Raw genomic sequence first — 443,978 nt, forward strand, 5'->3', positions numbered from 1 at the left:
CCCTTGGCGTGCTGCTTTTCGACGGCGCGTTCCGAGCCGGCGTGCGTCGCTTCCTCGATACGGCGCTGCAGATCCGCGAGCTTGCCCGCGGTCGTACGGATGTCGATGTCGTTCACTTCTCGCTCCACCAGGACTTTCTCTCGCTCCACCGGGACTTGGGCTGATCAGAACGTGTCGTGCGGGACGTGCACGCCCCACACGTCGCGCAGGGCGTGGGACACCTCGCCGACGGTGGCGCGCTGCCGCAGGGCCTCCCGCATCGGGGGCAGCACGTTGTCCGTGCCCCGCGCGGCGGCCCGCAGGTCGTCGAGGGCCCGCTCGACGGCGTCGTTGTCGCGCTCCGCTCGCAGCACCGCGAGGCGTTCGCACTGGTCGCTCTCGATCTGTGGGTCGACGCGGAGCGGTTCGTAGGGCTCCTCCTCGTCGAGGACGTACTTGTTGACCCCGACGACGGTGCGCTCCTGGTGATCGATCTCCAGCGCGATGCGGTACGCCGACTTCTCGATCTCGGACTTCTGGAAGCCCTGCTCGATCGCGGCGACCGCGCCGCCGCGGTCCTCCACGGCCTGGATCAGCTCCAGGGCGGCCGCCTCGATGTCGTCCGTCATCGACTCCACGACGTAGGACCCGGCGAAGGGGTCGACCGTCTTGGTCACGTCGGTCTCGTAGGCGATGACCTGCTGTGTGCGCAGGGCGAGGCGGGCGGCCTTCTGCGTGGGCAGGGCGATGGCCTCGTCGTAGGAGTTGGTGTGCAGGGACTGGGTGCCGCCGAGGACCGCACCGAGGCCCTGGAGGGCCACCCGGACCAGGTTCACCTCGGGCTGCTGGGCGGTGAGCTGCACACCGGCGGTCTGGGTGTGGAAGCGCAGCATCTGCGACTTGGGGTTCTTCGCGCCGAACTCGTCGCGCATGATCCGCGCCCAGATGCGGCGGGCGGCACGGAACTTCGCGATCTCCTCCAGCAGCGTGGTGCGGGCGACGAAGAAGAAGGACAGGCGCGGCGCGAAGTCGTCCACGTCCAGGCCGGCCGCGAGCGCGGCGCGCACGTACTCCTTGGCGTTGGCCAGGGTGAAGGCGATCTCCTGAACGGGCGTCGCCCCGGCCTCGGCCATGTGGTAGCCGGAGATGGAGATGGTGTTCCAGCGCGGCAGTTCCTTGTGGCAGTAGCCGAAGATGTCGCTGATCAGCCGCAGGGACTGCTTCGGCGGGAAGATGTAGGTGCCGCGGGCGATGTACTCCTTGAGCACGTCGTTCTGGATCGTCCCGGTCAACCGGTCGCCGGAAACGCCCTGTTCGGCCGCGACGAGCTGGTACAGCAGGAGCAGCGTGGAGGCGGGGGCGTTGATCGTCATGGACGTCGACACCTTGCCCAGCGGCAGACCCTGGAAGAGCGTGCGCATGTCGTCGATGGAGTCGATCGCCACGCCGACCTTGCCGACCTCGCCGCGGGCGATCGCCTCGTCGGAGTCGTAGCCCATCTGGGTCGGCAGGTCGAAGGCCACGCTCAGGCCGCCCGTGCCCGCGGCCACCAGTTCGTGGTAGCGCTCGTTGGACTCCTTCGCCGTGCCGAAACCGGCGTACTGCCGCATGGTCCACGGGCGGCCCGTGTACATCGTCGGATACACGCCCCGGGTGAACGGGAACCGGCCCGGCGCGCCTAGCCTGGCGTCCGCTTCGGCCTGCGACAGGGCCGGTCCGTCGTAGACGGGCCGGATCGGCAGACCTGACTCGCTCTGTGCAACGGAATCCACGCCGGATCCTCCTCTGGTACTCGATATACACTAAACGGTACTCAGTACCGTTGGCGGGGGCAAGAGCCGTCCGGCCATCGGGACGGGAGAGGATGTGGGGTCATGAGCAAGCCACCCGCGCGGATCCGACTCGCGGACGCCGCCTTCGCCCTCTTCGACGAGCGCGGATACGAGCAGACCACCGTCGACGACATCGCCGAGAGGGCCGGAGTGGGACGGACCACGTTCTTCCGGCACTACCGGTCGAAGGAAGCGGTGATCTTCCCCGACCACGACCGGCTGCTCGACCTGATCCGGGAGCGGCTGGCCACCTCCAGCCACCGCACGGCGCTCGTCGCGGTGTCGGACGCGGTGCGCCTGGTGCTGCTGCATTACCTGGAGGAAGGGGACCTCGCGCGCCGGCGGTACGCCCTGACCAGCAAGGTGTCCGCGCTGCGGGACCGGGAGATCGCCAGCGTGGCGCGCTATCAGCGGCTGTTCCGCGAGTTCATCGCGGAATGGATGGGCGACCCCACGACGGCGGCGTCCCTGCGGGCCGAACTGATGGCGGCGGCCGTCGTCGCGGCCCACAACCACGTGCTGCGCCGCTGGCTGCGCGGCGAGTCCGCCGACCCGGTCGCGGAGGTCGACGAGGCGATGGGTGAGGTGCTCGCCCTGTTCCCGGCGCCCGCGTCCGACGGGAGCGGCCCCGAGGGCGGTACGACCGTCGTCGCCTTCCGCAGCGGCCAGGACCTGGAGGCACTGCTGCCCGCACTGCGCCGGCTGGTGGAGGGCGGCTCGGCGAACTGACGAGGGGCGCATCCGGGAACACGCCGGAACAGCGCCCGCCGCATGCTTCGCGGCGAGGGCCGTCCGGCGCGATTCGGCTGGGCTACAGCCGCGCGCTCCGGTGAGTCGGGCGGCCGTCCAGCACCGTGCCATCCAGCCCCGGACGCTCCTCATCGACCGGCTGCTCGATGAGGCACACGAAACTGCCGACCCCGTGCACCTGATGCGCGTCTTCGGAATCTCCGACACGACCGCACTGAAGTACGTCAGAGCAGCCCACCCACACCGATTCGGGCCAGAGCCCACCCCAGCCTGATCGGCAGTCCCCGGCCCGACGACCTCCTTGCCCGCCTTTCACCACTCCAGTTCGACCACATCAACTTCCTCGGCCGCTACGCGTTCTTCCGCCCGCAGGAGGCCGGCCGCAGGCCGCTGCGCGAACCCTCGACCCACGAGGAGGACAACGGCCAGCGGTAGAAGCGCCGATCACGCGAGGGATGGGCTGCGCGCGCGGGTGGCCGCCCTTGCGAAGGCCACGGCCGGACGGGGACGGCGTTTTCCGGCGGCCCTGGCTGGACCGCGCACCGCGCGGTCCAACGCTTCACCGGATGAACTTCACCTCTGGGAAGGCCGGGCTCGGGCCGTCGAGGAGGCACCCTCTGCGGTGCCGCAGCTGCTGGTCGAAGAACGCGAGTGGGTAGGCCTGCTGGATCCGTACCGCCCGGGCCGGATCGAGGGTGCCGATCATGTCCTGGATCTGCTGGTCGGTCATGCCGAGGATCTTGCCCGCTTGCGGGATCAGCGTCGCGTCGTCGCCGTACGGCTTGTGGACGGCCCCCTCGGCCTGGACGTTCAGCCGCCAACCGCGCAGATGCATCCAGAACTCGGTGACGTCCGGCATGCCGGCCCGGGTGAAGTCGGCGGTCATCATCATGAACGGCCGGTCCAGATCGGCGGTGATGGTCGGCTGCATCGGGCCGTCGATGCCGAGTCCGGCGCGCACGCGCTGGTCGGCGAGCATGGTGAGCGCGGTGGCGGTGGCGCCCTTCGACCAGCCGAACGCGCCGATGCGCTGCGGATCGAGGGCACCGAGCAGGCCCTGGGGCAGGGTCTTTCCGTCGACGTCAGGGCTGCGCCCGGCGGCGAGCTGCTCCACGCACTCGAGCAGGAACCGGAGGTCCGCGGCGAAGTCCCTCGGGAACATCGGGGGGAAGTCGGCTGGGACGAGCACCCGGCCGTCGGGGAACTCGGTGAACGTGTCGTAGGTGTGGTCGACGGTGACCACGACGTAGCCGTGGCTGGCGAGTTCCTGGACCATGATGGTGTGGTCGCCGCGGTGGCTGCCCGCGCCATGCGAGTACACGATGACGGGGCGGCGAGAGCGCGGGCCAGGAGGCGGCCGGGGCGAGGGTGATCTCGCTGCACGCGCGCCGCCTGCCGCCCGATCCACGCACGACGCTGCCGGAGATGAGCAAGTACGACCGGCTGCTGAACCCGATCGCCACCCGCGAGACCAGGTGAACGAACTCGCCGAGGCCGACGCCAGTCGGCAGCTCTCCTCGGTGATCGCCCGCTACAGCAAGATCGACCTTCTGTGCCTGGACGAGTTCGGGTATCTGGCCCTGGACCGCAAAGGCGCCAAGCTGCTGTTCCAAATCTTCACCGAACGCGAGGAGTGCAAGGCCACCGCAGTTGCCACGAACTCCCCGTTCACCGAGTGGGACAAGACCTTCGGGGACGCCCGCCTCTGCGCGGCCATCGCCGACCGGATTACCTTCCGCTGCACCCTCATCCAGACCGGCACCGAGTCCTACCGCTTCCAGACCACCCAGGAATCCCTCTTCCCAGCAACGAAGTGACGACCCAGCAGCTCTGGTGCGCGCCTCCTCGTCGGCGAGCTCAGTGTCAACCGTGGGTCGCGGTGGCCGTCTTGGCCATTGAACTACGGCTGACCGGTGACTGGCAGAGCTCGTACCCAGGTGCGGTCGTCAGTCAGGTATGCATCGACGGCAAGCCCTGCCTCGCTCAAAGCAAGCTCGAAGGCATTGGTGGTCAGGGGGCGTGACAGGAACGTCTGGGTCCACCGCGCGTCCGAGAAGACGTATTCGACGTGGACGGACCGCACGCCTGGACCCACCGGATCGGAGGACACCACCCGGACGAGACCGCCAGCGATCTTCCTCTCTTTTGGCAGGTTCTCGTGCCGATCCTCGCTCTCTCGCTGGATCAGCACGCAGCCGTCGTCAGTGACATGCTGTCGGCAGGTCCGCAGCAGTCCCTGGCGCACTTGCGGGTCACCGGCGTGAACAAGGAACGACCCCAGCAACACCACATCAAAGCGTGCGTCGAGCTCCAGCTCCTCGATCGGACTGCAGACCGTCCGGGCGCCGTGGACCCGCTCAAGCATCTGGGGAGATTCATCGACGGCAGTTACGGTGAAGCCCCGTTCCACCAGCGGATGCGTCATGCGGCCCACGCCAGATCCCAGCTCGAGGATATGGACCTTGGCGGGAACTGCCCGTTGGATAATGTCGGGCTCGTCGCCCACGGGGAGCCGCCCATACAGCTCGACTGCACACCCGTCCGGCGTGATTGCGCCCGGCCCGGTTCCTTGGTAACCCTCGCGCATCAGTCCGCTCATACCCCCATCGGAACATAGCCGGGGCTGCGATGAAAGACCGCATCGTCCTGCCCCCTGCTGCACCCCGCCAGTCCGGCTGTCCCGGCCCCTCCTCGAACAACTCCACGGCATCTGCCCCCGAGGCATACCAGGTGCGAGCCCCTCGCCGCATCTTGTCAGGGAGGCAGCCCAGGGCCCGCACCAACAAGCTATCGACACTCCCGCGCTGGCATCCCCCGAGACACTCCGCCCCGACCGGCAGGTCACCCGATCAGTGGCTCCTGAACCCGTCGAAACGGTGCCCATTCCCACCGAAAATCACGGGGCGCTGTCGAGTACGTCCCCGCCACGGACAGGCCAACCCTGGTACCCATCGTCACCGAAAAGGTGGTCTCCGTATGACCCGACTAAATCATCCAGGGAGCCCGCGGCAGGTTCTCCGTCTTGCAAGCGGGGTACCAGACGCCGGCCATCAGCTCGCGGTGGTGCCCGCGACCGGCCGCGGGGTCCGGACGTGAGGTGTCGATGAGGTGGAGTGGCACCGTGCCCACCGGGTACGGTCCGGTGGGCGCAGGCAGGGTGAGTCGTGCCGGGCCGGAGGCGGTAGGAGCCGCCCACGCGCGGGATGCGGCGCCGAGCGGCACGGTAGCCCCAAGGCCGGTGATGAGCGCTGCCGCGAGTACGCGACGGCGCGTCATGTGCGTTCGGGTGGTGACCGATGTCGTGGTCACAGGTCTTCTCCGGTCTTTTGGATGGTGTTGGGCATGCTGCACACGTGCGCCGCGACCAGCGCGAGCCGGTCGCGGCGCACGGAGGAGTTCCCGGGCGATACCGGCTAGGGCTGTGGGTCTGAGCTGCCCTGTTCGATCTGGTGGATGAGCCGCTTGAGTTGGCTGACTTCGTCCTGGAGGGCCTGGGCGCCGGCGGGGGTGAGGGAGAGCCAGGTGCGGGCGCGTTTGCCCTCGTAGCCCTTCTCGATGTCGATCAGCCCGGCCTTCTCCAGGGTGGCCAGGTGCTGGCTGAGGTTTCCGGCGGTGAGCCCGAGCGTGGTCCGCAGGAAGCCGAACTCGACACGGCGGGCCTGGTGGGCGACGGTGAGAATGCCGAGGCGGACGCGCTGATGGACAACGTCGTCCAAGCCGTTGACGGGGTGCTGGTCGGTCTGCTCGCTCATGAGCGGGCGCGCTTAGCGGGCAGCTCGGCCAGGCCGAAGCCGAGGGCGCCGAGCAGGAGGAGGATGCCTTGGACGCCGTAGTGGGGCAGGGATGACCAGGGCGAGGTGTAGGGGATCCCGGCCCAGCCGTTGGTGAGCGGCACCAGATCGATGGCCAGGTACACGGCGGTGAGGAGCAGCAGGGCGCGGCTGCGTTCCACCCAGCACAGCACCAGCAGCGGCAGCCCGATGGTTGTGGCGTTCCCGATGAGGCGGTGGAGGAGCACCGCCGCCCTTGAGGCGGGGTCGAGGTGCAGGCCCCAGAGGTCGAGCGGCTGGCCGGGCTTCGGCATCCCGTGGCGGATGGCCCAGAGCGTGGTGGCGGTCACCAGGCCGCCGAGGACGATCCCGGTGAGGATGTAGGGCCGGACCGGGGTGCCTACGCCGCGGTTGCGGGAGCGGCGGATGTAGAAGAACGCCGTCGCGGCGTAGGCGAGGGCTAGCCCGACGGGCCAGTAGGCCGGCGAGCCCTGCGTGACCGCAGTGCATCCGGTGCCTGCCGTGGGGTCGTCGGCGGGGCAGGGAACGGACTCGATCCTGAAAGTGAGACGACTCGCCACGATTGCGCCCAGCGTGAGCACGCCGAACAGCAGGAGGGGGAACCAGGCGCCGCGCTGGGCGGCACGGACCCGCCGGGTCAGGTCAACGAGGCCGGCGAGGACTTCATGAGGCGTGCCTTGCGAGGGCACCGATGCGTCTGTCACGCAGTCAGCTTTGCATTACAAACTAGTTGTTGCAAGAGACGTCCGTGCAGTCGCTTCATTGCCAAGAGCAGCATGAGGCCGGTCGGCCACCGCATACCCGAGGGAACATCAGCTTCGACAAACCGTCGTTATCTTGAGCTGCGACATGCTGTGCCTCGCTGACCTGGGGTGATCCGGCGAGGACAGTGTCCATGAGGTAGCTCACGACACTGCTCAGCGGCCTGTCAGCAGGGCCCGATCACTGCCGAACCTGGCTCTGGAGCCTGGCGGCGCGGAGGTCGCCGAGCGCGTGGGCGAGTTGTTCTCGGAGCTGGCAGTTCTCCTCGGGGAGGCGGCGGTTGCGTTCGTTGGCGGCCTCCAGGCGGCGGATGAGCGAAGCGTCGGAGGCTCGCTGCCGGGTGGGAACCGGGTCGACGGAGGCTCGGTCGTTCGGTCCGCAGGCGTTCGATCTCGGCTCGCAGGTCGGGCTGGGTGTAGAGCCAAGATCTTGAGACGCCGGCCGCGCGGGTCACGATGTCGAAGGTCATGGCCGTGCCTGCGGCGTCAATCTCGCGTAGGGCCTTGATCGCCTTGGGTCGGGTGTACTCGTGGCGGTTTGCCACCTGACCCACACCCGACTGGACGAACGCTCTCCCAAGGTTGGTGCCGAACCCGTCGGCTGCTCCACCAGCGCGCGCCAAGTCTCCCTCCGGTTTTCTGCGATTCCAGCTCGAGAATCCGCGAACCGTCGGCTTGTCAGTGCTGGGACTGGCACGAGGAACTGGCCGACGCCTGGCACCTCCAGACCGTCACCGGCGGCGCGCACAGCTTCGCCGGCATCACCGCACGGCATCCTCGCCAAGATCGGAGTCAACGACGCCGGGGTCGGCGTGCTCTTCAACATCCTCGGACACCAGGACGACGGGGTGGGCGCGGTGCCCGTCCACCTGGTCGCCCGGCGGGTTCTGGGGGAGGCGGGCTCCTTCGAACACGCCCTCGCCCTGCTCGCGGACGCCCCCGTCTCCGCCTCCACCGTGCTCACCGTGGTCACCGCCGACCGGACGGCGTCCGTCGAGCTGAGCCCGGCCGGCAGCGCGGTCGTCCACCCCGACGCGGAGGGATGGCTGGTGCGCACCAACCACTTCCTCGCGCCCGGCCTCGCCGCCGGCGAACTGCGCGGCCGACGGGAGCCGGAGACGTACGACCGCCACCGCGTCCTCAGTCGGCGTGTGCTCGGCCGTGCGGCCCCCGCCGGTCCCGGCGAGCTGCTCACCGCGCACGGCGACGAGGACGGCGCTCAGGTCTGCTGCCACGCCCCGGACGGCGGGGAGCCGGGCAGCCGCTGGCCGACGCTCGCCACGGTCGCGCTCGACGTCGCCGGGCGGCGGCTGGCGCTGCACAAGGGCGGACCGTGCAGTGCGGGACCCGCCACCTGGACGTCGGTCACCGCGACGACACGCTGACTGGCAAGCCGCCCCCCCGGCCGGCGCGGGGCGGGGCCGGGCCCGGCGGCGCGCGGAGCGTCATGGGCGGACGGCGGCGCGACAAGCACCGTCGGACGAGCGAGGGGCGCGGGAAACACCGTCGGGCGAGCGAGGGCGCGAGAAGCGCGGTCGGGCGAACGGGCGAACGGGGGCGCGTGACACGCCACCGGACGGACGAACGACCGGCCTCGCGCCCACGTCGGTCATACCGTGCCACATATGATGAAACGCCACTTCTCCTACCTGGCCTGCACCGCTGTGCTCGCCGGCGCCGGAATCGGCGCGGCCCCGCCCGCGCCTCAGCCGCACACGCACGTGGTGCATCCCGGGCAGTCCATCCAGAAGGCCGTCGACGCAGCCCGCGCCGGGGACACCGTCCTCATCGCCCCCGGCACCTACCACGAGAGCGTCACGGTGCGCACGGCCGACCTGACCCTGCGTGGCATGGGCCGCGACACGGTGATCAAGCCGGCCACCACCAGGGCGACGACCGGCTGTGCCGCCAACGGCAACGGCATCTGCGTCATCGGCAACAAGCACCACAACCTCAAGGGCGTCACCGTCGCCTCCCTCACCGTGACCGGGTTCCCCAAGTCCGGTGTGTTCGCCATGGCCACCGACGGACTGACGGTGCGCCGGGTGAGCGCGGTGAAGAACGGCGTCTGGGGCATCGCCCAGGAACGCTCCGTGCGCGGCGTGTTCGTCCACAACACCGCCCGGGGCAACGGCGACGCCGGCCTGTTCCTCGCCAACACCATCACCACCGAGGCGGGCGCGACGAACACCCAGGGCACGGTCGTCGAGTACAACCGGCTGCAGGACAACCGGATCGGTGTCACCGTGCGCCGGCTGCGCAACCTGGCCGTCGCGCACAACGGCATCAGCGGCAACTGCGCGGGCGTCTTCGTCGTCGGCGACGAGAACAAGCCCAAGGCCGGCGACCTGACGGTGGCCGACAACCGCATCGCGGAGAACAACAAGTCCTGCCCCAAGACCGAGCGGCTGCCCGCCCTGCAGGGCTCCGGCATCGTGCTGACCGGCGCCGAGAAGGTCCTGGTGACCGGCAACGAGGTCACGGGCAACGCGGGCGCCTCGCCGCTGTCCGGCGGCATCGTGCTCTTCAAGAGCATGGTGGGCGCCACCAGCGAGCGGAACACGATCAGGGACAACAAGCTGTCGGGCAACGCCCCGGCCGACCTGGTCAACAACGACACCGCCAAGAACAACACCTTCACGGGCAACACATGCGCGGCCTCCCGGCCCGCGGGCCTGTGCTGATCCCAGGACGCGACGCCCGGTGAAATCCGGACAGGAAGGAAGGCGGCGCATGACGACCGCACAGACCGCCCCACCGCCGCCCATGCGGCTCAGGGAGCTCGTGTTCGGGGCGGCGTGCGCCGCCGCCCTCCGCGCGGCCGCCCGGCTGGGCGTCGCCGACGCGCTGGGGGAGAACCCGACGGCCGTGGAGGACCTCGCGGCCGCGGTGAAGACCGAGCCCAAGCCGCTGCGGCGCCTGCTGCGGGCCCTGACCTGCTACGGCGTCTTCGCCGAGCAGGCCGACGGCACCTTCGCGCACACCGAGATGTCCCGGCTGCTGCGCGAGGACGATCCGCACAGCCTGCGGGCCATCACCCTGTGGTGCACCGAACCGTGGACCTGGGACGCCTGGCCGCTGCTCGACGAGGCCGTGCGCACCGGCCGCAACGTCGTCGAGGAGCTGTACGGCAAGGAGTTCTTCACCTATCTCCACGAGGACGCCCCGGAGTCGGCGGCCGTCTTCAACCAGGCCATGACGACCTCCAGCCGCCAGTCGGCGCAGGACGTCACACGACTTCTCGACCTGTCGGGGAGCAAGTCGGTGGCCGACATCGGCGGCGGCCAGGGACACGTGGTCGCCGGCTTCCTGGAGAAGTACCCGGCGATGCGGGGCACCCTGCTCGACCTGCCGGGCGTGGTGGAGAACGCCGACCCGCGGCTGCGCAAGGGCGGCGCCCTCGCCGACCGGGTGGACATCGTCGCCGGCGACTGCCGGGTCGCCATCCCGGTGCAGGCGGACGTCTACATCATCAAGAACATCCTGGAGTGGGACGACGAGAGCACTGCGCGGTGCCTGCGCAACGTCGTCGAGGCCGGCGGTCCCGGCGCCCGGGTCGTGGCGATCGAGAACCTCGTCGACGACACCCCGTCGATGCGGTTCAGCACCGCCATGGACCTGCTCCTGCTGCTGAACGTCGGCGGCGCCAAGCACACCACCGACAGCATGGTGCGCCGGCTGACGGCCGCAGGGCTCGTCATCGACGACATCAGCCCCGTCAACCCGTATCTGCACGCCTTCGACTGCACCGTGGCCGGCTGACCGGCGGGCCACACGGCACACGACGGAGGCGGGACCGCTCGGGTCCCGCCTCCGTCGTGTGCGTCGGCCCGCGTCACTCCTGCGGCGAGCGGCGGTCCGTGATCGGCTCCATCCGGGCCAGCGCCACCACGTGACGCAGGTCCACGCCGTCGGCCACGGCGCCCTCGCTGTCCAGCAGCGTCGTCAGATCAGCGACCTGCCGCGCGTCGGTGAGACCGAGGACCCGGGCGGGGTCGGCCTCCAGACCGCCGCGCACGTCGAGCAGCCGTACCACGATCTCGTCGCGCTGGAAGATCGTGGAGCGCAGGACCGGGCTCTTCGGGTCCTCCGCCGCCGCCTCGTCCCGCTGCGCGAGCAGCTGCGCCAGCCGCATGCCCTCGCCCGGCCGGGCCGGGTAGTACAGCGCGTGCCGCTCGCCCTCCGCCTCCCGCAGCCCCTGGTCCGTCGTGACGTGGTGGACGGCCGGCAGCCCGGCGCGTGTGAAGAACACCCGCGCCGAGTCGGGGTCGTCGAGATCCCGGTCCTGCTCCAGATGCGGGTTGATGGCCTCCTCCACCGCCCGCACCTGCGGCTGGCGCGCCACGTGACGCAGCGCCGCGAGCAGGTCGCCGCGCACCTCGATGGCCCGCACGACCCGGTTGCCGTGCATGAACAGGGACGTGCGGCACAGCCGGGTGGTGTCGTCGACGCGCGGCTCCGGCGAGGCGTAGTCGGCGAGGATCTTGGCGACGACCTCCTCGGTGCCCGGCTTGACCGTGAAGGTCAGCGCGTGCCGGATGATGCCGTCACCGATCCGCGGCGAGGCCTGAAGCTGAGCCGTGGGAGCCACGACGGCCGGCTCGGACCCGGTCTCGCGGACGACGTGGAAGCGCAGCGAGCGGGTGTCCCGGACGCAGCCGTGCAGCGGCCGCACCATCCGCACGTGCTCCTCGCTGTTGACCCAGGCGAGGAACGGCGGGGCGCTCTCCCACTCGCTCGTGATGAGCCACTGGGAGGGGTTCTCGATCGACTGGCACAGCTGCTCGCTGATGTGCCCCGGCACGGACGCGACATGGCTGCACAGCTGTTCGTAGGCCTCCAGGAACTGCTGCTGGGCGCCGTCGTTGACGTCCACCAGCAGGACGACCCGCAGTCTGGAGCCGTCGAACACGGACTGGGAGACCCGCTGCGACACCTGCCGTGCCGGCGGTCGTTCTGAGGTCGTGGTCATCCTGCGCACGTCTCCTTCGCGGGACAGCGGAAAACGGGAATCTGCGTCCGATCCTGTGCCGCTCCCGGCACCGCCGCGACTCGTGCGGACCACGCGGGTGAGTGCCTGGCGCGGCGCCGCCCCAGGAGGTGAAGAGAAAGGCCCGGAGGGTACTCGTCGCGCGTCCCACCCGCTCGCGGAGGTGTACCGTGTCCCGACCCGCAGACCGTGTCCAGGACCCCTGGGGGGCCCGGACCCCCTTTGCGCCCGGCAGCCCCTGGCCGCAGCGCACCGACCAGCACCTGGCCGACGGGATCACCGAGGACCAGGTGGAACGCTGGGTTCCCGCTGCCTCGGTGCTGCACTCCAACGGTGACGCCATGGACATCGCCGTGGCGCGGGGCCGGATCGTCGGGGTGCGGGGCCGGCCCGGCGACCGGGTCAACCGCGGCCGCCTGGGTCCCAAGGACCTGTACGGCTGGCAGGCCAACAACTCCCCGGACCGGCTCACCCGCCCCCTGGTGCGCCAGGGCGGGCGGCTCGTCGAGACGGACTGGGACACCGCGATGGAGCGCGTCGTGGCCCGCAGCAAGGAGCTGCTGGCCGACAAGGGGCCCGGCTCGATCGGCTTCTACACCACCGGCCAGCTCTTCCTCGAGGAGTACTACACCCTCGCTGTGCTGGCCCGGGCCGGCATCGGCACCAACCACCTCGACGGCAACACCCGGCTGTGCACCGCCACCGCCGGGGAGGCGCTGAAGGAGACCTTCGGCTGCGACGGGCAGCCCGGCTCCTACGAGGACATCGACCACTGCGACACGCTCGCGCTGTTCGGGCACAACATGGCCGAGACGCAGACCGTGCTGTGGGCGCGTGTCCTGGACCGCCTGGAGGGTTCGGCGCCGCCCCGCCTGGTGTGCGTCGACCCACGCCATACGGCGGTGGCGCGCAGGGCCGAGATCCACCTCGCCCCGCGCCCCGGCACCAACGTGGCGCTGCTCAACGCCCTGCTGCACGAGATCATCCGCACCGGCCGCATCGACCGGGACTATCTCGAGCGCCACACCGTCGGCTTCGAGGAACTGGCCGCCATGGTCGAGCCGTGCACCCCGCGCTGGGCCGCCGGCATCTGCGACGTACCGGCCGCCGCCATCCAGGGTGCGGCGGAGATCCTCGGCGGCGCCGAGCGCCTCACCTCCACCGTCCTGCAGGGCGTCTACCAGTCCCACCAGGCCACCGCCGCCGCCGTCCAGGTCAACAACCTCCACCTGATCCGCGGCATGCTCGGCCGCACCGGCTGCGGACTGCTCCAGATGAACGGCCAGCCCAGCGCCGAGAACACCCGCGAGTGCGGCGCCAATGGCGACCTGCCGGGCTTCCGCAACTGGCAGAACGACGAGCACGTCGCCGAGCTGGCCCGGCTGTGGAACGTCACCCCCGAGACGATCCCGCACTACGGGCCGCCCACCCATGCGATGCAGATGTACCGCTACGCCGAGCAGGGCTCGATCCGCATGCTGTGGATCTCCGGCACCAACCCCGCCGTCTCCCTTCCCGAACTTGCTCGCATCCGCTCGATCCTGGCCCAGGAGCGGCTGTTCGTGGTCGTGCAGGACCTGTTCCTCACCGAGACCGCCCAGCTCGCCGACGTGGTCCTGCCCGCGGCGACCTGGGGCGAGAAGACCGGCACCCTCACCAACGCCGACCGCACCGTGCACCTGTCGGAGAAGGCCGTCGAACCGCCCGGCGAGGCCCGTCCGGACCTGGACATCTTCCTGGAGTACGCACGGCGGATGGACTTCCGTGACAAGGACGGCGGCCCGCTGATCACCTGGCACGACCCCGAGTCGGCCTTCGCGGCCTGGCAGCGGTGCAGCGCCGGACGGCTGTGCGACTACACCGGCCTGAGCTACGACCGGCTGCGCGCCGGAGGCATCCAGTGGCCGTGCACCCCCGACCACCCCGAGGGCACCGCGCGCCTCTACACCGACGGCTTCCCCTTCGCGCACCCCGAGGCCTGCGAGAGCTTCGGCAAGGACCTGGTCACCGGCGCCACCATGGAGCCGGTCGAGTACCGCTCCCTCAACCCGGACGGCAAGGCGCTGATCAAGGCCGCCGAGTACGTCCCACCGCACGAGGGCACCTCGCCGGAGCACCCGCTGCTGCTGATCACCGGGCGCACCGTCCACCACTTCCACACCCGCACCAAGACCGGCCGCGCCCCCGAACTCAACGCCGCCGCCCCCGACGTATGGGCCGAGATGAGTCCCGAGGAGGCCTCCCGGCAGGGCCTGGCCGACGGTGACCTCGTCCAGGTCACCACCCCGCGCGGCGCGATCCGCGCCCGGCTGCGCACCACCGCCATGCGCGACGGCACCGTCTTCGTGCCGTTCCACTACGGCTACTGGGACACCCCGCAGGGCCACCGCCCGCCGGACGACGGACCCGGCCGCGCCGCCAACGAGACGACGATCACCGACTGGGACCCCGTTTCCAAGCAACCGCTGTTCAAGACGGCCGCCGCCCGCGTCACCCTGGTCGCCCGCCGCGACACCGCGGAGCGCGCCCGCACCGAGGCAGGGAGCAGGACATGACCGGCATCAGCGTGACACTGCGCGCCCTGCACGACGGGGAGCGCGATCTGGAGGAAGCCCTGCTGGCCGCCGCCGAACGGCACCGTACGGAACACGAGTTCCGCCATGTGGCCATCGACTGCGCCCGCTGGTCGCGCGAGCACAGCACCCGTCTGGCCGCCCTCGGCCACCACTACGGCCTCGACCTGCCCGGCCCGCACGACCATCCGACGCCCGGCGCCCTGGCCACGCTCAGGGAGAAGGCCGCCGAGGCGCTCGGCCGGCGCCCCGAGACCGGGCTGCTGCTCCTGAACGACCTGCGCGATCTGCACCTGGCCGCCGGCCGCAACTCCGTCCACTGGGAGATGCTCGGGCAGGCCGCACAGGCAGCCCGGGACGAGCGCCTGCTCGAATTCGTCTCGTCCTGCCATCCCCAGACACTGCGTCAGATGCGCTGGACCAACACGATGATCAAGGTGCTGTCACCGCAACTGCTGCTGAGCACCTGACCGCGGGCCGGTCAAGAGCGCCGGCGCCCGCCGTGCGGGCGCCGGCGCTCAGGCCGACCGCACGGCTTCGGCTTCAGCCCGTGTGGGTGAAGGTCTCTCCGGTCTGCCGGGCGCGCAGGTCCTCGAGGATGCGCTGCTGGCGCGCGGCCCGCTCCAGGAGTACGTCGAGGCGGGCGGCGTCCAGGCGCGGCTCGACGTCCGTGAGGCGGCGCAGCGACTGCCAGCCGGACGCCTTGCCCTCCACCGCCAGCCGCAGCACCTCCAGCTCCAGCAGCGTGCTCAGCGGGGAGCGGCGCACCAGGCGGCCGTTGGTCTTGAGCCGGCCCGCCTTCTCGCTGAGCCAGCCCGCGTACGCCTTGTACCGGCGCACCGGAACGTCCACCGCCCGCATGATCTCCACCAGGCTCCGGCGGTCCTGGTCGATCTCGGCGGCGACCGGACGCAGGGCCGCACCGAGCTCGGTGCCCTGCTGCGCCCGCGTCAGGTACCGCACGCGTTCCACCCCGGCCGTGGCGCCCGCGAGGTGGTCGTTGAGATAGGTACCGAGCAAGCCCCTGTCCACGGCACCGGACGGTCGGTCGTTCATTGTTCCTCCTCATCAGGGCCGTCCCCGTGCCCCGGCTCGGCCATCCTGCGGTGCACCGCGGCCTTGGCCGCGTCGGGCAGGACCTTGTCGGCCACGCCCTGTGCCTTCGTCTTCAGGGACCCGGTGACGACCTTCTTGCGGCCCTTCATCACCGCCTCGAACGCCTGCTCGGCGACCTGTGCGGGATCGTCCTTGTCCGCGCTGCCCACCCGGGTGTCCGTCATGCCGGCGCGGCGGAAGAAGTCGGTCTCCGTCGGTCCGGGCAGGAACGAGGTGACGGTGACGCCGCTGTCCTTCAGCTCCTCCTGCAGGGCCTGGGCGAAGGACTGGACGAACGACTTCGAGGCGTTGTACACCGGCTGGAAGGAGCCGGGCATCATCGCCGCGATCGACGACGTGAACAGCATCCGGCCCACCCCGCGCGCCACCATCTGCCGCAGCAGCGGCTTGGCCAGCCGGACCGTCGACGTCACGTTCAGGTCGATCACCGCCTGGTCGTCGGCCAGGTCCGTGTCCACGAACGCGCCGCCCTGCCCCACCCCCGCGTTCAGCGCGGCCACGTCCACCTCCAGACCCGTCGTGGCCGCGACCAGCCGGTCGACGCCCGCCGGGTCCCGCAGATCCGCGCGCACGGCCCGCACCGAGGCGCCCGTCTCCCGCAGCCGCTGCGCCGCGTGGTCGAGGCGGTCGTCCTCGGCGTTCACCAGCAGATCGAAGCCGGCCTGCGCGAACTGCCGGGCGAGTTCGAATCCGATGCCGCTGGAGGCCCCGGTGACCAGGGCGAGCGGCCGTGTGTCAGTCATGCCGACCAAGTAACCGTGCCCCGCCCCACCAACCGTCCACCACCCCGTGTTCGTGCAGCGGCCCCACCGTCAGGCCCGCCTGCCGGCAGCGGGTGACGATGTCCGGGAGCGCGGCGAGCGCGGCCCGCCAGCAGCCGGGGGCCGAGGTGACGTCGGAGTCGTGCAGCAGGATCGTCCCCCCGCCGCGCAGCTGCGCCGCCACCGTCGCCCGCACGGAAGCGGGGGTCGCGTCGGCCGTCCAGTCCAGTCCCCAGGCGCTCCACAGCACCGGCCGCAGCCCGGCGGCGCGGGCGGCCGCCCAGCGTCCGGAGGTGAGGATCCCGTACGGCGGCCGGTACCAGCGCGGACGGCAGCCCGTCAGGTCCCGCACCGCCGCGACGGCGGCCCGCACGTCCCGGGCGTCACGCACCGGGGCCGGCAGCCACGGTCGGGCGTGGGCCCAGCCGTGCACGGCGACCTCGTGGCCCCGGCGGACGGTCTCGCGCAGCACACCGGGGTGCGCGGCCGCCCGCGCGCCCAGCACGAAGAACGTCGCCCGCACCTCCAGCTCGTCCAGCGCGTCCAGGAAGCGGGGAGTGGACACCGGGTCGGGGCCGTCGTCGAAGGTGAGGGCGATGTGCCCCGCACGGCCCACCCCGGCCAGCCCCGGCAGCCAGCGCCGCCGCGGCCCGGGCAGCCAGGTTCCGGCGGGCCCGATGTGCGCGAGCGCCAGCCCGACGGCACCGAGGAGGGCTGTACGGCTGAGGGCGGCGGGGTTCATGGGCGCTTCGCCTCCTCGCTCGGTTGCCGGGGGGTGTCCCAGGCGCCGGAGACCGACGGCGCCCGTGCCAGGCCCACGCTGCCCAGACCGATCAGCGTCACGCCGATCAGTTCCGGCACGATCCGCACGCCGAGCGCGATGTGCTCCTGGAACAGGGCCCAGCCCAGTGCCACGCTGGCCAGCGCGTCGCCCAGGGTCAGCGCGGGCTGCGACGCCGCCAGCGTGCCCGCCCGCAGCGCCCCCTGCAACAGCAGGAACGCCGTGACCCCGGCGACGACCGTCGCGTACGGCGGCCACTGCTGCAGGACGGCGCCCACCCCCTGCGACAGCCGGCCCATGACCTCCTTCAGCAGGGCGGCCGTACACGCGAAGGACACCGCCGACGCGAGGCCCAGCAGGGCCGCGCGCGGCGCGCCCGCCACCGTCCGGGCCGGCAGCGCCAGTGCGGCCACCACGCCGACGGCCACCGCCCCGGCCAGCAGCCAGCGCCCCGGCGAGGCGGTGGTGCGTGCCCCGGACGGCGCGGCCGTGCCAAGGAACAGCGCCAGCCCGGCCGCGAGCGCCGAGAACGCCAGCCAGGTGCGCCGGTCGGGCCGGTGCCCGAAGACCACGCTGCCCACCGCCAGCGTGAACAGCAGTTCCGCGGTCAGCAGCGGCTGCACCAGTGACAGGCTGCCCCCGGCCAGCGCCGCCGCCTGCAGCACCGTGGACGCGAGCAGCAGCAGCGAGCCGGCCAGCCAGTACGGCCGGCGCAGCAGGTGGGCGAACAGGCGCAGCGCACCGCGGGCTCCGACGCCGTGCGCGCGCTCCTCGGCCGCGGCGCGCCGCTGGAACACGGACGCGGAGGCGTTGGACAGCGCCGCGAGCAGCGCGAGGACGACGGTGAGCGCGCTCACCCGGCGGTCTCCCGGAGGTTCGTGCGCAGGCTTGTGCGGTGACTCGTCCCGCGCTTCATCCCGCGGTTCACTGTGCGGTTCATCGCGCGGCTCACTCCGCGGTTCATCCGAACCGGGCGGCGAGCCGCCGGTACAGGCCCGGTGCCATGCCGTGCACCCGTACGGGCAGCCGCAGCCAGCCGGGGACGTACACCTCGTCCAGGTCCCGGCGGACGGCCCGCCACACGGCGTCCGCCACCCGTTCCGGCGGAACCGGCTTGGGCCGCGCACGCCGGTAGGGCTCTCCGCGGCGTTCGAAGAACGGGGTGTCCACGACCCCGGGGATTACATGGCTGACCCGCACTCCGCTGCCGTTCAGTTCGTAGCGCAGCGCGTCGGCGAAGACGCCGAGCGCGGCCTTCGCGGCCGAGTAGACCGCCTCGCCGCGCACCCCGACGGCGCCTGCCAGGGAGCCGACGAGCACCACCCGTCCGGACCCCGCCCGGACCATGTGCGGCACCATCTGCCGCACCAGGCCGATGGTCGCGGTGAGGTCCACCTCGATCACGTCCTGGATGGCGCGCGGCGGCATGGTGCGGAAGTCACCGGCCCAGCCGATGCCCGCGCCCGCCACCAGCAGGTCCACCCGGCCGGTGCGGTCCAGCACGAAGTCCGCCAGCCGGCGGTCGGTGCCGGGCGCGGTCAGATCCGCCGGGAAGACGGCACCGGACGCCTGCCCGGCGACGCGCTCCAGACGCAGCATGTCGCGGCCGTTGAGCACCAGATACCAGCCGCCGGCGGCGGCCAGCCGGCGGGCGACGGCCGCACCGATGCCCGAGGACGCGCCGGTCACCACGGCCACGCCCCGGTGCGCGGGCCGACCGTCGGCGCCGAGGAGCCCGGGATCGGCGACCCGGCCCGGCACGCCCGCGGGCGTCTGGTGGGCGGATCGGGCGCTGAGCGGGGCACGGGGCATGTCAGGTGACCTCGAAGTGCGACGGAGAACGCCGGAGAGGAGTATCCCTTCTCCAGCTTGCCAAAACGCCAACGAATCGGGGCGGAACGGATGACAGCGGCCCGGGGAGGGCCCCGGATCCTGCCCGTTCGGGCGGCCCCCGCGGCCCCGGCCGCGGGGGCTTGGCTGTGCGGGTGAGCAGGCGCAAGGGCGGCCGCGCGCGTGGCACCGTTTGGGTGGTGGCGGCGCGGGGGACAGCCGGAAGACGTGAACGACACCTCCACCGCCGGTACCGGCGGAGCCCGGCGCATCCTGGTCGTCAGCGCGAGCATGGGCGCAGGCCACGACACCGTGGCCGCCGAACTCGTGCGCCGGGCGCGGGAACGCGGCCACCGGGCCGACGTCGTGGACGTCCTCGGCCTGCTGCCGCACCCGTTGGGCGGGGTGGTGCGCCGGACCTACCGGTCCTCCGTCCTGCACGCCCCCTGGGCCTACGAAGGCGTCTACCGCGCGCTGCTGCGCCGCGGCGACGGGCCGCGCCCGAGCGGGGTGCCGCTGGCCCGGCTCGCGGCAGGACGGCTCCTGGAGCGGGTGGAGCGCGCCGACGTGGTCGTGCCCGTGTTCCACCTCGCTGCGCAGCTCACCGGCCATCTGCGGGAGCGCGGTCTGCTGCAGGTGCCGAGCACCGTGTGCCTCGTCGACTTCGCGGTCCACCGCCAGTGGCTGCACGCCGGCAACGACCGCTACTTCTGCCTCACCGAGCAGGCCGCCCGCGAGGTCCGCGAGGACATCGGCACCCCGGCCGAGGCGACCGGCCCCGTCGTGTCCCCGGCCTTCTTCGCACCAGGGAACGACTCACCCCCGGCCGCCGCCCGGGACGGCGCGCCCGGCGCGGCCCGCTGGCGCGAGCGCTTCGCCCGGCACGCCCATGGTGACCGGCCCGTCGTGCTGTCGGCGGGTGCCTGGGGTGCTGCCTCCCGGCTGCCGGGCACCGCCCGGCTGCTGGCGCGAGCGGGCTTTCTGCCGGTCGTCCTGTGCGGCCGCAACGACCGGCTGCGCGCCCGCTGCGCCCAGCTGCCGGGCGTTGTGACCCCGGGCTGGGTCGAGGACATGCCGGGGCTGCTGCACACGGCCCGTGCCCTCGTCGACAACGCGGCGGGCCAGACCGCCGTGCAGGCCCTCGCCGCGGGGCTGCCCGTCGTCGCCCACCGGCCCGTGCCCGGCCACGGCGCGGAAGGTGTGGCGCGCATGGCGGCGCTCGGCCTGTCCGAGGCGGCCGCTGACGAAGCCGCCCTGTTGGCTTCACTCGAACGGCTCACCGCCGACGGCCCCGAGCGCGCGGAGCGGATCGCGCGCGGACGCGCGCTGTTCCGGCACGACGTACTGGTCCGCGTGGCCGAGAGCGCCCGCACCGTACCGGCGTGAGCCGCCGCGAGACACCGGTGTGATCACAGGGACAGTGTTCCGGCCCGGCCACCGGGGCACCCGGCCCGCATGAACGTCACCGACCGCATCCTGCCCGACCGCTCCCTCGTGGCCCTCGCCCAGGGCTACACCTGGCTGCCCGGCCTGCTGCGGAACGCCCCCGGCGGCGCGGCGGCCACCCAGGTCCTGGGCCGCCCCGCGCTCGCCGTACGCGGACCGGAAGCGGTGCGGTTCTTCTACGACGAGGACCACGTGCGCCGCTCCGGCGCGCTTCCCGGCCCCGTTCTGAGCACCCTGTTCGGGCACGGCGCCGTACACACCCTCGACGGTGACGCCCACCGCGCCCGTAAACGGCTCTTCCTGCCCCTGCTGCACGCCGACCGGATCACCGCACTCGTCGAGCACGTGATCCCCGCCTGGGACGACGCCGTACGGGACTGGGGCGCGGCCGAACAGGTGGTGCTGTTCGACGCGGTGGCCGAGGTGCTCACCCGCGGCGTGTGCCGCTGGGCGGGCGTGCCGGTCGACGAGGAAGACGGCGCGCCCGGGCGGCTCGCGCACGACCTGGTGGCGATGGTCGACGGCTTCGCCACCGCGGGCCCCCGGCACTGGCGGGCCCGCCGCGCCCGCAGCCGGCAGGAGCAACGGTTCACCCGGCTGGTCGAGGACGTGCGCGCCGGGCGCACCGACGCTCCCGCGGGCTCGGTGCTGGCGGCCGTCTGCCACCACCGCGAGGCCACCGGCGAGGAGTTGGACGCGCACACGGCCGCCGTCGAACTGCTGAACGTCGTCCGCCCCACGGTCGCCGTCGCCTGGTTCGTGGCCTACGCCGCGCACGCCCTGCACCGGTGGCCGCAGCACCGGGAGCGGCTGCGCGGCGGCGAGCTCTCCTACGCGGCCGCCTTGGTGCACGAGGTGCGCCGCTTCTACCCCTTCGCGCCCTACCTCGTCGGCGTGGCCGTCCGTGACCTGACCTGGCAGGGGGTGGCGGTGCCGGCCGGCGGGCTGGTCCTGCTCGACGTCTTCGGCCAGAACCACGACGCCGGGCTGTGGGGCGATCCGTACACCTTCCGCCCCGAGCGGTTCCGCCGGCACGTCGTCGACCGCGACGAACTGATCCCGCAGGGCGGGGGCGACCCCGCAACCGGTCACCGCTGCCCCGGCGAGGGCCTGACCATCGGCCTGCTCGAAGCGCTGGCCCAGCGGCTGGCCGCCCTCGACTACGCGGTGCCGCCGCAGGACCTCAGGATCTCCCTGCGCCGCCTCCCGGCGAGGGTCGCCGACGGCTTCGTGATGCGCGACGTCCGCGTCCCGGCGGCGCCTCGCACGGTGCACGCCGCCTGACTCACGCCCGGCTGCCGTCGGCCGTCCCCGCCACGAAGCCGCCGCGCCCGTCGAACCGCACGTCGTACACGGCGTCGAAGCCGTGGACGGCCCCCGGCCGGCACAGCCGCCGCAGCGTGGTGTGGATGCCGACGTCGGGCACCCGCGCGCGGCCCGTGCGCACCTCGTTGCGGCGCAGCGAGCTCGCGAGGTCCGGCGGGAACCAGTACGCGACGGCACGTGCCCCCTGCGAGCGCGCCGCGGCCACGAGGGGACGCCACTCCTGTGGCGAGGGGTTGGTGTTGTCCACCGCCACCGACCGCCCGGTGGTCAGCGCCTCCTCGACCAGCCGCATCTGCCGGGCCTGCTTGTGCCGGGCCGAGCGCGGGAAGCGGTCCTTGCTCACCAGCACATGGTCGCTCAGGCAGCGTCGGCAGAACGACGTCTTGCCGGACGCCTGGAGCCCCACCAGCACCGCCAGCTCGGCCACCGCCCTCAGCCCTCGGCGTTCTGCTGCGCCCACGTCCACGCGTACTGCAGCAAGTCCGCCGCCGTGACCGCGGTCAGCCCCGCGCACACCAACCGGGTCCCGCGTGGCGCGACGGCATAGGAGCACACCAGCGCGCCCGCCACCCACGCCGAGGTGCAGAACGGGCACGACACCAGGTCGCCCACGGCCCGCTGCGCCCCACCGCCGCGCGGCTCGTCCATCACCTCGCTGCCCTCACCCTGGCGGGTGCGCCGGGTGAACGGCGCCCGCAGAAAACTGGTGATCTTGTCCCGGGTGAGCAGACGGGACGCCTTGAACACCGCCGTACCCATCAGGGCGACGTCCCACGGCGGCACCTGCTCGGGCGGCCGCACACCCCGGCGGTGCGCGACCGCCGCGAAGAGCGCGGCCCCTGCGGTGAAGGTCGTCGCGAGCGCGGCGTACCCCCCGAGAGGAACCTCGCCCTCGTCGTCGTAGCGGGGTACCGTCATGAAGATCCTCCCTGGTCGGCCGGTCGGGCCGGGCCCGAGTGCCCCGTCGCGCGGGCGGCCACACGCGCCCGCACACTGAACACATCGCCCACGGCTCGCGGGTACCCGTGTGCGGGGTGCGTTTTCCCCGGGCGGTGCAGGCAACCCGGTGCCGACGGCACCACCAGTGCGCCCGGCGGCCTGTGCTCGCCGTCGCGTTCCGAGGAGGTCCGGATGACCATCACCGAGCCCTCGCCGCCCGGCCGGGGCGGCCCACGCATCGGCGTGCTCGGCTCCTACGGGGGCTTCAACACCGGCGACGAAGCCATCCTCACCTGCGTCCTGAGCTGTCTGCGCGCCCAGCGGCCGCAGGCGAGGCTCGTCGTGTTCAGCCGCGACGCCGAGCACACCCGCGCCCACCAGGGGGAGGCCGACGAGGTCGTCGGCTGGGAGGGCGTCCCGCAAAAGCCGGTGCTCGACGTGCTGGGCCGCCTCGATCTGCTTGTGCTGGGCGGCGGCGGCATCCTGTACGACGGTGAGGCCCGCCGGTATCTGCGGCTGGTCGGCGCGGCGCAGGCCAGGGGCGTGCCCACGTTCGCCTACGCGGTCGGCGCCGGGCCGCTGAGCGAGGCCGAGGACCGGGCGGCGGTGCGCGCGGTGCTGCCGGCCATGGCGGAGGTGGTCGTGCGCGACGAGGAGTCCCGGCTCGTCCTGGAGGAGGTCGGCATCGACCGCGACCTCACCGTCACCGCCGATCCGGCCCTGCTGCTGCCCCCCGAGCCGTTCACCGAGCAGATGATGCGGCAGGAGGGCGTCCCGGACGGGGTACGGCTGGTGGGCATGTCGGTGCGCGAGCCGGGCCGGGCGGCGGAGAAGCTGGACGAGGGCGACTACCACGCGCTGCTCGCCGACGTCGCCGACTTCCTGGTCCGCCGGCTCGACGCGCACGTGGTGTTCGTGCCGATGGAACGCCAGGACGTCCGGCACGCCCACGGCGTGCTGTCCCGGATGACCGCGCCCGACCGCGGGCGCATCCTGCACAACACCTACAGCCCCGGCCAGGTCCTCGGCTTCATGAGCCATCTCGACCTGGTGGTCGGGATGCGCCTGCACTTCCTGATCTTCGCCGCGCTGGCCGGTCTGCCCGTGCTGCCGCTGCCGTACTCCGGCAAGGTCTTCGACTTCGCCCGCCGACTGGGCGCGCCCGCGCTGGTCGGTGTGGCCCGTGAGCAGGCCGGGCTGCTGCTGGCCGAGGTGGACCGGCTGTGGGACGAGTTCCCGCAGCGGCGCCCGGACTTCGACGAGCGGGTCCGCCGGCTGCGGGAACGCTCGCGCGACACGTGTGTGCGCTGCGGCGTGCTCCTCGACACGCTGCAGCCCCTCCGGACCGACCCGGCCGGTCTCACCGGCGACGACCCCCTGGCCGCGGGCGATCCCCCGCCGCGGGCCCAGACGGCCTTCCCGGTCTGACCTGCCACCGGGCCGCCGCCCCTGCCGAGCACCCCCGGAACCAGCCGACGGGAAGAGGACATGCCCCTCCTGGAACCGCCCCGAGAACCCCGTACCGTCACCCTGCCCGCGCGCCCGGCACGGCACGGGGGCCGCACGGACGTCCTGGTCGTCGGTGGTGGACCGGCCGGTACCGCCGCCGCCCATTCCGCCGCGCAGGCCGGTGCCGACGTCGTCCTGGTGGAGCGCTACGGCTTCCTCGGCGGCAACGCCACCGCCGCCCTGGTGATGCCGCTGATGTCCTTCCACAACGAGCAGAAGCAGGCCGTCTTCGACGAGGCCGGACAGGGCGGCCGGCTGCTGCCCTCCGACCACGGCGAGGGCGAGGCGGTCGTGGCCGGGTTCCTGTGGCGGCTGCTGGACCGGCTCACCGCGCGTGGCGGCTGCGTCCCGCCCTCACTGGACACCGGCTACACGGTGCCGTTCGACCCGGAGACGTTCAAACTGGTCCTCCTCGACCTGCTCGACGAGGCCGGCGTACGGCTGCTCCTGCACTCCTTCGCCTCCGCCGCGCTGCCCCTGGACGACGGCTGGCGGGTGGTGTTCGAGACCAAGTCCGGACCGGTGGTGATCGACGCGGACGTGGTCGTCGACGGCACCGGGGACGGCGATGTGGCGGCCGCGGCGGGGGCGCCGTTCGAGGTGGGGCGGCCGGAGGACGGGCGGGTGCAGCCGATGACGCTGATGTTCCGCGTCGCCGACTTCGACCCCGACGGCTTCGCCGGGTACGTGCACGCGCACCCCGACCAGTGGCGCGGGGTGCACGGGCTGTGGGACCTGGTGGAGGAGGCCACCCAGGCCGGTGAACTACGGCTCGCCCGCGAGGACATGCTCTTCTTCGGCACCCCGCACCCCCATGAGCTGAGCGTCAACAGCACCCGGGTCACCAGGGCCCTCGGCATCGACGTGTGGGACCTCACCCGGGCCGAGTGCGTCGCCCGCCGTCAGCTGGAGCAGATCGACCGCTTCCTGCGCACGCGCGTGCCCGGCTTCGAAACCGCGTACGCCGTGCAGAGCGGCACCCAGATCGGGGTCCGCGAGACCCGCCGGATCCTCGGCGACTACCACCTCACCGGCCATGACATCCTCGGCGCCCGCTCCTTCCCGGACGTCGTCGCGCACGGCGCCTACCCGGTGGACATCCACAACCCGCGCGGCACCGGCACCATCCTCAAACGCGTGCCGCGCGGCCGCTTCTACGACATCCCGCTGCGCTGCCTGCTGCCCCAGGGCACCGAACGCCTCCTGGTCGCCGGGCGCTGCATCTCCGGCTCCCACGTGGCGCACTCCTCCTACCGCGTGATGCCGATCGCCATGGCGACGGGCCAGGCCGCGGGCGCCTGCGCCGCCCTCGCCGTACGCCTCGGCCGCCCCCCACGCCGGGTCCCGGCCGGGCTGGTCCAGCAGGAACTCATCCGCCAGGGCGCCCGCCTGCAACGCGCGGACGACGGACGGGCCCAGGCGGCCGGAGGCTAGCGGCCGTTTCGGGCACGGTTGCGGTCGGGCCGCTGGACGGGCCGGGCTCGTCGGGCGAGCGAACGCGCCGGGCCCAGCAGCGCCGTCGGGACGTCGCCCGGAGCCCGCAGCGCCGGCCGCGGTTCACCCCTCGTTGTCCCTCCAGCGGCCGCCCTGGGGTGCCGCGTCGTAGCGGGTGGAACGGTCCGCGTTGCCGGTGAAGTCGTTGTCGGTGACACGGCCGCCCTGCCAGTGGCCGTCGGCCGTGATCCACAGGGCGTGGTTGTGGGTGCGCGGCTCCTGGTCGTCCCAGAAGCGGTTGCCGTGCACATGGGGCCGGGTCAGCGGGGCCGCCACGGTGAGGCCGGCGCGGGGGGCGGGGGAGTCCGGCAGTCGGTAGGCGGTGCCCGCCGGGGGCGTGCCGTCGCTCCAGGCGGTGTCCGCGCCGGGACGGCACGGCGCGAGGGTGAGCGCCGTCGCCGTGTTGCGCAGCACCACCGCGCTCTGCCCGCCGACCGTCACCCGCTTGCCCCGGTGGCCGTCGGCCGGCCAGCCGGCGTGCTCGTCGAGCACCGAACGCGCAAGACAGCGGACCCCGTCCCCGCCGCCCGCCGCCGCGGGTGCGGCCCGCCGCCCGTTGTCGCTGATCCGGTTGCCTGGGATTGCGTACGGCCCCGGCGTGTTGCCGAACCCGATCCCGTCGCGCAGGTTGCCGTCGATGACGCAGCCCGTGACGACCCCGCCGCGCCCCCCGATCCCGGACGTGCCCTGCGAGGACACGTCGAATCCGGCCTCGTGGTTGCCGATCACCGTGCAGTTGGCGACGAGCAGCCCGTCCGCGCCCCAGTCGGAGATGCGGAACCGGTTGTCCTCGGCGTGGCACGCGGTGATCCGGATGCCACGCGGCGGCGTCCACCGCGCCTGCTGCAGCTCGAGGAAGATCCCGTTCGTGCCGTTGCCGATCGCCGTGCACGCGGTCACCGTCAGCCGCTCCACGTCCCCCCAGCCGCCGATCCCGATCCCGATGCCGGCGCCGCCCATCTTCTCCCCGGGGTCCTGAGCCCCGCAGTGCTCGGCCAAGTCGAAGCCGAAGCCGGTGGCCGCCGCGTCGTGCACGTACAGGTCGCAGAAGCGGCCGCGCAGCACGTACTGCAGCTCGTCCTGGATCAGATAGCGGCCCGGCGGGACGAGGATCCGGCGCGGCAGCCCGTCCGCGGCGCGGGCCGCGCCCAGCTCGTCCACCAGGGCGGCCGGCGCCGGCCGGTCGTCGGTGGTGCCGTCGCCTGCCAGCCCGTAGGCGCGCGCGTCGACCGTCAAGGGTGCGGACAGCGCGTCCCCCTCTCCACCGGGGGTGCGGGAGCCGAGTACCGGCGTTCCGCGTCTCGCACCGCGCGCCCGGGCCTCCGCACCCCTGGCCGGCGGTTCGCCCGGAACCCGTCGGGTACCCGTGAGCTCGGACAGCACAGAGTGCGAGGAGCGAACGATGGCTTCGCAGGCACGCACGACCCCGTCCGGCCCCCGCCGTGACGGCCCGGCCCGGGCTCGCCCGTCACGGCGCCGCGACCCCATCGGCGGACTCGACGACGAGCCGGATCTGCTCGGCCAGTACCTGGCACAGATCGCGGCCACCCCGCTGCTGGACGCCGAGCAGGAGGTGCGGCTCGCCCAGCGCATCGGGGCCGGTGTCGAAGCCCTGGAGGAACTGGAGCAGGCCGACGCGGGGGAGCGCCGGCCGACCCCACGGCAGCGCGCCGGACTGGAGGCCGCCGCGCGCGACGGGCTGGCGGCCAAGGACCACATGGTGCGCGCCAACCTGCGCCTGGTGGTCTCGATGGCCAAACGGCACGCCCACCGCGGCCTGCCCCTGCTGGACGTCATCCAGGAGGGCAACCTCGGGCTGATCCGTGCGGTGGAGAAGTTCGACCACACCAGGGGCTTCAAGTTCTCCACGTACGCCACCTGGTGGATCCGTCAGGCCATCGAGCGCGGCCTGGCGAATCACGCGCGGACGGTACGGCTGCCGATGCACGTCGTCGAGCAGCTGCAGAAGCTCGCCAAGGTGGAACGGCGCCTGCAACTGGCCCTCGGCCGCGAGCCGACCCCCGAGGAGGTCGCCGAGGAGGGCAAGCTCGCCCGGGACAAGGTGGTGTGGCTGCGCCGGGTGGGCCGGCAGTCCCTCAGCCTGGACACCCCGGTCGACGAGAGCGGCGAGACGGTCGTCGGCGACCTCATCCCGGACACGGACGTGCTGCAGGCCCCGGAGGTCGCCGAGTACCAGGCGCTCGCCGAGGAACTGCGCGACGCCATCGGCACCCTCGCCCCTCGCGAGGCGATGATCCTCAGCCTCCGCTACGGCCTCCACGACGGCCGCTCGCGCACCCTGGACGAGGTGGCCCGGCACGTGGGCCTGACCCGCGAGCGGGTGCGCCAGCTGGAGAAGCAGTCGCTGGCCCTGCTCCGCGAGCACGAAACGGGCGAACGCCTTGTGGAGTGGGCGAGTTGACCCTCCGTCCGATCCGGATTCTCACGGGACGATCACACTTCCCCCATCTCCTTGCCTAAGTCAATCAATTGTCCTACCTTCGTGGGCCGTATCGATGCGCGCTGCCCTCACGGAGGCCCGACAGCCATGTCCCACGCTCATCCCCGGCCCGCCGAGGAGGTGTCCGCTCCCGGGCGGACCAACCTCGTGGTGGCGGTGCTGGCCTTCGGCGGGATCGTCGTCTCGCTCATGCAGACCCTGGTGATCCCGATCGTCCCGGAGCTGCCCAAGCTGCTGGACGCGTCCGCCTCCGACGCCGCCTGGGCGGTCACCGCGACGCTGCTCGCGGCCGCCGTCGCGACCCCGGTGACGGGCCGGCTGGGGGACATGTACGGCAAGCGGCGCCTGCTGCTGGCCAGCGTGTTGCTGCTGGTGGCGGGCTCGGTCACGGCCGCGCTGAGCGACAGCCTGGCGCCGATGATCGTGGGCCGGGCGCTGCAGGGTCTGGCCTCCGGTGTGATCCCGCTGGGCATCAGCATCATGCGCGACGAACTGCCCGCCGAACGCCTCGGCTCGGCCACCGCGCTGATGAGCGCCTCCCTCGGCGTCGGCGGCGCCCTCGGTCTGCCCGCCGCCGCCCTGATCGCGGACCACTTCGACTGGCACATGCTCTTCTGGACCTCGGCGGTGCTGGGTGCGGTGGCCTTCGTCCTGGTCCTGGCCCTGGTGCCGGAGTCGGCGGTGCGCACGGGCGGCCGCTTCGACGCTCTGGGTGCCCTCGGGATGGCCGCCGGTCTGATCTGCCTCCTGCTGGCCATCTCCAAGGGCGCGGACTGGGGCTGGGACAGCGGCACCACACTCGGCCTCCTCGCCGCGGCCCTCGTGGTCCTGCTGCTGTGGGGCGTGTACGAACTGCGCACCAGGGAGCCGCTGGTCGACCTGCGCACGACCGCCCGCCGCCAGGTGCTGGTCACCAACCTCGCCTCGATCGCGTTCGGCTTCTCGATGTTCGCGATGTCCCTCGTCCTGCCGCAGCTGCTCCAGCTCCCCGAGGCGACCGGGTACGGCCTCGGCAGGTCGATGCTCGACGCCGGTCTCGTGCTGGCGCCGACGGGCCTGGTGATGATGGCGATGGCGCCGCTCTCCGCCGCCATCTCCCGCGCCAAGGGCCCGAAGGTGACCCTGATGCTCGGCGCGGTGATCGTCGCGGCAGGCTACGGGCTGAACATCTGGCTGATGAGCGCGGTCTGGCAGCTCGTGCTGGTGTCCTGTGTGATCGGCGCCGGCGTCGGCTTCGCCTACGGCGCGATGCCCGCGCTGATCATGGGCGCGGTCGAGCCGTCCGAGACGGCCGCCGCGAACAGCCTCAACACCCTGATGCGGTCCATCGGCACCTCGGTGGCGAGCGCGATCGCCGGGGTCATCCTGGCCCGTCTGACGACGCACCTCGGGCCGGTGGCGCTCCCCAGCGAGAACGGGTTCAAGGTGGTGATGGCCACCGGCTGCGGTGCGGCGGTCCTCGCCCTGCTGGTCGCCGCGTTCATCCCGGGCCGGCGCCCGGCCGCGGTGCCCGCCCCCGCCCAGGAACCGGCACCCGCCCCGCCGAAGGAGACCGCACCGGCCGTCGCCGAGGCGGACGAGGAGGCTGTCGGCGCGGCGGTCGCCATACCGCTCGCCCGGGCGGTCGCCGAACTGGTGGCGGCGGTCCCGGGCCTGACCGGCGACGAACCGGCGCCCGCTGGAGCGGAGGTACGGGGTTGGGTGCGCGGAGCCGAATCCGCGCCGGTCCCGGGGGCCGCGCTGACCCTGATCTCCCTCGAGGGGCGGCAGTTGGGCCGCGCGGTCGCGGACACCGACGGCTCCTACGCCCTGCCGGCGCCCGGGCCGGGGACGTATGTGCTGATCGCGGCCGCCGATGGCTGCCGTCCGCAGGCCACGACCCTCGTCGTCACCGACCGCGAGGTCTCCCACGACGTGCTGCTCGACGGCTCCGGCGGGCTGAGCGGTGTCGTGCGGTCCGCGGACAGCGGGGCGCCCGTCGCCGACGCCGTCGTCATCGTCACCGACGTCCGCGGCGACGTCCTGGTCACCGGACGCACCGACGCCCTCGGTGAGTTCACCCTCACCGACCTGGTGCCCGGCCCCGTCACCCTCGCCGTCAACGCGCCCAAGCACCGCCCGCTGGCCCTGCACGCCGAGATATCCGCCACCGGCGTCACCCGCGTGGACGTCGACCTCACCGCGGGCGCATACGTTCGAGGCACCGTGCGCGGCGCCGGCGCACCGCTCGGCGACGCACGGGTCACGCTGGTGGACGCCGCGGGCAACGTCGTCGGTACGACCACGACCGGCGCGGACGGGGCGTACGCCTTCTCCGACCTCGACAGCGGCGCGTACACGGTGATCGCCACCGGCTATCCGCCCAAGGCGACCGGGATCACCGTCGCCGGCGGGGGAGACGGGGAGCACGACATCGAACTGGCCCACGCCGTGGCGTAGGCGGGTATCCGAACCGCCCGGCTCCCGAAAGGTCCGTCTCACGTGCCCTGTTGAGGTCCGCGGTCGATCGCTAGGCTGGCCGCGGACGACGAGTCGGGAGGAGCACGGACGTGGCGGAGAGCACCATCCAGCAGCAGCCGCTCACGGGCTGGGACAAGCCGGAGCTGGACCTCAGCAACGCCCAGTGGCAGTCGGGCAGCCGAGGCCTGGGGGATGTCCAGATCGCTTTTGTCGAGGGGTTCATCGCGATGCGCAACAGCCGCCGCCCCGCGAGCCCGTCCCTGATCTTCACACCCGCGGAGTGGGGCGCCTTCGTCTCCGGCGCACGGGAGGGCGAGTTCGACCTGACCTGAACCGCTCGCCCGCCCGCCGCTGCGATGCGGCGGTGACGATCACCTGCGACCGGGGCGGCGACCTGACCGACGACGAGGCCCGGGGCCGGCGTCGGCGCCGCGCTGGTCGCCGGGGCGGCCCGCCCCCGGCTGCACGTCGACTCCGAGCCGGAGCCGAGGCCTTCCACCTCGGCGCCCGCACCCTCGAGCCGACCACCGCCGGCCCGCTCGCCCTGTGGCGGCCGGCCCTCGTGACGAGGGCCGCCCGCGTAAAATTCCGCCCCTTTTCCGGACACGCGACCAAGGAAGCCGCTCCCGGGACGCCGCCTGCGCCAGGCTGGCCCCAGGATGAGGAAGGTCTTGTTCCGGAGGTGAGGGACGCATGAGCACACTGCCGGTCATCGCGGCGGTCGACGGCTCCGAGGACAGCCTGCGCGCCCTGGACTGGGCCGCCGACGCGGCCCGGGCGCGCACGGCACCGCTGCAGGTCGTCCATGTGCGGCAGTACGTCGCCTGGGCCCAGCCCGGCGCTCCCGTGGTCCTCCCGCCCCCGCCGGAGGAGGACCCGGTGCTCACCGACGCCGCCGCCCGCCTCGAGGCGCGCGGTCAGACACCGGCGGCGGCGTACATCGGCATCGACGGCGCACCGGCCGCCGCGCTGCCGGAACTGGCCGCGGACGCCCAGCTGCTCGTGCTCGGATCCCGCGGCCGCGGCGGTTTCGCCAGCCTGCTGCTCGGCTCCAACGGCATGACCGCGGCGCGCGACGCCCCGTGCCCGGTGGTGGTCGTGCCCCGGCCCGACCGCACGGTCGAGGCGCCCCTGCCGGCCGAGCCGGGCCCCCGCGTGGTGGTCGGTCTCAACGCCGACGGCCCCGACGAGGCCACCCTGGAGTTCGCCTTCACGGAGGCCGAGCTGCGCCGGGCCCTTCTCCAGGTGATCGCCGCCTACCCGTGGCCCGCCCAGACCTGGACCACACACGGCGAGATGCTGCCGCCGGCCGTCGACCAGGCGGCCGTCGAGGCCGAGACCCGTGCCCTGACCGACGGCTTCCTCGCCCCCTACCGCGAACGCCACCCCGAGGTGCGGGCCGAGCCGTCCGTGTTTCCCGGCGACGCGGCGGGCAACCTCGTCGCCGCCTCCCAGGGCGCCGAGCTGCTCGTCGTCGGCCGCCACCGCCGCCGGCTCCTCGCCCCGCGGATGCTGGGCTCCGTCACGCACGCGGTCCTGCTGCACGCGGTGTGCCCGATCGCGGTCGTCCCCCCGCATCCGCCGGAGGAGTGACCCGCGAGGGCCCAGCCCTATCATCGGCCGCATGCAGGACCCGATCAGCCCGGACACCCGGCTCGCCCTCGACCTCGCGCTGACGCTGCGGCACGACGGACACGGCGGCGTCACCGACGACCTCGCCGACCGGGAGGGGCTCACCGCTTGGCTGCGGGCCCACCCCGAGCTGACCTCCGACGCCGACAAGACCACCCTGGTGGCGGTGCGCGAGCTGCGCGCCGCCGTCCGCTCCCTCTTCGCCCACGCGGTACGCCCCGCCGCGCCCAGCCCGGCCGACGCGGACGTGCTGCCGCCCGTGGCGCAAGCGCTGCACACGCTGAACGCGGCGGCCGCCCGCCGGCCCGTCGTACCGGTGCTGACCTGGGCGCAGGACACCGAGCCCGAACGTGAGTGCCGGCCCGCCGCCGGCCCCGACGATCTCGTATCCCGCCTCGCCCGCGCCGCCATCGCCTTCCTCGCCGGCCCCGACCGGCACCGCCTGCGGGCCTGCCACGCCCCGCGGTGCGTGCGCTACTTCCTCAAGGAGCATCCCCGCCAGGAGTGGTGCAAGCCGTCCTGCGGCAACCGCGCCCGCGTCGCACGCCACCACGAACGCCACCGCAAGATCACCTAGGTGGCGGCCCGTACGACGCCGAGGCGCCCCGGGCACGTACCATGGCCGCATGTCGTTCCTCCGTCGCCGCAGCGCCACCCCCGCCGGCCCCGACTTCGACGTGCTGGCCATGGACCCGGGTGACTGGCCCGGAAACCTGGGCGCCGGCCTGCTGCCCGCCCCCGACGGCACCTGCCAGGGCGTCTACCTGCGTTACGACCTCTTCGGCGGCCGCGGCCCCGCCATGATCATCGGCAACCTCCCCGAGGGCTCCCCGGCCCGCGAGGTCGACGAGGGAGAGGTCCCCTTCGAGGTGGCCCAGCTCCTGCTGGCGCTGGAGAACGACGAGGAGGTGACCGTCGTCGGAACCGAGGACGTGCCCGTCCTGCAGGGCGACAACCTCCTCATCGTGCGCCGCCTGAAGCTGTCGGAGTCCCGCATCTCCTGCGTGCAGTTCGACCGCAGCGACAACGTCCTGGTCACCATCGCCGCCTGGGACCGGCCCATCACGGACGACCTGTACGCCCTGCTGAAGCCGCTCCCCGCGGAGCTGTTCCAGCAGGGCTGAGGCCCGCAGGGGTTACGGGGCCGACTGCGCCACCTGCACGTCGGCCGCCCGCACGAACGCCACGCGGTGGCCGTACTGGATCTCGTAGTACAGGTCCTTGCCGACGACCACCCGGTGCGAGCCCTCGGTGAAGGTCACCGCGTAGTAGTACTCACCCGGCACCTTGTCCCCGACCACGTAACTCTGGCCCGCCGGCACCTTGTACGGCAGCGGGGACACCGACTGCGCGGGGACGCCCGCCGGGTAGGCGGAGGCCTCCGGATACGCCCTGCCGTACACCGGGATGCTCGCCGCGCCGGCCTTCGGGGTCACCACCAGGCCCGCCGCGGGCACGGCCGCCGGCTTGCCCTTGGGGTTCTTGAACCAGGCTTTCTGACCCAGGTACCAGATCGCCGTCCAGTCGCCGTTCTGCCCGGCCACCGCGAACTGCTGGCCGGTGGAGACCCGCGAGGACAGGTCGTTGACGTCGTTCGTCGGCGTCGTGCCCAGACCGATGTCCTTGATCAGCGGGGAGTCCTCGTCCGGCTGCGAGTACAGCCGCACCTCGCTGGAGCCGTGCACGGGGCACGGCTGGCCGCCCTTGGCGCAGCCCGTGTACACCGGCTGGTTCGCGGCGTAGTCCGGCCGGATCGTCACCAGGCCGCCGCCGCTGCGCGCGGTCCGCTTCACCGGGTGGCCCAGCAGCTCGAAGTAGTGCCGCCAGTCCCAGTACGGGCCCGGGTCGGTGTGCATGCCCGGGATCGTGCCGGTCGTGGGGCCGGGCACCGTGTCGTGGCCCAGGATGTGCTGCCGGTCCAGCGGGATGCCGTACCGGTCGGACAGGTACTTCACCAGACGAGCGGAGGAACGATACATCGCCTCCGTGTACCAGGCGTCCGGGTTCGCCAGGAAGCCCTCGTGCTCCAGGCCGACCGACGCGCCGTTGATGTACCAGTTGCCCGCGTGCCAGGCCACGTCCTTGGCCTTCACATGCTGGGCGATGTGCCCGTCGGTGGAGCGCAGCGTGTAGTTCCACGACACATACGTCGGGTCCTTGATCAGGTCGAGGACGCCCTCCCAGCCGCCCTCGGTGTCATGGACGACGATGTAGCGGATGCGCTGGGAGGCGGGCCGGTCGCCCAGGTCGTGGTTGCCGTAGTCGTTGTCGCCGAACTCCTCGTACGGCGCCGGCACCCACTCGCACGACACCGACGCCGGGCACTCGGTGTTCGCCGACGACGACCGGCGCAGGCCCGTGCGCGTCAGCTGCCCGGTGTCGGGGGCCACGCCGGGCTGCGCCGCGAGCGCCACCCGCTGGCCCGCGTCCGTGAAACGTTCCTGCCCGGTGTGGATCACGTCGAACACGTCGTTCGCGTACGCCGCGGCCGTCGCCGTGTCGTCGGCGCCGGAGAACCGGGCGACGGCGCCGTACCACTCGGCCGGGTCGGAGCTGAGCGGCTCGCCCAGATCCTTCTGCGCGGCGGCCAGCAGCGCGGCGCCGCCCGCGATGTTCGCGGCCGCGTCGGAGCGCAGTTCCTCGTCCGGGATGCCGGTCAGCTCGGCGGCCCGCGTGAGGGTCTTCAGCCGCGCGGGCAGCGCGCTCTCCGCGGGGAGCTTGGCCTCGGGACGCAGCGGCGGGCGGGCCTCGTCGCCGCGGGCGTCCTCGGTGCCGTCGCTGTGGTGCGGCGAGGTCGCCAGCGCGGTGCGGGCGTCGGTGAGGTGCATGGGGCCGTAGCCGCCGGTCACGCTCGGCGCGCCGGCGTGCGCGTCCCAGCGGGACTGCAGATAGGAGACGCCGAGCAGCACGCTCTGCGGCACCCGGTACTCGGCCGCCGCGGCGGCGAAGGCCCGCTGGAGTGCGCCCGCCGAGTCGTCGGCGTGGGACGGGCCCGCGCCGAGCAGCGGCAGCAGCAGCGCGCCGGACGCCACGGCGACGGCGCCCCGGCGGGCGAGGCGTCTGTGGCCGGGGGAGTGGTGGGGGTCGGTGACGGAACCGCGCAAAGCTGCCTCCAGAGACGTGCGGTCATGACGGGGCGTGCGGGCCGAACCCGGACAGTGGTACCGGCTGGCCGACGATCCGTCAATCATGCGGTCACAGAGGCGATTTCCCATGTCAAACGGTGGGTGGGGCGGGTTTCGCGACGGGTGGTTCACCCGCCTGCACGGCGTCAGTGGCCCATACCAGTGGTTGCGGTCCGCCACCCGGCGGCCGTCCGCGGTGCGCCGTCGCTCCGAGCGCACCGTGGGCCGCCGTCCCGGCCGACGAGCACCGACCGGCGTGGGAGGGTGCCGGCGCTCGGCGGCCGGTGTATCGGGCCGGTGGATCCGGCCCACCGTGGCCGGCCGCATCGCAGGGAGACCTTCGGTGAGTGCCGCGCCTCAGCCCTCATGGGCCGTCGGCGAGCGCGGCATCCTCGCCTCGCCGCGCTCGTCAGCGCGTGCCGACCGCAGCGCGTACCGCTCGGCGGACCAGCTGGCAGTCGTCGTGCAGGCGGCGCAGCAGCAGGCGCAGTTCCTCACCGGAGGGCGTGGCACCCGGATGGGCCGGGCCGGCGGCGGCCGGGGGTGCGTCGTGCATCGAACGCTGCACGGCCGTCTCGTAGGTGCGGATCTCCCGGGTGAGCACCAGCATCAGGTTCACCAGGAACGCGTCCCGGGCCGCCGGTCCCGCCTGCTGCGCGAGCTGGCTGATCTGCCGCCGGGCCACCGGCGCGTCCCCGATCACCGACCACAGTGTCGCCAGGTCGTAGCCGGGCAGGTACCACCCCGCGTGCTCCCAGTCCACCAGCACTGGACCGGCCGGTGACAGCAGGAGGTTCGACAGCAGGGCGTCGCCGTGGCAGAACTGGCCCATGCCGCCCCGGCCCGCCGCGTGCGCGATGCCGTGCAACAGCTTCTGCAGGTCGCCCAGGTCGCGGTCGGTGAGCAGGCCCAGCTCGTGGTAGCGGTTGATACGGGCCGCGTAGTCCAGCGGGGCGCCGAACGTCCCGGCCGGCGGCCGCCAGGCGTTGAGCCGGCAGATCGCCGCCAGCGCCGCCCGTACGTCCGCCCGCGGCGGTGCCTCCACGGGGTGCCGCTGGAGTGCCGCCACCCGTCCCGGCATCCGCTCCACGACCAGCGTGCAGTTGTCCGGATCCGCCGCGATCAGCCTCGGCACCCGCACCGGGGGGCGGTGCCGGACGAACGTGCGGTATGCGGCTATCTCCTGCCGGTACCGCTCGGCCCACTCGGGGGAGTGATCCAGTAAGCACTTGGCGACGGCCGTGCTGCGACCGGTCGTGCCGACCAGGAGCACGGAGCGTCCGCTGCGGCGCAGCACCTGCACCGGGGCGAACTCCGGGCAGATCCGGTGCACCGACGCGATCGCCGTGCGCAGCTGCGCTCCCTGAGGGCCGGACAAGTCGAGTCTCCCGCTGAGCGGTTGTGTGCCGGCCCCCGGGCCGCGCCGGCCGCGGCCCGCACCGAGCACGGGGGCCGCCCCACGCGCGGGGGCCAGGTAGGGGCCGCTGCCGCCCACCGCGGGGCGGGGGAGCAGCGGCCGGGGCGGGGCGGACACGGAGGACGATGCTGCGTACATGGGCGAAACAGATCCCTTCGTGTGCCTGTGACGTCAAGGCGCCGTCCGGCCCGGCCGCCGTGCTGCACCCTGGGGAGTGCGCCCGTCGCGATGACTGCGAGCGGGTGGCGACCGGGTCGGGGTGGCGCATATCTACCTGACACCCGGCGGCCACTGGCACACCATCTGGCGGACCCTGGCGAACCCTGGCGAATAGTCGCTCGGCAACTCTCACCGGGCTAGTGTCAACTCAGCCGAGAACCTGGGGGCTTGAGTGAGCGGACAACCCAACACCCGACTCGCGGACCTGTTCGGCATGGCCGGCTGGTCCAAGGGAGAACTCGCGAGGCTGGTCAACAAGCAGGCGGCGGCCATGGGCCACCCTCAGCTGTCGACCGACACCTCCCGGGTGCGGCGGTGGATCGAGACGGGAGAGATCCCGCGCGATCCGGTGCCGCGGGTGCTGGCGGCCCTGTTCACCGAGCGTCTCGGCCGTGTCGTGACCATCGAGGACCTCGGTCTGGTCAGGCACGGGCGCGCGGGGAAACGGCAGGGCGACGGGAGCGTGGAGCATCCCGACGGTGTGCCGTGGGCGCCCGAGCGGACCGCGGCGGTCCTCACCGAATTCACGGGAATGGACCTCATGCTCAACCGACGCGGCTTGGTGGGCGCGGGTGCCGCGCTCGCCGCGGGATCCGCACTCAGCGGAGCCATGCACGACTGGCTGCACACCGACCCGACCCTCTCCGCCGACGCCCCCCACACCGATCACCCCCTGCATGCCGACCCCGCTGGGTTCGACCGCTACGAGGCCGCCCCCATCGGGACGCAGGAGGTCGAGGAACTCGAACGCTCGGTCGAGGTCTTCCGCGCCTGGGACGCGGCCCGCGGCGGCGGGCTCCAGCGCAAGGCCGTGGTGGGCCAGCTCAACGAGGTGGGCGGCATCCTCGCCTACCACCACTCGCCCGGCATCCAGCGCCGCTTGTGGGGCGTCGCCGCCAACCTCGCCGTCCTGGCCGGCTGGATGTCGCACGACGTGGGTCTGGAGCCCACCGCGCAGAAGTACTTCCTCATCGCCGCCCACGCGGCGCGCGAGGGCGGGGACCGGCCGCGCGCGGGCGAGGCACTGTCCCGGGCCGCCCGGCAGATGGTGCACCTGGGCCGCCCCGACGACGCGCTGAACCTGATGAAACTCGCCCAGTCCGGCTCCGGCGACCGGCTGCTGCCCCGGACCAAGGCGATGTTCCACACCATCGAGGCCTGGGCGCAGGCGTCGATGGGCAAGGGCCAGGCCATGCGCCGCACCCTGGGCCAGGCCGAGGACCTCTTCGTCTCCGACATGGCGGACGAGGAGACGCCGGACTGGATGCAGACCTTCAAGGCCGAGGATCTGTACGGCATGCAGGCGCTCGCCTACCGCACCCTGGCGGAGTTCGACCCCGGCGCCGCCGTGCACGCCCAGTACTACGCGCAGAAGGCGCTGGATCTGCGGATCGACGGCCGGGAGCGCTCGAAGATCTTCGACCACCTGTCCATGGCGTCGGCCTGCTTCATCGCCGACGACCCCGAACAGGCCGACCGCTACGCCCGGCTGGCCCTGATGTCGATGGGCTCGAACTCCTCCCGCCGCACCTGGGACCGGCTGCGCCAGATGTACCGGCTCACCGCCCAGTACGCCGGCTACCCGGGGATCCAGGAGCTGCGCGAGGAGATCGTGCAGGCCCTGCCGAAGGGCAAGAACGGCAAGGCGGGGGGCAGCGCACCGGCGTAGGGAGCGGGCGTCCCCCGGGTGCGGGGAGCGGACGCTGTGGGTGTGAGAAACGGGCGAAGGGTTACGACTCCACCCGGGCCACCAGGACGCACGCGCCGTCCTGGCGCTCGGCGGTGTCGAACTCCGCCACGACCGCGCGCACGCAGTCCTGCGCGTCGGCGGCATCCGCGATCCGCGGGGCCAGGTCGAGCAGGGCGTCCGAGCCGTCCGCCCCCGCACGTCCGGGCACCAGGCCGGCGGTGTGCAGCAGGAGCAGGTCACCGGCCTCGAGGGTCTCCTCGGCCTGGCCGTAGGCGGCGGTCGGGGTGGCGCCGAGCAGGACGCCGTCCGGGGGCGCCAGCCTGCGCCCCGTTCCGGCGCGGTACAGCACGGGGGCCGGATGCCCGGCCTGTGCCCAGGTCAGGGTGCGGTCGGCCGGCCGGTAGCGGCAGCAGACGGCGCTGCCGAGGGCCGGCCGGCCGGCGGAGTCCAGTAACCGGTTGAGCAGCGCCATGAGCTCGCCGGGCCGGGTGCCCGCCATCGCCATGCCCCGCACCGCGCCCAGCAGCATCGCCATGGTGGACGTCACGACCGGTCCGCGACCGGTGAGGTCGCCGACGCCCAGCAGGCTCTCGCCCGCGGGCAGTTCCAGGGCGTCGTACCAGTCGCCGCCGATCAGCTCGCTCGCCGGGGCGGACAAGTAGTGGGCGGCGATGTCGAGGGACCCGGCGCCGCGGCGCGGGAGCCGCAGGGAGCCGTGCCACGGGGGGAGCACGGCTCCCTGCACCTCGACCGCGACCCGGTGCTCGGCCTGCGCCCGCTGCCGGCGGCGCTGGAGCGAGTCACGGGTCTCGCTCACCGCCCGCTCGCTGCGCCGCAGTTCGCTGACGTCGCGCAGCACCGCCCACATGGACGTGGTGCTGCCGTCGGCGTCGAGCACCGGCTCGCCCATCACGTGCACCGTGCGGACCTCGCGGTCCGGGCGCACGATGCGGAACTCGCCGTCGATCGGTTTGGCGTCGATCAGGCAGTCCGTGACCATCGCCGTGAGCTGCGGCCGGTCCTCCTCCAGCACGAGGGAGGGCAGTTCGTCCAGGGTGAGCGCCGGGCTCGCCGGGTCGCGGCCGAGGATCCGGTACAACTCGCCGGACCAGCTTGCCTCGTCGGTCAGCAGGTTCCACTCCGCACTGCCGACCCGGCTGAGCAGCGGACCGCTCGGCGCCTGTGCGGCCTCGGCGGGCGGTTGCTCTGCCGCGGGCCCGGCGGGCAGCGGGCCGTCCCGCAGTTGCGCCAGGTGCTCGTCGAGGTCGTCGAGCTGGTGCAGGGCCAGGTCGTACAGGGCGCGCTGCCAGCGTTCCGTGGGATCGCTGCCGTCGCCCTGAGTGTCACGCCGTACCGCGTCCACGTCGCCCTTGAGCCGCCGCGCCTGCGAAATCAGCGCGTCCACCGAACCGCGGGAGGGCGGCTGGGCGGAAGAGCGGTCCGCGGAGACATGGGACGGCATGACGCACTCCGATGCGGGACGGTACGGCCAGGCGGACGGGTGGGACCGGTTACGACTGTTGCACAGCCCGCGATGTCGTGTAAGGGATTTGGCACCACACGATCCGGTGGTGCTTCTGGCATATGCCACAGTCTTCCCGGAGGGGCATCGCGGTACGGTCGGCGTAGATCGCACCACTGGCAAATCGTAGTCGTTGTACGCGACTTGACGGACCGTCGAGCATTCCGCGCAGACGTTCAGGCGGATGTTCGACGGTTGTGTGTTCGGCTCTCTGGCCGCCTGCTGTTCATGTGCCGCCCCACCGCACGGATACGGACCCCGGCCGCCTCACGGTGCACCCTTGCGCGCGGTGGTCGCGCCCGTTCACCGGCCGCCTGGCGACCGGCGCGCCCAGGTCAGCGGCGCTCCTCGGCGTACAGCGGCGGGCGCGGGGCCGGGTCGACGCAGACCCGTCCGCCGTCCTCCAGGGAGCGCACCCCGGCCTCGGCGACCAGGGACGCGGCATAGCCGTCCCACGCGCCGGGCCCGGTGACCCGGCCCGCCCGGGTGGCGTCGACCCAGGCCTGCACCTCACGGTCGTAGGCGTCCGCGAACCGCACCAGATAGTCCTGCGGCACCTCGACGCCCGCGCCGCCGCGCGCGGTGACCGCCATGCCGTGCTCCTCACCGATCCGCGCGCTGCCACCGTCGCAGACGGCCTCGCAGCGCACCTGGTAGCCGAAGCCGCAGTTGACGAACACCTCCACGTCCACCAGGGCGCCCCGCTCGGTCTCGAACAGCACGAACTGCGGGTCGGCCAGCCCCTCGGGAGCGCCGGCGCAGGAGCGTGGACGCAGCACGGTCACCGCGGTCAGCTCCTGCCCGAGGAGCCAGCGCGCGGCGTCGATCTCGTGCGACACGGAGCTGTTGACCAGCATCGCGCTGGTGAAGCCGGGCGGGGAGGAGACGTTGCGGTGCACGCAGTGCAGCATCAGCGGCCGGCCGAGCGAACCGCCGTCCAGCAGCGCCTTCAGCCGCAGGTACTCGGCGTCGTAGCGGCGCATGAAACCGATCTGCGCCAGGCGCCTGCCGAGCCGCGCCTCCGCCTCGACCACGCGCAGGGCGCCCGCCGAGTCCGGCACCATCGGCTTCTCGCACAGCACCGGCAGCCCGCGCGCGAACGCCGCGAGCAGCGCCTCCTCGTGCGCCGGGCCGGGGGAGGCGATCAGCACCGCCGCCACGCCCGGTGCGCCCAGCGCGGCCTCGGCGTCCGCGTGCACGCTCACGCCGTCGATCCCGGCGGCCGCCTCCTTGGCCCGCCCGGTGTCCGGGTCGGCCACGGCGGCGACCCGCGCCCCGCTCACCACCCGGTCGAGACGGCGTATGTGGTCGGCACCCATGTGCCCGGCACCCAGCACGGCCACGCCCAGCGGCTCAGCCACGTCTCCCACGGCTCCTTCCCCGGTTCGCGTGCGCGTGCCCGGCGGCGCACGCGAACCAGGGTGTCACGGCAGTCAAGGCCGCGCGGGAGCCGGCGCGGGAGGGTCAGAACCGCAGCACGCCCGCGATGCCCTCCGCGTCGCGCAGTGAGCCGTCGGGGACGAACCGCACGTCCGCGCCGGTCTCCAGGCACTGCTCGACGATCTCGTCGACGACGTCCTCGCGGGCGTCGAGTTCGCCGTCCGCGGCGGGCTCCAGATGGTCGCCGACGTCGCGGACCGTCACCTGGTAGTTCTCCTCGACGGCGAGCAGCCGCACGCGGGCCTCGCGGGCGCTGCGCCAGATCTCGTCGAGCCCGGCCGCGAACGCGCGCCGTCCGCGGGCCGCTTCGAGTTCCGCCGCGACCGTGTCGGCCGTCCGGCGCTGCTGTTCGGCCACGACCGGCCGTACGGCTCGCCACACCGCCTCGGGCGAGGCGTGGGTGAGTCCGCCGTGCCGTATGTGCACCGCGCACTTGGCGACCGTGCCGACGTCGTCGAACAGGGACAGCGCGGCCTGCTCACCGGTGACGTAGACCGGCCGGGAGTCCTGGCGCAGCACCTCGGCCATCGCCGTGTCGGCCTCCCGCAGGAACTGGCGGGTGCCCTCGTCGCGGAACGTGCTCTGCAGGTCGCCGATGCGCTCCTGGCGCTCGGCGTCGAAGTTGTCCCGGCTGCGGGTCCGGGGGAAGCCGCCGGTGTGGTCCTCGGCCACCCGGTCGTGGCCGCCGCTCCACAGCGTGACGCGGTCGGCGGAGACCGACAGCACCCAGAACGGCCGGTCGGCGGCCTGGGCGGAGACCAGGTTGCGGGTCAGGAAGGTGTCCGACAGCACCACCCGTTCCGGCACGGAACGGGCCAGCGACCACACCTGATGCTCACCGGGAGCGGCGAAGATCACCAGCCCGTCCTCGGCGTGGGTCAGGTCCACCTCGGCCAATGCCCGGTCGAGTTCGCGCGCGACCTCGGCGCGCCGTTCCCGGCTGACGGCCGGGTCGGCCTCCAGCCGGCGCTTGGCCTCGGCCACGACATTGCGCAGCCGGACCCGGTCCTGGGAGTTGTCGGGTTCGCGGCGATGGGTCGGCGTCAGTACGGACACCGCCGGATACGGCCGCGGACGGCGCAGTTCGGCGAGAGTGGCAGGGCTCAGTGCATGCTCCATGACAGCACCATAGGGCTGATTCGCGTATCGGGCATTTGGGGTAACTCTGGCTGTTCCTGCGGGGATCTTCACAGCTCCACGGCAGTGACGCGCGACCTGCGGACGGTTACGCTACCCGCCAGTAACCGGATCGCTCCCAGGAGACGCCCATGCCGCAGCTCGAGGTCGACGGCGCGACACTGACGTACGACGACGAGGGCCCCCGCGACGGCGCGGCGCCCCTGGTGTTCGTGCACGGCTGGACGGCCGACCGGCACCGCTGGGACCACCAGGTCGGCCACTTCGCGCGGCGGCGCCGGGTCATCCGGCTCGACCTGCGCGGGCACGGCGAGAGCAGCGGCGCGGGTGTGCGCACCATCGCGGCACTGGCCGACGACGTGCTCGCACTGCTCGACCACCTTCAGGTCGAGCGCTGCGTCCTGGCCGGTCACTCCATGGGCGGGATGATCGCGCAGACCATCGCCCTGTCCCATCCCGCGCGCGTCGAGCGACTGGTCCTGGTGGGCACCATCGGCCGGATGACATACAGCCGGGCCAGGGGCCTGCTGATGGCGGCGTCCACGCTCGTGCCGTACCGGCTGTTCGTCGCCGCCAACATCCGGCGCGCCTTCGCCCCCGGACACCCGCGCGAGGAGATCCGCCGCTCCATCGCGGCCTCCGCCGCCACCCCGCGCGAGGTCGTCATGACCCTCTACGGCGCCATGCGGGCCTTCGACGTCCTCGACCGGGTCGGCGAGATCCGCACGCCCACCCTGCTCGTCCACGGCGCCCGCGACGTCCAGTTGCCGGTCGCGCAGATGCTGCGGATGGCCACCGCCTATCCGGACGCCGTGGTCCGGCTGATCGACGCCGGGCACGAACTGCCCCTGGAGAAACCGCGGGAACTGACCCGGGCGATCGACCGGTTCCTGGCCGAACAGGCGGCCTGAGCGCGACGCCCGGCACCGTTCCACGTCCGAGGGTGCGCGACGTCAGTCCTCCTCGTCCGGCCCGCACGAGCTGCCGCTCACCGGCAGCGATCCGTACAGCAGGAAGTCGTCGACCTTGCGGTGCACGCACTTGGACGACCCGTAGCCCGTGTGACCGTCGCCTCGGTTGTCCAGCACCACCGCCGAGGAGCCGAGGCGCTCGGCGGTCTCCTGCGTCCAGCGGTACGGCGTCGCCGGGTCACCCCGCGTGCCGACGAGCAGCATCTTCGCCGAGTGCAGGTCCTTGACCTTCTCGCGGACGAAGTCGGTGCCCGCGGGCCGGCCGTAGCACATCAGCACCTGCGCCAGCCGGAACCGGCCGAAGACGGGTGAGGCCTGCTCGTAGGCGGCGCGCAGCCGGCCCAGATCCCTGGTGATCCGGTCGGCGGAGGGCCGGTCGGGATCGTCGGCGCAGTTGATCGCCATCAGCGCCGCCGGAGGGTTGTCCAGCGGGACGTCGTCGGCGTCCGTCAGCCCCGTGCCACCGCGATCGCCCGGGTCGCGGCGGACCGGCGGAGCAAAACCGCCGGACGCGAAGCCCATCACGCCGTTGGTGTCACCGTCCTGGACCAGCTCGGCCAGCGCCCGCTCCAGCGAGGGCCACAGCTTCTTGCTGTACAGCCCCTGCCCGATCGCGCCCACCAGGTCCTGGCCGGTGAACGGCTTGCCGATACCGCTCTGCACCGGGTCCTCGTCCATCGAGTGGATGAGCTTCACGACCTGCTCGCGGGCCGAGCGCGCGTCCTCGCCGAACGGGCACGCGATGTCCTGCACGCACCAGTCGACGAAGTCGTCCAGCGCCACCTGCTGGCCCTGCGCCCCCGCGATGCCCTGCTCGGTCAGCGGCTCGGAGAGTGTGTCCACACCGTCCAGCACCACCCGGCCCACCCGGTCCGGGAACCGGGCCGCGTAGACCGCGCCGAGCCGGGTGCCGTAGGAGAAGCCGAGATAGTTGAGCTTGCCTTCGCCGAGTGCCGCGCGCATCACGTCCAGGTCGCGGGCCGCGTCGACCGTGCCGATGTGCCGCAGCACCGGACCCGAGTGCCGGGCACAGGCCACGGCCGCCTGGCGCAGCTGCTCCAGCGCGGCCCGCGGGTCGGCCAGTTCGTCCTGGCCCGCCACCGCCGCGAACGCGTCGTCCTCGCCCTCCCCGCAGCTGACCGGAGAGGAGCGGCCGACGCCACGGGGGTCGAACGTCACCACGTCATAGCCGTTGGTGAGCCCCATGAAGTCCTTGCCGCTGTCGGCGAGCTGGGGCACGCCCGCACCGCCCGGCCCGCCGAAGTTGAGCACCACCGAGCCGCGCCGGTGACCGGTCGCACGGTAGCGGGCCACGGCCAGGTCCAGCTTGCCCGCCCGGGGGTGCGCGTAGTCGAGCGGGACGGTGATCTTCCCGCACTGCAGGTCCCTGGGCATCCCGTCGCCCTGGCATCGGCCCCAGGTGATCTTCTGGTCGTAGAACCGGCTCAGGTCGGGCCCGGAACCGGCGTGCGCCGCCGGCACTCCCGTAGCCAGCAGGGCGAACCCGAGGGCTCCGGAGAGCGCGCAGCGGCGTATCGCCGCGGACCGCGTCGACCGCTCGGACAGCATCCTTGCCTCCCAGGGCGCCCCGTCGCGGACCGGAACCGGCGCCCTCGCTCACCATAAGCGGGCCGCGCACGCCCCGCCCGTCCGCGCACGGACCGGTGACACGAGCCCCGCTCCGCCGGCCCGGGGCGTGCCGGGGAGTCCGTACCCGGGGCGTCCGGACCGCGCCCGGGATGTCACGGCCCGTGCGGCTTTACCGCTTGTTCGACAAACATGCCGCTCGATGGAGTGAAGAAACAATCAACGTCCGATACGCCCATAACCCGGACCGCCGGGCTGCGTTCCAGTCGGTGCGGGCGAGTGCCCGTGTCCATGTCTGGAAGGCAGGGAGCCTATGAAACGGGTTACCCGAAACGGTCTGATCGCCGTCGCCGCCGCGTCGGGTGCGATGGCCCTGACGGGGGCCGCGTACGCCGACTCCGCGGCGGACGGCTCGGCCGCCGGCTCACCCGGGCTGATCTCCGGCAACACCCTCCAGCTCCCGGTGCAGGTGCCCGTGAACCTGTGCGGGAACACGGTGAGCGTGGCCGGTGTGCTCAACCCCGCGGCGGGCAACCGCTGCGCGAACACCTCCGGCGGCGGCGCCCCGGCACCGGGTGCCGGCGGCTCGGCCCACACCCGCTCCGGTGCCCCGGGCCCGGGCGGCTCCGGGAACTCCGGCGGGGTGCGGGCCGACGGCGTCACGTCCGACTCACCGGGAGTGCTCTCCGGCAACGGCATCCAGCTCCCGGTCCACCTGCCGGTCAACGTCAGCGGCAACAGTGTGAACGTCGTCGGCATCGGCAATCAGGCCACCGGCAACACGTCCGTGAACCACTCCGGCGGCCACCCGGCTCCCGGTCCCGCCCGGCCCACCCCGCGTCCGGCCGCGCCCCCGAAGCGTCACCCCGCGCCGCACGTCCCGAATCGGCAGGTCGTCACCTCCCTCGCGAACACCGGCGCGGACCTGGACCTGCCCGCCGCGGTCGGCAGCGCGGCCCTCGTCCTCGGCGGCGCCGCCCTCTACCGGCGCTTCCGGCCACAGACGGGGCGCTGATCCAGCCGCAGCGGCGGCGGACGGGGCGCTGATCCGGCGGCAGTGGCCGTGGACGCGGCCCTGATTCGACGCCGGCGTCGAGCATGGGCGCTGATCCGGCGATGGCGGCCAAGCATGGCGCCCGATGCCGCGGCGGTGGCGGCCCGGGCCCCGTCAAGCCGCCCCGGAGAAAACCGCCCCACCGCCGACCGCGTCCGCGCTCAGGACGCGGTCGGCCCGGCTGGCCCCCGGCGGGACTGGACGTTCGGAGCCCGTAGCTCCTGCGTCAGCTCCAGCACCTGGTTCTCGACCGTGGTGCCGCGAGCACCCCCCGGCACCGGCATCGACACCGAGGTCAGGCGTGAGGCGTTCCATCGGCAGGAGGGTCCCACCGAGGTCCCGCCTCCCCGGTGTCGAGCGAACGCGCGCTCTGTTCACCGCGCCGTCATGCCATGTACCTTTCAACTGTCTCCACGCGTGTAGAACACTCCCGCTCGGCTCTTCTCTACGCGCGGAGATCGGCGCCCCCACCGCCTACTCTCCCCCTCACCCGGAGGTTCGCCGGATGTCCGGATCGATCAGACCCCGCCGCACGGTCACCACCGTCCTCGCCGCCCTCGGCCTGTGCCTCACCGGAGCCGCGCTGCAGACCGGTGCCACGGCCACCCCGGCCCACGCGGCCACCCCCCACCGCGTCCTGTTCGACAACGCCCACGCCGAGACGGCCGGCAACGCCGACTGGATCATCTCCACCAGTCAGCCCGACCCGCTGGGCCAGGACGCCACCCCGTCCGCCGAGACCGACTGGACGGGTGCCCTGTCGTCCTGGGGCGTGGCGCTGCAAAAGACCGGCGGTTACAGCCTGAAGACGCTGCCCTCCGGTTCGAGCCTGAGCTACGGCGGCACCTCGGCGACGGACCTGTCCCAGTTCGACACGCTGGTGCTGCCCGAGCCCAACACGCTGTTCACCAGCGCCGAGAAGACGGCGATCATGAACTTCGTCAAGAACGGCGGCGGTCTGTTCATGATCTCGGACCACACCGGGGCCGACCGCAACAACGACGGCCAGGACGCCGTCGAGATCCTCAACGACCTGATGACGAACAACAGCGTCGACTCCACCGACCCCTTCGGCTTCTCCATCGACGCCCTGAGCATCAGCTCCGACCACCCGGCCGCGATCAGCGACGCCACCGACCCCGTGCTGCACGGCTCGTTCGGCACCGTCACCAAGAGCCTCATCGCCAGTGGCACCACCGCCACGCTCAAGCCCGCGGACAATCCGAGCGTCAAGGGCCTGCTCTACCGCACCGGTTACTCGGGCAACACCGGTGCCTTCTTCGCCACCAGCACCTTCGGCAGCGGCCGCGTCGCCTTCTGGGGCGACAGTTCGCCCATCGACGACGGCACCGGCCAGTCGGGCAACACGTTGTACGACGGCTGGAACGACACCAGCGCGACCGACGCCCCGCTCGCCCTGAACGCCACCGCCTGGCTCGCCGGCACGGGCACCACGAGCGGGGGCACGACCGGCACATGCACGGCCGCCCAGCTGCTCGCCAACCCCGGCTTCGAGTCCGGTGCCACCGCCTGGAGCGCCTCCAGCGGGGTCATCACCAACGACACCGGCGAGGCCGCCCGTACCGGTTCCTACAAGGCCTGGCTGAACGGCTACGGCGCCGCCCACACCGACACCCTCGCGCAGTCGGTGACCATCCCCGCCGGGTGCACGAACGCCACCCTCACCTTCTATCTCCACGTCGACACCGCCGAGGCGACCACGACCACGGCCTACGACACCCTCAAGGCGCAGGTCGTGAGCAGCAGCGGCACGGTGCTGTCGACCCTCGCGACCTACTCGAACCTGAACGCGGCGAGCGGTTACACCCAGCGCAGCTTCAGCCTCGCGGGCTACGCCGGACAGACCGTCACGATCAAGTTCACCGGCACCGAGGGGTCCACCCTCCAGACCTCGTTCGTCCTCGACGACACCTCGATGAGCGTGAGCTGACGCCGTGGAGGGCGGTCCTGCCGGACCGCCCTCCACGGGACGATGCCCTGCTGTGCCGCGGGCTGGGCGTCCGGCGTGGTGGTGTCCTCGTCCTGCCGGTCGCCGCAGCGTGACGCGGAGCCGGTTGTTCACGCCGTGCGCGGGCTTGCCGTGCGCGACGAGGGTGCCGTACTTGACGTCCTTGGCCCGGATCTCCGCCTCGTAGCGGTGCTTGCCGCTCTTGAAGACCTTCGCGGTGGAGACCTTGTGGGCGAGCTTCACCGTCTTGACGTACACACGCTTGGCCTGGTCCGGACTGTGCGCGGGTGTGACCGAGCGGCCGGTCCGCGTCATGCGGACCGGCCCTTGTTTCCTTCGCCTTCTTCTCGTGTGATGCCCCACCTGATGATGGCCGGGGTGGTAGTGATCCGGGGGTCACCGTCCGGGTGTCACGGCCGGGGTGGCGCGCTCCTGGCCGCCGTACCGGCGCACAGCATTCCGAGCACGAGCGCCAGGGCGCCGATGACGATGTTGTTCACCACCACGCCCGTGTCCGGGCTGCTGCCGACGACCCACGGGGCGATGATCATCCAGATGCCCAGGGCGCACATGGCCCAGCTCAGGCCGTACATGCGCTCGGGGGCGCGGGTGAAGCCGAGGGCCAGAAGGCCGATCGCGATACCGATGATGAGGTTGTGCGTCACCAGCGGGGGCTGGCTTGTCGTGTAGTGAACGATCCACGGGGACACGGCGCAGTACAGGCCGAGCAGGAACACCGGCCCGTCCACGAGCGCCACATCACGACCGCCGAGCATGCGGGCGTACCGCGCCTGCATCTCGGAGACGTCCGGGTGAGTGGTGATGTCACCCCTGCCGTGCGAGAGGTTGGCCATGACTTGTCTCCTTTGACTGGCCGGCCGACCGTGTCCGGTGTGGTGAGCGGTCGGCGCCACCTCTGTCCATTTTGCTCTTACTTCACCCTTATGTGTAGAGGTCGCAGGGGTGGTGGGCCCCCTGGGTCCGCGATGCGAGAACGACCGGGTTTTCCTTGACGGTGCTCCTCCGCTGCTGCCACGATCCATGGCATGACCATGCGACTGGACCTCACGCGGCGACGGCACGTCGACCTCGCGCGCGTCTCCAGCGCCTGCTGTCGCCTCGCGGCCTGACTCCGCCGAGCCTCTTTTCCTCACCAGCCGTCTGAACCGGCTTCCCGCCGCCTGCCCTGAATCCGGCGTGCCCACTTCCCTCGCCACCGCGCACCCCTGCGTGGTCGCGCGTCCCACCACGCCGCCACGCCTGCGTGCACGCCCGCCCCCGCGCGCCCCCGCAGCTCCGCCACCGGAGTTCCGTAAGAAAGAGGACCCATGGCCATCGTCCTGTCCGTCTCCGGCAGCCCCTCCGCCACCTCCCGCACCGCCCGTCTGCTGCGCCACCTCGACCAGCGGCTGGCCGCGCAGGGCCACGACGTCATCCCGCTGGACGTACGCACCGTCCCCGCCGAGGCCCTCCTCGGCGCCGACTTCCGGCACCCGGCGATCGTCGAGGCCACAGAACTGTTCGCCCGCGCCGACGGGGTCGTCGTCGGCACGCCCGTGTACAAGGCGGCGTACTCCGGCGTGCTCAAGGCACTGCTGGACCTGCTCCCGCAGTACGCGCTGACCGGCAAGACCGTCCTGCCGCTGGCCACCGGCGGCAGCACCGCGCACGTCCTGGCGCTGGACTACGCGCTGCGCCCGGTGCTGAACTCCATGGGCGCCGCGCACATCGTCCCGGGCTGGTTCACCCTCGACAAGGACATCACCGTCCGCGAGGACGGCTCGGTGACCGTCGCCCCGGCCACCGCCGAGGCCCTGGGGCAGGTCGTCGACCACTTCGGGGCGGCCCTGCACCGCAGCCCCGTCCTGGCCGCGGCGAGCTGACCCGCCCCACCACCCGGTCAGACCCTGGCCCAGCCTGCCCCGCTCCCCGGGCGGACCCCTGCGCCGGTCCGCCCGGACGGACGCCATCACGCGTCCTGGCGGCCCCAGGCCGGGCCCTCTCGAACGGAGAAACGCCGTGTCCCTCACCTTCCACTGGTTCCTGCCCACCAACGGCGACAGCCGCGATGTCGTCGGCGGCGGCCACGGCACCCCGGCCACCGCCTCAGGCCGGGACCGGCCGCCCACGGTCGGCTATCTGAGCCAGATCGCCCGCGCCGCCGAGGATCTCGGCTTCGTCGGCGCGCTCACCCCGACCGGTGCCTGGTGCGAGGACGCGTGGCTGACCACCGCGATGGTCAGCCAGAACACCGAGCGGCTGAAGTTCCTCGTCGCCTTCCGGCCCGGCTTCGTCTCCCCGACGCTCGCCGCGCAGATGGCGTCCACCTTCCAACGGCACACCGGCGGACGGCTGTTGCTGAACGCCGTCACCGGCGGCGAGAGCCAGGAGCAGCGCGCCTACGGCGACTTCCTCGACAAGGAAGCCCGCTACCGGCGCACCGGGGAGTTCCTGGAGATCGTGCGGGGTCTGTGGGACGGCAGGAGCGTCGACCTGGACGGCGAGCACCTGCGGGTCGAGGACGCGTCGCTCGCCCGGCTGCCCGACCCCGTCCCCCAGGTGTACTTCGGCGGCTCCTCGCCGATCGCCGGGGACGTCGCCGCCCGGCACGTGGACGTCTACCTCACCTGGGGCGAACCGCCCGCCCAGGTCGCCGAGAAGATCGCCTGGATCAGGAAGCTCGCCGCCCGGCACGGCCGCACCCTGCGCTTCGGCATCCGGCTGCACGTCATCACCCGTGACACCGCCGCGCAGGCGTGGGCCGAGGCGGACCGGCTGCTGTCCGGGTTCGACCCCGAGACAGTGCGGTCGGTGCAGTCCGGGCTCGCCCGCAGCGAGTCGGAGGGCCAGCGGCGGATGCTCGCGCTGCACGGCGGCGGCCGCGACGGCCTGGAGATCCACCCCAATCTGTGGGCCGGCATCGGCCTGGTGCGAGGCGGCGCCGGCACCGCGCTGGTCGGCAGCCACGACGAGGTCGCCGAACGCATCAAGGAGTACGCCGCCCTCGGCATCGACGAGTTCGTCCTGTCCGGCTACCCGCACCTGGAGGAGGCGTACTGGTTCGGCGAAGGCGTCCTGCCACGGCTGGCCGCACAGGGACTGTGGCGCCACCCGTCCGCCCCGGCGTCCCCGCCTGCGACTCAGGTGCCGTTCACGAACCAGGCGGCGCCGACGCCGCCCAGATTTTTTTCCGATCCCGTCGGCCCGGATGTCGATCCGGGCCGCGGTCGTTCGTGTAGGAGGTGACACAACCCCACAAGGCCGAGGAGGCCGTCATGACGTACTACCTGCTCAGCGTGATGCAGCCGGTCGGTGAACCGCCCGCGCCCGAAGTGCTCGCCGGGATCGGGAAGAACCTCGAGGTCTTCCACCAGGAACTGCGCCAGGCCGGCGCCTGGGTGTTCGCCGGCGGCCTGCATGGACCGGAGTCCTCCACCGTGCTGCGCCCCGAGGGCGGCGAGGTGCTGATCACCGACGGGCCGTACGCCGAGGGCAAGGAGCACCTGGGCGGCATCTGCCTGATCAAGGCGCCCGACCTGGACGCCGCCCTGGACTGGGGCCGCAAGGCCGCCCTCGCCACCACCCTGCCGATCGAGGTGCGGCCCTTCCTGGGCGAAGCGGACCGATGACCGCCGACGTCGAGTCCGTCTTCCGCGCGGAGTACGGCCGCGCGGTCGCCGTCCTCGTCCGCTTCGTCGGCGACATCGACCTCGCCGAGGAAGCGGTGCAGGACGCCTTCACCGTGGCCCTGCGCACCTGGCCGGACAAGGGCGTGCCGCCGAGCCCCGCCGGGTGGATCATCACCACCGCCCGCAATCGCGCCGTCGACCGGCTGCGCCGCGAGTCCACGCGGGACGCGCGGCACGCCGAGGCGGCCCGGCTGTTCGCCGCCGACCCGCCGGCCGAGGAGGGCCCCGTGCGCGACGACCGGCTCCGTCTGATCTTCACCTGCTGCCATCCCGCGCTCGCCACCTCCGCCCAGGCCGCGCTCACCCTGCGGCTGCTCGGCGGACTCGGCACCGCGCAGATCGCCCGCGCCTTCCTCGTGCCCGAGGCGACGATGGCCCAGCGAATCGTGCGCGCCAAGGCGAAGATCCGCAACGCCCGCATCCCGTACCGAGTGCCGCGCGACGCCGATCTGCCCGACCGGCTGCGCGGGGTGCTCGCGGTGGTCTACCTCATCTACAACGAGGGATACGCGGGCGACCCCGAACTGTGCGCCGAAGCGGTACGCCTGGGCCGGCTGCTGGCCGAGCTGATGCCGGACGAACCCGAGGTCACCGGCCTGCTCGCGCTGGTGCTGCTCACCGAAGCGCGCCGCCCCGCCCGCACCGACGCCTCCGGCGCCCTGATCCCGCTGCCCGAACAGGACCGCTCCCGCTGGGACCGCGCGCTGATCGCCGAAGGACAGGACCTGGTCCGCCGCTGCCTGCGCCGGGACCGGCCCGGCCCCTACCAGATCCAGGCCGCGATCAACGCCGTCCACAGCGACGCCCGCGCCGCCGAGGACACCGACTGGACCCAGATCCGGCAGTTGTACGACCACCTCATGGCCCTCGCGCCGAGCCCGGTCGTCGCGCTCAACCGCGCGGTGGCCGTCGCCGAGACCGAAGGTCCCGAGCCCGCGCTGGCCCTGGTGGACGCCCTGGACCTGGACGGCTACCACGTCCACCACGCCGTACGTGCCGACCTGCTGCGCCGGCTGGGGCGGACGGCGGATGCCCTGCGGGCGTACGACCGGGCGCTCGCGCTCGTCCCCGGCCCCGCCGAACGTGGCTACCTGGAGCGGCGCCGCCGGGAGCTGGTCCCGTGACGTCGATCACCCGCGGGAATTCATTTCGTACCTGAAAGGTTGGCAAATGCATCCACCGAGGAGGCATTGTGAACCAGACCCCCGAGCAGATCGGCGCCACCGTCGACCGGCTGCGCGCCACATTCCGCACCGGCCGCACCAAGCCCGTCGCCTGGCGCACCGCCCAGCTGCGCGCCCTGCGCACGATGCTCACCGACCAGGGCACCGAACTGGCCGCCGCCCTCCACGCCGACCTCGGCAAGAGCGAGGCGGAGGCCTACCGTACGGAGATCGACTTCACGATCCGGGAGATCGACCACACCCTCGCCCACCTCGACGACTGGCTGCGCCCCGAGCCCGCCCCCGTCCCGGCCCACCTCGGCGCCGACGCCACCGCCTGGACGCAGTACGACCCCCTCGGTGTCGTCCTCGTCATCGCGCCGTGGAACTACCCCGCCCAGCTCCTGCTCGCCCCGCTCGTCGGCGCCCTCGCCGCCGGCAACGCCGTGGTCGTCAAGCCCAGCGAGCTGGCCCCGGCCACCTCCGCCGCGCTGGCCCGGCTGCTGACCGCCCACCTCGACACCGACGCGGTCGCCGTCGTCGAGGGCGGCGTCCCGGAGACCACGGCCCTGCTCGCCGAGCGCTTCGACCACATCTTCTACACCGGCAACGGCACCGTCGGCCGTATCGTCATGCGCGCCGCCGCCGAGCACCTCACCCCGGTCACCCTCGAACTCGGCGGCAAGTCACCGGCGTTCGTCGACGCGGGCGCCGACCTCCACGTCGTCGCCGACCGCCTGGTGCGCGGCAAGTTCCTCAACGCCGGCCAGACCTGCGTCGCCCCCGACTACGTCCTGACCGACCCCGCCACGGCCGCCGCCCTCGAACCGGCCCTCGCCGCAGCCGTCGAGAAGGTCTACGGCACCGACCCGCGGACCGCCCCGCACTACAGCCGCATCGTCAACGAACGCCACTTCGACCGGCTCACCGCCCTGCTGGACTCCGGCCGCGTGGTCGTCGGCGGCGACAGCGACCGGGACGCCAAGTACCTCGCGCCGACCGTCCTGGCCGACGTCGACCCGAAGGCCCCGGTGATGCAGGAGGAGATCTTCGGACCGATCCTGCCGATCGTCACCGTCGCCGGCCTGGACGAGGCCATCGCCTTCATCGACGACCGGGACAAGCCGCTCGCCCTGTACGTGTTCTCCGACTCCGAAGACACCCGCCGCCGCATCGCCGCCGAGACCTCCTCCGGCGGACTCGGGTACGGGCTGCCGCTCGCCCATCTCACCGTCTCCGACCTGCCGTTCGGCGGCGTCGGCGAGAGCGGCATGGGCAACTACCACGGCCGGTACTCCCTGGAGACGTTCAGCCACCGCAAGGCCCTCCTGAGCAAGCCGCTCTGAGGACTGCCGTACGGATAGGATCCGCCGATGACCACGGAAACGATCACCGCAGACAGTGCGGGCACCTGGAAACTCGGCGATCTCACCGTCAGCCGCGTCGGCTTCGGCGCGATGCGGCTGACGGGCAGCGCGGCCTTCCACCACGGCACCCCGAGCGACCGCAACCGCTCCATGGCCGTGCTGCGCAAGGCGGTCGAGCTCGGCGTCGACCACATCGACACGGCCGCCTTCTACTTCTCCTCCCTGCGCTCCGCCAACGAACTCATCAACAGCGCCCTGTCGCCGTACCCGGACGATCTCGTGATCGCCGTCAAGGTCGGCCCGTTCCGCACGTACACGGGGGAGTGGGCCACCTCCGCCCGGCCCGACGAACTGCGCGGGCACGTCGAGGAGAATCTGCGCCAGCTCGGCCGTGACCACCTCGACCTGGTCTACCTGCGCCGCATGCGGCAGGAGTCGATCAGCGAGCACTTCGGCGCCCTGGCCGAGCTGCGCGAGGCCGGTCTGATCCGCCACCTGGGGATCTCCGACGTCGGGGCCCGCCATCTCGCCGAGGCGCGGGCCATCGCGCCGGTGGTGTCCGTGCAGAACCGCTACGGGCTCGACCACCGCCCGCCCGAGAGCGCGGAGGTCCTGCGTCTGTGCGGCGAGGCGGGCATCGCCTTCGTGCCCTTCTACGCCGTCGCCGGTGAGGCCGGCGAGCGGGGCGCGACCACCGCGCACGACGACGCGGTCCTCGACGTCGCCCGCGCCCACGGCGCGAGCCCGGCACAGGTCCGCCTCGCCTGGACGCTGCACCAGGGCCCGCACGTCCTCGCCATCCCCGGCACCGGCAACCCCGGCCACCTCGCCGAGAACGTGGCAGCGGGAGCCCTCCGCCTCACCGACGAGGAGCTGTCACGGCTGAACGCCCTGCACGGGCAGGCGTCTCAGCCCGCGTAGCCGGTCACCGGATAGTGGTCGGAGAGGTTCGTGTAGGTGTAGTCGGTGCCCCAGCTCGACACTGTCCAGGGCGCCGACTCTTCCTCGACCACCTCGTTCTTCCACACCGCCGGCCGGGCATGCCCCGCGCGGTAGAGGATGTGGTCCAGGTCCTCACGCGGGTCGCTCGGGTAGCGGTAGTGGGCGATGGAGTTGTCCTGCGTGTCGAAGGAGTACGGGTGCCCGATGCGGGCGTCGGCCCCGACGAGATCGGCGTCGCGGAGCATCGAGCCGTACTCGGCGCTGCGCGAGTCGACGTTCATGTCGCCGACGACCAGCACCTCCTCGTTCACCGGGATGTTCTTGGCGTCGAGGAAGGCGTCGATCGCCCTGAACTGCCGGCCGCGCATCGCCGCGGCCTCGCCCGCATCGCAGCCCGGGTCCGTGGACTGTGCGTGCGTGCCGACGACGTGCACCTTCGTGCCGTTGACGTTCAACACCACATAGGCGAAGCCCTTGTTGGACCACCAGTCCGCCCCGCAGGCGTCGTTGTAGACGTACTGCTCCTTGTGCAGGACGGGCCACTTGCTCAGCACCGTGACGCCACCGTCCTCCGGCGTCGTCGACGCGTACGCGCCGCCGGTGGCGTCCCAGCCGTCCTTGCTCCGCCCCACCACCGGGGTCTGGTAGGGATACTCGGCCGCGGCTGCCCTCTTCAGCGCGTCGGAGGCTGAGTTGTCGAACGCCTCCTGCAGCACCACGACGTCGTTGCCGTGGAAGAAGGACGTCTTCGGGATCTCCGCTGCCCGGTGGTCCTGACCCCAGTTCGGGTACAGGTTCCGGCTCATGAGGAAGGTGTTGTACGTGAGCACCCTCAGCGGCGGAGCGGGATCGGCCGCGGCCGAGGGTGCCGCGCCGGCCAGTGCGGCGGCGGGCAGGGCCAGGGCGAGCACGACGGCGCCCAGGGTGCGGCGCGGTGCGGGAAGCGTCACTGGATCTCCCTGTGGGGTGAAGGGACGTGAGCAGCGGCGCCGGACATCAAACCACCGGGAATTACCACTGGGTAACCCCCTGGAGGCCACCGAGTGACTCCCGGGCGGCTAGATCACCCACCCTCCTGCGCGCATCAAGTGCCGCCCAGGCAGCTCGTGTTCACCGCGCCATGCCTGGACAGCTACCGGCCGCACCCGGAAGAAGGCGTACGTCGCGCTGTCCCGGCGGGGATCCCAGCCGGTCCGCTGCGTGAACGCCGCCGCGGCCGCGGCCGGCACCCCGGCGGCGCCGTACGTCTCCACCTCCCCGTCGATCAGCACCACGTCCTGGGTGTCCCCGAACGCCAGCCGGGCGCGCCGGCCGTCCCGCAGATTGCGGCCGGTCGGGTTGGTGAGCCGGGTCGACAGCCACAGCGACTCGCCGTCCCAGGCGAACCACAGCGCCACCAGGCAGGGCAGCCCCCCGGCGTCCGCCGTCGCCACCCACACATCGCGCTCCCGGCCCAGCCGTGCCAGCACATCCCGCTTGCGCCGGACGGCGTCACGGGGCTCCTCGGTGATCTTCATCCCCGGGACGATAGTCACCGTCCGCGGCCGGCGCCTGGGGCTTCGGTCCCGCCCGGGATGCGACCGTCGCCCTAGGTCGGGCGAGGGGGATTGGCGCCCACGTAGTTTTACGTATAACCTCTCCCGCTAATCGCCCGCACGGAAGGTACCGATGAGACGCATCGCCCTGGTCACCCTCGTCGTCGACGACTACGACGAGGCGATCCGCTTCTACACCGAGGCCCTCGGGTTCCGTCTCGCCGAGGACGCCCCGCGCCCCGACGGCTCCCGCTGGGTCGTCGTCGAGCCCGGCCCCGGTACCGACGGCACCGGTCTGCTGCTGGCCCGGGCCAAGAGCGAGACGCAGGCGGCCCGGGTCGGCGACCAGACCGGCGGGCGAGTCGGCTTCTTCCTGCACACCGACGACTTCGCCCGCGACCACGCCCGCATGGCGGCCGCCGGCGTGACCTTCCTGGAGGAGCCGCGGCACGAGCCGTACGGCAGCGTCGTCGTCTTCCAGGACCTGTACGGCAACCGCTGGGACCTGCTCCAGCCCGCCGGCTGACGTCCTCGGTCCCTGCCCGCCGATCCCGGCCCCGTTTTTGTGAACCGCCCGCTCGAGGAAAGACCCGCCATGACCGCTACGCGCGTAGACGCCGATGTGATCCGCCGCCTGCCCAAGGCCGTCCTGCACGACCACCTGGACGGTGGCCTGCGCCCCGCCACCGTCGTGGAGCTGGCCGCCGAGGTCGGCCACACCCTGCCCACCACCGACCCCGACGAGCTGGCCGCCTGGTACTACGAGGCCGCCAACTCCGGTGACCTGGTGCGCTACATCGCCACCTTCGAGCACACCCTCGCCGTGATGCAGACCCGCGAGGGCCTGCTGCGCACCGCCGAGGAGTACGTCCTCGACCTCGCCGCCGACGGCGTCGTCTACGCCGAGGTGCGCTACGCGCCCGAGCTGAACACGCAGGGCGGCCTGGCGATGAGCGAAGTCGTGGAGACCGTCCAGGAGGGCCTCGCCGCCGGTATGGCCAAGGCGGCCGCCGCCGGGACGCCCGTGCGCGTCGGCACCCTGCTGTGCGGCATGCGCATGTTCGACCGGGTCCGCGAGGCCGCCGACCTGGCCGTCGCCTTCCGTGACGCCGGAGTCGTCGGCTTCGACATCGCCGGCGCCGAGGACGGCTTCCCGCCCGCCGACCACCTCGCCGCCTTCGAGCACCTGCGCCGCGAGAGCGTGCCGTTCACCATCCACGCCGGCGAGGCGCACGGCCTGCCCAGCATCCACCAGGCCCTTCAGGTGTGCGGCGCGCAGCGCATCGGGCACGGCGTGCGGATCACCGAGGACATCGTGGAGGGCAAGCTCGGCCGCCTCGCCTCCTGGATCCGCGACCGCCGGATCGCGCTGGAGATGTGCCCGACGTCCAACCTGCAGACCGGCTGCGCCACGTCCATAGCCGAGCACCCGATCACCGCGCTGAAGGACCTCGGCTTCCGCGTCACCCTCAACACCGACAACCGTCTGGTGTCGGGGACGTCCATGACCCGCGAGATGTCCCTGCTGGTGGAACAGGCCGGCTGGACGGTCGAGGACCTGCGCACGGTCACGGTGAACGCCGTCAAGAGCGCGTTCCTCCCGTTCGACGAGCGCAAGGCCCTCATCGAGGACGTGATCCTGCCGGGCTACGCGCTGTAGAGACGGCGCCTAGAGCAGCCCGCGGACGTAGGCGGCCTGTCCGACGTGCTGAAGGTCGTCGGACAGGACGCTGACCAGGCGCACCGCGAGGGTGACCGGCGGGTCCCAGCGCTCGTCGACGACGCGCTCCAGGTCCTTGGCGGCCAGGCTGCGCAGGGCCGACAGGGTCTGTTCGTGAACGGCGTCGTAGTAGCCGGTGAGCAGGTCGGGGGAGTCGACCCGTACCTTGGCGACCTTGGCCGAGGTGTGCCCGTACCCGGTGTCCTTGCGCGGCAGATCCAGGCCGAACCGCTTCTCCCAGTCCTGGCTCAGCCACACCTGGTCCAGATCGAAGGCGTCGGCGATGTGGTCGTCCTGGACCCGGGTGAGATGCCAGATCAGCCAGGCGATGGAGTTGGCGTCGGCAAAGGGGCGGGCGGCGAGTTCGTCCGGGCCCAGCCCCTCGACGGCGGCATGGACTTCTTCGCGGATGCGGCCGTAGCCGTCGATGAGGATGTCCTTCGCATGCATACGTCCACCATCGCGCACGCCGGGCGTGGGCGCTCCCCGTTTCGGGATCACGCCGTGTCGCCGGCCCGAAGTGTCACCGGCCCGCGCGTCATGGGCAGTCGCCGTGGCTCTCCCGCAGCGTCATCAGCGCCCGTGCCGCCGGGCTGGTGGACTGGGCCGGGGGCAGCAGGGCCACCGTCTCGTACGCCGGGTGGTCGCCGCCCTTGACCGGGAGCGCGGTCAGTGACGGCCGCTTGTGGCGGAAGTGGCGCGGCACCACGGCGATGCCGAGGTTCTCGTCGACCAGGTCCAGCAGGCTGTGCACGTCGTTGACCTCCAGCGCGACGGTGCGCCGCACGCCCGCCGCGGCGAAGGCGGCGTCGGTGGCGCCGCGCGGACCCCAGTCGGGGTGGAAGTCGACGAAGACCTCGCCGCCCAGGTCGTCGAGCGGGACCGCGGCACCGGACGCGGCCAGCCGGTGCGAGGGATGGCACAGCACCGTCATCGGCTCGCCGGCCAGCGCGACCGAGCGCAGCTGCTCGGTGTCGGCCTGGGTGCGGTAGACGAAGGCGCAGTCCAGGCGCCCGGCGGCGACCTCCTCGGCGAGCGCGCCGGAGCCGGTCTGTCGCAGCCGGATCTCGACGTCCGGATGGCGCCGCCGGAAGGCGGCGAGCAGCCCGGCCACGTTCACCCCGGCGATGCACTGCTCGGTGCCCAGCGACAGGGTGCCGCGCAGCACGCCCTGCACCGCGGCGACCGCCTCGTGCGCGGCCCGCACCCCGGCGAGGATCCGCTCCGCCTCCCGCAGCAGGGCCCGCCCGGCCTCGGTGAGCGTGACCCGGCGGGTGGTGCGCACGAAAAGCGGGGTCTGCAACTCCCGCTCCAGCGCGCGGATCGAGGCGGACAGGCCGGACTGGGACACCATCAGCCGCTCGGCCGCCCGGGTGAAGTGCTGGTCCTCGGCGACGGCGACGAAGTGGTGGAGATGGCGCAGTTCCATGATTGTGCAGCCTAGTCGCACAATCCCATCGGATTCTCCTGTTGGACCACTGCACCCAGGTCAGGCCAGAGTGGGTACCGGTTCCACACACCGGATCATGTGCCTTACCCCTCATGGAGTCGCGTTGTACACCGCACACCCCGACCGCTACGCGGACATGCCCTACCGGCGCACCGGACGCAGCGGCCTGAAGCTGCCGGCGCTGTCGCTCGGACTGTGGCACAACTTCGGCCCTGACCGCCCCGTCGAGACCCAGCGGGCCATCCTGCGCACCGCCTTCGACCTGGGCGTCACCCACTTCGACCTGGCCAACAACTACGGCCCGCCGCCCGGCGCCGCCGAGCTGGCCCTGGGCGAGGCGCTGAAGGACGACTTCGCCGCCTACCGCGACGAGCTGGTGATCTCCACCAAAGCCGGCTATCTGATGTGGCCCGGCCCGTACGGCGAGTGGGGTTCGCGCAAGTACGTGCTGTCCTCCCTGGACCAGAGCCTGAAGCGGATGGGCCTGGAGTACGTCGACATCTTCTACTCGCACCGCCCCGACCCGGACACTCCGCTTCAGGAGACGATGGGCGCGCTGCACTCGGCGGTCCAGCAGGGCAAGGCCCTGTACGTCGGCGTCTCCAACTACTCGCCTGAGCAGACCCGGGAGGCGGCCCGCATCCTCGGTGACCTCGGCACCCCGCTGCTGATCCACCAGCCGCGCTATTCGATGCTGGACCGCCGGCCCGAGGACAGCGGCCTGCTGGACACCCTCGACGAGCTGCAGGTCGGCTCCATCGCCTACTCGCCGCTGGACCAGGGCCTGCTCACCGCCCGGTACCTGGACGGCATCCCGGAGGGCTCGCGCGCGGCGAGCGACAGTCCCTTCCTGCAGCGCGACGCGCTGACCGCCGACCTCGTCGCGACGCTGCGGGAGCTGGACGGCATCGCGAAGTCCCGCGGTCAGTCGCTGGCCCAGATGGCGCTGGCGTGGGTGCTGCGCGGCGGCCGGGTCACCTCCGCGCTGGTCGGTGCGAGCAGCCCGGAGCAGCTGCGTGACAGCGTCGCCGCCATCGGCAACCTCGGCTTCGACGCCGAGGAGCTGGCCCGCATCGACGCGGTGATCAAAGGCTGAGCCCGAGCCGCCGGCGAGAAGGCTGCGCAGACGGCTGAGGCGACTTAGGCGGCTGAGGCGACTGTTCAGCGGCCGAGCCGTTCGGTGAGCCGCACGGTCACCGCGTCGCCCTCCTCCTTGCCGATGGCCCGGCGGAGGCCGGCCTTGACGGGGAGCTTGTGGGTGCCGTCCCCGAGCGCCATGAAGGAGCTCTCGAAGGGGTGGCCGTCGACGGTGCCGCGGACCTTGACCAGTCCGCGGGTGCCGAAGAAGCCGACGGATGCGGGCCAGACCACATAGGTCCAGCCGCCTTTGCCCGGGCTCTTGCGCAGCACGGCGGTGAACTCCGCGTCCACGGCGATGTGGGTCGTCATGACATCCTCCGGCGGTCGGTCGTCCTGATGGGCAGACCGCCGACCGCCGGAGAACTCATCGGCGTCCCGCTCAGGCCCCGTCCGGCACCCGGTCCAGGAAGCCGAGCACGGCGCGGATGCGTCCCTCGCCGTCCAGCGTCACCACGTCGGAGCCGGCCACCGGCGCCGAACCGTCCCCCTCGGCGACCAGCTCCCAGGAGAAGCGGGCGGTGTCGTGGTGTCCGTCCACCGCGCCGGTGAGCCGGAAGGCGAACCCCGGGAACTGCTCGCGGGCCCCGGCGATGAGCGCGGCGATCGCGTCGTGGCCGCGGACGTCGGCCAGGGGATCGGTGTAGCTGCCGTCGGTCGTCCACGCGGCGGCGACCGCCTTGGCGCGCGCCTCGGCGTCGGGGGCGTTCCAGGCCTCGAAGTAGCGGGCGACGGCGGAGTCGTAACGGTCGGTGGGCACGGACATGGTGAATCACCCTTCACGAGGTCGTACGGCGATGGCGCCGATCCCGGACCGGGCATCGGTGCGATCCGGTGACACCACCGTGCCCGAGCCCGGGAAAGGGGTCGATTACCAGTGAGGTAAGGGGGCCTCGGAGGCGGGGCGGAGGGTTTCGGCCAACGGGAGCGGTGAATATGCCAGGAGAGTGGCCGGAAAGTCATGGTGACAGTGATTCAGCCGTGAACATACTCGAACACGGGCGGTAGTGCACCGCCTAACGAGCCGCACCGAAAGCGAGGCCCGGCGCGCGAGCGACCGACGGGGGAGTGGGACGGTGCACGACGAATTCCTGTGCCATGTCACGGCGTACGGCGTCTGCGACGGCCGGCGCATCGGGGTACCGCTCGGCACCTACCGGGCGCCCACACTGGCGCTCGCCCTGTGGTGGCTGCGCGACCGGGCGTCCTGGATCGCCGAACGGCTGGATCCGCGTCCGGAGAGCGCCGCGTTCCCGCCGAGCGCCCTGGTGCCGGTCGCCGACACCGTGCCCGACGTCCCCGCCGTGCTGCGCGCCTGGTGCGCGGACGTGACCCGGCAGGAGCAGGTGGCCGACGCGCTGGCCGCCGGACGGCTGGTGCGCATCGCCGCCAGCGACGACACCACCGAGTACGAACTGCTCGCCGAGTCGGTCGACGCGCTGCGCATGCAGCGAGCCGCCCCGGTCCTGGTGGCCCCGGTCGCCTGACCTGCTCGCCGTCCGGGCTTCCTCACTCGAACGGCGCACAAGGGTCCCCCTCGGTAGAATCTTGGACATGGCGGAGCGCCCTGCCGTCCCGACCGCACCCGAACTCGTGCTGGAGACCGACTCGGGTACCACGGTGATGACCCCCGGCCGTGACTACCACGTCGGCCGCGACCCCCTGTGCGACATCGTCCTCGACGACGCCCGCGTCTCCTGGCACCACGCGGTACTGCACCCCGACGCCGACCACTGGACGCTCCAGGACGACCACAGCACCAACGGCACCTGGGCCGACGGGCGGCGCGTCCACCAGCGGGGTGTCGGCCCCGGCAGCGTCATCCGGTTCGGCAACCCCTCCGACGGCCCGTGCGTCGTCCTGGTCGGCCCGCCCGCGCGCACCCCCGAGCGGCCCTCCGGAGTGTCGATGCCCGCCCTCACCGGCACCTTCCGCCGGCCCACCACCGTGCGGCCGCTGCCCACGCACACGGTGCGCATCGGCCGCGCCGCCGACAACGACCTCGTCGTCGACGACCTGGTCGTCTCCCGCCGCCACGCCGAACTGCGCCGTCTGCCGGACGGCACGTACGAGATCGCCGACCTCGGCAGCCACAACGGCACGTTCCTCAACGGCCGCCCGATCGAGGTGGCCCCGATCGGACGGGGCGACATCGTCGGCATCGGCCACTCCGCTTTCAGCCTGGTTCACGACCAGCTGCAGGAGTACGTCGACACCGGCGAGGTCTCCCTCGACGTACAGGACCTCACGGTCGCCGTCGACCGGGGCCGCAAGACGCTGCTGGACCACGTCTCCTTCCCCGTCGGCCAGAAGTGCCTGCTCGCCGTCGTCGGCCCGAGCGGCGCCGGAAAGTCCACCCTCCTGGGCGCGCTGACCGGACAGCGCCCCGCCGACCACGGCACCGTCCTGTACGACGGCCGCGACCTCTACCGGGACTACGCCGAGCTGCGCCAGCGCATCGGTCTCGTGCCGCAGGACGACATCCTGCACCCCCAGCTCACCGTCCACGCCGCCCTGTCCTACGCCGCCGAACTGCGCTTCCCGCAGGACACCGCCAAGGCCGAGCGCCGTGCGCGCGTCGAGGAGGTGATCCGCGAGCTGGGCCTCGAACAGCGCGCCGGACAGCCCGTGCACAGCCTCTCCGGCGGCCAGCGCAAACGCGTCAGCGTGGCACTGGAACTGCTGACCAAGCCGTCGCTGCTCTTCCTCGACGAGCCGACCTCCGGACTCGACCCCGGCATGGACCGCTCGGTGATGCACATGCTGCGCGGCCTCGCCGACGACGGCCGCACCGTCATCGTCGTCACCCACAGCGTGCTCAGCCTCGACGTCTGCGACCGGCTGCTGGTGCTCGCGCCCGGCGGCAAGGTCGCCTACTACGGGCCGCCCGAGGAGGCGCTGGCCTTCTTCGGTTACGAGCACTGGCCGGAGGCGTTCGAGGCCTTCGAACGCGACCAGGACCGCGACTGGGCGGGCCAGTACCGCACCTCGCCGCAGCACCGGCGCCATGTCGCCGACGCCGGAGCGCAGCCGCGCGTTCCCCGCGAAGGCCCGGTGATCATGGAGCGGCCGTCCGCGCCCCGCAGCTGGGGCGCGCAGCTCGGCACCCTGATCCGCCGCTACACGGCAGCGCTCGGCGCCGACCGCACCTTCCTCGCCATCATGGTCGCGCTGCCGTTCGTCATGGGAGCCATGGCACGCGCCCTCGCCGGCAGCCACCTCACCCGGGACACCGCGATGAACGCGCTGCTCATCCTGTGCGTCGGCGGCGTCCTGACCGGCGCGGCCAACGCCGTGCGCGAACTCGTCAAGGAGCGGGTGATCTACCAGCGGGAGAGAGCCGTCGGCCTGTCCAGATCGGCGTACCTGATGTCCAAGGTCGTGGTCCTCGGCACGGTGACGATCCTTCAGGCGATCGTGCTGACCCTGGTGGCCCTGCTCGGCGTCGACCTGAACGCGCCCAGGGGCGAGGGCGTGCTGCTGCCGCCGCTCGTGGAGATCACGGTGGCCGTGGCACTGCTGGCGTTCACCGCGATGATGCTCGGGCTGCTGGTGTCGGCGCTGGTGCGCAAGGAAGAGGTCACCATGCCGCTGCTGGTGCTGCTGGCCATCGTCCAGGTGGTGTTCTGCGGCGCCCTGCTCAAGCTGCACGGCGTGCCCGGCCTGGAGCAGCTGGCCTGGCTGGTGCCCTCGAGGTGGGCGCTCGGCGCGATGGCCGGCACGGTCGGGCTCGCCCGGATCGTGCCCGGCGGGGTGACGTCCGACCCGCTGTTCAGGCACGCGGCGGGCGTGTGGCTGCTCGACATCGCCATGCTGCTCGTGCTGTCGGCGCTCTTCGGCTGGGCCGTCGCCCGGCTGCTGCGTCGCCACGAACCCGTCGTGATGCGGAAGTAGGCACCCGGACGTGATGCGCACCCAGGCACCCCAACCGCCGTGCGGAAGCAGGCACCCATGACCGCGCCGGTACCCGGCTTCGCGCCCACCCATGTCGTCCCCCAGGACGGCACGCCGGCCTGGGAGGCACCCGACCCGGGCCGCCCGACGGTCCCTCTGGACGCGCTGCTGCCGGTGCAGCTGGTGGAGCGGCGCGGTGACTGGGCGCATGTGCTGTGCTCCAACGGCTGGTCCGCCTGGGTCGACGGCCGCCTCCTCCTGGCCGTGCCCCAGGACCCGCCGCGATCCGGCGGACCCGCCGCAGCGACGGCCGACCCGCGCCCCCTGCTCGCCGGCGCCGAGGCGGCTCTCGCGCGCTACCGCGGCGCCGTCGAGGACCTCGCGGCCGGCACCCTGGACGGCGAGACCTTCCACCGGCGCACGCACGGCACGCGGATCGGTGTCGTCGTCGACGGCGAGGACGTATGGCTGTTCGACGCCGCGCACGAGCGGTGGCTGTACGCGGACGGGACCCGGCTGAGTACCTACGCCGTCGAGGGGGAACCCCGGGTGGACCGGCCCCCCGCCGACGGCGCCGACGACGGACAACGGGCCGACCGGGCGCCCACCTACGCCCCCACCCGCGTGGTGAGACCCGATGAGCCGTGACACCAGTCTGTTCTCCGGCCGCCCCGCCGACCTGATCGGCCGGCAGATCGCGGGCTACCGCATCGAGCAGGAGATCGGCCGCGGCGGCATGGCCGTCGTCTACCGCGCCCACGACCTGCGCCTGGAGCGCACCGTCGCGCTGAAGCTGCTCGCGCCGGAACTGGCCCGCAACGACACCTTCCGGGGGCGTTTCGTGCACGAGTCGCGGGTGGCCGCCGCCATCGACCACCCGCACATCGTGCCGGTCTTCGAAGCGGGCGAGACCGACGGCGTGCTGTACATCGCCATGCGCTATGTCGCCGGCAGCGACCTGCGCCACCTTCTCGACCGGCAGGGCCCGCTGCCGCTCGCGACCGCCGTCCGCATCGCCACCCAGGTGGCCTCCGCGCTCGACGCCGCGCACGAGCACGGCCTGGTCCACCGGGACGTGAAACCCGGCAACATCCTCGTCGCCCGCGGCACCGACAGCGACCACCCCGAACACGCGTACCTCACCGACTTCGGCCTGACCAAGAAGTCGCTGTCACTGACCGGTTTCACCACCGTCGGCCAGTTCGTCGGCACCCTGGACTACGTCGCCCCGGAGCAGATCTCCGGCCGCCCGGTCGACGGCCGCTGCGACGTCTACGCCTTCGCCTGCGTCGTCCACGAGTCCCTCGCCGGCCGCCCGCCGTTCCGCCGCGACGACGACATGGCCCTGCTGTGGGCCCACCAGTACGACGACCCGCCTCCGCTCACCGAGGCCCGCCCCGATCTGCCCGCCGCCGTCGACGCGGTGTTCGCGCGGGCCCTGGCCAAGAGTCCCGACGACCGCCACCCCACCTGCCTCGCCTTCGTCACCGACCTGCGCGCCGCGGCGGCGGGAGGCACAGCCGGCGGCCACCCGCCGACGCAGGTGGACCTCAGCGTCGTACCGCCCGGCCGGGGTGGCCCGAAGGCGCCGCCGCGCTGGGCACGGCCCGTCTTCCGAACGCGGCGGGACGCCCCCTAGGGGCGGGGCCCGCGGCGGCGCACCCGGACGGCCGCCAGGGCGCCGAGGAAGCCCGCCGCCAGGCCCCACAGCAGGGCCCAGCCCACCGCCGTCCACACCTCGGGCCGCAGGAACAGCCGGCCGGACAGACCCCCGCCGAGGTCGCCGATGCCCATCAAGGACAGGCCGTAGTGGGCGGAAATCCGGCCGACCAGGCAGATCATCAGAACCGTCAGGGCGAGCGCGATCGCCAGGTGCACCGCGTGCTGCCAGAGCCGGACCCGGGCGGGGGAGCGCACCGCCATCACGAACGCCGCACCGAGTACCAGTACGGCGGCCGCGACCAGCAGCCACCAGGCCTTGCCGTCGCGCTCGGTGAGGGTGTGCAGGTTCAGCGAAGAGACGTCCGGCGTGCGCAGCACCTCGTCCAGCAGGTGCGGCATCGGCAGCCCGAACGGTCCGTCCACCCGGCCGTGCCAGGTGGCACCCAGACCGAGGGTGAACGCCAGCCAGACCACGTTGGGCAGCCCCAGCAGGATCACGGCGAACGTCTCCGCCGCATGGCCACGAGACGCCGCGACGATCAGGGCGACGACCACGCCCGACGCGACGCAGGCCAGCAGCAGCACGACCATCGCATACGCCGCCGGGCGCACCGAGTCCGCGAACCGCACGACGCGCGGCGGCAGCGGCGCCCCGCGGGCCACCAGCAGGGCCAGTGCCAGCACGCCGGCCAGCCACAGCAGACCGAACAGCACGGTCAGAGGTACGTCCGTGGTGAAACCGACCTCGGGTCGGATGCCGAAGATCTCGCCCAGATCGCTGAGCGTGTCGTTGCCCAGTGGGATCGCGAACGTGTGCCGGGCGGCGAAGGCCAGCCCGATCACCCCGAGCAGCCACAGCAGTGCGATCCGTCCCGCCCAGCCCGCCAGCTCGGTGCCGCCCGCCACCGCGCGGTGCCGCAGCGGCCGCAAGAAGCCCCCGGCGACCACCAGCGCGCCGACCAGGGTCACCGAGAGAGGCATCACCGTCACACCGGCCCCGGTGTCGGCGAGCGAGCCGGCGCTGCCGGTCACCTCCACCGAGCCGCCGACGGCCGTGACGACGGTCGCCGCCACCACCCGCCAGAACCCGCCGTCCGGCAGGTCCGCCGCGCCGGCCGCCCACAGCCCGAGCGCCGCCGTCACTCCCATGGCGACGAGACCCGACAACACCGTGGCCAGGGCCTGAATCCAGCCGTGCCGTGCGACGGCAGGGGCGGATGTGGTTCGCGGGCTCACACCGCCACGCTATGCAGGGCGCGCTCCGGGCGCGCGCCGGGAGAGCCGTCCGCGTCCGCTCGCGGCCCCGCCGGAACCCGGACCAGAATAAGGACAGTGTGGACAAAAGCGGCACTCGGTAGAGGAGATGCCGCGAGTGACCCACGCGGGAAGAGGAGCATGTGAGCGTCGAACCGCCCTCCTCGGGCCGCCCCACCGGACCGCCGGACTCCTCCGGCCGGCCGACCGGACCTCCCTCCGGCCCGCTCTCCGGGCCCGGGGGCCACGGCGGGCCGCCCTCCGGGCCTCCCGTGCAGCCCGCGGGCGGCTCGTCCGGTGCGCCCGAGCCGCCCCGCCCCTGGTGGAAGTCCGCTCCCCGCGTCGCCGTCCTCACCGCGGTGGTCGTCGCGGCGGTGGTCGTCGCCGTCGTCCTCGGCAGCTCCGGCGGCGATTCCGGCGGCTCGGGCGGCAGCGGCGAGGTGTTCCTGCAGGCCGCCGGGAAAACCGGCCCGGACCCCTTCACGCCGTCCACCGCCACGGACAGCTCGGCGCCGCCCGTCTCCGCCGCCCCCGACACCGCGTCGGCCCCCGCGAACGCGGTCCGCGGCGTCGACGGCTCCGCACCCGGCCTGTACGGCGGCACCCGCGAGGTCTCCAGCTGCGACGTCGAACGCCAGGTCCGCTATCTGACGGCGGCACCGGAGAAGAACCGCGCCTTCGCCGCCGTCGCCGGCGTCCGCGCCGACCAGGTGCCCGCCTACCTGCGTTCCCTGACGCCCGTACAGCTGCGCATGGACACCCGCGTCACCAACCACGGCTACCGCGACGGCGCCGCGACCACCTACCAGGCCGTCCTCCAGGCCGGTACCGCCGTCCTCGTCGACGGCCACGGGTCACCGAGCGTGCGCTGCGCCTGCGGCAACCCGCTCACCCCACCCGTCGCCCAGCAGGGCGCCGTCACCCGCACCGGCGACTCCTGGCCGTCGTACCGCTCCTCCGACGTGGTCGCGGTCGCCCCCAGCACCCGGGTCATCACCGTCTTCGTCCTCTACGACCCCGACCACCACACCTGGATCGCCCGGCACCGCGGCGACGACGGCGGCCACGACCGCAAGACCCACCCGCCCGCCTCGCCGACCCCCTCGGCGAGCGTGTCCACCTCCGTAGGCCCCACCCACCCGGTGCCGGTCACCTCCAGCGCGCCCTCGTCCGGTACGTCGCCGGGGACGGCACCACCGACGTCCGCCGAGCCGCCCGCTCCCCAGTCGTCCGGTTCCGCGCCGCCCAGCTTCTCGCCGCCCACCTCGCAGCCGCCCCCCTCCTCCGAGCCGCCCGCTCCCGGATCGCCGCCCGGCGAGTCGCCCCAGTCCGGCTGAATCGCATGTGACCGAAACCGCTCGGTGCGGCGGCCCGGGCGGGGAGTGCGCGGCGAGACTCGGGGTACGAGCACAGATGCAGCAGCATCCGGCCGTACCGGCTTCCTAGAGAGACACGCATGACCGAGCACTTGGGCGGGGAAGTGATAGCGACGGGTTTCGACGTACCCGTGGAGGCCCTGAGGCGGGCCACCCACTACACCGGCGAGCCCGGAAGCATCGCCGAGGCGCGCGGCTTCACCGCGCAGTTCGTCGAGCAGTTGCGCACCGAGTGGTGCGCGCAGATCGGCGGCCGCGACGAGGAAGCCCTGCTGCTCGTCGTCAGCGAGCTCGTCACCAACGCCGAACGGCACAGCAACGGCCCCTACATCCTGGAGCTCGAAGGCACGGACGCCACGGTCAGGGTGTCCGTCTACGACAGCAGTGCCGCTCTGCCGATGCGTTTCCCGCGCGATCCCGAGCGGGTCGGCCGGCACGGTCTGGAAATCGTTCACGCCCTGTCGGCGCAGGTCGTCGCCGAACGCGTCCCCGTCGGCAAGCGGGTGAGTGCCCTGGTGCGTCTGCACCAGCAGTGAGCGGGCCGAGCACCCTCCCGGAAGGTGCCGCCGGCCCGCTCCCGGCCGCCCCCCGCTCAGGCGCAGCCCAGCTCACCCAGCATGCCCTCACGCAGCCGCAGGATGATCCGCTTGATCAGCCGTGAGACGTGCATCTGCGAGCAGCCGAGCCGTTCGCCGATCTCCGCCTGTGTGGCCTCCTCGACGAACCGCATGTGCAGGATCTGCCGGTCGCGTTCGCCCAGTTCGGCCATCAGCGGGGCCAGCGACTGGAAGTCCTCCACGAGCCGCAGCCCGTCCTCCTCCACACCGATGAAGTCGGCGAGCACGGCCTCGCCGTGCTCCGGGCCGTCGCCGGTGAGGGCGGCGTCCAGCGAGGAGGAGTTGTAGCCGTTGGCGGCGATCTGGGCCTCGACGACCTCCTTCTCGGAGATGTTCATCAGCGTCGCCAGCTCGGCGACCGTCGGCTCCCGGTCCAGCCGGCTCGCCAGCTCGTCGCGGGCCTTGGCCAGTTCGACGCGCAGCTCCTGCAGCCGCCGCGGCACGTGCACCGCCCAGGTCGTGTCGCGGAAGAAACGCTTGATCTCACCGACGATGTACGGCAGTGCGAACGAGGTGAACTCGACCTCACGCGCCAGCTCGAACCGGTCGATCGCCTTGATCAGGCCGATCATGCCGGTCTGGACGATGTCCTCCATGTCGTCCCCGCGCCCGCGGAAGCGGCCGGCCGCGAAGCGCACGAGGGACATGTTCATCTCGATGAGGGTGTTGCGGGCGTACTGGTACTCGTGCGTGCCCTCCTCGAGTTCCGCCAGGCGTCGGAAGAACTGGCGGGACAGCTGCCGCGCGTCCCGCGGGGCGATCGTCCGCGGGTCCTCGACTCCCGGCAGCGGGCTCTCACCCGTGCTGGTTCCGGCAGCCTTCGCGGCGACCTGTGCCTCCGACCGGATCACGGCGGTGGACATCGGCTTTCCCTCCCACGGATGTACGGTGCGACGTTTCGCGCTGCCCCTCCGCCTACCCGGACTCGCCCAGGGCATGCCTCCCGGTCTGCGAGAGCGGTCGAAAACCTCGTCGAGCGGAGAGGGGCGGCTTCACCCAGGGCGGAACTCGGAGGGCTTCCCCTCGCCAACACGGCTTCTAGGCTGGGCAGGTGAGCACTCAGACACCGAACGAAGCCCGTGGGAACGAAGCCCGAGTCATCCCGCTGCGCCCCCCTGCCGCCCGCCCGGAGCGCCGCCCCGCCGCGAAGGAACCCCTGTGGCGGGACCTGGTCGGCGATGTGCTGCGCCGCGAACGCCAGGCCCAGGAGCGCACGCTCAAGGACGTCGCCGACAGCGCCCGGATCTCCATGCCGTATCTGTCGGAGGTGGAACGGGGCCGCAAGGAGGCCTCCTCGGAGGTCCTCGCGGCCGCCGCCCACGCCCTCGGCCTGAGCCTCGGCGACCTGCTGGCACGCGCCCAGACGGAACTCGTCCGCCTCACCGCCCGTACGGCACAGCACGGCCGCAGGACGACCGGGCACGCGGCACCGCGGGGCGGCCTGTGCCTGGCCGCCTGAGCGGGGGCCGGCTGCTCACCGTCCGGCCCGGCGCTTGCTGAGCACCTGGTCGGCCAGCCCGTAGGCGACCGCTTCGGGCGCGGTGAACACCTTGTCCCGGTCCATGTCCGCGCGCAGCGTGGCGATGTCGTGGTGCGTGTGCCGGGACAGCACCTCCTCCACCTGGGAGCGGATGCGCACCATCTCCTGGGCCTGCAGGGCCAGATCGGACACCGTGCCCTGCCGGCCCCCGGAGGCGGGCTGGCCGAGCAGCACGCGCGCGTGCTCCAGCACGAACCGCCGCCCCGGGTCCCCGCCCGCCAGCAGCACGGCCGCCGTGGAGGCCGCCTGGCCGACGCAGAACGTGGAGATCGGCGCCTGCACGAACGTCATCGTGTCGTAGATCGCCATCAGCGAAGTGAACGAACCTCCGGGCGAGTTGAGGTAGATCGCGATCTCCTGCTCGGGGGCCGCCGACTCCAGGTGGAGCAGTTGCGCGATGACGACGTTGGCCACGCCGTCGTCGATCTCGGTACCGAGGAAGATGACCCGCTCGTTCAGCAGCCGGCTGAAGACGTCGAAGGACCGCTCGCCCTGCGGGGTGCGCTCGATGACGTTCGGAATCGTGTACGTGCCCATGCTCACAGCCCCATCCGTCGCCTGGAGGCGGCCGGGAGCACGTCCGCGAAGGACTCCACGACCCGGTCGACCATGCCGTACTCCCTGGCCTGCTCGGCCGTGAACCACCGGTCCCGGTCGCCGTCCCGGGAGATGGTCTCCGGGCTCTGGCCGGTGTGCTCGGCGGTGATCCGCTCGATGGTCCGCTTGGTGAACTCCAGGTTCTCCGCCTGGATCTCGATGTCCGCGGTGGTGCCGCCGATGCCCGCGGACGGCTGGTGCATCATGATGCGCGCGTTGGGCAGGGCGTACCGCTTGCCGGGTGCGCCGACGCCGAGCAGGAACTGGCCCATGCTCGCGGCGAATCCCATCGCCAGCGTCGACACGTCGTTCGGGATGAGCCGCATCGTGTCGTAGATCGCGAGTCCGGCGTGCACCGAGCCGCCAGGGGAGTTGATGAACAGGCTGATGTCGGTGCGCGGGTCCTCCGCCGACAGGATCAGCAGTTGCGCGCAGACCCGGTTGGCGGAGACCTCGTCGACCTGGGTGCCCAGCAGCACGATCCGCTGTCCGAGCAGCTGGGCGGCGAGCTGGTCGTCGAAGCGGGTCGGCGGGGTGTCGCCCTCCTCGGCGCGGGGCGCGAGGGCGGTGAGTGGAGTCATGGGAGCTCCCGTCGGGTCGGGGATCGGATTCGACTCCACTGTCGGCCCGGGCGCGCGGTCCGAGGAGATTTCTCTGCCCGCCGCAGATTCGCCCCCGGCTTAAGCCCGCCGTCAGCCCTTTGCGCGCAGCTGCCGGAAGAACGCCCGCACGTCCCCGACCAGCAGGTCCGGCTCCTCCATCGCCGGGAAGTGGCCGCCGCGGTCGAACGTGGTCCAGCGCACGAGGTTCTCGGTGCGCTCCGCCCGGTGCCGCAGCGGGATCTGGATCTCCTTCGGAAACAGCGCGAGGGCGGTGGGCACGGTGGACGGCTCCTGGGGGGCGGCGGTCCGGCCGGTGGTGTGGGCGCGCTCGTAGTAGATCCGCGCGGACGAGCCGGCCGTACCCGTCAGCCAGTACAGCATCACGTTCGTCAGCAGCCGGTCCCGGTCCACCGCCTCCTCCGGCAGCTCCTCGCAGTCCGTCCACTCCCGGAACTTCTCGACGACCCAGGCGAGTTGCCCGACCGGCGAGTCCGTCAGCGCGTAGGCCAGGGTCTGCGGCTTCGTGGCCTGCACCGCCGCGTAGCCGCTGCCCTCACGGAACCACTCCTCCCAGCTGCGCCAGGACCGCAGCGCCTCCTCCCGCTGGGCCGGACTCAGCGCCGCCAGCTCCTGCGCCGTGGGCTCGGTGAGCTGCTGCGCGCCCGGCAGCAGATTGAGATGGACGCCGACGACCCGGCCGGGGTGGGCGCGGCCCAGCTCCCGGGAGATCGCCGCCCCCCAGTCACCGCCCTGCACGCCGAACCGCTCGTAGCCGAGCCGGGTCATCAGCTCCGCCCACGCGTCCGCGACCCGGCCCGCCTCCCAGCCCGGCTCGGTGGTCGGCCCGGACAGCCCGAACCCCGGGATGCTCGGTACGACGACGTGGAAGGCGTCGGCCGGGTCGCCGCCGTACGCGGCCGGGTCCGCCAGCGGTCCGACGACGTCCCAGAACTCCACGACGGAGCCGGGCCAGCCGTGCGTGAGGATCAGCGGGGTGGCGTCCGGCTCGGGGGAGCGGACGTGCGCGAAGTGCACCTGCTGCCCGTCGAGGGTGGTGGTGAACTGCGGCCACCGGTTCAGTCGCGCTTCCGCGGCCCGCCAGTCGTAGGTGTGCCGCCAGTAGTGGACGAGGTCGCGCAGATAGCCGACGGGCACCCCGTACGCCCAGCCGGTGCCCGGCAGCTGGTCGGGCCAGCGGGTCCGGTCGAGGCGGTCGTGGAGGTCGTCGAGGTCGCTCTGCGGGATGTCGAGACGGAAGGGACGGATGCCGGTATCAGCGGAAGGTGGCGTCATGGCCGGGATGCTAGGTGACCTCGCCGAAGGGGCCGTACGGATTATCGGCAGCGCGTGGCCGATGAGTTTCGCCGCCCTGGCCGGTCGACACTGGTGACCGCGTTACGCGCCGCTCGGCGCCTTCAGGAGGTGTCGCATGACCACCGACGGATTCACCACGTGTCTCTGGTTCGACGGCCAGGCCGAGGAGGCCGCGCACTACTACGTGTCGGTCTTCAAGGACTCCAGCATCGGCCGGATCGGCCGCTACACCGAGGCCGGACCGGGCCCCGCCGGTTCGGTGATCGCCGTCGACTTCACGGCCAACGGCCAGAAGTTCGTCGCCCTCAACGGCGGTCCGCAGTTCACGTTCAGTGAGGCGATCTCCTTCCAGATCTACTGCGACAGCCAGGAGGAGGTCGACCACTACTGGACCAAGCTCACCGAGAACGGCGGAGAGCCGGGGCCCTGCGGCTGGCTGAAGGACAGGTACGGGGTGTCCTGGCAGGTCATCCCGAACGGGCTGACCGACATGATCAGCGACCCGGACCAGGAGAAGGCGGCCCGCACGATGAGGGCCATGATGGCCATGGGCAAGCTCGACAAGGCCGCGCTGGAGAGGGCCTACGCCGGGCAGGAGTGAGGCGGCGGGGGCGCCGCTCGGCCGGGCCGACGCCCCCCGCCCCGGCTCACACCCGGTCGGCGGCGATCAGCAGGTACTGGAAGCTGCCGTTGCGGTAGGCGTCGAGGAAGGTGTCCTCGATGCCCGTCACCAGGTGCTCCGCCTGCCGGCGCAGCTCCCAGTACGGGATCGTCGCCTGCGTCAGGTCCGCGACGTGCACCGGCACCAGCCGGTTGCGGGCCATCGCCCGGAAGTACTGCGACCTCGGGTGGATGTCGCAGATGTAGTGGGCGTTGATCAGGGACACCTCGCGCGAGGCCTGTCCGTAGGTGTCGTTGTAGCAGCCGGTGATCACCACATACCGGCCGCCGCGGCGCAGCAGCCGCGCATGCTCCGCGAACAGCAGGTCCAGTTCGACGTACATCGTGGACTCGTTGTTCCAGGAGGCCGCGTACGCCCCGGTCGGCAGGCCGGTGTCGAGCATGTTGCGGTGGTGGTAGCGCACCTTGCCGTCGATGCCCCGCTTGCGGGCCTGCGCGTTCGCGAACTCGGCCTGCTTGGCGGAGATCGTCACTCCGTCGGCGTGGCAGCCGTGGAGCAGATGCGCCACGACACTGCCGCCGCCGCGCCCGCAGCCCGCGTCGAAGACCCGGTCGGCGGGGGTGAGCGGACCCAGGTGGGAGGCGAGAAGCTCGGCCTGGGCGTGTTCCAGGCGGTGCAGTTCGGCGGTGACCCTCTTCCGGCGGCGGACCGGGTCGGGCTCGTCGAGCACCGAGACGTCGGCTTGGCCGACGCCGTAGTGGTGATGGTAGAGATCGTCGATCCGTCCGAGTTCGAGGTTGACCGGATTCTGTTCGGCGTTCCAGTAGTCCGCCACGCGGTTCTGGTACGTCGACTGGGTCGGCACCGGAGCGGAAGCGGTGCCGGTGTCGGGTGCGGTGGTCAACGGAATGACTCCTCGTGATGCGCCTGACCCGAGGTCGGCGGTGCGGGCGTTACCAGTAGTGGGGCAGGGAGTAGCGGTGGGTGTTGGTGGCGTGCCACTCGTGGTTGCCGGCGACCCACTCGGCCAGGCCCTGGGCGTAGCGCTCCACGAGCGGACCGGCGGCCGACAGCAGGGCGGACTCCTCCTCGAACGCCGTCATGATCTCGTTGTGGATCTCCACGGCCTTCAGACAGGCGGCCTTCAGCCCGCACCGCTCGTTCTCGGCGATCACCTGCGGCAGGTTGAGATGGGTGGGGTCGGCGGCCAGTTCCTTGGTGAAGGAGTACAGGTCGTTGACGAGGGTGGTGGCGTTGCAGGCCAGCGCCGTGATCCGCTGGACCTCGGGGCGGGCGTGGATCTGCGCGGGCAGTTCGTAGCCGTCCACCGCGTCGACGATCGACATGCAGGGCCGGAAGTTGTTGAACTGCCGCATGACCAGGTACTCCCACACCTTCGGCCGGTGCCGGGTACCGGCCCAGGAGGCCTCGGCGAGGTAGCCCAGGTGCAGCCGGGCGATGTCGTGCACGAACCGGTCGGTCTGGCTGGGCGTGGCCAGGGCGGCGTAGTCCTTCACCGCCGCGTGGTAGGAGCGCAGCGGCCCGTCGGCCTCCAGGCCGCGCCGCCACTGCTCCTCGGTCGCCGGTGTGCCGTGGAACGGGTCGAGGGCCGACTGCGCGACGATCAGCCGGCCTCCGAGCCGGCTGCGGGAGGCGCCCCGGCCCTCGTCCTCCTCGCAGTAGCAGGCGTCGACCAGGTTCTCCGCCAGCAGCAGCTTCCCGGCGACCGTCAGGCGCTCCAGGTCGGCGGCGCGGGGGTGCTGCAGCACCACCGCACGCCCGAACTGGAATCCGGCGAAGTCTCCTTTCCAGGCCGGCGGGAACAGTTCCAGGCGGCGCGCCCAGGCCTCCAGCCGGCGGTCCACCTCCCGCACCTTCTCCGGGTCGGCGGGCGCCACGGGCCGGTGCTTCAGCCCGGGGACCGGCCCGCCGCGCCGGGTGCGCACGGACCGGGCGAGGTTCGGTGGTCCGGGCGGGACGAAAGAGGTGGCCGCGGTGTCCTGGGTTGTGCTCATCGCGTCCTCCGCGGTCAGTCGGCCGTCCGGCCGATCTGGACGTTCTCCAGGATTCCGGCCGCGTCGGGGACGAGAATGGCCGTCGAGTAGTAGGCGGTCACCAGGTAGCTGACGATCGCGGCGGCGTCGATGCCCATGAACCGCACGTTCAGACCGGGCTGGTACTCCTCCGGGATGCCCGTCTGGTACAGGCCGACGACGCCCTGGTCCTTCTCGCCGGTGCGCAGCGCGATGATGCTGCTGGTGTGCTGCTCGGTGACCGGGATCTTGTTGCACGGGAAGATCGGCACCCCGCGCCAGGCGGGGATCTCGTGCCCCTCGACGTTCGCCGTGCCCGGCACCAGACCGCGCCGGTTGCACTGCCGGAAGAACGCCGCGATCGCCTTCGGATGGGCGAGGAACAGCTTCGTCTTGCGTCGCATCGACAGCAACTCGTCCATGTCGTCCGGGGTCGGCGGACCGGTGAAGGTGCTCACCCGCTGGCTGTAGTCGGCGTTGTGCAGCAGGCCGAACTCCCGGTTGTTGACCAGCTCCCATTCCTGCCGTTCGCGGATCTCCTCGACGGTGAGCCGCAGTTGCTGCTCGGTCTGGTTCATCGGGTCGTTGTAGAGGTCGGCGACCCGGGTGTGCACCCGCAGCACGGTCTGCGTGAGCGACAACTCGTACTCGTGCGGGGCCGGTTCGTAGTCGACGAAGCCGCCCGACAGGGTGGGTTCGCCGGTGTGACCGGCCTGCACGGGGACGTCGGCCTCGCCCTTGCGGTTCATCGGCCGGTTCCGCCGCTCGGCGTAGGCCGCCAGATGGGCGGCGAGGGAGGGGGCACGGTCCATGAAGGCGGTCAGGGTGTCCCAGGGCAGCGCCAGCACGGTCCCCGCGGTCTCCGCCCGCGCCGAGGTCAGCCACAACGGGTCGGCACGCCCGACGGCCTCGTCGCCGAGCCCGGCCCCGTCGGTGACGACCCCGACGGCCTGCCGGAGCCGCCCGTTCGGCGCGCGTCGGGGGCGGGGGGTGGCTAGCGTGAGGAACCGTGACAAACTCCATCGAACGGGAAGAGGGCCGCGATCATGGCCGTTCCACCTGAGGGAACCCCCTGCTGGGCCGACGCGATGTTCTCCGACGTGGAGGCAGCCAAGAGCTTCTACGGCGACGTCCTCGGCTGGACCTTCGGCGAGGCGTCGTCGGAGTACGGCAACTACACGCAGGCGTACGCCGACGGCAAGGCCGTCGCCGCCGTCGTTCCGCCCATGCCGGGGCAGGAGGGCCAGTCCGCGTGGTGCCTGTACCTCGCCTCGCCGGACGCCGCCGCGACCGCCGCGAAGATTCGCGAGCACGGCGGCGAGGTGCTGCTGGAACCGATGCGGGTCGGCGACTTCGGCACGATGGTCCTCGCGCGCGAGCCCGGCGGGGCCGTGTTCGGCGTCTGGCAGGGCGGTACGCACGAGGGCTTCGAGGCGGCGCCGCAGCAGCCCGGGGCCTACTGCTGGGCGGAGGTCTTCACCCGGGACCCGGACAAGACCGACGCGTTCCTTGCGGCCGTCTTCCCCTACAAGGCCAAGCAGCTGCAGGACGACGCGGTCGACTTCCGCATGTTCGTCGTCGGGGAGGACACCGTCCTCGGCCGGATGAAGATGGGCGAGGAGTTCCCGCCCGAGATCCCGTCCTACGTCAACGTCTACTTCACGGTGCCCCACTGCGACGAGGCCGTCGAGAAGGCGACCAAGCGCGGCGGAGTGCTGCGCTTCGGCCCCATGGACAGCCCCTTCGGACGCTTCGCCGCGCTGACCGACCCGCAGGGAGCCGCCTTCTCGGTGATCGACATCACCACCACGGCAGGCGAGATGCCGCAGACCGCGGACGTCTCCTAGGTCCTGCCTGATCCACACGACTGGGGCCGGCCGCGGGGAAACCGCCGGGCGGTGCATGGCATGATCGGGCGCATGCGTGAACGAGTGGTGGCGGCCTGCGACGGGGCGTCGAAGGGGAACCCCGGACCGGCGGCCTGGGCCTGGGTGGTGGCCGACGACGCGGAGGTCCCGGCCCGCTGGGAGGCGGGGCCGCTCGGGCGGGCCACCAACAACGTCGCCGAACTGACCGCGCTGGAGCGGCTGCTCGCCGCCACCGACCCGGGCGTGCCGCTGGAGGTCCGCATGGACTCCCAGTACGCCATGAAGGCCGTCACCACCTGGCTGCCCGGCTGGAAGCGCAACGGCTGGAAGACCGCGGCCGGCAAGCCCGTCGCCAACCAGGAACTGGTCGTGCGCATCGACGAGCTGCTGGCCGGCCGTGAGGTCGAGTTCCGCTACGTGCCCGCGCACCAGGTCGACGGCGACCCGCTCAACGACTTCGCCGACCGGGCGGCGAGCCAGGCCGCGAGCGTCCAGGAGGCCGCGGGCAGCGCCCTCGGCTCGCCGAAGCCGCCGCCCGCGCCGGACACGCCGTCCGCCGGCGGACCGCGCCGGCGTACCGGCGGAGCCAAGCCCGCCCGGGCGGGCAAGGCCGCGTCGTCGTCCCGCACGATCAAGGCCAAGTTCCCCGGCCGCTGTGTCTGCGGCCGTGCCTACGCGGCCGGCGAGCAGATCGCGAAGAACGCCCAGGGCTGGGGCCACCCCGAGTGCCGGGAAGCGGCGGCTGGCTGACGGGCGCACCCATCGGCCGCCGGCTCACGCGCCGGAGACGCGAGCGGGCGTAAAACGGACCCCCTCGACTGCTACTCTGCGTCGTCGAACGACCGCTTCGGGTAACTCGAGAGGTGCGCGTGAAGGTCGCCTGCATCGGCGGCGGGCCCGCCGGGCTGTATCTGTCGATCCTGCTCAAGCGGCAGGACCCCGCCCACGACATCACCGTCCACGAGCGCAACCCGGAGGGCTCCACCTACGGCTGGGGCGTGACCTACTGGCGGGGACTGCTCGACCAGCTCCACGCGCACGACCCCGAGTCGGCGCGCGCCGTCGAGGCCGGCTCCGTGCGCTGGAACGAGGGCGTCGCTCATGTGCGCGGCGACCTGACCCGCCAGCCCGGCGACGAGGGCCACGGCATCGGCCGCCACCGGCTCCTGCAGATCCTCGCCGACCGCGCCCGCGACCTCGGCGTACGGCTGGAGTTCGAATCCGAGGTCCGCGCCGACGACCTGCCCGGGGCCGACCTCGTCGTGGCGGCCGACGGCGTCCACAGCGCCCTGCGCAGCCGCCACGCCGGCCACTTCGGGGCCCGTCTCACGCCGGGCCGCAACCGCTACGTCTGGCTCGGCACCACCCGCGTCTTCGACTCCTTCACGTTCGCCTTCGTCGAGACCGCGCACGGCTGGATCTGGTGCTACGGCTACCCCTACGGCCCCGGTCACAGCACGTGCGTCATCGAGTGCGCGCCCGAGACCTTCACCGGCCTCGGTCTCGACCGGCGCGGTGAACCCGACCGGCTCGCCCTGCTGGAGAACCTCTTCGCGCACATCCTGGACGGCCACCCCCTCGTCGGACGTCCTGCGGGCGACGGCAAAAGCCCCTGGACGACGTTCCGGACCCTCACCAACCGCACCTGGCACCGCGGCAACCTCGTCCTGATCGGCGACGCCGCGCACACCACCCACTACTCCATCGGCGCGGGCACCACCCTCGCCCTGGAGGACGCCATCGCCCTCGCCGGGGCCCTGCGTGAGCACGCGGCCCTGCCGCAGGCGCTCGCCGTCTACGAACGCGCGCGTACGACCGCCTTGCTGCCGGCGCAGAGCGCGGCCCGTTACAGCGCCCGGTGGTATGAGGACCTGACCCGCTATCTCCAGCTCCCGCCGGAGCAGATGTTCGCCCTGCTCGGCCAGCGCCACTCGCCGCTGCTGCCGTACGTCCCACCCCAGCTGTACTACCGCCTCGACAAGGCGGCCGGTCAGCTCGACGCGCTGCGCCGCCTCAAGCGCTGGCTCGGCCCGAGGCTCGCGCGGAGCGTGCACGCACGGGAGCTCGCCGCACGGCGCCCGGCGGACTGAGGGAACCTGAGCAGGCCTCCCGCGGACCGGGAAAAGCCGGAGCGACGCCGCCGGCGGTCAGCGGAAAGTCTCGTGAAAGAAAGAAGGTGAATTCCCATTCACCGGCTAGGGTGAATGGGAATTCACCCTCGTCGTCCCCTGGCCCCGGCCGCTGGAGTGCTCATGGCGTCGCCCGTACCGATATCCCGGCCGAACGGTCTGCGGGACCGGCTCACCATCCCCGTGCTCGCCTTCGGCGGCATCCTCATGGCCGTCATGCAGACCGTGGTCGTGCCGCTGCTGCCCGACCTGCCCCGGCTGACCGGCTCCTCGCCCGGCGCGGTGTCCTGGATGGTGACGGCGACCCTGCTGTCCGGAGCCGTCCTCACCCCGGTGCTCGGGCGGGCCGGCGACATGTACGGCAAGCGGCGCGTGCTGACGGCGGCACTCGCCCTGATGACCGTCGGCTCGGTGATGTGCGCGCTGTCCTCCGACATCACCGTGCTGATCGCCGCCCGCGCCCTGCAGGGCGCCGCCGCCTCCGTCGTCCCGCTGTCCATCAGCATCCTGCGCGACGAACTGCCGCCCGAGCGCCGCGGCTCCGCGGTCGCGCTGATGAGCTCCACCGTCGGCATCGGGGCCGCGCTCGGCCTTCCGCTGGCCGCGCTCGTCATCCAGTACGCCGACTGGCACACCATGTTCTGGCTGACCAGCGCCCTCGGCGCGACGGGCGTCGCGGCGGTGTGGTGGGCGGTGAAGGAATCGCCGGTGCGCGAGCCGGGCCGGTTCGACGCCCTCGGCGCGCTCGGGCTGGCCGCCGGCCTGGTCTGCCTGCTGCTCGGCGTGTCCCAGGGCGGGCAGTGGGGCTGGGGCAGCCCGCGGATCACCGGTCTGTTCGCCGGGGCCCTCGTCGTCCTCGCCCTGTGGTGGTGGCACCAGCTGCGCAGCCCGCGGCCGCTGGTCGACCTGCGGCTCGCCGTGCGCCCGCGGGTGGGCCTGTCCCACGTGGCCGCCCTGCTCACCGGCTTCGCCTTCTATGCCAACTCCCTGGTCACCGCCCAGCTGGTGCAGGCGCCCAAGTCCACCGGGTACGGGCTGCAGCTGTCGATCGTCGCCACCGGCCTGTGCCTGCTGCCCGGCGGCGTGACCATGCTGCTGCTGTCCCCGGTCTCGGCCCGCATCTCCGCCGCGCGCGGCCCCCGCATCACGCTCGCCCTCGGCGCCGCCGTGATCGCCTGCGGCTACGCGGTGCGCATCGTCGACAGCCGGGACCTGTGGATGATCATCCTCGGGGCGACGGTCGTGGCGACGGGCACCACCCTCGCCTACTCGGCGCTGCCGACGCTGATCCTGCGCGCCGTGCCGGCCGGGCAGACCGCCTCCGCCAACGGCGTCAACGTCCTCATGCGCACGATCGGCCAGGCCGTCTCCAGCGCCGCCGTCGCCGCCGTCCTCGTCCACCACAGCAGCCCGGTCGCCGGGACGCCGGTGCCCACCCTGCACGGCTATCTGCGCGCGTTCGCGATGGCTGGCGCCGTGGCCCTGGTGGCCTGCGCGGCTGCCCTGTCCATTCCGGGCGAGGCGGCGTCCGGTGCCACCCGCGAAGCCCGGGGCGAGAGCCGGTCCGACCGGGACCAGACGCCGGCGGGAACATGAGAGAGGTGAGCACCACGTCCCGCACGACGGCCGCGGACCCCACCGCCACCCCGCCCCGGCCGGGGGCCGCCGCCCGTCGCGATGCCGAAGCGACCCGAGCGGCCATCCTGAAAGCCGCCCGCCACCTGCTGGCTCGGCACGCGCACGCCGACATCACGCTGAAGGCCGTCGCGGAGCGGGCCGGGGTGAGCGCCCCGCTGATCCTGAAGTACTTCGGGAACAAGGACGCCCTCTTCGCCCGCGTGATGTCCTTCGCCGACGACGCCGAGGCGCTGCTGGACGCCCCGCTCGACGACCTCGGCCGGCACATGGTGCGGCACGTCGTCGTCAGCCAGCGCGAGCAGGGCGCCGACCCGATCCTGCGCATCGTCTTCGCCCCGCTGCACGGCGAGCACGGCGAGGTGCTGCGGGCGAACTTCCGCAGCCAGGTCACCGCGCGGCTCGCCGCCCGGCTGAGCGGCCCCGACGCGGCCCTGCGCGCCGAACTCGCCGTGGCCGGCCTGCTCGGCCTGGGCGTGATGGCCGGCATCGCCCGAGGCGAGGAGGTACGCGCCCTGCCGGTCGACGACCTCGTCGCCCGGTACGGCCCGACGATCCAGGCCCACCTCACGCCGTAGCGGAACGACGATCCTGGCGCATCTCACGCCGCGGCAGCCGGTTCCGGCGTTGTGCCTCGCCCGGTGACAGACTGAGGCCATGGAAGAGCGCGAATTCCCGAGGTCCGGTCAGCACGCGTCCGTCATCGGTCTCGGCACCTGGCAACTGGGCGCCGACTGGGGCGAGGTCGACGACAAGGAAGCCCTCACGGTGCTGGAAGCGGCAGCCGAGTCCGGCGTGACCTTCTTCGACACCGCCGACGTCTACGGCGACGGCCGCAGCGAGTCCACCATCGCCACGTTCCTCAGCAGCCGCCCCGACCTGCACGTGGAGGTCGCCACGAAGATGGGCCGCCGCGTCGAGCAGATCCCGCAGAACTACGTCCTGGACAACTTCCGCGCCTGGAACGACCGTTCCCGCCGCAACCTCGGCGTGGACCGCGTCGACCTGGTGCAGCTGCACTGCCCGCCCACCCCCGTCTACTCCTCCGACGAGGTCTTCGACGCCCTCGACACCCTGGTCGAGGAGGAGCGCGTCGCCGCTTACGGCGTCAGCGTGGAGACCTGCGCCGAGGCGCTGACGGCGATCGCCCGGCCGAACCTGGCCAGTGTGCAGATCATCCTCAACCCGTTCCGCATGAAACCCCTGCGCGAGGTGCTCCCGGCGGCCCGGGAGGCCGGCGTCGGCATCATCGCCCGCGTCCCGCTCGCCTCCGGTCTGCTGTCGGGCAAGTACACCAAGGACACCGTCTTCCCGCCCGACGACCACCGCACGTTCAACCGGCACGGCGAGTCCTTCGACCAGGGCGAGACCTTCTCCGGCGTGGACTACGCGACCGGTGTGGAGGCAGCCGCCGAGTTCGCCGCCCTCGCCCCCGAGGGGTACACCCCGGCCCAGCTCGCCCTGCGCTGGATCGTCCAGCAGCCCGGCGTCACCACGGTGATCCCCGGCGCCCGATCGCCCGAGCAGGCCCGCGCCAACGCCGCGGCCGCCCGGCTGCCGGAGCTGTCCGAGGAGACCCTCACGGCGATCCGCGACCTGTACGACCGGCGCATCCGGGAACAGGTCGAGCACCGCTGGTAGACCCTGACCGGGCAGGACCGCCGCTTTCCTGGGTACTCGCGGAGAGGACGATGTTCGTGGTTCTCACCGGGGAGGAATGGTGGCGGTCGCCGAAGAGGGGCCGGTCCGGCGCCGGGGGCGCAACGAGACCGAGGAGGAGCGGGCCGACCGGATGTGGGTCGAGCTCATCCAGGAGGTGCGGGTCGCGCAGACCGGCGTGCAGATCCTCTTCGGCTTCCTGCTGACCGTGGTGTTCACGCCCAAGTACGCGCAGCTGGAAAGTACCGACCAGGCCATCTACATCGTGACGGTGGTCCTGGGCGCCTGCGCGACCGGTGCGCTGATAGGGCCGGTCTCCCTGCACCGCCTGGTCGCCGGCCGCCGGGTCAAACCGATGGCGGTGCGCTGGGCGTCCCGGCTGACATTCGTCGGTCTGCTCCTGCTGCTCGCCGCCATGACCTCGTCGCTGCTGCTGATCCTCCGGGTGGCGACCCACGACAGCTATGTCCCGTACCTGGTGTCGGCCGTGGTCGCCTGGTACGTACTGTGCTGGTTCGTGCTGCCCCTGTGGACCCGCCGCCGCTACACATCACGCTGAGAACCGGCCAAGGCGTGCCAAGGCGGCCGGGACGGCCCAGCGCGGCGCACGGAAGATGTCCCGCTGGGCGTCCCGGCCGCAGGGCGCAGGCGGCCGGGAACGCGACCGCCACGGCAGGAGCGCAGGTATCCCGGCCCGTCAGGGCCCCACGGAGAGCTGGGCCAGGAAGTCGTCGACGCGGACCTCCTCCCGGCCCGGCGGGACCAGCTGCCACGTTCTGCGCAGGAACGCCGAGACGGCCGCGGCCCAGGCGAACACGACCGCATGGTGGCGCCCCCCGTCCGGGTGGGCGTCGCCGAGAAACTCCATGCGCAGCTCGTCGAAGAGTCCGCCGCCCGTCGGGCGCAGCCGCACGTCCCCGACACCGACGGGCCGCCGCAGCCCCTCTCCGAGCATCTCCCGGTCCAGCTGCCAGCGGGCCAGCACCCGGCCCCGGTGGCTGAACACGGCGGTGACGACGAACGGGTCGGCGGCGTCGTAGCTCAGATGGGCGAGCACGGCGAAGCGTTCCGTGTCGCCCGCCTGCAACTCCACCACCAGCGTCGTGTGAGCGAAGGGGTTCACCTGGACAGGCCTTCCGAGAGGAACGGACGGGAGCGAACCCCTGGTACCCCCGTAACGCCAAAGATGCTCAGCTACTCGAGTGATTCCCGCGACTGGCACGCAGTGCCGCAAGGCACGAGCCGATCGCCTGCTGCAGCTCCTCGAGCCGCAGCAGCATGTCGTCCTCGTAGAAGTCCTCGGCGTCGTCGAAGGTCAGCTCCTCGAACACCCGGGTGGCCTTCGTCAGGCTGCTGTAGAACTTCTGCCGCCGTTCCGTCACCCGCAGGTCCGGGTCGGCCTCCACCGTCTCGGCGACAAGATCCTTCATCGTGTCGTACGCCTCGGACGCCCACTCGGCGCTGTCCTCGCCGTCGTCGAGTTCGTCGATCAGGGACAGGTGCCGTTCGGCCTCCCGGCGCACCTCGACGGGCGCCTCGACGGTCTGCCCGGCCGGGGTCCTGATCTGTCCGGACTCGGCGATCTGCCGTACGTAGCCGATGCGGTCGGCCGAGCGGCTCTCGGATGCCACGGCCTTCTTCAGGTCGTCGGTGCGCACCACGTCACGGGCCAGCGCGGCCTGCAGTTCCGGATCCTCGCGCACCCGGTCCAGCAGTGCCTGCTGCGCCGCGCGTGCGGTGGAGGGGTCGGCCAGGATCGCGGCGCGCAGCGCGGTGGGGTTCTCCGCCACCTCCAGCGCCTTCGTCGGCCGGATGCCCTCCGCCGCGGCCACCTCGGCGATGACCGTGCCCCGTTCGGAGGCGGCGCTGCTGCGCGAGACGTAGTAGGCCGGCCACACGTCGGCGTCCGGCAGTTCCACGTCCTGCCCCGGCCGCAGCGCCTCGAGGTGCGGTACCAGACCGTCGTCGGCGGCCCGGTCCCATGCCTTGTAGTAGCGCAGCACCCGCTCCGCCGAGCACCCCGCCAGCTCGGCGAAGTCCTTGGCGCTCACCTTCGGCGTCTCGTCGGCGGCCTGCCCGCCCGGGCGGACACTGCGCGCCACCATCAGGGCGAAGGTCCACCCTCCGGTACGGGCGTACGCCCCGAACTCGCGCGCGTCACGGGCGACGAGGTCGTCCACGTCCCCCGACGCCGCGGAGGACGGGGCCTCGGGCTCGGGCGCCGACATGGTCTCGGGCCCGGACCTCGACGTGGACTCGGGCGCGGACGCGGGCGCCGGGACCGACGCGGACTCGGGGGCGGTGGGCGGCTCGGACGGGGCGATCGCTTGGGTCACCGGGACACTCCAGAGGGGGGCAGGGCCGACGGGTGTGCAGACCGGCAGCCTATATCCACCGATTGGCCGCGCTTGTGCGCACGTGTGCCCGATGCGACGCGACGCGGCGCCGGCTCAGGCGAAGGCGTCCCGCAGCGCGGGCAGCAGCGTCTTCTCCGACCAGTCCAGGAACGGCACCTGCGCGTCGCCGCCGATCTGCACGAGCGCGATCTCGGTGAAACCGGCCTCGGCATAGGGCCGTACGGCCTCCACGAAGGCCTCCGGATCGTCGCCGCACGGGATCGACTCGGCCACGTCGTCCGGCGTGACGAACTGCGTCGCCGCCTCGAAGGAGTCCGGGTGCGGGAGCTCGGAGTTCACCTTCCAGCCGCTGCCGAACCAGCGGAACTGCGCGTGCGCCCGCTTGATCGCGGTGTCCCGGTCGGTGTCGTAGCACACCGGCAGCTGCCCGACCCGCGGCTTGCCCTGCCCGCCGTGCCGGTCGAAGGCCTCCAGCAGGCCCGCCTCGGGTTCGGTCGCGATGACCAGGTCGCCGAGCCGGCCCGCGAGCCGGCAGGACCTCTCCCCGGACACCGCGATCCCGATCGCCGGCGGCTCCTCGGGCACGTCCCACAGCCGCGCCGACTCCACGTCGAAGTGCGTGCCGCGGTGATTGACATGGCCGCCATCGAACAGCGCGCGGATGATCTCCACGGCCTCCTCCAGCATCTCGTGCCGGACGTCCACGGAGGGCCAGCCGCCGCCCACGACGTGCTCGTTGAGGTTCTCGCCGGAGCCGAGCCCCAGCCGGAACCGGCCCTCGGAGAGCAGCTGAAGGGTGGCGGCCTTCTGCGCCACGACCGCCGGGTGGTAGCGGAAGGTCGGGCACGTCACGTACGTCATGAGCGGGATGCGCTCGGTCGCCTGCGCGGCGGCGCCCAGCACACTCCACGCGTACGGAGCGTGCCCCTGCGAGCGCAGCCACGGAAAGTAGTGGTCGGACGTCACGGAGAAGTCGAAGCCCGCCTCCTCGGCGCGCACCACGTGGTCGACCAGCTCCCGGGGGCCGGCCTGCTCGGTCATCATCGTGTATCCGATTTGCACCATGGGTCACGGGTCCCCGTGGGGCGGAGGGTGAAAACGAGGCGCCCCTCCCGCGAAGGCCCTCTCGACCATTCGGCCTATCCCGAGGCAGGATGCCCTCATGATCGCGCGCCCGCTGCCTTCGTCCGCCCCCGCCGCCCAGGGCGTCGACGCCACCGGTGTCGAGGCCTTCCTCGACGCCCTCGACGCCGCGCCCGGCATCAGGCCGCACAGCCTGCTGATCCTGCGCCACGGCCACCTCGTCGCCGCCGGGTCGTGGGCGCCGTACACCCAGGACCGCCTGCACCTGCTGTACTCGCTCAGCAAGAGCTTCACCGGTACGGCCGCCGGGCTCGCCGCCGCGGAGGGGCTGCTGCGGCTGGACGACCCGGTGCTCGCCTACTTCCCCGAGTTCGCGGACGAGGTCACCGATCCCCGGGTACGGGGCATGCTTGTGCGGCACGTCGCGTCGATGGCGAGCGGGCATGTCGCCGAGACCATGGACCGGGCGCGCGCCCTGGACCCGGACGACCTGCTGCACGGCTTCCTGCGGCTGCCGCCGGAACGCGACCCGGGCACCGTGTTCGCCTACAACCAGCCGGCCACCTACACGCTCGCCGCCGTCGTGCAGCGGGTGACGGGCCAATCGCTCACCGACTACCTGCGTCCGCGGCTGTTCGATCCGCTCGGCATCGGGGGCGCGGTCTGGCACCGCGACCGCGGCGGTCGCGAGCTGGGCTTCAGCGGTCTTCACGCCACCTGCGACGCCGTCGCCCGGCTCGGGCAGCTGTATCTCGACCGCGGCCGGTGGGAGGGCAGGCAGCTGCTGCCCGAGGAGTGGGTGGCCGAGGCCACCCGCGCGCACATCGCGACGGCCGGCGCCATGTCCGGCGGCGACTGGGACCTCGGCTACGGCCTGCAGTTCTGGATGTCCCGGCACGGCTTCCGCGGGGACGGCGCCTACGGCCAGTTCTGCCTGGTGCTGCCGGAGCAGGACGCCGTGGTCGCCCTCACGTCGGAGACCGTGGGCATGCAGACGGTTCTCGACCTGGTCTGGGCCCATCTGCTGCCCGCCTTCCGCCCCGGGCCGCTGGAGGGCCGGGAGGAAGCCGACGCGGCCCTGCGCGAGCGGCTCGCGCACCTCACGCTGCCCGCAGCGGCCGGCAAACCCGCACCGCCGGAGCGGGCGGACGCCTGGACGGGCGCGGTGTTCGACCCGGAGGGCGGCGGCTGCGCGGACCAGCCGGGCCTCACCTCCGTGTCGGTGACCGCGCAGGAGGACGGCTGGACGCTCACACTCACCGAGGACGGCCACGCACTGCCCCTGCACCTCGGCGACGGCGGGTGGGCCGTCGCCGAGGAGCCGCTGCCGACCGCCGTCAGTGGCGGCTGGACGGAGGCCGGGACCCTGGCCGTGGACGTCGCCTTCCTGGAGACCCCCCACTCGCTGCGCGTGACCTGCTCCCTCCCGGCCCGGACGTTCACCGCCCGCTGGCACACGACGCCGCTGATGCCCGGCGTGCCGCTGCGCAAGCTGCGCGCACCCGGCTCGTCATCCTGAGGCAGGCCGAAAGCTGCGCAGGACGACCTCCTGGGCCTGACGCCTGCCGGGGTCGCCCCAGTCGGCGGCGGGGGCGGTCAACCGCAACGAGAATCCCCGGCCGCCGCCCAGCAGGACACCGCGGCCGAAGGTGCGCACCCGCGTCCCGCCGGCCGTCGTCACCAGCCACTCCATGTCGGCGGCTCGGCGGCCCTGGTACGTCGTCGCCCGGATCGCCCCGACCCGTTTGTAACCGCCCGCCGCGCGCAGAGCGGGCTCCACGTCGTCCCGCCACACGGCGACCGGGTCCCCGCCGACGCGCTCGCTGTACGTCACCGCGAGCGTGCGCGGATCGTCCGTCGCGCCGAACACGACTCGGTACGCCCCGTCCCGGCCCGGCGAGGTGCGCAGCCGCCCCCAGCCGTCCGGCAGCGCGACCGAGAATCCCTCCGGCGCCCGGTACAGCCGGTAGCCGGACGGCAGTCCCGGCGCCGGCGTGCCCGACGGCCGGGGGGCCGCCGCCGTCCCGGTGGCCGCGGGCGCCGTCCCGGTCGCCGCGGGGGAGGGCGCGGGTGTCCGCGCGGCGTCCGCGGAGCCCGGGCCCTGCCGCAGGGCGAGAGCCACGGCGGTCACGGCGACGACCGCCACCGCGGCGCCCACCGCCACGTGCCGCCGCCGCCACGCCGGGCCGGCGTGCCAGGCGGCGTAGGCGCGGCGCAGCCGGGGCGCGGGCACGGACGGCACCACCGCGTCCGGGTCCTCGTGCAGCACGCGGGTGAGCACCTCGCGGACCACCCCACGGGACAGCCGCTCGCGGGAGTTCTTGCGCAGCAGCCCCTGCACCACCCGCGTCAGCGGCCCGCAGCGCACGGGCGTACGCAGCGGCAGCCGGTCCACGGCCCTCAGCGTGGCCTCAGGCCGCTCGCGCTCCCGGAACGGCGGCCGGCCCTCGACCATCGTGTAGAGCAGCGCACCGAGCGCCCACAGATCGGCGGCCGGTGAGATCCGCTCGTCGCGTGCCTGTTCCGGCGAGGCGTACGACGGTGCCGCGACGCGCGGGGCCAGGGTCGCGCCGGCCAGGCCGAAGCCGGTGACCGCGACCGGCCCGTGGTCGCGCACGAGGACCTGCCCGGGGCTCAGCTCGCCGTGCGTGATGCCCTCCGCGTGCGCGGCCTCCAGCACGTCCAGCAGCTCCAGCCCGATGCGTGCGGCCCGCACCGGGTGCAACGGGCCCTCCTGGGCGAGGAGTTCACCGAGCGGTGTGCCCTCGGCCCACTCCGTCACCGTCCACAGATCGCCCCGCTCGTACACCGCGTCGACGACCGCCGGGACGCGGCCCGGGCACAGCCGGCTCATCGTCTCGGCCATGCGCAGGACACGCCCGGTGGCGCGGCGCGCCTGGTCCCGCTCCTCCGCGCCCGTCCCGGTGTCGGGCAGCCCGGTCCGGGTGAGCAGCCGGGGCTGTCCGGCGGCCGTGTCCTCGCCGTACCAGCAGACGCGGTTGGTCTCCTCGTGGACGACGTCGAGGAGCCGGTACCGTCCGGCGACCCACGCCTGCGTGGAACCGTCCGCTGTGCCCATGGTCATCCCTCGCTGCACCCCGGTTCACCCGTTTCCCTGAGGTACGGCGACCGGGACGGCGTCCGTTCAACGCGGCCCGGATTCCTGTCCTTCGTTCAAAAGACTCCGGGGCGCCGGGATGTGCGGGACGCAGAGGTCCGCCCCGGCCCAAGGGGGGAGTGGGCCGGGGCGGCGTATGGTGCTGCCCTTCAAGACGCCGGATCACGCACGGGGGTTGCTCCGCACGGTGAAGAGAACCGGCTTCCTTCTCATCGGCGGACGGCAGGCTCGGCGGCGTCCTCCGGCCGCTCGGTCACCGTGCTGCTGCGTCGGCTCTTCGCCGGGGTGCCGCAGAAAGCGGACTCCAGCGTGCGCAGCATCGTGGTGTGCACGGCCGCGTTGTTGGAGGTGTCGGCCAGCGCGGCGAGGCTGCGCCGCCCGTCCGCCGAGGTGAACGCGTAGCTGTAGTAGCCCTGGACGGCCCCCGTGTGCCCGTACACCGACACCCCGCACGACAGGTCGCGGCGGCGCAGCCCGAGGCCGTAGGCCTGCCCGGTGCCGGCCGGCACCCAGCGCCGCATCTGCTGCAGTTGCGCGGCGGAGGTCAGCTTGCCGCGCAGCAGCGCCGAGTAGAAGGTGTTCAGGTCCCGGGTGCTGGAGATGATGGCGCCCGCGCTCTGGGCCCACGACACGGTCTGCCGGGTGGCGTCGACCAGCGCGGCTCCCTCGGTGTCGGGGGTGAGGTAGCCGCGCGCGTACCGGCCGGGCAGCGCGGTGTCGGGGTGCACGTAGAAGGTGTCGCGCAGCTTCAGCGGCGTGATGATGCGGTCCTGGTAGGCGGTGGCCACCGGACGGCCGGTGAGCTTCTCCACGAGCATGCCGGCCACCACGAAGTTGGTGTTGGAGTAGGAGTAGGCGCCGCCGGGCTTCCCCGTCGGGGCGTGCCGCAGCGAGCGGTCCACCAGCTGGCGGTAGGTGAACACCTTGGTGCGCACGGCCTCGAAGCCGGGCACCGTCTGCGCGAACATGTCGTTGGTGTAGTCGTACAGCCCGCTGCGGTGGCTCAGGACGTGCCGGACGGTGATCCCGCGGTCGGGCAGCAGCCCCGGCAGGTAGTGGTCGACGGACGCGTCCAGGTTCAGCTTGCCCTCGTCGGCCAGTTGCAGCAGTACCACGGCCGTGAAGGTCTTGGTGATGCTGCCGACGCGGAAGCGGTCGGTGTCCGCCAGCGCCCGCTTGGTGGCCCGGTCTGCCACGCCCACGGACGCGCCGAGCACCGAGCCGCCGTCGTCGATCCGCGCCATCGCGCCCGGCGCGCCCTGCCGCTGGGCGGTGCGCAGGACCTCGCGCAGGCCGGCGAGGTCGGGCCGTGGCAGGGCGGCCGCCGGTGCGGCGGGACGTGCGGGATGTGCGGTGGCGGCGTGTGCCGGGACCGTCAGCAGGGACAGCACGACCGCCCCCAGTGCCGTACCTCTGCGCAGTGCTGCTGGGATCATCCGAGGCCTCGCCTTTCGTCACGTCGCTGTGCTGGAGCCACATCTGACCGCCCGTCGGAAACGGTACGGCGTGGCCGCGCACAGTATCGCGGCGAAAATCAAGAAAAGCGACAATCCGGGCGCAGATCTGACGTCGGGTCATGTCCGGGACGGCGGCGGCCGCGTCACGGCCACAGCCTCCCCGGGGTCAGGAGGTGCTCGGCTCGGATGCCAGCAGCCCGTCGCGGTGGGCGATCGCCACCGCCTCCGTGCGGCTCGCCGCACCCAGCTTGGCCAGGATGTTGGAGACGTGCACGCTCGCCGTCTTGCCGGTGATGAAGAGCGCCTCACCGATCTGGCGGTTGCTGCGGCCGAGCGCGAGCAGCCGCAGCACCTCCTGCTCACGCGCCGTCAGTGGCGAAGGAGCGGACGGTCCTTCGGCCCCCGGCGCGCCACTCAGCCGGCCGCGCCGGATCAGCGCCTCGACCCGCTCCAGCAGCGGCGCGGCCCCCAGCCGTACGGCCGTCCCGCGCACCTCACCGGCCTGCACCGCGGCCTCGGCGCGCCGGTCCTCGGCGAGCAGGGCCTGAGCCCACCGCAGCCGGCACCGCGCCTGCTCGTACACCTCGCCGAAGCCGAACGCGGCCACCGCCTTCTCCCAGGCCGCCGCGTCCGGGCCGGAGACGGCCCGGGTCCACTCGGCCTCGGCCCGGGCAAGCCACGCCTGGCCCTCAGGCCCCTGCGGCGGGCCCGCCTCGCTGTGCCCGGCCGCCCGCCGCGCCTGCTCCACCAGCTCGCCCGCCACGTCGGCCCACCGCCGCGCCCCCGCGGCGTCACCGGCCGACCGCAGCCCGGCGGCCGTGTCGGCGACGGCGGACAGCGCCAGCGCGAGCAGTCGCACCGCCGCGTCGGGCAGGGTGCCCGCGTCGTCGGTGAGCGCCGCCACCGTGGCGCGCGCCTGCTCCACCGCCGCCTCGGCATCACCCCGCCACGCCGCCGCGTCGGTCAGGACGATCCCCGCGACCAGCGTCGCCATCCAGTCGAACGGGCCCCGCAGCAGCGCCCGCGCCCGCCCGGCGGCCCCCGCGTCACCGCGCGCCAGCGCCACGTACAGCGCCGGGCCCGCCGTGTAACCGCCGGCCGCCGGCACCGCCCTGGCCTCCGCCGCCGCCCGCAGGCACTCGTCCCACCGGCCCAGCGTGTAGAGCACCAGCTGTTGCAGATACCGCATCTCCAGCGGATACGGCGACGACAGCAACCCCGCGTCGCGAGCGCGTTCCAGCCCCTCCGCCGCCCACGGCACGCTCTCCGCGAAGGCGCCCGCCTCGAAGCAGCCGACCGCGAGATGGAACAACGCTCTCATCTCCACCGGGGCGTTGCCCGCGCGCCGGGCCAGCTCCCGCGCCCGCACCAGCCGCTCGCGCCCCTCGGCCGTGCGCCGCGCGCCGCCCTCCAGCCCCACCAGCGAGATCAGCAGATCGGCCTGCGCGTCCGCCACCCCCAGCTGCTCCGCCGCGGACAGCGCCCGCCGCGCCACGTGCAATGCGGCCTGGGACGCCCCGACCTCACGGGCCGCCATCACATGGGTGGCCGCCGCCCACACCCAGGTACGCGTCGGCGGCTCCTCCGGGATCAGCGCGAGCGCCTCGCTGCTGTAGGCGAAGGCGGCGGTGAGATTGTCGGCGGTCAGGAGGTTCCCGGCGAGGGTGTAGCGCACCCGGGCGGCCAGCTCCGAGTCCGCGTCCTGCCCGATGCCGGCGAGCGCCGCCCGGGTCAGCGCGACCGCGCGGTGCACCTCGCCCGCGTGCACGGCAGCCGCCGAAGCGCGCAGCGTCAGCGTGATCCGGTCGCCGCCCTCACCGGCCGGGCGGGCCGCCGGATCGACCGCGGACCACAGATCGAGCGCCGCTTCCAGATGCCGTAGCTCCTCCGCCGGCGCGCCCACCCCCCGGGCGTGGTCGGCGGCCTGAAGCGAGGCGGCGAGCGCCTCGGGCAGATGATGGCTCTCGCGCCAGTGGTGGGCGCGCTCCGCCGCGCTCTCGCCCGTGCCCCCGCGCCCGGCGAGCAGCCGCGCGAACGTGCCGTGCAGTCGCGCCCGCTCACCGGGCAGCAGGTCGGCGTAGACGGCCTCACGGGTCAGCGCGTGCCGGAAGGCGTAGGTCTCCCCGTCGTCGGGTACCAGGAGCTGGCGGCCGACGGCCTCGCGCAGCGCCGCCTCCAGCGTGTCCTCGGACAACCCGACCGCCTCGCGCAGCAGATCGTGCTCCACCCGGCGCCCCGCGACGGCGGCGGTGCGCAGCACCTGCTGCGCGGTCTCCGGCAGCTGCTCCACCCGGATCAGCAGCACGTCCGCGAGGGCGCTCGGCACGCCCTGCGCCTGTGTGCCGGTGGCGGCGAGCAGCTCCTGCGCATAGAAGGCGTTGCCCTCGGCCCGCTCCACGATCGTGCGCACCGTGCCGTCCGGCAGCGGCTCACCGCGCAGTGCCCGCAGCAGCCGGGTCATCTCGGCGTCCGGCATGGGCCGCAGCTCCAGCCGCTCCACCGCCGGCAGCCGCACCAGCTCGGCCAGCAGGGGCCGCAGCGGATGACGCCGGTGCAGGTCGTCGGAGCGGTAGGAGGCGAGCACCGCCAGCCGTGGCCCGGGTGCTCCCAGCGCGCCGCGGGTCAGCAGGAACCGCAGCAGGTCCCGGGAGGACTGGTCGGCCCAGTGCAGATCCTCCAGCACGAGCAGCAGCGGGGCGTCCTCGGCGAGCCGGGCGAGCAGGGCCGCCATGCCCTCGAAGAGCCGCAGCCGGGCGTCAGCGTCCCGCGCCGGGTCGCCGCCGCGCGCCTCGCCACCGCCGCGCAGCCGCTCGACCGCGGCATGCCCGGCCAGATGCGGGGCCAGCCGCTCGTCCTCGGCGATCCGGCCGAGGATCTCCGTGAACGGCAGATACGGCAGGCCGACGTCACCGAGGTCCACGCAGTGCCCGGTGAGCACCCGCATGCCCTGCCCGGCGGCATGCCCGGCGACCTCGTCCAGCAGCCGGGTCTTGCCCACCCCGGCGTCGCCGGCCACCACCACCGCCCGCGCCTCACCGGCGCGGGCGCGCTCCAAGGCGCCGAGGAGCCGGGTCAGTTCCCGGTCCCGGCCGACGAGCGGGGAGGTGAAATCGGTCTGCGGCACGGATCAATCCTGGCACGCACCACTGACACCGCGGGGGGCACCGGACAGGACCGGCGTTCGGTGCGGCGTCCGCGCCCCACCGGACCGGCGTTCGGCACGGCGTCCGCGCCCCACCGGACCGGCTCTCAGCGCAGCGTCCGCGCCCAGTCCGCCGGCACCCGGCCCGCCGGCCCCGGAGCGGGCTGGTCCTCGGGGTGGCTGTGCGGGGGCGCGAGGGCGGGGCCGCTGTCGTACAGCTCGTCGGTGGCGTAGTTCCAGAACCACGCCTCGCCCGGCTCGTAGCTCTGCACCACCGGATGCCCCGTCGCGCGGAAGTGCGCGGTGGCGTGCTGGGCGGGGGAGGAGTCGCAGCAGCCGATGTGCCCGCACTGCGCGCACCGGCGCAGATGGAACCACCAGCCGCCGGCCGCCTCGCACTCCACGCAGCCGGTGCCGCTCGGCACCGCGCTCTGGTCGATGCCGTCGCCCTGGGTCATGCCGTCTCCTCGGGTGGGGTGTCGGGTTCCGCCGCGGTGAGCGGCAGCAGCACCCGGAACCGGGTGTCGCCGGGCTCGGAGTCGACCTCGATGCCGCCATGGTGCTTGTTGACCACGATGCGCCAGGAGATGTCGAGGCCGAGCCCTGTGCCCTCGCCGACCGGCTTGGTGGTGAAGAAGGGGTCGAAGATGCGGTCCCGGATCTCGGGCGGCACGCCCAAACCGGTGTCGCGGAACTCCACCAGCAGCCGGTCGTTCTCCCTCGCCGTCCGCACGGTCAGCGTGCCCTCGGCGCCGGTGTCGTGGATCGCGGCGACGGCGTTGTCGATCAGGTTCGTCCACACCTGGTTCAGCTCCGCCGGATAGGCGGGGATCCTCGGCAGCGTGCGGTCGTAGTCCTTGACGACCTTGATCCCGTCGCCGATCTTGCCGGACAGCATCAGCAGCGTGCTGTCCAGCAGTTCGTGCACGTCGGCGACCTGGTAGGGCGCGCGGTCGAGCTGCGAGTACTGCTTGGCCGCGTCGACCAGGTGCGAGATACGGGTGGTCGAGTCCTCGATCTCGTCCATCAGCAGCTCGGTCTCGACCGTGTAGTTCAGCCAGCCGATCGCGCCGGGCAGGACGTCGGGCTCGACGGCCGCCGCGACCTGCTCCAGCCAGTCGACGTCGAGCCCGGCCTGCACGAACGTGGGCGCGACGCGCCAGCCGTCCGGGATGTCGTGGTCGTCGAGCCAGTCGCTGAGCGCGTCCTCCCGGTCGGCGGCCTCCAGCGGGCTGAGCGCGGGCGCCTTGCCGACCCGTTCGGCGGTGCGCTCCTGGATTTCGATCAGGCCCGCCAGGACCTCCCGCGGATAGGGCCCCGAGGAGATCACGGCGAGCTTGTGCCGCATCTTCGCCACCCGCTCGCGCAGCGTCGCCGTGGCTCGCACGGCCGCGGCGGCCGGGTTGTTCAGCTCATGGGTGAGCCCCGCGGACAGCGAGCCGAGGGCCAGCAGCCGCTCGCGCTGCCCGATGGTCCGCTGGGTGGCCTTCGACCCGAAGAACAGGCCCTCCAGGAGGTGGACCGCCATCGGGAACCACTCCTGCATGACGCTGGCGAACGTGTCCGCGGGCAGTACGAAGAACCGCGTCGGCTCGGTCACGCGCAGGGAGTTGTTGTAGACCTGCCGCACCCGGTCCCCGAGGTAGGCCTGCATGGCGCCCGCGTACACCCCGGGCTGTGAGGTCCGCGTCACCTCCACGTCCTCGGCGCCGACCCGCCGCGAGAGCACCACCGTGCCCTCGACCATCACGAAGAAGCAGGTGGCGGGGTCACCCTCGGCATACACCGGGCCCGGGTCGAACAGCTCCACCCGGCCCTCACTGCACAGCCGCCCGAGCTGCTCGTCGGAGAGCTTCTCGAACAGGAACAACGAGCCGATCTCCGCCGGGCTGCACGGCACGGGCCGCCCGCTCACGACTGCTCCAGGTAGCGGTGGACGAGCATCACGGCCATGGCTCCCTCTCCGACGGCGGACGCGACCCGCTTCGCGGACTCCGCGCGCGCGTCACCCGCGACGAACACGCCCGGCACATTGGTCTCCAGGTGGTACGGCGGCCGGTCCAGCTCCCAGCCCGCCGGCGGCCGCCCGTCGGGGGTGAGGTCGGGTCCGGCCAGGATGAACCCGCGCTCGTCGCGCAGCACCGTCCCGTCCAGCCAGTCGGTCAGCGGGGCGGCCCCGATGAACACGAACAGCCAGCCCGCGTCGACCTCTTCCCGCTCGCCGGTGTCGACGTCCCGCAGGGTGAGCCGCTCCAGGCTGCCGTTTCCGTGCGCGGCCTCGACGACGGTACGGGGGCGCACCGAGATGTTGGGCGCCTCCTCGATCTGCTGGATCAGGTAGTGCGACATCGACGCCGACAGCGACGGACCGCGCAACAGCAGTGTCACCGACTTCGCGCCCCGCGCCAGGTACATCGCCGCCTGGCCCGCGGAGTTGGCGCCGCCGACGATGTACACGTCCTGGCCGTGGCAGGAGGAGGCCTCGGTGAGCGCCGAGCCGTAGAACACGCCGCAGCCGGTCAGGTCGTCGGCGCCGGGCGCCGGCAGCTGCCGGTACTGCACGCCGGTCGCGAGGATCACGCTGTGCGCGGCGACCGCCGAGCCGTCCGCGAACCGCACGATCCGCGCGGCGCCGCTCACCTCCAGGCCGGTGACCTCCCGCGCGGTGAGGATCTCCGCGCCGAACTTGGCCGCCTGCCGCCGGGCCCGGTCGGTGAGCTGGGCGCCGGAGACGCCGTCCGGGAAGCCGAGGTAGTTCTCGATCCGTGAGCTCTGCCCGGCCTGGCCCCCGGTCGCCGACCGCTCCACGAGGACCGTGCGCAGCCCCTCCGACGCCCCGTACACGGCCGCGCCGAGCCCGGCCGGGCCGCCGCCGATCACGACGAGGTCGTAGAAGTCGGCCGTCGGCGTCGTGGCGAGGCCCACGCGGGCGGCCAGCTCGGGCGGGTCCGGCTCGATGAGCGGCTCTCCGTCCGGTGTGACCACCAGCGGCAGCCGCCGCCCGTCCGCGCCGGCCGCCGCGAGCAGCCGCTGCCCCTCGGGCTCGTCGGAGGAGTACCAGCGGTAGGGCACCTGGTTACGGGCCAGGAACTCGCGCACCTCCGAGGAGCGCGCCGAGAAGCGGTGCCCGACCACCTTGGTGCTGGGCACCGGCTTGAAGTCGCTGGACTTCCACGCCCGGAGCAGGTCGTCAAGGACCGGGTAGAGCTTCTCCTCCGGCGGGTCCCACGGCTTGAGCAGGTAGTGGTCGAGGTCGACGACGTTGATCGCGTCGATCGCCGCGTTGGTGTCCGCGTACGCGGTCAGCAGCACCCGCCGGGCGCCCGGGTAGACGTCCATGGCGCGTTCGAGGAACTCGATGCCGTTCATCTGCGGCATGCGGAAGTCGGCCAGGATCACCGCCACCAGGTCGCCGCGCAGCTTCAGCTCGCGCAGCGCGTCCAGCGCCGACTCGCCGGACTCCGCCCGCACGATCCGGTACGCCTCGCCGTAGCGCCGCCGCAGATCGCGGGCGACGGCGCGGGAGACCCCCGGGTCGTCGTCCACGGTCAGGATGACGGTCCGCGCTGTGTCGGCGGCCTGTGCCATACGACTCCCACCCCGAGGTCGGTCACGGGCCCGGCCCGCCCTCGTGACGCGCCGGTCCGTGGCCATCGTATGTTCGATCCGCCCGGCCCGCTCGGGTATGCGCGCCGGGCTCAGGCGCGGCGCTCACCGAGCACGCAGAACTCGTTGCCCTCCGGATCGACGAGGACCACCCACGGCTGCTCGCCCTGCCCGATGTCGGCGTGGCGCGCGCCCAGCGCGAGCAGGCGCTCCACCTCCGCCCGCTGGTCGTCGGGGCGGAAGTCGAGGTGGAGACGGTTCTTGACGCTCTTGGCCTCCGGGACGGGCACGAAGAGCAGCCCCGGCATGCGGTCCGGCGCCGGACGGATCTCGAACTCGTCGGGATCGTCGTTGACGACGGTCCAGCCGAGGGCCTCGGCCCACCAGCGGCCCAGGGCCGCGGCATCGGCCGCGTCCACGATCACCTGCTCCCACTCCAAGGTCATGTCGGCAGGGTATGGGTGAAGACTGTGGGTGGCACAAGCGAAATACGACATGAGGAGGCGGCCGGATGACAGGCGCGATCACGGCGGGGGTCGACGGGACGGACGAGAGCCGTGCCGCGCTGGACTGGGCGGCACGGGAGGCCGTACGCCGCTCGCTGCCGCTGCGCGTGGTGCACGCCTGGGAGTTCCAGCCGGCCGTGCCGTCCGAGGTGGCGGGCTTCGAGGCGCAGCAGGGCTGGGCGGTGAAGGCGCTCGAGGGCGCGGTCCGCGCGGTCACCGAGCGGCACCCGGAGCTCGCGGTGACCAGCGACGTGCTGGAGGGCCCGGCGGTGCGGACGCTGCTGGAGGCGGCCGCCGGGTCCGAGCTGCTGGTGCTGGGCTCGCGGGGGCACGGCCGGCTGGTGGGCTTCCTGGTCGGTTCGGTCGGCCAGCAGGTCATCGTCGAAGCGACGAAGCCCGTGGTGCTGGTGCGCGCCGGCGACGAGGCCAGCGCCGAGGCGGCGGGCCGGGACATCGTCGTCGGCCAGCACGGGGAGCCGGAGGACAGCGCCGAGGTGCTGCGGTTCGCCTTCGAGACGGCCGCGGCCCGCGGCGCCACCGTGCGCGCGGTACGGGCGTGGACGCTGCCGCCGGTGTTCGCCTACAGCCCCGGCTCGCTGAAGCTGCTGGACGACGCCGGCGGTCTGGAGCCGTTCGAGCGCCAGGCCCTCACGGACGCCCTCGAGCCGTGGCGCGAGCGCTTCCCGCACGTGCCGGTGGTCGAGCACGTGGAGATCGGCAGCGCGGGCCAGGTGCTGCTGTCGGTGGCGGCCGACCACGCGCAGCTGCTGGTGGTCGGGCGGCGCGCCCACCGCACGGCGGTCGGCGCCCGCATCGGCTCCGTCGCCCACGGGGTGCTGCACCACGCCGGCTGCCCGGTGGCCGTGGTCCCGCACACCTGAGGCGTCACCGGGGGACCGTCGGCTCCAGCGTCTCGCGCGCCTTGGGCAGGATGTTGTCGATGTAGTCCTTGACGGCGGTGTCCAGACCGATGTCGTGCTGGGCCCGCTCGGACAGGTACCAGCGGTGCTCCAGCAGCTCGTGGTAGATCTCCGCCGGGTCCATCGTGCCGCGCAGTTCCAGCGGTACGGCCCGCACGGTGGGCCGGAAGACGTCCCGCACCCAGCGGTGCGCCAGCACCTCGGGGCGGGCGGCGAGGGGGTCGCCCGGGGCGTAGTCGTCCTGGGTGGCCATCCAGCTCTCCAGGTCGTTCAGCAGCCGCCGCGCCTGGTTCTCCTCGGCGTCCAGGCCGGTGAGCCGCAGCAACTGCCTCTGATGGTGGCCCGCGTCGACGACCTTGGGCACGAACGTGACCGAGTCGCCGTGGGAGTTGTGCTCGATCTGCATCTCGGCGACGTCGAAACCGAGGTCGTTGAGCCGCCGGATCCGGCGCTCTATGTAGTGGTACTTGCCCGCCGGGTAGACCGAGGTGCGGGTCAGCTCCTGCCACAGCCCCCGGTAGCGGGCGCAGATCTCGGTGCCGAACTCGACCGGGTCCACGGACGGGTGCAGCGCCCCGGACGCCTCCAGGTCCAGCAGCTCGCCGCTGATGTTGACCCGGGCCAGGTCGAGGTCGTAGTCGCGCTGGCCGGGGCTCAGCCGCTGGTGCAGCTCGCCGGTCTCGGCGTCCACCAGATAGGCGGCGTAGGCGCCCGCGTCCCGCCGGAACAGCGTGTTGGACAACGAGCAGTCGCCCCACGCGAACCCGGCCAGGTGCAGCCGCACCAGCAGCACCGCGAGCGCGTCCATCAGCCGGTGCATGGTCGCCGGCCGCATCGTCGTCTCGAACATCGACCGGTACGGCAGCGAGCCCCGCAGATGGCGCGTGATCAGCACCGGCTCCAGCGGTGCGCCGGAGGCGTCGGTGCGCCCGGTGACCACGCCGAGCGCGTCCACGGCGGGGATGGCGAGCCGGTCCAGATCGCGCAGCAGCTCGTACTCGCGCAGCGCGGGCCGCTCGGCCAGCTCCTTGACGGCGATGACCTCGTCGCCGGCGCGGGCGTAACGGACGACGTGCCGGGAGATGCCGCGGGGGAGCGGTACGAGATATTCCTCGGGCCACTCCTCCAGCGGCAGCTGCCACGGCAGTTCGAGCAGGAGCGCGGGGTGCTCGGGGTTGGTGGCGCTGATCTGCAAAGCCATGGGCAGAGCCTAAGCGGATGTGCGCGCCGTGGGGAAAGGCCTAGGCAGCCCGCTCCCACGCCTGCTGGGCGGCCGCCGTCGTCGCGCCCCGGTGCACCGGCCCGTGGCCCGGCAGCAGGACGTCCGCTTCCAGACCCCTGATGATCTCCAGGGAGGCCACCGCGCGCTCCCGCTCGTGGTGGAACATGTCCGGCAGCAGCTGCGGTCCCCTCGCCCGTGACGTGGGATGGCCGCTGACCAGCGCGTCCCCGGAGATGAGGACACCGGTCTCGGGCAGGTGGAAGACACAGTGCCCGTCCGTGTGGCCCGGCGTGTGCACGGGCACGGGACGGCCGGGCAGGTCGAGCGGTCCGGTGCCGGGGAAGGCCGTGGGAGCGGTGACCGGGTGCTGCTCGGTGCCGCCGGAGCGCAGCGCGTGCACCATCCACGGCAGCACACCGGGCCGCCAGGCGTTGCGCAGCACCTCGCCGACGGTGACCTGCTGGAGGAACTCCCGGCGGGCGTGGGGAACTTCGGCCTCGTGCAGGTGGACCGGCGTGCCGTGGGCGGCCCGCAGGTACTCGGCCGAGCCCAGGTGGTCGTTGTGCGCGTGGGTGATCAGCACGGCCGCCACCGCCTCCGGTGAACTGCCCACCTGGGCCAGTGAGTCGAGCACCAGCTGCCGGTCCCCTGGGTATCCCGTGTCGATCAGGGTCACGGCGCCCCCGTCGGTGAGGATCACCCAGTTGGTGTTGGAGCCGTGCACCAGGTAGGTGCCGTCGGCGACTTGGTGTACGTCCGCTCGCATGTGTGGTCCCCCGTCGTGAGATCGCCGGCCGTCGGCAGAAGCAAAGCAGATCATGGGGACGGTGGGGAGAGCGGCCCGCCTCAGCGCACGCCGTGCGGCCGGAACTGGATGCTGATGCGCGGTCCCGTGGCCCGGGTGGACTTGGGGACGCAGTGCTCCCAGGTCCGCTGGCAGGAGCCGCCCATCACGATCAGGTCGCCGTGGCCCAGTGGCCGGCGGACCGCGGGGCCGCCGCCGTGCACCGGGCGCAGCAGCAGGTCGCGGGGAGCGCCCACGGACAGGATGGCGACCATGGTGTCCTCCCGCGAGCCCCGGCCGATCCGGTCCCCGTGCCAGGCGACGCTGTCGCGGCCGTCGCGGTAGAAGCACAGCCCGGCGGTGGTGAACGGCTCGCCCAGCTCCTCGGCGTAGTGGGCGGACAGCAGGTCGCGGGCCTCGGCGAGCACCGGGTGGGGCAGCGGGTCGTCCGCGCCGTAGAACGAGAGCAGCCGGGGGACGTCGACGACCTGGTCGTACATCGTGCGGCGCTCCGCGCGCCAGGGGACCTCGGCCGCGAGCTGTTCGAACAGTGCGTCCGCCCCGGTCAGCCAGCCCGGCAGCACGTCGATCCACGCGCCGGCGTCCAGCTCCGTCCGGCGGATCCCGTCGAGGGAGCCCAGGCGCAGCTCGTCGGTCTGGTCGAACAGGGAGCCCTGGAGGTGCGTGGCCATGGCTTCAGCGTAAACCCTGAATCGAAAATATGTTCCATGCGACCGGCGTCGATCCACCGCGCCCTTTCGATACATCGATGTATCCGATACATTCGCGTATCGAACGGAGGTGGCCATGGCGACGGACGGCACGGCCCCGCGGGTCACCCGGCGGCGGGTGCGCACGCGAGCCAACCTGCTGGATGCCGCGTTCGCCGTGTTCGCCGCCAAGGGGTTCGGCCGCGTCTCGATCGAGGAGGTCTGTGAGGCCGCCGGCTACAGCCGCGGCGCCTTCTACTCCAACTTCTCCAGCCTCGACGAGCTGTTCTTCGCGCTGTACGAGCAGCGCGCCGACCTGATCGCCGAGCAGGTCGCCGCCGCCCTCGCTCAGGACGGCCCCGACCTCGACGTCGCCGCCTCGGTCGACCGGGTGACCGAGGTGCTGCTGCTCGACGTGGACTGGCTGCTGGTCAAGACCGACTTCCTGGTGCACGCCGCCCGCGATCCGCAGGTCGCCCGCACCCTGCTCGAGCACCGCGCGCGGCTGCGGCGGGCCATCGCCGACCGGCTGGCCCGCGCCACTGCCCACAGCCCCCTGCCCGCCCTCCTCGGCGACGCCGACGGCGCCGCACACGCCGTGGTCGCCGCCTACGACGGCGTCACCACCCAACTGCTGCTGGACAAGGACGTCGAGCACGCCCGCGCCTGGCTCAAGCAACTCCTCACCGCGCTGCTCACCAACGGCAGCGCGACCCCCCGACAGTGAAGGGAAGCGCGCATGGACGCGGACGTCATCGTCGTCGGAGCCGGACTCGCCGGCCTGGTCGCGGCGCACGAACTGACCAGCAGGGGCAGGCGCGTCGCCCTGGTCGACCAGGAGAACGCCGCGAACCTCGGCGGACAGGCGTTCTGGTCCTTCGGCGGGCTGTTCCTCGTCGACACCCCGGAGCAGCGGCGCCTGGGCATCAAGGACTCCTTCGACCTCGCCTGGAGCGACTGGCAGGGCAGCGCGGCATTCGACCGGCTCGCCGACGAGGACTCCTGGGCCGTGCGCTGGGCACGCGCCTACGTCGAGTGGACGGCGGGGGAGAAGCGGTCCTGGCTCACCGGGCACGGCATCGATCTGCTGCCCACCGTCGGCTGGGCCGAGCGCGGCGACCTGCGCGCCGACGGCCACGGCAACTCCGTACCCCGCTTCCACATCGCCTGGGGCACCGGCACCGGCGTCGTCGAGCCGTTCGCCGACCACGCCAGGCAGGCCGCGCGCGACGGGCTGCTCACCTTCCACCACCGCCACCGCGTCGACGAACTCGTCATCGAAGCCGGCGCCGCCCGCGGTGTGCGCGGCAAGCTGCTCGCCGACGACGACGCACCCCGCGGCGTCGCCTCCAACCGCGACGAGACGGGCGACTTCGAACTCACCGCCCAGGCCGTGATCGTCACCACCGGCGGCATCGGCGCCAACCACGACATCGTCCGCCGCTACTGGCCCGAACGGCTGGGCACCCCGCCCGCCGAGATGGTCACCGGCGTGCCCGCCTACGTCGACGGCCGCATGCTCGACATCAGCGCCGAGGCCGGCGTCCGCCTGGTCAACCGCGACCGCATGTGGCACTACACCGAGGGCCTGCAGAACTGGAGCCCGATCTGGCCCGGCCACGGCATCCGCATCCTGCCCGGCCCGTCCTCCCTGTGGTTCGACGCCCTCGGCCGCCGGCTGCCCGACCCCTGCCTGCCCGGCTACGACACCCTCAGCACCCTGAAGCACCTGCGCACCACCGAGGACATCGCCGGGTACGACCACTCCTGGTTCATCCTCACCCGGAAGATCGTCGAGAAGGAGTTCGCACTGTCGGGCTCCGAGCAGAACCCCGACATCACCGCCAAGGACAAGGGCGCCGTGCTGCGCGACCGCCTGCTCGGCAAGGGCGCGCCCGGCCCGGTCGCCGACTTCCTGCGGCACGGCGCGGACTTCGTCGTCGCCGACACGCTGGAGGGGCTGGTGGAGAAGATGAACGCCCTCACCGACAAGCCGCTCCTCGATGCCCACGGCATCCGCCGCCAGATCGAGGCCCGCGACCTGCAGATCGCCAACCCCTACAGCAAGGACGCCCAGGTGCAGGGCATCCGCAACGCCCGCCGCTACATCGGCGACCGCCTCGGCCGGGTCGCCGGCCCGCACCGCGTTCTCGACCCGGCGGCCGGTCCTCTCATCGGCGTCAAGCTGCACATCCTGACCCGCAAGACCCTCGGCGGCATCCAGACCGACCTGGACTCGCGCGCCCTGGGCCTGGACGGCACGCCGATCGACGGGCTGTACGCGGCCGGTGAGGTCGCCGGCTTCGGCGGCGGGGGCGTGCACGGCTACAACGCCCTGGAGGGCACGTTCCTCGGCGGCTGCCTGTTCTCGGGGCGCGCGGCGGGACGGGCGGCGGCGGCGCAGACCGCGTGACGGCAGGCGGCCGGACCGGGTGAGGACAGGCGGCCGGAACGTGTGAGGGGCGGCCGGCGGCCGCAGGCCGGGCCGCCCGAGCCCTTGGCGGCGATTCCCTACCGCTTTCCCTTCAGCAGGCCGAGCAGCACCGCCGCGTGGGACTCGCCGGGGGCCTTGGAGGCGGTCAGCAGCGTGACCCGCCCGCGGCGGGCCAACGTCCGAAGGTGGCCGAGGAGTTCGGCCGCCTCCGGCTCCGCGAGCTCCGCCTCGTAACGCTGCCGGAACTCCTCGTAGGAGCCCTCGCCCGCGTGGTACCAGCGCCGCAGCTCCGTCGACGGGGTCAGCCCCTTGGGCCACTCGTCGATGTGCGCGGCGTCCTTGGCCAGGCCGCGCGGCCAGAGCCGGTCGACCAGGACACGGACGCCGTCGTCCGGCTCCGGGGGGTCGTACACGCGACGCACGCGGACGCTCATCGTCGGGCCTTTCTGCGGGGGCGGTCGCTGCGAGCGTAATGCGGGCCGCCCGGGCGACGCCGTACGACGTGGCCTGAACGAGCGGCGACCGGGCGCCGCGCGGCTCCTACGCTGAGGGCCGGTTGATCACCCGGCACCCACAAGGAGCGCATGTGAGCCGATCCCGGCGGCAGCCCGCCAGACGTACCGCCTCCCCGAGCCGATCCCCGCAGCCCGCCGGACGCACTCCGTCCCCGAGCCGCATCGCCGTCCTCGCCACCGTCCCCGTCGCGCTCGCCGCCCTGCTGGCCACCGCCACGCCCGCGGCGGCCGGCACGACGGGAGCCGCAGGGGTGGGCGACCCGTACTTCCCGCTCGCCGGCAACGGCGGCTATCACGTGAGCCACTACGATCTGACGCTGCGTTATGACACCCGCAGCCGCCATCTCGACGGCCGTGCGGTCCTCACCGCCCGCGCCACCCAGCCGCTCACCCGCTTCGACCTCGACCTGAGCGGCCTGAAGGTCACCGGCGTCACCGTCGACCACACCCGGGCCGCCTACCGGCGCGACGGCCAGGAACTCGTCGTCACACCGCGCCACGCCCTGCGCGCCGGGCAGCGGTTCCGGGTCACCGTCACCTACGACGGCACCCCGAAGCCGGTCACCGACCCCGACGGCTCACCCGACGGCTGGATCGCCACGGACGACGGGGCGTTCGTCGCGGGGGAACCGCAGGGCGCCATGACGTGGTTCCCGGCCGACAACCACCCCTTGGACAAGGCGTCGTACGACTTCACCCTCACCGTGCCCGAGGGGCGCACCGCCGTCGCCAACGGTGTCCTGCTCGGCACGCGCACGACCCGCGGCACCACCACCTTCCGCTGGCACCAGGCCGAGCCCATGGCCGCCTACCTGGCCACCGCGACCATCGGCACCTTCAAGGTGCGGCAGTACACCACCCGCAACGGCATCCGCGTCTACGACGCCGTCGACCCGCGGGAGGCCGGCGCAGCCGAACCCGTGCTCAGGCAGCTGCCGGCCGTGCTCGCCTGGGAGAGCGGCATCTTCGGGGCGTACCCCTTCCGGGCCGCAGGCTCCATCGTCGACCGCGCGCCGGACGTCGGCTACGCGCTGGAGACACAGACCCGGCCCGTGTACGACTCCGCGCCCGACATCGACACCCTGGTGCACGAGACGGCCCACCAGTGGTTCGGCGACTCCGTCTCGCTCACCACCTGGAAGGACATCTGGCTCAACGAGGGCTTCGCCACCTACGCCTCCTGGCTGTACGACGAACAGCACGGCGGCCCGAGCGCTCAGCAGACGTTCGACAAGCTCTACGCCCGCCCGGCGAGCGACGAGCTGTGGGCGTATCCGCCGGCCGACCCCGGCAGCGGCGCCCGCATCTTCGGCACCCCCGTCTACGCCCGCGGCGCCATGGCCCTGCACGCCTTGCGCCGGGCCGTCGGCGACCGCGCCTTCCCGCACCTGCTGCGCGCCTGGGCGGCCGAGCACCGGTCCGGCCACGGCACGACCGCGGACTTCATCGCCCTCTGCGAGCGCCTGACCGGCAAGAACCTGTCCGGCCTGCTCCACACCTGGCTCTACGCCCCCGGCAAACCGGCCCGCCCCGGCGGCGCGGGAACTCCCTGATTTCCCGCCTGCCCCACGGGTACTCCGTCGGCCTGAACGGCTCACAGGGAGGTCCTGCCATGCGTGAAGGGGACGACCTGCCGGTCGTGCGCTCGCTCGCCGAACTCACCGACCTGGTGGACGGCAACCGGCGGCTGTACGTCCGCTGGTCCAGGGGGCCGGAGACCGACCTCTGCAAGGTCTCCAGCACCGACGACCTCACGGGCGTCCCCATGCCGGGCCTGTCCGCCAACCCGCTCGACGTCGAGCGGTGGTGGGAGGGCCACCCGCTCAAGCTCTGGGTGGCGCGTCGGCTCTACGACTACGCCCATCTGCCCCATGAGAAGGGGCCCGGCATCCGGCCCTGGGTGCTGCAGGGGCACGAGACGGGGCGGGGGCCGGACAACGAACCCCTGGTAGCCGAGGTCCACCCGATGTGCTGGATCGACCCCGCCGTGATCGACGAGGCCCGCGCCGAGGTGGACAAGCAGCACAACGACTGGGGGCCGCTGGACCGCACCGGCCGCAGCCGGCCTTCCTGACCACAGCCGGGGTGGTCGTGGCCGGGGTGTGTGCGACGCCGGTCCGGTGCTGAGGACGCTGCCGCTGATCGGAGCCGGGCGCCCCCGGCCGGGGGGACCGACCGCAGTCGGGCGGCCGCCCGCCGGGGTTGCCGAGCGGCAAGCCGGGGCGGCCGCCCGTTCGGCCGTCTAGCCGGACTTGCGGCTGCCCGCCCGGCGCCGCAGCCTGCGGCGCTCCGTCTCGCTGGTGCCACCCCACACGCCTATCGTCTGGTCGGCGTCCAGCGCGAATCGCAGGCACGGCTCCTGGACCGGGCAGCCCCGGCACACCGCCTTCGCCTGCTCGGTCTGGACCAGCGACGGCCCGGTGGTGCCGATCGGGAAGAAGAGGTCGGGGTCCTCGTGGCGGCACGCGGCGTGCTCTCGCCAGTTGTCCATCAAAGTCACCTTCGATTGCGTCGACTGGTTGCGTGGGCATACGGATGATTCACTCGCGTTCGGGTCACCTGTCGACGCTCGGGTGAAACCCCCCGTTCTTCCTTGCCTGTTGGGACGGCTACCCCGCCGGGGTACCGCCGGTCAGTCGCGCAGCGCCTCTGCGGCCGTCTGCGCCACCGTGTCGGCGACCGTGGCCAGCGCGGGGGAGTCCAGCCGCCACTGCTGCCAGTACAGCGGGACGTCCACCGCCCGCTCGGGCGCCAGCTCGACCAGACGGCCCGCGCGCAGCAGCGGTTCGGCCTGCGCTTCGGGCACCATGCCCCAGCCGAGCCCGGCGGCGACGGACTCGGCGAACCCCTCCGACGTGGGCACGTGGTGCCGCAGCGCGCTGGCACGGCCACGCCCGCCGCGCAGCTGCCGTACGAATCCGTCCTGGAAGTCGTCGCGCCGGTCGAAGACGATCACCGGCGCCTCGGTGAGGACGTCGTGCAGCGGACCGCGCGTCAGATGCCGTGCGGCGAACTCGGGCGCCGCCACCGGCAGATAGCGCATCCGGCCCAGGTACCGCACCGAGCATCCGGGCACGGCGTCGGAGGAGGACGTCACCGCCGCCATCACCAGGCCCTCGCGCAGCAGGGCCGCGGTGTGGTCTTCGTCCTCGCGGCGCAGCTCGAAGCAGAGCCGCAGCTCCTCGGGCACCCGGGTGAGCACGCCCAGGAACCAGGTGGCCAGCGAGTCCGCGTTCACCGCCACCGGCACCCGCACCGGCTCCCCGGCCCCGCTGAGCCCCAGCTCCGCGTGGGCGTCCCGCTCCAGCCGGGCCACCTGCCGGGCGAGCCGCACGAGCACCGCGCCCGACTCGGTGGGCCGTACCGGCTTGGTGCGCAGCAGCAGGACGCGCCCGGTGCGCTGTTCCAGGGCCTTGACCCGCTGGCTGACCGCGGACGGCGTCACGTGCAGGGCGGCCGCCGCCGCGTCGAACGTGCCCTCGTCGACCACCGCGAGCAGGGTGCGCACCTGGTCGAGGGGAAGCTCCGCCGTCATCGCGTCATCACGTGCGCTAACGATACGTAAGAATCTTTAGCTGTACCAGGAGTGATCGCTTCCGTAGCGTCGAGGGCATGTCCAGCTCTCTCACCGCCGCCGCCGCGGGCTTCGGCACCGGCCTGTCGCTCATCGTCGCCATCGGCGCCCAGAACGCCTTCGTCCTGCGCCAGGGGATGCGCCGGGACGCGGTCCTCGCCGTCGTCGGCATCTGCGCCCTGTCGGACGCCCTCCTGATCGCCCTCGGGGTGGGCGGCGTGGGCGCCGTGGTGGTGGCCTGGCCGGGCGCGCTGACGGCGGTCGGCTGGATCGGCGGCGCGTTCCTGCTGTGCTACGGCGTCCTCGCCGCCCGGCGGGTGCTGAGGCCCGGGGCGCTCCGGGCGGAGGGGGAGGCGGCGGGCTCACGCCGCCGCGCGGTGCTCACCTGCCTGGCGATGACCTGGCTCAACCCGCACGTCTACCTCGACACCGTCTTCCTGCTCGGTTCGATCGCCGCCGACCGCGGCCCGCTGCGCTGGACCTTCGGCCTCGGAGCCGCGCTCGCCAGCCTGTGCTGGTTCACCGCCCTCGGCTTCGGCGCCCGCCTCCTCAGCCGTCACCTCGCCCGCCCGGCGGCCTGGCGCGTCCTGGACGCCCTCGTCGCCGTCACGATGCTCACGCTCGGGGTGTCCCTGATCGTCGGCAGCTGAATACCTCGCCCGGCCGGGCGCACAGCTGGTGCTGCGATAGTGAACCCCGGCAACAAAAGATGTGGCGACCATCCAGGGAACCCGTGGACACCAGCGACAGCACCACCGAAGAGAAGGAAGAGCCGCGCACGGCGGCCCGGGCGCCCGGGGTGCGCACCGGCTGGCGCCGATGGGCGATGGACACCCGTCCTCTGCGCCGCCCGGCCTACCGGCGGTTGTGGTCCTCGACCATCGTCACGGCCGTCGGCAGCCAGCTCACCGCCGTCGCCGTGCCCAAGCAGATCTACGACATCACCGGCTCCTCGGCATGGGTCGGCTACGCGAGCCTCGCCGGCCTGGTGCCGATGGTGGTGTTCGCGCTGTGGGGCGGCGCGGTCGCCGACACCGTGGACCGGCGCCGGCTGCTGCTGATCACCAACACCGGCATCGCCGTCACCTCGGTGCTGTTCTGGGTCCAGGCCGCCGTCGGCCTCGGATCCGTGGGCGTACTGATGCTGCTGCTCGCGGCCCAGCAGGCGTTCTTCGGCCTCAACTCGCCCGCCCGCAACGCCTCCATCGCGCGTCTCGTCCCCGCCGAGGAACTGCCCGCCGCCAACGCGCTCGGCTCCACCGTCATGCAGACCGGCCTGATCGCCGGGCCGCTGCTCGCGGGCGCGCTGATCCCCGTCATCGGCCTGCCCGAGCTGTACCTCGTCGACGCCCTCGCGCTGTGCGTCACGCTGTGGGCGGTGTTCCGGCTGCCGGCGCTGCCGCCGCTCGGACAGGCCGCGGCCCGGCGTGCGGGCGTGCGGCAGATAGCGGAGGGCTTCCGCTACATCTCGGGGCACAAGGTGCTGCTGCTGTCCTTCCTCGCCGACATCGTCGCGATGGTCCTCGGCATGCCCCGCGCCCTGTTCCCGCAGCTCGCGGCCCAGACCTACGCCTCCTACGGCGAGGGGCTCGCCCTCGGCCTGCTGTTCGCGGCGATCCCGGTGGGTGCGGTGCTCGGCGGGCTGTTCTCCGGCACCTTCTCCCGTGCGCGCCGGCACGGCTGGATGGTGATCGGCGCGGTCGTCGCCTGGGGCGTGGCGATCACCGGCTTCGGGCTGAGCGGCAACCTGTGGCTCGCCGTGCTGTTCCTGGCGGTGGCGGGGCTCGCCGACATGATCTCGATGGTCTTCCGCGGGGCGATCCTGCTCTCCGCCGCCACCGACGAGATGCGCGGCCGGATGCAGGGCGTGTTCACGGTCGTCGTCGCGGGCGGTCCGCGTCTGGCCGACGTGTTGCACGGCACGGCGGGCTCGGCCTTCGGCCCCCGCACGGCGGTGGCGGGCGGCGGCCTGCTGGTCGTCACGGTCATGCTCCTGCTGGCCACGGCGATGCCGGCGCTGCGCCGGTACCGGATCTGACACCGGGGCCGCGGTTCTGACACCGGGGACCGCGGACCTGATACCGGGGGCCGCGCCGACGGACACAGGCCAGACCGTCGCGGGACGGCGGCGCAGAGTCCGGCGCGGGACGGCGGGGCAGAGTCCGGGGCGGGACCGGCACGCACGGTCCGGGGCCCGGAGCCGGCCACCGCCGGGCCACCCGGGCGGTCCGGGCCCGCGCGCAGGATGCGCGCGAGACCCGGCCGTCGTACCGGTCGTACCCGTCTACCGCGTGCGCCGCATCGCGTACTGCTCCATCAGTTTGTTGCGGGTCGTCTCCAGCCGGTGGGCCAGGATCTCGGCCACGATGCGCATGAGCGACAGACCGAGGGCCGGATCCTCCTCGCACAGGCGCAGCACCGGCTGCGCGTGGAACTCGTAGGCCCTTACCGGGCTGAAGGCCTCCGCGCCGAAGTCCCACTCGTACGGCGGGAACAGCCAGGACCAGCCGAGCAGGTCGCCCGCGCCCAGCGAGGCGACCGTGACCCGCTGGATCGACGTCACCTGCTGGGTCAGGGAGACCGAGCCGGAGCGGATGACCCAGAAGCGGTCGGCCCGCCCGCCCGCCTCGAAGACGTGCATGTCCTCCGGGAAGGACACCTCATGGGCGAGTTCCATGAGGTGCCGACGCTGGGGCGGGGGCAGAGCAGTCAGCAGTTTCGTCGCTTTGGTCATGAGGCGGGGCTCCTCGCCGGCGATGGTTCCGGTGCTTTCCCTACGCCCATTTCAGCCGCTGCCGGGCCGGCAGGCACCTCGGCGGACGGGGTGAATCCACGGGACGGCGTGAATCCACGGGACGACCGGTGGACGCACGATGCGAGGGCAGGAGAAAGGCGGCATGAAGAAGCCCTGGCTGGACGGGGGAAACCAGCCAGGGCCGTAAAGGGTGGAGTACGGGGGACTGCGAACGTCGACCCCGTCACCACGTATGGATGAACCGTAAATCATCTCGGGCGCAGATGCCCAGCCGGAACCCGGTCACGTGACCCGTTTCACTTCACCACCCGGACGGTCTCCAGCTCCGGGTCACCGGGGTCGGGCAGGTACATCCCCGCCCCCAGCCCCGTGCGCAGATAGCGCAGCACCGGCTCGGTCAGCCGCTCACCGGGCAGCACCGCCGGGATGCCCGGCGGATACGGCGTGATCATTTCCGCCGCGATCCGCCCCGTCGCCTCGGCCACCGGCACGTCCTCCGCGGGCCCGAAGAACGCGTCGCGCGGCAGCGCCACCTGCTCCAGCCGCAGCTCGGCGGGCGACGGCACGTCCACCCCGGGCGCGTCCCGCAGGTCCGGCGCGATCCGCGCCAGCTCCTTGAGAGCGGCCAGCAGCTCCCCGGTCGTCTCCCGATCGTCCCCATGGGTGATCTGCGCGCCGATCCGCCGGTGGTCGACCAGATGCATCTCCACCTCACGGTGCTCGCGCAGCCAGTCCGCCGCCCGGTAGCCGGTGACGCCGATGCCGCTGGTGTCGATGATCGTCGGCAGCGGGTCGAAGTCGTCGGCCAGACCGGCGCCGCAGAAGTCGTCCCGGTCGTTGACGTGCAGCCCGTCGATCTCCTCGATGGCACCGCGCACCTCGGCGGCCAGCTCCAGCGCACCGGCCATGAGCTCCCGGCCCCCCAGCGCCATCTGCCGCCGCCAGCCGTCCAGGCCCGCGTAGATCAGCACCGACGGACTGGTGGTGCCCAGCAGGTCCGAACGGTTCTTCAGCAACTGCGGCGGCACGAGATCGCCCTGCACATGGAAGACCGATCCCTGCTCCAGACCGCTGCCCATCTTGTGGATGCTCGTCACGCAGATGTCGGCGCCCGCGTCCATCGCCCAGGACGGCAGATCCGGGTGGAAGGGGAGATGGGCGCCCCACGCCTCGTCGACGATCAGCGGCAGGCCCCGGCCGTGACACACCTGCGCGATGCCGCGCAGATCGGCACAGGCACCGTACGGAGTCGGCGAGGTCACCAGCGCGCCCTTGGCGTCCGGATGGGCCGCGAAGGCCCGGGCGAAGTCCTCGGGCGCCGGCGGGTGCGCCAGGTGCCGTTCGGCGTCCCAGCGGGGTTCCACCCACACGGGCTCGATCCCGGCCAGGACCAGCCCCGACACCACCGACTTGTGCGCGTCCCGTCCGACGAGGAGCTTCTCGTGGGGTCCCGCCACCGACAGCATGGCCGCCTTCACGGACAGGGAACTGCCGCAGGTGGTGAAGAACGTGTGCTCGGCGTGCACCGCGTCGGCCATCAGCTTCTCGGCCCGCTCGAGCACCCGCCCACGGGTCAGCCGGTCGTCCAGGCCGCCGGCCGCCAGGACGTCACCGAGGAACACCCCGTCCCCCAGCACCTCCCGTACGGCCGGGTCGGCGCCGCGCGCCTGCTTGTGGCCGGGGGGCGTGAACGAAAGGCGGCCCCGGCGACGGTAGTCGACCAGGGCCTCCAGGACCGGTGCTCGGGTGTGATCAACTGACATGGGTGCCGGGTTCCCCGCACCGGCGCGGGCAACCCGGCCCATGCGGGTGATCAGCCCGGTTTCGCGTGCGCGCCCGGCCTGAGGATCTCGTCCAGCACCCGCAGCACCGCCTCGTACGCGACGGCCCGCACCGCGGCCTCCGAGGGCCCGCTCTCCGTGTTCGCCCGCCCTTCCGCCTCTTCGCTGCGGGCCCGCCAGTTGCGCGCCTCCTCGGCGGCGCAGGTCCGGGCGCGCTGGATCCGTCGCAACAGCTCGTCTGAGTCCACGACATCGGTCATGCCGTCCGACTACCCCGGCCGCACGCGTCAATGACCGGAGCATGCCCGAAACGCCAGGTTTGCCGCGGCCCGGAGAGGTCAGCCGGACTACAGAGGCCCACGCACCCCGCGGAGACCGGGGACCCCCGGGCGGTGCCGCGGCCCCTGCCGACCCGACCGGCTCGACCCGGTCGGCGCGCGCGGCACCGAGCCGTCGGGCCCCCGACCCGCCCGACCCGGCGAACGCGCCGGTCACTTCTTCGAACGCGCCAGGGACCATTGTGAGGGAGCGAGAGGATGAGCGCGGAGTACGCCATCGACCCCCTGGACACGGGGGGCTGCGACCAGTGCGGCGTCTGCTGCCCGGCCGACGTCCGCGCGGCGGTGCGCAGCGCCGTCGACCGGCGCTGCCGGGCCACCGGGGCACACTGCGACGAGGAGTCGCTCTCCGACGCGCTGCTCGTCGCCTCGGAACTGACGTCCAACGCCATCCTGCACGGCGGCGGTGTCACCGACTACGCCGTGGATCTCGTGTCCGGGGGAGTACGGGTTTCCGTGTGCGACCGCAGCCGGCGGCTGCCGGTGACGACGGGACCGCTCGACACCGACGGGCGGCGCAGGGTCGGCGGCCGTGGCTGGCCGATCGTGTGCCGGCTGTCCCGTGACGTGCACGTCACCGACCTGCCCGCGGGCGGCAAGCGGATCACCGCCGAGGTGCCCGTCTTCCGATGACGTTCCACCGATGACTTTCCGCAGCTCACCTCGACGGCCGTGTTTGCTGCCGGAGAGGAGGGGCACACGCATTTTCGTGCTTCGGACCGGAGGCGCGTCAGCGGGAGCGGTATGTCTGCCCCGGAGCCTGACGGCGAACCGGACGGCACCACCACCCCTCCCGCGGTAAGTCCCTGAGATCACCTGTCAGGAGCGAATCCGCATCATGCTGAGCGACATGTCGACAAGCCGACCTGGCACGGATGTCCGACCCACCACGTCCCCCGGGCGGTCCCACGACGACGCCCCCGACACCGGGGAGGCGTTCGCCCGCCTCGCGGCGCTCGAGGACGGCCCCGAGCGCGACGCCCTGCGCGACGAGCTCGTCACCGCCTGGCTGCCCATGGCCCACCGCATCGCCGGGCGGTTCCGCGACCGCGGCGAGTCGCTGGAGGACCTGCGCCAGGTGGCCGCGCTGGGCCTGGTGAAGGCAATCGACCGCTACGACCCGAGCCGCGGTGCCTTCGAGAGCTACGCCGTGCCGACCATCACCGGCGAGGTCAAGCGGCACTTCCGCGACCGGATGTGGGCGCTGCGCGTGCCCCGCCGGGTGCAGGAGCTGCGCAACAAGGTACGGCTCGCCCGCCGCAACCTCACCCAGAGCCCCGGATCCCCCGAACCCTCCGTCGCCGACATCGCCGCCCACACCGGACTGACCGAGGACGAGGTCAACGCCGGTCTCGAGGCCCTGGACAGCTTCAGCACGCTGTCCCTGGACGCCGAGGTCTCGGCCGACGACGACGGCTACAGCCTCGCGGACACCCTCGGCGCGCCGGACGGCTCGTACGACATCGTCATCGACCGCGAGTCCGCCAAGGAGGGCCTGCGCCATCTGCCGGAACGTGAACGCGCCATCCTCTACATGCGCTTCTTCGAGGACATGACCCAGAGCCGTATCGCCGACTGTCTCGGCATCTCCCAGATGCACGTCTCCCGGCTGATCAGCCGCAGCTGCGCCCGGGTCCGCGAGGAGGCCATGGGCCGCCGTGCGGGCCGCCCGGGCTCCACCTCCGGCTGAGACACCGCCGCACACCCGACGACGCCGTACGCCTTCCAGGCCCCGCAGGGCACCACGCGGGACCTGGGAGGCGTACGGCGTTTCAGTGCTCAGGTGCCGTCCACCAGGAGTGGACCGGAACCGCGCGGTGTGTTCCCCGCAGGCCGGGGCATCCGGAGTCGGGGAGGCGACGATGAACACATATGCCATGGGGGAAGGCGGCCGCGCAGAGGCCGAACGGATGGCCCGGGGGACGCTCACCGAGGGCGCGGCCCGCGCCGGACTGGCCGCGCGGGGCGTCATCTATCTGCTGGTCGGCGCACTGGCGCTGCAGATCTCCACCGGCGACGGAGGCCACCAGGCCGACCGCGGCGGCGCCCTCGCCGAGCTGTCACAGCAGCCGCTCGGCGCGGTGCTGCTGTGGGCGCTCGGCGTCGGCCTGGCCGGGATGGCGCTGTGGCGGCTGTCCGAGGCCGTCTTCGGCTCGGCCGGCAAGGACGGCCGCACCGCGAAGAAGCGGCTCCTCGCGATGGTCCGCTGCGTGTTCTACTGCTCCGTCGCCTTCTCCGTGCTGTCCTTCGCGGCCGGATCGGGCGGCGGCGGCTCCAGCGACCGGCAGTCCCGGGACGTCACCGCGCGGGTGCTCGACCTGCCCGCCGGGCAGTGGCTCGTCGGCACCGTCGGAGCCGGGATCGTCGTGGCCGGCGTATGGATCGCCGTCGCGGCCGTCCGGCGCACCTACCGGGACCAGCTGCGGCTGGTGCTGATGCCGCGCTGGGCCCTGCGGCTCACCGACGTCACCGGGGTGGCGGGCGGAGTCGCGCGCGGCCTCGTCTTCACCGCCGCCGGCGTGTTCGCCGTCCGCGCGGCCGTCGCCTACGACCCCGCACGCGCCAAGGGGCTCGACGACACGCTGCGCTCCTTCGCCGGCACCCCGCTCGGGCCGTGGCTGCTGGCACTGGTCGCGGCCGGATTCGTGCTGTTCGGCGTGTTCTCCTTCGCTCTCGCACGCTGGCGGCGCGTCTGAGCGGCGCGGGCCGGGGAACACGGGGGACATGGACGACTCAGACCTCCCGCCGGACGAGCGCCCCGTGGACGTCTACCTCGACCTGCTGCGGTTCCGCTTGGACAGCGAGGACTTCCAGCTGCTGCTCAGCGTCGTGGAGCCGGTGCTGCGGGCCATCGACGAGCAGCGCTTCGGAGGTGTGGAGCTGGTGGTGGATTGCGACCGCGCCGAGGGCCTGCCCCAGATGATCCGCGACGAGGCGGCCCTCGTCATCGCGACCGCCGTGACCGGACGCATGGACAACCAGGTCGTCGAGATCGAGGTCGAGGGCTCCGGCCCGGTCCGCGTGGTCACCGACGCGGCCACCGCCGCCGACCCCACGAGCCTCGGCCGTATAGCCGGCTACCTCCACGAACGCCGCCGCACCGACGAGGAACTGCGCGGCATCGCCGAGGCCAGCGGCCTCCCCAGCGACTTCTGACCCACGGCCCCGCCCGGCCCGCCCCGCGCCTCGCACCGGTGCCGGGCGGCTCCGCCGGCTAGCGCCGCACCGCCTACTTCGCCGGCTCCGGCTCGGCCCGGGGTGCCCCGAGCGGGCGGGCCAGACCCACCACCGCCTCGTCCAGGCGCTGCAGATGCCGCAGCACGCGGTCGGTGATGCGGCCGTAGCGGGGCGTGCCGGGGTCGCCGGGCTGGAGCAGCGCGGCGAGACTCGGTCCCGTCGCCACCCGCCCGGCCACCGGATCGTCCAGGACGTGCGCGGCGATCGTGCGGATGTTGTCCAGGATGCGCTGCCCGGCCCCGCGCAGCCGCGGGTCGGCCGCGATCGAGGGATGCGTCGGCAGCAGCTCCGCCATCGCCGCCAGCGACCGCGCGTGATAGGCGCACGTCTCCAGCAGCGCCACCACATAGCGCGCGGTGTCGCGCCGCGAGCGCAGCGGCGTGACCGGATGCGTCAGCGGCTGCGTCGCCGCGCTCAGGTCCGCCAGCGCCTGGTCCAGATCGCGAGCCAGGTCGAGCAGCTCCACCTCGGGCCCGCCGCTGAGCTGGTCCACGGCCCGCTCGGTGACATCGGCCAGCCGCTCCAGCACCGTCCCGAGCAGTTCGTCGGTACGCCGCCCGGTGTGCACCGGCAGCACCAGCGCCGCCGCGATCACCCCGCAGGCCGCGCCCAGCGCCGTCTCCTCCACCCGCAGCACCAGCACCGACGCGCTGTAGGTGTGCAGCAGCGTGTAGAGCAGCCCCAGCGCGGCCGTCACGAAGAACGACATCAGCGTGTACGACAGGGGAGCGGTGTAGAACATCGCGAACACCAACAGCAGCACCAGCGCGAACGCCGTCCACGTGTGGTGACCGACCACCCCCGCGAGCGCGATGCCCGCCACCACGCCGAGCACGGTGCCCAGCAGCCGGCGGTAGCCCTTCACCAGGATCTCCCCGGTGGAGGAGGTGTTGATGAAGACGATCCAGCAGGTGAGCACCGCCCAGTACCAGCGCTGGGCCGACAGGAACTCCCCGCCGACGATGGCCAGCGACGACCCCACCGCCACCTGAACCGCCGCCCGCGTGGTGGGCCGCTTCAGCCCGGCGAGCTGCTCCTCCTCGTCGCGCTCGCTCTCCTCAGCCCCGCCGATCGCGGCGTCCTCGGCGTCCAGCTCCTCGCGGGAACGCGTCGTCGCGGGGGAGTCGTCCGACTCGTCCTGCGGCCCGTCCAGGGCGACCCGCAGGCCCATCACGGCGCGCGCGGTCTCGCCGATGCCGCGGAAGACGTCCTGGACGGCACTCGCGCCGGGCGGCAGGTTGTCCTCTTCGCGGTAGCCGAGCAGCCGGTTGCGCACCTGCGCGAGCCCGGTGCCGCGGGCCGCAGCGGCCGGCTGGAGCACCAGTATGCGCAGCGCCTGCAGATCACGGCGCAGCGCCCCGGTCGCCTCGTCGCGTACCGGCAGATGACCGCCGGTGGGCAGCGTCGCGCCCGGCAGATGCAGGGTCAGGGTGTCGGCGCGCTCGGCGCTGCGTGCGGTGAGCAGCAGCAGCCCGAGCCGCTCGGCGGCGATCTCCGCGTCCGCGATGCGCCGCTGCACCAGCCGCGCCACCGCCTCGTCGGAGGTGCCCTCCTCCAGGCGCCCCTGGATCATCAGCGCCGTCTCGTGCAGCCGCGCGGTGCCCTCGCGCACCTCCTCGAGCGCCTTGCCGATGTCGTCGGGCCCGGCGTCCAGCAACTCCACCTGCGCGGCCAGCAGCTGCGCCAGCCGGGCCCGGAACGCCTGCCGGAGCCGTTCCAGGATCCAGGTGGGCCCCGTCGGCACCACCGCGAACCGCAGCAGCGCACTGGCGGCGAACGCGATGGCGACGACCCCGCACAGTTGCGGCAGCGTCGCCGAGGTGGCGCCCACGAACAGCGACAGGAAGTACACCTGGAAGGCGATCAGGCCGAGCGCGGTGCCCCGGTCCCCGAACCGCCGTGCGTACACCGCGCAGAAGATGAGGACGACGAAGAAGACGTCACCGGCGACTCTGAGCGTGGTCAGCCAAGAGCCCAGCGACAGCGACACCAGCGCCACGGGCAGCCCCAGCGCCAGCGTCACCGCCTGCTGCGTGCGCTGCTTCTCCCGGATGGCGAAGGTCGCCACCATCGCGGCGATCGCCCCGGCGACCAGATGCTTCACCGGGGCGCCCAGCAGGCCGAGCACGGCGAGCGTCAGGGCGATCGCACCCGCCGTCCTCAGACCCGCGACCAGCCGCAGCAGCCCCGGGTCGGACGCCGCCAGAGCGTCCCTCAGTCGTGTCCGGCCCGATCGTCCAGCTGCCCTCACGCCGCCGTGTCACTCCGCTCAGAAGGTCGTGGTCTACGGCCTTCAGCATGCCATGACGTGCGGGAACACCGTGCACCGCCTCACTGGCCGGGCACCTCGGCCCCTTCCACCCGCTTGCGCACCTGTTCCGGCGTCAGATACGTGTCGGTGTACTCGAAGTCCTTCAGCTTGGCCGGGCGCCGCGCCTGGAAACCGGTGCGGACGAAGTCGTCGCCGGCGAGCGCGTTCAGCGTCCAGTTGGTCAGCACCCGGGTCTTGGCGACACCGGTGCGCAGCGCCGACCAGTGGTAGCCGCGCGCCACGGCCTGGGCGGGCAGGCCCCGCAGTTCGATGCCGAGCGGCTTGGACACCGCGTCCTTGCCGCCGAGGTCGACGACCAGCCCGAGGTCCTTGTGCTCGTACGGCCGCATCGCCTGCCCGCGCAGCGTGGCGATGACGTTGTCGGCGACGACCCTGCCCTGCCGCATGGCGTGCTGCGCGGTCGGCGGGCAGACCGCGTCGCCGCCCTTGGCGAGGTCGGGCACGGCCGCGGAGTCGCCGAGCGCGAACACCCCGTCTTGGCCGGGGAGGTTCATCTCCGGGTTCACCGCCAGGCGCCCGCGCACGGTCTCCGCGCCGAGCGTGGCGATGAGCGGGCTCGCGACCACACCGGCCGTCCAGATCAGAGTGTGCGTGGGCACCACCCGGCCGTCGGTGAAGGTGACCTCGGTCGGTCCGGCCTTCTCGATGGAGACACCGAGCGAGACCTCGATGCCCCGCTTGCGCAGCACCTCCTGCGCACTGCGGCCGAGCTTGTCGCCCAGCTCGGGCATCAGCTTCGGGGCGATGTCGATGAGGTGCCAGCGGATCAGCTTCGGGTCCAGGCGCGGATAGCGCTTGACCGCGTTGCAGGTCAGCAACTGAAGGCAGGCCGCGGTCTCGGTACCGGCGTAGCCGCCGCCGACCACCACGAACTGCAGCCGCGCGGCCCGCTCGGCCGGGTCGTTGCTGGCGTCGGCGAGATCGAGCTGGGAGATGACGTGGTCGCGGATGTAGGCGGCCTCGGCGAGCGTCTTCATCCCGAACGCGTTGTCCGTCAGGCCCGGGATGTCGAACGTGCGGGTCACGCTGCCGGGAGCCAGCACGATGTAGTCGTACGGCTCGTTGACCATCTCGTCGGTGATCGTGCGGATGACGCACACCTTGGACTTCAGGTCCACGCCGATCGCGCCGCCCGGGATGATCCGGGTGCGGTACTTGCGGCTGCGGCGCAGCGACAACGCGATCGACTGCGGTGTCAGCACACCGGAGGCGACCTGGGGAAGCAGCGGCAGATAGAGCTGGTAGGAGAACGGTGTCACCAGGGTGAGATCGGCCTCGCCGGGGGAGAGCATGCGCTCCAGGCGCCGTACGCACCCCACTCCCGCGAAGCCCGCGCCCACCACCAGGATCCTGGGTCGTGTCACGTTGGTCATCCCTTCTGCGGCTCCGGGCGGTTGGATCGACTCGTGTGCGTGTGCCCGCCGGAGCGCTGCTTCGCACCTCATTGATCCCACCGTGTTCGCGGCCACCGCGCCAGTCGGGTGCGGCAGGCAGACGAACCCATGCCGGTCAGTCTGCCCCCTTACGCCGGTGCGGGCGCCCCGTACGCGGGATTGACCGCAGGTCAGGACGGTGAGCGGGGAGCCCGGGCAGGACGCGGGCCCGGGGTCAGGACGACCCGGCGAGGTGGCAGAGCAGGAGGCACACGTCGTCGTCGCGCTCCGAATCGCTCAGCAGCGGCGGCAGGATGAGGTCGGCCGCGCTCTCCAGGTCCCGTGCCAGCTCGGCGCCGGGGAAATCCCCGAGCGCGTCGGCCAGGCGGCCGATGCCCGGGTCTATGCCGTGGGCACGCCGCTCCACCAGGCCGTCGGTGTACAGCGCCAGCGTCGAACCGGGCGCCACCGGCACGGCATGATCGGCGATCTCCTGGCGCAGCGGGATGCCGAGCATCGCGCCGGGCTTGTCGTCCAGGATGCGCACCCGCCCGTCCGGGCCGCGCAGCACCGGCGGCGGATGTCCGGCGGCCGCCCACGTCAGCGTCGCCTCGTCCGGGTGGAAACGGGCGATGACGGCGGTCGCGTACAGGTCGGGCTGCAGATGATGGAGGAACTCGTGCAGCCGGGTCAGCAGCCGGCCGGGGCTGCTGCCGTCCACGGCGTAGGCGCGCAGGGCGGTGCGCAGCTGGCTCATCATCACCGCCGCGTGCAGCCCGTGCCCGGTGACGTCGCCGACGACGGTGATCAGGCTTCCGTCGGGCTGCAGGAACGCGTCGTACCAGTCACCGCCGATGTTCAGCCCGTACGTCGCCGGCAGGTAGCGCGCGGCCAGCCGCAGCCCCGGCGTGGTGGGCAGGTCGGTCAGCAGGGCCCGCTGCAGGGTCTCGGCGATGTCCCGGTTGTGCTCGAAGCGGCGGGCGTTGTCGATGGCCGTGCTGGCCCGCCGGAACAGCTCGATGAGCATCACCGCGTCGTCGGGGTCCCAGCGCTCGCCGGGCGGCGACAGCGTCACCACGCCCAGCGGCGCCCGCCGCGCAGACAGCGGCACGCACAACAGCGGCCGCAGCGGATCCAGCGCCGACGGCGGCTGGTCGTCGACCCCGGGCAGAGCGCCGGGGTGATCGGCGGCGTACTGCGGCCGGCCGGTGCGGGCCGCGATCACCGCGGCCGCCGGATGCGGCACCGTTGGCGCCCCGTCCGCCCGCTCGCCGCGCTCCCCGTCGCCGTCGAACAGCCACACGTCGACGCTGCGGGCGTACTCCGGCACCAGCAGCTGCGGCAGCCGGCGCACGATCTCGTCATGGTTCAGGGAGGCCGTCAGCTCCGCGCTGGCGTCGGCCAGGAAGGTGAGCCGGCGCCGCGCCCGCTCCGCCTCCTGACGGGCCGCGCGCTCCGCGGCGAACGCCTCGCGCTGGGCCCGCCCGGCGGCGTCCAGCTCCGCGTGCAGCGCCAGCACGCCCTGGTTGGTCTGGTGCAGCTCCTCCCGGTGGAAGGCGACCAGATCCTCCTGCTCGGCGAGCTTGCCGAGCACCAGCGCGGCGTCCTCGTCGGCGCCCAGCAGCGCCTCGGCGAGCAGCTCGGCGTCGTCCGGCGGGTCGCCCACCGCGACGGTGTCCATGGGCTGCGGGCAGGGCACCGTCGCGCGCCACGGCCCCTCGCCGGCGGCGTCCGTGCCCGGCGTGCGCTCGACGACGGCGTGCAGCAGGCCCTGGGCCGGATCCGGTTCCAGGGTGAGCCGCCAGGTGCCGCCCTTGGTCAGGCACTGCCGCAGCCGTCCGCTGAGCTCCGCCGCCAGCCGGGTGCGGTCCAGAACGGATACTCCGTGCGCGGCGGCCAGCCCGGCAGCGGCGATCCGGGCGCGGGCGGCGTCGGTGGCGGTGGCGATCTGCCAGGTACGGGTCATGCTCGCTCCGGCGGGTTCGGCGCCAGCACCGCCACGGAGGTGTCGTCCCGCACCGGGCTGGCGCTGCTGCTCGCGTCACGGATCGTCACGGCGGCGAGGACCGCCGGATCGGCTGCGAGCAGCAGCGGGTCGGACGGCGGGACCCAGCGGCTGGGCAGGCCGTCGCTGTGCAGGATCAGCAGCCGGTCCGCGGACCACGGCAGCAGGGTCTCCGTCAGCGTCGTGGGCCGGTGTACGCCCACGATGCCGGGCCGCGACAGCAGCGAACGCCATGTGCCGCCCTCGCGCAGCCGCGCTCCTATGTTGCCGACGCCCGCGAACCGCAGCCGGTTCACGTCCGTCTCCAGCTGGGCCAGCGCCACAGCCGCGCCCCGGGTTCCGGCCAGCTCCGTGTGCAGCCGGCGCAGGAGCTCGGGCGGCGGCAGATGGGCGGAGCGGTGCAGTTCGCGCACGGCCGCGGCGGAGGCCCGGGACGCCTCCGGGCCGTGCCCGAGCCCGTCGGCCAGCATCAGGGTGAGCCGGTCCCCGGCCCGGGCCCACGCCCAGGCGTCACCGGAGAAGTCGGCCCCGGCGAACGGCACGACGACCCCGCCGGACCGCGCCGCCGCGGCCCGCTGCCGGGCGTGTGCGGGCACCACGGGACCGATGCGGACCAGCGCCACCGTGCCGCGGCCCAGCACGCTGTGCAGGCCGAAGTCGTCGGCGATGCGCCGGCAGGTGCCCAGACCCGCCCCGAGCGAGCGGGTCGTGGAGAACCCGTCGCGCAGCGCCTCGGTCACGTCCGCGATGCCGGGACCGTGGTCGACGGCCGCGATCTGCACCACGCCCGCCTCCTCGGCGTTGCCCGGCAGGGCGGGCGGGGCGACCACGTCGACCAGGAGCAGGCCGCCGCCGGCGTGCTTGAGCAGGTTGGTGGCCAGCTCGGTGGCGACCAGTGCCACGGCGGCCGTACGCGGCTCGTCCAGCCCGGCGAACGCCGCCGCGCTCTCCGCGGCGACCCGGGCGTCCCGGACCCGCGTCGAGTCCTGTACCGGCACATGCCACACCCGGGCCATCAGATCTCCTCACGCGGCAGCGGCGGCCGGGCCGCCCACGACGTCACGGTGACCGTGGTGCCGGCGCCCGGGGTGGAGTCGATGGCGAACTCGTGTACCAGGCGACGCGCGCCGCCCAGCCCCATCCCGAGGCCGCCCCCGGAGGTGTAGCCGTCGCTGAGCGCCCGCTCCAGGTCCGGGATGCCCGGCCCCCGGTCGGTGAAGGTCAGCCGCAGCCCCCGCGCCCGCCCGCTCACCAGGGGCAGGGTGTGCACCTCGCCGCCGCCGCCGTGCACCAGCGTGTTGCGCGCCAGTTCACTCGCGGCGGTGACCAGCTTGGTCTGCTCGACCAGGCCGAAGCCGAGCTGTGCGGCCGCTTGGCGGATGTGCTGGCGCACCCACACCAGGTCCATGTCCGACCGGATCGGCAGACGGGCCTCGATGCCCGCAGCCGTCTCCATCAATTGCTCCCCGGCCGGGGGCCGTTCGGCCCGGTCAGCAGGTCCAGAGCGGCCTGGGTGGTCAGCGCGGTCCGCAGCCCGGGCAGGGTGAGGCCCAGCTCCACCAGGGTGATGGCGACGGCGGGCCGCATCCCCGCGACGACCGTCTGCGCGGCCAGCAGCCGGGCGTTCGCCGCGATCTCCGCCAGCACCCGCCCGAGGAAGGAGTCGACGATCTCCACGCCGGACAGGTCGATGACGACCCCGGCGACCCGGCTGCTCGAGATCGCCTCCGTGATGTCCTGAAGCAACCGCTGGGCCATGCTGTCGTACAGGTCCCCCTGGAGCGTGACCAGGAGGACGTCACCGAGCCGGAGCACCGGCACGTGCCCGGCGCCCATCGGATGCGAAAAGCCCTCGGTCACCGCGGACCCGCACCGCCGGGAGTGGGACCGGTGATGCCGACGCCCAGTTCGTGCAGGGCGTAGGCCAGCGCGTCGGCGAGGGAGGCACGCGTCTTCACCGAGCCGAGGTCCAGACCGAGGTGGACGATGGTCTGCGCGATGGCCGGGCGGATACCGGAGACGACGCACTCGGCGCCCATCAGGGCGGCCGCCTGCACCGTCTTCATCAGGTGCTGCGCCACCAGCGAGTCCACGGTCGGCACGCCCGTGATGTCCAGGATGGCGAAGCGCGCCTTCTGCTCGACGACCGCTTCCAGCAGCGTCTCCATCACGACCTGGCTGCGGGCGCTGTCCAGGGTGCCGATCAGCGGCACGGCGACCACGCCGTTCCACAGCTGGATGACGGGTGTCGCCACCTCCAGCAGCTGCAGCCGCTGCCGGTCGATCAGCGCCTGCCCCTCCAGGACCGCCGTCTCCATGACGACCAGGCGCAGCGTGCCGAGGAGCACGGTCAGTGCCTCCGAGCACTCCCGCACCCGCTCGGACGGCGCCTCGGCGAGGTCGGCCAGCAGCAGTTCCACGGTGGGCCGGCGCAACGAGTCCAGTTCGCCGGAGATCTGCCCGGGGGTCAGCCCGGCGCGGGCCCGGGCGGCGCCCATCCGGCCGAGCTGCTCGCGTACGGCGGCGAAACCGGGCGCGTCCAGCGACGCGACGCGCTCGGACGCGGCCACGTCGGCCAGCGCGTCCGCCACCGCCTTGCCCGCTTCCACCGCCTCGTCGCGCGAGACGGTGAACACCGTGCGGAACAGCGGCTCGTCGGCCCACCGCTGGGCGATCTGTTCACGGCGGCGGCGCAGGAACGCCGCGACGTCCCGTGCGGGCGAGCCGTGGTCGGCTGACGCTTCGTGCTCCGGCACGTGTGTCACTCCTCAATCTGCGTTGCATCGCTGCGGCCTGCGGAAGGCGCCGAGAGGCGATGTGATCTCTGCCGGTCGCCCACTGTAACCATGCTCGAACGACCGACGACACCGGGTCGAGGCCATTGAACCCGAGGGCGGAGGGCCCTTGGGAGTGCCGGTACGACACGCGGTGAAGGCGGGAACCGGTGTTCGGGGCCGGGCTGCGCCGCGTGCGTGCACCACGACGACCCCGGTGACGGTGAGACCCGTCCCGGGGTGAGAACGATCACAAGATGATCATGCGCGGACCCGGCCGGAGCCCGTCCGGGTCCGCGCCGCGTCAGGCTCGGGGCGCCTCCGCGTTCTCGGGGTTCTCGGGGTTCTGCGCGCCCCGGTCGATCAGCGCCAGCGCCTCCTGCACCGAATCCGAGATCGGGACGGTGATGCTCACGCCCGTGAGGTCGAGGACACGCCGCACCGCGGGGGTCGGCGCGATGACGTGCACGGTCCCGGGCAGATCGCGGGCCTCCTGGTACACGCGCAGGATGATGTTCATCCCGGAGGAGTCCATGAACGGCACCGCCGACAGGTCCAGCAGGAAGTGCTTGCGGCCGTGGTGCAGCTGGTTGGCCAGATGGGCCTGGAACTCCGTCGCCGTGTCGAGGTCCAGATGCCCCTCGACCACGACCAGGGCGACATCCTCCCGGGGCAGGGTGACCTCGACGGAGAGCGGGTTCTGGGCAAGGGGCACGGGTACCTCCAACAAGAGCGGGCGGCCGGGTCGGGTCGGTGAGGCGGGTGCCGGTGCGCCCGCCCGTCAGGGCTGCCGCCCATGGTCGTTTCACTGCCCACCCGCGGTTACCCCCGAACAGCACAGCCATGCCTCCCCAGATCGTGTGGTTTTGCCGCGCGCTCAGGTGACGTGGATGCCCACGATGCACGTGTCGTCGTCCGTGTCCGACCGGCTGTACGTCAGCAGCCGGTCGAGCTGGTGGTCCAGGGCGGCCGGCGCGCTGCGCGCGGTGGTGAGCAGATGGGCCAGCGAGTCCTCCATGGAACGGTCGCGCCGCTCGATCAGACCGTCCGTGAACATCAGCAGCGTGTCCCCCGGAGACAGCGCGACCTCGTCCTCCTCGTACGGCGCCTCCGGCACGGCGCCCAGCAGTATGCCCTTGACCAGCGGCAGGGGACTGGCCTGCGCCGAGCGCACCAGGACGGGCGGCAGATGCCCGGCCCTGGCCCAGCGCAGGGTGCGCCGATGAGGGTCGTACAGGGCGCACACGGCCGTCGCGGTGACGGCGCCGGTCAGATGGTGCGCGACGATGTTGAGCCAGGACAGCAGCTGGCCGGGGCCGGCTCCGGTGACCGCGAGGCCGCGCAGCGCGTTGCGCAGCACCACCATGCTGGTCGCCGCCTCGATACCGTGCCCGGCCACGTCGCCGACGCACAGCAGCACCAGCCCGGAGGGCAGCACCACGGCGTCGTACCAGTCGCCGCCCACCAGGTGCTCGGTCTCGGCCGGCCGGTAGCGCACGGCCACCTGCAGCCCCTGCACCGCCAGCGGATCGCGCGTGGGCGGCATGATGGCCTGCTGCAACTGCAGCGCCAGCCGGCTGCGTTCACTTGCCTGCTGCTCGGTGTGGGCGAGCTGGTCCCGGGTGGCGGCGAGCGCCACCTCCGTCCAGTGCTGGGAGGAGATGTCCTGGTACGCCCCGCGTACGGCGACCAGCCGGCCGTCGGTGTCCAGCACCGGCTCGGCCACGATGCGCATGTGGCGCGTCACCCCGTCCCGCCGCTGCAACCGGAACGCCGTCGAGGACGGCCGCCGGTGGTGCAGCACGGTCCGCAGGAACCGGCCCAGGGCGACCGAGTCGTCCGGGTGCGCGTGTGCGGGGACTTCCTCCAGGGGGACCGGGGTGGCCGACGGGGAACGCCCGTACAGGTCGAACAGCTGTCCGTTCCAGGTGATCTCGCCGGTGAGCGCGTTCTCCTCGAAGCCGCCGATCCGGCCGAGTCGCTGGGCGTGCTGCAGCAGGCTGGCCAGCCGCGCGGCCTCGTCCTCGATGCGCCAGATGAGCAGGACGCAGGAGCCGTGCCGGCTGATGCTGATGTCCGCGACCGCCGACAGCGGCACCTGGTCGACCAGGGCGGTCAGGCTCATCCGCTGGGCCCGGAACGGCTCCCCGGTGGCGTAGACGCGCTCGATCTGCTGGAACAGCTCGCTCTGGCCGGCGGCCATCGGGAACGCCTCCAGCAGCAGCGCACCGCTGACGACCGCCCTCGGCCGGCCCGCCGGATCGAGGAAGCGGCCGTTGACGTGCTGGATGCGGAAGTCGGCCAGCTGCCCCGAGGCGTCCAGATGCGGCACGAGGACCAGCGCCGGGTCGTGCAACCCGTCGGCCAGGTCGATCAGCTCCGCCGCGTCCGGCAGCAGCCGCGGCTCGCTGTCGCCGAAGGCCTCGGGCGGGTAGCTGTGCAGGGTGTGGGCGCACAGCTCGGCCAGTGCCTCCACCTGCCTCACCACCTGCGGCGACACCGGCGCGAGCGGCTCGGGCCAGGCGATCTCCAGCACTCCGAGCACACGCCCCGCGGTACCGGCGGGCAGCGCCACCCGCCCGCCCTCCGGGTACATCCGGCGGCCGATGGTGGGCAGCCCGGTCGCCGCCAGCGACGTCATCCACTGGCCCTCGGGCTCGGTCAGGCCACGCCGGGCCACGGTCGCCACCTCGGGCGGGATGTAATGCCAGCGCGCGGTCTCCGCGGCGGCGAACCCGGCGCTCCCGGCCAGGGTGAGGGACCCGTCCGGACCGGCCGACCAGATGGCGACGGCCACCGCGCCGAGCGGCTGCAGGGCGTGCTGCAGCAGCGACTGGGCGACGGACTGGGTGTCGCCGGCGGCCAGCGCGCCGCTCTCCGCGGCCCGCAGCCGCACAGCCGCCGAACCGTCGCCGGCGCCCCCGCCCGTCTCGCCACCCGTCTCGACGGTGGCGAGGAAGGACTTCGCGACCTCCGACATCCGGTCCCGGGCGGACTGGTTGATGACGTCGACGGCGAACTCCAGCGGCGTCATGCGGGCCTGCTCGGCCAGCTCGGTCAGCTGCCGGGCGGCCTCGGCCGGCCCGCACCCGAGACGCTCCACGAGGATGCCCTTGGCCAGCTCGATGAGGGCGCGGCCCTCCGCCTCCGCCTGCGCGGCCCGCACCTCACGGCGCAGCCGCTCCACGGTCGCCGCGAGCCGTCCCACCGGAGAGTTCGTGGGCACCCCGGCCCACCGGCCGGGCGAGGCGTCCGGGGCGACCGCGGGCGTACCGCCCGCCGCCGGCCCGGGCGCCTGCTGCGCGATGTCGGCCTGATCGGCCGACTCCTGGGAAGAACTCATGCCGCCCTCACCCGGTCAGCCAGCGCCGGACACAGGACATGAGGTCGTCCGTGTCGACGGGTTTGGTGACGTAGTCACTGGCCCCGGCCGCGATGCTCTTCTCCCGGTCGCCGGGCATCGCCTTGGCGGTGACGGCGATGATCGGCAGATCGGCGAACTGCGGCATGCCGCGGATCTCGGCGGTGGCCGCATAGCCGTCCATCTCCGGCATCATCACGTCCATCAGCACCAGCGCGACGTCCGGATGGGCGAGCAGCGTCTCGATGCCCTCGCGGCCGTTCTCGGCGTGCAGCACCCGCAGACCGTGCAGCTCCAGAATGCCGCTGAGCGCGAAGAGGTTGCGGGCGTCGTCGTCGACGACCAGGACCGTGCGGCCGTCCGTGGCCGCGTCGTGCTCCGAGGAAGGCGTCTCCTCCACCCGTACCAGGGGCACCGCCTCTCCGGGTTCCTCGGCCGACAGATGCAGGGTGATCCGTTCGCGCAGCTCGTCCAGTCCGGCCAGGAACTCCAGCGGGCGTCCCTCGGCGCGCGCGGCGAGCACCTTCTCCTGGGCGGCGCCGGGGCGCCGGCTGCCGTGGTGCACCAGCACGGGCACATTGGCGAGCGCCGAGTCGCCGTGCAGCGCGTCCAGGAACCGGATCGCCTCCTCCTCCGGCATGCCCATGTCGAGAACGACGCAGTGGCACGGCTCGGCCGCCAGCGCACCGGCCGCCTCCTGCGCCCCCACCGCCGTGATGACCTCGATGAAGGGCGCCTCGGTGCCGTCGTCCCGGGTGCGCCCCATGTCGGCGATCACACTCTCGGCGACCAGCGTGAGCAGGCCTCGCGGGCGTTCCTCCAGCACGAGCAGGCGGCGCGGCCGTGGCGCGGCGGTGAGCGGCGAGCCGATCGGGACCGGCCGGCCGGTCACCTCCGCGGGCTCCGCGTTCCCGGTGATCTCCGGCCGGCGGGCGGCCACGAGCGCCTCCTCGAAGTCGGCCCGGGCCACCGGCAGGAACAGGGTGAAGGTGCTGCCGCGGCCCGGTGCGCTGTCCACCGTGACGGCGCCGCCGAGCAGATGGGCGATCTCCCGCGTGATGGACAGTCCGAGTCCGGTCCCGCCGTACTTGCGGCTGGTGGTGCCGTCGGCCTGCTGGAACGCCCCGAAGATGGACTCCAGATGCTGCTCCGGGATGCCGATGCCGGTGTCCTTCACGCGGAAGGCCACGATCGTGCCGCCCCGGACGACGGGTGCCGGCACCTCGTCGTCGACCGCGGGTCCGATGCTCAGCTCCACGCTGCCCTGCTCGGTGAACTTCACCGCGTTGGACAGCAGGTTGCGCAGGATCTGCCGCAGCCGGGAGTCGTCGGTGAGCAGATCGGCGGGCGCACCGGCCGCCGTCGTCACTTGGAAGTCGAGGCCCTTCTGCGTGGTCAGCGGACGGAAGGTGGCCTCGACGTAGTCGAGCAGCCGCTGCAGCTCGACGCGCTCGGGCGCCACGTCCATCTTCCCGGCCTCCACCTTCGACAGGTCGAGGATGTCGTTGATGAGCTGGAGCAGGTCCGAGCCGGCGGAGTGGATGATCTGCGCGTACTCCACCTGCTTCGCCGTGAGATTGCGCGAGGGGTTCTGCGCGAGCAACTGGGCGAGGATCAGCAGGCTGTTGAGCGGGGTGCGCAGCTCGTGGCTCATGTTGGCCAGGAATTCCGACTTGTACTTGGAGGCGAGCGACAGCTGCTGCGCGCGCGTCTCCAGCTCCTGCCGGGCCTGTTCGATCTGCAGGTTCTTGGCCTCGATGTCGCGGTTGCGCTCGGCCAGCAGCGAGGCCTTGTCCTCCAGTTCGGCGTTGGAGCGCTGCAACTCCTCCTGCTGCACCTGCAGTTCGGCGGAGCGGGCCTGCAGCTCTGCGGTCAGGCGCTGCGACTCGCCGAGCAGCTCGTCGGTGCGGGCGTTGGCCACGATGGTGTTGACGTTGACGCCGATGGTCTCCATCAGCTGGGTCAGGAAGTCCTGGTGGGTCTGTGTGAACGGCGTCACGGAGGCCAGTTCGATCACGCCGAGGACCTGGCCCTCCACCACGATCGGCAGGACCACCAGGGCGGTCGGCGGGACCTGCCCGAGCCCGGAGGAGATGCTCACATAGCCCGGCGGCAGCTCGTCCACGGTGATGGCCCGCCGGCTGCGGGCGGCCTGGCCGACCAGGCTGCGTCCGAAGCGGATGCGGGTCGGCCGCGCGTCGTCGTCGGGCCACCCGTAGGCGCCCACCAGCCGCAGCTCGGGCCCGTCGGCGCTCTCCTCGGCCAGGTAGAAGGCGCCGTACTGGGCGGACACCAGCGGCACCAGCTCGTCCATGATCAGCTCGGCGACCACCGGCAGGTCCCGGTGGCCCTGCATCAGGCCGGAGATCCGCGCGAGGTTCGTCTTGAGCCAGTCCTGCTCCTGGTTGGCCCGGGTGGTCTCGCGCAGGGACTCCACCATGGAGTTGATGTTGTCCTTGAGCTCGGCGACCTCGCCGGAGGCCTCGACGTTGATGGACCGCGTCAGGTCTCCCTCGGCGACGGCGCTGGCGACCTCGGCGATCGCCCGCACCTGCCGGGTCAGGTTGCCGGCCAGCTCGTTGACGTTCTCCGTCAGCCGCTTCCAGGTGCCGGAGACCCCCTCGACCTCGGCCTGGCCGCCGAGGCGGCCTTCGGTGCCGACCTCGCGGGCGACGCGGGTGACCTCGTCGGCGAAGGCGGAGAGCTGGTCGACCATCGTGTTGATGGTCGTCTTCAGCTCCAGGATCTCGCCACGGGCGTCGACGTCGATCTTCTTCGACAGATCGCCGCGGGCCACCGCCGTCGTCACCAGCGCGATGTTGCGCACCTGGCCGGTGAGGTTGTTCGCCATCGAGTTGACGTTGTCGGTGAGGTCCTTCCACGTGCCCGCCACATTGGGCACCTGCGCCTGGCCGCCGAGCCGGCCCTCGGTGCCGACCTCGCGGGCGACGCGGGTGACCTCGTCGGCGAACGCCGACAGTGTGTCGACCATCGTGTTGATGACGTCGGCCAGCGCGGCGACCTCGCCCTTGGCCTCCACGGTGATCTTCTGGGACAGGTCGCCCTTGGCGACGGCGGTGGCGACCTGGGCGATGGAGCGCACCTGGCTGGTCAGGTTGGACGCCATCACGTTGACGTTGTCGGTGAGGTCCTTCCAGGTCCCGGAGACCCCGCGGACATGGGCCTGCCCGCCGAGGCGGCCCTCGGTGCCGACCTCGCGGGCGACGCGGGTGACCTCGTCGGCGAAGGCGGACAGCTGGTCGACCATCGTGTTGATGGTCTCCTTGAGGTCCAGGATCTCGCCGCGCGCGTCCACGGTGATCTTCTGCGACAGGTCGCCCTGCGCGACGGCGGTGGCGACCTGGGCGACGTTGCGCACCTGGGCCGTCAGGTTGCCGCCCATGAAGTTCACCGAATCGGTGAGATCCCGCCAGGTGCCCTTGACGCCCTTGACGTCCGCCTGGCCGCCGAGGCGGCCTTCCGTGCCGACCTCGCGGGCGACGCGGGTGACTTCGTCGGCGAAGGCGGAGAGCTGGTCGACCATCGTGTTGATGGTGTTCTTCAGCTCCAGGATCTCGCCGCGTGCGTCGACGGTGATCTTCTGCGACAGGTCGCCCTGCGCGACGGCGGTCGTCACCTGGGCGACGTTGCGCACCTGCGCGGTGAGATTGCCGGCCATCAGGTTGACGGAGTCGGTGAGATCCCGCCAGACACCGGCGACCCCGGGCACCTGGGCCTGGCCGCCGAGGCGGCCCTCGCTGCCGACCTCGCGGGCGACGCGGGTGACCTCGTCGGCGAAGGCGGAGAGCTGGTCGACCATCGTGTTGACGGTGTTCTTCAGCTGGAGGATCTCGCCGCGGGCGGGCACGTCGATCTTCTGGGACAGATCACCCTTGGCCACGGCCGTGGCGACCTGCGCGATGTCACGCACCTGTGTGGTCAGGTTGCCCGCCATCGCGTTGACGGAGTCGGTCAGATCGGCCCAGGTGCCGGAGACCCCCGGCACCTCGGCCTGGCCGCCGAGCGTCCCCTCGGTGCCCACCTCCCGCGCCACCCGGGTCACTTCGGAGGTGAAGACCGACAGCTGGTCGACCATGCCGTTGAAGACCTTGGCGATGTCGCCCATCAGCCCGCCGACATCGTCGGGCAGCCGCGTACCGAAGTCGCCGTCCCGGACCGCCGTCAGGCCGACCAGGAGCCTCTTGAGCTCCTGGTCGGCCGGGACCGGGTCCACGGCCTCGGTCGTGTTGCTGGTCATCCGTCCCCTCGTTCCCAGGTCACAGTCGTCCGCCAGGTGGTGTCTTCGCAGTTCACGAGGACTGAGGCGGTGTGAGAAATACGCCGCAGATTAACCCACGCAGCCGACCGGCGACACAGCATCCCGTCAAAGAACGGTCACACGGAAACTGCACGTCACGCACCATGTGTGCGAAGCGTGAAACCGGGTACCCGGTTGGATTTTCGGGTGGTCCGGCGAAGGACCGCGCACCGCGCGAGCGAGCTTGCGCCGGCCTCACGGAGCGGCCGAAAACCGTCCCTCGCGGGGCGCGGCATGCTGATCGTCCTTGCGTGCGGCACGCTGGTCCGGCGGCCGGGCCGGCGGCCCGCCGTCAGCCCGTGCCTGAGGGGTGGCAGCACGGTCGGCGTACCGGTGGTGTGACGTGCCGTTGCCCGGCCCCGCCGAGGGAACGGGGGCCGGGCAACGGGTCCGCGGTCACCAGGGCAGGAAGACGTGCACGTCCTTGCCGTCGTCGTTCGTCACCACACTGACCTGGGTGCACAGGGTCTGCACCAGGTACCAGCCGATGCCCCCGCCCCCGCGGCTGGGGTGGAAGGGGCGCGGAGTCGGCGGGGTGGTGCTGGTGTCGTGCAGGACGACGTGCACACCGTCGAAGGTCCGCCGCAGCTGCAGCTCGAAGGGGCCCGGGGCGTACTGCACCGCGTTGGCGGCCAGCTCTGTGACGATCAACACGATGTCGTGCCAGCACTCGTCCGCAGAGGGCGGCTGGATCCTGGCCAGAGCGCGGAGGAAGTCCTCCGCGGCCAGCCGGGCTCCAGTCACGTCCCGTGGTTCGCCCTCGAAACGTGTCGTGCGGTGCGGCATATCTCGGGTGGTCAGCGCATTGTCCCAACGCGGCTCGGTTGCCATGTCCCATCCACTACCCCGGCGACAGCAGGGCGGTCGTCCCTTCTTGTGAGCATTCCGTTGCCATCTGGAGGGTTCCCAGGGGTCTGGAAGGTACGCGTCTCGATCCATCAGCACCATCGAAAACGTATTCGTTTCCCGGCGGAATGCGGACCCGCTCCGGGGGCACCCGACGGCCGTAGGAGCCCAACACCCCCTATACCGGGAGAATCTGATGTCGAGTTACGGCAGTTCCCCTGCCGCGTCCTCCGGTTCGCGCACCAACGGTCTGGCGATCGCCGGCCTCGTCTGCGGCATCGTCGGCGTGTTCTTCGCCAGCGTGATCCTCGGCCCGCTCGCGATCGTGTTCGGAGCCGTCGGCCTGCGCCAGGCGCCCGTGAAGGGCGGCGGCGGCATGGCCAAGGCCGGTGTGGTGCTCGGCGTCATCGACCTGATCATTTTCGTGGTGCTGATCTCGCTGGCCGCCTCCCACGGCGGCTTCAGCTGGTACGTCGGCAGCTGACCGGGCCTCGTCGCCACCATGGTCGCCGGCCTCGCGTGCCATGCTTGGTGACCTCACATGTCACCGGAACACATCGTCGGAGTCGTCCCAGCCGGGCGGCTCCGACGCGTAGTGCCGCGCCGGGCGTGAGCGGGCCGCGTACATCGCCTCGATCTCGGCGGCGTACGCCCGCACGATCGCGTCCCGGCGCAGCTTCAGCGACGGGGTCAGCAGCCCGCTCGCCTGGTCGAACGGCTCCGGCAGCACACGGAAGACCCGCACCGACTCCGACCGCGACACCGCGCTGTTGGCCGCGGCCACGGCCCGCCCGATCTCCTCACGCAGCGCGTTCTCCTCACGGGCCTCCCGCAGCGGATGGCTGCCCGGCAGCGCCAGCGAGCGCCGCCAGTGCGTCAGGAACTCCGGGTCCAAGGTGATCAGCGCCCCCACGCACGGCCGGTTGTCGCCTACGACGACGGCCTGATGGACGAGGGGATGCATGCGCAGCCGCTGCTCCAGGAAGGCCGGCGCCACACTCTTGCCGCCGCTGGTGATGATCACGTCCTTCTTCCGGCCGGTGATGGTCAGATACCCCTCGCCGTCCAGGTGTCCGAGGTCACCGGTGGCCAGCCAGCCGCCGCGCAGCACGGCCCGGCTGGCGGCCCGGTTCCCGACGTATCCCTGGAACACCGACGGCCCGCGCACCAGGATCTCCCCGTCCTCGGCGGTCCGGATCTCCATCCCGGGCAGGGCCTGCCCGACCGTCCCCGCCTTCTCCCGGCCCAGCGGCTGCATGGTGATCCCGCCGGCGGTCTCCGTCAGCCCGTACCCGTCGTGCACATAGATGCCGATGCCCTCGTAGAACCAGGACAGCTCCCGGTGCAGCGGTGATCCGCCGGACGTCGCCCGCGTCACCCGGCCGCCCAGCGCCGCCCGCAGCCGCCGGTACACCGTCCGCTCGTACAGGGCGTGCTGCAGCCGCAGCTCGAACCCGGGTCCCCCGCCACGGCCCGTGCGCTGCCGCTCACAGGCCGCCGCGAAATCCCGCGCCGTCTGCGCCGCCCGCTCGAACAGAGCGCCGCGGCCGGCCCGCTGGGCGGTGCGCAGGAACGTCTTGTACACCTTCTCGAACACCGACGGCACCGCGTAGAAGTACGTCGGCCGCAAGGTGCGCAGCGCCGAGGACAGCGCCTCCTCGCTCATGTCCGGCTCGTGCCCCAGCAGTACCCCGCCGCGCAGGCACAGGCCCTGGATCATCAGGCCGTACACATGGGAGAACGGAAGGAAGGCGAGCACGGACGCCTGCTGCCCGGGCGGTGCCGCCGTGTGCCCCCAGCCCGCCAGCAGTGTGTCGCAGGGATGCGCCAGGGCCCGGTGGCTCAGCGCGCACCCCATCGGCCGGCCCGAACTGCCGGAGGTGTACGCGACGACCGCCGTCGAGTCGGGCAGCACGAGCCGGCGCAGCGAGTCCACCGTGGTCGGCGCGATGGGCGCACCGCGCTCCGCCAGCTGCCCGAGCGCCCCCGCGTCCAGCTGCCACACATGCCGCAGCCGCGGCAGCGAGGCGCACACCGAGCCGACCGTCATCACGCTCGGCTCGTCCTCGACGGCCACCCCCACACACTCGGCGTCCCGCAGGATGAGCGCCACCTGGTCCCGGGAGGCCGTCGGATGCACCGGCACCACTTCGGCTCCCACCGCCCACAGCGCGTGGCACAGCAGCGTCCACTCGTAACGGGTGCGGGCCATGATCGCGACGCGGTCGCCCGGCCGGATCCCGGAAGCCACCAGCCCCCGGGCCAGGCCGAGCACCTGATCGCGCACCTCCACGGCCGTGACCTCGTCCCATCCGCCGTCGGCGCGACGGCGCGCCAGCGCGGGCCGCACCGGGTCGCGGTCGGCGGCGGCGAAGACACTGTCGGCCAGCCCACCGGTCAGCGGGGCGACGACCGGGGGAGCGAGGGCGGACTCGGGCATGCGCTGCTCCTGGGGATGCGCGGGCGGCTCCACCGCTGACCTGCGGGACCACCCAGGTCGGCGGTGGGGGGACTCTAGCTCCGCCGGGCCGCGCGCGGTGCCCGGTTCGCGGAAGTGATGCCGCTTCGTTGGTCCCGCCCCCTATGGGGGACTCGGAAGGCATGAGTTACACCAACCCCGACCCCGAACCGGAACGCACCACCGGACTGGAACCGGGCGGCGGCGTCCCCCCGGGCGAGACCCCGCCCGCGGAGAGCAGCCTGCCCGAGGCCGGCCCCCGCGAGGTGCACAACCCGCCCAAGGGCTGGGCGAAGACCCCGCTGGTGCTGATCATCGTCCTCGTGGTGCTGGTGGCGGCCTTCTTCCTGGCCTACGCCATCTCCCTGGCCCTGTGAGCGACCGCGCGGATCCCGGCCGGGCAACGGTACCGCCGGGACCTCAGGCCTGCGTGTGCTGTACGCACTCCGCGACCACGTCCCGCAGGCTGTCGGTGCGCTCCAGCAGCGCGCGCTGGATCCGGGCGCCGTTGCCGTCGCGCAGCAGCCGGGCACACGACTCGCGGGCGTACTCCAGGTCCCCGCTGTCGGCGAGGGCCTCCTCGACATGCCTGAGCAGCGCCTGGAGGACCTCCTCGGCGGGCGCCGGCCGCATGGTCGCCGGATGCACCAGCTCGCCGTCGATCCCGGAGCGCGCGGCCCGCCAGGCCGCCAGCCGCAGCATGCTCACGCTGTGCCCGGCCGGCTCCACCCCCGCCCGCCACTGCCGTGCCGCGGTCTCGACAAGACCCCGCACCAGCGTGGCGACGAGCACCGCCGTGTCCGCGTGCAGACACACGTCCGAGACCCGGATCTCCACCGTCGGGTACCGCTCCGAGAGGCGGGCGTCGAAGTAGACCATCGCCTTGTCGAGGATCACCCCGGTGGCGACCATGTCGTCCACCCGCTGCCGGTAGCCCGCGACCGACCCGAACAGCTCGGTCGGTCCGGCCGAGGGCCAGCGCCCCCACACCCGGCTGCGGTAACTGCGGTAACCGGAATCCCGGCCCTGCCAGAAGGGCGAGTTGGCGCTCAGCGCGGACAGCACCGGCAGCCAGGGCCGGATCCGGTCGACGACGGCCACGCCTTCCTCGTCGGAGTCCACCGACACATGGACATGGCAGCCGCACACGAGCTGCTCCCGGGTGGCGATGCCGTACTGCTCCGCCATCCACTGGTAGCGGTCGTTCATCCCTATCGCCGGGCTGACCGGAAGGGGCGACGTGGCCAGCGCCGCGACGGTGCAGCCGATGCTCTCGGCGTGCCGGGCCGCTTCCTTGCGGCACCGCACGATCTCCTCGTACAGGTCCGCCATCCCGGACTGCGGCCGGGTGGCGAACTCCAGCATCTGGTCGTACAGCTCCTTCTCGAAGACCTCCTGACCGGCGTCCTCGTGCTCCGCGCGGGCCAGGGCGGCCGCGGACAGAGCCTTGGGATCACCGGTCTCCGGGTCGACGAGGAGCAGCTCCTCCTCCACACCGACTGTGCGCACCTTCAGGCCGCCTTTCCTGGCCGAACCGCTACGGGACGCACAGTCGGGTTCCCCGTGATCGCTACATGGAACGCGGAGGATACGACGACATCCACACCGTCGCCAGCGGAGGCAGCGTGAGCCGGACCTTCCCGTCCTCCGGCTTGACCGGCTCGGGGAGCGTGACGTCGCTGCCGCCGTACTTCGCCGCGTCGGTGTTCAGGACCTCCTGCCAGGCCGTGACGTCGTCACCGACGTGCAGGACGTAGTCGTGGCGGACGACGGGCGAGAAGTTGGACACCGCCAGCAGCGGGCGTCCCTCGGCGTCGTAGCGCACGAACGCGAACACGTTGTCGTCGGCGGCGTCACAGGCCACCCAGCGGAAGCCGGCCGGTTCGGTGTCCCGCTGCCACAGCGCGGGCGTGGCCAGGTACAGGGTGTTCAGATCGCGCACGAGCTCCTGCACCCCGCGGTGGTCGCCCGCCGCCATGTGGCCGGGATCCATCAGCCACCACTCCGGCCCGTGCTCCACGTTCCACTCGCCGCCCTGGGCGAACTCCTGCCCCATGAAGAGGAGTTGCTTGCCCGGGTGAGCCCACATGAAGCCGAGGTAGGCACGGTGGTTGGCGCGGCGCTGCCACCAGTCGCCCGGCATCTTCGACACCAGGGCCTGCTTGCCGTGGACCACCTCGTCGTGGCTGATCGGCAGGACGTAGTTCTCGCTGTAGGCGTACACCATCGAGAACGTCATCTCGTGGTGGTGGTACTTGCGGTGGATCGGCTCCTTGCTCATGTACTGCAGGGAGTCGTGCATCCAGCCCATGTTCCACTTCAGCCCGAAGCCCAGGCCGCCGCTGTCGGTGGGCCGCGTCACGCCGTCCCAGGCCGTGGACTCCTCCGCGATCGTCACGATCCCCGGGCAGCGCCGGTAGACGGTGGCGTTCATCTCCTGCAGGAACGACTTGGCGGCGAGGTCTTCGTTGCCGCCGAAGATGTTCGGCGTCCACTGGCCGTCCTCGCGGGAGTAGTCCAGGTAGAGCATGGAGGCGACGGCGTCCACGCGCAGGCCGTCGATGTGGAACTCCTCGCACCAGTACACCGCGTTGGCGACCAGGAAGTTGCGCACCTCGGTGCGGCCGTAGTCGAACTCGTACGTGCCCCAGTCGGGGTGCTCCGCCCGCTGGTCGTCCCCGGGTTCGTACAGCGGGTCACCGTCGAAGCGGGCCAGCGCCCAGTCGTCTTTCGGGAAGTGCGCCGGCACCCAGTCCATGATCACGCCGATGCCGGCCCGGTGGCAGGCGTCGACGAAATAGCGGAAGTCGTCCGGCGTGCCGAGCCGCGGCATCGGCGCGTAGTGGGACGTGACCTGGTAACCCCACGACCCGCTGAACGGGTGCCCGGCGACCGGCATCAGCTCCACATGCGTGAACCCCATGTCCCTGACGTACGCCGGCAGCTCCTCCGCGAGTTCGCGGTAGGTCAGGCCGGGTCGCCAGGAGGGCAGGTGGACTTCGTAGACCGAGAACGGCGCCCGGTGCACCGGAACGTCACCGCGGTGCGCCATCCAGTCCGCGTCACCCCACTCGTGCGCCGACGCCGTCACGATCGACGCGGTGTCCGGCGGCACCTCCGTGCACCGCGCCATGGGGTCGGCCTTCAGGAAGCGGTGCCCGTAGCGCGAGGTGATCTCGAACTTGTACCGGGTGCCCTCGCCGACCCCGGGCAGGAACAGCTCCCACACCCCGGACGCGCCGAGCGAGCGCATCGGGAACTGGGTGCCGTCCCAGTAGGTGAAGTCCGCGGCGACCCGCACGCCCTGCGCGTTCGGCGCCCACACCGTGAACCGGGTGCCGGCCACGCCCTCGTGGGTCATCGGCTCCGCGCCGAGCGCCTTCCACAGCTGCTCGTGCCGGCCCTCCCGGATCAGGTGCAGATCGAACTCGCCGAGCGCCGGCAGGAACCGGTACGGGTCGTCCACCACGTACTCGGCGTCCTCGTACGCGACCGCCAGCTTGTAGTTGGGGATCTTCTTGAGCGGCAGCACGGCCGAGAACAGACCGTCGCCGTCCGAGGTCAGCGGATGCCGCTTGCGGCCGACCACCACGCTGACCGCGCGGGCGAAGGGACGCAGCGCCCGGAAGAGCACCCCGCCCGGCACCGGGTGAACGCCCAGCAGGGCGTGCGGATCGTGATGGGCACCCGCCAGCAGCCGGCCCCGGTCGGCCGGGTCCAGGTCGGTGGCCGCTGTGCGGGCCGGGCCCGACGGCTCGGGGAGTGAGGTGTCGCGGAGCGCCACGGGTCAGTCTCCTCTCACGGCGAGTCGTTCGATCGCCGCCATGGGTACGGGAAGCCAGGCAGGACGGTGCTTGGCCTCGTAGAGCACTTCGTACACAGCCCTGTCCGTCTCGTAGGCGCGCAGCAGGGCGTGCTTCTTGCGCGGATCCCAGCCCGCCCGCGCGGCGTAACCCGCGCAATAGGCCTCGCGGCAGCGGCGCGCCCACTCGGGACGCCACGGCCTGCGCTGCCGGGCCGCGTAGTCGAAGGAGCGCAGCATGCCGGCGATGTCCCGCACCGGCGAGTGGGTGCTGCGCCGCTCGGTCAGCGGCCGTGACGGTTCGCCCTCGAAGTCGATGACGAACCACTCCCGTCCGGCGCGCAGCACCTGACCCAGGTGCAGGTCACCGTGGATGCGCTGGGCCGGCGGGCCCGGGTCGCAGGCGCCGAGCGCGCCGAACGCCGCCCGCAGTCCCGGCACGTGCGGGCGCAGCGCCTTGACCTGGTGGGCGGCGGCGTTCAGCCGCTCGGTCATCGCATCCGCCAGCCGTGCGTTCTCCGCGTGGCCGTCGGCCGGGAAGGCCGCGGCGAGCGCGAGGTGCACCTCGGCGGTGGCGGCGCCCAGCGCGCTCGCCTCCGCGGTGAAGTCCTCACCGCGCGAGAGGGCCTGCAGGGCCAGCGTCCAGCCGTCGGAGGCGTTCGGCAGGAACGGCTGCAGCACGCCCAGCGTCGCCTCCTGGGGCCGGCTGGTCCGCATCCACGCCACCGGAGCCGGCACCCGCGCACAGCCCTCCCGGGCGAGCGCGAGCGGCACCTCCAGATCCGGGTTGATACCAGGCTGGATACGCCGGAACAGCTTCAGGATGAACGCGTCGCCGTACACCAGCGACGTGTTGGACTGCTCGGCGTCCAGCAGCCGGGGCGCGAGACCGGACGGGATCGGCACCGACGGATCGGAGTCGAACAGCAGCGGCCCCAGCGTCCCGGAGTGCCGCATCCGCTCCAGCAGCAGATGCGCCGAGCGCGGGTCCAGCAGCGCGTCGTAGACCGTGAGACCGGCCATCGGGCCGCTCTCCGCCCGCCCGATCAGCGCCTTGCCCAGCCGGGGCGAGAGATGCTCCTGGAAGCCGAGCAGCAACTGGTAGCAGTCGCCGCCGGCCGGAGCCGCCGACCCGCCGGGCGCGGGCACCCCGGCGTGCGGCGGGGGCGACCCGGCGTGCGCGGCATGGATGAGCACATGCAGACAGCCCGGGAACAGCTCGGTCATCGACAGCAGACGCAGATCCGTGACCGGCCGGTCCTTCCCGGCGAACCAGCGTTGCCGTGGCAGCCACTCGCGCAGCAGACCCGCGAGCGAGTCCAGATGCAGAGCGATGCCGGAAGTGCTCGGCTGGAGGGATGCGGTCTTCGGCATGGTGACGCGTCCTTTCCTCGGCGCGCTACTGTCGGCGGCCGATGCGGGATGCGACTCGGGCGAGCCGGAACCAGTAGAAGCCGTGGCCTGCGATGGTGAGCAGGTAGGGCAGCTCTCCGATGGCGGGGAAGCGCACGCCACCGAAGAGTTCGACCGGATGGCGGCCGTCGTAGGCCCGCAGGTCCAGCTCGGTGGGCTGGGCGAAGCGGGAGAAGTTGTGCACGCACAGCACCAGGTCGTCCTCGTACTCGCGCAGGAACGCCAGCACCGCAGGGTTCGACGACGGCAGCTCGGTGTAGGACCCCAGTCCGAAAGCGGGGTTCTGCTTGCGGATCTCGATCATCCGGCGGGTCCAGTGCAGCAGCGACGACGGCGACGCCATGGACGCCTCGACGTTGGTGACCTGGTAGCCGTGGACCGGGTCCATGATCGTGGGCAGATAGAGCCGTCCGGGGTCGGCCGTGGAGAACCCGGCGTTGCGGTCCGGCGTCCACTGCATGGGCGTGCGCACCGCGTCGCGGTCGCCGAGCCAGATGTTGTCGCCCATGCCGATCTCGTCGCCGTAGTAGATGATCGGCGAGCCGGGCAGGGACAGCAGCAGCGCGGTGAACAGCTCGATCGTGTTGCGGTCGTTGTCGAGCAGGGGCGCGAGGCGCCGGCGGATGCCGATGTTGGCGCGCATCCGCGGGTCCTTGGCGTACTCCGCCCACATGTAGTCGCGCTCTTCGTCCGTCACCATCTCGAGCGTCAGCTCGTCGTGGTTGCGCAGGAAGATGCCCCACTGGCAGCCGTCCGGGATCGGCGGGGTCTTCGCGAGGATTTCCGACACCGGGTACCGGGATTCCCGCCGTACGGCCATGAAGATGCGCGGCATGACCGGGAAGTGGAAGGCCATGTGGCACTCGTCGCCGCCCGCGGAGTAGTCGCCGAAGTAGTCGACCACGTCCTCCGGCCACTGGTTGGCCTCCGCCAGCAGCACCGTGTCCGGGTACATCAGGTCGATCTCCCGGCGCACCCGCTTCAGGAACTGATGGGTTGCCGGAAGGTTTTCGCAGTTGCTGCCTTCTTCCGCGTACAGGTACGGCACCGCGTCCAGCCGGAAGCCGTCGATCCCCAGGTCGAGCCAGAACCGCAGCGCGGCCAGGATCTCCTCCTGCACGGCCGGGTTCTCGTAGTTCAGGTCCGGCTGGTGGGAGAAGAACCGGTGGAAGAAGTACTGCCCCCGCACCGGGTCGTACGTCCAGTTGGAGCTCTCGGTGTCGACGAAGATGATCCGGGCGTCCGGGTAGCCCTTGTCGTGGTCGGCCCACATGTAGTAGTCGCCGTACGGGCCGTCCGGGTTCTTGCGCGACTCCTGGAACCACGGGTGCTGGTCGCTGGTGTGGTTCATGACGAAGTCGATGATCACGCGCATGCCGCGCTGGTGGGCGGCGTCCACGAACTCCACGAAGTCGGCCAGGTCACCGAACTCGGGCAGGACCGAGGTGTAGTCGGCGACGTCGTAGCCGCCGTCCCGCAGCGGTGACTTGAAGAAGGGCGGCAGCCACAGGCAGTCCACGCCCAGCCACTGCAGATAGTCGAGTTTGGCGGTCAGGCCCTTGAGGTCGCCGACGCCGTCGCCGTTGCTGTCCTGGAAGGAGCGGACGAGGACCTCGTAGAAGACAGCGCGCTTGAACCAGTCGGGGTCCCGGTCCTTCGCCGGGGTGTCCTCGAATGTGTCCGGGACGGGCTCGTTGACGGACATGGGGCTGATCGACCTCCGTTTCGTGGGGTGGCTCACCGGACGTGGAACACGTGGGCCGGCGTCCGACCGGGTTCGAGGCGCACGTAGTTGGCGCTGCCCCAGCGGTAGGTCGCACCGGTCAGTTCGTCGTGCACGGTCGTCTCGGCGTGCCGGTCCAGGCCGAGGTGCGGCATGTCCAACGAGACGGTGGCCTCCTGGGTGTGGTGGGGATCGAGGTTCACCACCACGAGCACCGTGTCGTCACCCTCGCGCTTGCTGTAGGCGATGACCGCGTCGTTGTCGGTGGCGTGGAAACGGAGGTTGCGCAGCCGGCGCAGCGCCGGGTGGCCGCGCCGGATCTCGTTCAGGCGGGCGATCAGCGGAGCGATGCTGCGGCCCTCGCGCTCGGCCGCCTCCCAGTCACGCGCCACAAGCTGGTACTTCTCCGAGTGCAGATACTCCTCGCTGCCCTGCTTCAGCGGGGTGTTCTCGCACAGCTCGTAACCGGAGTAGACGCCCCAGGTGGGGGAGAGGGTCGCCGCGAGCACCGCACGCACCTCGAAGGCGGGCCGTCCGCCGTGCTGGAGGTAGCCCGGCAGGATGTCCGGGGTGTTGGCGAAGAAGTTCGGCCGCATGTAGGAGGCCGCCTCACCGGACAGCTCGGTTAGGTACTCCGTCAGCTCCTGCTTGCTGTTGCGCCAGGTGAAGTAGGTGTATGACTGCTGGAAGCCGATCTGGGCCAGGGTGTGCATCATCGCCGGGCGGGTGAACGCCTCGGCCAGGAAGATCACGTCCGGGTCGGAGGCGTTGATGTCCGCGATCACCCGCTCCCAGAAGACCACCGGCTTGGTGTGCGGGTTGTCCACGCGGAAGATCCGCACCCCGTGGTCCATCCAGTGCCGCAGGACGCGGACCGTCTCCTTGACCAGGCCGTCCATGTCCTGGTCGAAGGCGATCGGATAGATGTCCTGGTACTTCTTCGGCGGGTTCTCGGCGTAGGCGATCGTCCCGTCGGGGCGGTGGTGGAACCACTCGGGGTGCTTGTGCACCCAAGGATGGTCGGGTGAGCACTGGAGTGCGAAGTCCAGGGCGATCTCCAGACCGTGCGAGCGGGCCTGCTCGACGAACCAGTCGAAGTCCTCGATCGTGCCCAGCTGAGGGTGCACGGCGTCGTGGCCGCCCTCCGGGGAGCCGATCGCCCACGGCACGCCGACGTCCTCGGGACCGGCGGTGAGGGTGTTGTTCTTCCCCTTGCGGAAGGTCGTGCCGATCGGATGGACGGGCGGCAGGTAGACGACGTCGAAGCCCATCGCGGCGATCTTCGGCAGCCGCCGGGCGGCGGTGCGGAACGTGCCGTGCGGCTGCTCGGGCGTGCCCTCCGAGCGGGGGAAGAACTCGTACCAGGAACCGAACAGAGCCCGCTCCCGCTCCACCAGCAGGGGCATGGCCTTGGACGCGGTGACCAGGTCGCGCAGCGGATGGCAGGCCAGGACCTCGTCCACCTCCGGCGCCAGCGCGGCGGCGTAACGGTCCTGCACCGGCAACGAGTCGTCGAGCAGCCTCTTCGCGGTCTCCCGCAGCAGGGTGCGCGCCGGGCCGCGCGGCGCCCGGGCCGCCGCCCGCTCGTACAGCTGGCCGCCCTCCTCCAGCACCAGGCCCGTGTCGATGTCCGCCGGGATCTTGATGGCGGCGTGCCGGCGCCAGGTGGTGACCGGGTCGCTCCACGCCTCCACGGTGTACGTCCAGTGGCCCTCCGCGTCAGGGGTCACCTCGGCGCCCCAGCGGTCGCTGCCCTCGGCCAGTTCACGCAGAGGAGTCCACGGCCCCTTGCGGCCGTCCGGGCCGCGCAGGACGACATTCGCGCCCACCGCGTCGTGCCCCTCGCGGAACACGGTCGCGGTGACCATGAACGTCTCGCCCACGACGGCCTTCGCCGGTCGCCTGCCGCACTCCACGCGCGGATGGACATCCCGCACGGGGATACGGCCGATGGGCCTGGTGGACTTCATCGTGAACCTCCTGCGTGCTCGAAGCCGGGCCGTGACCCGGCTGGTGGATGTCCAAGCTGCACCGGAGGAGGGCTAGTGCTCCGCCGGGAAACGCCGGGCGGAGCGGGTTCCACTCCTGCGCGCCACGTTTTTCGTCCGCCGTCGCGGAGCGCCCTGCCACAGGGAGGTGGCCGCGTCCGACCGCAGATAGCGTTCCGCGGCGTCGGCGGCCTCCCGTGCGCAACGCTTGCCCATCAGCACGCACAGGGTGTATCCCGTGTCCTCGAAGGTTGCCCGCACCGCGCTGTCGGCGGGCGAGGCGAGCATGGCCCGCTCCCAGGCGCGGTAACGCTGCAGATGCCTGGCGACTTCGGCTTTCGCGGGTAGCAGCATGGCGCTGTTCACCTTCCGGGAGTGCGAGAGGTACGACGCCCGACGGACGGGCCGGCCGCGTACGCAGAGGGGCATCAGCCGAAAAACCTCTCGTGGCCTTCACTTATGGTGCACGTGCGATGACCTACCGTCCTGTTGGATCTTGGCCGTGGTGCGCTCGTGTTGCACGAATGGCGTATCACCCTCAGTGTTGGGGGTGACTCAGAAGCGAACATCGCTCACGCTTCGTGTTCGGGGTACCGCCCGCCAGGGCGTTAGGAGCCTGAGCGTCGCCGGTGAGGAGCCAACGACGATGAAGACCGCAGTGCCCTGCTACTACCACCTCGACGTGGAAGTCAGCCCGGAGCGGGTCGGACAGGTCAGGCGCATCATGGCCGCGCACCTGAAGTACTGGGACCTGGAGAACCTGGTCGAGCCCGTGTGCCGCAGCACCGAGATGCTGCTGCGGGCCATCGACGAACACGCCACCGACAAGAACACGTCCATCGAGATGTGGTGGAACGGTCAGCACCTGATCACCGCCATCGGGGAGAACGACTGCGAGCTGCGCCCGGACCAGGACCTGCGCAGCTGCCTGGAGCGCATCGCGGCGAGCAGCGACGGGTGGGGGTGCTGCGCCACCGACACCGGCAGCAAAGTCATCTGGTTCTCGCAGCGCGCCCGGGTCGGCGACCGCGAGCCGCTGATCCCGACCACCCCGTTCCCGGCCCTGCGCGAGATGCTCCAGGTGCCGCGCGCGCTCCGGACTGTCGCACTGGCCGGCGAGACGGTGGGCGACGTACTGGAGGCGAGCCGGTGACGACCACCGACCCGAAGAAGAAGGCAGGGGTGCCCGTGTGGAGCGGGCACCCCTACCCGCTGGGTGCCGTCCACGACGGCCAGGGCACCAACTTCGCGCTGTTCAGCGAGGTGGCCGAGCGCGTCGAACTGATCCTCGTCGACGATCGCGGCGCCCACCGCACCGTCCCGCTGACCGAGGCGGACGGCTTCGTCTGGCACGGCTACCTGCCGGGCGTCGGACCCGGCCAGCGCTACGGCTACCGGGTCCACGGGCCGTGGGCGCCCGCCATGGGGCACCGCTGCAACCCGGCGAAACTGCTGCTGGACCCCTACGCACGGGCCGTCGACGGGCAGATCGACAACCACCCCTCGCTGTACGAGCGCAACGCCCACGGCCCCGACCCGGCCGACAGCGCCGGGCACACCATGCTCGGTGTGGTCACCGACCCGTACTTCGACTGGGGCGACGACCGGCCGCCGCGCGCTCCTTACGCGGACAGCGTGATCTACGAGGCGCACGTGCGCGGCCTGACCCGTACCCACCCCGACGTGCCGCCCGAACTGCGCGGCACCTACGCCGGCCTCGCCCACCCGGCGATCCTCGAACACCTGACCTCGCTCGGTGTCACCGCCGTGGAGCTGATGCCCGTCCACCAGTTCGTCCAGGACGGCGTCCTGCAGGACAAGGGTCTGGCCAACTACTGGGGCTACAACACCATCGGCTTCTTCGCCCCGCACAACGCCTACGCCGCCCACGGCAGCCGGGGCCAGCAGGTCGCGGAGTTCAAATCGATGGTCAAGGCGATGCACGCGGCCGGCCTCGAGGTCATCCTCGACGTCGTCTACAACCACACCGCCGAGGGCAACGAGAAGGGCCCGACGCTGTCCTTCCGCGGCATCGACAACGCGTCGTACTACCGCCTGGTGGACGGCGACTTCGCGCACTACTACGACACCACCGGCACCGGCAACAGCCTGCTGATGCGCCACCCCTACGTGCTGCAGCTGATCATGGACTCGCTGCGGTACTGGGTGACGGAGATGCACGTCGACGGGTTCCGCTTCGACCTCGCGGCCACCCTGGCCCGGCAGTTCCACGAGGTGGACCGGCTGTCGGCGTTCTTCGACCTGATCCAGCAGGACCCGGTGATCAGCCGGGTGAAGCTGATCGCCGAGCCGTGGGACGTGGGGGAGGGCGGCTACCAGGTGGGCAACTTCCCGCCGCTGTGGTCGGAATGGAACGGCAAGTACCGCGACACGGTACGCGACTTCTGGCGCACCGAGCCCGGCTCGCTCGGCGAGTTCGCCTCCCGCCTGACCGGCTCCTCCGACCTCTACCAGCACAACCGGCGCCGGCCGCGCGCCAGCGTCAACTTCGTCACCGCGCACGACGGTTTCACCCTGCGTGACCTGGTCTCCTACAACGACAAGCACAACGAGGCCAACGGCGAGGGCAACCGCGACGGCGAGAGCCACAACCGGTCCTGGAACTGCGGCACCGAGGGCGAGACCGCCAACCCCGCGGTCCTGGAACTGCGCGCCCGCCAGCAACGCAACCTGCTGGCCACCCTGCTGCTGTCCCAGGGCATCCCGATGCTGTGCCACGGCGACGAACTCGGGCGCACCCAGCGCGGCAACAACAACGCCTACTGCCAGGACAACGACATCTCCTGGATCGACTGGCGGCTGACCGACGAACAGCGCGACCTGGCAGGCTTCACCCGCCGCCTCATCCGCCTGCGCGCGGAGCACCCCGTACTGCGCCGCCGCCGATTCTTCCGCGGCGACACGGTCACCAACGCCGACCAGCCGCTGCCCGACCTCGTCTGGCTGCTGCCGGACGCGCAGGAGATGACCGACGAGGAGTGGCAGCGCTCCGACGCCCACTGCATCGGCGTGTTCCTCAACGGCGACGCCATCGCCGAACCGGACCGCTACGGCCGCCCGGTCGTCGACGACTCCTTCCTCCTCCTGCTCAACAGCTACTGGGAACCCATCGTCTTCACGCTCCCCGACGCCCTGTACGGCACCCGCTGGACGGCCCGCATCGACACCGCGGAGCCGGACGGCGTCCCCGACGAGACCGAGTACAAGGCGGCGACGGACGTCACGGTCGCCTCCCGCAGCCTGGTCGTCCTCTCCCGCCCGGCCCGAGGCCGCAGAAACCCGACCCCGCCCCCGGAACGCAGCTGACGAAGAAGGCGCCGCCGCCCCTGTGGGCGGCGGCGCCTTCTTCGTCAGGGACGCCCCAGGCGTTCAAGGGGTGCGGGGATCTGCGCGACCAGCCACAACGCGACCCGCAGACGAACAACGCACCCCCCGCCCCCTCAGCCGCGCGTCACCGTACGCGAGGTGATCGTGAACTGCGCCCCGTCCGGATCCCGCAGCACAGCCTCATCCGCCCCCTTGCCCAGCACGCTGCCCCCATGCTGTTCCGCCGCCAACGCGCACGCCGTCACGTCGGCCACGGCGAAGTGGACCTGCCAGTGCGGTCGGATCGTCGGATCGGGCGCCGCCTCCAGCGCGCCCGACTCGATCCGGGCCACGACCTCGCCCTCGCTGCGCAGCACGACCTCGTTGCCCTCGTAGCCCACCTCGCAGCAGCCGGGCAGCCGCGAGGCCCAGTCGAGGATCTCGCCGTAGAAGATCGCCGCGTCGAAGGCGTCGCGGGTGTGCAGCCGGATGAAGGCCGGCGCGGCCTGCCGCCAGTTCTCCCAGTTCGTGAAGAGCTCTCCCTCCCAGATCCCGAACGTCGCCCCGTCGCGGTCCGCGATCAGCGCGGCCCGCCCCGGCGGCAGCGAGATCGGGCCCACGGCCACCGTCCCCCCGCGCTCGCGCGCCCGCGAGACGGCCTCGTCCGCGCTCGGCACCGCGAAGTACGGCGTCCACGCCACCGCCATCTGCCACATCGTGGCGACCGCGGCGATCCCGGCGACCGGCACGTCGTCCGCCAGCGCGATCCGGAACCGGTCACCCAGCTTCCCCTTGCGCCACTTCCACCCGAGCACCGCCGAATAGAAGTCCTGGGTCGCCTCCAGATCGCGACTGGTCAGGCTCACCCAGCAGGGTGCGCCGAAGACGTGGTGGGACGAGACGACCTCTGTCGCTCGTGGGGAGGGTGGCGTGTCGTGGTTCATGGCGCTCGCGTCCTGATCTCTTCGGCCGGTCGGCCGCCGGTCCACCTCCAGTGTCCGACCGGATCCCTGCGGGCCGCCTGTCGAATACCCCCGGTGGCGGCGGGCGGCCCCCGGGGGCAACGTGGGAGAGGTGGCACGAGTACCGCGGGACCAGGACGACGAAACCGGTCGGCTCTTCGAGCTCCAGGAAGAAGTGGATCAGCTCAAGGAAGCGGTCACCTCGCACGCCGTGGTCGACCAGGCGATCGGAATGATCGTGGCGCTCGGCCGGATGTCACCTGATGAGGGCTGGCGCGTTCTGAAGGAAGTCTCCCAGCACACCAACATCAAACTGCGCAATGTCGCGGAGCTGATACTGATCTGGGCGCGCAACGGGGAGATGCCGCAGCAGATCCGTGCGGAGCTGGAGGACGCCCTGGACCGCCACGGCCCCACCCAGATCCCGGGGACGCCACCGATCGGGTGACGCCCCCGCATCTGGACCACTGTCCGGATCAGTGCCTGGACCTCTGCCGGGATCAGCGCCCGGATCGAAGACCACTGCGGGGATCACGGGCGATCGGCGAGGATCTCCTCGCGCAACTGGGCGAAGCAGCCGCTGAGCAGTCGGGAGACGTGCATCTGCGAGATTCCCAGCTGCTCGGCGATCCCGCTCTGCGTCATGCCCTTGAAGAACCGCAGGTAGAGGATGGTGCGCTCGCGCTCCGGGAGCGCCTGCAGGCACGGCTTGACGGCCTCGCGGTCCACGACGGTGTCGTAGCCCGGGTCCGGGCCGCCGAGCGCGTCCCCGAGGGCGTAGCCGTCGGTGCCGGGCATCTCCGCCTCCAGCGACAGCGCGGAGAAGCACTCCAGCGCCTCCATGCCGGTGCGCACCTCCTGCTCGGTGAGCTGCGCGAACGCGGCGATCTCGGCGACGGTGGGGGCCCGGCCCGGGATGGTCTGACCGAGTTCCTTGACCGCGCGCCGGACGCGGTTGCGCAGGTCCTGGACCCGGCGCGGCACGTGCAGCGTCCACATGTGGTCGCGGAAGTGCCGTTTGATCTCACCGGTGATCGTCGGCACGGCGTACGCCTCGAAGGCCCCGCCGCGGTCCGGGTCGAAGTGGTCGACGGCCTTCACGAGTCCGAGCGCCGCGACCTGGTACAGGTCCTCGAGGGACTCCCCGCGCCCCCGGAACCGTACGGCGATCCGCTCGGCCATGGGCAGCCAGAGGCGGACCAGCTCGTCGCGCAGCGCCCTGCGCTCGGTGCCGTCGGGCAGCGTCGCCAGCCGGGCGAAGTCGGCGGCTGTGTCGGGGGCGTCGTCGTGCGGATGCTGCTGCGTCCTGATGGCGGTACGCATCGATGCGCGCCTCCCTCAGCGGATGCTGGGTGGACAGACACCGTGGGACGAGCACGCGGACCGGACATGGAGGGCGTCGGGCCCGGCACACCGGCCCCACGGAGTGCCTCCTGTCCGAAGCACTGACAAGCAGATTCCCCGCTTCCATACGAGTGAAACCCCATTCGCGAAGAACATGGTGATTTGCGAAAGTCCGGCAGTGCTGCGTGAGCGCGGCGTCTCTTGACCGGCCCTTGGTCGGACGTCGTGGGCCAGGACACCCTCCCGGAGGAGCTTGCCGGCGCCCTCGTCGGCGTGCACCGGCTGACCCGGCGCCGGCTGCGCGCCGGGCTGACCGCCCCACGGCTGCGCGGCGCCGAGGTCGAGCTGCTGCGGCTGGTCGAGGCGCGGCCCGGCATCGGGATCTCCGAGGCGGCCAAGGAGCTGCACCTCGCGGGCAATTCCGTGTCCACACTGGTCAATCACCTGGTCCGGGACGGCTACCTGGTTCGCGAGTCCGACCCCGCCGACCGGCGCGCCGCCCGCCTGCTGCCGACCGACGCCGCCCTCAAGCGGCTGCGCGACTGGCAGGAGCGCCGCGCCGAACTGTTGGACCGCCACCTCGCCGGGCTGCCCGAGGCCGACCGGGAGGCCCCTGCGCGCCGCGTTACCCGCGCTGCGCCGGCTGGCCGAGAGCCTGAGGCAGGAGGGGGAGACGCCATGACCGATCCCAAGACTGATCCCAAGCCCGATCTCATGGCCGACACGTACACCGAGACCGGTCCGGTGGCCGGCCCCGTGACCGATCCCGCGACCGGCCCGGTGGCCGGCCCCACGACCGACACCGCTTCCGATGCCGTGTCGTGCACCGGCCTGGTGTACGCCTTCGGTGCGACCAAGGCCGTCGACGGACTCGATCTGACCGTCCGACGAGGCGAGGTCTTCGGAACTGCTCGGGCCGAACGGCGCCGGCAAGACCACCGCGATCCGCTGCCTGGCCACCCTGCTCCCGGTCCCGCCGGGCACGGTCGGAGTCTTCGGCCACGACGCGGCCCGCGAGCGCATGGCCGTACGGCGGCTGCTCGGTTACGTCCCGCAGCAGTTGTCCGCCGACGCGAGCCTGACCGGCCGGGAGAACGTCGCCCTCTTCGCCCGCGTCTTCGACGTGCCGCGCCGCGAGCGCGCCGCCCGGGTCGCCCAGGCGCTGACGGCCGTCGACCTCGCCGACGCCGCCGACCGGCTCGCCGCCACCTACTCCGGCGGTATGGTCCGCCGCCTCGAACTCGCCCAGGCGCTGGTCAGCGCGCCCCGTCTGCTGATCCTCGACGAGCCGACCATCGGCCTGGACCCCATCGCCCGCACCGGCGTGTGGGAGCACATCAACGCCGTGCGCGCCGCCACCGGCATGACGGTCCTGGTGACCACGCACTACATGGACGAGGCCGACCAGTACTGCGACCGGGTCGGCCTGATGCACCGCGGCCATGTCCGGGCCCTCGGCGCCCCCGCCGCACTGCGCGAGCGGCTCGCCGAGCGGCGCGGCGACCCCTGCCACGCTGGAGGACGTCTTCCGCGACGTCGCCGGCAGCGGCCTCGACGACACCTCAGGAGACTTCCGCGATGTCCGATCCACCCGCCGCACCGCACGCCGCGTCGGCTGAGCGGGCGCTCGGCCTCCTGCTCCGCCCGCCCGAGCCAAGGGCGCCGTGGCGGCTGGTGCCCGCCCGGGTGTTTGCGATGTGCGCGGTCGAACTGCAGAAGCTGCGCCACGACCGCACCGGGCTGTACACCCGTGCCGTACAGCCCGCCCTCTGGCTCCTGATCTTCGGTCAGACCTTCACCCGCATCCGGGCGATCCCGACCGGCGGCATCCCGTACGTCGACTACCTGGCGCCCGGCATCATCGCCCAGTCCGCGATGTTCATCGCCATCTTCTACGGCATCCAGATCATCTGGGAGCGCGACGCCGGAGTCCTCAACAAGCTGCTGGTCACGCCCACTCCACGCGCCGCGCTCATCACCGGCAAGGCATTCGCCGCCGGGGTCAAGGCACTTGTGCAGGCGGTCGTCGTCCTCGTCATCGCCGCGGCGCTCGGCGTCGCGCTGACCTGGAACCCGCTGAAGCTGCTCGCCGTCGCGGCGGCCGTGGTCCTCGGATCGGCCTTCTTCTCCTGCCTGTCGATGACCATCGCCGGCATCGTGCTCAGCCGCGACCGGCTGATGGGCTTCGGGCAGGCGATCACCATGCCGCTGTTTTTCGGCTCCAACGCGCTCTACCCGGTCTCCGTCATGCCCGGCTGGCTCCAGGCCGTGAGCCGGGCCAACCCGCTCAGCTACCAGGTCGACGCCCTGCGCGGCCTGCTGCTGGGCACCCCGGCACACCTCGGCGCGGACTTCGCGGTGCTCCTGGTGGCCGCCGCGCTCGGCATCGCCGCCGCCTCCCCGCTGCTGGGCCGGCTGGCCCGCTGATCATGACACACCGTCAAGATCGGTGATCATGGCCGCGGACGTGATGTGCGGCACGCCCCCGAAAACCGGCCGAACGACCGGAAACCGATTCTCCCTGCGCACGGCTTGATCATCGATCACCTGCGCCGAATCCGCTGGCCACAGCGCATGAGGCGCATTTGACAGTGCCCTGACCGCCTGGATAGGAAGCAGCTCTCAGAAGTCGAGAGGTGGACTGTGTACGAGCCGAACGTGGTCGGGGACTGGCACGAGTACGAGGAGCATGCCGGTCTGCGCGTCCGCGTCCACCGTCTGGAGCAGGCGGAGCCGCCGCGCGGACGGGACGACGCGGCCGAAGGGCTGACGTACTTCGCGCTGCGGGTCACGGTGGAGAACCGCGGACCCGAGCGGTTCGGCGTCCACCTCGAGGACGGCCAGATCGACGTGCGCATCGGGCCCGACGGCGAGGGCGCCTTCATCGACTGGCGCAACTCGCAGTTCATCGAGGGCTTCGACGTGTACCCGCTGCGCCGGGTCACGGCCGTGCTGTTCGCCGCCGGACCCGAGGACGCCCTGCGTCAGGTGGACGTACAAGTCCAGCTGCGCGTCGACGAGGAGTGGGCGGAGCGCCGGATGTGGACCGGCGGCCTGGGCGTAAAGGCGCAGCCCTCCCACGTCCCGGCGGGCGCGGGCCGGGACTGCCTGGCCCACCAGGTCAGCACCTTCCTGCGCGACCAGGCCGAAGAGGGCACCGCCTGACGCTCGGGCCACCGGCCGCGAAGACGCGACGGCGTCCGCTCAGTGCGCGATGCCGTCGATGATCTCGCGGGCGCCCTGCCGCAGCAGCGCCACCGCCACCGACGTGCCCAGCGTCGCCGGATCCAGCCGCCCGGCCCACTCGTGGGCGTTCAGGCGGGTCTTGCCGTCCGGGGTGAAGACGCAGGCGCGCAGCGAGAGTTCTCCGCCGCGGTCCACGCGGGCGAAGCCGGCGATCGGGCTGTTGCAGTGGCCCTGGAGCACGTGCAGGAACATCCGCTCCGCCGTGGCCTCCCGATGCGTGTCGGGATCGCCGAGCGCGCTGACGGCGTCGATGAGGTCGCCGTCGTCCTCCCGGCACTGCAGGGCGAGGATGCCCGCGCCGATCGGCGGCATCATCACGTCGGGGGAGAGGACCTCGCTGATGACGTCCGGCCGCCCGATGCGCTCCAGACCCGACACGGCCAGCAGCAGCGCGTCGGCCTCCCCGGCCGCCAGCTTCTCCAGCCGCCGGTTGGCGTTGCCGCGGAACGGGACGCACGTCAGATGCGGGTGGGTGGCCGCCAGTTGGGCGATCCGGCGCACCGACGAGGTGCCGACGCGGGTGCCGGCGGGGAGCTCGTCCAGGGTGAGCCCGCCCGGGTGCACGAGGGCGTCCCGGATGTCGTCCCGCTTCAGGAACGCGGCGAAAACCGTACCGGCCGGCAGCGGCCGGTCCGCGGGCACGTCCTTGACGCAGTGCACCGCGAGGTCGGCCTCCCCGGCCAGCAGGGCCGCGTCGACCTCCTTGGTGAAGGCCCCCTTGCCCTCGACCTGGGACAGATCGCCGAGCCACTTGTCGCCGGTGGTCTTCACCGGTACGACCTCGGTGCGCACCCCTGGATGGACGGCGGCCAACTCGGCGCGGACACGCTCCACTTGAGACAGAGCCATCGGTGAGTCGCGTGAGACGATGCGGATCAGTTCCGGAACGGACATGCGGGTCACGATAGACCCTTCCCACCGATCCGCGCGCCACGGCCAGGCCGTCCAGGCCGGGGTCCGCTGTCGCACCTCGGTCAGGTCCGGTTCACGGGCGCGTCAGACCAGCGGTTCGCTGAGTTCGGCTGCGCGCAGCGCGGCGGCCAGGGCCTGTTCGTCGCCGACGTCCAGGGCGGTGTCGGTCAGCTTGATCACGTGCTCGTCGCCGTGCGCGAGCGCCCGCTCCAGCACGTCCTCGGCCGTGAGCGTGCCCGGCGTCTGCCACGCAACCGGCTCGGCGGGGGCGTACATGGCGGTGACCGCCGCGGACGCCGTCCACGCGGCGTGCAGGCTGGGCACCCACAACTCCCGTGGCAGCGCCTGAAGCGTGCGCAGAACGGCGTTGGGGGCGGTCGCCGCGTGCACCAGCATGGTCTCCTCGCCGTGCCCGTGGGTGGCGTACCGGTGCGTGGCGGCCCGGACGAGTTCGGTGAGCCGTGCCCGCGCCGTGCCGGGATCGGTCACGTCCTGCGCCCAGCCGGGCAGCCGCCGTACGGCCGCCAGCCGGGCCGGGAAGCCACCTTCGGCCCCCTCGACCGGTGGCACCGCATCCAGGGTCCGCGCCGCGCTGTCCGCGCCGGGGAGCGTGACGATGCCCTCGACGGTACGGTGGCGGGCCGCCCAGTAGCCCAGGGCGTGGGCGAGTTCGGTGCGCCGGGGGGCGTTCTCCTCCTGCTCGAGGGCGCGGACGGCGTGGCCGACCCGGATCACCGGGTGCGTCGAGGCGCCGTACAGCCCGGGCAGCAGGCGTGGCCACCACTCAGCGAGGACGGCCCGCCACGGGCGGTCCTCGAGGGCGCGGGAGAAATGGTCGATCCAGTCGGCCGCCCGCCGGTGGTCGCCCAGCGCCTCGCGCCAGTTGGCGTTTGTGACGCGGGCGACCGGGGCGGGGAAGTCCTCCAGCTTGCGGCGGTACAGATCCAGCCAGCGGTGCACGGCTCCGGCCCGGCCGTGCGCGGCGAGGGCCTCAACCACCATGGGGGCGTGGTTGGTGAGCCGCCCCAGCCGTTCCGGACCGGTGGCGTGCAGGCGCTCGAACGCCTCGTCGAGTTCTCCCGTGCTGTCCTTCGCGGTCATGATGCGGACGCTACGCCCTGTCCCCCGGCCGCGGATCGGCCTGCGGTCCGAAGCCGGCCCACGGCGGGAGTCCTAGGCCTGTCGGTCTCGGCCGACCGGAAACCCGGTCGCTGTGCGCCCGGGGGTCGGCTACGGTCCGCGGCATGTTCGTCGTCACAGTGACTTATACCGTGCCGCTGCCCGAAGTGGATCCGTACCGACCCGCCCACGGCGACTGGCTGAACGACCTCGTCGCGCAGGGACTGTTGCTGGCAGCCGGGCGGCAAGTGCCGTTGACGGGCGGTGTCTACCTCGCCGCCTCGATGCCCGCAAAGGAGCTCGACCGGATCCTGGCCACCGATCCGTACCTGCTCAACGGCGTCGCCGCGCACCATGTCGTGGAGTTCGTCCCCTTGCTGGTCACACCCGGTCTGGAGGGCCTCAAGGCCGAGGCGTGAGCGGAACGCGGCGGCTGGTGGTCAGGCGTTCGGGTCGAAGGGGATGCCGGCGGGCTCGGCCGAGGCCAGGTGGGAGGCGAAGCTCGCGTCCTTCAGGCCGAAGTGCGCGCTGCCGAAGTCGTAGGCGCTCAGCTTCTCGCGGATGCCCGGCGGGTAGCCGTTCCAGCCGACGAGTGGCGGGTACTGCCAGGTGTGCTTGTGGTTCTCCGGCGGCTCGTCGTTCGCGCCCGCCAGCCGGAAGCAGTGCGTGCTGATGCCGTCCTTGTGATAGACGACCTTCGGGTGGGTGCCCTCGAAGCGGACCTGGGATGCCGCGTGCACGGTGAACGAGCCGTGGTTGGACGTGGAGACGTACTTGACCTGGTTGTCCTGCACCCACACCGCCACGTGTTCCCAGTCGTTGCGGTGTCCGCCGAGGCTGCTGCCGGGCAGGGCCTGGTCCTTCTCGAAGTACAGGCCGTAGAGGATGACGCACCAGCCGTTGTTGCACCGGGAGCGTGAGTAGCCGTTGGTGTTGTCCAGGTCGGCGGCGTCGTGGCAGTTGCCGTTGAGGGCGCCGGTCGGTTTGAGCCCGCCGTTGACGGTGCCGTCCGGGCCGATGGCCGGGGTGGGATAGCAGCCGTCGGTGTCGTAGTCGAAGGCGGGCTGGTAGGTGCGCTCCAGGCTGTCGGCGTCGGCCGGCAGAGCTTGCGGCGGGGCGGCGAAGGCGGTGGTGGGGACGGCGACGACGAGCGCGAGCGCGGCGCCGAGTCCGGTGAGCCATCTCCTGCTGTGGGCCTTGAACGTCACTGCGTCCTCCTCCTGGCACGGGTGTGGCCGGGCGGCTGTGGGGGCGTTCAGCGTCCCGCGTTTTACATGTCCGCGCCAAGAGGGCCGTAGGGTATCTCCGGTGAAGTCCCGTTGAAGAAAAGGATCATGACGTGGTGTCGGGCAGATCGGCGGCCGACTCCTCGGGCGTGAGGTCCTGTCGCAGCCGCAGCCAGGACGGCTGACGCAGCATCCCCGCCCGGGTCCGGGTGCTGTACCGCACCTCGCCGACGAGCCGGGGCAGCACCCACTGGGCGCCCGGCACCCGCAGGCCGGGCGTGAACGGGCAGGTGCCGGTCGCCAACTCGCCCAGCAGGTGCGCCAGATGGGTCCGTTCCTGCTCGCTCCAGCCGGTGCCGACGCCGCCCACGTACCGCAGTGCGCCGGCCGCGTCACGCTGGCCGACCAGCACCGCGCCCGGTAGCCCCGACAGCCGTCCCTTGCCTGGCAGCCAGCCGCCGACGATCACGTCGACGCCGTGCATGTTGCGGATCTTGATCCAGGCGCGGGAGCGCACCCCCGGCTCGTACACGGAGTCCAGGCGCTTGCACACCAGGCCCTCCAGGCCGTGTTCGCGGGTTGCCGCCAGCGCCTGGGCGCCATGACCGACGAGTGCCGCGGGGGTCGACCAGTACGGCCCGTGCAGGCCGAGCGCCTCCAGCTGGGCGCGCCGTTGCCGGTATGGCAGGGCCAGCTGCGAGCGGCCGGCGAGGTGCAGGACGTCGAACAGGACGAGATGGGCGGGCTGCTCGGCCGCCTTGCGCGCCGCGCGGGCCGGGGCGTGGGCGAGCCCCATCCGGGACTGCAGCAACTGGAAGTCGGCCCGTCCCCGCGCATCCAGCGCCAGCACCTCGCCGTCCAGAACGGCCGCAGTGCCGCCGAGCGCGTCGCCCAGCGCGTGGAGTTCCGGGTAGGCGGCGGTGATCACTTCCCCGGAGCGGGCCCGCAGCACCACGGTGCCGTCCCCGGCCAGATACGCCACGACCCGCTGCCCGTCCTGCTTCGTTTCGTACGCCCAGCGGGAGTCCTGGGAGGCGGGAGGCAGGGTGCCGGGTGTGGCGAGCATGGGAACGATCAGTGGCAGGGTCACGTCCTGAAAGGTGGACGGAAGAGGCCGGGGTCACGCGCGGCTTGCGCGGGATTCGCCTGAACGGGGCGGCGTGCGGCGCTGGCCCGGAAACGCATTTACTTGAGTTACGCAACTATATGGTACCGTGGATTCCATGGCAACATCACCGCTTCCCGCCGCCCCCGCTGCCTCCCCGGAAGTCGCCGAGATCGAGCGCGCCCTGAACCGCATCACCTATCTCAGCACCCGGGCGCGGCAGCACGAGCGGCTCATGGCCCTGGCGGGCGTTCCGCTGGACCGGGCCGCCGTGGCGTTGCTGCGCCAGGTCGCCGACTCCGAGCCGCTGCGCTCCGGGGAGCTGGCCAACCGGCTCGGTGTGGAGGCCTCGCACGTCACGCGTACCGTGCAGCAGCTGCAGAAGTCCGGGTACCTCACGCGGGTGCCCGATCCGGACGACGGGCGCGCCCAGCGCATCCAGCTCACGGATGCGGGGCGCCGTGCGGTGGACGCCGTCCGGGACGCGGGGGCGCGCGGCATGCAGCTCGCGTTGGCCGAGTGGTCCACGGAGGACCTGCGGCAGCTGGCCACGCTGTTCCATCGCATGGTGGACGACTTCTTGGCCCGGGCCGCGGCGGTGGAGGAGGAGGGCGATGTCTGATCGTCGCCTGCGGCGGCCCGCTGCGGCACGTCGCGGCGTGCGTCGCTCCTGCCGTTGCCTGTGAGCGGGGCCCCGGCGGGGGTGTCCGCGTGGTCCTACTCTCCAGTAATATCGCGCGCCTGGCCACCCTCAGGAGGAACCGTGTCCCAACGCTCGCCCCTGCTGCTCGCCGGTCTGCTGGCCACGGCCGGTGTCGCCCACTTCGCCGCGCCCCGTTCGTTCGACGCGACCATCCCGCGGGCTCTGCCCGGGCGGCCGCGCGCCTGGACGTACGGCAGTGGCGCCGCCGAACTGGCCCTCGCGGCGGGCCTGGCCGTTCCGCGCACCCGGCGGACCGCCGCGCTGGCGGCTGCCGCTTTCTTCGTGGGGGTGTTCCCGGCCAATGTGAAGATGGCCGTCGACTGGCGTGACCGTCCCGCCCCGCAGCGGACCGCGGCCGTCGCGCGGCTGCCCCTCCAGGTGCCGCTGGTGCTGTGGGCGCGTGGCGTCGCCCGCGCCGCGGGGGTGCGGCCGTGAGCGATGCGCCCACCGTGGGGGAACGGGTCGAGGACTTCGCGCTGCCCGATGAGACCGGCCGTACCCGGCGGCTCACCGAGCTGCTTGCCGACGGGCCGGTCGTGCTCTTCTTCTACCCGGCCGCTCTCACTCCCGGCTGCACGGCCGAGGCCTGCCACTTCCGTGACCTGGCCGCCGAGTTCGCCGCCGTCGGGGCCCGGGCGGTCGGGATCAGCGGTGACGCCGTGGACCGCCAGCAGGAGTTCGCCGCGCGTCATGCGCTGGGAGTGCCGCTGCTCTCCGACGTCGACGGCGCCGTGCGTGAGCGGTTCGGTGTGAAGCGCGGGTTCTCCCTCGCGCCGACCAAACGGGTCACCTTCGTCATCGCCGAGGACCGCACGGTCCTGGAGGTCGTCCGCAGCGAACTGCGCATGAACACGCACGCGGACCGGGCGCTGGCCGCGCTGCGCAAGCACCTGGAGTGACGGCTCACCCTCCGGCGTCGGCCGCGACCTGGGCCAGCGTCCGGCCGGTGCGCACCGAGCGGGCACGGCGCGGGTCGGGCGTGCCGTGCCCGTGTGCGCCGTGCCCGGCCTTGACCAGCAGCCAGTCGCCGTCCCGGAACCGGGTGAGCGCGTAGTCGCCGCGCAGCTTGCTCCCCTTCAGCCGGAACGTGGCGTGCCCGCGCTCCAGCGACTCGGCGAAGTCGACGGGACGGCCCCGGCGGTCGTGGCTCAGCGGCTCGTAGGTCCCGGCATCCCAGACGATCACCGTCCCGCCGCCGTACTCGCCCTTGGGGATCACGCCCTCGAACTCCTCGTACTCCAGCGGGTGGTCCTCGGTCGGCACCGCCAGCCGCTTGTCGTGCGGGTCGCCGGACGGCCCCTTCGGCACCGACCAGGACTTCAGCACGTCGCCGACCTGCAACCGGAAGTCGAAGTGCATCCGGCGCGCGTCGTGGATCTGGACCACGAAACGCGGCTCGTCGCTCGCGGCCGTCGCGTGACCCTGTGGCTCCGCCGTGCGGTCGAAGTCCCGTTTGGTCTGGTACTCCCGCAAGCGCTCCACCGGCTCCTCCTTCCGACGCCGGCCTCCGGACGCGAGCCTTCCGACGCGAGCGACGGGTACCCGCGCCGTGGCTCAGAACTCCTCGTGGGTCTCCGGGTCGCCGCCCAGCCGGTGCGGGCTGTGGTGATGTCCGACGGCTTCCATCTCCTCGGCGTCCAGCGTGAAGCCGAAGACGTCCAGGTTGTCCCGCCGGCGCTCGTGGTCGGCGGACTTGGGGATCGGCAGCGCGCCCAGCTGGACATGCCAGCGCAGCACGACCTGCCCGGGCGACACCCCGTACGTGCGGGCGATGCCGGCGATCCTCGGGTCGTCCAGCAGATGGCTGCCCCGGCCCAGCGGGCTCCAGCTCTCCGTCACGATGCCCTTGTCCGCGTGGAAGGCGCGCAGCTCCGGCTGCGGGAACAGCGGGTGCAGCTCGATCTGGTTCACGCTCGGCAGGACCCCGGTCTCCTTCTCCAAGCGCGTGATGTGCTCCGCGGTGAAGTTGGAGACTCCGATCGAGCGGACCAGGCCCTCCTCCCGCAGCTTGATCATCGCCCTCCAGGAGTCGACGTACTTGTCGAGACGGGGGAGCGGCCAGTGGATCAGGTAGAGATCCACGTGGTCGAGGCCGAGGCGCCGGCGGGACTCCTCGAAGGACGCGAGGGTCTCCTCGTAGCCGTGGTGGCGGCCCGGCAGCTTGGTGGTCACCACCACGTCCTCGCGGGGTACGCCGCTGCCCGCGATGCCCCGGCCGACGCCGGTCTCGTTGCCGTAGTTCGCTGCGGTGTCCACCAGGCGGTAGCCCAGGCCGAGGGCGCCGCGCACGGCCTGCTCGGCGAGGGCGTCGTCCATCGGCCAGGTGCCGAGCCCCAGGGCGGGGATCACCAGGCCGTCGTTGAGGGTGTACGTCGGGATGTCGCTCACGGGTCGGACCTTCCCTCGGCTGTGTCGTCCTACCAGCGTCACGGATAGGGTGAGCAGTGATCAACCGGACCGGGTGGGGATGAGGGCAGCGGACGGCATGGGCGGCACCGAGGAACAGCGCACCACGGGCATCCGTGCCACGTCACGTGACGTGGCACGGCTCGCCGGGGTGTCGCACACCGCGGTCTCCTTCGTCTTCAACGGCCGGGCCGAGGGCAATCTCTCGCCCGCCACCCAGGAACGCATCCGGCAGGCCGCCGCCCAGCTCGGCTACCGCCCCGACCCGGTCGCGCGCGGCCTGCGCCGCCGTCGTACGGCCGTGATCGGGCTGGTCACCGACGAGATCGCGTCCTCGCCGTTCGCCGGGCGGCTGCTGCGCGGCGCCATGGAGACCGCGTGGGGCAGGGAGCACCTGGTGCTCACCGTCGACTCCGGCGGCGACCCGGCCAAAGAGGACGCGGCCGTCGCCGAGCTGCTCGACCGGCGCGTGGACGGCATCATCTACGCGGCGATGTCCCTGCGCCGCGTCCGGGTCCCCGAGGGCCTGCACCGCACCCACTCCGTGCTGGCCAACTGCCTGCCCGAGGACGACTCCCTGCCCGCCGTCATCCCCGCCGAACGCGCCGGCGGCCGCACGGCGGCCCGGCTGCTGCTCGACCAGGGCCACCGGCGCCTCGCGCACATCGGCGGCCTCGACGACATCGCCTCCGTGGAGCGGCTGCGCGGCTTCCGCGACACGCTGCGCGCCGAGGGCATCACGGTTCCCAAGGAGTGGGTGGTGCGCACCGGCGGGGAGATCGCCGGCGGCTACGAGGGTGCGGTGCGGCTGCTCGAGGGTGTGCCGGCCGACCGCCGCCCCACCGGGATCTTCGCCTACAACGACCGGGTCGCGGCGGGCATCCTGCACGCCGCGACCCGGCTCGGGATCGACGTCCCCGGTGACCTGTCCGTCGTCGGTTACGACGACCAGGAGCACATGGCCGCCTTCCTCACCCCCGCCCTGACCAGCGTGGCGCTGCCGCACCGGGAGATGGGCGAGGCCGCCGCCGCGCTGCTGCTCGACGCGATCGACACGGGCCGTACCCCGGCCGCGACGGTACGGCGGATCGCGTGCCCGGTGGTCAGCCGTGCGTCGGTGGGACCAGCGCCCACCCGGTGACGGCGGCCCCCTCACCGGTGACGGTCAGCTCGGCGACGTCGGACGGGCTCCGGTAGACACGCTCGGTGACCATGGACCGGTCGTCGGCGAACAGCTCCAGCAGGGAGCCGTCGACCAGAAGCCGTACGCTGCGCGCCGGGGTCCGCAGCACGAGCGGGGCCGAGCCCTCCCGGCCCACCCGGGGCCAGGCGGAGCGGTCCACGGTGACCGTGCCCGCGTCGGGGTCCAGCCGGACGGTCAGCGCGTCACCGGACTCCGACCGCAGCAGCGACAGGATGACCGGCGCGCTCGCGGTGACCTCAAGGTCGTACGCGTCGGGCAGCGCTGTCCGGACCGGCGCCGTCACGAACGGCTCGGGTGCGCGCAGGAGGGCCAGTTCCGGGGCGGGGGAGAGGCGCAGGGAGCCGTCCGCGGTCACGTCGAGGACCCGGGGGGCGGTGAGCACGCCGGCCCAGCCCGCACGCTCCACCTCGGCCGGGTCCCGCGCCTCCCAGGACCAGCCCCACAGCAGGGCGCGGTCCGGTTCCTGGAGCGCGGCGGGCGCGTAGAAGTCGCGGCCGTGGTCGAGGCGGCCGCCCGCGCCGGCCTCGAAACGCAGGCCGCCTTCGGCGTCGTCCGCCAAAAGCCCCGTCAGGTAGCCGGTGCTGCACGGGTCGCCGTCCCACAGCGACAGCACCAGCACCCACGCACCGCCCGGTGTGAGGGCGAGCTGCGGGCACTCCCAGCCCACCGCCTTGTCACCGAACGCGTCCGCCGCGACCGGGTCGTTGCCGTCCAGCAGCACCCCGGCGAACCGCCATGCCGCCAGGTCGTCGCAGTCGTACAGCAGGACCGACGGCGTACCGTCGGCGTGACCCGCGCCGACCAGCGCCCAGCGGTGGCCGGCGTGGCGGAAGACGAACGGGTCGCGGAACATCACCACGTCCAGTCCCTCGGGCGGGCCGGACAGCACGGGCTCCGGCAGCGCCTTCCACTCGGTGAGCATGGCGTCGTCCGGGTCGGCGGCGCGGGCCAGGCAGACGGCACCGAGGCCGCTGTGGTGATGGTCGATCCCGGTGTACACGGCGGTCGGCACGCCGTCGTCGTCGACCACGCACCCCGACCAGCAGCCCGCCTCGTCGGGGCCGCCGGGGGCGGGCGTCAGTGCGATCGGGTGGTGGGTCCAGCGGGCCAGGTCAGGGCTGGAGGCATGCCCCCAGTGGATGTTGCCGTGCACCGGAGCCTCGGGGTTGTGCTGGTAGAAGAGGTGGTACCGGCCGCGCCAACGGAAGGGCCCGTTGGGGTCGTTGACCCAGTGGGCGGGCGGACGGACCCGGAAGCGCGGGGCGTGGGCGAGGCTCAACGGTTGACTCCTGCGGAGGTGATGCCCTCACGGAGAGGGCGCTGGCCGACGAGGAAGACGGCGACGGCCGGGATCATGGACAGCACGACTCCGGCGAGGACGACGGAGATCGAACCGGTGCCGAGGTTGCCCTGGAGGGAGACCAGGCCCAGCGGCAGCGTGTAGTTCTGGTTGGAGGTCTCCAGGATCAGCGGCCGGAAGAACTCGTTCCAGTGGTAGTTGAAGGCGAGGACGCCGACGATGGCGAGGCCGGGCGCGGCCAGCGGCGCGTACACGGACCGGAAGATCCGCCACGGGCCCGCGCCGTCCAGCATCGCCGCCTCGCCGAGGTCCTTCGGCATGCCGAGGAAGTACTGGCGCATCAGGAAGGTGCCGAACGCGGTGGGGAAGGCGGGGACGATCAGCCCGAGCAGGGTGTCGGTCAGCCCCATCGTCTTCAGGACCAGGAAGACCGGCACGATCGTCACCTGCAACGGCACCATCATCGTCGCCAGGACGAGGCCGAACAGGGGCTTTTTGAAGCGGAACTCGAGACGGGCGAAGGCGTAGCCCGCCAGGCCCGCGGTGATCATCTGGCCGGCCGCGATCAGCGCGGTCACCAGCGTGGAGTTCAGCGCCAGCAGCCACACGTCGATCTGGTCGAACACCCCGCGGTACGCCTCCGTCGTGGGGTGCGCCGGGATGATCCGCGGCGGCAGGTCGAAGGACTCGGCGGGAGTGCGCAGCGAGGTGGACAGGGTCCAGATCACCGGACCGAGGGTCAGCAGCGCGCACACCGTGAGACCGGCGATGCGCGCCCACGGCGCGAGGGAGTTCCGGGTACGGCTCAGGGTCGGGGTCGCTTGGCTCATGTCGCTCACCGGGCTCACTGGTAGTGGACGAAACGCCGGCTGAGCCGGAACTGGAGGGCGGTGACGGCCATGATCAGCACGAACAGCAGCACGCCGACCGCGGACGCCTCGCCGAAGCGCAGCTGCTCGAACGCGGTCTCGTAGATGACCATCACCACCGTGCGGGTGGAGTCGCCGGGCCCGCCGTTCGTCAGCACATACGGCTGCTCGAAGACCTGGAGGGCGTTGATGATGCCCACCACGGACGCCACCAGCAGCGTCGGAGACAGCAACGGCAGGGTGATGGACAGGTGCTTGCGCAGGCCCGTCGCCCCGTCGAGGGAGGCCGCCTCGTGGACCTCCTTCGGGATGTTGTTCAGACCGCCCACGAACAGCAGGAACGAGAACCCGAACTGCTGCCAGACATAGACCAGGATCACCGCCGCCATCGCCGCGTGCTCCGACGTCAGCCACGGCACCGGGGCGATCCCGATCAGCCCGAGCGCCCAGTTCACGACACCGAAGTCCTGGTTGAACAGGTACTTCATCACCACCGAGATCGACGCCGCCGACAGCACCAGCGGAAAGAAGAACGCCGAGCGGAACACCGAGCGCAGCCACACCGGCATCCGCCCGTTCACCACGATCGCCAGCACCAGTGCGATCAGCAGTTGCAGCACGACGGCCAGCACCATGAACACCAGCGTGTTGCGGAAGGAGACCAGCACGGTGGAGTCGCCGAACACCTCGCGATAGTTGGCCACCCCGGCGAAGGCGGGGGAGTCGATGACGTTCCAGTGGAACAGGCTCAGCACCACCGAGCCGACGATCGGCACGACCGTGAAGACGACGATGCCGACGATCGTGGGCGCGAGGAACAGCGTGGCCAGCAGTCGTGTGCCGCGCTCGCGCGGGCCCGGCCGGGCCGGGGCGGCCGCCGGCGCTTTCGGGCGCGTGGTGCGCGCCGGAGGGACCTGGGTGTTCGTCATATCTCACGCTCCATGGCCTTCTCCAGGTCGCCCTGCATCCGGCGCAGCGCAGGACGCACGGCGCGTGGGGCGGACAGTGCGGTGCCGGTGTGCTTGAGCAGCACCTGCTCCACCTCGGCGACCTGCGGCGGTGCCGGGATCGGTCCCGTGTCGGGGAACCGGTCGAGGGTGTCGTAGAAGACCCGCCAGTGCGCCGGGCCGGTCTCCCGGTAGCGGTCGGCCGTCAGCATCGAGCGGCGGGCCGGGGTCGTCTGGTTGGTGCTGAACAGCTGGGACAGGGTGTCGCGGCGGGCGGAGTACTTGATGAACTCCCATGCCTCGTCCTGCCGCTTCGAGGTGCGCAGCATGGCGTAGCCGGCCGCGCCGTACTGCATACGGTGGGTGCGCCAGCGCGGGAAGTACTGCGTGTCGAAGCCGTCCGGCCGCACCCCCGCCAGATGCAGGCCGCCGGCCCAGAAGCCGCCCGCGGGTGTGACGCCGACCCGGCCGGTGGAGAACACACCGATCAGGTTCTGCCCGTTGCCGCCCTCGGGGCGGCTGCACAGCCCGTCCCGCACCAGGGAGGCGAGGTAGTCGTACGTCTCCTCGACCCGGTCGGAGGTGGCCTGCGGGGTCCTCCAGCGGAAGCCGCCGCCGCGGCCGTGCCGCTGCTCGGCCGGGTAGAAGGCGTTCCACAGCCAGTTGCCGCCCGGTGCCTTGGACTCGGCCAGCAGGTTGGTGTCGTTCGCGAACAGCCAGGGCACCACGCCGCCCCACAGCCGGTTGGTCCAGAAGTACGGCGTGAAGTGGGAGTCGCTCGCCTGCTTCATCCGGCGCAGCAGCGCGGTGAAGTCGTCCCGGGTCCACTCCGCGTCCGGGAAGTCGGCACCGGCCCGCCGCAGCACCTGCGTGCTGAGGTACATGTCGGCCGCGTTGAACTCGATCGGCAGCTGGTACAGGCTCCCCTCGTACATCATCGACTCGACCAGCGAGGGGTGGACGTCGGCGAAGTACTCGCGCAGCTCGGCCGCGTCGCGCTTCACCCAGCGGTCCAGCGACACACCGAGCCGCTGCGCGAACAGCTGCACGCCCTCGGTCGCCACGTAGACCAGGTCGGGCGCGGTGCCCGCGGCGATCTGGGTGAGAATCTTGGCGAAGAAGTCCGACCAGTCCACGGCCTGTACGGCGTTGATACGGACCTTGATGTCGGGATGCAGCCTGCGGAAGCCGTCCAGCAGGGTGCGCACGCCGTCCGGGGAGAACGCGGAGCCGAGGGTCGCGACGACGAGGGAGCCGTCGTCGCGGCCGGGGATGTCGGCTCCGGTGAGCCGGTCCCAGCTCGCGGCGGTACCGGCGACGGCAGCGGCGGCCGTGCCGTAGGCGCCGTACCGCAGCAGTGTGCGGCGCGGGAGGTGCGGGTCGGTCATCGAGGGGCCTAACTCGTGTTAGTCGAGCACTGATGCCCCAGATGATGAGAACTGCGTTACGCCCCTGTCAAGACTGTTGCACGCCTTGACCTTTAACGAGTTAGGTCTACAGTCCTGGTCCACATGAGTCGCCATTTCCGACGAGAGGAACGATGTGTGATGCGTGGAATGTCCCGGAGAGCGTTGTTCGCCGGCTCGGCCGTGGGCGCGACGGCGGCGCTGCTGCCGGCCGTACCGGCAGCAGCACAGCCGAAGGCTTCCGCGGGCTGCGCCAGCTACCGTGCCCGCTATCACCTCACCGTCCCCGACCAGTGGAAGAACGACCCCCAGCGTCCGGTCTGGATCGACGGCGAGTACCGGTACTACTACCTGTACAACGCGGACTACACGACCGGCGCCGTCGGCACCGCCTGGCGCCTGGCCACCAGCTCCGACCTGGTCTCCTTCACCGACCGCGGCATCGCCGTGCCCAAGGACACCACCCCCAACGGCGACGTCTGGTCGGGATCGGCGGTCGTGGACACCGACGGCACGGCGGGCTTCGGCAAGGGCGCGGTCGTCGTCCTGGTGACCATGTCGCCCGACGACGGCCCCACCTCACAGGCCCAGTTCCTGTACTACTCCATCGACGGCGGCCGCACCTTCGCCCCCTACGGCACCGCTCCCGTCCTGCCCAACCCGGGCGTGCGCGACTTCCGCGACCCGAAGGTGATCCGCGACGACGAGCGCGGCCGCTGGGTGATGGCCCTCGCCGAGGGGAACAAGCTCGGCTTCTACCACTCGCCGAACCTGCGCACCTGGACCTCCGCCGGATCCTTCACGCACGACGGCATCGGCGTCCTGGAGTGCCCCGACCTGTTCCGTATCACCGCCGACGACGGCACGCCGAAGTGGGTCCTGGGCGCGAGCGCCAACGGCAAGGGCGCGGGTCTGCCGAACACCTACGCCTACTGGACGGGCTCCTTCGACGGCACGCACTTCACCCCCGACACGCCCGAACCGCAGTGGCTCGACCACGGCTGGGACTGGTACGCGGCGGTCACCTTCGACAAGCGGGACGCCAGCGGCACCCTCGACGAGCGGGCGCGTTACGCGCTGGGCTGGCTGAACAACTGGGACTACGCGAACACCACCCCCACCATCGACTGCGACGGCTTCAACGGCACCGACTCGATCGTCCGCGAGATCCGCCTGGTGCGCGCGTCGGACGGTTACCACCTGGCCTCCCGCCCGGTGGCCGCGCTGGACGGGTACGTCTCCCGGACCGTGCGGCTCGGCGATGTGACGGTCGACGGCACCCGCGTCCTGGACTACCGGGGCACCGCCTACGAGGTCAGCTGCGAGATCACCTGGGACCAGCTCACCGGCGCCGGCCTGCAACTGCGCCGCTCACCCGACGGCGGCCGGCACATCGACGCCGGGATCTACGGCGACTACGCCTTCCTCAACCGCCGTCCCACCGTGAACCCCGACGCGTCCGCCCGCTGGCAGGAGAGCCACAGCCCCTTCGACCCGGCGGCGCGCTCGGTGCGGCTGCGGATCCTGGTGGACCGCACCAGCGTCGAGATGTTCGTCGACGACGGCCGCTATGTGCACTCCTCGGAGGTCTTCCCGTACCTTCTCGACACGGGCCTGGCCCTGTTCACGAGCGGCGGCAGCGCGGTGTTCCGGAACGTGGTCATCCGGGAGTTCACGGTGTGAGGCGTTCTCGCCCCGGTGGGCGTTCCCTGTCACGATCTTTGCGGTAGGTGAACGCCCACGACCACCGGAGTGCGTATGACGACCGACAGCGCTGGGACGGACGGGACGACGCGGGTGGACGGTGTGGAGGTGCGGCCGGTCGCCGGGTACATCGGGGCCGAGATCAGCGGCGTCGATCTGGCCGGGGAACTGGACGAGGCAGTGGTCGCGGCCATCCGCGCCGCCGTGCTGCGCTGGAAGGTGGTGTTCTTCCGCGGGCAGGACCTCGACCACGCCGCCCACGTCGCGTTCGCTCGCCGGTTCGGCGAGCCGGTGGTGCTGCCCAGGCGCGGCAGCGCCTCCCCGGCCGACGTACCCGAGGTCGAGACCACCGCCGACCGGCTGGAACTGGGCGGCCGGTTCGGCATGGAGCACGAGGAGTGGTTGCAGCGCCGCCGCCACACCCTGCTGCGCGGCTGGCACTGCGACCACGGTGCCCGCGTCGACCCGCCGGCCGCGACGATCCTGCGCGCCGAGACCGTCCCTCCGTACGGCGGCGACACCACATGGTCCAACCTGGCCGCCGCCTACGCCGGACTGTCCGCGCCCGTACGGGAGTTCGTGGAGGGGCTGCGGGCCGAGCACCGGCTCGGCGTCGGCTACCGGCCGCGGCCCGGCGACGACGCCTACGTCCGCCACCTGCTCGACCACCAGACCGCCACCGTCCATCCGCTGGTGCGGGTCCATCCGGAAACGGGGGAGCGGATCCTCTTCGTCAACGGCTACTACCTCGAGCAGATCACCGGGCTCTCCCGCCACGAGAGCCGGGCCGTCCTCGACATGCTCCTGGAACAGGCGGTCCGCCCCGAGTACACCGTGCGCCTGCGCTGGGAGCCCGGCACAGTCGCCTTCTGGGACAACCGGGCCACCATCCACCTGGCGCCCGGCGACAACGCCCACCTCGGCTTCCCGCGGATCATGCACCGGGTGATGCTCGCCGGGGACGTGCCCACCGGGGTGGACGGCCGGCCCTCGGAGGCGATCACCGGGAGCGCGCCCGGCCGCTGGTAGCTCAGCCGGCGGGCCGCCACCCCAGTGCCGGTCCCAGCCTGGTCGCCGTGTCGGTGAGGATCTGCACGTAGTCCTCGTGCCCGAAGGTGAACGGCAGCGCGAACGCCACGTCGTCCACCTCACGGAACGCGGGGTCGGCGTGCAGGCGTGCGGCGATCTCCTCCGACGTGCCGACCAGGTCCGGGGCGAACAGCAGCCGCCCGGGACCCTGCGGGGACGCCGTGCGCGGCAGCCACGCGGCCGCGCTACGCCTCGTACCGGGCGCGCTGCCCGGGCGTGGCGGAGTCCGTCGGGACGACGACCAGCCCCTGGGAGACGCGGGCAGCCGCGCCGTCCGGGTGGGAGCCCCAACAGGCGCGGATCAGATCCCGCTGGATCCGCGCGAAGTCCCACGGACCGTCCTTCTCCTCGGCCTTGACGACGCTGCTGGTCAGCAGGTTCATCCCGTGCTCACCGGCCCACCGGGCCGAGCGCAGGCTGCCGCCGCCGTACCAGAGGCGGCCTCCGAGGCCGGGGGAGTGCGGCTGGACCCGGTCGGAGAAGAACTCGAACCCCTCCCTCCCGCTGAAGTCGGTGACCGGCTGCCCCGCACCGCGTCCAGGAGCCGTTCCAGCCGCCCGTACCCGAAGTCCTCGGCCTCGGCACTGTCCGGGTACAGGGCGTCCTTGACCTGGTCGTAGTGCGTCGGCGGCCCCACGCTGACGCCCGGGTCGAGGCGGCCGCCGGACAGGACGTCCACCGTCGCCAGATCCTCCGCCAGCCGCAGCGGGTTCTCCCAGCCCAGCGGGATCACCGCGGTGCCCAGCTCGATGCGCCGGGTGCGCTGCGAGGCCGCCGCCGGCACGGCGACCGGCGAGGAGATGCCGTACTGCAGATGCCGGTGCCGCACCCAGGCGCTGTCGAAGCCGAGCCGTTCACCGAGCTCGATCAGTTCCAGGGTCGACGCGTGACCGCGGCCCGGATCGGCCTCGTCGAACAGGCCGATGGTCAGGAAGCCGAGCTTGCGCAGGGGGCGTGCGACGGGTGGCACGGGCACCTCCGTCGTCCGGGCCCCTCCGTGCCGTCCACGGTCTCGCGACGATCCTACGACCCGGTCATTGCGACGACATGAACGGTTCCGGGCGAGGTCAGTCCAGCGGATCCAGCGTCAGATATGCCTGCTGCGGGGCGCCGTCGTGCACGAGGGACTCGTGGTGCCCCACGTCGTCGAAGGCGAAGGCGTACGCCGTGCCGTCGGCCATGCGGTCGTGGATGACCCGGGCGTAGTGGTTGGTCACGGCGTCCTGGTAGAAACCGGCCGCGGAGGTGTCCGGCTGGCTGGGGTTGGTCAGCAGCGTGGTGCGGTTGAAGCCCGCGCACAGGGTGCGCGAGATCGGGCCGCGCACGGCGTCGTTGGGGGCGTCGAGCAGCTTGTGGCAGCCGAAGACGCTGTCCGCGTCCGGCTTGCTGAACGACGTGACGACCGCGCCCGTGCCGTCGGTGAAGTTCATGACGCCGCCGGAGATCCGGCCGTAGAACTTCTTGCCGGGCTGGTCGGCGAACGGGGTCACGGTCAACGTGGAACCGGCGTACTTCTGCCACACCCGGTTGATGTAGTCGTCCATGACGGACGCCGGCAGCGCCCCGCTCTCCAGTCCGTGCCCCGGGGACAGCACCCGCAGCGCCGTACCGTCGGACCGGGTCTGGATCAGCTTGCCCCAGCCACCCGCCTGGGCCCGCAGTGCGTCGAACACCGCGCGGTAGCCGCCCGCCTTCAGGTGCCCGGTGCTCGCCGTGCTGCCGTCGGAACGCTGCACCCCGACGGCGTACGGCGCGGAGAACATGTCCACCTGTGTGCTGTTGAGCCACAGACCGCCGTCATTGAGCGTGTACTCGGACCAGTTGAAGAGGATGTCCCGGTTGGGATCGCTCGGATTCTGCACGGCCGGCTGCACCAGCCCGCCGGTCGCCAGCCGGAAGTCCAGCTTGCGGCCGTAGGAGAAATAGATCCGGCCGGAGAGCTTCGGGATGCGGATCGTCTTCGACTGCCCGGCGGACGGCCCCGGGATCGACGCGTCCGGCGCGGGCACGGGCGGTGTGCCGCCGCCCGGCCAGGGATGGAAGGCGCCGTCGGCGTCGGACCACCCCTGCTGACCGGTCGTCAGCGAAGTACCGAGCGTATAGACGTAGACGGGCTCCGTGCGGCCGGAGTTGTTCGTCAGTTTCAGCGGGATCGTGTCCGGCACCGAGGCCTGCGCCGTCGACGGCGCCTGTACGGCGACGACACCACCGATCAGGGCTGCTGTCGCCGTCGCGGCGAGGACCCGGTGCTTCAGGCGTGCGAGCACGCTGCACCTCCGTACTGTGTGGGGGGGTGTCCGGACTTGGTCCGGACCACTTTGAGAGCGCTCTCAGATTTCCGCTGAGACGCGCTCATGTCAATAATTGACACAGAAGAAAGACGCCCGTGCCCCACGGTCACGGGCGTCGCGCCGAGGTCAGCCCTCGCCGAAGGTGCGCTCCAGAAGGTCCAGGAGCGCGACCCAGTGCCGCTCCGCGCCCTCTTCCTGATACGCGGACGTGTCGGCCTGGGTGTACCCGTGCGGCGCGCCCGGGTAGACCTCGCAACGGTGCCGGACGCCCGCCGCGGTGAGCGCGTCCTCCAGCCGCCGCATCTGCTCGGGGTCCATGGACGGGTCCTGGTCGGCGTGGCCGAAGTACAGCTCCGCCTTCACCCGGTCCGCCACCAGGTGGGGGCTGTCCGGGGCGTCCGTCGCAAGCTGACCGCCGTGGAAGCCGGCCGCCGCGGCGACCCGGTCCGGATGGGCGCCGGCCGTGCGCAGCGCCAGCCGCGCTCCCATGCAGTAACCGGTGACCGCCACCGGCCCGTCCGCCACGTACGGGGAGCCGTCCAGCCATTCCAGATAGGCGCCGGCGTCCCGCATCGCGCGCTCGGGCGTCAGCGACTGCATCACCGGGCGCAGCTTCTGCCACATCCCCGGACGTGCCGCCGGGTCGATGAACTCGGGCAGCTCCACGACCGGCGCCCGCCCGTGCCGGTAAAAGACGTTGGGCACCAGCACGGTGTACCCGGCGCCCGCGATCCGGTCGGCCATGGACCGCAGGTGCGGGCGCAGCCCGAAGGCGTCCTGGTAGAGCAGGACGGCCGGACGGGGCCGGCCGTCGGCGGGGCGGGTCAGGTAGGCGTCGGCGGTGCCGTCGGGGGTCGGTATCTCGACGTCTGTTCCCTGAACGGAGGTCATGGTGCGTACCTCATCACGGTCGGCGGGTCCTGGCTCCTGAGACCAATATCGTTGCACACGCCACGGAGTTCCCCGCCAGGCCGGCGTCGCTCACTCGAAGCGGCTCACGTCCCCGGCTCCGCGCCGTACGATCTCGGCCTCGCCGCCCGAGAAGTCGACGACGGTCGTCGGCTCGGTGCCGCAGTCACCGGAGTCGAGCACCGCGTCCAGCACATGGTCGAGGCGGTCCTTGATCTCCCACCCCTGAGTCATCGGTTCCTCCTCGCCGGGCAGCAGCAGCGTGCTGGACACCAGCGGCTCCCCCAGCTCGGCGACCAGCGCCTGGGTGACCGTGTGGTCGGGGATACGCACGCCGACGGTCTTCTTCTTGGGGTGCTGCAGCATGCGCGGCACCTCCCTGGTCGCCGGGAGGATGAAGGTGTAACTGCCGGGCGTCGAGGCCTTGATCGCCCGGAACACGTCGTTGTCCACCCGCACGAACTGGCCGAGCTGCGCGAAGTCCTGGCACACCAGGGTGAAATGGTGCCGGTCGTCCAGCTGCCGGATGGAGCGGATCCGCTCCATGCCGTCGCGGCTGCCGAGCCGGCAGCCCAGCGCATAGCAGGAGTCCGTCGGATACGCGACGAGTGCGTCGTCGCGGATACTCGCGGCGACCTGCGCGATGGTGCGCGGCTGGGGGTTGTCGGGGTGCACGTCGAAGTACTTCGCCATCCGCCGAGCTTATGCCCCCACCGACTCCCACGCCGACGTTGCCCACCGCCGACGGCGAGCTGGGGCACCTGGCGTCGACTGGGGCCACGGCGCGCTGGGCGCCCGGCGTTGCGGTGAACGCCGTGGGCCACGTGTCTGCCCCACCGAGGCGGCGCGAAGCTGAACCCACGACGGCCAGCACCCGCGTACGGCGGGAAGGGGGCCCCGACCCACAACGAACCGCAGGCGCCAGGCACGCCGCGACGCACCGAAAGGGGATGCCGCAGGCACAAAAGGGGCGCGGGGAACGGCGCGACCAGCCACAACGAAACCCGCGCCCGAAACACGACCCGGCGCCGCAGGCACCCGCAGGCACCCGCAGGCACCGACAGGCAAAGGCGTGTGGCAGCACCCCGCACGGGTACCCGCCCGTCACACAGACGGCAACCGCTGAATCGGACGGAGGATGCCCGCATGACCAGCAACACGGAGACCGGCGGCGTCACCGGCACGCAGGACAAGGACTACAACCTGATCTGGTACGTCGAGGCATGCCTGAGCAACGCGCTCCGGCTGGAGAACTACGTCCAGGACGCCGAGCGCGAGAAGGACACCGAGGTCGCCGACCTGTTCCGCAAGGCCCAGGCGGACAGCCGCAAGGGCGCCGAGCTGGGCAAGGAGCTGCTGCGTGCGCGGCTGAGCGGAAGCTGAAGCCCGCGGACGAGGAGGGGCCCGTATCCGGAGAAGGGTGCGGGCCTTTTCGCGTCCCTTTGCGGTGGATGTGGTCGAAACCACGCCGTCGGCGGGGACCGGGGTGGCGGGGGCAGGGGCTACCGTTCTGTGCATCCCCCTTCCTCCAGCGGCTTCGGACGGCCTCGCAGTGCACGCAGACCTCTCCCCGCTCATCGCGGCGACCTCCCACTGGCTGACCAGCGCCTACCCGGCCTGCGGCGGCGCGCTCTCGTCCGCCCTGTGCGAGGTCCAGGCCCGGCAGGCCGTGACGGTCGCCGCCTGGCTGCGCTACCCGACCGTGATGGACGCCGCCCTCGTCGGGATGGCGGGGCCCGGTGGCTCGGGCCGGCTCGACTGGATCACCGGCGCGGACGGTGCCGCCGCGGCGGACGGCGACGAGGACGCCTGGCGCAGCTGGGTCGACGAGGTCGTGGCCAGCTGGGCGGCCTGCCTGCTCGTGGACGCGGAACTGGCCGCGCTGGCCGTGGCCGCGCTCATGGAGGGCGATCACGCGACCGGCCTGCCGGTGGAGTTCCGCCGCCTGGTCACCCCCGACGACGGCGACCGCCGCGCGGCGGCACTGCTGCGGCACCCGGATCTGCTCGCCCCCGTGGCCGAGCTGCACCACGCCCCCCTGCTGGACCTGCTCCGGCCGGGACAGGCACTCATCGCCTGAGCGGGCGGCGCCGCCGGTTGATTTCCGGCGGCCGCACGGGCCTCGCTCATCCAGCCGAGGCCCTCACCCCGCAGGATGCCCCCGCCTCGGTAGAAGGCCCCCGCCCGCCGGAACGCCTCGCCCTGGTGGAACGTCCCCGCCCCGCAGAACGCCCCCGCCCCGGCAACCCTCTCCCCGGAGAAAGCCTCACGCCGCCGTGCTCAGCGACTCGCGCCCGGTCAGGTCGCCCTCCTGGGGCCGCAGGGTCACCGGCGTCGTGGCGCGGCGGTCGCGCAGCAGCAGGCCCGCGCCGATCGTGCCGGCGATGAGGAGACCGCCCGTGACCAGGGCGCCGCGCGCGCCCGCCCACTCCATCAGCAGACCGAGCGCCGGCGGCCCGCCGAGGCCCCACACCGTGCCGATGCTGCCCCACACGCCCAGCACCCGGCCGCGCAGATGGGCCGGGGGGTCCGTCTGGAGCACGGCCGTGCCCGCGGTGTCGGAGACGGACTCCACCACGGCCATCGGCAGCACCATCACCAGCAGCACCGCCAGTGACGGCGACAGCCCGGCGATCGCCTGCAGCAGCCCGCCCGCGGCGGCCAGCATGCCCACCAGCCGCACCGACGGCCGGTGCAGTCGTGCGCCGAGGACCGCGCCGAGCATGCCACCGACGGCGAGCACGGTGGAGACGGTGCCAAAGGAAGCCGCGCCGCCCGCGAGGGGTCCGGTGACGAGGACGGCGAGCGTCAGCTGGTAGTTGCGGCCGAAGACCGCGCTGATGCCGGTGATGCCGGCCAGCGCCAGCAGCCTGGGCCGGCGGGCGAAGAACGCGAGCCCCTGCCGCACGGTCATGTCCTGCCCCCGGTCGCGCCGCGGCGCCGTGGCCAGGCGCGCCGCACCCTCGCTGCGGCCGGGCGCCCCGGGTGCGGGTCGCAGGAAGGGGATCACGGCGGCGACGAACAGGAACGACAGCCCGTTCCCGGCGTACGCGGCGGCCGTCCCGAGGAAGCCGACGGTGACGCCCGCCAGGGCCGCGCCGGTGAGCCGGCCGGCGTTGTGCACGAGGGCGCCCACGCCGATGGCGGAGGGGAGGTCCTCCACGGGCACGAGATCGTTGCCGAGCAGGGCGCACGCCGGTCCGTCGACCGTGGCGACCAGGCCCGTGACGGCCGCGAGGATCATCAGCGAGGTCATGTCCAGCCGGTCCAGCGCCACCAGCAGCGCCGTGACGAAGGCCACGGCCCCGAGCAGTGCCTGGCTGACGGCCGCGGTCAGCTTCCGTGGCCAGCGGTCGACGGCCGCGCCGCCCACCAGGCTCATGAACAGCGCGGGCGCGGCCTGCACCGACATCGAAAGGCCGGTCGCGGCGGCGGACCCGGTGATCTGGAGGACCAGCAGGTTCTGCACGGTGAGCTGCATCCAGGTACCGGCGTTGGAGACGAAGTTCGCCAGCGACCACCAGCGCATGCTGCGGTGGCGCAGGGCGCGCCAGGGCGAGCGGGAGGCGCGGGAGCGCGGCGCGGCGGCGATGTGGGCAGGACTGGGCGGGGCGGGGTGAGGCGAGGAAGACACAGTGCGGCACTCGAAGACGAGTCGGGGCCCCGGAGGGGCGCGTCGGCGGTCACAGGGAACGCCGGCTGCGCTGCACGGTCGTTCGGATGCCGGATCACGGCGCGGACCATCGTGGCAGAAGGGGGTGCCGAGTGCTGGCCACCGCCCGCCGGGCGACCGTCCGGAAGTCCTCAACGAGCATGACGTCTACGGCATTTGAGGGGCGAGTGGGTTTGCTCACAGAGATCTACGAGCCGGTGCGGGAGCCGCCGGCCGTGTGGCGGCCATCACCCTGTGACACACGCGGGCCCCCACTGACCCCACCGACCCCCTGTTCACCAGACGTCAGAGCATGAAAGCGACTCGGAGGGGCACCCGGGAGCGGCGCCAGCGCGGCGGCAGGCACCACCGGGGAAGGAGGGTCCTTCTCATGACGTCGGCAACCATGATCTCCCCCGCGCCCCCGTGGCGCCGGGCCCTGGTCACGGGCGGAGCCGGTTTCCTCGGCTCGCACCTCGTGACGCGCCTGCTGGATTCAGGGGTCGAAGTCGACTGCCTCGACGATCTGTCGACGGGCCGCCCGGAGAACGTCGCGCCGGTGGCCGACCACCCCGGTTTCCGCTTCCTCGAGCTGGACGTGGCCGACCCCGGCTGCCTCGACGTCCTGAGCAGCCCTTACGACCTGGTCCTGCACCTCGCAGGACCCGCCTCGCCCGCCGACTGCCGGCGCCGCCCGCTGCAGACGCTGGACGCCGGCAGTCTCGGCACCCGCCACGCGCTCGCCGTGGCCGACCGTGACGGGGCCCGCTTCCTGCTCGCCTCCGCGTGCGAGGCGTGCGGACTCGCCGGCGGGGCCGGGGGCCCGTGCACCGGCGACGGACACTCCTATGCCGACCCGGTCGACCCGTGCGGTGCCTACGCCGAGACCAAGCGCTTCTCCGAGGTGCTGGTCGCCGCCCATGCCGGCGCCCGCGGCAGCAACGCCGGTATCGTGCGGGTCTTCGACACCTACGGCCCGCGGATGCGCGCCGACGACGACCGCCCGCTCTCCCGCCTGCTGGCCCAGGCCGAGCGCGGCGAGCCCGTCACCGTGGCCGGCGACGGCAGCCGGACCGTGTCGCTGTGCTACGTCGACGACGCCGTGGACGGAATGCTGCGGGTGGCCGCCGGCCGTTCGGTACGGCCCCTCGACATCGGCGGCGAGGAGCAGGTGCCGCTCGGGGAGCTGGCCCGCCGGGTGGTCGAGCTGACCGGATGCGGCGCGCCGCTGGAGTTCGCGGACGGTACGGCCGACGCACCCGGCCCGCGCCGGCCGGACACCGGTTTCGCGCGTGAACTCTTCGGCTGGCGGCCCAGGGTCTCCTGGCAGGAGGGCCTGGAGCGCACCGTGGCCGCCGCCCGGCCCGCGCCCGCCGCCGTGACCGTGGCAGCGGGCGGCAGCGGGTGGCTGTCGTGACGGCGCTCGTCGCACGGCTCGACGGATTCGACGGCGTCCTGCTCACGGGACCGGCCGTGCGCGCGGTGGCCGCTCGCAGCGGTGCCGTCACGATGCTCTGCACCCCCGCCGGAGCACCCGCGGCCCGGCTGCTGCCGCACGTGGACGACGTCGTCGTAGGGGAACCGGCCGGCCCCGAGGGCGCGGGAGGCCGCGATGCGGAGCTGCTGCGGCGGCGGACGACGGCCTACGACACCGCGGTGGTGCTCACCCCGTCCGGACACAGTCCGCTGCCCGTCGCCCGGCTGCTGCGTTCGGTGCGCGGGGCGGCTCGGATCGGGGCCGAGGGGACGAGCCCGCCGGAGTCCTCGATGTCTGCCACCGGCGCGAGCCCGGCCGGCACGCGGCCGAGGCAGCCCTCGATGCGGCCGCCGCGATGGGGTTCCGGCCCCGGACGGGTGACGACGACCGGCTGCGGGTACCGCCCGCGCCGGACACCGCTCAGCCGACGGCGGCAACGGGCCTACGTCATGCCGCCCCCGGAGCGGCGGCGCGGTTCCCCGAGTGGGGCACCGAGCGCTGTGCGCGGACCGCTGCCCTGCTCGCGGACGCCGGGCACCGCGTCGCCGTGACCGGGACCGCGCAGGAGGCCGCCTTCACCCCGGCGGGTCGCGGGCGACACCGCCGTAGACCTGGGCGGGCGGACCTCGCCACGCACGCTCGCCGGAGTGCTGCGCGACGCCGACTGCGTGCTCGCCGGGGACGCGGACACCGCCCACCTGGCGGCGGCCGTCGGCACCCCCGTCGCTTCGAAGGCGGCACCCGTGGGGGACGGGCGCCGTACAAGGTGCCCGCGGTCCTCTTCGGGGACGACATCTGCGCCGGGGCGGAGCGGGAGGCCACCCCGCGGGACATCGTCGAGGCCCTGGGGCGGCTGCTGACCGGGTGAGGAGCCCCCGCGTCTGCGCGGAACACGAGATGGTCACGTGGAAGGGCCCGCCGTCCCCGAGGCGGCGGGCCCTTCCCTGTCTGATCCCTGCGTGACGTCAGGCGTGCTTGCCGCGTCCGGACAGGGCATCGCGGATCCGGTCCACCAGTCCCGCGCCGGGCGCCAGCATCTTGTTCGCCGGCGGCTTGTCCGGCGCCATGGGGTGCGGGCGGGTCGGGGCCATCTTCTTCGCCTGGCGCACCTTGTCGCCCAGCTGGTCGAGGGCCTGAGGGGGGCACGCGGCGCGCAGCTTGGGGAAGAGGTTGCCCTCCTCGTCGGCCACGTGCGAGCGGATCTCGGTCATGAGCCTGCCGATGAGCCGGTCGAACTCCGGGTCGGTCGCGTCGCAGCCCTCCAGATCCTTCATGATCTGCTCGGCCTCGGCGTGGTCCTCGAGCTCCTTGTCGGCGATGGCGTCACCGCCGGGCACGTGCTCGCGCACGGCCGGGTAGAGGTAGGCCTCCTCCGCCACCGAGTGCCGCACCAGTTCCATCGTCACCTTGTCGGCCAGGAGCTTGCGGTCCTTGCTGCCGGGCGGCAGCGCCTCGATCTGGCCGAACATCTCCTCGACTTCCCGGTGATCGGTCACCAGTTCGTCGATGACGTTTCCTCCATGGCCAGCCATGTTCTTTCACCTCCGGGGCAGGGCGCGCGGCGGTCCCGGCCGGAACCGCCGTGCGCCACGAGTGCCCCGGCGCCCCCAGGGCTAACGCCCCGCCGAGGCGCGTGACACGTCCGGCCGTGCGGCCGTCCATTGGACAAGGCGGCGTGCGGGCAGGGGGCGATGCGGGACATTCCGTCGAGTGCGGCGCCGCCGCACCGCCCGGAGAATGACCGCCGCACGCCCCACGTCCCGCCCCGGGCGCGATGAGCGCCCGCTCGGAAAGGTAGGCCGATGCCGCACAGCGCAGCAGCCCGCAGTCCTCTGGCCGGAGTCCTCGTCGCCGACTTCGGACGCGTCCTGGCCGCCCCGTACGCCACCATGCTGCTGGCCGACCTGGGCGCCGACGTGATCAAGGTGGAGCATCCGGACACCGGTGACGACACCCGGGCCTGGGGACCGCCGCACGCCCACGGCGAAGCCACGTACTACCTGTCCGTCAACCGCAACAAGCGCTCCGTCGGGCTCGATCTGCGCGACGAGCGCGACCGTGCGCGCGCGCGGGAGCTGGTGCGCCGCGCCGACGTCCTGTTCGAGAACTTCCGCCCCGGCACGATGGACAAGTACGGCCTCGGGCCCGGACCGGCGCACGAGCTCAACCCGGGCCTGGTGTACTGCTCGGTGACCGGTTTCGGCGACGGTCCGGGCGCGGCCCTGCCCGGGTACGACCTGCTCGTGCAGGCGGTGGGCGGTCTGATGAGCGTCACCGGAGCGGAGCCGGGGCAGCCCGTGAAGACGGGCGTGGCCGTCGTCGACGTCCTGACCGGGCTGCACGCGGCCGTCGGCGTGCTGTCCGCCCTGCGCCACCGTGACGCCACCGGCGAGGGGCAGCACGTCCAGGTCGATCTGTTGTCCTGTCTGCTCTCCAGCCTCGTCAACCAGGCAGCCGGCTACACCCTCGCCGGCAGCGTGCCGGGCATCCTCGGCAACCGGCATCCCTCGATCGCGCCGTACGAGGTGTTCCGGGCGAAGGACCGGCCGTTCGTCGTCGCCGTCGGCAACGACCGTCAGTTCGCGGCCCTGTGCCGGGGTCTGGACGCGCCGCACCTCGCCGCAGATCCGCGCTTCCTGAGCAACGCCGACCGGGTGGCGCACGTCGGCGAACTCGCCGAGGGGCTGGGAGCGGCGCTGGCCCAGCGCACCGCGGCCGACTGGTTCGACCGGCTCACCCCGCTCGGAGTGCCGTGCGGGCCGGTCAACGACGTGGCCCAGGCGTTCGACCTGGCCGACACGCTCGGCCTGCACCCCCGCGCCACGGTCACCGGACCCGACGGAACGCCGATGAACCTGGTCGCCAACCCGATCGGCCTCTCCCGCACTCCGGCCCGCTACGATCGCCGCCCGCCCCGGCTCGGCGAACACACGGACGACATCCGGGCGTGGCTGGACAGCTGACAGCCCGGCCCGGGCCGGGGATCACGCAGGTACGTCACCGCCCGACCGCCACAGCTGCCCGGTCAGCCCCACCGGGTTGCCGGCCGGGATCAGGCGGCTGCCGAGGACCCGCCGGGCCAGGGGCTCCAGCAGGGCAGCGAGGCGCAGGGCACCGTCCTCGCCGATGGCCTGCCAGGGCTGGTGTGCGGCCGCGTCGGTGCGTGCCTCCACCGCCTCGCGCAGCGCCGTGCCGCCGGCGGTGAGGGCGCCCGCGGGGTCCAGCAGACCGCGGGCGCGCAGTTCCTCCTCCGTGGCCTGCCAGGTGGCGCGGTCCCACTTACGGCCCTCCCGCAGCAGTGCCGCGTCCGACTCGCCCGCCGCGGCCTTGAGGACCATCGCGGCGACCGGGCCCAGCCCGCTGGTCACCAGCGCGGCGACATGGCCGTCACCGCGGTGCTCCCGCAGCGTGGTCAGCGCCTGCCACAGGCGTACATGCGGCAGCCGGGGCGCGGGCAGGGCCTGGTTCGCGGCTCCGAGCACCCGCCCCGCCGTGTCCGCGGCCGCCGCCGCGGCCCAGGCCAGCTCGGCCGCCTCGGCCACCTTCGGCGAGGACACGGTGTCCGCGCCCAGCACCCGCGTCATCGCGGCGTCCATGGCTTCCTCCCGCGCCGCGAGCACGGCCTCGGGCGTCGCGTACCGCCACGCGTCCGGCAGTGCCCGCGCCACCCGGTCGGCGTGGAAGACGTAGAAACTGCTGGTCACGACCGGTGCCGCCACGGGGCCGAGCGGGGCGGCGCGCAGCGCGAAGTAGCCCGTCCAAAAGCCGCGCAACCCGAGGCCGTCGGCGGCGCGCCGGGCCTCGGGGGCGAAGTAGACAAGGTCGTGCACCGGTTCGTACCGCTCCCACAGCACCCGCGCCAGTCCCTCGCTCACCGCGTCCTCCCGTCCTGTGGCCGTCGTCCGCCGGCACCGGCCGGTGCCGGACGCCGCCACTGACAGCAGCATCCGTCATGACGGCTGTCATAACAAGCGCCCTCGTCGGGTGCGGGCAGCACTCTGTCGACCGGGCCGTGCGGGCCGTACACTCCCAAAGCGCCCACATGCGGGCGTAGTTGACGGGGGGAGCCGCCATGTCCGGGTATCCGTACGGCTCGAGCGGGCCGCAGGCCGTGCCACCGCTGCCGCCCATGCCTCCGGGCCCGCCCACCCCACCACCCGCGCCGGCGGACGGTCTGCGGGCCGCCGCCGTCGGTCTGCTCAACCTCAGCGGCCTCGGGCTCGGTTACGCACTGCTGCGCCGATGGCTCGCCATGGCCGCCTGCTGGGCGGCGACCGCGGTGCTGCTCCTGGTGGCGCTGCCCGCCGAAGCGGACGGCGTGCCGGGCGCCGCCCTCGTCCTGTACGCCGCGTTCCTGGTGGCCGCCGCCGTCCACGGTGCCCTCGCCGGGCTGCGCACCCCGCTCACCCGGCCGTCCCGGGCCCCCGTCGCCCTGCTGCTCGGCGTGGTGCTGCTCGCCGTACCGGCCGGGGGAGTGGTGCTCTACGACCGGGCCCGCGACGAGGCCGTGGAGAAGATGCTGCTGGACCGGCTCGACGAGGCCGACCGGCTCGTGCGGGCCGGGGGTACGCAGTCCTTCACCGCCGCCGAGTCCGGCTACCGGCAGGCCCTGACCGCCTACCGCGACCTCGACGCGAACCACCCCGGATCCCGCGCCGCCGGCAAGGTGCCCGACCGGCTGCGTGCCTACTACGCGACGATCGGCGCGCCGTACGAGCGCAAGGACTACTGCGGGGCCGTCGCGCCGCTCGCCTATCTGCGCACGGTGCCGCGGACGATGCCCGCCCGCAGCCTCGGCGCGCTGACCAGCTGGCCGGACGACCGGCTGGCCACCTCGCTGTACGAGTGCGGGGCGACCGCGCTCGCGGGCGGCGACGCCACCTGGGCGGACCGGTTCGCGGACCTGCTGACCGCCTTCTCCGGCTCGCCGCAGGCCGCCCGTGTCGAACCGGCGGTGCGGGCCGCCGTGGGCCGGGCCGAGCAGGACGTGCGCGGCACCGACCCGTGCGCCGCCGTCGAGCGGTTGCGCGGTCTCGGCGCCCGGATCACCGACCTGTCCGGCAGGAGCGCGGGCGTGCGCGAGGCGCTGGCGCGGGACGCCGGGCGTGCCTCCGGCAGCGCGGACGCGGGCGCTTATCCCTGCGGCGTCGACCAGTACAGGGACGGTGACTTCGCGGCGGCGCAGAAGACCATGGAGGACTTCGCCGCCCGGCACCGGGGCGACCGCAACCGCGCCCTGGCCGAGAAGATCGCCATCGCCGCGGAGGTCGCGCAGACCCTGCCCGCGGCGGGCAAGCACCTGCCCACCACCGCCGGCGGCGGCAGCGTCTCGGTGACGGTCAAGAACGACAGCCCCGACGACATCCGGGTGCTGTACACCGGCCCGGTCACCGGCTCGTTCACCCTCAAGGGCTGCGGCAGCTGCACCGCGTACTCCTGGAGCAGCACCCTCAATCCGGCGTTCAAGCCATGCGACGACAGCGGCAAGGACTATCCGCAGCGCACCCTGCAACTGCCTCCCGGCACCACCTGGTTCGTGCACAAGCCGGTCGGCGGCACCACCACCGCGGGCTCCGACACCGCCAAGTTGTCCTCCGACTACGTCTACACGGAGTGCGCCTACACGACGCAGAGCTTCGGGTCCACCACCTCCTGAGGCCCGGTTCTGGTACCGGAACTAGCTCTGCGCAGCCGTAATCAGACGCTGAGTCAAATTACTGAACCGTAACCTACCGGCCGGTACCGGCGGTAACCCCTGGCCGGATAGCGTCCCGGCAAGCCACCACCAGCGGTGGCGCGGGGGCGGGTCCGTGGGCGACGGACGCCCCTGCGCCGCCGGCTCCGGGGTGCCCGGGCGACGCGCGGTGCCCGGCACACCGGAGACTTCCTGCCGGCCGCTTCACAGGAGGTTCCCCATGCCCGCATCCAGACGGCTCCTGGCCGTGGCGGTCACCGCCGCCGCCTGCCTCGGCGCCCAGGCCCTCGGCGCCACGGCCGCCCGGGCGGCCGACCCGGTCGTCTCCCGGGGTGTCACCATCCCCGCCTTCTACACCCCGCCCGCCGCCCTGCCCCACGCCGACGGCACCCTCGTACGCAGCGAACCGCTCCCGCTGGCGCTGAGCCTGCCGAGCCTGCACGGGCCGCTGCCCGGGAAGGCGACGCGGCTGATGTACAAGTCGACCGACGGCAACGGGCAGCCGATGGCCGTCACCGGCGCCTACATCGAACCGGCGGCAGCCTGGAAGGGCGACGGCCCCCGCCCGCTCGTCGTGGTCGCGCCCGGCACGATGGGCCAGGGCGACCAGTGCGCCGCCTCCCTCGGCCTGGAGCACCCCCTGCGGTTCAACGGCCGCACGGTCTCCGTCGGCTACGAGGATCTGTCCGTCTACCGCCTGCTCGCCTCCGGCACCGCCGTCGTCGTCACGGACTACGCGGGCCTCGGTGCCACCGACCGGCTGCACACCTACGTCAACCGGGTGGACGAGGCCCACGCCGTCCTGGACGCCGCCCGCGCCGCCCGCTCGGTGCGCGGCGCCTCGGTCACCGCCGCCTCCCGCGTGGGCCTGTTCGGCTACAGCCAGGGTGGCGGAGCCACCGCCGCGGCCGCCGAACTGCAGCCCGCGTACGCCCCCGACGTCCACCTCGTCGGAACGTACTCCGGTGCGCCGCCCGCCGACCTGACGGAGGTCACCAAGGGCATCGACGGCACTGAACTGACCGGCGCCCTCGGCTGGTCCCTCAACGGCTTCCTGCAGTCCGACCCGTCCCTGAAGCCCCTCGCCGAAGCGCACCTGAACGCCGCCGGCCGGGCGGCCCTCGCCGACCTGTCCACCATGTGCGTCGGAGACGCCCTCTTCCGTTACGGCTACCAGCGCAGCACCCGGTGGACCACCGACGGCTCCTCGCTGGGCGAGATCATCGCCGCAACGCCGAGGCTGCAGGCGTTCCTGGACACGCAGCGGATCGGCAAGCTGAAGCCGGCCGGTCCGGTGCGGGTGGCGACCGGCGTCAACGACAACCTCGTGCCGCACGCCCAGGCCCGCCGGCTCGCCGTCGACTGGTGCGCCCTGGGCGCCGACGTGACGTACCGGCCCGTGAACCTGCCGAACCTGGTCAGCCCGCTGATCAACCACTTCGGACCGCTGCTCGCCGACCAGGGCGACGCGGTGACCTGGCTGACGGACCGGCTCTCGGGCCGGCCTGCCCAGAACACCTGCGCGAGCCTGCCGGGGCAGCGCTGAAAGGTGCGGGAGGGGATGCGCGGCGGCCATGGGCGGGTGATCCTTGACCCATGTCCGCGCAGCGTCCCGTGATCGTGCATCCGCCGTCCCCGACGGGGGGACGGCGTGTGCGGGTGGACGGCGAGATCCTCGGTCTCGCGCACAGCCAGGCGGACGTCGTGGAGTTCCTGCGCCGGGCGGGCCTGGAGATCGAGGCCGAGGAACTGGCCGACTCCCCGCTGATCGACTGGCGCGGCGTGGGCCCCGACGACTGGGGCACCGACCGCCCGTGAGCCGGGCCCGGCAGGCCTGCAGCACCTCTTCCGAGGCCTGCCGCGACCTCTTCCGTGGGTGTGCGCTCAGCCTGGGCCGCGCCGGCCCAGCCGTGCGGTCAGGTGCGCCCGCACGTCCGCGGGGAGGACGCCGGTGCGGGCCCAGGCGACGACCAGTTGGGCCACCCGGCGCAGTTTGACGTTCGTGCACATCGACGTCTCGCGCAGCGCGTCCCACGCCTCGGCCGGCGGCACGCGGCCGACCGCGACGACCACTCCGATCGCCTGGTCGATGACGGCGTGCGAGGTCACGGCCTGCCGCAGCTGGGCGACCGTCTCCTCCAGTTCACGGATGCGCTCGGCTGTGTTCTGCGGCTCCCGGAGCGCACCGGGGAGCCGCTCGGCGTGGACGTCCACATGGCCTCCGCGGGAATCGGGAAGGGTGTCTGCGGGCCGGTGTCATCCGCCTGCCCCGGAGGGACACAGGGTAAGCGCGGCGGCGACGGGGCCGTGTCGAACGCCGTACCCCCGAGGCGGTCGGGCCTCCTCCACCGTCACATCACCGGACGCGCTCGGCAACAGCGGCGCACCGGGACGGCTCAAGCCGGGATGTTTTCACAACTCTTTGCCGATGGCCGATTCCTGACGACCGACGGCCGAGGCTGAGCCTCCGACGGCTTTCGCGAACGTAAAGCGCGGCTGAATAGCCCAGGTCGGCCGGTCTGTGCGGGGGAGGGCCGCGTTGACCGGAACCGGGTCCGTGACGCACGGTCGGAATGTAGATGGCTCATACAACTGGTTCACCGGGGCAACCTCGCTGGTCGCGGACACAGGTCGGCGATGTGCCCCGGCGCACCGGAGGCGGGAGGCGGAACATGTGCGGCATCACCGGCTGGGTCTCTTTCGACCGTGACCTGGGCACAGAGCGCACCTCACTGGACGCAATGACCGAGACGATGGCCTGCCGCGGCCCCGACGACGCCGGCATCTGGGTCCAGGGACCGGCCGCGCTGGGCCACCGCAGGCTCGCGATCATCGACCTGCCCGGCGGGCGCCAGCCGATGACCGCCGACACCCCCGAGGGCACCGTCGCCCTGGTCTACTCCGGCGAGACCTACAACTTCACCGAGCTGCGCCGCGAACTCACCGGCCGCGGCCACCGCTTCACCACCGGCTCCGACACCGAGGTCGTCCTGCGCGGCTACCTGGAGTGGGGCGAGGCCCTCGCCGAACGCCTCAACGGCATGTACGCCTTCGCCGTATGGGACGCACGGCACGACAAGCTCGTGATGGTGCGCGACCGCATGGGCATCAAGCCCTTCTACTACCACCCCACCTCCGACGGCGTCCTCTTCGGCTCCGAGCCCAAGGCGATCCTCGCCAACCCGCTCGCCCGGGCCCGGGTGCGCCCGGACGGTCTGCGCGAGCTGTTCACCATGATCAAGACGCCTGGGCACGCCGTCTGGGACGGCATGCGCGAGGTCGAGCCGGGCACCGTCGTCACCGTCGACCGCACGGGGCTGCGTACCCGTGCCTACTGGAGCCTCGACACCCGGCCGCACACCGACGACCGTGACACCACCATCGGCACCGTCCGCTCCCTGCTCGACGACATCGTGCGCCGCCAGCTGGTCGCCGACGTGCCCCGCTGCACCCTGCTCTCCGGAGGTCTCGACTCCTCCGCCATGACCGCGCTCGCCGCCCGGCAGCTCGCCGAGCGCGGCGAGAAGGTGCGCAGCTTCGCCGTCGACTTCGCGGGCCAGAGCGATCACTTCGTCGCCGACGAACTGCGCGGCACCCCCGACACCCCCTTCGTGCACGACGTGGCCCGCACCGCGCACACCGAGCACCAGGACATCGTGCTCGACGCGCAGGCGCTCGCCGATCCCGAGGTGCGGGCCAAGATGATCCGCGCCCGCGACCTGCCCGCGGGCTTCGGCGACATGGACGCCTCCCTCTACCTGCTGTTCCGCGCCATCCGCGAGCGCTCCACGGTCGCCCTGTCCGGCGAGTCCGCCGACGAGGTATTCGGCGGCTATCTGCAGTTCTTCGACGAGGAGGCCCGTCGCGCCGACACCTTCCCCTGGCTGGTGAGCATGGGCCGCCACTTCGGCGAGGACACCGAGGTGCTGCGCCCCGACCTGCTGGACTCCCTCGACCTGTCCGGATACGTCGCCGACGGCTACCGTACGGCTGTCTTTGGCATCGAACGCCTCACCGGCGAGAGCGACTTCGAGTACCGAATGCGGCAGATCTGCCATCTGCACCTGACCCGGTTCGTCCGCATCCTGCTCGACCGCAAGGACCGTGCCAGCATGGCCGTCGGCCTGGAGGTCCGCGTGCCGTTCTGCGACCACCGGCTCGTCGAGTACGTCTACAACACGCCCTGGGCGCTGAAGTCCTTCGACGGCCGGGAGAAGAGCCTGCTGCGCGAGGCCACCGCCGACCTGCTGCCGAAGTCCGTCTACGACCGGGTCAAGAGCCCCTATCCGTCCACACAGGACCCGAAGTACGCGGCCGCCCTGCAGGAGCACGTCAAGGACCTGCTCAGCCGTCCCTCCCACCGGGTGTTCGACCTCGTCGACCCTGGCCGGGTGCGCCGGATGGCCCAGCGCGACGAGCCGGTGAGCACGCAGGCCGAGCGGCGCGGCCTGGAGCGCACCCTCGACCTGGCGATGTGGCTGGACCTGTACTCACCCGAGATCGTGCTCGACTGACAGCCGGTCAGTTCAGCCAGAACCCGGTCCGCCGCAGCCACAGGTCGAGCAGAAGGCGATCGCCGTGGATCCGGAGGCGGTCGTGGACGGGCCGGCCGTACATGAGCAGCAGCAGATCGGCGAGCGGGCCGCGCACCGTCGCCGCCGCCGGCCCGCCGGCGTGCTCCCAGCGGGGCCCGTCCGGGCCGAGGTCGACGAACCAGCCCGGCCCGGGGCGGTCGCTCGGCGTGAAGCACAGGCTGCGTCCCTCGCCTAGCAGCGGTTGGGCGCCGTCGCCCGCCTCGTACGCCTCGGGCAGCAGCCCGAAGCCCATCCACACATCGAGCCCGTGCCGGGCGACGGCCGGGTCCAGGGTGTAGGCCGCGCCGACGGTCCAGGCCGCGTCGGCGCGGTGTACGACGGTCTCGAACAGCGCGTGCCGGGCCCAGAACGTCACCGGCTGGTCCGGCATCGCGGTCCACACGCGCACGTCCTCACCGGCGGCCGCGAACGCCTCCACCAGCTCCCGCGCCCCGTCGGTCAGCCAACCGCCGAGGACCGCGGGGTCACGGTCGTCGTAGTGGAAGACGTCGTCGACCAGGTCGTGCGGCACCTCCTGCGTGGCCCGGGTCCGCACGACCGTCTCCGCCCACCGGTGCGCGCCGCCCACGTGCCGCAGCAACTGGCCGAGGTTCCAGGCGGGACAGGTGGGGACGCGGGCGGTGACGTCGGCGCCTTTCACAAGTGCGTGCAACCGGTCGGTCTCGTCGAGGATCGCGGCGCAGTACCGGTCGAGGCTCCAGTGCGTCATCCGCCCACCCTAGGAGAGGTCCCGGGCAGCCTGGAACCGTCGCGGCTACGGCACCTCGTGCACCACCCCGAGCGGCTCGAACGCGACCCGGGTGCGCGCCGCGTCATCCGCCCAGACCACCTCGACCGCACGGCTCGTCACGGTCACGCCCCGCACCGCGCCCGCCAGGCCGACGCCGTCCCCCGCAACCAGCGCGGCAAGGCACACGTGTACGGACGTCCCCCCGGCCGCCCCGGTGAGCCGCGGGACCTCGGCCCAGCGCGTGTACGCCGTGCCCTGCGGTGCGCGGACGGTCCCGGCAGCGCCGTCGAATCCGAACAGCGGGTGCAGCGCGGAGACCAGGTCCTCTTCCGGGCCGGTGGCCCACCCCGTCTGGGTGACGCGCGACCCGGCCGGCGCGCCGACCACGCGGTGCACGCGCAGCTCGTACGGCCCCCTGGCCACGGTCACGCTCTCCACCCGCAGCCCGGGGACCATCGGCGGGCCGCCCGCGAACACCGGCCGGTGCCAGGACGCCGCCCAGCCCCAGCCGTCGCCGTGCCCGGCGCCGAGCGGATGCAGCCGGCGCCGCACGCTGCTCCGGTCGCCGACGTGCACCGACAGATGGTTGTCCGCGACGTTGTCCGGCGCGGTCGGCCCGGTCCGCGTCGAGTACGCCTGCCGCCCGTAGTGCGGATCGTCCTCGGCCGCCGTCTCGCCCTCGTGCGGGCGCACATGATCGCTGCCGTGGTTGTGCAGCCGTACGATCCCGTCGGGGCGCGTCGCCTGCACCAGCAGCCCCGGTGCGGGCAGCGCCAGCACCCGGTCGGCCTCCTCCACAGGCGCCGGCTCCTCCACCGCGGTCCACAGCGCGTGGTCCGCCGGCGCGAGCAGCGCGACGAACGCCTTGGAGGCCCAGTAGGGGGAGGCGGGCCCGGAGTACGGTTGCAAGCTCGCCTCGTGCGGCCCGTGCCAGCCCAGCGTGAGCAGACCGTCCTCGCTCAGCGCCCCGCGCTCTATGAAGTAGCGCAGGCTGCCGCTCGCCAGCCGCCGCGACACCCCGGGTGTGAGCGGGGTGTGCCCGGTCAGCGCGCCCAGCGACACGGCCGCGGAGGCCGCGAAACGGTACGTCAGCGAGCGGCCGAAGTGCAGGGGCGCCCCGTCGGCGCCGAACATCAGGGCGCAGCCCTCCAGATGCTCGCGCAGCCGGGCGCCGTGGAGCTCCAGCATCTCGCGGTCGCCGGACAGGTGGGCGTCCAGCACCGGATACAGGTGCAGCGCCCAGCCGTTGTAGTGGTCGAAGGCCCGTCCGTCACCGTCGGCGTACCAGCCGTCGCCCCGGTACCAGCCCTCCATCAGCTCCAGCGCCCGTTCCCGCGCCGCGGCGGTCTCCGCGTCGCCGCGGCCCACCGACTCCAGGAACCCGGCGACGGTGTACGGGAAGAGGTACCAGTTGTTCGGCGCGGGCGTGTGCCGCAGCGCCCCGCGCAGCCACTCCTCCGCCCGGTCCTGCACCCCGCCGTCCAGCTGTTTCCACAGCCAGGGCGCCGTCAGCCTGAGACCGAGGGCGACGGAGGCGGACTCCACCATCGGCTGGCCCTGCACCTCGTGGTCGAGGATCAGCGGCCACGACTCGGTGTCGTCCCGCCCGGCGGTGCGGGTGCCCGCGCCGAGCCCCTCGGCGTACCGCTCCAGCCAGCCGTGCGGATCCTCACCGCCCGTCCCGGCGACCCGGAAGGCGGCGGCGAGGAAGGTGCGGGCGTACCCCTCCAGACCGTCGGAGCGCACCCCCGACCGGGAGGGGCGGCCGGGCAGGTCCAGCAGTGCGCCGCCCGGCGTGCGCCACCGCCAGGCCGCGGTGAGGAGCCCGTCCGCCACCGCCTCCCAGTGGGCGCGCGTGTACCCGGTGTGCGGGCTGGACGCCCGGTCCGCAGGCGGCAGTTCGAAGGGGATGCTCATGCGAGGAAGGCCAGCCTTTCGCGTCGTACGGGGTGGAGGAAGCCGGCGCCCGAGGCCCAGCGGGCCGTCTCGGCGACGGCCAGATCGGCCAGGCGGCGCCACTCGTTGCCCTGGGAACCGGCGAGGTGCGGGGTGATCAGCACGTTCTCGCAGTCCCACAACGGGTGCTCCGGCGGCAGCACTTCGGGATCGGTGACGTCGAGGACGGCGCGGATACGGCCGGCGAGCGCGGCGTCCGTGAGCGCGTCCTGGTCGATCACCGCTCCCCGGGCGGTGTTGATCAGCACCGCGTCGGGCCGCATCGAGTCGATCAGCGTACGGCTGACCAGGCCCCGCGTGGTGGGCAGCAGCGGCGTGTGCACGCTGACGGTGTCCGCACGCCGGAAGAGCTCGGCCAGCTCCACGCGGCGCACGCCGAGTTCGGCGGCGTCGGCGTCGGTGATGTACGGGTCGTGCAGCAGCACCTCCACGTCGTGCGGGCGCAGCAGTTCGACGACGCGGCGGCCGATGAGCGACGCCGAGAGGATGCCGACGGTGCGGTGGTGGTTGCCGACCGAGCGGGGCGTGGCGAGCGCGTCGACACGGCGGCGCACCGCGCGGTACTCGCGGGCCCGCTCCAGGGCGCGCTTGCCGGTGAGCAGGATCATCGACAGCGTGTACTCGGCCACCGGCAGCGCGTTCGCCGCGGCCGCCGAGGACACCTCGATGCCACGCTCCCAGCAGGCGTCGGTGACATGGCCGCGCACGCTGCCCGCGGTGTGCACGACCGCCCGCAGCCGGGGCGCCGCCGCGAGGACCGCCTCATCGAGCGGCGGGCAGCCCCAGCCGGTGACGAGGACCTCGGCGTCGGCCAGCAGGGCCCGGGCCCGGGCGGTGGTCAGGTCGTCCAGCACCGGAGGGGGCGCGAGGTCGCAGACCGCGCCGAGCGCGGCCAGGGCCTCGGGGTCCAGGACGGCCGCGGCGGCGGCCCGGGACATGGCGAGGACGGCGCGCGGGCGAAAGCCGGGTCCCGGCGATGACACGGTCATGGATCTCCTGTCGTGCGCGGCTTACTTGACGGCGCCGGCGGTCAGACCGCTGCGCCAGAAACGCTGGAGGAGGACGAAGGCGAGGATGAGGGGCAGGACGGCGAGCAGCGAACCCATGATCACCACCGGGTAGTACTCCGGCGACACCGACGCGGAGCTGTTCCACGTGTACAAGCCGAGACTGACCGGATACAGGTCCTGGTTCGACAGCATCACCATGGGCAGGAACAAGTTGTTCCAGATCGCCGTGAGCTGGAACAGGAACACGGTGACCAGCCCCGGCCCGAGCATCCTGAACGCCACGCGCGCGTACGTCGTCAGCTCGCCCGCCCCGTCGATGCGGGCCGCCTCCAGCACCTCGTCGGGCACATAGCCCTGCGCGAAGATCCGGCCGAGGTAGACGCCGAACGGGTTGAACAGCACCGGCACGAACACCGCCCAGAAGGTGTTGACCAGCCCGGCCTTGGAGGCCATCAGATACAGCGGCAGGGCGAGCACCGTCTGCGGCACCATCACGGCGGCCAGTACCACCCCGAACAGCTTCTCCTTGTGCCGGAAGCGGTACTTGTCGAAGGCGTACCCGCAGGCCATGCTCACGAGCGCGCCGATCGCGGCGCCGAGCACCGCGTACAGCAGGCTGTTGAGGTACCAGCGGCCGTACTGGCCGTCGTCCATCGTGAACAGGTCGCGCAGGTTGTCGCCGAAGGAGAAACCGCTCGGCGACAGCAGGTCGCTGCCGAACAGCGCGTCCCGGTTCTTGGCGGCGGCCAGTACCAGCCACAGCACGGGCAGCAGGGTGTACAGCACGGAGAGGCCGACCACGGCGTTGACGGTGGCCCGGCCCATCAGCCTCGGGCGCAGCAGGGCGCTGCCGGGGGCACTCATCGGGCCTCCTTCGCGTCGGCGCGGCCGGTGAACCGGGTCACGCCGTAGGACAGGGCGATCGTGCAGGCCAGCAACACCACCGACGCGGCCGCCGCCAGACCGTAGTTGTTGCGGGTGAAGGCGGCGTCGTAGATGTACATGCTGGGCGAGAACCGGGAGTTGACCATGGGCGAGGACTGGCTGAGCAGCATCGGCTCGGTGAACAGCTGCAGCGCCCAGATCAGGGTGAACATCGCCACCATCACGAGTGAGGCGCGGATCAGCGGCGTCTTCACCTGCAGCGCGGTGCGCACCGGTCCGGCGCCGTCGACCACCGCCGCCTCGATCACCTCGCGGGGCACCGCTTGCAGTGCGGCGTAGAAGACCACCATGTTGTAACCGAGGTTGGACCACAGGGCGATGTTCACGATGGACGGCAGCACGGTATGCAGGCCCAGGAAGTCGATGTGCAGGTCCGCCTTCGCGAACAGGTCGATGACCGGACTGATGCCCGGCGTGTACAGATACAGCCAGATCAGCGCGGCGATGATGCCGGGCACCGCGTGTGGCAGGAACAGCCCGAGCTGCGCCCACGCCCGCAGCCGTACGACACCCGAGTCCAGCAGCAGGGCCAGGGCGAGCGCGCCGGCGACCATGAGCGGGATGTAGATCAGGCAGTACAGCGCGACCGTGCCCAGCCCTGCGAGGAACGTCGGGTCGGTCAGGACGGCCGTGTAGCTGCGCAGGCCCACGAAGACCTGCCGTTCGGGGCCGAAGCCGAGGCCGGGCTGGTCGTCGCTGAAGAAGCTGAGGTAGAGGGCTGTCCCCACCGGGATCAGGAAGACGGTGACCAGCAGTGCGAAGAACGGCGTCATCAGCACGCCGCACGCGGTCAGTTGCCGGCGTTGGGCTGCCCGGCGGGCGCGCGTGGCGGGCGCCGCTGTGCCGGCGGTCGTCGTGCGCTGCGGGGTCGCGGTCATGGCCATGGGGTTCTCACCTGCCTTTCGGGCGGCTCAGGTGGTGTGCTCGGTGGTGGACAGGCCGAGGGCCTTGAGGTCGGGCATGGTGCCGTCCTGGGCCGTGCGCAGGGAGCCGACCAGGCTGCCCTGGCCGGCGCCGACGCGGGCGAAGGAGTCCTGCATGACCTTCTGCGTGGCGGTCATCCGCGGGCCCCACACCCAGCCGTCGCGGATCTTGGCGGCCTCCTGTTCGAAGAGGCGGTAGATGTCCTGGCCGCCGTAGTAGGAGCGGTCGAAGGCCTCCCGGCCGACGGCGACCAGCGCGGTCGCGGCCGGGTACTGGCTGGATGTGCCGCTGGACAGGCGGGCGCGCAGCGCGTCGGGGTGGGAGACCTGCCACTCGATGAACTCCATCGCGGCCTCGGGGTGCCGGCTGTCCTTCGTGACGGCGAAGGTGGAGCCGCCGTGCGTGCCCACGTAGGGCCGGCCGTCGTCCCACTGCGGCAGCGGGGCGATCCGCCACAGACCCTTCTGGCCGGGCCGCGCCTTCATCTGCGCCCCCGCGTCCCAGGCGCCGCTCAGCCGGGTGAGCACCAGGCCGTTGGCGATCTGGGCGTCCGCCTGGCGGCTCTCCACCGCGTTCATGAACACGTCGCCGCGGTCGACGAGGCCCTGCCAGTAGTCCGCGACCCGCCGGGAGGGCGCGTCGGTGAGGGAGACGTTCCAGGCGCCGCCCCGGGTGTCGAACCAGTGCGCGCCCGCCTGCCAGGCGTACGCGGCGAACTGGGTGGCGCCGTCGGTCGGGAACAGCACCAGGCGGCGGCCGGGAGCCTTGCGCCGGACCGCTGCGGCCAGTTCGCCGAACTCCTCCCAGGTGTGCGGGAGCCGAAGCCCGTACCGCTCGAACAGGTCGGCGCGGTAGTGCATGACCATCGGCTCGACGTCCAGCGGGACGCTGAACACACGGCCCTCGAACGTCGTCAGCCCCAGTGCCTGCGGCAGCAGCCTGGCCCGCAGCGTGTCGCTGACCAGACCGGTGATGTCCCGGGCGACGCCGTCGATGGCGAAGCCCGGCACCTGCGGATACTCGATGGTGGCGACGTCGGGCGCGTTGCCCGCCCGGGCGGCGTTGCTGAGCTTGGCGTAGCCGCCCTGCCCGCCGGAGGGGATCTGCTGGAACTCGACCTGGACCGTGCGGTGTGTGCGGTTGAACGCGTCGACGACCTCCTTGCTGCCGCGCAGCGCGGACCAGAAGGTGATGCGTGTGACGGTGCTGCTGCGCGACCGTGCGTCGCCTGCGCCGCCGCACGCGCTCACGCCTGCGGCGAGCGGCGCGGCGGTCAGCGTGGCGAGCACGGATCGACGGGTGGGTCGACGGCTCGGTCGACCGGGCATGGTGCCTCCCGCGGCTCCTGTGTGTCCGGGACACGGCTGTTCGGGGACACCGGCATCCTCGGGCGGCCGACCGTAAACGGTCAATAGATCGATCAGAAGAAAATTAAACGCTCAAACGCTCATTGTGGCTGCCGGTCGGCCGGAGCCCGGGTCGAGCCGCGCACCATCAGCGACGGCAGCAGCTCGACGCGCTGCACCGCCCCGGCCGCCGGTCCGCCGCTGCGGCCCAGCCGGCGCAGCAGCAGTTCCGCGGCCACCCGGCCGACCTCCGCCTTCGGCGGGGCCACCGCCGTCAGCGGGGTGCTGCCGAGGGAAGCGACCACGTCGTCGTACGCCACGACCGAGCAGTCCTCCGGCACCCGCACCCCGTCGTCCGCGAGCCGCTGGACCAGCATCAGCGCGTCCACGTCGCCGTGCAGAACGGCGCCCGTCGCCCCCACCTTGCGCAGGATCGCCGCCAGTTCCGCGGTCTCCTGCCCGGTGTACGGCCCGTCCTGCCCCGCCTCCGGGGCGCTGAGCAGCCACGCCCACTCCTCGATCAGCGGGTGCGCCTCGGCGATCTCCCGGAAGGCTGCCCGCAGCGAGCGCGCGGTCGGGCTGTCGTCGCGGGTGGCGAACACCAGACGCCGGTGGCCCAGTCCCACCAGGTGCTCGACGGCGAGGCGGGCGCCATGGACGTGGTCGGAGCAGACGGAGTCCATCGCCTGCAGCGCACTGCCGGGCGGGGGGCGCCGTTCCATCAGCACGGCCGGCACATCCAGCGCGGCCAGCCATGCGTAGTCGGCCTCCTCCACGGCCCGGCTGCGCCAGCGCGGTGCCAGCAGCAGCCCGCGCGCGCCGTCCGCGAGGGCCCGCTCCACCAGGGGCCGCTCGGCGCCCGCCACCTGCGGCGCGATGTGCAGCGCGATGCGCAGTCCGGCGTCCTCAAGCACCGTGCGGGCGCCGTGCAGGGTCTCGGAGAGATACGAATGCCGCTCGGGTACGACCACCGCGACCGCGTCGCCCTCCGCGGCGCCCCCGGTGGGTACCTCCTGCGCCGCCAGCGCCGAGCGCACGACACCGTGCCCGCGCCGCAGCCTCCCTTCGCGGGTCAGCTCCTCCACGTCCCGGCGCACGGTGACCACCGACACCTGGAGCTCCGCCGCGAGGTCGCGCACCCGGGCGGAGCCGCGGGCCTGCACCGCGGCGAGGATGCGCTGACGCCTGAGATCGACCGGCTCCCGCACATGTGCCTCCCCGAGCCGCGGATGTTCGTTTGAGCGATTGGGCTCATCATATCGATCGCCGACGGGGCGGGAGGCGGAACGGTGCACACGCTGCCGCGGTGGTTGCGGCGGGCGGGGTCTGACGCCGGGCGGCGGGGGTTCAGTCCCACAGCGGGTAGGTGACCACCCGCTCGAACCCGCTCGGCCGGCCGTCGGTGTAGGTCAGCGTCATCCGGGTGTAGTGCCGCGTCTGCGGATGCTTCTTCCACGGCTTCGGCTGGTCGAGCCGCACCTTCACCGCGAAGGAGTGGAAGCGGCCCGCCGCGCAGTACGGCTTGCAGTCGTTGACCGCGTTGACGCCCTCGGCCACCGCCGCGCGCGTGCCCCACCGCTTCCAGTGCAGGGAGCCGAGGCGGCTGTTGCCGTCGCCGCAGGCCAGGATGAAGTCGGCGGGGCGCACCCGCGGATGCCACAGGCAGTCGACGAGCACCGGAGCGGGCGCGCGCCGCGCGGTGTGGGCGGTAGGCGCGGCCGAGGACGCCGGAGCCGTCGCCGCCGCGAGAGAGGCGGCGGCACAGAGAATCAAGGCCGCCCTCAGCGTGTGTGTGCGCATGGTCCGCTCCCGCTGTCGTCCGCATTGCGCCAGGTCGCCCGGCACGGCTGCACGACCGTCTCATGCCGGGCGACGAGGTCTGCTCCGACGCTACGACCGCGGCGCGAAACGCACCACTCGTCCGGAGCAACCGGTCCCTGACGGTGACATCCCCGTTATCATCACCTAAGCGCGAAAACAGATGATGTGTCCCTGAAGCAGGGCTTTCGTCCCGGCCGGAGTGATCATGTCCCGCAAGCGTCCGTCGGACGACGGCGATGAGTTGCTGGCCAGGCTCGGTGCCCTGACCGCCCAGGCGCGCGAGCGCGCGGAACTGCAGCGTTCGCAGGTCGAACTGGCCATCGCCCTGCAGCGCGGCATGCTCCCGGCCCACCTGCCCACCGCGCCCGGCTTCCATCTGGCCGTGCGGTACACGCCGGCCAACTCGGGACTGAGCGTCGGCGGTGACTGGTACGACGCGTTCACCCTGCCCGACGGGCGTATCGGGCTGTCCATCGGCGATGTCCAGGGCCACAACATCGACGCCGCCGCCTTCATGGGGCAGGTCCGGGTCGCGCTGCGCGCGCTGGCCTCGGTCACCAGCCACCCGGGCGAACTGCTCACCCGCACGAACGACGTGTTGCTGTCGCTCGGCACGGATCTCTTCGCCACCTGCACCTTCATCCGGCTGGACCCGGCCACCGGGCTGCTGGAGAGCGCCCGGGCCGGCCACATACCCTTCGTCTGGGCCACGGCCGACGGCCGCTCCGGCATCGCCGAGGGGGAGGGCGGCCCGCCGCTGGGCGTCCTGGACGGCATCTCCTACCCGGTCGCCCGCCACCATCTGACCACCGGCGGGGTGTTCGTCCTGGTCACCGACGGCGTGGTCGAGGGCCCGGCACTCGGCGTCGACGAAGGCCTCGACCAGGTGGTCCGCCTCGCCGGCGTCGCCGCGGTCGCCGGCCTGGAGGCCACGTCGCTGGCCGCGGCGGTGATCAGGGGCGCGGAACGTGTGGGCCACGCCGACGACGCGGCGGTCCTGGTCGTCGGCCACGACGGCCTGCTGCCCCGGGAACGCTAGGGCTCGCCGTCCGGCGCGGACCGGACCGACGCGAGGGGCCCGTCCGGTGTCCGGCCCCGCGCCCCTCTTGGGCGGGGCCGGCCGCAAGGTGGCCCGACCTCCGCGGGGCGGGCCCGCCCGAGGCGAGCGGCCCAGCCCTCCCCCCGGAGCGGCGCGGCGCCCGCCTTCGCGAGTGACCAGGCCCCGCGGAGCGGCCCGGCGCCAGTCTTCGCGGAGCGGTCCCGCCTCCGGGCGAGCGGCCCAGTCCTCCTGTGGAGTGGAGCGGCGCGGCGCGAGCCTGCGCGGGGCGGCCCCGCCCCGGGCGAGCGGCCCAGTCCCTCCCCGCGGAGCGGATCGGCGCGGCGCCGGCCTGCGCGGGCCGGTCCCGCCCTCGGCGAGCGGCCCAGTCCCCCCCGCGGAGCGGAGCGGCCCCGCGCCAGCCCCACCAACGCCCCCACTCAGCCATCGGGCGGGATCCCGGCGCGTCACGGGTCGCTGTCTCGGGGGTGGCGGTGTCTTATGGCGGTGTGGTGGCTTCCCGGGACCTGCGGCGACCGGCCGTGATCGTGCTTCAGGCGCTGGCCGTCGCCGCCTGCTACTACGCGGCCGCCCGGCTGGGGCTGATGCGGCAGCTGGTGGTGGAGAGCGCGGTCGTCACCCCCATCTACCCCGCCTCCGGCGTCGCCGTGGCCGCGCTGCTGATCCTCGGTCTGCACGTCTGGCCCGGCGTCGCCGTCGGCACGCTGGTGCTCATCGCGTCGATCGCCCCCGTCCAGCTCGACGTGCTCGGCACCGTCGCCGGCAACACGCTCGCCCCCGTCTGTGCCTGCCTGCTGCTGCGCCGTGCCGGCTTCCGGCTCAGCCTGAGCCGGTTACGCGACGGTCTCGTGCTCGTCTTCCTCGGCGCCCTGACCGCCATGCTGATCAGTGCCTTCGCGGGCGTCGGCCTGCTCGTCGCCAGCGGCAAACTGCCCGCCCCCGACTTCTGGCCCGTCTGGCTGGCCTGGTGGGTCGGCGACGCCATGGGTGTCCTGATCGTCACCCCGCTGCTGCTCATGCTGTACACCGTGCGCCTGCCGCTGGTGCTGACCCGGTGGAAGGAGGCCGTGCTCCTCACCCTCATCACCTGTGCGCTGGTCCCGCTGGCCACCCACTCCACCCTGAGCATGCTCTTCCTCGTCTACCCCCTGCTGATCTGGGTGGCCCTGCGCTTCCGCCTCGCCGGCAGCATGCTGGTCGCGCTGCTCACCTCCGTCCTGGCCACCGTCGCCGCCACCGACCGCGTCGGCCCCTTCGAGCAGCTCACCCGTATCGAGGTGATGGTCAAACTCCAGGCGTTCAACGGCTCCATGGCACTGACCGCCCTCCTGCTGTCAGCGGTGATCACCGAGCAGCTCAACACCCGGCGCTCGGTGGAGAACGCCTGCCAGGAACTCGCCGAGGTCCTCGAACACCTCACCGCCGGCGAGCCACCGCCCCCGCGCTCGCCCCGCGACCGCACCGACCACTGACGCGGCCCCCGCCCGGCGCCCACCCTCGCGAGATCCCCGTACGACCTGGAAAGATGAGCTGGGTCAGGAACGATCTACCAGGGACCGAACCCAACCGGAGGAGCGGGCACACATGCAGCACGAGCGAGCGGGCAAGCAGGCCGGACCCGAGGACCTCGTCGACGTCGCCCGGCTGGTCACCGCGTACTACACGCTGCACCCCGACCCGGCCGAACCGGGCCAGCGCGTGGCGTTCGGCACGTCCGGCCACCGGGGCTCGTCCCTGGCGACGGCCTTCAACGAGGACCACATCGCCGCCACCAGCCAGGCCATCTGCGAGTACCGGCAGGCCCAGGGCATCGACGGACCCCTCTTCCTCGGCGCCGACACCCACGCGCTGTCCGAGCCCGCCAAGGCCACCGCCCTGGAGGTGTTCGCCGCCAACGACGTCACCGTCCTCATCGACACCGCGGACGGCTACACCCCCACCCCGGCGCTCTCGCACGCCATTCTCACCCACAACCGCGGCCGCACCTCCGGCCTCGCCGACGGCGTCGTCGTCACCCCCTCGCACAACCCGCCCGCCGACGGCGGCTTCAAGTACAACCCGCCCAGCGGCGGCCCCGCCGGCTCCGAGGCCACCTCCTGGATCCAGGACCGGGCCAACGACATCATCCGCGCCGGCCTGAAGGACGTCCGCCGCATCCCCTACGCCCGCGCCCTGACCGCCTCCACCACGGGGCGCTACGACTACCTCGGCACCTACGTCGCCGACCTGCCGAGCGTCCTCGACCTCGACGCGGTCCGCTCGGCCGGCGTGCGCATCGGCGCCGACCCGCTCGGCGGGGCGTCCGTGGCGTACTGGGGACGTATCGCCGAGGATCACCGCCTCGACCTGACTGTGGTCAACCCGCTCACCGACCCCACCTGGCGCTTCATGACGCTGGACTGGGACGGCAAGATCCGCATGGACTGCTCCTCGCCCAACGCCATGGCCTCGCTCATCGCCCAGCGCGACCGCTTCCAGATCGCCACCGGCAACGACGCGGACGCCGACCGGCACGGCATCGTCACCCCGGACGCCGGGCTGATGAACCCCAACCACTACCTCGCCGTCGCCATCGACTACCTCTACCGCCACCGCGAGCAGTGGCCGGCCGGCGCCGGTGTCGGCAAGACCCTGGTGTCGTCCGCGATGATCGACCGGGTCGCCGAGGGCCTCGGCCGCCGCCTGGTCGAAGTACCGGTCGGCTTCAAGTGGTTCGTCGACGGACTGCTCGACGGCTCCCTCGGCTTCGGCGGCGAGGAGTCGGCCGGCGCCTCCTTCCTGCGCCGTGACGGCTCGGTGTGGACCACGGACAAGGACGGCATCCTGCTCGCCCTGCTGGCCTCGGAGATCACCGCGGTCACCGGGCGGACCCCCTCGCAGCACTACGCCGACCTCACTGCCCGCTACGGCGAGCCCGCCTACGCACGCACCGACGCCCCCGCCACGCGCGAGGAGAAGGCGCTGCTGGGCAAGTTGTCCCCGGCGCAGGTCGGCGCCGACACCCTGGCCGGTGAGGCCGTCACCGGCGTCCTCACCGAGGCGCCCGGCAACGGCGCGGCCATCGGCGGCATCAAGGTGAGCACGGCCAACGCCTGGTTCGCGGCCCGCCCCTCCGGCACCGAGGACGTGTACAAGATCTACGCCGAGTCCTTCCTCGGCGCCGACCACCTCGGCCGGGTCCAGGAGGAGGCCAAGGGCGTGGTGCTGGCGGCCCTGGGCGGCTGACGTGGTGCGACCGGTCGCCCGCCCGCCCCGGGCGACCGGGGCGGCGCGTCCGGTCCGGCCGGCGTGACTTGATCCCTTCGTCGGCCGGGTGACAGGATGCGGCTCGCCGGTTTGTTTACTTCGGGACAGTCGTCCGGAGCGAGCGCGGAGGGGTCGGCCGTGGCGCTGCAGGAACGTGCGGTCAGAACGCGCCGAACCATCCTCCTGGCCGCCGCCGCCGTCTTCGCCGAGGTGGGCTACGAGTCCGCGACCATCGCGCAGATACTGCAGCGCGCCGGGGTGACCAAGGGCGCGCTGTACTTTCACTTCCCCTCCAAGCGCGAGCTGGCCGAGGCCGTGCTGGCCGACCAGCTCGGCGCCGTACCCGAGGTGCCCGCGCAGGACCTGGTGCTCCAGGAGGCCCTGGACACGACCTTCCTGGTCGCCCACCTTCTCAGCCGCGGCGACCCGTTGGTGCGGGGCGGCATCCGTCTCACCGTGGAACCGGGCGTCCTGTGCGAGGACTTCGACTCGCGGGCGCCGCTGCGCGGCTGGGTCGCACGCAGCGCCGGCATGCTGTCCCGGGCCAAGGCGCACGGCGAACTCCTGCCGCACATCGACGTGGACGCGGCGGCGCGGATGTTCGTCGCCGCGTTCACCGGCGTGCAGCTCCTGTCGAAGATCCTGACCGGCCACGCCGATCTGGCCGAGCGGACCGCCGACATGGAACGGCATCTGATGGCGAGCATCGCCGTCCCCGCCGTGCTGCTCCAGCTGGACATGGCACCCGACCGCGGCGCCCGCGTCCACGCGCAGCTGTGCGGCCGGGCGAACCGCCCGCCGGGTCGGCCGTCCTGACCGTCTCCGGCCGCCTGCCCAGCCGCACGCCGGGGTCAGATCCAGCCGTCGAGCGCCTTGAGGAACCCTTCCAGATCGTCACGGTGGAGGGTGCGCCCGGCACCGGCACGGCCCGCACCTCGAAACCACGGCCGCGCAGCAGTTCCGTGTCGCCCGGCCCGATCAGGAAGCTGGGCTCGGCGAGCGCCACCAGCGACGGTACTTCCGCGCGTCGCGGCAGGAAGCCCCGCAACTGCGCACCGCCCAGGAAATGCGCGGTGCGCGGATCCCAGTCAGCGAGGGTGGCCAGTTCGACGTCCACGTCCTCGTCGGCCCAGCGCGGGTTGAGCGCGGTGATCTGCTCGCGCGTGGCGGACTTGAAACCGGCGAACACCGTCGGGTCGACGGCTGCCCGCGGGTCGGCGGTGGACCACGCGGGGTCGGCGTACATCGCGCGGCCGGGCCGCAGCCGGTCCACGGCGAGCAGGAGCGACAGACCGCCGAGCGAGTGCCCGAGGGCGAGGTCGGCGCCGGCAGGCAGTATGTCGACCAGGTCGTCGGCGAACAGCTCGGGGGAGTAGGCGTCGGCGCGCGGCGAGCCGCCGTGGCCGCGCAGGTCGACGGCGATGACGCGGTGGCCGCGGTCGGCGAGCAGCGGGCTGACCCGGTGCCAGGTGCGGGCGTCGGACATGATGCCGTGGACCAGCAGCGCGGTCCGTTCGCCGGTACCCCATTCACGGGTGTTGAGCAGCACGGTCGTGGTCCGGGCACAGCGACCCGCCCACGGTGAACGTGCCGTCGGCCGCCTGCCGGTAGGTGTGCACGGCCACCGTGCCGTCCCCGACCCGGGTCCGGCGCTCACCCCGCGGCCCGGCCGAACCCACGGTCGCTCCGGGTAGTTGACGTTCAGCGCGTGGGTGGGGGAGAGCAGGCGGTGCGCGCGCCGCCGGCCCAGCGGCGAGGCGCCGTACCGGGCCGCCGCCTGGTACGTCGTACCGCTCGGCAGCGTCGAGCCGTGCGCGATCTGGGCGCTGAACGCCACGGCAGGAACCCGCTCGTCGACGGCGGCCAGCGCGGCCTCCACGGTCCCCGAGTCGTTCCCCTGCGAACTCACGTTCGGCCCGGAGTCGACTCCGGTCACCACCACGTCCGGAGCAGTCTCTGGCGTCGCGGGCGGGCAGTTGGGCCCGGTGCTGCGCCGCGAAGCTGCCGCTGTTGGTGACACTCGTACCTGCTCCGCTCATGTACGGCCACGGCGCCACCACCACGTCGGCTCCGGCCGAGCACAGGGCCTGCGCATCTGGTACAGGCCGCGCCCCTCGGCGCCGTCGGTCCGGTCGGCCTGCACGGAGTCGTCGTTGCTCAGCAGCACCCGCATCCCGGTGAGCGGGGGCCGCTCACCGTGCCGGACGGGGGAGCGGGGGCCGTGGGCACACCAGGCACCAGCCGATGGTGATGAGCAGGACGGTCTACACGCCGCCGAACAGGAGCACGGCGGGCAGCGCCAGCGGTTCGCCGCCCAGGATCCATGGATTGCGGCGGCGGGTGCGGTCCGACAGGGCACCGGCGAGCGGGTTGAAGACGGTCGCGAAGACCGCGGCGATACCGGTGACCAGCCCCAGGCCGGCCTCCTTGTGGGCCGGGTCGACATGCTGGCCACGGTGCCCTCCTCGATCGTGCGGGCAGGCGGATCCGGGACCGTGACGGCCGGCGCGAGGCCGTGACGGACCAGGAACGGAGGTGAGGGGACTGAACGAGTTGCACGTGTCAGTGAGGCGTGTGGATTCATTTCTTAACAGTCGCGGGATGACCTTAGAAGACCCCCTGCACCGGAAAGATCCGAACGGAAGCCAACACGACGCGAGGTCGCATGGTGGGCTGGATCAGTGCGGGGGCATGGGAGCGCCCGCGGGGGTTACCCGGCGGCCATGGCGAAGCTGCATCTTCCGGGACGGAAGGAACACGGCGACGGCGAGGCGGAGCACACGCCCGCACCGGCGCCCGAGGAAATGGGTCCCGGGCCCGAAGTGGAGCGCCGGGCGCCGGACACCCCGACGAAACTGCCGAAGGGAGCATGGCGGCGGATCCTCAAAGGGAGCCTGCGGGAGTTCAAGGACGACGAACTGACCGACCGGGCGGCCGCCCTGACGTACTACGGCGTGCTGGCCCTCTTCCCGGCGCTGCTGGTGCTGGTGTCCATCCTCGGCCTCACGGGCCGTTCGACCACGGACAACGTGCTGGACAACATCCGCAAGCTCGCCCCCGGCTCGGCGCGCGACATCCTCACCCGGGCCGTCGAGCAATTGCAGGGGAGCGCCGGCCTCGGCTCCCTCATGGCGGTCGTCGGTGTGGTGGTCGCGCTGTGGTCCGCTTCCGGCTATGTGGCGGCATTCATGCGCGCGGCCAACGCCGTCTACGACATGCCGGAGGGCCGGCCCGTATGGAAGATCCTTCCGGTACGGCTCGGTGTCACGACCGTCCTGATGGTGCTGGCCGTGGTGAGCGCGCTGATCGTGGTCTTCACCGGAGGCATCGCCCGACGGGCCGGGGACGCCCTCGGTCTCGGCGATACCGCCCTGACGGTGTGGTCGATCGCGAAGTGGCCGGTGCTGGTCCTCCTGGTCACCGTGATGATCGCCCTGCTGTACTGGGCGGCCCCCAACGCCAAGGTCAAGGGGTTCAAGTGGATCACCCCGGGCAGCTTCCTGGCCCTGGTGATCTGGCTGATCGCATCCGCCGGGTTCGCGATCTACGTCGCCAACTTCGCGTCGTACAACAAGACCTACGGCACCATGGCCGGCGTCATCGTCTTCCTGGTGTGGCTGTGGATCGGCAACCTCGCGGTGCTGCTGGGCCTGGAGTTCGACGCGGAGACCGTGCGGCAGCGGGCCATCGCGGGCGGGCTGCCGGCCGACGCCGAACCGTACACCGAGCCCCGGGACACCCGGACCTGGGACGAGGAGGACCTGCGCCGCCTGGGCGACGGCGACCACTGACCCCCGCGCAGCAGCGTCGCGTGCCGTTGTCCGGGACCACCGGGCAGCGGCACCGTCGTACACGCGTCCACCTGCTCACCGTCCGGTGTGGTCCATCGCGCACCCGCGCCACCGTCGGTGGCCACGCCCCGTTGGGTAGCCGTGGCGCCGCGGCAGTGACGGTTCTGCACCCGGGGCGGCCGACCCGGACCGCGGCGGCGTCGATCGCTGATGCCGTACGACGACGGGGAGTCATGCACGTGTGGACAAGTGTCGGCGCGCCGGAGCTGCCGCCCGCGCCCCTGGTCGGCCGCAGCAGGGACATCACCCGGCTCACCGGCTTGTTGACCCGTCACCGCCTGGTGACCGTCACCGGCACGGCCGGCCTCGGCAAGAGCCGGCTGGCCGCCACCGCGATGATCCGGACGGCGGGTGGGCCCGCCGTCACCGTGCGCGTCCAGGGCAGCGGACCCGCCGCCCCCGGCACGCTGACCGCCGCGGTCGTACAGGCCCTGGCCCTACGAGGGCACATCCCGGGCGCACAGACGGCCTCGACGGGGCAGTCCGTGAGCGGGTGCCGACGCACGCCGGCACCGGCCGCCTCCCAGGCCGTGACCGGAAGACCGGCCGCTTCCCGCGACCTGACCACCGTCCTGCCCGCCTCCCCGCTCCTGCTGCTCCTCGACGACGTCGACCCGGCCCACGCCGAGTGCACCGGGCTCGTGCAGCGGCTGCTGATGGCCGCGCCCGCCCTGCGCGTGCTCGTCACCTCGCGCCGCCCCCTCGGGCTCGGGGACGAACGCGTCCTGCGTCTCGCCCCGCTGCGCACCGAGCCCCGCGACGGCGCCCCGGCACCGGCGGTCCGGCTCTTCCTGGACCGCGCCCGGCGCGCGGCACCGGAGTTCGCCCCGGCGGACGGTGACCTGCCGGTGATCGGTGCCATCTGCGGCCATCTGGAGGGCAATCCGCTGGCCATCGAACTCGCCGCGGCCCAGGTCGCCCACCACCCCCTGCGCCGGCTCGCCGCCCTGACCGCGCGCCGCCAGTGCTGGCTGTCCGACGCCGAGGCCCCCCTGCGGCGGCACCGCTCGCTGCGCGCGGCCGTCGGCGCGGACTACGTACTGTGCGACCGGGACCTGCGGATGGTGTGGGGCCGGGCCGGTGTCTTCGCCGGGTCCTTCGCCGAGTCGACGGCGGTGTTCCTGTGCGCGGGCGGCGGCGTCACGCCGGACCAGGTCCCCTCCTGTCTGGCCCGGCTGGCCGTGGCCGGCATCCTCACGCCGGTCACGGACCCCGGCGGGGTCGTGCCCGTCCGCTACCGGATGACGCGGGCCGCCCGCGAGTTCGGCACCGAGCGGCTGCGCGAGGCGGGGGAGTACCCGGTCGCCGCGGAACGCCGGGCGCTCCACTGCCGCCGCGTCGCCGCCGTCGCCGCCGATCTGTGGCACGCCGGCAGCCAGCACCAGGCGGTGCAGCTCGCGCGGGACGAGCACGCCGACGTCACCGCCGCCGTGCGGCACGCCCTCACCGAACCCGGACAGACCGAGACGGCCCTGGAGACGGTGCTCGACCTGTGGTTCTGGTGGGGCGTGTACGACCACGCCGAGGAGGGCGGCGACCACCTCCTGCGGCTGCTCCCGCTCTGCGACCCCGGCGGTCCCCTCGCGGTCCGGGCGCTGTGGCTGACGGCCTGGCTGCGGGCCGGCACCCATCCACGACAGGCCGGCGACCTGCTCGCCCGGGCCTGGCCGGCGGCCGTCCGGGCCGGTGACGACGCCACCGCCGGCCGGATCGCCCACGCCCAGGGCGTCCTCGCGCTGCACCGGCACGACCTGCGGGCGGCCGCCGCGCACTTCGAGGACGCCGCCCGGATCATCCCGCCCGGAGCGCCCGGCGGCCCGTCGGCGTCGGTCGCCCTGTCCGCCCTGGCCATCGCCCGGGCGGGCTTCGCGCCGCACGCCGCACGCCGCAGCGCCCATCAAGCCCTCACCCGGCCCGAGACCCGGGACGACGCCTGGGCGTGCGCGGTCGCCCGCTACGCCCGGGCCTTCGTCGACCACCGCCAGGGCCGCACCGCCCGCGCCTGGCGCCGCGCCGGCCGGGCCCTGGCGGACCTGGACGGCCAGCCCCCGCCGCTCGGCGCCGCCGCCCTGCGCCGGCTGCTGGCCGACCTCGAGACGGGCGCCCGGGACACACCCCGCGCGCCCGTGCCGCGCCCCGGCGGCACGGCACCGGAACGTCCCCCGAATGCAGTCGACATGCCACGACCGGCCGAGGAGATGCCCGCTTCATATCGTCACATGATGTAACAGTACGGTCATGGAATCGCTGCAGAGTGTGATGAACCGTGCCGCCGGCCGCCCGTCCCGCCGTGCGAGGACAGCGCTGGTGCTCGTGACGACCCTTGCCGCGCTGAGCACGGCCGGGACGGCGGCCGAGGCCGTAACGCGGCTCGGGCCCGACTGGGACGCCATCGCGGCCTGCGAGTCCGGGGGCAACTGGCAGGCCAACACCGGCAACGGCTACTACGGTGGCCTGCAGTTCAGCCGGTCCAGTTGGCGGGCGGCCGGCGGGCTCAGATACGCGCCGCGCGCCGACCTCGCCACCCGGCGCCAGCAGATCAAGGTCGCCCGGCGCCTGGCCGCCCAGCAGGGCATGTCGGCCTGGGGCTGCGCCTGACCCGTCAGCGGCGGATCAGGCCCAGGTCCGTGGCGACGGCGACCGCGGCGGTGCGCGAGTCCACGCCGAGCTTGGCGTACACCCGCGCCAGATGCGACTTCACGGTCCCCTCGGTGAGGTGCAGCCGTCCGGCCACGGCCTGGTTCGACAACCCGTCGGCCACCAGGCCCAGCACCTCCGTCTCGCGCCGAGTCAACGACGTCCCCGGCGTGCGCAGCCGGTGCAGCAACCGGTCCGCGACCGCCGGCGCCAGCGCCGTACGGCCGGCCGCCGCGGTGCGCACGGCCGCGGCCAGATCCTCGGGCCGAGCGTCCTTCAACAGGTAACCGGCGGCCCCGGCCTCGATGGCCGGCAGGGTGTCGGCGTCGGAGTCGTAGGTGGTGACGATGACGACGCGCGGCGCGCCCGGCCGCGCCGTGATCGCGGCCGTGGCCTCGGCGCCGTTCATACCTCCCTTGAACTGCAGATCCATCAGCACCACGTCGATGTCTCCGCCGGCCGCCCGTACGACAGCCTCTTCGGCGGTGGCGGCCTCGGCCACCACGGCCAGACCTGGCTCCGTCTCCAGGACGGCGCGCAGCCCGGCCCGCACCACGGGGTGGTCGTCGGCCAGCAGCAGCCGGATGGGGGTGTCGGTCACGCGCGGGCCTCGGGTTCGGAGTGGGTGGACGCGGTCAGGGGCAGCCGCACGCTCAGGGCGGTGCCCCGCCCCGGCGCCGACGTGAGGGCGAGGGTGCCGCCGAGGTCCTGCACCCGCGCCCGCACGGCCGTGAGGCCGAATCCGCCGCCCTCCGGGTCGGGGACGGGGAGCCGCTGGGGGTCGAAGCCGGTGCCGTCGTCGACGACGTCCAGGGTCACCTCTGCCTCGGAGTGGCCGAGCGTGACGTCGACACGGGTGGCGCGGGCGTGGCGCACGGTGTTGGACACGGCGGACTGGGCGATGCGCAGCAGCGCCACCTCGTGCCCGGTGGGCAGCGGCGCCGGCGTGCCGGTGCGGTGCAGGCGCGCGGTGAGCGGATGGCGCGCGGACGTGGTGACGCACAGCCGTTCCAGGGCGTCGGCGAGCGTGCTGCCGTCCAGCGCCGGTGGGGCGAGGGCGGCGACGAAACGCCGGGCCTCGGCGAGGTTGTCCACCGCGGCCTGCCGTGCCTGCTCGACATGGCCGGCCGCGACGTCCGCAGCGCCGGGCAGCGCCCGCCCGGCCGCCGTCAGCAGCAGCTGGATGCTGGACAGCCCCTGGGCGAGCGTGTCGTGGATCTCGCGGGCCAGCCGCTCCCGCTCGGCCAGCACTCCGGCCGTGTGCTCGGCGACGGCCAGGTCGGCACGCGTCGCGGTCAGCTCCTCGATCAGCCTGCGCCGCTGCTCGCTCTCCCGGTACAGGGCCTGATAGCCCCACACCACGGCCACCGCAACGGCCGCGCCGAGTGCCGGACCGATCGCCATCGCGGGCCCGAACGAACCCTGGTGCGCGGCGAACCCGGCGATCGCGGCCGCCGCGGTCGCGGCGACGGCCACCACAGCACCCCGCCGTGGCAGCAGATGGAGCTGCAGGAAGTACAGCGGGAACGCCACCCACACCCCGTCGGCGGTCAGCGTCAGCAACCCCAGCCATACGACCCCGACGGCGCCCAGCCAGACCGCGGCCGCCCGGCGCGAGACGCGCACGCGGGGCAGCAGCGGACCGGCCGCGTAGACGAGCCCGCAGACCGCGGCGACGGCGGTGACCGCCGCGGGACGGGGCCCGCCGGAGGCGACGGCCCGGACGGCGGCCAGCGCGAGCAGCCCGACGACCAGTAGATGCAGGCACCAGGTCAGGACCCGGGTCGTCGGGGTGGTCAGGAGTGAGGTGGTGGCGGTCACGGCCCTTTGCGCATGCGTTCGCGGTGATCGGGGGAGCAGGGTCTCCGGGCCACTTTACGGTTTGTCCGCCGGCCGCCGCCTCTGTCGAAAGGTGCAAGCGTCTCGGCACCTTTCGCCCCGCGAAGTGCACTCCCCGGCGAGATGCCCGAGCACCGGTCCGGGAGGGAGGCTGGAGCCGTTCCCCTTCACCCTCCGTAGAAAGGCCTGGCCAAAGTCGTGTTCGTCGCCTGGCGGGACCTCCGCTTCGCCAAGGGGCGGTTCGCCCTCATGGGCACCGTCATCGTGCTGATCACCCTGCTGGTCGGCCTGCTGTCCGGACTGACAGCGGGCCTGAGCCGGCAGAGCATCTCAGCGATCACCTCCCTGCCCGCCGACCGCATCGCCTTCGAGGCCCCTGCCGAGGGCCGCGACCTGTCGTACACCGACTCCACGGTCACCGAGGACCAGTGGCGGCGCTGGGCCGCGATGCCCGGCGTCACGCGTGCCGAACCGCTCGGCATCACCCCGGCGAAGGCCACCGCGGGGACGCGCAGCGCCGGTGTGTCCGTCTTCGGGGTGCTGCCCGGCTCCCCCCTCGCACCGGCCGGTGACCGGATCGACGACCGCTCGGCGGTGCTGTCGGCCGGGGCCGCCGACGACCTCGGCGTCGAGGCCGGCGACACCCTCACCCTCGCCGGACACCGGCTGACGGTGGCCGCCGTGGAAGCAGACGCGTCCTTCAGCCACACCCCGGTCGTCTGGACCAGCCTCACCACCTGGCGCGGCACCGCGCCCCCGAGGGGCGGCGCCGGTGCCACCGCGACGGTGATCGCCCTGACCACGGCCCCCGGTACCGACCTGGCGGCCGCCGATGCCCGGGCCCACACGGAGACCGTGTCCAAGGACGCCTCTCTGGCCGCCATCGGCTCCTACACCTCCGAGAACGGCTCCCTGCAACTGATGCGTGCCTTCCTGTTCGGCATCTCCGCCCTAGTCGTCGGCGCCTTCTTCACCGTGTGGACGATCCAGCGCAGCGGTGACATCGCCGTCCTCAAGGCCCTCGGCGCCTCCACCGGCACGCTGCTGACGGACGCACTCGGGCAGGCCGCCGCCGTGCTGACCGGCGGCACCCTCGTCGGCACCGCCCTCGCCGTCGCCGTGGGCGCCCTCGTCGCAGGGCGCGCGGTGCCGTTCGTCCTCACCCCCGCGACGGTCCTCGTGCCCGCCGGTGTCCTGGTCCTGCTCGGTGCCCTCGGCGCCGCGCTGGCCGTCCGCCGTATCACCTCCGTCGACCCGCTGACCGCCCTGGGGAGCGCCCGATGAGTCTGCACCTCGAGGACATCACCCTCACCTACCCCGACGGCGACCGCCGTCTGACCGCCCTGGACCACGTCACCCTCACCGTGCCGAAGGGCAGCCTGACCGCCGTGGTCGGCCCCTCCGGCTCCGGCAAGTCCAGCCTGCTGGCCGTCGCGGCCACCCTGCTGACCCCGGACCACGGCACGGTCACCGTCGACGGCACCGCCACCACCGGCCTGTCCCGGGCCGAGCTGACCGCGCTGCGCCGGCGGCGGATCGGGCTGGTGTTCCAGCAGCCCAGCCTGCTGCCCTCGCTCACCGCCGTCGAACAGCTCCAGGTCATGGCCCATCTCGCGGGCCGCCGTCCCGGCGCGGCGCGCGCGAGGGCCCTGGAGCTGCTGGAGGACGTCGGTCTGTCCGCTCAGGCCGCCCGGCGCCCCCAGCAGCTCTCCGGAGGCCAGCGGCAACGCGTCGCCATCGCCCGCGCGTTGATGAACGAGGCGACCGTCCTGCTGGTCGACGAGCCCACCAGCGCGCTGGACCAGGCGCGCGGCGCCGCCGTGCTCGACCTGCTCACCCGTCTGACCCGCGAACGGGCCACGGCCACCGTGCTGGTCACCCACGACCGAGCCCATCTGGCCCACGCCGACCAGGTCGTGGAGGTCCGCGACGGGCGGCTGCGCGAGTCCACGCGGATGTGAGCTCCCGTCCGAGAGCCCGACTCGGTGAAGATATGTTGGCATAGGTATCTCGTCATATTTATAATCCCCTTCATGCCCCCGCACAGCGCGTCCGCCCAGGACCTCGACCACGTGGCCGCCGGCCTCGTGGCGTGCCTGCCCGCGCTGTCCCGGGCCATCGAGCGGCACGCCGACCGGGAGTTCCCGCACCCCAAGCCGCCCGAGGCCCAGCTGGCGCTGCTGCGTCACGTCGGGGCCCACGAGGGCGTCACCGTGCGGCAAGCCGCCGAGGCGCTGCTGATAAAGCCGAACAACGTCAGCGCCCTCGTCACGCAGCTGACCGAGCAGGGACTGCTGGAACGCCGGCCGGACCCCGCCGACAAACGCGTCGCACACCTTCACCTCACAGGGACCGCGCGAGCGCGCATCACCGAGGTCGACGCCCTGATGGGCGCTCACCTCGCCCGCGCGCTGCGCAACCTCACCGACGGCGAGATGGACGCCCTCGGCTCCGCGCTGGGCGCACTCAACTCGCTGAGCCGGCACCTCCACGGCCACATCACCCGCTGACCTGTGCCGCCCGCGCCCTGTGTCCGGGTTGTTCCTCTCTTCCCCTGTCTTCTTGAAGGACATCACCTCGTCATGCCCTCGGACATGCTCCGTTCTCCCGCACCACCGGCCGCTGCCACGCCCGCGGACGCACCCCGCGGGGTGCGTGCCAACCCCTGGCTGACCCTCGTCGCCGTCGCGTTCGGCCTGTTCATGGTCGGTCTCGACGGCTCGGTCGTCTCGATCGCCAACCCCGAGATCGGCCGGGACCTGCACGCCTCCACCGCCGACCTGCAGTGGGTCACCAACTCCTATCTGCTGGCCCTCGCCGCCGCGCTGATCCTCGGCGGCAAGCTCGGTGACCGCTTCGGACGCCGCACCTTCTACCTCGTCGGCGTGGCCGGATTCACCGCCGCGTCCGTCGCCATCGGCCTGTCCGGATCCATCGCCGGAGTCATCGCCTTCCGCGCGGGCCAGGGCTTCTTCGGCGCCCTGCTCATGCCGAACACACTCGGCATGCTGCGCGCGGTCTTCCCGCCGCGGAAGTTCGGCATGGCGGTCGGCATCTGGGCGATGGTCTCCTCGGTCTCCACCGCCCTCGGCCCCATCGTCGGCGGCCTGCTGGTGGAACACGTCAACTGGCAGTCCGTCTTCTGCATCAACGCACCGATCGGCGTCCTCGCCATCGTCTTCAGCGCGCTCGTCCTGCCACAGAGCAGGAACGGCGACGTCGCGCACGAGAAGTTCGACATCGTGGGCGTCGTCCTGCTGGCCCTGGGACTGCTCGCCGTCGTGTTCGGCGTGGTCAAGGGCGAGACGTGGGGCTGGACTTCCGGCGGCACCCTGGGCGCGATCGCGGCCGGCGTGGTGCTCCTGCTGGTCTTCGGCCTCGTCGAGACCCGCGTCGCCTCACCGCTGCTGCCCATGCGGCTGTTCCGCAGCCCCGCGCTGACCATCGGCACGGTCATCACCGCACTGAACTTCTTCGTCCTGCTCGGCGTGATCTTCTTCGTCATGCTGTACCTGCAGAACGTTCGCGGCTTCACCCCCGTCGAAGCCGGGGTGCGCACCTTGCCGCTGAGCCTCGCCTCGGTCGTGGCCTCACCGCTCGGAGCGGCGCTCACCGACCGGTTCGGCCCCCGGTTCACGATGCCGCTCGGCATGGTGCTGCAGGCCGCCGCCTGTTTCGCCGTGCTCGGCTGGAGCGCCCACTCGTCCTACGGGGCGCTGTGGCCGCCGTTCATCGCGCTGGGCCTCGGCGTGGGCATGGTGATGTCGTCCTCCTCCGACGCGATCGTCGGCAACGCCCCGGTGCGGGACGGCGGCGTGGCGGGCGGGTTGCAGGCCACCGCGCTGCAGATCGGCGGCGCGCTCGGCACGTCCGTGCTGGTGTCGCTCATCGGCAGCGGGGTCGCCGCCACCCTCACCGGCGAACTGACCGCGGCCGGCGTGCCCGCGCCGACGGCGGCCGCGCTGAGCGAGGCGAAGGACGCGGTGGCCATGGGCGTCGCCCCGGTCTCCGCGCGGATGCCGGCCGATCTGAAGGCGGCCGTCGCCGAGGGCGGCCACCAGGCCTTCATGAACGGCGTCCACACGGCCGTCCTGGTCGCCGGCGTGCTGTGCGTCGTCGGCGCCCTGCTGGCCGCGGCCGGTGTACGTCGTACCCCGGAGCCGCCCCGGCACTGAGGGACGCCGGAACCCGGCCCCCGTGGCGTGAGCGGCGCCGCGGGGGCCATCGGGACGTCGGGTCGTCAGATGTGGTCCACCACCACCGCGAGACCGGCGACGAGTCCCAGGAGGGCCAGCCCGGCCAGGACACACACCACCAGCACCAGCCAGCCCGTCAGGATGCCGGCCAGCGCCAGCCCGCGCCCCTCGCCGCCCAGCCGTCGGCCGCGGAAGCGGCCCACATGACCGGCGGGGATGGCGATCAGCGCGCACAGCACCGCCATGGCCACGAAGATGCCCGGGTTGATCCAGGCGAGGCCGGTGGCGAAGTTGCCGAGCGAGGCGACCGCGCCCAGCGCGAAGAAGCCGCTGACGTTCGCGGCACGGTTGCGACCCGCGGGCGAGGGCGTCGCGCCCTGGGCCGCCGGACGGCTGCGGTCCGTACTGCTCACGGTCGGCCCCCCGAAGTGTTTTCCGTCTACCGGCGAGCCGCTCCCGCCCGCGCGAGGTGATGCTATGGCATCGCCTCAGAGGTCGAACTCGTGCGGCGGCAGGTCCAGCGCGTAGCACGCCTCGCGGACCACGGCCTGCTCGTCCTTGTCGAAGTTGCCGTCGGCGCCGCCGATGACGATGCCGATCTGGATGACGGCGCGCGCCTCGGCGGGCTTCTTCTTCGCCTTGGCGATCTCCTGCAGGACGCTGACCTTGCCGAAGGCGAAGTCGGCGGTCAGCTTGTTCAGGTTGTCCTCGAACCGGCGGCGCAGATCGTCCGCCGGGAAGTTCTGCAGCACCTCGTTGCCGGCGATGAGCTGGGCCACCCGCTGGCGCTCCGAGGGGTCGACGGTGCCGTCGGCGGCCGCGACGAGCGCGCACATCGCCATGCTCGCGTCGCGGAAGGCGCCGCTCTTCAGGTCGTTCTTCTTCGCGACGAGCTGCGTCTGCATCTGCGATGCCGAGTCCTTGATGCGGTCCCAGAGGGCCATGCCGACTCCATACGAGTAGTGAGCTGTCCCCGGCCGGGGAGGGGCCGGGGCTGCGGTGAACTTCTACAGCGCTGTAGAAACTATCAGGAGGGGGGTGACGGGTCGTGCGGCTTCCCCTCCTTGATACGAACGACGGCCCCGCGACGTTCCGGGATCAGTCCTTCCTCTCCCTCGTCTGAGGGCGCGTCATACGAACGGCTGTAGAACGACTCGTACGTCAAGGGGTGCGCAGGACGGACCCTGCGCACCCCGGGACCGGTCGGGTCAGGCGCCGACGGTGATCTGCTGGGCGGGATCGGTCGTGTCGGCCACGGTGTACGCCAGGTTGACGGTGGAGGTCGTGGCGCTGGTCGGGCAGCCGAACGTGCCGGTGACGGTCACGGGTACGACGGCGTTGGCGAAGGCCAGGCCGGAGGGCGCGCCGTTGGTCCAGCTGCCCGCGATGGGCGCCGGGCCGCCGGGCGCGGAGGTGATCGTGCAGGTGGCCAGGCCGCTCGTCTTGACGACCAGGCCGCCCTGGGGGACGGTCAGAGTCGCGCTGCTCGGCGCGCCGTTCTGGACCGAGATGCCCCACGTGCCGCTGGTGGTGACCGTGGGGGTGACGCCGGGCAGGCTGGATGTGCACGAGCTGAAGGTGGGAGCGGCGAGGGTGGAGGACACCGGGCCGGCGTCGTTGTGGTTGGCGGGCGCGACGGGGACCTGGCCGGTCGTGGAGGAGACCGAACAGGTGAGGGTCACGGAACCGGCCTTGAACGTGGCCTTGCCGGACAGCGTGGCCTTGTAGGCGTGCCCGGCCGGGGTGACCGTGGTCGACCCGGCGGCGGTCTGCGCCTCGGCGGCCGGGCCGGCGAACAGCAGCGCGGCGGTGGCCGCGGCGCCGGTGGCCGAGGCGAGGAGCGCGCGGACACTGTGGGGAGGTGTCATGGTGTGGATCCCTTTCCGTGCGGAGCGGCTGGCGGGACGGCAACGGTCGGTGCGATGCGGTGCACGGTGGCGCCTGTGGGGGGTGGCGAACCGCGGGTGCCGAGACGGGGCTCGGCGGACTCGGTGGGTGTCGTCGTCGTGGGCTCGGCTGACTCGGTGGTGGCCGGTGTCGCCGCGGGCTCGGCGGCATCCGTGTCGGCCGGTGCTTCGGCGGTCGGTTCGGCCGGAGCGTCCGCGGCCGGCACCGGCTGCCAGGCGAAGATCATGGAGCCGCCCACGATGCCGAGGACGGTGCCGAACAGGAACCCGCCGAGGTTGGACATGACCAGGGCGGCGACGGCCAGGAGCACGGTCAGGACGCCCGCCAGGCCGCGGTGGTGCGGGGCGACCCACGCGGACAGGCCCAGCACGATCATGACCAGCCCGAGCAGGACGGACGGCAGTCCGGCGACGCCCTGTTTGAGCATGACCTCGAGCGGGGCGAGCGGGAGGATGCAGATCTCGCTCCCGGCGACGACCGTGGCCAGGCCGCCCCAGAAGGGACGGCTGCGGCGCCAGGTGCGCCACGCACGCCGGCTCAGAAACATTCCTTCTTGCCCTTGGCGATCTTCATCTTGAGCCCGGACAGCTTGAACGTGCCTGCGTTGGCGGCCCATGCCACCTGCCTGAGGCCGTTGATCTGCAGGTCGTCGGCCTGCTGCGAGAAGGCGTCCTGCATGCCCTGCGCACCGTCGGGCCCCTTGTCGAGGGTGGAGGCGTCGCGGCCGATCTCGATGGTGTGGAAGGCGGCGTCGCCCTCCAGCTGGGTGGCGTCGAGGAAGAGGTTCTCCGCCTCGACGGGCGTGTCCCCGGCGCCGGCGGTCAGGGTGAGCGAGATGTTACCGAGGACGGGGAGCTTGGTGACCACCGACTGGCAGAGGTTGTTGATCCTCGCGGTGCGGATGCCGACGGTGGCGACCGGGAGGAGGTCGCCCCGGGCGTTGGTGTCGATGGTGCCGTACTGGGCGAACCCCTGACCGGTGAGGCTGTCGGCGGACACCTTGAACTGCTGGCCCGAGACGGCGAACGAGGCGGCGACGGCGCCCTGCGCCAGCGCGATGCCGAGCGCGGCGGTGGCCGCACAGCCGGGAACGGCGAGCAGTGCGAACCGCCGCCACCGGATCCGGCCGACCACCTGTCTGCCTTGCTGGTCTTTCATCCTCTGTGTCCTTTCGGTGCGGGTGCAGAAAAGGGCGCCCGGGGGGCGAGAGGGGTGAGGGACCGGCGGCACGAGCGGGGGCACCCGAAGGCTGTGAGGGTCGGTCGCGCCGCAGGCAGTGCGGACTTACTGACGAGTCAGGTTAAAGGTGCCAGCGGCCGTTGGCATAGTTGCCGGAGGAACGCGGTTTCGGTCATGTTTCCGCAGCGCGAAAACGCGCTGAACGGCCAACTGGGGCCGCTCAGCGCGTAGTTGCTCTCTTCAGTGACCATGGCCGGTTCGCTGCCGAAGCGGACCGGCCCGGTATGCGCTTGCGTCAGCCGAGCGTGGCCAGGACCTCGCCGACGATCTCCTCCGCCGCCGGCCGTGCCGCCTCGCGGTCCTCGGGCACCACACCGATCCGGGTACGGCGGTCGAGGACGTCCGCGGCGTCGAGCGCGCCCTCGTGGCGCACGGCCCACAGCAGTTCGGCCCCGGTGACCGGGTGGCCGGGCAGGACGGGTTCACCCAGGCGCGGGTCGTGCGCGGCGACGGCCTGAACAGCGGCGGCCTCCGTGCCGTACCGCTGGACGAGGCGGCGCGGCGCGGGCAGTGCGCCGAGCCGGGCCGGGGCGGCGGCGCCGACCAGGGGCAGTGCGGCGGTGAGGGAGGGGCCGGCGGTGAGGCGGCGGGTGGCGACGGCGCGGTCGACGGCGTCCTCGGCCATGCGCCGGTAGGTGGTGAGCTTGCCGCCGACGATGGTGACCACCCCGTCGGAGGAGGTCAGCACGGCATGCCGGCGGGAGATGTCGGCGGTCCTGGCCGGCGTGCCGTCACCGGCCGTGTCCAGCAGGGGGCGCAGCCCCGCGAAGGCGCCCACGACGTCGGCGCGGTGCAGTGGGGTGTCCAGCGCGGAGCCGAGGATGTCGAGCAGGAAGCCGATGTCCGTCTCCGGCACCTCCGGCACGTCCGGCACCGGTCCCTCGACGGGTTCGTCGGTGAGACCCACGTAGACCCGGCCGTCGCCCTGCGGAAGGACGAGGACGAAACGGTTGGTCTCGCCGGGAACGGGGATGTGCAGGCCGGCCGGCAGCGGGCCGAGGCGGTCGGCGCGCAGCACCAGGTGGGTGCCGCGAGAGGGGCGGATCCGGATGCCGTCGACCAGGCCGTCCGCCCACACGCCGGTCGCGTTGATGACCGCGCGGGCGCGCAGGAAGCCCTCCTCGCCGGTGAGTTCGTCGCGCACCCGGGCGCCGGTGCCGGACAGCTCCAGGGCTCGCACCCGGGTCAGGACGCGCGCGCCGTGTGCCGCCGCGGTGCGGGCGAGGGCGGTGACCAGGCGGGCGTCGTCGGTGAGCCTGCCGTCCCAGGAGAGCAGGCCGCCGCGCAGCCCTCCCGAGCGCAGGCCGGGGGCGAGCGTGCGGGTCTCCACCGCCGACAGGCGGCGCGGCGCCGGCAGTGTGGCGCGGGCCGTGCGCGCCGCCAGGCGCAGTGCGTCACCGGCCCGGAAGCCGGCCCACGCCAGCGCTGCCTGGCCGCGGGATACCAGCGGTGTCAGCGGCAGTACGAACGGCTGGGCGCGCACCAGGTGGGGGGCGGTGCGTTCCATCAGCACGCCGCGCTCCACGGCGCTCTCGTGCGCCACGTCGAACTGCGCGGAGGCGAGGTAGCGCAGGCCGCCGTGGATGAGCTTCGAACTCCAGCGCGAGGTGCCGAAGGCCAGATCGTGCGCGTCGACGGCGGCGACCGTCAGCCCCCGGGCGGCCGCGTCCAGGGCGACTCCCGCGCCGGTGGCGCCGAGCCCGACGACGAGGACGTCCACCGGCTCGGCGCCGACGGTCGTGGCGAGTTCGCGCGTACGGCGCGCGGCGGACAGGGATGAGCCGGGGTGCGGGGCGTCGGTGCTCATGGGGTGAGGGTCCTCTCCAGAAGGGTCCGCAACTCCCCGAGCAGAGCGGCGGCGTTGAGGTCCGGGTCGTCCTCGTCGGTCATCGTCCGCAGTGACAGCGTGAAGGACTGGACGACGAGCAGCAGGGCGCGGGCCTGGCGTTCGGGATGGCCGGGGCGGACCGATCCGTCGGAGTGACCGTCGCGCACGCCGTCGGTCAGCAGGCCCAGCAGGGCTTCCTGGCTCGCGCCGCGCCGGTCCAGCACGTACGGCAGGAGCAGTTCGGGGTCGACGTCGAGGATCTTGTTGAAGAGCGGATGGGCGCGGAAGGCCTCGACTCCATGCGTCAGCCCCTCGACGATGAGTTCCCGCGCGCTGCGGCCCGGCGTGCGCTGAGGCATGGCGGCGGTCGCCACCCCGACCCACTCGCGCGTCATCAGGTCGCCGACCAGGGAGCGCACATCGGGCCAGCGCCGGTACAGCGTCATCCGGGAGACGCCCGCGCGGCGCGCCACGTCGGTCAGGGTCGTGCGGCGGACGCCGACGGCCAGAACGCAGTCGCGCGCCGCGTCGAGCACCGGATCGTTGTCCCCATCGTTGTGACGAATAGGCGTCATGTGTCACAGTGTAACGCCCGCGCCGCGGTGACCGCCCCCGGGCGTCCCCGCGCCGCGCCGACCGACGCCGACCCGGGCCGACAGATCGATGGATCGACAGATCGATGGATCGAGAGGTCAATCGACCGACAGATGAGGACAAGCGCCGTGGACATGCTGTGGAACGGCTGGGGCGACCCGGCCAAGGCGGCACCGCTGCCCGAGCCGGTGATCGGCCTGCTGCGCGAGATGCTGGGAGTCAAGCCCCGCGAGGCCGAGCCGCCGGGCCTGGCGGACATCGCCGTCCCCGACTCGCCGCTCGATCAGGCCGTACGGCGGGAGCTGGCCGCCGCCGTCGGCGACGAGGACCACGTCCGCACGGACGCCGAGACCCGGCTCCGGCACACCCGCGGCAAGTCCACCCCCGACCTGCTGCGCATCCGCGCCGCCGACGTAAGCGACGTCCCGGCCGCCGTCGTACTGCCGGCCGGGCACGACGACGTCGTCGCCGTCCTGCGCGTCTGCGCCCGCCACCGGCTCCCCGTCGTACCGTTCGGCGGCGGCACCTCCGTCGTGGGCGGCCTCGCCCCCGAGCGGCGCGGCCCCTTCGTCGCCCTCGACCTGCGCCGCATGGACCAACTGCTCGACATCGACCCCGTCTCCCGCACGGCCACCGTGCAGCCCGGCCTGCGCGCCCCGCAGGCCGAAGCGCTGCTGGCCGAGCACGGGTTCACGCTCGGCCACTTCCCGCAGTCCTATGAGTGGGCCACCATCGGCGGCTTCGCCGCAGCGCGCTCCAGCGGGCAGGCGTCCGCCGGCTATGGCCGGTTCGACGACATGGTGCTGGGCCTCACCCTCGCCACCCCCGAGGGCACCCTCGACGCGGGCCGCGCCCCCCGCTCGGCCGCCGGACCCGATCTGCGCCAGCTCGTCCTCGGCTCCGAGGGCGCCTTCGGCGTGATCACCTCCGTGACCCTGCGCCTTCGGCCGGTGCCGCAGGTTCGCCGCTACGAGGGCTGGCGCTTCGCCTCCTTCGCCGAGGGCGGTGCGGCCCTGCGCCGGCTCGCCCAGGACGGGCCGCGCCCCACGGTGCTGCGGCTGTCCGACGAGACGGAGACGCTCATCGGCCTCGCCCAGCCCGACGCCATCGGCGCGAACGGCCTGCCGAGCGACGCCGGCTGCCTGGCGATCGTCGGTTTCGAGGGCACCGAGGAGGACACCGCCCACCGCCGCGAGGGCGCCGCCGCTGTCCTCGCCGGACTCGGCGGCACCTGCCTCGGCGCGGAACCGGGAGAACGCTGGGCGCGCGGCCGCTACTCCGCCCCCTACCTGCGTGACTCCCTCCTCGACGCGGGTGCGTTCGCCGAGACGCTGGAGACCGCCGCCTTCTGGTCGCGCATCCCAGGCCTGTACACGGCCGTACGCGACGCGCTCACGGCGACGCTGACCGAGGCGGGCACCCCGCCGCTGGTGATGTGCCACATCTCCCACGTCTACGACAACGGCGCCTCGCTGTACTTCACCGTCGTGTCCGCGCAGGGCGAGGACGACCCCGTGGCGCACTGGACGCGGGCCAAGCACGCCGCCAACGAGGCGATCCTCGCCGCCGGTGGCACCATCAGCCATCACCACGGCGTGGGCACCGACCACCGCGACTGGTACGTGCGGGAGGCCGGCCCGCTCGGCGTGGCGGCGCTGCAGGCCGTCAAACGGCGACTGGACCCGCACGGACTGCTCAACCCCGGCGTCCTGCTCCCGACCGACTGAAACGCTTCGGCCGGTTCCCTCGGCCACATCCCCTCGGCCCGCCCGCTCGACCGCCCCGGAGGCTCACCCATGCGACAGTTCACCGCCGTCGTCAACCCCACCGCGGGCGGCTCGACCGCCGCGGCCGCGCTGCTGCGGGTCGCCCACGCGCTGCGGGCGGCCGGGGCCGACTTGGACACCGAGTACAGCCGCAGCCTGGCCCACGCCCAGGACATCGCCCGCAGCGCCGGGGAAGCGGGCCGGGTCGTGCTCGCCGTCGGCGGCGACGGCATCGCCGGCGGCATCGGGGGCGCCCTCAGCGGCACCGGGTCGGTGCTCGGGCTGGTCCCCGCCGGCCGGGGCAACGACTTCGCCCGCGCCCTCGGCCTGCCGGACGAACCCGACGCCCTCGCACGGCTGCTGCTGGAGGGCAAGCCGCGCCCGGTGGACACCATCGAGGTCGAGTCCGCCGTCCACCACAAGGCGGTCGTGCTCGGCAGCGTGTACGCGGGCGTCGACGCGCTCGCCAACCGCCACGCCAACCACTCCCGCCTGCTGCGCGGCTCCGCTTCCTACTACGCCGGCGGGCTGCGCGCGGTGACCACCTGGCGGGCGGCGAACTACCGCGTCACCGTGGACGGTACGGAGCACACCCACCGCGGCTACACCGTCGTCGCCGCCAACTCCCCGTACTACGGCTCCGGCCGCATGATCGCCCCGGGCGCCCGCGTCGACGACGGCCTGCTGGACGTCGTCATGATCGAGCACGCCCCCCGCCGGCTCTTCTTCGCCCTGATGAACGAACTGGCCACCGGCGCCCACGTGACCCGCCCCCAGGTGCGGGTGGTGCGCGGCCGCGAGATCCGCATCGAGGCCGACCGCCCGGTGCCGTACGGCGCCGACGGCGAGGTGGACGCCGTCCTGCCCGTCACGGCACGGGTGCTGCCCGGGGCGTTGCGCGTCCTGTACTGACGGCGAGGATCGAAGACGACAGCGGTGACATCGCGGACGGGATCTCGTGCCTCGGCCGCCGGCGGATCGTCCTCCGCGGTGAAGCACCGGCAGAACGCGCTGCCCGCCACCGGCGGCTCCTGACACCGAACCCACGCACCGGCACCGACGGCCCAGCCGCGGCCTCCGGCCTAGGCTGGGCCCATGTACACGACCCGGCTTTCCCGGCATGTCCGTGCTCCCCGTTCGGCCGTCTACCGGGCCCTGCTCGACGCGGACGCGATCGCGCGGTGGCGCGTGCCGGCCGGGATGACCAGCCGGGTCCATGAGTTCGACGCCCGCCCCGGGGGAGGCTTCCGCGTCTCCCTCAGCTACGACGCTCCCGGGACCGAGGGCAAGTCGGCCGCGCGGACGGACACTTACCGCGGCCACTTCGCCGAGCTGGTCCCGGACGCGAAGGTCGTGGAAGTGCTGGAGTTCGAGACCGACGACCCCTGCCTGCGCGGCCGCATGACGATGACGACCACCCTCACCGACGCGGACGGCGGCGGCACGCACGTGCTCGTCGTGCACGAGGGCATCCCGGACGCCGTACACCCCGAGGACAACGAGACCGGCACCCGCATGGCGCTCGACCGGCTCGCCCGCCTGGTCGAGAGCGTGGATGAACCGCCCTCTGGCCAACGCGCGTAGACCTCCGGCATCATCTCCCTGCACCACCTGCACAGTCACCTCACAGGACGTATGACTTCTCGCAGGGAGGTTCCACGTGCACCACGTGAAAACGCTCCTGGGGCTGCGGATCAGATCGATCCTGACCGCTCTCGCCCTCGTCGTCGCCCCCGGCGCCGTCGTCCTCGGCACCGCAGGCGACGCGTTCGCCGTCACCAAGATCACTCACGCCACGGCCACGTCGATGTTCCGCGACGTCGGCATCACCTGGTCGTCCTCCGGCAACTGCTCCGACCGCAACAACTCGACCTGTACGTCCTTCGACCAGCTCAACCTCGCCACCGCGCAGGGCGCCCAGACCCTCAAGCGCGCCAGCGGGTGCGCGCTGAACATCACCGGCGGCACCGAGACCGGGCACGCGTCCGGGACGTACTCGCACTGGAACGGCTACAAGCTCGACTACAGCAAGTACACGTGCGTCGGGAACTACATCAAAAACACCTTCACCTACATCGGCCTGCGCGGTGACGGCGCTCCGCAGTGGAAGTCCGCCTCCGGCAACATCTACGCCGACGAGGGCAGTCACTGGGATGTCCTGTACTACAACTGCGGCGGCTGCTGACCCGGCTGTTCCGTAGGCGGTCACAGGCGGGCGGGGACGGGGCCCCCGGCCCTCGCTCACCCGTATCGGTCACAGGCGCACGGCGTCGGGGGCCGTGCGCCGGTCCCTGCGTCACTGGTGGACGACGGTCCGCCCTCCGATGACCCACAGTCCGGCCGCAACCGGGGCGCACTTCGTGGCCCGGGCGGGCCTGGTCGGGTCCGACAGGTCGGCGCCGGCCCAGCCGGCCCGGTGCTCGCCGTGCGCGTCGGACGGGTAGAAGGTGAGCCCTGTCTCGGGGTGCCAGTCGGCCGGCCCGGTGGTCGCCGGCCGGCCGGCCGGCGTGGCGGTGGCCGTGGTGACCGGCCCGGTGACGGTGACGGCGCCACCGTCGAGGGTCAGGCAATCGACGTCGAACTCGACCCGAACGGTGCCCTGCCCGAAGAACACATGTTCGACGACGGCCCGCCCGCCAGTGCGCTCGCCGACGGTCCGGGCGTCCACCCAGGCGGTGAGCCGCTCACCGGGGTTGGCCCCGGACCCGTGCTCGTTGAGCAGGGTCCAGCTGCGCACGGCGAGGTGCTCGGCGGGCACCGGTGGCCGTGCCGCCGCAGCGGTTCCGGCGGTGCCGGACAGGAGGGCGACGGCCGCGGTGACGAGTGCGACGGCGACGGTGAGCTTGCGCATGGGCAATCCTCCACGAGCAGAAGGCGGTCGGGCATTCGCCCGCTGCCGTCACACTCCCAGCTCACCCGGCCCGCGGCCTCACCCGCACGGAGGGACCAGCTCCCCCGGGCGGCGGAGGCCGCCCTCCTCCGCCTGGTGGTCGACGGACTCGGCCGCCCGCGGGCGGCACCCGTCATCGGTGACTTGCGCTATGGCGCAACACCACCGCCCGTGTCACGGCGAGGCCCGTGTCACCGCCCCGCAGCCGGCGCCGGCACGGCCGCCAGGAACCGCTCCCGGTCGACGACCGCCCGGTCGATCTCGCCGGTCGCGATCAGGTTGCCGGAGCCGTCGACCGCCTGCACCGGGAACGTCAGGCGCCGGCCGTCCGCGGTCGACGGCGACTGCGCGGTGACCTCCACCAGCTCACCCACCCGCGACGCGCACAGATGCCGGATCCGTACCGCCGTGCCCACGGTAGTGCGGCCCGCGCCGACGAAGGGCGCGGCGGCTTCCATCGTCGCCGCCTCCATCCACGCGATGAGTCGTGGCGTGGCGAGGACGGGCACATCACCGCTGCCCACCGTCGTCGCGGTGTCGGATTCGGTCACCACATGGCGCATACGGCCACGCTATCGCGCGTAGGCCACCGAGCCGCCCCGCACCCCGCCGGGCCGCGACGCCGCAGGTCAGAGGCCAGATAAGCCGCGCCTATCAGGTGATCGAAAACCCCTCTTTGACACCTGACAGGCGACGGGACGAAGCTGCCGGTCGGTCATCGCGGAGCCGGCAGAAAGAGGCGGACGACACCATGAGCGGTATCGAGGACCCGAGCGACGATCTGTCGGTCACCCCGCCGAAGCGCTGGGCGACGGGCATGCCCGCGGTGACCCACGCCTTGGAGTATTCCCTGGAGCAGACCTCCGTGCGGCGCACCGCGCTGACGTTGCTGAACATCAACCAGGCCAAGGGGTTCGACTGCCCGGGCTGCGCCTGGCCGGAGCCCGCCCCGGGCAAGCGCCACCGCAACGAGTACTGCGAGAACGGCGCCAAGCACATCGCCGACGAGGCCACCACGCGCCGGGTCACCGCCGATTTCTTCCGCCGCCACTCGATCGCCGAACTGGGCACCAAGTCCGACTACTGGCTCAACCAGCAGGGCCGGCTGACCGAACCCATGGTCAAGCGGCCCGGCGCGCAGCACTACGAGCCCATCGGCTGGGACGAGGCGCTCGACGTGCTCGCGCGGGAACTGCGCAGCCTGGACTCACCGGACGAGGCCCTCTTCTACACTTCGGGACGCCTGAACAACGAAGCCGCCTTCCTGCTGCAGCTGTTCGCGCGCGCCCTCGGCACGAACAACCTGCCCGACTGCTCCAACATGTGCCACGAGTCCAGTGGTTCGGCACTGCAGGAGACCCTCGGCATCGGCAAGGGCAGCGTGTCGCTGGACGACATCCACCAGGCCGACCTGGTCTTCGTCGTCGGGCAGAACCCGGGCACCAACCACCCGCGGATGCTCACCGCGCTGGAGGAGACCAAGCGGGGCGGCGGCCGGGTCGTGGCGGTCAACCCGCTGCCCGAGGCCGGGCTGATCCGCTTCAAGCACCCGCAGAAGGCCCGCGGGATCATCGGCAGGGGCACCGCGATCGCCGACCGGTTCCTGCAGATCCGCCCCGGCGGTGACCTCGCCCTCTTCCAGGCGCTCAACCGGATGCTCCTGGAGGCGGAGGACGCCGCGCCGGGCACCGTGCTCGACCACACGTTCATCGACACCCGCACCACCGGCTTCACCGACTTCGCCGAGCACGCGCGCAAGACCACCTGGGACGACGTCCTCGCCGCGACCGGGCTCACCCGCGAGGAGATCGAGGACGTCCACGATCTCGTCCTGCAGAGCAAGAAGATCATCGTGTGCTGGGCGATGGGCCTGACCCAGCACAAGCACGGCGTCCCCACCATCCGCGAAGTGGTCAACTTCCTTCTGTTGCGCGGCAACATCGGCCGGCCGGGCGCGGGCGTGTGCCCGGTGCGCGGGCACAGCAACGTCCAGGGCGACCGCACGATGGGCATCTGGGAGCGGATGCCGCAGTCCTTCCTCGACTCCCTGGGCCGCGAGTTCGGCTTCATCCCGCCGAGCCGGCACGGCCTGGACTCGGTCGACGCGATCAGGGCCATGCGCGACGGCCGGGCCAAGCTCTTCGTCGGCGTGGCCGGCAACTTCGTACGGGCCACACCCGACAGCCGGGTCACCGAGGACGCGATGCGCAGGTGCCGCCTGACCGCGCACATCTCCACCAAGCTCAACCGGTCGCACACGGTCTGCGGCGAGATCGCGCTCATCCTGCCCACCCTCGGCCGCAGCGACCGCGACATCCAGGCGACCGGTGAGCAGTTCGTCACCGTCGAGGACTCCATGAGCGAGGTGCACGCCTCGCGGGGACGCCTGGCGCCGGCCTCGCCGCACCTGCTCAGTGAGGTCGCGATCATCAGCCGGCTGGCCCGCCGTACCCTCGGCGGCACACCGGACATCCCGTGGGAGGAGTTCGAGGCGGACTACGGCACCGTCCGCGACCGGATCGCCCGCGTCGTCCCCGGCTTCGAGGACTTCAACGCCCGCGTGGCCAGGCCAGGCGGGTTCCGTCTGCCCAACCCCGTCAACCAGGGCGTCTTCCGCACACCGAGCGGCAAGGCCGTCTTCACCTGCAACGAGTTCACGATGCCGCACGTCCCGAAGGGACAGCTGCTGCTGCAGACGCTGCGCTCCCACGATCAGTGGAACACCGTCCCGTACGCGATGAACGACCGCTACCGCGGCATCCACAACGCCCGCCGCGTCGTACTCGTCAACCCCGACGACCTGACCGCTCTCGGCCTCGCCGACCGTGACCCGGTGGACCTGGTGACGGTCTGGCACGACGGGGTGGAACGCCGGGCGGAGGACTTCCGCGTCGTCGCCTACCCCACCCCCCGCGGCTCCGCGGCCTCCTACTATCCCGAGACCAACGTCCTCGTCCCGCTGGACAGCGTCGCCGACATCAGCAACACCCCCACCTCCAAGGCCGTTCTGGTCCGGCTGGAGCCCGCCGGGGCGCATTCCCGTACCGCCACAGGAACGGAGCCCGCATGGGACGCGTGACCGCTCGGCGCAAGGTGCTGCGTGTCCGCGACGGGGTCGCCTCCTACCGTCCGGACACCCTCGCCGCCGAGGAGCCGATGGAGATCCGGGTCGGCGGGCGCCCCCTCGCCGTCACCATGCGCACGCCGGGCGACGACTTCGACCTCGCCGCCGGATTCCTAGTCGGCGAAGGCGTCCTGCACTCCGCCGCGGACGTCGCCGCGATCCGCTACTGCGCCGGCGCCACCGCGGACGGCGGCAACACCTACAACGTGGTGGACGTGGCCCTGGCGCAGGGCGTGCCCGCCCCCGACGCGTCACTGGAGCGCACCTTCTACACCACGTCGTCCTGCGGGCTGTGCGGCAAGGCAGGTCTGGACGCGGTCCGCACGACGGCCGCCTGGTCCGTGGCAGGCGACCCGCTGCGCCTCGGCCCCGACCTGCTCGCGGCCCTGCCCGGAAAACTGCGCGCGGCGCAGAAGGTGTTCGACAGCACCGGTGGACTGCACGCGGCGGGACTGTTCACCGCCGACGGCGAACTGCTGTGTGTGCGCGAGGACGTGGGGCGGCACAACGCCGTGGACAAGGTCGTCGGACACGCACTGCGCACGGATCTGCTGCCCCTGCGCGGGAGCGTGCTGATGGTCAGTGGCCGGGCCTCCTTCGAACTGGTGCAGAAGGCGGTGATGGCCGGCATCCCGATGCTCGCGGCCGTCTCCGCGCCCTCCTCGCTCGCCGGGGACCTGGCCGAGGAGAGCGGACTGACCCTGGTCGGCTTCCTGCGCGGCGAGTCCATGAACGTCTACGCCGGAGCCGAGCGCCTGGAGCCGCTGTGCTCATGACCGGCCCGGTTCGGCGGGCAGGCGTTCCAGCGCGGCGGCGACATCGGTGCGCCGGGCGATGTCGAGGAGGGCCCGCGCCATGACCGACCCCGGCTCCCGGGCCATGACGACCAGTCCGACCGGCACCGTCCGGGCCGGCTCGACCAGCGGCACCGCCCGCATGCCGTACGGCACACCGAAGACGTGCAGCCAGGCGTGCGCCACGATGCTCGCCCACCGGCCCGTGCGCACGTGGGCGAACAACGCGGCCACCGAGTCGGTCTCCACCCGGGGCGAGGGGTGGGTCCCGGCCTCCGCGAACTGCTCGTCGAGCACCCGGCGGCCCTGCATCGACGGATTCAGCAGACACAGCGGCAGCCGGGACGCCTCCGCCCAGGTCGCGGTCGCGCGACGGGCCAGGGCGTCGGCCGCCGTGAGCAGCAGGACGTAGCGCTCCTCGTAGAGCGGGACGGAGTGGAACTGCTCCGGCAGTGCGTCGCGCACATAGGTGAGCCCGGCGTCGATCTCGAAGTTCTGCAGCTGCCGCAGGATGTCCACCGACTGCAGGTCCGCGATCACCTCCACCGTGGTCAGCGGATGCGCCGCGCAGAACGGATCCGTCAGCAGCGAGGCGGCCCCCGAAGCGGTCGGCACCGAGCCGATCCGCATCCGCCCGCTCAGCCCGCTGCGCAGGGCGCCGGCCTCGTCCTTCAGGGCGTCGCGGTCGGCCAGGATGCGCTGCGCCCATACGACGATGCGCTCACCCTCCGGGGTGAGACCCTCGAACTTGCGGCCGCGCCGCACCAGCGGCACGTCGAGTTCCTCCTCCAGCTTGCGGATGGCCTCCGACAGTGCGGGCTGGGAGACGTAGCAGGCCTGGGCGGCACGGGCGAAATGACGTTCCCGGGAGAGGGCCACCAAGTACTCGAGTTGGCGAAACAGCACGTCCTCGGTCTACCCGACGCCTCCGCGGAAAGCCAATCAGCCCCTCGGCGCGAGCGGTGGAGGGGTGACAAGCCCAGGAGTATCGTGATTATGGGTACGCCAGTGACCTGTGTGTCTCCGTTCATGCCGTGGGAGGTCACCATGTCGTCCAAGCGACGCCGGAAGAAGAAGTCCCGCCGCAACCACGCCGCCAACCACGGGAAGCGCCCGCAGTGCTGACGGTGAGTCAGCTCTCCGGCTGAGCCTCCTGCTCGGCTGCCTTGGTGTCCGCGCCGGTCGTCTCCGGTGCCGCCTCAGAGGCGGTGTAGAACACCGACGTGCCCTGCTTCGACCGCTGGGCATGGTTGCGGGCGACGAGGCTTTCGAGCGTGGTGCGCACGACCGTCGGCTTGATGCTGCGCTCGGGGTGCGCGTTGCCGAGCGCGTCGGCGATCTCCGCCGCCGAGCGCGGCTCCTTCTGTTCCGTCAGGTGCTGACGGACGAGTTCGACGAGCTTGGGCGCCCCGGCCGCAGCCGCCGGTGTCCTGGCGGCGGACTTCTTGGCGGCCTGCTTCTTGGCAGTGCCGCGCGAGGCCGCCGGAGCCTTGGCCGTCCCGGTCGCCTTGGCCGTCCCGGCCGTCCTGGCGGTGTTGGCCGCCTTGGCGCTCTTGGTCGTCTTCGCGGCCGTCGACCGGGTCCGCTTGCCTGCGGCGGGCTTGCGCCCGGCCGCCTTGCGCGGGGCGGGCACGACGACCCCCTCGGCCGGGCTCTCGGACGTCACCGACTCCGTTGCCGCCCGCGCCTCCTCTACGGCCGACGCACCCTGAAGCGCCTGGTACATGTTCTGCAGCACCGCGAAGTCGTGCTGGAGTGCGGCGAACTGCTCCTGCAGCGCGGCGATCTCCGCGCTGATGCGCTCGCGTTCCTTGGTGTTGTGCTCCAGGTCGCTCGTCACCTGGGTGAGGTACTGGGAGGTGAGTTCGGTGGCGGACACACTGCTGTCGGACATGGTGTTGGTTCTCCCTAGGTTTCCCGCGGTGTCACAGCAGGTCTCCCGCCGTGTCACAGCGCGATCAGTTGGGACACAGCATGGTGGGGCGGCTCCCCACCCTGCAAGGCCCTGGCCCAAGTCATGGTCGTCGTGGTAACGACTGCCCCCATGTCAGGAGACGACTCACCATGACGACCACACCCGGCCCGCGATGACATCGGCGGTCGTCGTCGGCAGTGGGCCCAACGGGCTCGCCGCCGCTGCCCTGCTCGCCGTCGCGGGGCTCGACGTGACCCTGCTGGAGGCCGCGGACGAGACCGGCGGCGGCACCCGCAGTTCCGAGGCCCTGGTACCGGGACTGCTGCACGACCATCACTCGGCCATGCACCCCATGGCCGTCACCTCACCGGCCCACCGCGCCCTCGGTCTCGACCGCCACGGCCTGCGCTGGCGCTGGGCCGCCGTCGACTGCGTACACCCGCTCGACGACGGCACCGCCGGGGTGCTCCTGCGGTCCGTCGCACAGACCAGTCACCTGCTCGGACCCGACGGCGCCCGCTACCGCGCACTGGTCGAGCCGTCCGTGCGCCACTGGGACGCGCTCGCCGCCGACATCATGGGCCCCCTGCTGCGCGTCCCCGCCCACCCACTGCTCCTGGCACGCTTCGGGCTGCCCACCGCCCTGCCCGCCGCCACCCTGGCCCGACTGTTCACGACGCCCCGGGCCAAGGCACTGTGGGCCGGTGTCGCGGCCCATGGTTTCCACCCCCTGACCCGGCCCTTCACTTCGGCCGTGGGCCTCGGCGTCCTCGTCGCCGGGCACGCCACCGGATGGGCCGTCGCCGAAGGCGGCTCGCGGTCCATCGCCCGCGCCATGGAACATGTACTGCGCGAGCACGGCGGCACGGTCCACACCGGCGTCCGCGTCACCCACCACCGGCAGATCCCGCCCGCCGACGTGACGCTGCTGGACCTCGACCCCGGCCAGGCCGCCGCCCTCTACGGCGACCGGCTCCCGGCCCGCACACGCGCCGCCTACCGGCGTTACCGTCGCGGCCCGGGCGCCTTCAAACTCGACCTGGCGGTCCGCGGCGGCGTCCCCTGGCGCAACGCAGATGCCCGCCGTGCCGTCACCGTCCATCTCGGCGGCCCCTTCGCCGAGGTCGCCCGCGCCGAGCGGGAGGTGGCGGCCGGGCGCATGCCCGAGCGCCCGTTCGTCCTGGTCGGCCAGCAGTACCTGGCGGACCCGTCCCGCTCGGCCGGTGACATCCACCCGGTGTGGGTCTACGCCCATGTCCCGTACGGCTATGACCTGGACGGCACCCAGGTGATCCTCGCGCAACTGGAGCGCTTCGCACCCGGCGTGCGCGACCGGATCGTCGGCCTGCGCGCCACAGGGCCCGCCGCCCTCGCCGCGGGCAATCCCAACTTCGCCGGCGGGGACATCCTCACCGGCGCCGAGACCGTCCCCCGCCTGTTCTTCGGCGCCCGCCCGGCACGCGACCCCTACGCCACGGGCCTGCCGGGGGTGTTCCTGTGCTCCGCGGCGACACCGCCGGGCCCGGGCGCCCACGGCATGTGCGGTGCCGGGGCGGCGCAGTCCGCGCTGCGCCGCCTCGGCATGCGGCCACTACTGCTGCCGCCCGCGGATCGACCTACAGATACGGCCGGGTGATCAGTTCGATCGCATGCCCGGCGGGGTCCTTGAAGTAGACGCCCCGCCCGCCGTGCTCATGGTTGATCTCGCCCGCCCGGCGCATCTGCGGATCGGCCCAGTGTTCGACGCCGCGCTCGCACAGGCGCCGGTACGCCCGGTCGAACAGTTCGTCGTCGATCAGGAAGGCATAGTGCTGCATCTGGATCTCCACCGGCGGCTCGGCGAACTGCAGCAGGACGCCGTCCGGGAGCTGGATGTTGGTGAACGGGCCCCAGGACGGTGCGGGCGCCACCTCCAGCAGTTCGCGGAAGAAGCGAGCGGATTCCTCGCGGTCCTTGGCGGCGATGATGGTGTGGTTGAAGCTGACGGACATGTTTCGGCAGACCTCGTGGTTCGGAACGGATACGGGCTCGTGGTTCACGAGTACCGGGAGGTCCGCGTGCCGAGGTGTGGGGGTGCGTGTCGCGCACCCGCGGTGGGATCAGCTCTCCACCGGGTCGCCGATCCGTGCATGGCGTAGAGCCGGTCCGGTGTTCACGATCCGGACCCTACGCGATCACGACGCGCCCCCACAACGCGGTTTCTCAGACGGCCGGTTCGGCGGCCGGCTCCGTAGCCGCCCGAGGGCCACGGCCCGGCAGCGTGAGCACCGCCAGTACGGCGAGAACGGCCACCGCGGCGAAGAAGCAGAAGCCCCACGGATGCCCGATGCCCGCGGCCACCAGCGCCCCGCTCACCGACGGGCCGACGATCGAACCGATCCGGCCGATGCCGGAGGCCGAACCGAGCGAGGTGCCCCGCACGGCGGCCGGGTAGAAGGACGTCACATAGGCGTACACCAGCACCTGCGCGGAGAAGACGAACACTCCGGTGAGGAACACCACCGTGTCCAGCAGCAGGCCGATGTCCGACCTGACGCTCAGCAGCGCCGGCATGACCGCCGCCGCGGCGAACCATCCCAGTGTGGTGTCCTTGATGCGCCCCCGGTCGGCCACGAATCCGGCCGGGACCGGCCCGGCGACTCCGCCGACGTGTCAGTACGGGTAGTCGGCGATGTCGGGGCGGACGGTGAGCCACTGGGTCTCGGTGAACGCCTCGATGTTCGCGGCGGCACCCCCGAACCGGGACCCCGTGCCGGAGGCCTTGACCCCGCCGATGGGGGCGTTCGGCTCGTCGTCGACGGTCTGTTCGTTGATGTGGACCTTGCCGGATTCGATGCGGTCGGCGAGCCGCATGGCCGTCCCGACGTCACCGAGGATGCCGACGGACAGCCCGTAGGGGCAGTCGTCGACGATCCGGGCGGCTTCCTCCACCGTGGAGAAGCCGACGACGGGTGCGACAGGCCCGAAGATCTCCTCCTGCCAGGCCGGCATGTCCGTCGTCAGCCCGGTCAGCACGGTCGCGCGATAGCCCGCCCCGGCGATCGCGCCGCCCGCGGCGACCTTGGCCCCGGCGGCCACGCTGTCCGAGACGATCCGGTGGATCCGCTCCAGCTGGCGCCGGTCGATGATCGGGCCGAGCGCGACCTCCTCGCGCGCCGGATCCCCGACCGGCAGCGCCTCGGCCTTCGCCGCGAGCGCCGCGACGTAGTCGTCCAGCAGCGCCGCGTGGACGATGTGCCGGCCGGTCGTCATGCAGATCTGCCCCTGGTGCAGGTACGACCCGAAGGCGCCCGCGGACGCCGCCTTCGCCACGTCGGCACCCGGCAGCACCACCAGGGCGTTGTTCCCGCCGAGTTCCAGATGGGCCCGCTTCAGCAGCCGCCCTGCCTGCTCGCCGATGGCCCGCCCGACCGCTGTGGAGCCGGTGAACGACACCACCCGCACCTCGGGCGCCTCCACCACCGCCTGCCCCACCGAGCCGTCGCCCGGCAGCAGGTGCAGCAGCCCGTCGGGCAGCCCGGCCTCCTCGAAGACCCGCGCGATGACCACACCGCCGCCGACCGCGGTCCGCGGATCCGGCTTGAGCAGCACCGCGTTGCCCAGCGCGAGCGCCGGCGCCACCGAGCGCAACCCCAGGACGAGCGGGAAGTTGAACGGCGTGATCACGCTCACCACACCGGCGGGCCGACGGCGGGCGAGGGACCAGCGGGCCTCCTGAGAGGCGAGCACCTCACCCTGCGGATGCGTCGGCAGGCCCGCGCACTCGAAGCACTCGCCGATCGCGAGCGCTACCTCGAAACCCGCCTTGGCCCGCACCGAGCCGGCCTCCCGCACCAGCCAGTCCTCGATCTCCGCGGCGTGCCTGGTGAACAGCTCGCCCGCCCGCCGCAGCACGGCCGCCCGCTGCTGCGGCGAGGTCCGCGCCCACTCCCGCTGCGCCTCGGCGGCCCGGGCGGCAGCCCGGCGTACGTCGTCGGGGGCGACGACCCCGATGGTGCCGAGCCGGTCACCGGTGGCGGGCTCGAGCACCGGCTGCTCGGACGCGGAGCTGCGCCAGCCCCCGCTGAAGAACCTTCCGCTCCAGACGTCGCTGTCCAGAACTGTCATCGGCCGTGCCTTTCTCGTCTTCTCGTCGCGGTCAGTCGGGGGTGGTGAGCGCGGTGTCCACCTGGATCAGCCGCGGCCCCTCGGGGCGCACGGCGAGCAGCGCCCGCAGCTCCTCGGCACTCGACGCGTGCGCGGCCCAAACGCCGTATCCCTCGGCGATCCGGGTGAAGTCGAGGCCCGGGATGTCCAGTCCGGGCGCGTCCGCCACACCGAGCAGCCCGCCGAACCAACGCAGCGCCCCGTACGTGCCGTTGCGCAGCAGCACCACGGTCAGCGGCAGCCGCAGCCGGGCCGCCGTCCACAGGGCCGTGATGCCGTAGTTGGCCGATCCGTCGCCGCTGACCGCGACGACGGGGCGGTCGGGACGGGCGAGCGCGACGCCCACCGCGCCGGGAAGCCCGAAGCCGAGCCCACCGGCGGCCGGGAAGTAATACGAGCCGGGCCGGCGCAGGTCCATCTGTCGCCACCACGCGGCGTTCGTCGACGTCGACTCCACCACGTACGCCGTGTCCTCGGGCAACTCGTCGCGCAGCGCGGCGAAGACCTCCTCGGGGTGAAGGCACACGTCCTCGGCCGTCTGCGGCGGCGGCACCGGCCGGTAGGGGCCGGCGGGCGCGGCGGGCGCGTCGAGGGAGGCCAGCAGCAGCTCGATCACCGCACCGGGATCGGCCACCAGCGCCTCGCCCATCGGCGACCGCGCCGCGGCCGAGGCATCCGAGGTGATCTGCACCAGGCGGGCCCCTTCGGGCAGATAGCGCCCCGGCAGGTACTCGTGGTAGCGGAAGACGGGCGCGCCGAGGACCAGCACCAGGTCGTGGCCCTCGAAGGCCTCGCGGACCGGTTCGATGCCGGCGGGCAGCACACCGCGGAACAGCGGGTGCCGGTTGGGGAAGGGCAGCCGGAACAGTGACGGCGCCGCCCACACCGGGCCGCCCAGGGCCTCGGCCAGCCGGACGGCGGTGCCGAAGTGACCGTCGGTGTCGATGTCGCCGCCCAGCACGAGCGCCGGCCGCCGCGCCGACGTCACCCGGTCCACGAGCCACCGCGCCTGCTCGGCGCCGGGCGCGCACGCCTGCCGCACCTGCCGGTCCAGGACGGCGAGGGCGTTGTCCCCGGCATCCGCGGCCCAGTCGTCGTAGGGCACGGACAGATACGTCGGCCGCCGCTGCAGCCGTGCCTCGAAGACCGCCTGTGCCAGCGCCCGTGGCACGTCCTGCGCACAGGACGGCTCGGCGGCCCATCCGACGAGGGGTTTCATGAGCGCGGGCGCGTCCACGTTCGTCAGGTTCGCCTGTGGACCCATGGCCGCCCGCACCTGCTGCCCGGCCACCACCACCAGCGGCGTACGGGAAGCCACCGCGTTCGTCAGGGCACCCATCGCGTTCCCGGAACCGGCGGCCGCGTGCAGATTGACGAGCACCGGGCGGCCCGTGACCTGGGCGTACCCGTCGGCCATGCCGACCACCGCGCCCTCGTGCAGACCCAGCACATAGCGGAAGCCGTCGGGCAGCTCGGCGAGGAAGGGCAGTTCGTTGGAGCCGGGGTTGCCGAAGATCGTGGTCAGCCCCTGGCGGTGGAGGAACTCGTGGGACACACGGCGAACGGAGGGCACGGGACGTTCCTTTCCGAAGTGACGCACGCCACGCTAAGGATCCCGCGACATGGACTCCAAGAGATGTTTCCGCGCGGCGACACAGAAACCGCCGATAGGGAAGCGGTCGGTGGAGTCCCTCGGCATGAGGAGCTTCGACCTCAACCTGGCCCGCATCTTCATCCTGCTGTACGAGACCGGCAGCGTCACGGCCACCGCCGACACGCCGCACCTCACCCAGCCCACGGTGAGCTACAGCCTGGCCAAGCTGCGCCGCCACTTCGGCGACGACTTCCGGCGCACCGGCGCGGACTGACGCCGACCGAGGTGCCGGCCACGTACGGATTGCTGAACCGGGTGGCCGTGGAACGGATTGCTGAACCGGGTGGCCGTGGACGCGACCCGGTTCTCCGATCAGGTCGGTCTGCTCCAGCAGGCAGGGCAGAGGTACTCGGCGAACGCGTCAGCGCGGCCCAGCTCCCGTCGGCCACCGGTCACTGGTCCGCGATCCGCCGCACGGTGACGGTCACCCCCTGGTCGGGTGCGGCCAGCAACCATGCCCGGCCGGGCCGGCTGCGCAGTACCGTCGCGTTGGCGGTGATCCGCCAGGTGCCCCGGGGCAGGGACAGCTCCGTCAGCCGGGTGCCGTGTCGTGCGGCGCGGTAGGCCAGTCGGTACACACCCGTCGCGGGGTCGTACGACGCCGAGCGCACCGTGCCGGCCACGCTCACCGCGTACGGTTCGGCGGTCAGCTCCTTGTTCTTGCGGAAGGCACCGGAGTCGTCGACCGCGCAGTATCCGCCTCCGTAGCACCACACGTAACCCGCCCAGCCGGAGGAGTAGCGGGCCAGTGAGGCCATCGCGTCGCCGTAGAAACGCCGCATGTTCGGCAGCGAGTTGTTCAGCGGACCCCACTCGCCCACCACCACCGGCACCTTGTACCGCTTCGGGTACGCCACCACGGCCCGTTCGTACGCCTCGATCCATCCGGCGCCGGGGTCGTAGTCCGCGCCCGCCTCCATGGCCGTGTTGTAGAAGTGCGGGGCGTACACCACCTTCGGGTCGTCGACGCGTCCGAGACCGGTCGGCACCCCCTCCCCGACGATCGGGGTGGGCTCGACGAAGACCCAGCCGTCCCGGTCGGCCGAACGCACCGCGTCGGCGAGGCGGTTGTACAGGGGGGTGAGCTGCTCGCGCTCGATGCGGCCGGCGGCCGTGGGCAGGTCCTCGCCCTGCTTCAGCTCACCCATCGGCTCGTTGATCAGGTCGTAGCCGATCAACGCCGGGTGGTGGGCGAAGCGGTGGGCGAGCACCCGCCACGCGCCGGCCTGGGCGCGGCGCAGGTCGGGGTCGTCGTAGAGGTGGGTGAAGGCGCGCTGGACGGCGGGCTCGAAGTACTCGGCGAACCAGTCGTCGGGGTGCGGGGTGAACGGCAGGCCGTCGGTTCTGGTCGCCCACTCGGGGATGCCGCGATGGCCGAACGCGGGCCCGAAGACGTCCTGGTGGGCGTCGAGCACCACCTTGATGTCAGAGCGCTCGGCCCAGTCCAGGATGCGCTGGATCTTGCTCAGATACGCCTCGCTGTAGTGGCCCGGCCGAGGCTCCAGGTCGTCCCAGAAGACCAGCAGCCGGGCGAAGTCGAAGCCCTGGGCGCGCATGTCGCGGAAGTGCCGCTCGGTGATGGCGGACAGCGCCTTCTCGCCCCGGTGGGTCTTGTCCTCCACGTTCCAGCCGCGCAGTGTGAGCACTCGCCCCTGGCGGTCGGTGAGGTGGGGAATGCCCGGCTCTCCCTGCCGGGCCGGGGTGGGGGCCTGGGCGTATGCCGGGAGGGCGGCGGGGACGAGCAGCGCGGCCGCAACCACGCTCGCCGTCAGGGTCGTTCGCAGCACGGGCACCTCCGGGGTCGGTGACACACGGAGCCACGAAGCGGAACTTGAGACTCCCTCAACTTTACTCGGCAGAGGTATTCCCAAACGCGGCTACCGGCCAGTAAATACCGTGGGTAACCCCACGTCCAGGAGGTGTCATGAGACGCTCCGGGTACCGCATCCGGTGGACCGTCACCACCCTCGCCGCCCTGCTCGGCATGGCGACGGCCACCCTTCCCGCCACCGCGGCCACCGCCGACGGCGCCCCGCGGCAGGTGTCCGCCACCACCCCGCTTCCGCCCGACCTGGAGGCCGTCCGCGCCGCCGAGGCCACCCAGCTCTACGGCGACCCGGCCGAACGGCCCCTCGCCGACCGCAGGACCGCGCTGATCTCCCTCGGCGACAGCGAGATCTCCGGCGAGGGCGTCGGCACCTACGAGACGCCCACCAACGGCCCCGACAACTGGTGTCACCGCTCACCCGACGCGGCCATCCACCGCACCGGCATCCCCGCCGACCTCACCTACAACGTCGCCTGCTCCGGCGCCTACACCGGCAACATCAGGATCGGTGGCGGCAAGCAGTACGCCGACGAACTCGTCCAGAGCGACAGCCTCGCCGTCAAGGCCCGCAACACCCGCATCAAGATGGTCCTGCTGGTCGCGGGCGCCAACGACGACCTGCAGTTCGGCCCGGTCATGACCGACTGCGTCGAGCGCTACCTGCTCTCCCAGGGCCCCTGCGAGCCCAAGTACGCACCGGGCTGGCAGGCCCGCGTCGACGCCCTCGTACCCAAGGTCGAGCAGACCGTCCGCGACCTGAAGTCCGTGATGCGCGACGCCGGTTACGCCGACGGCGACTACAAGCTCGTGCTGATGAGCTACCCGAGTCCCATCGGTCCCGACTTCCGTGACAACCCCGGCTTCACCACCAAGCTCGCCTGCGGCGGCCTCGGCTACGACTCCGACACCGTCTGGGGCCGCAACACCGCCGTCCCCGCCTTCGAACACGGTATCCGCAAGGCCGCGGCCGAGACAGGCGCCTTCTACCTGGACAACTCGCGCCTGTTCCACGGCCACGAGGTGTGCACGGAGAACACCTGGGCCCGGGGCCTGTTCATCGACGTGTCCAAGCCCGGCCTGCCCGACGAGAACTCCGTGCGCCAGTCCTTCCACCCCAACGCCCGCGGCCACGCCGCCTTCGCCACCTGTCTCACCCGCTTCTACACCGCGGGCCTGCGCGAGGCGTCCTGCGCGGACGTCGACTCCTCGGGCACACCGACGCTCTTCCCCTTCGCCTGGGACGACGTCTACAGCGCCGTACGCAACGAAGCCACCGGCACCTGCATGGACGTCACCGCCTCCCGCAGCGCGAACAACACCGGCGTGCTCGGCTGGGACTGCACCGGCAACCGCAACCAGCAGTGGTGGTACGACGCCGCCCGGCAGACGTACCACACCGAACTCACCCAGGACCGCTGCCTGGACGTCCCCGGCGCCCAGTACCGTGCGGGCGCCGCGCTGATCGTGTGGAACTGCTCCGGGGCGGCGAACCAGAAGTTCGTCCGTGACGGCGCCACGATCCACCCGGTCGCCGCGACGGGACTGTGCCTCACCCAGTCGGCACTGCGCGAGCCACTGCGCCTGCAGAACTGCGACGGCTCGGCGAACCAGCGCTTCACCCCCTGAGCCGCGTCGGCGCCCACGGCCGGCCGGCGCACTGTCCCGGCCGGCCACCACCGGTGGCGCATGGCGCCGTCCTCGGTGGGAACCCGCCCGCCATGGCGAAGTCACGGTCGCGCCGATACGCGGTGGCGGCGAGCAGCCGCTGGTGGAGCGACGAGGACGCGCGCTGGTTCCCCGCCGGCGAGGTGCACGCCTGGGAAGCGGGGATGAACCAGACCGTGTGCGGGCTGTCGCTGCACCGCTCCGAGCTGACCCGCTTCGCAGGCGTGCAGTGGGCCGACGCCCTGCCCGAATCGGGCGGCACCGCCGACGCGGTCCGCCGTGTGTGCCCCCGCTGCGCCTCGGCGGCAGGACGCGGCGCCCCCGGCACCCGCCGCGCCTGGCGACGCACCAACGCCCGTCCCTAGGGGGTGTCCGCGGGCGCGCCCGGTCTACCAGGCAGGGCGCCACGACTCCCCGCCAATCACTCCAACGAGTGAATTACAGGATGGATTTCCGGACGTCTCCCGCTCTGTCCGGTGTGCTGGGCCCGGCGGGCCCGAACCGGACGGGGCCTGCCGACGAGGCAGGGGAGTGGGGCGTATGCGTCTCATCGTGTGGTGTGCCTGGGTGCTGACGGCCGTTCTGGGCGGCTATCTCGCCACCGTGTGGATCCGCCACGGCGGTCTGCGCCAGCGCACGCCCGGCGTGACCCGGTTGCCGCTGTGGCTGGTGCTCGGGCACGTCGCGCTCGCGGTCGCGGGGCTCGCCGCCTGGACCGCGTACCTGCTGGGCGGGGTGCGCGGGTCGGCGTGGGCGGCCTGCGCGGTCGTCCTCATCGTCGCCGCCTTCGGGTTCATGATGCTGCTGCGCTGGCTGCCCAGCTCCGGCCGGCACTCGCACGCCGGCGAGGCCACCGCCGAGCGGCACTTCCCGCTGACCGCCGTCGTCGCCCACGGCACGAGCGCCGGTGCCACCGTGCTGCTCGTGGTCCTCGTCGTGCTGCGCATGGCCTAGGGCCTCTCGTTTGGATCATGCCGGGCTCGCGGAGTGCGCTGCGCCGGTGCGCTCGCCCGAGTGCGGGAGCGGGTGAACCAGCCGTGGACGGCGTCCCACGCGTGCGCTCGGGCGGCCTCCCAGTCCGGCTCCCAGCCGGGCCGCACTCCGCGCGCCCCCCACCCGTCGGGCCTGCGGTGCGGCACGTCGAGCCCGGCCGCATGGGCGGCGAGCGCCGCGTCGCACACCTCGCGGGCGATCCGCACGGCCTCCCGGCTGCTGTCGGCCTGGCCGGTGAAGACATAGCTGCCCCGCCGGTCGGGCTGGGCCGGGTGCCTGATCGGGACGTCGACCTGGAAGAACGGCTTGGCCACCACGTCCACCTTCCTGTGTCGGTCGGTCGGTGTGACGAACGTATGGGCGATCCGCCTTGCCTGCCATCCGGGGACGGGGCCCTACGTATACGCAATTAACCCGCTGTGTGCGCCCCGGCCCCGGTCGATCCCCGCCGACGTCTTTTGCTCCGGCCCACCTCGGACGCAGAATCGTCGTTCTGACGCTGGCAGAGCCGGGGGTCGACGACTGGAGCAATGTGGTGGCACTTGGTGACGCTCCGTGGATACAGAGGCTGCGGCGGACGCTGGACGGCGAGACGGGCCGGCCGGTGCTCGTACTGGTGGAGGGCCCCGCCGGCTTCGGCAAGAGCCGTCTCGTCCGGTGCCTGACCACGGCCCCTTGGGCGGCCCGCACGCCCCGTGAGGTGTGGGCGTGCGGCACGGGCGAGCCCCCCGCGCCGCCCGCCGGGGACGGGCCGCTGCTGTTCGTCGCCGAGGACCTGCACCGGGCCCGGGACCGGGACAGGGCATGGCTGCGCGAGATGCTGGAGGACGCGCGCCCGGGGCTGGCGGCCGTGGTCACCTACCGGTCGGAGGAACTGCCCGAGCCGGGACTGCCGCTCGGCACGCCGCCCCCGCACTACCCCTCCCGTCTGTCGGTGCGCAGGCACCGCCTGCAGCCGTGGAACGCCGACGACGTGCGCCGCTTCGCCGCCGAGGCCCTCGGCAGGCGCTGCACACCGGAGGCGGCCGCGCGGCTGTACGAGCGGTCCGCGGGCGTGCCGCAGGTCGTGGCCGACCTGGTGGAGGCCCTGCGGGACTGCCCCGAGGCACAGCGGTACACCGCCGCCGACGTCGACGCCGCCGGGGTGCCGGTCCGGCTGGCCGACCTCGTGCTGGGCCGTACCGCCGCGCTCGCGGAGCACCACCGGCCCGTGGTGTGGGCGGCGGCCGTGCTGGAGCGGCCCGCCACCGGCGCCGAGCTGCTCGCCGTGGCGGCCCTCGGGGAGCAGGAGGGCCGCACGGCCCTGGCCGCCGCGCTGGCGTCGGGGCTGCTCGTGGAGGCCGCCGGCAGCGGCTACCGGCTGATCTGCCCGCTCGCTGCCCTGGCCCTGCACCAGGTGCTGCCCGGCCCGCTCCGCGCTCACCTGCACGGACGGGCCGCGGACGCACTGGGCGCCCGGCATCCCGCGTCCTGGCCGGAACTGGCCCGCCACCGCCGCGCCGCCGGCCGTGTGCGCAGCTGGCTGCGGGCGGTGGAACGGGCCGCGGACCAGGCCCACGCCCTCGGGGAGAGCGCCCGTTATCAGGAGGCCATCGGGCTGCTGGAGCAGGCGATGGCCTCCCCGCTCGTCTCCCCGCAGGCCCGGGCCCGCCTGGCGCCCGTGCTGGCCCGCAGCGCGGTCGACGGGCTGCGCTCCGACCAGACCGTCGAGGCCCTCCAGCGCGTTGTCCGGGACGACACCCTGCCGGCCGCGGTGCGCGGCGAGATCCGCCTGGACCTCGGACTGCTCATGGTCAACCAGGTCGGCGGCGAGGACGGCCGCGCCGTACTGGAACAGGCCGCGGCGGAACTGCGCGAGGAGCGCCCGGCCCTCGCCGCGCGGGCCATGTGCGCGCTCGCCTCACCGCGCTGGCCCGGCACCGGCGCCGACGTGCACGAGAAGTGGCTGCGGGCCGCCGGCCAGGCCGCCGCCGACAGCGGCGACGAGGCCGCCCGGGCGGCCGTGGCCACGGCCCGGGTCACCCTCGCCACCATGCGGGGCGACCCGCGGGGCTGGGCCCTGCTCGACGCCCTGCCCACCACCAGCACGGACGCCCAGGCGCGCCGGCACGCCGCGCGCGGGCTGTGCAACGCCGCCGACGCGGCCGTCTGGCTCGGGCAGTACGAGCGGGCCGAGAAACTCCTCGCCGAAGGCGTCGAACTCTCCGTCACCAGCGGCTCGCCGTTCACCGAGCACACGGCGCTCGGGGCCCGCCTGACGCTCGACTGGATGCTGGGGCGCTGGCAGGGGCTGGCCGAGCGGTGCGAGACGTTCGTGGCCGCCACCTTCGACATGCCGCTCATCTCCAGCGACGGACGGCTGGTCCTCGGCCTGCTGGCGCTGGCCCAGGGGGAGTGGGGCAGGGCGGTGTCCTGGCTGTCGGGCGAGCGCGGCACGGCACCGGAGTACGTCTCGCCGAGCCAGTCCGCCACCATGTCCGGCGCGCTGATCCGCCGCGAACTGGCCCGTGACGAGGTGGCGAACGCGGCCGCCGAGGCCCGCGCGGCCTGGGAGAAGGTCGCCCGCAAGGGCATCTGGGCCTGGGCCGCCGAACTGGCCCCCTGGGCGGTCGAGGCGACCGCCCGCGTCGGCCGCGTACCGGAGGCGAGGTCCATGGTCGACGCCTTCGCCGAGGGGCTCGAGGGCGTCGACGCGCCCGGCGCCCGAGCCGCCGTGACCTGGACGCGGGCAGCGCTCGCCGAGTCCACCGGCGAGGTGTCCGAGGCGGCGGCGCTGTACCGCGAGGCCTGTGCGGCCTACGCCGGGCTGGGCCGGCCGTACGCGAGGGCACTGACCGCCGAAGGCGCCGGACGCTGCGCGCTGACAGCCCGCGACGGCGACGGCCCGGACTCCGTCGCCGCCGAACTCACCTCGTGCGTCGAGCAGTTCACGCATCTCGGGGCCACCTGGGACGCGGCCCGCACCCGCGCGCTGCTGCGCGTGCACGGCCCCGCACCCGAACGGCGTCCGAACGGCCGCCCCGCCTATGGCGACCAGCTCTCCCCGAGGGAGCACGAGGTGGCCCAGCTGGCCGGCTCGGGGCTGACCAACCGGGAGATCGCCGCCACCCTGCACCTGTCGCCCCGCACGGTGGAGCAGCACGTCGCCCGCGCCATGCGCAAACTGAATCTCACCTCGCGGCAGCAACTGGCCGAGCCGGGCGACGACATCTGACGGACGCGACGCAGGCCGGGGCCGCCAGGCCCGTGCCGGGCGTCATTCGACCGGCCAGGTGTGCACGGGGGCGTTGAGATGCATGTAGTCGATGTACTGCTGCGTCATGCGCCGCAGGGTCTCGTGGCGGCCCGTATGGGCCAGGGTGTCGAGGTGGTGGAACATCTCCGTCTGCCAGACCGCTCCGTTGCGCGCGGACACACAGCGCTGCTCGATGATGCCGAGCAGCGGCTCCCGCCACGCGTCGTCCATGCCGGAGCGCTCCAGACCCCGGTGCGCCATCGGCAGCAGCCGCCGCAGCACCAGCTCCGGCACGGGCACCTCGCCCATGCCCGGCCAGTACAGCCGCGCCTCGATGCCCTCCCGCGCGGCGGTGTGCAGGTTGTCCTCGGCGGCGGAGAAGGACATGCGCGACCAGACCGGGCGTTCCTCCTCGACGAGGGCGCGGGTCAGGCCGTAGTAGAAGGCGCCGTTGGCCAGGGTGTCGGCGACGGTCGGACCGGCCGGCAGGACGCGGTTCTCCACCCGCAGGTGCGGCTTGTCGTGGGCGATGGCGTAGACGGGCCGGTTCCACCGGTAGATCGTGCCGTTGTGCAGGGTGAGCTCGGCCAGGTGCGGGATGTCTCCGCGTCCGAGCGTCTCGGCCGGGTCCTCCTCGTCGCACAGGGGCAGCAGCGCGGGGAAGTAGCGCAGGTTCTCCTCGAACAGATCGAAGACGCTGGTGATCCAGCGTTCCCCGAACCACACCCGGGGGCGCACGCCCTGCACCTTGATCTCCTGCGGGCGGGTGTCGGTGGCCTGCTCGAACAGCGGGATGCGCGTCTCGTGCCACAGCTCCCGGTCGAACAGGAACGGCGCGTTCGCGGCCAGCGCGACCTGGACACCGGCGATGGCCTGGGCGGCGTTCCAGTAGTCGGGGAACTCCTGCGGGGAGACCTGCAGGTGGAACTGGGTGCTGGTGCAGGCGGCCTCGGGGGTGATCGTGTCCGCGTAGGTGCGCAGCCGGTCGACGCCGCCGATCTCGATGTGCAGGTCCTCACCGCGGGCGGCGAAGATCTGGTCGTTGAGCAGGCGGTAGCGCGGGTTCTCCGACAGCGCGGCCGCACCGACGTGCTGCTGCCGCAGCGTCGGGAGGATCCCGATCATGATCAGGTGGGCGCCGACCGAGCGGGCACGCTGCTCGGCGTGGTTGAGCGCGGCACGGATCTCCGCCGCCCAGGAGTCGGGGCCGCCCTCGGTGAGCCGGCGGGGCGGGATGTTGATCTCCAGGTTGAACCGGCCCAGCTCCGTCGACCAGGCCGGATCAGCGATCGCCTCCAGTACGTCGCTGTTGCGCATCGCCGGCTCGCCCCGATCGTCCACCAGGTTCAGTTCGATCTCCAGACCGACCTGGGGCCGTTCGGCGTCGAACCGTGCCTCACGCAGCATCTGCGCGAGGACGTCGAGGCACTGCTGCATCTTGCTCCGGTACCGGCGTCGGTCCTCACGGGTGAAGACCAGTGCCGGAACGTCCCGTCCCATGGGCCCTCCCGGTCGCGCCTGTCCTGCGCTGCCGCTCACCCCAGAATCCCACCGCCGGCCGAGGGCGACCAGACGGGGCGCCGGCGTGCGCACCGCAGGCCGAGTACCCCCCTTCGCCGGACCACCACCGCCCGTGGACGGCCCGCCGGTGGAGTACGGCCGGTGTACGCGCCCGGGGTGTGCCTCACGCGTCGGCCGTGCCCCGCCGCTCCGGTGCGCGGCGCGCCATCCAGGCGGCCACGAGCGCGCCGGAGACGTTGTGCCACACCGAGAACACGGCGGCCGGCAGCGCGGCGAGCGGCGTGAAATGCGCGGTGGCCAGTGAGGCGGCGAGGCCGGAGTTCTGCATGCCGACCTCGAAGGCCATCGCGCGGGAGGCCGGGCGGCCCAGGCGGGCGAGCCGGCCGCACCCGTAGCCGAGGGCCAGGCCGCATCCGTTGTGCAGCACGACGGCCACCAGCACGGTGAGCGCGGCGGACTTCAGCGCGCCGGCGCTGCCCGCGACGACCACGGCGACGATCACCGCGATCGCCAGGGACGACAGCCACGGCATGGCACCCAGGACGCGCTCGATCCGCCGCCCGGCGACCAGCCGCACCACGAGTCCGCCGAGAACGGGCAGCAGCACGGTCTTGAGGATGTCGGTCACCATCGACCCCGCGTCGACGGGCAGGTACTGACCGGCGAGCAGCAGCGTCAACGGCGGCGTGAGCAGCGGTGCGAGCACCGTTGAAACGGTGGCGACGGACACCGACAGCGCGACGTCGCCCCGGGCGAGGTAGGTGACGACGTTGGACGCGGTGCCGCTGGGGGCACAGCCGACCAGGATCACCCCGGCCGCGAGCGCGGGCGACAGGTGCAGCAGATGGGCGATGAGCCAGCCCAGGCCCGGCATGATCACGTAGTGGGCCACGAGACCCAGGAGCACGACCCAGGGCCGCCGGGCCACGCCGCGGAAGTCCTCCAGGGACATGGTGAGTCCCATGCAGAACATGACCACGCCGAGCAGATACGGCACCCAGGGGCCGTAGCCGGTGAACATGCCGGGAGAGGCGAGACCGAGGGCGCCCGCCGCGACGACGAGAAGGGGGAAGACGGTGACGGCTCGCCGGGCGGCGCGGTCCGCGGGGCCAGGGCCAGGGCCGGTGGCCTGCGCGGCCGGACCGGAGGTCGTGGTCGGGATGTTGGAGCTCTGCATGGAAACATGTAAAGGCCACGCATCCTGCCTGGCAACATCGTCTCGCGATCCGGGCCGGGTCGAACGAAGGGACCATTCGGCAAAGAGTCAGCTCGCGCACTGTCACTACGATGCTCGCGGCGACCGAGAGGGGACGGCAGGACGATGGGCGACTACTACGAGCGGATCGTGGACCTCGAAGTGAGCGGCGAGGAGGCCGGCCGGCTCGCGCAGCGGACGGTGGACCGGATGGTGGCCGAGGGACTGATCACTCGGGAGACGTCCGGCGAGGCGGTGTACAGCCTGCACGTGGACACGGGCCATGTGCCGGGCCCGCGCTGGGCACGGGCCGTGGCCGACGCGTCGGACCCGACCTGGCTGCCGGGACCCGTGGCCGTCGTCGTCGGACGCCACCAGCACGTCGGGGGCCAGGGACAGGACGAGGCGGCGTACGCCGTCTGCCCGCGCTGCCGGACCCGGACGGTCGTCATCGACCATCCGCAGCAATGGGAGGCGGACGAGGCGATCTGGCGGCCCTTCAGGGACGGCATCGCCTCCTGGGAGGAGACGGGAGAGGGCGCCGCGCCCTGCTCCGCCTGCGGCGCCCGTGTCCCGGTCACCGAGTGGCAGTGGGAGGACGGCTTCGCGCTGGGCGCCCTGGCCTTCGAGTTCTGGGGCTGGCCCCCGCTCGCCCCCGACTTCCTAGACCGGTTCGGCCGGCAGCTGGGCCACCGCATCGCCCACCACATGGGCAAGTTCTGAACCACGCGCGAGAACGGATACGACGCAGGGGGCGCGGCCCGGCGGGCCGCGTCCCCGTCCCGTGGTCCGTCAGCGCACCGCCGTGGACACCACGGCCCCGACCCCCGTGGCGCAGGCCAGGACGGCCGACCCCAGGACGGCGTGCCAGGTCAGCAGGCGCTGCCGCAGCTGGGCGTAGCGGGCCTCGTACTCGCCGCGCAGTTCGCCGGCCCGGCGCAGCGTCACCCGCAGCCGCTCGCGGGTGAGTTCGATGTGCTGTTCGGCATAGAGCCGAGCCACCTCCTCGGCCTGCGCGGTGGTCAGCCATGGCAGACCGGCGCAGAAGGCCTCGGCCGCGCGCCGCGCCTGTTCCCGGTCGGCCTCGGCGAGGAGGTAGCCCTCGATCTCGTCGGCCAGCGCCGCCCCTTGGTGCCGGGCGAGGGAGTGAGCCGAGTCGGTCATCGCCGCTCGCCTTCGTGCCCGGCGGCGTCGACGGCGTCACGCCGGCCGGTGAGCGCCTTCTGGTCCAGCTCGGAGATATCCGGGTGGTGCAGGTCGAACGCCGGGGACTCGCTGCGGATCCGCGGCAGGGTGAGGAAGTTGTGCCGCGGCGGCGGGCAGGAGGTGGCCCACTCCAGGGAGCGGCCGTAGCCCCACGGGTCGTCGACACCGACGTGCTTGCCGTGCTTCGACGTCTTCCAGACGTTGTACAGAAACGGCAGCATGGACAGGCCGAGTACGAAGGAGGCGATCGTCGAGACCGTGTTCAGGGCGGTGAAGCCGTCCACCGCCAGGTAGTCGGCGTAACGGCGCGGCATGCCCTCGGCGCCCAGCCAGTGCTGCACCAGGAACGTGCCGTGGAAGCCGACGAACAGCAGCCAGAAGGTCATCTTGCCCAGGCGCTCGTCGAGCATCTTGCCGGTGAACTTCGGCCACCAGAAGTGGAAGCCCGCGAACATCGCGAAGACGACCGTGCCGAACACGACGTAGTGGAAGTGCGCCACCACGAAGTACGAGTCCGAGACCTCGAAGTCCAGTGGCGGCGAGGCCAGGATGACACCGGTCAGACCACCGAAGAGGAACGTGACGAGGAAGCCGGTGGCCCACAGCATCGGCGTCTCGAAGGAGAGCGCGCCCTTCCACATCGTGCCGATCCAGTTGAAGAACTTCACCCCGGTCGGGACGGCGATCAGGAAGGTCATGAAGGAGAAGAACGGCAGCAGCACCCCCTGGGTGACGTACATGTGGTGCGCCCAGACGGTGGCGGACAGACCCGCGATCGCGATCGTCGCGGCCACCAGGCCCATGTAACCGAAGATCGGCTTACGCGAGAAGACCGGAATGATCTCGGTGACGATGCCGAAGAACGGCAGGGCGATGATGTACACCTCCGGATGGCCGAAGAACCAGAAGAGGTGCTGCCACAGCAGTGCCCCGCCGTTGGCCGGATCGTAGACATGGGCGCCGAACTTGCGGTCCGCCTCCAGGGCGAACAGCGCGGCCGCCAGGACCGGGAAGGCCAGCAGGACCAGGACACCGGTCAGCAGCACGTTCCACACGAAGATCGGCATGCGGAACATGGTCATGCCCGGGGCACGCATGCAGATGATCGTGGTGATGAAGTTGACCGAGCCGAGAATGGTGCCGAAGCCGGAGAAGGCCAGACCCATGATCCACATGTCGGCGCCGATGCCCGGCGTACGGATCGCGTCCGACAGCGGCGTGTAGGCGAACCAGCCGAAGTCGGCCGCGCCCTGCGGGGTGAGGAAGCCGCCCACCGCGATCAGTGAGCCGAACAGGTACAGCCAGTACGCGAACATGTTGAGCCGGGGGAAGGCGACATCCGGCGCGCCGATCTGCAGCGGCATGATCCAGTTGGTGAACCCGGCGAACAGCGGCGTCGCGAACATCAGCAGCATCACGGTGCCGTGCATCGTGAACGCCTGGTTGAACTGCTCGTTCGACACGATCTGCAGACCCGGGCGGGCCAGCTCGGCGCGCATGAGCAGTGCCATGATGCCGCCGATGAGGAAGAAGGCGAACGACGTCGACAGGTACAGCGTGCCGATCGTCTTGTGGTCCGTGGTCGTCAGCCACTTCACCACGACATTGCCGGGACGCTTGCGCCGCAGGGGCAGCTCGTCCTGGTAATACGCCTCTTCGGCTGGGGAACCTTGGGGATCGTTGAGGATGCTCACAAGCTGTGTCTCTCTCGAAAGACCGGCTTCGCCACGTCAGTCAGGCCATCCTTGCCGGACGCAGTCCGGGGCGTCGCCCGGAAGCAGCGACACGCGGCTGTTCACGTGACGATCGCACACGAACGGAGCAATGGACGCGCGGGCAGCCTCCTGCCCGCGCCCCGCCCCGTCCGCGTGACCCTTCCGGCCGAGCCGCACTCGCGTACACCTGTCGTCGGCAGCGCCCTCGTTGCGGTGGCAGTCCTGCCGCCCGGACCGCAAGCTGGAGCCGCACCCGCACGCATCGCCGCGCACCCGTACGGCGGAAGGCCTCCAGGAGGATCGTGTGACCGCTTCGCCGCCCGCAGGCGACCCACCCCCGGCCCGGTACGACGACCTGCGCGCGTTGGTGATCAACTGCACCCTCAAGCGCTCCCCGGCGACCAGCAACACCCAAGGACTCGTCGACCGCAGCCGCGCCATCATGGAGGCGCAGGGAGTGCGGGTCGACGTCGTCCGCGCCGTGGACCACGACATCGCCACCGGCGTGTGGCCCGACATGAGGGAGCACGGCTGGCAGACGGACGCCTGGCCGCAGTTGTACGAACAGGTCATGGCCTCGGACATCCTGGTCCTCGCCGGTCCCATCTGGCTGGGCGACAACAGCTCGGTGATGAAGCAGGTGATCGAACGCCTCTACGCCTGCTCCAGCCTGCTCAACGACGCCGGTCAGTACGCCTACTACGGCCGCGTCGGCGGCTGCCTCATCACCGGCAACGAGGACGGCGTGAAGCACTGCGCCATGAACGTCCTCTACAGCCTGCAGCACCTGGGCTACACCATCCCTCCCCAGGCCGACGCCGGCTGGATCGGCGAAGCGGGACCGGGGCCGTCGTACCTCGACCCGGGGTCGGGCGGTCCGGAGAACGACTTCACCAACCGCAACACGACGTTCATGACCTGGAACCTGCTGCACCTGGCGCGGGCGTTGAAGGACCTCGGCGGCATTCCCGCCTACGGCAACCAGCGCACCGCCTGGGACGCAGGATGCCGCCGGGACCACGACAACCCCGAGCACCGATAGCCCGGGTCGGGACGATGCGCGCACGCTGAGGCAGAGCCGCCGGGCGGCCTCGGCGGCGACGCACCCCGAGTCGAAGCAGACCGTCAGCGTCGGCAGCAACGGCTCCGCCCCGCCGCGCGCCGCGGTGAGCGGACCGAGGGTGCTCAGGACCAGGTCGGCCATGGCCTGCCGGTCACGGGCCAGGACGGGATGGACCAGCAGGTCGGTGGCGTACAGGATCGGGTCGTCCAGACCGAGCCGAGGGACCATCTCCAGGCAGTTCAGCGCCTCTTCGTAGGAGTGGACGACCCCGCCCGGTCCCGGCTGGGCGCGGCCGACGGCCCCCCTTCCGCCGTCGGTCGCCGCGTGGGCCTAGAGCAGGTCGTCGATGAACTCCTTGCGGGCCGCCGCTTCCTGACGCAGCGCCAGAAGATGTGCACGCTCGTACCCCTCGGGGGTCCCCCCGCTTTCGATGTGCCGGTGACGGATTCCTGGCGGTTCACCGGCACGGAGACCTTGGTGAACATTGCCGGACACCGGCAATGCGGATGTTCGGGCCAAGCGTGCACCATGTCGCCAGGGGAGCACTGCGATGGCCCGATGCCGGACACCTGCCGGTGCCCGGCATCGGGCCAAACCCCGCCCCGCTCGCCGCCTTCCGACCTCTCCGGCCCCAAGGACGTATGCCCTGACTGCCATCGGCGTGCTCGTTGCGGTCCTCCTCGTCGCCGTCGCCGTCGTGCTGTTCGTCTTCTCCCGGCTGTTCCGCAAGGTCGAGCAGGGCAAGGCGCTGATCGTGTCCAAGACCCGCAAGGTCGACGTGTCCTTCACCGGGCAGGTCGTGCTGCCGGTGCTGCACAAGGCCGAGGTGATGGACATCTCGGTGAAGGCCACGCCCAGCGCGTCCGTCCGGTGATGAACGCCGCGGAGGTCGACGCCCTGCTCGACGACCACTTCAGCGCCGAGGCCCAGACCCTGACCACGGATGCGGAGGCCAACCTGCTGAAACTGGCGGAACCGCGCGGCACTCGGACGGCGGAGCAGGCCGCCCGCTGGGCGGAGGTCAAGAACGCCTACGTCCGGATGCACACCCTCGGCCGCCCCGGCGACGAGCCACTGGTGCGCGCGATCGCCGCGCTGGGCCTGCTCCCGGACCGGATGGCGGCGGTGGAGACGGCCATCAACCGGGCGGCAGATCCGCACAGCAGAGGTTTTTGAACATGTTCAATTCGGGCGTATGCTGCCGCCATGAGCGATGTGAGCGGCAGAGCCGCCCTGCTGAAGGGCGTTCGCGCCTGGCTGGTCCTCTTCGTCGTCTGCCTGGTGCTCAGCGGCGCCACGGCCTTCCCCCTGGTGCACGAACTGCACTGGACCGAGTCGGTGTTGCGGGCGCTGTCCGTGCCGGACCATCTGCCGGGTCTGATGCGGTGGATCGAGCGGGTGCGCGACGGCCTGGACGCCACCGACGCCCGTTACCCCTTCCTCCTCTACGGCACCGACTGGCTGGCCTTCGCCCACCTGGTCATCGCGGTGGCTTTCTACGGCCCCTACCGCGACCCCGTCCGCAACATCTGGGTCGTCGAGTTCGGGATGATCGCCTGTGCCGGCATCATCCCGCTGGCCCTGATCTGCGGCCCGTTGCGCGGAATCCCCTTCTGGTGGTCGGTGATCGACATGTCGTTCGGCGTGTTCGGAGTGATCCCGCTGTACGTCGTACGCCGCAAGATCAAGCAGTTGGCGGAGATGACCGCGAAGGCGCGGGCGACGCCGGCCACTTGACGGCGCCGGGCGCCGGGCCCGGCTACAGCGCCCGTGCCACCAGGAGGGCGACGTCGTCGTGGTCGTCGGGCTGGCGCAGGCCGTAGAGGAGGAGGTCGCAGGTTTCCTCCAGGGGGCGTTGGGGTTCGTCGAGGAAGCCGAGGAGGGCGTTCAGGCGGTCGTCGATCGGGTGCTGGCGGGTTTCGACCAGGCCGTCGGTGTAGAGCACCAGCAGGTCGCCGGGGCGCAGTTCGGCCGTCGTGGTCTCGAACAGGACGCCGCCGATGCCGAGCGGGGCGCCGGAGGGCACTTCGAGTAGCCGCGCAGGTTCGCCGGCACGGGCCAGCGCGGGGGGCATGTGTCCGGCGTTGGCTATGCAGCACTGCCTCGTATGCGGGTCGTACACGATGAAGACGCAGGTCACGATGTAATGCTCGAGATCGCAGGTGATCTTGTCCAGGTGCCGGAGCACCTCGCTCGGGGGCAGGTCCAGATCCGCGTACGCGCAGGTCGCGGTCCGCAACCGTCCCATGGTGGCGGCGGCGTCGATGCCGTTGCCCATGACGTCGCCGACGACCAGGGCGGTCTTGTCGCCGGTCAGCTTGATGACGTCGTACCAGTCGCCGCCCACCTCGCTGGTCGCCTGTGCCGGCTGGTACCGGGAGGCGAGCTCCAGACCGGTGTGGTGTGGCGGATGGTCGGGCAGCAGGCTGCGCTGGAGGGTCAGGGACGTGTTGCGCACGCTCTGGAACCAGCGCGCGTTGTCGATGGCGATCGCGGCCCGGCCGGCCAGCTCGCCGGCCAGGATGACGTCGTCCTCGTCGAAGGGGAGCGGGTTGCGGGTGCGCTTGAGATCGAGGGCGCCGAGCACCTCGCCGTGGGCGATCAGCGGAACGGCGAGATAGGAGTGGACCCCGGCACGCGCGAGAAGCGCGGCGGCCTCGGCGTCGCGGGCGATCCGCGGCAGATCCTGCTCAGCGACGTGCCGGACGAGCACCGGCCGGCCCGTGTGCACGCACAGAGTGACCAGGCGGTCCCCCTCGTAGGCGGCGAGGTCGCCGGGGGCGTCCGCGGCGCGCAGTGCCACGGAGGGGTGGTCCGCCTTGAGAGCGAGGGCACGGAACAGCTCCGGACCGTTGTCCGGCTCGCGCATCCGGCGGCAGGCCAGAGCGGAGTCCAGTACGTCGACGGCGACCACGTCGGCCAGCGCGCCGCTGGCGATCTCGGCCAGCTCGGCGGCGGTCTGCTCGACCTCGAGCGAGGTGCCGACACGGGTGGAGGCGTCCGCGATCAGGGCCAGCCGGCGCCGTGCCCGGTCGGCCTCGGCCGCCACCCGGTGCCGTTCGGTGACGTCGACGACCGACATGGCCGCGCCGAGCACCCGCCCGCCCGGGTCCTCCAGCCGGTAGAAGGACACCGACCAGGCGCGCTCGTGCTCGGGGGCGGAGCGGGCCCGGCCCACGTGGTACTGGTCGAGCAGCGGTGTGCCGGTGGTGAGCACCTGCCGCAGCGCGGACTCGATGCTGTCGACGTCGGGGAAGGGCAGCGTCTCGCGCAGATGACGGCCGATGTGGTCCTCGGCCGGAATGCCGTCGAGCCGCTGCAGCGCCGGGTTGACCAGTTGGTAGCGCAGTTCGGGGTCGAGCATGGCGAGACCGATCGGGGACTGGTTGATCAGCCGTTCGCACAATGCCAGATCGGTCTCGACCCGCTGCAGCAGGCTGTGGTCGGCGGCGAGCCCCAGGGCGTAGACGTCGCCGAGGTCGTCGAGCAGCCGCATGTTGCGGAACTCCATCAGCCGCGTGCTGCCGTCCTTGTGCCGGATCGGGAACGCGCCGGCCCAGCTCCGGCCCGTCTCCAGGACCTCCGCGAACAGTTTGAGGACCCCTTGCAGATGCTCGGGATGAATGATCAGCCGGGCCGCCGGCCTGCCCAGCGCCTCGGCTGCGGAGTAGCCGAACAATTCCTCCGCCTGCGGCGTCCAGAACACGATGCGTCCCTCGACGTCGAGCACCAGCGCAGCCACGCTCAGCACATCCAGCAGGCTGGTCTGCCGGTGCGCCTCGGTGCCGTACTGATCGCCGTCGGGCGGGAAGGTCTCGGCTGTCATCCCTGCGCCTCCTGTACCGGTCGGCAGCACCCGCCGGCCTTCGCCGTCCTCGCCGTACGGCTGGGAACCCGGCCCCTCCATGCTCCCTCGCCTCCCCGGCGAGGGCGAGACAGCCCCGTACGGCTTCCGGCCGGCCCTCCCGGAGCAGGCGGGCCCGCCGCCGGCCCATGCAGATCTGGCGGACAGGCAGCACCATGGGTCCTGTAAGCGGACAAGCGGGATCATGATCCTCACGCGGACGAGAAGCCCCCGTGATCCTGTCGAAGGACGCACGACATGGACCCTGCGCGAAACGGCTCCGATCCACCCGCGGCCGCGGGGGCGCGCGACCCCCTCGCCCGGCCCGGCGCCGACCTCGGCACCCTGTGCCGGGGAGCCGTCCAGCACCTCGTGCACACCCCCCAGTCCGACAACGTCGCCCTGCCGCCGGCCCGCACCCACGCGGTGGGTCCCGACCAGGTCGTCCTCCTGGGACGTGCCCGTCGACCCGGCCGCCGTCGGCGATGTCCGAGCCCGCGCCACGCGCCAGGTGGAGGTGTGGGGCTTCGAGGAACTGGCGATGGCGACGGAACTCATCGTCAGCGAACTCGTCACCAACGCGATCCGGCAGCAGCGACAGCACCGCGCGTCCCCGCGGCGAGCGGCACGGCCGGGTCCAGCCGTGACCGCTCGGGTGCGGCACCGCCGGCCTGCCCGAAATAGTAGGCCTCCGCACGCTCGGTCAGCCGCCGTGTCGCGGACCGGTACGACACCGCCATGTACGGCACCCACACCAGGGGCGCCACCATGCCCGGCCATGAACACCAGCCCGCGGAAGGCCATCCGGGCCACCTGGGTGTAGCGGGAGCGCCGGCTCGTGGCCGTGGCAGGCGTGAGCAGGCCCAGCAGGCGGGCCATCCGCAGGGTGAGGCGCCACAGGCCGGCGCGACGGGTTCCCTGGGAGCCGGGGTGGCCGTCGCCGAGGAGCGCGCGCCGCGTGGTCGCCGGCGCATCGGCGGCCCTACCGGTGTCGGCGTACGCCCTGCAGGACGAGAACGTCGGCCGCCCGGTCCTCGGAAGCGGCGTCCCGGCCGCTCACCGCGGCGGGCTTCAGTACGGTGCGGTCCTGGCCGAGCAGCGCGGTGCAGAGCGTGAACGGCACCAGCAGCAGGACGGGCCCGCCGGCGAAGGCTCCCTCCGTCACGACGGTGCGCTCGCCGCGCGCGGCCACCCGGCGGCGCAGCTCCGCGACCGGCGCGTCGGGCCGACGCTCGCGCAGGCGTGCCGTATGGCGGCCGGCGGCGTGCCCCAGGTGCCTACCGCGAACAGCGCGAGGTGTTCCGGAAGGTGGCCCGGGCCGGCGCGCACCTGACGCAGCAGCGACCGCGGCAGCGACCGCCCGGCGGTCGCCGACGGACGGGCGCCGGCCCTCGTCACCCGCCCGGCCCACCCCACATGGCCGTACGGCTGCGGCGGCCGGACGCTCGTAGGGCTGACAGAACTTCCGTTCGGCGACGTCACGGCGGTTTCCCGGCGGCGACGTCACGGGAGCCACCGGGCAGGAGAAGGGACCCCCATGAGCCAGGCCGCACAGCCGAACCGTTCCGACCGCCCCTGGCCGCCACAGCCGGCCGGCACGAGCGGCGGCTGGGCCGCGGGCGGGGTCGTCTTCGCCGCCGTCATGCTGGTGTGCAGCGGCGTCCTCGCCGTCCTCCAGGGCATCGCGGCGGTCTCCAAGGACGACGTGTACGCCCGCGTCGGCACCTACGTCTACGAGATCAACCTGACCGGCTGGGGCATCATCCACATCGTCATCGGAGCGCTCGCCGCGCTCACCGGAGCGGGCCTGTTGAGAGGCATGGCCTGGGCGCGCTTCGCGGGCATCTTCCTGGCCTCGCTCAGCCTGATCGCGCAGTTCCTGTTCCTGCCCTACCATCCCGTCTGGTCCCTGGTCGTGATGGCGATCGACGTCTTCATCGTCTGGGCGCTGGCCAGCCACCGGGAAGCGACGAGCTGACACCCGGGCACCGCGCGACGCTACCCGCCCATCGCCGGCCACGGCCTCGTCGGAGACCTCCAGACCGTCGCGCTGGTCTCCTCCGAGGGCGTGGTCGACCGGCGGTGCGCGCCCCGTTCCGACTCGTCCGGCATCTTCGGGGCCCTCCTCGACCACGACCGCGGCGGCCACTTCGCGATCACCGTGGAGGGCCCGGACGTCACCACCCGCCAGCTGCACTTCCCGGACACCGCGATCCTCGTCACCCGGTTTCCTCACCCCGGAGGGGGTCGGCGAGGTCGTCGACCACATGCCCCTGGACCGCCCGCAGACCCCGAGCTCCCGGCACCGGTTCATCCGGGCGATGCGGGTGCCGCGCGGACGGATCCGGTTCCGCCTGACCTGCCGCCCTCGCTTGGCCTACGGCCGCGGGCGGCACCGCCTGCAACTCCACGAGGGCGCCGCCCGTTTCGCGGGTCCCGGTACGGACGCCCTCCTCCAGCCGGTGGCCGCCGTACGCCTGGAACGGGGCGGTGACGACGTATGCGGCCAGGCCGAGCTGACGCAGGGTCGGACGGCTGCGGCTGCCCGTCCACGCCCTGCTCGACCTGGGGCACGAGGAGGAGGCGCACGCCGTCCGTCAGTGGACGTGAACGCCCTGGCCCCCGCGCCGGTCGCCTGGACCAGGCCCGCTACGGCTTCGGCAAGATGCTCACCTACGCCCACCACGTCGGCGCCTTCGCCGAGGAGTTCGGCCCGTTCGGTGAACAACTGGGCACCTTCCCGCAGGCGTTCACCCGCCTCGCCCTGGTCACCGCGGCGACGGCACTTGACGAGGCGCTCGACCGGGCCTGGAGCTGAGCGCGAACGACTGGTTCACGTGGGGCTGTGAGGTGAATCAAGCCCGCCCCAGTGCCCTCCAATGACGGTGCCAATCGCATCCTATGGGGTAGCAAAGAATTCCCTGCGGTACTGCCGGTCCGCGCGCGGCGGACTTATGTTCCTCCCGCACCCTGTCATGCCATGTTCAACCAGCATGCGGGGCGTTGTGTGTCATGCTCATGACTGCGTCGTTCTGCCGCCGCTGCGCGCGTCACGGGCCTGCCCACCCAGTGCGAACCCCACCTCACATCGGAGGCAGTACCCCATGCGTGAGTCACGCCCGAGCGGGCGCCGGCACAGTCTGCGAAGACTCGTCGCCGTCGCCTTCCCCGCGCTCGCCCTCACCGTCACCGGACTCGTCGCGGCGCCGACGGCAGGGGCGGCCCAAGTCGCCGCTCCCACCCCGCACACCACCGAGGTCACGCAGAACCACAAGGCGCTGACCGCACCCGAGCGGCAGACCTACCACTCCACCGGCAACGCCGGCCAGAAGGTTCCCACCACACACCTGTGCGCCACCGCCGAGCCCGGCCACGCGTCGTGCTTCGCCCAGCGCCGCACCGACATCAAGCAGCGGCTCGCCTCGGCCCTCGCCGCCGCCACCCCCTCGGGCCTGTCGCCGGCGAACCTGCACAGCGCCTACAACCTGCCCACCACGGGCGGTTCCGGCATGACGGTCGCCATCGTCGACGCCTACAACGACCCCAACGCCGAGTCGGACCTCGCGACCTACCGCTCCACCTACGGCCTGTCCTCCTGCACCAAGGCCAACGGCTGCTTCAAGCAGGTCAGCCAGACCGGCTCCACCACGTCGCTGCCGACCAACGACACCGGCTGGGCCGGTGAAGAGGCCCTCGACCTCGACATGGTCAGCGCCGTCTGCCCGAACTGCAGCATCATCCTGGTCGAGGCCAACTCCGCGAACGACACCGACCTCGGCATAGCCGAGAACGAGGCCGTCACGCTCGGCGCCAAGGTCGTCTCCAACAGCTGGGGCGGCTCCGAGGCCTCCTCGCAGACCACCGAGGACACCCAGTACTTCAAGCACCCCGGCGTCGCCATCACCGTCTCCTCCGGTGACTCCGCCTACGGCGCCGAGTACCCGGCGACCTCCCAGTACGTGACCGCCGTCGGCGGCACCGCGCTCACCACCGCCTCCAACTCCCGTGGCTGGAGCGAGTCGGTGTGGCACACCAACTCCACCGAGGGCACCGGCTCCGGCTGCTCGGCCTACGACCCCAAGCCGAGCTGGCAGACCGACACCGGCTGCGCCAAGCGCATGGAGGCCGACGTCTCCGCCGTCGCCGACCCGGCCACCGGCGTCGCGGTCTACGACACCTACGGCGGTTCCGGCTGGGCGGTCTACGGCGGGACCAGCGCCTCCGCCCCGATCGTCGCCGGCGTCTACGCCCTCGCGGGCACCCCGGGCACGACCGACTACCCGGCGAAGTACCCCTACCAGCACACCGGCAACCTGTACGACGTGACCAGCGGCTCCAACGGCTCCTGCACCACCTCGTACTTCTGCACCGCGGGCACCGGGTACGACGGCCCGACCGGCTGGGGCACCCCGAACGGCACCGCCGCCTTCACCGCCGGCACCTCCACCGGCAACACGGTGACCGTCACCAACCCCGGCAGCCAGTCCACCACCACCGGCGGCTCGGTCAGCCTGCAGATCCACGCCACCGACAGCGCGGGCGCGGCCCTCACCTACAGCGCGTCCGGACTGCCGACGGGCCTGTCCATCAACAGCTCCACCGGCCTGATCTCCGGCACGGCGTCCACCGCCGGCACCTACCAGGTCACCGTCACCGCCAAGGACTCCACCGGCGCCTCCGGCTCGACCTCCTTCACCTGGACCGTCGGCTCCTCGGGCGGCACCTGCTCCGCCTCGCAACTGCTGGCCAACCCGGGCTTCGAGTCCGGCAGCACCGGCTGGACCTCCACCACCGGCGTCATCACCAACGACACCGGTGAGGCCGCCCACGGCGGTTCCTACAAGGCCTGGCTCGACGGCTACGGCTCCTCGCACACCGACACCGTGTCCCAGTCGGTGACGATCCCGGCCGGCTGCAAGGCCACGCTCACCTTCTACCTGCACATCGACACCGCCGAGTCCGGCAGCACCGCGTACGACAAGCTGACGGTCACCGCCGGTTCGACCACCCTGGCGACGTACTCGAACGTCAACGCCGCCTCGGGCTATGCGCAGAAGACCTTCGACCTGTCCTCGCTGGCGGGCCAGACGGTCACTCTGAAGTTCAACGGCGTGGAGGACTCCTCCCTGCAGACCAGCTTCGTCGTGGACGACACCGCCCTGACGACCGGCTGACGCCCGGCCACACAGCGCCCGTCCCGCACGCGGAAGCCGTCCGCGTGCGGGACGGCCGCGTTTCCGGACGGGTCTGCGGGCCTCCGTCAGGTGTCCAGCGGGGTGAGGCCGGCCCTCGGGGCCGTCGCGCACCAGTGGGCGCGTGCAGGCGTACCGTTGCATCCGGTTTCCGGCGCCGCCGGCGGGGCGGACGAGCCCCGGTGCGGCCGCCGGGCATGTCCGGCCCTTCGGCGGGAAGACGTGGGCTCATGAACGGGGGAACGCGAATGGACCCGGTGGATTCTGCGCCTGGCGGTGAAGGTGTGGCCGGCCGCGAGCCGATGCAGGAGATCGTCGCGCTCGACGGTGCCGGCGCGAGTATCGCCGAGGCACGCCGTCATGCGGCCGGCTTCCTGGCCCGCGTGCAGCGGGAGTACGGGCTGCCGGTGTCGGCCCGCGCGATGGACGTGACCCGGCTGGTGGTGAGCGAGTTGGTCACCAACGCCCGCAAGTACGCTCCGGGACCGGTGCTGATGGAACTGCGTGTCGTCGGCGGCCTCGTGGAGGTGGTCGTATGGGACAGCGATCCGTCGCTGCCGGTGGCCCGGGCTGCCGATCCGGGACGTGTCGGACAGCATGGCCTGGAGATCGTGATGGCGGTCGTGCAGGGGTTCGAGGTGCAGCGGGAACCGCTCGGCAAGCGGGTCACCGCGCGCATCGCGCTCGCCGACCCGCCGGAGGAGGGCCTCACCGGCCTTCGCTAGCGTGACGGCCTCTCGACAGCGTGACGGCCTCTCGACGCGTGCGCGCGGAGACCGGCACCGCTGTTTCAGCAAGCTGTGGTGGCCCCGCGCCGGCCCCGGCGGCCTCGGGCCGACGGGGCCGGTCGCCCGGGTTCATGCATGCCGTCGGGCCCACAGCGGGGTGACGAAGGCGATCAGGACCGCGGCGACGCCGATCTGCAGGACGTGGCGGATCCAGTCGATACCGCCCGTGTCCCGCACACCCATGGCGCTCGCGAGCGCGTTGCCGGCGACTCCGCCGAGGATACCGAGGATGACCGTCAGCCACAGCGGGATCGGCTGGCGGCCGGGAATGACGAGCTTGGCCAGCAGACCGATGATGAGGCCGGCGACGATGGCCCAGAGGAACGACACTTTCTTTCTCCCTCCCTGTTCACCGGTGAGGTTCACCCGTGAGTCGTGGATCGTTGGTGCATCTCCCGAATGCCCCCAGCGGCCGTCCGTACGCCTGCGCGATCCGTTCCGCCTCAGGCGCCGTCCGCGCGCATGGCCCGGGTGCGCGAGTCGGTGACCGTGAAGTGGTCCCGGGTGCCGGTGAGGGTGAACAGCCGCTCGACGGACGGGTGGAAGGGGCCGAGCAGTCTCAGTTCACGGCCGTCGGCCCGGTGCTGCTGCCAGGCCTCGAGGAGGGCGTTGAGCAGCCCGCTGTCGGCGAACGTGACCCGGGACAGATCCACCACGGTCACCCGGCGTGCCGACTCCTCGGCCTCGGCCCAGGCGGCCTGCAGGAGGTCGTCCTCGTCGTAGTCGACCTCGCCGCGCACGCTGATCTCGAAGACTCGGTCATGGCAGGTCACCTTCACGGTCGCCCTGTTGTCCCACTGCATTCCGTCGTCCTCGTGCCCCTGGTCCGCTCGCGCGACGGCGCTGATGCCGTCTGCTCCTGTGATCCTCTTCTACCCCGTCCCGGCGATGAGTTGCCTGGGGGAAACACGTCAGGTGGCATGGGCTCCCCCGGCGTCGTCGTCCTGGAGCGGCAGGGCGGTGAGATGGCCGAGCGTGCCGGTCTGGCGCAGCATGCGCTCGAGCAGGGCGGGGCGGTCGTCGAGGCGGAGGATGCAGCCGGCGGCGCCGACGCGACGATGCACCATCAGCAGCGCCGAAAGGCCGGCGGAGTCGATCCAGGACAGGCGGGCGCAGTTCAGGCGCACCCCGCGCACGTCCGGACGCCGGGTCAGGTGCTCGGACACGGTATCGACCAGTCGGTCGCCGGTGTCGAGACAGAGCTCGCCCTCGACGTCGACGGTGAGCTCATGGGCTCGGTCGGCGACGGTGAGGCGCAGGGTGGTGGGCGGAAGCTGGGTCATATGTCGCTGAGGGGGCCGGGGACAGGGGGCAGGGCGCCGGTCGGCCAGGGCGGCCGTCCCGTCGCGGAGCAGGCGCAGGGCACGGGAGAAGTCACGCAGCCGGCCGCCGAGTACGTCGAGTGCGACGGCCACGGAGTGCGGGGGCACCCGCCGGGCCCGAAGGGGTGGCAGGCCGTGGCGCAGAACGCCTCCACCGGGATGTCCGTCGCGGTCACCGGGGGAGCGCTCACCCGGTCCTCCGCACAGCCGCCGAGCCCGCGCGGCCCTGACCGCCCACCACCGTCAGCTCCGCCGTACGCGGCGCGCTGATGGCGACGGTGGCGATGTCGTCATGGCTGCCCGGTCCCAGCCACTGCGCGGTCAGCAACTGGATCCGCTCGACGACGGCCTCCGCCGGCATGCCCGCGCACTCGGCGAGGGCCCGCTTGAGCCGGCTTTCGCCGAACAGTTCGTCCCCCAGCGGGCCACCGCGGGCCTCGCTGACCCCGTCGGTGTACAGCACACAGGTCTCTCCGGGCCGCAGCGTCACTTCGGCGCTGACGGCGGTGACGGTTGGCAGGGCCCCGATGAGCGAGCCGTGCGTGTCGGCCTCCTCGACGGTGCCGTCCCCGCGGACGATCAGCGGGGCCAGGTGGCCCGCACTCGTCAGCCGCAGGTCCACCTTGCCACCGCGACGGCGGACCGACGCCAGCACCAGGGTGGCGAACCGGGTGTGATGGGAGGACAACAACGCCCCGTTGAGCAGCGTCAGCACGCGCGCGTGGTCGGCGGCCAGCGGGAGCAGCGCGTGCAAGGTGTTGCGGATCTTGCCGGTCAGCACCGCGGCTTCCAGGCCCTTGCCTGCCACGTCCCCGAGGACCACCAGTGTCTCCTCGGCGGGATCGGCACCGGGGTGCACGTCGTAGAAGTCGCCGCTGATCCGCTCGTTGTCGCGCGCCGGGCGGTAGGCGCCGGCGTAGTCCACGCCGTGCACGCTCCGCAGGGTCGGCGGCAGCAGCTCCCGCATCAAGGTGGTGGTGATCGCGGTCTGCTCGGTGTACAGACGCGCGGCGGACAGGGCGGCTCCGGCGCGGGCGGCGAGGAGGCGCGCGAACAGCTCCTCGTCCGCGCTGAAGGCGCGTTCGTGGCCGGACCGCAGCAGGATCAGGGCACCGGCGGGCACGCCGTGTCCCGGCAGCGGGGTGACGATGACGGAACCGATCGGTTCGGTGAAGTCCGGCGGATGCACCCACTCGGGCAGGACGGCCGGGTCGATCCAGCGCGCCGGGACGGGAGGGAACCCCTGCAGCGCCTCGGCAAGACCGGGCACGCGGTCCACGTCGACCTGCGCGGTCATCCGGGTCACCGGGCCGCCGCGGTGCGCGTACGTCAACGAGTGGCGGTGACCCTGCGGCGGAGCGACGAGCAGGGCCGCCTCGGCGAGATGGTCGGTGGCCATCCGCGCCGTCATCTCCATGCAGCGCGTCAGGTCCAGCGTCGACAGCAACTGGCCGGCCATGTCGGACAGCAGCGCGGACCTGCGTCGGGCGCCGGCCAGCGCGGTTTCGGCGATCCGCCGGTCGGTGTCGTCGACGAGCCACCACACCACATGGCGGTCGTCCGGCAGGGTCGGATGGGCCTCGAAGTGGCGGTCCGCGATGGCCCCGTGGACCGGCAGCGCGCCCTCGCGGGCCTCACCGGCAAGTCGGACGTGCGCGTCGGCCAGCCAGAACGGCGCCACGTTGCGCAACCGGTCACCGGCAGCGGCCCGCGGCCACAACAGGCGTGCGGCGTCATTGAGTTCCACCACACAGCCGTTGACGTCCGCGACGATCACCGGGAAGGGGGACAGGTCCCGGGCGGCGGCGCCATGGACCACGGCGTCGGCAGGAAGGGCGGGGGTGCCGCTGGCATCGAACACACGCGGGGGCACGCCGTTGGCGCACCCCACCACCTCTCTACGACAGGAAACAGATGTCCTCCGACAACAGTCCCGTATGAAGCCTTACGGCGCAAGCAGCTTGGGAGCTCGGGGGCGCCCCCCCATTACCGCCCCCCGCCGACGGCCCTGTGCGGGCAGCCCTGTGCGGACGCCCCCCCCGGCCGACGCCCCTGTGAGGCAGCCCGGTTCACGCAGCCCCGAGCCGCCCCAGGCCGGCAGCGGCGGCTGAAGCCGGCCCCGAGTCGCACGGCCGGTGAGATGCCGTGATGTGACGGACAGTCAGAGATCGCCGCCGCGAGCCGCGCCCTGCTCCTCCGTCCTCGCCCCGTCGGTCGCGAGCGAGCCGCCCGCGCTCTCCAGGTGGGCACGCACGAACCACTGGAACTGCTCGAGGTCCCGCAGCTGCTCGATGAGCAGGTCCTCCGTGGCGGGGTCGATCTCGCCCGCCTCCTTGATCGCGGCGCGCACGCCCTCGATCACGCCCGTGTAGACGACGTCGAGTGCGCCGAGGTGAGCGAGGGCGTCGGCGCGGCCGATCGAGTAGTCGTCCCACTTCCGCTCCGCGACGAGTGCGCCGGGCGTGCCCTGGGCGACGCCGCCGAGCGCCGCGATGCGCTCGGCCACGTCGTCGGCCATCTCGCGCACCCGGTCGACCTGCGGGTCGACCATCTCGTGCACGGCGATGAAGTGCGGACCGACGACGTTCCAGTGGATGTGCTTGAGGGTGAGGTGCAGGTCGTTGAGGGCGTGCAGGCGCAGGCGGAGGAGGCCGATGAGCCGGCCGGCGGCCTCGCGCTCGATGCCGGGAACCGTGTAGCGGGGGGTCAGATCCTGGGCCACGTCAAGCTCCTTCGTCGTGCGATGTCGGGCGCAGGGACCGGTCCGGCCGCGGCCGGACCGGTCCAAGATCGTGTTGCATTCCTCTGCCCCGTTCTTCGCGATCCATGGCCGCCTCGGATGCGGGACGGCGACGGGTTTCCGGCCGGTGAGCACAGTGCGGGGGAGCGGGCGGCGTACTGCGAACGGCCGAAGGGAAGACCACTCGCACGAGCGACGAATGCGATGCGTATGCGGAGGCACACGGAAAGTGCGCGTGTGGGGCCCGTCTGCTTCCTCCTACGAGCAGCCGGCGTCCCGTCCGCGCCACGGTCCGGCGCCGACCGATCCTGCCCACGACCGGGTCGGCGTCGGATCACCAGCCTTACCGCCGTCGGCAGACATCTCCGGCCCGGCCCGGCGCACCCCGCTCCCCTCCGCCGTGACCAGGGAATCCGGTTGGACGGGTGAGGCCGGGGCACTCGGCAGCGGCCGGTCGCACGACCGGTCTTCCGTACGTGTGGAGGCGCTCGTGGCCGTTCGGCACCGTCTGATCAATGCTCGCCCCAGTGACGTGTGGGAAGTGCTGGCCGACGGCGGAGCCTATCCGCGCTGGGTGGTGGGGCCGTCCGCCGCCGAGCCGGTCCGAGGGCAGTGGCCGTACACGGACGCGGCGATCCGCTACGAGGTCCCGCTCGGTCCGCTGCGCCTGTCCAACGAGACGATCGTGCGCCGCTGCGAGGAGGGCGCCGCACTGGAGCTGGAGGCCCACGCGGGCCCGCTGGGCACGGCCCGCATCGCGATCGAGCTGCGGCCGTGGGGCGACGGGTGCCTGGTCATCGTCGACGAGCATCCGCTGCAGGGAGCGGGCGGCCTGCTGCACAACGCGGGCTTCGAGGTCCTGATCCAGCTGCGGCACCGCGCCATGCTCGCCCGCCTCGCCAAGCTCTGCGAGGCGCGGGCCCGAGGCGAGGAACGCGGCGGCGCGGGCGACCTGGCCGCCACCCCCGCGTCGGACGGGTCCGGTCATGCCTGACGCCGTGGTCATCGGGGCCGGGCCCAACGGGCTGGTGGCCGCCAATGTCCTGGCGGACGCCGGGTGGAGCGTGCACGTCCTGGAGGAGCAGCCGGAACCGGGCGGCGCCGTACGCCACGACCGGGGCGTGGCCCCGGACTTCGTGAACGATCTCTTCAGCTCCTTCTATCCGCTCGCCGCCGCGTCCCCCGTCCTGGCCGCACTGCGGCTGCACGAACACGGGCTGCGGTGGAGCCACGCCCCCAGCGTCGTCGCCCACCCGCTCACCGACGGCAGCTGCGCCGTCCTCGACCGGCAGCTCGACGCCACCGCGGAGTCCCTGGACGCCTTCGCGCCGGGCGACGGCGCCGCCTGGCGCCGTCTGCACGACCTGTGGCAACGCCTGGAACCCGACCTGATGAGCGCCCTGTTCACCCCCTTCCCGCCGGTACGCGCCACGGCCCGGCTCGCCTTCCGGCTCCGCGCGGCCGGCGGCCTGCGGACGGCGCGCTCCCTGCTGCTGCCGGTGCGCCGCATGGGTGAGGAGGAGTTCCGCGGCGAGGGCGGCCGTCTGCTGCTGGCCGGCAACGCGCTGCACGCCGACCTCGCCCCCGAGTCGGCCGGCAGCGCGGGGTTCGGCTGGCTGATGGCGATGCTGGGCCAGACCCACGGCTTTCCCGTCCCGGTCGGCGGCTCCGGCGCGCTCACCCGGGCGCTCACCGATCGACTGCGCTCACGCGGCGGCCAGGTGCGCTGCGGACAGCGGGTCGAGCGGATCGTCGTACGCGGCGGGCGGGCCGTCGGCGTACGCACAGCGGGCGGGGAGACGGTCCCCGCGAGCCGGGCGGTGCTGGCGGACGTGTCGGTGCCCGCGCTGTACGGCCAGATGGTCCCCGCCGAGCATCTGCCCGCGCAGCTGATGGCCGACCTGAAGCGCTTCCAGTGGGACTTCGCCACCTTCAAGGTGGACTGGGCCCTGGACGGCCCGGTGCCCTGGCGGGCGGAACAGGCCACGCGCGCCGGCACCGTGCACCTGGCGGACGGAGTGGACGAGCTCACCCGGTTCGCCGCCCAGATCGCGATGCGGGAGGTGCCGGACCGCCCGTTCCTGCTGTTCGGCCAGATGACCACCTCCGACGCCACCCGTTCCCCGCGCGGCACCGAGTCCGCGTGGGCGTACACGCACATCCCTCACGACATCCGCGCGGACGCCGGCGACGAGGGCATCACCGGGCAGTGGAACGCCAAGGAGCAGGAGCTCATGGCCGACCGCATGGAACGCCAGGTGGAACGCTTCGCGCCGGGCTTCCGCTCGCTGATCCGCGCCCGGCGCGTCCTGGCGCCCCCGACACTGCAGTCCCTGGACGGCAACCTGGTCGGCGGCGCCATCAACGGCGGCACCACCGCCCTGCACCAGCAGCTCTTCTTCCGGCCCCTGCCCGGCACCGGACGCCCCGAGACCCCCGTCCCCGGCCTGTACCTGGCCTCCTCCGGAGCCCACCCCGGCGGTGGTGTGCACGGCGCCCCCGGCGCCAACGCCGCGCGCGCCGCGCTGCGCCGCCACCTCCCGCCCGGACGCGCCGGTCTGCAGCGGCTCCTCGCCCGCCGCGACCGCACCGGGGCCCCAGGCTGACCATCCGCGCCCGACACCTACGGCCTGCCGTGGAGGAAAACATGAACGAGCACCTGGAGGGCCCCGACGGCCACCACCGCCGCCCCGACGGCCTGAGCGACAAGACCGTCGAGGCGCTCGGCGCGCTCTCCAAGGCCCTGGAGACCACCGAGCGGGCCAGAGGGCGCCTGTACGACTTCCACCAGCTGACCGGCACCGCCGACTTCCAGGTGGACCGCGCCGTGGAACTCCTGCGCGACGCGGGCCACCCCGAGTGGGCGGAGAAGGTCCGCGCGGAGATCGTGGGCCGCAACGTCATCCCCGGGCACTGGACGTTCCAGATCGTCGAGGCCTACAACGCCACCTACTACCGGCCCTTCCAGCGGCTGGAGGCGAGCGCCGTGCAGGAACTCGCGCAGGGGCGGGACCACCTGCTGGAGGCGGAGCTGAAAGAGCAGCGCCGAACCTCCGGCCACCCGCATCACACGGCACGTCCGTGCAAGCCGGAGGAATGACCCGCCGCGGTCGAACGGGTCCCGGCCTTGCCATGTCCCCGGCGAGGCCGCCTTGGGCGGGGCCGTCTCCCGCCGGGCCGCCTTCCGGCAGAGCCTCCTCTGGCCGGATTTCCCGGGGCCGGGCCCCCATCGGCCAAAGAAGGCCCGGCCGGGCCGCATCCGCGCGGGCCTCTCGTCCCGAATCAGGACCGGGACCGTGACCGGACGGGAAGGAAGGCCACCCATGCACAGCAGCCCGCTCCGCGACCGCACCGTGGTGGTGACCGGAGCCGCCCGGGGGCTCGGCGCGGCCCTGGCGCGCGAGGCCGCCCGGCGCGGCGCCCGGGTCGCCGCGCTCGGCCTCGAGCGGGACGCCCTGGAGGCGCTGGCGGCGTCCCTGCCCGGCCCCGCACTGGCCCTGGAGGCCGACGTGACCGACGCGGCGGCGCTCACGACGGCCGCCCGCACCGTACGCGCCCGCCTCGGTCCGGCGTCGGTCGTCATCGCGAACGCCGGTATCGCCGAGGGCGGCCCGTTCCTCGCGTCGGACCCGGTGACCTGGCGGCGTGTGGTCGAGGTGAACCTCGTCGGCAGCGCGTACACCGCCCGCGCCTTCCTGCCCGACCTCCAGGCCACGGCGGGCCACTACCTCCAGGTGGCGTCCCTGGCCTCGCTCGGCGCGGCCCCTCTGATGAGCGCCTACTGCGCGGCCAAGGCCGGCGCGGAGGCCTTCGCCCACAGCCTGCGTGCCGAGGTGGCCCACCACGGCGTCAGCGTGGGCATCGCCTACCTCAACTGGCTCGACACCGACATGGTGCGCGACGCCGACCGGCACGCCGTTCTGCGCGAGCTGCGCGCGCACATGCCGCCGCCCGCCCGCCGGGTGTACAGCGCCGAGGTGGCCGCCGTGAGACTGACGCGGGCCGTGGAGCGCCGCCGTACCGCCGTGTACCTGCCGGGCTGGCTGCGCCTGGTGCAGCCGGTGCGTGCGGCCCTGCCACCCGTCGTGGTGCGCGTCGCCCGCCACGAACTGCCCCGGCTGGAGGCCGAGGCCCCCTTCCAGGACACGGGCCCGCTGGGCGCGGGCGGCCTGGCCGACCGCGCGGCGCAACGGCCGGGCGGCGGCTGACCCCGGACGCTCGGTGAGAGGAGAACCCCATGGCACGTGAGAAGGAGACCGGCGACCGGTTCGCCAAGGGCGACGGGGGCGCCTGGAAGAGCCACGAGAAGAAGCAGTGATCCAGGACCCCGGACGCCGACCATGCAGACGTTCCTGACCCGGCCCGACTTCCGGCAGTCGGCGCACGACCTCGACCGGCGCCGGCTCGGCAAACAGCGCGTCGAGGCCCTCCAGGTCCTGCGCGGTCTGACCGTACCCGGCTACGGCTGGCGCCGGCACCCCGCCGTACGGATGTGGGCCGGGTACGAGGAAGCGCTCGTGCGGTACGGCCTGGAGATCTGCCGGGTGTGGCGGGAACTGGGCCACCAGGACAGCTGCGCCGCCTCCCTCGTCGCCGGTTTCGCCGCGCAGCGCCCCGGCGCCCCGGTGCGCGACCAGGAAGAGCTGGCCGGGGCCGGGGAGCTGCCGCCCTGGCTGGGGGATGCCGCCTTCCACCGCAGCCATCAGTCGGCACTCGTGCGCAAGGCCCCCGAGTTCTACGCCACCCGCTTCCCCGGCGTACCCGACGACCTGCCCTACGTCTGGCCGTCCTCGGACCGCGAGGCCCGGGAGACAGCAGTCGGCTGAGACGGCGCCCGCGGTGTCACCCGAGCGCCGCGGGCGGCGGGCGCATCCACCCAAGGGTCCCGCAGCGTAGAGAGCGCAGAAGCACCTGCGACGGCGAACGGCAGAGGCGGGCTCATGCACGACGACCACCCCACCAGCACGGACAACGGGGCGCAGAGCCGTGAACCGCTCAGCTGCCTGGTGACCGGCGCCAGCGGCTACATCGGCGGCCGCCTGGTCCCGGAGCTGCTGGACGCCGGTCACCGGGTTCGCTGCCTGGTCCGTACGCCGCGCAAGCTGCGCGACCATCCCTGGGCGGACCGGGTGGAGATCGTGCCCGGCGACGTCACCGACGCCGCGTCCGTCGCGAGGGCGATGGCGGGAGTGGACGTCGCCTACTACCTGGTGCACGCGCTCGGCAGCGGCCGTGACTTCGAACGGACCGACCGGGCCGCGGCCGGCGTCTTCGGCGAGCAGGCCCGCCGGGCCGGCGTCCGCCGCCTCGTCTATCTCGGCGGACTGACCCCGTACGGCGTCCCCGAAGCACACCTCTCCCCGCATCTGCGCTCCCGCGCCGAGGTCGGCCGCATCCTCCTCGACTCGGGCGTGCCGACCGCCGTCCTGCGCGCCGCCGTCATCATCGGCTCGGGGTCGGCCAGCTTCGAGATGCTGCGGTACCTGACCGAGCGGCTGCCGGTGATGGTCACGCCGCGCTGGGTGCACACCCGCCTCCAGCCCATCGCCGTACGCGATGTGCTGCGCGTCCTGGTGGGCTGCGCGACCCTGCCGGCCGACGTCAGCCGCACCTTCGACATCGGCGGCCCCGAGGTGCTCACCTACCTCGAGATGATGCAGCGCTACGCCGCCGTCGCCGGGCTGCCCCGGCGGCTCATCGTGCCCGTGCCCGTGCTCACTCCCGGCCTGTCCAGCCAGTGGGTCGGCCTGGTGACCCCGGTGCCCGCGTCCATCGCGCGCCCGCTGACCGAGTCCCTGCGCCACGAAGTGGTCTGCCGGGAGCGGGACATCGAGCAGTACGTGCCCTGCCCACCCGGCCACCCCCTCGGCTTCGACCGGTCCGTCGCCCTGGCGCTGCAACGCGTGCGCGACGCACAGGTCTCCACCCGCTGGTCGTCAGCCTCCGTGCCCGGCGCGCCCAGCGACCCCCTGCCGACCGATCCGGACTGGGCCGGCGGCAGCCTCTACACCGACGTACGGGAACGGGAAGCGGACGTGGCGCCCGACGCGCTGTGGCGGGTCATCGAGGGCATCGGAGGGGAGAACGGCTGGTACTCCTTTCCGCTGGCCTGGGCGGTACGCGGCTGGCTCGACCGTCTCGTCGGCGGTGTCGGCCTGCGCCGGGGGCGGCGGGACGCGCGGCGGCTGCGGGTGGGCGACTCCCTGGACTTCTGGCGGGTCGAGGAGATCGAGCGCGGCCGGCTGCTGCGGCTGCGCGCCGAGATGCGGCTGCCCGGCCTGGCCTGGCTGGAGATGCGCGTGGAAGGCGACGGAGACGGGCCCGTCCGGTACCGGCAACGGGCGCTGTTCCACCCCCGTGGACTGCTCGGCCACCTGTACTGGTGGAGCGTGTCGCCCTTCCACGCGGTCGTCTTCGGCGGCATGGCCCGCAACATCGTCCGCGCCGCCGGCCGGGTCCGGGAGGAGCACGCGCAGTCCTCCCGCACCTCCATCGCGCCCGCTCCGGGCGCCGGCACCGCATCCGGACCCGAGGCCGGGCCGGAAGAGAGCAACGACCGCCGCCGTCCACCGCAGGGGAGCTGACACTCATGCACGTCTCGGTCGTCCTGTTCACCTCCGACCTGCGCCTGCACGACCACCCTCCGCTGCGCGCGGCGCTGGAGGCCGCCGACGCGGTCGTCCCGCTCTTCGTGCGCGACCGGGCGGTGGCGGCCGCCGGGTTCGACGCGCCCAACCGCAGCGCCTTCCTCGCCGACTGCCTGGCCGATCTGGACGCCTCCCTGCGCGAGCGCGGCGGCCGGCTCGTCGTGCGCTCCGGGGACCTGGTGGAGGAGGTGTGCCGCACGGTGACCGAGGCGGACGCGGACGAGGTGCACATGGCGGCGGCGCACAGCGCCTTCGCCACCCGTCGTGAAGACCGGCTGCGCCGCGCCCTGGAGGCCTGCGGCCGCCGCCTGTTCGTGCACGACGCGGTCACCGTGGCCGTACCGCCCGGCGAGGTGACCCCGTACTCGTCGGACCACTTCGCCGTCTTCACGCCGTACCACCGGCAGTGGGCGCGAGTGCGTCTGCGGGCCGTCGCCGCCGCCCCGCGCCGGGTGCCGGTCCCCGACCAGGTGCACGGCGAGCCGCTGCCCGCCCGCGGCGAGGTGGCCGGTGTCTCGCCCGGCCTGACGCGCGGCGGCGAGAGCGAGGGCCGCAAACGGGTGGACGCCTACTGGCGGCGCGGCCTGGACGCCTACGACGACACCCGGGACGACCTGGCCGCCGACACCACCTCCCGGCTCTCCGCCCCGCTGCACTTCGGCACGCTGTCCGCGGTGGAACTCGTGCACCGCGCCCGCCGCCGCGGCGGGCCCGGCGCCGAGGCCCTCGTACGGCAGCTCGCCTGGCGCGACTTCCACCGCCAGGTGCTCGCCGCCCGCCCCGCCGCAGCCCACGCCGACTACCGCACCAAGCACGACCGCTGGCGCTCCCGGCACATCGCGCGGGCCGACATCGAGGCCTGGTGCGAGGGCCGCACCGGCTACCCGGTGATCGACGCGGCGATGCGGCAGCTGCGCCACGAGGGCTGGATGCACAACCGGGCGCGACTGCTGACCGCGAGCTTCCTCGCCAAGACCCTCTACGTCGACTGGCGCATCGGCGCCGCCCACTTCCTGCACTGGCTGGTCGACGGCGACGTGGCCAACAACCAGCTCAACTGGCAGTGGATGGCCGGCACCGGCACCGACACCCGGCCGAACCGGGTCCTCAACCCCGTCACCCAGGCCAAGCGGTACGACCCCGACGGCACCTACGTCCGTCGCTGGCTGCCCGAACTGCGCGGCCTGGAGACCCCGGTCCTGCACGAGCCGTGGAAGCTGCCCGCCGCCGAGCGGGCGGCCCTCGACTACCCGGACCCGGTGGTGCAGTTCTCCGACGGCCTGGCCCGGTTCCGGCACGCCCGCGGCGGCGGCCACCGAGCCGCGCCGCGCGAGGACCGGCGGTGGGACGAGCAGCCGTCCTGACACGCGCCCCGCCCTGCCGGCCTCAATGCGCCCGGGGCCGGTGGGCGCCGCTGTCGTCGTCGTAGAGACGGCTCAGCGCCTCTACGGCGTCCCGCAGCCCGGAACAGCGCGGGAAACCGGCGGCTGCCCGCCGGTCCCACCCCGGTCCGACCGGCAGCACCGCGGGCCGCCTGCGGGCGCCCGCCGCGCCCCACTCCAGACCGGCGAGATGCCGGGCCAGCGGCATCGAGGCGGTGGAGCGGGTCTGCGACCACAGGACGATCGCGGCCGCGCCGGTGCGCCGCACGCACGCCAGCAGGGCCTCCGCGGGCACCGCGGCGCCCAGCATCCGGGTCGGCACGCCGCGCTCGCCCAGTGCGGCGGTCAGCGCCTCGAGGGCCAGCGAGTGCTGTTCGCCAGGGGTACAGGCGAGGACCACGGGCGGGGCCCCGGCATGGATCTCGGCGCGCGGCAGCAGCAGGGGAGCGCTGCGCAGGGTGCTGGAGACGTGCCACGACAGCAGGTGTTCGACCTCCACATACCGGTCGCCGGAAGACTCCCATTTGCGGCCGACGGCACGCAGCGTGGGCACCATCACCTCCTCCCACGCCACCGCCAGGCCGTGCTGCCCGACGCTCTCCACCAGCCGCCGTTCCAGCTCCGGCGCGTCCAGCCGCACCGCGGCACGGGCCAGGCCACGGCACTCCTGACGCACGTCCCCGAGCGGCAGCCCGCTTCCGGCGCCGCCCGGGCGGACGGCAACGGGGGAGGAGGGCGTCGAGGTGGTGTCCGGCGTGGAGGGCGTGGAGACGGTGTCCGGCGGGGGCGCCGGGCTCGTGGACGCGGGGCTCGTGGACGCCGGGCTCGCGGACGTCGCGGCGGAAGGAGTCGCCGTGCCGTCTTCGGTGAAGCGCAGCCGGGCCACCCGCGCCGCCTCGGCCGGCGGGACGCCCGCCGCTGTCAGCCGGCACATCTCCTCCACCATCGCGACGTCCCGCGGCGTCCAGCGCCGGTGCCTGCCGTGGGCATGCACGGCCGGACCGAGTCCGTAGCGCCGGTCCCAGGAGCGCAGGGTGGTCGGGGACACGCCGAGCCGACGGGCGAGTGCCCCGGTCGTCACGCCCGCCGCTGTGGACGTCGGGTCCTTTGGCCCGCTTCCGACGGGATCCGGCCCCTCGAGGGTGCTGGGCAGAACGGCCCCCTTCCTGCGGGGCGAGTCCCGATGCGCGGGCGGCTCGTCCGACATTTATCGATGCGCTATCGATGCAAGTTGTCTCCATGGTTCCCGGACGCCCAGTCTGAAGCAAGACCCAGGCTGCCACCCGCGGCTTCGAACAGGAGGCTCGACATGAACCGGCTCCCCTCCGCGCCCGGCTCGACCGCGTTGCACGATCCCGGCCACCGGGACGCCGGTGATGCCTGGACGTTGCTGCACCGGCAGTGGTCGGGACTCGTCCAAGGCATGGCCCGGCAGGCGCTCGGGGATCCCCGGGAGGCGGAGGACGTGACCCAGCAGGTGTTCACCGCGGCATGGCGCGGCCGCGACGGCTACGCCCCGGAGCGCGGGTCCTTCCCCGCCTGGCTGGTCGGCATCACCCGGCGCAAGGTGGCGGACGCCCTGGCAGCCCGCACCCGGCGGGCGGAACTGATCATGGCGGCGGCCGGCCGCGCGCAGGCGCCGGAGGACCGCGCGGGCGGCGACCCGGAGACCGCGCTGGACCGCGTGGTCGTCGGACGGGCGCTGGAACGGCTCAGCGAGCCGCAGCGCCGCGTACTGCGGCTCGCCTTCTACCAGGACCTGACCCAGACCCAGATCGCCCGCGCCACGGGATGGCCGCTGGGGACGGTCAAGAGCCATACCCGGCGCGGCCTGGACCGTTTGCGCCGCAGCCTGCTGGAGGAGGGGGTGGCGGCCGACTGATGCATCGATGCGGTATCGATGCGACTCGGGGCCGACCGAATTCGCCGGCCGGTGAACCGGGTGCACGGGGACTCCGTCGAAGCCCGCCCAAGAACAAACGGTTCTATATCTGGACAAAGTCATCGAGGATCCCTAGCTTGAGTGCCACCTCTGCCGGGTGCACGACGCACGACACCCCGGACGGTCCGGTCAGCCGACGGCTGCCGGCTGCCGCCGGCGACCCGCCATGGGGAGGACCCCGTGAACTGGCTCGACCTTGCCGCCTGCCGCTTCGAGGACCCCGAACTCTTCTTCCCGCTCACCGAGGACGGGGCGTCCCTGCCCCAGATAGAGCGTGCCCGGCAGATCTGTCACCGCTGCCCCGTCATCCGCGAGTGCCGCACCGCCGCGGTCCGGCACGGCGAGAGCGACGGCGTGTGGGGAGGGCTGACGGCCCGCCAGCGCAAGGCGCTCTTGGCGAGGCCGGCGGACCGGCGGGCCCGCGGCTCCGGCGACACCGGCTGAGTCCGGCACCCGCCTCAGCCCCCGCGGCCGTACTGGCCGGCCCGACGGTCCGCGGACGGCACGGTCGACCTCCCGGTGCCGTCCAGGTCGGTGCCCTGCTCCGTCCCGGCCGATCGGCGTGGCACGCCCGCCCGACAAGGACGTACGGTTGGCGGTCAGCGAGCCGATGAGGCGCCATGGACCCGGGGGCCGCACAGGAAGCACAGGGAGACCGTCACATGGCAGGGCCCAAGCACACGGAGCAGGCGGGTGCGTCGTCCGCACCCGCGGTCCCGGCCGAGCTCGCCGCACGGCTCGAAGCCATCGGGACCGGCGCCTATGTCGTGGACGCGCAGGGCTGCATCATCGCCGCCAACGCGCGCGCCGTGGCGCTCCTCGCCCGGCCCGTGGAACACCTCATAGGCCAGGACGCGCACGACCTGCTCCATCGCGACCTGCATGGGCAGCCGATCGCCAGGACGCAGTGCGCCATGCGGCATGCCTTCCTCGAAGGGCGCCCCGCGCAGGCGGATCGCGACTACTTCGCCCGCGGGGACGGCGTCGTGCTGCCGATCGGCTGGCACATCACGCCGTACTACGTCGGCCAGGAGCTGACCGGCACCCTGGTCCTTTTCCACGCGTCGGGCCGCACGGTGGCGAGCGGACCCCCTGTCCAGGAGGCCCGCGGGTCGCTCTCGGAGCTGGAACGGCTGGCGCTGCTGGCCGACACCACCACACAGCTGACCTCCACCCTCGACGTCGAGGAGGCGCTGGACCGGTTGGTGCGGCTGGTCGTGCCCCGGCTGGCGGACTGGGCCGTCATCGACCTGATCACCGAACGCGACGAGGTCTGGCGCAGCGCGGTGGTGCACGGCGAGGACGACCGCCTGACCCATCTGGAGGAGCTCCAGGGGCCGATGCCGCCGATCCCCGACGAGTCGCCCATGCCGCTGTCCCGGGCCCTGCGCGGCGTCGCCTCCACCGTCGCCGGTCCGCACACCTACCAGGGGGAGCCGGACTCCGGCATCGCGGTCGAACAGCGCCGCCTGTTCGAGGCCACCGGAATGCACTCCGCGGCCATCGTGCCCATCCGCAGCACCCGCGAAGTTCTGGGCGCCCTGACCCTCGGGCGGACGGACAAGCAGCTGCCCTTCGCCACGGCCGACCTGCCGCTGCTGGAGGACATCGCACGCCGCGCCGGGCTCGCCCTGGACAACGCACGCCTGTACCAGCGCCAGCGCAAGGTCGCCGAGACCATGCAGAAGCACCTGCTGCCCCAGATGCCGCATGTGCCGCATCTGCGGATGACGGTGCGGTACCTGCCCGCCCCGCACGCCTCGCAGGTCGGCGGCGACTGGTACGACGCCTTTCCGCTGTCGGACGGCGCCACCGCCCTGGCGGTCGGGGACGTCGTGGGCCACGACCTGGAGGCCGCGGCGGGCATGGCGCAGGTGCGCAACATGCTCCGCGCCTATGCCTGGTCCCAGCATGAGCCCCCGAGCCGGGTCGTGGAACGGCTGGACCGGGCGGTTCAGCACATCACCGAGGTCACCATGGCCACCCTGCTCTTCGCCCGGCTGGAACGTATGGAGGCGGGCCACTGGCAGCTGACCTGGACCAACGCCGGTCACCCGCCGCCCCTGATGCTGAGCCGTGACGGCGTGGCCGAGTACCTCACCGGCGCGCACGGCATCCTGCTGGGCAGCACTGGCGCCGCCCCGCGGGTCGACGCCACGGTGACCCTCCCGCCCGGCAGCACCCTGGTGATGTACACCGACGGCCTGATCGAGGAGCGGGGCCTCTCCCTGGACGAAGGGCTCCAGCGCCTGAGCCGGCACGCCGCCGCCCTGGCCCACCGCCCGCTCGACTCCTTCACCGACCAGCTGCTGCGTCGCGTCCGCCCGGCCGACAACGACGACGACGTCGCCCTGCTGGCGCTGCGCACCCCGCTGCACGGGGAGGACGACCCGATGTGGACGCCGCAGCGCCGCTCGGGTGAGTGACCCGGCCTCTGCCGGCTCCGCCGCACGGGCGGCCGTACCGACCGGGAGTCGGATCTGCCCACCCCGCCCGCGCTCGGCCCGGCCCCGGCCCGCGGACGTCCAGAGCCGGTTCCTCAGGCCGTGGGTGACGGTGAACCGTCTCCCGCGGACCGGCGTATCGGAGCCAGCTGGTCGAAGCAGTAGTAGACGGCGAGCAGGGCGTGCGAGGCGAGCATGGCGACGGGGCTGACGTAGGCGAGGGCGACGGTGGCCAGGTAGCCCAGCCCTCCGGCGCCGAAGCGGCGCAGCGCGGCGCGCAGATCCGCCGGCGCGACCGGCGCACGCAGAACCCGCGCGTCGCGGGTGAAGGACAGCAGGAGCAGGGAGAAGGCGATCCCCATGACGACCATCGTCGCCGCGTAGATCGCAGCCGCGGTGTGCGCATCGCTGCCGCTGGCGGTCAGATAGGTGGCGAGCAGCCGGGTGGGGAACGGGATGACGGAGACGGCGAGCAGCAGGAACAGGTTGGCGAACAGCGTGCGGCGGTCCACCCGGCGCGCGAGGCCGCACACGGCGTGGTGGTTGATCCAGATGATGCCGATGACGAGGAAGCTGACCAGGTAGGCGAAATAGGAGGGCCACTGATGGGCGAGCGCGTGCGCCAGCGACTCCCCGTGCAGGGCGTCGGGCTCCGGCACCCGCAGATCGAGCACGAGCAGCGTGATGGCGATGGCGAACACGCCGTCACTGAACGCCTCCAGCCGCGCGGTGCTGAAATCGGCCGCGCTGCGGCGCTCGGGAACGCCCGGCTCGGGGGTCATGAGGGCTCCGGTGAAGAGGGGGACGGTGAAGAGGGGGACAGGGTGAACGTCGGTTCGACCCTTCCCACCCGGAGACCGGTGGAACCTCGGCCCGGGCACCTCGTGTGCCACTTTCGGCGGACGCGCATGCGGTGAAGTCGCGCTGCGGGGGTACCGGCACAAGACGTGTACATGTCTGCCCGGGAGGGCTCGATGGAAGCGGTGAAGCAGTTGCGGCAGCTCAGGACCGTGTACGCCTGGGGCGCGGCCGCCTGGACCGGGTGCCTCCTGCTCACCTTGGGGGAGCGCGGGACGCCACGGCAGACGGTGCTGCTGCTGGTGCTGCTCGCCGCCTTTCTGACCCTGCTGCTGTGGTCGACCTGGTGCCTGTGGGAGACCGGGGCGATCCGCGCGGCCAAGCAGCGTCCCGACACCGTGGGCGGCATGGCGCCGCCGGGCGGGGCGGGCGAGAGGTGACCGAGGGAGGATCACCATGACGACGTACGTCATCTCCGTGCCGGGGACGTTCACCGGCGGAGCAGCACACGACGTGCGGGACGAGCTGGTGAGCGCGCTGCGCCCGGCCGACCCGCACCGCACGCACATGGGTGCGCAGGAGGACATCGACATCCTCACCGTCCATGACGACGACACCTTCACCGTCCGCCTCACCGTGGAGGCGGACAGCGGCCCCGAGGCGGAGGGGAAGGCCCGCCGGCTCGCCGAGTCGGCGCTGACCGCGGTGGGCCTCGACGACGGCACCGCGCTGCTGGGGCCCGCGGTGGTCACCGGCATCGACACGCAGGAGTGAGTCGGCGACCGCTGACGCGGCACACACCACGCACCCACGCCCGGGCAGCGCACCAGGCCAGCGCTCATCACACGTTCGGGTGAAGGAGGGCTCTCAGCCTTCGCTCGCCGCATGACCGGGGCCCCTGCGGGGATGACCTCGGCAGTGCTACCGCTGCGGCGGACGAAGGGAGCCTGCTGCATGAGCGAGATCGTCTTCGTCGCGGACTTCGCCTCCGACCGCCAGTGGGTCGCGGGGCGGTCCTGGGCCTACCCGGACGGCGGCCCCACCAACCCGGGCGACGACAAGCTCGACCACCTCACGGACGACCCCGACCACTCCCGCACCGGCGCGTTCCGCGCCACGCGCCGGTCCGATGGCCTGTGGGACACTGGCCTGCTGACCACGGAGGACAGCGCCGACGGCTTCATGGTGCGCACAGGGGATCGCCTGGAGACCCGGGTCCGGCTGCCCGTCGGACTCGGCGCCTGGCCGGCGATCTGGACCTGGCGCGACGGCGGCAACGAGGTGGACGTGTTCGAATACCACCCGGACCACCCCGACCTGCTGGAGCTCACCAATCATGTGCGTCCGGGCGGCAGTTACGTCCGCGACGACGCCGTCCGCCCCGGGGGCGTCGTGGAACTCGCCGTGACGTTCGGCATGCGCGACGTGGTATGGCGGCTGAACGGCCGCCAGATCTTCGCCGACGGCCGCGGGGTGGGCTCCCGCTGGCACGCCTACCTGATCGTCAACCTCTCGGTCTGCGCGGGCCGTTATCACCCCCCGCCCGAGCCCACGACGAGCGAGCTGTCGTACCAGGTGGAGAGCCTCGTCGTGCGCCGGTGAGGGACCGTCTCGATAGGGTGGGCGGGCCGCCGACCCAGGAGTTGCCCGTGCCCGCCCGCCCCCGTGTGCTGCTCGTGACCGATCTCGCCTACCCGGCCCGCGGGCGCCGCTACTGCGACGAGGACATCTTCCTGTCGTCGCGGCTGCGCGAGGACTTCGACATCGCGTTGTGCCACCCGCTGGACGCCGCCGCACTCATGGACGCCTTCGACGCGGTCGTCGTCCGCAACAGCGGCCCCGTGCTGCATTACCAGAAGGAGTACGACGCCTTCCGCGACCAGGCCCTCGCGCGCGGCACCCGGGTGTACAACCCGCTGACCGGCCGGGGGGACATGGCCGGCAAACAGTACCTGCTTCAGCTCACGGCGGCCGGCTTCCCGGTCATCCCCACCGTCGACCGGCCCGAGGACCTCCCCGCGCTGCCGGACACCCACCACTACGTGGTGAAGCCGAAGGCGGGGGCGGACTCCCTGGGCCTCACCCTCGTGGCCCGGGACGAGCTGGACGGGATCGCCTACGGCGACGTCCTGGTCCAGCCCCGCGTCGACTTCCGCCACGAGGTGTCCTTCTTCTACGTCGACGACGTCTTCCAGTACGCCCTGTACGCCCCCGACCCCGAGCGGCGCTGGGTCCTCGAGCCCTACAACGCCGGCGCGGCGGACCTCGACTTCGCCCGCCGGTTCATCGACTGGAACACCCTCGACCACGGCATCCAGCGGGTGGACGCCTGCCGTACCCAGGACGGCGACCTGCTGCTGGTGGAGCTGGAAGACCTCAATCCCTACCTGTCCCTGGACCGTGTCGACGAGCCGGTGCGCGACGCCTTCGTCAGCAGCATGACGGCCTCCCTCCAGCGACTCCTGGACTGAGGGGGCGCACAGGGCGGGTTCAGCCGGGGAAGCGGCCCGTGGACCGTAGTTCCCAGCGGCGTTCGGCATAGGCGAGATCGTCGCGCCACAGGCGTTCCGACGCCGCGCGCATCAGCGGGCGCAGCAGCGGGGCGGCCCGGCGGGCGGCGGCGAAGCCGCGGCGTTCCGAGGCGGCCACCACGGCCTCGACGACCGCCGTACGCGGCCGGCCGTGCTCGTCGACGCCGACGGGCGTGGCGTGCGTCTCGACGACGGAACCCTCCCCCTCGCCACGCGTGATGCGCATGACGACCGTGCGCGGTCCGGGGGCGGTGAACACGGCCCGCACCGGCACGACCAGCCGCCCCGCGACCTTGAACGACACGTCGACGGTGAAGGCGTCTTCGCCGTCCCCGGGTGCGCCGACCACGGTGAGGTCGACGAACGAATACGGGTGGAACCAGGCCCCGTGCCACGGGTCCAGGCGATTGGCCACCACGTCCTCGGGTTCGCAGACGCCCGTGCCGGTGTAGACGGCCGTCAGGGCGCGCTCGCGCTCGGGGCGCCGGGGCACGAGCGGCGCGTCCGTCGGCGGCTCCCCGCCGGCCGCGTCGAGGCGCACCCACACCAAGACTCCGTCGTCGTGCACCGGCAGCGGCGTCCAGCCCGCGTACGGGCTGCCGTCGAGGGCCAGCCCGTGCCAGTGACACACCAGCGCCCCGCAGCGCACCGGGCTGTCGCGCAGCGGCGCCCCCAGATGCGGACACATCCCGGGGCCGCCCACGAGCCGGCCGTCGGCGCCGCGCCATACGACGACCTCCTCGCCCGCGACCGTGCGGGCCAACGGGCGGTCACCGCGCACCGCGGCGGACGCGCCGACGACGTACCAGTTCCCCGAGGGACGCGCTGCGGCGCGCTTCAGGGCCTGGCCGATCACCGCCGGTTTCGCCTCACGCCAGGTGGGTCGCTGCCGGTCCCACGGCACAGGGCTGCGGCGCAGCGACAGGGGAATACGGCGGGGGCTCACGCGACCTCCTCCGGGACGGGCCGGCCCGCCCGCACGGGTGTGACGGCGGGCAGAGGCGTCGGGGCCGGGGGCACCGGGCCGCGGGAGCGGCCACGGGCGCGCAGCCGTGCGAGGGCCACCCGGGTCAGCCCGTCGGCGGCCACCACGGCACGGCACCGGCGCGGGACCACCGCACGGCGGTGCAGCACGGCGTAGCCGTCCCGGGCCACGGCGTCGAGGATGCCGCCGTAAAGGACGAACGCGGTGCGGATGCAGGGGCGCGAGACCGGGTCGAGCATGGCGATCCCCGGCGCGGCCTCCCGGTACACGCCACGCGTGAGCGCCGCGAACTCCTCCAGGGCGGCAGTGATCTTACGGTCGGAGCGGCCCGAATCACGGCTCCAGCGCAGCAGTTCGCGGTCGACCCCGTGTCCGGCGAGCAGGTCAGCGGGCAGGTAGACGCGGCCGCGGTCCAGATCCTCGCCCACGTCCCGCAGAAAGTTGCTCAACTGGAAGGCCACCCCGAGTGCCGCGGCGTGCGGCGCGGCCACCTCGCGCGGCACCACCGTGCCCAGCACCGGCAGCATCTGCAGACCGATCACGGCGGCGGAGCCGTGCATATAGCGGCGCAGGTCGGCGTAGGTAGGGTAGTCCGTGACCGTGAGGTCGCAGCGCATCGCGGTCATGAAGTCGCGGAAGTGCGCGTGGTCGATGCCGTAACGGCGGGCGGTGTCGGCGAGGGCGAGGACCACCGGCTCCTCGCTGCGCCCGTCGCGCAACCCCCTGGCCAGGGCGCTGTCCAGCTGTGCCAGCGCCTCGACGCGGGCTGCGGTGTCCGTGGCCGGGTCGAGCGAGTCGACGATGTCGTCGGCCCAGCGCGCGAATCCGTACAACGCGTGGACGGCGGGCCTGCGTTCGACGGGCAGCAGCCGGGTGGCGAGGAAGTACGTCTTGCCGTGCCGCGCGTTGAGGGTGCGGCAACGACGGTACGCCGCGCGCAGCACCGGGTCGCCGATGCCCGCCGCGTCCAGTTCCCGGTCGGTCATACGGTGGTCTCCTTCGACGGTACGAGGCGGTGCGCGCCGGGACGGGCCGGTGGGCCGGTGACGCGGGCGGCGGCGAGCTTCCCCGACACCAGCACGGTCGGCACGCCGACGCCCGGCGTGGTGCCGCAGCCCGCGAGGACGGCGTTCTCGGTGCCGCGCATCAGGTTGCGGGGCCGGAACGGGCCGGTCTGGGCGAAGGTGTGCGCCGCGGAGAAGGGCGTACCGGCGGCGTGCCCCTGCGCCTGCCAGGCCGCCGGAGTGACGAGGCACTCCTCCTCGATCGCGTCCCCGATGCCGTCCAGGCCGCGCCGCTCCAGCTCGCGCAGCAGCGTCGCCCGGTAGCGGGGGGCGAGGTCGCCCCACGCGGCGGCCCCCGGACCGATGTCGGTGTTGGGGCAGGGCGCGAGGATGTAGTGCAGGTGCCGGCCCGGCGGAGCGAGCCCGGGGTCGGTCGCGGTGGGACGGGTGACCAGCAGGGATGGATCGCTCATCAGCCGCCCGGTGCGGGTCAGTTCGTCGAAGGTGCTGCTCCAGGCCGCCCCGAACGACAGGGTGTGGTGGGCAAGATGTGGCCAGGTGCGGTCGGTACCGGCGTGCAGCACGACTGCGGACGGAGAGTGCCGCAGCCGCACCGGACGCCGGGGCCGGCGGCCGAGGAGCCGGTAGGCGACGGGCAGGTCCGGGGTGAGGACGACCGCGTCGCAGGGGATGCGGTCCTGCTCGGTGACGACCGCGGTGACGCGTGCACCGGACCGCTCCAGCCGGGTCACCCGCTGACCGAACCGCAGGTCGGCGCCCGCGTCGGCGGCGGCGTCCGCCATCGCCCGCGGCAGCGCGTGCATGCCGCCCCGCGGGAAGTACACCCCGGCGACGGTGTCCATGTACGCGATGACGGCGTACGCGGCCAGCGCGCGCGCCGGCGGGACGCCCGCGTACAGCGCCTGGAAGGAGAAGACACGCCGCAGCCGCTCGTCGTCCAGGAAACGGCCGATCCGGGCGTCCAGCCGGCCGAAGCCGCCGAGCGCCGCCAGCCGGGCCAGGTCGGCGTTGACGAGGGCGAAGGGCGAGTCGAAGTTGGCGTCGATGAAGCGGCCCATCTGCGCCCGGTAGAGCCGCTCCAGCCAGGTCCGCAGCCGTCGGTACCCGGCCGCCTCACGGGGTCCGGAGAACCGTTCCACCTCCGCCGCCATGGCGTCCGCGTCGGTGTGCACGTCCAGGGTGCTGCCGTCCGCGAAGCAGGCCCGGTACGCCGGATGCAGGGCGATCAGTTCCACGCGCCGGTGCAGGCTGTCGCCGACGGCGGCGAACGCCTCGTCGGCCAGGTCCGGCATGGTCAGCACGGTGGGCCCGGTGTCGATCCGGTAACCGCCGAGTTCGAGGCGTCCGGCCCGGCCGCCGGGCAGCGCGTCCCGTTCGACGACGGTGACACGGCGCCCGGCGCCCAGCAGGTGGAGGGCGGCCGAGAGCCCGGCGAGGCCCGCTCCCACGACCACGACGTGATCCGTACGACCTGGCAGCCGACGTGTCATCGCCCGGACTCCCGCGCGGTGAGGTCCGGCGCAGGAGTGGAGTCCGGTGCGCCCTCGGCGGCACGGCGGAGCAGTTCCCGCAGCCGGCCCCCGGCCCCGGGCTCGAGCGGCGCGCCGTCGAAGTGCCGCAGCCCCCGCGCCACCAACCGGCCGATCTTCGTCTCGACCACGGCCCGGGCGCCCGTCGCGTCCAGCACCTCCCGCACCTCGGCAAGGCCCGCGTCCGTCAGCCCGGTGTCCCCGAGCGACCTCTCCAGCACGGCCAGAGCGCGGTCGTCGCCGGCTGCCGCGGCCCGGGCCCGGGCGAGGGCCGTCAGATAGGTCGGCTTGCCCTCGCGGATGTCAGCGCCACCGCTCTTCCCGGTCCGGTGGGGATCGCCGAAGACATCGTCCAGGTCGTCGCGCAGTTGGAACGCCATGCCGACACAGCGCCCCGCCGCGTCCAGCGCCCGCATCGTCGCGTCGTCGGAGCCCGCCAGCGCGGCACCCAGCGCCAGCGGGCGTGCCACGGAGTACAGGGCGCTCTTGAGACAGGCGGTGTGCAGAGCACGTGGCAGCGCCTGCGCGGTGGTGGCCTGGCCGTGCACGTCCAGGTACTGGCCCGCCACCATCTCCGTGCGCATGTCGCTCCACAGCCGCCGCACCGGTCGTACCGCCGGCGCGGGCAGGTCGGTCTCGGCGATCAGGTCGTCCGCCCACGCGAGCGCCAGATCACCGGCCAGGATGCCGGCCGCGTCCCCGAACCGCCCGGCGCGCCCGGCGGGCGAGGACCCGGCGTACCGGATGCGCAGGTCCGCGTGCAGCGCCGGCCGGCCCCGCCGCAACAGCGCACCGTCCATGACGTCGTCGTGCACCAGGGCGCACGTCTGCAGCAGTTCCAGCGCCGCACCGACGCGCAGGGCCGCTACGGCGGTCGCCCCGTCGTCGCCGCACGCGCGCAGCGACCACCACAGCAGCTGCGACCTGGTGCGTTTGCCGCCGGCCCGGGTGAAGTCGGCGACCCGTGCCGCGAGGTCCGTGGCGAACTGTTCGTCCACGGCGTGCGCACGGGCGACGCGCTCGGTGAGGACAGCGTCGAGGACGCACCCGACCGCGGCGGACACATCGGCGTCGACCTGAGGCGCGTCCCAGCTCTCCACCGGGCTCGTGGCGCCTGCCGGGTCCGAGGGGACGCGGTCGCCCGACCCGTCCGGGCGCGTCCGTTCGGGCGATCCCGGCACCCCGAGCAGGCGCGGGACGGGCGGCGGCGCGGCACCGTGGTGTTCCTTCGCCTGTGTGGGGCTCATCCCGCTTCCTCTCGTCGTGATCGCGATGCACTCCGTCACCACATGCTTCGGCGGGTCCGCCGGGCCCGGATGCGGCAGCGGCCGGCAACGTGTGCGCCGACCGTCGCGCGATGTCCTTTCCCCGCCCTTTCGCCAAGGGAACGGCGGACCGCCGCACACGAGTGACCCGCATCCGTTCGGGCACACGGGCGGGAACACCGGCAGGCGGGGCAGAGCGGGCGAAGACCTGCAGGCGCGCGGCGAGCGGGACGGGTCGAGGAGGAGGCGTGGTGCTGGAGGCAGAGGTGGCGGTGGTCGGTGCCGGGGCCGCGGGGCTGTCACTGGCCCACCGACTGAGCGGGCATGCGCCCCGGTCGCGGACGCCGTCGGTGATCCTGCTGGACGCCCCGCCCGGCCCGCTGCGCCCGCCGAGCCGCACCTGGTGCTTCTGGGAGCGCGGCCGGGGCCGCTTCGACGCCGCGGTGACGGCGTACTGGGAGCGGCTGCGGGTGCGTCCGCCCGCGGGCGCCCCGATCGAGGACGGACTCGCGCCACTGCGCTACAAGATGATCCGCTCCGACGACTTCGAGGACCTGGTCGGCCGGGACCTCGCGCACAGCCCCAACGTGCGCCGGCTCGAAGCCACCGTGGAGACGGTGGAGGACGTCACCGGCGGCGCCCGCGTGCACCTGCGGGAGGCAGGCGGAACCCATCGCGTCCTGCACACCCGCTGGGTCCTCGACTCCCGCCCGCTCGGCAGCCTGCCGGCCGCGCGCACCACCCTCCTCCAGCACTTCCACGGCGTCTTCGTCCGCACCTCCAGGCCGCTCTTCGACCCCGGCGTCGCCGAGCTCATGGACTTCCGCACCCCACAGCCCGCCGACGGCCTGTCCTTCGGCTACGTCCTGCCCACCGGACCGCACGAGGCGCTCGTCGAGTACACCGAGTTCTCACCGCGGACCCTGACCGCGCACGGCTACGACGCGGCGGTACGGCACTACGCCGACGACGTCCTGCGCCTGGGCGAGAGGGAGGTCCTCGCCACCGAGACCGGCGTCATCCCGATGACGGACGCCCCGATCGCCCGGCAGACCGGAGCGTCCGTGTTCCGCATCGGCGCCGCCGGGGGCGCCACCCGCCCCGCCACCGGGTACACCTTCGCCGGCCTGCAACGCCAGACGCGGGCCGTCGCCGCGGCGCTGCGCGAAGGGCGCCGCCCGCTGCCCCCGCCCGCCCACTCCGTGCGCTCCCGGGCCATGGACGCCGTACTTCTGCGCGCCCTCGCCAGCGGCCGGGTCGACGGACCCGCCCTGTTCAGCGGCCTCTTCGCCCGGGTCCCCATGGCCCGGCTGCTGCGCTTCCTCGACGGGGACACCCGCCTGCACGAGGACCTCGCCATCGGCCTGCGCACCCCGATCCGCCCGATGCTCCACTCGGCGCTGGAACTGCCGTCCTTGCCCCGCCGCCCCTTCGACTGATGCCCCGACAGCCGCCCCCTCTCCTTTCCCTTTTCCCCTTCGGCCCCTGGAGACCGCATGACCCTGCTGCGCGACGAGGACCTCGCCGCCGCCTTCGACCACGCCTCGCGCAGCTACGACGCGCTGGTCGCCGCCAACCCCGGCTACCACGCCCACCTGCGGCGCTCGGTGCGCCGGCTCGGCCTGCCCGGGCACGGCGAAGGACTGCGCCTGCTCGACCTCGGCTGCGGCACCGGCGCCTCGACCGCCGCGCTGCGCTCCGCCCTGCCGGCCGCGCACATCACGGCCGTCGACGCCTCCGCCGGCATGCTGGAGCGGGCCGCCGCCAAACCGTGGGCGGACGGCGTGACCTTCGTGCACGCCCCGGTGGCACGGCTGGCCGAGGCGGGCGTCACAGGACCGTTCGACGCGGTCTTCGCCGCGTACCTGCTGCGCAACGTCGACGATCCCGACACCGTGCTGGCCGCCGTGCGCGAGCTGCTGGCGCCCGGTGGACGGCTCGGCGTGCACGAGTACACCCTCAGCGGGCGGGCCGTGGACCGCGCGGTGTGGACCCTGGTGTGCCGCGGAGTCGTCCAGCCCGCGGGCAGGGTCCTCGGCGACGGCGCCCTCTACCGTCACCTGTGGCGCAGCGTCGTCGACTTCGACACCGCCGACCGCTTCGCTGACCGGCTGCGCACGGCCGGCTTCGACCATGTGCGGGCCCTGCCGCTGCCGGGCTGGCAGACGGGCATCGCCCACACCTTCGTCGCGCGCCGCCCGGAGGGCACGCGATGACCGGGGAACGCCGGACGACGGACGGGACGGCGGACGGGCGTCGGGCATCGGCCGGCGCCCGTCGCGGGCGGGACCGGCGGGCCCGCGTCCTGCCCGGCCCCGAGGGAAGGCGGCGCGCCGACGGCGCCCGCCCCAGCGTCGCGGTCGTGGGCGGCGGCATCGCCGGGCTGGCAGCGGCCACGGCACTGGCCGAGCGCGGCGTGGCCGTCACCCTGTACGAGCGGCAGCCTTATCTCGGCGGCCGCGTCGGGGGCTGGCCCACCCGCCTGCCGGACGGCACTCCGGTGACGATGAGCCGGGGATTCCACGCCTTCTTCCGGCAGTACTACAACCTGCGCGGTCTGCTGCGCCGTACCGATCCCGCGCTGGAGCGGCTCGCCGGCCTGCCGGACTACCCGCTGCTGCACGCCGGCGGGGCGCGGGACGGCTTCCGCCGCGTCCCGCGCACCCCGCCGTTCAGCGCGCTCGGCTTCGCCCTGCTCAGCCCGTCCTTCGGGCTGCGCGACCTGAGGGCCCTGGACCCGGTCGCGGCGCTGCCCCTGTTCGACGTGCGCGTGCCCGACGTGTACACCCGGCTCGACGACATCAGCGCCCATGACTTCCTGGACGCCGTCCGTTTCCCGGACCAGGCACGCCACCTGGCCTTCGAGGTGTTCTCCCGAAGCTTCTTCGCCGACCCGCGGCAGCTGTCGGCGGCCGAGCTGGCGCTGATGTTCCACATCTACTTCCTCGGCTCCGCCGAGGGCCTGCTGTTCGACGTGCCGCGCGCGCCCTTCCCGGCCGCCCTGTGGAACCCGCTGGCCGCCTACCTTGAGGGGCATGGTGCCGTGGTGCGCACGGACACATCCGTCGACCACGTGGAACCGACGCGCGACGGCGGCCACCGGGTCACCACCGACGAGGACGAAACCCATCACGACGGCGTCGTCCTCGCCCTGGACACCGCCGGACTGCGCTCCCTCGTCGCCCGCTCGGAGCGGCTGGGCGACGCCCCCTGGCGCGAGCGGATCGCGGGACTGCGCACCGCGCCGCCGTTCCTGGTCACCCGCCTGTGGCTGGACCGGCCCGTCGCCGCCGATCGGCCGGGCTTCCTCGGCACCAGCGGATTCGGCACCCTCGACAACATCAGCGTCCTGGAACGCTGGGAGGACGAGGCCGCCCGCTGGGCCGCACGCACCGCAGGATCGGTGGTGGAACTCCACGCCTACGCGGTACGGCCGCACTCGCCCCGCGACGTCGAGGAGAAGCGCCTCGTCGAGCAACTGCACCGTGTCTACCCGGAGACATGCGCGGCCAGGGTCGTCGACAGCCGCCACGAGTGGCGCGAGGACTGCCCCCTGTTCCCGGTGGGCGGCTACCGCGACCGCCCCACCGTGCGCACCCCGGACCCACGTCTGACCGTGGCCGGGGACCTGGTATGCACCGACCTCCCGGTGGCGCTGATGGAGCGAGCGGCGACGACCGGCTTCCAGGCCGCCAACGCCCTGCTGCGGCAGTGGGGTCTGCGGGGCCAGACGCTCTGGACGGTTCCGGACCGAGGCCGCAACGCGGTGCTGCGGAGCCTGGCGCGGTGGGTGAGCGGGTGAGGCAGGCGCCTGACCGTCGGGCGACGTCTTGTGAGGTCCGCTCCGGTGGGAACAGACATCGACGGAGTGATCGAGTGCCGCGCGCACGGGCACGGCTGGCGGGTCGAGGCCGATGTGCTCGATTTTCGGCTGGGACGGGACGGCGAGCGTGGGGGTGTCTCTTCGGCGTCCGCGGTTCCGAGAGCATCGACAGACCGCTCTTCGCGCACCGCGGACTGCCGGACGACCTCTCCGACGTGGTACGGGAGAGCGCCGTCGGTGACTGCCGGCAGGGACACACCCATGCCACCTGGGCCGACGTGAGGGCGGCCGACCGGGACGCTCCGGTCACGTACGGGCCCGCCTGGTACTGGGCCGCCGAGTGGAGGGAGGGCGAGCACGGACTCGTGTTCCACGACGTCGTCCGGGCCACGCCCGACCTGGGCGACGCGGCGGCCGACACCTTCGGCGGCCACATCCTGCTCCTCCCTGCGAGTGGCCGCCGGGCGGCGAGGTACGGCTGGGGGCGTGGTGTACCGCCCCGTCGTCCTCACGACCCGGATGCGCGCGCCGCCGGACGAGAAGCCGTGGGACCGGCTCTGGGGAGCGATGGGCGACCTCGCCGGCGTACACGGAGACGACAACGTGCGACTGGTCGTGTGGTTCGGATGAACGTGCGGCTGCTCGTCTGGTTCGGACCACGGGCCGGGCCGGCTGCCTCGGCCCGTCGGCGTGGCCGGCGGCTCTCAGCCCGCCGACCGGGCGGCGTGGGCGCGCACATCGCCGCCCCGGGTCCTCAGCGGCACGTCCGCTTCACGAAGCACGCGGTGCACGAAGCCGTACGAGCGTCCATGGGCCTCCGCTATCGCGCGGATCGAGCGGCCCTCCTCGTACTCCTTCTTCAGTACCTCGGCCAGCTGCTTGCGCGCCGCACCCGTGATCCACTTCCGCTTGTCCACGAAGATCTCCTCTCGCGACCTCGAACGTGATCACCGGTTGCCCGCGTCGCCGCGATCCATGTCGCCGATCCCGCGTCCGGACCCGGTCAGGACGCGTACAGGATCCGCAGCCAGGGCGCGTGCGAGGCGACGAGCCGGCGCAGGGTGTCCACCGCGTCCGCCTTGACGCCATTGCGGCAACGGACGTTCAGCGCGCCGTTCTGTGCGGTGTGGGTCATCGAAGGGCTCCGGGGGAGTGCTCGGCTGCTGCGGCGCGTGGGTGTCGGTGCCGGTCGGTCCACTGCAGGACCGTCACGCGCGTGGTGCGGCGGCACACGGCCACGCGCGCGTGACGGCACGGCACGCTGCTGGTCGGCCCGCCGCCTACCCGCCGCACGGTCGGCAAGCCCCGGTGGCGCCCGGCTGAACGAGCGGCGGGCGGGTAGACGAGCCCTACGATCCCGGGGACCGCCTGCGGTCCCACGACCCGACGGACGACGGACGACGGGCGACAAGGAGTGTCATGGCCGGTGTACTGGAACGCATCAAGGAGTTCGCGCGCAGCCCGCAGGGGCGCCGCACGATGGAGCAGATACGGCGGCAGGCCGCCGACCCGCGCCGGCGCGCCCAGGCCCGGCGCCTCTTCGAACGGTTCCGCTCCCGCCGGTGACGCGGACGCGCCCGGGAGTGATGGCGGTCACGTTTGCCGTACGCTGGGGGCATGACTCGCGCAACGCCGGGTAACGGCCGGACAAGGACGGCCCGGGGGTACGGAGCGGGCCGGCACGACGAGGGAGGGCTCGAGATGGCGACGCGCGTCGGCACGACGACGGACACCGGCAGACCACTGCCGCAGATCACCGACCCGCAGAAGATCGCCCCTCAGGACGCCCGCACCCTCACCCAGCTGTTCCTCGAACGGCTCGCGGTGCTCGAGGAGGGCACCGCCGAGTACCAGTACGCCCGCAACACGCTCATCGAGATGAACATGTCGCTGGTGCGCTACGCGGCCGGCCGGTTCCGCAGCGGGAACGGCCAGACGATGGAGGACGTCGTCCAGGTCGGCGTCATCGGGCTGATCAAGGCCATCGACCGGTTCGAGATCTCCCGCGAGGTGCAGTTCACGAGCTTCGCGGTGCCGTACATCGTCGGCGAGATCAAGCGGTTCTTCCGAGACACCTCCTGGGCCGTGCACGTTCCGCGCCGTCTGCAGGAGGCCCGTGCCGAACTGGCCAAGGCCACAGAGGAACTCCACACCCGGCTCGGCCGCGCACCCCGGGTCGCCGAGCTGGCGGCGTTGATGAACCTCAGCGAGGACGAGGTAGTCGAGGCGCAGATCGCCGCGAACGGATTCACCTCCGCCTCCCTCGACGCGAGCATCAGCCAGGATCCGGACGACCACGAGACCGCGCTGGCCGAGGTCATCGGCGTGGAGGACCCGGCTTTCGAACTCGTCGAGAACTTCCTCACGCTGGCCCCGCTCATCGCCGAACTCGGGGAGCGCGACCGGCTGATCCTCCATCTGCGGTTCGTCGAGGAGCTGACCCAGGCGCAGATCGGGGAGCGGCTGAACATCTCCCAGATGCACGTCTCCCGGCTGATCTCCCGCATCGTCGCCGGCCTGCGGTCGCAGATGGCGGTCACCCACTGAGAAACGGCTGAGCCCCGGGCGGGAGTGCCGGCGTCCGCCGCCGGCGCTCCCGCCCCGCCTTCGTCCCCCAACTCTCCCCCTCGCACGGCGTGTTCGGATGAATCCGGGGCAATCGGGACGACATGACGGCGGCTCGCCGGCAGCCGCCACCGGTCGAGAGGGGGCAGGGAATCATGCGGAACGCGTGGACGAAGTCCGGTGCGCTCATGGTGGCCACAGCCGCGTTAGGCGGTGTCCTGGCCGGCTGCGGAAGCGACGACGGGTCCGACACGCCAGGAAGGGCAGGTCGGTCCGGCGCCGCACGGGAGCAGGGCACCGCGGCGGTGCGCGCCGCCTACGACAGGACGGCTCAGGCCGACACGGCGAAGCTGACGGTGCGGGTGAGGGCCATGGCGGACGGCCAGACGGCCGTCTCCGACGGACGCGGCGTCGTCGACCTCAAGGACGGCGACAGCGCCCTGACGGTGACCGCCCAGGGCCGTCCGGTCGAGCAGCGTGTGGTGGACCAGATCCTCTATCAGAAGGTACCGGGCGCCCGTACACCGGCCGGCAAGCCCTGGGTGCGGGTCGACCTCAAGCGGCTGGCCTCGCAACAGGGTCTGGGCACCCACGGGATCGGCGACCCGGCCCGGTCCGCCGCGTTCGCCAAGGCGGTCACGGACCGGGGGGTGAGCAAGGCCGGCCGGGAAACGGTCGGCGGCGTGGCCACCACCCGCTACCGGGTCAACGTCGACGTGGCCGCCCTGCCGGACGGGGCGCACCTGCGCGGGCAGCTGGGCCCGACCGTGCCCATGCAGCTCTGGCTCGACGACGACGGCAGGATCCGGCGTCAGCAGATCGAAACGGCCGTCAGGACGCCGATCCCGGCGTCCGCCGCCGCCTCCGGGCAGAGCGCGGCACCGCAGCAGCTGAGGATCGACACGGTTCTGGAGTACTCGGACTTCGGCACGGACGTCGACGTCGAGGCGCCGCCCGCCGCACAGGTGACCGACCTGACCGATCGCGCTCCGCAGGACGGCGGCACACCGCGCGGCTGACGCCCGCCGGCGTGAGCGCGGTGGCCCGAGGCGCGATGGCGTGCGTACGGCCAGGCCGTCCGGCACGTGCCTCTGATCATCCGTGAACCGATCCCCGGGGCGATCGCTTGATCCGGCCGATCGGGGGCATCCGCGACACTGCCGACTCACGCCGCCAGGGGAGGATCTCCATGAGCCGAGGAAGCCGCATACTCGCCGCTGCGCACGCAGCTGTCGGAGCGTGGCTGGTCTGCTGCACCGTCCGCACCTGGGGCGCCGCGGCGACGTGGAGCAGCGCGATCATGGCCGCCGCGGCCGTCACGGTGCTGGCCGGCGTCGTCCGCTCCACCGTCGCGGGCGTGCGCGGCACCAGGCGCGAGCGGGACGCCGGGCGCGGGGGGCGGCGCGCGGAGGTCGCCGAGGCGCTCGCCCAGCGGGAACTCTCGGCCGCCTGCTGCGAGCGTTGGTGGACGTCGCTCGGCGCCGACCACGACACCGCCTGCGCCCGCAGGACGCCCCGCAGCAGCGCCGCCTGACCTCCGCGGATGTGCCGGCGTCCCTGCCGCGGGGTGTCGGCGCGTCAGCGCATACGGCGGTGGCGGCGGCCCCCACGGCGGAACCGCATGACTCCGTAGACGAGGTCCGCCAGCAGGACGATGATGCCGATGATCAGCAGGTAGAGCAGGCCGTGGACGACCGCCCCGACGATGCCCAGGATCACGGCCACGATGATCAGCAGCAGGAACAGGCTCATCCTGTCCTCCCGATTCGGGGCGGGTCGATCAGCGACGGGCCAGACGCCGTTCGCCGCCGACTCCGGGGATGTACTCGATTTCGTAGTGGGCGAAGACGGAGGGTTCGTCCTCGGCTGTGAGCACTCCGTCGACATCGATGGACGGAGCCTTCTTGATCACGTTCTTGGAGTGGGCGACCTTGAGGTAACCAGGTCCTACAGTGGCGCCGGTGAGCGGAACGAACACCAGGCGCCGGCGCGTGGGCAGGCCCACGGTGACGGTCGCGAAGAACGGCTGGTCGGTCGACGTGTCCACATAGACCGACTCCAGCGCTCCGATCTTGCGCTTCTCCGCGTCGACGACGTCGTGTCCACGCCAGTTGCGGATGTCGTCCGCCTCGAACATGTCCGGCCTCCCGTTGCAGGCCCCTTATTCATTTTGCCCCGGCGTCCGCCCATGGCGGGGTGCGGTCGGGGCACTGGGGTGAACCGACTCCATGCCGGTACCACCGAGTGGTGCGTCTCACACCCCGTCGCGGAAAGAAATCCATCAGGTTGACCGTTCAACTTGATGCGGGTGCGGAGGGGACAGTGTCCCCGGGCCTCACTCATCGCCCGTGGGGAGGATCGTTCGGCTGAAGCCCCACGAGGCCACTCGCCGAGAGGCGACGGCCCTCCGCCCCGCCCCTGGCCGCCCCGGCCGGCTTTCCCCCGAGCCGGCCGGGGCTTTCGCACGCGGGGCGACACGGCCCGCCGCCGTCCGCTGATCGCCCGCTCAACTTCGGCCAGGCCGGAGGAAGCCCGTGTCCACCGCCCAGCAGGTGCCCGACATCCTCTCGCCCGAGGTCGCCGGTCATTTCCCGGTACGGGGACGTCGCACGCGACTTCAAGGACAAGCAGGGCCGGTTCACGACCGACAACTACACCTGGCAGCTGGAACCGGTGCACGGAAGGACGATCCTCCGCGGTCGTGAGCACGCCGTGTGACGCGCCCTCGTCGCGCCCGCCTTCCGCGCCAGCGATCTGCGGGAGAAGTTCCTGCCCGTCATCGAACGCAACTCGCGCGAACTCATCGACGCCCTCCGGCACACCGGCTCGGCCGACCTCGTCGCCGATTATGCGACCCGCTTCCCGGTCGACGTCATCGCCGACATGCTGGCCCTGATCGCCGCGGCCTTCGCCGAGACACTGCGCCACACCCCGCACGTCCACATGATCACGCGGCAGTCGGCAGTCGCTGCGGGTGCGCTTCACTCCGGTCACCACCTGAGGGCGCGCACCACACGTTCGGCGGGCGGACGGGACACGCCGATCCCTCCGCCCGCGACGCCTCCGCCCCGCGATGCCCCCGCCCGCGACCTTCCCGGCTAGCGGGCCGACGGAGTGAACCGGACCGGCAGGGACGTCAGCCCGCGCATCCAGATCGACGGACGCCAGGTCAGCTCCTTGGCGTCCACCGCCAGCACCAGGTCCGGCAGATGCTCCAGCAGCGTCTCCACCGCCGTACGCGCCATCACATCCGCCAGCAGCGGGGCCGGGTAGGGGCAGCGGTGCTCGCCGCTGCTGAAGGACAGGTGCGCGGAGTTCTCCTGGCCCACATGCGCCTCGGGCCAGATCTGAGGATCGGTGTTGGCCGCGGCGAGGCCCAGGACGAGGCAGTCGCCCTCGCGGATGAGGCGTCCGCCGAGCTGAGTGTCGCGCACCGCCCACCGGCCGATGAACGCCTGCATCGGCGTGTCCAGCCACAGCACCTCGTTCAGCGCGTCGCCGACACTGACCCGCCCGCCCGAGACGTTCACCGCGAAGCGCTCGTCCGTCAGCAGCAGCCGCAGGGTGTTGCAGATCCAGTTGGCGGTCGGCTGCTGGGCCGCGGCGATCACGGAGATCAGATCCTGCGCGATCTCCTCGTCACCGAGCCCGGCCGGATGCAGCAGCATGCGGGAGACGACGTCGGGCCCCGGACGCTCCCGCTTCTCCTTCACCAGCCGGGCCAGACGCTCACCCACCCGCACAAACGCCGCGACCGGATCGTCGCCCTCACCGGCGTCGAGCGAGATCCGCAGATCGTCGACGAGCTGTTCGGTGTCCGCGCTGCCCTGCTCCACACCACACATCCACAGCACGCCGCGGGCCGGCAGGACGTGGGCGTACATGCTCATCAGCTCGGCCTGGCCGCTGCCCGCGAACCCCGCGATCAACTGCTCGGCGATCGACTGGCACTCCCGGGCCAGCTCGAACTGGTCCACGCCCTCGAGCGCCTGGGTGATCACACCGGCGCGCCGCTGGTGCTCCGGCCCCTCGGCGAACAGAACCGACGGCTGGTAGCCGACGAACGGCAACAGCGGCCAGTCGTCGGGGATGCGGGGCCACTGGTTCCAGCGCCTGGAGTCCCGCGCGAACAACTCGTCGTGGCTGGTCACATAGCAGACCTCGGGGTAGCCGAGGACGAACCAGGCCGGGATGCCGCCGTCGAGCAGCACGGGCGCCACCGCCCCGTGCTCCTGGCGCAGCGTGCGGTACAGCTGCGCGGGGGTCTGCTGGTACTCCAGGCCGCCCAGCCGCACGGCGGAGGCGTGCGCGGGGCAGCCGGATGCGGGCGCGCCGACGGGCGGGGAGCCGGTGGAGTCGCTCACGGTGTTCTCTCCTGGGACAGGGCCAATGCGTACAGATGGTCCACCAAGGTGATGAGAACCTCCTTGCCGGAGGACCTGACCCGCGCGTCGCAGTCGACCATCGGCACGTCCCCGTTCAGGGCGAGGGCCTGCCGGATCTCCTCGAGCGAGAAGCGGTTCTCGTCACCGTCGAAGCGGTTGACGGCCACCACAAAAGGCGTGTTGTGGTGTTCGAGCCGGTCTATCGCGTACCAGGACTCCTCCATACGACGGGTGTCGACCAGGATCACCGCACCCAGCGTGCCGGCGAACAGCCGCTCCCACAGGAACCAGAACCGCTCCTGCCCGGGCGCGCCGAACAGGTACAGCACCATCCGCTCGTTGAGCGTGATGCGCCCGAAGTCGAACGCGACGGTCGTGGTGTTCTTCTGCTCCACCCCGGCGGTCTCGTCGACGCCCCGCCCCGCCTGCGTCATCAACTCCTCGGTGCTCAGCGGCCGGATCTCGCTGACCGACCGCACCAAGGTGGTCTTGCCGACCCCGAACCCGCCCACCACCACGATCTTCAGTCCGGTGTCGGCGCCATCGGCCAGCGGCGTGCGCTGGGAGGGCAGCTCAGAGGTTGCGGAGCCCATGGAGCACCTCCTGGAGCAGTGCGGTTTCGGGGAGGGACGCGACGGACGATGCCGCGCGCGGGTGCCGGACGCCGATCCGGCCGTTGCCGTGGAGATCGCCGAGCAGGATCCGTACGACGGTGATCGGCAGTTTCAGCTCGGCCGCGATCTCGACCAGCGCCGTGGGGTGCCGGCACAGGTCGAGGATCCGCGCATGCTCGGACTGCATCCCGGCGGCCGGCTCGCACTCGCTGACGATCAGCGTCACCAGGTCGAAGCTCTCGTCCGCTTCGCTCCGGCCACCCGTGACCGTGTAGAGCCGGTCCGGATCGCCGACGTCCACTGGGTGGTGCATCACGCGGTGGTGCCCAGGGCGACCGCGGCACGCGGCTCCGCCCGCAGGTGCTCGCCGATCTGCTCCACCATCTCCGTCATCTGGTGCCCGACGATGCCCGGATCGGCGCTCTCCCGGGCGACGACGGCGAGATGGGCGCCCCGACCCGCCTGCACGATGAACAGCAGACCTCCGTGGAACTCGGTCATGGAGTGCCGGACGCCGCCCGATCCGTCCCCGAACTCCATGGACGCGCCCTGGGCGAGGGCCTGGATGCCGGAGCAGATGGCGGCCAACTGGTCGGCCTGGTCCAGCGTCAGATGCTCCGTCCAGCACAGCTTCAGACCGTCCCGGGAGAGGACGAGCGCGTGGCGCGTGCCCGGCGTGCGCTCCAGGAGGTACTTCAGGAGCCAGGTGAGGCTGTTGTCAGTGGTCTCCATGGTGGGTGGGCGGGGCGACCGGCTGGCGGTCGTCCGGCCCCTTCCTCCAATCCAACGAGGTGCTGTGAATCGGTGCGGGGTCGGGCAGTTGCACCCTAGGTGCGTGGCCCGACCCTAGTCGTCGGCCGTGGCGTCGGGCTTCTGGCCGCGCGTGGGCGTGGCGGCGGATTCACCGGCGTGCCGCCCGCGATGGAAGGCACCGAACCGGCTTCCGGCATCGCGTCCCACCCGCCCCTCACTGTCCGCGGGCGCGGGCGCCTCCGGCGCCGGCTGCTCCCGCGTCCGCTCCGCCTGCGCCATGGTGCGCCCCGGCGACCTGACCGGCAGCCCGTTGGGGGTGGCGGCGCGGTGCCGCGGGATGTCCGCGCGCGGGCCGGACACGCCCTCCGGTGACGAGACCCGCGTCTCCCGTACCGGGAGGGCCGCCTCGGACACGGGGGCCGGAACCACCGTCCGGGGCGCGACCGGCTCGCGCTGGTGAGCCACCAGTTGAGGCGGAACGAGGACGACCACGCCCGTCCCCCCACGGGACGACGGACGGTAGTTGACGCTGATGCCGTACTTGACGGCGATGCGGCCGACGACCGCCAGACCCAGCCGCGTGCCCTGCAGCGAGGCCAGGTCGGTGACCTGGCCCGACACCGCGTCCTCCGCCCTGCGCAGGGCGGCGTCGGACATCTTCAGCCCGCTGTCCTCAATGGTGATGACGACACCTGCGCTGCGCTCCTCCACGTACACGTGGACCTCGTCGATGGGCGGGGAGAAGTTGGCGGCGTTGTCCATGAGTTCGGCCAGCAGGTGCATCACGCCCTCGGCCGCGAAGCCGGCGATGGCCGCCTTGCTGGAGGAGTGCAGACGCACCCGCCGGTAGGCGGCGATCCGGCCCACGGCCCCGCGCAGGATGCTCTCCATGACGATCGGCTTGTTCCAAACCCGGCTGGGACGGCCGCCCATCAGCAGCGACAGCCGGTCGGTCAGGAGCCCCAGCTGCGAGGTGCTGTGGTCCAGGCGCAGCAGGTCGCCGAACACCTCACCGGTGTGCCGGTCCTGCATCTCCCGCAGCGCCGCCAGCATGCTGACCGTCTTCGCCTGGACCCGGCTGAGCGCCTTGGCGGAAGCGGCCTGGGCCGCGGCCGAACGGCGTTCACTGTAGGCGAGTTGGCGGACGAACCACTCGGCCGGCCCCTGCAGCAGGGGGTTCTGCGGCCAGTCGAAGCGGGCGAGGACGGTGTCGGCGGAGCTTCCCTCGCGCAGCAGTGCCATCGCGGTGGGCAGTGTCTCGCCGGTCAGCCGCTCGAATTCCGCCGCGCCCCGGGCCAGTTCGCTGTGCGCGGCCTGCACCGAGGCCTTCGCGTCGGCGCCCCGCCGGACCGCTTCCGCGAGCTCGGTGACGACCATGCGCAGCAGCCGGCTGTGCAGCGGGTCGGATGGCGTGGCGACATGGGAGAGAACCTCGTCCGCACCCGCCCCGCTCTGCAGCTGCTTGATGACGGCCGGCAGGGTCACGTTGACCAACTGCGCGAAGCCGGCGCTGTGCTGCGCCCCGTTCTTCCTGGCCAGCTCGACCTCGTCGGCACGGGCCGCGGCCTGCCGGTGAGCGCGCAGCAGCAGCCGGGAGGCGCAGCCGGCGACAGCCGCCACGCAGCAGAATCCGGTGATCGCCGTGCCCAGCGCCCACACGCGCGCCGCGGCGGGAGCCAGGGCGGCTACGACGGCGACCCCCAGGGCCGCCACCGACAGCGCCACCGCGGCCAGAGCCGGCGAGGAGCGTGCCCCTTCGGCGGATCGACGCTGGCGGGGGCTGGGAGGCACTGGCATTCCGCGGTTCCTCGGTCGGTGCGAGCAGGACGTGCGGGCACGTCGGGGACGATCGCCGGAATCCGGTGGCCGGGCCGGCCGGGTGCTCCGGGCGACAGCACCCTTCCGCACCCTTCCGGACCCTTTCCGGATCCTTCCGGACCTTTCCGGATCAAGCGCGCCGCTCATGTTAGTCACGCCGTGGGGGTGCCGGGATGCGTGTAACGGGGCCGCCCCACGCATGAGTTCACTTCACCGAAAAACAGTCACCGCCCCCTGCGCGTGTGGTATGCGGCCTTCACGGCACCAGGTCTCAGCCGGCCGGGCGTGAGTCGGCAGGGGCCTCGACAGGCGCGCGCACCCGCCCCGCAGCCACGCGCAGCGTCACCGCGGCCACGACGCCCGCCGCCCCGCCGCAGGTGACGGCGGCCGGGATGCCCTCACCGATACCGGCCACCAGATACGCCGGGTCCCCTCCGGCCGTGACGGCGTGCAGCACCTGGCCGACCAGCAGGCCGACACAGGTCGCGCAGACCGAGCACAAGGCCATCGCCGGGACGGTGAGCCGAGTGAGGAGCGCGGGGAGTCTGCGCAGCGACCACCACACCACACCGAGCAGGAGGACATCACCGGCGCGGTTCAGCAGCCAGTCGCCGAGCGGTGAGCCACCGGGAGCCGCCCAGGCGCTCAGCAGCAGCCACTGGCGCAGCAGGTCGCCCGGCTCGGAGAGCAGACCGATGCGAGGCGAGATCGACTGGATCCGGGCGGCGACCGGCATGTACGAAAGGACCAGCACCGAGAAGGCGACCACGGCCGTCCCCGCGGTCGCGGCCAGGCGGACGGCGGGCGCCGGCACGGAGCCGTACGGCCGCGGGCCCGCGTCCTTGGCCGTGATGCGCGCGGTCAGCACGGTCACCGCCGCGGCGACGAGCGCGCCCACCACCACGATCTGCCGCCCGGTGGAGATGACGCTCGCGAGCTGCGGCAGGAACCGGTAACTGCCGTGTCCCTGCGCGGCGATGAACCACGGCGCCGAGACCGTCACCGCCAGGGTTCCGGCCACCGGGCCCCACGCCCACACCGCGACCAGCGAGACCGGGGTCCGGCCGTGCGCCGGGGGCAACCGGCGGATCACCAGCAGCGCCCCCGCCACGAAGAAGGCGAACAAGGCGCCGAACCGGATCTGCACCCCGGTGTGGTACAGCCGCAGATAACGGGCGCCGTCCACGCTCGTCCCGGCGCCGGTGCTCTGTCCCAGGCCCGGCGGATCGTACGACCACGGACCGAGCCAGCGCTGGAGCTCGGCGACGGGCCGGCCACCGATCACCGTGCTCGCGCCCTGGAGTTCCAGCGCCTGTGTGCAGGCCCCGGCCCACCACAGCAGTGCCACGAGCACGATCGCTCCCACCGTCGCCGGTATCACAGCTTGGCGGTACGTCATGGACATCCCCCGTTCCGACCAGACGACCCGCCCGAGGCACTCGCCCCGCGGCTCTGGTCCCGGGCGTATTCAACCAAGGGTTCGACGGGAGAGACGCGGCGGCTGCGCCCGGCCGGTCAGCAGGTCACGTCGTCGCTGCCGGCGGTGTTCCCCGCCGCCCAAGGCGCCGCTCCGCCGTCGCTCCACGCGTGCAGCGCCGAACGGTCGACGCACACGATGCCGCACTGTTCGGCGTACTCGGCGGCCGGTGCGGTGAAGTCGCTCGTGGTCACCAGGACGGCGACATCGGCCTCGTGCACGGTGTAGCAGGTGCCGCCGAACCGCTGCAGGTCCTGGGAGCCGACCCGGTGTTCGTCGCTGTAGTGCTTGCACTGGATGACCATCCGCCGTCCGTCCGGTGTCACGGCCAGCACGTCCGCGCCCAGATCGCCTGCACCGCCGACGACTTCGACCCCGGTGCACCCGTCCCGTTCGCACAGCGCGGCCACGGCCTGTTCGAACTCGTCGGCGTCGAGGGCGTCGTAGTCGACAACCGGTTCGGGAGGCAATGCCTCGCCGGCCTGCCGCGGCACGAACGGTGACTCCACCGCAGGTGTCTCCAGCGCCTCCAGCGCCGTGTCCGTCGCCGCCTCCAGTGCCGCGGCGGCCCGCCGGGCGGTGCGGGCGGCAGTGGCGCGGCGCCTGCGGTGACGCAGGGCGAGGAGAGCCGAGACGGCCACGAGGCACAGGGCGGCCTCCCAGACCGGCCGTCGCTGAACGGCCTCGATCACGGTGCGGACAGCGAACCCGAGGGCGCACACGACGAGGGCGAGAAGGCCGAAGTACACGGTCGTGGCGCGCAGGTCGAACCGGCGCCGACCGGTGCGGCGTATGCGGCGTGCGGGTGTGGTCACGGCGGTGCGGGCCCCCTCCTGGCAGAAAAGCGGTCGACTCCCGCCTGGTGCCCGCGATCAGCGAGTTCACGGCCGACATGACATGACCATCAGCTTTTCGTCGGCCGAACCGCCCTGGCGGGCAAGGATTCCGTCGGCCTCCGGGCATGATCTGCGGCGCGGCTCGGCGGATGGGTGCGCCCCGTGGATACGCTCAACGGCAAGAGCCACGCAGGAGGTGCCCATGCAGGTGTCACCCCGAGTGATCCGCACCGCGCGTGCTTTCGACGGCGAACGCGTGGTGCCCGGCGGTGTGGCCGTGTTCGTCCGGGACGGGCTGATCGCCGGCGTGGAAGCCGCGCAGGCACCGGTTCCGGACGGCTGGGAGCTGGTGGAGTTCCCGGACGCCACGCTGCTGCCGGGGCTCATCGACATGCACTGCCATCTGGGAGCCGACAGCGACGACGGGGCACTGGAGCGGATGGCCACCGACTCGCCGGCCCGGCTGGAGGAGGTCATCGACGACTCCCTGCGGCGCCAGCTCGCCGCGGGTGTCACCACGGTGCGCGACCTGGGCGACCGTGACTGGTCCGTCGTCCGCCGTCGCGACCTGGCCCGCGGCCCCGGCGCGCCGGGCGTGCCGGCTCCCGCGATCGTCGCCGCCGGGCCGCCGATCACCACTCCCGACGGCCACTGCGCGTTCATGGGCGGTGGCGCCGAGGGCCCGGAGCAGCTGCGCTCGGCGGTGCGCGAGCGCGTGGAACGAGGCGTCGACGTCGTCAAGGTGATGGGCAGCGGAGGAGTGCACACGCCGGGCACCGACGTGGTGCGCTGCCAGTTCACCCTGGAGGAGCTGCGGCTGGTCGTGGACGCCGCGCACGCCGCGGGATTGCCGGTGACCGTGCACGCGCACGCCCTCGCCGCCGTGGAGCAGGCGCTGGACGCCGGGGTGGACGGCATCGAGCACTGCACGTGCCTGACCGCCGACGGCGTCCTGATCACGGACGGGCTGCTGGAGCGCCTCGCCCGGCAGGACACGGCGGTGTGTTTGACGCTCGGCCAGACGGCCGAGGGCGTGCCGCCGCCGCAGGTACAGGCGATCATGGACCGCTTCGGCCTCGGCTTCGAACAGCGCCAGAAGGCGGCCGCTCGGATGTACCGCGCGGGCGTCCGCCTCGTCTCGGGCTCGGACAGCGGTATCAATGCCGCCAAGGCCCACGGTGTCCTCCCCGCGGCCGTCGCCGAACTGACCGCGGGGGGCATTCCCGCGGACGTCGCGCTCGCCACCGCCACGTCGCTCGCGGCGGACGCGTGTGGCGTCGGCTACCGCAAGGGCAGGCTCCGCCCGGGGTTCGACGCCGATCTGCTCGTCGTGCGCGCAGACCCGGCCAGGGACATGGCGGCCCTCGCCGACCCGGTCGCGGTGGCGGTCCGCGGAGCGTGGATCTCTCCCGAGCCGTGACGACCGGCTGACCGGCTCCCTGGCGGGATGCCCCCTTGCCGGTGTGGCCGAAAGTGAAGCTGCACTTCCGCATGGCTGAAACGGGGGAGGCGCCGCAGGCGGGAGTGGTGGAGTCTGGGCCCGAGGGAAAGCGTGCCGAAAGGAACCGTGCCCAGACGGAAGGGAGAGCGGGCGATGGCCACCACAGCGGGTGCAGAGCGGGCGGTTGCGGCGCCGGGCAGTCTCCGGCTGCCGGGGATCATCCTCGGCGTCGGGCTCGGCGGCTTCGTGGACGGCATCGCGCTGCACCAACTCCTGCAGTGGCACCACATGCTCACCAGCACCAACCACGACCACATCGGAGTGAAGTACTACGACCCCCACACCGTCTCCGGACTGGAGATGAACACCGTGTGGGACGGCGTCTTCCACACCGTGTGCTGGCTGGCCGTACTGCTGGGCCTGGCCGTGCTCTACTCCCGCGTCACCCACCAGCGGCGGGCCGTATGGGCCTCGAGGGTGCTGTGGGGCTGGATCCTCGTCGGCTGGGGCCTGTTCAACCTCGTCGAAGGGCTGCTGGACCATCAGATCCTCGGCATCCACCACGTCCACGGCGGCCCCCACCAGGCCTGGTGGGACGCCGGCTTCCTCGTGCTGGGTGCGGCGCTCGTCGTCGGCGGCCACCTCCTCCAGCGCAGCGGCCGCCCCTTCGTGCCCGGCGTCGTGCCCGGTGCCGAGCGGGCCGGAGGCCAGGCCTGATGCACCACATGGACCCCGCAACCGGCCAGGACGGCACCGGTGGCCCGGCAACCGTCCTGACCGTCCTGGTCCTGCTGGCCGCCGCGGCCGGGTACCTGCTCGCCGTCCGGCGGGCCCGGCGCCGCAATCCGGCCCAGGGATGGAGCCGGACGCGGACGCTCTCCTTCCTCACCGGAACGGCCCTCCTCGCGGTGGCCCTGCTGCCGCCGCTGGCGCCGGCCGTGCACACCGACTTCCGCGGCCATATGACCCAGCACCTGCTCATCGGCATGTACGCGCCGACGGCGCTGGTCCTGGCCGCTCCGGTCACCCTCCTGCTGCGCACGCTGCCACCGGCCCTGGCCCGGCAGGTGACGGCCCTCCTGCACAGCCCGCCCGCTCGGCTGCTCGCGCATCCGGCCGTGGCCCTGACACTGAGCACCGGCTCGCTGGGGCTGCTGTACTTCACGCCGCTGTACAACACCGCCATGGCCCATCCGGCCGGGCACGGGCTGATGCACGCGCACTTCCTCGCCTCAGGGTTCCTCTTCGCCTACGTCGTCGCGGGCCCCGACCCCGCGCCCGCGCGGCCCGGCGTGCGCGCCCGGCTGGTCTGCCTCGGCATCGCGATCGCCGCCCACGCGCTGATCGCCCAGGCCATGTACGGCGGCTTCTTCGTCGACATCCACGCCCCCATCGACCAGGTACAGCAAGGCGCGGAGATCATGTACTACGGCGGTGACATCGCCGAACTCCTCCTGGCGGCCGCGCTGGTGGCCACCTGGCGACCCGAGCGCCGCACCCCGCGTGCCGCACGGCGGACGGAGGGCGGCATCGTGGGACCGGCCGGAACGGTCGGTCCCAGTCCCGTGCAGTGAAGCCCGGCGGCGGCCGCTCAGCCGTCCGCCACGCCGTGCAGGAGGTTGTGAACCAGCTGCGTCGCGAAGTCCTCGGTGAGGGGCAGGTTGGGCAGCAGCAGACGGTGGTAGCAGGCGCCCCACAACTGGTCGACCAGCACCTGCGGGTCGATGCCTGCGCGAAGCTGGCCGCGTTGCTGTGCGCGCCTGATGGCCTGCACGGCCAGGTCGCGACGGGGACCGGAGTAGTGCTCCAGGAGGGCTGTGGACAGGTCGGGGTCGGTCTGCGCCTGGCCGATCAGTTCGGCCATGACCCGGCCGGCCGGCGTCTCGGTCAGCAGCCGGACGAAGGCGCGCACCTGCGTGGTCAGGTCGGCTTCGATGTCACCGGTGTCGGGGAAGGCGAGGGTGGACTCCACGGCGTGGAAGTAGCCGTCGAGGGCGAGCGTGCCGCGCGAGGGCCACCACTTGTAGAGGGTCGTCTTGCTGACGGCGGCCTCCTGCGCGACCCGTTCCATGGTGAAGGCGGCCATGCCCTCGCGCAGCAGCAGGGTCCCGGCCGCGGCGAGCGCGTCGGCGCGCACCTCGTCCGCGGGCCGCCGGCCTCGCCCGCGCCGCACCGCCGCGCCCGGCGTGCGTTCCGACTGCTCCTGCATCGCGCTGCCTCCCACTGCTCCGGCGAGCTCTTCCGGCGCCTTCCTACGTCGCCTACGCCTTCCAAGCCGTCGACGCCTTTGACGGTGAACACTCACTGTGACATATGGACGGCGCGTCCACCATCTGCTTAAATGAACGTACCGTCCATTAATGAGGCGGGTCCGCTTCAGGAGGTGGATCTTCATGTCCCACGTCACACGCGTCGCGCTGGTCACCGGAGCGTCCGGCGGCATCGGCCGCGCCGTCGCCGAGCGCCTCGCCGCCGCCGGCCTGGCGGTCGGCGTCCACTACGCCGGTAACGCCGCCGCCGCGCAGGAAGTCGTCGAGGCCATCGAGCGGAACGGCGGCCGTGCCGTCGCGGTCCGCGGCGACGTCGCCGACGAAAGCGCCATGAGCGAGGCGTTCGACACGGTCGAGAAGGAGTTCGGCGGGGTCGACGTGGTCGTCCACACCGCCGGGGTGATGATCCTCGGACCTGTCGCCGAGTTCGACCTCGACGCGCTGGACCGCATGCACCGCACCAACATCCGCGGCACCTTCGTCATCGCCCAGCAGGCCGCACGCCGGGTCCGGACCGGAGGTGCCATCATCACCTTCTCCACCTCCATCACCCGCCTCGCCACCCCCGGTTACGCCGCCTACGCCGCGAGCAAGGGCGCCGTCGACGCGATGACGCTCGTCCTGGCCCGTGAGCTGCGCGGACGCGACATCACCGTCAACGCCGTCGCCCCCGGACCCACGGCCACGCCGCTCTTCCTCGACGGCAAGGACGAGGCGACCGTACAGCGACTGGCGGCGCAGGCCCCGCTGGAGCGGCTGGGCACCCCCGCCGACATCGCCGAGACGGTGGCCTTCCTGGCGGGCCCGGGCCGCTGGGTCAACGGTCAGGTCCTCTTCGCCAACGGCGGCATCGCCTGACGGCGCCGTGCACGGCCCCGGTCGCTCGACGACGCCGTAGCGCCTCTCGGCCCGGTGCGCCTCGTCGAGCCGGCAGGCGCCCGCGTGGCGCACGCCGGCCGGAGGCTCGCGTCATGCCCGAGCCATACCGGACGGCGGACGCCCACTGCTCCGTATGGTCCGTTAGGCCCTGTCGGGTACCCGGCGCGCGCGGGAGGGTGGGGGAGTGCGGACCGGTACACCACCGCCCGACACCAGATCCGGAAGGGACCCGACATGTCCGTCGACACCCGGCAGGCGCCCACTCGGCTCGGCGACGAGGAGCTGAGGGCACTGGACGCCCACTGGCGCGCCGCGAACTACCTCGCCGTCGGTCAGATCTACCTCATGGACAACCCCCTGCTGACCGAGCGGCTGCGCCCGGAACACGTCAAACCGCGGCTGCTCGGCCACTGGGGCACCTCGCCCGGCCTCAACCTCGTCCACACCCATCTCAACCGGGTCGTCCGGGCCCGCGATCTGAACGCCCTGTGCATCTGGGGGCCGGGGCACGGTGGACCGGCGGTGCTGGCGAACTCCTGGCTGGAGGGCTCGTACACCGAGACCTATCCCGACGTCACCCGGGACGCGGCCGGCATGGCCCGGCTGTTCCGGCAGTTCTCCTTCCCCGGGGGTGTGCCCAGCCACGTCGCGCCCGAGACGCCCGGCTCGATCCACGAGGGCGGTGAGCTCGGCTACTCGCTCTCCCACGCCTACGGTGCCGCTCTGGACAACCCCGACCTGGTCGTGGCCTGCGTCATCGGGGACGGGGAGGCGGAGACCGGCCCGCTCGCCGCGTCCTGGCACTCCAACAAGTTCCTCGACCCCGTGCACGACGGCGCCGTCCTGCCGATCCTCCACCTGAACGGGTACAAAATCGCCAACCCGACGGTGCTGGCCCGGCTGCCCGAGAGCGAGCTCGACGACCTGCTGCGCGGCTACGGCCATGACCCACTGCACGTCACCGGTGACGACCCGGCGGCCGTGCACCGCGCGATGGCGGAGGCGATGGACACCGCCCTGGACCGGATCACCGCGCTCCAGCGGGCCGCACGCGAGGACGGCGCCGACGAGCGCCCCCGCTGGCCGATGATCGTGCTGCGCACGCCGAAGGGCTGGACCGGCCCGGCGGAGGTCGACGGCCTGCCGGTGGCCGGCACATGGCGCTCGCACCAGGTGCCGCTGGCCGCCGTTCGCGACAACCCTCAGCACCTGCGGCAGCTGGAGGAGTGGCTGCGTTCCTACCGGCCCGACGAACTCTTCGACGAGCACGGACGCCCCCACCCGGACGTCCTGGCCTGCGTCCCGGACGGCTCCCGCCGCCTCGGCGCCACCCCGCACGCCAACGGCGGGCTGCTGCTGCGTGAACTCCCGTTGCCCGCGCCGGAGAAGTACGCCGTGGACGTGGCCAAGCCCGGCGCCACGCTGCACGAACCCACCCGTGTCCTCGGCGACATGCTGCAGGACGTGATGGCGGCCACCGCCGAACGACGCGACTTCAGGCTCGTCGGTCCCGACGAGACGGCCTCCAACCGCCTGCAGGCCGTCTACGCCGCCAGCGGCAAGGCGTGGCAGGCGCAGATGCTGCCCGTGGACGAAGACCTCGACCGGCACGGCCGGGTGATGGAGATCCTCTCCGAACACACCTGCCAGGGCTGGCTGGAAGGCTACCTCCTGACGGGCCGTCACGGGTTGTTCTCCTGCTACGAGGCGTTCGTGCACATCGTGGACTCGATGGTCAACCAGCACATCAAATGGCTCCGGGTGACCCGCCGCCTGTCCTGGCGCGCCCCCATCGCCTCCCTCAACTACCTGCTCACCTCGCACGTGTGGCGCCAGGACCACAACGGCTTCTCCCACCAGGATCCCGGCTTCGTGGACCACATCCTCAACAAGAGCCCCGAGGTGGTCCGTGTCTACTTCCCGCCGGATGCCAACACCCTGCTGTCGGTGGCCGACCATGCGCTGCGCAGCCGCGACTACGTCAACGTGATCGTGGCCGGCAAGCAGCCGTGCTTCGACTGGCTCACCATGGAACAGGCGAAGACGCACTGCGCGCGCGGCGCAGGCATCTGGGAGTGGGCCGGCACCGAGGCCGGCGATCGCGAACCGGACGTGGTCCTGGCCTGCGCGGGCGACGTGCCGACCCTGGAGGTCCTGGCCGCGGCGCAACTGCTGCGCCGGCATCTGCCCGAGCTGGCGGTGCGGGTGGTCAACGTCGTCGACATCGCCCGGCTCCTGCCCGCCGAGGAACACCCCCACGGCATGAGCGACTTCGAGTACGACGGGCTGTTCACCACCGACAAGCCCGTCATCTTCGCCTACCACGGCTATCCGTGGCTCATCCACCGGCTCGCCTACCGCCGCACCGGCCACCCGCACCTCCATGTGCGCGGGTACAAGGAGATCGGCACGACCACCACGCCGTTCGACATGGTCGTGCGCAACGACCTGGACCGCTACCGCCTCGTCATGGACGTCATCGACCGCGTCCCCGGCCTCGCGGTACGCGCTGCGGCCGTACGGCAGCGCATGGAGGACGCACGGCTGCGCCACCACGACTGGATCCGCGTCCACGGAACCGACCTCCCGGAGGTCGCCGACTGGGCCTGGGACGCCTGACCACCGAACGCGCCGGGGGCGCTCCGGTGGCTGACGTTCCCAGGCTGTGCGTGGCTCAGCCGTGGTACGTGATGTAGCCGTTGCCGTCGCGGTCGTTCGCGCTCTTGGTGTAGGAGTGCACGTCGGCGTGGGCGCCGCCCGGCTTGTACGGGTAGATGGTGTCCTTGTCGTTGTTCCATATGTACTCGAAGTTCGTCTCCACGATGGGGGAGTCGAACTACAACAGGGAGCTGTACCGCACCGACTGGATGCACCTGATCCGGCTCCCAGGCGTTCGTGAACCTGTGGTGGCAGGCGCACCGCGCCTACGACGAGGGCCTGATGGTGCACGGTGGGCGGCGTCCGCCTACAACGCGACGACCTGAGGGACGCCGCTCTGCGCGTTCCCCCGTGTCAGCCGGTGTCGATGAGCGGTTCCCGAAACCCTTCGGCGTCAGCCTTCCGCCGTGCCGACGCCCCGTTGCGGTCGCGTACGGCCGCCAGCCACCGCCAGGGCTCGATCTCGTCCGAAGTGAGCCCTGGGCAGGCCAGTCGGTGCGGGATCCGGCAGGTCTCACCCGGGCGTGGCTCGTCCAGGCCGCCGTTCCAGGCGACACCGTTGCCGTCGACGTGCCAGCGGTGCCCGCCGGGCACGAGATGGGCCGGCATCCTGAGCCCGGGTTCGAGGAGCACGTGCTGCCCCGTGTAGGTGCGCAGACGGTCACCGGCCAGACCGCAGTGAGGACACTGGGGAGGCGCGGGTGGCTCAGGTCCGGTCGCGCCGTCTCGGGCGGCCTGGGCGCGGTCCGCCTTCTCCCACGGCGTGGGCGTGCCCGGCGGCCGCTGCCGCTGTCCGTCCGGGCCTGGTAACGGGATGATGCTGTCGGTGTCGTCCCCCATGACCTGAGCGTGCGGCCGGTCGCCCGACCGAGAGCAGGGCGCAATCCGGGCGCAGCGGGAGCATGCGGGCGGGGCACACCGGGTCGTACGGGTGCCGCGCCGGCCGTCGTGTGCTGCGGCGCGACGACCCACCGACCCCGCCTAGCCGTTGATGTCGAGCGCCGTCCCGTACAGCCGGTCCGCCTTCAACCGGACGACCACACGGCGCTCCGCGACCAGCTGCACCAGAAAGGCCTGCTCATCCGCCGGCTGCGCGTCCTGCGGGATCATGCCGAGCAGTTCCCGGCCGACGGCGTCACCGGGAACGGCCGTGGCCTGCGAGACCTCCGCCTCTCCCTCGGCGACGGCGAACGACCACACGTCGCCGCCCTGCACGTGCAACGCGGCACGCGGGTCGCGTCGCAGGTGCGCGACCTTGATGCGATCGGCCGTCGTCGAGAACCGTGCGATACGGGCCTCGGGGTCCCAGCTGTACAGCATGGTCGTCAGATGGGGGTGGCCGCTGCGCTTGACGGTGGCGAGCGTGCCGAAGCGCTGGGTGCCGAGCAGCGCGGAGAGGGCTTCGTCGGACAGCGGGCGAGGGGCGGGCGGGTCCTTGAGTCATGACGTGATCAACCCATCGGCCCGGCCGAACATTTCAGGGCCCGGTGTGAGCGGGCAGCACCGGGCCACGGGACGTCGGTGTCGGCGGGGGCGCGGTAATCGACTCCGGGGACGGCGAAGCCGTACAGGCGCCGGGACCTCGCCGTGGAACCAGCCGAGGCCGGCCGGGCCGACGACCGTTGCCGGTGGTGGCCGTCTCCCGGCACTCGGCACGGCCTGCTGGACGCTGTCGGACAGTTCCCAGGGGTCGAGGCGGCCATGGCCGGCGCTGTCCCGTACGAGCGGGCGGCGCCGGTGAGCCGGTCCCACAGGCCGGCCGGCTGCCCCGTCGGGGGGACGCTGCCGTCGCGTCGCCGTCGTAGTCACCCCTCCGGATCCGGCCGCCCGGGTGAACGACCGGCCAGGCGCACCCCGGTCGCACCCGACGGCCGGAAAGGGCCGCGTGCACTGTGGGAAAAGGCAACGTGCGCGCGTCGGCAATCGCGCTGTTCGAGGCGGCCTTAGCGTGACTCACCGGCGCAAACGAAACACAGAGCCAGGAGACAGACATGCCCGATGCCGTCGAGCCCGTACAGCCCGTGCTGGAACCCGCGGCCGCCGCGTTCGCCGAGGCGACCGCCAACCCGCCCTACCTCTTCGACCTCACCCCGGCCGAGGGCCGCAAGGCCGTCGACGACGTGCAGTCCGGCGAGATCGCCAAGCCGGCGATCGACGAGGAGTGGGTGACCGTACCGGGCGGGCCCACCGGTAGCGTCCGCGCGCGGATCGTCAGGCCCGCCGGCGCCACCGGCAGCCTGCCGGTGATCCTCTACATCCACGGCGCCGGCTGGGTGTTCGGCAACGCCCACACCCACGACCGCCTGGTGCGCGAACTGGCCGTCGGTGCCGAGGCCGCCGTGGTCTTCCCCGAGTACGACCTGTCGCCCGAGGCCCGTTACCCGGTCGCCATCGAGCAGAACTACGCCGTCGCCCGCTGGATCGTCGACGAGGGCGCCGGCCAGGGCCTGGACGGCACGCGCCTGGCGGTGGCCGGTGACTCGGTCGGCGGCAACATGGCCGCCGCGCTCACCCTGATGGCCAAGCAGCGCGGCGGGCTCCCCCTGCGCGGGCAGGTCCTGTTCTACCCGGTGACCGACGCGAGCTTCGACACCCCGTCGTACCACCAGTTCGCCACCGGCTACTTCCTGCGCCGTGACGGCATGCAGTGGTTCTGGGACCAGTACACGACCGACGAGGCCGAGCGCGCCCAGATCACCGCCTCCCCGCTGCGCGCCACCACCGAGCAGCTGACCGGCCTGCCCCCGGCGCTGGTCATCACCGGCGAGGCGGACGTGCTGCGCGACGAGGGCGAGGCGTACGCCAACAAGCTCCGCGCCGCCGGCGTCCCCGTCACGGCGGTGCGCTTCCAGGGCATCATCCACGACTTCGTGATGCTCAACGCCCTGCGCGAGACCCACGCCGCCGAGGCCGCCATCACGATGGCCGTCCGCACCCTGCACTCCGCCCTGCACGACGCCTGACCCACAAGGGACTCCCCTCATGACCACTCCCACCGTCCTCCTCGTCCACGGCGCGTTCGCCGACGCCGGCAGCTGGACCGGCGTCATCTCCCACCTGCAGCGCCACGGCATCCCCGTCATCGCCCCGCCCAACCCGCTGCGCGGCCTCGCCTCCGACTCCGCCTACGTCGCCTCGGTCGCCGCCCAGATCGACGGTCCCGTCGTGCTGGTCGGGCACTCCTACGGCGGCGCCCTCATCACCGTGGCCGGCACCACCGAGAACGTGGTCGGCCTCGTCTACGTCGCCGCCTACGTCCTGGAGGAGGGCGAGAGCCTGGGCGAGCTGCAGGGCCGCTTCCCGGCCTCCCCGCTGGTGAGCAGCCTCAGGCAGTGGACGTACCCCCTGCCCGGCGGCGAGCCGGCCGTCGAGGTCACCATCACCGAGGACGCCTTCCCGTCCGTCTTCGCCGCGGACGTACCGGCCGAGACCACCAAGGCCCTCGCCGCGGCGCAGCGCCCGCTCGCCGCCGCGGCCTTCGAGGAGACGGCGTCCGCCGCCGCCTGGAAGACCAAGCCGTCCTGGGCGCTGGTGGCCACCGCCGACCAGGCGATCAACCCGGAGGTCGAGCGCTTCGGCGCGAAGCGGGCCGGGGCGACCATCGTCGAGCTGGAAGGCGCCTCCCACGCGGTGGCCGTCTCCCAGCCCGAGGCGGTCGCCGACCTGATCCGGGAGGCGGTCCGCGCGACCGGCTGACCGCAGGGCCCCTCCGGCCGCGCAGGCGCCTCCCCTCGCCTGCGCGGCCGTTCGGCATGCCCGCACGCGATCGGCCGTGCCCGGGACCGCCTCTGCGCTGACGCGCACAAGGACGTGCGCTCACGGACAAGGCGACACGGGCGCCGGCGCCTAGCGTCACCGCTGTACCCACCGCACCACCCACAGGAGGCCGACCATGACCACCACCGACACCACGCACCCCGGCAGCCAGCCCCGGCTGCACCAGAAGGGCCGCGTCATCCAGGAGTTCGGCACCGTCAAGCAGTTCCCGCTGGCCCTGTCCTACGAGGCCCGCATGTACTCCTGCCAGCGGCTCAACAAGGTCCTCGCGGACACGCAGATCCTCTACGGCCTCTACAAGAAGCACCACTGGCTGATGCGCGGTGCGACCTTCTACCAGCTGCATCTCGTCCTGGACCAGCATGCGACGCAGCAGCTCGCCCTCGTGGACACCCTCGCCGAGCGCGTCCAGACACTGGGCGGCGTGGCCGTCGGCGACACCCGCCACGTCGCCGAGCTGACCTCCATCCCGCGCCCGCCCGACGGCGTCGAGGAGGTCCCCGCGATGCTCTCCCGCCTGCTGGAGGCGCACGAGACGATCCTCACCGACGCGCATGACGCCGCGGCCCGCGCCGTGGCGCAGGGCGACGACGGGACCAACGACCTGCTCGTCTCCCAGGTGATCCGCACCGGAGAACTCCAGACGTGGTTCCTGGCCGAGCACCTGGTCGACACGCCCCTGGTGCGCGCCTGACCCGGCGACCAGGGGGAGCGTCAGGGCAGGATGGAGTCCACGTACCCGCCGTCCACCCGCAGCGCGCCGCCCGTGGTGGCGGACGCCTGGTCCGAGCTGAGGTAGACCACCATGTTGGCGATCTCCTCCGGCTCGATCAGCCGCTGCAGCAGCGACTGCGGCCGGTGCTGCCGCATGAACGCGCGCTGGGCCTCGTCCCAGGGCAGATCCCGGTCGACCAGCTCGTAGACGAAGTCCTCCACACCGCCCGTGTGGGTGGGGCCGGCGATGACCGAGTTCACCGTCACCCCGGTGCCGGCCGCCTGCTTGGCGAAGCCACGGCCGACGGCCAGGAGCGCGGTCTTCGTCATGCCGTAGTGGATCATCTCCGCGGGGATGACCACGGCCGAGTCACTGGCGATGTACTGCACCCGCCCCCAGCCTCTTCGGGTCATCTGCGGCAGGTAGAGGCGGGTCAGGCGGACGGCGGCGAGCACGTTCACCTCGAAGTAGCGCCGCCACTCCTCGTCGGTGATCTCCAGCGGTTCGGCGGCGCCGAACACGCCGAGGTTGTTGACGAGGACGTCCACGTGGGGGAGAGCTTCGGCCAGCCGGGCCGTGCCCTCCTCGTGGGTGACGTCCGCGGCGACGGGGACCACGTCGGCGCCGGGCACCTCGTCGGCCAGCCGGGCCGCGGCCTCGGCCACGCGCTGCTCGGTGCGGCCGTTGAGGGCCACCCGGGCGCCGGCCCGGGCGAGGCCGGCGGCGATGGCCGCGCCGATGCCCTGCGTGGAGCCGGTGACCAGAGCGGTACGTCCGGTCAGATCGATGCGCATCCCGCGACCCTCCTGCAGGCGACCTTGCTTGCGTACGCATGCTAGGCGCGTGTGCGCCCACAGGGCGTGCGCAATGCCGGAGGCGCCGGGCCCGGCGCCCGGCGGCGATCAGCGCGGCGGCGCCGGGCGTACCGGGTGCTTGCTCATGACGGAGACCCGGTTGAAGGCGTTGATGGTGATCGCCACCCAGATCACGGCGGAGATCTCGGCGTCCGACAGGGCGGCACGGGCGAGGGCGTAGGCGGTGCTCTGGGCGTCGGCGTCCGCCGGGTGGGTGGTGGCTTCAGCGAGGGCCAGCGCCGCGCGTTCGCGCGGTGAGAACAGCTCGGTGTCGCGCCAGGCGGGCAGCACGCCCAGCCTCTGGGTCGTCTCCCCGGCGCGCAGGGCGGCCCGGGTGTGCAGGTCGAGGCAGAAGGCGCAGGCGTTGAGCTGTGACACCCGGATGTTGACCAGCTCGACGAGGACGCGGTCCAGTCCCGCCTCGGCGGCGACCGTGCGGACCGCTTCGGCGGTGGCGGTCATCGCGCGATAGGCGTCCGGGCTCTGCTTGTCGACGTACACCCGTCCGTGGGTCGTCGCCGTCACCGTCTCCGGCACGTGATCTCCTTCATCGCGCGATCTTACGATGTACGTCCTATCATCATCGAGTAGATGTTGAAAATCGAACTTTCCCTTTCGGGGCAGGAGTAGACCGGTGAGCAATACAGAAGCCCTGCCCGCCCCCGTCGCCTGCGGCGGCGAGGCCGGCGAACCGGTGCCCGCGGGCATAGAGATCCTCAGCCCCCGCGACGTACCGCTGGGCGGTCCCCGGGCCATGCGGGTGCGGCGCACGCTGCCGCAGCGCGCCCGGACGCTGATCGGTGCCTGGTGCTTCGCGGACCACTACGGGCCGGACGACGTCGCCTCGAGCGGCGGCATGGACGTCGCCCCGCACCCCCATATCGGCCTGCAGACCGTCAGCTGGCTCTTCAGCGGCGAGATCGAACACCGCGACAGCCTCGGCATCCACGCCTACGTCCGTCCCGGCGAGCTGAACCTGATGACGAGCGGCCACGGCATCTGTCACTCCGAGGTGTCCACCCCCGCGACCACGATCCTGCACGGCGTGCAGCTCTGGGTCGCCCTGCCCGAGGAACACCGCGACACCGTACGGGACTTCCAGCACTACGCCCCCACGCCGGTGCCGCTGGACGGCGGCGAGGCCCGCGTCTTCCTCGGTACCCTCGCCGGGGACACCTCCCCGGTGCGCACCTTCACCCCGCTGCTGGGCGCCGAGCTGCACGTGGCCCCCGGCGCCACGCTCACTCTCGATGTCGCCCCCGACTTCGAACACGGCGTCCTCGTCGACACCGGGCAGGTCCTCCTCGACGGGACCGCCCTGAAGCCGGCGGACCTCGGTTACGCGCCACCGGACCGCACGACTCTCACCCTGACGAACCCCGCGGACGAACCGGCCCGCCTCATCCTGCTGGGCGGCCCGCCGTTCCAGGAGGAGATCATCATGTGGTGGAACTTCATCGGCCGGTCGTCAGAAGAGATCGCCCAGGCGCGCCGGGACTGGACGGAGGGCCGACGCTTCGGCGAGGTGACGGGATACGACGGTGACCCGCTGCCGGCCCCCGAGCTGCCGACGGTCCCGCTGAAGCCACGGGGAAACCGGCGCTGAGCTGCGGGGATTCTCCAAGCCGATGCCTCAGGCCTCGGGGACGGTGAGGGCGTGGCTCCAGCCGCCGGTGAGCGGCGGACAGTCAAGGGCGATCGGCGTCACGGGGCCGACCCGAAATCCCGCACCGGCTGGGCTGCGCGACGGCGGCCCCAGGGAGAGCGGCCGTCGGCCACTGCGTTCTGGGAGGGGTGGGGTGCAGCAATGCCGGCGCGCGCAGCCGACCCGCGGCACGAGGGCGCTCTCCGGTGCGAAATACTCTCCGGATGAGTTCACGCACTTCCCCGATCGGCCAGCCGATCACCATACGGCGGGCCGTCGCGCGGGATGCCAAACGGCTCACGCGGCTCGTGCGTGGCTCGGGCGCCTACGAGGGCAAGTACGCAGCCGCCGTCGCGGGCTACCGGGTCGGTCCTGATTACATCGAGGCCCACCGCGCCTTCGTGGCGGTCGGCGCCGACGAGCACGGGGGCCGGGTCCTGGGGTTCTACTCGCTGGTCCTCGCTCCACCGGAACTCGATCTGCTCTTCGTCGCCGACGAAGCGCAAGGACGGGGTATCGGAGCACTGCTCGTCGCGCACATGCAGTCCGAGGCCCGTGCGGCCGGGCTCGACCGTGTCAGGGTCGTGTCGCATCTTCCCGCTGAGGGCTTCTACCACCGCGTCGGTGCGGTGCGAACCGGCACCACGCTCGCGAATCCGCCCGCCGTGCCGTGGGACCGTCCCGAATTCGAGTTCCGCATTCCGTTGCAATGACGCCCTGAGAGGTCGTTCTGAGCCGGTCGAAGTCCTCGTTGTCATCGCTGAGCAGGCGGCGACGGCCTCCCGCCCACCGAGGGTCCAAGCAGGCCAGGCCGATCTCGTTGAAGCGGTGGATCACGTCGCGGACGGTGTCCTCGTCGCCTGCACGAGTCTGGCGATCACCGGGACGCTGTTGCCGCCCGCCGAAGCGAGCAGCATCATCGCCCGACGGTACGGCACCGTGCTCGTGCTGCCCCGACACACGATCCGCTGCAGCTTCTGCCCCTCCTGTTCCGTCAGCCTGCGCACCCTGACCGGCTGTGCCATCCCGCCTCGCCGCCTCGATCGGACGTGTCGTCACATCCAACCGACGCAAGGCCACTCACCACCATCCGGTGATCGTTTCCGGTGGCAGCACTAGTGACCCGTCATGCGGAGCCACTGCATCGTTGCGACGATTTCTTCGCCGAAGTCCTCGCAGAGCGCGAGCAACTCGCGACCCGTGGACGAGTCGAGCAGCCCTGCGGAATCGGGGAGAACTACGAGAGCGCCGTGGCAGGCGGTCTCGACAGCGAAGTGGCGCGACGCGAAATAGCCCTCGCTCGCCGGATCCGCCGCGTCGGCGAGGTACTGGCGGTGGGCTTCCTCCGCGGGGTGAGAGTAGAAGGAGCCCTCGACGAGACCGTCGAGGTAGTTCGCCAGGCCGACCGAGGCTTCGACCACTCGCTCGACGTCGTCCACGCCAGGCTTGTCCAGCAGCTCGCCGAAGGCCAGCAGGTTGCTGATGGTCTCCAGCTGGAAGAGCTGGACCGTGTCCGGGTCGACTTCAGACGAGAAGAGCGGGGCCGTGCACAGCTCGGCGATTGCTCGCCGGTATGCGAGATCCGACTGTTCACCAGCGGGTGATGCTGCCAGCCGGAACAGCGACTCCAGCACGGACTGGTCGACGCCCCACTCTGCATCCAATTCGAACGCGAGTATCGGCGCGCGCCACCGCCACAGGGCCAGGACGGCTGCCTGACGCTGGTGGACGGGCTTCAGGTCCGCCAATCGCACGATCCGCACCACGTTCTTGAGTCAGCCCTTCCGATCTACCGCCCACGCCCCCCTTTACCTCGGGACACTGTAGAAGCCGCCGAAGGGCCACGTGACCGCCAGGACGGCGGCTGACTCAAGCCAACTGCGGCAATCGGGCATACCGGTGCAGAGTATCCTCTGAGAACTGTCCCGTGCCTGCTGGTGGACTCGTCAGGAAATCGAGGGCGGTGTCGGCGCTGACCTGGCCGTTCTCACGGAGCCTGCCGCTGAGGGGGCCCTCACCGTCGAGATCGGCCGGCGAGGATCCTGGAAACGCTTCAGTGAGCCTCCGGACGCGGCCTTCTCCACCCCGGTGGTGGATCCGCCGCGACGGACATCCCGCGTCGCATGTCGCCGTACCCGGATGGCGCGCGCTCGTGCGAGAGGTCCAGCGAGCAGGAGTCACCACGCTTGAGGGGATGCGTGGTGGTCGTCTCCTGGGAACCTGTGCCATGAGGAGTGGAGGCCGATGACTGGTTCGAGCGACGTGGTGGACCCCGGCTTCGCGGGCGCAGTCCTGCGTGATCTCGGTGCCGGCGTGTTCACCATGGACACCGTCGGTGTGATCACGTACGTCAATCCGTGGGCGGAACGCCTGCTGGCCCGGTCGGCGGCGGGGATGGTGGGGCGTGACGCGCACGATCTGCTGCACCGCCGTCCTGATGGAGGCCCCGTGCCGCGTGAGGAGTGCCAGATGCGGACCCCGCTGACAGGCAGCCGCGACGCGGTGGAGGGTAGCGAGGAGTACTTCCTGCGGGGGGATGGCACCACTGTGCCCATCATCTGGTCGACCACGCCCCTCATGGTGGAAGGCGTACGGGGAGGACTGGTGGTCGTCTTCAGCGACTTCAGCCTGCATCGCGACGCCGACGACCGCGCGGCGGCCCACATGGCCGCATTGGAAGCATTGACCGGTCGGCTCAACCTGTTGTCGGAGGTCTCCTCCGTGCTGATGTCCAGCAGGGACGCCACCGCCGCAGCGCGCCGGCTGCTGCCCCTGCTGGTTCCAGGGCTCGGGCAGTGGGGCGCTGTGGACCTGGTCGACGCACGATCCGGAAGTCTGGAACGGGTCGCCGTGCGCAGTCCGGCGCGTCCGCGCCGGGCGAAACAACTGGTGGGACCGCTGCAAGCAACCGCGACGAACATCCGCCCGGATGTCGCGGGTGAGCCACAACCGTTGTTGGTGAAAGCCGCCGACGTACTCGATGACCACGCGCCGTTCGCCGCCACCCACCGCAGTCTGTTCGAGCGGCTCGGCGGACGCTCGGCGACCGTCATCCCGATCCGTTCCAGCCGAGAGAACTACGGCATGCTCACCGTGGCCGGTGCCGAGGGCTCCGGCACGCCGGCGGAGGCCGAAGTGCGGTTGCTCGCGGACATCGGCCGCCGCCTGGCCCTGGTCCTGGACAACATCCGGCTGTACGACGAGCAGCGCAACGTCGCGGCGACCATGCAGCGCCAGTTGCTGGCCCCGCTGCCCCAGGTCGACCACCTGCGGATGGCCGCCCGCTACCTGCCTGCGGAAAGCGCCATGGAGATCGGCGGGGACTGGTACGACGCCTTCCTGCTCGCCGACGGCGTCATGGCCCTGGTCATCGGGGACGTGGTGGGCCACGATCTGCAGGCCGCGGCCCACATGGCCGAGGTACGCAACATGCTGCGCGCGCTCGCCTGGACCCATGGGGAACCGCCCAGCATGATCATGCGTCGCCTGGACGAGGCGGTGACGCACACCAGCGATGCTCCTATGGCCACGCTGATCTTCGCCCGCGTCGAAGGCCCCGAAGGGGGGCCGTGGCGGCTGCACTGGGTCAACGCAGGCCACCCGCCGCCTCTGCTGATCACACGGGACGGAGACACGCGCTTCCTCACCGGCGGACACGGTCCGCTGATCGGCATGAGCGCGACCCTGCACCTGGGACTGAGCTGGCCGGACGCACACGAGGACCTGCCGGCGAACGCCACCCTCGTCTTCTACACCGACGGCCTCGTCGAGAGCCGGGAACGTCCCATCGACGCCGGAATGGCCAAGCTCCGCCACCACGCCTCCGTCCTGGCCCGGCGGCTGCCCGCCGAGAGCGTCGACGTCTTCTGCGACCAGCTGCTGCAACGACTCTCCCCCCGTGGTGACGACACCGCTCTGCTCGCCCTGCGTCTGCCGGCCGCAGGGGCGGGCGCCCCCGACGACCACGGTCCCCCGCCGCCTCCCCAGACCCCCCACAGCCCCGCAGCACCGAACCGAGCCGCCCCCGGCTCTTTCGAGGAGCGGGCCCCCGTGCACGATCCGACGCAGGCAGCCCGAGAGGCGATGCGGCCCTACAACCGTCCCGACGCGTGAACGGCGCCCCCTCCCACGCGGCCGTACCGACCGAGGTGGACGGAACGGCCCAGGCCGAGCGGTCCGCAGCCAAGGCCGTGTCCGTATGTGCTCCGCGCCTGTACCTCGCGGCGGGGATGCGTCTCTGACCGGGCTTCAGGGCTCAAGTCGGGTCGTGCGCCCGCACCACCTGGGCAGCCGCGGAGCAGCGGCCAGTGGAGACGGGAGTTGAGCGCGGGGCCACTCGCCTGCTCGGGTCGCGGGCGACCGAGGCGGCCCCGACGATGTAGGGACGAGACCACTCCCCGACCCGATGGACGACGAAATGCCGGCGAGAAGACTCACAGGCCCCGGTAGGGCTGGGCGCCGAATCGCCGTAGGAAGCGCCGCCCTCAGCAGCGTTCTCCTCGGCGGCGTGCTGGCCGGCTGCAGCGACGGAAGCGGTCAGGACACCAGTTCCTCGCCCCGCGCCAGCGTCACCCGTACACCGAATGCCTCGTCTTTCACCGGGCAACCACCCTCGGCATTGGCGTCCTCGGCCTCCGCGGCCGTCAGCTCGGCCCGCGCTGCAGCATCCGCTGCGGCCTCGTCCGCGTCGGCTCGCGCCTCGGAGTTCGCGGCGTCGGTGGACGCCCAGACCCAGCGCAGGAGTGAGGCGGCGGAGCAGGAGCTCAAGAAGGTCGACGGCCGGGGCAACGCACTGTCCGAAGTGGGAATGAAGGGGATGCCCAGGGCGGAGACCGGGGGAGTGCAGGCTGTCCTGGTCACCATCACCAACAAGACGGACCGTGAAGCGTCGTATGCCGTCCAGATCGACTTCAAGAACCCGGATGGCAAGGTGGTGGAGACGCGCTACGTCGGTGCTGAGGACCTTCAGCCGGGTAAGAAGGAACAACCGATCGCCTTCAGCCATCAGCCACCGGATTCCAAGCTGACGCCTGTTCTCGCCAAGGCGCAGCGGTATTGACGCTGACGTACATCGCGGAGGCCGTCGTACCGGCGCATGTGACCGCAGCGGGGGCGGCTGCGTGGTCGAGGCGTGGCGTTCGAGGGATGCCTTCCGTGTCCCTCCGTGTCCCCTGCCCACCCGAACCTCTGAAGGAGCAGGTGGTGATCAGGCGTCCGCGAGGAGCGGGTCGTACACGGTGGAGCGGCGGCGGCCGGTCATGAAGGACAGGAAGTCCTTGACGAACGTGCTCCGGGTGTACGCCACCTCCGTGCCGGCCGTGTCGCGCAGGAAAGCGGTGTGGAACAGGGTGCGGTACTCGTCCGCGTCGATGGTCTGGTCGCCGTCCTTGTCGGTGGCGTCGAAGAGGACTTCCGCGACCTTGATGAGCGCCGGGCCGGCCAGTGAGGGCACGGCCGCGGCGTACTCCTGGGCGCTGATGCAGCCGTCGCCGTCGGTGTCGAGGGCGGACTGCAGTTCGCGCCACCAGTCGGCGAACGCGTTGTAGAGCCTGCTCTCCTCGGGCTCGTCCAGGTCGAGACGAGCGGACAGTTCCCGGGCCATCGCCGCCAGGTCGGGCCAGTCCAGGTACCCGTTGCCGGTCTGGTCCAGCACCTCCGCGAAGAACTCCTCCGCGCTGCGCCGCATGCCGCCGTCCGCGGCGGGCTCCGGCTCCGGAGGAAGCGGGGTGATGAGACGGATCAGCGCTGCGGCCCGCTTCATCTTGTCGCGCAGGGCAGTGATCGTGCGTGCTCGCGGGTCGTCGCTGTCGGGGGACAGGGAGAGCAGGTCGGAGACGCCTTCGGCCGTGATCCAGCCCTCGGGCAGCAGGCGCGCCAGGCCGACGGCCAGATAGGCCCCCTGCATCAGGGTCTGGGCGCCCGGCAGCTCGGGCAGGCCGGCCCGGCGGCGGAACGGTTCGGGCAGGGACGCCACGGTGATGGCCCCGATCACGGGGCCGGCGACCGCGCGGCCTGCCGCCCAGACAGCGGGCAGGCCGTGCAGCAGAGGCGGTGCCGGGAGGTGGTCGAAGAGGTTGTAGAGGATGATGCGCACCGGCTCCGTGTTCTCCAGCTCCTCCTCCACCACCCGGTCGTAGTAGCTCCAGAACTCGTGCAGGGAGGGCGGCAGGTGACCGCTGTCGTCGCCCAAGGCGGCAAGGAACGCCTGGAACTCCGCGTACAGCCGCTCCGTTGCTTCCTGTGAGAGGGGCTGCCCGCTCATCCGGTACATGGTGACGGCGCTCTCGAACAAAGTGGCGACCACCCAGGCCCGTACCGCCGGATCCAGTGCGTCGTACGAACGGTTCCGGGCGTCGGCGCCGTTCAGCCGTGCGTGCAGCCGGTTGAGCCGTGCCGCCTCCCGTTGCCGGGTGTGGTCGTCGGCGCCGAACATGCGCTGCAGGCTCAGGAGCGTGTTGCGCAGCCGGCGCCACGGATGTGCGACGAACGTGGAACTGTCGATCAGGGCGGCACCGATCTGCGGGTGAGCCGCCTCCAGAACGGTCGCCCGGATGATGGCGAGAGCCCAGCGCGGGTCGTCGAAGAGCTCATGGAACTGCGAACCGGGCCCGAACAGGGGCCGAGTTCCCGGCTCGGCGCCTGGCCGCGAGGAGTGCCCGTCGCGATCCGTGGCGCCGGCGCTGTCGGGGGAGCCGCTGTCTGGGCGGGTCACGGTCGGGGGTCTCCGTTCTGGTGCGGGAGCACGCCGCCGAAGCGGCGATCGCGTCGCTGATAGGTGTGCAGGCACTCGAGGAAGTGCGGTGCGCGGAAGTCGGGCCACAACACCGGTGGGAAGACCCATTCGGCGTAAGCGACCTGCCACAGCATGAAGTTGGAGATGCGCTGCTCCCCGGACGTCCTGATCACCAGGTCGACGTCCGGGGTGTCCGGGAAGGGCAGATGCGCGGCGAAGCGCTCCTCGTCGACGGTCTCGGCCTGCACACCACTGCGGATGAGGGAGCGTGCCGCCTCTACGATGTCCCTGCGCCCGCCGTGGTCGAAGGCGACGGTGAGTGTCATGCCCCGGTTGTCGCCGGTCAGCGTCATCAGGTCGGCGAAGTCCCGCGCCAGTGCCGGGGGCACCCGCGGGTCGGTCACGCCGAGGAAGCGGCAACGGATCCCCCGCGCATGCAGCAGCGGTGCGTGTTTGCGTACGACGCGGCGCACCAACTCCATGAGGAAGTCGACCTCGGTGCTCGGGCGACGCCAGTTCTCCGTGGAGAACGCGTACAGGCTCAGCCATCCGACTCCGGCCGACCGGGCCGCCTCGATCACGTCGATCACCGACGTCTCGGCGGCCCGGTGTCCCGACGTCCGCGGAAGCGAGCGCCGCGCGGCCCAGCGTCCGTTGCCGTCCATCACACAGGCGACGTGACGGGGCACCTTGGGCGATGGCCCGGCGTCCGGGCCAGGGGAGGGGACAGCCCCGACAGCATGCCGATGTGTCACATCCGCCCCCCAAGAGCTGACTGTGATCCCTCTTCGCGATCACTCCCAGCAGAGTGCCAGCACAAGTCCGGCCAGGCGGTGCCACCTGCGGCACTTCACCCCTGGTACGCCTGTGCGACATCGGGACGCACAACGGTCTCCGGCTCCCGGAGCGCTCCCCGGGCGGCCGGAGACCGCAGCGTGCGTCGACGTGCTGTTCTTGCCCTACGGCTCAACTCCCGTCGGCCCGTTCACGCGTGCGGAGCCGGCCCGGAAGCCGAGGTTCAGACCTCCCCAGGCCTGTGCGGGCGTCTTGAGGGACGAGCGGCAGGACGAGCAGTAGGCGTACGAAGTCGTGCCGGACGCGGCAGCGGCGCCCTGCGCGACGCGGCCGCTCCTGCACTTGGCCGCGGCGACGAACGTGCCGCCAGGACGCCAGCCTGCGCTTCATGGTCACCCCCTTGTGATCGTTGCCGGCGGTCATCCCGGCCGGGACAAGAACTTACGCAGCCGGACGGACCCCACCTCAACCGCCCGTTGGTCCTGCCGTAAACCCTCGCGGTAGCCAGAGCCGACCGCTGCCGTACGACGGGCGGTGGACCGCGGCGGCCGGCCACCGCCACTCGACCCACCCCCACAGCGTTCAGAACCGCCCCGGCACGGCCGCTACTTGCTCGCTCCCTGGGCGAACCCGTTGTAGATGTAACGCTGCAGGAAAAGGAACACCACCAGCGTCGGCACGATCACCAGGATCGCCCCGGCGGAGATGGTCTCCCAGTGCGCGCCGAAGGGCCCCTTGAAGCGGTACAGGGAGGTCGAGATGGTGCCCAGGTCCTCCGAGGGCATGTAGAGGAACGGAATGTAGAAGTCGTTGTAGGTGGTGATGCCCTTGATGATGACGACGGTGGCGATCGCCGGCTTCAGCATCGGGAAGATGATCTTGCGGTAGATGGTGAAGGCGTTGGCGCCGTCGAGCCTGGCCGCCTCGTCCACGGACACCGGGATGCCCCGGATGAACTGCAGGAAGATGTAGATCGACACGATGTCCGTGCCCATGTACAGCAGGATCGGCGCCCACCGGGTGTCGAAGAGACCGAAGCTGTTGACGACCTGGAAAGTCGCCACCTGGGTCGTCACACCCGGCACCAGGGTGGCGATCAGGAACAGCGCCATGACCAGCTTCTTGAACCGGAACTCGAAACGGTCGATGGCGTACGCGGTCATCGAGCCGATGATCACTGTGCCGGTGATCGAGAACAACAGGATGAAGGCCGTGTTCCCGAGAGCCGTCAGCATATGGCCGTCGGAGAAGGCGGTGGCGTAGTTGGAGAAGTTCAGCCAGTCGTGGGGCAGCGCCAGGGCGCCCTGCCCGTCCGCTACCTCTCCGGAGGACTTCAGGGAGGTCAGGAACACCACGGCGAGCGGTACCAGGACCACGAGAGACGCGGCGATCAGGACCAGATAGGTCAGCGTGGTGGCGACGCCGAGGCGCCGCCGCGGCCGCCGCCGAGCGGGGGCGGTGATGGTCATACGATGTCCACCCTCTCGTCGGGCACGAGGCGTCGCTGGATCCAGGTGACCAGCAGGATGATCGCCAGCAGCACCACCGCGCACGCGGAGGCCAGGCCGGTCTTGTTGAACTGGAAGGCGAACTTCACCGTCTGGATCACGAAGGTCGAGGTGCCGGTCGCACCGGTGGTCATGATGTACGGGATCTCGAAGACGGACAGCGAGCCGGAGATCGCCAGGATGACGCTCAGGCTGAGCACGGGCCGGATGCTCGGCGCGATGATGTGCCGGAACTGCTGCCACCGGCTCGCGCCGTCGAGCTGGGCGGCCTCGTACAGTTCGCCGGGGATCGACTGGATGGCACCGAGGAACAGGACGAAGTTCAAGCCCGTGTAGCGCCACACGGACACCCCCGCCAGCGAGGTGTTGGCCGACTCGGGACTGCTCAGCCAGGCGTGGTCGCCGTGCGCGCCGAACCAGGACAGCACCGAGTCGAGGGTGCCGCCGTCCTGGAAGAAGTAGAGGAAGACGAACCCGATCGCCACCCCGTTGATCAGGTAGGGGAAGAACAGGATGCCCTTGAACAGGTTCCTGAAGCGCAGGTCGAAGCTGAGGACGGTGGCGAAGTACAGGGCGATCGCGATCTGTACGACCGACGCCGCGAGGTAGTACAGGCTCACCGCGAAGACCCGGAACAGCTCGGGGCGGGTGAAGAGTTCCGTGTAGTTCTCGGCGCCCACGAAGGAGCGGTCGGGGCTGACGCCGTCCCAGTCGGTGAAGCTGTAGTAGATCATGTTGCCCACCGGCACATAGGTGAAGGTGACCAGGAGGGCGAGGGGGACCAGCAGGAACAGCCAGGGAGTGAGCCGGCGCAGGGGCTGGTGCCCGCGGCTCCGGGCGCCCGGGGCCTGATGCCGGGCATGCCGTGTGCCGCGGTCTTTTTCGGTGACCGGCGTGGGCGGTGAAGCGGTGGAAACGGTACGGGTCATTGCTGGCCAGGGCCTTTCGTCGTCCGCTGGGCGCTGGATGGCCGGGTCCCGTCGGGCGGTAGCGCGCGGGGACCCGGCGAACGGGTTTTCAGTTGCCGGCGGTCTGGCGGCCCTGGGTCCAGCGCTTGTTCAGATCGTCGAAGTAGTCCTGGAGTGAGCCCTTCTGGGCGCCGCGGGCGAGGTCGACGAGCTTCTGCCGGTAGTCCTGCTGACTGAGACCGATCTCCGAGGCCTGGTCGACGGCGTTCACCTCCGCGGTCTTCGCCTCGGAGCGTTCCACCATCTTGACATCGTTGTCAACGTATTCTTCGAGCGTCGCCGGAAGCGCATCGGCCCGCAGGGCGGAGATGGCGCCCTCCTTGGCGGAGTAGCCGGACTTCTCGGTGAACCAGTCGATCCACGCCCGGGCCGCGCCCTTGTTCCCGGAGTGGATGTTGACGGCCTGCTGGTAGTCGGAGACGAGCGTGGAGCAGAAGGTGCCGCCGACCTGGCCCGGGTAGGGCATGAAGCCGATGTCGTCCGGATTCCGGCCGGCCTTCCGGGCGGCGTCGCGCATCTGGTTGACGGCCCACGAGCCGAGCATCATGGAGCCGATCTGCCCCTTGGCGAGCAGGGTCTTCGAGCTCTCCCAGTTGGTGGTCGTCGGGTCCTTCTCGGAGAGCTTGTCGTGGACGATGTCGTACAGCAGGGAGTCGAGCGCGTACAGGTCGCTGCCCTTGACCCACGGCTTGTCCGTGGCCGCCAGCTTGTCCGACGCCTGGCTGTCGCAGCTGACGGCGCCGACGCTGTTGGTCCAGGGGCTGGTGAGCGGCCAGCCGTCCTTGAAGTTCGTGTAGTAGGGCGTCGCGCCGGTCTTGTCCTTGACGGCTCGCAGGTCGCCGAGAAACTCCTGTGCCGTCTTCGGCCAGGCGGTGATGCCGGCCTTCTTCCATACGGCCTTGTTGTAGACGAAGCCATTGGCGGTGCCGAACGTGGCGATGCCGTAGACCCTGCCGTTCACGTCGGTCTTGTCGGTGAAGCGGTAGGTCTGCTTCATGTCGCCCGTGGATCCGAGCGGCGCGAAGAACTTCGGGTAGTCTCCCTTGGAGACCGCCGCGGGGATCAGCAGGACGTCACCGTAGTTCTCGGTGTTCATCCGGATCTTGACCTCCCCCTCGTAGTCCGTGATGGCCTCGAACTTGACCTTCACCTTCGGGTAGGTCTTGTTGAACTCGGCGGCGTACTTCTTCATCGTGCCGTCCTGCACGAGATCCGTACGGTTGGTGAGCACCGTGATGGCGCCCGAGGCGCTGTCAGGGTTCAGTGGCGCGGCCGCCGTCTCGTTCGCGTTGGGCGTCCCTCCTCCGCCGCACCCGGCGACGGTCACCATCGCGATGGCCAGCAGAGCGGCACTCCGTGCTTTTGTCCCCATATGCCCCACTCCTCCATGGATCACGGCTCGGGCTTCCGGTGGTTCTGCGGCAGCATGTCAGTCGCTGATGAACCGGTAAAGCTGTGGACCCTGTCGCGATACATAATCGTTACCTTGCCAGTCGGGATGACGGGCGAACTGCCACCTCGGTCACCGCCCCCACTCGCTGATGGGTTGCGATAGGGGACTAGACCGGTTCAGTTACGGGCGTTAGGTTGGCTCGCGCTGCTACACGTTGACAGGCCCGCACGGTCGAAGGAGCCGCACATGAAGGAAGTCGTCCAGCTCTCCGAGGGATGGAGTCTGACGCACGAAGGCGAGCCACTGCCCGCCCACGTGCCCGGATGCGTCCACACCGATCTGCTGGCCGCCGGGCTGATTCCCGACCCCTTCCTCGGGCAGAACGAGCGGGAGGTGGACTGGGTCGGGCGCCGGGCGTGGACGTACGGCCGCGACCTCGGCGCCGCCGACACCGCCCAGGAAGGCCACGAGCGGACCGACCTGGTCTTCGACGGCCTCGACACCGCCGCCGTGATCACACTCGACGGGCGGGAGTTGGGACGCACCCGCAACATGCACCGCCGCTACCGGTTCGACGTCACCGGCCGACACGGCCGGCTGCACGTGGAGTTCACCTCCGCCTACGACGAGGCGGAGTTCGTCCGTCTGCTGACCGGCGACCGGCCCAACGTCTATCCGGAGCCCTTCCAGTACATCCGCAAGATGGCGTGCAGCTTCGGCTGGGACTGGGGGCCGACCCTGGTCACCGCCGGGATCTGGCGCCCCGTACGCCTGGAGAGGTGGTCGACGGCGCGCCTGGCACAGGTGCGGCCGCTCGTGACCGTCACCGACGACGCGGGCACGGTGGAGGTGCACGTCGACGTCGAACGCACCGAGCAGGGCGAGGACCGGCCTCTCGAAGTGCGTGCCTCGGTCGCGGGAGCACAGGTCCGGACCGTGGTGGAGGGCGACAGCGCGGTGCTGACCCTGCGCGTGCCCACGCCCGAACTGTGGTGGCCTCGCGGGTACGGTGCCCAGCCCCTGTACGACCTGGAGGTCAGCCTGGTCGACACCGGCACGGACCGGCCGCTCGACTCCTGGCAACGGCGTATCGGCTTCCGCAACGTCGAACTCGACCGCTCCGCGGACGAGCACGGCACCGGATTCACCCTGGTCGTCAACGGCGCACGGATCTTCGCCCGAGGCGTGAACTGGATTCCGGACGACGTCTTCCCCTCCCGGGTCACCCCCGAGCGCTACCGCACCAGGCTGCGTCAGACGGCCGAAGCCGGCGCCGACCTGGTGCGCATCTGGGGTGGCGGTATCTACGAGGACGACGCCTTCTACGACGCCTGCGACGAACTGGGCCTGCTGGTCTGGCAGGACTTCCTGTTCGCCTGCGCCGCCTACCCCGAGGAGCAGCCGCTGCGCGGAGAGGTCGAGGCCGAGGCACGCGACAACGTTGTCCGCCTCATGCCGCATCCCTCCCTCGTGCTGTGGAACGGCAACAACGAGAACCTCTGGGGCTTTCGCGACTGGGACTGGGAAGGCTCCCTCGCCGGTGACTCCTGGGGCGAGGGCTACTACCTCGGACTGCTGCCCCGGATCGTCGCCGAGCTGGATCCCACCCGCCCGTACACCGCGGGCAGCCCGTGGTCGGGCTCCTGGGACCATCACCCCAACGACCCCGCGCACGGTACGCACCACTCCTGGGAGGTGTGGAACCGCCGCGACTACGCCGAGTACCGCGACGCGGTGCCCCGTTTCGTGGCGGAGTTCGGCTGGCAGGCGCCGCCCGCCCTGGCCACCCTGCGCCGCGCGCTGCCCGGCGAGCACCTCGCCCCCGACTCGCCCGGCATGCTGCACCACCAGAAGGCCGACGACGGCAACGGAAAGCTGAACCGCGGCGTGGAACGCCACTTCGTCCTCCCCGAGGGCGACTTCGACCGCTGGCACTATCTCGCCCAGGTCGTGCAGGCACGGGCGGTGGCCGCCGGGATCGAGCACTGGCGCTCGCACTGGCCGGTCTGCGCGGGCACCGTCGTCTGGCAGATCAACGACTGCTGGCCGGTCAGCTCCTGGTCCGCGATCGACGGCGACGGCCGCCTCAAACCGCTGTACCACGAACTGCGCCGGGTCTACGCCGACCGCCTGCTGACCCTCCAGCCGTCGGCCGCCGGCCCGGTCCTGGCCGTGATCAACCAGTCCGCCGAACCCTGGCACACGACGCTGACGGTGCGCCGTATGCACACGGACGGCACGGTGATGGCGGAGCGCACGCTCGACGTCACCGTCGCGGCGCGTACGGTCCACCGGCAGAGCGTGGACGCGGATCTGGCGCCGGACGCGGCCTCCGCCAAGGAGTTCCTCGTCGCGGACGCCGGCTCGCTGCGCGCCGTGCACTTCCCCCTCCCGGACAAGGAGTTCGCCTACCCCGCCCCCGACTACGACGTGAGCGTGACCTCCGCTCCCGGCGCCGCTGGCGGTAATGTCGAGGTCGTGGTGACAGCACATACCCTCGTTCGCGATCTGCTCCTGCAGGCCGACCGGCTCGGACCGGACGCCGTCTGCGACACGGGGTTGCGCACGCTCCTGCCGGGCGAGCGGGCCCGCCTGCTCATCCGGGGTGCCGTCGAGACGGGCGCCAACGCCGTACGCGCCGCTCTGTTCTGCGTGGAACCGGCGTGAGCGCACCGACGGACCGCGTCACCATCAAGGACGTCGCCGCGGCGGCCGGCGTGTCCAAGGGGGCGGTGTCGCTCGCGTTCAACGGCAAGCCCGGAGTCTCCGAGGCGACCCGGGAGCGGATCTTCGCGGCCGCCCGAAGACTGGGCTGGGCCCCGAACTCCTCGGCCCGCAGCCTGTCCCGGCAGTCCGTCGACACCATCGGGCTCGCCATCTGCCGCCCAGCCCGGCTGCTCGGTCTCGAGCCCTTCTACATGGAGTTCATCTCCGGCATCGAGAGCGTGCTCGCCGAGCGCAACTGCTCACTGCTGCTGCGGCTGGTCGGCTCCCTGGAGGAGGAGATCGGCCTCCAGGAGCGCTGGTGGCGCGAACGCCAGGTCGGCGGCTCGATCCTGGTCGACTTCCACCAGAGCGACCCGCGGATCGCCGCCCTGCGCGATCTGGGGCTCCCGGCCGTAGCCGTGGGGCACCCCCGGCTCACCGGGGGACTGCCCTCCGTGTGGACCGACGACGGCCCCGCCGTCGCCGAGGCGGTGCGCTATCTGGCGGCGCTCGGACACCGGCGGATCGCCCGCGTGGGTGGGCCCGGTGGTCTGGGGCACAGCGCCATCCGCACCGACGCGTTCGAGCGGGCGATGCGGGAGCTCGGACTGGACGACGCGGTGCACATCGAGACGGGCTTCTCGGGCGAGGAGGGCGCGCGGGCGACACGCTCCCTGCTGCTGTCGTCCCAGCGCCCCTCGGCGATCGTCTACGACAACGACATCATGGCGGTCGCCGGCCTGGGCGTCGCCGCCGAGATGGGCGTCGCCGTACCGGACGACCTGTCCCTGCTGGCCTGGGACGACTCGCAGCTGTGCCGGCTCACCCATCCGACACTGTCGGCGATGAGCCACGACGTGCACACCTTCGGCGCGGAGGTCGCGCGGCTGCTGTTCGACGTGATCGCCGGGCAGGACGTCGCCTCCCGGCCGGCGGACACGCCCCAACTCGTACCGCGTGGCTCGACCGCACCGCCGCCCCGCACGTAGCGGACAGGGCACGCATGACCGGGGGCCGCGACGCGCGACGTCGCGGCCCCCGGTCGTGGACATCGTTGTCAGACCGTACGCGTCAGGGGTGCGCTTGCGTCGAGCGCAGGGACCCCGCGCTCGCCACGAACAGGGTCCCCGTGCCTTGCACCGTGACGCCCTCGTCGGAGTCGGGGACGAAGCACGAGGCGCCCGGACCGAGTGTGAGGGTGTCACCCGCCGGTCCGCTCAGCAGGGCCGAGCCGTCGAGGCACAGGGCGACACGAGGCCCTGATGCAGGAGTCAGTGGCGTCGGTGAGGCGGACAGGGCGATCCGGTGGAGGGCGAACTCCTCCGCCGGGCAGTCGTAGGAGTGCGTGGTGCCCGGACCGGGAAGAAGCCGCGGCCGGACGGCGGCCACGCGCACGGACGGGTCGGTGATCCGCAGCAGCTCCGGCACGTCGATCTCTTTGGAGGTCAGTCCCGCGCGCAGCACATTGTCGGACGCGGCCATGACCTCCACTCCCACCCCCCGTACATAGGCGTGCAGTCCGCCGGCCGGCATGAACAGCGCGGCGCCCGGCTCGACGACTTGGTGACGCAGCAGGAGGGAGGCCACGAGTCCGATGTCGCCGGGGTGGTGATGAGCCATGCGCGTGACCGCTTCGTAGGGGGCCGCGTACGGCCCGGCCTGCCGGGCGAGTCGGGCACACGCGCGGACGACCTCGTCGACGAGTCTGCCGCGAGTCCGCTCCGGCCACTCGAGCAGGGCGCGCAGTGCGGTGGTCATGGCCGCTGCACCGCTGTCGGCCTCCAGGAGCGAGGTGACGGGACGCAGCGCGGGCAGAGCGAGCCCGTCCAGGACGCGGGCGGCCTCCTCGCGCGTCCGGAAGCCGGCCAGTACCTCGAACGGGGTCAGCGCACAGAGCAGTTCCGGCTTCGGCCAGTCGTCCGAGTAGGGGCCGCTTCCCGTCCCGGCGAGCTGTGCGGCGAACGCGTCGCGTGCCCGGTTGCGGTCGGGGTGCACCTGGATGGACAGCGGCTGTTCGGCGGCCAGGATCTTGAGCAGAAAGGGCAGCCTGCCACCGAACCGGGCGGCGGTGTCCACCCCCAGTTCCCGCTCCGGACGGCCGGCCACCACGTCCTGGAGGGTGACCGTCTCTCCGCCGCGCGTGACACGCGCTGGACCCGCCGGATGCGCGCCCATCCACAGTTCCGCCTCGGGATTGGATGACGGAGTGCTCCGTCCCTGTATTCGGGCGAGCGCGGTGCGGGAGCCCCAGGCGTAGTTCTTGATGATCGGTTGCAGTAGATCCACGGAGGTATGTTATCCAGGTCGATCGGGCATTCGCGGGCGTGATCGCTCGCTCATGTTGAACCGGTATAGGACCCCCGGCTTACACCTCTCCGCAGAAGGTAGGGGGGCATGGGCTCCACCGCAATACTGTCGGCATGACCGGTTTAGTTCAGTGCGAGTTTAGCTCTTTGCATGCCCCGGAATCGCTTGTCAGCGCAACAAGAGATGTCCCGACTATTGACATGACCGAAACACTCGGTGGTGTTATGGAGGCGTTCCCGCGTTGTCGCCCCGCGACGCCCACGGCTCGCCGGAGGGCTCTCGCATGCCACTCGGCATCCCATCGTGACAACGTTGTCTCATGCGCGAAAGGAAGACATGGCAACGACCCTTAGAAGCAGGCTCCGCTCCGCCTTCGCCGTTGCGCTCACCGGCTCTCTCGGCCTGCTGATGTCCGCCCTCGGCGGCCTCGGCGCCCCGGCCGAGGCCGCCACGACCGCCACCGCCACCGGCATCCATGTCGCCAACGGCCGGGTGTACGAGGCCAACGGCAACGAGTTCGTGATGCGCGGGGTCAACCACGCGTACGCCTGGTACCCGACCCGGACCGGAGCCGTCGCCGACATCGCCGCGAAGGGCGCCAACACCGTCCGCCTGGTGCTGGCGAGCGGTGACCGGTGGACGAAGACCAGCAGCTCCGAAGTCTCCTCCCTGATCGCCCAGTGCAAGGCGAACAAGGTCATCTGCGTGCTGGAGGTCCATGACACCACCGGCTACGGCGAGGACTCCGCGGCGACCTCGCTCGACAGGGCGGCGGACTACTGGACCGGTGTGAAGAGCGCGCTGGCCGGCCAGGAGGACTACGTCGTCGTCAACATCGGCAACGAGCCCTACGGCAACACCGGTTACGGTGCCTGGACCGACGCCACGAAGAACGCCATCAGGAAGCTGCGCGACGCCGGCATCCGCAACGCCCTCATGGTGGACGCCCCCAACTGGGGCCAGGACTGGTCGGGAACGATGAAGGCCAACGCGGCGTCGGTCTTCTCCTCGGACCCCGATCGAAACACGATCTTCTCCATCCACATGTACGGCGTCTACGACACCGCCGCCGAGGTGCAGGAGTACCTGAACTACTTCGTCGGCAACCACCTGCCGATCGTGGTCGGCGAGTTCGGTGACCGGCACAGCGACGGCGACCCGGACGAGGACGCCATCATGGCGACCGCGCAGTCCCTCCGGGTCGGGTACCTCGGCTGGTCCTGGAGCGGCAACGGGGGCGGGGTCGAGTACCTCGACCTGGTGAGCAACTTCGACCCCAACTCGCTCACGGCCTGGGGACAGCGTCTCTTCCAGGGAGCCAACGGCATTGTGGCCACCGCCAAGAAGGCCACCGTGTACAGCGCCGGCGGTTCGGGTGGTGGCACGGCGCCGAACGGTTACCCGTACTGCGTCAACGGCAGCAGCTCCGACCCCGACGGCGATGGATGGGGCTGGGAGAACTACCGCTCCTGTGTCGTGCGGGGCGGCGCGGCGGACCACTGAGTCCCGGGCGCGGTGGGGAGTGGGGCCGCGTCCGGTCAGGTGGCCGCGTTCGTCGAAGGGCGTGCACGCCGCGCCCATATGCCCTCCACCTCGTGAAAGTAACGCGCCGACCGGGTGTTTGTCGGGGCGTGATGGGAGCACACGACGGCCAGGAGGTTGATAACAATGGTTCCCCTGCTTCTGGTTCTTCTGCTGGCTCTCGTTCTCTTCGGTGCGGGCTTCGCACTCAAGGCCCTGTGGTGGGTCGCGGTGATCGTGCTCGCGGTCTGGCTGCTCGGTTTCGTGGTCCGTCCGGCGGCCGGTGGCGGCCGTCGGGGTCGCTGGTACCGATGGTGACCGCCGGCGCGCACTGAGCGGTTCGAGGCGGCGTCCATGTGACGGCGTCTGTGGGGTGGGTCGGCCCGGAAGGGTCGGCCCACCCCCTTTTTTTGTGCGTCCTGGACGCTGCCGGGGGTGAGGGCGGCCTCACGGAACAAACGGGGCGTACGGCTTGGTTCGGGCGTACCGGGTGGGCCGGTGGGTACTGGACCGCGAGTCGGCCCCCGTGAACTCCGCAGTGGGAACCTGCGCCTCCTGGTTCGCGGGGGTCGATGCTGCGGCGCGGGAGCGTCCGACGGGCCCGCGCCCGCTCTTACGTGAACCGGCCGGCCGGCCTTTCTTGATCAAGAGCGCTTCCGACACCTCTTACAATGTTCAAGTACAGGGTGGGGTGGAAGGGGCGGGTATGTCCGCGCACGAGGCGGCTTTCGGGCCGCTGCTGCGGGAGTTGCGGCTGGCGAAGTCGTTGACGATCGAGGCGTTGGCGGACACGTCCGGCGTCAGTGTGCGCGGCATCGGCGATCTGGAACGCGGACGGCGGGCCGCCCCGCAACGGCGCACGGTCGCCGCGCTCGCGGACGGGCTCGGCCTCGACGACAGCGAGCGGGAGCGGCTGCTCGCCGCCGCCCGCATCGGCCGTACCCCCGGATACAGTCCCGTCGGTGTGCGCTCCTTCCCCCGCGGCATCGACGACTTCGTCGGCCGCGCGGACGAACTGGCGGAGCTTGAGAAACTCGCCGCGGAACCGCCCGCGGCCCATGACGCCGAGAGCGCAGGCGGCGCCGCGGACGCCCAGCCCGTCGTCGTCACCGTCCACGGCGCCCCCGGCACCGGCAAGACCACCCTCGCGCTGCGCGCCGCCCGACGGCTCGCCGACCGCTTCCCGGACGGACAGCTCATGGTGGACCTGCGGGGGACCGACGACACGCCGCCCGCCCCCTCGGAGCTGATGGTCCGGGTGCTCAAGGCCTTCGGCGTGCCCGACCGGGACCTGGCCAAGTCGGGGCCCCAGGCCCACCCGGCCCTCTACCGGCAGGTCCTCGCCGACCGCCGCTGCCTGCTCGTCCTCGACAACGCCCGCGACGAGGCGCAGGTACGGCCACTCCTGCCCGGCGCGGGCCGCACCCTGGTCCTGGTGACCAGCCGCCGCATGCTCACCGGACTCGACGGTGTGCACCGGCTGCCGCTCGGCCGGCTCGACCCCGCCGAGGCGGCCGCGTTCCTCACCGCCCTCGTCGGCGAGGACCGTGCGACGGCCGAACCGGAAGCCCTGCACGAGGTCGCCCGGCTGTGCGAACACCTGCCGCTCGCCCTCCGTGTCGCGGGCAACTGGCTGGCGACCCGCACCGGTTGGAGCCTGCGCCGGCTCACGGACCGGCTCGCGCGCGAGGAGCGGCGACTGGACGCGCTGTCCGCCGGGGACATCCGGGTGACGAACGCCTTCGACCTGTCCTACCGCCAGCTCACGCCCGACGCCGCCCGCCTCTTCCGGCGGCTGTCTCTGGTCCCCGGCCCCGATGTCGGCGCCGCCTGCGCGGCCCGGCTCACCGGTCAGGACCTGTACGACGCCGAGGACACGCTGGAGGAACTGGTCGAGGCCGGCCTGCTCGGCACCACCGCGGACCGGTACCGGCTGCACGACCTGCTGTGCCTGTACGGCCGCACCCGGCTCGCCGCCGAGGACGGCGGCGACGACATCGAACGGGCCCGCCGGTCGATGTACCGCTGGCTGCTGGACACCGCCGTCATGGCCGGCCGCTGGTACGAACCCGACCACGGTGCCCCGCCCTCCGGCTGGCAGGGCACCGTCGACCTCTCCAGCGCCGACCGGGCACGCGAGTGGCTCCAGGCCGAAGCCCCCAACTGGCTGGCCGCCCTGCACGCCGCCGCGGCGGAGGGCGAGCACGCATCCGTAGTCGACGTGGCCGAGTCCCTGCACTGGTTCTCGGATCAGTGGATCTTCTGGGGTCACTGGCCGGAGGTGTTCCGCGCCGCCGTACGCTCCGCCGAGGCGCTCGGGGACCCGCTGCTGGAAGCCACGCAGCTCAACTACTACGCCTGGGCCGTACTCCTGTGCGAGGGCCGGCCCCGGGACAGCCTGGAGTACTCCGCCCGCGCGCTCACCGCCGCCCGGCGCGCCGGCGACCGCGTCCAGCAGGCGTGGGCGCACCAGTACGCCGGCTGGGCTCACCACCTGCTCGGCGAGCACCGCGAGGCCTTCGGTCACACCACGCACGCCATCGATCTGTTCGAGGCCGCTGGGGACCTGCACGGCATGCTGCAGGCCCTGCTCGGACGCGCCCTGGACCTGGAGGGCACCCGGCGCGACGAGGAAGCGGCCGAGGTGTACCGGCAGGCCCTGGCGCGGCTCGACGAGGCCGCGGACGCCTTCCAACCGCACATCGCCGCCGTCACCCGGGGCAACGCGCTCGCGGGCCTGGGCCGCAGCCTCGGCCGACTCGGCCGCTGGGACGAAGCGGTGCACCATCTGCGGGCCTCGGTGGCGCTGTGCCGGGTGGACGGCAACATCGCGCTGGAGAGCCGCTATCTTCTCTCGCTCGGTGACGTCCTGCTCGACGCCGGCCGTGCCGCAGAAGCGCGTGAGGCGTTCACGCGCTGCATCGCCCTCGGCCCCGACGCCGATCCCCAACGGGTCGCCGAGGCCCGCTCCCGGCTCGCCCGCCCGGACATGCGGTGACCCCGGCCGTCGCCCGGCGCAGGCGACCCGGCCACCCTACGCGGGCCCGGGCGGCCCGAGTTGCCCCTGCGCGCACGGCCCTGTTCCGTCCGTGCACGCCGGCACCGCCTCTTTCTGCCTGGAGAGTGCCTGGTGCCCTCACCGGCCGAACTGGTTGATTGCTGCTGAGCGGAGAGAGGGGGAGAACCAGGTGCACCTCGTGCTGTCGACGGACACGGTTCCCGTCGGGGACCGGCTCGGCCGCTGGCGCGCAGCCCTCGCCGAGGCTCTGTTCCCCATGGCGGTGACACCGCGCGGAGGCGGCCCCTTCGCCGGCCGGATCACCGGCGGCCGCCTCGGACACCTGCGCGTCTGCTCCCTGCGGGCCGACGGCCAGCGCGTCAGCCGCCAAGGGCCGGGGGAAGCGCTCGTGGGAATCCTCGTCCTGACGGCCGGCACGGTGACCCTGCTCCAAGGGGGCCGGCACGCCGCCGCGGGCGCGGGCGACCTTCTGGTCTACGACACCGCACGGCCGTACGTCCTCGACTTCCCCGACCGGTTCGCCTGCCACATCGTCCACCTGCCCCGCCGTGGGCTGGACGTGTCCGACGACGACCTGCGCCGGATCACGGCGACCGCCATCAGCGGCACCGAGGGTGTCGGCGCGATCCTCAGCCCCTTTCTCGTACGGCTCCTCGACTCGGCGGACTCCTATGGTCCGGCCGTGGCGGCGCGGCTCGCGGCCGGTGTCGAGGACCTTTTGGGCACGCTGGTGGCCGAACGCAGCCCGCTCGGTGGCGCCGACAGCGGACGCGGCGAACTCGTGCGGCGCATCCGCGACCACATCGACCGCCACCTGGAGGACCAGGGTCTGACGCCGGAGACGGTCGCCGCCGCCCACCACATCTCCGTGCGCTACCTGCACCGGCTGTTCGAGGACGAAGGCATCACCGTGGCCCGGCTCGTCCAGCGCCGCCGGCTGGAGGAGTGCGCCCGGGAACTGGCCCGGGGCGGCGCCGCGCCCGCCGTGGCGGTGGTGGCGCACCGCTGGGGTTTCGTCAACGCCGCCCACTTCAGCCGGGCCTTCCGCCGGGTGTACGGCCACTCGCCGCGCGAGTGGCGACGGTTGAGCTCGGCGGGCCGGGCGCCGCGCCGGGAGTACGGCGACCCGGCCCGGGTTGCCGGACCGGCGGCCCGCACCGGGCGCACCGCCCCCGGTGCGGGCCGGGACACGGACCGTGCGGCCTGATGCGGCGCCGGCACGGGCCGCGGAAGGAGACGGGACGGTGACCGGCGTACACCCGGACGCCCTGTCGCCACCACCCGCGTCGGCCGCGGGGCGCGCCGCCGACGTGGGACCGCCGGGCGCGGCCCGCGCTGCCGCTCTTGCGGCCCGGCACCGCCCGGCGCTCGCCGGCCGTGCCCCGGAACAGGCCCTGTTGCGTCGGGTGCTCGACAACGCCCGCTCGGGCAGCGGTGGAACGGGCACCCTCCTGCAGGGCGCCCCCGGCATCGGCAAGACGGCCCTGATGGACTGGGCCCACGCCGAAGCGCGCGCACTGGACTTCACCGTGCTGCGCGCGGTCGGCTCCGAGGCCGAGGCCGGCGTGACGTTCGGCGCGCTGCACCAGCTGCTGTGGCCGCTCACGGGCCGTATGCGGGCGCTGCCGGAGCCGCAGCGGCGGGCGCTCGCCTTCGCCCTCGGGGAGGCCGCGCAGCCGGTACGCGGCGGCTTCCTGGTGGGCGCCGCCGTGCTCGCGCTGCTCGCGGGGGAGGCGCGCATGCGCCCCGTGCTGGTCCTCGTGGACGACCTGCAGTGGGTGGACTCCTCCAGCGCGGCCGTGTTCGCGTTCCTGCAGCGCAGAACCGCCGAGGTGCCCCTCGCCTTCGTCAGCGCCGGCCGCCCCGAGGGCGCGACGACGCAAGCCCGGCCCGGCACCGTCGTCGACCTGAGCGCGCTGGACGGCGACGACGCCCGCACCCTGCTGCGCACCCGGCACCCGCACCTGGCGGTCACCACCGCCGACCGCATCCTCCAGGAAGCGGCGGGCAACCCGCTGGCGCTCGTCGAACTGCCCGTGCACCTCCACCCGGACCAGGCGCGCGGCGTCATGCCGCTGCCGAGACGGTTCCCGCTAGGACACCGGCTGGAGCGGCTGTTCGCACCCAGACTGGAGCGGCTGTCCGACGAGGCCGCCCGCGTGCTGCTGTACGCGGCCCTCGGCGGCACGGCGGCGACGTGGGTGACGCCGGCCCTGCTGGACGGCCTCGCCGCGCGGCGCGCCGACGACGTACTCGACGAGATCGAGACGAGCGGACTGGCGCACCTGGAACCGGACGGCAGGCTCGCCTTCCGGCACCCGCTGGTGCGCGGCGCCGTCGTCGCCCGGGCCTCGGGACCCGAACGACGGGCCGCCCACCGCCGGCTCGCCGCCGCGCTGCCGTACGACGACCCGAGGGGGCTCGGGCACGAGGCCGACGCGACCGTTCTGCCCGACGAGGACCTCGCCGGGCGGCTCCAGGAGGCGGGCCGCCGGCTCGCGCTGCGCGGCGGCGACGCCGAGGGCGCACTCCTGCTGCACCGCGCGGCCGCCCTGAGCGCCGCCCCCGCGGCCCGCGCCCGCCGCCTGACCTGGGCCGCCGCCATGGCCGCCCGCGGCGGACGGCTGCCGTACGCGGCGAAACTCGTCGAGGAACTGCGCCGCGCGCCCGTCCCCGCCGACAGCGCACCGCTGTACGCCTACGCCGTCGTCTACGTCGACCAGAGTCACCACGTCGACTTCGAGTCCTCGTTCACCCTGCTCCCGCAGGCCCTCACCGCCCTAGCCCGGACGGACCCGGGCGCCGGACCGTTCGACGACCTCGCCGAACAGGTCTACTTCAAACTGCTGCTGGCAACCGTCTACACGTCGGACCCGCGCGGCTGGGCCGCCCTGCGGGCCCACCGGCACCAGGTCTCCGCGCTGGCCGACCTGTGCCGCCGCGCCTGGTCGGACCCCGCCCGCACAGCCCACGGCACCGGCGCCGAACTACGCGCCATGGCCGCCGCCATGAGCCAGGAACAGCAGGCCGGCGCGGCCTGGCTGCTGCTGTGGACGGCCGCCGCGGTCGACATGGCCGACGCCTCCTTGTGGCGCCGGTTCCTCGGCCAGCACGCCTACGCCACCCAGGGCAGCATCGCCAAGGCCGGCGGCTACCAGAACTATCTGCGCGGCGACTGGGACCAGGTCGAGGTGTGCCTGCGCGAGGCCGAGGCGGCCGACGCCCTCGGCTACCACTGCAACGCCCTCCTCTTCCGGCACCACTACGCCCATGTCCTGGCCGGACGCGGGGACGAGGAGGCCCTCCTCGCGCTGGACCGCGCCATCCGGCCGGCGGCCGACCGCGCCCGGATGACGTTCGTGACGGACCATCTCACCCACCTGCGCGCCCTGACCGGCCTCGCCCACGGCCGCGACGAAGAGGCGTACACCACCCTCGCCGGCCTGACCCCGCCCGGCGTGCTGCCGGCCGGTCTGCCCTGGTTCCACCTGCCGTTCTTCGACTTCGTGGACGCGGCCCTGCGCACCGGACGCACCGGTGAGGCGAGGGCGCACGTGACGGCGGGCAGCGCGGCACGCATGGGCGACATCTCCCCGCACCACGCGTTCCTGCTGGCCGCCGCCCGAGCACTCGCCGCCGCCGACGAGGACGCCGACGCGCTGTTCGAGGCGGCGTACGCCGTGCCCGGCGCCGACCAGTGGGTTTTCGAACTGGCCAGGCTGCGGCTGGCCCACGGCGTCCGGATGAGCGACCGCCACCGTCCGCAGGCACGGCGGACGCTGGAGCGGGCCCTGGAAACCTTCCGCACCCTGCGCGCCGCTGCCTGGGCCGAGCGTGCCGAGCGCGCACTGCACTCCCACGCCACCCGGGACGGCGGCGCGTGCTCGCTCACCGCGCAAGAGCTGCGCATCGCCCAGCTCGCGGCGGACGGGCTGACCAACAAGGAGATCGGCGCGAGACTGAGCCTGTCCCCGCGCACCGTCGGCGGACACCTGGCCAAGGTCTTCCCCAAGCTCGGCATCGCCTCGCGCGCCGCCCTGGCGCGGGCGCTGGAGAAGGGCGCCGCATAGCGGCTCACGTGGGCCAGGTGTGCCGGACCTCGTGCAGGGTGTAAGCAGATGGGTGCGTGCCGCACTCGCCGCGGCGCTGCCGCACACCTGCTCGAATCATCGGACGGGGGAGGGGGAGACCAACAGGTCGTGCCGGCGGCCTCGCCGTCCTGCCGTCACATGCCGAAGTCGGCAGTGACCGCGGCGAGATGGTCGCGCCCGGCAGCGTCCTGAGCGGCACGGTTGAAGTCGTGGATGCAGGGTGTTGTTCGGGAAGCGAGCCAGAGGGGAGCCCACTCGAGCCGTGGTGCATCGCTGAACGGAACGTAGGCGACGTCGGATCGCGCGTAGTAGCGCGTCGCCTGGGAGCCCACGACGAAAGCGCCCTGACCGGCGCCGATGAGGGCCAGGGCCTCTTGGAAGGTCTCGAAGGCGGGGCCTGGTTCGATGGGGTGGCCCGCGGGCGTGAGCAGGGGCGTGCGCTCGGCGCGCCAGTGCGCGGGGACCGTTTGGGCCTGCAGAAGCCTCACACCCGGGAGATCTTCGAGGGAGACGGTTTCCTTCCCGGCCAACGGATGCCGGGTGGAGACGGCGAGCATACGGTGCTCGGAGTACAGCACGGGGCCGACGACCATGCCGGCCTCTTCGTGCGGCAGGGACACGATGAGCAGGTCCACATCCCCGTCGCGCAGCCTCGGGTAGGCGTCGGATATCTGCAGTTCCCTGGGCTGCGCCCGGTGTCCGGGATGGCGCTCGGCGTACAGCTGAGCGGCGTGGACCATGAGCTGTCCCGAGGCGGCGCCCACGAACCCGACCCGCAACACGTGCCGGATGCCGTGCGCGGCATCGACCGCCTTCCGCAGACCGTACCGCAGCTGCTCGTAGGCGGGCAGGAGATCGTCGTGCAACTGCCGGCCCGCCGGGGTCAGACGGACGTAGCGGCTGGTGCGCTCGAACAGCGGCGTCCCGATGTGCCGTTCCAGCTTCTTGATGCTCTGGCTGATCCGGCCGGTTGTCAGATGCAGGCGCTCGGCGGTGCGGCCGAAGTGCAGTTCCTCGGCCAGCGTCAAGAACGCCTCCAGCTCGAGCCGCTCCAGCACCGGTCCCCCTCGGTTGAGCCTGGCTATACGGTCGCGTCACTATCTCATCTTGTTGACGCCGGCGCAGCGTTGCAGTCTTTGCCTGCACCGCTTGCCCATCAGCAACGTGAAGTCCTCTCGCACCCCCGACACGGCCATGTGCCCGCGTTCGAGGCCCGGAAAGGGCCACGAGTCGGTGGCCGGGCCTGCTCTCGCCAGAGTGACCCCGTTCAGACCCGCCCCCTGTACCTCGAAGGAGACAAACACCCGTGAATCCGCTCATCGCCGGCGCGCCCATGCCGCAGGAAGACGACGGGGCCGCCGTGCGCGGCGGATGCGGCAGACCGGGCACGTCAGGCCGCCGATGGGCGTCCTGGGTGGCCGCGAACCCGGACGCCGCCCCGGGTGTCGCCGTGTACGTCCTTGCCAAGGACGAGGGGCGCTGGCGCATCGTCGTGGCCCAGAACACGACGGTGATCGATCCCGAAACCCGTACCGCTCTCACCGCAAGCTGAGACTTCCCCGGCACCAAGGTGAGAGGCACCGTCGGTGACGAGACACCGGCCGGCACCCGACCCCTGCTCACCCGGCCCGAAGACCGCGTCAGGCGCTCCGGTCGCGAACCGAACCGACGGGCGCCTCAACTCAGTTCGCCACTCCGGCCACGCCCAGTGCAGGGCCGCGAAAGGGATCCGCATGTCCTCTCCATTCACGGTTGTCGCAGCCGACACCCGGCTGTACGGCGTCGACAGCCGCCTGTACGGCCTCGACTCTTCCGACGAGACACCTCCACTGCTCTTCCTCAACGGCGCCTTCGCGACGCGCCGGCAGTGGAGCCGCGTCCTCCAACGGCTCGTCGGCAGGTACCGCACCGTCACCTTCGACGCCCGGGCGCGCGGCAAGTCGGGCCGCTCGTCCGACTGCTCGATACGAGCCGACATCGACGACATAGACCGCGTCGTCGAAGCGACAGGGATCCGACGCCCCATCCTGGTCGGCCGGTCCTACGGCGCGACGCTCGCCGTCTGCTACGCCGCCGAGTACCCCGGCCAGGTCGGCGGGCTGGTCCTCGTCGATGGCGCCCATCCCGTGTCCCTGCTCGACCAGGCAGACCAGGAGAAGCTGCGCAGCCGTTTCAGCCGACGGGGACGGATCGAGCGCATCCTGGCGCCCCTCGGCCTCTCCGCACGGATGACTCCTGTGCAGCGCGCGGAGGTCGTCATCGAAATGGACATCGTCAACGGCGAATTGTCGGCGGACCTGGCCGCGCTGCGCTGCCCGACCGTCTTCGTGGCCGATGATCAAGGCACCCTGGCCGCATCCGAGCACCACACCGGTCCGAGGCGAGCGGCCGTCGCCAAGGCCGTTGCCGCCAACCCGCACCTCAGCCTCTTCCCCGCCAGCCTCCGCGACCACCGGAAGATCCTCAGCACGGACCCCGGTGTCGTGGTCGCCGCAATCGGGGAAGTCGTCCGGCGGTCCGAGTGGGTGAGTCACCGATGACATCGCAGTCACAGCACCCCCACGCCGAGACCGAGCGCCATGGGAGGCAGGATCCTCAACACGAGAAAACTGCATCGCAGGACGCCGGGGACCTCGGCGACGACCAACTGGTGAACCAGCCCGTCACCTACTGGACGGGCGCGGCACACACCGCCCTCGCCTCGTTCGTCGACGCCGAACACGCCTCGCTCGGCGTGACCCAGCGACACGGGATGACCCTGAACCGACTCGCCCGTATCGAGGGCGGATTGACCCGCACAGGCCTGACCGAGGCGCTGCGCGAGTACATGACACCTCAAGTCGGCACGGTCTCGACGTACGCCGAGATCCTTGACGACTTGCTCGACCGCGGCTGGATCACCTGCGACGACAGCGGGCGCTTCACGCTGACCGACACCGGTCGCCGAGCCCGGGCCCGGCTGGCGGCAGCCGCTCCCCGCATCCGCGGCCGGATCCACCGCGGCGTCTCCGACGGGGACTACGTCATCGCGCTCAGGGTGCTGTACCGCATGATCGCCAACGTGGACCACTGACGCGTACCCCCCGCGCGGCCGCGTGTGTGACATTTCCCTGTGCACACGTCGATCGACCCCTCACGAAGGTTAGGTCATATGACCTAACCCCTCCCCGATGCCCCCGACCAGGCTGAAGACGTCACGTACCCGTCCCGCCGGGACCGGACGACAGGAAGGGGGCGTCGTGCAGGACGAGGTCAGCACAGCGTCGATGCCGGGGCCGGACCGAGCACGGCAGTGGCAGCACGCGGTCCGGCGGCGACTGGCACCCGTGGAGGTCACACTGCCCTCGGGTGCCGCGGACTTCCACGGCACACTCGGCTCCGGCGACGCGGGCCGGCTGCGGCTGCTGTCCATGCGGGCCGCACCGCTGCGCCTGAGCCGACCCGCCCCTTCGGCGCCGGACGAGCCGGAGGACCGCCTGGTGCTGCTCGTGCAGAAGGAGGGCACGGGTGCCGTCCGGCAGGACGGCCGCGAGACGGTCGTACGCGCCGGTCAGCTGGCCCTGCTGGACCTGCGCCGGCCCTTCACGCTGGACCAGCACACGCCGTTCCACCTGTACGCGCTGCGCCTGCCCGAGCGCGCCCTCGGGCCGTCGGCGCTGCACGTCCCGCGCGTCACGGGCCGTGCCATCGCCGCAGCCGACGGCGTGGCGGCACTGCTGCGGACCCTCGCGACCGACGTCGCCTGCGGTGCCGCCGCCCTCGCCGGCCACGTCAGGGAACGCCTCGCAGGCCACCTCGCGGACCTCGTGGCAACGGTCGTCGACGAGCAGGCACGCGGGCACGGCGCGAGCGCACCCGACACCCCGCGCGCCCTGCTGATCACCGAGATCCGCACCCACATCGATGCCCGGTTGCGCGACCCGGCCCTGTCACCGGCACGCGTCGCCGACGCGCACGGCATCTCCCTGCGCTACCTGCACGTGCTGTTCGAGGACGAGGACACCACGGTGCACCGGCTCATCCAGCAGCGGCGGATCGAGGAATGCGCGCGCGAACTGCTGCGCCGCGCACGCGTCAGCCGCACCATCTCCGCGGTGGCCCGCGGCTGGGGCTTCCAGAACGCCGCGCACTTCAGCCGGGCGTTCAAGTCCGTCTACGGCTGCTCACCCAGCGAGTGGCGTGACGCGGGGCGAAACTACGCGACGACGGCCACCCCCGGTCCTGCCTCGGGAGTGTGACGCAGCTCTCCGGTAAACGGTGACATGACGTTGTCGCGGACGGCTGCGAACCTGGGCGGCATGCTGATCACAGACGAGGACTGCCGCCCCGAAACCCTCACCTTCAACGAGCAGTTCGAGGCACGTGCCGCGACCCGGCCGACCCGCGAAGGGACTTGGGACGCGGCTCTGTCGGCCGCCCTGCGGCGCAACCGGCTCGGTGGTGACACACCGCCGGTGAGACTGCCGTACGGCCGGGACCGGTACGTGGACGACGGCGTGAAGGTACGGGTGTTCGTACCGGACCACATCGAGGGCGTGTACCTGCACCTCCATGGCGGCGGCTGGGCGTTCGGTTCCGCGGACGGGCAGGACGAGAAGCTGTGGCTGCTCGCCAGGCGGGCTCGGCTGGCCGTGGTGAGCGTGGACTACCGGCTCGCGCCGGAACACCCCTTCCCCGCCGGCCCCGATGACTGCGCGGCGGCGGCCCGCTGGCTCGTACGGCACGCCGCGGCCGAGTTCGGCACCGAACGGCTGCTGATCGGCGGCGAGTCGGCCGGTGCCCACCTCGCCGTCCTGACGCTGCTGCGCCTGCGCGACCGGCACGGCATCACCGGCGCCTTCCGCGCGGCTCACCTGCTGTTCGGGCCCTACGACCTGTCCATGACGCCGAGTCAGCGATCCTTCGGCTCCAGGCGGCTGCTGAGCAACACCGACTCGCTGCGGCGGACCTATGAGCTGTTCACCCCGGGCATGACGGCGGAGCAACGCCGAGACCCCGAGATCTCCCCGCTGTTCGCCGACCTCACCGGTCTGCCGTCCGCACGCATCGTCGTCGGCACCGAGGATCCGCTGCTGGACGACTCGCTGTTCCTGGCGGCGCGGTGGCGGGCGGCCGGCGCGCCGGTGCGGCTGGGTGTCGTCGCCGGCGCGATGCACGGCTTCACCCTGTTCCCGCTGACCGTCACCGAACGTGAACAGCGCCGCGAGCAGGACTTCCTGGCCGCCGCGGGACGGTAGCGTCAGCCGCATGAACCGTACCGCCCGGCTCTACGCCCTGGTCGAGGAGTTGCGCGCGGCAGCACCGCGACCGGTGACGGTCTCCGCGCTCGCCGGCCGGTTCGAGGTGAGCGCGCGCACGGTGCAGCGTGATCTGCAGGCGCTCATGGAGTCCGGGGTCCCGGTACGCACCACGCCCGGGCGAGGCGGCGGCTGGTCGATCGACCCGCGGATGACCCTGCCGCCTATCCACCTCACCGCCGACGAGGCCGCGGCGCTGACCGCCGCGCTCGCCGCGGCCGACGCCCGGGCGCCGTACGCCGGTGCGGCCCGTACGGCGGCGCAGAAGATCGCGGCTGCGATGACCGGCCCGGCCTCGACGGCGGCACGGCACCTCGCCGAGCGGATCGTCACGCTGCCCTCGTCGGCCGACACCGCCGTCCGGACCGCGGTGGAACGGGCCCTGATCACGCGCACGGTGCTGCGGCTGTCCTACGCCGACGCGGCCGGGCGCCACAGCGAGCGTGTGGTGGAACCGGCCGGGCTGCTCACCGCCGACGGCCGGTGGTACCTCATCGCCTGGTGCCGCACGCGACAGGCCGGACGGGGTTTCCGGCTCGACCGCATCACATCGGCGGCTACGACGACCGAGCAGGCGGAGCCCCACGATCTGAGCGCACTGCTGCGCGGCTCGGCCGGGGCCGACGCCGTCCGGTCCATGACGCTGGCCGCCCTCGGCCGTCTGCCGTGACCGCCGACGGCGCGCTTTCGCGGTGGGATACGGGAGGAGGCCGGCCCGGTGCGGTGGAGAATCGCAGCGCTGCGGAACCGGCCGTGCTCAGTGCGTAGAAGTCCGTGCTGTCCGGGGGGACAGCCAACCGTACGCTGTCGTCGTCGACCATGGCGCACGGACGAGGGCTGCTTCTGCGCACCGCCGTCAGCCGCGCGCCGCGCTCACTGTCCCACGCGTCCGTCCACGCACTCGCGCAGCAGGTCGGCGTGGCCGCAATGACGGGCGTACTCCTCGATCCTGTGGACCAGTAGTTCCCGTACGGCGATCCGCTCCCTGCCCACGTGCTCGCCCAGGTTCGGGTACGCGGCCAGCACGGCGTCGGTCGCGGCCTGCTCACGCTCCAGGTCGGCGAACGCGGCGTCGACCACGGCCTGTTCGCCGACAGCCTCGTCGAAGTCGGCGTCGCGCCTGCCGTAGAGCTTGGGCAGCGGGTCACCGTCGGTGATCCAGTTGCGCCAGTCCCGTTCCACTTCGGCGAGGTGCCGGACCAGGCCGAGCAGGGACATCGTCGACGGCGGAACGGAACGGCGGGCCAGTTGCTCCGGGCTGAGCCCCTCGCACTTCATGCGCAGGGTCAGGCGGTAGTTCGTCAGGAAGTCCTGCAGCGTCGGCAGCTCTCCGTCCGGGGTGGGACCTTCACTGTTGCGGGGATCGTCGTCGGGATTCGCCCACATGTCGGGGTAGACGGTCGCCTGGGTCCATCGCGCGGGTCGCTCAGTCATGCGTGGCATGATCCTCGACAAGTGCCCCGGACTGCCACCGAGTTGTGGCCCGTCTCGGCCGGCCTGGAGGCTCATGGTGCGGTCGGGACCTTCCTGTGGCGGCTGCTCGTCCTTGTGGTGCTGCCCTGCGCCGCCGCGTCCACCGAGATCACCGTGCTCTCCTTCGGGTGCACCCTCCTCGCGATCGGCGCGGGCGCGCCGGCGGTCGGCTGGTTGCCGTCCCCGGCTGAACGCTCATTCAGTACGCACAGTCATTGACAGGGATGTTCCGCCCTCCGAATACTGACTGGTGATTCAGTAAAATTTCCCTTGAGACCTTGAGACCTTGAGACCTTGAGACCTTGAGACGTCCCCCTTCCTCGTGTTTGGAGAGGCCATGCCAGAGCTGGCCACCGAGCTGGTCCCACTGACCCGGGAACAGCGGGACATCAGCGATCTCGGCCACTACCGAGCCCGGCGCGGGCTCCGACGCCGCCTCCATCACCACCACGGCCACCCGCACCGCCGGCGGATACCGCCTGAACGGCCAGAAGGCCTGGATCTCAACGCGGAGGAGGCGGAGAGCTACGTCGCCTTCGCGAAGACCGACCCGGCGCAGCGCTCCCGCGGCGTGACCGCGCTCCTGCTGCGCAAGGGCACGGACGGGATGGAGTTCGGCGAACCGATGCGGAAGATGGGCCAGCGCGCCATCGTCTGCCGGGACTTCTTCCTGAACGACGTCTTCGTGCAGTTCGGCAGGCCGATCATCGAGCACCAGGCGGTCGCCTTCCGGCTCGCGGACATGCGCACCCGTATCGAGCAGGCCCGCCCGATGACCTGGCCCCGCCAAGAGGCTGGACACCGGTTCGGACGTCACCGCCGAGGCGGCCATGGCCAAGCTCACCGCGTCGGAGACCGCCGCCTACTGCACCTCGTCGTCTGCACCCGACCGGCTTCGGCACTCTCGGCTACGCGCTGCCCGCCGCCATCGGCGCCAAGACCGCCGACCCCGGCCGGGTGGTCGTCGCATTGAGCGGTGACGGCGGTCTGCAGTTCTCCGCACCGGAACGCGCCACCGCCGTACAGCTCGGACTGCCGCTGCCCGTCGTCGACAACGGGGGACGCGGCGAGATCCGCGACGAGATGCTTGCCCGCAGAGACCTCCCCGTCGCGGTCGACCTGCCGCCCGTCGGCCTGCGCGCCCTGGCCCGCGCCTACGGCGGCGACGGCGCAGGCGCCGACATGCCCGACGCGCTCGCAGACGCACTGCGCCAGGCCCTGACCACCCCCGGTCCCACCCTCATCACCGCCCCCAGGAGCCCCAGCGATGACCATGCCCCCCATCACCTCGCCTTCCGCAGCCGGACAGACGGCGGGCGGACCGCAACGGCCGGGGCCGGACGCGCCCGCCCCGCTCGTCTCGCTCACCTGGACCGACCATGTCACCGGCCGCCAGGGGTTCCTCGTCATCGACCGCCTGGTGCGCGGCGTCTCCAGCGGCGGCCTGCGCATGCGCCCCGGCTGCACACTGGCGGAGGTCGCGGGCCTGGCCCGTGGCATGACGATGAAGGAGGCGCTGCACTACAACCCACAGGGCCGCTACATCCCGCTCGGCGGCGCCAAGGGCGGCATCGACTGCGACCCGCGCGACCCCGCCGCCTACGGCGTCCTGGTCCGCTACCTGCGCGCCGTACGCCCCTACATCGAGCACTTCTGGACCACCGGCGAGGACCTCGGCCTCACCCAGGACCTCGTCGACCGTGCCGCCTGTGACGCCGGGCTGGTCTCCTCCATCCAGGCTGTCTACCCCCTCCTCGAGGACGAGGACGCCGCCCGCAAGCGGCTCGCCGACGCCTTCGCCATCGACGTCGACGGCATCGGCCTGGACGAACTGGTGGGCGGCTGCGGGGTCGCCGAATCGGTGCTCACCGCGCTGGACCGCGCCGGCATCCCGCACCGGGGCACCCGGGTCGCGGTGCAGGGCCTGGGCACCATGGGCGGGGCAACCGCCCGCTTCCTGGCCCGCGCCGGACTGCGGGTCGTCGCGGTCGCCGACATCAAGGGCACCATCGCCAACCCGGACGGCCTCGATGTCGAGGCGTTGCTCGCCGCCCGCGACGGCAACGGCAGCGTGGACCGCGCAGCGCTGCGCCCCGAGGACCGCGAACTTCCGGCCGGCGCCTGGCTGACCACCGACGCCGAGGTGCTGGTGCCGGCCGCCATCTCCTACGCCGTGGACACCACCAACCAGGCCGGCATCACCGCCCGCTGGATCGTCGAGGCCGCCAACATGCCGGTGCTGCCCGAGGCGGAGGCGCTGCTGGCCGAGCGGGGCATCACCGTGCTCCCGGACGTCGCCGTCAACTCCGGCACCAACGCCTGGTGGTGGTGGACGCTGTTCGGTGACATCGGCGCAGACGCGGACGAGGCGTTCGCCCACACCCGGCGCTCGATGCGCGCCCTGGTCGACCGGCTCCTGGCCCATGCCGAGACCGAGGGCTGCACGCCCCGTGCCGCCGCGCACGCCCTGGCCGCCGAGCGGCTGCCGGTCATCGCCGAGCGCTTCGGAGTCTTCCGATGACGGCCGCGGGCATCGAGCCGGCCACGCGCTCCGGTGGGCTCGCCCCGCTTCTTCGACCCCCGGTCGGTGGCCGTCGTCGGCGCCTCCGTCAACCCCGCGGTGGAACACGTCGTGGTGGCGGTGCCCGCCCCGCACGTACGCAGGGTCGTCGACACGGCCGTGTGACTGCTGGCGGGGGCGGGTACGCGTCAGCGCGCGCCCGGCGACCGCCCGGCAGACGCCGCCCACCGCTCCACCAACGACCGCGCGTCCGACACCCGTCGCACCCGCGTGGCCGTCGCAGGCGACAGCGGCGGCCAAGGCGCCCTGGCCGCCGACGTGTTCCCCACCCGAGGCCTGGACGTAGCGCCCCTGCCGGAGGCCACCCGTGCCGCGATCGCCGCGCACCTGCCGGCCGGTGCCGGCTGCTCTCCTACGTCATCACCTTCCCGAGCCTGAGCGTGCTGCGCCGCAAGTACCCGTACACGTCCCGGCCGTACAGCGTGCCCGGGGGCCGCTTCGGCCCGTGGACGGTCAGCGTGCTCGCCACCGCGCTGGTCGCCTTCACCGTCGTGGTCCCGAACTGGCCGGGCTTCGGCGTCGGCTGGTTCGGCACCGCCGGTTCCGGCCACGACCTGGCCCACCCCACGCCGAGCGCTGCCACGGCCGAGCAGTGAGCGCGGTGCGACCGGACCCGCCCGTGCCGCCCCGAGTTACTCGTCACCGGGGCGGCGGGTAGACCAGGTGCCCGTCGCGGACCTGCGCGTGCTCGTTCAGTACGGCCGGCTTCGACGTCGTACGGGACATGATGTGCACCACCTGCGCGCCGGCGACGATCAGGGCGTCGGTGATGAGCCGCCGGTGGCAGCGCCAAGGCACCGCCTCGCTGCACATGATCGCCGGCCGTTCGTCCTCGGCCAGCCGCAGGAGTTCGTCGAGACCCGTCGCGAACTCCTCACCGGCCATGTAGTCGGCGTAATCGCGAAAGGCCTTGACCCGCCACGCGCCGTTCTCGCTCGGCACACCCTTGGGGGTGTGCCGGCGGCCGCCGAGCGCGCGGATCCAGCGGTATCCGATGCCGGACGGCAGGGACTCCTCGATCGCGGTCCGGTTCCACTGCGGGTACTTCCGGGACGACGGGAACGAACGGACGTCGACCAGGCAGGTGACGTCATGGGCGCGCAGCATCTCCATCACCTCGTCGAAGCCGCGCGTCGAATGCCCGACGGTACAGATTCGGTTGGTCATCCGGCCGTCATACCTTCGTCAGCGATCCTCGTCTCCTGACACACGTACCCCATCTACCGGTGCCGCGCAGACCAGAGGGTGCAGCGGCCGGGGGCTGCGGATGCGTGCCGCGCCGGGTCCGGGGACGCGCGACCCTTGTCGGCGAATGTGGGTCCTCCCTCCGCCCTGCCGCCGGCCTGGGCCGAGGCCCGCTTGACCGCGATCGGCCGTCGGCGTATCTGTCGGCGCCGTTCGGGCTGTGTGCGGTCGTCGGCCTGGAGCGCGAGTTCCGGCGCAAGTCGGCGGGCCTGCGCACGTATGTGCTGGTGGGTCCGGGTGCGGCGTTGTTCATGCTGGTGTCGAAGTACGGCTTCGCGGACATGCTGGGCTGGGGGTGGCGTCGGTGCTGCTGCGGATCAGCTGTCTCGATGGGCGCGGAGTGCTGCGTGACGTCGTCAGCGAGTGCACCGGGGCGGGCTTCCATGTGGCGGGCCTGCGCACGGCGGGTTCCCTGCCGACACAGGCGACGCCCACCGAGGTGGGAGTGCTGCTGGAGTGGTTCGGCAGCGGCACCCGCGAAGAGCTGGTACCCCGCCTGACGAACCGCGAGGGCGTCACCGCGGTGACGTTCCCGGAGGACGAGACCGACCGAATCGAGGCGGCCCCGGCCACGGCGGCGGACTGGGCGACTGAGGCATGATGAGACCACCAGGTAACGGGGGGACTCGAGTGGCTTACGAGTTGCAGGCAGTGATCGCGCAGGACGAGCTGCTGCGCTCCGCGTCCCGGGACGTCCCCGAGGCCCGGCTGGCGTGTCTGCGGCAGGGCCTGTCGCTCATGCCGATGACGGACCAGGTGCTCCACGCCGTGACGGGCGGCAGCAGCGCCGGCGTCCTCGGTTTCCGGCGGCTCCCGGAAAGCTTCGAGCAGCGGCTCGCTCGGTGGTCCGTCGCAGGACCTGTCGCCTACGTCCAAGCCGAGTTCTTCGGTGGCGTCGGTGAGGAGCGCGCCGCCGTGTGGATGGACGGGGCACTCTCATGGGGACCGCTGGACGAGTCGGACTCCCCGTCGCTCAGTCCCCTCTCACAGGCGCTGCGGCGCCTCGGTGTGACGCCGAGTCCCGGGGAGGACGAGTTCCAGGCCGCGGGACTGAACCGTCACCGCTACACCGACGACTGGGTCTCGTCCGCAACCTGATGCGTCCGGAACCTGATGTTCTCCGCCACGGAGCGCCTCGCCGCTCGGCATGGCCGGTGGCTCGTATCGGCCATGGTCATCCTGATCCTGTTCTTCATGTTCATCTGACGGCCCTCTCTCGCCGTCGCTGTGGCACGGCGCCCACGCGAGGAAGGCGCACGAAGCCGCTCGGCCGCCCGCGCGGCGGGCAGCACGGGCGCTGCACCCCGCGAGGGTGATGTGCCTCGGCACACAGGAGGTGGCCCGCACCCGCCGATCGGTGCGGGCCACCTCCTGCGCGGGTGCGCGTACGACGCCCACCGCCAAGCCCGGAGGGCAGTCACCCGGCGATGGTCGTGAGCCCTGCGATGCCGAGGGCGTACAGCACCAGGACCGCGAGACTGTCGATGCCCATCCGCAGATACTGGCGCCGGGGACGAAAGATCAGCCCGGCGACGTACACCGTGGTCAGCACGATGCCGAGGGCGGTGAGATAGATGTCGGTGTCGTGCGCGCCGGGCAGGACCGGCTTGCCCGAGATGACCGTGGCCAGCAGGAACAGCACCGGCAGGAAGGCGTTGCCGCCGAAGATGTCGCTGATGGCCAGCTGGTAGTCGCCCAGCCTCGTGGAGGTCAGCCCGGTACTGACCTCGGGCAGGGAGGTCGCCACAGCCAGCACCGTGGCGCCGAACAGAATGCCTCCGAGCCCCTGACGGGCGAAGAACTCCTCCCCACTGCGCTCGATCACGACACCGGCGACCAGCGTCGCCACCGCCGCGGCCCCGAACACCAGGGCCGCACGAGCCGTACCGACACCCTGGTCCGTGGCCGCCTTCTCCTTCTTGCCCTTGGAATGGCCGCGCGGCTCCGGCTGGGCCCCCGGCGCGTCGCCGCCCTCCCGCCACGGCAGTCCCTTGCCCGCGCGGTCCAGCAGCACCAGGCCGATCACCCACAGCGCCGCGATCACCAGCGGCGCGGGTCCGAGCCGGGCGAAGGACAGATGCCCCGGCAACTGGGTGCCCATGACCACGACCGCCAGTATCGCGACCACCAGCGCGCCCTCCAGGACGAGAACCAGACTGGCGGCCAGGCGGGTGAGCGGCGCGCGCGGCCGGACTCCGGCGGCGTCCAGGACCACCAGCACGACGGTCTGCACCGCGATGCCGCCCAGGATGTTGCCCACCGCCACATCGAGCTGCCCGGCCACGGCGGCGCTGGCCGTGATGGCGATCTCCGGGAGGTTCGTGGCGATGGCCAGCAGGATCAACCCGCCCAGGGCGCTGCCCAGATGCAGCCGTTCGGCCAGCACGTCGGTGGTGTCGGACAGCTTGACGCCTGCGTACCAGATCACCGCCGCGCTCCCGAGGAACAGCACCAGCAGCACAGGTGAACTCAAAGATCCCATGGCTCGGGTGGTACCCCGAGTGGCCGTGCGCAGACCCCGGAAGGCTGCCGCACAGCCGCTGCCGCCGCCGGGATCAGCCGAGTTCCGTGCCCGTCTCCTCGGCCAGGGCCCGCAGGAGACGGTCCTGGAAGCCCACGTCATGGACGGCGCGATGCGGCTGCCGGCGCTCCCGGTGGTACCAGTATCCGCCGCTGGTCAGGGCCTCGGGTTCGTCGCCGACGGCGAGCCACTCCTGGGTCCGGTGGCCCAGCTCGAGATCGTCGGGGGCGCTCGGGCCGCCCATCTTCGTCGGCACCCAGCCCGGATCCACGGCGTTGCTCAGCACCCCGGGGCGCAGCCGGGCCACCGCGGCCATGAGCGTCGTGACGTACAGCTTGCTGTCGGCGTAGGAGCCCGCGCTGCGGCCCTGCCAGTCGACTCGGGCCGTCGAGTCGCGCCCGCCGAAGTGTGAGCCGCTGCTGAGGTACACCAGGCGGCGCGGCCCCCGCAGCAGGGCCGTGAGCAGGTACGGCGCGATGATGTTGACCGGCATCACGGCCGGACCGCTCCACACGCCGGCGTTGTGGATGACCGCGTCGAAGGGTTGCCCGTCGTTGAGCTCTGCGGCCGTCCGCCGCACGGCGTCACGCTCGGTGAAGTCGCACACCATCAGGCCCGCCCCGCGATCGACCAGCGCCCGAAGCCCCGCCGCCCGCGCCGGGTTCCGGGCGTGCACCACGACCTCGTGCCCGGCGGACAGGAGGGAGTCCGCGGCGGCACGACCGAGACCGTCCGCGGAACCGGTCACCAGGATCCGGCTCACGACCGCACCGCCTCCGACGTGGCGGCCAGGGAGGCCAGTAGACGCAGGCCCTCCTCGGGGGCGGATCCCGGCTCGGCGGTGTAGATCGTGAGGGTCGGCCCGGGTTCGGCGGCCATCTCCAGCCCCTCGAAGGCGAGCGTGAGGTCTCCGGCGGCCGGATGGTGGAACCCCTTGATGCCCGTGCCGTGGTGCCGCACATTGTGCGCGCCCCAGCGGACGCGGAACTCCGCGCTGCGGGTGGACAGCTCTCCGATGAGGTCGTGCAGGTCCTTGTCGTGGGGGTTCCGGCCGGCCTCCGTGCGCAGGATGGCCACGGCCATGTCGGCGAACAGCTCCCAGTCGGGGTAGAAGCGCCGGGACGCGGGGTCCAGGAAGTTGAAACGGGCGAGGTTCGCCTGGTCGTGCGGACGGGCGTAGACGTCGCTGTAGAAGGCGCGGGCGAGCCGGTTCGCCGCGAGCAGGTCCGTACGGCTGTTGCGGACGAAGGCGGGACCGGCGGTGATGGCGTCCAGGGTCCATTGCAGGCTGCGGTGCGCGGTCCACTGCCGTCCGGTGCGGCGGCGCCGGGGCCGGGTGAGGACGTCGGAGCCGTCGGCGGTCTGGGCCGGATGGAGGAGGTGGGCGCGTTCGGCGTCGTCCAGCTGGAGCGTGCGGGCGACGGCTTCGAGGACGGCGGGGGAGACGCCGGCGAGGCCGCGCTCCAGTTTCGCGTAGGACTCGACGCTCATGTCGGCCGGCGCCGCGACCTCGCTGCGGCGCAGCCCGGGGACACGCCGCCTGCTCCCGGACGGCAGCCCGGCCTGCTCGGGGGTGATCTTCGCTCGCCGCGAGGTGAGGAACTCGCGGACGTCGTCACGATTGTCCACACCTCGACCGTAAGGCCTGCGCGCCGCCGGAGGGATGTACCAGCGGTACACCCCTCACCAGTGACCCGCTGCCCGCGCGGAAAAGCCGGTCACCTGGAGGCGTGGCGCTCACCGGCCGCGGCTGGGCGTACGGCCTCCCTATAGAGCGGACCGTTCCGGCACGGCAGCTCTGCCGCACGGGACCTCGCCGAGCCGCTGCCGCTCGCACTCGACCTGGAGGACTTCCACCGCACCGAACGCATCGGCCACCCGTCGCGCAGGCTCGACACTTCCGGCGCGCCCGGGGCGGCCAAACCCCGTGCCGGTGACTTCGCTTACGACACCCCGTGGGGCAACCTGGCCTTGTTCTGGCGCGACTTCGGGGCCTCCCCGGGCCTGGTCCTCCTCGGTCACCTCACCGACAGCGACGACACCGATCGGCTCGCCACGGCAGAACGCGTCCGCATCCAGGCGGCCTGAGAAGCCGGTAGCGTGGCTGCCGTGAAGGTGGGCACCGAAGAGTCCCGGTTGGTCGTGCTGCGTGGCAACAGCGCGTCCGGGAAGTCGTCCGTCGCGGCCGGCCTGCGCGAGCGGTTCGGCCGCGGGCTGGCCTTGGTCGGGCAGGACAACTTGCGCCGCGTCGTGCTGCGCGAACGCGACCGGCCGGGAGCCGCGAACATCGGCCTGATCGAACTGACCGCCCGTTACGCGCTGGACGCGGGGTTCCATGTGGTGGTGGAGGGCATTCTGTACGCCGACCACTACGGCGGCATGCTCGCCCGCCTGTGCGCCGACCACCGTGGAAGGACCCACGCCTACTACCTGGACGTCCCGTTCGCCGAAACGCTGGCCCGGCATGCGACCAAGCCGCTGGCGAACGAGTTCGGCGAGACCGAGTTGCGGACCTGGTATCGGGAGAGGGATCTGCTGCCCGGCGGCATGGAGACCGTCATCGGCGCCGAGAGCACACTCACCGCGACGGTCGAGCACATCATGTGCGACACCGGCCTGGCCCACCTTCCGCCCGTGGATCGCTGACCCGGACGCCTTCGAGGCGCTGTCGGGGCGCAGCGCAGGTGGCATCCGCCGTCCCACAGTCAGCCGTGAGCCCGCGGCCGTACCTCACCTCAGCAGGCTCGCCCACTCCGTCAGGTGAGCGAAGTCGTCCCGGGTCAGTCCCGTCCTGGGATCGACCTGGTGCAGGAGCGCCGGACCACGGTGGTGGGCCCCCATCCACGCTCGGTCCGCGTCCGTTATCTCGTCGTCGACCCAGGCGAAGGGCCGACCCCGCGCCCAGGCGGCGACCTCCGGTGTTTTCCAGAACACGCCATCTGCCGGCTGAGGCCGGGGCTCGGACCAGGCGATGAACGGCAGCGAAGGCAGTCCCACGAGGGGCGCGACGAAGGAGTTGGCCTCTTCTTCCCAGGTCGTCGCCCACACCAGGTCGAAGGGAAGCGCCGTGAGCGCAGGTCCGTGAGCCGGGTTGAGCCAGACCCGTAGGGGCCTGACCGGCCGGCCGGTCAGGCCCCAGTCCCGGAGCCGGCGCCGCTCGTCCGCCTCCCATCGTGGCGTCAGCAGCCGGTGGGTCTCGTAACCTTCGGGCCGCCTGTGTGGTTTCGCCGCATACGGGTTGAGCGGTCCGTCCACATCCACCAGCAGTACCGGCCTCACGAGCCCACCCCGGCTTCCCCTGTCACATCGGGCAGCAGCGCGGGCGGTTTGCCGCGCGCACCCTCCGTGGAGCTGTGAATTCGCCCCTCGAACCGCTCGTAGAGGCCGGAGCGGCCCAAGGCGTGCCGCGTCCTCATCCGAGCAGCATGGAGTGCACGCCCCGACGAGACCGTCCGAATTCCGGCCGCCACCGCGCCGATCAGCGCGAGTCGGCCACGACTCGCCCCTGACGCAGTGCGCGAAAGCTGCCCGAGATGCATGGGACTCGGCTCTCGGTCACCCGCCGCTGTTCAGGAGAGCGCCGTGAAGCCGGTGCAGAGCAGGCGGATGCTCCGTGCGAACTTCTCGTCCGGGTCCAGGCGGGGGATCAGGGGGCCCATCACCAGCGGGAACCGCGCGCACAGGTCGGCGTAGAGCTCGGCGGTCACGTCCGGCGGTGCCGTCGGCTGGTTCTGCTCCTGGAGCACGAATCCGGTGACGTGGCTGAGCAGGGTGTCGGCGGCGATGCCGCAGTGGCCGGCGGGCAGGCCTGCGTCGAGGAGGGTGCGCAGCAGGCGTTCCATCAGCGAGAGGGCGCCGGGACTGAGCATTCCGGGGCTCTCGGCGAGGAGTTGGGCGCCCCCGGGATGCTGTGAGATGCTCAGGCGCAAGGCGGTGGCCTGGGCTTCGACGCGGTCCTGCCAGGTGGCGGTGGGCGGGAGGGCGGCGAGAGCGGCGGTTGCGGCGTCGTACGCCTGACGGCAGACCCGGTCGGCCATCAGGGCGAGCAACTCCTCCTTGCCGCGCACGTGGTAATACAGGCTGCCCGCATGGGCGTCCAGGCGGTCGGCGACCTGGCGCATGGACAGGTTCTGGTAGCCGACCTCGGCGAAGACGGCCATCCCCGCATCGACGATGCGCTCCCTGGTGAGCTTCATGCCTCCCACCGTACAACGCTTTCCAACACCGTTCGAAACATCGTGCTAGCTTTGCGCCACCAGATTTTCGAACGGTGTTGGAAGCACCACAAACGGGGGGAAGGGCCAGACAATGGGGGAGATCGTCTTCAACGTGACCACGGCCGCGCTGATGGTCATGATGCTCAACTGCGGGCTGGGCGTCGTCGGTCGCGACACCTTGCGCGCACGGCCGCTGCCATGGGCGGCGATCGCCCTGACCGCGCTCGCCGTCGCCGGCGTGGTGCTCCAGCTGGCCTGGTCCGGCGCCATGGACGCGCTGGACGCGGATCCCGCCAAGTCGGGGTGGTGGCGCGAGTTCACCTCGGTCTTCATGCAGAACGGCGGCCTCTTCGGCGGTCTGTGGAACGTCGTCACCCTCGCCGCCGTCGCCGCACTCGCCCAGTGGTACTGGGGCGGCCCGCTCACTCTCGCCTTCTTCCTCACCGGCATCCTGCTCCCGGGCCGCATCGACACGCTGCTCGGCTTCGGCGACGGCCCCAGCACCGATCCCCGCAACTTCGCCGGCAGTTCCGGGGCCACCTACTTCCTCGGCGCCACCCTTGCGCTCGCCTTCCTCACCAGCACCCGCCTGCCGAAGGAGATCGCCCTGGCGATCGCCGTCCCGCTCCTCGGCATCGCCATGTGGCTCGCCCAGGACAACGGCCACGGGCTGGTGTCCGTCTACGGGTTCGTCCTCGCGGCGGCGGTGTGGGCCGTCCGCCGCAGGGCCCGCCGGGCCTGACGCGCAGCGATCCGCGTCCGCCCGAGCTGCCCCCCGGGCATCCTCAACGGCCGTTCCTGCGAAGCTTCTTCGCGTGCATCTCCTCGTTGGAGCGGCGTCGCAGCCCCGCGTGGAGCAGCGTCGCGGTGGTGACGCCGAAGAGGGCACCGGTCGCCGACAGGCTCAGGGTGTCGGGGGTGCGGTTGGCGGTGTCGACCACCAGGGCGTCGACCTTGTCGCCGAACCGCTTGACGTACGCCTCGTGCAGCGTGGGCCCCGAGAAGACCCCGAGTGTTGCAGCTTGCGGGGACGTGACGGGGGAGCGGCTGCTCCGGCGGTACGGCGCCCGCGGTCTGCTCCTCTCTGCTTCGCTGCTCTCAGGGTTGATCTTGTCGTGCAGCATGTCGTGGTTGCCGATGTCGGCGGTCGCCACGGCGCTGACGGTGGGGACGAACACGCCGGCGTTGTAGACCAGTTCCGCCGGCTGGGCGTCGTTCAGCTCGGCCAGCATGGCGGCGGTCCTGAAGTCGGCGGGCTTGCCCTGCGGGAGGGGGTTCTCGGGGAACAGTCCGCCGGGGGCGCCGTCGACGTCAGGCAGGCCGCTGGTACGGACGATCAACTCGCCATGATCCTTACGCAGGTCTGCCACGACGACCTGGTCACCCGTGTCCTGAGTGGAGAGGGTCGTGCCCTCCAACTGGGGGCCTCGGCGTTGTCGAGGATGGACGCGGACCGCTCGCCGAAGCCGAGGAGCACCAGGTCGAAGCCACGCTCGCGCAGCGCGGAGACGAACGCGAAGGCGCCGTTCTCCAGGCCCTCCCACAGGGCGTTCACGTTCTCCTCGTGTTGCATGGAACGTACGGAACTGAATCACCAAGTACAGGCGATGGACACCGGAGCCGGATGAGGAGCCTCCGGGGCGAAGGCTGCTGTCGGCCGCACCATGGTGATCGCCGACGGTGGTGACCGCCGTACTGGGCTGGTGATCCCGCACCGCCGCGAACGCGGCCAGGACGACATTCGAGCCTGGAGGGAGGAACACAACCGCTCACACCGCAAGCTCCGCGCCCGGGTGGAGCACACCTTGGCCCGCACGAAGAGCTGCAAGACCCTTCGCGACTGCCGCTTGAAAGGCGACGGCGTTCATCACGCCATGCTTGGCAGCGCCCGCCTCCACAACTTCGCGCTCGCGGGGTGGACATGCCGAACCGTCCCCCGCGGCCCTGGGCGTCCCGAGCCAGTTGATCATTGCGGCACAGCCTTCAGCTCTGCGGTATGTCCTTGACGAACACCAGGCCGTCGATGTCGGCCAGGTGAGCCGGGTCGAGCGGGGCGTAGCCGAACCAGGGGGACGTGCGGGGCGGGGGCGCGGCGTCGCGGAGGGCGGTGGCCAGCCGCGGGGCGTCGATGACGTAGCGGTCCTCGGGCAGTGCGTACAGGAGCCCTTCGACGGTGTCCGGCGGGGGTGTGTCGACTCCGTGGTGCCGGATCGTGCCGAGCGCCGTCGCCACGAAGGTGTAATCCTCGCGGAGTCGCGCGCTCACCAGCGCGCCGGCGCTCCACCACTCCACCGGCCCCTCCCACATCTGCATCGTGCTCTTCGGCCGCTGGAGATGGCTGTTGTGGGCGTGGACGAGCACCGGGCCGCGTTCGGCCAGGGCGAGGAGGTTGTGGGCCATCATCTGGTCGCGCGCGCTCACCAGCCGGGTCATGCGGGCCGGTGAGGTGTCGGCCATCCAGTGGTGGTAGCGCAGCAGGCCGGTCGCGGCACGCCCGTACAGGTGGGCCCGGTCCCATTCGTCCGCGGAGGACGCCCTCATCAGGTGCGGCGTGTGCTCGTCCAGCAGCGCCACCAGGTCGCCCGCGATCAGCCGCAGCTCACCGGCCTCGGCCGACTGCCCGACGGACTGCGCCGGGTCCATCATCGCGGCGGGATTCGTCCACCGGTCGTCGGTGCCGAGCAGGCGGTCGAGTGTGTGCGCGGTGCACGGCAGGAGTGCCGCGTCGACGTGGGCCGAGAGGTAGTCGTGGAGGGCGGTGAGGGCCCGGCGGGGGCTCGCGGCGGCGGTGATCTCCAGGGGGCCGTCGAACCCTGCGAAGCGCAGCCGGTCGGAAGCGGGGCGGCCGTCGTTGTAGTCGCGCATCCAGCGCACCAGGTCACGGTTGGCCGCATGGGCGCCCCAGCCGTGGCTGAACCCGTGCTCCATGACCTCGTCGAGCGTGCCCGTGCCCGAGGTGACGTAGGCGCTCACGGCCAGGCCCATGAGGCAGTCGCTCTCGATCGCGATGGTGCGGTAGCCCTCCTGCTCGACGAGCTGCCGGAAGACCTCGTTGCGCAGGTCCAGCAGAGTCTCCTCACCGTGGGTGGGCTCGCCCAGGGCGAGCAGGCGGGGGCGTGCGGGCAGGAGCCTGAGGAGAGCGGCAGCGTCGACGGTGTGGGCGATGTCCCCGATGTCAGTAGCCATGCCGTCAACGCTATCGTTGAACCTTCGGTTGAAACTTCGTCGCGGTAGTGTCGGTGGCATGGGGCGAAACCTTCAAACCGCTGAGAGACTCAGGCCGGTCGATCTGGCGCGCGGGCACGGTCTGTCCACACAGGCGATCAGAAACTACGAGGAGGCCGGCATCCTCCCGGCCGCCACTCGCACACCCCACGGCTACCGCACCTACACTCCCCTGCACGCGGCAGCCCTCCGCGCGTTTCTCGCCCTGGTGCCCGCTCACGGTCATCGGGCGGCGACGGCGATCATGCGTGCGGTGCATCAGGGCGCGGACGATGAGGCGTTCCGCCTGATCGATGAGAGCCACGCCCAACTCCTCACCGACCGGCAGACCCTCAAAGCCGTGGAAAGCGCCCTGCGCGACCTCGCTCCGAGCCCTGCAACGGTGCCCGAGCCCGCCACGATGCCCTGGCCCGGCGACACGTTCATCGGGCCGCTGGCGCGACAGCTGGGAATCCGGCCCGCGACGCTGCGCAAATGGGAGCGCGCCGGGCTGGTACGCCCCCGCCGCGACCCGCTCACCGGCTACCGCGTCTACGACGAGGCCGACGTACGGGATGCCCGCCTGGCCCACCAGCTCAGGCGCGGTGGCTACCTGCTGGAGCAGATCGCCCCGGTGATCGCGCAGGTGCGCTCGGCCGGCGGGCTGGAGCCGCTCCAGACCACCCTGCGCGACTGGCACGATCGCCTGTCCGCGCGCGGTCGGGCGATGCTGGCCGGGGCGACAGAGCTGGAGGCGTACCTGCGTCAGCGCGGATGAGGCGTTGCTCGCGGGCGGCGACGCCGTCGTCAGAGGACGTCGTAGAGCAGGTGTGTGGCCGTCGAGGTGGAGGTCACGCTCCGCTGCGCCAGCGTGCGCTGTGCTGTGCCGGTGAACAGTGGCGTTCCCGAGCCGAGCACGACGGGCGCGAGGTGCAGGCTCAGCACGTCGACCAGCCCGGTGTCGAGCGCCGTGCCGACCGTGGCGCCGCCGCCCATGATCACCACGTCGAGGTCCTTCCCGCCGGCGGCCGATGCAGCCTCCGCGCGCTCGCGTGCGGCGGCGACGGCGTCGGCCAGACCGGTGGTGACGAACGTCCAGTCGAAGTCGGTGAGCCGTACCGATTCCGGCGGAGAGCTCGTCACGACGACGAACGCGGGTTTGGCCGCCTCGCCTGCGCCGTAACCGGTCGTGTCGTCCCAGCCGTTCGGCCCGTCGACCAGGTCGAAGAGGCGGCGGCCGAGGACGACGGCGCCCGAGCGGGCCGTCGCCTCACGCAGGAGCCGGCGGTCGTCGGGGTCGTCGGAGAAGGCCCAGGTGTGCAGGGCCTCGCCGCCGATGCCCAAACCCTGGTCCGGGCTCGGGTCGGGCCCGGTGACGAAGCCGTCGAGGGAGATCGAGATGTCAGCGATGATGCGGGTCATACCGGGCAGACCCGATGCGCCGCCGAAAGTCATCGCTCCGAGGAGAACCCGGCCATCCAGCGCTGTCCGCGCGGGTCGGCCACGTCGACGTGGGCGCCGCACGCCAGTGGGTGCGCCACGGGCACGGCCGGGCGGAGAGGGTGTTCACCGAGCGTCTGCGGCGCGAGCGGGGGCGACTCGGCGTCCGGCGGTCCGAACGGTGGCGCCGAGCCGAGCAGGACTGGCCTCGGGCAGGTGGAACCCGGAGCAGATCACGTCCGCCGCGGAGTCGTAGCACAGCACGCCGTCCACCAGGCACCCGGCACGGCCGCAGCCGAGGGCGTCGGAAGCGGAGGGAAAACCGCAGCCGAAGAAAATTCGTGGTGGGGCGAAATCCGCCTGCATATATCTGCGAAGCCGGGGCAGCAGCAGACTCAGACGTGCTCGGGGGAGTTGGTCCCCCCCTCCGGCCCCGGGCACCGAGCGGTCCCGCCACCGATTCCCCCCGACGGTGGCGGGACCGCCCCCTCCGGCCCGGGGAGCGCCTCACGCGGCCCCTCGGCGCTGCTGCCTGATGGGCTCTCCCACCCGGTGCAGGTGGGTGAGGGCCTCCCGGTACGACTGGATCAGGCCGGTCTCGTGATAGGGGACGCCGATCTCTGCGCAGTAGGCGCGGACGACGGCCTGCGCACGACGCAGATGGAGCGTGGGCATGCTGGGGAACAGGTGATGCTCGATCTGGTAGTTGAGCCCGCCGAGCAGCACGTCGGTCAGCCGGCCACCGCGCACGTTGCGTGAGGTGAGCACCTGGCGGCGCAGGAAGTCGGGCCGCTCATCGCCGCGGAACGTGGGCATGCCCTTGTGGTTCGGTGCGAACGTGCAGCCCAGGTAGACGCCGAAGAGACACTGGTGCACGGCGAGGAACGCCACCGCCTTGCCGGGGGAGAGCACGAGGAACAACGCGGACAGATAGGCCGCGAGGTGGAGCACGAGCAGCGCCGCCTCCAGCATCCGGTGCTTCATGCCCGGCGAGCGCAGCGCCCGCAGGCTCGCCACATGCAGGTTGAAGCCCTCCAGCGTCAGCAGCGGGAAGAACAGCCCCGTCTGGTGACCACCGATGAGACGAGCCAGCCCCCGGCTCTCGCGGGCCTGGTCCGTGGACCACACCAGAATGTCCGGCGCGACGTCCGGGTCGAGTTCCTCGTGGTTGGGGTTGGCGTGATGGCGGGTGTGCTTGTTCATCCACCAGCCGTAGCTCATGCCGATCCCGAGATTGCCGAAGAGGCGGCCCCACATCTCGCTGGGCCTGCGTCGCCGGAACACCTGGCGGTGCGCCAGATCATGGGCGACGAGGGCGATCTGCCCGAACATCAGCGCCAGGAAGGCCGCCGTCGCCATCTGCCACCACGTGTCTCCGAGTGCGACGAAGGCTCCCCATCCGCCCGCCGTCAGCGCGATCACCAGACCGAGCCGCGCCGTGTAGTAGCCGGGACGGCGTCTCATCAGTCCCGCCTCGGTGATACGACGCGACAGCCGGGCGAAGTCACTGCCGGTTCCGGTGTCGGAGGGATGAGGCCGGACGGCGGGCACGGTGGCCGCGACAGCGGCCTGCGGGGAAAACGTCATGCCACCGAGTCTCCTGGCGTCCGACCAGCCGAAACAGCCAGCCAGTCACCGTCTCGGACAGGGGGTTTCCCCCAGGTTGGTGCGGGTGCCGTCACCACGCCCTGGGGGGTGACTCCGAGACCTTCGGGGTGCCTTCGCGGCCCTGGGACGACTCCCAGGGCCTGTGACCGGCTCCCAGCGGTCAGACGTTGCGCGTGGACTTGCGGCGGCGCGCGGCGACGACCGCTCCGGCGCCGAGCACGACGGCGGCGGCGCTGGTCAGTGCGATCGGCGCCATCGCCGAGGACGAACCCGTCTCGGCGAGGTTGCCCTCCGCGCCGGCTTCCGTGGCCGTCGTCCGGGTCACCTGCTGGGACGCGCCACCCTGCGCCGAGAGGCCGGAACCCTTGCCGGGCTTCGCCGCACCGGGCCGCTTGTCTTCGTCCTGGCCGGACCGGCCGGGCTTGGCGTCGTCGGCCGGGCCGGTCTTGCTGCCCGCGGGCAGGAGCTTGATGTCGTAGCGCTTCATCGGGCCCAGGACGCACGGGTTGTACGCGTCGGAGGCGTCACTGGCCAGGAGAGCGAAGGCGTCGGCGTTCCTGGCCGCGGAATCGACCTTCATGCGCAGCTTCACGTCGCTGTGCTCGCCCGGCTTCATGATGTCGATGTGGGCGATGTGCTGAGGGGCCTCACCGCTCAGGGCCTGCCAGGCGGTGCCGTTGGACCATTCGACCTTCAGCAGGCTCTTCGCGCCGCGGGTTTCTCCGGCCACGTGGAAGAAGACCAGGGGGTCCACGGCCAGCGTGCGCTGGGTGCCGTTGGTCACGCGCACGGTGAAGTCGACGGTGCTCCCGGCGGCGACCTTGGCCGGCAGCCCCACCGCGAGCGAGGTCAGCCCGGTCTCCCGGACGCACTCCTTGGCGGTGGCGAGCGCCTTGTCGGCGGCCTCCTTGGCCGCCCGGGCCTCGTCGAGGGCCTTCTTGATCTGACCGTACTTGCGCACGGCCGCCACCCGCGCGTCGTCGAGTGCGGTGTCGGCCTGCTGGGCGGCCGCGTCGGCCTCCTGCTGGGCCGCGACCGCCTTCGCCAGATCGCCCTCCGCCGTCTCGAGAGCCCGCTGCGCCTCAGCCTTGTCGGTGTCGCCCTGGGCCGCTTCGAGCCTGGCCTTGGCGTCCGCGACCGCCTTCTCGGCCGCGTCCTTCGTGGCCGCCGCCTCCTTGGCCGCCTTCTCCGCGGCGATCACGGCCGCCTTGAGCGGATGCGTGTCCGAGTCCAGGGCCTTCAGCGTGGCCTCGACCTCCTTGCGCCCTTCCGCCTCGGCGGTGACGGCCGCGTCGTAGGCCTGCTGTGCGTCGGCGGCGGCGTTCACCAAGTCCGCGTACGTCGGCTGGTTCTGCGTCGGCCCCGCGGACGTTCCGGCGGCGAAGGCGGGAGCGGCGGTGATCAGCGCGAGGGGCGCGGCCACCGTGACGGTGGCGGCCACGGCGAGGGAACGGCGGAACGTCACTGGGATCCTTTCACGACCAGGGCGGCGGTCGTCGGGCGACGCACTTCGGCAGCCTTGGACCCGTCGATCTTATAGTCCAGGTAAAGCGAGTGATCATCCCTTTTTTGGACACCGTGCCTGGGCCTACGCTGCCCTCGTGATCGCCAAGTTGCAGTGCGTGGTCCTTGACTGTGCCGACGTCCGTGAGCTGTCCGGTTTCTATCAGTCGCTGCTCGGTGGCGTGGTGAATCAGCCGGATCCGCGCTGGTCGTTGGGCGACGGCTGGGCAACGCTCCATTGCGACAGCGGGTTGGTGTTCGCGTTCCAGCGAGTGGAGGACCACCGGCCGCCGCGGTGGCCGGATCCTGCTCGGCCCCAGCAGTTCCACCTCGACCTGGAGGTCGAAGACCTCGACCAGGCCCAGGAAGAGGTCATCGCAAGGGGAGCCACGCTGCTCGATGCGGGTGAGGGAAAGCGGAGTTGGCGCGTCTTCGCCGACCCCGCCGGGCACCCGTTCTGTCTCATCCGGCACTGACTGGTATGCGGGGGCTCGCCAGTTGGGCCGCGTAACGGCTGGGGATTTTGGAGCCGACAGCGCGGACGTACTTGTCGAAGGCGTACGTGTCCGCGGACGCCCGCGCACCCGCTTCTTCGTCGAACCGACTCGCCGACTCCCCACCGGGAACAAGGCATACCGCCTGTCGGACGGAGCCGTGCTCCTCCTCACGGAAGTCAAAGACGGGGACCGGACGGGCCGCACCTACGACACGGCGATACCACCGGACGAAGAGGTCACCAAGGACCCCCGCCCCGTGGCACGCCACCAGGACGCGGTGCTGGGCGCGGCCCGGAGCCGGCTGCTCAGGCAGGCAGCCTGCCGACGGCCATGAACCGGCGCACCGTCAGCCGCCTGGCCGGCTGATTGATGCAGGGTCACTGGTCATGGGGCGCACGGCGGGCCCTCCGTGCGGCTTGACCGGTTCTCGTCGTAGGCGCCGCAGACCAGTACGGCCTTCGGCTCGTCGCCGAGTTGGCGCAGGATCACCAGTGTCTTGTCGACGGGCGGTGCGTTGCCGCCCTGGCCGTAGGAGACCTCCCCCGTCGCGCCGTTGAAGTGGACACCGCCACTGAGCGCGACCAGTACCGAGCTTCGCTTGATCTCCTTGTCGCGCAGCCACGCCTGGGCCACCGCCTGCGACAGGACGTGGAAGGCGTCGTAGGACACCGCGGAGTGGCCGTCCTGCCGCCACGGGTCGATGCCGCGTGCGCCGGCCCGTACGAAGTCGTCGTAGGCCGACACGAACATGCGTGTCCTGTCGCTGGCGTACTCGCTGGTGACCGGCAGTCGGTGCGCCGAGTAGTACAGGCGCAGCCAGTTCTTGTTGGCGAAGGCGCCGGTCTGCGCCACGTTGGTCAGCTCGTTCCCGCCGAGCACGGTGATGGGACGGTCGATGCAGGTGCCGCGGGTATCCATGGCGGTGATGAACGCGGCGAAGTCCTTGGCACGAGCCGACCAGTACACGACCGACTCCGGCTGCTCGGCGAGCGCCTGGCAGAGCTGCTCGGCGAGCACGTCGGCGCTGGACAGGTTGGGCGCGCCGCCCGGCGGCTGCGGGTCGAAGTCGCCGTCCTGGTTGAAGTTGAAGATCCGCGTGGTGCCGGGGAAGGCTGCCACGAACCGGCCGGCGAGACTGCGGCTGTACAGGTCGGCGGAGGACTCGATGACGATGGCCTGCCGGGCGGGGGAGCAGCCGTCGCCGTCGTCGCGCCGGGCGATGATGTTGGCGCTGTGTGCGAAGTCCGCCTCGATACGGGCTTCCCGGCCGTTGTCCGGCGTGAAGGGCCAATAGGTGACGCTCGCCGCTCCGTCCAGCATCTCGTTCGCCGTGGCCGTGGTGCCGACGGTCGGGATCCGGCCCTCGCCGAGCACCTGGAGGGCGGCCCGCGTCTCGTCGCGGCTCTGGGCGTACGCGAGAACACCGACCGCCTTCCTGTAATCCTCCGCCTTGCTTTCGGCGCCGGCCTCGGCGACCAGCTTCCGCGCCTCCGGCACGGCGTTGCGGTACCCCTCTCCCGTCGGGCGCACGTCGACACGCAGCGGCACGAGGTTCTGGTCGGAGGAGGCGTCGGAGTTCAACTTCTGCTGCCACATGGCGATGCCGCGCAGTTCCGGGATCGTGCCGTCGAACCGCGTCTCGTCCTCTGTGCGTGGTCGGCTGGAGACGAACGCGACGACGGTGCGCACTCTGCGGCCCTGCCGGGCGTAGCCCTCGGCGCGCTTGTTCTGCGCGGTGATCGCCTGGAGCGCGGCGTCGTACCAGCCCTCGGGGTCCAGTGGGACGGGGCTGGTGCGGGCCGCCGTGGCCACGGACTCGCTGCCGCCGAGACAGGTGCGGTCACCGCCGTCGCGGATGCGCTCCGCGGTGATGCCGCCCGCGGTGAGGGCGAGGGCGGCCGTGGCGGCGAGGAGGGAGGCCGTGGTGCGCCAGCTGGTGCGGAAGGGGCGGTGCGGTTCGACGTGAGCGACGGGCAGGCCGGGGCCGGTCAGGGCGGGCTCGCGGAACACGACCGTGACGGGGCCGCCGTCCTGCGCCCCGAGCGCGCTCGCGGCCTGCGAGAGGGTGCACTCGCGTGGCTGCAGCTCGGCGAGCACTTCGGGGGACGGTTTGCCCACCGCGACGACGAGCGGTCCCGGGCGCGGGGCGGTGGCCTGCAGCTGGTGCAGGGCGCGCAGGAAGCGCTCGGCGCGGCGGGCGCCCTCCGTGCCGGGCGGTGGCACCTCGACGAGCAGCACGGGCCGTGTGGTGCGGCGGCGCCGCTTGGGCAGGTACCTGCCGATCTTCGGAGTGGCCAGGTCTTCGAGGAGCGCCCGGAGCAGGATCCTCTCCAGGGCCTGCAGCGCCTCCTCGTGGCGCGGCTCGCCTGGTGTGCCGCGCAGCCGGGGCCCCTGCATGGTGGCGACGTGGGCCATCGCCCGGTACAGGTCCCTGCGGCCCCCGGCATCCGGCATACCGCCGCACCAGCGCCGCATCACCTTCCGCGAGATCCAGCGGGACCAGGCCCAGCGCGGGAGATAGCAGGTGAAGGACAGCCAGAAGACCCTGACCAGCCAGCCCTTCAGGTCGGCACCGTCGGGGGAGAGGCTGGTGGAGGCAGGCCGCGGCAGGTGCCCCAGCAGGCCACGGCGCTCGGCCTGCTGCCGGTCGCAGGCGTGCCGGCGCAGCTCGTCGGCGAGCCCGCCGACCGGCTGCCGCGGATGGTCCAGGACATGGGTGACGAGTGACCGCACCACGTCGAAGTGCGGGTACCGGTCGGGCGTCATGTGGCGCGGGGCGCCGTCCGCCAGCGCCAGACCGGCCGCCTCGGTGAGCAGCACGGGCTCGTCGGCGGCATGGACCAGGGCGTACGGGACGAGCTTTCCCCGGTCGTCGAGGGGCCTGCGTAACGCCTCCAGGATGCGCGCGGTGCCGTCCTCGTACACGCTGCCCTCGGCGTCGACCCGGAAGACGAACAGGGGCGGGCGGGTGGCCAGCCGGGCGGGGTCGGAGGGCCCGATCGTCGTCGGGTACTCACTGACGAAGGCGTCCGCCCTCGCGTTGTCCGGGTCGGGAAAGAGCTCGTCGGAGTCAGTCCGGAATGGCGTCATGCGCACGGCCCCCGTTGCCAACTGCTGTCGCCGTAACAGCAGGGGGGACAGGTTACGCGTCCAACAGGCCCGGTAACAACGGGTGTTCACAGGATGCTCGAACTGTAACAACGGTTGCCCGCGCGAGCAGGTGCCTTCCTCCGGCCACCGGGCTGCGTCTGTCGGCCCCGGAGCGAGGACGCGGAGCGCCACCTTGCGGGAGAAGCTGCAGCCGTACGACGACCCGGCCAAGGCAACCCCGGGCTCGCAGTGGTGGTCCGCTGGGACACGTATCATGGGCCGGCCTGCTGTGTACGTTCAGAACGTCGCTCACGAACGGACCGAAAGGGCGAAGGTGCCGGAGAGGAATCTCGAGTTCGGGAGATACGGAGCTCGCGGCATCAAGGGGCACGAGGCCGTGGCCCGGCAGCTCGACGCTCTCGCCGGTTTCATCGCGACCCCCGTCACGACGCGCCGCGGCCTCCTTGCGCGCCTGCACTACCTCACCCGCAGCGACCGCGCGCGCCGGGCGGCCCGAGAGGCCGGCCTGACCGTCACCGACCGCACGCTGAAGGCATGGCTGGACGGCAGGCGGGCCCCGTCGAAGCAGAAAGGGGCCGCAGCCCCTTGCACACAGCCGACCACGTGTGGGTGGCCGTGCCGGCACGCTACGCCTGCTGTCCCGTAGCCACTCCCCGCGCCGCGGCCGCCGCCAGCAGGCGCAGCACGTCGCCGAGTGCTCGGCGGGCTTCAGGGTCGGCCACGACGCCGCTCCCGTCGACCGTCCTGCGGTCCACCGGAATCCTGGCGCAGGCGGACTCCACGATGTGAGCGCCGGTGTATCCCAGTACCGTCCGCAGCGTTGCCTGCGCGCCCTCACCCCGGCCCGGAGCCGCAGCGTTGACCCAGGCGACCGGCTTGTCGCAGATCTCCGTTCCGCCGACCGTCCAGTCGAGCAGGTTCTTGAACGAACCCGGCAGTGTGCCCGCGTACTCGGGCGCGCAGATGAGGATCCCGGCCGCGTTGTCGATCGCCGCACGCAGTTCGGCCACCGGCGCGGGCAAGGGGGCGGTGTCGTCGTCGGGGTTGAAGTGCGGCAGCCCCGCCAGCCCGTCGTACAGCAGCGCTTCCACCTTGACGGACGGCGCCACGTCCTGCGCGGTGCGCAACACGGCCTCGTTCGTGGAGCCGTTGCGCAGGCTCCCCGACAGCAACAGAATCACCGGTAGTGCGGACATCCGCCCAAGCTACCGCCCCTGCGACGGAATCGGCCAAGGACCGTCGGCCACCATCGGCGCGCGGGCGGGCGGCACCGGGAAGTAGCCCCGGATGCCGCCCGTCACGCGTGCGCTGTCAGCTGACGTTGACGGCGGTCCAGGCGGCGGCGACCGCCTTGGACTCGGCGCTGTCGGCGCCGTAGAGATCGGCGGCCGCCGAGAGGGTGCCCTTGCGGGCGTCGGCGTAGCCGGTGGTCGACGTGAAGTACGTGGTCAGCGCCTTGTACCAGATCTGCAGCGCCTTGTCCCGGCCGATGCCGGTGACGGTGGAGCCGTCCTGGGTGGGGGAGTCGTAGTCGACCCCGTTGATCGTCTTCTTGCCGCTGCCCTCGGCCAGCAGGTAGAAGAAGTGGTTGGCGACGCCGGACGAGTAGTGCACGTCCTTGTCGCCCACGGTGGAGGACCAGTAGTCCGCCGAGCCGCCGTCCTTGCTGGGCTTGTCCATGTAGCGCAGCGGGGTGCCGTTGCCGTTGATGTCGATCTTCTCGCCGATGAGGTAGTCACCGACGTCGCTGGAGTTGTTCGCGGCGAACTCCACGCCGGTGCCGAAGATGTCGGAGGTGGCCTCGTTCAGGCCGCCGGACTCCCCGGAGTACTCCAGGCCGGCGGTGTTGGAGGTGACGCCGTGGCTCATCTCGTGGCCGGCGACGTCCAGCGAGGTCAGCGGGTCCTTGTCGGCCTCCCCGTCGCCGTAGGTCATGCAGAAGCAGCTGTCGTCCCAGAACGCGTTCACGTACGCGTTGCCGTAGTGGACGCGCGAGTAGGCACCGACGCCGTCGTTCTTGATGCCGTTGCGGCCGAAGGTGTTCTTGTAGAAGTCCCAGGTCTGCTGCGCGCCGTAGGCGGCGTCCGCGGCGGCGGTCGCCGCGTTGGCGACGGTGCCGTCGCCCCAGGTGTCGTTGTCCTGGGAGAACAGCGTGCCGGTGCCCGAGGAGCCGTGATTCAGATTGTACGTCTTGTGACCGCCGCGCGTCGCATCGGTGAGCGTGTACGACGAGCCGGACTGAGTGCTCGTCAGGTCGACCTTGCCGCTGTACTTGGTGTTCCCGACACCGGTCTCGATGCCCTGGTACTGGAAGAGCTTCTTCCCGGTGGCGGCGTCGGTGATGACGTGCAGCTCGTTCGGGGTGCCGTCGTCCTGGAGGCCGCCGACGACGGTCTCGTAGGCGAGGACGGGCGTGCCGGATCCGGCCCAGACCACCTTGCGGGGCGCCCGCTCCGCACGGGACTTCGCCGAGCCGGCGGCCTTCGCCAGGCCGAGTGCCTGCCGTTCGGCCTGGGCGGGGGCGATGCCAGGCGCCAGCGACGCGAGCTTCAGCGCGCTCTTCGACGCTCTGGTCACGCCCTCGGTCCTGCCGGACTTCGCGGTGTGCACGATCAGGTCGCCGCCGAGCACGGGCAGGCCGGCGTAGGTGCGCTCGTAGCGCGTGTGCACGGTGCCGTCGGCGTCCCGGACGACGTCCTTGACGACCAGCTTCTCCTGGGCGCCGAGTCCTATCGCCTTCGCCGTGCCGGCGGCCTCGGTCCGGGCCTGCTGGATGAGGGTGGTGCGGGCCGTCGCGGACAGGGCGACCGGTGCGGCGCCGGACCGGCTTGTGCCGGTGGGCTGGGCCGTGGCGGTGGCGCTGAGCGTGGTGCTCATCAGCGCTCCGGCTGCGACGGCGGTGGCAACAGCCAGCAGGGTGTGCTGGTGACGCTTGGAACGGGAGTTCACGCAGACTCCTTGTGTATGTGTGGGGGGTGGTCCGGTCGGTATGGGGCCGACCGGTTGTTCGTGGGGGTGGTGGAATCGCGCCGCGGCCTGACAGGCGGTGAATGTCATGCTCATGACATGAAGCGCGCTGAGCTGCGACGGCAGTGGACGCTGACGGAACAGTCCGTCGCGTACGCAAGGAACGAGGACGCCCGGCAGGTGCGGGCGGCGCGACTACGGTCTCCGGGCTGGGCCGAGGCTTTCCGCGAGCCGGGCAGGCACACGGGAGGCGGGCAGCCTGAAGGCGGCGCGGCACATGAAGTCTCCAAGAAATGTGGGGGGTTGGAGAGGTGAACACGACAAAACCGCAGGGGTGACACCGAGCGCCATGCCCGACTCCAAGATCCGACAACTCCCCCACGCCTCCTTCACCGGCGGGACACAGAACGGCGGCCTGGACCGTACCTTTCGCGGTGTGACCGGCATGATCGGTCAGGCGGGGCTGAGCGGATGTGCCGCCGTGGTGGAGCGGGGCGGCCAGGAGTGCGGGGCGAGGATGCCGAGCACGTAGGCGCGGGCCACGAGTGCCGGTCGGGTGGCGGCTCCCAGGAGGCGCCTGAGGCGCGCGAGATGGTAGTCGACCGTCTGCCGCGACAGACGCAGTGCCTCGGCGATGCCGGCGTTGCTGTAGCCGGCGGCCAGCAGGGCGAGTATCCGCACCTGGGTGGCGGTCAACGCGAGCTGGGGCTCGTGGCTCATGCCGGGCCGGGTGACGACCGCCCACACGCCCAGGTCCCGGCCCCGGGCGCGGCTGACGACGCTCAAGTGGACCCACACGCGGCGCCGGCGCCGGTCCCCGTCGATGAGCACGGCAGTGGACTGCGCGCTTCTGCGTCGACCACCGGTGAGGTCGTCCCAGATCGCGTGCAGCGCGGCGCGTTCCGGTGTCTCGGCCAGCAGGGCGTCGGCCGGGGATCCCAGCAGGTCGCGGAGCCGGACGCGCAGCAGTTCGGCGGCGGCGGTGCTCGCCTCCCCGACCACCCCGTCCGCGGACAGGCGCAGACAGGGCAGACCGCTGTGGTCCCGCAGGGCGCGCAGGTCCTCCTCGGCCCGGCGCCGCTGGTCGAGCGCGTGGGTGTACTCGCTGACATCCACGTAGATGCCCGCCACGCAGCGCAGCGCGCCCCAGTTCACGGGGAAGCGGTAACCGGCCGCGTGACCGGGGGAGCCGTCCGTGCGCCGGTAGACGAGCGTGTGCCGCACGGAGTGGCCGCCGGTGAGGACCTCGTCGTCCAGGGCGAGGAACCGGGCCGCGTCCTCGGGGCCGTCGAACTCCGTCAGATGACGGCCGATCAGGCGGTCGCGCGTGGTCCCGTACAGGTGGGCATAGGCGTGGTTGGCCCAGACGTAACGCCCGGCTGGATCGCGAACGAACAGCGCGGCCGGGCTCAGGTCGGCGAACGACGTGTACGCTCCGGTGCCCGCCGGGGCGCCGCCCACCTCGACCGCTACGCCACGGCTGCGACGCCGCCGCTCGCCCTCGCCCGGGGCCCACCAGTTGACGTCGAAGGTGCGGCCTTCGAACCGCGCCTGGTAGGGGCCGTCGTCGAACCGGGCCGACGGGCCGCCCAGATCGGCCCGCAGCGCTTCCAGAAACCGACGGACGGCGCGCTCGTCGGCGAAGGCGCCACCCCCGCTCTCGACCGGTCCCGAGCCGTCGTCGGCCTCCCACCAGGACACCGGGAGAGTGGCGAGCAGCGTCTTGAAATCGGCCTCGTCCACGGCTCAACTCCTTCAATCTTCGACGAATGTCACTGTGCGTGACACCTCATGCGTGTCCGGTGGGTGCCGGGACATGCCGGGAGGGCCGATGTGGGCCGACCGCCGCAGACGTGCTCACGAACCGGGCGCCGAGGCATCACCGGACCTTCACAAGACGCCAACTCCCCTCCGGACTCAGGCATTCGCCTGATGAGTCCGTGGTCGGCACGGCGAGTGGCGGGCAACCGGACTGCTTCGCTGGAAGAGACCGCGAAACGGCGAGAGCACCGGTGAACCCCGGGCGCCGCCGCTTCGCCTGCCGCGCGAACCCTGGCGCGGCATCGACAAAAACCCCCGGAGCAGAAGGAGTTGGAGTCCCGTGGCGAAGGTGCTGTACGTGCATGCCAAGGGCGGGCCCCCGGTCGGGTACGCCCTGCCGAGGGTGGCCGCGAGGTCCGAGGTGCACCTGCTGGCACTCAGCGAACTGCCCGCCGGCCATCCGCTCTCGGAACTGTGTGCCTCGGTCGTCGCACGAGGAGCCACGGGCGCGGACGACCTGGTCGAACTCATCGTCTCCCGTGCCCGCGAGGTCGGTGCGGACGCGGTGGTCACCTTCTCGGAGTACGCGGTGGTCGCGGTCGCCGAGGCCTCGCACCGGCTCGGGCTGCGCGGTGCCGGTCCTGCCGCGGCCCTCGCCCGGGACAAGCGCCTCATGCGCGCGGCCTGGGAGCGCCGGGGAATACCGCAGCCCCGGTTCCGGCCCGTCGCGACGGCGGAACAACTCGCGACGGCTACGCAGGAGTTACGGTGCCCACTGCTGCTGAAGGCGGCCTGGAGCGCCGGATCGACCGCGCACCAGATCATCGCCACGCCCGCGGACGCCCCCGCCGCCTGGGCCCGTTCGTACGCGGTGATGACGGAGTCGGCGCGCCTGGGATTCGCCGAACTCCATGTCGCGGGCGCCGGCGAGGACTTCATCGTCGAGGAGATCGTCAGCGGCTGCGCCGAGGAGTGGTTCGAGGGACCGGGCTGGGGCGACTACGTCAGCGTCGAGGGCGTGGTCGTCGAGGGTGCCTTCCGGCCCGTCTGTCTGAGCGGCCGCATGCCGACCGTGGCACCGTTCACCGAACGCGCCGGCATCACCCCGGCCGCCGTCGGGGACGAGGCGCAGGCCAGGATCGTGGACCTGGCCCGGCAGGCCGTGGACGCCCTCGGTCTGGACAACTGCGGCACCCACACCGAGATCAAGCTCGGTGCCCACGGCCGCATGTGGGTGATCGAGACGGCGGCGCGCTTCGGCGGCGCGATGACCGTGCCGCAGATCGAGGAGGTCTTCGGACTCGACCTGGTCGGCACGTTCACCGACCAGTTGCTCGGCGGCTCGCCCGACTGGCCGTCCGAGGCGCTGACGCCCGCGGACGCCAAGGGCGCGGCCGGATCCCTGGTCGTCCTCGCCGTGGACGGCTCGGGCGACCCGTGGCGCCACCGGCACGTGTGGGACTCCGCCTCAGTGGTCCGTTCCGCTCCGCTCGGCGCCGGCAGCACGCTGTCCGTCGTGTGGGAGAGCTCGCTGCCGGACGGCACACCCGTCCCGGTCTACGACCCGGCCGCGGGCGCCAACACCATGGCCGGGCTGTGCCGGCTCTCCGCCGACCAGCCGCAGACCGTCGTGCGCGACTTCACCGCCCTCGTGGACGCCCTACCGGACATCCTGCCCGTGTACGCCGCGCGGGAGGTGCGGGCATGACCTTCACACTGGACCGGGCCGATGTGCCCGAGGCCGGCGGGGACCGCACCGTCGTCGGCGCCAACCTGTCCCTGCCGCTCTTCCGCACGCTGTCCGGGGTGCTCGCCGGACACCCGTACCTCAAGGTCGTGGTGGACCGGGTCGAGCACACCTGGCACCTGCTCGACACCCGGGTCCACCCCTTCCACGTCAACTACATCGCCACCCGCGTCCTCGGCCTGACCCTCGACGAACTCGACGCCGACCTCGACGCGTTCAACGCCTCCGTGTACGCGGACCCGGAACGCCGGTTCCTGCTGGGCGTGCTCTCCCTGCACACCGATCGGGCGGCGGACGGCTCCGAGTGCCCCTTCCTGGTGCTGGAGACCACCGAGGCGGACACCATGCACGGCGCTCTGCTGGAGGAGTTCTACCTCTATGTGCGCGGACGGGTGGACGGACGGCTGCCGCTGCTGCTGAAGCCCGCCAACCACGGCCAGGAACTGGAACTGGCCTCCGTCAGCGAGGCGCACGTCCCCCGCATCCTCAGCCACGCGCTGTTCGGCAACCGGACGCGCACCTGCCTGAACCCCGGCGAGGCCGAGGGCCGCCTGCGGCACTTCCGCACCCCGGCCGAGTACGAGGCCGCCGCCGCGGAACTCGGCTGGTCGGACATCGTCGCCATGCCCCGTCTGCCCGACGACGTGCCCAGGGTCGCCGGCTTCGTCAACACCGCCCCCATCACGCCGCTCTCCCACACGAACGTGCTGGCGTCGGGCTGGGGCATCCCGAACGCGATCGTCCGCGACCTCGACGCCCTCGCGCGGCGCGACGGCCTGGACGGCGCCTGGGTGCGCTACCGGGTGAGCGAGGACTCCGTCACCCTGGAGCCGCTTGCCGCCGCACCGCACCTGCAGAAGCCCGCCTGGCACCAGCAGCGCATCCGCATCGAGACACCGCTGCTGGAGGAGGCCCCCGTCCTGGCCCTGCACCGGCTGCGCCGCACCGACCGCGACAGTTACGGCACCAAGGCGGCCAACCTCGGAGAACTCCACCACGTCCTGGACAGCCGCACCGCCGACCTGACGGAGTTCTACGCCCGCCCGCGCCCGCCACGCCGCGACCTCTTCGGCCATCTGGGCGCTCGGCTCGGCGAGCAGGGGGCGTCACGGGAGCAGCTGCGAGCCGCCGCGGCCCGGTGCGTCGCTGAGACCGTCCGAGCCCCCGAGGGCGTGGCGCTGCCGTTCCGCCTGCACCACCTGTTCCTCACCTCCTCGCCCGCCCTCCAACAGGGCATCGGCAAGCTGAAGATGGCCATGGAACTCGAGGCGTTCGACATCGTGGACCCGCTGTGCCTGAACCTCCAGCACCTCGTGCGCGCCACACCCATGCCCGAGGAGGTGACCAGGGCGATCACGGCGTCCGTGCCGGGGCTGCCGGAAGGCGGGCACCGCATGGTGGTCCGCTCCTCTTCCAACGCCGAGGACCTGCCGGGCTTCTCCGCCGCGGGGATCTACGACTCGGTGACCACGGTCCACGGAACGGACCAACTCATGGACGCCGTGCGGCAGGTGTGGGCGTCGCTGCTGTCGCCGCGCAGTGTGCGCCTGCGCCACCAGTTCGGCATCTCCCTGGACGACACCTACATGGGCGTGATCGTCCAGGAGTACCTGCCCGCGAGCCTCGGGGGTGTGCTGGTGACCTGCAACCCGACCCGCCGCGAGGACTTCCGCAACGTGTACGTGAACTGCGCGCCCGGTTCGCCGGAGCGGGTCGTGGACGGCTCGGTGCTGCCGCACCAGTACCTCTACAACACCGTCGAGGGCGGCGGACGCACGCTCGACGTCGGCACCTCGGGCCAGGACCTGCCACCGCGGACCCGGGAGGCGCTGGCCCGACTGGCGCTCACCGGACGCCTGTTGCAGTCCCACTTCAGCGCGGACGACCCCGACGACGCCCTGGACATCGAGTGGCTGATGACCGACGAAGGGGCGTTCCGCCTCGTCCAGGTCCGCCCCTACGCCCGGTGAGCGGCCGCATGCACCGCAGGCCCGCATACCGGCGTCGTCGCGCCGAGCGGGTCGCCTCCCCGGCGGCCCGCCGGATCATCCGCCTGAACAACGGCTTCCAGCTGCTGTTCAACCTGCTGTGGTGGATGCCCGTGTTCTACGCCTACCAGCGCGACGCCGGTCTGTCCGACGGCCAGATCTTCGGCATCCAGAGCATCTACTACATCGCGTTCTGCCTGTTCGAGATCCCCACCGGTGTCATCGCCGACCGCATCGGCGCCCGCAACTGCCTGCGGGCGGGCGCGGTCGTCATGACGGCCGCGAACCTGGCGCCGGTTCTGGCCCCGTCGTACACCGGCTTCCTCGTGCACTTCCTCGCCATCGCGGCCGGCCGCTCACTCGCCTCGGGCGCCGCGAGCGCCTATCTCTACGACGGTCTGCGCGCAGAGGGGGCGGAGGCGCACTACCTGAGGGCCGAGGGCACCGCGCGGTCGCTCGGGCTGGCCGCGAAGGTCGTCTGCTGGCCGCTCGTCGGCCCGCTGATGGCGCTGGCCACGCCGACCCCGTACGTGCTCAGTGCGGCCGGCGCCGCCGGGTCGCTCGCCTGTGCCCTGGCGCTGCCCCGCCTCGCGGCGCGCCCGCGGGACACCGGGCCGCACGCGCGCGGGCGCCGCGGCAGCACCCTGCTGCGCGACACGGGTGCCGCCCTGCGAGCCCTGCGCGCCTCCCCGTGGCTGCCGCTGCTCATGGTGCAAGGCGTGGCAGTGTTCACGCTGTCGCGCATCTGCCAGGTCAACCTCTTCCAGCCCGTGCTCTTGGACCACGGGATCGGGGAGAGCACCCACGGCAGCGTGCTCGCGGCCATGACGGTGGCCGAAGCGGTGGCCTCGGCGCGCCCGCAGTGGCTCAGCCGCCGGCTGTCGGCGGTCCAGTGGGTGTCCCTGCTGAGCGTGGCGCTCGCCGCCGTCCTCGCGGGCACCACCCTCGGCGGGCCCTGGCTCGTGGTGGTGTCGCTGTGCGCGTTCGCCGCGATCACCGGGTTCGTCTATCCCGTGCAGCGCAAGCTCGTCAACGACGCCGTCCCGGCGGACGCGCCGCGCGCCACGCTGCTGTCCGTGGAGAGCATCGTGGACCGCGGGGTGTGCGCCCTGGCCGCCGTGGCCGCGGGCGCCTACCTCGCGGCCGGCCGGCTCGACGCGCTGCTGTGGCAGAGCGCGGCGGTGACGTGTGTTCTGATGCCGGTGCTGCACATGGCGCTGCGCCGGGCACCGGCACGCACCGCACGTGAGCCCACCGCCCAGGGCGCCACAGCGGGGCACGCGCAGGGCTCCGCGCCGCACCCCGCCCCGGAGCCGGAGCAGCCCGTGCCCCTGCCGGTCGACGAGTGCGCCGCCGCGCAACCGCCATCGGGACTCTCCCCCGGGAGGGCGACGGGGGGCCGCTGACGACGACTGCGTCCCCTACCCTCGTACACGGAGACGCCGGACGGCGTGGGCATCCACTGCGGGGAGGCGATGGTGCTCGGCAGGGGCACGCGTCTGCTCGCAGGCGCCGTGATCACGGCATGCTTGGTGCTCGTCGGCCCCAGCGCACCGGTCGGGTCGGTGCCCGCCGCGGTCGCCAGGGACGTCGTACCGAACCGGGTCATGACGTGGAACCTCTGCAACCCCTGCAAGGCGAGGAGCGTCGATCGGGCGGCGGAGATCGCCACGTATGCGCCACAGGTCATCGGCCTGCAAGAAGCGTGCGTGCGGGACGTCGAGAGGATCCGGGCCGATCTGGCCCGCCACTACGGGCTGCGTTACCACGTTGCGTACGGCTCCGTTCTGCGGAACTGGGGTCGCTGTGGGGGAGCGCCGTGGCATCCGGGGGCCTTCGGACAGGCGATCCTCTCGGCGGCACCGATCACCGACGTCGTCACCGCGGAATACCCCGACGGCGGGTCCGAAGACCGCGGCTACATGGCCGTCACCACCACGGTGGGCGGCCAGTCCGTCCGCGTGTTCGACACACACCTCGCCCAACGACGTCAGGAGGCGGTCCGGGCGGAACAGACCCGCGTGCTCGCCGCCGCCGTCGCCCGGCACGACCGCGTGATCGTCCTCGGTGACTTCAACGCCGTGCCGGATACCCCGGAACTCGGCGAGATGTGGGCCTTGGCAGCGGACGCGGACCCCGGGTGTCACCACGCGCCCACCAGTGACTGCGAGCCGACCACCGACTGGCAGAGCAAGTTCGACTACGTCTTCCTCCGAGGCATCGTCGCGCTCGGGCACCGGGTGCAGCCGACCCCGTACTCGGACCACCACCTGCTGCTCGCCGACCTGCGGAACGGCACCGTTCACCCCTGACCGAACGCTCGGCTCCGGGCCGCGCCGGCGCCGCCGTCGGCGCCGAACACCGCCTCCAGGTGGCGGCCGAGGCGTGTGGTGTCGGGCCGTTCCAGCCGGGCGCCGAGGTATCCGTCCGGGCGCACCACGAGCGCCGTCGGCTCCTGCCCGGAGATCGCGTACCGCAAGGCGAACTCACCGTTGCGGTCCCGGTAACAGGGGACCGGGATCGGAACGCCGTGGGGCGGCGCCCCGGCCGGACACACCGCGCACACGTCCACCCGCCCGCCGGACTTCAGCCGCGCCTGCTCCACCAGCTCCCCGTACGAGGCGACGCCACCGGCGCCGTACGACGACCCCGGCCCGTACAGCAGCAGCACGGTGCCGCGCTCGCGCAGGACGTCGTGGAGACGCATCGGGTAGGTGGCGATCGGGCCGGTGAGTCCGCCGCAGTCCGGGGCCCGGTCGCCGGGCCGTGGGCCGGGACCGCCGCCGGGCGGGTCGACGACGGGGCTGCCCCGGTAGCCGACCAGGAGTTGGGCCTCGCGGAGCATCACCGTGCCGGGACCCTCCGGGTCGCTCTGCACACCGCCCGCGGTGGCGTGGCGCACGGTCCGGCCCACGACCTCCTCGCCGACCGGCCGGCGCTCGGCGTCGTAGCTCGCCGGCAGGCCGGCGGAGGCACGGCCGGCGAGGGCGAGGGCGAGCTTCCAGGCGAGGTTGCAGGCGTCCTGGATACCGGTGTTCATGCCCTGGGCGCCGGTGGGCGGGTGGATGTGGGCCGCGTCTCCGGCGACGAACACCCGCCCCTCGCCGTACCGGTCCACGATCCGGTGGCTGATCCGGAACACCGAGGACCAGCGCAGGGCCGACGCCGTGGTGCGCTGGGGGGAGAGCCGGTCCAGCACGGCCTGGATGTCCGGGAGGCCGGGCACCCGCCGGCCCTCCAGACCGTGCGCGACTCCATCGCCACCAAAGGCTTCGGGTCCGGAGGAGCCCGCGTCCTCCGGCCGTACCGCCGACAGCTCCGGCGGCACCCGCATCGACATGCGGTACCGCTTCACACCCGGCAGCGGGATGCACACCAGGGCGTCGTCCACCGCACCGGCACCGTCCAGGTGCAGGGCGCGCAGGCCGTATCCCTCGGGCAGGTCCCAGTCGACCTCCACGTCCCCCAGCATGTACTCCTCCGGGAACGCACCGCCCTCGAAGGCGAGCCCGAGGCCCTTGCGGACGATGCTGTGCGCGCCGTCGCAGCCCACCAGGAAACGCACCCGCAGCTCCTCCTCGGTACCGGTAGCGCGGGTCAGGCGGGTGGTCACTCCCTCCGCGTCCTGCTCGAAGGAGACCAGTTCCGTGCCGCGCTCGACCTGCGTGCCGTGCCGGGCGAGAGCCTCCTCGGTCAGACGCTCGGTGTCGTACTGGGGGAGCGCGGCGAACCCGTACGGCACATCCGGCGGCAGAGCCAAGTCGTAACGGCCCTGCTCGGCACCGTTGACGTACACGAGCTGGCCGCGCAGGGGCACGGCCACCTCGAGCGCGGCCCGGACCAGACCCATCCGGTCCCAGATCTCGAGGGTACGGGGCTGGACCCCGACCGCCTTGGCGTACGGGAGGCGTCCGGGCAGCCGGTCGACGATCCGGCAGGCCGCCCCCTGCCTGCGCAGCTCCAGGGCCGCGGTGAGCCCGACCGGCCCGGCTCCGACGACGAGCACGTCCGTGTGATTGCCGTGTGCCACTGACGCCTCCTGGACGTGCGGCCCCCGAACGGGTCGTTTCCACCATGGTCACTCGGCTTGGCGAGCGCTCACCACTCGGGGCGGACGCCCCCGGGACGGCTATCCGCAGTCACCCGCTTTGTCGTGGGCCCCATACCTTTTGTCGTGGGCCCCATAGCTTTCGTCCATCGGGGCGCCTGATCCGTGGGCGGTCAGAGATGCTCAGTTGGTGGGGTGAGCACCCGGCGCGGGCGTGGCAGGCGGCATCGGCGGCAGGCCGGCCGCGAGGTCCGGCAGCAGGACGGGCTCCAGCCGGACCCGCTCCTGAGCGGCGAGATACCGCCTGAGTTCCGGCGGCCGGTAGGCGGGGTCGCGGTCGTAGCGCTCCTTGGCCGGCACCGCCAGGAACTCGTTCCCGTCGGGCTCGTTCTTGTCGTTCACGGCGCTGCCCAGGGGCCGGTGGTAGTCCTTGGCCAGCCGGTACAGGCCCTTTCGGGACTCGTGCAGCGGGCCCGAACCGTCCGGCGCGACCCGGAAGTCGACACTGTCCCGCGGTCTCATCACCTGCGGCCCGGCCGCGCTGAGCGCGTCGCCGTCGAACTCCAGGCCGTACCGCCGCGCCTGGTCGACCATCCACAGCAAAGTGACGTCGGACAGCCCCGTCTCCATGTATCCGCCGCCGACGTCGAGGTGCACCCCGGCGAACCACACCTGCTTCAGCTCCTGCCCCTGCCGGGAGGCGCCGGACCGCTGGTGCCACAGCGCCGGCCGGAACGCCGAGCGCCTCTCGTCGATGGCCAGCGCCTGGAAAGCCCCGTTCACCCAGCGGCTCAGCTCGGTGTCGTGGAACGCCCAGCGGTGGTTGAACCGGTTCACCGCCGGCTGCAGGGCAGCGGCATCCGGCAAAGGTATGCCCAGCGCACCGACGGTGTCCCACACACCGATGAAGCGGATCTCCGTCTCCCGCGCGTACGAACGGCGGAACAACGTGCAAGCCGCGCCGTTCGGCTGCTCGTTCCGATCGCGGTAGAGGGACCATGCCTCCTCCATGCGCTCGGCGTGTTCCCGGCACAGGATGCCACTGTTGCGCACCAGCCCCGCGAGGCTGCGCGCGGTGAACGCTCCACGGCTGAAGCCGAAGAGAAACAGTTCGTCGTCGGGCTCGTACGTCTCGACGAGGAACCGGTAGGCGTCCGTGACGTTCCGCGACAGCCCCACACCGAAGGCCCCGCCGCGCAGCCGTTCCCGCCGCTGGGTACCGACGCCGCTGTGGTAGTAGATCCGCTGCTCCTTACCGGAGGCGGACCCCGGGCGCACGGAAAGAGCGACCTTGGCCACGTTCGTCTTGCTGGGCTGATCGGCGAAGTTCCAAGTGCCGTCGCAGCAGACGACCAGACGCTTGGCCATGACCATCCCTCCTCGCCATAGCGTGGAGCGGGCGGATAGCACCAGTTCCATGCTTCCACCACGTGACGGACCGCGCCATACGGGAGGGGCCGACACCCGGCACCGATCCGCCGGGTCGCCGGCCGGCCCGCGATGCGGAGGACCGGTGCCGCCCACCGAAGAGGGCCACGGCGGCCAACTGGGCGGCCTCCGTGGTACGTTCCCAGTCGCCGTGCGCCGCAGCGAACCGAGGAGGTGAGACCGATCAACACCACGACAGATCGGGCCTCCTTCTCCCGCATGGCCTGAGGAGTGCCCGCAGAGGCATCCCGAAAGGCTTGAACCTGCATGCGTTTCACCTCTGAGACGTCCTTCGACGGCGTCCGCGAACAGGTTTTCGTCCTCGGCGACATCCCCGGCGCGTTGTGGACGCCGGAAGATGCGTCCGGCCCTCGTCCCCTCATCGTGATGGGCCACGGTGGCGGTCAGCACAAGAAGGCCCCCGACGTCCTGAACCATGCGCGCCGTTTCGTGGCCGACTGTGGTTTCGCCGTCGTTGCAGTCGACGTGCCCGGCCATGGCGACCGGCCGGTGGACGAAAAGTACGACCGGATGGCGGCCGAGAACCAGGCGCGCGTGGAAGCCGGCGAAGACATGGTGCCGCTGATCGCGGGTTTCCAGGCGCTGGTGGCCCGTCAGACCGTTCCGGAATGGCGGGCGGTCCTGGATGCGGTGCAGCAACTCGACCATGTCGGCGCCAGTCCGGTGGGCTACTGGGGGGTGTCGCTCGGGTGCGGCCTCGGCGTGCCGTTCGTCGCCGCCGAACCCCGGGTCCGCGCCGCTGTGTTGGGACTCGGCGGAGTCCTGGGCAAAGCCGCGGACGCCGCGCGGATCACCGTACCCGTCGAATTCCTGGTGCAGTGGGACGACGAGCGCGTCCCACGGGAGCAGAGCCTGGCCCTGTTCGATGCCTTGGGGTCGGTCGACAAGACGCTCCACGCCAATCCCGGCAGGCACGGCGACATCCCGGCATTCGAGCTCGACAGCACACTGAGGTTCTTCTCCCGGCACCTCGCCTGATCACCCTGCGGCCGTCTCCGAGGCGCCGGCCGGCACTCCCTGCGGGCCGGCGCCTCGAGTGACCTTCGGCAATGTAGAGACCACGGGACACATTCGAGCCACGGGACACATTCGTTGCATTGCATACGATCCGGCTTCTCGCCTGGTTCCAGGCTGCAGAAGGTCGAGGACTGCCCTTGGAGAAAATCTACCTCGGCGGCAGTAGACATTGGTTCGTCGTCCGGTTACTGTTTTGGTGTACTCAGGAAGTCGAAGAGGGCACGGCAGACACGGACTGCCGCGCAAGCAGGTCAAGCAGGAAACGGCCCCGCCGGGGCCGCGAGCAGTACCCGTTGCATCAGCAGTACGACCGAGTAATCGAAGGTAAGGAGCAGAACGCCATCAGGATCGCCCGGGCGAGGAAGCAGTCCGCCCGGGTACCGCAGGCCCCGGATTGGAAGGTGGTCCCCGGTCACGCATCCGCGATCCCCGCAGCCCCGCCCACTCAGGCGGAACCTGCGGAACCGAAAAGCCGGCACGCAGTTTGCCGGTAGATGGTGTTGAAAGCTCGGGGCCCGGGTGCCAGTACGGCACCCGGGCCCCCCGACGCGTCCCTTGGAAGAAGAGGTTTATGCCCCCTCGCAGTACCCGCGCCGTCAGCCCTCTCGACGACGACGACTATCCGGCCTACACCATGGGCCGCGCCGCCGACATGCTCGGCACCACCCCCGCCTTCCTCCGAGCTCTCGGCGAACACCGCCTGATCAGCCCCCTGCGTTCCGAAGGCGGCCACCGCCGTTTCTCCCGCTACCAACTGCGCATCGCCGCCCGGGCCCGCGAACTCGTCGACCAGGGCACCCCCATCGAGGCCGCCTGCCGCATCGTCATCCTCGAGGACCAGCTCGAAGAAGCTCAGCGCATCAACGAGCAACTGCGCGCCGGCCACGTCGGCGAGCTTCAGCCGAAGACGCCGACCTGATCAGTGCGCGCACGCAGGGCGAGGGCGGTGGAGTGAGGGGCCGGAGCTGGGGTACCTGCGGCTGGGTACGACGCACGCATCATCGCGGGAGGTATCCATGGGCAAGCTGGGAGACCTGGCGAACAAGGCCAAGGCGATGGCGAAGGGCCACCCGGACCAGGCCGACAAGGGTGTGCAGGGCGCCGAGCGGGTGATCGACGAGCGTACCGGCAACAAGTACGACGCCCAGACGGACAAGGCCGCGGATGCGGTGCGCCGCTCCTACGGAAGCGGCGGTACCGCAGAGCGCTGACTCGCACACCGGTCCCTGGCCCCGGCGTTTCACGCGTGGGGGGTCAGGGACCATCTCATGTGGCCGAACTGCCGGATCAGTGTCCTCCCGGAAGTCCTGTGAGCCCCCTTCGCCCCCCGGAGTCAGACGCTCCGGGCGCGGCACCCTGGACGGACCACCTGCCCCGGCCCCACCCGCGGCGCCCGCCGGGCACGGGAGGAGGCGCTTCCGCTCACGGTCCGTAACGCCGATACCGCCTGCTTGCCCGGCACCTACGACCGCGTCGTCACCGTCCGGCTCACGCAGTCCTGTGCACGCATCCGGCAGGACGCTGTGGCTGAGCGCCAGGTGCAGGCCGACCGTGCGCAGAAAGCGCTCAGTAGCTGGTCGACCGGCAGGCTGGGGCTTTGCTCTGCGTGAGTCAGGAGTCGGTCGTAGAAGGCCTCGGCCAGCCTGCTGCGCAGGACGTCAGGTGTGGGGAAGCGCTGGTACAGCGCGGCCGGTGTAAGCCCCGCCTCGCGGGCGATCTGGGCCATGCTCGCACGCGAACCGAGTTTGCGCATCGCTGTCGCGATGTCCCACAGCGTCTTGTCCTCACCGGTTTGTGCGAACCCCTCGTCCGGCGTGTCCGCGTCATACCGCCGTCATCCGATTCACGCACACCGACTCCGCTCGACACGCATCTCGTCTTCGTGACCCTAGGAGAAATCATCACAATCTGACATGAGCCAGGATCCGCCGTTCGGAGGCGATCCATGACCAGGGCGACCGCCGAGGACGCTCAGCGCCCGTGTGAGACGCGGTCCTCGGTGGCCAGGGTCCATTGCAGGCTGCGGTGCGGGGTCCACTGCCGGCCGGTGCGGCGGCGCCGGGGCCGGGTGAGGACGCCGGAGCCGTCGGCGGTCTGGGCCGGATGGAGGAGGTGGGCGCGTTCGGCGTCGTCCAGCTGGAGGGCGCGGGCGACGGCTTCGAGGTCGGCGGGGGAGACGCCGGCGAGGTTGCCGCCACTCCCTGACGGCCGTCTCCTGACCCCGCGGACATCTATGGCGGGTCCCAGCGTCGGAAGGAGCGACTTCTTACGCCGCGCCGACGCGTCCGGCCGTGCCACCAGCGCGGTGCCGAGCCGGTGACCGGGCCGGTCGCCCTCAGGTGCGGAAGCCGACGTGCACGTGGTCGTGATGGGTGGCGTCGCTGAAGAACTGATCGGGGCGGCCGCCCGACAGCAGCACCGGACCGCCCACGTTGTAGGAACCGGCCGCCGCCGCGTCTCGCATGAACCGCTCGATCAGGCGCCGCGGTGTCGCCGGATCGACGACAGCATGTCCGTCGATCCGCCACACGTCGAAGGCACGGCCGCGCGGATGGTCGCTGGGCCTGGTGGTGCCGAACACGTCCAGTGGGTGTCCGGAGCGCACGACGCTCACCTCCAGCCGGTACGTCCGCGCCAGCGCGAGCATCGCCTTCGCCACGCTGGTGTGCACCTGACCACTGCGCAGGTCCGCCGCCGCGGCCGGCGGCAACACGATCCGGTCGTCGGACAGCACGGCCTGGAAAACCCGTGCCGGCGACCGGACGGCCGGTCCGGGGTGCGCCGGATGCAGCGCGTCGACCGTCCAACCGGACCCCGAGCGGGTCAGACGTACATCGACCGTCGTCCCGCCGGCGCTCACCGTGCCGCCGCGCCGGGTCCACTGCCGGCACACCACCAGCACGCTGGCCGACCGCGACAAGATGCCGCCGTACTGTGCGTCCACGACCTGCAGCGCGGCCTGGTCGGCCGTGGGCAGCAGCGTTCCCGCCTGATCGACGAGGGCCGCCGGCAGCCCGAGCCCGGCCGCTCTCGCCCGCGCCGCAGCCGTCCCGCCCTGCCCCTCGCCCCAGGCACCGATCACCTCCACCACCTGCACGGCCCGCAGCTTCACCGCCGGCTGCACTTCGGCGGACGTGGGCCGCCAGGGTGTCGTGCGCGGCAGAGTGGGGGAGGGCGACGGCGACCCGGCGCCGGTCGAAGACAGCTGAGAGGGGTGCGCGGCCGGGACCGTACGGGCGGAACAGCCCTCGATGCCGAGCACGGCACCGGCGAGGGCCGCCAGCACGGCGCGGCGGCCCGGTGGGGGAGTGGCGGGCGCACGAGTGTGGGTCATGAGGCCCAGTGTCCGCCGCGCGGCGCGGGCCCGCCGAGCGCCGGACCTGCAGCCGGTTCGGTCGCATCTCCCCGGGGAGGACCGCCGCGCCCGCGCCCGGGCTCCCTCGGCCGATCCCTTCACCATCGGACCCGGGGTGCCTGATGCCCATTCGCCGCCCCGGTCGGAGGCCGTTGGCAAGTCATGCTATTTCTGCATGTGTTGGACGTTCGAACCCCGCTCCGGCGGCCGCCGGCAGCCGAGTTGTCGGCGACCTTTCCCAGAATTGTCCGTGATCGGTAACAGGCGGATCCGGCGGCAACTTTTCCTCGTCCTGTCAGGTGGTCGCACAGCGGCCAAGGGTCGGTGAGGAACGCAGGGGAAGCAGGGGGCGGACATGGCACGTCACGGCGGCGGGCGGGGCTGGTACGGCAGGACGGTCGGGGCGGCACTCGGGGTGACGCTGCTGGCTGCCGGTGCCGCGGTGTGGACGGCGCAGGCCGATACCGCGGGCCGCACTCCGCCCCGGGCGTCCGCGTCGGCCAAGCCGGGCAGTGCACTCCAGTCGGTGGCGGCGAGCATCGCGCATTCCTCGGACAAGGGCCCCCGTGGCGTGAACATCACCATCGACGACGGCCCCGACCCCGTGTGGACCCCCCAAGTGCTCGAAGTGCTCGCGAAATACGGGGTGAAGGCCACGTTCTGCATGGTGGGCACCCAGGCGCAGGCCCACCCGGGCCTCGTGAAGCAGGTGGTCGCGGCCGGGCACCGGTTGTGCGACCACTCGGTGTCGCACGACACCACCATGGACAAGAAGCCCCAGGCCTACCAGTCGCAGGAGATCCTCGACGCCGAACGCATGATCACCGAGGCTTCCGGCGGCGTGAAGCCGATGTACTACCGGGCGCCCGGCGGGGCGTTCACCCCGTACAGCCGCTCCCTGGCCGCCTCGCGGGGGATGCGCCCGCTGGGCTGGAACGTGGACTCCAAGGACTTCGAGCGGCCGGGTGCGAACGCTATCGTCGCCACCGTCGAGCGGGAGGTGCCCAACGGGCCGACGCTCCTCTTTCACGACGCGGGAGGCGACCGCTCCCAGACCGTCGAAGCCCTGCGCCAGATCCTGCCGTGGCTCAAGGAGCAGGGCTATTCCTTCGGCTTCCCGGTGCGCTGATCCTCAGGTCGGTCCGGGCTGTTCCGCCGGGAAGTCCCGGACGCCCAGGCGCAGGTGCTCGACGTGGTACAGAGCTTGGTCGAGGAGTTGTGCGACGTGGTCGTCGTAGAGCGAGTAGACGACCGAACGCCCCTGCCGTTCGCCGGTGACGAGGCCGAGGTTGCGCAGGAGTCGCAGCTGGTGCGAGCAGGCGGAGGTCTCCATGTCGACGGCATCGGCGAGTTCCCCGACCGGGCAGGGGCCTTCCTGCAGCCGGGCCAGGATGTGCAGCCGAGACGGCGTGGCGAGCGCCTGGAGGGTGGCGGCGACGTCGGCGGTGCCGACCGCGTCGAGGCGCTCGCGGGTGGTGGCGCTGCTGGTGGTGACGCGTCCATGGCCCATGTGACCAGCATACCGATGACACTTGAAGACCTGTTCACGTGTTCATGTACGGTGGAGGTGTTGCCCAGCTCCGCCCGTGAAGGGTCGCTTCGTCATGTCTTCAGCCCTCGCCCAGAGGTCTGCCCCGCACGCCGGTGATCTGCGGCCTGTCCCGCCGCGGCGCCGTACCCAGGTGCTGGCCCTGCCGGAGGCCCGCTGGGCGTTGGCGGCTCTGGTGCTGTTCCTGCTCGCCCTGCCCGTCCACCTGCTGGGCGGTCCGACGTGGCTGTGGGGGACGCTGTTCGCCGCCACCTATGTCACCGGCGGGTGGGAGCCGGGCTGGGAAGGGTGCAAGGCCCTGAAGGACAAGACGCTGGACGTGGACCTGCTGATGGTCGTCGCGGCGCTCGGGGCGGCGGCGATCGGGCAGGTTCTCGACGGTGCACTGCTGATCGTCATCTTCGCCACCTCCGGCGCGCTGGAGGCCATCGCCACGGCGCGAACCGCGGACTCGGTGCGCGGCCTGCTCGACCTCGCACCCACCACCGCCACCCGGCTCCTGCCGGACGGCACAGAGGAGACCGTCGGCACCGAGCGGCTCGCGGTCGGCGACACCATCCTCGTCCGCCCCGGCGAGCGGATCGGCGCCGACGGCAGGGTGCTCGCCGGGATCAGCGACGTCGACCAGGCCACCATCACCGGCGAACCACTGCCGGCGGCCAAGCAGGCGGGGGATGAGGTGTTCGCCGGCACCGTCAACGGCACCGGCTCGCTGCGGGCGCGTGTCGAGCGCGACCCGTCGGACTCGGTCATCGCCCGGATCGTGAAGATGGTCGAGGAAGCCTCCGAGACCAAGGCTCCCACCCAGTTGTTCATCGAGAAGATCGAGCAGCGCTACTCGATCGGCATGGTCCTCGCGACCCTCGCCGTCTTCGCCGTCCCGCTCGCCCTCGGCGACACCCTGCAGTCCGCCCTGCTGCGGGCGATGACGTTCATGATCGTCGCCTCACCGTGCGCGGTCGTGCTCTCCACGATGCCGCCATTGCTGTCCGCCATCGCCAACGCCGGCCGCCACGGCGTCCTGGTCAAGTCGGCCGTGGTCATGGAGCGCCTCGGACAGATCGAGGCGGTTGCCCTGGACAAGACGGGCACCCTGACCGAAGGCACCCCACGCGTGACCGACATCCGGCCGGTGGACGCCTGCAACCTGACCGAGGACGAACTGCTGCGCCTCGCGGCGGCGGCCGAGCATCCCAGCGAGCACCCGCTGGCCCGCGCGATCATGGACGCCGCCCGCGCCCGCGACCTCACCGTCCCGCCCGCCGAGGACTTCGACTCCACCCCCGGCATCGGCGTGACGGCCACCGTCGAGGGCGAGACGGTCGCGGTCGGCAGCCCCGCACGGCTGCTGCAGGGGCGTCCCGATCGGCCGGCAGCCGCGGTGATCACACGGCTCGAGGACGAGGGCCGTACCGCGGTCCTGGTCATGGTCGGCGACAGTCCCGCCGGGGTACTGGGAATCGCCGACCGGCCGCGCGAGGAGGCCGCCGCCACCGTCGCCGCTCTCACCTGCCTGACCGGCAACACTCCGGTGCTGGTCACCGGCGACAACCAGCGCGCCGCCGCCCGCCTCGCCGAAGAGATCGCCGTCACCGATGTCCGCGCCGGCCTGCTCCCGCAGGACAAGGCCAGGGCGGTGCAGGAGATGGAGCGGGCCGGGCGGAAGGTTCTGGTGGTCGGCGACGGCGTCAACGACGCCCCCGCGCTGGCAGCCGCCCACACCGGCATCGCCATGGGCCGTGCCGGATCCGACCTCGCCCTGGAGACCGCCGACGCCGTCGTGGTCCGCGACGAACTGGCCGCCATCCCCGCCGTCATCCGCCTCTCACGCCGAGCGCGCCGCCTGGTCGTCCAAAACCTCGTCGTCGCCGCCCTGTTCATCACCGGCCTGGTCATCTGGGACCTGGCCGGCAGCCTGCCCCTGCCCCTGGGTGTCGCAGGCCATGAGGGTTCCACGGTCATCGTTGGTCTCAACGGGCTGCGCCTGCTCGCCGACGGCGCCTGGCACCGGGCCGGTAGTGCCGGCGACCAGCCACAACGCACCCGCACCCGAAACACGGCCCCGCGCCGCAGGCGCCCAGACGGGTGAGGTCTTGCCGGCGGCGCGCGCACCGGCCCACCTGACTGGGCCCGCATCCGACGAACAGTAGGGCGCCGCCCGCCCGCCCGTCCGGGAGGGGCTTCGCCCTACCCGGCTGCCCCTCAATAGGTGGGCGCGGCGTGAGGAACTCCAACCGCCGGGCGCCGACTTGATGGTTTCTCCCAATGGGGCTGCCGTCGGCGGCTGGCTAGCGTCGAGACCAGGAGTCGCCGGGCGGCGGCCGCCCGGGAGCGCTGTGCCGCGGGATCCTGCCCGGCCCGGCGGAATGAGAGTGGGCATGAGGAGCACAGCGGACAAGCTGGGATACGCCGTACGGGCGGGCGGGGCGACGCCGGTCCTGGCGGCCGCTTTCCTCTCCGCCCGCGGGTTGATCAGCGTCACCGTCACATCGTCGCTCTGTGTCAGGCGGTTGGCCGCCATGACTCCGGCGTATCCGCCACCGACCACTATCACATGGGTGTTCTCAGTCATGGCGTCCCCTTCGTTTCCAGGCGTACGCCCTGAAGACACCGCCCGCTTCACCCTTGTGACAGACCATGACCTACGTCGCTTCCGGCGCCGAAGGACGCGCGGTCATCGTCATGACGACCCGTGCATTGCTGCGTGCAGCTGCCTTGCCCGCCGCACATGGGTAGGCAACTGGTCGCGCCGCGCGGTACGTTGCAGGACTTCGTTCTCTTCGGAGAGGAATGCCATGAACGCCGTGCATGCCCCCTGCTGCACAGCCGATTCCTCTGCGACGTGCTTCCCCGGATCCGGCAGCACGCGCGAGTCACCGGTGTCGCTGTCGCTGGATCCATCGCGGGTGGTCACCCCGACGCCTACTCCGATGTGATCGAGGGACCGGTTCTGGATCTGGGTTCCCTACGGTGCGACGAAACTCGGCCGTGGTGAACTCTTCGTAGTCATCGGCTTCCTCAATCGCCTGCGCGAGACCGTGCTGGGCCCCCTCGCCGCTCATCGCGCCGGTGCAGCCCTCGCGGCCTGCGACACCTCGAGTCCAGCGCACCGGACGCGGCGATGATCTGCGACAAGCCCTGTGCGGTGACGACCGCCACGGCGCCGGCCCGGGCACTCCTCGCCGCGATCGACCTCTACGGCCGGTGGCGCGACGACGTCTCAGCTGTGATCGAACGCAACCGCCACGCCGAAAAACTCGCCGTGCAGTACCTCCCTGACATGATCGACTAGCCGAGCTGACGGAGCCGTCCGGGCACGCACCGTCACGCGGACGGCGACCTCCCACACACCGAGGTGGCTGAGCCGCCCCCATGCCGAAGCTTCAACGGGGACACGACTTGTCAACGGCACTTCCGCGACCAGTCGCCCAGCGAGCAGCACAGCGCACGCCCCAACGGTCATCAGCCCGCCGGCAAGGAAGGTGCCCCGCACATCGGCGAGCGGGAGAACCACTCCGCGCAGCGCGGCGTCCGCCGCGATACCGGCGTTGTAGGAACCGGAATTCGCCGCGAGTGCCAGGTCCGTACGGCCCGGTGCACTGTGCAGCATCTCGTTCTGGGTGGTCATGAACACCGGCGCACTGCCCATCAGCACCGGGAACAGCACCGCTGCCATGACGCCGGTTGCCTCGTGGTCCTTCGGCCACTTCCTGCCCTCGCAGTCCGCACTGCCCCGGAGCCTCGTCCATGGACTCAACCCCACCGGGCTCACGCCTCCGCCCGCAACCGAAAATGCGGTGTGCGGGCGTGCTCGTCCGAACCGTACGTGCGGCGACTGCGAGGCAGACCGGTTCAACATTCCTGCCGGAAGCACCTTCGCCGCGCACATCGCTCCTGCAGGGCAGGCCATCGACGGCTTGGTGCTGTGGCGATTCATCGCCGTGGACGCCGACGACGTAGACGGATGCGCCGACGAGATCAGAGGGTGCGAGGACTGAGTTCAATCTGCTGTCCCTCCCCCCGTAATGCCTCAGGGGATTCGGCGAGCCGCGATGATCCTGCGGTGTCCGGCGGCCGTAGTGTCGAAGCAGTTGCCAGGAGGAGGTTTTCTCATGCGCAGAGTGACGTATTCGATGGGCCTATCACTCGACGGCTATATCGTCGGGCCTGACGGTGACTTCGGTTGGACGCCCCCGGACGCGGAGGTCTTCCGCTTCGTCACCGACGAGATCCGAGAGGTCGGCGTATACCTGCTGGGACGACGGCTGTACGAGACGATGCTGTACTGGGAGACCGCCGACCAGGATCCGACGCTCGACGACTCCATGCTCGAGTGGGCCGCCATCTGGAAGCCGCTTCCGAAGGTGGTGTTCTCCAGCACGCTGTCGGAGGTGCAAGGCCATGCCCGCCTGGCCTCCGGCGCCCTGGCGGAGGAGATCGAGCGGTTGCGAGCCGAGCCGGGGGAGGGCGACATCGCGATCGGCGGCGCGACGCTCGCCGCCGAGGCGGCCGCATTGGGCCTGATCGACGAGTACCGGGCCAGGGTCTACCCGGTACTGGTCGGCGGTGGCATTCCGTTCTTTCCCCAGCACGAGCGCCGGGTCGATCTCGAACTCGTCGAGACCCGCACCTTCGGCGCGGGGGTCGTCTACCTTCGCTACCGCGTGGCGCGCCAGCCGATTTCTGCAACGTCGCCGACAGCCAAGTAGGGTGCGCGAGTTGTCGTGGCGAGAGGTGGCTCGGAACGTGGCCCTGAGTGCAGTGAGACGGGAGCAGCTGGCAGCGGCGGCGCGGGCCGCGCTCGGCCGCGGGCGGCGGTTGGAGGGGATCGAGCGACTTGCGGGTGGCAGTAAGAAAGGTGTCTATCGCCTGGTGATGGACGACGCGACGACTGCAGTCGCGTATCTGTGGGACGACGACGAGAACTACTGGCCGGCGGCCGAGGGCGACGACGACCTCGCCGACCCGTTCTCACCCGGCCTCGGGCTCGACTTGTTCGAGGCGGCTCACGCGCGGCTCGACGCGCTCGGAGTCCGCGTCCCGGCGCTCTGTCTCGTGGACCGCGACGGCACCCACTGCCCGGCCGATCTTGCGATCGTCGAGGATCTCCAAGGGGAGAGCCTGGAAGCACTGCTCGTCCGAGACCGGTGCGCAGCGGCCCCCGTCATGGAGCGACTCGGTGAGGCTCTGGAGGCGATGCGCCAGCATAGGGCTTTCGCCTACGGCAAGGTGGCTGTGGTGGATGCAGGAGCGACGTCGCGTGGGACATCGTGCGAAGAGGTCGTTCTGGAACGTGCACAGCGGGACCTTGCCGAGGCTGCGTCGCGTGATCCGCGGATCGACGCTGCCCGTGACCGGCTGGAAGAGCGACTGCACTGGTTGGGAGGGGCGGTGCGGCCACGGGCGGAATACTCGGTCGTGCACGGCGAACTGGGGCCCGACCACGTGCTGGTGGACGCGGCACAGAGGCCCGTTCTGATCGATATCGAGGGTGCGATGTACTTCGATGTCGAGTGGGAGCACGTGTTTCTACGCATCCGGTTCGACGGCTTGTACGACTCGTTGGCGGCGGACGGACTGGACGAGAGCCGGCTTGCCTTTTACACGCTGGCGCAGCGGCTCTCGCTGACGGCGGGTCCGTTGAGGCTGCTCGACGGGGAGTTTCCGGACAGAGCGTTCATGGCGGGCATCGCCGAGTACAACGTGAAGAAGTCGCTGGAGTTTGCCCGCTGGTGAAGTCGGCTGCCCATGCCGTGCGTTGGCGGGCCGGACGGCGGCCCCCCATCACGTCTCAGGGGGTGAACTCCTCATCCAGACGGTCGATCGCCCCGTCGGCGCCCAGCTGGTACTTGAACACCAGCCCGCTGTTCGGGTGGGCTTCCAGCCAGTCGAGGAACTCCTGGACACCGATGTGCTGGTTCTTGGTGCTTTCCACGATGGGGTTGGTGACGGTGACGTACGCCGCCTGGTCCATGGGGATGTACGTCTCTTTGCCCACGGCCTCGAAGGGCGCGCCGTCGGAGTCGGCGGGGGCGCAGCCCCAGTTGCCGTGCTTGACGATGAGACTGAGCGAGCCCCCTTCCGGGGTGTAGCGGAGGACCGCCACCTCGTCAGGTGAGATGGGCATCTCGTGGTCGCAGCCGTCGACGCCGCTCGTGCCGCCCGAGGCGGCCGGTGCCGGTGCCGATGTCGATGCCGGTGGCGTGGCCGTCGTGCCGGACGAAGGAGCCTTGGAGGACGAGGATGCGCCGCCGCCCGTGCCCGTCGTGTGCTTACTGGCCGGCTTGGCACCGGCAGTTGGGGAACCGGGCTTCGCAGGGCCGCCACCCGGCTGAGCCGTCGCGGTGCTGCCGCCGGCAGGTGTCGCCGAGTTGGTTCCGCCCTCGTCGCAGGCCGTGAGAACCATCGCGAGGACGGCGGCGGACGCGCTCATCACGGCCGCGCGGAGAACGGTGCCGGGTCTGTGGCGAACGGACTTCGTGGACGGTGCCATGGCGATCCTGTCTGTCGAGGAGCAGTGGGCTGTGCCTGTCGCAGGCACAAACGATTTCCGGCCGATCCGCGGTTGCCGTGGTCACCAGTTCGTTGCCGGGTCGTGACACGGACACGGACACGGGATCGGACGACACCTCAAGGTTGCAGCGCTGCCAGGATCCGCTCGAATCGTGCGGTCATGTCGTCGGCGCTCTGCTGGGGGTGATGCCGCCACCAGGCGACCGCGCCACTCACAATTCCGTACCAGAGGTGCGTGGCGAGGTCGGCGTCGAGTGGTTCGTCGGCCTGGGAGGAGTGAAGGAAATCGGCCACACCGACCGCGCCCATGCGGTTGAGTTTCCCCCGGTACACGGTGGCCGCGGAATGGAGGGCACCGTCCGGCGGCAGAGTCGAGTCGTACACGAGGTTCCAGTCGTGCGTGCGTGACTCGAGCGCCCGGAAGACGGCTTGCAGGGTGCTGCCCTCCCCATGCCAATGTGACCGCACGGTAACTTACCCTGCGTTCAGATAGGTGGTGTGCCAGTGCCCGGCAGGACGCGCTCATGGTGGGGGTGGGGAAATGTCGAGGACGCCGTGACGGCCCCGGAACGCGAAGAGCTCACACGGCGGACCGCGGAACTGCTGCCCGGCGCGGACCTCACCGTGCACGAGGCCCCTCCGGTCGAGTCGTTCGGCGTGGGCGCGAGCAGGGTCCAGGCGCCGCGGGCACTGGCGTCGATCGTCTCTCAGGACGTTCGCGACCGGCTCGCACACAGTCACGGTCAGGCCTTCCGCGATGTCGTGCGGGCACTGCTGGGAAGGCTGCCCCACGTACCCGACCTCGTCGTGCGCCCGACATCGGAAGGTCAGGTCGTCGACGTCCTCGACTGGTGCAACGACGCCGACATCGCCGTCGTACCCTTCGGTGGCGGATCCTCGGTGGTCGGCGGCGTCGAACCACGCGTGGACGACGAGTACGCCGGCGTGGTCAGCCTGGACCTCACCTCGATGGACCAGGTTCTCGAAGTGGACACCACCAGCCGCGCCGCGCTCGTCCAGGCCGGGGTCCTCGGCCCGCATCTGGAAGAGCAGTTGAGGCCCACGGGACACACCCTTCGCTTCTTCCCGCAGTCTTTCGAGTTCTCCACCCTCGGTGGCTGGCTGGCCACCCGCGCGGGTGGCCACTTCGCCACGCACCTCACCCACATCGACGACCTGACCGAAGCCATGCGGATCGTTACCCCTGCCGGTGTCGTCACCACCCGCCGGCTCCCGGGCTCCGGCGCCGGGCCGTCTCCCGACCGGATGTTCCTCGGCTCCGAAGGATCGCTCGGTGTGATCACCGAAGCCTGGGTCCGCCTCCAGGAGCGGCCCCGGTGGAGGGCGGGCGCCTCGGTGAACTTCGCCGACTACGACGCGGGCGTGCGGGCGGTGCGCGCCCTGTCCCAGTCCGGACTGAACCCGGCGAACTGCCGGCTCCTGGACCCGATGGAGGCATTGATCAACGCGGGCTCATCAACCGCTGTCCTGGTGCTCGGCTTCGAATCCGCAGACCACCCGGTCCACGCAGGCATGGAACGCGCGCTGGAGCTGTGCCGGGACCATGGCGGCACCCTGCCCGAACCGCCGCGCTACACCGAGACCGCGGACCGGGCCGCGCGCACCGCGGCCGCCGACACCTGGCGCTCCTCCTTCATGCGCATGCCCTATCGCCGCGACGCACTGGCCGCCCAGGGCATGATCGTGGAGACCTTCGAGACGGCCTGCACCTGGGACCGCTTCGACAGTCTGCGCGCGGCTGTCAACGCGGCAGCCCAGGACGCCATGCGTCAGACCGGCGCCATGGGCGTGGTGACCTGCCGGTTCACCCACCTCTATCCCGACGGTCCAGCACCGTACTTCGGCATCTACGCCGCGGGAGAATGGGGCAAGACTGTGGAGCAGTGGGACGAGATCAAGCAGGCGGTCTCCGAAGCGCTGATCTCGAGCGGTGCCACCATCACCCATCATCACGCGGTGGGCCGCGACCACCGGCCCTGGTACGACCAGCAGCGCCCCGACCTCTTCGGCTCGGCTCTCCAGGCGGCCAAGACGGTGTTCGATCCCGCGGGGATCCTGAACCCCGGGGTGCTGATCGACCCTCTACGCGACCGCTGACACAGCACCGCTGTCGGCACGGGCACGGGCACCGGAGCCGGAGTGAAGCGTCGGTGGCGGGGTCGAAGCGTCGGTGGCGGATCAGTCCGGCATCCGGGCCCCGGCTCAGGAGCCGCCACCTCGCCCGCCGGTGAGGCCGCAGGCAGGCCCGATGACTCGGCAGCCAGAGAGCGCCCCGGGCGAGACGGCAGGCCCCGGCGGGGGCGCCGGCCGCCGGGGCCACGGGACGGCAGGCACGGTGGTGCCGCCGCCAGGAGCAAGGAGCCGTTGGCGAGGATTGCTACCGGTTGGCTGCGATGGCGGCGCTCACGCCTGGACCGCCGGCTTGAGAACCTCCTCGCACCATTCCCGGAACGTCGTGCGGCCCGCGTTCGCCGGGGTGCGTGGCACGCCGTCGTCCAGGCCCTCGTCCTTGGCGCGCACCATGTCGGCAAACGCCTGCGCGAGCTCGGGGCCGGCGCCGTGGGCGATCAGGCCGGCGCGTACCTCCTCGAGTGACTGGCGCTCGTAGCGGATCGGGCGGCCGAGCACCTCGGACATGACGCGCGCCATGTCGTCGGCGGACAGGTCCTCGGGGCCGAGGACCGGGACCTCGCCCTTGCCGGTCCACGAGCGGTCGAGGAGGAGGCCGGCCGCGGCTTCGGCGATGTCCCGGGTGGCGGCGAGGGGTGTCTTGCGGTCGGCGGGGAGGGGGCCGGTGAACACGCCGTCGTCGCGGATCGGCGCGGTCTGCCGCAGCAGGTTGTCCATGAAGGTCGGGTTGGTCAGCGCGCGGTAGGCCACGCCCGTGCTCGCGATGAGATCGTCCATCGCGAGCGAGGCCGTCACCTGCCCGGCGCGGTCGGCGACGGGAGTGCCGCGACCGAGCGCCGAGACACCGACGACGTGTCCGACCCCGTGGGCCGCGAACGCCTTCGCGGCGGGACGGGTGAACTCGAGGTACACCATGTCCAGGCTCGCTGCCCGCAGGTTCGGCGGGGCGAGCCAGAACACGGCGTGCGCGCCGGAGAAGGCCCGGTCGACGACGTCGGCGTCGCCGTGCGAGCCGGTGACGACGTCGACGCGGGACCTGACGTCGTCGGGGAGTCGTGCGGGATCGCGCACGATGACGCGCAGTTCTTCGCCGTGATCGGGGGCCCGGTCGAGCAGGATGCTCAGGAGCCGGGCGCCGATCTGTCCAGTAGGTGCGGTGATGACGATCATGTGTCGAGTGTCCGGTCGGCACCCTGCGGCGGTCCAATACCTTCCCCGTCGATTGATACCGTAAAGGTATGGATCTGGATCTGCGCAAGCTCCGCTACTTCGCCGCGGTTGCCGAGCACCGGCACTTCGGCCGGGCGGCGGAACAGCTCTACATCGCTCAGCCGGTGCTCAGCCGTCAGATCAGGGCGTTCGAGCAGGAGCTGGGGTGCGCGCTGCTGGTGCGTACCACCCGCAGCGTTGAGCTGACCGCGGCCGGCCGCCAGCTCTACGAGGAGGCGCAGGGGATCCTCGCGGCGGTCACCGCGGCGGTGCGGCGCGTTCACGACGCGGACCGGGGTGTGCAGCGGCTGGTCGTCGCCTTCTCTCCCGGGCTGCAGGTCTCGGACGCGATCAGGGCGTTCGGTGGGCGCCACCCGAAGGTGGAGACCGACGTCGTACCGGCCCGCTGGTGGGAGCGGGAAGCGCCGCTGAGGGACGGCCGGGCCCAGGTCGGGTACCTGCGGCGGCCGTTCGACGACACGGGGCTGCGCACGATCCCGATCGGCCGCGAGCCGAGAGTCGCCTGCGTGCCGGTAGCGCACCCGCTGGCATCCCGCCCGGAGGTCACCCTCGACGATCTCGACGGCGAGCGGATGCTGGACGCGCCGACGCGGCGGACGTCCTCGCTGGAGGAGAAGTTCGAGCTGATCGCCGTCGGGCGCGGCATCGCGCTCGTCCCCCTGAGCGTCGCGCGTTCCTACTCCCGTGAAGGCCTCGTCCACCTCCCGGTCACGGACGCCCCGGCCCTGGAAACCTGCCTCGCCGTCTGCGCGGACCGCCGCGAGAAGCTGCTGCGCGACTTCCTGGACATCGCCACCGCGACCCTGCGGCGTGATCAGGAGGGCCGGCACCTGGGTGCGCCGCACTAGTCGTCTGCTGCCGGTTCCCCTGAATGCTCGGCTTGCGCTGGAGTGCGCTCCAAGTCGTAGCGTCGCAGACATCGAGCGCGAGGCCCGTGTCGCCCGGTGCTTCTCACGGGATGCCGGGCGGTGCAATCCGTTGCTAGATGGATGAGGGGCTTCGCGTGGTCCGAACGATGAACGAGTGTGCAGGAAGGCTGGGACACGGCATGCGTAAGCGCAGTCTGCGGGACCTTGAGGTATCGGCCATCGGCCTGGGGTGCATGGGTATGTCCGCCTTCTATGGATCCGCCGACCAGGACGAGGGGATCGCGACCATCCGGCGCGCCCTCGACCTCGGCATGAACTTTCTCGACACCGCACAGATGTACGGGCCGCTCACCAATGAGTCGCTCGTCGGCGAGGCGATCCGGGGGCGCCGCGACGAGTACGTGATCGCGACGAAGTTCAACTACCGGATGGACAACGCCGTGCCCGGCGACATCAGCACGGTCGGCCCGCAGGACGGCTCGGCCGAGCACGTCCGCAACTCGGTCCACGGCTCGCTGCAGCGTCTGGGAACCGATCACATCGACCTCTACTACCAGCACCGGGTCGACCCGAACGTGCCCATCGAGGAGACGGTCGGCGCGCTCGCGGAACTGGTCGCGGAGGGCAAGGTGCGGTACATCGGCCTGAGCGAGGCGAGCGCCCAGACCATCCGGCGCGCCAACGCCGTGCACCCGGTCACCGCGGTGCAGAGCGAGTACTCACTCTGGTCGCGCGACGTGGAGGCCGAGGTGCTGCCCACCTGCCGTGAGCTGGGGATCGGCTTCGTGCCGTACTCGCCGCTCGGCCGCGGTTTCCTCGCCGGGCGGTTCACCTCGCCGGACGATCTGGACGCGAACGACTGGCGCCGCCAGAACCCGCGCTTCCAGGACGACAACCTGGAGGCGAACCAGCGGCTCGCGGCCAAGGTGAAGGAGATCGCGGCGGAGAAGGACGTGACTCCGGCCCAGCTGGCCATCGCCTGGGTGCTGGCCCAGGGCGAGGACCTGGTCCCGATCCCGGGCACCAAGCGCCGCACCTACCTGGAACAGAACGCCGCCGCGGTCGACATCACGCTGACCGACGACGACCTGGCCCGCATCGACGCGGAGCTGCCGAAGGCGGCGGGGGAGCGGTACGACGAGGCGGGGATGCGTTCCGTGAACCGCTGACCGGGGGTGCCGCAGCAGCCGCCTGGTCACCGCCACGTGCTCTCAACCGGCGTGCAGAATCCGGAGGCGGCCGGGGTTCGCCGGGTCTCGGTCGACGACCTGGACGGGTGGCCAGGCCCATTGCCACACGCTGATGCCCGCTGCGCGGGAGAACTCGATCCGCCCGCGGGTACCGTCGACGGCAACGTGCGGCCAGGCTTCAGCCGGGCGTGCCCGGTCCGTCCCGTGCGTGCGCAGGACGTCGGCGAGGACGGCGATCGTGTCGTAGCCCTCGAAGGCCACGAAGGAGGGGGTCTGGCCGAGCCGTTCGCGCAGCATCTTCTCGACTCGCGCGCCCAGGGAGGTGAGGTGTTCGGGCAGGTAGCGCAGGAACGGGATCGCGGTGCCGTCGTCCCCCAGCAATTCCGCCCATTCGGCGAACTCCGGCTGCCCGGCCGGTGCACCGATCATGATCTCGGCGAGGCGCGGGTCGCGGCGGACGGACCTGACGAGAGGTACGGCCGGCTCGGGGTGGCCGACCAGAAGCAGGAGGGCCGTCGCGCGGTGGGCGACGAGTTCGTCGCAGACCGCTGCGGGGGTGAGCTCGCTCATGTCGAGTTCGGTGACGGTACAGCCGTGTGGAGCGAGGTACTCCCGCAGAAGGCGCGCACCGGTCGTCCAGTAGACACTGGGCTGAGCTGCTACCGCGACCCGGCTGTGACCCGCCCCGAGGAGGAAGTCCGCGTAGATCCGCCAGCCGTGCGACTGTGCCGGGCACAGGCGTGCGACCCGATCCGTCGGCTCTTCGGTGAGCGCGTCGAGAACCGCTGACGAGCACAGGTACGGCAGGCCGACGGCGTCGGCCCTGGCGGCAGCGGCGCGCGCGACGACGCTGTGATACTCCCCGGCCAGGGCGGCCACGCCCAACTGCGCCAATTCGTCCACGGCCGCCACGGCCCGTTGCGGATCAGCCGCGGTGTCTCGTACGACCAGTTCCAGTGGCCTGCCGTCGACACCACCGGCGTCATTGACGTCGCGCACCGCCAACTCCATGCCGCTGAGCAGCTGTTGGCCTGCCTCGACCCAGCCGGGACGGGTCAACGGTGCGAGGGCGCCGATCCGGACGGATGAACCGTCAGTACGCGTTTGTGCCGCTGTGATCATGCAGCGGCAGCGTAGCCACACTACTTGGAAGAACCAAGTGGGTGGTGCTCGGCCCGCGGGGCGGTCACGTGCGCCAGGACGGTGGTGCCGGCAGTGACCCAGGTGGTTCGACGGTCAGCGCCCCGCCGTCGGTCCGCCCGGTCAGCCAGCCCAGCAGCTCCGCCGCCGGTCCCGTCACCCGCGGCCCCCTTCCGTCTCCGACGAGCCGCACGACCCGGTCCTCGTCCGCGCACAGTGTCATGGACGGGGCGTCGGGGTTGCCGCCCAGTTTCCGCACGGTCGTCTCCAGCTCGCGGGCCACGAAGAAGGCGGGCCAGTCGGCCGGCCCGTGACCGGTGGCCAGGTCGGTGTGGTGGACTTCCACCTCGCGCAGCATGCTCCCGACGGCCCCACGTACCGGCCGAAGGCCGCTGCCGAGCCAGCGCACCGGCACCTCCCAGGCGTCGTCCGGGTGGTCGCCGGCCGCGGCGAGGAAACGGCGCAGTGCGGTGTCCACGTCATCGAGGAGGACGGCGGCGGACCGGCCGGCGCCCTCCTCGATCTCCCACTCCCGCTGGGCCTCGTCGGCGTACTGCGGCAGGTCGATGCCCGAACGGGCGGAGGTGAGCAGCCGGTTGCGGGAATCGGCGCTGCGGGCCACGTGTGTCAGGAGGTGGGCGCGGGTCCAGCCGGGCAGCAGTGAGGGCGCCCTCACCTCTTCGTCCGACAGCGCGGCCGCGGTGGCGAGCAGCCGGTCGACGGAGGTGCGGAGCAGGGGCAGGAGCGCGGCGGGACTGTCATGTGTTCCGTCGTGCGGCATGGGTCTCCGATCGGTGATGAGGCGTCGCCTCATCACCTGTTCCCCGCCTACGACGTATGCACGTCACTCGTCCGGCGCGCCACTCCGCGCCGCGGAGAGGCACAGCGCAGTCGCCCCACCGGCGAGGCCAGGCCGGCCCTCGTGCAGGCCGTGAACCGGCGGTGGGCGCTGGCCGGACTCCCGTCGAGGCAGGGCGGCAGCCGCCGCCGGGCACACGAGGTCGTCAGTTCGTACACCCTCCGCCCCTACGCTACTGGGACGAGGGTGATGAATTCAGCGACCTCACCGACGGCATGCGTTGGGTGAGCTTTCAGCCGACCTGCGCATGCGTCAACATCGGTTGGCCGGCAGCCGGCACCGCTGGATGAACCGTCCGGCTCCCGAAGACTTCACGGACAGGCTCCTGCCATCCTCAGTGCCTACCTGCCGCCCCAGCCGTTCATCGAGGCGGTCCTCGCCTTCGACCCGTACGGCCCCTGGCCGGCGAGGTTTCCCGGCATCAGATTCCCCTGGATCCCGGACGACGCCATACTCCGCCATGCCGACGAGGAGTGACTTCTTCGTCGGCGTATCCATCGAAGCGTATGCGGATCCGGAGTCGCCGCCGTCTGTTCTGCTGCGGCGGGCAACCCCTGAGTGGCATCGACAAGGGCACCGCTGCGACCGTACTCACAGCAGCGGCTCGCGAGGAGCGTGCCCTGCCAAGTTGCAGATGCCTACGGGGAGATGAGTAACAGATCTGCCCTTGCTATGGTGCGCGGATGTCACCGATCAGGCAGTTCCAAGTCACCTTCGACTGCGCGGAACCAGAGCGCGTCGCTCGCTTTTGGTGCGAGGTGCTGGGCTACGTCGTACCACCTCCACCGGAGGGGTTTGCTACGTGGGCCGACTTCGACCGCTCGCGGCCGCCCGAGGACCAGGGTTCGTCGTTCGCCTGCAGTGACCCGTCAGGGGTGGGGCCGCGACTGTATTTCCAGCGGGTTCCCGAAGGAAAGGTCGTCAAGAACCGCGTGCATCTCGACGTGCGGGTCGGCACCGGGCTCGTCGGCGAAGAGCGCCTGGCCAAGCTCGAGGCCGAATGCGCACGACTGGTCGCGCTCGGCGCGGTACGCGTGCGACTGCTGTACGACGGCCACGATTCGTGCATCGGGATGCAGGACGTCGAGGGCAACGAGTTCTGCCTCGACTGAGCAGACTACGAGACAGCGCCCGGAGAGGGGGGAAGCCGTCTCTCCTTGAGATGCGCGACGACATGCTCGGCGCTTCCCAGGTTCCAGCACTGGCCGGTGAACGTAGGCCGCCGTTCTCGCCGCCCACCCCGGGGCTTGCTGTCCCGCCTCATCAACGTCGCCATTGTTGACCGGAGTTTGGCCGCCATTCGGTCCGCCGAGAGGAAAGGCACATGCGCTCGCGTCCGGCGGTGTGCCACTCTCAGGGCCATGCCGTCCCGTAACCGTCGTCTGCCGCGTGAGTTGTCGTGGCCGCTCACCCCGACCGATATCCGCAGTGTCCTCGGCGAGCAGGAGTCAGACCTCACACACCTGAACTTCTGGTACCGCCCGCACGGCGACGGGACTCTGCTGCACGCTGAGTGGTACCCGCCCCTCTCCTCCAACTACGGCAATGGCACACATCCCGACCTGTGGTCCAGCGTGCAGATCGATGTCTGCCCGCTTCCGGCAACTGAAAGAGCCGGCGCCCGCCCGTTGCTGCGACAACACGCCCTTCCCGAACTCGTCAACTGGATCGCCGCCGCTCGACGCGCGCCCGAGACCTGGGCTCTGGCCCCGCACAGCCGCTCCTGGCGACTCGCCGGCGGCACCACCGTGCACCGTGATGACTGGCAGCCCTACTGCTCACCATCCATGTGACGTCGCGTCAGTCGGCGCCGATGGGTAGTTCTCGTGGCGTCGGCCCGGCCCTGGTGGAAGGGCCTGCTGGGAGGCGTAGGATGCGGGACTGCCGGTCGTCTGTCGGGCTGCTGGCAGCCGAGCCGGAGGATAGGCCCTCGGCTGGCCTTATGGGTCGGCGAGGTCGCCCGGGTCCTCGCAGGGATCCGCAGGCTGGGGCTGCGGTTGCGCGGGAGGGATGGCAGGTGCGCGTGGAATCGACGCATGATGACTTCAGGAAGCCCGACCGGTTGGGTGGCCTGATCGCCGGCGTGTCCGGGCCCGGTCTCCTCCTTCTGGCTCATCTGGCGGCCCCGGGCATCTCCCTGTGGCTGCTCCTTCTTCCCTCAATAGTGCTCGCGGCACTGCTCGCACTGGCGTTGCGCCGAGTACGACGGCGCCGGTAGTGGTGGCTGCTGCTCGGGTTGGCCGTGCTGTGGCCTGTGCTCCCGACTCGGTTGCGACAGCCACCGGTTCGACATCTTGCAGCAATCCTTGCTGCCCACACAGCAACGCCGGTGAGAGTCAACGACTTCTTGGTCGGTTCACCGGCTTCGGATTGTCCATGATGGAGCAAGCTGCTGGTGCTGCACGCTCCCTAGTCTTCGTGCTTCACGGCCCAAGGCGAAGGGTGGCACCCCATGGACTGGCTGGTCCGCGACTACCGCGAGGACGACCTGGCGGCGGTTGTCCACTTGATCGACACCACAGCTGAACTCGGCCAGGAGTCCGTCTTCTCCTTCGCCGAGTGCATCGCAGCGTTGACGGCCAGGGAGCCCGCCGTGGTCGCCGTCCACGGTGGCGCGGTGATCGGCTCGGCGCTCGCCTGTCTGGCGGGGGAGCGCGCCTGGGTGATGCGGATCGCGATCGAACCCGTCTGGCGTGGACGAGGGCTGGCCAGCGCGCTGCTGCGGGAGCTGGAGCGGCGTCTTGTGGCAGCCCGGGTACAGCGAATCGCCTACGTCCTGCCCACGGAGGAGCTGCTCGGCGAGGGACTGGCCAACGCGGGCTACACGAGAAGGCCCGCCGTCGCCTACTACGAGCGCGTCGAGCCGCCGACCGGCCCGATGGCCCACACCCTCGAGGAACTGGGCGGCCATTGGCTGCCGGGTCATCTGTGGCAGGGGGTGGCCGGCATGAAGGCGGAGAAGGAGCTGATCGAACGCCGTGTGGTGATGCCGCTCGCCCAGCCGGAACGCGCGGCCCGGCACGGGGTACGGCCGCCACGGGCGATCACCCTCTTCGGGCCGCCCGGCACGGGCAAGACCACCTTCGCCCGGGCCATGGCCTCGCGCCTGGGCTGGCCGTTCGTCGAACTGCTTCCCTCCCGCCTCGCAGACGGTGGCAACCTTGCCGCCGCGCTGCGTGCCGCGTTCACCCGGATCGCGGAACTGGAGCGGGTGCTCGTCTTCATCGACGAGGTGGAGGAAATCGCACCGGTACGCGGCGGGGGGACTCCTGCGGGTATGCACGCCGTCACCAACGAACTGCTCAAGCTCATCCCCGGTTTCCGCGAACGTGACGAGCGGTTGCTGGTCTGTGCCACCAACTCCGTCCGCTCGCTCGATCCTGCCTTCCTGCGCCCGGGCCGTTTCGACCATGTGATCCCGATCGGCACGCCGGACCCCGAAGCGCGCAGGGCGATCTGGTCCCGTCACACCGAGGACCGCACCGACGTCGACCTCGACACGCTGGTGAAGGCGAGTGATCTGTTCACCCCGGCAGACATCGAGCAGGCTGCGCGGGCCGCCGCCCAGGCCGCGTTCGAACGTGACCTGTACGCGGGCGACGCGGCAGTCGCCGACGACGGGGCCGGAGCGACGACACAGGACTACCTCACGGCGATCGACCAGTGCCGTCCCACGGTCACCCGAAGCATGATCGAGGAGTTCACCGCCGACATCACCGCGCACGCCCGGTTGTGAGCGCCGCCTCTGACTCACACTCCCGCAACGAGACCGGTCGGGAGGTCGGTAGCGGGAACTTCCGGGTGAGGCTTGAGCGCTTGACGTGGTGGGCGTATGCGCTCAGGTATGCAGGGGGGCCGGGCCGCTGCAGAGCGCTGGGACGCAGATACTCGAAGGCCGGGGCAGCCGAGGCCGCTGTCATTGGGCCGGCGCTGTCCGGCCCGCCGGCAAGGCCGACTCCCCGGACCGCGGTCACCGCCGCACCTGCCAGAACGGCCCCAGCCCGGCCAGCGCTTCCCGCTCACTGAAGGGTGTCCTGCCCAGGGGCTGAGCGGGCCGGGGCGGCGCCGGTGGCGCGGTGGTCACCGGTGGTCAGAGGGCCTGGCGCGCGCCACCGTGTCGGAGCCGGTCGACGAGGGCGAGGAAGAGGAAGAAGTTCGGGATCTTCTGGACCGGCACCCTCGCCCAGGGAAGCTTCTTACCCGCCTTGCGCAGCACCAGCACACCCTGAGAGAGCTCGACGTTCTCGATTTCCCGCCAGGTCAGACTGTCCCTTGCCGTGGCCACACCACCCAGGTTCACCGAAAGGTCCCCGTAGGCCAGGGTCCCGCCCTGCTCCAGCCGGGCAAGCAGCGAGGGCAGCTGCGCCCGGGTGATTTCCTGCTGGATCGCCGGCCCCCACTGCTCGGGCCGGGCGTAGAACCCGGTCACCTTGAGCGTCGTGCCGTCCTCGCGGTGGAGCGTGTAGAGGTGGGTGGTCCCGACGTAGACACCATTGGCGTACCGCTCGGTGATCTGCTGGAGCACCGTCATGGAGTCCCAACGGAAGACGGAGACCTCGCCGTTCCTCCCCGCCTCGGCCAGGCCGTAGTCGAACAGGTGCAGTCGGCGTGCAGCCTGCTTGCGTGAGAGATTGGGCGTCTGAGCAGCGAGCCAGAAGAAGTAGACGCCCAGGGGAGGAAGGATCAAGGAGACGGTTCCCATGAGCAGGAGGGCGCCCAGCCGCCCCGCCCCGGCACGCTGCGGCAGGAACGTCGCCCGCAGCTGTCCGAGCCCTTCGGTCCCCGCGGGCGCCGCGTAATGGGCCGCTGCCTGCCAGGGGCCCTGCTGAGCGGTAGGTCCTGCCATGAGCCATGCTCCTCGCCGTGATGGTTCAGGAATTCGGCGACCATTGTGCGGTCCGGGCCGAGACCTGTACGCGGCGGGGGCCTCGCCGCTGAGCGCGGTCGACAGGCTCTGCTCGCTCTCGCCCACCTCCGCGACGGACACACCTACGCCCAGCTCGCAGCCGGTTTCGGCGTCGGTACCACTACCGCCTACCGCTACGTCACCGAGGCAGTCGAGCTCCTGGCCGCCCTCGCACCCACACCACCGGCCCTGCCCGGAGCCGTGCATGACGTCCGGGCGGCACGCGAGCACGGCATCGTCGATGCCCTCGCCGAGACGGGCATCAACTGCTGGGCCGAGAAGGGCTACCCAGGGTGCCGGCGGCACGGTCCGCACTCCTTACCGCGGCCGTTGGAACAGTCTTTCCACAGGCCAGCAGGACGGCGACCGGTCGCATGCGAAGATCCGGGCACTCGTCGAACAGGCCGTCGCCACTGCGAAGTCCTGGCGGCTCCTCTGCCGGCTCCGATGCTCAACCACCCGGATCACGAGCCTCGTCCGGGCCGTCCTGAGCCTGCATCCGGCCAGCCTGAATCGAGGATGAAAAAGGCGCACTGCATACTGCTGCCGCGTCACCGCGGCCAGGGAGCCTCGTTGATGCGGTCGACCATCGAGGTGCGGCGGAATCCGGGGAGGAAGTGTTCCAGAACATCCGCATTGACGGTCCCGTAGGTGGTGTCGGGGCGGTCCTTCAGGCCGTCGACGAACGCCCGCAGGAATTCCTTCTTGAAGTCCCCGCGCGGATGAGCGGTGACGATCTCGTCCAACTGCTCGCTGTCGATTCCGTCCAGCCCCCAGCCGACCGCGTCGGTCAGCACGCCGTAATTCGTGGCAGCGATCTCGGGGCCCATACGGCCGGGAATACCCGGCGTGGTGTGCAGGGCGATCGCCAACCACACCACCTCGGCGGCGCTCTTGGAGAAGCCGTGGTCGAGCATGAACTTCCGCGCGTGGTCGGCGCCGTCCAACTCGAAACGCTGCCGTGTGTCGGAGTACGGGACAGTAAGGCCCGCATCATGGAACATCGCCGAGATGTAGAGCAACTCGGGATCGGGCCGCAGGCCCAGTTTTCGTGCGTGCAGGGAACCGAAGAGAAAGACACGTCGGGAGTGGTGGAAGATCAGGGGATTCGTCCTCTCCCGAAGAAAGTCGGTGGCCTCCGCTACAGCCGAGGTCTCGGGTACTTCGACCCCTGCGATGGTGTCGGTCATGATGTCCGCTTTCCGATGTGATGTGCGACGAGTGGACCGTGCGTCCACTGTCCACGGTGCCGACCATGCAGCCCCCGGCGCCGCCTCGGTCCGGCCACGAATCACTCGAATCCAGTCATCTCACCTCACGCTCGCGCTCGTCGAGGAGGACCACGGTCCCGGCGTCAGCCGGAAGGCGGCCCGCTCCCTGACCGCCGCACGATCGTCGACCTGGTCCCGCCGGGTCCCGTCGGCAACACGGGTACACCGCGACGCAGGCCGCGTCCTTGGCCGGTTTCCCTGGTTACGGGAGTCTGCGCCGTCTCTTTGCGCGGGAGTTGTGCATTCTGGTTCTCTGTCAGACCCATGCCCACGCCGCCGAAGGAGTACCCATGACCAGCGCCCCTGTTCCCTTCCAGGCGTACGAGGCAGGAACGTACCTGCACGGTACGAAGGCGGACCTTGTTCCGGGGGATCTGCTGGCCCCCGGCTACGCATCCAACTACGAGGAAGGGCGCACCTCCCGTCACGTCTACTTTTCCGAAACCCTGGATGCCGCAGTCTGGGGTGCCGAGCTCGCAGCCGGCGACGGGCCGGGGCGGATCTACGTGGTGGAGCCGACCGGTGCTCTGGAGGACGATCCCAACGTCACCGACAAGAAGTTCCCGGGCAACCCGACCCGCTCCTATCGCACGAGCGAGCCCGTGCGCGTCGTGTCGGAACTCAAGGGCTGGGTCGGACATTCCCCGGAGCAGATCAAGGCCATGCTGGATGGCCTGGACGACCTTCGCCGCCGCGGTATCGCCACGATCCTGGACTGAGGAGGGTTGGGGGCTGAGCTCCGAGCAGGTCATGGCCCGTATCCGTACGGAGCACGATGTAGGAGACCCCCAAATGGTCCACGCGTCCCGACGATGCGGCCGGCTTTTCAGTCCCTCGTGTCCCTGAGTTCTGTTCTGTCACCACTGATCGGCCCCGTTACGGGCCTCGAATGCCGAGCGGTGGGAACCTGGGCGGCATGGGCAAGACCGCACTGATCGTCATCGACATGATCAACACATATGACCACGCTGACGCCGAGCTGTTGATTCCCTCGGTCGAGTCGGTAGTGCCCGTGCTGACCGATTTGCTGGACCGGGCGCGGCGCAGCGGCGTCACCGTGATCTACGTCAATGACAACTTCGGAGAGTGGCGCTCTCACCACGGCGAACTCCTCGAAGAAGCCCTCTCGGGGCCGCACGCCGGGCTGGTGCGGCCACTGCGGCCCGACGACTCCTCCCTTTTCGTGGTCAAGGCCCGCCACTCCGCCTTCTACGAGACTCCGCTGGAGTATCTGCTCCGTGCCCAAGGCTTCGAACAGCTGGTGCTGTGCGGTCAGGTGACGGAGCAATGCGTGCTCTACTCCGCACTGGACGCCCACATCCGCGGTTTCCAGGTCGTGGTTCCCCGCGACGCCGTGGCCCACATCCATGCCGACCTCGCCGACGCCGCGCTGCGCATGATGGAGCGGAACATGAGTGCCCAGGTGTGCGACAGCAGTGAGCTGTGGGCATAGCGGCCGCGGCAGCGGAAGCCATCTCCCCGGCGGTCGTCGAAAGTGCCTGGGCGGTCGCCGGGTCGGCGGGCAGGAACGCCTCCAGCTTCAGCTCGGCGAGTGTGACGTCGACGGCGGTCGCGAAGGTCGTGACGGTGGTCACCAGGCGCAGCTCACCGTAGGAGGACTGCAGCTGGAGCGGAACGGCGAAACCGAGCTGCCCGGCAGACGGTTCCAGCTCGGGCACCTACCGGATGAGCTCGTCACGCAGCTCCGCCAGGTGGTGGAGGCGGGCCAGGATGTGACGCGCCCACGCGGCGAGATTGCGGATGCGGGGAGCCACGCCGTCGGGATGCAGCGCGAGGCGGTAGACATTCGTGCCCGGGCCCGCCAGCTCGGGCGCCGCTGTTCGTACGGCGAGATCCTCCAGTTCTCCGGGATCCCGCCCATGACCAGGCCGTTCCGGGCCGGTGGCCCACCCGTCCGGCTCGGCGGCGCGGCCCCGGCGGCACTGGCACGTACCGGCCGGATGTACGACGGCTGGCTGCCCTACCCGCCCGACCCCGCCGAGTACACCTCCGGCCTTCGCGAGGTCCGTGAAGCGGCGGCCGCCGCCCGACGCTCGGCCGGTGACATCACCCCGGCCCTGTTCGTCTCCGTGCATATCGCCGACGACATCGGCAGCGGCCGTCAGGCACTCGACGCCTACGCACGGGTCACCTACGGCGTGCCGCTGGTGGAACTGGAGAAGATCCAGGCCGTGGTGACCGGTACCGCCGACCGAGTGGTCGAGCGCTTGGGACAGTACGTGGCCGCCGGCGCCCGGCACATCGTCGGCCGACTCGGCGCCCTGGATCTGCGTTCACAGCGCGAGCAGCTCGAACGGTCCGCGGAGCTGATCCCCGCTCTCCGGACGGCAGCGGGCCGGGCTGAAACTCCGGACCGTGAGCCCGGCCGACCCTGAAGGACGGATCACCGCGCACATGAGTCTGGCTGCTCTTCGTCTCTCACGGGCTGCTGGTGTCCGCATCACGTGGCAGCAGAGTGAAGTCCGCCCAGTCGAAACCGGGCGCCACTACGCAGGTGACAAGCACCGGTCCGCTGCCGATGGGACGGGCGGTTTGCCACCGCCCGGCGGGCACAACGGCCCACAGCGTCTGCCCAGCAGCCCTTTGGGGGCCGAGAAACACGGGGGAGACCTGATCATCCGGCTCAGTGCTGTGTGTGAGGGCCAGTGCGCTGCCCCTTTGCCACAGCCACAGCTCGTCGCCGGCGACGCGGTGCCAGTGTGAGTGCTCACCGGGCGCCAGGAGGAAGTGGATGGCCGTAGCGGCCGCACGCCGTCCGCGAGCAGTATCGACTTGCTCACCTGTCCACAGTCTCCGATACCAGCCGCCTTCCGGGTGCGGCTCGAGACCGAGTTCTGCGATGAGCGCGTGCGAGGCGCTGTCGCGGGCACCTTCTCGCCCCATGGTTTGTTGTCCTCCTACAGGTGGTCACGCAACGCCAGTGGTATCAGACAGGTTTTGTCTCCCGAGTATGTTGGCCACCATCGCCGTCCAGACCCCCGGCACTAGACCGCCCCCCGCCTGCTTGGTGACCCATGCGCCGCACGGGCCGGTGTGTTTTCTCCGGAGATCGAGAACCCTGGGCTTCTCAAGAGTCGGTGTGCGGCATGATGAGTCTGTGGATTTCGAGCCGTACCGGGGTGAGTTGGTGGCGTTCTGCTACCGGATGCTGGGTTCGTTCCACGAGGCCGAGGATCTGGTGCAGGAAACCTTGCTGCGCGCCTGGAAGGCCCGTGACCGCTACGACCCGGCTCGCGCGTCGGTGCGGACCTGGCTGTACCGGATCGCGACCAACGTGTGCCTGACCGCCCTGGAGGGACGCGCACGGCGCCCCCTGCCGTCCGGGCTGGGGGCGCCGAGCGACGATCCCGGGGCGCCGCTGGTGCCGGCGCACGATGTGCCCTGGCTGGAGCCGTTCCCCGACGCGCGGTTCGATGTGGAGATCAGGGTCGATCTGCGGCTCGCGTGGGTGGCGGCGGTGCAGGTTCTGCCGGCGCGGCAGCGGGCGGTGCTGGTACTGCGTGACGTGCTGGCGTTCAGCGCCGCGGAGGTGGCAGAGCAGTTGGGGACCACGGTCACGGCGGTCAACAGTGCGCTGCAGCGTGCCCGCGTCGCCCTGGCCGGTGTGGCCGATGCCGGGGCGGTCACCGAGCCCGATGATCCGGAGGTGCGGGCGGTCGTCCAGCGTTACATGCTGGCGTTCGAGGCTGCGGACGTCCCCGCCTTGGTGCGGTTGCTGGCCGACGACGCGGTGCTGGAGATGCCGCCGGTGCCGCTGTGGTACCGGGGCAGCCGGGACTACGGCCGGTTCATGGAGCGGGTGTTCGCGATGCGCGGCACGGGCTGGGGCCTGCGGGAGCTGACCGCGAACGGGCAGCCCGCGCTCGCCGCGTACGCGCCGGAGCCCGGTGGTGGGCACCGTCTGCACACCCTGCAGGTATTCGCTGTCACCGACGGCCGCATCGTGCGCAACGTCGTGTTCGCCGATCCGCGGGTCTTCGACGCCTTCGAGCTTTCGCGGGAGATTTCCTCAGGCGATTTCCGCCGGGAGCGATGAGTCCGGGCGGTGCGGCCGGTACGTACCGGTGAGCACTGAACCGAAGGGAACCTCATCGTGAGTGTCATCGTCATCGAGTTCATCACCCTGGACGGGATCGTGTCCGACCCGGACGGGTCCGCGGGCACGCCGCTGGGCGGCTGGGCGTTCCGGTACGGCCCCGAGGCGGTCGCCGGGGACAAGTTCCGGCTCGGCCGCACGCTGGACGAGGGGGTGCTACTGCTCGGGCGCGCCACCTGGCAGCTGTTCTCCCGACTGTGGCCGGGCCGCGACGATCCGTTCGCCGCACGGATGAACGCCGTGCCGAAGCTGGTCGCCTCCCGCACCCTGACCCACGCCGACGCCTCGGTGTGGCAGAACTCCCAGGTCATCGACGGCGACCTGGTCGACGTCGTCAAGCGCGAGCGGCGCGATCTGGTCGTCACCGGGAGCCTGAGCGTCGTGGACCGGCTGATGGCCTTGGACCTGGTCGACGAGTACCGGCTGCTGACCTTCCCCACCGTCCTCGGCACCGGCCGGCGACTCTTTCCGGCCGAGGGCCCTCACACCGAGCTGGAATGCCTGGCTGCCGAGCAGGTCGGCGCCGCCGTCCTCACCCGCTACCGGCGGGCCGCCTCATGACCGCCCGCTTCATCGCCCTGTATGAGACGCGCGTCGCCCCCGCGGCATCCGACCGGTACGGTCACGGCGCCTGAAGCGGACCCGAGCCAGCAGGGCGGCAGAGCTGAGAGCTGATCGTGTGGTGCAGCCGACAGGAGATCTCAGGCGTCATTCGTGGAGAAGCGGGTATGTGCGGGCCGTGAACGGGTCAGTGAGCACGATGTGGATGGATGCGGCACCTGTGGGCGAGGACAGCACCATGCCCGGCAAACGGGGCATGCAGACCACGACAGCACTTGACGGCGACGGCACGGACATTGCCCACGCCCGCCGCCTTGCCGTCGACTTCCTCACCCGCGTGCAGACCGAGCACGGCCTGCCCGTCTCTCAGCGCGCCATGGACCTCACGCAGCTCGTGGTGAGCGAGCTGGTCACCAACGCCCGCAAGTACGCCCCCGGCCCGGTGCTGCTGGATCTGCGCATTCTCGGCGACCTGGTGGAGATAGTGGTGTGGGATTCCGATCCGGTGCTGCCGGTGGCGCGGGCCGCGGATGTCGGCCGGGTCGGCCAGCACGGCCTGGAGATCGTGATGGCCGTCGCCCAGGGTTTCGAGGTCCAGCGGGAACCGGTCGGCAAACGCGTCACTGCCCGCCTCGCCCTGGCCGACGACCTGGGTGGTGCCGTCTCCGGACGCCCGCCCCTGTAAAGCCCCGCCCGTCCTCACTGAGAACCTGAACCCACGGTTGACGGGCCGGCACCTCGTGCCGCTCGCCCAGTGGGCATCAGGCAGCGCCGCTCCCTCGGCGTACGTGTGGTCTTCCCGCGCACTCGTGCTCAGGACTCCCATCAGAAGACGTGACGTCACGAGACGGCGGCGTCGTCGAGCGTGTCGCGGATCTCCAGGAGGTTGTCGACTCCGGTGATCTCGCAGACCCGCCGAACCGGAGCGGACGGCGCGACCAGGCGCAGGGTGCCCGCGCGATGGATGAGGATCAGCAGATTCAAGAATGTCGAGTCCGCGAAGGTGACACCGGAGGCCTCCAGGATCACCTTGGGGTGTTCCGCGGCCGCGGACTTCAGCGCATCCGCCAACGGCGTGATCGACTCCATGTCGTAGGCGCCGCGAGCACCAATCACCCAGGCCCCACGCCATTCGTACTGCAGCACGCCGGCTTCCTGCGAGGCACGCCCGGAGATCTGTTCCGGCAGTGGCGTGCCGCCGGTGTTGCTCATGAGGGTCGGCCTCATGGCCTCGTCCCGCAGCACCTTCGGGCTCCTCCCTGTGGCTCTCCTGACGGAGCAGACGTCATCCGTTGCATGAAAACTATGTCATGTAACTGGGTTCCTGCAACAACGCCCTCTAAGATGCCGGACATGGTTGGAGTACCTGAGTCACACACCGGATGGACGTTCATCACCAGCCACGCGCGCGTGCTTGCAGCCATCGCGGACAACCCGAACGCCCGCATCCGCGACCTCGCCGCCCATTGCCGGCTCACCGAGCGCGCCGTCGCGCGGATCATCTCCGATCTCGAGCAGGACGGTTACCTCTCCCGCACCCGGGAAGGGCGCACGAACACCTACCGCATCGAGCCGGACAAAGTGCTGCGCCACCCGGCGGAAGCCGGCCTCCCCGTGGCCTCCCTGCTGTCCCTGCTCGTGCAGGACGAAACCGAACGCAGCACGACACCGGCCGCCGCCCCTGCCCCGCGGTAAGGCGTCGTATCAGTTGAGACGGCGCTGAACGGCGACGGCTGCAGCAAGGTCGACGGAGGCGAGGAAGTTCTCGTCGCGATGCCTACAAGCGGCGCACCGCCGTCGCGTGATGCATCAACCGCCCGAAGCGGTGGAGGGGGCACCGTCGCTCGCTTCTGGCAGTCGAGGGGGCGGTACTGGGCTGAACGCCGGCGGAGCACGGGGAGGCCGGCCGTCAGCCGCTGTCCCGGCGTCAGCGGCCGGACGTCATGGCGGGGACCGGCCGACGACGCATCGCTACTTTCGCTGGGATGTGACCCGGACTTGCTGGGCGATGTCCTCCAGTACGGTCTTCGGGTCGGCGGAGGGTGCGACGGCCTTGCCGATGGTGCGCTTGATGGTGTTGCTGACCTGCAGCCACGACGGTTCGTTGACCGGGTAGAGCTGGGCTGTGCGCAGTGCGGTGAGGAACTGCTCGGTGCTGGGGTCCGTCGCCGTGCCCTGGGAGGCCTGGGTGGCGGTCACCGTCGAGGGCAGCAGGTGGTAGCGCCCGGCGAACTCGTTGAGGTTCTTGTCCTCGTAGACGAAGTTGAGGAATGCGCCGACCAGTTCACGATTGCCGTCATGTTTGAAGGCCATCATCCAGTCGGCGACGCCCACCGACGGCGGGGTCTCCCCTTCGCGCAGCGTGTCGGACACCGGCATGGTCAGCGTGCCGACCTTCATGCCCTTCTCTCTCGCCTCGTCGAGGAGTGAGGGGTAGCCGTTGACCATGCCGACGTCACCGCGCAGGAAGGCGGCGAAGGCGTCCTGCCGGTTCAGCTCGGCCGGCGGGGTAGGTCCGGTCAGGCCCGGTGCAACCAGGTTGTCCTTGATCCAGCGGAAGGTCTGGATGTTCTGCTCGGACGCGATGTTGTAGCCGCCGCTGTGGTCGGTGTACCCGCCGCCGTTGCTGAGTTCCCAGATGAGGGCTTCGGCGTGCGCTTCCTCGGGACCGAGCGGCAGGGCGTACGGATAGAGCACATTCTCATGCTTCAGTGCCTTGGCCGCGTGCTTCAGGTCCGACCAGGTCTTCGGCGGCTCTGCTCCGGCCCTGTCGAACAACTCCTCGTTGTAGAAGAGGAGCCGGCTGCTGGCCACGAAGGGCAAGCCGTAGAGCGTGTCGTCGACCGAGCCGGCCTCTGCGAGCGGCGGCAGGAAGTTCGCCTCGGCCTTGATCGGCAGCAGCTGATCGGCGGCGTAAAGGCGGCCCTGGGCGGCGAAGTCGGAGTACGCGCCCATGAGGGCCACGTCCGGGGCATCGTCCTCCTGGACCATGCGTGTGACCTCGCGGTCGATGTCGGCCCACGGGTAGAGCGTCACCTCGACCTTCTTGCCGGGGTGGGCGGCGGTGAAGGCGGCGGTCAGCTTGTCCCAGTACGCCTTGGAGCTGGTCGCCGGGCTGTCGCCGTACTCGGGGACCACCAGGCGCAGCTTGGTCCCGCCGCTTTCGGACGAGCCGCAGGCGGTGAGAGCGGAGCCCAGCAGTCCCAATGCGGCCACGCAGGCGGTCATGCCGAAGAGTCTTGGTCGCACGGATGTTTCCTCTTGATCTTTCCAGCAGTGCAACCGGAATCCTCTCCCGGCGCGGGGGAAAAAGCGCCCCCTGCCGGACAACTGTGGCCATAGCTCCAACTGAGCCGATTCCGAATGGTGTCTTCCGATATGCCGCCGCCGATTCCGGCGCGCGTAGAACCTCCGTGACGGATCGGCACCACCCCGGACCTGGCACACACGGCCCGCGAGCCGGCCGAGTTCACCGGGTCCGAGGGACATGCGCGTTCGCTCGTCACCACCAGTAGACGGGGTAGCGGGGTGCATGCTTGGGCAGCCCGGCGATGGTCCCGGCGCTGACCAGAAGCAGAGTTGCGGTGAGCAGAAGGGTGACGAACCTCAGGGGGGCGGGTGACTGCAGGACGACGATGACGGCGGTGGCCGCTGCCGGGGAGTGAGGCGTCCTGGTGATCATCATGGTGCCGAGAGCGAGACCGCCTGCCAGTGCGGCAGCCCATGTCGAGCTCCCGAAGCAGGCCAGTACCAGGTAGCCGCCGAGTGCGGACAGCAGGTGACCGCCGATCAGGCTGCGCGGCTGCGCGAGAGGCAGCTGCGGGGTGCTGTGCACGAGGGCAGCGCTGGCTGCGAGGGGCGGGATGAGCAGCGGTTCGTGCAGCACAGCGCCCGTAGCGGCCAACAGCAGCAGCACGGAGATGACGGAGGTCGTGGCGTGAAGGGCGTGACGGTGTCCGGCGGGGGCGGGAGCGCGGCCTGCGAGCAAGCGCCGGGCAGCCGGGCGCGGGGCGGTATCGGTACTCACGTGTCTCTCGGGACCTGGGCCTGGGGCCTGGAATGCGGGCAGGGGGGAACGGTCCCGTGCTGATGTGCAACGCGCCCCGTGGTCGACGTGGGCTGACCTTGCGCCGAGCTTCCGATCGGGGCGGCGCAGTCCTGGTGCTTATCTAACCAGCAGGTGGCAGCGGTGTTGCGGGCGGCCCCCGCCCAGGCTCAGGGACCTCTGCGGTGACTCGCGACAACGAGGCCGGCCGTGCGCCCGAAGCGCTTCTTCCTGGCCCATGGGCAGGGCGGGTCTGGGAGGATGTCGCGGTGACCGGCACCGATGACATCGCCCGCCAGATGCTCGTCCGTCGCGGCTTCGTTCTGGAGTACGCCACCCTCGGCTGGAACGTCATCGGCATCGTGGTGCTCAGCGTCGCCGCGATTTCGGCGAGGTCCGTGGCACTGGCCGGGTTCGGTCTTGACTCCCTGATCGAGATCGGCGCCTCCACCGTGGTGATCTGGGAGCTGTCCGGTACGGGCGAGGAGCGCCGACGCCGTGCGCTGAAGCTGATCGGTGTCGGCTTCGGCCTGCTGGCGGCCTACTTGCTGGTCCAGTCCACATGGGTGCTGGCCAGTGGCTTCCGGCCCCACCACTCGCGGCTGGGAGTCGGCTGGACCGCGGTCACCGCCGCAGTGATGTTCGCGCTCGCGGCCGGCAAGGCACGTACCGGTACGGCGCTGGACAACCCGGTGCTGAAGACCGAGGGGCGGGTGACCCTGATCGACGGCCTGCTGGCCGTCGCCGTGCTGCTGGGCCTCCTGCTGAATTCTCTGGCCGGTCTGTGGTGGGCCGACCCGGCCGCCGGATACGTGCTGGTCTACTACGCGCTGCGGGAGATCAAGGAGATCTTCGACGACCACTGACGCCGGGGCGGTGAGCGTGTTTCAAGGCCGACGGTGACGTTCCCCGGCATGGCTTGGACGTGGGCGATCCGAGGTGACGCACTGCGGGGGCCCAGGTGCTGTCGCCTCACCCTGACCGATCAAGGCCTCATGTATCCGCTCCGTGCCGTGGAGATGAGAAGAGTACGCAGGTCGATGACGCGGTAACCGCGGGCCGTGAACGCGTCGAGGATCCGGGGAAGTGCCTGCGCGTCGATCACCTGATCACGTCCCTCGGACGCGCCGACGTGCATCTGCAGGATCGCCCCTGGACGAAGAGCGTCCAGCGCCCGGCGTACCGCACGGTCCACGGTCATGCCCCCCTCGGTGCCCTTCCATCCGTCGGTGTCGGTGGTGAATTCGATGTCTGCGAATCCCAGTTCGTTGACCTCTCCGATCTGGGCGGGGGTGGTCTCGCCGTAAGGGAACCGGAAGAACGGGGCCAGGGCGCGCCCTGCTCCGGCGGCGCGCAGGGCCCGGTCCGCTGCCCGGACCTCCCGGCTCCTTCCGGCGGCGGTCAGGTCGTTGAAGTAGGGATGGCTGTAGGAGTGGTTGCCCAGCCCGTGTCCCGCAGCGGCGATCCTCTTGACCACCTCACGGTAGCGGTCGGCGAAGTCACCGGTCAGGAAGAACGTGGCCGGTGTGCGCCGGTGGGCGAGCTCACCGAGGACGCGTTCCAGGCCGGCGTCGTTCCAGGCCGCGTTGAACGTCACCGCGACCACGTGGTCGCGGGTGGCCATCACACGGTTCTCGGACCCGAACAGAGCCCGAAGGCCCTCGTCCGCAGTCGCCACCGGCCCTGGCGAAAAGGGCCTGGCCGTTGCGCGGGCGGCTACGGATGTCACCCCCCATGCCGCGGCGAGGAGCCCGGCGGACACCAGGCGGCGGGAGACAAACCGGCGTGCGGGGACAGAGCGTGCTTCCATGCCACCGTCATCGGCAGACCCTCATCCGCCCCTGAGCCCGTGCCCGTGCCCGTGGCGGTGCGAGGCGGGTTTCGCGCGGCCGGCCTACGCCGCCGGTGCAGGCGGCCAGCAGTACCTGGCCGCCAGGACCCGCTCGACCGGCGACGTCCACACGCGGATGACCGCGACGCCCGCCCCGCTTGTGGCGGGCCCCGCAGCCTGCGCCTCCCGCCGCGCCCGCGGCGGTCGCACCTTCCGGGCGTGTCCGCTGCGGCCAGGCCCCAGACTGCCCGGTGCGGCCTCGGGGGAGTGGCCGGCGGCCCGGCGGTGCCCCGTCCGGTCCGGACGGGTCTCCGCCGGCGGTGGTGGGCCGCGCCCGAGGGCCGGATGATGGCTGATGTGCCGCCACCTCCTTCCGCCCCGGCTCGCGGCTCCGCCCCGGCGGTCGGCGCCGGGACGGACGTATCCGCGCGGGCGGCTGGGCCGTGCCGCGCGGACGGGACCGCGAAGGAGTGACCCCGCAGATGGATGTCTACCGTGAGCTCTACCGGCGCAGCATCGCCGAGCCCGAGGCTTTCTGGGCTGAGGCCGCCACGTCCGTGACCTGGGACCGGGACCCGGTGCGAGTCCTGGACTCGGGGCGCCCGCCGTTCCACCGCTGGTTTCCCGACGCCGTGATGAACACCTGCCGCAACGCCCTCGACCGCCACGTCGAAGCCGGCCACGGAGCCCGCACCGCCCTGATCCACGACAGCCCCGTCACCGGCACCACGAGCAGCGTCAGCTACGCACAACTCCTCGACCTGACCGCACGGTTCGCCGGTGTGCTGCGCGGCCTCGGCGTCGGCAAGGGCGACCGCGTGGTCATCTCCATGCCGATGGTGCCGCAGGCCGTGATCGCCATGCTGGCCTGCGCCCGGATCGGTGCCGTCCACTCCGTCGTCTTCGGCGGCTTCGCCGCGAAGGAACTCGCCGTGCGTATCGACGACGCCCGGCCCAAGGTCGTCGTGTCCGCGTCCTGCGGCATCGAGGCCAGTCGTGTCGTCCCGTACAAGCCGATGCTCGACGAGGCACTACGGCTGGCCCACCACACGCCCGAGCGCTGCGTGATCCTGCAGCGGCCGCAGGCCCCGGCCGACCTCGGCGACCGCGACCTCGACTGGGACGAGGCGACGGCGGCCGCCGAACCCGCCGACTGCGTGACAGTGGCCGCGACCGACCCCCTGTACATCCTGTACACCTCCGGCACCACCGGCCGGCCCAAGGGCGTCGTCCGTGACAACGGCGGTCACGCCGTCGCCCTCGCCTGGAGCATGCGTCACATCTACGGCATCGACCCCGGCGACGTGTGGTGGGCCGCTTCCGACGTCGGCTGGGTCGTCGGCCACTCCTACATCGTCTACGCCCCGCTGATCGCCGGTGCCACGACCGTCATCTACGAGGGCAAGCCCGTCGGCACCCCGGACGCCGGAGCCTTCTGGCGGGTGATCGCCGAGCACGACGTGAAGGCCCTGTTCACCGCGCCCACCGCGATCCGCGCGATCAAGAAGGAGGACCCGGAAGGCGCCCTCTTCGCCCAGTACGGTGTGAGCAGCCTGCGCAGCCTCTTCCTCGCCGGCGAGCGACTCGACACCGACACGTACGCCTGGGCGACGGGCGTCCTCGGGGTGCCCGTCGTCGACAACTGGTGGCAGACGGAAACGGGCTGGCCGATCACCGCTGCGCCTCGCGGTGTCGACGGCGTCGCCCTCCGGCCCGGCTCGCCCGGTGTGCCGATGCCGGGCTACGACCTGCGCATCCTCGACCCGACCGGCAACGAGTGCGCCCCGGGCCAGGACGGCGCGGTGGCCCTGGGCCTGCCGCTGCCGCCGGGCACCCTGCCGACACTGTGGCAGGACGACGAGCGGTACGTGGCCTCGTACCTGTCGCAGTATCCGGGGTACTACCTCACCGGTGACGGCGGGCACGTCGACGAGGACGGCTACGTCTTCGTCACCGGCCGTATCGACGACGTCATCAACGTCGCCGGGCACCGGCTGTCCACCGGCGTCATCGAGGAGGTGGTGGCCTCCCATCCGGACGTCGCGGAGTGCGCGGTGATCGCTGTGCGGGACGAGCTGAAGGGACAGGTGCCGCGCGCCTTGGCCGTCCTCAAGGCCGGCGCCGAAACCACGCCGGAGCGGCTGGAGCGCGAGATCGTCGCAGAGGTGCGTGGCCAGGTCGGCGCCGTCGCCTCCTTGAAGCAGGTCACCGTGGTGCCCGCGCTGCCCAAGACCCGTTCGGGCAAGATCCTCCGGGGGGCCATGCGTGACATCGCCGACGGCCGTGACACCCCGACGCCCGCCACGGTCGAGGACCCGGCCGTACTCGACGCACTGCGCCGAACCCTCCGTCCGCAGCCCTGAGGCGAACGTCGCACGTCGTCCCCGGGTCCCTCCCCGTCGGAGGTCATAGGCGCCGGCCCTGACCACGACGTCGTGTGGGGAGCCACCCCGGCCGGCGCGACACCGGTTCAGGTGAGGGGCCCTCCACCTCCCTGCATGCCTTGCGCACACAGCCTCGGCCCTGGTCGGGCCGAGGCTGTGGGGCGGTCGGGCGGAGGGCGTTCGCGATGCGGGAATCAGTGGCGGAGCCGCAACCGCTCTCGCCAGGAGGGGCGGCCCGTATCGCCGTCGTCGGCGTCCGGGGCCCGGTGGGAAGGGTCGGGCTCGGTGAAGTAGGCGCTGTCCTTGGGGCGGTGCCGGTCTGCGGCCGGGCGGGGGCGCGGCGCCGGCTCCAGGTGGGGGATGTGCTTGGAGCAGTGTATGTAGGCTTCGTCGACGGTGACATGGACCCACAGCTGGGGCTGGCGACCGGGCGCTGCTTCGGTCGGCAGATGCGGGTACCACGTGCGCAGTTCGCTGTCGGTGTACAGCCGCACTGTGCCGTTGACGTGAAGCCCGATGTGATCGTGGGTGAAGTCCATGAACAGCATGCCGAGGTGGGGATTCTCGGTCATGTTGCCCGCACTGGCGAGGACACCGTTGCCCCGGTACTCGGGATAGGCCAGCGTGCGGTCGTCGAGGGAGACGCAGAATCCTGGCGGACCCGAGCGGAAGCTGGTGTCGCAGGCTCCCCGGGAGTCCGCCGTCGACAGGAACACCATGTTCTGCCGGGCTATGAACTCCCGCATGGCGGGCGTCAGGTAGGGGTGCACCTGGCGGTCGTAGAAGTCGGCCGCTCGGTCGGTGGTGCCGAGTTGTTGCTGCAGCAGTCGTTCACCGAGGGAGCCGGTCGTCTCGGGGCCGTTCACAGCTGTTCGGTCTCCTCTGCGGGCGGGGGCGGCCCCAGAGGGGCGGTCAGGACGGGGACGTCCCAGGGGTCGTAATGGATGTGATGCGGCGGGACACCATGACGTCGCAGGGCCTGCACGGCTTCGCCGAGCATCTGCGGTGGGCCGCACAGGTAGGCCTCGTGCCGGTACCAGGGGCCGAATTCCGCCAGTACCTCAGGCAGGGTGCCTTCCAGGCCCACGATGCGTTCGTGGGAGACCGCGGCCCGGACGCGGAGCCAGTGGTAGCGCTGGGACATCCGCAGCATGTCGTTGAGTCCGTACAGTTCGTCCGCGGTTCTGGCGCCGATGAACAGACTGACTTCCTGGGAGTTGCCGATGCCGTCCTGTGCCGCCTGCTCGATCAGGGCGCGGATCGGAGCCAGGCCGGTGCCGCCGGCGACGAAGAGCAGGTCCCGCCCGGCGGTCGGGCGGAGCACCATATCGCCTTCCGGCGGGCCCAGCCGGACGGGATCTCCTGGACGGGCATGGTGGACCAGCGCGTTGCTGACCTTGCCTCCGGGCACGGCACGGACGTGGAAGGTCAGCTGGGAGTTCGGCCGGGGGGCGTGCGCGGGAGAGTAGTGCCGCCACAGTCTCGGTGCCCAGGGCGTCTCGATGCTCACGTACTGGCCCGCTACGAAGGGGTACGGCTGCTGGGGCTGGACGGTGATCTCCGCGATTCCGGGGCCGCGGTGCACGTGCTCGACAATGTGGGCCTGCCACACGGCCGGCCGGTGACGCGCGTCTTCGTCGGCGGCGCCGGCCATGACGTTCGCGGCAGCGGTGTAGGCCCGGTGCCATGCCCCGGCCAACGCCGGGCTCCAGGCAGGGCCCGCGTAGTGGGAGAGGGCTTGCAGCAGGCATTCGCCGACGGCCGGGTAATGAGCGCTCTGCGTGCCGAACTTGCGGTGACCACGCCCCAGACGCGAGCAGAACGCGACGAGATTCGCGGGATCGTCGACCAGTTCGACGATGCGCAGCAGACCGCGCACCAGACGTTCCCGCTGGACGTCGAGCTCGGCCGGGAACATCTCCCTGAGCTGTGGGTAACGAGTGAACAGGATGTCGTAGAAGTACCCGGCCATCTCGGCGACGTGAGGCCCGACAACCGCCAGGCTGGACCGCACCAGCGCGACGTCCTCCGCGCTGACGGGAGGCTGGGCGGCTGGGGTGAGAGAGGCCATCGAGGCGGGAGACGGGCCGGGCGGGACGGCTCCGCTCCATCCATCCGCCGGCCCCGGTGACGTATCCGGATTCCAGGTCTGTTGCATGGATCCGAACCTGCCCGTCACCGTTGATCCCAGGCGTGCCCCGCCGACGACGTGACACTGCCGTGTGGGCGCAACCTCTTCTCCGGCTCCGTGATGCGCGCATGACACCTCGGCTGAGACGGAATCATCGCAAGGCGGAACGGTCCGGCCACGCCGCTCGCTCGATTCCCCGCGGAGAGGACGAAACCCGGCCCGGACAAGTCACGGACCTCCCGCCGGACCACCCCCAGCGCCGGGCGACGCCGACCGGACCCGTTCCGGGCCGGGGAAGGGCGCCGCAGGGGATGGCTTCCGGCATGGACTTCACCAAGGTGCGGTTTGGGTGCGACATGCGTGATGCCAGTGCGCTGGCGAGCGCTGCACATGGAACACACGGACCTTTCTCTCACCGCGTCGGCGTGCTCGGCAGGAGCAGGGCGACGTCGTCGTCGGGTGCTGGACCGAAGCTGCCGGGAGCCCCCGCACATGTGTGAACAGGTCCTGTGCCGACAGCCCGGCCGCCTGGGGCGGCGACCGCCAGGCGCCCGTCACCCTAGCGTTCGAGGGAGCCGACATGTGTTCGGGGGAGTCCGTTGAACAGATTCAAATGGTTACCGGGCAGTAGGAGTTGGCTTGCGGTCTGCCGGGCCGGATGGGGCTGCGGCCACGTTCACCAGCGGGATCCCCCACCGTGCCGACGGGGCGTCATGCCGGCTGCGCGCCGCCTCTGCGAGGATCGCATCGCGCTGTCGGGCCGTCGGGCCGTCGGGCCGTCGCGGCGGGAAGGTGGAGATGTGGTGAGGGAGAGTTTGCAGGATCTGCCCATGTCGGCGACGGAGTCGGACGGCTCCGTGATCGTGCGTGTGCTGAGTTACAACATCCGCTCGATGCGTGACGACGTCGCGGCTCTCGCCCGGGTGATCCGGGCCTGCCGGCCCGACGTCGTCTGCGTTCAGGAGGCGCCGCGGTTCTTCCGCTGGCGCCAGGCCGCCGCCCGCCTCGCGCGTTCGTCCGGACTCGTGTACGTCTCGGGCGGCGCCACTGCCTCCGGTCCCATGATCCTCTCCTCGCCCCGCGCCCACGTGGAGCGCACGGAAGACGTCCTGCTGCCCCGCACTCCCGGCCTGCATCAGCGTGGCTTCGCGACGGCCGTGCTGCGGTTCGGCCGGGCCCGGCTCGGGGTGCTCAGCTGTCATCTGAGCATCGATGAGCAGGAGCGCTACGAGCAAGGCCGGCTGCTCCTCGACCGGCTGACCGCCCTGGATGTGGCGTACGCCGTCGCCGCGGGCGATCTCAACGACCGGCCCGACGGCCGTACCTTCGGCCTCCTCGCGGACGCCTTGCAGGACGGCTGGGCGACGAAGCCGTGGGGGCGCGAGCACACCACCCGGCTGGGCGATCCGTTGCAGCGGATCGATGCGGTCTTCGTGACGCGGGGGGTTCAGGTGCTCGGGTGCGGGGTGCCGATGGGGCTTGCCGGCGTCGCGGTACGAGACCTCCGGGCAGCCACGGATCACCTGCCGGTACTGGCCGCTTTGCGCGTGCCCGCCGCGTAGCGGAGGGGCTCCGCCCGCACTCCGGTTCGCGACGGGGACTGATGGCGTCGGGGACGCCTCCGCTCGCTCCCGTGGCTATGGGCGGTGCGGCTCCGGTTCCTCGGCCGTGCGTCCCTCCGCTGAGACCCTTGCTTCGATGCCGTCGAGCAGGAAGTCGAGGCCGATCCGGAAGGTGTGATCGGCGTCCAGGTGGGCGGCGTCCCGCACCACCGTCGCCAGTGCGGGGAACCGGCCGGTGGCGAAGGTCCGCTCCAGGTAGGGCCCGAGGGAGGCCTGCCAGCGCTTCTCGTCCATGCCGGTGGCCCGTTCGGCACGTCGCTCAGCGATCTCCCGACGCACCGCGCCCATCACATACGCGTCGACCGCGGTGACCACCGGCATGACGGCGTCGACATCAAAGTCGTCCAGCGCAGCCACCACAGCCTCCCCCCTGGCCAGTGCGTGCGGCCCCAACTGCGGTCGCCCGCCGAGCAGATCGGCCAGCCACTCGTGCTTGTGAACGGCCTGCCGGGTGGTTTCGGCCAGAGAGCGAAGCACCTCTCGCCAGCCGTTTCCGGCCGGCCGGATCTCGGCATGGACCGCGTCGACCATCAGGTCGAGCAACTCCTCCTTGCCGGCGATGTAGCTGTACAGACGCATCGGCCCGACGCCCAGCGCGGCGGCGACTTTGCGCAGTGACACGGCCTCCAGGCCGTCCGCGTCGGCCAACCGGATCGCCGCTCGCACGATCAGCTCGCGGTTCAGCGGTGCCGGCACGGGTCGATTCGAAGGCTCCGGCCTCTCCCACACCAACATGCCGCTCACGATACACCGCATGGGACGATACAGTGTATCGAGCGATACGGTGTATCAAGGGGGAGGAATCATGACCATCGCCATCATCGGAGGCGGCCTGGGCGGCCTGGCGCTCGCCCGTGTGCTGCAGGTGAACGGCATCGACGCCGTCGTCTACGAACGCGAGCCTTCACGCGGCGCGCGCGGTCAGGGCGGCATGCTCGACCTGCACTCCAAGACCGGGCAGCGGGCGCTGCGCGAGGCGGGCCTCATCGACCGGTTCCATGTGATTGCCCGTGGCGCAGGCCAGGATCTGCGGCTTCTCGAGCCGGACGGCACCCTCCTCCTCCAGGAGGACACGCCCGACGACGCTCCACTCGAGCGCCCCGAGGTCGACCGAGCCGACCTGCGCAACCTGCTGCTGGACTCCCTCCCCGCACAGGCAGTGCGCTGGGGCCACGCGTTCGCATGCGCCGACCAGGGCCTGCTGCGCTTCACCAACGGCAGCAGCGCGCCGTATGACCTGCTGGTCGGCGCCGACGGTGCGAACTCCAAGGTCCGTCCGCTGCTCACCGACGCCCGCCCGGTACACACCGGCCACAACATCATCGAACTCGGCATTCCCGACGTCGACCACACCCACCCCGACCTCGCGGCAATGGTCGGACGAGGCAACTACTGGGTGCTCGGCAATGGCCAATCCCTGTCGGCGCAGCGCAACGGTGACGGCCGCGTACGTGTCTACCTCAGCTTCTACGACACCGCCGAGGACTGGTTCGCCACCAGCGGGATCCCTTTCGGCGACCCGGCCGCAGCGCGGGCCCGGCTGGTCGACCTCTTCAGCGGCTGGCACTCACGGATCACCGCACTGATCGCCGCCTGCGACGACACGATCCTGCCGCGGCCGATCACCACACTTCCGGTCGGTCTGACCTGGCCGACCACACCAGGCGTCACGCTGCTCGGCGATGCCGCGCACCTGATGCCACCGGTCGGGCAGGGGGCCAACATGGCGCTGCTCGACAGCGCACTGCTCGGCCTCGCGCTGGCCGCGCACCCGGACGACTTTCCCGCCGCCGTCGAGAAGTACGAACGCGAGATGTTCGAACGCACCGGTGCCGCCGCCCGGCAGTCCGCGCAGATGCAGGAGATCCTGGCATCCCCGGACGCCAGCCGGAAGATGCTCGCATTCTTCCAACCTGGGTGACTGCAGGCGGGCACGACCAGGCAACCGGCCGTCGAGGAGGAGGAACGGCTTCGTCCCTCGACGGCACTGCCCGGCCCGTGCCCCGGCCGACGTCGAAGCCCCCATGTGCAGGACACGTTACCCGTCACGGGAGAGAGGTAGCGGCCTGCTCTCTTACCGCTGGCGGGGCCCGTCAGTTGTCAGCAGTCGGACCCCGGCGCCGGGCGGAGCGGTCGCTGGTGGCGGGGCGCCGCTCCCCGCCGTGCGGTCAGCGGGTGGCGAGGAGTTCGAGCGTGTCGATCACGCGGTTGGAGAAGCCCCACTCGTTGTCGTACCAGGCGACCACCTTGATGTGGCGGCCGTCGACGCGGGTGAGGGCCGAGTCGAAGATCGACGAGGCGGGATTGCCGGTGATGTCGGATGACACGAGCGGGTCGTCGGAGTACTCGAGGATGCCGGCGAGCGGCCCCTCCGCCGCGGCGCGGTACGCCGCCAGCACGTCGTCGCGCGTCACGTCACGGGCGACGGCCGTGTTGAGTTCGACGATCGAGCCCACCGGCACCGGTACGCGGATCGAGTCGCCCGACAACTTGCCCTCGAGGTTCGGCAGCACCAGGCCGATCGCCTTGGCGGCGCCGGTCGTGGTCGGCACGATGTTGACGCCGGCGGCCCGGGCGCGACGGGCGTCGCGGTGCGGACCGTCCTGCAGGTTCTGCTCCTGCGTGTAGGCGTGCACCGTCGTCATGAACCCGTGCTCGATGCCGGCGAGTTCGTCGAGGACCGCTGCCAGCGGGGCGAGCGCGTTGGTGGTGCAGGAGGCGTTCGAGACGATCGTGTGGACGGCCGGGTCGTAGGCGTCGGTGTTGACACCGAAGGCGAGCGTGACGTCGGCGCCGTCCGACGGCGCGCTGACGAGGACCTTCTTCGCACCGGCGTCGAGGTGGGCGCGGGCAGCCTTGGCCGAGGTGAAGCGGCCGGTGGCTTCCAGGACGATGTCGACGCCGAGTTCGGCCCACGGCAGCTGTGCCGGTTCGCGCTCGGCCAGCACCGTGATCCGGCGGCCGTCGACGACGAGCGCGTCTCCGTCGGCGGTCACCGGACGCCCGAGCCGGCCGGCCGTGCTGTCGAAGGCGAGCAGGCGGGCGAGCGTGGCGGGCTCCGTCAGGTCGTTGACGGCGACGATCTCGAGGGTGCTGTCGCGTTCGAGCAGTGCGCGCAGCACATTGCGTCCGATGCGGCCGAATCCATTGATGGCGATGCGAGTCATGAGTGATGTCCCTTCCCTTCCACACCAGGCTCGCCCGCGGCTCGCGCCGATGACAGTGGCGGAATCGCCACGGTTCAAAAGGATCCCGCCAAGGACGCATCCCGCCGAGGACCCCGCCACGAGGATCCCGCCACGGTGCTATTCGCCCCGGGTGAAGGTGCGCCGGTACTCGCTCGGTGTGGTGCCGAGGATGCGCTGGAAGTGCAGGCGCAGGTTCGCGCCGGTGCCGAGGCCGACGTCGGCGGCGATCTGTTCGACACTGCGCTCCGACCGCTCGAGCAGTTCGCGGGCCAGGTCGATGCGGGCGCGCATCACCCACTGCATCGGCGTGTAGCCGGTCTCCTCGACGAAGCGCCGGGAGAACGTGCGCGGCGAGACCTCGGCCTGGCGCGCCAGTACGTCGAGGGTGAGGGGCTCGCCGAGCCGGTGCAGCGCCCACTCGCGAGTGGCGGCGAAGCGCTCGCCGAGCGGCTCGGGGACGCTGCGCGGCACGTACTGGGCCTGTCCGCCGCTGCGGTAGGGGGCCGCGACGAGGCGGCGGGCCGCGTGGTTGGACGCGGCCACCCCGAGGTCGCCGCGCAGGATGTGCAGGCACAGGTCGATGCCGGAGGCGGCGCCGGCCGAGGTGAGCACGCTGCCCTCGTCGACGAACAGCACGTTCTCGTCGACCTGGACGAGCGGATGCCGGACCCGGAGTTGCCGCGTGTAGTGCCAGTGCGTCGTGGCGCGTTTGCCGTCGAGCAGGCCCGTGGCGGCGAGCGCGAAGGCGCCCGTCGAGATGGCGGCGAGCCGCGCGCCCCGGGCGTGGGCGGCGATCAGTGCGTCGACGACGGCCTGCGGCGGGTCGTCGCGGTCCGGGAACCGGTAGCCGGGGACGAAGACGATGTCCGCCCACACAAGCGCGTCGAGGCCGTGGGCGACGTAGTACGACAGGCCGTCGCCGCCGGTCACGAGACCGGGTGTCGCCCCGCACACCCGGACCTCGTACGGCATGCTCGCGCGGGTCGTGAACACCTGCGCCGGAATTCCGACGTCGAGCGGCTTCGCACCCTCGAGCACAAGGACGGCGACACGATGCAGGCGGGCGGCTGGCATGGGAAAGAGGCTACGCGGGGCGCCGGCGTCCGCGCCGCTCTCCCGTCACCACCCCGTCCACAGCAGGTGGTTGAGCAGCAGTGCGAGCACCGCTTGGGCGGCGAGCCAAGCCCGTGGGAAAGGCAGGAGCGCCCCCGCCGGCAGGAGCCACACCGCGAACGGCAACCAGATGCGCTCTGTCTCCGCCTTGCTCATGCCGGACAGGTCGGCGGCGAGGAGGGCGAGCAGAGCGGCGCACACGAGGAGCGCCAGCCGCAGCTGTGGCGACCGGCCCAGGCCGGCCCCGGCGGGGCGCAGAAGTTTGCGCTCCACGATCAGTACCGTGCCCACCCGCCGCAGCCCCGCCACGGTCGCCATCCCGACGACCAGGACGGTGCAGGCCAGGTTCGCCCACACCCAGTAGCCGTAGGGACGCACGCCCCCCGCACCCTGGTAGTAGCGCTCGACCAGCAACCGGTACGCCTCCCACCAGTGGAACCCGGCGAGAGAGAACAACAGCGGCACGATCGCGAAACCGGCGAGCGGGAAGGCGATCCCGTGCAGCAGCCGGCGGGCAGGCGGCCGCGCGAGCAGCACCACGGCAGCTCCGACCAGCGCGATCAGCGTCAGCCCGTACGACAGGTAGCAGGTCAGCCCGAACAGCAGTCCCGCCCCGAACGCCGCCGGCCTGGACGGCCGGGTCACCGCCACCGCGAGGAGCGCCACCGACCAGGCGGCGACGGCGGCGAAATAGGCGTCCGGGGACGTGCCCATCCACACCGCCGCCGGGGCGAGCACCACGAACGGTGCCGCGCGCCGGGCCGTCTTCTCCCCGGCCAGCAGGCGCACCGTCACCAGCACCGCCACGCACGCCGTGGCGCCGAGCGTGATGCACCAGGCCCCGGCCCAGCCGCCGCCGCGAAGGCCTGCCCGGTCCAGCAGCACGAAGGTGAGCGTCGCGGCCGGCGGATGCCCGGCCACATGGGCGGGCCAGTTGCCGGGGGAGTGCAGCAGGATGTGGTGGGTGAAGTCGCGCAGGGCGGCCGGGATGTCGTGGAAGCGGTCGACGGCCTGGAGGTATTCGTAGCGGGTGGTGAGCCGGCCGACGACACCCCGGCGCCAGCCGTCGATCAGGGCCAGCGACCAGATCCAGGCCAGCGCCGAGGCCCAGACCGCGAAGAGCAGCGCCCGCCAGGGCAGCCGGGCCGCCGCCACCGGGCCGTATCCGACGACCAGGACCGCCACCGTCAGGGCGGCAGGAGTGCCCGGACCGGTGTGCGGGCCCCAGAACCCCACGAGCGGCGGCCAGTCGACGAACAGGATGTGCGGGAAGTCCCGGATGCCGCGGCCGACGAGCGCCGCCGCCGCGACGAGCAGGGCGGCGGCAGCGGTGGCGCACAGGTCCCGCAGGAAGGCTCGGTTCACACCGGCACGCTAGGGCGAACGGCTCTCCGGCAGGTGCCCCGACGGCACGACGTCAGCGTTTCGTCATGGGTCGCAGCCCGGCCGTCACCCCGATCGCGGCCTACGGTCGGCACATGCGCGAACAACAGCTTCCCACTTCGCCCGGTTTCTGGCGCAGTCCGCTGCGCGGACCGTGGTTCACCTCGGTGCTCGGTCTGGTGCTGCTCGTCGGTATCACCGTGCTGTTCGTGACCGGACTGGTGTCCTACGCCGCCTACAACCCGGGGCTGTCCCCGGTGAACGACAAGACGCCCGGCAAGGGCGTCCTGGGCTTCTACCTCTTCGCCTGGCCGACGAACCCGGTGTGGCTGTACCGGCTCACCCAGGGTGTGCACGTCACGCTCGGCATCACGTTGATCCCGGTGCTGCTGGCGAAGCTGTGGTCGGTGGTGCCCAAGCTGTTCGCGCTGCCGCCGGCGCGGTCGCTGGCGCACGCTCTGGAACGCATCTCCTTGCTGCTGCTGGTCGGGGGAGCGCTGTTCGAGTTCACCACCGGCGTGCTCAATGTCCAGCTCGACTACATCTTCCCCGGCTCCTTCTACCCGCTGCACTTCTACGGCGCCTGGGTCTTCTTCGCCGCGTTCGTCGTGCACGCGGCGCTGCGGGTGCCCGCGGCGGTGCGCAACGTACGGAGGCGGGGCGCGGCCCAGCCGGAGGATGCGATGGGTGCTGACCTCGTCTCACCGCGCCCGGACCCGCCCAGTGTGTCCCGCCGCGGCGCGCTGTGGCTGGTCGGCGGCGGTTCGCTGCTGCTGTTCGCCACCAGCGTCGGCCGCAGCTTCGACGGGCCGCTGCGGCGCACCGCACTGCTCTCCCCGCACGGCTGGGAGGATCCGGGGGGCGGGCCGGGCGGCTTCCAGATCAACAAGACCGCCGCGTACGCCGGCATCCGTGCCGCGGAGACCGGCGAGGAGGCGTGGCAGCTGGCCGTCACCGGCCGCACCGGAACCGTCCGCCTCACCCGCGGCGATCTGCTGAGCCTGCCGCAGCACAGCGCCGCGCTGCCGATCGCCTGCGTGGAGGGTTGGTCGACGTCGAACCAGTGGTGGCGCGGAGTGCGGCTGCGCGACCTCGCCGCTCTCGTCGGACATGACGACGCGGCCGACGTGCTCGTCGAGTCGCTGCAGCGGCACGGGGCGTTCCGCCGGGCCGCGCTGAGCGCCGACCAGGTCGCCGACGTACGCAGTCTGCTCGCGTTGTCCGTCAACGGTGAGGCCCTCACCCTTGATCACGGCTATCCGGCCCGCGTCATCGTCCCCGCCGCCCCCGGCGTGCTGAACACCAAGTGGGTGGCCCGTCTGACCTTCGGAGCCCTGTGATGCGTCACCGGATCCCGCACGGCAGCCACCGGATCACCCTCGGCAGCCCGCTCCTGCTGCTGCTTCTGGCCTGTTCGTTCGCGCTCGCCGGGTACGCCGGGGTGCGGTTGCTGGCGGGCGACTGGTTCGGCGTCGCGCTGTGGTTCGTCGGCGCGGCGCTGCTGCACGACCTGGTGCTGCTGCCGCTGTACGCCGCCTTGGATCGCGCCCTGCTGCGCGCGTGCGGCGCGGTCGGCAACCGCGCGTGGGTGCTCTACGTACGGGTGCCGGCCGCGCTGTCCGGCTTGCTGCTGCTCGTGTGGTTCCCGCTGATCAGCGGCCGGGTTGCCGAACCCTACGAGCGGGTCGCCGGGCTGTCGGCGGACGGCTTCCTGACCCGCTGGCTGCTGATCAGCGCCGCCCTTTTCGGTGGTTCCGCCGTGCTGTTGGTGTGGCGGCTGCGCAGGGCGACGAAGCACCGGCCGCCCGCCGTCCACTGAGCGACGGTCCGCCAGCCCGCCTGCCGGGCGTGACGCACCAGCGCCGGCGTGCCCAGGCGTGCCCATGGAAACGGGCTCCCGGCCGCACCGCCCGCACCGGTGAGGCGGACCGTGGCCCTTTCGTCGACGTCGACCGGCGCGGTCTCGACCAGCACCAGGCCGCCGGGCACGAGCACGCGGGTGAGCCGGCCGAGCAGGGCGGAGGGATCGCCGCCGATGCCGACATTGCCGTCCAGCAGCAACGCCGTGCCCCAGTGGCCCTCGTCCGGCAACGGCGCGAACACCGAGCCAGGCAGCGCGGCGGCCCTCCGATGCGATGACTCCCAGCCTCCGCCGGACGGCGGGTCGAAGGTCTTGCCGAGCGGTAGCACCTGAGGTTCGCCCTTCGACGGGGCGAAGGAGTCACCGCGCCGCGATGGGCGGGACCGGGCGTGCGGTGCTGCCGAGACTGCGCCGGACGCTGGCTCCGCGGCCTTCCCGGACAGTACGGGGGCCAGCCGTCGCCGGGTGTGTGCCACGGCTGCCTCGCTGACATCGAGGCCGAGCACCTGCCGCCCCCGTGCCGCAAGCGCGGCGACCAGCCGGCCCGGCCCGCAGCCGACATCCAGGACGGCGCCCTCGCAGCGGTCCAGGACGTCGAGGTCCACTGCGTCGGCGTCGGCACACCACCGCTCCACCTCCAGCGGAAGCAGCCATCCGTCGGGCCGCTGCAGAAACAGCGGCCCGCGCCCGGCACGCAGGACACCGGCGTACGTCTCGTCCCCGGCCCAGGCCGGCAGGCCGCATGCCCCGTACTCGCCGGCCGCGAGGCGGCGGGCCGGCGGCGGAGCCTCGTACGTGGCGCTCACCGGGCGCGGCTCCTGGTGAGGCGGGCCAGTTGCGCGGCGAAGCGGCCATGGGGGGCCCGCGCGGCGACCGCAGCCGCGTCATCGGCCGTGTCCACATCCCGCAGCCGCGGCATGTCGCGCACGCGCAGTCCCGCGGCGACCAGACGCCGGCGCTGCACGGCCCCGGTCGTGGGAGTCGACATGGGCACGCCCCGCACCAGCCGGGGATCCGGCGAGGCCAGGCCGAGTGCCCAGAAGCCGCCGTCCTCGGCCGGGCCGAACCACGCGTCGCCATCCGTGAAGTCCACGTCGAGGAGCCGTGGTGTCACCTGGGGAGTGTCCATGCCGATGAGCAGTGCCGGGCCGTCGCAGCCGGCGAGTGCGGCGGCGAGCCGCTCGTCCAGCCCGCCGGCGCACTGCGGTACGACGTCGAAGCCGGGCGGCAGCCACGGCCCGGGGCTGCCGTCCAGGACGAGAAGCCGCCGGGCGGCGGGTGCCGCGGCGACGGCGGCCAGAGTGTCCGCCAGCGCGGCCTCGGCGAGGGCGGCCGCCTGTTGCGGTGTGAACGGCGGTGTGAGCCGCGTCTTGACGCGGCCGGGCCGGGGTTCCTTGGCGATGACGAGCAGTGTGGTCACCGAGGCCGCCCTCCGTCCGCGGCCGGCTCCGCCAGTGTCCGGCTCATGTCCCGGACGGCCTGCCAGGTGCCGCGCCAGGTGCCGGTCACCTTGGAGGCGCCGGTGCGCGGCAGGTAGAGCACGTCGTGCTCGGCAATGCGCCAGCCGGCCTCGGCGGCCCGCACGACCATCTGCAGGGGGTAACCGCTGCGCCGGTCCGTCAGGCCGAGAGAGAGCAGCGACTCACGGCGGGCGGCTCGCAGCGGGCCGAGGTCGCGCAGCCGCAGCCCGGTGCGCCGGCGCAGCAGCAGGGTGAGGGCGACGTTGCCGGCGCGGGCGTGCGCCGGCCATGCGCCCCGGCCGTGTGGCCGGCGTCGGCCGAGGACCAGATCCGCCGTGCCGGAGCGGACCTCGTCGACGAACGGCACCAGCAGCGCCGGGTCGAGCGAGCCGTCGCAGTCGCAGAAGCAGACGATGTCGGCGCTCGCCGCGGTCAGTCCCGCATGGCAGGCGGCTCCGAACCCGCGGCGCGGTTCGCGCACCACGGTGGCGCCGAGCTCCCGGGCCAGCTCGGCGGAGCCGTCGCTGGAGCCGTTGTCCACGACGAGGGCCCGCCAGCCGTGCGGGATACGGGCCAGAACCCAGGGGAGCGCCTCGGCTTCATCGAGGCAAGGCAGGATCACGTCCACGCCAGAAAGAGGGGGAGAGGTCGTCACGGCACTCACCCTACGGACGCAAAACCGGCATTCCGGGCCACGGCACCTTACGAAACACGGACATCGGACCTGACCGAGGCTCCGCACGCCGCACCGGCGCGGGCGTGGTGCGAGGCTGGAGCCATGCAGCAGCCGCATCCCTTCGCGCAGTCCCCAGCCACCGACCGGGCGCCCGCCTCCGTCCGGGTCCTCGTCGTCGACGACGACCCCACCGTCGCCGAGGTCGTGGCCGGCTATCTGGCCCGCGCCGGATGCACCGTGGACCGCGCGGAGGACGGGCCCACCGCGCTGGAGCAGGCCGCCCGCAACCGTCCCGACCTGGTGGTGCTCGACCTGATGCTGCCCGGCATGGACGGCCTGGACGTGTGCCGCCGCATACGGGAGAGCGCCCCCGTCCCGGTGATCATGCTGACCGCACGCGGCGACGAGGACGACCGCATCCTCGGCCTCGAGGTGGGCGCCGACGACTACGTCACCAAGCCGTTCAGCCCCCGCGAACTGGTCCTGCGGGTGCAGTCGGTGCTGCGCCGCACCCGGCCCGGACCCGCGACGCAGCCGCTGGCCGCGGGCGGCCTCACCCTCGACCCGGCCTCCCGCCGCGTCACCCGCAACGGCGTCGAACTCGCCCTCACGCTGCGCGAGTTCGACCTGCTCGCCTTCTTCCTCCAGCACCCTGGCCGCGCCTGCAGCCGCGAGGACCTCATGCGCGAGGTGTGGGGGTGGGACTTCGGTGACCTGTCCACCGTCACCGTGCATGTGCGGAGGCTGCGCGCCAAGGTCGAGGACGACCCGGCCCGCCCGCGCCTGATCCAGACGGTGTGGGGCGTCGGCTACCGGTTCGACCTGGCCGCCGGCAAGGAGGGATGACATGAGCGACGTGGTGTTGATCGCCCTGTACGCCTTCTGCGGCGCCGCCGCCACCGGGCTGGCGGGCGCGGGTGTCCTGCGGCTGATCCGCCGGCGTTCCCTCACCGCCTCGCTGACCGTGGTCGCGGCGGTGGCCGTGGGCGCGATGCTGGCCGGCACCCTGGCGGTGGCGCAGGCGATGTTCCTGTCCGCGCACGACCTGAGTGTCGTGACCACCGTCGTCGCAATGGCGGCCGTCGTGTCCCTGGCGACCGCGTTGCTGCTGGGCCGCTGGGTGGTGGCTCGCAGCCGTGAACTCGCCCTGGCTGCCCGCTCCTTCGGGGAGGGCGGCTCCTTCGCTGCGCCCGACGGTCCGACGACGGCCGAACTGAACGAGCTGAGCCGGGAGCTGGCGGCCACCAGTGCCCGGCTCGCGGAGTCCCGGGAGCGCGAGCGCGCCCTGGAGGCCTCCCGCCGCGAGCTGGTCGCGTGGATCTCACACGATCTGCGGACCCCACTGGCCGGCCTGCGCGCCATGGCGGAGGCTCTGGAGGACGGGGTGGCCGCCGATCCCGACCGCTATCTGCGGCAGATCCGCACCGAGGTGGAACGCCTCAACGACATGGTCGGCGACCTGTTCGAACTGTCTCGCATCCACGCCGGCACGCTCGCCCTGACCCGCTCCCGCATCTCCCTGTACGACCTGGTCAGCGACGCCCTCGCCGGGGCCGGTCCGCTCGCCCGCGAGCACGGCGTACGGCTGGTGGGCGACCATGTCGAGCCGGTGCCCGTGGAGGTGGACGGCAAGGAGATGAACCGGGTGCTGGGCAATCTGCTGATCAACGCGATCCGCCGCACGCCGGCCGACGGTACCGTGGCGGTCGCCGCCGAACGCGCACCGGACGGCGTGGTGCTGTCCGTGACGGATGGCTGCGGGGGCATCGCCATGGAGGATCTTCCGAGAGTGTTCGACACCGGATGGCGCGGCTCCGACGCGCGCACTCCGCCGGCCGGCGCGGGCCTGGGCCTGGCGATCGTCCGCGGCATCGTCGAGGCCCACCAGGGCCGGGCCGCCGTACGCAACGTCGCGGGCGGCTGCCGCTTCGAGGTCGTCCTTCCGGTCGCCGAGGCCTGACACCTCGCGCCGTCGTCCTTCCGGCCGCCGGGGCGAACCGGTTCACGCCCCGGCGGCGAACTCCCGCATCCCCTCCTCGAACGCCACCCGCGGCCGCCAGCCCAGCTCCGCCCGCAGCCGCGAGGAGTCCGCCGTGATGTGGCGGACGTCGCCCAGCCGGTACTCGCCGGTCACCACAGGCTGCGGCCCCCCGTGCGCGGAGGCGAGCGCACACGCCAACTCGCCCACGGTGCGCGGCTCGCCGCTGCCCGTGTTGTACGCCGTCAGCGTGCCCTCGGCCGAACCGGCCTCCAGCGCTGCCACATTGGCCGCGGCCACGTCCCGCACATGGACGAAATCCCGCCGCTGGCCCCCGTCCTCGTACACCCGGGGTGCCTCGCCCCGGGCGAGCGAGGAGCGGAAGAAGGACGCGACTCCGGCGTACGGAGTGTCCCGCGGCATCCGCGGACCGTACACATTGTGATACCGCAGCGCGACCACGCCGGCGCCCGTGGACCGGGCCCAGGCGGCCGCCAGGTGCTCCTGGGTGAGCTTGGTCGCCGCATAGACGTTGCGCGGATCGGCGGGAACGTCCTCACCGACCAGGCCGGGCACGAGGCCCCCGCCGCACTCCGGGCACCGCGGCTCGAACCGGCCCGCCGCGAGGTCCGGGACGGCCCGGGGGCCCGGTCTGACCGCACCGTGCGAAGGACACGCGTACCGTCCCTCCCCGTAGACGACCATCGACCCGGCCAGCACCAGGTGCCGCACCTCCGCCCGGGCCATCGCCGCGAGCAGTACGGCCGTGCCCAGATCATTGTGGGAGACATAGCCCGGGGCGTCCTCGAAGCCGGTGCCGAGACCGACCATCGCGGCCTGATGGCTTACGGCGTCGACTCCCACCAGCGCCCGCCCGACCGCCTCGGCATCGCGCACGTCCGCGGTCGGATCCACGCGCACGTCGAAGACCACGGCCTCGTGCCCGCGCTCGGTCAGTGCCTCGACGACATGGGAACCGATGAAGCCGGCACCGCCGGTAACCAGTACACGCATGAACGCAGACTAGGCCCGGGTCGGCCCCGCTCGGAGGCCATGGGTCGGCACGTCACGATTCCGTAAGGGGAGGAGCAACCACCGCGCCCGCTCCCGCGTTCGACTGCCTGGTGAGCGGTCGGCCCACCTCGTCCACGACACCCACTCGGGGAGGTGAACGAGACGGAAACCGATCGCCTGGGACGAGCGCGAGCTCGTCGGCGACGGCCGAACCAGCCTAGGTCGTCACCGGTTCGAGCCGCAGTCGCCGGGTCGGCCAGGGCGGTGGCTCCGCCGGGCCGAACCAGACCCGGACGTCTTCCCCGGTGCGGACCGGCAGTTGGGGATAGTCGTTCTCGGCGTGCTCGGTGCGGTGCAGCGCGTGGCGCGGTGCCAGGTGCCGGGCGGCGTACGCGTCGAAGTCGGGCGCCCCGGTCGGGTGGCAGACGGTCGCGAGTACCTCACGGGTGCCGGGCGCAGGAGTGAAGCCCGGGCCGCGCAGCAGCAGGACGTCGTCGCTGTCGGTCATGGTGGCGTTGGCCGCGTCGCGGTGTTTCCGCCAGACGGGGCCGGAGTAGAAGGACTGCAGCGACCGCCGGCGGCGCGCCATGTCGGGGAACGCGCGCAGCCAGACGAACCGGTTCGGGTCGTCCAGGTCGCGGAACCGGCCGCCGACGGTGATGCCGACCGCCTGCTGGGCGGTCACGAACTCGCGCTCGAACAGCTCGATCAGCGTTTCCCGGGCTCCGGGACGCAGCGTGTACTGCCGCAGTTCCACGATGCTCATGCGCCGGCCCGCCCGGTACGGGTGAGGTCCATGGTCCAGTTGTGCTCCCACGTGCGGCCCTCGTCGGCGGAGAACTCCTGCTCCCAGCGGGCGTTGTCCGGACCGAGGCGGTACCAGGTGAAGTGCACCCGGATCGGGCGCCCGCCGTAGGTGTCGTCACCGTAGAAGTCGCCGCGGTCACCGGCGAAGCCCCCGACCACGGGCGGGTCCAGTCGGCCCGTCCGGCTGTCGGACCAGTGGATCGACCACCGCCCCGTCTCGCGGTCGAGCAGCCGCAGGGTCACGCCCTGACGGCCGAGCGTCGGGAAGGTGATCTCGTCGATGTTGCCGGCGCCCCCGAACAGCGGCCGGACCACCGCATGCCCGGGGAACTCCACCCAGGTTCCGGAGCCGGGTTCGAGCGGCGCGGTCAGACGGCGGCTGGCCACGTCCCAGGAGCCGTGCAGGAAGTCGAAATCGTTCATGCGCCGCAGAGTAGGGACGGTCCCCTGACATCCAGTGTCAGTGAATGTGGATACTGGTCGGCATGCGCGCGAGCCGGCTGGTCACTCTGCTCCTGCTGCTGCAGAACCGGGGCCGGATGACGGCCCAGCAGCTTGCCGAGGAGCTGGAGGTCTCCGTCCGTACGGTCTACCGGGACGTCGAGGCGCTCGGCGCCGCCGGCATCCCGCTGTACGGCGCCGCCGGACACGCGGGCGGCTACCGGCTGGTCGACGGCTACCGGACCCGGCTCACCGGACTGACCGCGGACGAGGCGCAGGCGGCGTTCCTTGCCGCGCTCCCCGGCGCCGCCGACGACCTCGGCCTCGGCGAGGCGCTCGCCACCGCCCAGCTCAAGCTGCGAGCCGCCCTTCCGGCGCAGCTGCGCGAGCATGCCGGGCGGATAAGGGAACGCTTCCTGCTCGACGCCCCGGGCTGGTACAGCGACACCGACCGCACGCCCCACCTGGCCCAGGTCGCCGCCGCGGTGTGGGAGGGGCGGGCGACGCTGGTGCGCTACCGGCGCTGGCGTGCGCCGGAGGAGATCGAGCGGAGGGTCGAGCCGTACGGGCTCGTACTGAAGGCGGGCCGCTGGTACCTGGTCGCGGGCGGGCCGTCCGGGATCCGCACCTACCGGGTCGATCAGATCCTCGGCCTTCGGCCGCTGGAGGAATTCGCCGTTCCGGACGGGTTCGACCTGGCCACGTACTGGAACGGCTATGTGGCCGACTTCCGGGCCCGGCTGCAGACCGGGGAAGCCCTGGTGCGGCTCACCTCGGAGGGCGCCCGCCGTCTCGGAGTGACGCCCACGAGCGGGGGGTGGACGGAAGCCCGGGTGCCGATCGAGTCGATCGACCACGCCCACGGGGAGTTCCTGCGGCTGGGCACGGACATCGAGGTCATGGCACCGGCCGAACTCCGCGACCGCATAGCGGCGACTGTACGGACCTTGGCCGCCCGTTACGGGGACTGACCCGACCCTCGGGCGCAAGGTGGCGGGAGCAGGGGGCCGACGCGCCTTCCTTCTGCGGTTGCGTGCCACTCCGGCAGGCCGGGGATCTCCTCGGGTACGACCACGGGAGGCTCGTGAAGTCGGTCAACGACGGGTGGGATGGGCTGGACACGCCGGTGGGAACGGTTCATCGGCCCGCGCCGTCCTCGGGCTCCCAGCGCAGCAGGTCGCCCGGTTGGCACTCGAGTACCTCGCAGAGCGCGGCGAGCGTCGCGAAGCGTACCGCCTTGGCGCGACCGTTCTTCAGTACCGCCAGGTTGGCGGGTGTGATCCCTACGCGTTCCGCCAGCTCGCCCACGGACATCTTGCGCCTGGCCAGCATGACGTCGATGTCGACGGCGATCGGCATCAGATCACCTCGTCCAACTCGGCCTGCAGCTGCGCCGCTTCGACGTCGCGCGCGACGGCCTGGGCGAGCAGCATTCGCAGTACGAGCACGATGAGTGCGACCCCCAGGATGGCCATGCCGACACCACCCATGATGACGGTGACGCCCGGGTCGTCCCGCTGGCCCGGCGCGTTGAGGGCCGTGACCGCGAACCAGAGGAGGGCAGCCGCCACGATCGCGCCGATCATCCCGTCCACGTACCGGAAGGCGGCGTGGGAGAACACGGTTGCGCGTCGCACCATCGTCACCAGTCGCCATACGCAGACCAGGGCGACCTGGGCCGACACCATGCCGAGGAACGTGATCACGCGCAACGGGGTCAGCGGGAGCGACCCGTTCTCCGGGTCGGTGGCCAATGCCCACACCATCGAGGCCTGTACGAAGACGGTGCCGGCGAGCACCATCACCAGCACGACGCGCAGCGCACGCACGGTCAGCTTTCCCATGCCCCGTCCTTCCAACGATTCGCGATAGAAATCTATCGAGTTTCGATAGGCGGGGCAAGGGTCGGGGCGGAGGGTGTCGACTCACTGACGCGACGGTCCGGGACAGGCTGCTTCCCCTTCGGCAGGAGCGGTGTCATCGCGTAGCGCGGGTGTGGTCAACCGGGGCGGTGGGCGTGGGCGCAGATCTGTGGTGCTTGCGGCGACGCCTGCCGACGCCGGGCAGGGCGTCGCTGTAGTGGTGGGAGGCGATGCGCATGTCGTGCTGAGCGTTCAGCAGATGGATCAGGCGCATGCCCAGGGCGATCGCGATGAGGAACGCCGCGATGAGGACGATGGTCTCCATGCCTGTCACCCCTTGACGTTCCCGGGCTCCGGCTCGGGCATGACGGGCAGCCCGATGTACCCGTAGGGCGACATGCAGGCCCCGCCCTCGGCCTCCCAGGCGTCTTCCCGGTCCCGGCTGTGCCGTATGTCGCGCCCGGTGGCGGCGTCGTTCGCCAAAAGGGCACCCGCCTTGAGGACGCTGCCGGGGATCGCGGCCGCGGCCATCAGCCGGGCCGCCGCAGTGGGCTCGGTCTCCGGCGGGATCACAAGGAGGTCCCAGCGGCCGACGGTGAAGGAGAGCAGGATCAGCTTGTCCGGGTCCTGTTCGGTGAACCATCCGACATGCACGCTGTGGCCGCCGACAGGCACCCGGCGGGGGATGACGGGCCAGCGGCTGGGGTTCACGGTGACGCGGGTGATGCGACCCCAGGCTCCGTCGAGGGCGGCCGCCAGCTGCGGAAGCTCCGCGGTCAGATCGCGGCTGTACGGCCACCAGGCGCCGTCGAGCTGGCCTGCGAGGGTGGTCTTCGGTGTGAGCGACAGACGAACCGGAAGACTCGGGGCGAGGTCGCGCGGCGTTGTGCGGTCGAGGGTAGTGGTCATGATGCGACCTGCCCCCGGGCTGCCCGACGGCAGCCCGGTGTTCGTTGATCGCCGGGAACGGCACCTGCGTGGAAGCTGGTGTTCGAAATGCTCCCTGCGCTTCGACTCTACTCCTGCCGGAGGCCTCCAACCGTTTTGCCACCGAATACGTTCGGGACCGTCACGGCCGAAGCCTGTCGAGCTGGTCGAGGGCGGTGGAGATGACGAGTGTGGGGAGCGTGAGCGCGGTGAGATCTGTTTCCGTCCGCGGGACCGCGGACGAGGATGCCGGATACGGCC

General features: G+C 72.2%; 412 protein-coding genes and 22 pseudogenes. 217 read left to right on the top strand and 217 right to left on the bottom strand.

Features of this window, described 5'->3' with window-relative positions; all coding sequences use genetic code 11:
- Positions 1–164: 164 nt before the first annotated feature.
- Complete coding sequence (locus ACF1GV_RS15215; RefSeq protein WP_391680451.1) at positions 165–1,751, bottom strand: methylmalonyl-CoA mutase; 1,587 nt, start codon at positions 1,749–1,751, stop codon at positions 165–167.
- Between the two features lie 102 nt (positions 1,752–1,853).
- On the opposite strand from ACF1GV_RS15215, the gene ACF1GV_RS15220 reads away from it, so the two are divergent.
- Positions 1,854–2,540 (top strand): TetR/AcrR family transcriptional regulator, encoded by a 687-nt coding sequence (locus tag ACF1GV_RS15220; RefSeq protein ID WP_391680453.1) that lies wholly within the window; start codon positions 1,854–1,856, stop codon positions 2,538–2,540.
- Positions 2,541–3,120: 580 nt separating this feature from the next.
- On the opposite strand, the gene ACF1GV_RS15225 is transcribed toward ACF1GV_RS15220, so the two are convergent.
- The gene (locus ACF1GV_RS15225) at positions 3,121–3,969 is read right to left on the bottom strand and encodes an alpha/beta hydrolase family protein (protein ID WP_391680455.1); all 849 of its coding nucleotides are present in this window, start codon (positions 3,967–3,969) and stop codon (positions 3,121–3,123) included.
- A gap of 67 nt (positions 3,970–4,036) precedes the next feature.
- On the opposite strand from ACF1GV_RS15225, the gene ACF1GV_RS15230 reads away from it, so the two are divergent.
- On the top strand, positions 4,037–4,378 hold the full coding sequence (locus ACF1GV_RS15230; RefSeq protein WP_391680457.1) for an ATP-binding protein: 342 nt from the start codon (positions 4,037–4,039) through the stop codon (positions 4,376–4,378).
- Positions 4,379–4,461: 83 nt separating this feature from the next.
- Here the strand turns inward: ACF1GV_RS15230 and ACF1GV_RS15235 are convergent, their stop codons facing one another.
- The 3 genes from ACF1GV_RS15235 to ACF1GV_RS15245 form a co-directional block, all read right to left on the bottom strand.
- Positions 4,462–5,160 carry a class I SAM-dependent methyltransferase gene (locus ACF1GV_RS15235; RefSeq protein ID WP_391680458.1) on the bottom strand — a complete coding sequence of 233 codons (699 nt, stop codon included), beginning with the start codon at positions 5,158–5,160 and terminating at the stop codon, positions 4,462–4,464.
- Positions 5,161–5,974: 814 nt separating this feature from the next.
- Entirely contained in the window at positions 5,975–6,313 is a 339-nt protein-coding gene (locus ACF1GV_RS15240) for a transcriptional regulator (protein ID WP_319753895.1), read from the bottom strand.
- The gene (locus tag ACF1GV_RS15245; RefSeq protein ID WP_391680459.1) at positions 6,310–7,056 is read right to left on the bottom strand and encodes a hypothetical protein; all 747 of its coding nucleotides are present in this window, start codon (positions 7,054–7,056) and stop codon (positions 6,310–6,312) included. The genes ACF1GV_RS15240 and ACF1GV_RS15245 overlap by 4 nt, the downstream gene beginning before the upstream one ends.
- A 587-nt stretch (positions 7,057–7,643) precedes the next feature.
- Here ACF1GV_RS15245 and ACF1GV_RS15250 point away from each other — a divergent pair.
- The 3 genes from ACF1GV_RS15250 to ACF1GV_RS15260 all read left to right on the top strand — a co-directional run bounded on the left by ACF1GV_RS15250 (position 7,644) and on the right by ACF1GV_RS15260 (position 10,875).
- Positions 7,644–8,498, top strand: a complete 855-nt coding sequence (locus ACF1GV_RS15250) for a C45 family autoproteolytic acyltransferase/hydolase (RefSeq protein WP_391680460.1) — start codon at positions 7,644–7,646, stop codon at positions 8,496–8,498.
- Positions 8,499–8,738: 240 nt separating this feature from the next.
- Complete coding sequence (locus ACF1GV_RS15255; protein ID WP_391680461.1) at positions 8,739–9,797, top strand: nitrous oxide reductase family maturation protein NosD; 1,059 nt, start codon at positions 8,739–8,741, stop codon at positions 9,795–9,797.
- 49 nt (positions 9,798–9,846) lie between these two features.
- Positions 9,847–10,875, top strand: coding sequence for a methyltransferase (locus ACF1GV_RS15260; RefSeq protein ID WP_391680462.1), 1,029 nt, complete (start codon positions 9,847–9,849; stop codon positions 10,873–10,875).
- A gap of 73 nt (positions 10,876–10,948) precedes the next feature.
- Here ACF1GV_RS15260 and ACF1GV_RS15265 read toward each other — a convergent pair whose 3' ends face one another.
- A complete protein-coding gene (locus ACF1GV_RS15265; protein ID WP_391680463.1) occupies positions 10,949–12,085 on the bottom strand; it encodes a SchA/CurD-like domain-containing protein in 1,137 nt (378 codons plus the stop codon).
- A gap of 188 nt (positions 12,086–12,273) precedes the next feature.
- Between ACF1GV_RS15265 and ACF1GV_RS15270 the strand changes: the two genes are divergently transcribed.
- Entirely contained in the window at positions 12,274–14,658 is a 2,385-nt protein-coding gene (locus ACF1GV_RS15270) for a molybdopterin oxidoreductase family protein (protein ID WP_391680464.1), read from the top strand.
- Positions 14,655–15,146 carry a hypothetical protein gene (locus ACF1GV_RS15275; RefSeq protein WP_391680465.1) on the top strand — a complete coding sequence of 164 codons (492 nt, stop codon included), beginning with the start codon at positions 14,655–14,657 and terminating at the stop codon, positions 15,144–15,146. Before ACF1GV_RS15270 ends, ACF1GV_RS15275 begins: the two co-directional genes overlap by 4 nt.
- 73 nt (positions 15,147–15,219) lie before the next feature.
- Here the strand turns inward: ACF1GV_RS15275 and ACF1GV_RS15280 are convergent, their stop codons facing one another.
- The 5 genes from ACF1GV_RS15280 to ACF1GV_RS15300 all read right to left on the bottom strand — a co-directional run bounded on the left by ACF1GV_RS15280 (position 15,220) and on the right by ACF1GV_RS15300 (position 19,146).
- Positions 15,220–15,732 carry a hypothetical protein gene (locus tag ACF1GV_RS15280; RefSeq protein WP_391680467.1) on the bottom strand — a complete coding sequence of 171 codons (513 nt, stop codon included), beginning with the start codon at positions 15,730–15,732 and terminating at the stop codon, positions 15,220–15,222.
- Positions 15,729–16,535: an SDR family NAD(P)-dependent oxidoreductase gene (locus ACF1GV_RS15285; RefSeq protein WP_391680468.1), complete on the bottom strand. Its 807-nt coding sequence runs from the start codon at positions 16,533–16,535 to the stop codon at positions 15,729–15,731. The genes ACF1GV_RS15280 and ACF1GV_RS15285 overlap by 4 nt, the downstream gene beginning before the upstream one ends.
- Positions 16,528–17,295: a polysaccharide deacetylase family protein gene (locus ACF1GV_RS15290; protein WP_391680470.1), complete on the bottom strand. Its 768-nt coding sequence runs from the start codon at positions 17,293–17,295 to the stop codon at positions 16,528–16,530. The genes ACF1GV_RS15285 and ACF1GV_RS15290 overlap by 8 nt, the downstream gene beginning before the upstream one ends.
- Positions 17,292–18,191, bottom strand: a complete 900-nt coding sequence (locus ACF1GV_RS15295; protein ID WP_391680472.1) for a DMT family transporter — start codon at positions 18,189–18,191, stop codon at positions 17,292–17,294. Before ACF1GV_RS15295 ends, ACF1GV_RS15290 begins: the two co-directional genes overlap by 4 nt.
- 103 nt (positions 18,192–18,294) lie before the next feature.
- Positions 18,295–19,146: an SDR family NAD(P)-dependent oxidoreductase gene (locus ACF1GV_RS15300; RefSeq protein WP_391680473.1), complete on the bottom strand. Its 852-nt coding sequence runs from the start codon at positions 19,144–19,146 to the stop codon at positions 18,295–18,297.
- Positions 19,147–19,455: 309 nt separating this feature from the next.
- Here ACF1GV_RS15300 and ACF1GV_RS15305 point away from each other — a divergent pair, with 309 nt between their 5' ends.
- Positions 19,456–20,550, top strand: a complete 1,095-nt coding sequence (locus tag ACF1GV_RS15305; protein WP_391681585.1) for a galactosyldiacylglycerol synthase — start codon at positions 19,456–19,458, stop codon at positions 20,548–20,550.
- Between the two features lie 69 nt (positions 20,551–20,619).
- A complete protein-coding gene (locus ACF1GV_RS15310) occupies positions 20,620–21,894 on the top strand; it encodes a cytochrome P450 (RefSeq protein ID WP_391680474.1) in 1,275 nt (424 codons plus the stop codon).
- Position 21,895: 1 nt separating this feature from the next.
- On the opposite strand, the gene ACF1GV_RS15315 is transcribed toward ACF1GV_RS15310, so the two are convergent.
- Both ACF1GV_RS15315 and ACF1GV_RS15320 read right to left on the bottom strand, forming a co-directional pair.
- Positions 21,896–22,396, bottom strand: coding sequence for an AAA family ATPase (locus ACF1GV_RS15315; protein ID WP_391680475.1), 501 nt, complete (start codon positions 22,394–22,396; stop codon positions 21,896–21,898).
- Positions 22,369–22,854, bottom strand: a complete 486-nt coding sequence (locus ACF1GV_RS15320; RefSeq protein ID WP_391680476.1) for a DUF1360 domain-containing protein — start codon at positions 22,852–22,854, stop codon at positions 22,369–22,371. Before ACF1GV_RS15320 ends, ACF1GV_RS15315 begins: the two co-directional genes overlap by 28 nt.
- A gap of 213 nt (positions 22,855–23,067) precedes the next feature.
- Here ACF1GV_RS15320 and ACF1GV_RS15325 point away from each other — a divergent pair, with 213 nt between their 5' ends.
- Positions 23,068–24,303 (top strand): polysaccharide pyruvyl transferase family protein, encoded by a 1,236-nt coding sequence (locus tag ACF1GV_RS15325; protein WP_391680477.1) that lies wholly within the window; start codon positions 23,068–23,070, stop codon positions 24,301–24,303.
- Positions 24,304–24,363: 60 nt separating this feature from the next.
- Complete coding sequence (locus ACF1GV_RS15330) at positions 24,364–25,818, top strand: FAD-dependent oxidoreductase (RefSeq protein WP_391680479.1); 1,455 nt, start codon at positions 24,364–24,366, stop codon at positions 25,816–25,818.
- Positions 25,819–25,941: 123 nt separating this feature from the next.
- On the opposite strand, the gene ACF1GV_RS15335 is transcribed toward ACF1GV_RS15330, so the two are convergent.
- A complete protein-coding gene (locus ACF1GV_RS15335; RefSeq protein WP_391680480.1) occupies positions 25,942–27,114 on the bottom strand; it encodes a right-handed parallel beta-helix repeat-containing protein in 1,173 nt (390 codons plus the stop codon).
- Positions 27,115–27,280: 166 nt separating this feature from the next.
- Between ACF1GV_RS15335 and ACF1GV_RS15340 the strand changes: the two genes are divergently transcribed.
- The 6 genes from ACF1GV_RS15340 (at position 27,281) to ACF1GV_RS15365 (ending at position 33,555) form a co-directional block, all read left to right on the top strand.
- Positions 27,281–28,300, top strand: a complete 1,020-nt coding sequence (locus tag ACF1GV_RS15340) for an RNA polymerase sigma factor RpoD/SigA (RefSeq protein ID WP_391680481.1) — start codon at positions 27,281–27,283, stop codon at positions 28,298–28,300.
- Positions 28,301–28,426: 126 nt separating this feature from the next.
- Positions 28,427–30,778 (top strand): MFS transporter, encoded by a 2,352-nt coding sequence (locus ACF1GV_RS15345; protein ID WP_391680483.1) that lies wholly within the window; start codon positions 28,427–28,429, stop codon positions 30,776–30,778.
- Between the two features lie 110 nt (positions 30,779–30,888).
- Complete coding sequence (locus ACF1GV_RS15350) at positions 30,889–31,131, top strand: DUF397 domain-containing protein (RefSeq protein ID WP_361638029.1); 243 nt, start codon at positions 30,889–30,891, stop codon at positions 31,129–31,131.
- Between the two features lie 361 nt (positions 31,132–31,492).
- Positions 31,493–32,392, top strand: coding sequence for a universal stress protein (locus ACF1GV_RS15355; protein ID WP_391680484.1), 900 nt, complete (start codon positions 31,493–31,495; stop codon positions 32,390–32,392).
- Between the two features lie 31 nt (positions 32,393–32,423).
- Positions 32,424–33,008, top strand: coding sequence for a CGNR zinc finger domain-containing protein (locus ACF1GV_RS15360; RefSeq protein ID WP_391680486.1), 585 nt, complete (start codon positions 32,424–32,426; stop codon positions 33,006–33,008).
- Between the two features lie 49 nt (positions 33,009–33,057).
- Complete coding sequence (locus ACF1GV_RS15365; RefSeq protein ID WP_361638024.1) at positions 33,058–33,555, top strand: hypothetical protein; 498 nt, start codon at positions 33,058–33,060, stop codon at positions 33,553–33,555.
- A gap of 12 nt (positions 33,556–33,567) precedes the next feature.
- Here ACF1GV_RS15365 and ACF1GV_RS15370 read toward each other — a convergent pair whose 3' ends face one another.
- Both ACF1GV_RS15370 and ACF1GV_RS15375 read right to left on the bottom strand, forming a co-directional pair.
- A complete protein-coding gene (locus ACF1GV_RS15370; protein ID WP_391680487.1) occupies positions 33,568–35,535 on the bottom strand; it encodes an N-acetylmuramoyl-L-alanine amidase in 1,968 nt (655 codons plus the stop codon).
- A 430-nt stretch (positions 35,536–35,965) separates the two neighbouring features.
- Positions 35,966–37,111: an aminoglycoside phosphotransferase family protein gene (locus ACF1GV_RS15375; RefSeq protein ID WP_391680488.1), complete on the bottom strand. Its 1,146-nt coding sequence runs from the start codon at positions 37,109–37,111 to the stop codon at positions 35,966–35,968.
- 253 nt (positions 37,112–37,364) lie between these two features.
- Between ACF1GV_RS15375 and ACF1GV_RS15380 the strand changes: the two genes are divergently transcribed.
- Positions 37,365–38,861 (top strand): hypothetical protein, encoded by a 1,497-nt coding sequence (locus tag ACF1GV_RS15380; protein ID WP_391680489.1) that lies wholly within the window; start codon positions 37,365–37,367, stop codon positions 38,859–38,861.
- A gap of 61 nt (positions 38,862–38,922) precedes the next feature.
- Here the strand turns inward: ACF1GV_RS15380 and ACF1GV_RS15385 are convergent, their stop codons facing one another.
- The 3 genes from ACF1GV_RS15385 to ACF1GV_RS15395 all read right to left on the bottom strand — a co-directional run bounded on the left by ACF1GV_RS15385 (position 38,923) and on the right by ACF1GV_RS15395 (position 42,963).
- A complete protein-coding gene (locus ACF1GV_RS15385) occupies positions 38,923–40,344 on the bottom strand; it encodes a PP2C family protein-serine/threonine phosphatase (protein WP_391680491.1) in 1,422 nt (473 codons plus the stop codon).
- Between the two features lie 395 nt (positions 40,345–40,739).
- Positions 40,740–41,765, bottom strand: a complete 1,026-nt coding sequence (locus tag ACF1GV_RS15390) for a Gfo/Idh/MocA family protein (RefSeq protein WP_391680492.1) — start codon at positions 41,763–41,765, stop codon at positions 40,740–40,742.
- 103 nt (positions 41,766–41,868) lie between these two features.
- Complete coding sequence (locus ACF1GV_RS15395) at positions 41,869–42,963, bottom strand: chemotaxis protein (RefSeq protein ID WP_391680494.1); 1,095 nt, start codon at positions 42,961–42,963, stop codon at positions 41,869–41,871.
- A 149-nt stretch (positions 42,964–43,112) separates the two neighbouring features.
- Here ACF1GV_RS15395 and ACF1GV_RS15400 point away from each other — a divergent pair, with 149 nt between their 5' ends.
- Positions 43,113–43,892 carry an alpha/beta fold hydrolase gene (locus tag ACF1GV_RS15400; protein ID WP_391680496.1) on the top strand — a complete coding sequence of 260 codons (780 nt, stop codon included), beginning with the start codon at positions 43,113–43,115 and terminating at the stop codon, positions 43,890–43,892.
- Between the two features lie 42 nt (positions 43,893–43,934).
- Here ACF1GV_RS15400 and ACF1GV_RS15405 read toward each other — a convergent pair whose 3' ends face one another.
- Entirely contained in the window at positions 43,935–45,521 is a 1,587-nt protein-coding gene (locus ACF1GV_RS15405) for an alpha/beta hydrolase (protein ID WP_391680498.1), read from the bottom strand.
- Positions 45,522–45,852: 331 nt separating this feature from the next.
- Here ACF1GV_RS15405 and ACF1GV_RS15410 point away from each other — a divergent pair, with 331 nt between their 5' ends.
- Both ACF1GV_RS15410 and ACF1GV_RS15415 read left to right on the top strand, forming a co-directional pair.
- Positions 45,853–46,554, top strand: coding sequence for a chaplin (locus tag ACF1GV_RS15410; RefSeq protein ID WP_391680499.1), 702 nt, complete (start codon positions 45,853–45,855; stop codon positions 46,552–46,554).
- A 544-nt stretch (positions 46,555–47,098) separates the two neighbouring features.
- On the top strand, positions 47,099–48,544 hold the full coding sequence (locus ACF1GV_RS15415) for a hydrolase (protein WP_391680500.1): 1,446 nt from the start codon (positions 47,099–47,101) through the stop codon (positions 48,542–48,544).
- A 428-nt stretch (positions 48,545–48,972) separates the two neighbouring features.
- Here the strand turns inward: ACF1GV_RS15415 and ACF1GV_RS15420 are convergent, their stop codons facing one another.
- A complete protein-coding gene (locus ACF1GV_RS15420; RefSeq protein WP_363266680.1) occupies positions 48,973–49,416 on the bottom strand; it encodes an SPW repeat protein in 444 nt (147 codons plus the stop codon).
- Positions 49,417–49,614: 198 nt separating this feature from the next.
- On the opposite strand from ACF1GV_RS15420, the gene ACF1GV_RS15425 reads away from it, so the two are divergent.
- The 7 genes and pseudogenes from ACF1GV_RS15425 (at position 49,615) to ACF1GV_RS15455 (ending at position 55,702) form a co-directional block, all read left to right on the top strand.
- The gene (locus ACF1GV_RS15425) at positions 49,615–49,692 is read left to right on the top strand and encodes a putative leader peptide (protein WP_363266797.1); all 78 of its coding nucleotides are present in this window, start codon (positions 49,615–49,617) and stop codon (positions 49,690–49,692) included.
- Positions 49,693–49,890: 198 nt separating this feature from the next.
- Positions 49,891–50,445, top strand: a complete 555-nt coding sequence (ssuE, locus tag ACF1GV_RS15430; RefSeq protein ID WP_363266681.1) for an NADPH-dependent FMN reductase — start codon at positions 49,891–49,893, stop codon at positions 50,443–50,445.
- A 136-nt stretch (positions 50,446–50,581) separates the two neighbouring features.
- Positions 50,582–51,721: pseudogene (locus tag ACF1GV_RS15435) on the top strand (LLM class flavin-dependent oxidoreductase); the annotation flags it as partial.
- A gap of 116 nt (positions 51,722–51,837) precedes the next feature.
- The gene (locus tag ACF1GV_RS15440) at positions 51,838–52,191 is read left to right on the top strand and encodes a YciI family protein (protein WP_391680501.1); all 354 of its coding nucleotides are present in this window, start codon (positions 51,838–51,840) and stop codon (positions 52,189–52,191) included.
- On the top strand, positions 52,188–53,375 hold the full coding sequence (locus tag ACF1GV_RS15445; RefSeq protein ID WP_391680503.1) for an RNA polymerase sigma factor: 1,188 nt from the start codon (positions 52,188–52,190) through the stop codon (positions 53,373–53,375). The genes ACF1GV_RS15440 and ACF1GV_RS15445 overlap by 4 nt, the downstream gene beginning before the upstream one ends.
- A 68-nt stretch (positions 53,376–53,443) precedes the next feature.
- Positions 53,444–54,760, top strand: coding sequence for an aldehyde dehydrogenase family protein (locus ACF1GV_RS15450; protein ID WP_391680505.1), 1,317 nt, complete (start codon positions 53,444–53,446; stop codon positions 54,758–54,760).
- A gap of 27 nt (positions 54,761–54,787) precedes the next feature.
- Complete coding sequence (locus tag ACF1GV_RS15455; RefSeq protein WP_391680507.1) at positions 54,788–55,702, top strand: aldo/keto reductase; 915 nt, start codon at positions 54,788–54,790, stop codon at positions 55,700–55,702.
- On the opposite strand, the gene sph is transcribed toward ACF1GV_RS15455, so the two are convergent.
- Both sph and ACF1GV_RS15465 read right to left on the bottom strand, forming a co-directional pair.
- Positions 55,690–56,673 (bottom strand): sphingomyelin phosphodiesterase, encoded by a 984-nt coding sequence (gene sph, locus ACF1GV_RS15460; protein ID WP_391680508.1) that lies wholly within the window; start codon positions 56,671–56,673, stop codon positions 55,690–55,692. The genes ACF1GV_RS15455 and sph overlap by 13 nt on opposite strands.
- Positions 56,674–56,781: 108 nt before the next feature.
- On the bottom strand, positions 56,782–57,240 hold the full coding sequence (locus tag ACF1GV_RS15465) for a pyridoxamine 5'-phosphate oxidase family protein (protein ID WP_391680509.1): 459 nt from the start codon (positions 57,238–57,240) through the stop codon (positions 56,782–56,784).
- Between the two features lie 151 nt (positions 57,241–57,391).
- Here ACF1GV_RS15465 and ACF1GV_RS15470 point away from each other — a divergent pair, with 151 nt between their 5' ends.
- On the top strand, positions 57,392–57,784 hold the full coding sequence (locus tag ACF1GV_RS15470) for a VOC family protein (RefSeq protein ID WP_391680510.1): 393 nt from the start codon (positions 57,392–57,394) through the stop codon (positions 57,782–57,784).
- A 69-nt stretch (positions 57,785–57,853) separates the two neighbouring features.
- Positions 57,854–58,918, top strand: coding sequence for an adenosine deaminase (locus ACF1GV_RS15475; RefSeq protein ID WP_391680512.1), 1,065 nt, complete (start codon positions 57,854–57,856; stop codon positions 58,916–58,918).
- 9 nt (positions 58,919–58,927) lie between these two features.
- Here the strand turns inward: ACF1GV_RS15475 and ACF1GV_RS15480 are convergent, their stop codons facing one another.
- Both ACF1GV_RS15480 and ACF1GV_RS15485 read right to left on the bottom strand, forming a co-directional pair.
- The gene (locus ACF1GV_RS15480; protein WP_391680514.1) at positions 58,928–59,428 is read right to left on the bottom strand and encodes a DUF664 domain-containing protein; all 501 of its coding nucleotides are present in this window, start codon (positions 59,426–59,428) and stop codon (positions 58,928–58,930) included.
- Positions 59,429–59,516: 88 nt separating this feature from the next.
- Positions 59,517–60,407, bottom strand: a complete 891-nt coding sequence (locus tag ACF1GV_RS15485; protein WP_391680515.1) for a LysR family transcriptional regulator — start codon at positions 60,405–60,407, stop codon at positions 59,517–59,519.
- 124 nt (positions 60,408–60,531) lie between these two features.
- Here ACF1GV_RS15485 and mgrA point away from each other — a divergent pair, with 124 nt between their 5' ends.
- Positions 60,532–61,524, top strand: a complete 993-nt coding sequence (mgrA, locus tag ACF1GV_RS15490) for an L-glyceraldehyde 3-phosphate reductase (RefSeq protein WP_363266692.1) — start codon at positions 60,532–60,534, stop codon at positions 61,522–61,524.
- A gap of 65 nt (positions 61,525–61,589) precedes the next feature.
- Here mgrA and ACF1GV_RS15495 read toward each other — a convergent pair whose 3' ends face one another.
- Together ACF1GV_RS15495 and ACF1GV_RS15500 are read right to left on the bottom strand one after the other, a co-directional pair.
- Positions 61,590–61,877 (bottom strand): DUF1905 domain-containing protein, encoded by a 288-nt coding sequence (locus tag ACF1GV_RS15495; protein WP_391680516.1) that lies wholly within the window; start codon positions 61,875–61,877, stop codon positions 61,590–61,592.
- Between the two features lie 70 nt (positions 61,878–61,947).
- On the bottom strand, positions 61,948–62,331 hold the full coding sequence (locus ACF1GV_RS15500) for a nuclear transport factor 2 family protein (protein ID WP_391680517.1): 384 nt from the start codon (positions 62,329–62,331) through the stop codon (positions 61,948–61,950).
- Between the two features lie 310 nt (positions 62,332–62,641).
- On the opposite strand from ACF1GV_RS15500, the gene ACF1GV_RS15505 reads away from it, so the two are divergent.
- The 4 genes from ACF1GV_RS15505 (at position 62,642) to ACF1GV_RS15520 (ending at position 67,098) form a co-directional block, all read left to right on the top strand.
- Positions 62,642–63,052 (top strand): hypothetical protein, encoded by a 411-nt coding sequence (locus ACF1GV_RS15505; protein ID WP_363266695.1) that lies wholly within the window; start codon positions 62,642–62,644, stop codon positions 63,050–63,052.
- Positions 63,053–63,119: 67 nt separating this feature from the next.
- Positions 63,120–65,459 carry an FHA domain-containing protein gene (locus tag ACF1GV_RS15510; RefSeq protein ID WP_391680519.1) on the top strand — a complete coding sequence of 780 codons (2,340 nt, stop codon included), beginning with the start codon at positions 63,120–63,122 and terminating at the stop codon, positions 65,457–65,459.
- Between the two features lie 57 nt (positions 65,460–65,516).
- Positions 65,517–66,107, top strand: coding sequence for a hypothetical protein (locus ACF1GV_RS15515; RefSeq protein WP_391680520.1), 591 nt, complete (start codon positions 65,517–65,519; stop codon positions 66,105–66,107).
- Complete coding sequence (locus ACF1GV_RS15520) at positions 66,097–67,098, top strand: serine/threonine-protein kinase (RefSeq protein ID WP_391680522.1); 1,002 nt, start codon at positions 66,097–66,099, stop codon at positions 67,096–67,098. Before ACF1GV_RS15515 ends, ACF1GV_RS15520 begins: the two co-directional genes overlap by 11 nt.
- Here the strand turns inward: ACF1GV_RS15520 and ACF1GV_RS15525 are convergent.
- On the bottom strand, positions 67,095–68,357 hold the full coding sequence (locus ACF1GV_RS15525; protein WP_391680523.1) for a streptophobe family protein: 1,263 nt from the start codon (positions 68,355–68,357) through the stop codon (positions 67,095–67,097). The two genes, ACF1GV_RS15520 and ACF1GV_RS15525, sit on opposite strands and share 4 nt — an antisense overlap.
- Before the next feature lie 161 nt (positions 68,358–68,518).
- Between ACF1GV_RS15525 and ACF1GV_RS15530 the strand changes: the two genes are divergently transcribed.
- Complete coding sequence (locus ACF1GV_RS15530; RefSeq protein WP_391680524.1) at positions 68,519–69,712, top strand: DUF6777 domain-containing protein; 1,194 nt, start codon at positions 68,519–68,521, stop codon at positions 69,710–69,712.
- A gap of 119 nt (positions 69,713–69,831) precedes the next feature.
- A complete protein-coding gene (locus ACF1GV_RS15535; protein WP_391680525.1) occupies positions 69,832–70,287 on the top strand; it encodes an ATP-binding protein in 456 nt (151 codons plus the stop codon).
- Positions 70,288–70,343: 56 nt separating this feature from the next.
- Here the strand turns inward: ACF1GV_RS15535 and ACF1GV_RS15540 are convergent, their stop codons facing one another.
- On the bottom strand, positions 70,344–71,231 hold the full coding sequence (locus ACF1GV_RS15540) for an RNA polymerase sigma factor SigF (RefSeq protein WP_363266702.1): 888 nt from the start codon (positions 71,229–71,231) through the stop codon (positions 70,344–70,346).
- Positions 71,232–71,419: 188 nt separating this feature from the next.
- Between ACF1GV_RS15540 and ACF1GV_RS15545 the strand changes: the two genes are divergently transcribed.
- A complete protein-coding gene (locus ACF1GV_RS15545; RefSeq protein WP_391680527.1) occupies positions 71,420–71,827 on the top strand; it encodes a helix-turn-helix domain-containing protein in 408 nt (135 codons plus the stop codon).
- A gap of 15 nt (positions 71,828–71,842) precedes the next feature.
- On the opposite strand, the gene ACF1GV_RS15550 is transcribed toward ACF1GV_RS15545, so the two are convergent.
- From ACF1GV_RS15550 to ACF1GV_RS15560, 3 genes are all read right to left on the bottom strand, one after another.
- Positions 71,843–72,445, bottom strand: a complete 603-nt coding sequence (locus tag ACF1GV_RS15550) for a ClpP family protease (protein WP_391681587.1) — start codon at positions 72,443–72,445, stop codon at positions 71,843–71,845.
- A gap of 2 nt (positions 72,446–72,447) precedes the next feature.
- A complete protein-coding gene (locus ACF1GV_RS15555) occupies positions 72,448–73,086 on the bottom strand; it encodes an ATP-dependent Clp protease proteolytic subunit (protein ID WP_391680529.1) in 639 nt (212 codons plus the stop codon).
- A 111-nt stretch (positions 73,087–73,197) separates the two neighbouring features.
- Positions 73,198–74,400, bottom strand: a complete 1,203-nt coding sequence (locus ACF1GV_RS15560) for an epoxide hydrolase family protein (RefSeq protein WP_391680531.1) — start codon at positions 74,398–74,400, stop codon at positions 73,198–73,200.
- Positions 74,401–74,536: 136 nt separating this feature from the next.
- On the opposite strand from ACF1GV_RS15560, the gene ACF1GV_RS15565 reads away from it, so the two are divergent.
- Positions 74,537–75,022 carry a VOC family protein gene (locus ACF1GV_RS15565; RefSeq protein WP_391680532.1) on the top strand — a complete coding sequence of 162 codons (486 nt, stop codon included), beginning with the start codon at positions 74,537–74,539 and terminating at the stop codon, positions 75,020–75,022.
- Positions 75,023–75,068: 46 nt separating this feature from the next.
- On the opposite strand, the gene ACF1GV_RS15570 is transcribed toward ACF1GV_RS15565, so the two are convergent.
- The 3 genes and pseudogenes from ACF1GV_RS15570 to ACF1GV_RS15580 all read right to left on the bottom strand — a co-directional run.
- Entirely contained in the window at positions 75,069–75,947 is an 879-nt protein-coding gene (locus ACF1GV_RS15570) for a geranyl diphosphate 2-C-methyltransferase (protein WP_391680534.1), read from the bottom strand.
- Positions 75,948–75,996: 49 nt separating this feature from the next.
- Positions 75,997–77,058: a family 2 encapsulin nanocompartment cargo protein terpene cyclase gene (locus tag ACF1GV_RS15575; protein ID WP_391680536.1), complete on the bottom strand. Its 1,062-nt coding sequence runs from the start codon at positions 77,056–77,058 to the stop codon at positions 75,997–75,999.
- Positions 77,059–77,072: 14 nt separating this feature from the next.
- Positions 77,073–78,029 (bottom strand): annotated as a pseudogene (locus ACF1GV_RS15580) (family 2B encapsulin nanocompartment shell protein); the annotation flags it as partial.
- 93 nt (positions 78,030–78,122) lie between these two features.
- On the opposite strand from ACF1GV_RS15580, the gene ACF1GV_RS15585 reads away from it, so the two are divergent.
- The 7 genes from ACF1GV_RS15585 (at position 78,123) to ACF1GV_RS15615 (ending at position 84,926) form a co-directional block, all read left to right on the top strand.
- Positions 78,123–78,923: a VOC family protein gene (locus ACF1GV_RS15585; protein ID WP_391680538.1), complete on the top strand. Its 801-nt coding sequence runs from the start codon at positions 78,123–78,125 to the stop codon at positions 78,921–78,923.
- A gap of 60 nt (positions 78,924–78,983) precedes the next feature.
- Positions 78,984–79,694, top strand: a complete 711-nt coding sequence (locus ACF1GV_RS15590) for a ribonuclease H (protein ID WP_391680540.1) — start codon at positions 78,984–78,986, stop codon at positions 79,692–79,694.
- Between the two features lie 113 nt (positions 79,695–79,807).
- A complete protein-coding gene (locus ACF1GV_RS15595; protein WP_391680541.1) occupies positions 79,808–81,034 on the top strand; it encodes an FAD-dependent monooxygenase in 1,227 nt (408 codons plus the stop codon).
- Positions 81,035–81,196: 162 nt separating this feature from the next.
- A complete protein-coding gene (locus ACF1GV_RS15600; RefSeq protein ID WP_391680543.1) occupies positions 81,197–82,669 on the top strand; it encodes an MFS transporter in 1,473 nt (490 codons plus the stop codon).
- On the top strand, positions 82,666–83,286 hold the full coding sequence (locus tag ACF1GV_RS15605) for a TetR family transcriptional regulator (RefSeq protein WP_391680545.1): 621 nt from the start codon (positions 82,666–82,668) through the stop codon (positions 83,284–83,286). The genes ACF1GV_RS15600 and ACF1GV_RS15605 overlap by 4 nt, the downstream gene beginning before the upstream one ends.
- 79 nt (positions 83,287–83,365) lie before the next feature.
- Positions 83,366–84,349 (top strand): aldo/keto reductase, encoded by a 984-nt coding sequence (locus ACF1GV_RS15610; RefSeq protein ID WP_391680547.1) that lies wholly within the window; start codon positions 83,366–83,368, stop codon positions 84,347–84,349.
- A 76-nt stretch (positions 84,350–84,425) separates the two neighbouring features.
- The gene (locus tag ACF1GV_RS15615) at positions 84,426–84,926 is read left to right on the top strand and encodes a DUF6328 family protein (RefSeq protein WP_391680549.1); all 501 of its coding nucleotides are present in this window, start codon (positions 84,426–84,428) and stop codon (positions 84,924–84,926) included.
- Positions 84,927–85,064: 138 nt separating this feature from the next.
- Here ACF1GV_RS15615 and ACF1GV_RS15620 read toward each other — a convergent pair whose 3' ends face one another.
- The 3 genes from ACF1GV_RS15620 to ACF1GV_RS15630 form a co-directional block, all read right to left on the bottom strand.
- Positions 85,065–85,490 (bottom strand): SsgA family sporulation/cell division regulator, encoded by a 426-nt coding sequence (locus ACF1GV_RS15620; RefSeq protein ID WP_391680551.1) that lies wholly within the window; start codon positions 85,488–85,490, stop codon positions 85,065–85,067.
- A gap of 67 nt (positions 85,491–85,557) precedes the next feature.
- Positions 85,558–86,595: a hypothetical protein gene (locus tag ACF1GV_RS15625; RefSeq protein WP_391681589.1), complete on the bottom strand. Its 1,038-nt coding sequence runs from the start codon at positions 86,593–86,595 to the stop codon at positions 85,558–85,560.
- Positions 86,596–86,817: 222 nt separating this feature from the next.
- Positions 86,818–87,789, bottom strand: a complete 972-nt coding sequence (locus ACF1GV_RS15630; RefSeq protein WP_391680552.1) for an LLM class F420-dependent oxidoreductase — start codon at positions 87,787–87,789, stop codon at positions 86,818–86,820.
- Positions 87,790–87,886: 97 nt separating this feature from the next.
- On the opposite strand from ACF1GV_RS15630, the gene ACF1GV_RS15635 reads away from it, so the two are divergent.
- Positions 87,887–89,326 carry a serine hydrolase domain-containing protein gene (locus ACF1GV_RS15635; protein WP_391680554.1) on the top strand — a complete coding sequence of 480 codons (1,440 nt, stop codon included), beginning with the start codon at positions 87,887–87,889 and terminating at the stop codon, positions 89,324–89,326.
- Here ACF1GV_RS15635 and ACF1GV_RS15640 read toward each other — a convergent pair.
- The 7 genes from ACF1GV_RS15640 to ACF1GV_RS15670 form a co-directional block, all read right to left on the bottom strand.
- Positions 89,318–90,892: a protein kinase gene (locus tag ACF1GV_RS15640; RefSeq protein WP_391680556.1), complete on the bottom strand. Its 1,575-nt coding sequence runs from the start codon at positions 90,890–90,892 to the stop codon at positions 89,318–89,320. The two genes, ACF1GV_RS15635 and ACF1GV_RS15640, sit on opposite strands and share 9 nt — an antisense overlap.
- A 242-nt stretch (positions 90,893–91,134) precedes the next feature.
- The gene (locus ACF1GV_RS15645; protein WP_391680558.1) at positions 91,135–92,361 is read right to left on the bottom strand and encodes a serine hydrolase domain-containing protein; all 1,227 of its coding nucleotides are present in this window, start codon (positions 92,359–92,361) and stop codon (positions 91,135–91,137) included.
- A gap of 187 nt (positions 92,362–92,548) precedes the next feature.
- Positions 92,549–95,506: an AAA family ATPase gene (locus ACF1GV_RS15650; protein WP_391680560.1), complete on the bottom strand. Its 2,958-nt coding sequence runs from the start codon at positions 95,504–95,506 to the stop codon at positions 92,549–92,551.
- Positions 95,507–95,631: 125 nt separating this feature from the next.
- On the bottom strand, positions 95,632–95,982 hold the full coding sequence (locus ACF1GV_RS15655) for a UBP-type zinc finger domain-containing protein (protein ID WP_363266724.1): 351 nt from the start codon (positions 95,980–95,982) through the stop codon (positions 95,632–95,634).
- Positions 95,979–97,439, bottom strand: a complete 1,461-nt coding sequence (locus ACF1GV_RS15660) for an ATP-binding protein (RefSeq protein WP_391680562.1) — start codon at positions 97,437–97,439, stop codon at positions 95,979–95,981. Before ACF1GV_RS15660 ends, ACF1GV_RS15655 begins: the two co-directional genes overlap by 4 nt.
- Positions 97,436–99,112 carry an FAD-dependent oxidoreductase gene (locus ACF1GV_RS15665; protein WP_391680564.1) on the bottom strand — a complete coding sequence of 559 codons (1,677 nt, stop codon included), beginning with the start codon at positions 99,110–99,112 and terminating at the stop codon, positions 97,436–97,438. Before ACF1GV_RS15665 ends, ACF1GV_RS15660 begins: the two co-directional genes overlap by 4 nt.
- 110 nt (positions 99,113–99,222) lie before the next feature.
- A complete protein-coding gene (locus tag ACF1GV_RS15670) occupies positions 99,223–99,576 on the bottom strand; it encodes a VOC family protein (RefSeq protein ID WP_363266727.1) in 354 nt (117 codons plus the stop codon).
- Between the two features lie 65 nt (positions 99,577–99,641).
- On the opposite strand from ACF1GV_RS15670, the gene ACF1GV_RS15675 reads away from it, so the two are divergent.
- Positions 99,642–100,517 carry a universal stress protein gene (locus tag ACF1GV_RS15675; RefSeq protein WP_391680566.1) on the top strand — a complete coding sequence of 292 codons (876 nt, stop codon included), beginning with the start codon at positions 99,642–99,644 and terminating at the stop codon, positions 100,515–100,517.
- Positions 100,518–100,521: 4 nt separating this feature from the next.
- On the opposite strand, the gene ACF1GV_RS15680 is transcribed toward ACF1GV_RS15675, so the two are convergent.
- The 3 genes from ACF1GV_RS15680 to ACF1GV_RS15690 all read right to left on the bottom strand — a co-directional run bounded on the left by ACF1GV_RS15680 (position 100,522) and on the right by ACF1GV_RS15690 (position 103,254).
- Complete coding sequence (locus ACF1GV_RS15680; protein ID WP_363266729.1) at positions 100,522–101,757, bottom strand: DUF4032 domain-containing protein; 1,236 nt, start codon at positions 101,755–101,757, stop codon at positions 100,522–100,524.
- Positions 101,758–101,797: 40 nt separating this feature from the next.
- Positions 101,798–102,544 (bottom strand): MBL fold metallo-hydrolase, encoded by a 747-nt coding sequence (locus ACF1GV_RS15685; protein ID WP_391680568.1) that lies wholly within the window; start codon positions 102,542–102,544, stop codon positions 101,798–101,800.
- An 80-nt stretch (positions 102,545–102,624) separates the two neighbouring features.
- Positions 102,625–103,254: an alpha-ketoglutarate-dependent dioxygenase AlkB family protein gene (locus ACF1GV_RS15690; RefSeq protein ID WP_391680570.1), complete on the bottom strand. Its 630-nt coding sequence runs from the start codon at positions 103,252–103,254 to the stop codon at positions 102,625–102,627.
- A gap of 115 nt (positions 103,255–103,369) precedes the next feature.
- On the opposite strand from ACF1GV_RS15690, the gene ACF1GV_RS15695 reads away from it, so the two are divergent.
- Together ACF1GV_RS15695 and ACF1GV_RS15700 are read left to right on the top strand one after the other, a co-directional pair.
- Positions 103,370–103,999 (top strand): TetR/AcrR family transcriptional regulator, encoded by a 630-nt coding sequence (locus tag ACF1GV_RS15695; protein WP_391680571.1) that lies wholly within the window; start codon positions 103,370–103,372, stop codon positions 103,997–103,999.
- Between the two features lie 12 nt (positions 104,000–104,011).
- Positions 104,012–105,685: an FAD-binding dehydrogenase gene (locus ACF1GV_RS15700; protein ID WP_391680573.1), complete on the top strand. Its 1,674-nt coding sequence runs from the start codon at positions 104,012–104,014 to the stop codon at positions 105,683–105,685.
- A 98-nt stretch (positions 105,686–105,783) separates the two neighbouring features.
- Here ACF1GV_RS15700 and ACF1GV_RS15705 read toward each other — a convergent pair whose 3' ends face one another.
- A complete protein-coding gene (locus ACF1GV_RS15705) occupies positions 105,784–106,140 on the bottom strand; it encodes a DUF488 domain-containing protein (protein ID WP_391680574.1) in 357 nt (118 codons plus the stop codon).
- A 242-nt stretch (positions 106,141–106,382) separates the two neighbouring features.
- On the opposite strand from ACF1GV_RS15705, the gene ACF1GV_RS15710 reads away from it, so the two are divergent.
- The gene (locus ACF1GV_RS15710; protein WP_391681592.1) at positions 106,383–107,774 is read left to right on the top strand and encodes a M1 family metallopeptidase; all 1,392 of its coding nucleotides are present in this window, start codon (positions 106,383–106,385) and stop codon (positions 107,772–107,774) included.
- Between the two features lie 59 nt (positions 107,775–107,833).
- Positions 107,834–108,295 carry a DUF6098 family protein gene (locus ACF1GV_RS15715; RefSeq protein ID WP_391680576.1) on the top strand — a complete coding sequence of 154 codons (462 nt, stop codon included), beginning with the start codon at positions 107,834–107,836 and terminating at the stop codon, positions 108,293–108,295.
- A gap of 168 nt (positions 108,296–108,463) precedes the next feature.
- On the opposite strand, the gene ACF1GV_RS15720 is transcribed toward ACF1GV_RS15715, so the two are convergent.
- Both ACF1GV_RS15720 and ACF1GV_RS15725 read right to left on the bottom strand, forming a co-directional pair.
- Complete coding sequence (locus ACF1GV_RS15720; RefSeq protein WP_363266736.1) at positions 108,464–108,712, bottom strand: WhiB family transcriptional regulator; 249 nt, start codon at positions 108,710–108,712, stop codon at positions 108,464–108,466.
- A 141-nt stretch (positions 108,713–108,853) separates the two neighbouring features.
- The gene (locus ACF1GV_RS15725; protein WP_391680578.1) at positions 108,854–109,756 is read right to left on the bottom strand and encodes a LysR family transcriptional regulator ArgP; all 903 of its coding nucleotides are present in this window, start codon (positions 109,754–109,756) and stop codon (positions 108,854–108,856) included.
- 77 nt (positions 109,757–109,833) lie between these two features.
- On the opposite strand from ACF1GV_RS15725, the gene ACF1GV_RS15730 reads away from it, so the two are divergent.
- Positions 109,834–110,445, top strand: coding sequence for a LysE/ArgO family amino acid transporter (locus ACF1GV_RS15730; RefSeq protein WP_391680580.1), 612 nt, complete (start codon positions 109,834–109,836; stop codon positions 110,443–110,445).
- Positions 110,446–110,528: 83 nt separating this feature from the next.
- Complete coding sequence (locus tag ACF1GV_RS15735) at positions 110,529–111,833, top strand: MFS transporter (RefSeq protein WP_391680582.1); 1,305 nt, start codon at positions 110,529–110,531, stop codon at positions 111,831–111,833.
- 246 nt (positions 111,834–112,079) lie between these two features.
- Here ACF1GV_RS15735 and ACF1GV_RS15740 read toward each other — a convergent pair whose 3' ends face one another.
- The 3 genes from ACF1GV_RS15740 to ACF1GV_RS15750 form a co-directional block, all read right to left on the bottom strand.
- A complete protein-coding gene (locus ACF1GV_RS15740) occupies positions 112,080–112,529 on the bottom strand; it encodes a cyclic nucleotide-binding domain-containing protein (RefSeq protein ID WP_391680584.1) in 450 nt (149 codons plus the stop codon).
- A gap of 317 nt (positions 112,530–112,846) precedes the next feature.
- Positions 112,847–114,313 (bottom strand): aminotransferase class I/II-fold pyridoxal phosphate-dependent enzyme, encoded by a 1,467-nt coding sequence (locus tag ACF1GV_RS15745; protein ID WP_391680585.1) that lies wholly within the window; start codon positions 114,311–114,313, stop codon positions 112,847–112,849.
- 50 nt (positions 114,314–114,363) lie between these two features.
- The gene (locus ACF1GV_RS15750; RefSeq protein ID WP_391680587.1) at positions 114,364–114,591 is read right to left on the bottom strand and encodes a hypothetical protein; all 228 of its coding nucleotides are present in this window, start codon (positions 114,589–114,591) and stop codon (positions 114,364–114,366) included.
- 276 nt (positions 114,592–114,867) lie between these two features.
- Between ACF1GV_RS15750 and ACF1GV_RS15755 the strand changes: the two genes are divergently transcribed.
- The 4 genes from ACF1GV_RS15755 (at position 114,868) to ACF1GV_RS15770 (ending at position 117,825) form a co-directional block, all read left to right on the top strand.
- The gene (locus ACF1GV_RS15755; protein WP_391680589.1) at positions 114,868–115,302 is read left to right on the top strand and encodes an ATP-binding protein; all 435 of its coding nucleotides are present in this window, start codon (positions 114,868–114,870) and stop codon (positions 115,300–115,302) included.
- A gap of 205 nt (positions 115,303–115,507) precedes the next feature.
- A complete protein-coding gene (locus ACF1GV_RS15760; protein ID WP_363266744.1) occupies positions 115,508–116,359 on the top strand; it encodes a SigB/SigF/SigG family RNA polymerase sigma factor in 852 nt (283 codons plus the stop codon).
- 172 nt (positions 116,360–116,531) lie between these two features.
- Positions 116,532–117,365 (top strand): DUF1206 domain-containing protein, encoded by an 834-nt coding sequence (locus ACF1GV_RS15765; protein WP_391680591.1) that lies wholly within the window; start codon positions 116,532–116,534, stop codon positions 117,363–117,365.
- 28 nt (positions 117,366–117,393) lie between these two features.
- Entirely contained in the window at positions 117,394–117,825 is a 432-nt protein-coding gene (locus ACF1GV_RS15770; RefSeq protein WP_391680592.1) for a hypothetical protein, read from the top strand.
- A 73-nt stretch (positions 117,826–117,898) separates the two neighbouring features.
- Here ACF1GV_RS15770 and ACF1GV_RS15775 read toward each other — a convergent pair whose 3' ends face one another.
- From ACF1GV_RS15775 to ACF1GV_RS15825, 11 genes are all read right to left on the bottom strand, one after another.
- Positions 117,899–120,157: an FUSC family protein gene (locus ACF1GV_RS15775; protein WP_391680594.1), complete on the bottom strand. Its 2,259-nt coding sequence runs from the start codon at positions 120,155–120,157 to the stop codon at positions 117,899–117,901.
- A gap of 80 nt (positions 120,158–120,237) precedes the next feature.
- Entirely contained in the window at positions 120,238–121,611 is a 1,374-nt protein-coding gene (locus ACF1GV_RS15780; protein WP_391680595.1) for an NAD(P)/FAD-dependent oxidoreductase, read from the bottom strand.
- Between the two features lie 235 nt (positions 121,612–121,846).
- Positions 121,847–123,577, bottom strand: a complete 1,731-nt coding sequence (locus tag ACF1GV_RS15785; protein ID WP_391680596.1) for a PP2C family protein-serine/threonine phosphatase — start codon at positions 123,575–123,577, stop codon at positions 121,847–121,849.
- Positions 123,574–124,632, bottom strand: coding sequence for a SpoIIE family protein phosphatase (locus ACF1GV_RS15790; protein ID WP_391680597.1), 1,059 nt, complete (start codon positions 124,630–124,632; stop codon positions 123,574–123,576). Before ACF1GV_RS15790 ends, ACF1GV_RS15785 begins: the two co-directional genes overlap by 4 nt.
- Positions 124,632–125,072, bottom strand: coding sequence for an anti-sigma regulatory factor (locus ACF1GV_RS15795; protein WP_391680599.1), 441 nt, complete (start codon positions 125,070–125,072; stop codon positions 124,632–124,634). The genes ACF1GV_RS15790 and ACF1GV_RS15795 overlap by 1 nt, the downstream gene beginning before the upstream one ends.
- Entirely contained in the window at positions 125,072–125,452 is a 381-nt protein-coding gene (locus ACF1GV_RS15800) for an STAS domain-containing protein (protein WP_391681594.1), read from the bottom strand. Before ACF1GV_RS15800 ends, ACF1GV_RS15795 begins: the two co-directional genes overlap by 1 nt.
- Before the next feature lie 20 nt (positions 125,453–125,472).
- The gene (locus ACF1GV_RS15805) at positions 125,473–126,372 is read right to left on the bottom strand and encodes an STAS domain-containing protein (protein WP_391680600.1); all 900 of its coding nucleotides are present in this window, start codon (positions 126,370–126,372) and stop codon (positions 125,473–125,475) included.
- 322 nt (positions 126,373–126,694) lie between these two features.
- Positions 126,695–127,105: an STAS domain-containing protein gene (locus tag ACF1GV_RS15810; RefSeq protein WP_391680601.1), complete on the bottom strand. Its 411-nt coding sequence runs from the start codon at positions 127,103–127,105 to the stop codon at positions 126,695–126,697.
- A 162-nt stretch (positions 127,106–127,267) separates the two neighbouring features.
- Positions 127,268–129,733 carry a SpoIIE family protein phosphatase gene (locus tag ACF1GV_RS15815; RefSeq protein ID WP_391680602.1) on the bottom strand — a complete coding sequence of 822 codons (2,466 nt, stop codon included), beginning with the start codon at positions 129,731–129,733 and terminating at the stop codon, positions 127,268–127,270.
- Positions 129,734–129,740: 7 nt separating this feature from the next.
- Positions 129,741–134,009: a HAMP domain-containing protein gene (locus ACF1GV_RS15820; protein ID WP_391680604.1), complete on the bottom strand. Its 4,269-nt coding sequence runs from the start codon at positions 134,007–134,009 to the stop codon at positions 129,741–129,743.
- A 456-nt stretch (positions 134,010–134,465) separates the two neighbouring features.
- Entirely contained in the window at positions 134,466–134,900 is a 435-nt protein-coding gene (locus tag ACF1GV_RS15825; RefSeq protein ID WP_363266758.1) for an ATP-binding protein, read from the bottom strand.
- A 211-nt stretch (positions 134,901–135,111) separates the two neighbouring features.
- On the opposite strand from ACF1GV_RS15825, the gene ACF1GV_RS15830 reads away from it, so the two are divergent.
- A complete protein-coding gene (locus ACF1GV_RS15830) occupies positions 135,112–135,399 on the top strand; it encodes a DUF4190 domain-containing protein (protein WP_391680606.1) in 288 nt (95 codons plus the stop codon).
- A 60-nt stretch (positions 135,400–135,459) separates the two neighbouring features.
- On the opposite strand, the gene ACF1GV_RS15835 is transcribed toward ACF1GV_RS15830, so the two are convergent.
- Positions 135,460–137,355, bottom strand: a complete 1,896-nt coding sequence (locus tag ACF1GV_RS15835; protein ID WP_391680608.1) for an AMP-dependent synthetase/ligase — start codon at positions 137,353–137,355, stop codon at positions 135,460–135,462.
- Between the two features lie 161 nt (positions 137,356–137,516).
- Here ACF1GV_RS15835 and ACF1GV_RS15840 point away from each other — a divergent pair, with 161 nt between their 5' ends.
- Complete coding sequence (locus ACF1GV_RS15840) at positions 137,517–137,750, top strand: DUF6480 family protein (protein ID WP_363266762.1); 234 nt, start codon at positions 137,517–137,519, stop codon at positions 137,748–137,750.
- Positions 137,751–137,793: 43 nt separating this feature from the next.
- Here ACF1GV_RS15840 and ACF1GV_RS15845 read toward each other — a convergent pair whose 3' ends face one another.
- The 6 genes from ACF1GV_RS15845 to ACF1GV_RS15870 form a co-directional block, all read right to left on the bottom strand.
- Positions 137,794–138,882 carry a glutamate--cysteine ligase gene (locus ACF1GV_RS15845; RefSeq protein WP_391680610.1) on the bottom strand — a complete coding sequence of 363 codons (1,089 nt, stop codon included), beginning with the start codon at positions 138,880–138,882 and terminating at the stop codon, positions 137,794–137,796.
- Between the two features lie 61 nt (positions 138,883–138,943).
- Positions 138,944–141,157 carry a 1,4-alpha-glucan branching enzyme gene (glgB, locus tag ACF1GV_RS15850; RefSeq protein WP_391680611.1) on the bottom strand — a complete coding sequence of 738 codons (2,214 nt, stop codon included), beginning with the start codon at positions 141,155–141,157 and terminating at the stop codon, positions 138,944–138,946.
- Positions 141,158–141,160: 3 nt separating this feature from the next.
- Positions 141,161–142,549, bottom strand: coding sequence for a maltokinase (locus tag ACF1GV_RS15855; RefSeq protein ID WP_391680612.1), 1,389 nt, complete (start codon positions 142,547–142,549; stop codon positions 141,161–141,163).
- 25 nt (positions 142,550–142,574) lie between these two features.
- A complete protein-coding gene (gene treS, locus ACF1GV_RS15860) occupies positions 142,575–144,293 on the bottom strand; it encodes a maltose alpha-D-glucosyltransferase (RefSeq protein WP_391680614.1) in 1,719 nt (572 codons plus the stop codon).
- A gap of 32 nt (positions 144,294–144,325) precedes the next feature.
- Positions 144,326–146,281, bottom strand: coding sequence for an alpha-1,4-glucan--maltose-1-phosphate maltosyltransferase (locus ACF1GV_RS15865; protein ID WP_391680615.1), 1,956 nt, complete (start codon positions 146,279–146,281; stop codon positions 144,326–144,328).
- A gap of 72 nt (positions 146,282–146,353) precedes the next feature.
- Positions 146,354–146,653, bottom strand: coding sequence for a DUF5133 domain-containing protein (locus tag ACF1GV_RS15870; RefSeq protein ID WP_363266769.1), 300 nt, complete (start codon positions 146,651–146,653; stop codon positions 146,354–146,356).
- A gap of 292 nt (positions 146,654–146,945) precedes the next feature.
- On the opposite strand from ACF1GV_RS15870, the gene ACF1GV_RS15875 reads away from it, so the two are divergent.
- Positions 146,946–147,452 carry a pep a2 gene (locus ACF1GV_RS15875; RefSeq protein WP_363266770.1) on the top strand — a complete coding sequence of 169 codons (507 nt, stop codon included), beginning with the start codon at positions 146,946–146,948 and terminating at the stop codon, positions 147,450–147,452.
- Between the two features lie 29 nt (positions 147,453–147,481).
- Positions 147,482–149,626, top strand: coding sequence for a glycogen debranching protein GlgX (gene glgX / locus ACF1GV_RS15880; protein ID WP_391681596.1), 2,145 nt, complete (start codon positions 147,482–147,484; stop codon positions 149,624–149,626).
- A gap of 134 nt (positions 149,627–149,760) precedes the next feature.
- Here the strand turns inward: glgX and ACF1GV_RS15885 are convergent, their stop codons facing one another.
- Positions 149,761–150,570 carry a VOC family protein gene (locus ACF1GV_RS15885; protein ID WP_391680617.1) on the bottom strand — a complete coding sequence of 270 codons (810 nt, stop codon included), beginning with the start codon at positions 150,568–150,570 and terminating at the stop codon, positions 149,761–149,763.
- Between the two features lie 130 nt (positions 150,571–150,700).
- On the opposite strand from ACF1GV_RS15885, the gene ACF1GV_RS15890 reads away from it, so the two are divergent.
- A complete protein-coding gene (locus tag ACF1GV_RS15890) occupies positions 150,701–151,036 on the top strand; it encodes an ANTAR domain-containing protein (protein WP_391680619.1) in 336 nt (111 codons plus the stop codon).
- An 83-nt stretch (positions 151,037–151,119) separates the two neighbouring features.
- Here ACF1GV_RS15890 and ACF1GV_RS15895 read toward each other — a convergent pair whose 3' ends face one another.
- Complete coding sequence (locus ACF1GV_RS15895; protein WP_363266774.1) at positions 151,120–151,911, bottom strand: RNA polymerase sigma factor SigF; 792 nt, start codon at positions 151,909–151,911, stop codon at positions 151,120–151,122.
- Positions 151,912–152,157: 246 nt separating this feature from the next.
- On the opposite strand from ACF1GV_RS15895, the pseudogene ACF1GV_RS15900 reads away from it, so the two are divergent.
- The 4 genes and pseudogenes from ACF1GV_RS15900 to ACF1GV_RS15915 all read left to right on the top strand — a co-directional run bounded on the left by ACF1GV_RS15900 (position 152,158) and on the right by ACF1GV_RS15915 (position 155,097).
- Positions 152,158–152,614: pseudogene (locus ACF1GV_RS15900) on the top strand (MarR family winged helix-turn-helix transcriptional regulator).
- A 32-nt stretch (positions 152,615–152,646) separates the two neighbouring features.
- Positions 152,647–153,551 (top strand): annotated as a pseudogene (locus tag ACF1GV_RS15905) (ABC transporter ATP-binding protein).
- Positions 153,511–154,359 (top strand): ABC transporter permease, encoded by an 849-nt coding sequence (locus ACF1GV_RS15910; protein ID WP_391680623.1) that lies wholly within the window; start codon positions 153,511–153,513, stop codon positions 154,357–154,359. The pseudogene ACF1GV_RS15905 and the gene ACF1GV_RS15910 overlap by 41 nt, the downstream one beginning before the upstream one ends.
- Before the next feature lie 216 nt (positions 154,360–154,575).
- Positions 154,576–155,097 (top strand): hypothetical protein, encoded by a 522-nt coding sequence (locus ACF1GV_RS15915; protein WP_363266777.1) that lies wholly within the window; start codon positions 154,576–154,578, stop codon positions 155,095–155,097.
- A gap of 39 nt (positions 155,098–155,136) precedes the next feature.
- Here ACF1GV_RS15915 and hemC read toward each other — a convergent pair whose 3' ends face one another.
- Together hemC and ACF1GV_RS15925 are read right to left on the bottom strand one after the other, a co-directional pair.
- Entirely contained in the window at positions 155,137–156,072 is a 936-nt protein-coding gene (gene hemC, locus ACF1GV_RS15920; protein ID WP_391680626.1) for a hydroxymethylbilane synthase, read from the bottom strand.
- Between the two features lie 102 nt (positions 156,073–156,174).
- On the bottom strand, positions 156,175–157,191 hold the full coding sequence (locus ACF1GV_RS15925) for a questin oxidase family protein (protein WP_391680628.1): 1,017 nt from the start codon (positions 157,189–157,191) through the stop codon (positions 156,175–156,177).
- A 143-nt stretch (positions 157,192–157,334) separates the two neighbouring features.
- Between ACF1GV_RS15925 and ACF1GV_RS15930 the strand changes: the two genes are divergently transcribed.
- Positions 157,335–157,628 carry a YciI family protein gene (locus tag ACF1GV_RS15930; RefSeq protein ID WP_391680630.1) on the top strand — a complete coding sequence of 98 codons (294 nt, stop codon included), beginning with the start codon at positions 157,335–157,337 and terminating at the stop codon, positions 157,626–157,628.
- 21 nt (positions 157,629–157,649) lie between these two features.
- Here the strand turns inward: ACF1GV_RS15930 and ACF1GV_RS15935 are convergent, their stop codons facing one another.
- Entirely contained in the window at positions 157,650–158,417 is a 768-nt protein-coding gene (locus ACF1GV_RS15935) for an NPP1 family protein (RefSeq protein ID WP_391680633.1), read from the bottom strand.
- Positions 158,418–158,541: 124 nt separating this feature from the next.
- Positions 158,542–159,525 carry an ATP-dependent DNA ligase gene (locus tag ACF1GV_RS15940; RefSeq protein ID WP_391680636.1) on the bottom strand — a complete coding sequence of 328 codons (984 nt, stop codon included), beginning with the start codon at positions 159,523–159,525 and terminating at the stop codon, positions 158,542–158,544.
- A gap of 133 nt (positions 159,526–159,658) precedes the next feature.
- Here ACF1GV_RS15940 and ACF1GV_RS15945 point away from each other — a divergent pair, with 133 nt between their 5' ends.
- The 3 genes from ACF1GV_RS15945 to ACF1GV_RS15955 all read left to right on the top strand — a co-directional run bounded on the left by ACF1GV_RS15945 (position 159,659) and on the right by ACF1GV_RS15955 (position 161,142).
- Positions 159,659–160,162: a MarR family winged helix-turn-helix transcriptional regulator gene (locus ACF1GV_RS15945; RefSeq protein ID WP_391680638.1), complete on the top strand. Its 504-nt coding sequence runs from the start codon at positions 159,659–159,661 to the stop codon at positions 160,160–160,162.
- A gap of 141 nt (positions 160,163–160,303) precedes the next feature.
- On the top strand, positions 160,304–160,678 hold the full coding sequence (locus ACF1GV_RS15950; protein WP_391680641.1) for a MauE/DoxX family redox-associated membrane protein: 375 nt from the start codon (positions 160,304–160,306) through the stop codon (positions 160,676–160,678).
- Entirely contained in the window at positions 160,675–161,142 is a 468-nt protein-coding gene (locus tag ACF1GV_RS15955; RefSeq protein WP_391680644.1) for a peroxiredoxin, read from the top strand. Before ACF1GV_RS15950 ends, ACF1GV_RS15955 begins: the two co-directional genes overlap by 4 nt.
- A gap of 4 nt (positions 161,143–161,146) precedes the next feature.
- Here the strand turns inward: ACF1GV_RS15955 and ACF1GV_RS15960 are convergent, their stop codons facing one another.
- Positions 161,147–161,725 (bottom strand): DNA polymerase ligase N-terminal domain-containing protein, encoded by a 579-nt coding sequence (locus tag ACF1GV_RS15960; protein ID WP_391680647.1) that lies wholly within the window; start codon positions 161,723–161,725, stop codon positions 161,147–161,149.
- 72 nt (positions 161,726–161,797) lie between these two features.
- Positions 161,798–162,631 carry an aldo/keto reductase gene (locus tag ACF1GV_RS15965; protein ID WP_391680649.1) on the bottom strand — a complete coding sequence of 278 codons (834 nt, stop codon included), beginning with the start codon at positions 162,629–162,631 and terminating at the stop codon, positions 161,798–161,800.
- A gap of 97 nt (positions 162,632–162,728) precedes the next feature.
- Here ACF1GV_RS15965 and ACF1GV_RS15970 point away from each other — a divergent pair, with 97 nt between their 5' ends.
- Positions 162,729–163,790 carry a LacI family DNA-binding transcriptional regulator gene (locus ACF1GV_RS15970; RefSeq protein WP_391681599.1) on the top strand — a complete coding sequence of 354 codons (1,062 nt, stop codon included), beginning with the start codon at positions 162,729–162,731 and terminating at the stop codon, positions 163,788–163,790.
- On the opposite strand, the gene ACF1GV_RS15975 is transcribed toward ACF1GV_RS15970, so the two are convergent.
- From ACF1GV_RS15975 to ACF1GV_RS15990, 4 genes are read right to left on the bottom strand one after another with little or no spacing between them, the layout of a single operon-like run.
- Positions 163,753–165,132, bottom strand: coding sequence for a glycoside hydrolase family 32 protein (locus ACF1GV_RS15975; RefSeq protein WP_391680652.1), 1,380 nt, complete (start codon positions 165,130–165,132; stop codon positions 163,753–163,755). The genes ACF1GV_RS15970 and ACF1GV_RS15975 overlap by 38 nt on opposite strands.
- Positions 165,129–165,983 carry a carbohydrate ABC transporter permease gene (locus tag ACF1GV_RS15980; protein WP_391680655.1) on the bottom strand — a complete coding sequence of 285 codons (855 nt, stop codon included), beginning with the start codon at positions 165,981–165,983 and terminating at the stop codon, positions 165,129–165,131. Before ACF1GV_RS15980 ends, ACF1GV_RS15975 begins: the two co-directional genes overlap by 4 nt.
- Before the next feature lie 14 nt (positions 165,984–165,997).
- On the bottom strand, positions 165,998–166,951 hold the full coding sequence (locus tag ACF1GV_RS15985; RefSeq protein WP_391680658.1) for a carbohydrate ABC transporter permease: 954 nt from the start codon (positions 166,949–166,951) through the stop codon (positions 165,998–166,000).
- Complete coding sequence (locus ACF1GV_RS15990) at positions 166,948–168,357, bottom strand: extracellular solute-binding protein (protein ID WP_391680660.1); 1,410 nt, start codon at positions 168,355–168,357, stop codon at positions 166,948–166,950. The genes ACF1GV_RS15985 and ACF1GV_RS15990 overlap by 4 nt, the downstream gene beginning before the upstream one ends.
- A gap of 159 nt (positions 168,358–168,516) precedes the next feature.
- Here ACF1GV_RS15990 and ACF1GV_RS15995 point away from each other — a divergent pair, with 159 nt between their 5' ends.
- On the top strand, positions 168,517–170,058 hold the full coding sequence (locus ACF1GV_RS15995; RefSeq protein ID WP_391680662.1) for a glycoside hydrolase family 32 protein: 1,542 nt from the start codon (positions 168,517–168,519) through the stop codon (positions 170,056–170,058).
- A 75-nt stretch (positions 170,059–170,133) separates the two neighbouring features.
- Positions 170,134–171,108: a TauD/TfdA dioxygenase family protein gene (locus ACF1GV_RS16000; protein ID WP_391680664.1), complete on the top strand. Its 975-nt coding sequence runs from the start codon at positions 170,134–170,136 to the stop codon at positions 171,106–171,108.
- 1 nt (position 171,109) lies between these two features.
- Here ACF1GV_RS16000 and ACF1GV_RS16005 read toward each other — a convergent pair.
- From ACF1GV_RS16005 to ACF1GV_RS16020, 4 genes and pseudogenes are all read right to left on the bottom strand, one after another.
- Positions 171,110–172,138: pseudogene (locus ACF1GV_RS16005) on the bottom strand (LLM class flavin-dependent oxidoreductase).
- 97 nt (positions 172,139–172,235) lie between these two features.
- Positions 172,236–173,435: a glycoside hydrolase family 64 protein gene (locus ACF1GV_RS16010; protein WP_391680667.1), complete on the bottom strand. Its 1,200-nt coding sequence runs from the start codon at positions 173,433–173,435 to the stop codon at positions 172,236–172,238.
- Between the two features lie 150 nt (positions 173,436–173,585).
- On the bottom strand, positions 173,586–174,350 hold the full coding sequence (locus ACF1GV_RS16015) for a dienelactone hydrolase family protein (RefSeq protein WP_391680670.1): 765 nt from the start codon (positions 174,348–174,350) through the stop codon (positions 173,586–173,588).
- Positions 174,351–174,440: 90 nt separating this feature from the next.
- Complete coding sequence (locus ACF1GV_RS16020; RefSeq protein ID WP_363266795.1) at positions 174,441–175,061, bottom strand: L-threonylcarbamoyladenylate synthase; 621 nt, start codon at positions 175,059–175,061, stop codon at positions 174,441–174,443.
- A gap of 453 nt (positions 175,062–175,514) precedes the next feature.
- Between ACF1GV_RS16020 and ACF1GV_RS16025 the strand changes: the two genes are divergently transcribed.
- Positions 175,515–175,751 carry a hypothetical protein gene (locus ACF1GV_RS16025; protein WP_391680673.1) on the top strand — a complete coding sequence of 79 codons (237 nt, stop codon included), beginning with the start codon at positions 175,515–175,517 and terminating at the stop codon, positions 175,749–175,751.
- A 169-nt stretch (positions 175,752–175,920) separates the two neighbouring features.
- Complete coding sequence (locus tag ACF1GV_RS16030) at positions 175,921–176,448, top strand: hypothetical protein (RefSeq protein WP_391680676.1); 528 nt, start codon at positions 175,921–175,923, stop codon at positions 176,446–176,448.
- A gap of 186 nt (positions 176,449–176,634) precedes the next feature.
- On the opposite strand, the gene ACF1GV_RS16035 is transcribed toward ACF1GV_RS16030, so the two are convergent.
- Positions 176,635–177,897, bottom strand: a complete 1,263-nt coding sequence (locus ACF1GV_RS16035; RefSeq protein ID WP_391681602.1) for an MFS transporter — start codon at positions 177,895–177,897, stop codon at positions 176,635–176,637.
- 514 nt (positions 177,898–178,411) lie between these two features.
- Here ACF1GV_RS16035 and ACF1GV_RS16040 point away from each other — a divergent pair.
- Both ACF1GV_RS16040 and ACF1GV_RS16045 read left to right on the top strand, forming a co-directional pair.
- Positions 178,412–179,437, top strand: a complete 1,026-nt coding sequence (locus ACF1GV_RS16040; RefSeq protein WP_391680679.1) for an NAD-dependent epimerase/dehydratase family protein — start codon at positions 178,412–178,414, stop codon at positions 179,435–179,437.
- Positions 179,434–180,048: a glycosyltransferase family 9 protein gene (locus ACF1GV_RS16045; RefSeq protein ID WP_391680681.1), complete on the top strand. Its 615-nt coding sequence runs from the start codon at positions 179,434–179,436 to the stop codon at positions 180,046–180,048. The genes ACF1GV_RS16040 and ACF1GV_RS16045 overlap by 4 nt, the downstream gene beginning before the upstream one ends.
- Before the next feature lie 414 nt (positions 180,049–180,462).
- Here ACF1GV_RS16045 and ACF1GV_RS16050 read toward each other — a convergent pair whose 3' ends face one another.
- The gene (locus tag ACF1GV_RS16050) at positions 180,463–181,029 is read right to left on the bottom strand and encodes a hemerythrin domain-containing protein (RefSeq protein WP_391680684.1); all 567 of its coding nucleotides are present in this window, start codon (positions 181,027–181,029) and stop codon (positions 180,463–180,465) included.
- 270 nt (positions 181,030–181,299) lie between these two features.
- Between ACF1GV_RS16050 and ACF1GV_RS16055 the strand changes: the two genes are divergently transcribed.
- A complete protein-coding gene (locus ACF1GV_RS16055; RefSeq protein WP_391680686.1) occupies positions 181,300–182,460 on the top strand; it encodes a CaiB/BaiF CoA transferase family protein in 1,161 nt (386 codons plus the stop codon).
- Between the two features lie 21 nt (positions 182,461–182,481).
- Here ACF1GV_RS16055 and ACF1GV_RS16060 read toward each other — a convergent pair whose 3' ends face one another.
- Entirely contained in the window at positions 182,482–183,372 is an 891-nt protein-coding gene (locus tag ACF1GV_RS16060; RefSeq protein ID WP_391680689.1) for a hypothetical protein, read from the bottom strand.
- 197 nt (positions 183,373–183,569) lie between these two features.
- On the opposite strand from ACF1GV_RS16060, the gene ACF1GV_RS16065 reads away from it, so the two are divergent.
- The 3 genes from ACF1GV_RS16065 to ACF1GV_RS16075 all read left to right on the top strand — a co-directional run bounded on the left by ACF1GV_RS16065 (position 183,570) and on the right by ACF1GV_RS16075 (position 187,010).
- A complete protein-coding gene (locus ACF1GV_RS16065) occupies positions 183,570–185,153 on the top strand; it encodes a hypothetical protein (RefSeq protein WP_391680691.1) in 1,584 nt (527 codons plus the stop codon).
- A gap of 259 nt (positions 185,154–185,412) precedes the next feature.
- Positions 185,413–186,738 (top strand): lipase family protein, encoded by a 1,326-nt coding sequence (locus ACF1GV_RS16070; RefSeq protein ID WP_391680694.1) that lies wholly within the window; start codon positions 185,413–185,415, stop codon positions 186,736–186,738.
- Between the two features lie 50 nt (positions 186,739–186,788).
- Complete coding sequence (locus ACF1GV_RS16075; protein WP_391680697.1) at positions 186,789–187,010, top strand: hypothetical protein; 222 nt, start codon at positions 186,789–186,791, stop codon at positions 187,008–187,010.
- 66 nt (positions 187,011–187,076) lie between these two features.
- Here the strand turns inward: ACF1GV_RS16075 and ACF1GV_RS16080 are convergent, their stop codons facing one another.
- Positions 187,077–187,406 carry an ANTAR domain-containing protein gene (locus ACF1GV_RS16080; protein WP_391680700.1) on the bottom strand — a complete coding sequence of 110 codons (330 nt, stop codon included), beginning with the start codon at positions 187,404–187,406 and terminating at the stop codon, positions 187,077–187,079.
- A gap of 458 nt (positions 187,407–187,864) precedes the next feature.
- Here ACF1GV_RS16080 and asnB point away from each other — a divergent pair, with 458 nt between their 5' ends.
- The gene (gene asnB / locus ACF1GV_RS16085) at positions 187,865–189,706 is read left to right on the top strand and encodes an asparagine synthase (glutamine-hydrolyzing) (protein ID WP_391680702.1); all 1,842 of its coding nucleotides are present in this window, start codon (positions 187,865–187,867) and stop codon (positions 189,704–189,706) included.
- Positions 189,707–189,713: 7 nt separating this feature from the next.
- Here the strand turns inward: asnB and ACF1GV_RS16090 are convergent, their stop codons facing one another.
- The 8 genes from ACF1GV_RS16090 to ACF1GV_RS16125 all read right to left on the bottom strand — a co-directional run bounded on the left by ACF1GV_RS16090 (position 189,714) and on the right by ACF1GV_RS16125 (position 198,498).
- On the bottom strand, positions 189,714–190,496 hold the full coding sequence (locus ACF1GV_RS16090; RefSeq protein ID WP_391680705.1) for a maleylpyruvate isomerase family mycothiol-dependent enzyme: 783 nt from the start codon (positions 190,494–190,496) through the stop codon (positions 189,714–189,716).
- 45 nt (positions 190,497–190,541) lie between these two features.
- Positions 190,542–192,434: a DUF2264 domain-containing protein gene (locus ACF1GV_RS16095; RefSeq protein WP_391680708.1), complete on the bottom strand. Its 1,893-nt coding sequence runs from the start codon at positions 192,432–192,434 to the stop codon at positions 190,542–190,544.
- Positions 192,431–193,462: a hydroxyacid dehydrogenase gene (locus ACF1GV_RS16100; RefSeq protein ID WP_391680710.1), complete on the bottom strand. Its 1,032-nt coding sequence runs from the start codon at positions 193,460–193,462 to the stop codon at positions 192,431–192,433. Before ACF1GV_RS16100 ends, ACF1GV_RS16095 begins: the two co-directional genes overlap by 4 nt.
- Before the next feature lie 21 nt (positions 193,463–193,483).
- Positions 193,484–194,347 (bottom strand): carbohydrate ABC transporter permease, encoded by an 864-nt coding sequence (locus ACF1GV_RS16105; protein ID WP_391680713.1) that lies wholly within the window; start codon positions 194,345–194,347, stop codon positions 193,484–193,486.
- On the bottom strand, positions 194,344–195,306 hold the full coding sequence (locus ACF1GV_RS16110) for a carbohydrate ABC transporter permease (protein ID WP_391681605.1): 963 nt from the start codon (positions 195,304–195,306) through the stop codon (positions 194,344–194,346). The genes ACF1GV_RS16105 and ACF1GV_RS16110 overlap by 4 nt, the downstream gene beginning before the upstream one ends.
- Positions 195,307–195,339: 33 nt before the next feature.
- The gene (locus tag ACF1GV_RS16115) at positions 195,340–196,680 is read right to left on the bottom strand and encodes an ABC transporter substrate-binding protein (RefSeq protein WP_391680716.1); all 1,341 of its coding nucleotides are present in this window, start codon (positions 196,678–196,680) and stop codon (positions 195,340–195,342) included.
- Positions 196,681–196,799: 119 nt separating this feature from the next.
- Complete coding sequence (locus tag ACF1GV_RS16120) at positions 196,800–197,906, bottom strand: substrate-binding domain-containing protein (protein ID WP_391680719.1); 1,107 nt, start codon at positions 197,904–197,906, stop codon at positions 196,800–196,802.
- 139 nt (positions 197,907–198,045) lie between these two features.
- Positions 198,046–198,498, bottom strand: coding sequence for a hypothetical protein (locus ACF1GV_RS16125; protein WP_391680722.1), 453 nt, complete (start codon positions 198,496–198,498; stop codon positions 198,046–198,048).
- A 226-nt stretch (positions 198,499–198,724) separates the two neighbouring features.
- Here ACF1GV_RS16125 and ACF1GV_RS16130 point away from each other — a divergent pair, with 226 nt between their 5' ends.
- The 4 genes from ACF1GV_RS16130 (at position 198,725) to ACF1GV_RS16145 (ending at position 203,638) form a co-directional block, all read left to right on the top strand.
- Positions 198,725–199,558, top strand: coding sequence for a PP2C family protein-serine/threonine phosphatase (locus ACF1GV_RS16130; protein WP_391680725.1), 834 nt, complete (start codon positions 198,725–198,727; stop codon positions 199,556–199,558).
- Positions 199,559–200,064: 506 nt separating this feature from the next.
- Positions 200,065–201,048, top strand: a complete 984-nt coding sequence (locus tag ACF1GV_RS16135; RefSeq protein ID WP_391680728.1) for an MASE1 domain-containing protein — start codon at positions 200,065–200,067, stop codon at positions 201,046–201,048.
- Positions 201,049–201,160: 112 nt separating this feature from the next.
- Positions 201,161–202,801, top strand: a complete 1,641-nt coding sequence (gene pgm, locus ACF1GV_RS16140) for a phosphoglucomutase (alpha-D-glucose-1,6-bisphosphate-dependent) (protein WP_391680731.1) — start codon at positions 201,161–201,163, stop codon at positions 202,799–202,801.
- Positions 202,802–202,960: 159 nt separating this feature from the next.
- Entirely contained in the window at positions 202,961–203,638 is a 678-nt protein-coding gene (locus ACF1GV_RS16145; RefSeq protein WP_391680734.1) for a ScbR family autoregulator-binding transcription factor, read from the top strand.
- Positions 203,639–203,843: 205 nt separating this feature from the next.
- Here ACF1GV_RS16145 and ACF1GV_RS16150 read toward each other — a convergent pair.
- Positions 203,844–204,842: pseudogene (locus ACF1GV_RS16150) on the bottom strand (alpha/beta fold hydrolase); the annotation flags it as partial.
- Positions 204,843–205,545: 703 nt separating this feature from the next.
- On the opposite strand from ACF1GV_RS16150, the gene ACF1GV_RS16155 reads away from it, so the two are divergent.
- The 3 genes from ACF1GV_RS16155 to ACF1GV_RS16165 all read left to right on the top strand — a co-directional run bounded on the left by ACF1GV_RS16155 (position 205,546) and on the right by ACF1GV_RS16165 (position 209,271).
- On the top strand, positions 205,546–206,613 hold the full coding sequence (locus tag ACF1GV_RS16155; RefSeq protein WP_391680736.1) for a YihY/virulence factor BrkB family protein: 1,068 nt from the start codon (positions 205,546–205,548) through the stop codon (positions 206,611–206,613).
- Positions 206,614–206,846: 233 nt separating this feature from the next.
- Positions 206,847–208,901 carry an ATP-binding protein gene (locus ACF1GV_RS16160; protein WP_391680738.1) on the top strand — a complete coding sequence of 685 codons (2,055 nt, stop codon included), beginning with the start codon at positions 206,847–206,849 and terminating at the stop codon, positions 208,899–208,901.
- A 10-nt stretch (positions 208,902–208,911) separates the two neighbouring features.
- On the top strand, positions 208,912–209,271 hold the full coding sequence (locus ACF1GV_RS16165; protein WP_391680740.1) for a transglycosylase family protein: 360 nt from the start codon (positions 208,912–208,914) through the stop codon (positions 209,269–209,271).
- 4 nt (positions 209,272–209,275) lie between these two features.
- Here ACF1GV_RS16165 and ACF1GV_RS16170 read toward each other — a convergent pair whose 3' ends face one another.
- The gene (locus tag ACF1GV_RS16170) at positions 209,276–209,911 is read right to left on the bottom strand and encodes a response regulator (RefSeq protein ID WP_391680743.1); all 636 of its coding nucleotides are present in this window, start codon (positions 209,909–209,911) and stop codon (positions 209,276–209,278) included.
- Complete coding sequence (locus ACF1GV_RS16175; RefSeq protein WP_391680746.1) at positions 209,908–211,131, bottom strand: sensor histidine kinase; 1,224 nt, start codon at positions 211,129–211,131, stop codon at positions 209,908–209,910. The genes ACF1GV_RS16170 and ACF1GV_RS16175 overlap by 4 nt, the downstream gene beginning before the upstream one ends.
- Positions 211,132–211,347: 216 nt before the next feature.
- Here ACF1GV_RS16175 and ACF1GV_RS16180 point away from each other — a divergent pair, with 216 nt between their 5' ends.
- The 4 genes from ACF1GV_RS16180 to ACF1GV_RS16195 all read left to right on the top strand — a co-directional run bounded on the left by ACF1GV_RS16180 (position 211,348) and on the right by ACF1GV_RS16195 (position 215,324).
- On the top strand, positions 211,348–212,433 hold the full coding sequence (locus tag ACF1GV_RS16180) for an ABC transporter permease (protein ID WP_391680749.1): 1,086 nt from the start codon (positions 211,348–211,350) through the stop codon (positions 212,431–212,433).
- Positions 212,430–213,110, top strand: coding sequence for an ABC transporter ATP-binding protein (locus ACF1GV_RS16185; protein WP_391680752.1), 681 nt, complete (start codon positions 212,430–212,432; stop codon positions 213,108–213,110). The genes ACF1GV_RS16180 and ACF1GV_RS16185 overlap by 4 nt, the downstream gene beginning before the upstream one ends.
- 72 nt (positions 213,111–213,182) lie before the next feature.
- Positions 213,183–213,659, top strand: a complete 477-nt coding sequence (locus tag ACF1GV_RS16190; protein WP_391680754.1) for a MarR family winged helix-turn-helix transcriptional regulator — start codon at positions 213,183–213,185, stop codon at positions 213,657–213,659.
- A 72-nt stretch (positions 213,660–213,731) separates the two neighbouring features.
- Positions 213,732–215,324 (top strand): MFS transporter, encoded by a 1,593-nt coding sequence (locus ACF1GV_RS16195; protein WP_391680757.1) that lies wholly within the window; start codon positions 213,732–213,734, stop codon positions 215,322–215,324.
- 65 nt (positions 215,325–215,389) lie between these two features.
- Here the strand turns inward: ACF1GV_RS16195 and ACF1GV_RS16200 are convergent, their stop codons facing one another.
- The 7 genes from ACF1GV_RS16200 to ACF1GV_RS16230 form a co-directional block, all read right to left on the bottom strand.
- Positions 215,390–215,758: a DUF4190 domain-containing protein gene (locus ACF1GV_RS16200; protein ID WP_391680760.1), complete on the bottom strand. Its 369-nt coding sequence runs from the start codon at positions 215,756–215,758 to the stop codon at positions 215,390–215,392.
- Between the two features lie 75 nt (positions 215,759–215,833).
- A complete protein-coding gene (locus tag ACF1GV_RS16205; protein ID WP_363264211.1) occupies positions 215,834–216,289 on the bottom strand; it encodes a TerB family tellurite resistance protein in 456 nt (151 codons plus the stop codon).
- Positions 216,290–216,553: 264 nt separating this feature from the next.
- Positions 216,554–217,213 (bottom strand): hypothetical protein, encoded by a 660-nt coding sequence (locus ACF1GV_RS16210; protein WP_391680763.1) that lies wholly within the window; start codon positions 217,211–217,213, stop codon positions 216,554–216,556.
- Positions 217,210–217,800 (bottom strand): DUF6114 domain-containing protein, encoded by a 591-nt coding sequence (locus ACF1GV_RS16215; protein ID WP_391680766.1) that lies wholly within the window; start codon positions 217,798–217,800, stop codon positions 217,210–217,212. The genes ACF1GV_RS16210 and ACF1GV_RS16215 overlap by 4 nt, the downstream gene beginning before the upstream one ends.
- Positions 217,791–218,411, bottom strand: a complete 621-nt coding sequence (locus tag ACF1GV_RS16220; protein ID WP_391680769.1) for a DUF6230 family protein — start codon at positions 218,409–218,411, stop codon at positions 217,791–217,793. Before ACF1GV_RS16220 ends, ACF1GV_RS16215 begins: the two co-directional genes overlap by 10 nt.
- A gap of 316 nt (positions 218,412–218,727) precedes the next feature.
- A complete protein-coding gene (locus ACF1GV_RS16225) occupies positions 218,728–220,299 on the bottom strand; it encodes an FAD-dependent oxidoreductase (RefSeq protein WP_391680772.1) in 1,572 nt (523 codons plus the stop codon).
- Entirely contained in the window at positions 220,296–220,895 is a 600-nt protein-coding gene (locus tag ACF1GV_RS16230) for a TetR/AcrR family transcriptional regulator (protein WP_391680775.1), read from the bottom strand. The genes ACF1GV_RS16225 and ACF1GV_RS16230 overlap by 4 nt, the downstream gene beginning before the upstream one ends.
- A gap of 147 nt (positions 220,896–221,042) precedes the next feature.
- Between ACF1GV_RS16230 and ACF1GV_RS16235 the strand changes: the two genes are divergently transcribed.
- The 4 genes from ACF1GV_RS16235 to ACF1GV_RS16250 all read left to right on the top strand — a co-directional run bounded on the left by ACF1GV_RS16235 (position 221,043) and on the right by ACF1GV_RS16250 (position 224,865).
- Positions 221,043–222,641 carry an FAD-binding oxidoreductase gene (locus ACF1GV_RS16235; protein WP_391681608.1) on the top strand — a complete coding sequence of 533 codons (1,599 nt, stop codon included), beginning with the start codon at positions 221,043–221,045 and terminating at the stop codon, positions 222,639–222,641.
- 69 nt (positions 222,642–222,710) lie between these two features.
- On the top strand, positions 222,711–223,592 hold the full coding sequence (locus ACF1GV_RS16240; RefSeq protein WP_391680777.1) for a YegS/Rv2252/BmrU family lipid kinase: 882 nt from the start codon (positions 222,711–222,713) through the stop codon (positions 223,590–223,592).
- Between the two features lie 183 nt (positions 223,593–223,775).
- The gene (locus tag ACF1GV_RS16245; protein WP_391680780.1) at positions 223,776–224,264 is read left to right on the top strand and encodes an SRPBCC family protein; all 489 of its coding nucleotides are present in this window, start codon (positions 223,776–223,778) and stop codon (positions 224,262–224,264) included.
- A 103-nt stretch (positions 224,265–224,367) separates the two neighbouring features.
- Entirely contained in the window at positions 224,368–224,865 is a 498-nt protein-coding gene (locus ACF1GV_RS16250) for a hypothetical protein (RefSeq protein WP_391681611.1), read from the top strand.
- Positions 224,866–224,976: 111 nt separating this feature from the next.
- On the opposite strand, the gene ACF1GV_RS16255 is transcribed toward ACF1GV_RS16250, so the two are convergent.
- Positions 224,977–225,531 (bottom strand): hypothetical protein, encoded by a 555-nt coding sequence (locus ACF1GV_RS16255; protein ID WP_391680782.1) that lies wholly within the window; start codon positions 225,529–225,531, stop codon positions 224,977–224,979.
- A gap of 230 nt (positions 225,532–225,761) precedes the next feature.
- Positions 225,762–226,133, bottom strand: coding sequence for a thioesterase family protein (locus tag ACF1GV_RS16260; RefSeq protein WP_391680784.1), 372 nt, complete (start codon positions 226,131–226,133; stop codon positions 225,762–225,764).
- A 188-nt stretch (positions 226,134–226,321) separates the two neighbouring features.
- On the opposite strand from ACF1GV_RS16260, the gene ACF1GV_RS16265 reads away from it, so the two are divergent.
- Both ACF1GV_RS16265 and fdhD read left to right on the top strand, forming a co-directional pair.
- Positions 226,322–228,649, top strand: a complete 2,328-nt coding sequence (locus tag ACF1GV_RS16265; protein WP_391680786.1) for an FdhF/YdeP family oxidoreductase — start codon at positions 226,322–226,324, stop codon at positions 228,647–228,649.
- Positions 228,637–229,470 carry a formate dehydrogenase accessory sulfurtransferase FdhD gene (fdhD, locus tag ACF1GV_RS16270; RefSeq protein WP_391680788.1) on the top strand — a complete coding sequence of 278 codons (834 nt, stop codon included), beginning with the start codon at positions 228,637–228,639 and terminating at the stop codon, positions 229,468–229,470. The genes ACF1GV_RS16265 and fdhD overlap by 13 nt, the downstream gene beginning before the upstream one ends.
- Here fdhD and ACF1GV_RS16275 read toward each other — a convergent pair.
- Together ACF1GV_RS16275 and ACF1GV_RS16280 are read right to left on the bottom strand one after the other, a co-directional pair.
- The gene (locus ACF1GV_RS16275) at positions 229,465–230,394 is read right to left on the bottom strand and encodes a LysR family transcriptional regulator (protein WP_391680791.1); all 930 of its coding nucleotides are present in this window, start codon (positions 230,392–230,394) and stop codon (positions 229,465–229,467) included. The two genes, fdhD and ACF1GV_RS16275, sit on opposite strands and share 6 nt — an antisense overlap.
- Positions 230,395–230,620: 226 nt before the next feature.
- Positions 230,621–231,382, bottom strand: coding sequence for a hypothetical protein (locus ACF1GV_RS16280; RefSeq protein WP_391680793.1), 762 nt, complete (start codon positions 231,380–231,382; stop codon positions 230,621–230,623).
- Positions 231,383–231,575: 193 nt separating this feature from the next.
- On the opposite strand from ACF1GV_RS16280, the gene ACF1GV_RS16285 reads away from it, so the two are divergent.
- On the top strand, positions 231,576–233,039 hold the full coding sequence (locus tag ACF1GV_RS16285; RefSeq protein ID WP_391680794.1) for a phytoene desaturase family protein: 1,464 nt from the start codon (positions 231,576–231,578) through the stop codon (positions 233,037–233,039).
- Here ACF1GV_RS16285 and ACF1GV_RS16290 read toward each other — a convergent pair.
- The 4 genes and pseudogenes from ACF1GV_RS16290 to mdlC form a co-directional block, all read right to left on the bottom strand.
- A complete protein-coding gene (locus ACF1GV_RS16290) occupies positions 233,020–233,394 on the bottom strand; it encodes a VOC family protein (protein ID WP_363264226.1) in 375 nt (124 codons plus the stop codon). The two genes, ACF1GV_RS16285 and ACF1GV_RS16290, sit on opposite strands and share 20 nt — an antisense overlap.
- Before the next feature lie 211 nt (positions 233,395–233,605).
- Positions 233,606–234,055: pseudogene (locus ACF1GV_RS16295) on the bottom strand (MFS transporter); the annotation flags it as partial.
- Entirely contained in the window at positions 234,056–235,510 is a 1,455-nt protein-coding gene (locus ACF1GV_RS16300) for a benzaldehyde dehydrogenase (protein WP_391680797.1), read from the bottom strand.
- 31 nt (positions 235,511–235,541) lie between these two features.
- A complete protein-coding gene (gene mdlC, locus ACF1GV_RS16305; RefSeq protein ID WP_391680800.1) occupies positions 235,542–237,122 on the bottom strand; it encodes a benzoylformate decarboxylase in 1,581 nt (526 codons plus the stop codon).
- Between the two features lie 49 nt (positions 237,123–237,171).
- On the opposite strand from mdlC, the gene ACF1GV_RS16310 reads away from it, so the two are divergent.
- On the top strand, positions 237,172–237,417 hold the full coding sequence (locus tag ACF1GV_RS16310; RefSeq protein WP_391680802.1) for a LysR family transcriptional regulator: 246 nt from the start codon (positions 237,172–237,174) through the stop codon (positions 237,415–237,417).
- A gap of 178 nt (positions 237,418–237,595) precedes the next feature.
- On the opposite strand, the gene ACF1GV_RS16315 is transcribed toward ACF1GV_RS16310, so the two are convergent.
- Positions 237,596–238,990 carry a cellulase family glycosylhydrolase gene (locus ACF1GV_RS16315; protein WP_391680805.1) on the bottom strand — a complete coding sequence of 465 codons (1,395 nt, stop codon included), beginning with the start codon at positions 238,988–238,990 and terminating at the stop codon, positions 237,596–237,598.
- 137 nt (positions 238,991–239,127) lie between these two features.
- On the opposite strand from ACF1GV_RS16315, the gene ACF1GV_RS16320 reads away from it, so the two are divergent.
- The 3 genes from ACF1GV_RS16320 to ACF1GV_RS16330 all read left to right on the top strand — a co-directional run bounded on the left by ACF1GV_RS16320 (position 239,128) and on the right by ACF1GV_RS16330 (position 241,650).
- Entirely contained in the window at positions 239,128–240,657 is a 1,530-nt protein-coding gene (locus tag ACF1GV_RS16320) for a ricin-type beta-trefoil lectin domain protein (RefSeq protein WP_391680808.1), read from the top strand.
- A 92-nt stretch (positions 240,658–240,749) separates the two neighbouring features.
- Positions 240,750–241,061 (top strand): hypothetical protein, encoded by a 312-nt coding sequence (locus ACF1GV_RS16325; RefSeq protein WP_391680810.1) that lies wholly within the window; start codon positions 240,750–240,752, stop codon positions 241,059–241,061.
- Positions 241,062–241,236: 175 nt separating this feature from the next.
- Positions 241,237–241,650, top strand: coding sequence for a hypothetical protein (locus ACF1GV_RS16330; RefSeq protein WP_391680812.1), 414 nt, complete (start codon positions 241,237–241,239; stop codon positions 241,648–241,650).
- Here ACF1GV_RS16330 and ACF1GV_RS16335 read toward each other — a convergent pair.
- Positions 241,647–242,003 carry a hypothetical protein gene (locus ACF1GV_RS16335; RefSeq protein ID WP_391680815.1) on the bottom strand — a complete coding sequence of 119 codons (357 nt, stop codon included), beginning with the start codon at positions 242,001–242,003 and terminating at the stop codon, positions 241,647–241,649. The two genes, ACF1GV_RS16330 and ACF1GV_RS16335, sit on opposite strands and share 4 nt — an antisense overlap.
- Before the next feature lie 221 nt (positions 242,004–242,224).
- Here ACF1GV_RS16335 and ACF1GV_RS16340 point away from each other — a divergent pair, with 221 nt between their 5' ends.
- The gene (locus tag ACF1GV_RS16340; RefSeq protein WP_391680818.1) at positions 242,225–244,903 is read left to right on the top strand and encodes a LuxR C-terminal-related transcriptional regulator; all 2,679 of its coding nucleotides are present in this window, start codon (positions 242,225–242,227) and stop codon (positions 244,901–244,903) included.
- Between the two features lie 42 nt (positions 244,904–244,945).
- Here ACF1GV_RS16340 and ACF1GV_RS16345 read toward each other — a convergent pair whose 3' ends face one another.
- On the bottom strand, positions 244,946–246,424 hold the full coding sequence (locus ACF1GV_RS16345; protein ID WP_391680820.1) for a glutamate--cysteine ligase: 1,479 nt from the start codon (positions 246,422–246,424) through the stop codon (positions 244,946–244,948).
- A 184-nt stretch (positions 246,425–246,608) separates the two neighbouring features.
- Positions 246,609–247,622 (bottom strand): bile acid:sodium symporter family protein, encoded by a 1,014-nt coding sequence (locus tag ACF1GV_RS16350; RefSeq protein ID WP_391680823.1) that lies wholly within the window; start codon positions 247,620–247,622, stop codon positions 246,609–246,611.
- A gap of 144 nt (positions 247,623–247,766) precedes the next feature.
- On the opposite strand from ACF1GV_RS16350, the gene ACF1GV_RS16355 reads away from it, so the two are divergent.
- Entirely contained in the window at positions 247,767–248,363 is a 597-nt protein-coding gene (locus tag ACF1GV_RS16355; RefSeq protein ID WP_391680826.1) for a hypothetical protein, read from the top strand.
- A gap of 69 nt (positions 248,364–248,432) precedes the next feature.
- Here the strand turns inward: ACF1GV_RS16355 and ACF1GV_RS16360 are convergent, their stop codons facing one another.
- Both ACF1GV_RS16360 and ctaD read right to left on the bottom strand, forming a co-directional pair.
- Positions 248,433–248,804, bottom strand: coding sequence for a hypothetical protein (locus tag ACF1GV_RS16360; protein ID WP_391680829.1), 372 nt, complete (start codon positions 248,802–248,804; stop codon positions 248,433–248,435).
- Positions 248,801–250,540: a cytochrome c oxidase subunit I gene (gene ctaD, locus ACF1GV_RS16365; protein ID WP_391680832.1), complete on the bottom strand. Its 1,740-nt coding sequence runs from the start codon at positions 250,538–250,540 to the stop codon at positions 248,801–248,803. The genes ACF1GV_RS16360 and ctaD overlap by 4 nt, the downstream gene beginning before the upstream one ends.
- A gap of 325 nt (positions 250,541–250,865) precedes the next feature.
- Between ctaD and ACF1GV_RS16370 the strand changes: the two genes are divergently transcribed.
- Positions 250,866–251,603 carry a flavodoxin family protein gene (locus ACF1GV_RS16370; protein WP_391680835.1) on the top strand — a complete coding sequence of 246 codons (738 nt, stop codon included), beginning with the start codon at positions 250,866–250,868 and terminating at the stop codon, positions 251,601–251,603.
- Positions 251,604–251,618: 15 nt separating this feature from the next.
- Here the strand turns inward: ACF1GV_RS16370 and ACF1GV_RS16375 are convergent.
- Positions 251,619–251,954, bottom strand: a pseudogene (locus ACF1GV_RS16375) (PucR family transcriptional regulator); the annotation flags it as partial.
- Positions 251,955–252,270: 316 nt separating this feature from the next.
- On the opposite strand from ACF1GV_RS16375, the pseudogene ACF1GV_RS16380 reads away from it, so the two are divergent.
- From ACF1GV_RS16380 to ACF1GV_RS16390, 3 genes and pseudogenes are all read left to right on the top strand, one after another.
- Positions 252,271–252,471: pseudogene (locus ACF1GV_RS16380) on the top strand (hypothetical protein); the annotation flags it as partial.
- Positions 252,472–252,476: 5 nt separating this feature from the next.
- A pseudogene (locus tag ACF1GV_RS16385) lies at positions 252,477–252,800 on the top strand (ATP-binding protein); the annotation flags it as partial.
- Between the two features lie 39 nt (positions 252,801–252,839).
- Positions 252,840–253,361 carry a hypothetical protein gene (locus ACF1GV_RS16390; RefSeq protein WP_391681614.1) on the top strand — a complete coding sequence of 174 codons (522 nt, stop codon included), beginning with the start codon at positions 252,840–252,842 and terminating at the stop codon, positions 253,359–253,361.
- Between the two features lie 22 nt (positions 253,362–253,383).
- Here ACF1GV_RS16390 and ACF1GV_RS16395 read toward each other — a convergent pair whose 3' ends face one another.
- Positions 253,384–255,450, bottom strand: a complete 2,067-nt coding sequence (locus ACF1GV_RS16395; protein ID WP_391680838.1) for a SpoIIE family protein phosphatase — start codon at positions 255,448–255,450, stop codon at positions 253,384–253,386.
- Between the two features lie 1,000 nt (positions 255,451–256,450).
- The gene (locus tag ACF1GV_RS16400) at positions 256,451–256,633 is read right to left on the bottom strand and encodes a hypothetical protein (protein WP_391680840.1); all 183 of its coding nucleotides are present in this window, start codon (positions 256,631–256,633) and stop codon (positions 256,451–256,453) included.
- A 372-nt stretch (positions 256,634–257,005) separates the two neighbouring features.
- On the opposite strand from ACF1GV_RS16400, the gene ACF1GV_RS16405 reads away from it, so the two are divergent.
- The 5 genes from ACF1GV_RS16405 to ACF1GV_RS16425 all read left to right on the top strand — a co-directional run bounded on the left by ACF1GV_RS16405 (position 257,006) and on the right by ACF1GV_RS16425 (position 261,385).
- Positions 257,006–257,446, top strand: a complete 441-nt coding sequence (locus ACF1GV_RS16405; RefSeq protein WP_391680842.1) for a hypothetical protein — start codon at positions 257,006–257,008, stop codon at positions 257,444–257,446.
- Between the two features lie 30 nt (positions 257,447–257,476).
- Positions 257,477–257,962, top strand: a complete 486-nt coding sequence (locus ACF1GV_RS16410) for a trehalase-like domain-containing protein (protein WP_391681616.1) — start codon at positions 257,477–257,479, stop codon at positions 257,960–257,962.
- 171 nt (positions 257,963–258,133) lie between these two features.
- A complete protein-coding gene (locus ACF1GV_RS16415; RefSeq protein WP_391680845.1) occupies positions 258,134–258,286 on the top strand; it encodes a hypothetical protein in 153 nt (50 codons plus the stop codon).
- A gap of 286 nt (positions 258,287–258,572) precedes the next feature.
- On the top strand, positions 258,573–260,642 hold the full coding sequence (locus tag ACF1GV_RS16420) for a putative Ig domain-containing protein (protein WP_391680846.1): 2,070 nt from the start codon (positions 258,573–258,575) through the stop codon (positions 260,640–260,642).
- Between the two features lie 266 nt (positions 260,643–260,908).
- Entirely contained in the window at positions 260,909–261,385 is a 477-nt protein-coding gene (locus tag ACF1GV_RS16425; protein ID WP_391680849.1) for an ATP-binding protein, read from the top strand.
- A gap of 132 nt (positions 261,386–261,517) precedes the next feature.
- Here the strand turns inward: ACF1GV_RS16425 and ACF1GV_RS16430 are convergent, their stop codons facing one another.
- From ACF1GV_RS16430 to ACF1GV_RS16450, 5 genes are all read right to left on the bottom strand, one after another.
- Complete coding sequence (locus ACF1GV_RS16430; protein ID WP_363264250.1) at positions 261,518–261,778, bottom strand: GlsB/YeaQ/YmgE family stress response membrane protein; 261 nt, start codon at positions 261,776–261,778, stop codon at positions 261,518–261,520.
- A gap of 113 nt (positions 261,779–261,891) precedes the next feature.
- On the bottom strand, positions 261,892–262,251 hold the full coding sequence (locus ACF1GV_RS16435; RefSeq protein WP_391680851.1) for an STAS domain-containing protein: 360 nt from the start codon (positions 262,249–262,251) through the stop codon (positions 261,892–261,894).
- Between the two features lie 108 nt (positions 262,252–262,359).
- Positions 262,360–262,863, bottom strand: coding sequence for an STAS domain-containing protein (locus ACF1GV_RS16440; RefSeq protein WP_391680853.1), 504 nt, complete (start codon positions 262,861–262,863; stop codon positions 262,360–262,362).
- A gap of 94 nt (positions 262,864–262,957) precedes the next feature.
- Positions 262,958–264,547 carry a PP2C family protein-serine/threonine phosphatase gene (locus tag ACF1GV_RS16445; protein WP_391681618.1) on the bottom strand — a complete coding sequence of 530 codons (1,590 nt, stop codon included), beginning with the start codon at positions 264,545–264,547 and terminating at the stop codon, positions 262,958–262,960.
- A gap of 384 nt (positions 264,548–264,931) precedes the next feature.
- The gene (locus tag ACF1GV_RS16450; RefSeq protein WP_391680855.1) at positions 264,932–265,492 is read right to left on the bottom strand and encodes a Dps family protein; all 561 of its coding nucleotides are present in this window, start codon (positions 265,490–265,492) and stop codon (positions 264,932–264,934) included.
- A gap of 508 nt (positions 265,493–266,000) precedes the next feature.
- Here ACF1GV_RS16450 and ACF1GV_RS16455 point away from each other — a divergent pair.
- From ACF1GV_RS16455 to ACF1GV_RS16485, 7 genes are all read left to right on the top strand, one after another.
- The gene (locus tag ACF1GV_RS16455; RefSeq protein WP_391680858.1) at positions 266,001–266,504 is read left to right on the top strand and encodes an SRPBCC family protein; all 504 of its coding nucleotides are present in this window, start codon (positions 266,001–266,003) and stop codon (positions 266,502–266,504) included.
- The gene (locus ACF1GV_RS16460) at positions 266,497–268,116 is read left to right on the top strand and encodes a phytoene desaturase family protein (protein ID WP_391680860.1); all 1,620 of its coding nucleotides are present in this window, start codon (positions 266,497–266,499) and stop codon (positions 268,114–268,116) included. Before ACF1GV_RS16455 ends, ACF1GV_RS16460 begins: the two co-directional genes overlap by 8 nt.
- A gap of 41 nt (positions 268,117–268,157) precedes the next feature.
- Positions 268,158–268,610 (top strand): hypothetical protein, encoded by a 453-nt coding sequence (locus ACF1GV_RS16465; protein WP_391680863.1) that lies wholly within the window; start codon positions 268,158–268,160, stop codon positions 268,608–268,610.
- Between the two features lie 223 nt (positions 268,611–268,833).
- A complete protein-coding gene (locus ACF1GV_RS16470) occupies positions 268,834–269,718 on the top strand; it encodes a short-chain dehydrogenase/reductase (protein WP_391680865.1) in 885 nt (294 codons plus the stop codon).
- A gap of 132 nt (positions 269,719–269,850) precedes the next feature.
- A complete protein-coding gene (locus ACF1GV_RS16475) occupies positions 269,851–270,336 on the top strand; it encodes an MSMEG_6728 family protein (RefSeq protein WP_391680868.1) in 486 nt (161 codons plus the stop codon).
- Between the two features lie 114 nt (positions 270,337–270,450).
- On the top strand, positions 270,451–272,094 hold the full coding sequence (locus ACF1GV_RS16480) for an SDR family oxidoreductase (RefSeq protein ID WP_391680871.1): 1,644 nt from the start codon (positions 270,451–270,453) through the stop codon (positions 272,092–272,094).
- 5 nt (positions 272,095–272,099) lie between these two features.
- Entirely contained in the window at positions 272,100–273,521 is a 1,422-nt protein-coding gene (locus tag ACF1GV_RS16485) for a cryptochrome/photolyase family protein (protein WP_391680873.1), read from the top strand.
- A gap of 22 nt (positions 273,522–273,543) precedes the next feature.
- On the opposite strand, the gene ACF1GV_RS16490 is transcribed toward ACF1GV_RS16485, so the two are convergent.
- On the bottom strand, positions 273,544–274,620 hold the full coding sequence (locus ACF1GV_RS16490; RefSeq protein WP_391680875.1) for a MerR family transcriptional regulator: 1,077 nt from the start codon (positions 274,618–274,620) through the stop codon (positions 273,544–273,546).
- Between the two features lie 228 nt (positions 274,621–274,848).
- Here ACF1GV_RS16490 and ACF1GV_RS16495 point away from each other — a divergent pair, with 228 nt between their 5' ends.
- The 3 genes from ACF1GV_RS16495 to ACF1GV_RS16505 all read left to right on the top strand — a co-directional run bounded on the left by ACF1GV_RS16495 (position 274,849) and on the right by ACF1GV_RS16505 (position 277,907).
- Complete coding sequence (locus ACF1GV_RS16495; protein WP_391680878.1) at positions 274,849–275,421, top strand: sigma-70 family RNA polymerase sigma factor; 573 nt, start codon at positions 274,849–274,851, stop codon at positions 275,419–275,421.
- Between the two features lie 240 nt (positions 275,422–275,661).
- Positions 275,662–275,925: a WhiB family transcriptional regulator gene (locus tag ACF1GV_RS16500; RefSeq protein WP_391680880.1), complete on the top strand. Its 264-nt coding sequence runs from the start codon at positions 275,662–275,664 to the stop codon at positions 275,923–275,925.
- Positions 275,926–276,143: 218 nt separating this feature from the next.
- Positions 276,144–277,907: a SpoIIE family protein phosphatase gene (locus ACF1GV_RS16505; RefSeq protein WP_391680882.1), complete on the top strand. Its 1,764-nt coding sequence runs from the start codon at positions 276,144–276,146 to the stop codon at positions 277,905–277,907.
- Positions 277,908–278,020: 113 nt separating this feature from the next.
- On the opposite strand, the gene ACF1GV_RS16510 is transcribed toward ACF1GV_RS16505, so the two are convergent.
- A complete protein-coding gene (locus tag ACF1GV_RS16510; RefSeq protein WP_391680885.1) occupies positions 278,021–278,707 on the bottom strand; it encodes a TMEM175 family protein in 687 nt (228 codons plus the stop codon).
- A gap of 171 nt (positions 278,708–278,878) precedes the next feature.
- On the opposite strand from ACF1GV_RS16510, the gene ACF1GV_RS16515 reads away from it, so the two are divergent.
- From ACF1GV_RS16515 to ACF1GV_RS16530, 4 genes are all read left to right on the top strand, one after another.
- On the top strand, positions 278,879–279,163 hold the full coding sequence (locus ACF1GV_RS16515; RefSeq protein WP_391680887.1) for a hypothetical protein: 285 nt from the start codon (positions 278,879–278,881) through the stop codon (positions 279,161–279,163).
- 16 nt (positions 279,164–279,179) lie between these two features.
- On the top strand, positions 279,180–279,497 hold the full coding sequence (locus tag ACF1GV_RS16520; RefSeq protein ID WP_391680889.1) for a hypothetical protein: 318 nt from the start codon (positions 279,180–279,182) through the stop codon (positions 279,495–279,497).
- A 180-nt stretch (positions 279,498–279,677) separates the two neighbouring features.
- Complete coding sequence (locus ACF1GV_RS16525) at positions 279,678–280,325, top strand: beta-glucanase (RefSeq protein WP_391680892.1); 648 nt, start codon at positions 279,678–279,680, stop codon at positions 280,323–280,325.
- Between the two features lie 47 nt (positions 280,326–280,372).
- Positions 280,373–281,194 (top strand): hypothetical protein, encoded by an 822-nt coding sequence (locus tag ACF1GV_RS16530; protein ID WP_391680894.1) that lies wholly within the window; start codon positions 280,373–280,375, stop codon positions 281,192–281,194.
- Between the two features lie 19 nt (positions 281,195–281,213).
- Here ACF1GV_RS16530 and ACF1GV_RS16535 read toward each other — a convergent pair whose 3' ends face one another.
- Genes ACF1GV_RS16535 through ACF1GV_RS16550 form a run of 4 tightly spaced genes read right to left on the bottom strand, consistent with a single transcriptional unit; the run spans position 281,214 to position 286,040 of the window.
- Entirely contained in the window at positions 281,214–282,200 is a 987-nt protein-coding gene (locus ACF1GV_RS16535) for a DUF5914 domain-containing protein (RefSeq protein WP_391680896.1), read from the bottom strand.
- Positions 282,197–283,225: a phytoene/squalene synthase family protein gene (locus ACF1GV_RS16540; RefSeq protein WP_391680899.1), complete on the bottom strand. Its 1,029-nt coding sequence runs from the start codon at positions 283,223–283,225 to the stop codon at positions 282,197–282,199. The genes ACF1GV_RS16535 and ACF1GV_RS16540 overlap by 4 nt, the downstream gene beginning before the upstream one ends.
- Positions 283,222–284,754, bottom strand: a complete 1,533-nt coding sequence (gene crtI / locus ACF1GV_RS16545; RefSeq protein ID WP_391680901.1) for a phytoene desaturase family protein — start codon at positions 284,752–284,754, stop codon at positions 283,222–283,224. Before crtI ends, ACF1GV_RS16540 begins: the two co-directional genes overlap by 4 nt.
- Positions 284,751–286,040, bottom strand: coding sequence for a polyprenyl synthetase family protein (locus ACF1GV_RS16550; protein ID WP_391680904.1), 1,290 nt, complete (start codon positions 286,038–286,040; stop codon positions 284,751–284,753). The genes crtI and ACF1GV_RS16550 overlap by 4 nt, the downstream gene beginning before the upstream one ends.
- Before the next feature lie 269 nt (positions 286,041–286,309).
- Here ACF1GV_RS16550 and ACF1GV_RS16555 point away from each other — a divergent pair, with 269 nt between their 5' ends.
- From ACF1GV_RS16555 to ACF1GV_RS16570, 4 genes are all read left to right on the top strand, one after another.
- A complete protein-coding gene (locus tag ACF1GV_RS16555; protein WP_391681620.1) occupies positions 286,310–287,497 on the top strand; it encodes a lycopene cyclase family protein in 1,188 nt (395 codons plus the stop codon).
- Between the two features lie 57 nt (positions 287,498–287,554).
- Positions 287,555–288,274, top strand: a complete 720-nt coding sequence (locus tag ACF1GV_RS16560; protein WP_391680906.1) for a class I SAM-dependent methyltransferase — start codon at positions 287,555–287,557, stop codon at positions 288,272–288,274.
- Complete coding sequence (locus tag ACF1GV_RS16565; RefSeq protein ID WP_391680908.1) at positions 288,271–289,860, top strand: FAD-dependent oxidoreductase; 1,590 nt, start codon at positions 288,271–288,273, stop codon at positions 289,858–289,860. The genes ACF1GV_RS16560 and ACF1GV_RS16565 overlap by 4 nt, the downstream gene beginning before the upstream one ends.
- Positions 289,861–290,367: 507 nt before the next feature.
- Positions 290,368–290,511 carry a hypothetical protein gene (locus ACF1GV_RS16570; protein ID WP_391680910.1) on the top strand — a complete coding sequence of 48 codons (144 nt, stop codon included), beginning with the start codon at positions 290,368–290,370 and terminating at the stop codon, positions 290,509–290,511.
- Between the two features lie 74 nt (positions 290,512–290,585).
- On the opposite strand, the gene ACF1GV_RS16575 is transcribed toward ACF1GV_RS16570, so the two are convergent.
- Together ACF1GV_RS16575 and ACF1GV_RS16580 are read right to left on the bottom strand one after the other, a co-directional pair.
- Positions 290,586–290,798: a helix-turn-helix domain-containing protein gene (locus ACF1GV_RS16575; protein ID WP_391680912.1), complete on the bottom strand. Its 213-nt coding sequence runs from the start codon at positions 290,796–290,798 to the stop codon at positions 290,586–290,588.
- Positions 290,799–290,884: 86 nt separating this feature from the next.
- Positions 290,885–291,016 carry a hypothetical protein gene (locus ACF1GV_RS16580; RefSeq protein WP_391680915.1) on the bottom strand — a complete coding sequence of 44 codons (132 nt, stop codon included), beginning with the start codon at positions 291,014–291,016 and terminating at the stop codon, positions 290,885–290,887.
- 284 nt (positions 291,017–291,300) lie between these two features.
- Here ACF1GV_RS16580 and ACF1GV_RS16585 point away from each other — a divergent pair, with 284 nt between their 5' ends.
- The 4 genes from ACF1GV_RS16585 (at position 291,301) to ACF1GV_RS16600 (ending at position 293,980) form a co-directional block, all read left to right on the top strand.
- On the top strand, positions 291,301–291,447 hold the full coding sequence (locus ACF1GV_RS16585; protein ID WP_391680917.1) for a hypothetical protein: 147 nt from the start codon (positions 291,301–291,303) through the stop codon (positions 291,445–291,447).
- Positions 291,448–291,582: 135 nt separating this feature from the next.
- On the top strand, positions 291,583–292,428 hold the full coding sequence (locus ACF1GV_RS16590; RefSeq protein WP_391680920.1) for an RNA polymerase sigma factor SigF: 846 nt from the start codon (positions 291,583–291,585) through the stop codon (positions 292,426–292,428).
- 173 nt (positions 292,429–292,601) lie between these two features.
- A complete protein-coding gene (locus ACF1GV_RS16595) occupies positions 292,602–293,465 on the top strand; it encodes a hypothetical protein (RefSeq protein WP_391680923.1) in 864 nt (287 codons plus the stop codon).
- A 170-nt stretch (positions 293,466–293,635) separates the two neighbouring features.
- On the top strand, positions 293,636–293,980 hold the full coding sequence (locus tag ACF1GV_RS16600; protein ID WP_391680925.1) for a hypothetical protein: 345 nt from the start codon (positions 293,636–293,638) through the stop codon (positions 293,978–293,980).
- A gap of 44 nt (positions 293,981–294,024) precedes the next feature.
- On the opposite strand, the gene ACF1GV_RS16605 is transcribed toward ACF1GV_RS16600, so the two are convergent.
- Entirely contained in the window at positions 294,025–294,198 is a 174-nt protein-coding gene (locus ACF1GV_RS16605; protein WP_391680927.1) for a hypothetical protein, read from the bottom strand.
- Between the two features lie 28 nt (positions 294,199–294,226).
- Positions 294,227–294,583, bottom strand: a complete 357-nt coding sequence (locus ACF1GV_RS16610; RefSeq protein ID WP_391680929.1) for a PRC-barrel domain-containing protein — start codon at positions 294,581–294,583, stop codon at positions 294,227–294,229.
- Between the two features lie 437 nt (positions 294,584–295,020).
- Between ACF1GV_RS16610 and ACF1GV_RS16615 the strand changes: the two are divergent.
- Positions 295,021–295,341, top strand: a pseudogene (locus tag ACF1GV_RS16615) (cytochrome P450); the annotation flags it as partial.
- Between the two features lie 203 nt (positions 295,342–295,544).
- Here the strand turns inward: ACF1GV_RS16615 and ACF1GV_RS16620 are convergent.
- The 7 genes from ACF1GV_RS16620 to ACF1GV_RS16650 form a co-directional block, all read right to left on the bottom strand.
- Positions 295,545–296,810 (bottom strand): cytochrome P450, encoded by a 1,266-nt coding sequence (locus ACF1GV_RS16620; protein WP_391680932.1) that lies wholly within the window; start codon positions 296,808–296,810, stop codon positions 295,545–295,547.
- The gene (locus tag ACF1GV_RS16625; protein ID WP_363264281.1) at positions 296,807–297,424 is read right to left on the bottom strand and encodes an ATP/GTP-binding protein; all 618 of its coding nucleotides are present in this window, start codon (positions 297,422–297,424) and stop codon (positions 296,807–296,809) included. The genes ACF1GV_RS16620 and ACF1GV_RS16625 overlap by 4 nt, the downstream gene beginning before the upstream one ends.
- Positions 297,405–297,761, bottom strand: a complete 357-nt coding sequence (locus tag ACF1GV_RS16630; RefSeq protein WP_391680936.1) for a DUF742 domain-containing protein — start codon at positions 297,759–297,761, stop codon at positions 297,405–297,407. Before ACF1GV_RS16630 ends, ACF1GV_RS16625 begins: the two co-directional genes overlap by 20 nt.
- Positions 297,758–298,177 (bottom strand): roadblock/LC7 domain-containing protein, encoded by a 420-nt coding sequence (locus ACF1GV_RS16635; RefSeq protein ID WP_391680938.1) that lies wholly within the window; start codon positions 298,175–298,177, stop codon positions 297,758–297,760. The genes ACF1GV_RS16630 and ACF1GV_RS16635 overlap by 4 nt, the downstream gene beginning before the upstream one ends.
- A 114-nt stretch (positions 298,178–298,291) precedes the next feature.
- The gene (locus ACF1GV_RS16640) at positions 298,292–299,995 is read right to left on the bottom strand and encodes a sensor histidine kinase (protein ID WP_391680940.1); all 1,704 of its coding nucleotides are present in this window, start codon (positions 299,993–299,995) and stop codon (positions 298,292–298,294) included.
- Between the two features lie 292 nt (positions 299,996–300,287).
- Entirely contained in the window at positions 300,288–301,415 is a 1,128-nt protein-coding gene (locus tag ACF1GV_RS16645) for a hypothetical protein (RefSeq protein WP_391680942.1), read from the bottom strand.
- Between the two features lie 116 nt (positions 301,416–301,531).
- Positions 301,532–302,308: a restriction endonuclease gene (locus tag ACF1GV_RS16650; protein WP_391680944.1), complete on the bottom strand. Its 777-nt coding sequence runs from the start codon at positions 302,306–302,308 to the stop codon at positions 301,532–301,534.
- Positions 302,309–302,531: 223 nt separating this feature from the next.
- Between ACF1GV_RS16650 and ACF1GV_RS16655 the strand changes: the two genes are divergently transcribed.
- The 3 genes from ACF1GV_RS16655 to ACF1GV_RS16665 all read left to right on the top strand — a co-directional run bounded on the left by ACF1GV_RS16655 (position 302,532) and on the right by ACF1GV_RS16665 (position 305,344).
- Positions 302,532–303,749 carry an amidohydrolase family protein gene (locus tag ACF1GV_RS16655; protein WP_391680947.1) on the top strand — a complete coding sequence of 406 codons (1,218 nt, stop codon included), beginning with the start codon at positions 302,532–302,534 and terminating at the stop codon, positions 303,747–303,749.
- A 174-nt stretch (positions 303,750–303,923) separates the two neighbouring features.
- Positions 303,924–304,487, top strand: coding sequence for a DUF2243 domain-containing protein (locus ACF1GV_RS16660; protein WP_391680949.1), 564 nt, complete (start codon positions 303,924–303,926; stop codon positions 304,485–304,487).
- A gap of 8 nt (positions 304,488–304,495) precedes the next feature.
- Positions 304,496–305,344: a cytochrome c oxidase assembly protein gene (locus tag ACF1GV_RS16665; RefSeq protein WP_391680952.1), complete on the top strand. Its 849-nt coding sequence runs from the start codon at positions 304,496–304,498 to the stop codon at positions 305,342–305,344.
- A 17-nt stretch (positions 305,345–305,361) separates the two neighbouring features.
- On the opposite strand, the gene ACF1GV_RS16670 is transcribed toward ACF1GV_RS16665, so the two are convergent.
- Complete coding sequence (locus ACF1GV_RS16670) at positions 305,362–305,979, bottom strand: TetR/AcrR family transcriptional regulator C-terminal ligand-binding domain-containing protein (protein ID WP_391680954.1); 618 nt, start codon at positions 305,977–305,979, stop codon at positions 305,362–305,364.
- 184 nt (positions 305,980–306,163) lie between these two features.
- Between ACF1GV_RS16670 and ACF1GV_RS16675 the strand changes: the two genes are divergently transcribed.
- Complete coding sequence (locus tag ACF1GV_RS16675) at positions 306,164–306,898, top strand: SDR family oxidoreductase (protein WP_391680956.1); 735 nt, start codon at positions 306,164–306,166, stop codon at positions 306,896–306,898.
- Between the two features lie 255 nt (positions 306,899–307,153).
- Positions 307,154–309,538 (top strand): phosphoketolase, encoded by a 2,385-nt coding sequence (locus ACF1GV_RS16680; RefSeq protein WP_391680958.1) that lies wholly within the window; start codon positions 307,154–307,156, stop codon positions 309,536–309,538.
- Positions 309,539–309,593: 55 nt separating this feature from the next.
- Here the strand turns inward: ACF1GV_RS16680 and ACF1GV_RS16685 are convergent.
- Positions 309,594–309,725 (bottom strand): annotated as a pseudogene (locus tag ACF1GV_RS16685) (lamin tail domain-containing protein); the annotation flags it as partial.
- Here ACF1GV_RS16685 and ACF1GV_RS16690 point away from each other — a divergent pair.
- Positions 309,718–309,865 (top strand): annotated as a pseudogene (locus tag ACF1GV_RS16690) (transcriptional regulator); the annotation flags it as partial. The pseudogenes ACF1GV_RS16685 and ACF1GV_RS16690 overlap by 8 nt on opposite strands.
- Before the next feature lie 66 nt (positions 309,866–309,931).
- Here ACF1GV_RS16690 and ACF1GV_RS16695 read toward each other — a convergent pair.
- On the bottom strand, positions 309,932–310,417 hold the full coding sequence (locus ACF1GV_RS16695; protein ID WP_391680961.1) for a DUF6083 domain-containing protein: 486 nt from the start codon (positions 310,415–310,417) through the stop codon (positions 309,932–309,934).
- A 141-nt stretch (positions 310,418–310,558) separates the two neighbouring features.
- Complete coding sequence (locus ACF1GV_RS16700) at positions 310,559–310,990, bottom strand: TIGR03618 family F420-dependent PPOX class oxidoreductase (RefSeq protein WP_391681622.1); 432 nt, start codon at positions 310,988–310,990, stop codon at positions 310,559–310,561.
- A gap of 578 nt (positions 310,991–311,568) precedes the next feature.
- On the opposite strand from ACF1GV_RS16700, the gene ACF1GV_RS16705 reads away from it, so the two are divergent.
- The 3 genes from ACF1GV_RS16705 to ACF1GV_RS16715 all read left to right on the top strand — a co-directional run bounded on the left by ACF1GV_RS16705 (position 311,569) and on the right by ACF1GV_RS16715 (position 314,048).
- Complete coding sequence (locus ACF1GV_RS16705) at positions 311,569–312,540, top strand: alpha/beta hydrolase (protein WP_391680963.1); 972 nt, start codon at positions 311,569–311,571, stop codon at positions 312,538–312,540.
- A gap of 19 nt (positions 312,541–312,559) precedes the next feature.
- A complete protein-coding gene (locus ACF1GV_RS16710) occupies positions 312,560–313,273 on the top strand; it encodes an alpha/beta fold hydrolase (protein WP_391680965.1) in 714 nt (237 codons plus the stop codon).
- Positions 313,274–313,469: 196 nt separating this feature from the next.
- Complete coding sequence (locus ACF1GV_RS16715) at positions 313,470–314,048, top strand: Dps family protein (protein WP_391680968.1); 579 nt, start codon at positions 313,470–313,472, stop codon at positions 314,046–314,048.
- A 20-nt stretch (positions 314,049–314,068) separates the two neighbouring features.
- On the opposite strand, the gene ACF1GV_RS16720 is transcribed toward ACF1GV_RS16715, so the two are convergent.
- Positions 314,069–314,863: an SDR family NAD(P)-dependent oxidoreductase gene (locus ACF1GV_RS16720; RefSeq protein WP_391680971.1), complete on the bottom strand. Its 795-nt coding sequence runs from the start codon at positions 314,861–314,863 to the stop codon at positions 314,069–314,071.
- Positions 314,864–314,971: 108 nt separating this feature from the next.
- Positions 314,972–315,460, bottom strand: a complete 489-nt coding sequence (locus tag ACF1GV_RS16725; RefSeq protein ID WP_391680974.1) for a carboxymuconolactone decarboxylase family protein — start codon at positions 315,458–315,460, stop codon at positions 314,972–314,974.
- A gap of 97 nt (positions 315,461–315,557) precedes the next feature.
- Between ACF1GV_RS16725 and ACF1GV_RS16730 the strand changes: the two genes are divergently transcribed.
- Together ACF1GV_RS16730 and ACF1GV_RS16735 are read left to right on the top strand one after the other, a co-directional pair.
- Positions 315,558–316,529 carry a pirin family protein gene (locus tag ACF1GV_RS16730; RefSeq protein ID WP_391680977.1) on the top strand — a complete coding sequence of 324 codons (972 nt, stop codon included), beginning with the start codon at positions 315,558–315,560 and terminating at the stop codon, positions 316,527–316,529.
- 263 nt (positions 316,530–316,792) lie between these two features.
- On the top strand, positions 316,793–317,281 hold the full coding sequence (locus ACF1GV_RS16735) for a GNAT family N-acetyltransferase (protein WP_391680979.1): 489 nt from the start codon (positions 316,793–316,795) through the stop codon (positions 317,279–317,281).
- Here the strand turns inward: ACF1GV_RS16735 and ACF1GV_RS16740 are convergent.
- A pseudogene (locus ACF1GV_RS16740) lies at positions 317,280–317,593 on the bottom strand (transposase); the annotation flags it as partial. The gene ACF1GV_RS16735 and the pseudogene ACF1GV_RS16740 overlap by 2 nt on opposite strands.
- Positions 317,594–317,683: 90 nt before the next feature.
- Positions 317,684–318,334, bottom strand: a complete 651-nt coding sequence (locus tag ACF1GV_RS16745) for a hypothetical protein (RefSeq protein WP_391680981.1) — start codon at positions 318,332–318,334, stop codon at positions 317,684–317,686.
- A 478-nt stretch (positions 318,335–318,812) separates the two neighbouring features.
- Between ACF1GV_RS16745 and ACF1GV_RS16750 the strand changes: the two genes are divergently transcribed.
- Both ACF1GV_RS16750 and ACF1GV_RS16755 read left to right on the top strand, forming a co-directional pair.
- A complete protein-coding gene (locus ACF1GV_RS16750) occupies positions 318,813–320,681 on the top strand; it encodes a SpoIIE family protein phosphatase (RefSeq protein ID WP_391680983.1) in 1,869 nt (622 codons plus the stop codon).
- 604 nt (positions 320,682–321,285) lie between these two features.
- Entirely contained in the window at positions 321,286–321,627 is a 342-nt protein-coding gene (locus ACF1GV_RS16755) for a hypothetical protein (protein WP_391680986.1), read from the top strand.
- Positions 321,628–321,774: 147 nt separating this feature from the next.
- Here ACF1GV_RS16755 and ACF1GV_RS16760 read toward each other — a convergent pair whose 3' ends face one another.
- The 5 genes from ACF1GV_RS16760 to ACF1GV_RS16780 all read right to left on the bottom strand — a co-directional run bounded on the left by ACF1GV_RS16760 (position 321,775) and on the right by ACF1GV_RS16780 (position 327,944).
- Positions 321,775–323,184, bottom strand: a complete 1,410-nt coding sequence (locus ACF1GV_RS16760) for an oxygenase MpaB family protein (protein WP_391681625.1) — start codon at positions 323,182–323,184, stop codon at positions 321,775–321,777.
- Between the two features lie 92 nt (positions 323,185–323,276).
- Entirely contained in the window at positions 323,277–323,990 is a 714-nt protein-coding gene (gene uppS, locus ACF1GV_RS16765) for a polyprenyl diphosphate synthase (protein WP_391680989.1), read from the bottom strand.
- 711 nt (positions 323,991–324,701) lie between these two features.
- Positions 324,702–325,565, bottom strand: coding sequence for a carbohydrate ABC transporter permease (locus ACF1GV_RS16770; RefSeq protein ID WP_391680991.1), 864 nt, complete (start codon positions 325,563–325,565; stop codon positions 324,702–324,704).
- Complete coding sequence (locus tag ACF1GV_RS16775) at positions 325,562–326,533, bottom strand: carbohydrate ABC transporter permease (RefSeq protein ID WP_391680994.1); 972 nt, start codon at positions 326,531–326,533, stop codon at positions 325,562–325,564. The genes ACF1GV_RS16770 and ACF1GV_RS16775 overlap by 4 nt, the downstream gene beginning before the upstream one ends.
- Before the next feature lie 88 nt (positions 326,534–326,621).
- Complete coding sequence (locus tag ACF1GV_RS16780; protein ID WP_391680996.1) at positions 326,622–327,944, bottom strand: ABC transporter substrate-binding protein; 1,323 nt, start codon at positions 327,942–327,944, stop codon at positions 326,622–326,624.
- 267 nt (positions 327,945–328,211) lie between these two features.
- Between ACF1GV_RS16780 and ACF1GV_RS16785 the strand changes: the two genes are divergently transcribed.
- Together ACF1GV_RS16785 and ACF1GV_RS16790 are read left to right on the top strand one after the other, a co-directional pair.
- Positions 328,212–330,632 carry a glycoside hydrolase family 2 protein gene (locus ACF1GV_RS16785; protein ID WP_391680998.1) on the top strand — a complete coding sequence of 807 codons (2,421 nt, stop codon included), beginning with the start codon at positions 328,212–328,214 and terminating at the stop codon, positions 330,630–330,632.
- A complete protein-coding gene (locus tag ACF1GV_RS16790; RefSeq protein ID WP_391681000.1) occupies positions 330,629–331,660 on the top strand; it encodes a LacI family DNA-binding transcriptional regulator in 1,032 nt (343 codons plus the stop codon). Before ACF1GV_RS16785 ends, ACF1GV_RS16790 begins: the two co-directional genes overlap by 4 nt.
- An 82-nt stretch (positions 331,661–331,742) precedes the next feature.
- On the opposite strand, the gene manA is transcribed toward ACF1GV_RS16790, so the two are convergent.
- A complete protein-coding gene (gene manA / locus ACF1GV_RS16795) occupies positions 331,743–332,957 on the bottom strand; it encodes a mannose-6-phosphate isomerase, class I (RefSeq protein WP_391681003.1) in 1,215 nt (404 codons plus the stop codon).
- 357 nt (positions 332,958–333,314) lie between these two features.
- Between manA and ACF1GV_RS16800 the strand changes: the two genes are divergently transcribed.
- The 5 genes from ACF1GV_RS16800 to ACF1GV_RS16820 all read left to right on the top strand — a co-directional run bounded on the left by ACF1GV_RS16800 (position 333,315) and on the right by ACF1GV_RS16820 (position 341,588).
- Positions 333,315–334,481 (top strand): cellulase family glycosylhydrolase, encoded by a 1,167-nt coding sequence (locus ACF1GV_RS16800; protein ID WP_391681005.1) that lies wholly within the window; start codon positions 333,315–333,317, stop codon positions 334,479–334,481.
- 165 nt (positions 334,482–334,646) lie between these two features.
- Positions 334,647–334,817, top strand: a complete 171-nt coding sequence (locus tag ACF1GV_RS16805; RefSeq protein ID WP_361637512.1) for a hydrophobic protein — start codon at positions 334,647–334,649, stop codon at positions 334,815–334,817.
- Between the two features lie 388 nt (positions 334,818–335,205).
- Positions 335,206–337,497, top strand: a complete 2,292-nt coding sequence (locus ACF1GV_RS16810; RefSeq protein ID WP_391681010.1) for an ATP-binding protein — start codon at positions 335,206–335,208, stop codon at positions 337,495–337,497.
- Positions 337,498–337,687: 190 nt separating this feature from the next.
- The gene (locus ACF1GV_RS16815) at positions 337,688–338,725 is read left to right on the top strand and encodes a helix-turn-helix domain-containing protein (protein ID WP_391681013.1); all 1,038 of its coding nucleotides are present in this window, start codon (positions 337,688–337,690) and stop codon (positions 338,723–338,725) included.
- A gap of 37 nt (positions 338,726–338,762) precedes the next feature.
- A complete protein-coding gene (locus ACF1GV_RS16820; RefSeq protein ID WP_391681016.1) occupies positions 338,763–341,588 on the top strand; it encodes an AAA family ATPase in 2,826 nt (941 codons plus the stop codon).
- Positions 341,589–341,743: 155 nt separating this feature from the next.
- Here the strand turns inward: ACF1GV_RS16820 and ACF1GV_RS16825 are convergent, their stop codons facing one another.
- On the bottom strand, positions 341,744–342,667 hold the full coding sequence (locus ACF1GV_RS16825) for a LysR family transcriptional regulator (RefSeq protein ID WP_391681018.1): 924 nt from the start codon (positions 342,665–342,667) through the stop codon (positions 341,744–341,746).
- Between the two features lie 248 nt (positions 342,668–342,915).
- Here ACF1GV_RS16825 and ACF1GV_RS16830 point away from each other — a divergent pair, with 248 nt between their 5' ends.
- The 6 genes from ACF1GV_RS16830 to ACF1GV_RS16855 all read left to right on the top strand — a co-directional run bounded on the left by ACF1GV_RS16830 (position 342,916) and on the right by ACF1GV_RS16855 (position 347,576).
- Entirely contained in the window at positions 342,916–343,161 is a 246-nt protein-coding gene (locus tag ACF1GV_RS16830; RefSeq protein ID WP_391681020.1) for a hypothetical protein, read from the top strand.
- Positions 343,162–343,342: 181 nt separating this feature from the next.
- Complete coding sequence (locus ACF1GV_RS16835; protein WP_391681023.1) at positions 343,343–344,149, top strand: alpha/beta fold hydrolase; 807 nt, start codon at positions 343,343–343,345, stop codon at positions 344,147–344,149.
- Between the two features lie 110 nt (positions 344,150–344,259).
- Positions 344,260–344,682 carry a MarR family transcriptional regulator gene (locus ACF1GV_RS16840; protein WP_391681026.1) on the top strand — a complete coding sequence of 141 codons (423 nt, stop codon included), beginning with the start codon at positions 344,260–344,262 and terminating at the stop codon, positions 344,680–344,682.
- A 166-nt stretch (positions 344,683–344,848) separates the two neighbouring features.
- Positions 344,849–345,847, top strand: coding sequence for a helix-turn-helix domain-containing protein (locus ACF1GV_RS16845; protein WP_391681028.1), 999 nt, complete (start codon positions 344,849–344,851; stop codon positions 345,845–345,847).
- Positions 345,848–345,907: 60 nt separating this feature from the next.
- Positions 345,908–346,846: an alpha/beta hydrolase gene (locus ACF1GV_RS16850; RefSeq protein WP_391681031.1), complete on the top strand. Its 939-nt coding sequence runs from the start codon at positions 345,908–345,910 to the stop codon at positions 346,844–346,846.
- Between the two features lie 10 nt (positions 346,847–346,856).
- A complete protein-coding gene (locus ACF1GV_RS16855) occupies positions 346,857–347,576 on the top strand; it encodes a helix-turn-helix transcriptional regulator (protein WP_391681034.1) in 720 nt (239 codons plus the stop codon).
- A gap of 203 nt (positions 347,577–347,779) precedes the next feature.
- Here ACF1GV_RS16855 and ACF1GV_RS16860 read toward each other — a convergent pair whose 3' ends face one another.
- The gene (locus ACF1GV_RS16860; RefSeq protein WP_391681037.1) at positions 347,780–348,340 is read right to left on the bottom strand and encodes a DinB family protein; all 561 of its coding nucleotides are present in this window, start codon (positions 348,338–348,340) and stop codon (positions 347,780–347,782) included.
- Positions 348,341–348,361: 21 nt separating this feature from the next.
- Between ACF1GV_RS16860 and ACF1GV_RS16865 the strand changes: the two genes are divergently transcribed.
- From ACF1GV_RS16865 to ACF1GV_RS16895, 7 genes and pseudogenes are all read left to right on the top strand, one after another.
- Positions 348,362–348,598 (top strand): hypothetical protein, encoded by a 237-nt coding sequence (locus ACF1GV_RS16865; RefSeq protein ID WP_391681040.1) that lies wholly within the window; start codon positions 348,362–348,364, stop codon positions 348,596–348,598.
- A gap of 221 nt (positions 348,599–348,819) precedes the next feature.
- Entirely contained in the window at positions 348,820–348,954 is a 135-nt protein-coding gene (locus ACF1GV_RS16870) for a hypothetical protein (RefSeq protein WP_391681627.1), read from the top strand.
- Between the two features lie 59 nt (positions 348,955–349,013).
- A complete protein-coding gene (locus ACF1GV_RS16875) occupies positions 349,014–349,352 on the top strand; it encodes an acyl-CoA dehydrogenase family protein (RefSeq protein WP_391681629.1) in 339 nt (112 codons plus the stop codon).
- Positions 349,307–349,567 (top strand): annotated as a pseudogene (locus ACF1GV_RS16880) (thiamine pyrophosphate-dependent enzyme); the annotation flags it as partial. The gene ACF1GV_RS16875 and the pseudogene ACF1GV_RS16880, both read left to right, overlap by 46 nt.
- Positions 349,568–349,652: 85 nt before the next feature.
- Positions 349,653–350,900, top strand: a complete 1,248-nt coding sequence (locus ACF1GV_RS16885) for a Glu/Leu/Phe/Val dehydrogenase dimerization domain-containing protein (RefSeq protein ID WP_391681631.1) — start codon at positions 349,653–349,655, stop codon at positions 350,898–350,900.
- A 33-nt stretch (positions 350,901–350,933) separates the two neighbouring features.
- A complete protein-coding gene (locus ACF1GV_RS16890) occupies positions 350,934–351,065 on the top strand; it encodes a hypothetical protein (protein WP_391681043.1) in 132 nt (43 codons plus the stop codon).
- Positions 351,066–351,340: 275 nt separating this feature from the next.
- Positions 351,341–351,556, top strand: coding sequence for a hypothetical protein (locus tag ACF1GV_RS16895; protein WP_391681045.1), 216 nt, complete (start codon positions 351,341–351,343; stop codon positions 351,554–351,556).
- A 43-nt stretch (positions 351,557–351,599) separates the two neighbouring features.
- On the opposite strand, the gene ACF1GV_RS16900 is transcribed toward ACF1GV_RS16895, so the two are convergent.
- Positions 351,600–352,127: a DUF488 family protein gene (locus ACF1GV_RS16900; protein WP_391681047.1), complete on the bottom strand. Its 528-nt coding sequence runs from the start codon at positions 352,125–352,127 to the stop codon at positions 351,600–351,602.
- Between the two features lie 104 nt (positions 352,128–352,231).
- Here ACF1GV_RS16900 and ACF1GV_RS16905 point away from each other — a divergent pair.
- From ACF1GV_RS16905 to ACF1GV_RS16915, 3 genes and pseudogenes are all read left to right on the top strand, one after another.
- Positions 352,232–352,447: pseudogene (locus ACF1GV_RS16905) on the top strand (MgtC/SapB family protein); the annotation flags it as partial.
- A gap of 53 nt (positions 352,448–352,500) precedes the next feature.
- A complete protein-coding gene (locus ACF1GV_RS16910) occupies positions 352,501–352,806 on the top strand; it encodes a hypothetical protein (protein WP_391681663.1) in 306 nt (101 codons plus the stop codon).
- A 29-nt stretch (positions 352,807–352,835) separates the two neighbouring features.
- On the top strand, positions 352,836–353,303 hold the full coding sequence (locus ACF1GV_RS16915; protein WP_391681050.1) for a hypothetical protein: 468 nt from the start codon (positions 352,836–352,838) through the stop codon (positions 353,301–353,303).
- A gap of 319 nt (positions 353,304–353,622) precedes the next feature.
- On the opposite strand, the gene ACF1GV_RS16920 is transcribed toward ACF1GV_RS16915, so the two are convergent.
- The 3 genes from ACF1GV_RS16920 to ACF1GV_RS16930 form a co-directional block, all read right to left on the bottom strand.
- On the bottom strand, positions 353,623–354,687 hold the full coding sequence (locus ACF1GV_RS16920) for a sodium:calcium antiporter (RefSeq protein WP_391681052.1): 1,065 nt from the start codon (positions 354,685–354,687) through the stop codon (positions 353,623–353,625).
- Positions 354,688–354,760: 73 nt separating this feature from the next.
- Positions 354,761–355,489, bottom strand: coding sequence for an SDR family NAD(P)-dependent oxidoreductase (locus ACF1GV_RS16925; protein ID WP_391681055.1), 729 nt, complete (start codon positions 355,487–355,489; stop codon positions 354,761–354,763).
- A complete protein-coding gene (locus ACF1GV_RS16930) occupies positions 355,486–356,355 on the bottom strand; it encodes a helix-turn-helix transcriptional regulator (protein ID WP_391681057.1) in 870 nt (289 codons plus the stop codon). The genes ACF1GV_RS16925 and ACF1GV_RS16930 overlap by 4 nt, the downstream gene beginning before the upstream one ends.
- 177 nt (positions 356,356–356,532) lie before the next feature.
- Here ACF1GV_RS16930 and ACF1GV_RS16935 point away from each other — a divergent pair.
- Positions 356,533–356,814, top strand: a pseudogene (locus ACF1GV_RS16935) (cyclophilin-like fold protein); the annotation flags it as partial.
- A gap of 12 nt (positions 356,815–356,826) precedes the next feature.
- Positions 356,827–357,372: an AAA family ATPase gene (locus ACF1GV_RS16940; protein ID WP_391681065.1), complete on the top strand. Its 546-nt coding sequence runs from the start codon at positions 356,827–356,829 to the stop codon at positions 357,370–357,372.
- 84 nt (positions 357,373–357,456) lie between these two features.
- Here the strand turns inward: ACF1GV_RS16940 and ACF1GV_RS16945 are convergent, their stop codons facing one another.
- Both ACF1GV_RS16945 and ACF1GV_RS16950 read right to left on the bottom strand, forming a co-directional pair.
- On the bottom strand, positions 357,457–358,005 hold the full coding sequence (locus ACF1GV_RS16945) for a hypothetical protein (protein ID WP_391681067.1): 549 nt from the start codon (positions 358,003–358,005) through the stop codon (positions 357,457–357,459).
- 290 nt (positions 358,006–358,295) lie between these two features.
- The gene (locus ACF1GV_RS16950; RefSeq protein ID WP_391681070.1) at positions 358,296–358,922 is read right to left on the bottom strand and encodes a TetR/AcrR family transcriptional regulator; all 627 of its coding nucleotides are present in this window, start codon (positions 358,920–358,922) and stop codon (positions 358,296–358,298) included.
- Positions 358,923–359,034: 112 nt separating this feature from the next.
- Between ACF1GV_RS16950 and ACF1GV_RS16955 the strand changes: the two genes are divergently transcribed.
- Positions 359,035–359,685, top strand: coding sequence for a hypothetical protein (locus tag ACF1GV_RS16955; protein WP_391681072.1), 651 nt, complete (start codon positions 359,035–359,037; stop codon positions 359,683–359,685).
- A gap of 43 nt (positions 359,686–359,728) precedes the next feature.
- Here the strand turns inward: ACF1GV_RS16955 and ACF1GV_RS16960 are convergent, their stop codons facing one another.
- Positions 359,729–360,283 carry a hypothetical protein gene (locus ACF1GV_RS16960; RefSeq protein WP_391681074.1) on the bottom strand — a complete coding sequence of 185 codons (555 nt, stop codon included), beginning with the start codon at positions 360,281–360,283 and terminating at the stop codon, positions 359,729–359,731.
- Positions 360,280–360,516: a hypothetical protein gene (locus ACF1GV_RS16965; RefSeq protein WP_391681077.1), complete on the bottom strand. Its 237-nt coding sequence runs from the start codon at positions 360,514–360,516 to the stop codon at positions 360,280–360,282. Before ACF1GV_RS16965 ends, ACF1GV_RS16960 begins: the two co-directional genes overlap by 4 nt.
- Before the next feature lie 61 nt (positions 360,517–360,577).
- Here ACF1GV_RS16965 and ACF1GV_RS16970 point away from each other — a divergent pair.
- Positions 360,578–360,859: pseudogene (locus ACF1GV_RS16970) on the top strand (transposase); the annotation flags it as partial.
- 67 nt (positions 360,860–360,926) lie between these two features.
- On the opposite strand, the gene ACF1GV_RS16975 reads toward ACF1GV_RS16970, so the two are convergent.
- Complete coding sequence (locus ACF1GV_RS16975; protein ID WP_391681079.1) at positions 360,927–362,129, bottom strand: erythromycin esterase family protein; 1,203 nt, start codon at positions 362,127–362,129, stop codon at positions 360,927–360,929.
- A gap of 58 nt (positions 362,130–362,187) precedes the next feature.
- On the opposite strand from ACF1GV_RS16975, the gene ACF1GV_RS16980 reads away from it, so the two are divergent.
- A complete protein-coding gene (locus ACF1GV_RS16980; protein WP_391681081.1) occupies positions 362,188–362,925 on the top strand; it encodes a TioE family transcriptional regulator in 738 nt (245 codons plus the stop codon).
- Between the two features lie 29 nt (positions 362,926–362,954).
- Here the strand turns inward: ACF1GV_RS16980 and ACF1GV_RS16985 are convergent, their stop codons facing one another.
- The 3 genes from ACF1GV_RS16985 to ACF1GV_RS16995 all read right to left on the bottom strand — a co-directional run bounded on the left by ACF1GV_RS16985 (position 362,955) and on the right by ACF1GV_RS16995 (position 366,660).
- Complete coding sequence (locus ACF1GV_RS16985) at positions 362,955–363,569, bottom strand: dihydrofolate reductase family protein (protein WP_391681633.1); 615 nt, start codon at positions 363,567–363,569, stop codon at positions 362,955–362,957.
- A gap of 525 nt (positions 363,570–364,094) precedes the next feature.
- Entirely contained in the window at positions 364,095–365,174 is a 1,080-nt protein-coding gene (locus ACF1GV_RS16990) for a fatty acid desaturase family protein (protein ID WP_391681084.1), read from the bottom strand.
- Between the two features lie 181 nt (positions 365,175–365,355).
- On the bottom strand, positions 365,356–366,660 hold the full coding sequence (locus tag ACF1GV_RS16995; protein WP_391681086.1) for an LAETG motif-containing sortase-dependent surface protein: 1,305 nt from the start codon (positions 366,658–366,660) through the stop codon (positions 365,356–365,358).
- 136 nt (positions 366,661–366,796) lie between these two features.
- On the opposite strand from ACF1GV_RS16995, the gene ACF1GV_RS17000 reads away from it, so the two are divergent.
- Positions 366,797–367,174, top strand: a complete 378-nt coding sequence (locus tag ACF1GV_RS17000) for a VOC family protein (protein WP_391681089.1) — start codon at positions 366,797–366,799, stop codon at positions 367,172–367,174.
- A 405-nt stretch (positions 367,175–367,579) separates the two neighbouring features.
- Here ACF1GV_RS17000 and ACF1GV_RS17005 read toward each other — a convergent pair whose 3' ends face one another.
- Positions 367,580–370,285: an ABC transporter substrate-binding protein gene (locus tag ACF1GV_RS17005; RefSeq protein ID WP_391681091.1), complete on the bottom strand. Its 2,706-nt coding sequence runs from the start codon at positions 370,283–370,285 to the stop codon at positions 367,580–367,582.
- Between the two features lie 334 nt (positions 370,286–370,619).
- Between ACF1GV_RS17005 and ACF1GV_RS17010 the strand changes: the two are divergent.
- Positions 370,620–370,874: pseudogene (locus ACF1GV_RS17010) on the top strand (transcriptional regulator); the annotation flags it as partial.
- A 58-nt stretch (positions 370,875–370,932) separates the two neighbouring features.
- On the opposite strand, the gene ACF1GV_RS17015 reads toward ACF1GV_RS17010, so the two are convergent.
- From ACF1GV_RS17015 to ACF1GV_RS17025, 3 genes are all read right to left on the bottom strand, one after another.
- Complete coding sequence (locus ACF1GV_RS17015) at positions 370,933–371,502, bottom strand: NADPH-dependent FMN reductase (protein ID WP_391681094.1); 570 nt, start codon at positions 371,500–371,502, stop codon at positions 370,933–370,935.
- A gap of 115 nt (positions 371,503–371,617) precedes the next feature.
- The gene (locus tag ACF1GV_RS17020) at positions 371,618–373,255 is read right to left on the bottom strand and encodes a M4 family metallopeptidase (protein ID WP_391681096.1); all 1,638 of its coding nucleotides are present in this window, start codon (positions 373,253–373,255) and stop codon (positions 371,618–371,620) included.
- A 471-nt stretch (positions 373,256–373,726) separates the two neighbouring features.
- Complete coding sequence (locus tag ACF1GV_RS17025) at positions 373,727–375,016, bottom strand: PAS domain-containing protein (protein WP_391681099.1); 1,290 nt, start codon at positions 375,014–375,016, stop codon at positions 373,727–373,729.
- 358 nt (positions 375,017–375,374) lie between these two features.
- Here ACF1GV_RS17025 and ACF1GV_RS17030 point away from each other — a divergent pair, with 358 nt between their 5' ends.
- From ACF1GV_RS17030 to ACF1GV_RS17045, 4 genes are all read left to right on the top strand, one after another.
- Entirely contained in the window at positions 375,375–376,742 is a 1,368-nt protein-coding gene (locus ACF1GV_RS17030) for an acetyl-CoA carboxylase biotin carboxylase subunit family protein (RefSeq protein WP_391681101.1), read from the top strand.
- Positions 376,739–378,751 carry a PEP/pyruvate-binding domain-containing protein gene (locus ACF1GV_RS17035; RefSeq protein WP_391681104.1) on the top strand — a complete coding sequence of 671 codons (2,013 nt, stop codon included), beginning with the start codon at positions 376,739–376,741 and terminating at the stop codon, positions 378,749–378,751. Before ACF1GV_RS17030 ends, ACF1GV_RS17035 begins: the two co-directional genes overlap by 4 nt.
- Before the next feature lie 8 nt (positions 378,752–378,759).
- Positions 378,760–380,175: an MFS transporter gene (locus ACF1GV_RS17040; protein ID WP_391681106.1), complete on the top strand. Its 1,416-nt coding sequence runs from the start codon at positions 378,760–378,762 to the stop codon at positions 380,173–380,175.
- Positions 380,176–380,244: 69 nt separating this feature from the next.
- Positions 380,245–381,081: an endonuclease/exonuclease/phosphatase family protein gene (locus ACF1GV_RS17045; RefSeq protein WP_391681635.1), complete on the top strand. Its 837-nt coding sequence runs from the start codon at positions 380,245–380,247 to the stop codon at positions 381,079–381,081.
- Here the strand turns inward: ACF1GV_RS17045 and ACF1GV_RS17050 are convergent.
- Together ACF1GV_RS17050 and ACF1GV_RS17055 are read right to left on the bottom strand one after the other, a co-directional pair.
- Positions 381,072–382,799, bottom strand: coding sequence for an FAD-dependent monooxygenase (locus tag ACF1GV_RS17050; protein ID WP_391681108.1), 1,728 nt, complete (start codon positions 382,797–382,799; stop codon positions 381,072–381,074). The two genes, ACF1GV_RS17045 and ACF1GV_RS17050, sit on opposite strands and share 10 nt — an antisense overlap.
- Before the next feature lie 201 nt (positions 382,800–383,000).
- Positions 383,001–384,185, bottom strand: a complete 1,185-nt coding sequence (locus ACF1GV_RS17055; protein ID WP_391681111.1) for a DUF2235 domain-containing protein — start codon at positions 384,183–384,185, stop codon at positions 383,001–383,003.
- Positions 384,186–384,512: 327 nt separating this feature from the next.
- Here ACF1GV_RS17055 and ACF1GV_RS17060 point away from each other — a divergent pair, with 327 nt between their 5' ends.
- From ACF1GV_RS17060 to ACF1GV_RS17070, 3 genes are all read left to right on the top strand, one after another.
- The gene (locus ACF1GV_RS17060; protein WP_391681113.1) at positions 384,513–385,244 is read left to right on the top strand and encodes a dienelactone hydrolase family protein; all 732 of its coding nucleotides are present in this window, start codon (positions 384,513–384,515) and stop codon (positions 385,242–385,244) included.
- Positions 385,245–385,854: 610 nt separating this feature from the next.
- Positions 385,855–386,202 carry a MerR family transcriptional regulator gene (locus ACF1GV_RS17065; protein WP_391681116.1) on the top strand — a complete coding sequence of 116 codons (348 nt, stop codon included), beginning with the start codon at positions 385,855–385,857 and terminating at the stop codon, positions 386,200–386,202.
- Positions 386,203–386,299: 97 nt separating this feature from the next.
- Positions 386,300–386,494, top strand: a complete 195-nt coding sequence (locus ACF1GV_RS17070; RefSeq protein ID WP_363264355.1) for an antitoxin — start codon at positions 386,300–386,302, stop codon at positions 386,492–386,494.
- Positions 386,495–386,745: 251 nt separating this feature from the next.
- Here the strand turns inward: ACF1GV_RS17070 and ACF1GV_RS17075 are convergent, their stop codons facing one another.
- From ACF1GV_RS17075 to ACF1GV_RS17085, 3 genes and pseudogenes are all read right to left on the bottom strand, one after another.
- Complete coding sequence (locus ACF1GV_RS17075) at positions 386,746–387,036, bottom strand: TetR family transcriptional regulator (protein ID WP_391681119.1); 291 nt, start codon at positions 387,034–387,036, stop codon at positions 386,746–386,748.
- 251 nt (positions 387,037–387,287) lie between these two features.
- Positions 387,288–387,476: pseudogene (locus tag ACF1GV_RS17080) on the bottom strand (transcriptional regulator); the annotation flags it as partial.
- Positions 387,477–387,618: 142 nt separating this feature from the next.
- A complete protein-coding gene (locus ACF1GV_RS17085; RefSeq protein WP_391681121.1) occupies positions 387,619–388,617 on the bottom strand; it encodes a hypothetical protein in 999 nt (332 codons plus the stop codon).
- 376 nt (positions 388,618–388,993) lie between these two features.
- Here ACF1GV_RS17085 and ACF1GV_RS17090 point away from each other — a divergent pair, with 376 nt between their 5' ends.
- Positions 388,994–389,767 (top strand): polysaccharide deacetylase family protein, encoded by a 774-nt coding sequence (locus ACF1GV_RS17090; protein WP_391681124.1) that lies wholly within the window; start codon positions 388,994–388,996, stop codon positions 389,765–389,767.
- Between the two features lie 3 nt (positions 389,768–389,770).
- On the opposite strand, the gene ACF1GV_RS17095 is transcribed toward ACF1GV_RS17090, so the two are convergent.
- Positions 389,771–390,148, bottom strand: a complete 378-nt coding sequence (locus ACF1GV_RS17095; protein ID WP_391681127.1) for an ArsR/SmtB family transcription factor — start codon at positions 390,146–390,148, stop codon at positions 389,771–389,773.
- Positions 390,149–390,242: 94 nt separating this feature from the next.
- On the opposite strand from ACF1GV_RS17095, the gene ACF1GV_RS17100 reads away from it, so the two are divergent.
- On the top strand, positions 390,243–392,276 hold the full coding sequence (locus tag ACF1GV_RS17100) for a heavy metal translocating P-type ATPase (RefSeq protein WP_391681129.1): 2,034 nt from the start codon (positions 390,243–390,245) through the stop codon (positions 392,274–392,276).
- Positions 392,277–393,407: 1,131 nt separating this feature from the next.
- On the opposite strand, the gene ACF1GV_RS17105 is transcribed toward ACF1GV_RS17100, so the two are convergent.
- On the bottom strand, positions 393,408–393,863 hold the full coding sequence (locus ACF1GV_RS17105) for a hypothetical protein (protein ID WP_391681132.1): 456 nt from the start codon (positions 393,861–393,863) through the stop codon (positions 393,408–393,410).
- Here ACF1GV_RS17105 and ACF1GV_RS17110 point away from each other — a divergent pair.
- From ACF1GV_RS17110 to ACF1GV_RS17120, 3 genes are all read left to right on the top strand, one after another.
- Complete coding sequence (locus tag ACF1GV_RS17110) at positions 393,862–394,185, top strand: hypothetical protein (protein ID WP_391681134.1); 324 nt, start codon at positions 393,862–393,864, stop codon at positions 394,183–394,185. The two genes, ACF1GV_RS17105 and ACF1GV_RS17110, sit on opposite strands and share 2 nt — an antisense overlap.
- Positions 394,186–394,299: 114 nt before the next feature.
- Positions 394,300–394,896: a dihydrofolate reductase family protein gene (locus ACF1GV_RS17115; protein WP_391681137.1), complete on the top strand. Its 597-nt coding sequence runs from the start codon at positions 394,300–394,302 to the stop codon at positions 394,894–394,896.
- A 52-nt stretch (positions 394,897–394,948) separates the two neighbouring features.
- Positions 394,949–395,923, top strand: a complete 975-nt coding sequence (locus ACF1GV_RS17120; RefSeq protein WP_391681637.1) for a phosphotransferase family protein — start codon at positions 394,949–394,951, stop codon at positions 395,921–395,923.
- Positions 395,924–395,978: 55 nt separating this feature from the next.
- Here the strand turns inward: ACF1GV_RS17120 and ACF1GV_RS17125 are convergent, their stop codons facing one another.
- A complete protein-coding gene (locus ACF1GV_RS17125) occupies positions 395,979–396,314 on the bottom strand; it encodes a hypothetical protein (protein WP_391681140.1) in 336 nt (111 codons plus the stop codon).
- On the opposite strand from ACF1GV_RS17125, the gene ACF1GV_RS17130 reads away from it, so the two are divergent.
- On the top strand, positions 396,307–396,522 hold the full coding sequence (locus ACF1GV_RS17130) for a hypothetical protein (protein ID WP_391681143.1): 216 nt from the start codon (positions 396,307–396,309) through the stop codon (positions 396,520–396,522). The two genes, ACF1GV_RS17125 and ACF1GV_RS17130, sit on opposite strands and share 8 nt — an antisense overlap.
- Before the next feature lie 295 nt (positions 396,523–396,817).
- Here ACF1GV_RS17130 and ACF1GV_RS17135 read toward each other — a convergent pair whose 3' ends face one another.
- The gene (locus ACF1GV_RS17135) at positions 396,818–397,009 is read right to left on the bottom strand and encodes a hypothetical protein (RefSeq protein WP_391681145.1); all 192 of its coding nucleotides are present in this window, start codon (positions 397,007–397,009) and stop codon (positions 396,818–396,820) included.
- Between the two features lie 246 nt (positions 397,010–397,255).
- Between ACF1GV_RS17135 and ACF1GV_RS17140 the strand changes: the two genes are divergently transcribed.
- A complete protein-coding gene (locus ACF1GV_RS17140; RefSeq protein WP_391681148.1) occupies positions 397,256–398,818 on the top strand; it encodes an FAD-binding oxidoreductase in 1,563 nt (520 codons plus the stop codon).
- A 306-nt stretch (positions 398,819–399,124) separates the two neighbouring features.
- Here the strand turns inward: ACF1GV_RS17140 and ACF1GV_RS17145 are convergent, their stop codons facing one another.
- Positions 399,125–400,021 carry an NAD(P)H-binding protein gene (locus tag ACF1GV_RS17145; RefSeq protein ID WP_391681151.1) on the bottom strand — a complete coding sequence of 299 codons (897 nt, stop codon included), beginning with the start codon at positions 400,019–400,021 and terminating at the stop codon, positions 399,125–399,127.
- Positions 400,022–400,089: 68 nt separating this feature from the next.
- Here ACF1GV_RS17145 and ACF1GV_RS17150 point away from each other — a divergent pair, with 68 nt between their 5' ends.
- Both ACF1GV_RS17150 and ACF1GV_RS17155 read left to right on the top strand, forming a co-directional pair.
- Positions 400,090–400,929 (top strand): LysR family transcriptional regulator, encoded by an 840-nt coding sequence (locus ACF1GV_RS17150; RefSeq protein WP_391681154.1) that lies wholly within the window; start codon positions 400,090–400,092, stop codon positions 400,927–400,929.
- A 200-nt stretch (positions 400,930–401,129) separates the two neighbouring features.
- Entirely contained in the window at positions 401,130–402,119 is a 990-nt protein-coding gene (locus tag ACF1GV_RS17155; protein ID WP_391681157.1) for an aldo/keto reductase, read from the top strand.
- A 42-nt stretch (positions 402,120–402,161) separates the two neighbouring features.
- Here ACF1GV_RS17155 and ACF1GV_RS17160 read toward each other — a convergent pair whose 3' ends face one another.
- Positions 402,162–403,262, bottom strand: coding sequence for an ABC transporter substrate-binding protein (locus ACF1GV_RS17160; RefSeq protein ID WP_391681160.1), 1,101 nt, complete (start codon positions 403,260–403,262; stop codon positions 402,162–402,164).
- A 64-nt stretch (positions 403,263–403,326) separates the two neighbouring features.
- A complete protein-coding gene (locus tag ACF1GV_RS17165; protein ID WP_391681162.1) occupies positions 403,327–404,061 on the bottom strand; it encodes a maleylpyruvate isomerase family mycothiol-dependent enzyme in 735 nt (244 codons plus the stop codon).
- A gap of 761 nt (positions 404,062–404,822) precedes the next feature.
- Between ACF1GV_RS17165 and ACF1GV_RS17170 the strand changes: the two genes are divergently transcribed.
- The 3 genes from ACF1GV_RS17170 (at position 404,823) to ACF1GV_RS17180 (ending at position 407,875) form a co-directional block, all read left to right on the top strand.
- On the top strand, positions 404,823–405,251 hold the full coding sequence (locus ACF1GV_RS17170) for a VOC family protein (protein WP_391681165.1): 429 nt from the start codon (positions 404,823–404,825) through the stop codon (positions 405,249–405,251).
- 249 nt (positions 405,252–405,500) lie between these two features.
- Positions 405,501–405,932: a hypothetical protein gene (locus ACF1GV_RS17175; RefSeq protein ID WP_391681167.1), complete on the top strand. Its 432-nt coding sequence runs from the start codon at positions 405,501–405,503 to the stop codon at positions 405,930–405,932.
- A gap of 659 nt (positions 405,933–406,591) precedes the next feature.
- Positions 406,592–407,875: an ATP-binding protein gene (locus tag ACF1GV_RS17180; RefSeq protein WP_391681169.1), complete on the top strand. Its 1,284-nt coding sequence runs from the start codon at positions 406,592–406,594 to the stop codon at positions 407,873–407,875.
- A gap of 354 nt (positions 407,876–408,229) precedes the next feature.
- Here ACF1GV_RS17180 and ACF1GV_RS17185 read toward each other — a convergent pair whose 3' ends face one another.
- Positions 408,230–408,985: a DUF6585 family protein gene (locus tag ACF1GV_RS17185; RefSeq protein WP_391681171.1), complete on the bottom strand. Its 756-nt coding sequence runs from the start codon at positions 408,983–408,985 to the stop codon at positions 408,230–408,232.
- Between the two features lie 42 nt (positions 408,986–409,027).
- Here ACF1GV_RS17185 and ACF1GV_RS17190 point away from each other — a divergent pair.
- Positions 409,028–409,568, top strand: a pseudogene (locus ACF1GV_RS17190) (transposase family protein).
- Positions 409,569–409,596: 28 nt separating this feature from the next.
- Here ACF1GV_RS17190 and ACF1GV_RS17195 read toward each other — a convergent pair.
- On the bottom strand, positions 409,597–410,235 hold the full coding sequence (locus ACF1GV_RS17195) for an HD domain-containing protein (protein ID WP_391681173.1): 639 nt from the start codon (positions 410,233–410,235) through the stop codon (positions 409,597–409,599).
- Between the two features lie 371 nt (positions 410,236–410,606).
- Between ACF1GV_RS17195 and arr the strand changes: the two genes are divergently transcribed.
- Positions 410,607–411,035, top strand: coding sequence for an NAD(+)--rifampin ADP-ribosyltransferase (gene arr / locus ACF1GV_RS17200; protein WP_391681175.1), 429 nt, complete (start codon positions 410,607–410,609; stop codon positions 411,033–411,035).
- Between the two features lie 197 nt (positions 411,036–411,232).
- Positions 411,233–411,769: an isochorismatase family cysteine hydrolase gene (locus ACF1GV_RS17205; protein WP_391681177.1), complete on the top strand. Its 537-nt coding sequence runs from the start codon at positions 411,233–411,235 to the stop codon at positions 411,767–411,769.
- Here the strand turns inward: ACF1GV_RS17205 and ACF1GV_RS17210 are convergent.
- A pseudogene (locus tag ACF1GV_RS17210) lies at positions 411,762–412,154 on the bottom strand (transcriptional regulator); the annotation flags it as partial. The gene ACF1GV_RS17205 and the pseudogene ACF1GV_RS17210 sit on opposite strands and share 8 nt — an antisense overlap.
- Here ACF1GV_RS17210 and ACF1GV_RS17215 point away from each other — a divergent pair.
- Positions 412,101–412,712: an LLM class flavin-dependent oxidoreductase gene (locus tag ACF1GV_RS17215; RefSeq protein ID WP_391681179.1), complete on the top strand. Its 612-nt coding sequence runs from the start codon at positions 412,101–412,103 to the stop codon at positions 412,710–412,712. The pseudogene ACF1GV_RS17210 and the gene ACF1GV_RS17215 overlap by 54 nt on opposite strands.
- 43 nt (positions 412,713–412,755) lie before the next feature.
- On the opposite strand, the gene ACF1GV_RS17220 is transcribed toward ACF1GV_RS17215, so the two are convergent.
- Positions 412,756–413,220, bottom strand: coding sequence for a cupin domain-containing protein (locus ACF1GV_RS17220; protein WP_391681182.1), 465 nt, complete (start codon positions 413,218–413,220; stop codon positions 412,756–412,758).
- Between the two features lie 196 nt (positions 413,221–413,416).
- On the opposite strand from ACF1GV_RS17220, the gene ACF1GV_RS17225 reads away from it, so the two are divergent.
- The 3 genes from ACF1GV_RS17225 to ACF1GV_RS17235 all read left to right on the top strand — a co-directional run bounded on the left by ACF1GV_RS17225 (position 413,417) and on the right by ACF1GV_RS17235 (position 415,679).
- On the top strand, positions 413,417–414,373 hold the full coding sequence (locus tag ACF1GV_RS17225; protein WP_391681185.1) for a sigma-70 family RNA polymerase sigma factor: 957 nt from the start codon (positions 413,417–413,419) through the stop codon (positions 414,371–414,373).
- Positions 414,374–414,430: 57 nt separating this feature from the next.
- Positions 414,431–414,994, top strand: a complete 564-nt coding sequence (locus tag ACF1GV_RS17230; protein ID WP_391681187.1) for a dihydrofolate reductase family protein — start codon at positions 414,431–414,433, stop codon at positions 414,992–414,994.
- A gap of 238 nt (positions 414,995–415,232) precedes the next feature.
- The gene (locus tag ACF1GV_RS17235) at positions 415,233–415,679 is read left to right on the top strand and encodes an ATP-binding protein (protein ID WP_391681190.1); all 447 of its coding nucleotides are present in this window, start codon (positions 415,233–415,235) and stop codon (positions 415,677–415,679) included.
- 155 nt (positions 415,680–415,834) lie between these two features.
- Here the strand turns inward: ACF1GV_RS17235 and ACF1GV_RS17240 are convergent, their stop codons facing one another.
- Positions 415,835–416,206 carry an STAS domain-containing protein gene (locus ACF1GV_RS17240; protein WP_391681192.1) on the bottom strand — a complete coding sequence of 124 codons (372 nt, stop codon included), beginning with the start codon at positions 416,204–416,206 and terminating at the stop codon, positions 415,835–415,837.
- A 141-nt stretch (positions 416,207–416,347) separates the two neighbouring features.
- Between ACF1GV_RS17240 and ACF1GV_RS17245 the strand changes: the two genes are divergently transcribed.
- On the top strand, positions 416,348–416,689 hold the full coding sequence (locus ACF1GV_RS17245; protein ID WP_391681194.1) for a helix-turn-helix transcriptional regulator: 342 nt from the start codon (positions 416,348–416,350) through the stop codon (positions 416,687–416,689).
- Between the two features lie 276 nt (positions 416,690–416,965).
- Here the strand turns inward: ACF1GV_RS17245 and ACF1GV_RS17250 are convergent, their stop codons facing one another.
- Positions 416,966–418,222, bottom strand: coding sequence for an extracellular solute-binding protein (locus ACF1GV_RS17250; protein WP_391681639.1), 1,257 nt, complete (start codon positions 418,220–418,222; stop codon positions 416,966–416,968).
- Positions 418,223–418,496: 274 nt separating this feature from the next.
- A complete protein-coding gene (locus tag ACF1GV_RS17255) occupies positions 418,497–418,910 on the bottom strand; it encodes an HPP family protein (RefSeq protein WP_391681197.1) in 414 nt (137 codons plus the stop codon).
- A 398-nt stretch (positions 418,911–419,308) separates the two neighbouring features.
- Here ACF1GV_RS17255 and ACF1GV_RS17260 point away from each other — a divergent pair, with 398 nt between their 5' ends.
- Positions 419,309–419,905 carry a cation transporter gene (locus ACF1GV_RS17260; protein ID WP_391681200.1) on the top strand — a complete coding sequence of 199 codons (597 nt, stop codon included), beginning with the start codon at positions 419,309–419,311 and terminating at the stop codon, positions 419,903–419,905.
- Positions 419,906–420,024: 119 nt separating this feature from the next.
- Here ACF1GV_RS17260 and ACF1GV_RS17265 read toward each other — a convergent pair whose 3' ends face one another.
- Complete coding sequence (locus ACF1GV_RS17265; protein ID WP_391681202.1) at positions 420,025–420,663, bottom strand: polysaccharide deacetylase family protein; 639 nt, start codon at positions 420,661–420,663, stop codon at positions 420,025–420,027.
- 689 nt (positions 420,664–421,352) lie between these two features.
- Here ACF1GV_RS17265 and ACF1GV_RS17270 point away from each other — a divergent pair.
- A complete protein-coding gene (locus ACF1GV_RS17270) occupies positions 421,353–423,233 on the top strand; it encodes a propionyl-CoA synthetase (RefSeq protein WP_391681205.1) in 1,881 nt (626 codons plus the stop codon).
- 215 nt (positions 423,234–423,448) lie between these two features.
- Here the strand turns inward: ACF1GV_RS17270 and ACF1GV_RS17275 are convergent, their stop codons facing one another.
- Both ACF1GV_RS17275 and ACF1GV_RS17280 read right to left on the bottom strand, forming a co-directional pair.
- A complete protein-coding gene (locus ACF1GV_RS17275) occupies positions 423,449–424,120 on the bottom strand; it encodes a pyridoxamine 5'-phosphate oxidase family protein (protein ID WP_391681207.1) in 672 nt (223 codons plus the stop codon).
- Positions 424,117–425,325, bottom strand: a complete 1,209-nt coding sequence (locus ACF1GV_RS17280) for a globin domain-containing protein (RefSeq protein WP_391681210.1) — start codon at positions 425,323–425,325, stop codon at positions 424,117–424,119. Before ACF1GV_RS17280 ends, ACF1GV_RS17275 begins: the two co-directional genes overlap by 4 nt.
- Positions 425,326–426,215: 890 nt before the next feature.
- On the opposite strand from ACF1GV_RS17280, the gene ACF1GV_RS17285 reads away from it, so the two are divergent.
- The gene (locus ACF1GV_RS17285; RefSeq protein WP_391681641.1) at positions 426,216–426,947 is read left to right on the top strand and encodes an endonuclease/exonuclease/phosphatase family protein; all 732 of its coding nucleotides are present in this window, start codon (positions 426,216–426,218) and stop codon (positions 426,945–426,947) included.
- 75 nt (positions 426,948–427,022) lie between these two features.
- Here the strand turns inward: ACF1GV_RS17285 and ACF1GV_RS17290 are convergent, their stop codons facing one another.
- The gene (locus ACF1GV_RS17290; RefSeq protein WP_391681212.1) at positions 427,023–427,742 is read right to left on the bottom strand and encodes a TetR/AcrR family transcriptional regulator; all 720 of its coding nucleotides are present in this window, start codon (positions 427,740–427,742) and stop codon (positions 427,023–427,025) included.
- Positions 427,743–427,812: 70 nt separating this feature from the next.
- Here ACF1GV_RS17290 and ACF1GV_RS17295 point away from each other — a divergent pair, with 70 nt between their 5' ends.
- Positions 427,813–428,928 carry an FAD-dependent oxidoreductase gene (locus ACF1GV_RS17295; protein ID WP_391681643.1) on the top strand — a complete coding sequence of 372 codons (1,116 nt, stop codon included), beginning with the start codon at positions 427,813–427,815 and terminating at the stop codon, positions 428,926–428,928.
- A gap of 247 nt (positions 428,929–429,175) precedes the next feature.
- Here ACF1GV_RS17295 and gap read toward each other — a convergent pair whose 3' ends face one another.
- The 3 genes from gap to ACF1GV_RS17310 form a co-directional block, all read right to left on the bottom strand.
- On the bottom strand, positions 429,176–430,174 hold the full coding sequence (gene gap / locus ACF1GV_RS17300; protein WP_391681214.1) for a type I glyceraldehyde-3-phosphate dehydrogenase: 999 nt from the start codon (positions 430,172–430,174) through the stop codon (positions 429,176–429,178).
- Between the two features lie 138 nt (positions 430,175–430,312).
- Positions 430,313–431,269, bottom strand: coding sequence for a GlxA family transcriptional regulator (locus ACF1GV_RS17305; protein ID WP_391681216.1), 957 nt, complete (start codon positions 431,267–431,269; stop codon positions 430,313–430,315).
- A 45-nt stretch (positions 431,270–431,314) separates the two neighbouring features.
- Positions 431,315–432,673 (bottom strand): hypothetical protein, encoded by a 1,359-nt coding sequence (locus ACF1GV_RS17310; RefSeq protein WP_391681219.1) that lies wholly within the window; start codon positions 432,671–432,673, stop codon positions 431,315–431,317.
- A gap of 65 nt (positions 432,674–432,738) precedes the next feature.
- Here ACF1GV_RS17310 and ACF1GV_RS17315 point away from each other — a divergent pair, with 65 nt between their 5' ends.
- Positions 432,739–434,031: a molybdopterin-dependent oxidoreductase gene (locus ACF1GV_RS17315; protein WP_391681222.1), complete on the top strand. Its 1,293-nt coding sequence runs from the start codon at positions 432,739–432,741 to the stop codon at positions 434,029–434,031.
- A 334-nt stretch (positions 434,032–434,365) separates the two neighbouring features.
- Here ACF1GV_RS17315 and ACF1GV_RS17320 read toward each other — a convergent pair whose 3' ends face one another.
- From ACF1GV_RS17320 to ACF1GV_RS17330, 3 genes are all read right to left on the bottom strand, one after another.
- The gene (locus ACF1GV_RS17320) at positions 434,366–435,289 is read right to left on the bottom strand and encodes a class I SAM-dependent methyltransferase (protein WP_391681645.1); all 924 of its coding nucleotides are present in this window, start codon (positions 435,287–435,289) and stop codon (positions 434,366–434,368) included.
- Between the two features lie 65 nt (positions 435,290–435,354).
- A complete protein-coding gene (locus ACF1GV_RS17325; protein ID WP_391681225.1) occupies positions 435,355–435,972 on the bottom strand; it encodes a DUF2064 domain-containing protein in 618 nt (205 codons plus the stop codon).
- Positions 435,969–436,676, bottom strand: a complete 708-nt coding sequence (locus ACF1GV_RS17330; RefSeq protein WP_391681227.1) for a glycosyltransferase family 2 protein — start codon at positions 436,674–436,676, stop codon at positions 435,969–435,971. The genes ACF1GV_RS17325 and ACF1GV_RS17330 overlap by 4 nt, the downstream gene beginning before the upstream one ends.
- Positions 436,677–436,790: 114 nt before the next feature.
- Here ACF1GV_RS17330 and ACF1GV_RS17335 point away from each other — a divergent pair, with 114 nt between their 5' ends.
- Together ACF1GV_RS17335 and ACF1GV_RS17340 are read left to right on the top strand one after the other, a co-directional pair.
- Complete coding sequence (locus ACF1GV_RS17335; protein WP_391681230.1) at positions 436,791–437,534, top strand: response regulator transcription factor; 744 nt, start codon at positions 436,791–436,793, stop codon at positions 437,532–437,534.
- Between the two features lies 1 nt (position 437,535).
- Positions 437,536–438,648, top strand: a complete 1,113-nt coding sequence (locus ACF1GV_RS17340; RefSeq protein WP_391681233.1) for a sensor histidine kinase — start codon at positions 437,536–437,538, stop codon at positions 438,646–438,648.
- Positions 438,649–438,690: 42 nt separating this feature from the next.
- Here the strand turns inward: ACF1GV_RS17340 and ACF1GV_RS17345 are convergent, their stop codons facing one another.
- From ACF1GV_RS17345 to ACF1GV_RS17355, 3 genes are all read right to left on the bottom strand, one after another.
- Complete coding sequence (locus ACF1GV_RS17345; protein WP_391681235.1) at positions 438,691–439,680, bottom strand: NAD-dependent epimerase/dehydratase family protein; 990 nt, start codon at positions 439,678–439,680, stop codon at positions 438,691–438,693.
- 217 nt (positions 439,681–439,897) lie between these two features.
- On the bottom strand, positions 439,898–440,446 hold the full coding sequence (locus ACF1GV_RS17350; protein WP_391681238.1) for an NIPSNAP family protein: 549 nt from the start codon (positions 440,444–440,446) through the stop codon (positions 439,898–439,900).
- Positions 440,443–440,910, bottom strand: coding sequence for a hypothetical protein (locus ACF1GV_RS17355; protein WP_391681240.1), 468 nt, complete (start codon positions 440,908–440,910; stop codon positions 440,443–440,445). The genes ACF1GV_RS17350 and ACF1GV_RS17355 overlap by 4 nt, the downstream gene beginning before the upstream one ends.
- 62 nt (positions 440,911–440,972) lie before the next feature.
- Between ACF1GV_RS17355 and ACF1GV_RS17360 the strand changes: the two genes are divergently transcribed.
- On the top strand, positions 440,973–441,899 hold the full coding sequence (locus ACF1GV_RS17360; protein WP_391681243.1) for a helix-turn-helix transcriptional regulator: 927 nt from the start codon (positions 440,973–440,975) through the stop codon (positions 441,897–441,899).
- 166 nt (positions 441,900–442,065) lie between these two features.
- On the opposite strand, the gene ACF1GV_RS17365 is transcribed toward ACF1GV_RS17360, so the two are convergent.
- From ACF1GV_RS17365 to ACF1GV_RS17380, 4 genes are all read right to left on the bottom strand, one after another.
- Entirely contained in the window at positions 442,066–442,287 is a 222-nt protein-coding gene (locus tag ACF1GV_RS17365) for a helix-turn-helix domain-containing protein (RefSeq protein WP_391681246.1), read from the bottom strand.
- Positions 442,287–442,772: a DUF2975 domain-containing protein gene (locus ACF1GV_RS17370; protein ID WP_391681248.1), complete on the bottom strand. Its 486-nt coding sequence runs from the start codon at positions 442,770–442,772 to the stop codon at positions 442,287–442,289. Before ACF1GV_RS17370 ends, ACF1GV_RS17365 begins: the two co-directional genes overlap by 1 nt.
- A 133-nt stretch (positions 442,773–442,905) precedes the next feature.
- Positions 442,906–443,115, bottom strand: a complete 210-nt coding sequence (locus tag ACF1GV_RS17375) for a hypothetical protein (RefSeq protein WP_391681251.1) — start codon at positions 443,113–443,115, stop codon at positions 442,906–442,908.
- A gap of 5 nt (positions 443,116–443,120) precedes the next feature.
- Positions 443,121–443,699: a DUF5994 family protein gene (locus tag ACF1GV_RS17380; RefSeq protein ID WP_391681253.1), complete on the bottom strand. Its 579-nt coding sequence runs from the start codon at positions 443,697–443,699 to the stop codon at positions 443,121–443,123.
- Positions 443,700–443,978 lie beyond the last annotated feature (279 nt).

Origin of the sequence: Streptomyces sp. NPDC014006 (genome assembly GCF_043088925.1) — a bacterium.
Classification (GTDB): Bacteria; Actinomycetota; Actinomycetes; order Streptomycetales; family Streptomycetaceae; genus Streptomyces.

What these genes read in the sequence shown, in the direction of transcription:
- ACF1GV_RS17270 (WP_391681205.1), top strand. Translation starts at nt 421,353, where the DNA reads ATGGATGTCTACCGTGAGCTCTACCGGCGCAGCATCGCCGAGCCCGAG.
- ACF1GV_RS15830 (WP_391680606.1), top strand. Translation starts at nt 135,112, where the DNA reads ATGTCGAGTTACGGCAGTTCCCCTGCCGCGTCCTCCGGTTCGCGCACC.
- ACF1GV_RS17315 (WP_391681222.1), top strand. Translation starts at nt 432,739, where the DNA reads ATGGGTCGCAGCCCGGCCGTCACCCCGATCGCGGCCTACGGTCGGCAC.
- pgm (WP_391680731.1), top strand. Translation starts at nt 201,161, where the DNA reads ATGCAGCACGAGCGAGCGGGCAAGCAGGCCGGACCCGAGGACCTCGTC.
- ACF1GV_RS15290 (WP_391680470.1), bottom strand. Translation starts at nt 17,295, where the DNA reads ATGAACCCCGCCGCCCTCAGCCGTACAGCCCTCCTCGGTGCCGTCGGG.
- ACF1GV_RS16245 (WP_391680780.1), top strand. Translation starts at nt 223,776, where the DNA reads ATGTACACGACCCGGCTTTCCCGGCATGTCCGTGCTCCCCGTTCGGCC.
- ACF1GV_RS16325 (WP_391680810.1), top strand. Translation starts at nt 240,750, where the DNA reads ATGGCGAAGTCACGGTCGCGCCGATACGCGGTGGCGGCGAGCAGCCGC.
- ACF1GV_RS16585 (WP_391680917.1), top strand. Translation starts at nt 291,301, where the DNA reads ATGGCCGGTGTACTGGAACGCATCAAGGAGTTCGCGCGCAGCCCGCAG.
- ACF1GV_RS16885 (WP_391681631.1), top strand. Translation starts at nt 349,653, where the DNA reads ATGCCCCCCATCACCTCGCCTTCCGCAGCCGGACAGACGGCGGGCGGA.
- ACF1GV_RS16155 (WP_391680736.1), top strand. Translation starts at nt 205,546, where the DNA reads ATGGCGAAGCTGCATCTTCCGGGACGGAAGGAACACGGCGACGGCGAG.
- ACF1GV_RS15345 (WP_391680483.1), top strand. Translation starts at nt 28,427, where the DNA reads ATGTCCCACGCTCATCCCCGGCCCGCCGAGGAGGTGTCCGCTCCCGGG.
- ACF1GV_RS15790 (WP_391680597.1), bottom strand. Translation starts at nt 124,632, where the DNA reads ATGGCCCGGGTGTGGCATGTGCCGGTACAGGACTCGACGCGGGTCCGG.
- ACF1GV_RS16210 (WP_391680763.1), bottom strand. Translation starts at nt 217,213, where the DNA reads ATGACACCTCCCCACAGTGTCCGCGCGCTCCTCGCCTCGGCCACCGGC.
- ACF1GV_RS16780 (WP_391680996.1), bottom strand. Translation starts at nt 327,944, where the DNA reads ATGGGGACAAAAGCACGGAGTGCCGCTCTGCTGGCCATCGCGATGGTG.
- ACF1GV_RS16495 (WP_391680878.1), top strand. Translation starts at nt 274,849, where the DNA reads ATGAACCGGCTCCCCTCCGCGCCCGGCTCGACCGCGTTGCACGATCCC.
- ACF1GV_RS15655 (WP_363266724.1), bottom strand. Translation starts at nt 95,982, where the DNA reads ATGACCCAGGGCGACGGCATCGACCAGAGCGCGGTGCCGAGCGGCACC.
- ACF1GV_RS15795 (WP_391680599.1), bottom strand. Translation starts at nt 125,072, where the DNA reads ATGGAGACGGCTGCGGGCATCGAGGCCCGTCTGCCGATCCGGTCGGAC.
- ACF1GV_RS16190 (WP_391680754.1), top strand. Translation starts at nt 213,183, where the DNA reads ATGCCCCCGCACAGCGCGTCCGCCCAGGACCTCGACCACGTGGCCGCC.
- ACF1GV_RS17205 (WP_391681177.1), top strand. Translation starts at nt 411,233, where the DNA reads ATGGGCAAGACCGCACTGATCGTCATCGACATGATCAACACATATGAC.
- ACF1GV_RS15895 (WP_363266774.1), bottom strand. Translation starts at nt 151,911, where the DNA reads ATGCGTACCGCCATCAGGACGCAGCAGCATCCGCACGACGACGCCCCC.
- ACF1GV_RS16310 (WP_391680802.1), top strand. Translation starts at nt 237,172, where the DNA reads ATGGACTCCAAGAGATGTTTCCGCGCGGCGACACAGAAACCGCCGATA.
- ACF1GV_RS15785 (WP_391680596.1), bottom strand. Translation starts at nt 123,577, where the DNA reads ATGACCCGTACCTGGCAGATCGCCACCGCCACCGACGCCGCCCGCGCC.
- ACF1GV_RS16975 (WP_391681079.1), bottom strand. Translation starts at nt 362,129, where the DNA reads ATGGCTACTGACATCGGGGACATCGCCCACACCGTCGACGCTGCCGCT.
- ACF1GV_RS17065 (WP_391681116.1), top strand. Translation starts at nt 385,855, where the DNA reads ATGCCCCCTCGCAGTACCCGCGCCGTCAGCCCTCTCGACGACGACGAC.
- ACF1GV_RS15585 (WP_391680538.1), top strand. Translation starts at nt 78,123, where the DNA reads ATGGCCGTTCCACCTGAGGGAACCCCCTGCTGGGCCGACGCGATGTTC.
- ACF1GV_RS17180 (WP_391681169.1), top strand. Translation starts at nt 406,592, where the DNA reads ATGGACTGGCTGGTCCGCGACTACCGCGAGGACGACCTGGCGGCGGTT.
- ACF1GV_RS17235 (WP_391681190.1), top strand. Translation starts at nt 415,233, where the DNA reads ATGCCCGGCAAACGGGGCATGCAGACCACGACAGCACTTGACGGCGAC.
- ACF1GV_RS16955 (WP_391681072.1), top strand. Translation starts at nt 359,035, where the DNA reads ATGGGGGAGATCGTCTTCAACGTGACCACGGCCGCGCTGATGGTCATG.
- ACF1GV_RS17090 (WP_391681124.1), top strand. Translation starts at nt 388,994, where the DNA reads ATGGCACGTCACGGCGGCGGGCGGGGCTGGTACGGCAGGACGGTCGGG.
- ACF1GV_RS15550 (WP_391681587.1), bottom strand. Translation starts at nt 72,445, where the DNA reads ATGGGCACGTACACGATTCCGAACGTCATCGAGCGCACCCCGCAGGGC.
- ACF1GV_RS17165 (WP_391681162.1), bottom strand. Translation starts at nt 404,061, where the DNA reads ATGCCGCACGACGGAACACATGACAGTCCCGCCGCGCTCCTGCCCCTG.
- ACF1GV_RS15220 (WP_391680453.1), top strand. Translation starts at nt 1,854, where the DNA reads ATGAGCAAGCCACCCGCGCGGATCCGACTCGCGGACGCCGCCTTCGCC.
- ACF1GV_RS16230 (WP_391680775.1), bottom strand. Translation starts at nt 220,895, where the DNA reads ATGACGCCTATTCGTCACAACGATGGGGACAACGATCCGGTGCTCGAC.
- treS (WP_391680614.1), bottom strand. Translation starts at nt 144,293, where the DNA reads ATGTCCGTCAACGAGCCCGTCCCGGACACATTCGAGGACACCCCGGCG.
- ACF1GV_RS15235 (WP_391680458.1), bottom strand. Translation starts at nt 5,160, where the DNA reads ATGAGCGGACTGATGCGCGAGGGTTACCAAGGAACCGGGCCGGGCGCA.
- ACF1GV_RS16525 (WP_391680892.1), top strand. Translation starts at nt 279,678, where the DNA reads ATGAGCGAGATCGTCTTCGTCGCGGACTTCGCCTCCGACCGCCAGTGG.
- ACF1GV_RS15765 (WP_391680591.1), top strand. Translation starts at nt 116,532, where the DNA reads ATGAACACATATGCCATGGGGGAAGGCGGCCGCGCAGAGGCCGAACGG.
- asnB (WP_391680702.1), top strand. Translation starts at nt 187,865, where the DNA reads ATGTGCGGCATCACCGGCTGGGTCTCTTTCGACCGTGACCTGGGCACA.
- ACF1GV_RS16805 (WP_361637512.1), top strand. Translation starts at nt 334,647, where the DNA reads ATGGTTCCCCTGCTTCTGGTTCTTCTGCTGGCTCTCGTTCTCTTCGGT.
- ACF1GV_RS15755 (WP_391680589.1), top strand. Translation starts at nt 114,868, where the DNA reads ATGAGCGCGGAGTACGCCATCGACCCCCTGGACACGGGGGGCTGCGAC.
- ACF1GV_RS15375 (WP_391680488.1), bottom strand. Translation starts at nt 37,111, where the DNA reads ATGTACGCAGCATCGTCCTCCGTGTCCGCCCCGCCCCGGCCGCTGCTC.
- ACF1GV_RS17105 (WP_391681132.1), bottom strand. Translation starts at nt 393,863, where the DNA reads ATGGCAGCGGTGCTGTTCCCGGTGCTGATGGGCAGTGCGCCGGTGTTC.
- ACF1GV_RS15760 (WP_363266744.1), top strand. Translation starts at nt 115,508, where the DNA reads ATGCTGAGCGACATGTCGACAAGCCGACCTGGCACGGATGTCCGACCC.
- ACF1GV_RS16090 (WP_391680705.1), bottom strand. Translation starts at nt 190,496, where the DNA reads ATGACGCACTGGAGCCTCGACCGGTACTGCGCCGCGATCCTCGACGAG.
- ACF1GV_RS15875 (WP_363266770.1), top strand. Translation starts at nt 146,946, where the DNA reads ATGAAGACCGCAGTGCCCTGCTACTACCACCTCGACGTGGAAGTCAGC.
- ACF1GV_RS15680 (WP_363266729.1), bottom strand. Translation starts at nt 101,757, where the DNA reads ATGGCTTTGCAGATCAGCGCCACCAACCCCGAGCACCCCGCGCTCCTG.
- ACF1GV_RS15855 (WP_391680612.1), bottom strand. Translation starts at nt 142,549, where the DNA reads ATGCCGAAGACCGCATCCCTCCAGCCGAGCACTTCCGGCATCGCTCTG.
- ACF1GV_RS17160 (WP_391681160.1), bottom strand. Translation starts at nt 403,262, where the DNA reads ATGATCACAGCGGCACAAACGCGTACTGACGGTTCATCCGTCCGGATC.
- ACF1GV_RS17125 (WP_391681140.1), bottom strand. Translation starts at nt 396,314, where the DNA reads ATGCCCATCTCACCTGACGAGGTGGCGGTCCTCCGCTACACCCCGGAA.
- ACF1GV_RS15675 (WP_391680566.1), top strand. Translation starts at nt 99,642, where the DNA reads ATGACAGGCGCGATCACGGCGGGGGTCGACGGGACGGACGAGAGCCGT.
- ACF1GV_RS15815 (WP_391680602.1), bottom strand. Translation starts at nt 129,733, where the DNA reads ATGAGTTCTTCCCAGGAGTCGGCCGATCAGGCCGACATCGCGCAGCAG.
- ACF1GV_RS16565 (WP_391680908.1), top strand. Translation starts at nt 288,271, where the DNA reads ATGACCGGGGAACGCCGGACGACGGACGGGACGGCGGACGGGCGTCGG.
- ACF1GV_RS15705 (WP_391680574.1), bottom strand. Translation starts at nt 106,140, where the DNA reads ATGAGCGTCCGCGTGCGTCGCGTGTACGACCCCCCGGAGCCGGACGAC.
- ACF1GV_RS15455 (WP_391680507.1), top strand. Translation starts at nt 54,788, where the DNA reads ATGACCACGGAAACGATCACCGCAGACAGTGCGGGCACCTGGAAACTC.
- ACF1GV_RS15725 (WP_391680578.1), bottom strand. Translation starts at nt 109,756, where the DNA reads ATGACGGCGGAGCTTCCCCTCGACCAGGTGCGCACCCTGCTCGCGGTG.
- ACF1GV_RS17215 (WP_391681179.1), top strand. Translation starts at nt 412,101, where the DNA reads ATGCAGCGCGAGGCGGTAGACATTCGTGCCCGGGCCCGCCAGCTCGGG.
- ACF1GV_RS16485 (WP_391680873.1), top strand. Translation starts at nt 272,100, where the DNA reads ATGCACGTCTCGGTCGTCCTGTTCACCTCCGACCTGCGCCTGCACGAC.
- ACF1GV_RS17375 (WP_391681251.1), bottom strand. Translation starts at nt 443,115, where the DNA reads ATGGAGACCATCGTCCTCATCGCGGCGTTCCTCATCGCGATCGCCCTG.
- ssuE (WP_363266681.1), top strand. Translation starts at nt 49,891, where the DNA reads ATGGCCATCGTCCTGTCCGTCTCCGGCAGCCCCTCCGCCACCTCCCGC.
- ACF1GV_RS16360 (WP_391680829.1), bottom strand. Translation starts at nt 248,804, where the DNA reads ATGACCGACTCGGCTCACTCCCTCGCCCGGCACCAAGGGGCGGCGCTG.
- ACF1GV_RS16625 (WP_363264281.1), bottom strand. Translation starts at nt 297,424, where the DNA reads ATGGGCTCCGCAACCTCTGAGCTGCCCTCCCAGCGCACGCCGCTGGCC.
- ACF1GV_RS16850 (WP_391681031.1), top strand. Translation starts at nt 345,908, where the DNA reads ATGCTGATCACAGACGAGGACTGCCGCCCCGAAACCCTCACCTTCAAC.
- ACF1GV_RS17335 (WP_391681230.1), top strand. Translation starts at nt 436,791, where the DNA reads ATGCAGCAGCCGCATCCCTTCGCGCAGTCCCCAGCCACCGACCGGGCG.
- ACF1GV_RS15365 (WP_361638024.1), top strand. Translation starts at nt 33,058, where the DNA reads ATGTCGTTCCTCCGTCGCCGCAGCGCCACCCCCGCCGGCCCCGACTTC.
- ACF1GV_RS16015 (WP_391680670.1), bottom strand. Translation starts at nt 174,350, where the DNA reads ATGACCTCCGTTCAGGGAACAGACGTCGAGATACCGACCCCCGACGGC.
- ACF1GV_RS16165 (WP_391680740.1), top strand. Translation starts at nt 208,912, where the DNA reads ATGGAATCGCTGCAGAGTGTGATGAACCGTGCCGCCGGCCGCCCGTCC.
- ACF1GV_RS16195 (WP_391680757.1), top strand. Translation starts at nt 213,732, where the DNA reads ATGCCCTCGGACATGCTCCGTTCTCCCGCACCACCGGCCGCTGCCACG.
- ACF1GV_RS15560 (WP_391680531.1), bottom strand. Translation starts at nt 74,400, where the DNA reads ATGACGCCACCTTCCGCTGATACCGGCATCCGTCCCTTCCGTCTCGAC.
- ACF1GV_RS16655 (WP_391680947.1), top strand. Translation starts at nt 302,532, where the DNA reads ATGCAGGTGTCACCCCGAGTGATCCGCACCGCGCGTGCTTTCGACGGC.
- ACF1GV_RS17240 (WP_391681192.1), bottom strand. Translation starts at nt 416,206, where the DNA reads ATGAGCAACACCGGCGGCACGCCACTGCCGGAACAGATCTCCGGGCGT.
- fdhD (WP_391680788.1), top strand. Translation starts at nt 228,637, where the DNA reads ATGGGACGCGTGACCGCTCGGCGCAAGGTGCTGCGTGTCCGCGACGGG.
- ACF1GV_RS17220 (WP_391681182.1), bottom strand. Translation starts at nt 413,220, where the DNA reads ATGGGGCGAGAAGGTGCCCGCGACAGCGCCTCGCACGCGCTCATCGCA.
- ACF1GV_RS16580 (WP_391680915.1), bottom strand. Translation starts at nt 291,016, where the DNA reads ATGACCCACACCGCACAGAACGGCGCGCTGAACGTCCGTTGCCGCAAT.
- ACF1GV_RS16590 (WP_391680920.1), top strand. Translation starts at nt 291,583, where the DNA reads ATGGCGACGCGCGTCGGCACGACGACGGACACCGGCAGACCACTGCCG.
- ACF1GV_RS16920 (WP_391681052.1), bottom strand. Translation starts at nt 354,687, where the DNA reads ATGGGATCTTTGAGTTCACCTGTGCTGCTGGTGCTGTTCCTCGGGAGC.
- ACF1GV_RS15645 (WP_391680558.1), bottom strand. Translation starts at nt 92,361, where the DNA reads ATGATCCCAGCAGCACTGCGCAGAGGTACGGCACTGGGGGCGGTCGTG.
- ACF1GV_RS17370 (WP_391681248.1), bottom strand. Translation starts at nt 442,772, where the DNA reads ATGGGAAAGCTGACCGTGCGTGCGCTGCGCGTCGTGCTGGTGATGGTG.
- ACF1GV_RS16205 (WP_363264211.1), bottom strand. Translation starts at nt 216,289, where the DNA reads ATGGCCCTCTGGGACCGCATCAAGGACTCGGCATCGCAGATGCAGACG.
- gap (WP_391681214.1), bottom strand. Translation starts at nt 430,174, where the DNA reads ATGACTCGCATCGCCATCAATGGATTCGGCCGCATCGGACGCAATGTG.
- ACF1GV_RS15865 (WP_391680615.1), bottom strand. Translation starts at nt 146,281, where the DNA reads ATGAAGTCCACCAGGCCCATCGGCCGTATCCCCGTGCGGGATGTCCAT.
- ACF1GV_RS16260 (WP_391680784.1), bottom strand. Translation starts at nt 226,133, where the DNA reads ATGCGCCATGTGGTGACCGAATCCGACACCGCGACGACGGTGGGCAGC.
- ACF1GV_RS16860 (WP_391681037.1), bottom strand. Translation starts at nt 348,340, where the DNA reads ATGACTGAGCGACCCGCGCGATGGACCCAGGCGACCGTCTACCCCGAC.
- ACF1GV_RS15265 (WP_391680463.1), bottom strand. Translation starts at nt 12,085, where the DNA reads ATGACCACGACCTCAGAACGACCGCCGGCACGGCAGGTGTCGCAGCGG.
- ACF1GV_RS15385 (WP_391680491.1), bottom strand. Translation starts at nt 40,344, where the DNA reads ATGCCGTCCCATGTCTCCGCGGACCGCTCTTCCGCCCAGCCGCCCTCC.
- ACF1GV_RS16425 (WP_391680849.1), top strand. Translation starts at nt 260,909, where the DNA reads ATGGACCCGGTGGATTCTGCGCCTGGCGGTGAAGGTGTGGCCGGCCGC.
- ACF1GV_RS17035 (WP_391681104.1), top strand. Translation starts at nt 376,739, where the DNA reads ATGACCTTCACACTGGACCGGGCCGATGTGCCCGAGGCCGGCGGGGAC.
- ACF1GV_RS16505 (WP_391680882.1), top strand. Translation starts at nt 276,144, where the DNA reads ATGGCAGGGCCCAAGCACACGGAGCAGGCGGGTGCGTCGTCCGCACCC.
- ACF1GV_RS16770 (WP_391680991.1), bottom strand. Translation starts at nt 325,565, where the DNA reads ATGACCATCACCGCCCCCGCTCGGCGGCGGCCGCGGCGGCGCCTCGGC.
- ACF1GV_RS16265 (WP_391680786.1), top strand. Translation starts at nt 226,322, where the DNA reads ATGAGCGGTATCGAGGACCCGAGCGACGATCTGTCGGTCACCCCGCCG.
- ACF1GV_RS16330 (WP_391680812.1), top strand. Translation starts at nt 241,237, where the DNA reads ATGCGTCTCATCGTGTGGTGTGCCTGGGTGCTGACGGCCGTTCTGGGC.
- ACF1GV_RS17045 (WP_391681635.1), top strand. Translation starts at nt 380,245, where the DNA reads ATGGTGCTCGGCAGGGGCACGCGTCTGCTCGCAGGCGCCGTGATCACG.
- ACF1GV_RS16675 (WP_391680956.1), top strand. Translation starts at nt 306,164, where the DNA reads ATGTCCCACGTCACACGCGTCGCGCTGGTCACCGGAGCGTCCGGCGGC.
- ACF1GV_RS17250 (WP_391681639.1), bottom strand. Translation starts at nt 418,222, where the DNA reads ATGACCGCCTGCGTGGCCGCATTGGGACTGCTGGGCTCCGCTCTCACC.
- ACF1GV_RS16980 (WP_391681081.1), top strand. Translation starts at nt 362,188, where the DNA reads ATGGGGCGAAACCTTCAAACCGCTGAGAGACTCAGGCCGGTCGATCTG.
- ACF1GV_RS17170 (WP_391681165.1), top strand. Translation starts at nt 404,823, where the DNA reads ATGTCACCGATCAGGCAGTTCCAAGTCACCTTCGACTGCGCGGAACCA.
- ACF1GV_RS16600 (WP_391680925.1), top strand. Translation starts at nt 293,636, where the DNA reads ATGAGCCGAGGAAGCCGCATACTCGCCGCTGCGCACGCAGCTGTCGGA.
- ACF1GV_RS16350 (WP_391680823.1), bottom strand. Translation starts at nt 247,622, where the DNA reads ATGCAGAGCTCCAACATCCCGACCACGACCTCCGGTCCGGCCGCGCAG.
- ACF1GV_RS17015 (WP_391681094.1), bottom strand. Translation starts at nt 371,502, where the DNA reads ATGTCCGCACTACCGGTGATTCTGTTGCTGTCGGGGAGCCTGCGCAAC.
- ACF1GV_RS15280 (WP_391680467.1), bottom strand. Translation starts at nt 15,732, where the DNA reads ATGAACGACCGACCGTCCGGTGCCGTGGACAGGGGCTTGCTCGGTACC.
- ACF1GV_RS16065 (WP_391680691.1), top strand. Translation starts at nt 183,570, where the DNA reads ATGTCCGGGTATCCGTACGGCTCGAGCGGGCCGCAGGCCGTGCCACCG.
- ACF1GV_RS16670 (WP_391680954.1), bottom strand. Translation starts at nt 305,979, where the DNA reads ATGCAGGAGCAGTCGGAACGCACGCCGGGCGCGGCGGTGCGGCGCGGG.
- ACF1GV_RS15330 (WP_391680479.1), top strand. Translation starts at nt 24,364, where the DNA reads ATGCCCCTCCTGGAACCGCCCCGAGAACCCCGTACCGTCACCCTGCCC.
- ACF1GV_RS15255 (WP_391680461.1), top strand. Translation starts at nt 8,739, where the DNA reads ATGATGAAACGCCACTTCTCCTACCTGGCCTGCACCGCTGTGCTCGCC.
- ACF1GV_RS16420 (WP_391680846.1), top strand. Translation starts at nt 258,573, where the DNA reads ATGCGTGAGTCACGCCCGAGCGGGCGCCGGCACAGTCTGCGAAGACTC.
- ACF1GV_RS17195 (WP_391681173.1), bottom strand. Translation starts at nt 410,235, where the DNA reads ATGACCGACACCATCGCAGGGGTCGAAGTACCCGAGACCTCGGCTGTA.
- ACF1GV_RS16550 (WP_391680904.1), bottom strand. Translation starts at nt 286,040, where the DNA reads ATGAGCCCCACACAGGCGAAGGAACACCACGGTGCCGCGCCGCCGCCC.
- ACF1GV_RS15495 (WP_391680516.1), bottom strand. Translation starts at nt 61,877, where the DNA reads ATGACGACCCACATCGCCGTGGACGCGGAGTTCACCGCCGTGCTGCGC.
- ACF1GV_RS16520 (WP_391680889.1), top strand. Translation starts at nt 279,180, where the DNA reads ATGACGACGTACGTCATCTCCGTGCCGGGGACGTTCACCGGCGGAGCA.
- ACF1GV_RS15695 (WP_391680571.1), top strand. Translation starts at nt 103,370, where the DNA reads ATGGCGACGGACGGCACGGCCCCGCGGGTCACCCGGCGGCGGGTGCGC.
- ACF1GV_RS17055 (WP_391681111.1), bottom strand. Translation starts at nt 384,185, where the DNA reads ATGGCCAAGCGTCTGGTCGTCTGCTGCGACGGCACTTGGAACTTCGCC.
- ACF1GV_RS15410 (WP_391680499.1), top strand. Translation starts at nt 45,853, where the DNA reads ATGAAACGGGTTACCCGAAACGGTCTGATCGCCGTCGCCGCCGCGTCG.
- ACF1GV_RS17085 (WP_391681121.1), bottom strand. Translation starts at nt 388,617, where the DNA reads ATGACCCACACTCGTGCGCCCGCCACTCCCCCACCGGGCCGCCGCGCC.
- ACF1GV_RS15615 (WP_391680549.1), top strand. Translation starts at nt 84,426, where the DNA reads ATGGTGGCGGTCGCCGAAGAGGGGCCGGTCCGGCGCCGGGGGCGCAAC.
- ACF1GV_RS16610 (WP_391680929.1), bottom strand. Translation starts at nt 294,583, where the DNA reads ATGTTCGAGGCGGACGACATCCGCAACTGGCGTGGACACGACGTCGTC.
- ACF1GV_RS16000 (WP_391680664.1), top strand. Translation starts at nt 170,134, where the DNA reads ATGACGACCGACAGCGCTGGGACGGACGGGACGACGCGGGTGGACGGT.
- ACF1GV_RS15835 (WP_391680608.1), bottom strand. Translation starts at nt 137,355, where the DNA reads ATGCCCGAGTCCGCCCTCGCTCCCCCGGTCGTCGCCCCGCTGACCGGT.
- ACF1GV_RS17350 (WP_391681238.1), bottom strand. Translation starts at nt 440,446, where the DNA reads ATGAGCATCGTGGAACTGCGGCAGTACACGCTGCGTCCCGGAGCCCGG.
- ACF1GV_RS17185 (WP_391681171.1), bottom strand. Translation starts at nt 408,985, where the DNA reads ATGGCAGGACCTACCGCTCAGCAGGGCCCCTGGCAGGCAGCGGCCCAT.
- ACF1GV_RS15500 (WP_391680517.1), bottom strand. Translation starts at nt 62,331, where the DNA reads ATGTCCGTGCCCACCGACCGTTACGACTCCGCCGTCGCCCGCTACTTC.
- ACF1GV_RS15605 (WP_391680545.1), top strand. Translation starts at nt 82,666, where the DNA reads ATGAGAGAGGTGAGCACCACGTCCCGCACGACGGCCGCGGACCCCACC.
- ACF1GV_RS16640 (WP_391680940.1), bottom strand. Translation starts at nt 299,995, where the DNA reads ATGCCAGTGCCTCCCAGCCCCCGCCAGCGTCGATCCGCCGAAGGGGCA.
- ACF1GV_RS17135 (WP_391681145.1), bottom strand. Translation starts at nt 397,009, where the DNA reads ATGGGCGCGGTCGGTGTGGCCGATTTCCTTCACTCCTCCCAGGCCGAC.
- ACF1GV_RS16680 (WP_391680958.1), top strand. Translation starts at nt 307,154, where the DNA reads ATGTCCGTCGACACCCGGCAGGCGCCCACTCGGCTCGGCGACGAGGAG.
- ACF1GV_RS16560 (WP_391680906.1), top strand. Translation starts at nt 287,555, where the DNA reads ATGACCCTGCTGCGCGACGAGGACCTCGCCGCCGCCTTCGACCACGCC.
- ACF1GV_RS16515 (WP_391680887.1), top strand. Translation starts at nt 278,879, where the DNA reads ATGTCTGCCCGGGAGGGCTCGATGGAAGCGGTGAAGCAGTTGCGGCAG.
- ACF1GV_RS16290 (WP_363264226.1), bottom strand. Translation starts at nt 233,394, where the DNA reads ATGTCCGTCAGCTTCAACCACACCATCATCGCCGCCAAGGACCGCGAG.
- ACF1GV_RS15925 (WP_391680628.1), bottom strand. Translation starts at nt 157,191, where the DNA reads ATGACCGCGAAGGACAGCACGGGAGAACTCGACGAGGCGTTCGAGCGC.
- ACF1GV_RS15305 (WP_391681585.1), top strand. Translation starts at nt 19,456, where the DNA reads ATGGGCGCAGGCCACGACACCGTGGCCGCCGAACTCGTGCGCCGGGCG.
- ACF1GV_RS16355 (WP_391680826.1), top strand. Translation starts at nt 247,767, where the DNA reads ATGGGCGACTACTACGAGCGGATCGTGGACCTCGAAGTGAGCGGCGAG.
- ACF1GV_RS15590 (WP_391680540.1), top strand. Translation starts at nt 78,984, where the DNA reads ATGATCGGGCGCATGCGTGAACGAGTGGTGGCGGCCTGCGACGGGGCG.
- ACF1GV_RS15480 (WP_391680514.1), bottom strand. Translation starts at nt 59,428, where the DNA reads ATGCATGCGAAGGACATCCTCATCGACGGCTACGGCCGCATCCGCGAA.
- ACF1GV_RS16720 (WP_391680971.1), bottom strand. Translation starts at nt 314,863, where the DNA reads ATGCGCATCGATCTGACCGGACGTACCGCTCTGGTCACCGGCTCCACG.
- ACF1GV_RS16710 (WP_391680965.1), top strand. Translation starts at nt 312,560, where the DNA reads ATGACCACTCCCACCGTCCTCCTCGTCCACGGCGCGTTCGCCGACGCC.
- ACF1GV_RS15400 (WP_391680496.1), top strand. Translation starts at nt 43,113, where the DNA reads ATGCCGCAGCTCGAGGTCGACGGCGCGACACTGACGTACGACGACGAG.
- ACF1GV_RS16095 (WP_391680708.1), bottom strand. Translation starts at nt 192,434, where the DNA reads ATGAGCATCCCCTTCGAACTGCCGCCTGCGGACCGGGCGTCCAGCCCG.
- ACF1GV_RS15415 (WP_391680500.1), top strand. Translation starts at nt 47,099, where the DNA reads ATGTCCGGATCGATCAGACCCCGCCGCACGGTCACCACCGTCCTCGCC.
- ACF1GV_RS16100 (WP_391680710.1), bottom strand. Translation starts at nt 193,462, where the DNA reads ATGACCGTGTCATCGCCGGGACCCGGCTTTCGCCCGCGCGCCGTCCTC.
- ACF1GV_RS17145 (WP_391681151.1), bottom strand. Translation starts at nt 400,021, where the DNA reads ATGATCGTCATCACCGCACCTACTGGACAGATCGGCGCCCGGCTCCTG.
- ACF1GV_RS16415 (WP_391680845.1), top strand. Translation starts at nt 258,134, where the DNA reads ATGCTCACCTACGCCCACCACGTCGGCGCCTTCGCCGAGGAGTTCGGC.
- ACF1GV_RS16990 (WP_391681084.1), bottom strand. Translation starts at nt 365,174, where the DNA reads ATGACGTTTTCCCCGCAGGCCGCTGTCGCGGCCACCGTGCCCGCCGTC.
- ACF1GV_RS15320 (WP_391680476.1), bottom strand. Translation starts at nt 22,854, where the DNA reads ATGACGGTACCCCGCTACGACGACGAGGGCGAGGTTCCTCTCGGGGGG.
- ACF1GV_RS15770 (WP_391680592.1), top strand. Translation starts at nt 117,394, where the DNA reads ATGGACGACTCAGACCTCCCGCCGGACGAGCGCCCCGTGGACGTCTAC.
- ACF1GV_RS16635 (WP_391680938.1), bottom strand. Translation starts at nt 298,177, where the DNA reads ATGGAGACCACTGACAACAGCCTCACCTGGCTCCTGAAGTACCTCCTG.
- ACF1GV_RS15800 (WP_391681594.1), bottom strand. Translation starts at nt 125,452, where the DNA reads ATGGGCGCCGGGCACGTGCCGGTGCTCCGGCTCGGTGACGTCCTCCTG.
- ACF1GV_RS15700 (WP_391680573.1), top strand. Translation starts at nt 104,012, where the DNA reads ATGGACGCGGACGTCATCGTCGTCGGAGCCGGACTCGCCGGCCTGGTC.
- ACF1GV_RS15440 (WP_391680501.1), top strand. Translation starts at nt 51,838, where the DNA reads ATGACGTACTACCTGCTCAGCGTGATGCAGCCGGTCGGTGAACCGCCC.
- ACF1GV_RS16240 (WP_391680777.1), top strand. Translation starts at nt 222,711, where the DNA reads ATGCGACAGTTCACCGCCGTCGTCAACCCCACCGCGGGCGGCTCGACC.
- ACF1GV_RS16660 (WP_391680949.1), top strand. Translation starts at nt 303,924, where the DNA reads ATGGCCACCACAGCGGGTGCAGAGCGGGCGGTTGCGGCGCCGGGCAGT.
- ACF1GV_RS16125 (WP_391680722.1), bottom strand. Translation starts at nt 198,498, where the DNA reads ATGCGCACACACACGCTGAGGGCGGCCTTGATTCTCTGTGCCGCCGCC.
- ACF1GV_RS15360 (WP_391680486.1), top strand. Translation starts at nt 32,424, where the DNA reads ATGCAGGACCCGATCAGCCCGGACACCCGGCTCGCCCTCGACCTCGCG.
- ACF1GV_RS15945 (WP_391680638.1), top strand. Translation starts at nt 159,659, where the DNA reads ATGGCAACATCACCGCTTCCCGCCGCCCCCGCTGCCTCCCCGGAAGTC.
- ACF1GV_RS16645 (WP_391680942.1), bottom strand. Translation starts at nt 301,415, where the DNA reads ATGACGTACCGCCAAGCTGTGATACCGGCGACGGTGGGAGCGATCGTG.
- ACF1GV_RS16965 (WP_391681077.1), bottom strand. Translation starts at nt 360,516, where the DNA reads ATGCAACACGAGGAGAACGTGAACGCCCTGTGGGAGGGCCTGGAGAAC.
- hemC (WP_391680626.1), bottom strand. Translation starts at nt 156,072, where the DNA reads ATGTCCGTTCCGGAACTGATCCGCATCGTCTCACGCGACTCACCGATG.
- ACF1GV_RS15485 (WP_391680515.1), bottom strand. Translation starts at nt 60,407, where the DNA reads ATGGAACTGCGCCATCTCCACCACTTCGTCGCCGTCGCCGAGGACCAG.
- ACF1GV_RS16115 (WP_391680716.1), bottom strand. Translation starts at nt 196,680, where the DNA reads ATGCCCGGTCGACCGAGCCGTCGACCCACCCGTCGATCCGTGCTCGCC.
- ACF1GV_RS16435 (WP_391680851.1), bottom strand. Translation starts at nt 262,251, where the DNA reads ATGCAGTGGGACAACAGGGCGACCGTGAAGGTGACCTGCCATGACCGA.
- ACF1GV_RS16800 (WP_391681005.1), top strand. Translation starts at nt 333,315, where the DNA reads ATGGCAACGACCCTTAGAAGCAGGCTCCGCTCCGCCTTCGCCGTTGCG.
- ACF1GV_RS16665 (WP_391680952.1), top strand. Translation starts at nt 304,496, where the DNA reads ATGGACCCCGCAACCGGCCAGGACGGCACCGGTGGCCCGGCAACCGTC.
- ACF1GV_RS16300 (WP_391680797.1), bottom strand. Translation starts at nt 235,510, where the DNA reads ATGACAGTTCTGGACAGCGACGTCTGGAGCGGAAGGTTCTTCAGCGGG.
- ACF1GV_RS17340 (WP_391681233.1), top strand. Translation starts at nt 437,536, where the DNA reads ATGAGCGACGTGGTGTTGATCGCCCTGTACGCCTTCTGCGGCGCCGCC.
- ACF1GV_RS15575 (WP_391680536.1), bottom strand. Translation starts at nt 77,058, where the DNA reads ATGAGCACAACCCAGGACACCGCGGCCACCTCTTTCGTCCCGCCCGGA.
- ACF1GV_RS15470 (WP_391680510.1), top strand. Translation starts at nt 57,392, where the DNA reads ATGAGACGCATCGCCCTGGTCACCCTCGTCGTCGACGACTACGACGAG.
- ACF1GV_RS16220 (WP_391680769.1), bottom strand. Translation starts at nt 218,411, where the DNA reads ATGAAAGACCAGCAAGGCAGACAGGTGGTCGGCCGGATCCGGTGGCGG.
- ACF1GV_RS15715 (WP_391680576.1), top strand. Translation starts at nt 107,834, where the DNA reads ATGCGTGAAGGGGACGACCTGCCGGTCGTGCGCTCGCTCGCCGAACTC.
- ACF1GV_RS15670 (WP_363266727.1), bottom strand. Translation starts at nt 99,576, where the DNA reads ATGACCTTGGAGTGGGAGCAGGTGATCGTGGACGCGGCCGATGCCGCG.
- ACF1GV_RS16320 (WP_391680808.1), top strand. Translation starts at nt 239,128, where the DNA reads ATGAGACGCTCCGGGTACCGCATCCGGTGGACCGTCACCACCCTCGCC.
- ACF1GV_RS15555 (WP_391680529.1), bottom strand. Translation starts at nt 73,086, where the DNA reads ATGACTCCACTCACCGCCCTCGCGCCCCGCGCCGAGGAGGGCGACACC.
- ACF1GV_RS15840 (WP_363266762.1), top strand. Translation starts at nt 137,517, where the DNA reads ATGAGTTACACCAACCCCGACCCCGAACCGGAACGCACCACCGGACTG.
- ACF1GV_RS15780 (WP_391680595.1), bottom strand. Translation starts at nt 121,611, where the DNA reads ATGACCAACGTGACACGACCCAGGATCCTGGTGGTGGGCGCGGGCTTC.
- ACF1GV_RS17100 (WP_391681129.1), top strand. Translation starts at nt 390,243, where the DNA reads ATGTCTTCAGCCCTCGCCCAGAGGTCTGCCCCGCACGCCGGTGATCTG.
- ACF1GV_RS15275 (WP_391680465.1), top strand. Translation starts at nt 14,655, where the DNA reads ATGACCGGCATCAGCGTGACACTGCGCGCCCTGCACGACGGGGAGCGC.
- ACF1GV_RS16395 (WP_391680838.1), bottom strand. Translation starts at nt 255,450, where the DNA reads ATGACAGCCGAGACCTTCCCGCCCGACGGCGATCAGTACGGCACCGAG.
- ACF1GV_RS16715 (WP_391680968.1), top strand. Translation starts at nt 313,470, where the DNA reads ATGACCACCACCGACACCACGCACCCCGGCAGCCAGCCCCGGCTGCAC.
- crtI (WP_391680901.1), bottom strand. Translation starts at nt 284,754, where the DNA reads ATGACACGTCGGCTGCCAGGTCGTACGGATCACGTCGTGGTCGTGGGA.
- ACF1GV_RS15395 (WP_391680494.1), bottom strand. Translation starts at nt 42,963, where the DNA reads ATGGAGCATGCACTGAGCCCTGCCACTCTCGCCGAACTGCGCCGTCCG.
- ACF1GV_RS17290 (WP_391681212.1), bottom strand. Translation starts at nt 427,742, where the DNA reads ATGTTGGTGTGGGAGAGGCCGGAGCCTTCGAATCGACCCGTGCCGGCA.
- ACF1GV_RS16035 (WP_391681602.1), bottom strand. Translation starts at nt 177,897, where the DNA reads ATGCGCTGGTGGTCGCTGGCGAACTTCGTCTCCAACGCCGGTACCTGG.
- ACF1GV_RS16775 (WP_391680994.1), bottom strand. Translation starts at nt 326,533, where the DNA reads ATGACCCGTACCGTTTCCACCGCTTCACCGCCCACGCCGGTCACCGAA.
- ACF1GV_RS15685 (WP_391680568.1), bottom strand. Translation starts at nt 102,544, where the DNA reads ATGCGAGCGGACGTACACCAAGTCGCCGACGGCACCTACCTGGTGCAC.
- ACF1GV_RS16750 (WP_391680983.1), top strand. Translation starts at nt 318,813, where the DNA reads ATGACTGGTTCGAGCGACGTGGTGGACCCCGGCTTCGCGGGCGCAGTC.
- ACF1GV_RS15990 (WP_391680660.1), bottom strand. Translation starts at nt 168,357, where the DNA reads ATGACCGACCCGCACCTCCCGCGCCGCACACTGCTGCGGTACGGCGCC.
- ACF1GV_RS17280 (WP_391681210.1), bottom strand. Translation starts at nt 425,325, where the DNA reads ATGGCCTCTCTCACCCCAGCCGCCCAGCCTCCCGTCAGCGCGGAGGAC.
- ACF1GV_RS15740 (WP_391680584.1), bottom strand. Translation starts at nt 112,529, where the DNA reads ATGACCAAAGCGACGAAACTGCTGACTGCTCTGCCCCCGCCCCAGCGT.
- ACF1GV_RS15750 (WP_391680587.1), bottom strand. Translation starts at nt 114,591, where the DNA reads ATGACCGATGTCGTGGACTCAGACGAGCTGTTGCGACGGATCCAGCGC.
- ACF1GV_RS15730 (WP_391680580.1), top strand. Translation starts at nt 109,834, where the DNA reads ATGTCCAGCTCTCTCACCGCCGCCGCCGCGGGCTTCGGCACCGGCCTG.
- ACF1GV_RS17295 (WP_391681643.1), top strand. Translation starts at nt 427,813, where the DNA reads ATGACCATCGCCATCATCGGAGGCGGCCTGGGCGGCCTGGCGCTCGCC.
- ACF1GV_RS17150 (WP_391681154.1), top strand. Translation starts at nt 400,090, where the DNA reads ATGGATCTGGATCTGCGCAAGCTCCGCTACTTCGCCGCGGTTGCCGAG.
- ACF1GV_RS17115 (WP_391681137.1), top strand. Translation starts at nt 394,300, where the DNA reads ATGCGCAGAGTGACGTATTCGATGGGCCTATCACTCGACGGCTATATC.
- ACF1GV_RS15240 (WP_319753895.1), bottom strand. Translation starts at nt 6,313, where the DNA reads ATGAGCGAGCAGACCGACCAGCACCCCGTCAACGGCTTGGACGACGTT.
- ACF1GV_RS17305 (WP_391681216.1), bottom strand. Translation starts at nt 431,269, where the DNA reads ATGCCAGCCGCCCGCCTGCATCGTGTCGCCGTCCTTGTGCTCGAGGGT.
- ACF1GV_RS16055 (WP_391680686.1), top strand. Translation starts at nt 181,300, where the DNA reads ATGCCGCACAGCGCAGCAGCCCGCAGTCCTCTGGCCGGAGTCCTCGTC.
- ACF1GV_RS17355 (WP_391681240.1), bottom strand. Translation starts at nt 440,910, where the DNA reads ATGAACGATTTCGACTTCCTGCACGGCTCCTGGGACGTGGCCAGCCGC.
- ACF1GV_RS15405 (WP_391680498.1), bottom strand. Translation starts at nt 45,521, where the DNA reads ATGCTGTCCGAGCGGTCGACGCGGTCCGCGGCGATACGCCGCTGCGCG.
- ACF1GV_RS16460 (WP_391680860.1), top strand. Translation starts at nt 266,497, where the DNA reads ATGCCTGACGCCGTGGTCATCGGGGCCGGGCCCAACGGGCTGGTGGCC.
- ACF1GV_RS16605 (WP_391680927.1), bottom strand. Translation starts at nt 294,198, where the DNA reads ATGAGCCTGTTCCTGCTGCTGATCATCGTGGCCGTGATCCTGGGCATC.
- ACF1GV_RS17175 (WP_391681167.1), top strand. Translation starts at nt 405,501, where the DNA reads ATGCCGTCCCGTAACCGTCGTCTGCCGCGTGAGTTGTCGTGGCCGCTC.
- ACF1GV_RS17130 (WP_391681143.1), top strand. Translation starts at nt 396,307, where the DNA reads ATGGGCATCTCGTGGTCGCAGCCGTCGACGCCGCTCGTGCCGCCCGAG.
- ACF1GV_RS15340 (WP_391680481.1), top strand. Translation starts at nt 27,281, where the DNA reads ATGGCTTCGCAGGCACGCACGACCCCGTCCGGCCCCCGCCGTGACGGC.
- ACF1GV_RS16225 (WP_391680772.1), bottom strand. Translation starts at nt 220,299, where the DNA reads ATGAGCACCGACGCCCCGCACCCCGGCTCATCCCTGTCCGCCGCGCGC.
- ACF1GV_RS16900 (WP_391681047.1), bottom strand. Translation starts at nt 352,127, where the DNA reads ATGACCAACCGAATCTGTACCGTCGGGCATTCGACGCGCGGCTTCGAC.
- ACF1GV_RS15885 (WP_391680617.1), bottom strand. Translation starts at nt 150,570, where the DNA reads ATGAACCACGACACGCCACCCTCCCCACGAGCGACAGAGGTCGTCTCG.
- ACF1GV_RS17360 (WP_391681243.1), top strand. Translation starts at nt 440,973, where the DNA reads ATGCGCGCGAGCCGGCTGGTCACTCTGCTCCTGCTGCTGCAGAACCGG.
- ACF1GV_RS17155 (WP_391681157.1), top strand. Translation starts at nt 401,130, where the DNA reads ATGCGTAAGCGCAGTCTGCGGGACCTTGAGGTATCGGCCATCGGCCTG.
- ACF1GV_RS15745 (WP_391680585.1), bottom strand. Translation starts at nt 114,313, where the DNA reads ATGTCAGTTGATCACACCCGAGCACCGGTCCTGGAGGCCCTGGTCGAC.
- ACF1GV_RS15870 (WP_363266769.1), bottom strand. Translation starts at nt 146,653, where the DNA reads ATGCTGCTACCCGCGAAAGCCGAAGTCGCCAGGCATCTGCAGCGTTAC.
- ACF1GV_RS15465 (WP_391680509.1), bottom strand. Translation starts at nt 57,240, where the DNA reads ATGAAGATCACCGAGGAGCCCCGTGACGCCGTCCGGCGCAAGCGGGAT.
- ACF1GV_RS16695 (WP_391680961.1), bottom strand. Translation starts at nt 310,417, where the DNA reads ATGGGGGACGACACCGACAGCATCATCCCGTTACCAGGCCCGGACGGA.
- ACF1GV_RS15310 (WP_391680474.1), top strand. Translation starts at nt 20,620, where the DNA reads ATGAACGTCACCGACCGCATCCTGCCCGACCGCTCCCTCGTGGCCCTC.
- ACF1GV_RS15535 (WP_391680525.1), top strand. Translation starts at nt 69,832, where the DNA reads ATGACCGAGCACTTGGGCGGGGAAGTGATAGCGACGGGTTTCGACGTA.
- ACF1GV_RS16345 (WP_391680820.1), bottom strand. Translation starts at nt 246,424, where the DNA reads ATGGGACGGGACGTTCCGGCACTGGTCTTCACCCGTGAGGACCGACGC.
- ACF1GV_RS17285 (WP_391681641.1), top strand. Translation starts at nt 426,216, where the DNA reads ATGTCGGCGACGGAGTCGGACGGCTCCGTGATCGTGCGTGTGCTGAGT.
- ACF1GV_RS16510 (WP_391680885.1), bottom strand. Translation starts at nt 278,707, where the DNA reads ATGACCCCCGAGCCGGGCGTTCCCGAGCGCCGCAGCGCGGCCGATTTC.
- ACF1GV_RS16950 (WP_391681070.1), bottom strand. Translation starts at nt 358,922, where the DNA reads ATGAAGCTCACCAGGGAGCGCATCGTCGATGCGGGGATGGCCGTCTTC.
- ACF1GV_RS17245 (WP_391681194.1), top strand. Translation starts at nt 416,348, where the DNA reads ATGGTTGGAGTACCTGAGTCACACACCGGATGGACGTTCATCACCAGC.
- ACF1GV_RS16110 (WP_391681605.1), bottom strand. Translation starts at nt 195,306, where the DNA reads ATGACCGCGACCCCGCAGCGCACGACGACCGCCGGCACAGCGGCGCCC.
- ACF1GV_RS16875 (WP_391681629.1), top strand. Translation starts at nt 349,014, where the DNA reads ATGGGCCAGCGCGCCATCGTCTGCCGGGACTTCTTCCTGAACGACGTC.
- ACF1GV_RS16020 (WP_363266795.1), bottom strand. Translation starts at nt 175,061, where the DNA reads ATGGCGAAGTACTTCGACGTGCACCCCGACAACCCCCAGCCGCGCACC.
- ACF1GV_RS15610 (WP_391680547.1), top strand. Translation starts at nt 83,366, where the DNA reads ATGGAAGAGCGCGAATTCCCGAGGTCCGGTCAGCACGCGTCCGTCATC.
- ACF1GV_RS17060 (WP_391681113.1), top strand. Translation starts at nt 384,513, where the DNA reads ATGCGTTTCACCTCTGAGACGTCCTTCGACGGCGTCCGCGAACAGGTT.
- ACF1GV_RS17075 (WP_391681119.1), bottom strand. Translation starts at nt 387,036, where the DNA reads ATGCGCAAACTCGGTTCGCGTGCGAGCATGGCCCAGATCGCCCGCGAG.
- ACF1GV_RS15285 (WP_391680468.1), bottom strand. Translation starts at nt 16,535, where the DNA reads ATGACTGACACACGGCCGCTCGCCCTGGTCACCGGGGCCTCCAGCGGC.
- ACF1GV_RS16595 (WP_391680923.1), top strand. Translation starts at nt 292,602, where the DNA reads ATGCGGAACGCGTGGACGAAGTCCGGTGCGCTCATGGTGGCCACAGCC.
- ACF1GV_RS15825 (WP_363266758.1), bottom strand. Translation starts at nt 134,900, where the DNA reads ATGGCAACCGAGCCGCGTTGGGACAATGCGCTGACCACCCGAGATATG.
- ACF1GV_RS16070 (WP_391680694.1), top strand. Translation starts at nt 185,413, where the DNA reads ATGCCCGCATCCAGACGGCTCCTGGCCGTGGCGGTCACCGCCGCCGCC.
- ACF1GV_RS17110 (WP_391681134.1), top strand. Translation starts at nt 393,862, where the DNA reads ATGACGCCGGTTGCCTCGTGGTCCTTCGGCCACTTCCTGCCCTCGCAG.
- ACF1GV_RS16025 (WP_391680673.1), top strand. Translation starts at nt 175,515, where the DNA reads ATGACCAGCAACACGGAGACCGGCGGCGTCACCGGCACGCAGGACAAG.
- ACF1GV_RS15325 (WP_391680477.1), top strand. Translation starts at nt 23,068, where the DNA reads ATGACCATCACCGAGCCCTCGCCGCCCGGCCGGGGCGGCCCACGCATC.
- ACF1GV_RS16985 (WP_391681633.1), bottom strand. Translation starts at nt 363,569, where the DNA reads ATGACCCGCATCATCGCTGACATCTCGATCTCCCTCGACGGCTTCGTC.
- ACF1GV_RS15300 (WP_391680473.1), bottom strand. Translation starts at nt 19,146, where the DNA reads ATGCCCCGTGCCCCGCTCAGCGCCCGATCCGCCCACCAGACGCCCGCG.
- ACF1GV_RS16475 (WP_391680868.1), top strand. Translation starts at nt 269,851, where the DNA reads ATGCAGACGTTCCTGACCCGGCCCGACTTCCGGCAGTCGGCGCACGAC.
- ACF1GV_RS16540 (WP_391680899.1), bottom strand. Translation starts at nt 283,225, where the DNA reads ATGACCGACCGGGAACTGGACGCGGCGGGCATCGGCGACCCGGTGCTG.
- ACF1GV_RS16465 (WP_391680863.1), top strand. Translation starts at nt 268,158, where the DNA reads ATGAACGAGCACCTGGAGGGCCCCGACGGCCACCACCGCCGCCCCGAC.
- ACF1GV_RS16160 (WP_391680738.1), top strand. Translation starts at nt 206,847, where the DNA reads ATGCACGTGTGGACAAGTGTCGGCGCGCCGGAGCTGCCGCCCGCGCCC.
- ACF1GV_RS15820 (WP_391680604.1), bottom strand. Translation starts at nt 134,009, where the DNA reads ATGACCAGCAACACGACCGAGGCCGTGGACCCGGTCCCGGCCGACCAG.
- ACF1GV_RS15520 (WP_391680522.1), top strand. Translation starts at nt 66,097, where the DNA reads ATGAGCCGTGACACCAGTCTGTTCTCCGGCCGCCCCGCCGACCTGATC.
- ACF1GV_RS15425 (WP_363266797.1), top strand. Translation starts at nt 49,615, where the DNA reads ATGCGACTGGACCTCACGCGGCGACGGCACGTCGACCTCGCGCGCGTC.
- ACF1GV_RS16285 (WP_391680794.1), top strand. Translation starts at nt 231,576, where the DNA reads ATGACATCGGCGGTCGTCGTCGGCAGTGGGCCCAACGGGCTCGCCGCC.
- ACF1GV_RS16040 (WP_391680679.1), top strand. Translation starts at nt 178,412, where the DNA reads ATGACGTCGGCAACCATGATCTCCCCCGCGCCCCCGTGGCGCCGGGCC.
- ACF1GV_RS17365 (WP_391681246.1), bottom strand. Translation starts at nt 442,287, where the DNA reads ATGCCGATCGCCGTCGACATCGACGTCATGCTGGCCAGGCGCAAGATG.
- arr (WP_391681175.1), top strand. Translation starts at nt 410,607, where the DNA reads ATGACCAGCGCCCCTGTTCCCTTCCAGGCGTACGAGGCAGGAACGTAC.
- ACF1GV_RS15355 (WP_391680484.1), top strand. Translation starts at nt 31,493, where the DNA reads ATGAGCACACTGCCGGTCATCGCGGCGGTCGACGGCTCCGAGGACAGC.
- ACF1GV_RS15540 (WP_363266702.1), bottom strand. Translation starts at nt 71,231, where the DNA reads ATGTCCACCGCCGTGATCCGGTCGGAGGCACAGGTCGCCGCGAAGGCT.
- ACF1GV_RS15665 (WP_391680564.1), bottom strand. Translation starts at nt 99,112, where the DNA reads ATGGCACAGGCCGCCGACACAGCGCGGACCGTCATCCTGACCGTGGAC.
- ACF1GV_RS17095 (WP_391681127.1), bottom strand. Translation starts at nt 390,148, where the DNA reads ATGGGCCATGGACGCGTCACCACCAGCAGCGCCACCACCCGCGAGCGC.
- ACF1GV_RS16105 (WP_391680713.1), bottom strand. Translation starts at nt 194,347, where the DNA reads ATGAGTGCCCCCGGCAGCGCCCTGCTGCGCCCGAGGCTGATGGGCCGG.
- ACF1GV_RS16280 (WP_391680793.1), bottom strand. Translation starts at nt 231,382, where the DNA reads ATGTCCGACAGCAGTGTGTCCGCCACCGAACTCACCTCCCAGTACCTC.
- ACF1GV_RS17040 (WP_391681106.1), top strand. Translation starts at nt 378,760, where the DNA reads ATGCACCGCAGGCCCGCATACCGGCGTCGTCGCGCCGAGCGGGTCGCC.
- ACF1GV_RS17070 (WP_363264355.1), top strand. Translation starts at nt 386,300, where the DNA reads ATGGGCAAGCTGGGAGACCTGGCGAACAAGGCCAAGGCGATGGCGAAG.
- ACF1GV_RS15640 (WP_391680556.1), bottom strand. Translation starts at nt 90,892, where the DNA reads ATGACCATGGGCACAGCGGACGGTTCCACGCAGGCGTGGGTCGCCGGA.
- ACF1GV_RS15690 (WP_391680570.1), bottom strand. Translation starts at nt 103,254, where the DNA reads ATGGCCACGCACCTCCAGGGCTCCCTGTTCGACCAGACCGACGAGCTG.
- ACF1GV_RS16835 (WP_391681023.1), top strand. Translation starts at nt 343,343, where the DNA reads ATGTCCTCTCCATTCACGGTTGTCGCAGCCGACACCCGGCTGTACGGC.
- ACF1GV_RS16075 (WP_391680697.1), top strand. Translation starts at nt 186,789, where the DNA reads ATGTCCGCGCAGCGTCCCGTGATCGTGCATCCGCCGTCCCCGACGGGG.
- ACF1GV_RS15420 (WP_363266680.1), bottom strand. Translation starts at nt 49,416, where the DNA reads ATGGCCAACCTCTCGCACGGCAGGGGTGACATCACCACTCACCCGGAC.
- ACF1GV_RS15260 (WP_391680462.1), top strand. Translation starts at nt 9,847, where the DNA reads ATGACGACCGCACAGACCGCCCCACCGCCGCCCATGCGGCTCAGGGAG.
- ACF1GV_RS16785 (WP_391680998.1), top strand. Translation starts at nt 328,212, where the DNA reads ATGAAGGAAGTCGTCCAGCTCTCCGAGGGATGGAGTCTGACGCACGAA.
- ACF1GV_RS17265 (WP_391681202.1), bottom strand. Translation starts at nt 420,663, where the DNA reads ATGGCCACCCGCGACCACGTGGTCGCGGTGACGTTCAACGCGGCCTGG.
- ACF1GV_RS15720 (WP_363266736.1), bottom strand. Translation starts at nt 108,712, where the DNA reads ATGGACAACTGGCGAGAGCACGCCGCGTGCCGCCACGAGGACCCCGAC.
- ACF1GV_RS16255 (WP_391680782.1), bottom strand. Translation starts at nt 225,531, where the DNA reads ATGCGCAAGCTCACCGTCGCCGTCGCACTCGTCACCGCGGCCGTCGCC.
- ACF1GV_RS15630 (WP_391680552.1), bottom strand. Translation starts at nt 87,789, where the DNA reads ATGGTGCAAATCGGATACACGATGATGACCGAGCAGGCCGGCCCCCGG.
- ACF1GV_RS15475 (WP_391680512.1), top strand. Translation starts at nt 57,854, where the DNA reads ATGACCGCTACGCGCGTAGACGCCGATGTGATCCGCCGCCTGCCCAAG.
- ACF1GV_RS16215 (WP_391680766.1), bottom strand. Translation starts at nt 217,800, where the DNA reads ATGTTTCTGAGCCGGCGTGCGTGGCGCACCTGGCGCCGCAGCCGTCCC.
- ACF1GV_RS16735 (WP_391680979.1), top strand. Translation starts at nt 316,793, where the DNA reads ATGAGTTCACGCACTTCCCCGATCGGCCAGCCGATCACCATACGGCGG.
- ACF1GV_RS15985 (WP_391680658.1), bottom strand. Translation starts at nt 166,951, where the DNA reads ATGACGAACACCCAGGTCCCTCCGGCGCGCACCACGCGCCCGAAAGCG.
- ACF1GV_RS17345 (WP_391681235.1), bottom strand. Translation starts at nt 439,680, where the DNA reads ATGCGTGTACTGGTTACCGGCGGTGCCGGCTTCATCGGTTCCCATGTC.
- ACF1GV_RS16480 (WP_391680871.1), top strand. Translation starts at nt 270,451, where the DNA reads ATGCACGACGACCACCCCACCAGCACGGACAACGGGGCGCAGAGCCGT.
- ACF1GV_RS15910 (WP_391680623.1), top strand. Translation starts at nt 153,511, where the DNA reads ATGTCCGATCCACCCGCCGCACCGCACGCCGCGTCGGCTGAGCGGGCG.
- ACF1GV_RS15445 (WP_391680503.1), top strand. Translation starts at nt 52,188, where the DNA reads ATGACCGCCGACGTCGAGTCCGTCTTCCGCGCGGAGTACGGCCGCGCG.
- ACF1GV_RS15515 (WP_391680520.1), top strand. Translation starts at nt 65,517, where the DNA reads ATGACCGCGCCGGTACCCGGCTTCGCGCCCACCCATGTCGTCCCCCAG.
- ACF1GV_RS15600 (WP_391680543.1), top strand. Translation starts at nt 81,197, where the DNA reads ATGGCGTCGCCCGTACCGATATCCCGGCCGAACGGTCTGCGGGACCGG.
- ACF1GV_RS15980 (WP_391680655.1), bottom strand. Translation starts at nt 165,983, where the DNA reads ATGAGCCAAGCGACCCCGACCCTGAGCCGTACCCGGAACTCCCTCGCG.
- ACF1GV_RS15930 (WP_391680630.1), top strand. Translation starts at nt 157,335, where the DNA reads ATGTTCGTCGTCACAGTGACTTATACCGTGCCGCTGCCCGAAGTGGAT.
- ACF1GV_RS17380 (WP_391681253.1), bottom strand. Translation starts at nt 443,699, where the DNA reads ATGACCACTACCCTCGACCGCACAACGCCGCGCGACCTCGCCCCGAGT.
- ACF1GV_RS16185 (WP_391680752.1), top strand. Translation starts at nt 212,430, where the DNA reads ATGAGTCTGCACCTCGAGGACATCACCCTCACCTACCCCGACGGCGAC.
- ACF1GV_RS16810 (WP_391681010.1), top strand. Translation starts at nt 335,206, where the DNA reads ATGTCCGCGCACGAGGCGGCTTTCGGGCCGCTGCTGCGGGAGTTGCGG.
- ACF1GV_RS16130 (WP_391680725.1), top strand. Translation starts at nt 198,725, where the DNA reads ATGTCCCGCAAGCGTCCGTCGGACGACGGCGATGAGTTGCTGGCCAGG.
- ACF1GV_RS15995 (WP_391680662.1), top strand. Translation starts at nt 168,517, where the DNA reads ATGCGTGGAATGTCCCGGAGAGCGTTGTTCGCCGGCTCGGCCGTGGGC.
- ACF1GV_RS15565 (WP_391680532.1), top strand. Translation starts at nt 74,537, where the DNA reads ATGACCACCGACGGATTCACCACGTGTCTCTGGTTCGACGGCCAGGCC.
- ACF1GV_RS16470 (WP_391680865.1), top strand. Translation starts at nt 268,834, where the DNA reads ATGCACAGCAGCCCGCTCCGCGACCGCACCGTGGTGGTGACCGGAGCC.
- ACF1GV_RS16405 (WP_391680842.1), top strand. Translation starts at nt 257,006, where the DNA reads ATGAGCCAGGCCGCACAGCCGAACCGTTCCGACCGCCCCTGGCCGCCA.
- ACF1GV_RS16705 (WP_391680963.1), top strand. Translation starts at nt 311,569, where the DNA reads ATGCCCGATGCCGTCGAGCCCGTACAGCCCGTGCTGGAACCCGCGGCC.
- ACF1GV_RS15510 (WP_391680519.1), top strand. Translation starts at nt 63,120, where the DNA reads ATGGCGGAGCGCCCTGCCGTCCCGACCGCACCCGAACTCGTGCTGGAG.
- ACF1GV_RS15635 (WP_391680554.1), top strand. Translation starts at nt 87,887, where the DNA reads ATGATCGCGCGCCCGCTGCCTTCGTCCGCCCCCGCCGCCCAGGGCGTC.
- ACF1GV_RS17005 (WP_391681091.1), bottom strand. Translation starts at nt 370,285, where the DNA reads ATGACGCCATTCCGGACTGACTCCGACGAGCTCTTTCCCGACCCGGAC.
- ACF1GV_RS15970 (WP_391681599.1), top strand. Translation starts at nt 162,729, where the DNA reads ATGGGCGGCACCGAGGAACAGCGCACCACGGGCATCCGTGCCACGTCA.
- ACF1GV_RS16050 (WP_391680684.1), bottom strand. Translation starts at nt 181,029, where the DNA reads ATGGCTGGCCATGGAGGAAACGTCATCGACGAACTGGTGACCGATCAC.
- ACF1GV_RS15625 (WP_391681589.1), bottom strand. Translation starts at nt 86,595, where the DNA reads ATGTCGGCGCCCGAGCCCGAGGCCCCGTCCTCCGCGGCGTCGGGGGAC.
- ACF1GV_RS16855 (WP_391681034.1), top strand. Translation starts at nt 346,857, where the DNA reads ATGAACCGTACCGCCCGGCTCTACGCCCTGGTCGAGGAGTTGCGCGCG.